Origin of the sequence: Chitinophaga sp. CCNWYY40 (genome assembly GCF_037483205.1) — a bacterium.
GTDB lineage: Bacteria > Bacteroidota > Bacteroidia > Chitinophagales > Chitinophagaceae > Chitinophaga > Chitinophaga ginsengisegetis.
The window spans coordinates 749,730-1,211,102 of the sequence record NZ_JBBHLF010000002.1 but is presented as its reverse complement, the minus strand read 5'-3'; the positions used below and the strand labels follow the sequence as shown (position 1 = coordinate 1,211,102).

The 461,373-nt window shown below is 47.2% G+C and carries 386 protein-coding genes (2 of these 386 running past the window's edge); 212 read left to right on the top strand and 174 right to left on the bottom strand.

Features of this window, described 5'->3' with window-relative positions; genetic code table 11:
- From V7S65_RS10635 to V7S65_RS10605, 7 genes are all read left to right on the top strand, one after another.
- The coding region annotated (locus V7S65_RS10635) for a condensation domain-containing protein (protein ID WP_336388274.1) crosses the window boundary (this coding region is incomplete at its 5' end): on the top strand, positions 1-1,803 show 1,803 of its 1,875 nt. Its footprint begins 72 nt before the window's first position.
- 11 nt (positions 1,804-1,814) lie between these two features.
- Positions 1,815-2,501, top strand: coding sequence for a thioesterase II family protein (locus tag V7S65_RS10630; RefSeq protein ID WP_336388275.1), 687 nt, complete (start codon positions 1,815-1,817; stop codon positions 2,499-2,501).
- 19 nt (positions 2,502-2,520) lie between these two features.
- Complete coding sequence (locus V7S65_RS10625; RefSeq protein ID WP_336388276.1) at positions 2,521-4,176, top strand: cyclic peptide export ABC transporter; 1,656 nt, start codon at positions 2,521-2,523, stop codon at positions 4,174-4,176.
- A 202-nt stretch (positions 4,177-4,378) separates the two neighbouring features.
- The gene (locus V7S65_RS10620) at positions 4,379-6,739 is read left to right on the top strand and encodes an ABC transporter permease (RefSeq protein ID WP_336388277.1); all 2,361 of its coding nucleotides are present in this window, start codon (positions 4,379-4,381) and stop codon (positions 6,737-6,739) included.
- A 161-nt stretch (positions 6,740-6,900) separates the two neighbouring features.
- Complete coding sequence (locus V7S65_RS10615) at positions 6,901-8,163, top strand: LicD family protein (protein WP_336388278.1); 1,263 nt, start codon at positions 6,901-6,903, stop codon at positions 8,161-8,163.
- A gap of 24 nt (positions 8,164-8,187) precedes the next feature.
- Entirely contained in the window at positions 8,188-9,138 is a 951-nt protein-coding gene (locus V7S65_RS10610) for a polysaccharide biosynthesis protein (protein WP_111578472.1), read from the top strand.
- Entirely contained in the window at positions 9,135-9,815 is a 681-nt protein-coding gene (locus tag V7S65_RS10605) for an NTP transferase domain-containing protein (RefSeq protein ID WP_227024565.1), read from the top strand. The genes V7S65_RS10610 and V7S65_RS10605 overlap by 4 nt, the downstream gene beginning before the upstream one ends.
- Positions 9,816-10,187: 372 nt before the next feature.
- Here the strand turns inward: V7S65_RS10605 and V7S65_RS10600 are convergent, their stop codons facing one another.
- Complete coding sequence (locus V7S65_RS10600) at positions 10,188-10,784, bottom strand: HEPN domain-containing protein (RefSeq protein ID WP_336388279.1); 597 nt, start codon at positions 10,782-10,784, stop codon at positions 10,188-10,190.
- Positions 10,774-11,817, bottom strand: a complete 1,044-nt coding sequence (locus V7S65_RS10595; protein WP_336388280.1) for a DUF262 domain-containing protein — start codon at positions 11,815-11,817, stop codon at positions 10,774-10,776. The genes V7S65_RS10600 and V7S65_RS10595 overlap by 11 nt, the downstream gene beginning before the upstream one ends.
- Before the next feature lie 565 nt (positions 11,818-12,382).
- On the opposite strand from V7S65_RS10595, the gene V7S65_RS10590 reads away from it, so the two are divergent.
- From V7S65_RS10590 to V7S65_RS10575, 4 genes are all read left to right on the top strand, one after another.
- Positions 12,383-13,534: a helix-turn-helix domain-containing protein gene (locus V7S65_RS10590; RefSeq protein ID WP_336388281.1), complete on the top strand. Its 1,152-nt coding sequence runs from the start codon at positions 12,383-12,385 to the stop codon at positions 13,532-13,534.
- A gap of 71 nt (positions 13,535-13,605) precedes the next feature.
- Positions 13,606-14,226: a DUF2306 domain-containing protein gene (locus V7S65_RS10585; protein ID WP_336388282.1), complete on the top strand. Its 621-nt coding sequence runs from the start codon at positions 13,606-13,608 to the stop codon at positions 14,224-14,226.
- 132 nt (positions 14,227-14,358) lie between these two features.
- Positions 14,359-15,114, top strand: coding sequence for an SDR family NAD(P)-dependent oxidoreductase (locus V7S65_RS10580; protein WP_111578467.1), 756 nt, complete (start codon positions 14,359-14,361; stop codon positions 15,112-15,114).
- A 35-nt stretch (positions 15,115-15,149) separates the two neighbouring features.
- Positions 15,150-15,920 carry an SDR family oxidoreductase gene (locus V7S65_RS10575; protein WP_336388283.1) on the top strand — a complete coding sequence of 257 codons (771 nt, stop codon included), beginning with the start codon at positions 15,150-15,152 and terminating at the stop codon, positions 15,918-15,920.
- A gap of 92 nt (positions 15,921-16,012) precedes the next feature.
- On the opposite strand, the gene V7S65_RS10570 is transcribed toward V7S65_RS10575, so the two are convergent.
- Genes V7S65_RS10570 through V7S65_RS10555 form a run of 4 tightly spaced genes read right to left on the bottom strand, consistent with a single transcriptional unit; the run spans position 16,013 to position 23,406 of the window.
- Positions 16,013-17,110 carry a DUF4998 domain-containing protein gene (locus V7S65_RS10570; protein ID WP_336388284.1) on the bottom strand — a complete coding sequence of 366 codons (1,098 nt, stop codon included), beginning with the start codon at positions 17,108-17,110 and terminating at the stop codon, positions 16,013-16,015.
- 28 nt (positions 17,111-17,138) lie between these two features.
- Positions 17,139-18,323 carry a DUF5000 domain-containing lipoprotein gene (locus V7S65_RS10565; protein WP_336388285.1) on the bottom strand — a complete coding sequence of 395 codons (1,185 nt, stop codon included), beginning with the start codon at positions 18,321-18,323 and terminating at the stop codon, positions 17,139-17,141.
- A 24-nt stretch (positions 18,324-18,347) separates the two neighbouring features.
- Positions 18,348-20,234 (bottom strand): RagB/SusD family nutrient uptake outer membrane protein, encoded by a 1,887-nt coding sequence (locus V7S65_RS10560; RefSeq protein WP_336388286.1) that lies wholly within the window; start codon positions 20,232-20,234, stop codon positions 18,348-18,350.
- A gap of 19 nt (positions 20,235-20,253) precedes the next feature.
- Positions 20,254-23,406 (bottom strand): SusC/RagA family TonB-linked outer membrane protein, encoded by a 3,153-nt coding sequence (locus tag V7S65_RS10555; RefSeq protein ID WP_336388287.1) that lies wholly within the window; start codon positions 23,404-23,406, stop codon positions 20,254-20,256.
- Positions 23,407-24,009: 603 nt separating this feature from the next.
- Here V7S65_RS10555 and V7S65_RS10550 point away from each other — a divergent pair.
- Positions 24,010-24,549: a prolyl-tRNA synthetase associated domain-containing protein gene (locus V7S65_RS10550; RefSeq protein ID WP_336388288.1), complete on the top strand. Its 540-nt coding sequence runs from the start codon at positions 24,010-24,012 to the stop codon at positions 24,547-24,549.
- Between the two features lie 19 nt (positions 24,550-24,568).
- Here V7S65_RS10550 and V7S65_RS10545 read toward each other — a convergent pair whose 3' ends face one another.
- Positions 24,569-25,135, bottom strand: a complete 567-nt coding sequence (locus V7S65_RS10545) for a DUF4256 domain-containing protein (protein WP_336388289.1) — start codon at positions 25,133-25,135, stop codon at positions 24,569-24,571.
- 196 nt (positions 25,136-25,331) lie between these two features.
- Between V7S65_RS10545 and V7S65_RS10540 the strand changes: the two genes are divergently transcribed.
- On the top strand, positions 25,332-25,799 hold the full coding sequence (locus V7S65_RS10540; RefSeq protein WP_111578459.1) for a hypothetical protein: 468 nt from the start codon (positions 25,332-25,334) through the stop codon (positions 25,797-25,799).
- A gap of 36 nt (positions 25,800-25,835) precedes the next feature.
- Here the strand turns inward: V7S65_RS10540 and V7S65_RS10535 are convergent, their stop codons facing one another.
- From V7S65_RS10535 to V7S65_RS10525, 3 genes are all read right to left on the bottom strand, one after another.
- The gene (locus tag V7S65_RS10535) at positions 25,836-26,309 is read right to left on the bottom strand and encodes a hypothetical protein (protein ID WP_133256196.1); all 474 of its coding nucleotides are present in this window, start codon (positions 26,307-26,309) and stop codon (positions 25,836-25,838) included.
- A gap of 11 nt (positions 26,310-26,320) precedes the next feature.
- Positions 26,321-27,700: an eCIS core domain-containing protein gene (locus tag V7S65_RS10530; RefSeq protein ID WP_111578457.1), complete on the bottom strand. Its 1,380-nt coding sequence runs from the start codon at positions 27,698-27,700 to the stop codon at positions 26,321-26,323.
- A 70-nt stretch (positions 27,701-27,770) separates the two neighbouring features.
- A complete protein-coding gene (locus V7S65_RS10525; protein ID WP_111578456.1) occupies positions 27,771-28,193 on the bottom strand; it encodes a DUF6194 family protein in 423 nt (140 codons plus the stop codon).
- 107 nt (positions 28,194-28,300) lie between these two features.
- Here V7S65_RS10525 and V7S65_RS10520 point away from each other — a divergent pair, with 107 nt between their 5' ends.
- Both V7S65_RS10520 and V7S65_RS10515 read left to right on the top strand, forming a co-directional pair.
- Positions 28,301-28,633 (top strand): winged helix-turn-helix transcriptional regulator, encoded by a 333-nt coding sequence (locus V7S65_RS10520; protein ID WP_079472275.1) that lies wholly within the window; start codon positions 28,301-28,303, stop codon positions 28,631-28,633.
- 106 nt (positions 28,634-28,739) lie between these two features.
- Positions 28,740-29,672: a hypothetical protein gene (locus tag V7S65_RS10515; protein WP_336388290.1), complete on the top strand. Its 933-nt coding sequence runs from the start codon at positions 28,740-28,742 to the stop codon at positions 29,670-29,672.
- Between the two features lie 14 nt (positions 29,673-29,686).
- On the opposite strand, the gene V7S65_RS10510 is transcribed toward V7S65_RS10515, so the two are convergent.
- Entirely contained in the window at positions 29,687-32,575 is a 2,889-nt protein-coding gene (locus V7S65_RS10510) for a polysaccharide lyase family 8 super-sandwich domain-containing protein (protein ID WP_336388291.1), read from the bottom strand.
- Positions 32,576-32,652: 77 nt separating this feature from the next.
- Positions 32,653-36,624 carry a hybrid sensor histidine kinase/response regulator transcription factor gene (locus V7S65_RS10505; protein WP_336388292.1) on the bottom strand — a complete coding sequence of 1,324 codons (3,972 nt, stop codon included), beginning with the start codon at positions 36,622-36,624 and terminating at the stop codon, positions 32,653-32,655.
- A gap of 194 nt (positions 36,625-36,818) precedes the next feature.
- Here V7S65_RS10505 and V7S65_RS10500 point away from each other — a divergent pair, with 194 nt between their 5' ends.
- From V7S65_RS10500 to V7S65_RS10455, 10 genes are all read left to right on the top strand, one after another.
- Complete coding sequence (locus V7S65_RS10500) at positions 36,819-40,025, top strand: SusC/RagA family TonB-linked outer membrane protein (RefSeq protein WP_336388293.1); 3,207 nt, start codon at positions 36,819-36,821, stop codon at positions 40,023-40,025.
- A gap of 10 nt (positions 40,026-40,035) precedes the next feature.
- Positions 40,036-42,069 (top strand): RagB/SusD family nutrient uptake outer membrane protein, encoded by a 2,034-nt coding sequence (locus tag V7S65_RS10495; protein WP_336388294.1) that lies wholly within the window; start codon positions 40,036-40,038, stop codon positions 42,067-42,069.
- Positions 42,070-42,086: 17 nt separating this feature from the next.
- Entirely contained in the window at positions 42,087-42,998 is a 912-nt protein-coding gene (locus V7S65_RS10490; protein WP_336388295.1) for a DUF5017 domain-containing protein, read from the top strand.
- 4 nt (positions 42,999-43,002) lie between these two features.
- Entirely contained in the window at positions 43,003-44,238 is a 1,236-nt protein-coding gene (locus tag V7S65_RS10485; RefSeq protein ID WP_079472268.1) for a glycoside hydrolase family 88 protein, read from the top strand.
- A 153-nt stretch (positions 44,239-44,391) separates the two neighbouring features.
- On the top strand, positions 44,392-44,964 hold the full coding sequence (locus V7S65_RS10480) for an RNA polymerase sigma-70 factor (RefSeq protein WP_159454422.1): 573 nt from the start codon (positions 44,392-44,394) through the stop codon (positions 44,962-44,964).
- 80 nt (positions 44,965-45,044) lie between these two features.
- Positions 45,045-46,244, top strand: a complete 1,200-nt coding sequence (locus tag V7S65_RS10475; protein ID WP_336388296.1) for a FecR family protein — start codon at positions 45,045-45,047, stop codon at positions 46,242-46,244.
- A 64-nt stretch (positions 46,245-46,308) separates the two neighbouring features.
- A complete protein-coding gene (locus V7S65_RS10470) occupies positions 46,309-49,623 on the top strand; it encodes a TonB-dependent receptor (protein WP_336388297.1) in 3,315 nt (1,104 codons plus the stop codon).
- Between the two features lie 17 nt (positions 49,624-49,640).
- Positions 49,641-51,068 carry a RagB/SusD family nutrient uptake outer membrane protein gene (locus tag V7S65_RS10465; protein WP_336388298.1) on the top strand — a complete coding sequence of 476 codons (1,428 nt, stop codon included), beginning with the start codon at positions 49,641-49,643 and terminating at the stop codon, positions 51,066-51,068.
- Entirely contained in the window at positions 51,068-51,808 is a 741-nt protein-coding gene (locus V7S65_RS10460; protein ID WP_336388299.1) for an SGNH/GDSL hydrolase family protein, read from the top strand. The genes V7S65_RS10465 and V7S65_RS10460 overlap by 1 nt, the downstream gene beginning before the upstream one ends.
- A gap of 10 nt (positions 51,809-51,818) precedes the next feature.
- Positions 51,819-53,459, top strand: coding sequence for an FAD-dependent oxidoreductase (locus V7S65_RS10455; RefSeq protein WP_336388300.1), 1,641 nt, complete (start codon positions 51,819-51,821; stop codon positions 53,457-53,459).
- 76 nt (positions 53,460-53,535) lie between these two features.
- On the opposite strand, the gene V7S65_RS10450 is transcribed toward V7S65_RS10455, so the two are convergent.
- The 5 genes from V7S65_RS10450 to V7S65_RS10430 all read right to left on the bottom strand — a co-directional run bounded on the left by V7S65_RS10450 (position 53,536) and on the right by V7S65_RS10430 (position 61,576).
- Entirely contained in the window at positions 53,536-54,663 is a 1,128-nt protein-coding gene (locus V7S65_RS10450; protein ID WP_336388301.1) for a TlpA disulfide reductase family protein, read from the bottom strand.
- A gap of 60 nt (positions 54,664-54,723) precedes the next feature.
- Entirely contained in the window at positions 54,724-56,184 is a 1,461-nt protein-coding gene (locus V7S65_RS10445; protein WP_336388302.1) for a RagB/SusD family nutrient uptake outer membrane protein, read from the bottom strand.
- Positions 56,185-56,194: 10 nt separating this feature from the next.
- Positions 56,195-59,581 (bottom strand): SusC/RagA family TonB-linked outer membrane protein, encoded by a 3,387-nt coding sequence (locus V7S65_RS10440; RefSeq protein ID WP_336388303.1) that lies wholly within the window; start codon positions 59,579-59,581, stop codon positions 56,195-56,197.
- Between the two features lie 232 nt (positions 59,582-59,813).
- Complete coding sequence (locus V7S65_RS10435; protein WP_336388304.1) at positions 59,814-60,980, bottom strand: FecR family protein; 1,167 nt, start codon at positions 60,978-60,980, stop codon at positions 59,814-59,816.
- Between the two features lie 41 nt (positions 60,981-61,021).
- A complete protein-coding gene (locus V7S65_RS10430) occupies positions 61,022-61,576 on the bottom strand; it encodes an RNA polymerase sigma factor (RefSeq protein WP_336388305.1) in 555 nt (184 codons plus the stop codon).
- A gap of 205 nt (positions 61,577-61,781) precedes the next feature.
- On the opposite strand from V7S65_RS10430, the gene V7S65_RS10425 reads away from it, so the two are divergent.
- Together V7S65_RS10425 and V7S65_RS10420 are read left to right on the top strand one after the other, a co-directional pair.
- Complete coding sequence (locus V7S65_RS10425) at positions 61,782-62,579, top strand: SDR family oxidoreductase (RefSeq protein ID WP_336388306.1); 798 nt, start codon at positions 61,782-61,784, stop codon at positions 62,577-62,579.
- 16 nt (positions 62,580-62,595) lie between these two features.
- Positions 62,596-63,516, top strand: coding sequence for a helix-turn-helix domain-containing protein (locus V7S65_RS10420; protein WP_336388307.1), 921 nt, complete (start codon positions 62,596-62,598; stop codon positions 63,514-63,516).
- 11 nt (positions 63,517-63,527) lie between these two features.
- Here V7S65_RS10420 and V7S65_RS10415 read toward each other — a convergent pair whose 3' ends face one another.
- From V7S65_RS10415 to V7S65_RS10400, 4 genes are all read right to left on the bottom strand, one after another.
- On the bottom strand, positions 63,528-64,379 hold the full coding sequence (locus tag V7S65_RS10415) for a hypothetical protein (protein WP_336388308.1): 852 nt from the start codon (positions 64,377-64,379) through the stop codon (positions 63,528-63,530).
- Positions 64,380-64,396: 17 nt separating this feature from the next.
- Positions 64,397-65,311, bottom strand: a complete 915-nt coding sequence (locus V7S65_RS10410) for a helix-turn-helix domain-containing protein (protein WP_336388309.1) — start codon at positions 65,309-65,311, stop codon at positions 64,397-64,399.
- Between the two features lie 65 nt (positions 65,312-65,376).
- Positions 65,377-66,282, bottom strand: a complete 906-nt coding sequence (locus tag V7S65_RS10405) for an NmrA family NAD(P)-binding protein (RefSeq protein ID WP_336388310.1) — start codon at positions 66,280-66,282, stop codon at positions 65,377-65,379.
- A gap of 203 nt (positions 66,283-66,485) precedes the next feature.
- Positions 66,486-66,695 carry a hypothetical protein gene (locus V7S65_RS10400; RefSeq protein ID WP_336388311.1) on the bottom strand — a complete coding sequence of 70 codons (210 nt, stop codon included), beginning with the start codon at positions 66,693-66,695 and terminating at the stop codon, positions 66,486-66,488.
- 302 nt (positions 66,696-66,997) lie between these two features.
- Here V7S65_RS10400 and V7S65_RS10395 point away from each other — a divergent pair, with 302 nt between their 5' ends.
- The gene (locus V7S65_RS10395) at positions 66,998-67,459 is read left to right on the top strand and encodes a barstar family protein (RefSeq protein ID WP_336388312.1); all 462 of its coding nucleotides are present in this window, start codon (positions 66,998-67,000) and stop codon (positions 67,457-67,459) included.
- A 164-nt stretch (positions 67,460-67,623) separates the two neighbouring features.
- Here the strand turns inward: V7S65_RS10395 and V7S65_RS10390 are convergent, their stop codons facing one another.
- The 7 genes from V7S65_RS10390 to V7S65_RS10360 all read right to left on the bottom strand — a co-directional run bounded on the left by V7S65_RS10390 (position 67,624) and on the right by V7S65_RS10360 (position 76,352).
- Positions 67,624-68,478: a hypothetical protein gene (locus V7S65_RS10390; protein ID WP_336388313.1), complete on the bottom strand. Its 855-nt coding sequence runs from the start codon at positions 68,476-68,478 to the stop codon at positions 67,624-67,626.
- 753 nt (positions 68,479-69,231) lie between these two features.
- The gene (locus V7S65_RS10385) at positions 69,232-70,665 is read right to left on the bottom strand and encodes a TolC family protein (protein ID WP_336388314.1); all 1,434 of its coding nucleotides are present in this window, start codon (positions 70,663-70,665) and stop codon (positions 69,232-69,234) included.
- Entirely contained in the window at positions 70,658-73,825 is a 3,168-nt protein-coding gene (locus tag V7S65_RS10380; RefSeq protein ID WP_336388315.1) for an efflux RND transporter permease subunit, read from the bottom strand. The genes V7S65_RS10385 and V7S65_RS10380 overlap by 8 nt, the downstream gene beginning before the upstream one ends.
- 21 nt (positions 73,826-73,846) lie before the next feature.
- Positions 73,847-74,929: an efflux RND transporter periplasmic adaptor subunit gene (locus V7S65_RS10375; protein ID WP_079472240.1), complete on the bottom strand. Its 1,083-nt coding sequence runs from the start codon at positions 74,927-74,929 to the stop codon at positions 73,847-73,849.
- Between the two features lie 159 nt (positions 74,930-75,088).
- Positions 75,089-75,478 (bottom strand): hypothetical protein, encoded by a 390-nt coding sequence (locus tag V7S65_RS10370; RefSeq protein WP_079472239.1) that lies wholly within the window; start codon positions 75,476-75,478, stop codon positions 75,089-75,091.
- Between the two features lie 161 nt (positions 75,479-75,639).
- Positions 75,640-75,984 carry a hypothetical protein gene (locus V7S65_RS10365; RefSeq protein ID WP_079472238.1) on the bottom strand — a complete coding sequence of 115 codons (345 nt, stop codon included), beginning with the start codon at positions 75,982-75,984 and terminating at the stop codon, positions 75,640-75,642.
- Entirely contained in the window at positions 75,984-76,352 is a 369-nt protein-coding gene (locus V7S65_RS10360) for a winged helix-turn-helix transcriptional regulator (protein WP_336388316.1), read from the bottom strand. The genes V7S65_RS10365 and V7S65_RS10360 overlap by 1 nt, the downstream gene beginning before the upstream one ends.
- Positions 76,353-76,491: 139 nt before the next feature.
- Between V7S65_RS10360 and V7S65_RS10355 the strand changes: the two genes are divergently transcribed.
- The 6 genes from V7S65_RS10355 to V7S65_RS10330 all read left to right on the top strand — a co-directional run bounded on the left by V7S65_RS10355 (position 76,492) and on the right by V7S65_RS10330 (position 79,633).
- Positions 76,492-77,244 carry an SDR family NAD(P)-dependent oxidoreductase gene (locus tag V7S65_RS10355; RefSeq protein WP_336388317.1) on the top strand — a complete coding sequence of 251 codons (753 nt, stop codon included), beginning with the start codon at positions 76,492-76,494 and terminating at the stop codon, positions 77,242-77,244.
- Between the two features lie 111 nt (positions 77,245-77,355).
- On the top strand, positions 77,356-77,727 hold the full coding sequence (locus V7S65_RS10350; RefSeq protein ID WP_336388318.1) for a hypothetical protein: 372 nt from the start codon (positions 77,356-77,358) through the stop codon (positions 77,725-77,727).
- 72 nt (positions 77,728-77,799) lie between these two features.
- Positions 77,800-78,231, top strand: coding sequence for an SRPBCC family protein (locus tag V7S65_RS10345; protein WP_336388319.1), 432 nt, complete (start codon positions 77,800-77,802; stop codon positions 78,229-78,231).
- A gap of 130 nt (positions 78,232-78,361) precedes the next feature.
- Positions 78,362-78,682 (top strand): ArsR/SmtB family transcription factor, encoded by a 321-nt coding sequence (locus V7S65_RS10340; RefSeq protein WP_079472232.1) that lies wholly within the window; start codon positions 78,362-78,364, stop codon positions 78,680-78,682.
- Complete coding sequence (locus V7S65_RS10335; RefSeq protein ID WP_079472231.1) at positions 78,679-79,182, top strand: SRPBCC family protein; 504 nt, start codon at positions 78,679-78,681, stop codon at positions 79,180-79,182. The genes V7S65_RS10340 and V7S65_RS10335 overlap by 4 nt, the downstream gene beginning before the upstream one ends.
- Before the next feature lie 73 nt (positions 79,183-79,255).
- Positions 79,256-79,633, top strand: coding sequence for a DoxX family membrane protein (locus tag V7S65_RS10330; RefSeq protein ID WP_079472230.1), 378 nt, complete (start codon positions 79,256-79,258; stop codon positions 79,631-79,633).
- Between the two features lie 135 nt (positions 79,634-79,768).
- Here the strand turns inward: V7S65_RS10330 and V7S65_RS10325 are convergent, their stop codons facing one another.
- The 15 genes from V7S65_RS10325 to V7S65_RS10255 all read right to left on the bottom strand — a co-directional run bounded on the left by V7S65_RS10325 (position 79,769) and on the right by V7S65_RS10255 (position 107,329).
- A complete protein-coding gene (locus tag V7S65_RS10325; protein WP_336388320.1) occupies positions 79,769-80,458 on the bottom strand; it encodes a hypothetical protein in 690 nt (229 codons plus the stop codon).
- Positions 80,459-80,520: 62 nt separating this feature from the next.
- Positions 80,521-81,288 (bottom strand): hypothetical protein, encoded by a 768-nt coding sequence (locus V7S65_RS10320; RefSeq protein ID WP_336388321.1) that lies wholly within the window; start codon positions 81,286-81,288, stop codon positions 80,521-80,523.
- Between the two features lie 40 nt (positions 81,289-81,328).
- A complete protein-coding gene (locus V7S65_RS10315) occupies positions 81,329-85,399 on the bottom strand; it encodes a glycoside hydrolase family 2 TIM barrel-domain containing protein (RefSeq protein WP_336388322.1) in 4,071 nt (1,356 codons plus the stop codon).
- Positions 85,400-85,481: 82 nt separating this feature from the next.
- A complete protein-coding gene (locus tag V7S65_RS10310; protein ID WP_336388323.1) occupies positions 85,482-86,612 on the bottom strand; it encodes a FecR family protein in 1,131 nt (376 codons plus the stop codon).
- 41 nt (positions 86,613-86,653) lie between these two features.
- Positions 86,654-87,193 (bottom strand): sigma-70 family RNA polymerase sigma factor, encoded by a 540-nt coding sequence (locus V7S65_RS10305; RefSeq protein ID WP_079472223.1) that lies wholly within the window; start codon positions 87,191-87,193, stop codon positions 86,654-86,656.
- Between the two features lie 79 nt (positions 87,194-87,272).
- Positions 87,273-89,282: an FAD-dependent oxidoreductase gene (locus V7S65_RS10300; protein WP_336388324.1), complete on the bottom strand. Its 2,010-nt coding sequence runs from the start codon at positions 89,280-89,282 to the stop codon at positions 87,273-87,275.
- Positions 89,282-90,544 carry an SGNH/GDSL hydrolase family protein gene (locus tag V7S65_RS10295; protein ID WP_336388325.1) on the bottom strand — a complete coding sequence of 421 codons (1,263 nt, stop codon included), beginning with the start codon at positions 90,542-90,544 and terminating at the stop codon, positions 89,282-89,284. The genes V7S65_RS10300 and V7S65_RS10295 overlap by 1 nt, the downstream gene beginning before the upstream one ends.
- 10 nt (positions 90,545-90,554) lie before the next feature.
- On the bottom strand, positions 90,555-91,952 hold the full coding sequence (locus tag V7S65_RS10290; RefSeq protein ID WP_336388326.1) for an alpha-L-fucosidase: 1,398 nt from the start codon (positions 91,950-91,952) through the stop codon (positions 90,555-90,557).
- Positions 91,953-92,071: 119 nt separating this feature from the next.
- Positions 92,072-94,306 (bottom strand): glycosyl hydrolase family 28-related protein, encoded by a 2,235-nt coding sequence (locus V7S65_RS10285; protein ID WP_336388327.1) that lies wholly within the window; start codon positions 94,304-94,306, stop codon positions 92,072-92,074.
- Between the two features lie 20 nt (positions 94,307-94,326).
- Complete coding sequence (locus V7S65_RS10280) at positions 94,327-96,252, bottom strand: beta-L-arabinofuranosidase domain-containing protein (RefSeq protein ID WP_336388328.1); 1,926 nt, start codon at positions 96,250-96,252, stop codon at positions 94,327-94,329.
- On the bottom strand, positions 96,249-98,123 hold the full coding sequence (locus V7S65_RS10275; protein WP_336388329.1) for a hypothetical protein: 1,875 nt from the start codon (positions 98,121-98,123) through the stop codon (positions 96,249-96,251). The genes V7S65_RS10280 and V7S65_RS10275 overlap by 4 nt, the downstream gene beginning before the upstream one ends.
- A gap of 3 nt (positions 98,124-98,126) precedes the next feature.
- Entirely contained in the window at positions 98,127-100,763 is a 2,637-nt protein-coding gene (locus V7S65_RS10270; RefSeq protein ID WP_336388330.1) for a glycoside hydrolase family 2 protein, read from the bottom strand.
- 8 nt (positions 100,764-100,771) lie between these two features.
- A complete protein-coding gene (locus V7S65_RS10265) occupies positions 100,772-101,779 on the bottom strand; it encodes a DUF5017 domain-containing protein (RefSeq protein WP_336388331.1) in 1,008 nt (335 codons plus the stop codon).
- A gap of 24 nt (positions 101,780-101,803) precedes the next feature.
- Complete coding sequence (locus V7S65_RS10260) at positions 101,804-103,702, bottom strand: RagB/SusD family nutrient uptake outer membrane protein (RefSeq protein ID WP_336388332.1); 1,899 nt, start codon at positions 103,700-103,702, stop codon at positions 101,804-101,806.
- Between the two features lie 21 nt (positions 103,703-103,723).
- The gene (locus tag V7S65_RS10255) at positions 103,724-107,329 is read right to left on the bottom strand and encodes a SusC/RagA family TonB-linked outer membrane protein (RefSeq protein ID WP_336388333.1); all 3,606 of its coding nucleotides are present in this window, start codon (positions 107,327-107,329) and stop codon (positions 103,724-103,726) included.
- Between the two features lie 157 nt (positions 107,330-107,486).
- Here V7S65_RS10255 and V7S65_RS10250 point away from each other — a divergent pair, with 157 nt between their 5' ends.
- Both V7S65_RS10250 and V7S65_RS10245 read left to right on the top strand, forming a co-directional pair.
- Positions 107,487-108,047, top strand: coding sequence for a GNAT family N-acetyltransferase (locus tag V7S65_RS10250; protein ID WP_336388334.1), 561 nt, complete (start codon positions 107,487-107,489; stop codon positions 108,045-108,047).
- Between the two features lie 247 nt (positions 108,048-108,294).
- Complete coding sequence (locus V7S65_RS10245) at positions 108,295-108,807, top strand: hypothetical protein (protein WP_336388335.1); 513 nt, start codon at positions 108,295-108,297, stop codon at positions 108,805-108,807.
- Here V7S65_RS10245 and V7S65_RS10240 read toward each other — a convergent pair.
- Positions 108,804-110,039, bottom strand: a complete 1,236-nt coding sequence (locus V7S65_RS10240) for a hypothetical protein (protein ID WP_336388336.1) — start codon at positions 110,037-110,039, stop codon at positions 108,804-108,806. The two genes, V7S65_RS10245 and V7S65_RS10240, sit on opposite strands and share 4 nt — an antisense overlap.
- An 81-nt stretch (positions 110,040-110,120) precedes the next feature.
- Positions 110,121-110,507, bottom strand: coding sequence for a VOC family protein (locus V7S65_RS10235; RefSeq protein WP_079472210.1), 387 nt, complete (start codon positions 110,505-110,507; stop codon positions 110,121-110,123).
- 291 nt (positions 110,508-110,798) lie between these two features.
- Here V7S65_RS10235 and V7S65_RS10230 point away from each other — a divergent pair, with 291 nt between their 5' ends.
- The 3 genes from V7S65_RS10230 (at position 110,799) to V7S65_RS10220 (ending at position 113,177) form a co-directional block, all read left to right on the top strand.
- Positions 110,799-111,656 (top strand): serine hydrolase, encoded by an 858-nt coding sequence (locus tag V7S65_RS10230; RefSeq protein WP_336388337.1) that lies wholly within the window; start codon positions 110,799-110,801, stop codon positions 111,654-111,656.
- A gap of 73 nt (positions 111,657-111,729) precedes the next feature.
- Positions 111,730-112,311, top strand: a complete 582-nt coding sequence (locus tag V7S65_RS10225) for a TetR/AcrR family transcriptional regulator (protein WP_336388338.1) — start codon at positions 111,730-111,732, stop codon at positions 112,309-112,311.
- Positions 112,312-112,382: 71 nt separating this feature from the next.
- The gene (locus V7S65_RS10220; protein ID WP_336388339.1) at positions 112,383-113,177 is read left to right on the top strand and encodes an SDR family NAD(P)-dependent oxidoreductase; all 795 of its coding nucleotides are present in this window, start codon (positions 112,383-112,385) and stop codon (positions 113,175-113,177) included.
- A 20-nt stretch (positions 113,178-113,197) separates the two neighbouring features.
- Here V7S65_RS10220 and V7S65_RS10215 read toward each other — a convergent pair whose 3' ends face one another.
- Positions 113,198-113,662: an NUDIX domain-containing protein gene (locus tag V7S65_RS10215; protein WP_111578402.1), complete on the bottom strand. Its 465-nt coding sequence runs from the start codon at positions 113,660-113,662 to the stop codon at positions 113,198-113,200.
- Between the two features lie 161 nt (positions 113,663-113,823).
- Between V7S65_RS10215 and V7S65_RS10210 the strand changes: the two genes are divergently transcribed.
- Positions 113,824-114,936, top strand: coding sequence for a glycoside hydrolase family 88/105 protein (locus V7S65_RS10210; RefSeq protein ID WP_336388340.1), 1,113 nt, complete (start codon positions 113,824-113,826; stop codon positions 114,934-114,936).
- Here the strand turns inward: V7S65_RS10210 and V7S65_RS10205 are convergent, their stop codons facing one another.
- Together V7S65_RS10205 and V7S65_RS10200 are read right to left on the bottom strand one after the other, a co-directional pair.
- A complete protein-coding gene (locus V7S65_RS10205; RefSeq protein ID WP_336388341.1) occupies positions 114,937-115,626 on the bottom strand; it encodes a DUF6320 domain-containing protein in 690 nt (229 codons plus the stop codon).
- Between the two features lie 4 nt (positions 115,627-115,630).
- Positions 115,631-116,908 (bottom strand): hypothetical protein, encoded by a 1,278-nt coding sequence (locus V7S65_RS10200; RefSeq protein WP_111578399.1) that lies wholly within the window; start codon positions 116,906-116,908, stop codon positions 115,631-115,633.
- A 60-nt stretch (positions 116,909-116,968) separates the two neighbouring features.
- Between V7S65_RS10200 and V7S65_RS10195 the strand changes: the two genes are divergently transcribed.
- Both V7S65_RS10195 and V7S65_RS10190 read left to right on the top strand, forming a co-directional pair.
- Complete coding sequence (locus V7S65_RS10195; protein ID WP_336388342.1) at positions 116,969-117,859, top strand: alpha/beta hydrolase; 891 nt, start codon at positions 116,969-116,971, stop codon at positions 117,857-117,859.
- A gap of 105 nt (positions 117,860-117,964) precedes the next feature.
- Positions 117,965-119,233: a cation:dicarboxylate symporter family transporter gene (locus tag V7S65_RS10190; RefSeq protein ID WP_336388343.1), complete on the top strand. Its 1,269-nt coding sequence runs from the start codon at positions 117,965-117,967 to the stop codon at positions 119,231-119,233.
- 22 nt (positions 119,234-119,255) lie between these two features.
- On the opposite strand, the gene V7S65_RS10185 is transcribed toward V7S65_RS10190, so the two are convergent.
- The 3 genes from V7S65_RS10185 to V7S65_RS10175 form a co-directional block, all read right to left on the bottom strand.
- Entirely contained in the window at positions 119,256-119,750 is a 495-nt protein-coding gene (locus V7S65_RS10185; RefSeq protein ID WP_339545634.1) for a MarR family winged helix-turn-helix transcriptional regulator, read from the bottom strand.
- Positions 119,710-120,081 carry a VOC family protein gene (locus V7S65_RS10180; protein ID WP_111578395.1) on the bottom strand — a complete coding sequence of 124 codons (372 nt, stop codon included), beginning with the start codon at positions 120,079-120,081 and terminating at the stop codon, positions 119,710-119,712. The genes V7S65_RS10185 and V7S65_RS10180 overlap by 41 nt, the downstream gene beginning before the upstream one ends.
- A 191-nt stretch (positions 120,082-120,272) precedes the next feature.
- The gene (locus V7S65_RS10175; protein WP_111578394.1) at positions 120,273-120,605 is read right to left on the bottom strand and encodes a hypothetical protein; all 333 of its coding nucleotides are present in this window, start codon (positions 120,603-120,605) and stop codon (positions 120,273-120,275) included.
- Positions 120,606-120,977: 372 nt separating this feature from the next.
- On the opposite strand from V7S65_RS10175, the gene V7S65_RS10170 reads away from it, so the two are divergent.
- The 3 genes from V7S65_RS10170 (at position 120,978) to V7S65_RS10160 (ending at position 125,283) form a co-directional block, all read left to right on the top strand.
- Entirely contained in the window at positions 120,978-121,484 is a 507-nt protein-coding gene (locus V7S65_RS10170) for a DinB family protein (protein ID WP_336388345.1), read from the top strand.
- Positions 121,485-121,570: 86 nt separating this feature from the next.
- Positions 121,571-122,725: a TlpA disulfide reductase family protein gene (locus V7S65_RS10165; RefSeq protein WP_336388346.1), complete on the top strand. Its 1,155-nt coding sequence runs from the start codon at positions 121,571-121,573 to the stop codon at positions 122,723-122,725.
- Positions 122,726-122,859: 134 nt separating this feature from the next.
- Positions 122,860-125,283 carry an ABC transporter permease gene (locus V7S65_RS10160; RefSeq protein WP_336388347.1) on the top strand — a complete coding sequence of 808 codons (2,424 nt, stop codon included), beginning with the start codon at positions 122,860-122,862 and terminating at the stop codon, positions 125,281-125,283.
- Positions 125,284-125,300: 17 nt separating this feature from the next.
- Here the strand turns inward: V7S65_RS10160 and V7S65_RS10155 are convergent, their stop codons facing one another.
- The 3 genes from V7S65_RS10155 to V7S65_RS10145 form a co-directional block, all read right to left on the bottom strand.
- Positions 125,301-128,435 (bottom strand): AsmA family protein, encoded by a 3,135-nt coding sequence (locus tag V7S65_RS10155; RefSeq protein ID WP_336388348.1) that lies wholly within the window; start codon positions 128,433-128,435, stop codon positions 125,301-125,303.
- A 127-nt stretch (positions 128,436-128,562) separates the two neighbouring features.
- Entirely contained in the window at positions 128,563-129,903 is a 1,341-nt protein-coding gene (locus V7S65_RS10150) for an ankyrin repeat domain-containing protein (protein ID WP_336388349.1), read from the bottom strand.
- 4 nt (positions 129,904-129,907) lie between these two features.
- The gene (locus V7S65_RS10145; protein ID WP_079472192.1) at positions 129,908-131,098 is read right to left on the bottom strand and encodes an ankyrin repeat domain-containing protein; all 1,191 of its coding nucleotides are present in this window, start codon (positions 131,096-131,098) and stop codon (positions 129,908-129,910) included.
- A 199-nt stretch (positions 131,099-131,297) separates the two neighbouring features.
- Between V7S65_RS10145 and V7S65_RS10140 the strand changes: the two genes are divergently transcribed.
- Positions 131,298-132,038, top strand: coding sequence for a hypothetical protein (locus V7S65_RS10140; RefSeq protein WP_336388350.1), 741 nt, complete (start codon positions 131,298-131,300; stop codon positions 132,036-132,038).
- Positions 132,039-132,080: 42 nt separating this feature from the next.
- On the opposite strand, the gene V7S65_RS10135 is transcribed toward V7S65_RS10140, so the two are convergent.
- Both V7S65_RS10135 and V7S65_RS10130 read right to left on the bottom strand, forming a co-directional pair.
- The gene (locus V7S65_RS10135) at positions 132,081-134,366 is read right to left on the bottom strand and encodes a glycosyl hydrolase family 95 catalytic domain-containing protein (protein WP_336388351.1); all 2,286 of its coding nucleotides are present in this window, start codon (positions 134,364-134,366) and stop codon (positions 132,081-132,083) included.
- 108 nt (positions 134,367-134,474) lie between these two features.
- Positions 134,475-134,900 carry an acyl-CoA thioesterase gene (locus V7S65_RS10130; RefSeq protein WP_336388352.1) on the bottom strand — a complete coding sequence of 142 codons (426 nt, stop codon included), beginning with the start codon at positions 134,898-134,900 and terminating at the stop codon, positions 134,475-134,477.
- A gap of 87 nt (positions 134,901-134,987) precedes the next feature.
- Between V7S65_RS10130 and V7S65_RS10125 the strand changes: the two genes are divergently transcribed.
- The gene (locus tag V7S65_RS10125) at positions 134,988-136,262 is read left to right on the top strand and encodes a hypothetical protein (RefSeq protein WP_336388353.1); all 1,275 of its coding nucleotides are present in this window, start codon (positions 134,988-134,990) and stop codon (positions 136,260-136,262) included.
- A gap of 97 nt (positions 136,263-136,359) precedes the next feature.
- On the opposite strand, the gene V7S65_RS10120 is transcribed toward V7S65_RS10125, so the two are convergent.
- From V7S65_RS10120 to V7S65_RS10105, 4 genes are all read right to left on the bottom strand, one after another.
- On the bottom strand, positions 136,360-136,881 hold the full coding sequence (locus V7S65_RS10120) for an SRPBCC family protein (RefSeq protein WP_079472187.1): 522 nt from the start codon (positions 136,879-136,881) through the stop codon (positions 136,360-136,362).
- 30 nt (positions 136,882-136,911) lie between these two features.
- On the bottom strand, positions 136,912-137,379 hold the full coding sequence (locus tag V7S65_RS10115; RefSeq protein WP_111578386.1) for an SRPBCC family protein: 468 nt from the start codon (positions 137,377-137,379) through the stop codon (positions 136,912-136,914).
- 28 nt (positions 137,380-137,407) lie between these two features.
- Positions 137,408-137,725: an ArsR/SmtB family transcription factor gene (locus V7S65_RS10110; protein ID WP_079472186.1), complete on the bottom strand. Its 318-nt coding sequence runs from the start codon at positions 137,723-137,725 to the stop codon at positions 137,408-137,410.
- 150 nt (positions 137,726-137,875) lie between these two features.
- Positions 137,876-138,556: a hypothetical protein gene (locus tag V7S65_RS10105; protein ID WP_336388354.1), complete on the bottom strand. Its 681-nt coding sequence runs from the start codon at positions 138,554-138,556 to the stop codon at positions 137,876-137,878.
- A gap of 364 nt (positions 138,557-138,920) precedes the next feature.
- Here V7S65_RS10105 and V7S65_RS10100 point away from each other — a divergent pair, with 364 nt between their 5' ends.
- From V7S65_RS10100 to V7S65_RS10085, 4 genes are all read left to right on the top strand, one after another.
- On the top strand, positions 138,921-139,520 hold the full coding sequence (locus tag V7S65_RS10100; protein ID WP_111578383.1) for an NAD(P)H-dependent oxidoreductase: 600 nt from the start codon (positions 138,921-138,923) through the stop codon (positions 139,518-139,520).
- Positions 139,521-139,645: 125 nt separating this feature from the next.
- The gene (locus V7S65_RS10095; RefSeq protein ID WP_168771370.1) at positions 139,646-139,816 is read left to right on the top strand and encodes a hypothetical protein; all 171 of its coding nucleotides are present in this window, start codon (positions 139,646-139,648) and stop codon (positions 139,814-139,816) included.
- Positions 139,817-139,898: 82 nt separating this feature from the next.
- Entirely contained in the window at positions 139,899-140,558 is a 660-nt protein-coding gene (locus V7S65_RS10090) for a carboxymuconolactone decarboxylase family protein (protein WP_336388355.1), read from the top strand.
- Between the two features lie 17 nt (positions 140,559-140,575).
- Positions 140,576-140,998, top strand: a complete 423-nt coding sequence (locus tag V7S65_RS10085; RefSeq protein WP_336388357.1) for a putative quinol monooxygenase — start codon at positions 140,576-140,578, stop codon at positions 140,996-140,998.
- Positions 140,999-141,070: 72 nt separating this feature from the next.
- On the opposite strand, the gene V7S65_RS10080 is transcribed toward V7S65_RS10085, so the two are convergent.
- Positions 141,071-141,793, bottom strand: a complete 723-nt coding sequence (locus V7S65_RS10080) for an SDR family oxidoreductase (RefSeq protein WP_336388358.1) — start codon at positions 141,791-141,793, stop codon at positions 141,071-141,073.
- A 263-nt stretch (positions 141,794-142,056) separates the two neighbouring features.
- Between V7S65_RS10080 and V7S65_RS10075 the strand changes: the two genes are divergently transcribed.
- Positions 142,057-142,956 (top strand): helix-turn-helix domain-containing protein, encoded by a 900-nt coding sequence (locus V7S65_RS10075; RefSeq protein WP_336388359.1) that lies wholly within the window; start codon positions 142,057-142,059, stop codon positions 142,954-142,956.
- An 82-nt stretch (positions 142,957-143,038) separates the two neighbouring features.
- On the opposite strand, the gene V7S65_RS10070 is transcribed toward V7S65_RS10075, so the two are convergent.
- Entirely contained in the window at positions 143,039-143,983 is a 945-nt protein-coding gene (locus V7S65_RS10070; protein ID WP_336388360.1) for an NAD(P)-dependent alcohol dehydrogenase, read from the bottom strand.
- 169 nt (positions 143,984-144,152) lie between these two features.
- Positions 144,153-144,731: a Crp/Fnr family transcriptional regulator gene (locus V7S65_RS10065; RefSeq protein WP_336388361.1), complete on the bottom strand. Its 579-nt coding sequence runs from the start codon at positions 144,729-144,731 to the stop codon at positions 144,153-144,155.
- A 226-nt stretch (positions 144,732-144,957) separates the two neighbouring features.
- On the opposite strand from V7S65_RS10065, the gene V7S65_RS10060 reads away from it, so the two are divergent.
- The 24 genes from V7S65_RS10060 (at position 144,958) to V7S65_RS09945 (ending at position 179,398) form a co-directional block, all read left to right on the top strand.
- On the top strand, positions 144,958-145,542 hold the full coding sequence (locus V7S65_RS10060; protein WP_336388362.1) for a hypothetical protein: 585 nt from the start codon (positions 144,958-144,960) through the stop codon (positions 145,540-145,542).
- Between the two features lie 476 nt (positions 145,543-146,018).
- Entirely contained in the window at positions 146,019-146,570 is a 552-nt protein-coding gene (locus V7S65_RS10055) for a DUF4255 domain-containing protein (RefSeq protein ID WP_200817336.1), read from the top strand.
- A gap of 7 nt (positions 146,571-146,577) precedes the next feature.
- Complete coding sequence (locus V7S65_RS10050) at positions 146,578-147,909, top strand: hypothetical protein (RefSeq protein ID WP_336388363.1); 1,332 nt, start codon at positions 146,578-146,580, stop codon at positions 147,907-147,909.
- Positions 147,910-147,964: 55 nt separating this feature from the next.
- A complete protein-coding gene (locus tag V7S65_RS10045; protein WP_079472174.1) occupies positions 147,965-149,386 on the top strand; it encodes a phage tail sheath family protein in 1,422 nt (473 codons plus the stop codon).
- Positions 149,387-149,422: 36 nt separating this feature from the next.
- Entirely contained in the window at positions 149,423-150,364 is a 942-nt protein-coding gene (locus V7S65_RS10040; RefSeq protein ID WP_079472173.1) for a hypothetical protein, read from the top strand.
- Positions 150,365-150,414: 50 nt separating this feature from the next.
- A complete protein-coding gene (locus V7S65_RS10035) occupies positions 150,415-151,326 on the top strand; it encodes a hypothetical protein (RefSeq protein ID WP_079472172.1) in 912 nt (303 codons plus the stop codon).
- A gap of 57 nt (positions 151,327-151,383) precedes the next feature.
- On the top strand, positions 151,384-151,851 hold the full coding sequence (locus V7S65_RS10030; protein WP_079472171.1) for a phage tail protein: 468 nt from the start codon (positions 151,384-151,386) through the stop codon (positions 151,849-151,851).
- A gap of 1 nt (position 151,852) precedes the next feature.
- Entirely contained in the window at positions 151,853-152,353 is a 501-nt protein-coding gene (locus tag V7S65_RS10025) for a phage tail protein (protein ID WP_079472170.1), read from the top strand.
- A 3-nt stretch (positions 152,354-152,356) separates the two neighbouring features.
- Positions 152,357-152,536: a DUF5908 family protein gene (locus V7S65_RS10020; protein WP_336388364.1), complete on the top strand. Its 180-nt coding sequence runs from the start codon at positions 152,357-152,359 to the stop codon at positions 152,534-152,536.
- Positions 152,533-153,228 (top strand): CIS tube protein, encoded by a 696-nt coding sequence (locus tag V7S65_RS10015; RefSeq protein ID WP_079472168.1) that lies wholly within the window; start codon positions 152,533-152,535, stop codon positions 153,226-153,228. Before V7S65_RS10020 ends, V7S65_RS10015 begins: the two co-directional genes overlap by 4 nt.
- Entirely contained in the window at positions 153,225-155,000 is a 1,776-nt protein-coding gene (gene vgrG, locus V7S65_RS10010; RefSeq protein WP_079472167.1) for a type VI secretion system tip protein VgrG, read from the top strand. The genes V7S65_RS10015 and vgrG overlap by 4 nt, the downstream gene beginning before the upstream one ends.
- Positions 155,001-155,053: 53 nt before the next feature.
- Positions 155,054-155,344 (top strand): PAAR domain-containing protein, encoded by a 291-nt coding sequence (locus tag V7S65_RS10005; protein ID WP_079472166.1) that lies wholly within the window; start codon positions 155,054-155,056, stop codon positions 155,342-155,344.
- A 12-nt stretch (positions 155,345-155,356) separates the two neighbouring features.
- Entirely contained in the window at positions 155,357-155,785 is a 429-nt protein-coding gene (locus tag V7S65_RS10000; RefSeq protein ID WP_079472165.1) for a GPW/gp25 family protein, read from the top strand.
- Positions 155,786-155,827: 42 nt separating this feature from the next.
- Positions 155,828-160,300: a hypothetical protein gene (locus V7S65_RS09995; protein WP_336388365.1), complete on the top strand. Its 4,473-nt coding sequence runs from the start codon at positions 155,828-155,830 to the stop codon at positions 160,298-160,300.
- Between the two features lie 10 nt (positions 160,301-160,310).
- Complete coding sequence (locus V7S65_RS09990; RefSeq protein WP_336388366.1) at positions 160,311-166,706, top strand: hypothetical protein; 6,396 nt, start codon at positions 160,311-160,313, stop codon at positions 166,704-166,706.
- Positions 166,707-166,712: 6 nt separating this feature from the next.
- On the top strand, positions 166,713-168,149 hold the full coding sequence (locus tag V7S65_RS09985) for a contractile injection system tape measure protein (RefSeq protein WP_336388367.1): 1,437 nt from the start codon (positions 166,713-166,715) through the stop codon (positions 168,147-168,149).
- Positions 168,150-168,187: 38 nt separating this feature from the next.
- Entirely contained in the window at positions 168,188-169,873 is a 1,686-nt protein-coding gene (locus V7S65_RS09980) for an eCIS core domain-containing protein (RefSeq protein ID WP_336388368.1), read from the top strand.
- Positions 169,874-169,897: 24 nt separating this feature from the next.
- Positions 169,898-171,262 (top strand): OmpA family protein, encoded by a 1,365-nt coding sequence (locus V7S65_RS09975; RefSeq protein WP_336388369.1) that lies wholly within the window; start codon positions 169,898-169,900, stop codon positions 171,260-171,262.
- Between the two features lie 13 nt (positions 171,263-171,275).
- Positions 171,276-174,122 (top strand): eCIS core domain-containing protein, encoded by a 2,847-nt coding sequence (locus V7S65_RS09970; protein WP_336388370.1) that lies wholly within the window; start codon positions 171,276-171,278, stop codon positions 174,120-174,122.
- 96 nt (positions 174,123-174,218) lie between these two features.
- The gene (locus V7S65_RS09965) at positions 174,219-175,094 is read left to right on the top strand and encodes a hypothetical protein (RefSeq protein WP_336388371.1); all 876 of its coding nucleotides are present in this window, start codon (positions 174,219-174,221) and stop codon (positions 175,092-175,094) included.
- A 13-nt stretch (positions 175,095-175,107) separates the two neighbouring features.
- Positions 175,108-176,481 carry a vanadium-dependent haloperoxidase gene (locus tag V7S65_RS09960; RefSeq protein WP_336388372.1) on the top strand — a complete coding sequence of 458 codons (1,374 nt, stop codon included), beginning with the start codon at positions 175,108-175,110 and terminating at the stop codon, positions 176,479-176,481.
- A gap of 14 nt (positions 176,482-176,495) precedes the next feature.
- The gene (locus tag V7S65_RS09955) at positions 176,496-177,266 is read left to right on the top strand and encodes a ParA family protein (RefSeq protein WP_079472156.1); all 771 of its coding nucleotides are present in this window, start codon (positions 176,496-176,498) and stop codon (positions 177,264-177,266) included.
- Between the two features lie 6 nt (positions 177,267-177,272).
- Complete coding sequence (locus tag V7S65_RS09950; protein WP_336388373.1) at positions 177,273-177,998, top strand: eCIS core domain-containing protein; 726 nt, start codon at positions 177,273-177,275, stop codon at positions 177,996-177,998.
- Positions 177,995-179,398 (top strand): ATP-binding protein, encoded by a 1,404-nt coding sequence (locus V7S65_RS09945; protein ID WP_336388374.1) that lies wholly within the window; start codon positions 177,995-177,997, stop codon positions 179,396-179,398. Before V7S65_RS09950 ends, V7S65_RS09945 begins: the two co-directional genes overlap by 4 nt.
- Here the strand turns inward: V7S65_RS09945 and V7S65_RS09940 are convergent.
- On the bottom strand, positions 179,391-179,840 hold the full coding sequence (locus V7S65_RS09940) for a GNAT family N-acetyltransferase (protein ID WP_111578369.1): 450 nt from the start codon (positions 179,838-179,840) through the stop codon (positions 179,391-179,393). The genes V7S65_RS09945 and V7S65_RS09940 overlap by 8 nt on opposite strands.
- Positions 179,841-180,199: 359 nt before the next feature.
- On the opposite strand from V7S65_RS09940, the gene V7S65_RS09935 reads away from it, so the two are divergent.
- Positions 180,200-181,069: a glycerophosphodiester phosphodiesterase family protein gene (locus V7S65_RS09935; RefSeq protein WP_336388375.1), complete on the top strand. Its 870-nt coding sequence runs from the start codon at positions 180,200-180,202 to the stop codon at positions 181,067-181,069.
- Between the two features lie 9 nt (positions 181,070-181,078).
- On the opposite strand, the gene V7S65_RS09930 is transcribed toward V7S65_RS09935, so the two are convergent.
- Together V7S65_RS09930 and V7S65_RS09925 are read right to left on the bottom strand one after the other, a co-directional pair.
- Positions 181,079-181,714: a response regulator transcription factor gene (locus tag V7S65_RS09930; RefSeq protein WP_079472152.1), complete on the bottom strand. Its 636-nt coding sequence runs from the start codon at positions 181,712-181,714 to the stop codon at positions 181,079-181,081.
- A complete protein-coding gene (locus tag V7S65_RS09925; RefSeq protein ID WP_111578367.1) occupies positions 181,704-183,695 on the bottom strand; it encodes a sensor histidine kinase in 1,992 nt (663 codons plus the stop codon). Before V7S65_RS09925 ends, V7S65_RS09930 begins: the two co-directional genes overlap by 11 nt.
- 226 nt (positions 183,696-183,921) lie before the next feature.
- Here V7S65_RS09925 and V7S65_RS09920 point away from each other — a divergent pair, with 226 nt between their 5' ends.
- Positions 183,922-184,305: a hypothetical protein gene (locus tag V7S65_RS09920; RefSeq protein ID WP_079472150.1), complete on the top strand. Its 384-nt coding sequence runs from the start codon at positions 183,922-183,924 to the stop codon at positions 184,303-184,305.
- Between the two features lie 228 nt (positions 184,306-184,533).
- Here the strand turns inward: V7S65_RS09920 and V7S65_RS09915 are convergent, their stop codons facing one another.
- From V7S65_RS09915 to V7S65_RS09905, 3 genes are read right to left on the bottom strand one after another with little or no spacing between them, the layout of a single operon-like run.
- Entirely contained in the window at positions 184,534-185,715 is a 1,182-nt protein-coding gene (locus V7S65_RS09915) for a hypothetical protein (protein ID WP_336388376.1), read from the bottom strand.
- 50 nt (positions 185,716-185,765) lie between these two features.
- Positions 185,766-186,515 carry a LytR/AlgR family response regulator transcription factor gene (locus V7S65_RS09910; RefSeq protein WP_336388377.1) on the bottom strand — a complete coding sequence of 250 codons (750 nt, stop codon included), beginning with the start codon at positions 186,513-186,515 and terminating at the stop codon, positions 185,766-185,768.
- 11 nt (positions 186,516-186,526) lie between these two features.
- Positions 186,527-187,642 (bottom strand): sensor histidine kinase, encoded by a 1,116-nt coding sequence (locus V7S65_RS09905; RefSeq protein ID WP_336388378.1) that lies wholly within the window; start codon positions 187,640-187,642, stop codon positions 186,527-186,529.
- A gap of 246 nt (positions 187,643-187,888) precedes the next feature.
- Here V7S65_RS09905 and V7S65_RS09900 point away from each other — a divergent pair, with 246 nt between their 5' ends.
- From V7S65_RS09900 to V7S65_RS09855, 10 genes are all read left to right on the top strand, one after another.
- The gene (locus tag V7S65_RS09900; RefSeq protein ID WP_339545615.1) at positions 187,889-190,096 is read left to right on the top strand and encodes a TonB-dependent receptor domain-containing protein; all 2,208 of its coding nucleotides are present in this window, start codon (positions 187,889-187,891) and stop codon (positions 190,094-190,096) included.
- Between the two features lie 174 nt (positions 190,097-190,270).
- Complete coding sequence (locus V7S65_RS09895) at positions 190,271-192,124, top strand: sigma-70 family RNA polymerase sigma factor (protein WP_336388380.1); 1,854 nt, start codon at positions 190,271-190,273, stop codon at positions 192,122-192,124.
- Between the two features lie 129 nt (positions 192,125-192,253).
- Positions 192,254-193,222, top strand: coding sequence for a FecR family protein (locus V7S65_RS09890; protein ID WP_079472143.1), 969 nt, complete (start codon positions 192,254-192,256; stop codon positions 193,220-193,222).
- A 175-nt stretch (positions 193,223-193,397) separates the two neighbouring features.
- Complete coding sequence (locus V7S65_RS09885) at positions 193,398-196,556, top strand: TonB-dependent receptor domain-containing protein (RefSeq protein WP_336388381.1); 3,159 nt, start codon at positions 193,398-193,400, stop codon at positions 196,554-196,556.
- A gap of 96 nt (positions 196,557-196,652) precedes the next feature.
- Positions 196,653-198,110: a hypothetical protein gene (locus V7S65_RS09880; RefSeq protein ID WP_336388382.1), complete on the top strand. Its 1,458-nt coding sequence runs from the start codon at positions 196,653-196,655 to the stop codon at positions 198,108-198,110.
- Between the two features lie 109 nt (positions 198,111-198,219).
- Positions 198,220-198,978 (top strand): hypothetical protein, encoded by a 759-nt coding sequence (locus tag V7S65_RS09875; protein WP_133256192.1) that lies wholly within the window; start codon positions 198,220-198,222, stop codon positions 198,976-198,978.
- A 74-nt stretch (positions 198,979-199,052) separates the two neighbouring features.
- On the top strand, positions 199,053-200,519 hold the full coding sequence (locus V7S65_RS09870; RefSeq protein ID WP_336388383.1) for a hypothetical protein: 1,467 nt from the start codon (positions 199,053-199,055) through the stop codon (positions 200,517-200,519).
- A gap of 172 nt (positions 200,520-200,691) precedes the next feature.
- On the top strand, positions 200,692-202,401 hold the full coding sequence (locus tag V7S65_RS09865; protein WP_336388384.1) for an arylsulfatase: 1,710 nt from the start codon (positions 200,692-200,694) through the stop codon (positions 202,399-202,401).
- 23 nt (positions 202,402-202,424) lie between these two features.
- Positions 202,425-203,228 (top strand): 3-keto-disaccharide hydrolase, encoded by an 804-nt coding sequence (locus tag V7S65_RS09860; RefSeq protein ID WP_227024552.1) that lies wholly within the window; start codon positions 202,425-202,427, stop codon positions 203,226-203,228.
- Between the two features lie 147 nt (positions 203,229-203,375).
- A complete protein-coding gene (locus tag V7S65_RS09855; RefSeq protein WP_336388385.1) occupies positions 203,376-204,059 on the top strand; it encodes a GNAT family N-acetyltransferase in 684 nt (227 codons plus the stop codon).
- 10 nt (positions 204,060-204,069) lie between these two features.
- Here V7S65_RS09855 and V7S65_RS09850 read toward each other — a convergent pair whose 3' ends face one another.
- The gene (locus V7S65_RS09850; RefSeq protein ID WP_336388386.1) at positions 204,070-205,029 is read right to left on the bottom strand and encodes a hypothetical protein; all 960 of its coding nucleotides are present in this window, start codon (positions 205,027-205,029) and stop codon (positions 204,070-204,072) included.
- A gap of 145 nt (positions 205,030-205,174) precedes the next feature.
- Between V7S65_RS09850 and V7S65_RS09845 the strand changes: the two genes are divergently transcribed.
- The gene (locus V7S65_RS09845; protein WP_336388387.1) at positions 205,175-207,973 is read left to right on the top strand and encodes a family 78 glycoside hydrolase catalytic domain; all 2,799 of its coding nucleotides are present in this window, start codon (positions 205,175-205,177) and stop codon (positions 207,971-207,973) included.
- A gap of 180 nt (positions 207,974-208,153) precedes the next feature.
- Here the strand turns inward: V7S65_RS09845 and V7S65_RS09840 are convergent, their stop codons facing one another.
- Together V7S65_RS09840 and V7S65_RS09835 are read right to left on the bottom strand one after the other, a co-directional pair.
- Positions 208,154-209,425 carry a Na+/H+ antiporter gene (locus V7S65_RS09840; protein ID WP_079472137.1) on the bottom strand — a complete coding sequence of 424 codons (1,272 nt, stop codon included), beginning with the start codon at positions 209,423-209,425 and terminating at the stop codon, positions 208,154-208,156.
- A 66-nt stretch (positions 209,426-209,491) separates the two neighbouring features.
- A complete protein-coding gene (locus tag V7S65_RS09835) occupies positions 209,492-209,821 on the bottom strand; it encodes a hypothetical protein (RefSeq protein ID WP_111578352.1) in 330 nt (109 codons plus the stop codon).
- A gap of 143 nt (positions 209,822-209,964) precedes the next feature.
- Here V7S65_RS09835 and V7S65_RS09830 point away from each other — a divergent pair, with 143 nt between their 5' ends.
- The gene (locus V7S65_RS09830; RefSeq protein ID WP_336388388.1) at positions 209,965-210,624 is read left to right on the top strand and encodes a sigma-70 family RNA polymerase sigma factor; all 660 of its coding nucleotides are present in this window, start codon (positions 209,965-209,967) and stop codon (positions 210,622-210,624) included.
- A gap of 5 nt (positions 210,625-210,629) precedes the next feature.
- Here V7S65_RS09830 and V7S65_RS09825 read toward each other — a convergent pair whose 3' ends face one another.
- The 14 genes from V7S65_RS09825 to V7S65_RS09760 form a co-directional block, all read right to left on the bottom strand.
- Positions 210,630-211,121, bottom strand: coding sequence for a MarR family transcriptional regulator (locus tag V7S65_RS09825; protein ID WP_168771369.1), 492 nt, complete (start codon positions 211,119-211,121; stop codon positions 210,630-210,632).
- Positions 211,122-211,140: 19 nt separating this feature from the next.
- Complete coding sequence (locus tag V7S65_RS09820) at positions 211,141-213,588, bottom strand: outer membrane beta-barrel family protein (RefSeq protein WP_336388389.1); 2,448 nt, start codon at positions 213,586-213,588, stop codon at positions 211,141-211,143.
- A gap of 173 nt (positions 213,589-213,761) precedes the next feature.
- Positions 213,762-214,334 carry a dihydrofolate reductase family protein gene (locus V7S65_RS09815; protein WP_336388390.1) on the bottom strand — a complete coding sequence of 191 codons (573 nt, stop codon included), beginning with the start codon at positions 214,332-214,334 and terminating at the stop codon, positions 213,762-213,764.
- A gap of 167 nt (positions 214,335-214,501) precedes the next feature.
- On the bottom strand, positions 214,502-215,575 hold the full coding sequence (leuB, locus tag V7S65_RS09810; RefSeq protein WP_079472131.1) for a 3-isopropylmalate dehydrogenase: 1,074 nt from the start codon (positions 215,573-215,575) through the stop codon (positions 214,502-214,504).
- Between the two features lie 18 nt (positions 215,576-215,593).
- A complete protein-coding gene (locus tag V7S65_RS09805; RefSeq protein WP_200817334.1) occupies positions 215,594-217,117 on the bottom strand; it encodes an alpha-isopropylmalate synthase regulatory domain-containing protein in 1,524 nt (507 codons plus the stop codon).
- A gap of 17 nt (positions 217,118-217,134) precedes the next feature.
- On the bottom strand, positions 217,135-217,731 hold the full coding sequence (gene leuD / locus V7S65_RS09800; RefSeq protein ID WP_079472130.1) for a 3-isopropylmalate dehydratase small subunit: 597 nt from the start codon (positions 217,729-217,731) through the stop codon (positions 217,135-217,137).
- Positions 217,732-217,771: 40 nt separating this feature from the next.
- A complete protein-coding gene (gene leuC, locus V7S65_RS09795; RefSeq protein WP_079472129.1) occupies positions 217,772-219,175 on the bottom strand; it encodes a 3-isopropylmalate dehydratase large subunit in 1,404 nt (467 codons plus the stop codon).
- Between the two features lie 311 nt (positions 219,176-219,486).
- Positions 219,487-220,602 (bottom strand): ABC transporter permease, encoded by a 1,116-nt coding sequence (locus V7S65_RS09790; RefSeq protein WP_336388391.1) that lies wholly within the window; start codon positions 220,600-220,602, stop codon positions 219,487-219,489.
- Entirely contained in the window at positions 220,599-221,705 is a 1,107-nt protein-coding gene (locus V7S65_RS09785; RefSeq protein ID WP_336388392.1) for an ABC transporter permease, read from the bottom strand. Before V7S65_RS09785 ends, V7S65_RS09790 begins: the two co-directional genes overlap by 4 nt.
- A gap of 9 nt (positions 221,706-221,714) precedes the next feature.
- Complete coding sequence (locus V7S65_RS09780) at positions 221,715-222,458, bottom strand: ABC transporter ATP-binding protein (protein WP_336388393.1); 744 nt, start codon at positions 222,456-222,458, stop codon at positions 221,715-221,717.
- Positions 222,459-222,469: 11 nt separating this feature from the next.
- Positions 222,470-223,387 carry an ABC transporter ATP-binding protein gene (locus V7S65_RS09775; protein ID WP_336388394.1) on the bottom strand — a complete coding sequence of 306 codons (918 nt, stop codon included), beginning with the start codon at positions 223,385-223,387 and terminating at the stop codon, positions 222,470-222,472.
- Positions 223,384-224,334 (bottom strand): HlyD family secretion protein, encoded by a 951-nt coding sequence (locus V7S65_RS09770; protein WP_079472124.1) that lies wholly within the window; start codon positions 224,332-224,334, stop codon positions 223,384-223,386. The genes V7S65_RS09775 and V7S65_RS09770 overlap by 4 nt, the downstream gene beginning before the upstream one ends.
- A gap of 13 nt (positions 224,335-224,347) precedes the next feature.
- The gene (locus V7S65_RS09765) at positions 224,348-225,625 is read right to left on the bottom strand and encodes a TolC family protein (protein ID WP_336388395.1); all 1,278 of its coding nucleotides are present in this window, start codon (positions 225,623-225,625) and stop codon (positions 224,348-224,350) included.
- Between the two features lie 65 nt (positions 225,626-225,690).
- Positions 225,691-226,311, bottom strand: coding sequence for a TetR/AcrR family transcriptional regulator (locus V7S65_RS09760; protein WP_336388396.1), 621 nt, complete (start codon positions 226,309-226,311; stop codon positions 225,691-225,693).
- A gap of 233 nt (positions 226,312-226,544) precedes the next feature.
- Here V7S65_RS09760 and V7S65_RS09755 point away from each other — a divergent pair, with 233 nt between their 5' ends.
- Positions 226,545-229,079: a phosphocholine-specific phospholipase C gene (locus V7S65_RS09755; protein WP_336388397.1), complete on the top strand. Its 2,535-nt coding sequence runs from the start codon at positions 226,545-226,547 to the stop codon at positions 229,077-229,079.
- A gap of 51 nt (positions 229,080-229,130) precedes the next feature.
- Here V7S65_RS09755 and pafA read toward each other — a convergent pair whose 3' ends face one another.
- Positions 229,131-230,771, bottom strand: coding sequence for an alkaline phosphatase PafA (gene pafA / locus V7S65_RS09750; RefSeq protein ID WP_235016007.1), 1,641 nt, complete (start codon positions 230,769-230,771; stop codon positions 229,131-229,133).
- 280 nt (positions 230,772-231,051) lie between these two features.
- Here pafA and V7S65_RS09745 point away from each other — a divergent pair, with 280 nt between their 5' ends.
- Positions 231,052-233,367, top strand: a complete 2,316-nt coding sequence (locus V7S65_RS09745) for a WG repeat-containing protein (protein WP_336388398.1) — start codon at positions 231,052-231,054, stop codon at positions 233,365-233,367.
- Positions 233,357-235,324 carry a WG repeat-containing protein gene (locus V7S65_RS09740; RefSeq protein WP_336388399.1) on the top strand — a complete coding sequence of 656 codons (1,968 nt, stop codon included), beginning with the start codon at positions 233,357-233,359 and terminating at the stop codon, positions 235,322-235,324. The genes V7S65_RS09745 and V7S65_RS09740 overlap by 11 nt, the downstream gene beginning before the upstream one ends.
- Positions 235,325-235,406: 82 nt before the next feature.
- Here the strand turns inward: V7S65_RS09740 and V7S65_RS09735 are convergent, their stop codons facing one another.
- A complete protein-coding gene (locus V7S65_RS09735; protein WP_111578336.1) occupies positions 235,407-237,071 on the bottom strand; it encodes an ABC-F family ATP-binding cassette domain-containing protein in 1,665 nt (554 codons plus the stop codon).
- A 311-nt stretch (positions 237,072-237,382) separates the two neighbouring features.
- On the opposite strand from V7S65_RS09735, the gene V7S65_RS09730 reads away from it, so the two are divergent.
- Genes V7S65_RS09730 through V7S65_RS09720 form a run of 3 tightly spaced genes read left to right on the top strand, consistent with a single transcriptional unit; the run spans position 237,383 to position 238,782 of the window.
- Complete coding sequence (locus V7S65_RS09730) at positions 237,383-237,904, top strand: RNA polymerase sigma factor (RefSeq protein ID WP_336388400.1); 522 nt, start codon at positions 237,383-237,385, stop codon at positions 237,902-237,904.
- Positions 237,885-238,142 (top strand): hypothetical protein, encoded by a 258-nt coding sequence (locus V7S65_RS09725; protein WP_079472114.1) that lies wholly within the window; start codon positions 237,885-237,887, stop codon positions 238,140-238,142. Before V7S65_RS09730 ends, V7S65_RS09725 begins: the two co-directional genes overlap by 20 nt.
- Before the next feature lies 1 nt (position 238,143).
- The gene (locus tag V7S65_RS09720) at positions 238,144-238,782 is read left to right on the top strand and encodes an ATP-dependent Clp protease proteolytic subunit (protein ID WP_111578334.1); all 639 of its coding nucleotides are present in this window, start codon (positions 238,144-238,146) and stop codon (positions 238,780-238,782) included.
- Here the strand turns inward: V7S65_RS09720 and V7S65_RS09715 are convergent.
- Genes V7S65_RS09715 through V7S65_RS09705 form a run of 3 tightly spaced genes read right to left on the bottom strand, consistent with a single transcriptional unit; the run spans position 238,750 to position 244,482 of the window.
- Positions 238,750-240,135, bottom strand: a complete 1,386-nt coding sequence (locus tag V7S65_RS09715) for a TolC family protein (protein ID WP_336388401.1) — start codon at positions 240,133-240,135, stop codon at positions 238,750-238,752. The two genes, V7S65_RS09720 and V7S65_RS09715, sit on opposite strands and share 33 nt — an antisense overlap.
- A 36-nt stretch (positions 240,136-240,171) precedes the next feature.
- On the bottom strand, positions 240,172-243,327 hold the full coding sequence (locus V7S65_RS09710; protein ID WP_336388402.1) for an efflux RND transporter permease subunit: 3,156 nt from the start codon (positions 243,325-243,327) through the stop codon (positions 240,172-240,174).
- An 18-nt stretch (positions 243,328-243,345) separates the two neighbouring features.
- Complete coding sequence (locus V7S65_RS09705; RefSeq protein ID WP_079472110.1) at positions 243,346-244,482, bottom strand: efflux RND transporter periplasmic adaptor subunit; 1,137 nt, start codon at positions 244,480-244,482, stop codon at positions 243,346-243,348.
- 276 nt (positions 244,483-244,758) lie between these two features.
- Here V7S65_RS09705 and V7S65_RS09700 point away from each other — a divergent pair, with 276 nt between their 5' ends.
- A complete protein-coding gene (locus tag V7S65_RS09700; protein WP_111578330.1) occupies positions 244,759-245,901 on the top strand; it encodes a TlpA disulfide reductase family protein in 1,143 nt (380 codons plus the stop codon).
- Positions 245,902-245,990: 89 nt separating this feature from the next.
- Here V7S65_RS09700 and V7S65_RS09695 read toward each other — a convergent pair whose 3' ends face one another.
- The 4 genes from V7S65_RS09695 to V7S65_RS09680 all read right to left on the bottom strand — a co-directional run bounded on the left by V7S65_RS09695 (position 245,991) and on the right by V7S65_RS09680 (position 249,391).
- Positions 245,991-246,410 (bottom strand): VOC family protein, encoded by a 420-nt coding sequence (locus tag V7S65_RS09695; RefSeq protein ID WP_079472108.1) that lies wholly within the window; start codon positions 246,408-246,410, stop codon positions 245,991-245,993.
- Between the two features lie 107 nt (positions 246,411-246,517).
- Positions 246,518-247,624, bottom strand: coding sequence for an ABC transporter permease (locus tag V7S65_RS09690; RefSeq protein ID WP_336388403.1), 1,107 nt, complete (start codon positions 247,622-247,624; stop codon positions 246,518-246,520).
- Positions 247,625-247,634: 10 nt separating this feature from the next.
- Positions 247,635-248,414 (bottom strand): DUF1295 domain-containing protein, encoded by a 780-nt coding sequence (locus tag V7S65_RS09685; RefSeq protein WP_336388404.1) that lies wholly within the window; start codon positions 248,412-248,414, stop codon positions 247,635-247,637.
- Entirely contained in the window at positions 248,411-249,391 is a 981-nt protein-coding gene (locus V7S65_RS09680; protein ID WP_336388405.1) for an NAD-dependent epimerase/dehydratase family protein, read from the bottom strand. The genes V7S65_RS09685 and V7S65_RS09680 overlap by 4 nt, the downstream gene beginning before the upstream one ends.
- Before the next feature lie 128 nt (positions 249,392-249,519).
- On the opposite strand from V7S65_RS09680, the gene V7S65_RS09675 reads away from it, so the two are divergent.
- From V7S65_RS09675 to V7S65_RS09660, 4 genes are all read left to right on the top strand, one after another.
- Entirely contained in the window at positions 249,520-250,353 is an 834-nt protein-coding gene (locus V7S65_RS09675) for a helix-turn-helix domain-containing protein (RefSeq protein ID WP_336388406.1), read from the top strand.
- Between the two features lie 306 nt (positions 250,354-250,659).
- Complete coding sequence (locus V7S65_RS09670; RefSeq protein ID WP_336388407.1) at positions 250,660-251,565, top strand: SMP-30/gluconolactonase/LRE family protein; 906 nt, start codon at positions 250,660-250,662, stop codon at positions 251,563-251,565.
- Positions 251,566-251,607: 42 nt separating this feature from the next.
- The gene (locus tag V7S65_RS09665) at positions 251,608-251,970 is read left to right on the top strand and encodes a hypothetical protein (protein WP_336388408.1); all 363 of its coding nucleotides are present in this window, start codon (positions 251,608-251,610) and stop codon (positions 251,968-251,970) included.
- 63 nt (positions 251,971-252,033) lie between these two features.
- Positions 252,034-252,669: a murein L,D-transpeptidase catalytic domain-containing protein gene (locus tag V7S65_RS09660; protein ID WP_336388409.1), complete on the top strand. Its 636-nt coding sequence runs from the start codon at positions 252,034-252,036 to the stop codon at positions 252,667-252,669.
- Here V7S65_RS09660 and V7S65_RS09655 read toward each other — a convergent pair.
- The gene (locus V7S65_RS09655) at positions 252,652-253,656 is read right to left on the bottom strand and encodes a phosphotransferase enzyme family protein (RefSeq protein ID WP_336388410.1); all 1,005 of its coding nucleotides are present in this window, start codon (positions 253,654-253,656) and stop codon (positions 252,652-252,654) included. The genes V7S65_RS09660 and V7S65_RS09655 overlap by 18 nt on opposite strands.
- A gap of 48 nt (positions 253,657-253,704) precedes the next feature.
- The gene (locus V7S65_RS09650; protein WP_336388411.1) at positions 253,705-254,241 is read right to left on the bottom strand and encodes a GNAT family N-acetyltransferase; all 537 of its coding nucleotides are present in this window, start codon (positions 254,239-254,241) and stop codon (positions 253,705-253,707) included.
- 51 nt (positions 254,242-254,292) lie between these two features.
- Here V7S65_RS09650 and V7S65_RS09645 point away from each other — a divergent pair, with 51 nt between their 5' ends.
- From V7S65_RS09645 to V7S65_RS09630, 4 genes are all read left to right on the top strand, one after another.
- On the top strand, positions 254,293-254,958 hold the full coding sequence (locus V7S65_RS09645; protein WP_336388412.1) for a YiiX family permuted papain-like enzyme: 666 nt from the start codon (positions 254,293-254,295) through the stop codon (positions 254,956-254,958).
- Between the two features lie 74 nt (positions 254,959-255,032).
- Positions 255,033-255,806 carry a GDSL-type esterase/lipase family protein gene (locus V7S65_RS09640; protein WP_336388413.1) on the top strand — a complete coding sequence of 258 codons (774 nt, stop codon included), beginning with the start codon at positions 255,033-255,035 and terminating at the stop codon, positions 255,804-255,806.
- 4 nt (positions 255,807-255,810) lie between these two features.
- A complete protein-coding gene (locus tag V7S65_RS09635) occupies positions 255,811-256,710 on the top strand; it encodes a DUF6929 family protein (protein ID WP_336388414.1) in 900 nt (299 codons plus the stop codon).
- A 14-nt stretch (positions 256,711-256,724) separates the two neighbouring features.
- Positions 256,725-257,027, top strand: a complete 303-nt coding sequence (locus V7S65_RS09630) for a hypothetical protein (RefSeq protein ID WP_079472096.1) — start codon at positions 256,725-256,727, stop codon at positions 257,025-257,027.
- A gap of 45 nt (positions 257,028-257,072) precedes the next feature.
- Here V7S65_RS09630 and V7S65_RS09625 read toward each other — a convergent pair whose 3' ends face one another.
- Positions 257,073-259,481, bottom strand: coding sequence for an FtsX-like permease family protein (locus V7S65_RS09625; RefSeq protein ID WP_336388415.1), 2,409 nt, complete (start codon positions 259,479-259,481; stop codon positions 257,073-257,075).
- A 424-nt stretch (positions 259,482-259,905) separates the two neighbouring features.
- Here V7S65_RS09625 and V7S65_RS09620 point away from each other — a divergent pair, with 424 nt between their 5' ends.
- From V7S65_RS09620 to V7S65_RS09610, 3 genes are read left to right on the top strand one after another with little or no spacing between them, the layout of a single operon-like run.
- Positions 259,906-263,166, top strand: coding sequence for a SusC/RagA family TonB-linked outer membrane protein (locus V7S65_RS09620; protein WP_336388416.1), 3,261 nt, complete (start codon positions 259,906-259,908; stop codon positions 263,164-263,166).
- 13 nt (positions 263,167-263,179) lie between these two features.
- Positions 263,180-264,652, top strand: coding sequence for a RagB/SusD family nutrient uptake outer membrane protein (locus tag V7S65_RS09615; RefSeq protein ID WP_336388417.1), 1,473 nt, complete (start codon positions 263,180-263,182; stop codon positions 264,650-264,652).
- Between the two features lie 32 nt (positions 264,653-264,684).
- Positions 264,685-266,574 carry a CocE/NonD family hydrolase gene (locus tag V7S65_RS09610; RefSeq protein ID WP_336388418.1) on the top strand — a complete coding sequence of 630 codons (1,890 nt, stop codon included), beginning with the start codon at positions 264,685-264,687 and terminating at the stop codon, positions 266,572-266,574.
- Here the strand turns inward: V7S65_RS09610 and V7S65_RS09605 are convergent, their stop codons facing one another.
- Entirely contained in the window at positions 266,575-266,991 is a 417-nt protein-coding gene (locus tag V7S65_RS09605) for a hypothetical protein (RefSeq protein WP_336388419.1), read from the bottom strand. It abuts the gene before it with no gap.
- A gap of 36 nt (positions 266,992-267,027) precedes the next feature.
- On the opposite strand from V7S65_RS09605, the gene V7S65_RS09600 reads away from it, so the two are divergent.
- Positions 267,028-267,156 carry a hypothetical protein gene (locus V7S65_RS09600; RefSeq protein ID WP_336388420.1) on the top strand — a complete coding sequence of 43 codons (129 nt, stop codon included), beginning with the start codon at positions 267,028-267,030 and terminating at the stop codon, positions 267,154-267,156.
- 128 nt (positions 267,157-267,284) lie between these two features.
- Positions 267,285-267,896, top strand: a complete 612-nt coding sequence (locus tag V7S65_RS09595) for a hypothetical protein (RefSeq protein ID WP_079472090.1) — start codon at positions 267,285-267,287, stop codon at positions 267,894-267,896.
- A 3-nt stretch (positions 267,897-267,899) separates the two neighbouring features.
- Here V7S65_RS09595 and V7S65_RS09590 read toward each other — a convergent pair whose 3' ends face one another.
- From V7S65_RS09590 to V7S65_RS09580, 3 genes are all read right to left on the bottom strand, one after another.
- Complete coding sequence (locus tag V7S65_RS09590) at positions 267,900-268,370, bottom strand: MarR family winged helix-turn-helix transcriptional regulator (RefSeq protein WP_336388421.1); 471 nt, start codon at positions 268,368-268,370, stop codon at positions 267,900-267,902.
- 5 nt (positions 268,371-268,375) lie between these two features.
- Positions 268,376-268,873, bottom strand: a complete 498-nt coding sequence (locus V7S65_RS09585) for a GNAT family N-acetyltransferase (protein WP_111578314.1) — start codon at positions 268,871-268,873, stop codon at positions 268,376-268,378.
- Positions 268,874-269,014: 141 nt separating this feature from the next.
- Positions 269,015-270,403 (bottom strand): serine hydrolase, encoded by a 1,389-nt coding sequence (locus V7S65_RS09580; protein WP_336388422.1) that lies wholly within the window; start codon positions 270,401-270,403, stop codon positions 269,015-269,017.
- Between the two features lie 292 nt (positions 270,404-270,695).
- Between V7S65_RS09580 and V7S65_RS09575 the strand changes: the two genes are divergently transcribed.
- The gene (locus V7S65_RS09575; RefSeq protein ID WP_111578312.1) at positions 270,696-271,205 is read left to right on the top strand and encodes an AAA family ATPase; all 510 of its coding nucleotides are present in this window, start codon (positions 270,696-270,698) and stop codon (positions 271,203-271,205) included.
- Between the two features lie 28 nt (positions 271,206-271,233).
- Here the strand turns inward: V7S65_RS09575 and V7S65_RS09570 are convergent, their stop codons facing one another.
- A complete protein-coding gene (locus V7S65_RS09570) occupies positions 271,234-272,022 on the bottom strand; it encodes an AraC family transcriptional regulator (protein WP_336388423.1) in 789 nt (262 codons plus the stop codon).
- 92 nt (positions 272,023-272,114) lie between these two features.
- Here V7S65_RS09570 and V7S65_RS09565 point away from each other — a divergent pair, with 92 nt between their 5' ends.
- Genes V7S65_RS09565 through V7S65_RS09555 form a run of 3 tightly spaced genes read left to right on the top strand, consistent with a single transcriptional unit; the run spans position 272,115 to position 276,269 of the window.
- Positions 272,115-273,620 (top strand): TolC family protein, encoded by a 1,506-nt coding sequence (locus tag V7S65_RS09565; RefSeq protein ID WP_336388424.1) that lies wholly within the window; start codon positions 272,115-272,117, stop codon positions 273,618-273,620.
- A 10-nt stretch (positions 273,621-273,630) separates the two neighbouring features.
- Positions 273,631-274,677 (top strand): HlyD family secretion protein, encoded by a 1,047-nt coding sequence (locus tag V7S65_RS09560; protein WP_336388425.1) that lies wholly within the window; start codon positions 273,631-273,633, stop codon positions 274,675-274,677.
- A 2-nt stretch (positions 274,678-274,679) separates the two neighbouring features.
- The gene (locus V7S65_RS09555) at positions 274,680-276,269 is read left to right on the top strand and encodes an MFS transporter (protein ID WP_336388426.1); all 1,590 of its coding nucleotides are present in this window, start codon (positions 274,680-274,682) and stop codon (positions 276,267-276,269) included.
- A 175-nt stretch (positions 276,270-276,444) separates the two neighbouring features.
- Here the strand turns inward: V7S65_RS09555 and V7S65_RS09550 are convergent, their stop codons facing one another.
- From V7S65_RS09550 to V7S65_RS09515, 8 genes are all read right to left on the bottom strand, one after another.
- Positions 276,445-277,182 carry an SDR family oxidoreductase gene (locus V7S65_RS09550; protein ID WP_336388427.1) on the bottom strand — a complete coding sequence of 246 codons (738 nt, stop codon included), beginning with the start codon at positions 277,180-277,182 and terminating at the stop codon, positions 276,445-276,447.
- Positions 277,183-277,247: 65 nt separating this feature from the next.
- Complete coding sequence (locus tag V7S65_RS09545; RefSeq protein WP_079472081.1) at positions 277,248-278,120, bottom strand: helix-turn-helix domain-containing protein; 873 nt, start codon at positions 278,118-278,120, stop codon at positions 277,248-277,250.
- Between the two features lie 88 nt (positions 278,121-278,208).
- Positions 278,209-278,694 (bottom strand): hypothetical protein, encoded by a 486-nt coding sequence (locus tag V7S65_RS09540; RefSeq protein ID WP_336388428.1) that lies wholly within the window; start codon positions 278,692-278,694, stop codon positions 278,209-278,211.
- An 86-nt stretch (positions 278,695-278,780) separates the two neighbouring features.
- Complete coding sequence (locus V7S65_RS09535; protein WP_336388429.1) at positions 278,781-279,545, bottom strand: glycoside hydrolase family 11 protein; 765 nt, start codon at positions 279,543-279,545, stop codon at positions 278,781-278,783.
- Positions 279,546-279,785: 240 nt separating this feature from the next.
- Entirely contained in the window at positions 279,786-279,959 is a 174-nt protein-coding gene (locus V7S65_RS09530) for a tetratricopeptide repeat protein (protein ID WP_336388430.1), read from the bottom strand.
- Between the two features lie 65 nt (positions 279,960-280,024).
- A complete protein-coding gene (locus V7S65_RS09525) occupies positions 280,025-281,218 on the bottom strand; it encodes a macrolide family glycosyltransferase (protein WP_336388431.1) in 1,194 nt (397 codons plus the stop codon).
- 103 nt (positions 281,219-281,321) lie between these two features.
- A complete protein-coding gene (locus V7S65_RS09520; RefSeq protein ID WP_336388432.1) occupies positions 281,322-282,071 on the bottom strand; it encodes a DUF4249 domain-containing protein in 750 nt (249 codons plus the stop codon).
- Between the two features lie 88 nt (positions 282,072-282,159).
- Positions 282,160-284,532 carry a TonB-dependent receptor gene (locus tag V7S65_RS09515; protein ID WP_336388433.1) on the bottom strand — a complete coding sequence of 791 codons (2,373 nt, stop codon included), beginning with the start codon at positions 284,530-284,532 and terminating at the stop codon, positions 282,160-282,162.
- 439 nt (positions 284,533-284,971) lie between these two features.
- On the opposite strand from V7S65_RS09515, the gene V7S65_RS09510 reads away from it, so the two are divergent.
- The 7 genes from V7S65_RS09510 (at position 284,972) to V7S65_RS09480 (ending at position 294,230) form a co-directional block, all read left to right on the top strand.
- Positions 284,972-285,787, top strand: coding sequence for a sensor histidine kinase (locus V7S65_RS09510; protein WP_227024548.1), 816 nt, complete (start codon positions 284,972-284,974; stop codon positions 285,785-285,787).
- 75 nt (positions 285,788-285,862) lie between these two features.
- Positions 285,863-286,585, top strand: a complete 723-nt coding sequence (locus V7S65_RS09505; RefSeq protein WP_336388434.1) for a LytR/AlgR family response regulator transcription factor — start codon at positions 285,863-285,865, stop codon at positions 286,583-286,585.
- A gap of 153 nt (positions 286,586-286,738) precedes the next feature.
- Complete coding sequence (locus V7S65_RS09500; protein ID WP_336388435.1) at positions 286,739-288,067, top strand: TolC family protein; 1,329 nt, start codon at positions 286,739-286,741, stop codon at positions 288,065-288,067.
- 5 nt (positions 288,068-288,072) lie between these two features.
- Positions 288,073-289,131 carry an efflux RND transporter periplasmic adaptor subunit gene (locus tag V7S65_RS09495; RefSeq protein WP_336388436.1) on the top strand — a complete coding sequence of 353 codons (1,059 nt, stop codon included), beginning with the start codon at positions 288,073-288,075 and terminating at the stop codon, positions 289,129-289,131.
- A 12-nt stretch (positions 289,132-289,143) separates the two neighbouring features.
- Positions 289,144-292,263 (top strand): efflux RND transporter permease subunit, encoded by a 3,120-nt coding sequence (locus V7S65_RS09490; RefSeq protein WP_336388437.1) that lies wholly within the window; start codon positions 289,144-289,146, stop codon positions 292,261-292,263.
- Between the two features lie 219 nt (positions 292,264-292,482).
- Positions 292,483-293,364 (top strand): helix-turn-helix domain-containing protein, encoded by an 882-nt coding sequence (locus V7S65_RS09485; RefSeq protein WP_336388438.1) that lies wholly within the window; start codon positions 292,483-292,485, stop codon positions 293,362-293,364.
- 128 nt (positions 293,365-293,492) lie between these two features.
- Positions 293,493-294,230 carry an SDR family oxidoreductase gene (locus V7S65_RS09480; protein WP_336388439.1) on the top strand — a complete coding sequence of 246 codons (738 nt, stop codon included), beginning with the start codon at positions 293,493-293,495 and terminating at the stop codon, positions 294,228-294,230.
- Between the two features lie 430 nt (positions 294,231-294,660).
- Here the strand turns inward: V7S65_RS09480 and V7S65_RS09475 are convergent, their stop codons facing one another.
- Positions 294,661-296,526 (bottom strand): transcriptional regulator, encoded by a 1,866-nt coding sequence (locus tag V7S65_RS09475; protein ID WP_336388440.1) that lies wholly within the window; start codon positions 296,524-296,526, stop codon positions 294,661-294,663.
- Positions 296,527-296,756: 230 nt separating this feature from the next.
- Between V7S65_RS09475 and V7S65_RS09470 the strand changes: the two genes are divergently transcribed.
- The 7 genes from V7S65_RS09470 to V7S65_RS09440 all read left to right on the top strand — a co-directional run bounded on the left by V7S65_RS09470 (position 296,757) and on the right by V7S65_RS09440 (position 300,765).
- Complete coding sequence (locus tag V7S65_RS09470) at positions 296,757-297,080, top strand: import component protein (protein ID WP_079472067.1); 324 nt, start codon at positions 296,757-296,759, stop codon at positions 297,078-297,080.
- A gap of 195 nt (positions 297,081-297,275) precedes the next feature.
- Positions 297,276-297,608: a hypothetical protein gene (locus tag V7S65_RS09465; protein ID WP_336388441.1), complete on the top strand. Its 333-nt coding sequence runs from the start codon at positions 297,276-297,278 to the stop codon at positions 297,606-297,608.
- A gap of 10 nt (positions 297,609-297,618) precedes the next feature.
- Complete coding sequence (locus tag V7S65_RS09460; protein WP_079472065.1) at positions 297,619-298,122, top strand: hypothetical protein; 504 nt, start codon at positions 297,619-297,621, stop codon at positions 298,120-298,122.
- A gap of 10 nt (positions 298,123-298,132) precedes the next feature.
- Positions 298,133-299,086: an SPFH domain-containing protein gene (locus V7S65_RS09455; protein ID WP_336388442.1), complete on the top strand. Its 954-nt coding sequence runs from the start codon at positions 298,133-298,135 to the stop codon at positions 299,084-299,086.
- A gap of 18 nt (positions 299,087-299,104) precedes the next feature.
- Positions 299,105-299,350: a hypothetical protein gene (locus V7S65_RS09450; protein ID WP_079472063.1), complete on the top strand. Its 246-nt coding sequence runs from the start codon at positions 299,105-299,107 to the stop codon at positions 299,348-299,350.
- A 3-nt stretch (positions 299,351-299,353) separates the two neighbouring features.
- A complete protein-coding gene (locus V7S65_RS09445) occupies positions 299,354-300,184 on the top strand; it encodes a hypothetical protein (RefSeq protein ID WP_336388443.1) in 831 nt (276 codons plus the stop codon).
- 11 nt (positions 300,185-300,195) lie between these two features.
- Complete coding sequence (locus V7S65_RS09440) at positions 300,196-300,765, top strand: DUF6620 family protein (protein ID WP_079472061.1); 570 nt, start codon at positions 300,196-300,198, stop codon at positions 300,763-300,765.
- A 97-nt stretch (positions 300,766-300,862) separates the two neighbouring features.
- On the opposite strand, the gene V7S65_RS09435 is transcribed toward V7S65_RS09440, so the two are convergent.
- Positions 300,863-302,104, bottom strand: coding sequence for a vanadium-dependent haloperoxidase (locus tag V7S65_RS09435; RefSeq protein WP_336388444.1), 1,242 nt, complete (start codon positions 302,102-302,104; stop codon positions 300,863-300,865).
- Positions 302,105-302,485: 381 nt separating this feature from the next.
- Here V7S65_RS09435 and V7S65_RS09430 point away from each other — a divergent pair, with 381 nt between their 5' ends.
- Complete coding sequence (locus V7S65_RS09430; protein WP_079472059.1) at positions 302,486-303,082, top strand: DedA family protein; 597 nt, start codon at positions 302,486-302,488, stop codon at positions 303,080-303,082.
- Here the strand turns inward: V7S65_RS09430 and V7S65_RS09425 are convergent.
- Positions 303,079-304,875 carry an AMP-dependent synthetase/ligase gene (locus V7S65_RS09425; RefSeq protein WP_336388445.1) on the bottom strand — a complete coding sequence of 599 codons (1,797 nt, stop codon included), beginning with the start codon at positions 304,873-304,875 and terminating at the stop codon, positions 303,079-303,081. The two genes, V7S65_RS09430 and V7S65_RS09425, sit on opposite strands and share 4 nt — an antisense overlap.
- Before the next feature lie 345 nt (positions 304,876-305,220).
- On the opposite strand from V7S65_RS09425, the gene V7S65_RS09420 reads away from it, so the two are divergent.
- The 9 genes from V7S65_RS09420 to V7S65_RS09380 all read left to right on the top strand — a co-directional run bounded on the left by V7S65_RS09420 (position 305,221) and on the right by V7S65_RS09380 (position 323,152).
- Positions 305,221-305,832, top strand: coding sequence for an RNA polymerase sigma factor (locus V7S65_RS09420; protein ID WP_133256191.1), 612 nt, complete (start codon positions 305,221-305,223; stop codon positions 305,830-305,832).
- Positions 305,833-305,961: 129 nt separating this feature from the next.
- Entirely contained in the window at positions 305,962-307,041 is a 1,080-nt protein-coding gene (locus V7S65_RS09415) for a FecR family protein (RefSeq protein ID WP_336388446.1), read from the top strand.
- A 185-nt stretch (positions 307,042-307,226) separates the two neighbouring features.
- A complete protein-coding gene (locus tag V7S65_RS09410; protein ID WP_336388447.1) occupies positions 307,227-310,952 on the top strand; it encodes a SusC/RagA family TonB-linked outer membrane protein in 3,726 nt (1,241 codons plus the stop codon).
- 37 nt (positions 310,953-310,989) lie between these two features.
- Positions 310,990-312,591, top strand: a complete 1,602-nt coding sequence (locus V7S65_RS09405; RefSeq protein ID WP_336388448.1) for a SusD/RagB family nutrient-binding outer membrane lipoprotein — start codon at positions 310,990-310,992, stop codon at positions 312,589-312,591.
- A gap of 128 nt (positions 312,592-312,719) precedes the next feature.
- The gene (locus V7S65_RS09400) at positions 312,720-313,316 is read left to right on the top strand and encodes an RNA polymerase sigma factor (RefSeq protein WP_336388449.1); all 597 of its coding nucleotides are present in this window, start codon (positions 312,720-312,722) and stop codon (positions 313,314-313,316) included.
- Between the two features lie 114 nt (positions 313,317-313,430).
- Positions 313,431-314,651, top strand: coding sequence for a FecR family protein (locus tag V7S65_RS09395; RefSeq protein ID WP_336388450.1), 1,221 nt, complete (start codon positions 313,431-313,433; stop codon positions 314,649-314,651).
- 268 nt (positions 314,652-314,919) lie between these two features.
- Entirely contained in the window at positions 314,920-318,192 is a 3,273-nt protein-coding gene (locus V7S65_RS09390) for a TonB-dependent receptor (RefSeq protein ID WP_336388451.1), read from the top strand.
- A 29-nt stretch (positions 318,193-318,221) separates the two neighbouring features.
- Complete coding sequence (locus V7S65_RS09385) at positions 318,222-319,670, top strand: RagB/SusD family nutrient uptake outer membrane protein (protein WP_336388452.1); 1,449 nt, start codon at positions 318,222-318,224, stop codon at positions 319,668-319,670.
- A 32-nt stretch (positions 319,671-319,702) separates the two neighbouring features.
- Positions 319,703-323,152 carry a carbohydrate-binding protein gene (locus tag V7S65_RS09380; protein WP_336388453.1) on the top strand — a complete coding sequence of 1,150 codons (3,450 nt, stop codon included), beginning with the start codon at positions 319,703-319,705 and terminating at the stop codon, positions 323,150-323,152.
- Positions 323,153-323,164: 12 nt separating this feature from the next.
- Here the strand turns inward: V7S65_RS09380 and V7S65_RS09375 are convergent, their stop codons facing one another.
- Both V7S65_RS09375 and V7S65_RS09370 read right to left on the bottom strand, forming a co-directional pair.
- Positions 323,165-323,518 carry a DUF1772 domain-containing protein gene (locus tag V7S65_RS09375; protein ID WP_336388454.1) on the bottom strand — a complete coding sequence of 118 codons (354 nt, stop codon included), beginning with the start codon at positions 323,516-323,518 and terminating at the stop codon, positions 323,165-323,167.
- A gap of 118 nt (positions 323,519-323,636) precedes the next feature.
- Positions 323,637-324,101, bottom strand: coding sequence for a hypothetical protein (locus tag V7S65_RS09370; RefSeq protein WP_339545580.1), 465 nt, complete (start codon positions 324,099-324,101; stop codon positions 323,637-323,639).
- A 468-nt stretch (positions 324,102-324,569) separates the two neighbouring features.
- Here V7S65_RS09370 and V7S65_RS09365 point away from each other — a divergent pair, with 468 nt between their 5' ends.
- Positions 324,570-324,977, top strand: a complete 408-nt coding sequence (locus tag V7S65_RS09365) for an L-rhamnose mutarotase (RefSeq protein WP_336388456.1) — start codon at positions 324,570-324,572, stop codon at positions 324,975-324,977.
- Between the two features lie 42 nt (positions 324,978-325,019).
- On the opposite strand, the gene V7S65_RS09360 is transcribed toward V7S65_RS09365, so the two are convergent.
- From V7S65_RS09360 to V7S65_RS09345, 4 genes are all read right to left on the bottom strand, one after another.
- Positions 325,020-325,799, bottom strand: coding sequence for an alpha/beta hydrolase (locus tag V7S65_RS09360; RefSeq protein WP_336388457.1), 780 nt, complete (start codon positions 325,797-325,799; stop codon positions 325,020-325,022).
- 50 nt (positions 325,800-325,849) lie between these two features.
- Entirely contained in the window at positions 325,850-326,755 is a 906-nt protein-coding gene (locus tag V7S65_RS09355) for a helix-turn-helix domain-containing protein (RefSeq protein WP_336388458.1), read from the bottom strand.
- A gap of 223 nt (positions 326,756-326,978) precedes the next feature.
- Positions 326,979-327,731, bottom strand: a complete 753-nt coding sequence (locus V7S65_RS09350; protein WP_336388459.1) for an SDR family oxidoreductase — start codon at positions 327,729-327,731, stop codon at positions 326,979-326,981.
- Between the two features lie 61 nt (positions 327,732-327,792).
- Positions 327,793-328,554: an SDR family NAD(P)-dependent oxidoreductase gene (locus V7S65_RS09345; protein ID WP_336388460.1), complete on the bottom strand. Its 762-nt coding sequence runs from the start codon at positions 328,552-328,554 to the stop codon at positions 327,793-327,795.
- A 403-nt stretch (positions 328,555-328,957) separates the two neighbouring features.
- Between V7S65_RS09345 and V7S65_RS09340 the strand changes: the two genes are divergently transcribed.
- The 3 genes from V7S65_RS09340 (at position 328,958) to V7S65_RS09330 (ending at position 330,767) form a co-directional block, all read left to right on the top strand.
- Positions 328,958-329,143 (top strand): hypothetical protein, encoded by a 186-nt coding sequence (locus V7S65_RS09340; protein ID WP_111578275.1) that lies wholly within the window; start codon positions 328,958-328,960, stop codon positions 329,141-329,143.
- Positions 329,144-329,270: 127 nt separating this feature from the next.
- Positions 329,271-329,651: a PH domain-containing protein gene (locus tag V7S65_RS09335; RefSeq protein WP_079472041.1), complete on the top strand. Its 381-nt coding sequence runs from the start codon at positions 329,271-329,273 to the stop codon at positions 329,649-329,651.
- Between the two features lie 87 nt (positions 329,652-329,738).
- Positions 329,739-330,767, top strand: a complete 1,029-nt coding sequence (locus V7S65_RS09330) for an LLM class flavin-dependent oxidoreductase (RefSeq protein ID WP_336388461.1) — start codon at positions 329,739-329,741, stop codon at positions 330,765-330,767.
- A 4-nt stretch (positions 330,768-330,771) separates the two neighbouring features.
- On the opposite strand, the gene V7S65_RS09325 is transcribed toward V7S65_RS09330, so the two are convergent.
- Positions 330,772-331,320: a pyridoxamine 5'-phosphate oxidase family protein gene (locus V7S65_RS09325; RefSeq protein ID WP_079472485.1), complete on the bottom strand. Its 549-nt coding sequence runs from the start codon at positions 331,318-331,320 to the stop codon at positions 330,772-330,774.
- 129 nt (positions 331,321-331,449) lie between these two features.
- Between V7S65_RS09325 and V7S65_RS09320 the strand changes: the two genes are divergently transcribed.
- Genes V7S65_RS09320 through V7S65_RS09310 form a run of 3 tightly spaced genes read left to right on the top strand, consistent with a single transcriptional unit; the run spans position 331,450 to position 334,467 of the window.
- Complete coding sequence (locus V7S65_RS09320; protein WP_336388462.1) at positions 331,450-332,529, top strand: efflux RND transporter periplasmic adaptor subunit; 1,080 nt, start codon at positions 331,450-331,452, stop codon at positions 332,527-332,529.
- The gene (locus tag V7S65_RS09315) at positions 332,526-333,785 is read left to right on the top strand and encodes an ABC transporter permease (RefSeq protein ID WP_336388463.1); all 1,260 of its coding nucleotides are present in this window, start codon (positions 332,526-332,528) and stop codon (positions 333,783-333,785) included. Before V7S65_RS09320 ends, V7S65_RS09315 begins: the two co-directional genes overlap by 4 nt.
- Position 333,786: 1 nt before the next feature.
- Complete coding sequence (locus V7S65_RS09310; protein ID WP_336388464.1) at positions 333,787-334,467, top strand: ABC transporter ATP-binding protein; 681 nt, start codon at positions 333,787-333,789, stop codon at positions 334,465-334,467.
- On the opposite strand, the gene V7S65_RS09305 is transcribed toward V7S65_RS09310, so the two are convergent.
- From V7S65_RS09305 to V7S65_RS09265, 9 genes are all read right to left on the bottom strand, one after another.
- Positions 334,468-334,995 carry a 5' nucleotidase, NT5C type gene (locus tag V7S65_RS09305; protein ID WP_336388465.1) on the bottom strand — a complete coding sequence of 176 codons (528 nt, stop codon included), beginning with the start codon at positions 334,993-334,995 and terminating at the stop codon, positions 334,468-334,470.
- A 139-nt stretch (positions 334,996-335,134) separates the two neighbouring features.
- Positions 335,135-335,926 (bottom strand): 3-keto-disaccharide hydrolase, encoded by a 792-nt coding sequence (locus V7S65_RS09300; protein ID WP_200817330.1) that lies wholly within the window; start codon positions 335,924-335,926, stop codon positions 335,135-335,137.
- Between the two features lie 83 nt (positions 335,927-336,009).
- Positions 336,010-337,161: a Gfo/Idh/MocA family protein gene (locus V7S65_RS09295; protein WP_079472036.1), complete on the bottom strand. Its 1,152-nt coding sequence runs from the start codon at positions 337,159-337,161 to the stop codon at positions 336,010-336,012.
- Between the two features lie 27 nt (positions 337,162-337,188).
- Positions 337,189-338,229, bottom strand: a complete 1,041-nt coding sequence (locus tag V7S65_RS09290; RefSeq protein WP_336388466.1) for a sugar phosphate isomerase/epimerase family protein — start codon at positions 338,227-338,229, stop codon at positions 337,189-337,191.
- Between the two features lie 18 nt (positions 338,230-338,247).
- Positions 338,248-339,447, bottom strand: coding sequence for a class I mannose-6-phosphate isomerase (locus tag V7S65_RS09285; protein ID WP_336388467.1), 1,200 nt, complete (start codon positions 339,445-339,447; stop codon positions 338,248-338,250).
- Between the two features lie 17 nt (positions 339,448-339,464).
- Complete coding sequence (locus tag V7S65_RS09280; protein WP_336388468.1) at positions 339,465-340,529, bottom strand: aldose 1-epimerase family protein; 1,065 nt, start codon at positions 340,527-340,529, stop codon at positions 339,465-339,467.
- A gap of 30 nt (positions 340,530-340,559) precedes the next feature.
- A complete protein-coding gene (locus V7S65_RS09275) occupies positions 340,560-343,256 on the bottom strand; it encodes a c-type cytochrome (protein ID WP_336388469.1) in 2,697 nt (898 codons plus the stop codon).
- Between the two features lie 105 nt (positions 343,257-343,361).
- Complete coding sequence (locus V7S65_RS09270) at positions 343,362-344,843, bottom strand: RagB/SusD family nutrient uptake outer membrane protein (protein ID WP_336388470.1); 1,482 nt, start codon at positions 344,841-344,843, stop codon at positions 343,362-343,364.
- Positions 344,844-344,867: 24 nt separating this feature from the next.
- On the bottom strand, positions 344,868-347,996 hold the full coding sequence (locus tag V7S65_RS09265) for a SusC/RagA family TonB-linked outer membrane protein (RefSeq protein ID WP_336388471.1): 3,129 nt from the start codon (positions 347,994-347,996) through the stop codon (positions 344,868-344,870).
- Between the two features lie 215 nt (positions 347,997-348,211).
- Here V7S65_RS09265 and V7S65_RS09260 point away from each other — a divergent pair, with 215 nt between their 5' ends.
- From V7S65_RS09260 to V7S65_RS09250, 3 genes are all read left to right on the top strand, one after another.
- Positions 348,212-348,967 carry an SGNH/GDSL hydrolase family protein gene (locus V7S65_RS09260; protein WP_336388472.1) on the top strand — a complete coding sequence of 252 codons (756 nt, stop codon included), beginning with the start codon at positions 348,212-348,214 and terminating at the stop codon, positions 348,965-348,967.
- Position 348,968: 1 nt separating this feature from the next.
- Positions 348,969-349,991, top strand: coding sequence for a serine hydrolase domain-containing protein (locus V7S65_RS09255; RefSeq protein ID WP_336388473.1), 1,023 nt, complete (start codon positions 348,969-348,971; stop codon positions 349,989-349,991).
- 310 nt (positions 349,992-350,301) lie between these two features.
- Complete coding sequence (locus V7S65_RS09250) at positions 350,302-350,820, top strand: 3'-5' exoribonuclease domain-containing protein (RefSeq protein ID WP_336388474.1); 519 nt, start codon at positions 350,302-350,304, stop codon at positions 350,818-350,820.
- Here V7S65_RS09250 and V7S65_RS09245 read toward each other — a convergent pair whose 3' ends face one another.
- The 3 genes from V7S65_RS09245 to V7S65_RS09235 form a co-directional block, all read right to left on the bottom strand.
- On the bottom strand, positions 350,821-353,178 hold the full coding sequence (locus tag V7S65_RS09245) for an ABC transporter permease (RefSeq protein WP_336388475.1): 2,358 nt from the start codon (positions 353,176-353,178) through the stop codon (positions 350,821-350,823).
- Between the two features lie 138 nt (positions 353,179-353,316).
- Positions 353,317-353,553: a VF530 family protein gene (locus V7S65_RS09240; protein ID WP_079472027.1), complete on the bottom strand. Its 237-nt coding sequence runs from the start codon at positions 353,551-353,553 to the stop codon at positions 353,317-353,319.
- 34 nt (positions 353,554-353,587) lie between these two features.
- Positions 353,588-354,619, bottom strand: a complete 1,032-nt coding sequence (locus V7S65_RS09235; protein WP_079472026.1) for a GntR family transcriptional regulator — start codon at positions 354,617-354,619, stop codon at positions 353,588-353,590.
- Between the two features lie 190 nt (positions 354,620-354,809).
- Between V7S65_RS09235 and rhaT the strand changes: the two genes are divergently transcribed.
- The 7 genes from rhaT to V7S65_RS09200 all read left to right on the top strand — a co-directional run bounded on the left by rhaT (position 354,810) and on the right by V7S65_RS09200 (position 366,852).
- Positions 354,810-355,865 carry an L-rhamnose/proton symporter RhaT gene (rhaT, locus tag V7S65_RS09230; protein WP_336388477.1) on the top strand — a complete coding sequence of 352 codons (1,056 nt, stop codon included), beginning with the start codon at positions 354,810-354,812 and terminating at the stop codon, positions 355,863-355,865.
- Positions 355,866-355,907: 42 nt separating this feature from the next.
- The gene (locus V7S65_RS09225; protein WP_111578263.1) at positions 355,908-358,034 is read left to right on the top strand and encodes a bifunctional aldolase/short-chain dehydrogenase; all 2,127 of its coding nucleotides are present in this window, start codon (positions 355,908-355,910) and stop codon (positions 358,032-358,034) included.
- Between the two features lie 34 nt (positions 358,035-358,068).
- Positions 358,069-359,343 (top strand): sugar isomerase, encoded by a 1,275-nt coding sequence (locus V7S65_RS09220; protein ID WP_336388478.1) that lies wholly within the window; start codon positions 358,069-358,071, stop codon positions 359,341-359,343.
- Between the two features lie 13 nt (positions 359,344-359,356).
- Complete coding sequence (locus tag V7S65_RS09215) at positions 359,357-360,754, top strand: FGGY-family carbohydrate kinase (protein WP_336388479.1); 1,398 nt, start codon at positions 359,357-359,359, stop codon at positions 360,752-360,754.
- Positions 360,755-360,789: 35 nt separating this feature from the next.
- Positions 360,790-361,725: an alpha/beta hydrolase gene (locus V7S65_RS09210; RefSeq protein ID WP_336388480.1), complete on the top strand. Its 936-nt coding sequence runs from the start codon at positions 360,790-360,792 to the stop codon at positions 361,723-361,725.
- 123 nt (positions 361,726-361,848) lie between these two features.
- Positions 361,849-365,055, top strand: a complete 3,207-nt coding sequence (locus V7S65_RS09205; protein WP_336388481.1) for a glycosyl hydrolase — start codon at positions 361,849-361,851, stop codon at positions 365,053-365,055.
- Positions 365,056-365,118: 63 nt separating this feature from the next.
- Positions 365,119-366,852 carry an alpha-L-rhamnosidase-related protein gene (locus V7S65_RS09200; RefSeq protein ID WP_336388482.1) on the top strand — a complete coding sequence of 578 codons (1,734 nt, stop codon included), beginning with the start codon at positions 365,119-365,121 and terminating at the stop codon, positions 366,850-366,852.
- A gap of 75 nt (positions 366,853-366,927) precedes the next feature.
- On the opposite strand, the gene V7S65_RS09195 is transcribed toward V7S65_RS09200, so the two are convergent.
- From V7S65_RS09195 to V7S65_RS09180, 4 genes are all read right to left on the bottom strand, one after another.
- Positions 366,928-368,286 (bottom strand): Gfo/Idh/MocA family oxidoreductase, encoded by a 1,359-nt coding sequence (locus V7S65_RS09195; protein ID WP_336388483.1) that lies wholly within the window; start codon positions 368,284-368,286, stop codon positions 366,928-366,930.
- An 86-nt stretch (positions 368,287-368,372) separates the two neighbouring features.
- Entirely contained in the window at positions 368,373-368,801 is a 429-nt protein-coding gene (locus tag V7S65_RS09190) for a MarR family winged helix-turn-helix transcriptional regulator (RefSeq protein WP_111578257.1), read from the bottom strand.
- 24 nt (positions 368,802-368,825) lie between these two features.
- Complete coding sequence (locus tag V7S65_RS09185) at positions 368,826-369,503, bottom strand: type 1 glutamine amidotransferase domain-containing protein (RefSeq protein ID WP_336388484.1); 678 nt, start codon at positions 369,501-369,503, stop codon at positions 368,826-368,828.
- Positions 369,504-369,513: 10 nt separating this feature from the next.
- The gene (locus V7S65_RS09180) at positions 369,514-369,939 is read right to left on the bottom strand and encodes an organic hydroperoxide resistance protein (RefSeq protein ID WP_227024542.1); all 426 of its coding nucleotides are present in this window, start codon (positions 369,937-369,939) and stop codon (positions 369,514-369,516) included.
- Between the two features lie 283 nt (positions 369,940-370,222).
- Between V7S65_RS09180 and V7S65_RS09175 the strand changes: the two genes are divergently transcribed.
- The 4 genes from V7S65_RS09175 to map all read left to right on the top strand — a co-directional run bounded on the left by V7S65_RS09175 (position 370,223) and on the right by map (position 372,718).
- Complete coding sequence (locus V7S65_RS09175) at positions 370,223-370,834, top strand: NADAR family protein (RefSeq protein WP_336388485.1); 612 nt, start codon at positions 370,223-370,225, stop codon at positions 370,832-370,834.
- A 1-nt stretch (position 370,835) separates the two neighbouring features.
- Positions 370,836-371,366, top strand: a complete 531-nt coding sequence (locus V7S65_RS09170; protein ID WP_336388486.1) for an RNA 2'-phosphotransferase — start codon at positions 370,836-370,838, stop codon at positions 371,364-371,366.
- Between the two features lie 78 nt (positions 371,367-371,444).
- Entirely contained in the window at positions 371,445-371,876 is a 432-nt protein-coding gene (locus tag V7S65_RS09165; RefSeq protein ID WP_079472014.1) for a preQ(1) synthase, read from the top strand.
- Between the two features lie 77 nt (positions 371,877-371,953).
- The gene (gene map / locus V7S65_RS09160; RefSeq protein WP_111578254.1) at positions 371,954-372,718 is read left to right on the top strand and encodes a type I methionyl aminopeptidase; all 765 of its coding nucleotides are present in this window, start codon (positions 371,954-371,956) and stop codon (positions 372,716-372,718) included.
- Between the two features lie 2 nt (positions 372,719-372,720).
- On the opposite strand, the gene V7S65_RS09155 is transcribed toward map, so the two are convergent.
- A complete protein-coding gene (locus tag V7S65_RS09155; RefSeq protein WP_336388487.1) occupies positions 372,721-373,752 on the bottom strand; it encodes a sialidase family protein in 1,032 nt (343 codons plus the stop codon).
- 78 nt (positions 373,753-373,830) lie between these two features.
- On the opposite strand from V7S65_RS09155, the gene V7S65_RS09150 reads away from it, so the two are divergent.
- Complete coding sequence (locus V7S65_RS09150; protein ID WP_336388488.1) at positions 373,831-375,003, top strand: THUMP domain-containing class I SAM-dependent RNA methyltransferase; 1,173 nt, start codon at positions 373,831-373,833, stop codon at positions 375,001-375,003.
- 90 nt (positions 375,004-375,093) lie between these two features.
- Here V7S65_RS09150 and V7S65_RS09145 read toward each other — a convergent pair whose 3' ends face one another.
- On the bottom strand, positions 375,094-375,567 hold the full coding sequence (locus V7S65_RS09145; protein WP_079472010.1) for an Lrp/AsnC ligand binding domain-containing protein: 474 nt from the start codon (positions 375,565-375,567) through the stop codon (positions 375,094-375,096).
- 166 nt (positions 375,568-375,733) lie between these two features.
- Here V7S65_RS09145 and V7S65_RS09140 point away from each other — a divergent pair, with 166 nt between their 5' ends.
- Positions 375,734-376,606 carry a class I SAM-dependent methyltransferase gene (locus tag V7S65_RS09140; protein WP_336388489.1) on the top strand — a complete coding sequence of 291 codons (873 nt, stop codon included), beginning with the start codon at positions 375,734-375,736 and terminating at the stop codon, positions 376,604-376,606.
- Between the two features lie 4 nt (positions 376,607-376,610).
- On the opposite strand, the gene V7S65_RS09135 is transcribed toward V7S65_RS09140, so the two are convergent.
- The gene (locus tag V7S65_RS09135) at positions 376,611-377,030 is read right to left on the bottom strand and encodes a response regulator (RefSeq protein ID WP_336388490.1); all 420 of its coding nucleotides are present in this window, start codon (positions 377,028-377,030) and stop codon (positions 376,611-376,613) included.
- Positions 377,031-377,173: 143 nt separating this feature from the next.
- Here V7S65_RS09135 and V7S65_RS09130 point away from each other — a divergent pair, with 143 nt between their 5' ends.
- Positions 377,174-377,818 carry a DUF4136 domain-containing protein gene (locus tag V7S65_RS09130; protein WP_111578250.1) on the top strand — a complete coding sequence of 215 codons (645 nt, stop codon included), beginning with the start codon at positions 377,174-377,176 and terminating at the stop codon, positions 377,816-377,818.
- Here the strand turns inward: V7S65_RS09130 and V7S65_RS09125 are convergent, their stop codons facing one another.
- The gene (locus V7S65_RS09125) at positions 377,819-378,256 is read right to left on the bottom strand and encodes a nuclear transport factor 2 family protein (RefSeq protein ID WP_336388491.1); all 438 of its coding nucleotides are present in this window, start codon (positions 378,254-378,256) and stop codon (positions 377,819-377,821) included.
- A gap of 96 nt (positions 378,257-378,352) precedes the next feature.
- Here V7S65_RS09125 and V7S65_RS09120 point away from each other — a divergent pair, with 96 nt between their 5' ends.
- Positions 378,353-378,580 carry a DUF3820 family protein gene (locus V7S65_RS09120; RefSeq protein WP_079472005.1) on the top strand — a complete coding sequence of 76 codons (228 nt, stop codon included), beginning with the start codon at positions 378,353-378,355 and terminating at the stop codon, positions 378,578-378,580.
- Positions 378,581-378,652: 72 nt separating this feature from the next.
- Here the strand turns inward: V7S65_RS09120 and V7S65_RS09115 are convergent, their stop codons facing one another.
- Both V7S65_RS09115 and V7S65_RS09110 read right to left on the bottom strand, forming a co-directional pair.
- Positions 378,653-379,126 carry a bactofilin family protein gene (locus V7S65_RS09115; RefSeq protein WP_227024540.1) on the bottom strand — a complete coding sequence of 158 codons (474 nt, stop codon included), beginning with the start codon at positions 379,124-379,126 and terminating at the stop codon, positions 378,653-378,655.
- Between the two features lie 9 nt (positions 379,127-379,135).
- Positions 379,136-380,206: a ParM/StbA family protein gene (locus V7S65_RS09110; protein WP_336388492.1), complete on the bottom strand. Its 1,071-nt coding sequence runs from the start codon at positions 380,204-380,206 to the stop codon at positions 379,136-379,138.
- 273 nt (positions 380,207-380,479) lie between these two features.
- Here V7S65_RS09110 and V7S65_RS09105 point away from each other — a divergent pair, with 273 nt between their 5' ends.
- Entirely contained in the window at positions 380,480-380,842 is a 363-nt protein-coding gene (locus V7S65_RS09105) for a hypothetical protein (RefSeq protein ID WP_336388493.1), read from the top strand.
- Between the two features lie 67 nt (positions 380,843-380,909).
- Positions 380,910-382,769 carry a M1 family metallopeptidase gene (locus V7S65_RS09100; RefSeq protein ID WP_336388495.1) on the top strand — a complete coding sequence of 620 codons (1,860 nt, stop codon included), beginning with the start codon at positions 380,910-380,912 and terminating at the stop codon, positions 382,767-382,769.
- A gap of 4 nt (positions 382,770-382,773) precedes the next feature.
- Here the strand turns inward: V7S65_RS09100 and V7S65_RS09095 are convergent, their stop codons facing one another.
- Genes V7S65_RS09095 through V7S65_RS09080 form a run of 4 tightly spaced genes read right to left on the bottom strand, consistent with a single transcriptional unit; the run spans position 382,774 to position 388,028 of the window.
- Positions 382,774-383,799: a DUF4249 family protein gene (locus V7S65_RS09095; protein WP_079472000.1), complete on the bottom strand. Its 1,026-nt coding sequence runs from the start codon at positions 383,797-383,799 to the stop codon at positions 382,774-382,776.
- 2 nt (positions 383,800-383,801) lie between these two features.
- Positions 383,802-386,408: a TonB-dependent receptor gene (locus tag V7S65_RS09090; protein WP_168771362.1), complete on the bottom strand. Its 2,607-nt coding sequence runs from the start codon at positions 386,406-386,408 to the stop codon at positions 383,802-383,804.
- A 31-nt stretch (positions 386,409-386,439) separates the two neighbouring features.
- A complete protein-coding gene (locus tag V7S65_RS09085) occupies positions 386,440-387,417 on the bottom strand; it encodes a FecR domain-containing protein (protein ID WP_111578244.1) in 978 nt (325 codons plus the stop codon).
- 47 nt (positions 387,418-387,464) lie between these two features.
- Positions 387,465-388,028 (bottom strand): RNA polymerase sigma-70 factor, encoded by a 564-nt coding sequence (locus V7S65_RS09080; protein WP_079471997.1) that lies wholly within the window; start codon positions 388,026-388,028, stop codon positions 387,465-387,467.
- Positions 388,029-388,733: 705 nt separating this feature from the next.
- Between V7S65_RS09080 and V7S65_RS09075 the strand changes: the two genes are divergently transcribed.
- The 7 genes from V7S65_RS09075 to V7S65_RS09045 all read left to right on the top strand — a co-directional run bounded on the left by V7S65_RS09075 (position 388,734) and on the right by V7S65_RS09045 (position 395,801).
- Positions 388,734-390,092 (top strand): acyl-CoA dehydrogenase family protein, encoded by a 1,359-nt coding sequence (locus V7S65_RS09075; protein ID WP_336388496.1) that lies wholly within the window; start codon positions 388,734-388,736, stop codon positions 390,090-390,092.
- Between the two features lie 74 nt (positions 390,093-390,166).
- The gene (locus tag V7S65_RS09070; protein WP_336388497.1) at positions 390,167-390,922 is read left to right on the top strand and encodes an SGNH/GDSL hydrolase family protein; all 756 of its coding nucleotides are present in this window, start codon (positions 390,167-390,169) and stop codon (positions 390,920-390,922) included.
- A 174-nt stretch (positions 390,923-391,096) separates the two neighbouring features.
- A complete protein-coding gene (locus V7S65_RS09065) occupies positions 391,097-391,597 on the top strand; it encodes a hypothetical protein (RefSeq protein ID WP_336388498.1) in 501 nt (166 codons plus the stop codon).
- Positions 391,598-391,779: 182 nt separating this feature from the next.
- Positions 391,780-392,625: an alpha/beta hydrolase gene (locus V7S65_RS09060; RefSeq protein WP_336388499.1), complete on the top strand. Its 846-nt coding sequence runs from the start codon at positions 391,780-391,782 to the stop codon at positions 392,623-392,625.
- Positions 392,626-392,706: 81 nt separating this feature from the next.
- The gene (locus tag V7S65_RS09055; protein ID WP_336388500.1) at positions 392,707-393,816 is read left to right on the top strand and encodes an SPFH domain-containing protein; all 1,110 of its coding nucleotides are present in this window, start codon (positions 392,707-392,709) and stop codon (positions 393,814-393,816) included.
- Positions 393,817-393,873: 57 nt separating this feature from the next.
- The gene (locus V7S65_RS09050; RefSeq protein ID WP_168771361.1) at positions 393,874-394,998 is read left to right on the top strand and encodes a zinc finger domain-containing protein; all 1,125 of its coding nucleotides are present in this window, start codon (positions 393,874-393,876) and stop codon (positions 394,996-394,998) included.
- A gap of 230 nt (positions 394,999-395,228) precedes the next feature.
- Positions 395,229-395,801: a DUF4142 domain-containing protein gene (locus tag V7S65_RS09045; RefSeq protein WP_336388501.1), complete on the top strand. Its 573-nt coding sequence runs from the start codon at positions 395,229-395,231 to the stop codon at positions 395,799-395,801.
- Positions 395,802-395,863: 62 nt separating this feature from the next.
- Here the strand turns inward: V7S65_RS09045 and V7S65_RS09040 are convergent, their stop codons facing one another.
- From V7S65_RS09040 to V7S65_RS09005, 8 genes are all read right to left on the bottom strand, one after another.
- Entirely contained in the window at positions 395,864-396,274 is a 411-nt protein-coding gene (locus V7S65_RS09040) for a DUF6691 family protein (RefSeq protein WP_336388502.1), read from the bottom strand.
- A gap of 1 nt (position 396,275) precedes the next feature.
- Positions 396,276-396,851 (bottom strand): YeeE/YedE family protein, encoded by a 576-nt coding sequence (locus V7S65_RS09035; RefSeq protein WP_079471988.1) that lies wholly within the window; start codon positions 396,849-396,851, stop codon positions 396,276-396,278.
- Between the two features lie 27 nt (positions 396,852-396,878).
- Positions 396,879-397,151 carry a GNAT family N-acetyltransferase gene (locus V7S65_RS09030; RefSeq protein ID WP_079471987.1) on the bottom strand — a complete coding sequence of 91 codons (273 nt, stop codon included), beginning with the start codon at positions 397,149-397,151 and terminating at the stop codon, positions 396,879-396,881.
- 53 nt (positions 397,152-397,204) lie between these two features.
- Positions 397,205-397,453 (bottom strand): (4Fe-4S)-binding protein, encoded by a 249-nt coding sequence (locus V7S65_RS09025; RefSeq protein ID WP_111578237.1) that lies wholly within the window; start codon positions 397,451-397,453, stop codon positions 397,205-397,207.
- A 2-nt stretch (positions 397,454-397,455) separates the two neighbouring features.
- Entirely contained in the window at positions 397,456-397,857 is a 402-nt protein-coding gene (locus tag V7S65_RS09020) for an OsmC family protein (protein ID WP_079471985.1), read from the bottom strand.
- A 9-nt stretch (positions 397,858-397,866) separates the two neighbouring features.
- Entirely contained in the window at positions 397,867-398,496 is a 630-nt protein-coding gene (locus tag V7S65_RS09015; protein ID WP_111578236.1) for an alpha/beta hydrolase, read from the bottom strand.
- Between the two features lies 1 nt (position 398,497).
- Entirely contained in the window at positions 398,498-399,430 is a 933-nt protein-coding gene (locus V7S65_RS09010) for a ring-cleaving dioxygenase (protein ID WP_235016001.1), read from the bottom strand.
- Between the two features lie 64 nt (positions 399,431-399,494).
- Complete coding sequence (locus V7S65_RS09005) at positions 399,495-400,031, bottom strand: YceI family protein (protein ID WP_336388503.1); 537 nt, start codon at positions 400,029-400,031, stop codon at positions 399,495-399,497.
- Between the two features lie 319 nt (positions 400,032-400,350).
- On the opposite strand from V7S65_RS09005, the gene V7S65_RS09000 reads away from it, so the two are divergent.
- The 9 genes from V7S65_RS09000 (at position 400,351) to V7S65_RS08960 (ending at position 410,689) form a co-directional block, all read left to right on the top strand.
- Entirely contained in the window at positions 400,351-401,805 is a 1,455-nt protein-coding gene (locus V7S65_RS09000) for a TolC family protein (protein ID WP_336388504.1), read from the top strand.
- A gap of 12 nt (positions 401,806-401,817) precedes the next feature.
- The gene (locus tag V7S65_RS08995) at positions 401,818-402,807 is read left to right on the top strand and encodes an HlyD family secretion protein (protein ID WP_079471981.1); all 990 of its coding nucleotides are present in this window, start codon (positions 401,818-401,820) and stop codon (positions 402,805-402,807) included.
- Positions 402,807-403,973, top strand: a complete 1,167-nt coding sequence (locus V7S65_RS08990; protein WP_336388505.1) for an ABC transporter permease — start codon at positions 402,807-402,809, stop codon at positions 403,971-403,973. Before V7S65_RS08995 ends, V7S65_RS08990 begins: the two co-directional genes overlap by 1 nt.
- Positions 403,966-405,141 (top strand): ABC transporter permease, encoded by a 1,176-nt coding sequence (locus tag V7S65_RS08985; RefSeq protein WP_336388506.1) that lies wholly within the window; start codon positions 403,966-403,968, stop codon positions 405,139-405,141. The genes V7S65_RS08990 and V7S65_RS08985 overlap by 8 nt, the downstream gene beginning before the upstream one ends.
- Positions 405,142-405,144: 3 nt before the next feature.
- Positions 405,145-406,512 carry an exonuclease domain-containing protein gene (locus V7S65_RS08980; protein ID WP_336388507.1) on the top strand — a complete coding sequence of 456 codons (1,368 nt, stop codon included), beginning with the start codon at positions 405,145-405,147 and terminating at the stop codon, positions 406,510-406,512.
- A 109-nt stretch (positions 406,513-406,621) separates the two neighbouring features.
- Entirely contained in the window at positions 406,622-407,551 is a 930-nt protein-coding gene (locus tag V7S65_RS08975) for a phosphoribosylaminoimidazolesuccinocarboxamide synthase (RefSeq protein ID WP_336388508.1), read from the top strand.
- 53 nt (positions 407,552-407,604) lie between these two features.
- Positions 407,605-408,183: an LpqN/LpqT family lipoprotein gene (locus V7S65_RS08970; RefSeq protein WP_336388509.1), complete on the top strand. Its 579-nt coding sequence runs from the start codon at positions 407,605-407,607 to the stop codon at positions 408,181-408,183.
- A gap of 111 nt (positions 408,184-408,294) precedes the next feature.
- On the top strand, positions 408,295-410,091 hold the full coding sequence (locus V7S65_RS08965) for an ABC transporter ATP-binding protein (protein WP_336388510.1): 1,797 nt from the start codon (positions 408,295-408,297) through the stop codon (positions 410,089-410,091).
- 157 nt (positions 410,092-410,248) lie between these two features.
- Positions 410,249-410,689: a DUF3276 family protein gene (locus V7S65_RS08960; protein WP_079471974.1), complete on the top strand. Its 441-nt coding sequence runs from the start codon at positions 410,249-410,251 to the stop codon at positions 410,687-410,689.
- Between the two features lie 290 nt (positions 410,690-410,979).
- Here the strand turns inward: V7S65_RS08960 and pgi are convergent, their stop codons facing one another.
- Both pgi and V7S65_RS08950 read right to left on the bottom strand, forming a co-directional pair.
- Positions 410,980-412,635: a glucose-6-phosphate isomerase gene (pgi, locus tag V7S65_RS08955; protein WP_079471973.1), complete on the bottom strand. Its 1,656-nt coding sequence runs from the start codon at positions 412,633-412,635 to the stop codon at positions 410,980-410,982.
- A 44-nt stretch (positions 412,636-412,679) separates the two neighbouring features.
- Positions 412,680-413,483 (bottom strand): hypothetical protein, encoded by an 804-nt coding sequence (locus tag V7S65_RS08950; protein ID WP_336388511.1) that lies wholly within the window; start codon positions 413,481-413,483, stop codon positions 412,680-412,682.
- Between the two features lie 137 nt (positions 413,484-413,620).
- Here V7S65_RS08950 and prfB point away from each other — a divergent pair.
- The 3 genes from prfB (at position 413,621) to V7S65_RS08935 (ending at position 416,961) form a co-directional block, all read left to right on the top strand.
- Positions 413,621-414,716, top strand: a protein-coding gene (prfB, locus tag V7S65_RS08945; RefSeq protein ID WP_143313671.1) for a peptide chain release factor 2 whose coding sequence is annotated in 2 segments (ribosomal slippage) — positions 413,621-413,680 and positions 413,682-414,716 — 1,095 coding nt in all. Because the reading frame shifts where the segments join, the coding sequence is not laid out codon by codon here.
- Between the two features lie 151 nt (positions 414,717-414,867).
- On the top strand, positions 414,868-416,499 hold the full coding sequence (gene pruA, locus V7S65_RS08940) for an L-glutamate gamma-semialdehyde dehydrogenase (protein ID WP_111578228.1): 1,632 nt from the start codon (positions 414,868-414,870) through the stop codon (positions 416,497-416,499).
- A gap of 3 nt (positions 416,500-416,502) precedes the next feature.
- The gene (locus tag V7S65_RS08935) at positions 416,503-416,961 is read left to right on the top strand and encodes a hypothetical protein (protein ID WP_079471970.1); all 459 of its coding nucleotides are present in this window, start codon (positions 416,503-416,505) and stop codon (positions 416,959-416,961) included.
- 1 nt (position 416,962) lies between these two features.
- Here the strand turns inward: V7S65_RS08935 and V7S65_RS08930 are convergent, their stop codons facing one another.
- Positions 416,963-417,481 (bottom strand): peroxiredoxin, encoded by a 519-nt coding sequence (locus tag V7S65_RS08930; protein WP_336388512.1) that lies wholly within the window; start codon positions 417,479-417,481, stop codon positions 416,963-416,965.
- A 191-nt stretch (positions 417,482-417,672) separates the two neighbouring features.
- Between V7S65_RS08930 and pyrR the strand changes: the two genes are divergently transcribed.
- The 3 genes from pyrR to V7S65_RS08915 are packed head-to-tail and all read left to right on the top strand — an operon-like array spanning position 417,673 to position 419,795.
- On the top strand, positions 417,673-418,203 hold the full coding sequence (pyrR, locus tag V7S65_RS08925; RefSeq protein WP_079471968.1) for a bifunctional pyr operon transcriptional regulator/uracil phosphoribosyltransferase PyrR: 531 nt from the start codon (positions 417,673-417,675) through the stop codon (positions 418,201-418,203).
- A 51-nt stretch (positions 418,204-418,254) separates the two neighbouring features.
- Positions 418,255-419,184: an aspartate carbamoyltransferase catalytic subunit gene (locus V7S65_RS08920; RefSeq protein ID WP_079471967.1), complete on the top strand. Its 930-nt coding sequence runs from the start codon at positions 418,255-418,257 to the stop codon at positions 419,182-419,184.
- 32 nt (positions 419,185-419,216) lie between these two features.
- Complete coding sequence (locus V7S65_RS08915) at positions 419,217-419,795, top strand: hypothetical protein (RefSeq protein ID WP_336388513.1); 579 nt, start codon at positions 419,217-419,219, stop codon at positions 419,793-419,795.
- Between the two features lie 13 nt (positions 419,796-419,808).
- On the opposite strand, the gene V7S65_RS08910 is transcribed toward V7S65_RS08915, so the two are convergent.
- From V7S65_RS08910 to V7S65_RS08900, 3 genes are all read right to left on the bottom strand, one after another.
- Entirely contained in the window at positions 419,809-423,195 is a 3,387-nt protein-coding gene (locus V7S65_RS08910; RefSeq protein WP_336388514.1) for a SusC/RagA family TonB-linked outer membrane protein, read from the bottom strand.
- Between the two features lie 21 nt (positions 423,196-423,216).
- The gene (locus V7S65_RS08905; RefSeq protein ID WP_336388515.1) at positions 423,217-424,200 is read right to left on the bottom strand and encodes a FecR family protein; all 984 of its coding nucleotides are present in this window, start codon (positions 424,198-424,200) and stop codon (positions 423,217-423,219) included.
- A 72-nt stretch (positions 424,201-424,272) separates the two neighbouring features.
- Positions 424,273-424,815 carry an RNA polymerase sigma-70 factor gene (locus V7S65_RS08900; RefSeq protein ID WP_336388516.1) on the bottom strand — a complete coding sequence of 181 codons (543 nt, stop codon included), beginning with the start codon at positions 424,813-424,815 and terminating at the stop codon, positions 424,273-424,275.
- A 250-nt stretch (positions 424,816-425,065) separates the two neighbouring features.
- Here V7S65_RS08900 and V7S65_RS08895 point away from each other — a divergent pair, with 250 nt between their 5' ends.
- Entirely contained in the window at positions 425,066-425,737 is a 672-nt protein-coding gene (locus V7S65_RS08895; RefSeq protein ID WP_133256188.1) for a hypothetical protein, read from the top strand.
- 214 nt (positions 425,738-425,951) lie between these two features.
- Here V7S65_RS08895 and V7S65_RS08890 read toward each other — a convergent pair whose 3' ends face one another.
- Positions 425,952-426,224 carry a hypothetical protein gene (locus V7S65_RS08890; RefSeq protein WP_111578219.1) on the bottom strand — a complete coding sequence of 91 codons (273 nt, stop codon included), beginning with the start codon at positions 426,222-426,224 and terminating at the stop codon, positions 425,952-425,954.
- Between the two features lie 143 nt (positions 426,225-426,367).
- On the opposite strand from V7S65_RS08890, the gene V7S65_RS08885 reads away from it, so the two are divergent.
- The 6 genes from V7S65_RS08885 to V7S65_RS08860 all read left to right on the top strand — a co-directional run bounded on the left by V7S65_RS08885 (position 426,368) and on the right by V7S65_RS08860 (position 433,964).
- Positions 426,368-426,583, top strand: a complete 216-nt coding sequence (locus tag V7S65_RS08885; RefSeq protein ID WP_336388517.1) for a helix-turn-helix transcriptional regulator — start codon at positions 426,368-426,370, stop codon at positions 426,581-426,583.
- A 293-nt stretch (positions 426,584-426,876) separates the two neighbouring features.
- Complete coding sequence (locus V7S65_RS08880; RefSeq protein WP_079471959.1) at positions 426,877-427,206, top strand: DMT family protein; 330 nt, start codon at positions 426,877-426,879, stop codon at positions 427,204-427,206.
- 135 nt (positions 427,207-427,341) lie between these two features.
- On the top strand, positions 427,342-427,908 hold the full coding sequence (locus tag V7S65_RS08875) for an RNA polymerase sigma factor (RefSeq protein ID WP_227024536.1): 567 nt from the start codon (positions 427,342-427,344) through the stop codon (positions 427,906-427,908).
- A 108-nt stretch (positions 427,909-428,016) separates the two neighbouring features.
- The gene (locus tag V7S65_RS08870) at positions 428,017-429,048 is read left to right on the top strand and encodes a FecR family protein (RefSeq protein ID WP_336388518.1); all 1,032 of its coding nucleotides are present in this window, start codon (positions 428,017-428,019) and stop codon (positions 429,046-429,048) included.
- A gap of 220 nt (positions 429,049-429,268) precedes the next feature.
- A complete protein-coding gene (locus V7S65_RS08865; RefSeq protein ID WP_336388519.1) occupies positions 429,269-432,511 on the top strand; it encodes a SusC/RagA family TonB-linked outer membrane protein in 3,243 nt (1,080 codons plus the stop codon).
- Positions 432,512-432,518: 7 nt separating this feature from the next.
- Positions 432,519-433,964: a RagB/SusD family nutrient uptake outer membrane protein gene (locus tag V7S65_RS08860; protein ID WP_336388520.1), complete on the top strand. Its 1,446-nt coding sequence runs from the start codon at positions 432,519-432,521 to the stop codon at positions 433,962-433,964.
- Positions 433,965-434,087: 123 nt separating this feature from the next.
- Here V7S65_RS08860 and V7S65_RS08855 read toward each other — a convergent pair whose 3' ends face one another.
- Positions 434,088-436,457: an ABC transporter permease gene (locus tag V7S65_RS08855; protein WP_336388521.1), complete on the bottom strand. Its 2,370-nt coding sequence runs from the start codon at positions 436,455-436,457 to the stop codon at positions 434,088-434,090.
- Between the two features lie 236 nt (positions 436,458-436,693).
- On the opposite strand from V7S65_RS08855, the gene V7S65_RS08850 reads away from it, so the two are divergent.
- From V7S65_RS08850 to V7S65_RS08835, 4 genes are read left to right on the top strand one after another with little or no spacing between them, the layout of a single operon-like run.
- Positions 436,694-439,171: a PIG-L family deacetylase gene (locus V7S65_RS08850; RefSeq protein WP_336388522.1), complete on the top strand. Its 2,478-nt coding sequence runs from the start codon at positions 436,694-436,696 to the stop codon at positions 439,169-439,171.
- Positions 439,172-439,184: 13 nt separating this feature from the next.
- Positions 439,185-439,361, top strand: coding sequence for a hypothetical protein (locus tag V7S65_RS08845; protein WP_159454401.1), 177 nt, complete (start codon positions 439,185-439,187; stop codon positions 439,359-439,361).
- 3 nt (positions 439,362-439,364) lie between these two features.
- Positions 439,365-439,496 (top strand): hypothetical protein, encoded by a 132-nt coding sequence (locus tag V7S65_RS08840; RefSeq protein WP_262488121.1) that lies wholly within the window; start codon positions 439,365-439,367, stop codon positions 439,494-439,496.
- Positions 439,493-441,193 (top strand): sodium:solute symporter, encoded by a 1,701-nt coding sequence (locus tag V7S65_RS08835; RefSeq protein WP_336388523.1) that lies wholly within the window; start codon positions 439,493-439,495, stop codon positions 441,191-441,193. Before V7S65_RS08840 ends, V7S65_RS08835 begins: the two co-directional genes overlap by 4 nt.
- A gap of 47 nt (positions 441,194-441,240) precedes the next feature.
- Here V7S65_RS08835 and V7S65_RS08830 read toward each other — a convergent pair whose 3' ends face one another.
- From V7S65_RS08830 to V7S65_RS08810, 5 genes are all read right to left on the bottom strand, one after another.
- Positions 441,241-442,092, bottom strand: coding sequence for a DUF2911 domain-containing protein (locus tag V7S65_RS08830; RefSeq protein WP_111578212.1), 852 nt, complete (start codon positions 442,090-442,092; stop codon positions 441,241-441,243).
- 19 nt (positions 442,093-442,111) lie between these two features.
- A complete protein-coding gene (locus V7S65_RS08825) occupies positions 442,112-442,768 on the bottom strand; it encodes a response regulator transcription factor (RefSeq protein ID WP_079471950.1) in 657 nt (218 codons plus the stop codon).
- A gap of 118 nt (positions 442,769-442,886) precedes the next feature.
- Entirely contained in the window at positions 442,887-443,696 is an 810-nt protein-coding gene (locus V7S65_RS08820) for a sensor histidine kinase (protein ID WP_079471949.1), read from the bottom strand.
- Positions 443,683-444,189 (bottom strand): hypothetical protein, encoded by a 507-nt coding sequence (locus V7S65_RS08815; protein WP_133256187.1) that lies wholly within the window; start codon positions 444,187-444,189, stop codon positions 443,683-443,685. The genes V7S65_RS08820 and V7S65_RS08815 overlap by 14 nt, the downstream gene beginning before the upstream one ends.
- A gap of 218 nt (positions 444,190-444,407) precedes the next feature.
- Positions 444,408-444,821 carry a hypothetical protein gene (locus tag V7S65_RS08810; RefSeq protein WP_079471947.1) on the bottom strand — a complete coding sequence of 138 codons (414 nt, stop codon included), beginning with the start codon at positions 444,819-444,821 and terminating at the stop codon, positions 444,408-444,410.
- A gap of 484 nt (positions 444,822-445,305) precedes the next feature.
- Here V7S65_RS08810 and V7S65_RS08805 point away from each other — a divergent pair, with 484 nt between their 5' ends.
- Complete coding sequence (locus V7S65_RS08805; RefSeq protein WP_336388524.1) at positions 445,306-446,196, top strand: hypothetical protein; 891 nt, start codon at positions 445,306-445,308, stop codon at positions 446,194-446,196.
- Between the two features lie 117 nt (positions 446,197-446,313).
- On the opposite strand, the gene xerD is transcribed toward V7S65_RS08805, so the two are convergent.
- Both xerD and V7S65_RS08795 read right to left on the bottom strand, forming a co-directional pair.
- Positions 446,314-447,213 carry a site-specific tyrosine recombinase XerD gene (xerD, locus tag V7S65_RS08800; protein WP_079471944.1) on the bottom strand — a complete coding sequence of 300 codons (900 nt, stop codon included), beginning with the start codon at positions 447,211-447,213 and terminating at the stop codon, positions 446,314-446,316.
- Positions 447,214-447,626: 413 nt separating this feature from the next.
- The gene (locus tag V7S65_RS08795; protein ID WP_079471943.1) at positions 447,627-448,043 is read right to left on the bottom strand and encodes a nucleoside-diphosphate kinase; all 417 of its coding nucleotides are present in this window, start codon (positions 448,041-448,043) and stop codon (positions 447,627-447,629) included.
- Between the two features lie 165 nt (positions 448,044-448,208).
- On the opposite strand from V7S65_RS08795, the gene V7S65_RS08790 reads away from it, so the two are divergent.
- Together V7S65_RS08790 and V7S65_RS08785 are read left to right on the top strand one after the other, a co-directional pair.
- Entirely contained in the window at positions 448,209-449,213 is a 1,005-nt protein-coding gene (locus tag V7S65_RS08790; protein WP_336388525.1) for a DHH family phosphoesterase, read from the top strand.
- 38 nt (positions 449,214-449,251) lie between these two features.
- Positions 449,252-450,133: an FKBP-type peptidyl-prolyl cis-trans isomerase gene (locus tag V7S65_RS08785; RefSeq protein ID WP_079471941.1), complete on the top strand. Its 882-nt coding sequence runs from the start codon at positions 449,252-449,254 to the stop codon at positions 450,131-450,133.
- Between the two features lie 140 nt (positions 450,134-450,273).
- Here V7S65_RS08785 and V7S65_RS08780 read toward each other — a convergent pair whose 3' ends face one another.
- Together V7S65_RS08780 and folP are read right to left on the bottom strand one after the other, a co-directional pair.
- On the bottom strand, positions 450,274-451,086 hold the full coding sequence (locus tag V7S65_RS08780; RefSeq protein ID WP_079471940.1) for a diadenylate cyclase: 813 nt from the start codon (positions 451,084-451,086) through the stop codon (positions 450,274-450,276).
- A 24-nt stretch (positions 451,087-451,110) separates the two neighbouring features.
- Positions 451,111-451,974: a dihydropteroate synthase gene (gene folP / locus V7S65_RS08775; protein ID WP_079471939.1), complete on the bottom strand. Its 864-nt coding sequence runs from the start codon at positions 451,972-451,974 to the stop codon at positions 451,111-451,113.
- A 247-nt stretch (positions 451,975-452,221) separates the two neighbouring features.
- On the opposite strand from folP, the gene V7S65_RS08770 reads away from it, so the two are divergent.
- The 6 genes from V7S65_RS08770 (at position 452,222) to V7S65_RS08745 (ending at position 456,515) form a co-directional block, all read left to right on the top strand.
- Positions 452,222-453,304, top strand: coding sequence for a BT_3928 family protein (locus tag V7S65_RS08770; RefSeq protein ID WP_079471938.1), 1,083 nt, complete (start codon positions 452,222-452,224; stop codon positions 453,302-453,304).
- Between the two features lie 6 nt (positions 453,305-453,310).
- Entirely contained in the window at positions 453,311-454,366 is a 1,056-nt protein-coding gene (locus V7S65_RS08765; protein ID WP_336388526.1) for an ABC transporter permease, read from the top strand.
- An 87-nt stretch (positions 454,367-454,453) separates the two neighbouring features.
- Positions 454,454-454,969, top strand: coding sequence for an RNA polymerase sigma factor (locus V7S65_RS08760; RefSeq protein ID WP_111578209.1), 516 nt, complete (start codon positions 454,454-454,456; stop codon positions 454,967-454,969).
- Entirely contained in the window at positions 454,959-455,432 is a 474-nt protein-coding gene (locus V7S65_RS08755) for a hypothetical protein (RefSeq protein ID WP_111578208.1), read from the top strand. The genes V7S65_RS08760 and V7S65_RS08755 overlap by 11 nt, the downstream gene beginning before the upstream one ends.
- Before the next feature lie 34 nt (positions 455,433-455,466).
- A complete protein-coding gene (locus V7S65_RS08750) occupies positions 455,467-455,988 on the top strand; it encodes a DUF4252 domain-containing protein (protein WP_079471934.1) in 522 nt (173 codons plus the stop codon).
- A 17-nt stretch (positions 455,989-456,005) separates the two neighbouring features.
- Complete coding sequence (locus V7S65_RS08745; protein WP_079471933.1) at positions 456,006-456,515, top strand: DUF4252 domain-containing protein; 510 nt, start codon at positions 456,006-456,008, stop codon at positions 456,513-456,515.
- Positions 456,516-456,518: 3 nt separating this feature from the next.
- Here V7S65_RS08745 and V7S65_RS08740 read toward each other — a convergent pair whose 3' ends face one another.
- Complete coding sequence (locus V7S65_RS08740; protein WP_079471932.1) at positions 456,519-456,806, bottom strand: DUF721 domain-containing protein; 288 nt, start codon at positions 456,804-456,806, stop codon at positions 456,519-456,521.
- A gap of 81 nt (positions 456,807-456,887) precedes the next feature.
- Positions 456,888-457,967: a DNA replication/repair protein RecF gene (gene recF, locus V7S65_RS08735; RefSeq protein WP_336388527.1), complete on the bottom strand. Its 1,080-nt coding sequence runs from the start codon at positions 457,965-457,967 to the stop codon at positions 456,888-456,890.
- A 228-nt stretch (positions 457,968-458,195) separates the two neighbouring features.
- Here recF and pdhA point away from each other — a divergent pair, with 228 nt between their 5' ends.
- The 5 genes from pdhA to V7S65_RS08710 form a co-directional block, all read left to right on the top strand.
- A complete protein-coding gene (gene pdhA / locus V7S65_RS08730; protein WP_079472478.1) occupies positions 458,196-459,188 on the top strand; it encodes a pyruvate dehydrogenase (acetyl-transferring) E1 component subunit alpha in 993 nt (330 codons plus the stop codon).
- Between the two features lie 120 nt (positions 459,189-459,308).
- Positions 459,309-460,007 (top strand): tetratricopeptide repeat protein, encoded by a 699-nt coding sequence (locus V7S65_RS08725; protein ID WP_079471930.1) that lies wholly within the window; start codon positions 459,309-459,311, stop codon positions 460,005-460,007.
- 65 nt (positions 460,008-460,072) lie between these two features.
- Positions 460,073-460,573 (top strand): 6,7-dimethyl-8-ribityllumazine synthase, encoded by a 501-nt coding sequence (gene ribH, locus V7S65_RS08720; protein ID WP_336388528.1) that lies wholly within the window; start codon positions 460,073-460,075, stop codon positions 460,571-460,573.
- 25 nt (positions 460,574-460,598) lie between these two features.
- Entirely contained in the window at positions 460,599-461,318 is a 720-nt protein-coding gene (locus V7S65_RS08715; RefSeq protein WP_079471928.1) for a (Fe-S)-binding protein, read from the top strand.
- A 34-nt stretch (positions 461,319-461,352) separates the two neighbouring features.
- A protein-coding gene (locus V7S65_RS08710) for an EVE domain-containing protein (RefSeq protein WP_079472477.1) crosses the window boundary here: on the top strand, positions 461,353-461,373 show its beginning. It continues 393 nt past the right edge of the window; 21 of the gene's 414 nt are visible here — the first part of the coding sequence; its start codon is at positions 461,353-461,355; its stop codon lies beyond the right edge, outside the window.

Below are 461,373 nucleotides of genomic sequence, written 5' to 3'. Positions count from 1 at the left end.
GCAGTGGTAACTGCCCCCAAACAAGCCGGCGGACAACGGACATTAGCCGCTTATTTTACCAGTGAAAACCCGCTGCAGGTGTCGCAGATACGGCAACAACTGTTGTTGAAATTGCCGGAGTACATGGTGCCGGCTTATTTTATCCGGCTGGAATATTTTCCATTAACATCCAGTGGCAAAGTAGACCGTAAAGCCTTGCCTGCACCGGACGGCGCAATAACAGAGAAAGTGCCTTATGTAGCCCCCCGTAATGAGGTAGAAGCTTGTCTCGCTGCAGCCTACGCCTATGTACTGAATAAAACCACGGTTTCTGTAAAAGAACATTTCTTTGACGCAGGCGGGGATTCTATCAAAGTGATTACACTGATCAACTATCTGCATCAGCAGCAATATGACCTGAAAGTATCCGATGTATTGAAGTTCCCGGTATTGGAAGATGTAGCTGCCCGGATAAATATTACAGGTGAAATGCCACATGTAGTAAAAACAAACCTGCTTCCGGAATATGAGGCACCTGCTATCATTTCATTATCACCTAACCAGCGGTTTTATTGCCATGGCAGCGGATACACCAACGCACATGCGGAATTGAATGTGTATCTGCCGGATTTTGATAAGGACCGGTTCCTGCGCGCATATCACCAGTTAACAGCTGCTTACGACATACTGCGGCTGAGGTTTATTTTCAATGACAACACTTTCTTACAAGAAGTATTGCCGTTGGAAGAAACGAAAAATACCCTCACGTTTATAGCAGCCGGTGTACAAAGGGCGGATGTAAAACCAGTACATCCTGATCAGCCTCCCTTTCACCTGGAAACAGGGGAAATCATGAGATGGCGGGTTGTACACGGAGGGGAAGGAGGGGCCTGGGTAAATGTAGCTATTCACCATATTGTAACGGATAATGCTTCCAACACCAGGCTGATAGAAGCTTTCATGGAAATGTATAAAGGGGGTACTGCAGCTCCCGTTAAGGCGGCGCATTACTTTAACTTTATTGGCATCCAGCAGCAATACCTGGAGTCTGCAGCAGGAAAAGCACAACGGGAGTACTGGCAGCAACGGCTGGAACCAACCACTGAAAAAAGAAATGATCTTCCGCTGCAACTGATACATCATACGCAATGGATCCACGGAAACAGGTTCACAACGATGCAGGCATTCTGCAGGCAACACCATCTGCTGCCTTCTGCCCTGGTGCTAAGCGCACTTTACCGGTTCCTCCGGCAAAGCAATGAAGAGAAGAACCGTTATACAATTGGTGTAGTGGTTAACGGGGCAGACCTGTACATGCCAGGATTTGAGATGTCAAATGCGATCGGGCAGTTTATGAATATGCTGCCCCTGCAGGTTGCACTGGAAAATGAGCACGATCCCTCACTTCCTTTTCTTGTACAGGAACGATACCTGGAAGGCCGCCTGAATCAGCAGGTACCCTTCCGGCTCATAGAAGAGGACTTCAGGGAAAGATGTGGCAGTGAGCTACTGTTGGATGGCTACCTGAGCTATATCGACAGAACAAAGGAAACCTACACGAAGGATTTTGAAGAGCTGGCGATAGAAATGCCTGCTGGAAACGAGGGCATTGATACAGATCTATGGTGTTTATGTGAAGAGTACCATAATAGTATCGTACTTAAATGGTACTGGAAATGCTATGATGCCGGCAGCCGCGAAGATAACAGCAGGCTGGAATCAATAAGAAAAATGAACAGACTGCTGGATTTGTTATATACTCATACGCATAACGGAATAATCATGCCGGAACCATTAATAGATTCCCCCACGAACGCCGAATAACGAATATGACTATGGAAAGACGCCAGGTATTTTTATTGCATTACGCCGGAGGTAATATTTACTCTTTCAGGTTTATGGAACCTTTTCTGAAGAATGTATCCTATATCCCGCTGGAACTGCCAGGCCGGGGAAAAAGGATCAGGGAACCACTGTTGAATAATTTTAATGAAGCCACTCTTGATATCTGCCAACAGATCATTAAGCAACTGTCTGCGGAAAAATTTTTCATCTATGGACATAGTATGGGAACGCTGATAGGATTAAAGGTGGTTGCCATGCTGGAACAAATCTCTCTGTTTCCGGAATGCCTCATCGTAACCGGTTGTCCCGGACCAGGAACGGGAATCACAAAAAGGAGATACCTCATGGGAAAAGAAGAGTTTATGGCGGAACTGGACAAACTCGGAGGTATGCCAGCGGAGCTATATACTAATATGGAGTTGTTCGATTTTTATGAACCCATACTGAGGGCCGATTTTGAATTGGCGGAAACCGGCAGTCTCAGTGCCTTTTCCCCGGTGAAAACGCCTATCCATGCCATCATGGGTAATGATGAAGAACACGTGACGCAGATTAATAACTGGAAGAATTTCACCCTGTCCAGCTTTAACAGTGAGATATGGGAAGGAGATCACTTTTTCATTCATAAGAACGCCGCTAGGATAGCTGGAAAAATTAAGGACTTTTATTATTTGTAAAATTTATCAATACCAGATTATGAACATCATTAAGGATAATTTCCGCAAATATATACTCTATATTCTGCTGAGTATAGTAACAGCGGCCGGCAATATGGGTATTGTTTATCTGATTAATAATATTATCAATAGCTTTATTTCGGAGAAACCAGTGGAAACATATACCTACATTGGTTATTTCTCGGTATCCCTGCTGGTATTTTTTATAACAAGATGGATCGTTGCCTATAATATTATCGGCTTTACACAGAAGATCCTGCGGAAAGTAAGGATGGATATCCTGCAAATGGTTCTCAGGTCGCCTTATCCTTCTATGATGAAAAATAAAGAGCGCGTATACACCGCTATGACCCGGGATTCCACGAACATCGTACAGGCGTCTATCAATGTGGTGGACATCGTTACCAATACGATCATTGTGGTGATCTGTTTTGTGTATATGAGCTTCCTCTCCTGGAGATTGTTGCTGGCTATGATCGGGCTACTTCTTTTTACCGTTTTTTTATATACTTATAGTGAGAAAAAACGGCATGCCTTGTTTAATAAGGCAATGGTACATGATGAAAGGTTTATCAAATACCTGGGAGAGATACTGGCAGGATTTAAGGAAATTGTAATAGACCGGAAAAAAGGGGCGGATATCAGCGACAAGCGGATCATTCATTCAATAGATGCCGCCGTATCGCTTAACCAGAAAGCGCTGGTATCCCATTTGAATAACCGCGTGATCGGGCAGATGGCGTTTTATGTTTTTATTGGCAGCATCCTGTTGTTCCTGGGAACAGCATTGTCGATTGAAAAGAAGGTGCTGGTAAATTTTATTTTCCTGGTATTGTATGTTTTTGGCCCTATTGAAACAATTGTGTTGCTGATCCCTGGCCTTTCCCAGGCGAGAACGTCACTGAAAAGACTTTCCATGCTGAAGGAGGATTTGCTGGCAGGTCATATGGAAGACGTGGAAATAACGGGCAGTGCAGATTTCCGGGAATTATCTGCCAGGCATCTTTACTATAAATATGAAACAACAGAAAGCGAAAACTCCTTTAGTGTTGGCCCGCTTAATTTTGAACTGAAGAAAGGAGATGTGATTTTCATTTTTGGCGGTAACGGTAGTGGAAAAACTACTTTCATTAATCTACTGATAGGTTTGTTCCCGTTCCATGAGGGAGATATGTACTTAAATGATGAAAAGGTGGAAAGTACACAGTCGTACGTTTATCGCTCATTGTTTGCCCCGGTATTCAGCGATTTTCACCTGTTCGATGAATGTTATGGCAGGGAGAACATGGATCAGCAGAAAGCAAAGCAGTACCTGGAACTTTTTGAACTGGAAGATAAAGTGTCTATACTGGAAAATGGCTTTACTACCATTGACCTCTCTACCGGGCAGCGGAAAAGACTGGCTTTAATCTGTGCTATGCTGGAGAAAAAACCGATACTTGTACTGGATGAGTTTGCGGCAGATCAGGACCCTTATTTCCGCCGGAAGTTTTACCTGGAAATACTGCCGTTCCTGAGAGCAGAAGGATTCACCGTTATTGCCATTACGCATGATGATCACTACTATGCTTATTGTGACGCCATCTACAAAATGGATATCGGTAAGCTGTCTTTTTTAAGGGTGAATGACCTTAGTCAGAATGTACTGCATGTTAGCCCGGCATCAACCATCTGATCCGCCTGTGTATCAAAACCGTACATCTGGTGTATCAAAACCGGACACTTTACCCGGATGGCGCGGTACATAACGGACGTGGCCGGATAGGTAAAAAAAGCTGAAATTCTTACCAGATATAGACAGAATGTAATTATATTAAATATTAATAATTAATGGTATAATTTTTGGCCGGCTTGGCGGAGCCCACAAACATCCATATATGTTCAAGAATTACTTCAAAATAGCCCTCAGGAATTTCTGGAATAACAAGACTTTTAGTTTTCTCAATATAGCCGGACTGGCCATCGGTATTGCCTGCGCTTCACTGATATTTTTATGGATAGAAGATGAACTGACATTCAATCATATTTTTGAGAAGCGGAATAATCTGTATGAGGTAATGGAAAACCAAACCTATGACGGGGAGGTACATACCTTCGACAATACGCCGAGTTCACTTGCGAAAGCCATACAGGAAGAAGTACCTGGTATTAAACATACTTCCCGTTTCAGCTGGAATACGGATATGCTGTTTAGTTATGGTGAGAAGAACATATATATGCAGGGCAAATATGCCGATTCCACGGTGTTTGGTATGCTGGGACTGAAGTTCATAGAAGGTAATGCTGCGGACGCTTTTTCTGAAGTAAATGCCGTGGTGCTCAGCAGAACAGCAGCAGAGAAAATTTTCCCGCCCGGACATGCGTTGGGCAATATATTGAAGGTCAATAATGAACAAAATTTTAAGGTAACCGGGGTATATGAAGATCTGCCGGAAAACGCTACCTACCAGTTCAAATGGCTGGCCCCGTATAAATTATTTGAATCCAAAAATGCCTGGTTGCGGAACTGGGGCAATAATTCTATCCAAACACTGGTAGAACTGGAGCCTTCTGTTGATGTGGCTACGGTTAATAATAAACTGCACAATTTTATCGCTACTAAAAAAACAGGAAGCGAAACAGTTTGTTTCCTGTTTTCGATGAACGACTGGAACCTGCATAATAAGTTCACCAATGGTCAGCAGGATGGTGGACGCATCGCCTATGTAAGGCTGTTTTCCCTTATTGCATGGGTAGTGCTGATCATTGCCTGTATCAACTTCATGAACCTGGCCACTGCGCGTTCTGAAAGACGGGCCCGGGAAATTGGTGTCCGGAAAGCCCTGGGCGCCACTAAAGGTAGTTTGATCGTGCAGTTTTTATACGATTCATTACTGATGTCCTTTATTGCTGTACTACTGGCTACATTGTTGATTTACCTGACAATTCCCCTGTTCAATGGCCTGGTCGGGAAAAAACTGGCCGTCAGCCTTTTTAAACCATTGCATCTCGTCTGGTTGTTGTCTATAGCACTGGTCACCGGCCTGGTAGCAGGCAGTTATCCCGCATTCTATTTATCTGGCTTTAACCCGATATCGGTGTTGAAAGGGACCAGGGTAAAAGATGGCAGTGCAGCTATCTTTGTACGCAAAGGACTGGTTATTGCTCAATTCACCACATCCATCGTACTTATCATCAGTACGTTGATCATTTATCAGCAGATACGTCACGTAAAGCAAAGGGAACTGGGATATAAGAAAGATAACCTGATCTATCTTAATCTCAAAGGACAGCTAAAAGATCATTTCACTACAGTAAAAGATAAATTGAAGGAAACCGGGATGGTTGAAAATGCAGCACTGAGCCTCAATAATGTGCTGTACCTGAGTACCAACTCCGGCGGTTTCGCCTGGCAGGGTAAAGATCCCCAGAAAGAAATCCTTATCACGCAGGAATCAGTAAGCCCGGAGTACCTGTCTACCATGCACATGAAACTAAGCAGCGGAAGGGACTTTGCTTCGGATGCCAATGTCGACAGCAGCAATGTAATCATCAATGAAAGCATGGCGAAAGAAATGGGTGAAAATGGAAAAGTGGGCAATTTTATCAGTGATGCTGATGATAAACGTTACGAAATAGTAGGCGTGGTGAAAGACTTCCTCTACAATAATATGTATGAATCCGGTCAACCGCTTATCCTGTTCTGTAACCCGCAATCTACCCATATCATCACGATTCGCATTGCGCAGAATGTGAGCCTTAACCGGGCATTGTCAAAAATTGAAGAAGTGGTACTGAATAATAATCCAGGCTATCCTTTTGAATATAAATTTATTGACGACCAGTTTGATCTGCTTTTTAAAACGGAAACCCTCATTGGTAAACTGGCGGGGATATTCGCTATACTGGCTATTTTAATCTCCTGCCTCGGGTTATTTGGTCTCGTGGCATATACTGCAGAACGGAGAACCAAAGAATTAAGTATCCGTAAAGTGCTTGGAGCTACTACCTCCGGCCTGGTAGGACTGCTTGTGAAAGACTTCGTACAACTGGTGGCATTTTCCTGTATCATCGCCTTCCCCGTTGCCTGGTTTGTAATGTACAGGTGGCTGGAAGATTACCAATACCGGACAAAGATTCACTGGTGGATATTCGTAGGCACTGGTACAATGGTGCTTGGCCTGGCTCTGATTACTGCCAGCTTTCAGGCTATTAAGGCCGCCATGTCCGATCCTATCAAAACATTAAAAGCCGAATAAACTTATTACAATATCAATTTTGTTCCCGGCGCCGTGTATTGTACACGGCGCCATTTACCAATACGTTTGTACCCTCTTCCCCCGGCAAGTACCTTCCCGGTATTAGAAATTACAGGAGTGATCTTATTAAGTCAACGCTATACATAATTAAAAGATTTCGTATGAAAATTTACCTGATTGCCTTTAATAAAGGAGGCCAATATGGTTTATCACCCGTTGATACCATTCTTAAAAACAAACAGGATATTAACAATAACGATATAGAGATTGTCCCCTTTAAAGCGATTGACGGGCATGATCCTGGTATATCAGTTGATCTTCCTCTGCTAAAACAACAACATTGTATTGAGTTATCAAAGGAGCGTATTGATCTGTTTTTTAATCATCGGGAAGTATGGAAGGCATTCCTGGGCAGCCCGTATGAATATTGCCTTATCGTTGAGGATAAAGGCCAGATAGTAGCACCATTGACAGAGATGGCATCCTTCATTGGGAAATTGCCGGATGGCTGGGACATTTTTTTTCCATTTGAAAAAACAGATAATGCCAATCCTCCCGCCCCCTATGAGGTAAGGGAATATGGTTATTTGGGGACTACCATTCTTATGGAATTATATTGGGGAGGGAGCTTCTATTTTATTAGTAAGCCGGGTGCAGACAAATTACTGAAAATTTCAAAAATACCGGAAGAAATACCAGCCAATCCCGCTGAAATTCCGAAAGAAAAAATACTTTCCGCACTATTCTGTGCAACCTCCTGGTTTAAGTTAACGCCCACTGCTTTAGCAGAAAGAGATGAAATGTTAAGAACTACCATATTGAATTTCAACAGGTGGGACCCGGATAACCTGGAGTTGGTAAGAGTATTGTTAAAATTAACGAGTGCAGCAGCTAAGAAGAATAATATTGATTTGATTCTGCACGGAGGAAGCCTGCTGGGGTATATCAGGCATGGTGGAATAATTCCCTGGGATGATGATATAGACATCGGCATCGAGAATAGCCGGTTAGACCAGTTTTTGGAAACGCTTAGCTCAGTTCCCCGGTTGGAATTTGAAGGGCTTATCGAAGAAAGGACAGGAATTCCATATTATAAATTATGGCTCAGGGATGGTCAGCCCATTGATAACTATAAGTACACATTTCCATTTATTGATGTGTGGTTGTATGATGCGTATAGTGACGACATTTTTTTTCACAATGGATTTACTTTCCTTAATGGATTAAAGGAGCCATTGCAGGAAGTGATTTTTGAGGGGGCCGCGTATAAAATTCCTCATAATCCGATAGAGTGTCTTGATTCGATGTACAAAGACTGGAAAGAGTCAATCAGGATTTATACCTGGTCGCACCGCCTGGAGGCAACTGCCAATTTCCCTCTTCAGATGGAGATACAGGTGGATGCATCTGGCAGGATGATTTAATTTTTCTAAATAAAATATATTTATATGAAAACTATTTTTATAACCGGTGGAACCGGTTTTCTTGGCAGGAATCTGGCAGTGAAATTAAAAGAGTATTATAATGTTATTCTCGGCGGAAGAAACAACTATTGGGGAAATCAGGCGCGATTACTCACTGGTTGTGAAGTTCACCCGATGGATATTACCAGCATAGATTCAGTTAGAGATGCTATTGCCTTATATAAACCTGAGATTATTGTTCACGCAGCAGGAACCAAGTATGTTGAACTTGGCGAGATGTTTCCCAATGAATGTGTGGATGTTAATATCAGAGGCTCTCAAAACATAGCCCGGGTGGCAATGGATAAAGGTGTTCAGCTGGTTATTGGTATTTCCACGGACAAAGCAGCACCTCCCTGCAAAAGTTTCTATGGCACTTCTAAATCTGTCATGGAAAAATTGTTTTTGCTCTTAAATGATAAATCGGACACCCGTTTTTTTTGCCTGCGGTTCGGAAATATTGCATGGTCTACTGGGTCTGTATTCCCGATTTGGAAATCTATGCTGGAATCGGATGGAAAGATTATAACAACCGGCAGCAATATGCGCAGGTTTTTCTTCAACGTTCATGATGCTTGTCAGATGATAATGGATAGCATCCATCATCACGAGTTGCTGCATGCTAAAATTTTGGCTAAAAGGATGAAATCCGTGTTAATGGAAGATGTTTTGTCAAGATTTATCCGGATGTATGGTGGCTCTTTTGAAAAAACAACACCCAGGGTTGGAGAAAGTATCGATGAAACGATGATCGCGGAGACGGAAATTGTTCATGCGAGATATTTGGATTTGGGCAGCAGTGGCTATTACCTGATTGATTTTTCCAGTAGGGGGTTCAATGAGATCACAGGTGCGGTTGATACCATGAATTCCGGAAAATTTGATGAGAAAGAAATAGATGAATTGATTCAATATTCTAAAGGAAGCTTTATATGATAAACTATGCATTGATAATGGCTGCCGGCAGAGGATTAAGGATGATGCCATTAACAAAAGACATGACTAAGTCAATGATTAAAGTACATGGAGAAACATTGATATCAAAGTCAATAAGCCAGATCCGGTCAGCAATACCCAGTATTGCCATTACGGTTGGTCACATGGGGGCTGATCTGGCAAAACACGTGATTGAACAAGGGGTATCAATGGTCTTTAATACTAATACTAAAGGTAATGCCTGGTGGATCTTTAATACATTGGCGAAGTTCATAAATGAGCCGGTCCTGGTTCTGACCTGCGACAATGTAGTAAAACTGGATATCCATTTTCTATATTCAAATTATGCTGCTCTGGGTTATCCTTTATGTATGGTTGTACCTGTAAAGCCGGTTCCGGGCATAGAAGGTGATTTTATTTCCGGGCATAATAATATTGTTACTTCCCTTAACAGGAAAGTAAAGACCGATATTTATTGCTCAGGAATACAACTACTGAACCCTTTTTTGATTAATGAAAAGATGAATGCTGTGGATGATTTTTATGAGCTATGGCAGGATTTGATTGAAAATGAAGACCTTTATTATTCAGCAACTTACCCTCATGAATGGTATTCTGTTAATTCAATTGAACAATTAAATGAGCTTGAAAAAGCCTCCGGTGGAAGTAATTTTTGAACCTGTTATCCTCACTTTTAGTACTGGTATGGCCACCCGGCACCAATACCTGTTTGCCCGCCGTCACTTTCTCCGGATACCCGTTACCGTTACATAAGCATGACTGAGATCATATGAGGCGTAGCTTAGCTGCCTGCCGTCATTTATAGAACGCCAGCCGGGCTTCGGTTGGAAGGTGCCGCGGATGAAACGGTTTATCTCCGGAGTGGCGCTGAATGACCGGCTTCGTTAAGTGTAATATCTGATAACAAAATATAAGTTATTGACGGTTGAGGAGTCTTCCTCAACCGTTTTTTTTGCTAAAGATGGAAATTTTATCAGAATTTATTTTTTTTTGTTTTACGTTTGAGTATCAGCTTACCATTAGTATAGTTAACATTGAAGATGATTACAAACAATTTTATCTATATTAATTATATATTTCTTCATAAATTCGATATTCTCAATTAAGTCCTCATTTGAAACATCTGAAGCCTCATCATTATGATGAATTACACTATTTCGCTTTAAAATGATGGAACTTATTTTTTCTTTCTGGGCATTAAATGTTTCATTTTTATCCAACTGAATACCAAATTTTTTAAATAGGTTATTTGTTCGAAATGGGTTTCCAGAGATGAAATCGTCTAATTTCTTTTTTGTAATTGATATTTTTAAATTTTCGAATTTTAACTCAGTGTCTTTAAATTCTTTTTCCTGGTTAAGTGCCCATTTAATCAGATTGTGTGGTAGTTTGGTTGAATCCAATCTTATATTTATCTCATTTATTGCTACCATCAAGACATCTTTTATATATGACTCGAGGTAGGCACACATAATCACAAGGAATGATTTTGTAAGGAAGTTTGCATTTTCATAAATGAATTTATCTGGCGATTCGCAAATTATTTTTTCATTAGCTGTATAGATGATTGACTTTAGTTTTTCCAGTTGCAAGCAATAGCCGGAAATTTGACCACTATTTTCCATGAAGGGGTTTTAGTTTTTTTGCCCAAATATCTCTTCTCTTTAAAATTGAACCTTTCATCTGGAGTCCGCCAGAAAGTGTTTTTATAAAGGACTCATTGTTGCATAGCTCAAGGAACTTCTTGACAATCGCGTTTTTGTGCTTCTTTAGAAAAGGTAAGCTGTATCCTTTAAAGCTCCACATTAATAAGTCATAGTGTACCAGGCTTTGCCGGTGTTTTGCTTTTGTAGTGTCTACAAATGGGTTGTCATTGAATACCATCAGACATTTTTGTAAGGTGCTATTGAATTGTTGTCTCAGTGCGGCAATACCATCTTCTGAAAGGTGTTGGTTATTTAGCATGAACTTGTCCAGATATTTGGATAAATTGTCTTCGTAATCGGTGAGATCGGTATGTAGTGCAAAGAACCGTAGGATCATTTCGTCTTGTTCTCTACTGTTTTTAAGTTTAACACCTCTTTCTCCTTTCCCAAATGCATCAATAAACTTATTTTCTCCAAGCTCAATTAGCAAATTGTTAAGTGAACCAGGATAAATTGCGTGTCTGATTTCTTGTGCAGATAATTCCACGGCTCCCTGGTTTAATCTCGCGAATATTTCCTGCACTAAATCTTTCGGATTCTCTTTTCGTAATATTATACACCGGATCGTCGTACTTTCTAACTCACTTTTGAAGCTGCCAATTTCTTCAAACGTCTTTCCCTCCAGTTCTTTAAATACAGTTAGTCCTTCAAGACGAAACTCATTATTTAGAAATTTTTTAATTGTTGTTATTCGTTGTACTCCATCAATTACAAAATGATTTCCATCCTCATTCTCTGCAAAGTAGCATGCTGGCAGAGGAATTCTCATCAAACAGGATTCAATGAATCTCGATGACCTCTCGAAACCATCCTTATCCCATTTATATTTCCGCTGAAACTCCGGATTAAGAATCAATTTTGATGGAGAGGAATTCGCTCGTTGAATTAATGTTTCGAATGGATAGTCAATGGGGTAAAGGTTTAGTACTTTGTTGTCGTTCATTTTCTTCATTTTCTTCATTTTATGATTTATGGAATTATGACTTGAACATAAGGATTGGGGATTTATTTTCAATTTTATTTGTTGAGATAAATGCTATACCAACAGTTTGACAGGAAATCGTCTTGGTTGCGAGCATATTGTTTGTATGCACTAGTAACTGGGTATATGATAGTTGGCTATATTCTGTATAAATATGGCGTTCTTGTCTTCAACTTATGCTTATTGAGTTGCGGTTTATAAATACGCAAGTAGCCGGGAGTATATTTCTACATTGTGCAATTATTGTTATTGAGAATGTATTTAAATGTAGAAATTGATTTTGTTAAAGTCATTTGTTATTTTAAATTCTCAGCAAAGAAAAATTAAATAAGATATTACTTTGGTCACCTATTCTTAACGAATATAGAATAACAAATAAATAACAAATAGCATTGGTACACTTAATACATAATTGATATGTTTGATCTTAAATTCCTATAAGATGGGATTAACAAATGCCGCGTCGCGCCAATGAGCTTTAACCAAAAAGTTCTATTTTTAATCAAAAGACGGGTCTATATAAATTAAAGAAAAGATGTTTCACTTAACGGGAATAATCATCTCCCTGTTTCTCGGATTGCTGCTTTTTACAAAAAAGGGTAAGTCAACCGCTGACTTTATTTTAGCGCTATGGTTAACCCTGATTGCCCTTCATTTATTCTGCTACTACACACTGGTTTCCGGAACTTATGTTGAATTCCCGTATTTGCTGGGCGTTGAAATCCCATTACCACTTATTCATGGTCCTTTTTTGTATTTGTACATTGCTGCTTTGGTCAATCAAAGCAATAAAAGGCTGCACTGGTTTATCCATTTTATTCCTGCAACGATAGCGTACCTCTTATTGTCAGGCTTCTTTATCCAGACTTTTAATCATAAAATGAATGTTTATCAGCATCATGGTATTGGGTATGAAAAACTCGTTTCCATAATACGTCTTCCCATTATACCGTCTGGTATAATTTACGTGGTTTGGTCGCTGATATTATTAAAGAAGCACAGCATAAATATCCAGAAACAGTTTTCTTATACAGAGAAAATCAATCTGAACTGGCTGGTTTACCTCACCATTGGAATGGGCGCCATCTGGCTATCCGTTATACTCGGAAATGATATTTCTACCTTTATGCTGGTCGATTTGTTCATCTTGTTTATTGGATATTTCGGAATAAAACAAGTGGGCATATTCACCAACCGGGTGGTGAATACGCAATTGATGGATACTGATGATATAAAACTGGAAGAAGGGAATGATCCTGGTGTGAGCAGCCTGGCCAATGGCACTGAGAAAACCAAATACCTGAAAACGGCTGTGGAACCTGGGCTGATGTCAAAAGTGCACAAAGAATTAACGCTGTTAATGCAAACGGAAAAGCTCTTTAAAGACCCCGGACTAAACCTGGATGCATTGGCTGGGCGGTTGGGCGTTCACAGCAATACTTTGTCACAGGTAATTAATTCAATGGAGCAAAGGAATTTCTACGACTATATCAACGACTTCCGCATAAAAGAGTTTCAGCGGATAGCGGTACTGCCCGAAAACAGCAATTTTACACTCCTTTCCCTTGCTTTCGAAGTGGGGTTCAATTCAAAAACCTCCTTCAACCGCAATTTCAAAAAGGCAACGGGCCTCTCTCCCAAAGAATACTGCCAGCAAGAGAAGATACAATTGGGCAATGCAACCTAAGTAAAAGCGACCACCTTACCTTTTGGAGCGTCCGGGAAATGAATACCATCTTTCTTTGCCACTAAAAAAAGATGGTAAAAAAGTTATTATGGATGTTATTGGTTGCGTTGTCGGTTGTAGTGGGACTTTATCCTGGTTTGTTCTTTTGGGGTGAAAAGAAGGTGGGGATATTAAAAATCAAACCCGGTGAACTTTTTCTTAATCCCTTCTGGTACGGGAGCTTTTATGTGCACATCATCTTTGGCGGGCTTGCGCTGCTGATTGGGTGGATACAATTTAGCCCCGGAATCAGGCGCAAAAATATAACGCTCCACAGGAGAATAGGCCGGTTATACGTAATCGCTGTTTTACTAAGCGCTCTTGCAGGATTTAATATCGCTTTTTACGCAACCGGAGGACTTCCGGTAGCCTTGGGCTTTATCAGCTTGAGCCTTATTTGGTTTTATACTACGCTCATGGCATACTTCCGCATCAGGAGCGGGCAAGTGGTACCACATAAAAATATGATGATTTATAGTTATGCCTGCTGCTTTGCGGCAGTTACCCTAAGAGCCTGGATGCCGTTGCTGATTGTCCTGTTTGGCAGCTTCGAAACTGCCTATACCGTTGTAGCGTGGTGGTGCTGGATCCCTAATTTAACCATCGCTTACTTTCTGACACAAAAATCAGCCCTGGCAGCTCCTGAACAGTGATAAACAATCACCGGCTGTTTCCTTCATAAGTTACCTTGTTACCTCCAGGTTACTGTTACTTTATGATACCATGTTACTAAAGTATACATTCCTTGCCTAACTTTGCTGCTCAGGAATTAAATCAATGAAACAATGGATAAATTAAGAAACAAAGTAGCCATAGTTACTGGCGCATCAAAAGGAATAGGCGCATCTATCGCTAAGTATTTTGCAGCAGAAGGCGCAAAGGTAGTTGTAAATTATGCGTCAGGTAAGGAAGGCGCGGAGCACGTAGTGAAAGCCATAACTGATAAGGGCGGCACAGCCATCCTGGTACAGGCCGATGTATCAAAAGAAGCCGATATAACCAGGCTTTTTGAAGAAACAAAGAATGCTTTCGGCACGCTTGACATTTTGGTAAACAATGCGGGCATTTACCACTATGCGCCAATTGAAGAGGTGTCAGCAGCATCTTTTCATCAGCAGTTCAGCGTCAATGTGCTGGGGTCTTTACTGGCCATCCAGGCATCTTTAAAGCTGTTTGGCGATAAGGGTGGCAATATCATCAACATCAGTTCTGAAGCAGGTAAAATGCCGCTGCCCACAGGATCGGTATATTCTGCCACCAAAGCAGCATTGGATGCTATTACCATTGCTTTGTCGAAAGAATTCAGCGGAAGAAATATCCGTATCAATTCTATCTTACCAGGCGTTGTGGAAACCGAAGGTTCGCGTAGCGCCGGCTTCATCGGCAGCGATGCTGAAACAAAAATGGTAGCCAATACGCCGCTTGGCCGTACCGGGCAGCCGGAAGATATTGCCAAAGTAGCCGTATTCCTCGCTTCCGATGACGCCGCCTGGATTACAGGCGAGAAAATTTCCGTATCCGGAGGCATTTACGGTTTTTGATTTTAAGGTATTCATGAATTTAGCAACTAACAGAAATGGGTAAATTGAAAAATAAAGTAACCGTTGTTACAGGTGGTAACAGCGGTATTGGATTCGGCATTGCAGAAGCATTCAGAAACGAAGGAGCAGTGGGCACTATCACCGGCAGAAACCAGGCCACCTTAAATAGTTCTGTAAGCGCATTGGGTAATGATTTTATAGGTATTAAGGGAGATGTAACAAACATCAGTGACCTGGAAGATATCTTCAAAACAACCTTTGATAAATTCGGGAAAATTGACGCACTGGTAGTGAATGCCGGCGGTATCGTAGATGGTGTGCCCATGGCCGCCATTGACCAGGTTACAGAAGATAATTATGACCGCTACATGGACCTGAACCTGAAAAGCGCTTATTTCACCGTGCAAAAATCACTGCCGTATTTAAATGACGGCGCCTCCGTTATACTTATCGGATCAAGTGCTGCCCACCGGGCCGCGCCGGGAATGACTATTTATAGCGCCGCCAAAGCAGCTATCATATCGCTGGCCAAAGGGTTGTCGCTGGATTTATTGTCAAGAAGAATAAGAGTGAATACCCTTTCGCCAGGTTCTATTGATACGCCTGTTTTTGGAAAAATTGTTCCCCCGGAACAATTGGAACAGTTAAAACAGATCTGGAAAGATATTACACCTGTAGGCAGACAAGGACTTCCGTCCGAGATTGGGAGCGCGGCGGTGTTTTTAGCATCAGACGATTCAGCTTTTATAGTGGGTACCGAAATTCTTTCAGATGGCGGTCTTACCAATATCAGCCTGATGAAATAAATTCAGATCCTCCTTCATTGCGGGAATTAATAAAATCGGGTGCTGAAATGCCGGCATTTCAGCACCCGATCCTGATGGCTTTATTTTACACGCTAAAACCCAAACGCACTGATATCTCCTAAAACAATATAACTCTGAGAACCGCTCAACCCGATGAATTTAAAATACCTCGCTGCAGGATGAGCAGGTATCTCATACGACTGCCCATCGTTAATGGTACGGTTGAAGTTAAACGTACCCAGATCATTCCAGTTAACATTATCCGTACTCACCAGCAGTTTAAACGTATCGCAAGCCCTGTCGTCATCCGTTTTACGGTATAATGTAAACGAGGTAATGGTCCGGACAATTCCCATATCTACTGTAAAGAAATGCGGATAATTGGAATTGCCAACCCACGCATGCCAGCGTGTATTCGGTGATCCATCGATTACATTGGTCACGAGGTTTTCATCACCGGGATGCTGACTGGAGAAATCAATGATCTGCCAGTTTTTAGGACTGAATAAAAACGGTTTACTTGTTACATAGTCCGTGTAAAACGTATCTATGCTGAGTGAATCTGGCAGGTATACAGTCCGGTACTGATAAGTAATACCGGCTTTCATATCCGTAATAGTGGAAGCTCCATCGCTGACAGGGAAACGTTTCACCTCCGTGGCACCTGAAACATTGGTGTATTTTACTTCCGTGGCATAAGCGCCGTTGGAGATATCCGCACCGCCCCATTTCACCACAATAGAATCCGGATACAGGATACCTGCATCTACCGGGCGGCCTAACAGGCTCGACTGATACACGTCTCCATAGCTGGCGCCAAATAGTTCCACGGGTACAGAAACACCGCCTTTGGCGTCGTAGGTTTTAATAACGAATAAATAGCTCTTTTCAGGAAGATTGTTAATCGTATAACTGATCGTGTCGCCGGTGGGTGGAATGCTTATTTCTACGGAATCCGCAAAATTATTCCAGAAGATCTTTGCGGCAGTCAGCGTGGGATCTGCGCCTCTCAGCCAGGAAATCTTCACCCGGTTACGACCGGCATTCGCTACCGGGCTATTCGCCTTTCCGGGATATACAATGCCATCCGGCACAACAAACTGCTTATAGGTGCTATCCATTTTTTTGCAGGCCGTAAGTATAACCAACATGGAGAATAGGATGGAGATATAATGAAAGATGTTTTTCATCTTATTGCTTTTAAAGAGTTGAAAAATATTAAGGTACCTGCTGGCCCCATAAATCTATTTCTGCTATCACCACCTGGCCGGACATACTGTAAGTTTCCAGCGTTTTAAAGCGGAGAAACCGTACCGCCGGCAGCAACCTGTCGAAAGAAAAATCTTCTCCCTTAAACCAGGCGTAGTTCCTGTCTTCTTCCGTTGTTTGGCCTAACGGCAACCCGGAAGGCTTAAAGGAGTTAAAGCTGCCCAGTAACTGCCAGTTGTCCCAGCTTCCATCCGGACTGGGATCATTAGACCCCCATAGCTCAAATTTCTTTACTGCCGAACCGGCGTAGAAGTGATCGGCTTGCTGCTGGTGCTCTACAATACGGCTTAGCACTACTTTCTTGCCCAGGTCGATAGTGGACCACTGCGGAAGTACCGACAGGTTGGTAGAAGCAAAGATGCTGTTGATGTTATTATCAAACAACCAGCTGAATTGATAACCACCATCTGCCTGTGCCCAGGTATCGGTAGGCAGGCGTAATTCTTTCCAGGTACTTTTAGAGATTAATTCTTCATACACCGGCTTCAGGGATTTAACCAATGTATCAGACCTGTTACTCCACCGGTCTCTTACGAAGATGGCAAACTTCTTTACCGTGGTATCAAATCCTCTTACGGAATAGGTGCCCAGTGGGGCGCCGGTGTAAAAGGTGTTTACGGTAGTCCAGGTATTTTGCCCCGTAGAATCCATCATCAGTGTAAGGGCCAGGTTATCTTTGGCGTCGTTGCGGAAAGAGATCTGTACGCCGCCGAAGGTGGCGCCCATTGTGATGGAAGAAAAGGCGGAGATGACAGCGGGGCGCAAGGGCTGCACGGTTAGCTCCACCGGCGCAGATACTTTTTCATTTTTACCAACGCTGAATACCTGCACCTTATGCACGAGGGTATCGCCAAAACCAATCAGGTGCAACGTATCGGTATAGTAAGAGGCTTTGGCTTCCCTGAAAACACCCGGCTGCATTTCATATACAGCTTTTATATAAGAGAGTTGCGGATCTGTGGGGAGCTTGTAGGTAAGGATGGCAGCTCCCGGGCTTACGGTCACCTTTATATTGGTGACAGGGGCAGGCGCGGGTGCATTTTCATCTGTATAATTTATCCTGCTCTCTTTTTTGCAGGACCAGCCGGCAACAATGATTAAGATAGAGATGATAATATAACGTAGTTGTTTCATGTCGTTAGTTTTTTTCGGGAGATGTTACCACCCCAGGTTTTGTACTAAACTTCTATCGGTAGAAAGGGTGCCTTCACTAATCGGCCAGAAATAATTTTTTAATCCGAAAGTTTGATTGAAGATGGTTTTAGGCCGGTAGTAACCAGCGGCTGTTTCCTGGATCAGATCCCATCCTTTCACCGGCCTGTTGTATACTGTTTGCGCTTCTTTCCACCTGCGGAGATCCCAGAACCGTTGTCCTTCAAATGCCAGTTCAATCAGGGCTTCCTGGTGGATAATATCCCGCATACCCCTTTGCGTGGTGTATTTAATGGGATTGGTGGAATAGGTAGTCCACGATGATTCAACAGACTGTAATCCTGCCTGTTCGCGTACCTGGTTTACGTAATTATACACTTCTGCTCCCGGTCCTGCTGATTCATTTAATGCCTCCGCATATAAGAGATACAAACCGGATAGCCGCATGATAGGCCAGTAATAAGAATTAACGGAGTAATCGTTTCCTCTTCCGATCACGTTCTGATATTGAACGGCCTTCTTCAGGTAATAGCCGGTAATAGATCCATAACCTGGTTTACCAAAACCATTTCTTTGCCTGTATTTACCTTCCAGGTAAAACAGGTCGGAATATTTCTTGTCGTCATAACGTCCTTGTCCGTACCACAAACCGCCGTCAAAGCCTAAGTCGGCGTAGAACCGTGGTTCCCTGTTAAAGTTTAAATAGGCGGTGGTATAGCCTTTCCACAAATAGAGTTTATCGGTTTCACCGGCTACCTTCAGGTTATACCGGTTGGCATAATCCCAGGTTTTATCTTCTGTAATGGGCACGCCATGACTGGAGTAAAACAATTCCGCCATATGCAGGGGAGGCGATAACTGGCCTTTAACAACCGTGATATCCCTGTTGGCCGGATCAATGTAGGTAGTGATGAGCTGTTGAAAGCCCGTGGAATTGGTTTGGGTATTTGCCCAGATAATCCCGGTGTTCCATCTTTCACAAAAAGCATTTCTGATACTTAACTGGGTCATAATGGTATCAGAAAGATCATACTGTTGAAAATCCGGGTGGTATTTATAAAGCTTCATTCCTGCCTGGTGACATGCGTCTATGGCTGCTTTACAGGCCGTAGCAGCAGCATCCCATTTTGCTTTGGAGAAGGTGGGATTAAACAGCTGTGTACCATCGCGGTTTTTAAGCCCGGCTTCATCGCTGTTGCCATTAAACAACGGACTGGCAGCATACACCAGTACTTTTGCTTTTAATGATAACGCGATGGGCATGGTAATGCGGCCCAGCTCATTGGCGGGGTCTATGATAGTGGCAGGCAGGTTGGTGGTTGCTTCGTTGATCAGTTCCAGGATGTAATCGAAGCAGGAATCTACCGGTGCGCGCGACAGGTTGATATCGTTGCCGTCGGCGTTGATGGGCAGATTGGTTTTCATCAACGGAATGGGGCCGTACATCGTTACCAGGTAAAAGTTGTAATAGCCTTTCAGAAACGTTACCTCTGCTATCCAGCGTCTTCTTTCTTCTTCAGCCAGGTCGGGTACTTTGGCGATATTTTCGAGGAAGATGTTACAGTCGCGGAGTGCCCTGAAATAATACCCCCACCGGTCGCCCAGCGGGCCTACTACATTCTGGAATCCCTGGGCCATGCTGAAGAAGCCACCTTCCGAGGAAAACCGCCATAGTTCATCGCCGCCAACTATCGCAGGATCGTCGCCGAGGTCGCCGTTCTTTGGCATATAAGAATAACAGGTGAATAAATATTTTTTGGCTTCTATGCGGGTAGTAAAGGCGTTGTCGAGCGTGGCCACATTATCGGGTACCACATCGAGGAATTTCGCGCAGGAGTTACATGCGAGTATAATCAATACCAGGAGCGCCCTTATCGTTATATTATATTTCATGGTGCTTTTTGTTTTCTTATTAATTGAAGTTCAGGTTAAGACCCAGGTTGAATACCCGCTGAACCGGGTATCCCAGGCCATTTCCACCCATTTCCACATCCCATAATTTAAACTTGCTGAAGTTTAACAGGTTGGTGGCATTCACATAAATGCGGAAGGTAGAAGTGCGTAGTTTCTTCTGCCACCTGGCGGGAAGTGTATAGCCTAGTTCCACCTGCTTTAACCGTAGGAATGCGCCGTCGCGCATAAACCAGGTACTGGTTTGTGCATTGTTCCTGTTTACATCAGGACTTAACCTGGGCCAGAGTGCATATACATTCTGGCGCTCTTCCGACCAGTGATCATCGGCATAGGCTTTCAGCAACTGATTTTCCGAGGCGAAAGGAGAGGTGGCTTCCGGATCTATCCAGAATGATTCATTATCTAATCCCTGGAAGAAAGCAGAGAGGTCTAAATTTTTATATCCCATCGAAAAGCCAAAGCCATACACTATTTCCGGCACGGTAGGATTACCGATGGCCACTTTATCCGCTTCAGTGATCTGGCCATCCCTGTTTACATCGAGGTATTTAATATCTCCACCGCCATACCTGCCAAAATTTTGTTTGGGAGAATTAGCTGCTTCGGCATCATCTACAAATAATTTTTCCGCGATATAACCAAACACCTGGTTAAGAGAATACCCGGTATGGTAACGATAGGATTCATCATACTTTGGTTCTTCATAGTTTTTATATTTACTGGTGGCATAGGTAAAGTTTCCCATCAGCGACACCCAGAAATTGTCTTTAAAAAACTGTTTGTAATCCATGGATATATCTACGCCTGCTGCTGTGGCAATACCCACATTCGCTTTGATAGGCACAGCGAAACCGGCCGCCTCCGGAATGCTGCGGGTCATAAGGATCCGGTCGCGGTATTGGGAAAAGTATTCTGCTACTATATTTAATTTATTAAACAAGCCCAGCTCCAATGCGATATTCTTTTGTTTGGAAGTTTCCCAGGTAATATTGGGGTTAGCATAACGGGAGAGGGAAATACCGTTCAGCCGGTATACGTTCCCGGGATCACGCCCAAAGCCTGCGCTTCTGCTGCCGTCGTTCATATTTACGTTTGATAAGTAAAAGAAGCGGTCCTGCGGAGAGCCAATCGCATCATTCCCTATAATACCGTAAGTTCCCCTCAGCCGCACATTGGAGAATATTGTTTTGATAGGTTCGAAGAATTTTTCGTTAGATACTGTCCACGCAAGTCCAAAAGATGGGAAGAAACCAAACCGGTTGTTCTTATCAAAACGTTCTGACCCATTATAACCGAAATTTATTTCTGTGTAATAACGTTTATCATAGTCGTACGTGGCCCTGCCGGATAATCCTATATTCCTGAACGGGAGCGATTGCTGGAGATCGCCCGCATTGGCATTTAACCGGTTTTGTAACATAAACACCATCATGCCGCTGACGGTACTTTTATTAAATGAGCGGTCGTAATTCAATCTGGATTCCAGGTAAAGGGAGGTGCTGATGGTTTTCTCTCCCTCGTTATAACCTAAGTACTCGGTACCTTCATTGGGATTGGTATTGGTGATAAAATATTTGTCGGATAATTTATCATACGCATCCATCTGGTACCAGAACGGGTTATAGAAACGGCTCACATCAAAATAAGACGTTCTGTTGGTATTAATCATTCCACTGGCTGCCAGGCCAGGTGTAATGGATTTGAGGTTTTGTTTCAGCTCAATTTGCGCCAGCATGAGGGACCGGGAATAATCCTTGTATCCCTTCACCATTTCTGCGTATGGATTGATGTATTGTCCTTCATCATAATTGCCAAACATGATGTGCTTTGTAAACTTGTGCTCTTCATCGGCGGGGTAGTAAGCCGGGAATAGTACGGGGTTGGATTTCATCACTTTTTGGTACATGCTGGCGCCGCCATCCACCGGACCGGTGTAGTCGTCGAAGCTGCCGCTTAAACGGACTACCATTTCTGTGGTATTTGTTAAATTGACATTTACGTTAGACCGCAGGCTATAACTACTCAGCCGGATGTTGTTATTGAAATTATTCCGTTTATCTACTTTCATTAACCCGTTATCCCGGTTGTAGGCGCCCGATACAAAATACCTGGCTACGCCACCACCGCCGCTCACACTCAGGTTCAACCGCTGGTTGGTGGTATAGTCTTTAAACAGCTGTTTCCTCCAGTCGTTGGCCGGGTAAGCAGTAGGGTTGAGGCCTGTTGCGGTGTTATCTATTTTCTCCTGGCTGTAGGGAAGTGCGCCCAGGGGATCGCGGGTAAGCACGGCTTCGTTGGCCAGTTTCATATAGGTAACCGGGTCTGCCAGCTCAATATTTTTAGTAGGGGCAGATACTGAATTCTCTACGCGGAAAGCTAACTTGGCTTTGCCAACAGCGCCCTGCTTGGTGGTTACCATGATCACGCCGTTGGCGGCTCTGGAGCCATACAGCGCGGTGGCACTGGCATCTTTCAGAATAGAAAAGCTGGAGATATCATCTACCTGCAACCGGGCGAGGTCGGTGGTAGTTAATTCAACGCCGTCAATCAGAATTAAAGGATCTTTTTTATACCCGAAGGTGGTAACCCCGCGGATAAAAAACTGTGCATTGTCCAGGCCGGGTTCACCACTCCGCTGAAAGGCGATTACGCCGGCTGCACGCCCGGCCAGTGCTGTGGTGAGGTTGCTGGATGGTACTTTGAGATCCGATGGTTTAATGGTAGTAACCGATCCTACCATGTCGCTTTTTTTCTTTGTGCCAAAAGCCACTACCACCACATCTTTCAGCTGACTGGATATCGACTGCATAGCGATGTTAATGGCAGGGTGCGTGCCTACTTTTACGCGCTTTTCCACGTAGCCGATGTAGCGGAAAATCAGGGAGTCGCCCGGACTGGCCTCAAGAAAATACTTACCATTGTCGTTGGTAGTGGTGCCTTTACTGGTGCCCATTATCTGTACGGTTACGCCAGGGATATGGGAGTTATCGTCTGCCGAAACGACGACACCGGTAACGATCATACGCTGTTGCGCTAAAGACAGGGAGCAGGATAATAGCAGCGCAGGTACAAGGAAGTACCGTTTGTTAAATAGTGCGTGCCTGAATAGGGAAAGAAAAAATGGCTTTTTTCTAAACGTAGAATTCTTCATAGCGTTAAGCTATTTACTGGTTTGAGATGAGTGAATGGGCAAGGTGTTGTTTCATATCCGGGAATGCAGTTGGGTCTATAATTCCATGCTGTTGAATTTAGGTGATGCTATGTGCAGGGGCATTCTTTCTCCAGGCCGGTTCAACGTTACAGCAGCCCGTTACCTGTATTTCAGGCAATACAAAAGCTACCGGCAGTTGAGCCGACAATGAGATTAAAGGTTACACTTCTAATTAGTGATGAAGTTGCACACGGTGAGTCAGCCGACTCACCGTATACTGATTAGTTACCTGTTGATACTACATAAGATTATTGGCTTTGTTATAAATTTGATACTCGGAAAATCGATTTAGCACAGATACAAGCAGTTGTCACTAAAACTGAAAGAAATTCAGTCAGTTATCTTGCGCAGTACATAATATTTGGTTGCTATAGAGTTAAGTTTAATTTACTATTACTTTTTGCGAAGAAACTGATAGTAAAATAGAGAACTAATTCTTTTTAATCATCCTGTACCATCCTGCTCCAAACACCGGTAGGTATTTTTTAACGTCTACCGGTTATCTTTGACCATTTAAAAAAGGGATAGTAAATCAGTATTGATATGTATTTTGTTAGTGACGTAAAACAAACCGAACCACCGGTGTTCAACACACCATTACAACAAATGGTTTATGAAATGTTCAGGGAAAGAGGAGTAAGATATGAGCGTGTAGATACCGATCCTGCTATTACGATGGAAGATTGTATCAGGATAGACCAGCGACTGAACATGAAAACGGTAAAAACACTTTTTCTCTGTAACCGGCAGCAAACAAACTTCTACCTGGTAATTACTACTGCCGGAAAACCTTTTAAAACAAAAGATCTGAGCGCAGCGCTGGGAATTTCCCGCTTGTCCTTTGCCTCCGTTGAGTTACTTCGTTCAATACTGGGAACAGATATTGGTGCCGCAACGGTGTTTGGCCTGATGCTGGACAGGACAATGAAGGTGCAGCTGGTAATCGATAATGATATCCTCTCAGAAGAGTGGTACGGCTGCAGCGACGGCACCACCACCAGTTATCTCAAGCTTAGTACAGCATGGGTGATAAACGAGTTTATCCCCTCTACCGGGCATACGCCCAAATTCGTACAGCTGTAGGCTATTCTTAATGCAGCGCTTATACCCTTAATGATCCACGAAATCCCCTGGCGGCATAATAAGATTCTGCCCCATTATGATACACGAAAACATGATCATAACGACGATCACAGAAGAGTGCGCCACCTAGTTTCCTTATTGCAGGAGGCGTTACTATCCAGCTGGAAGTTTTCGTATCGAAGTTGCCAAGTTGCTGCAACTCGCGGTATTGTACTTCTGTTAAAAGCTCAATACCCATATCGGCAGCCATTTCAACGGCGCTGTTTTCCGGTTTGTGTTCTTTCCTCGACTCCAGGGCCTCATGATCGTAACAGATACTTCTGCGGCCTTTAGGGGTTTCTGCTGCACAATCATAGAAAATGTATTCATCCTTACTTTTATCATAACCTACTACATCGGGTTCACCACCGGTTAATTCCATTTCATCGAGCGACCACAGTTTTCCCGGATTCGCTTCCAGCTTTGTCTGTACCTTAGTCCAGTCGAGCCCTTTGTGACGGTTCTTGTTTTTTTCAAAGCGGGTTTTCAATACGCTGAGGAGTTCCCGGGATTGTTCGGAAGACAACTTTCGTTTAGTGTTTTTCATATGGTTGATAGTTTAGCGCTTTCTGTTTCTCTGCAAAAATAGGTAATAAAACTATTCCACTGAAGGGCTTCGAAGTGGCGCCATGTATCCCATGATATATTTTGTATGAGGCCAGATTGCAGTAATTTTTGCGGGAGAACATCCTTCCGTTAACCGGTGTAAAATGCGTACTTTTATTTTCATGTAATCAACCTTTATGACAAGCCAGGAGAAGATCGCCTTTAAAACCAGGTTAAAACAAGCAGGACTGCAGTTAATATCTGAACGTATTGCAATGGCTAAATCGGCCGGTGATAGCGCACAAGAGGCGGCTAACAGCGAAGATAAAAGTTCGGCGGGGGATAAGTATGAAACAGGAAGGGCAATGGGGCACCTGGAGAAAGATATGTATGCACGGCAGCAAGCGGAAAATGTAAAGGAACTTGCGAGGTTGCAGCAAGTAAATACAGACAGCATTTATACTACCCCGCAAACCGGTGCCCTGGTACAATGCGCAGAACAGTCTTTTTTTATTGCAGCAGGACTGGGCAGGCAATTGATAGATGAACAGACTATATTTTTCCTGTCTCCCTATACGCCGCTGGCAAAATTATTACTGTCAAAAAAGACAGGAGATCGTTTTCTGTTCAATAAAAAAGAAATAGAAATCCTTGCAATTTATTAACAACTGCCACGAAGAGGACCTTTTCTTAAAATTAGGTCACTCCATAACATCCTTTTTCTCTTTCCCCAAAATCAAATGTCCTAATAAGAAATCAAACAGATAATCACTGTCTGCATCTTCCCGGGATTGTATAGACAATCCCGTTGTTCCTTTGCTCAGGTCCGTTCTATAAGAAAGTACCAGGTTATCTTTTTCCATGATAGACCATTGCCAAAGTGGCGCATCCTTAAATACAAGTTTAAATTGCCGGTTCTGATATTCAAAATTGAAGTTCAATGAAAAGGGGATACTCTTTAACTTCAGGACGGGCTCTCCTGATTCGTTTAATATTTTGATGCTACCACGACTGAAAAGGCCGGAAGAGTATTCAATATTATATTCATTTTGAAGAATATTGAAAGTAGTGGGTTCTTTCTTCCAATCATCTCCTCTTTGATAGGTTCCAATTTCTTCACCATTCATTAAAAACACAAATTTACCTTCGCCTGTTTGATTCCATTGTCTTTCCATAAATAGATCGTTCATTTTTTCTCCTTAGATACACTGGTGGTACTTTGGATATACGCATTGATATCGTTATTGAAATCTGCCCGGTGTACCAGGTTATACTGCCTGCCGGCGGGAAACATTTGTGAGATACCGATAACGTGGTTTTCTCCCACTTTCCAGATACCTTTACGCCCCTGGAAGGCGGCTGTGGTAGCGCTGTTATGCATGTGGTCATTGCGATCGTTCGTCACCACTGCTTTGCTGGGTTCATAAATATCCGGCTTGGTTTCCCAATACTTTTTCAGATTTATCATATCCGTTACCAACTCTTTCCGGTATTGCAGGCTGTCGGCATTTTGAGGAGTAGCCAGTCCATCCATTTTGGCCTGGAAGCCGGTCCATACCTGGTTGGTCATCATTTGATGCAGGGCAAGACCTTCCTCGTGGCTCAGCGTTTCCACTTCTTCCTGGTACAGGCTTTTTACGGTATTCAGTGTTTTCCAGATGCCGCGTACCGCCATCAGGAAAGGCATATCTCCGTCGTGGGTGGTTTGTATTACCTTCACCATGCCGCCTGCAAATGTATGATAGAAGAATTTCAATCGCAGGCCGGCTTCATCGCCGCGTGTTTGGTGAATTTCAATGGGCTTGAACGCCGCTTCCTGCCAGTACAGGCCGTTCTGGCCAAACAGGTGGTTGCTGTAGGCGACTTCTGTTTGCCGCCGTTTCTGTGACTCTCCGTGTTCTTCACCCACTACATTCAGTTTGCCGACGTCGATGCTGATACGTTGTACCACATCCTGTTTCAGCTGGGTGGCAACAGTCAGCGGCAACGCGGGGGAAGCGCTGTATAGTTGCAGTGCTTTCTGGCCCATTACGTCGGCCTCCTGTTCAAGTCCTTTGTCGTCGTTAACAGGGATGCCCTGTTTTAATTGTGTGGTGGCCTGTACCCGTCCCTGTTTTTGCTGCACTACATGCCATGCTTCATGCGCCAGGTGTTGTTCCTGGCCCGGGCCGAGATGTATGTCTGTTCCCTTTGCATAGGCGAGGGCCTGCAGTTGTGCGGGTTCGGCGGAGTTGTAATGCACGCGTACATCATCCATACTGTGACCGGATATATTCTCTATACCATTTTTAAGATGGTCCGGCATACCGGTTTTGTTTTCTTTTCTCTGTACGGGGGAGTGTTGATGACCGGCTTTCTCCTGCATGGGCTGCGGGCGATTGTCTGCCAGTGCCTGAAGGGCTTTCTGCTGCGTTATTTTGTCGTTGTTGTTTGTCAGTTGCTGATAGGGGCGTAGTTGCACCGCCCGGGGGCCATTGTCCGCAACATGTACGGCGGCCGGCGTTACATGACCTGCAGTTGCAGCCTGGCGTTTTCCGCTGTGAGGGTCTTCAGCATGTGTGATCATGAGGTTAATTTTTCCTGGTAATATGAAGATAACAAAAACCAGGCATTAAATGTAATTTCCCGTAACCTGCTTAATCAGCCTTCCTGGCAGACTGCTTTTTGTCGAAACGGTTTTTTGCGATCAGATAGGCTTCTTCAATAAATTTAATTGTTCCCGGTAACAGGTCTGCTTCCGGATTGAGGATACAGATATAGTGCTGTGCGGCATAATCCGGATGCGGCATGAAACGGTTTAATGCCGTGTAATCCCAGTCGTTTTGTGTGGCCGTAAACAGCTGGTTGTAAGAAGCCTTTGATATACCAATATTCACGCGGAATACGCCTTCACGGCTCAGGTTCGATTTGTTGTCGTGTTCGTTATCTGATAAGGCTATGGTTACAAACGGAAGCACCTGGTCCGGTCCATAGAAAAAGAACCGGTATCCAAAACTATCAAGATTAGTGACATTGGGTAATTGTTCCGTCAGGTATTGTTCGATGGCTTGTAACGACATAATAAACGTATTTTCCTGTGCATTGCAAATTTCACCATGTTACACTACATTTACAAGTAGTTACCATTTTGACACGTAGTAACATAAAGTAAAGTAACAGGTATAGTATGGCTTTGAAAGATGAAAAAAAGATAAAGAAATCTCAGACGTGTCCCTTCCAGGAAGCAATGGACCTGATCTCCGGAAAGTGGACGATGAGTATCATCAATACCCTGATGGCAGGAAAAATGCGGTTTAAGGAGTTAGAAAGAAGTGTAGTGGGTATTAATACAAGAATGCTGGTAAAAGAACTTAAACAACTTGAAAACAGGAAGATCATCAGCCGGAAAGCCTTTGCAACCATGCCGCCAACGGTAGAATATTCGCTAACTGAAAAAGGTACATCACTGAAACCGGTATTGGTGGAAATACAAGCATGGGCGATGCAGAATGTAGTTTAGCTTCCGGTTACTTTTTGTCTCTTTATGGGTGTGTTGTTCAATTAAAATTTGTTGATGGAGCAGCAATAATTATCTTGCATCTTCGTAATTAATTTCCGACTACACTATGAAGCACAAGTTTAGGAACGGCCGCATCCGGATGCCTGTTTTTTGTATACCCCTGATAATGCTGGCCGCCTGTAACGGCGATGGCAAAAAATCCCAAAGCAAGCAACCCGTTGATAGCGCGGTTAGTATAGATACCACGACGCCGGCGCCCAGGCAGGTTGATACACCGACCTTATCTACATCTACAGAAACATATATTTCCGCTATTATCAGCAGGAAGGAAGCCATCAAAAAACAATTGCCGGCGATAAAGGCTGAAGCCGCCGCTTTGCTTTATGATTCCCTGGCGCTTTATATGGACACCGCCCTGGTAGCTATTACCGCCAATGAACAGGCATGGCTGAATGAATACGTAAACTACTACTCTGAAGCAAAGGGCATCATTATACCGCCTGCGCGTGTACAACAACGCATTAATTTACTGGCCACTGCGGGTATCGAACCCTGGGAAATAGGTGAGGGCTATACGGATCTTCGTACGGTTCCCACATTCTATACAAATTTGTTCAAAGCTTCCCTGCCCGCTGATTACAGGGCATACCTGCAACTGCGGGCAGATGAAGATACGGTGTTATACAGCGCTGATGCAGGATTAGTAATCCCATTCAGCCTGGTAGGAAAGCGGGCGCTCAACTGGGAAAAATTCCTGGAAACTTATCCCGACAGCAGGTTTTTGGAAGCGGCCAGGGATCTGTATAACGGTTATTGCGAGGATTACCTGTTTGGGGAAGACAATACGCCCTCCTTTGAAAACAACCAAAACCTTCGTTCACTGATCCCGGAGAACAAGGCCGAATATCTTTCCTTTGTGGAACAACACGGCAATACCAGAACCGGGGGCATTGTACAAAAGTTCCTGGATAAGGTAAACACCGCAAAAACCTATGATGAACTGCGCCAGTACATACAAAGTGCAATTGCGCAGTTGTAAAATAAAATTCCGGCTTACATCTTCACGATCTTTTTTACCAGCTGTTTGCCCGTTCCTTTTAATACCAGTAAATACATCCCCGGCTGCACATCATTCATCGGGAAATCAAACTGCTGGCGGCCATCCAGCTTTTCCATTTTCACCACTTTACCGGCTGTGTCGCGTAATTCTGCTCTCAGCCAACGTTCAGTAGTGTTTACATAAATGAATGCACCTGCCGGGTTGGGATAAATGCTGACACCGTCTGCTTTTTCCTCCGTTGCGGGCATCATCTTACGGAGCATACTGCCCGTACTGCAAACCAGTACCGGCCGCCGGGTGCTGTCGCTGCTCTCGCGGGAGGTGAAAATGGCATCGGTAGTGGCGCCTGCCAGTCCGGATACGAGTTTTAAAGTAAGCATGCCATCGGCCGACTGCTGCGCGAGTGCAATGTCCGTTACATCCCATTCAGCGTAATTGCCTGCGGTACGCCCCATGATGGTATCCACCGCGCTGGTGGCCGCCGGCATGTTGTTATAGGTGATGCCGGTTTCTGTCCAGCTGTCGTTGCTCACATATTGCGCAATCCAGGGCACGGTAGCAATGCTGGTGTTTGCATAATTCACATACATCCGCAGCTTTACCTGGCTGGTGCCCGCGGGCAATGCGCCCACATTGAACCGCAGGAATATTTCCCGTGTATAGCTCACCGTTGCATCCTGTTTCAGCACAAGGGACTCTGTGCCATAATTCACCCCGCCATAAGTAGAACCCCCTCTTACATACGCATCCGCAACAGCTGTAATAACAGAGGCGGCATAAACAGGCGTTTGGCTGTTTACATGATACGTGGCAGAGGATCCTGCATACGGACCGGAAGGCAGCGTGGCAACCAGTTGCCGTGTTTGCGGAATGCCCGGCAGGTTCAGCTGAATATTAACGGGAGAAGAAGATTGCGCCGGGTCCGCAACGGATACCGTTACATCGGAAGTACCAGCGTTGCGCAGCATCAGCGCACATGGCCGGTCGACGGTTACGGTCAGCGAATCTTTATGAAAGGTGCCCGCCTGGTAAAATACCATCTGCCAGATATTTAATCCCCGGTGATATACTACCTGCATGTTCGCGTTATTCTGCTCAATGCGTACTGCCGTGGTATCATAGGTGCTCATATTTTGCCCCGGCAATACATAATACGCATAAGTGCCATTGGTGGGCGCAGTGCCGTGGTTGAACCACAGCTGGAACACATTCATGTTTTGTACAGTGGTACTGCCGCCGTTGTTAATACTTCTCCAGGTACCGGACTGCGATTGCATGCTCAGCTGCACCTGGCCTCCGGCCGGAAAGTAATAGCTGATACCGTTGTGCGTGATCCATTTCAGCGTGTTGTTGTAGCTGTAAGTACCATTGGCAATGGTGTTCACCGTGCCGCTTACATTGGCGGATACAGCGCCGTTCAGCAGGCACTGGTTCACAGTGGTGTTAATGGGCTGCGTGGCGGTGGAGCTGATACCGGCGCCCAAACACACCACTTCGTTATCAAAAAAGAACCAGGCTTTGCGGGCCTGCGTATTGTAATCGGAAAACTGCAACGCAGAAACGCCGTACAGGGAATCTGATACGCCACCGGCAAAAGCGGTAGTGCCAAAGTTTACGCCCCAGGCGGTACGCAGCGGAATGGTAGTGATGTAGGGCACGGTAGTGCCGGGGATCCTGCTCCAGTCCCACACGGCAGGAATGTTATAATATTCATTGCCGCTGGCGGCGATATGCGTGGAGCCATCCGACAGGTAATATCCTTTCAGGTTTTCCCCGTTGCCGTTTTCCTGTTTGGCCGTGCGGGTGGAAGTCATATGCACCCCAAAGAGATAGCCGGCACGGTGATGTACGGTATAGTCCGAACGCCAGAAATGGCTATGCAGGGAGGGCAGGAGGTATCCCGGCGCCTGTGTACCATTCAGTCGTGCTATGTTTTCGTTGTATTCGGTAACATGCGCGGTGTCCAGCACTTTGAGTTTCTCCAGGTGACTGGTAACGCCAACGCCTAATTGATTTTCCCGGCTGATGCTGCGGCCGTTTGTGCCATAATCGATATAGCGCGCCCGCAGGGCTTTGAGGAAACCGTTCCGCACAAAGTCGCTGAACACCGCTAAACGGGAACCCGACAGGGCATAGGGCGTGCCACGGAGATAGTAGGCCACTTTGGTTTCGCCTTCCACGAATACGGAGCCATAGCCAAAGAAATACAATTGCGGACCATGCTGGTGGTACGACAGGTCATGCTGGATGCCTTCATTGGCGGTAAGCACGAGGGGATAAAATACCTGGTCCACGCTGTACTGCATGAGAGAGTCGTTGGCCGTGAGGCAGGAGCGGTACATGAAGTGGGTGGCCACATCCAGTTTGTTGGCGCCGGTTTGACCGGAAGGGTTGCCGCGGTTCATCTGCGTGAGCAGTGCATTGCGGAGAGTGCCCAGGCTTTGCTGCGCCGTATCCAACAGGATCAGGATTTCCCCGATGCGCTGCGGATTGGAGATCTGGTTATGGTACCAGTTCCAGCTTTGCGGATCGGCGGTGTTCCAGTAAGTAAGGCTGTTTACAATGGCGGTGAAAAGGGTGGTGCTTTTGTAATACGTGCTGGCGGATTTCGTATAGGCCTGCGCGAAGGTTTTTACCCGGTTGATGTGTACATCCGCCGTATAGGTGGTGGCGCTGTAGGCATAGTTCACATCCGGCCACGAGCCGTTGCTTTGCAACGTTGCCAGCGTACTGGTTACGTTGTTGTCCAGCGTGGTGGTGTTGCTGGCCTGCGAAAGCAGTTCCGCCCGGATACGGTCCATAATAGTGGTGTATGCCGTTTGGCCCCATGCATGGGACATATTGCACAGGAAGCCCAGGATAAGCAGCATGCTGATTTTCATAACAGTGGATTTGCAACAAATCTAGTGATCCCCGCCTGTTAGATGGGGTGATTTTTCCGAGTAAATGGGAGGAATTTTCACAAATCAGGGGCTTCGGCAAACTCGGAAGGCGTTTTACCAAACTGTTTCTTGAACTCCCGGCTGAAATATTTCCGGTCGTTGTACCCCACCATGTACGCCACCTGGTAAATGGTATGCTCACGGGTACGTATAAGGGAGGCTGCTTTTTTCAGTCGCAGCGATTTTACAAAGTCGTTCACCGACATATTGGTGACGGCCTTCAGCTTTTTATAAAGCACCGGCTGGCTCATGGCTACCTTACGGGCCAGCATGTCCACGCCAAAGTCGGGGTTGTCCATATGTTCTTCCACCAGCGCCATCACTTTTTCGAGGAAAGCATTATCCAGGCTGCTGGGCAAAGCATCCGGTATGATCGTTTCCGTTTGCAGCTGGCGGCTGTAACGTTCGCGCATTTTTTCGCGGGAGGCGATCAGGTTGCGGACGTTGAGTGCCAGTACCCGGGTACTGAAAGGCTTGGTAAGATAGAGGTCTGCCCCGGTTTCAAGGCCACTTACATGATCGGCCTGCGAGCTTTTGGCGGTAAGCAGTACTACGGGAATATGACTGGTACGTTCATCTGTTTTAAGTGCCTGGCAAAGCTGCAGGCCATCCATTTCTGGCATCATCACATCACTGATCACGATGTCGGGGATTTGCGCGGTGGCTGTTGCCAATCCATCTGCCCCGTTCACGCTTTCCAGTACAAGGTATTGCTCCCGGAAAGTCTGGCAGATGAGGGTGCGCAGCTCCGGGTTATCTTCCACGATATGAATGGTGAAAGGTTGTGGCGTAGCGGGAATAATACTATCCGTGGTTTCCGGTGCGGACGTTGCTTTAACCGGTGCAGCGGGCATTGCAGGCATGCCGCCAACAGTGTGCTGGGTGCCTTCAAAATGTTTGGAGCCGGTAGGCAGGGAAACCGTAAAACAGGTACGTCCTTCTTTTTCCGGGGTAGAAGGTTCGCTTTCCACGGTGAGGGTTCCTTTGTGCTGCTCCACAATGTTTTTGGACAACGCCAGCCCGATACCATACCCGGTGTTTTGTAAACCGTGATCCTGTACCTGGAAGAAATTGGTGAACAGTTTGTCGAGATATTCAGGTGCAATACCGCGCCCGTTGTCCGTAACAGTGATCACCGTGTTTTGCCGGGAATGGGCAATGTGCAACTGGATGCGCCCCCCGTCCGGTGTGAACTTGAAGGCATTGCTGAGTAAATTGAAGAACACTTTCTCCAGCTGCTCCCGGTCGAAATAAACCCAGGCATGTTCCATATCATGCCCGAACACCATGCTGATGTTGCGGTCGAGCGAAAGCTCGCGGAAGCTGGTGTAAATATGATCGAGGAATGGAATCAGGTCCAGTTCCTGTACATGTAATTTAAGGTGATTGGTTTCTGCCTTGCGGAAGTCCATCAACTCGTTCACGAGCTTCAGCAGCCGGTCGGCATTGTTCCGTAATTGCAGCAGGGTGGATTGCAGCGGATCATCTTTCTTCAGCATATCCATCATCTTTTCTACCGGTACCAGCAGGAAAGTAAGGTGGGTACGGATTTCATGGGATACATGTGTGAAGAAGTTAAGTTTCACCTGGTGCAGTTCTTCTTCTTTGCGCAGCAAGGCCCACAGGAAAAAGAACCGGGTCACGAAGAAGAATAATAATATAACTCCCAATGCGTAAACACCATACGCCCACCAGGTTCGCCAGAATGGCGGCAGGATGGTGATCTCCATCTTTGCCGGCTCGCTCCAGATGCCGTCGTTGTTGGCGCCTTTCACCCAAAAGGTATAGTGGCCGGAAGAGAGGTTGGTGTACGTCACTGCCGGGTTATCGGTTTCTATCCAGTCGCGGTCCGCACCTTCAAGCCGGTAAGCATAGCGGTTTTTGCTGCTTTTTACATAGTTGAGCAGCGCAAATTCCAGCGTGAATACTTCCTGGTCGTGATGAAACCGTAGTGCTTTGGTATAGCTGATGTCCTGTTCCAGCAGCCCGTTGTCCTGCGCGATACCTACTGGTTTGTTGAACAGCCGCAGGCCCGTAAACCGGATAACGGAAGGGTGCGAATTGGTAATGATCTGGTTGGGGAAGAAGCTGGTGATGCCGTTATATCCGCCGAAGAGAAATTCGCCCCGGCTGTTGCGCAGAAAGGAGTTGTAGTTAAATACGTTTCCTGCAAGACCATCGCTTACGGTATAGGTCTGGAAAGAGTTGCGGGCAGGATCAAAACGCGCCAGGCCGTTATAGGTGCTGATCCATAAATGATGCTGATCATCTTCCAGTAAGCCAATTACATTATCATTTGGCAAACCATCTTTTTGGGTATAACGGGTTTGCTTTTTCAGTTCAGGATCATATTTAATCAGCCCTCCAAAATACATGCTCACCCAGATGTTGTGCTGTGAGTCTTCCTGGATGGAGTTCACATAACCTGGTTGGATAAGCCGCATGGTGTCTGCTTCAAATACATACAGGTTACTGATGGAACCGATGAGGATGCGGTGGCGTGAATCTTCAATAATATAGCGGATCGACTGGTGCGTAGCAATACCCGTTAAAATGGAATCGGCCCGTTTCTCCAGCTCATGGCCATTCCGGTGGAGGAGGTGCAGCAGGGTGTTGGTGCCCACCCAGAACCGGTTCCGGCTATCTTCCAATAGGGCGGTTACTTCTCTCGAAAAAGTACCGGGATCTTTGGTATCGTAGAAGAAGCGTTTAAACCCTCCGTGCTGCAACAGGTTCAATCCGCCGCCATGTGTGGCCGCCCAGATGTTGTGGTCTTTATCTTCATATACTACTTTAACCAGGTTGGACCCGAGGCTGGCAGGATTATTTGCATCATGTTTATAGCTGGTAAAATGTTGGGTAGCGCGGTTATAATAATTCAGGCCACCGCCTTCTGTACCGATCCAGTAATTGTGTTGTGTATCTTCCAGCATGCTGCTGATCACATTGTTGCTGATCCCATTCAGCGGGGGATGTTGCTGCCAGGCAGTAAACGAGGTACCATAAGGATGCACCATGTTTACGCCGCCAAAGTAGGTGCCCATCCAGATAATACCGTTGCTATCCTGGTACATACTATGGATGGAATTCTGGCTGAGGCTATTGCTGTTGCCGGGGTCCTGCTGGTAGTGCCGGCCGGTCATCTTAACCGGGTCAATGATGCTGAGCCCTTCCTGGGTACCTACCCACATGTTGCCGGCCTTATCGCGGAGTATCCTTCTTACTATATTATTAATAATGGCAGGTTGGGCCAGCAACGAAAAACGGCCGGTAGCCGGATCATAGATACTGATACCGCCGGTTTGTGTGGCCACCCATAATCTGCCCAGTCCATCTTCGGTGATGGCGGTGATAAAGTTCATAGCAAGACTGGAAGGGTTTCCATCTTCATGGCGGAACGTCTGGAAATCATGACCGCTCATTTTTGTAAGGCCGTTGCTGGTGCCGATCCAGATATTACCTTGCTTGTCTTCATACACACAACGCACTACATACCCCGCAATTTTACCGGGAATGAGAAATTCTTTCCGGTTGCCATCCTGCAGATAAAGCCCGTTGTTGGCGCCTACCCAACGGCGTCCTTTACTATCTTCATAAATACAATTGATATTTGTTTGCCGCCCCGGATCAAGGTCGATGCGCTGAAAGCGATCGTGTTCCGGATCATACTTAGCCAGGCCTGCAGACGTACCTACCCAGAGTACATTTTTCCGGTCGCGGTAAAGACTCATGATCTGATTGCCGGGAAGGGAGGTGCTGTCATCCGCCTGCTGGCGGTAAATTTTGAAACGGTATCCATCGTAGCGGTTAAGGCCATAATGTGTACCATACCAGATGAACCCCTGGGCATCCTGTACAACAGACAGCACAGCGTTGTGCGATAATCCATCTTCTACCGTAAGGTGATTGAATGTCACATCCTGCCCGCTGCTTTTTGTAAAAACAGCGAGGATCAGCAGGCATAAGAACGGGAAGCACCTCGAAATCATGCTCTAATATAAGAATTGTATTTCCGCAAATGGGTGTTTTTTATAAAAATCATTCTTTTACTATTCTGATAATCAGTAGGTTGAAGGAGGATTTATAAAATTCACCCCAATCATTTACGATTGTCCCCCTGTGATCCGGACGGGTTACCACATATTTGTGCATCAACCGTTATTTCTGCTCAATTCCACAATTTATGAAAAAGACAAGCCAATCAGCCAGCAAGGGAGGAGGGTGCAACTTCACCTTCCATTATTTTTTTATGGGAGTCATGTGGATCTTACTTTTTCCGCTTTTCCTTTTTGCACAACAGAAAAAAACAGTATCCGGTACAGTAAAGGCCAAAGATGGTACGCCATTGATTGGGGTGACTGTAATGGTAAAGAATGAAAAAACGGGCGCCCATACAGACGGGAACGGCCGTTTTACTATTGCCGCCACGCCAGGCGCTACACTGGTGTTCTCTTTTATCGGTTTCGGTAAAGTGGAACAACCGGTGGATAGCAGGACGGAATATAATGTACAGATGAGTGAGCAGGCCGGTACGCTCAACGATGTGGTGGTAGTGGGATATGCTACCCAGCAACGTAAAGACCTCACCGGCGCAGTGGGCAGTGTGAACATGAAAGATTTTGCGAAGGCGCCGGTAAAGTCGTTCGATGAAGCGCTCGCAGGAAGGGTAGCAGGGGTAGCGGTAGCGAGCAACGACGGTCAGCCCGGCTCCATTTCCAATATCGTGATCCGCGGTGCGGGTTCCATCACACAAGATAACTCCCCGCTTTACGTGATCGACGGTTTCCCTACGGAAAGTTCCAACGCAAATGCGATCAGTCCGGGTGATATTGAGTCGATCGATGTTTTGAAAGATGCATCTGCCACCGCCATTTACGGCGCCCGCGGATCAAACGGGGTTATTCTCATTACCACAAAAAAAGGGAAGACCGGCGCGCCGCAGGTAACCTATAACGGCTATTATGGCTGGCAGCAGGCGCCGAACAAAATCCCGTTAATGAACGCTTACGAGTTTGTACAGTATGTGGGAGATGTAAACCCTTCCATCTATGATTCCGTGTACCTGGCCGGTGGCGCTAAACTGGAAGATTACCGTAACAAGGAAGCCATAGATATGCAGGACTTCGTGTACCGCGTTGGTCAGAACCAGAATCACGACATCGCCGTACGGGGAGGAAATGATAAAACGAGGTACTCTGTCTCCGGAAATTTTAATAACCAAAAGGGAATCATCATCAATGGTGGCTTTAAACGCTACCAGGGCAGGTTTTCACTGGATCAAACGGTAAGCAGCAAGTTGAAAGTAGGCATCAATGCCAATTATGCCTACAATGAAACGTACGGTATCCCGGTTTCCGCAACCAATTTTTATGCGTCTGCCACCACGTTATATTCCGTATGGGGCTTCCGGCCTACGACCAGTATTTATGGCCGCGACAGCGCCGTGAATCTCGTGGATGAATTTTATGATCCGGGTAATGAGCTGGCCAATAACCAGGACTACCGCGTGAACCCGTTGCAGAATATCCAGAACCAGTACACCATGAACAAGGTGAACAACCTGTTCGCTAACGCATATGCGGAATATGCTATCACCAATGGACTGACATTACGTATAGCCGGTGGCATCAACACCGTAAATACGGAGATCGATATTTTCAACAATTCCAAAACGCAATCCGGCAGTAAGTGGAATTCCAATGGCGTGAATGGCAGTATAGAAACCAAACCCACTTCGCTCTGGCGTTCGGAAAACTCGCTGACCTACCGCAAAAGCTGGAACAAATTACACAACCTCACCGTGCTCGGCGTATTGGAAGCGCAGGGATATAAAAATTCACAGCGCAGGTTTTCAGCGAATCAAATCCCGAATGAAGACCTTGGACTGGACGGAATTGATCTCGCAGCACCGGCCAATACTTCCCTGCTGTCGCTCAGCTCCGGCTGGACAATGGCCTCCGGCGCGGTGCGCGTGAACTACGACTACAATTCGAAATATCTTTTCTCTGCTTCCCTGCGTGCTGATGGCTCTTCCAAATTTGCCGCAGGTAATAAATGGGGATACTTTCCTTCCGCCTCTGCGGCCTGGCGTTTCAGCAGCGAAGAGTTTATGAAAAATGTGAGATTCATTTCAGACGCGAAGATCAGGCTGGGCTATGGCGCATCCGGTAATAACCGGGTAGGCGACTTTGCTTACCTGCCCCAGTTGCAGCTTACCAGCAACCAATACTGGTATTCCGTTGGAAATGCGCCGCTGGGTATCGGGTCGGTGATGGTATCTTCCGGTAACACGGACCTGCGCTGGGAAACCAACGAACAAACCAATATCGGTTTGGATATGGCCTTCCTGAAAAACAGGCTCACACTCACTGTAGACGCCTATCTGCGTACCACGAAGGATCTTCTGCTGAATGCCGCACTGCCTTATGTACATGGTGTAGAAAGCGCGCAGGGTTTCAAGAATGTAGGCCAGCTGCAAAATAAAGGACTGGAGTTCACAGTTGCAGCAGTAATTGCAGATACCAAACAGTTCAGCTGGAACAGCAGTTTTAACATCAGCTTTAATAGTAATAAAATACAATCACTGGCAGAAGGACAACAATCTATTCTCTCGGGTTCCGGTACTTTTTTCAATACTACCTATTCGGGTCTGTTCCCTTACATCTCCGTGATCGGAAGACCACTGGGTGAGATGTATGGCCTCGTGTTCGACGGCGTGTACCAGTATTCCGATTTCGATGTGATGCCCAATAACACCTACCTGCTGAAGCCGGATGTGCCTACCAATGGCGCGGCGCGCAACGCTATCCGTCCGGGGGATATTAAGTATAAAGATCTCAACGGCGACCTGCAGGTGAACAACCAGGATTACACGATTATCGGCAGCGGGTTACCAAAACATACCGGCGGTTTCAGCAACGATTTCCGCTACCGCAATTTTGATCTGAACGTACTGTTGCAATGGTCTTATGGCAATGATATTATCAATGCAAACAGGTATGTGTTTGAAGGCGGTATTGTAAATAATCCGAACCTGAACCAGTTTGCCAGCTATGCCAAACGCTGGACGCCCACCAACCCAAGCAACACCATGTTCCGCGCTGGCGGTATGGGTAATGCCGCGTATTCTTCCCGCGTAATTGAAGACGGCTCTTACCTGAAACTGAGAACGGTTTCGCTGGGATATAATATACCCGGCGAACTGCTGAAACGTGCGAAGATAAAGAATGTACGCATCTATGGCGCAGCACAGAACATTTATACATGGACGAAGTACTCCGGTATGGATCCAGAAGTGAGCGGCCGGCCGGGTAACCTTACCCCTGGCTTCGACTATGCCGTTTACCCGCACTCATTGTCTTATGTGACCGGTTTAAATGTAACCTTCTAAAATGATGAACATGAAACGTATTTGCATCCTGGCATGTATCGTAATAGCAGGGCTTACATCCTGCAAAAAATTCCTTGATACGCAACCAACAGATTTTTATACCACTACCAATTATTACAGCACGGAAACACAGCTTCAGCAGGCGCTGAACGGCGTGTACGGCGATCTGATGCGGCCCGAGTTGTATGCGCAGGTGATGGGCTTCAACTTTGTGTCCACCACAGATGAGGTAATGTCTAACCGTACAGCAGATGGCGATGCCCGTGGTCTCCGTTACAATTACGATGCCTCCCTTGTACATATCGCCAGTATCTGGCGCTATGCATATGTTGGCATCAACAATCTTAATACATTACTGGATAACATCGATAAGCCAACGATGGATGCGTCCCGCAGGAATATTATCAAAGGACAGGCATTATTCCTTCGTGGGTTCCTGTACTTTATTCTTACCAGTAATTATGGAGATGTGCCTGTAGTCCTTCACACACCCGCTATCAATGATGTAAACATTCCGCAGGTGAAGCAGGCAGACGTGTACGCACAAATTGAAAAGGATATGAAAGAAGCAGAAGTGCTGCTGAAAGATTATACCGTTACACAGGCGAAATTTAATGATGTGGTTACGCTCACCGCTGTGCAGGCCATGCTGGCGCGGGTGTATCTCTACTGGGCCGGCTATCCGCAAAACAATACCGCCAAATACCGGGATGTGATCACTTACACTGATAAAGTGATTCTCTCTGGTCTTCATGCACTGAACCCCGATTACCGCCAGGTATTCATCAACCTGGCCACAGACCAGTATGATGTAAGAGAAAACATCTGGGAACTGGGCTCCCTGGGCGCAGCCGCCGGCGTGGTAAACAAGTCAGGAAACGACATCGGCAACTTTGTGGGGATCCAGTCAGCGCTTACTGCGCTGGACTCTACATCCTACAACTCCGCCGGATGGGTGTGGGTTACCAAGAAATTATTCGACGCATATGAAACAGATCCCAACAGCGCCGTCATGCCTAACAAACCTTCGCTGGATATCCGCCGCGACTGGAACTGTGCCAACTATATTTACAGCGGAACAAATCCCCGCACAAAAAGCGCGCGTCCAAATCCCTGGCAGATGTGCGCCGGTAAGTTCAGAAGGGAATATGTACCGCAGGCTATCCGTAATACCAATGGCGTAGGCGGTACCTATAATATCAACTGGCCCATGATCCGGTATTCAGATGTATTGCTGATGCGCGCAGAAGCAGAGAACTACGTGAACGGCCCTACGAATGCCTATAATTATGTGAACCAGGTACGGAAAAGAGGATATGGACTGATGAATGGAAACGTAGTAAAATCCATTACAATGGTAAACTCCGGCGATGGCTATACGAAAGCGCCGGCAGTAACTATCACCGGCGGCGGTGGCAACGGCGCTACCGGAACGGCGATTATTACCAGCGGCAAGGTAACCGGTATTTACCTGAACAGCCCGGGTGCATTAACGTTAGGCTCCTATTATACTACGCCACCTGTAGTAGTGATAGGCACCTTCTGGACGCCGGGCGCCAGTTATACAACCGGTACACAAATCACTAACGGCGGCATCCTGTACACCGTAACAACGGCAGGTACTGCCACCAATACACCGCCTGTCAATACTTCCGGCGCTTCCGATGCCTCAGTAACCGGCGCTGTATTCACCTATGCCGGCACCGCTGCAACGGCTACGGCCACCATCACCATAGGTAATGAATCCGATCTTACGCCGGGGCTTAGTAAAGATGCGTTCCAGCTGGCCATCCGTGATGAAAGAATGCGCGAGCTGTGTTTTGAAGCGGTGAGAAAAGCAGACCTGATCCGGTGGGGCAGTTTTGTATCAGACATGCAAAACTTCGCATCATGGGCTACTGCCAACGGTGCCGGCGTTACGTCTACCGGTAATCCCAACGGATTGCAGGGTGTGCGCAATGTAAGCGCCAGGCATGTGATGTTGCCCAAACCAACTTATGAACTCAATCTTAACCGGTTACTGACACAAAACGAAGGCTGGTAATGCTAAAATACATCCACATGAAAAAATCATTCATTATACTGTTGTCTTTCTTTGCGGTTGCCTGTTCTAAAAAGCTGGAAATAGATACGCCGGACTTCAACGTGGCGCTCGATCCTGCAAAGCTGGTATCAGATACGTTCACATACCGCCTGGGAGATACCACCCGCTTTAAGTTCAGCGGCAGCGCGGGCAATATCGCATTCTATTCCGGGGAACCCGGCAAGCGTTACGATGGCCGTGCATCCGCAAACAAACTGGGAAAGATCACGCTGGGCTTTTCCTCAAAATCAGAATTTGGTACGCAAACAAATACGCTGCAGGTACTGGCCACCAACAAACTGGCCGGCCTGGATTCTGCTGCTGTGGTAAATGCGGCGTGGACAAATATCACCAGCCGCGGCACAGTAGCTACCAGCGCAACGGTAGTGCCTTTCGGTACTGCTGACCTGACAGACCTGGTAACCAGCGAAAGCGATTCACTCTTTATTGCTTTCAAATACAGCGGTGTAACGGGAACGACACAACGTACCTGGACGATCACCGAATTTACTGTGAACAATGTTCTGCCGGAGAAAACTGTTTCGCTAAGTTCTTTGTCGGCCGATGTAGCCTACTGGACCCGTTACGGCAACGTATGGAGCCCCGCTAATGGCCGTTGGACAGCCTCCGCCACAGATCTTAAAATCACCGGCGGCGGTGGCAGTGCGGCCAGCAATACCAGCTGGATCATCACCAAACCCTTATACATCGGCCGTGTGCCGGGAGATGTGAGTACCGGCATCAAGAGTATCAACGAACCGGATAAAGAAGAATATGCTTTCGTTTACCCGTCACCGGGAGTATACAAAGCCACCTTCGTGGCATTTAACCATACACTGGACGAACAAAAAAGTGTTGTAAGGGAATTGATCATTAAAGTGACACCATAAGAATATGAAACCATTGCTTTATTTTATTTTAGCCGCCGGTCTTACTGCCTACACTGCAGGCGGGGAGAAGGATTTTATCAGCAGTAATGCAGGCTTTGCCCGGCAACAGCTCAAGCATATGCTGAAGGATACGGAATCCCGCGATAGCCTGGCTTTTCCCCGGACTATCAATAAGGAAGGGAAAATGATTACCACTTCTATGTACGACTGGACACCCGGTTTTTTCCCGGGCTCGCTCTGGTATGCGTATGAACAAACCAAAGATCCTGTATTGCAGCAGGAAGCTGTTAAGTGGACGGAGAAGCTGGAGCCGCTGAAAGATTTTACGCAGCATCATGATCTCGGTTTCATGATGTATTGCAGCTATGGCAATGCTTACCGCCTTACGGGTAATAAAGCGTACCGCGATATCCTGATCCAGGGCGCCCGCTCGCTCAGCACACGTTTTAACCCGGTAACAAAAAGCATCAAATCCTGGAACGCTTTTAAAACATGGCATGGGCAGCAGCTATATTATTACCCGGTGATCATTGACAACCTGATGAACCTGGAGCTGTTGTTTTTTGCAGCTAAAGAAACCGGTGATACCAGCTTCCGCCACATTGCCGTGAGCCACGCGGAAACCGCCATGTATAACCAGGTACGCCCGGACTACAGTTCATATCATGTAGTGTGTTATGATACCACCAATGGTAAAGTGCTGGCCCGCGAAACCGCGCAGGGGTATGCTGATAATTCCACCTGGTCGCGCGGCCAGGCATGGGGTATCTATGGGTTTACGATGATCTATAGAGAAACACATGATCCGCGTTTCCTCAAAACTGCGACCGGTATGGCCGACTGGTTCCTGGATAATAAAAATCTTCCGGAAGATAAAGTACCGTATTGGGATTTCAATGTACAGGAGAAAGGATATACCCCCGGTGTACGCTCCAATGCCAATAAGGTAAAAACGAAATACCGCGATGTTTCCGCCGCTGCTATTGTGGCGTCGGCATTGTTTGAGCTGAGTGGTTATGCCGGCAAAGAGAAAGGAACACAATATCGCCAGGCAGCCATCACAATACTGCATTCGCTTGCAGGCAGCGCGTACAGGGCGCCGGAAGAAAAGAATGGTAACTTTATATTGATGCACAGTGTTGGAAGTATCCCGCACAATGCGGAGATTGATGTGCCGCTGGTGTATGCAGACTATTATTTTTTAGAAGCCTTGCAACGGTATAAGGCTTCGCTGGATTAAGCGGGGGAAGCAACGTATAAAAAAGACAGGCACCTGGTTATCCGGATGCCTGTCTTTTTTTGTGCTTTCCACTATGATCTATTATTTTACTACATTTATGGCAAGAGGGACGGGCTTACTTACATGCCAGAGCGACAATATACTGATAAGGAATTGCTAAAACTAATCTCGGAAGGCAACGAAGCAGCCTTCCGCAGTTTTTTCCATGCCTGGCAGGGCCGGCTGTTTCATTATATCCGTACTATCATCAAATCTCCGCAGGTGGCAGAAGAAGTGGTCATGGACGTTCTCACCAAATGCTGGGTAGGCAGGGAACTACTGCCCCGCATTGAGCACGTGGAGGCCTTCATGTTCCGTATCGCCTATCACCGCGCAATTGACTTCCTGCGTGCTGCCAGCCGGAACCCGCAACTGGTGGATCTTCTGTGGGAAGAGATCCAGATGGTGGATGCCACGGAGGCCGACAACCAGGTAATAGTGAAGGAATATGAGACAAAGCTACGCGAGGCAATTGGGTTGCTCAGTCCCCAGCGCCGGAAAGTGTACCAGCTAAGCCGGGAGGAGGGGCTTTCCCATAAAGAGATCGCCGGGCGCTTGTCTCTTTCCAAACACACTGTCAACAATCATATCACCGAAGCCCAACGATTCATCCAGCAATACCTGGCCGACCATCTTAACCTGGTAACGGTATTTGCCCTTCTGTATGTTGTTTCAGAAAAAGTTTAATTTTTTTTTCAGATTGATTAGTTATTCCTCTTTTTTCCAGCGTCTAGCTTCTAAAGGCAGTTATTCCCTGCCATCCACGTATGAGTGAAACTGATAACAGACTACACCGTTTGTTCGAACGTTATGTTGCCAATACCTGCACCCGTGAAGAGCTGGAAGAGCTGCTGGCAGCCGTGAAACAATGGCCGGCTAATGATGCCCTGCGCCTGGCCATGGAACAGCATTGGCACAACAGTCGTGATACAGCAGGCATCCCGGATGCCGAAGCCAAACTGGAACATCTTCTCACCAGTACCCGCCCTCCGGCAGATCAGCAGGAGCAGGAAAACGACACACCTGTTATCTCGGTACGCAGGGCATACCGCTGGCGTTATGCCGCTGCCGCCGTAGTAGCGATGGGACTGGGCGCTATGGGATACTTTTACCTGCAACGGTCACCTACTCCTTCTGCCATTGTTCAGCACAACATCTTAAAACAGGACGTGCCACCCGGCGGCAACAAAGCCATGCTCACCCTGGCGGATGGCTCCACCGTTGCGCTGGACAGCGCCTCCGGCCACGTGATGCAGCAGGGTAACACCTCTATCCATCTGCAGAACGGCCGGCTGCAATATGATGTAAACGGCGCAAGCGATGCTGCAAGCCTTAATACCCTGACCACGCCCCGCGGCGGACAATACCAGCTGGTGCTGCCGGATGGCTCCAAAGTATGGCTGAATGCGGCATCCAGGCTGAAATATCCCACAGCGTTTATAGGGAAGGAGAGAGTGGTGGAGCTGGAAGGACAAGGATATTTCGAGATCGCAAAGAAAGCGGGACAGCCGTTTAAAGTTCGCGTGCACAATCTTGAAGTGCTGGCGTTGGGCACCAGCTTTGACATCATGGCCTATGATGATGAACGGACCATGAACGCCACCCTGCTGGACGGCGCCGTAAAAGTAAGCGTGAACAAGGAAACAACGCTTTTGAAACCCGGGCAACAGGCCGCTGTGATACGCGGTGCTGATGCCATCGCCGTCAACAAGGTGAACACAGAGCAGGTGATTGCCTGGAAAAACGGCTACTTCTCTTTTGTAGACGCGGATATTCACACGATCATGCGACAGCTTTCCCGTTGGTACGACGTGGAAGTAAGCTATGCAGACGGCATGCCGCAGGGACTCTTCTCCGGGGAGATCGGGAAAGGTCTCACCCTGGCGCAGGCGCTGGAAACACTTGAACAGGCAAGGGTGCATTTTAAAATAGAGCACGACAGGCATATTGTCATATTGCCGGAATAAATAAGTAAGCAAACCTATCAACCAATCAGTCAATCAATCAATCTTCCATGTTATGTACAAATTAATGCTATCTCTATTTTTGTTTTTTTTCCTGAAAACCACTGCCGTCTGTAACTCGCAGCAGATCACCTTCAGCGGGAAGAATGTTCCGCTGGAAAAGGTATTTGCCGTGATCAAACAGCAGACAGGTTATGTATTCTTTCATCGCAACGAGGATATGGCCGCGGCCAAACCTGTTACTGTTGCCTTTAACAACATCGCGTTGGAAACGGCACTGAAGATCCTGCTGAAAGACCAGCCACTGCGCTACTCGCTGCAGGGCAATACGGTGGTCATCAGCCGTAAAACAACATCGCCCGAGCTGCAGGGTACAGAGCAACCCGCTATTGACCGCCTGCAGGGTAAAGTGGTGAATGAAAAGGGTGAGCCAATACCCGGCGCCACAGTGCAGATCAAAGGCACCGGCCGGGGCACCACCACCAATGTAACCGGTGGATTCACCCTCTCCAATGTGCCGGAGAACGCCGTACTGGTCGTTTCCGCACTGGGACTCAAAACAAAGGAAATAACTTTGTCTCCCGGCCAGAACAGTATTTCCGTTACCCTGGAAGGCGATACGGAAGCCCTGGGAGAAGTAGTGGTAGTAGGTTACGGCCAGGTAAGAAAGAGTGATCTCACCGGCTCCGTTACCTCCGTGCCCGTAGGAGAAATCAAAAAAGTGGCCGTTACTTCGCTGGACCAGGCCCTGCAGGGAAGAGCCGCCGGCGTGCAGGTGACGCAGAACTCCGGCGCTCCCGGCGCCTCCACCACTATCCGTATCCGCGGCGGTAACTCCATCCAGGGCGACAACGAGCCGCTGTATGTGATAGATGGTATTCCCTTCAAGAATGCCGGCGCAGGCACCGGCTCCGCCTTTAACGTACTGAGTACCCTCAACCCGGCAGACATTGAATCCATCAACATTCTGAAGGATGCTTCTTCCACAGCCATCTATGGCTCCAGGGGCGCCAATGGTGTAGTGATCATTACTACCAAAAGAGGAAAAGCGGGCAAGTCTGTTATTAGTTTCGACAGCTACTACGGCACGCAGAACGTGCGCCGGAAATATCCGGTGCTGAACGGAAGTGAGTATGCGCAGCTTGTTAATGAAGCCAATACCAATGATGGACTGCCAGCTGTATATACACAAGACCAGGTAAATGCTTTTGGTAAAGGCACCGACTGGCAGGACGAAATACTGCGCACTGCTCCCATTGCCAATTACCAGTTGTCTGTAAGCGGCGGTGATGAAAAAACGCAATATGCCTTGTCTGCCGGCTATTTCACACAACAGGGGATCGTGAAAGGATCTGACTTTAGCAGGTATTCCTTTCGCGTAAATATCGACAGGAAGCTGACCAGCAAGATCAAGATAGGCAACAGCCTGACGGTGAGCCGCACGGTGAGTAACCAGGCCAAGTCTGATGGTAATCTGGGTTCCGCCGGCCTGGCAACAATGGCTGCCCTGCAGTTTCCTCCGCTTCTTTCCGTATACGATAAGGATGGTAAATACCTGATTAATGATCCTAAGCTCGTTTTCCCGGCTGATAACCCGGTAGCGCTGGTGCAGGACTCTAAGAACCGCAATACTGCCTATCGTGTTTTTGGTAATATATTCGGCGAATACGAAATACTCGAAGGGCTTAGCCTGCGGGTGATGTTTGGTGCAGACGCCATTCTGCAAAAGCAGGATAACTACCTCCCGCGAAGTGTGGCCAGTGGCCTTTCCCAGGGTGGTGTAGCCTACATCTACAATGATCAGAACATCACCTGGCTGAATGAAAACACGCTCACCTATACGAAAAGATTCAACCGTGTACACAACATTACTGCCCTGATAGGTTATACCCAGCAGGTAAACCAGACGGAATACAGTTCTTCATCTTCCCGCAGTTTTGTAAATGACAACCTCGGCTCCGGCAACCTGGGCGCAGGCGCAATTCCCGTTATTCCTTCTTCAGGCGTTGGCGGATGGGGACTGGAGTCTTACCTGAGCAGGATAAATTACAGCTATCGTGATAAATATTTACTCACTGCCTCTTTCCGTGCAGATGGATCTTCCCGGTTTGGCGCCAACAAGCGTTTCGGCTATTTCCCTTCTGCTGCACTGGCATGGCGGGCAAGCGAAGAGCCTTTCCTGAAAAGCGTGAAACAGATCAGCGAATTGAAAGTCAGGGCTACCTACGGTACTACCGGTAACCAGGACGGTATCGGCAACTATCCCGCTTACTCCCTGTTAGGCACGCAGAACTATGTGCTGGGTAATGCAGTGGCCACTGGTATTGGCCCCAGCCAGATCTCCAATCCGGATCTCTCCTGGGAAACCACCTCGCAGGCCGACCTGGGCGTTGACATTTCCCTGTTCAACAGCAGGATCAGCCTCACGGCAGACGCCTATCTGAAAAGGACCAGGAACCTGTTGCTGAATGTAACCATCCCCGGTACCTCCGGCTACTCCAGCGCTTATAAAAACCTGGGCCAGGTAGAGAACAAGGGGATAGAGTTAAGTCTGTCTACCGTGAACCTGGACGGCGCTTTCAAATGGACCACGGATATCAACTATGTAATCAATCGTAACAAAGTGCTGGACATTGGTGGCGCTCCGCAGATATTTGCCGGCGAAGTGGCCAACATTGCACAGAACGTCAACTCCGGTATTATCCGTGTAGGTCAGCCACTAGGCTCTTTCTACGGCTATGTAACGGATGGTATTTACCAGTCGGCAGAAGAACTGTCCGCACTGGCAGACCCTAATGCAAAGAAACCAGGCGACCGCCGGTACAAGGATCTGAACAACGATAAGAAAATAGACGATGCAGACCGTACCATCATTGGTAATGCGCAGCCCAAATTTTTAGGTGGCATCAGTAATACCTTCTCCTATGGCGGATTTGACCTCAGTATTTTCTTCCAGGGCGTATATGGTAACAAAATACTGAACGCCAATCGCTTTGAACTGGAATATCTCAACGGCACTCTGAACCAGGACCGGGACATGCTCGATCGCTGGACGCCTACACATACCAATACAGATATCCCACGTGCCACCAATGCGCGTCCTACTAACCGTATCTCTACACGACAGATTGAGGATGGCTCCTACCTGCGGCTCAAGAACCTGCAGTTGGGGTACAACCTGCCCGCTTCCGTACTGAAAGCCATCAAGATACATTCTATACGTGTGTATGGAAGCGTACAGAATCTTGCTACCTGGACAAAGTACAGCGGGTATGACCCCGAGGTGAACCGCTTTGGGCAGGACAGCCGCAGCCAGGGTTTCGACTACGGCAGCTATCCTACCGCCAGGACCGTGCTTTTTGGGTTAAATGTCAGCTTCTAACAAAAATATTTCTGCATATGCAAAAGTTTATTCTTTTTTTACTCTTGATAATAGGCGTATCCTGCGGAAAGCTGAACGAAGCGCCGCAGTCCAGCTTCACGCCTGCCAATTTCTACAAGAATGCGGACGACGCAAAGGCCGCCGTTAATGCTGTATATGATCTGCTGAACACCGCCAACCTGTACAACCAGTCTATGTGGGTGCTGATGGATCAGGCTACGGACGATGCCGAATGGGGTGGTGGCCGTTCCACGGTTAACCAGTCAAAGAACGATCTTGACAAATATACTTTTACGCCGGCTACCGCTACTTTCCAGGTGGTATGGAGTGCCTGCTATCAGGGCATTAACCGCGCCAACACTGTGCTGGGGCGGGTACCGGCTATCTCTATGGATGATGCGCTCAAAACGCGTCTGCTGGCTGAAACAAAATTCATGAGAGGGTTCTATTATTTTACCCTGGTACGATTATTTGGCGATGTACCGCTGGTATTGCAGGAAACCACCTCACTCAACGACCTGGCCATACCCCGGAAAACAATGGACGAAGTATACCAGCAGATCGTAGCAGATTTTACAGATGCGGAGAAAGTGCTGCCGGCATCCTACACGGGCGCAGACAAAGGCAGGGCCACTAAAGGTGCGGCAACAGCTTTCCTGGCAAAGGTTTACCTGACCCGGCAGGACTGGGCCAAAGCCTCTGCCAAATGCAAGGAAGTGATAGACCTGGGTGTGTATGACCTCTGGACCAATTTTGCAGACGCCTTTGCTATTGCCAACAAGAATGGCAAAGAAGCGGTATTTGAAGTGCAGGCGCTGGGCGGCGGCGTAGGAGAGGGTAGCTACATGCAGGGCTATATGCGACCTGGTTTTGACAAAGTGAATGGCGTTTCCGGCTTTGGCGACAATCCTCCTACAAAGAACCTGTATGATACCTATAGCCTGACGGACAAGCGCAGGGATATAACCATCAGGCTTTATTCTGCCACTACCACACCTCCCGCACCGGCCAATATCCTTTTCCCGGGATATGTATGTAAATACCTGGACCCTTCCGCCACGGCTACAGGGGAAGGCAGCAACAACTTCCCCATTATCCGGTATGCTGATGTGCTGCTGATGTATGCCGAAGCACTGAATGAGCAGGCCGCCGGTAACGTGGAAGCCTATACGGCAATTAACCGGGTCAGGGAAAGGGCCGGTCTTGTGGGGCTGCTGCCCGGGTTGAGCCAGGGTGCATTCCGCGACAGCGTGCTGTTGGAAAGACGCCTGGAGCTGGCCTTTGAAGGGCACCGCTGGTACGACCTGGTAAGGACTAAACGGCTGGCCAGCGCGATGAAAGCACAGAACCCGGGTATCATTGTCCTGGATAAACATTACCTGTATCCAATCCCTCAAACAGAACGGGATGTAAATAAGAACCTGACACAAAACCCTGATTATTGATGATGCATCGCAGAACATTTTTACAAACGGGTTTGCTCACTACCTCGGTGGCCTTCCAGGAAAAATACTTTTCCTGGAAGCCTGCCGTGAAAGCCACGCCGATAGCGAATCCGCAGGTGATCAATGCAGGTGTTGGCGGCAACAATACTATTGACCTGCTAAAGCGGATCGACCAGGATTGTTTGTCATACCGGCCGGACCTTACCGTGCTGATGGCGGGCACCAACGACATGAACAGCGTGAAGTATGTACCGTTGCCGCAATATGAGAAGAATATCCGCAGTATTGTAAAACAGATCATGAATATCAACAGCCAGGTGCTGCTGATGACCATCCTGCCAGCTTACGAACCATACCTGTTTACCCGCCACAGGAAAGAGTTCTATGAGCCCGAAGGGTACCAGGAACGGAACCGGCAGGTGAATGATGTGATCCGTAAAATTGCGGCAGATAATAAACTGCCGGTGCTGGACATGCACCATGTTTTTGAAAAAACAGGTAACATAGGCACTGATGCGGATAGTCTTCTCCGTAATGAAGCCAACAGCGGGAAAACGGATGGCTTGCATCCCACCCCGGAAGGATACCGCCTGATGGGCGTTGTGGTGTATGAGGCCATCATGCAGTTGCAGCTGCCGCATAACAAGGTGGTGTGTTTTGGCGATAGTATTACATTAGGCGATGGCGGCGTATCCGGGAAGAGTTATCCCGCCGCCCTCAAAAGATTGCTTGGTTCCTGAAAAATAAATTATGAAAAAATTCCTCGTTAGTATTGCAGTATCCATCTGTTCCTTATCCGTGTTTGCGGCACCCGTTCCCGGAAACGTGACGGCCGACGTGATTATTTATGGCGGCACCTCCGCTGCCGTTGTTGCTGCCGTACAGGTGAAAAAAATGGGCAGGTCTGTTATCATTGTATCTCCCGACACACACCTGGGCGGCCTTTCCTCCGGGGGACTGGGCTTTACCGACACCGGCAACAAATCCGTTATAGGCGGGTTATCGCGTGAGTTCTACCACCGTGTATATCAGCATTACCAGCAGCCTGACGCCTGGCAATGGCAGCAACAGCAAGAATACGGCAACAAAGGCCAGGGAACAGTAGCGATGGACGGCGCGGAACGTACCATGTGGATCTTTGAGCCGCACGTAGCAGAACAGGTGTTCGAAGATTTTATAAAAGAAAACAAGATCATTGTATACCGGGACGAATGGCTGGACCGCGAAAAAGGGCTGATCAAAAAGGATGGCAACATCACGTCATTCACCACTCTCAGCGGCAAAACCTTTGCCGGGAAAATGTTCATTGACGCCACCTATGAAGGCGATCTCATGGCCGCTGCCGGCGTCAGCTACCACGTGGGCCGTGAAGCCAACAGCGTGTACGGCGAGCAATGGAACGGCATCCAGGTGGGCGTGCTGCACCACGGTCATCACTTTAAAACAAACATCAGCCCCTATAAAACAGCGGGTGATTCCTCCAGCGGACTACTGCCCCGCGTTTCCGGCGACGATCCCGGCAAAAAAGGGGACGGCGATAAACGGATACAGGCCTACTGCTTCCGTTTGTGCCTCACCAACGACCCGCGCAACAAAGTGCCGTTTGAACGGCCTCACGGTTACGATTCTACGCAGTATGAACTGCTGGTACGCGTCTTCAATTCTGGTTGGCGGGAAACCTTCAATAAATTTGATCCCATTCCCAATCACAAAACAGACGTGAATAACCACGGCCCTTTCAGCATGGATAACATCGGGATGAACTACGATTACCCGGATGCTTCCTATGAAAGAAGGAAGGCCATTATCAAAGAGCATGAACAATACCAGAAAGGTCTGCTGTATTTCATCGCCCACGATCCCCGCATACCGTCAGACGTACAGGATGCCATGAACAAATGGGGGCTGTCGGCCGACGAGTTTAAAGACAACGGTAACTGGCCGCACCAGCTGTATATCCGCGAAGCACGGCGCATGACGGGCATGAGCGTAATGACGGAACACGAAGTGCTGGGCAAATGTGCTGTGAGCCAGTCTGTGGGCATGGGCTCCTATACGCTGGATGCGCACAATGCGCAGCGTTATGTAAAACCCGATGGCTTTGTGCAAAATGAAGGCGATATAGGCGTGGAAGCTGAGCAGCCTTACCGGATCTCCTATGGCGCTATTGTGCCGAAGAAAGGAGAATGCGGCAACCTGCTGGTGCCGGTATGTATGTCCAGCTCACATATTGCTTTTGGTTCCATCCGCATGGAGCCGGTGTTCATGATCCTGGGCCAGAGTGCCGCCACCGCCGCCGTACAGGCCATCACCGATAAAAAGAATGTACAGGATATCAGTTATAAAAAACTGAAAGCGCAGTTGCTGAAAGACAAGCAGCGGCTGGAGTAGTAATGGTATAAAATAAAATAAGGGCCGGCAAAAAAGTAGTTCTGTACTTTTTAACCGGCCCTTGTAATTTCTCCGGCTATTTATGCAGTATCTCCGTAAGCTTTTCATGCAGCGCTTCCCCCCGCAGATTTTTTGCGATGATGCGCCCCTTTGGATCCAGGAGAAAGTTTTGTGGGATGGCTTTTACCTGGTACAATTTCCCCGCTTCATTTTTCCATCCTTTCAGATCAGATAACTGTTGCCAGGGCAATGCATCTTTCGCCACCGCACCAAGCCACGCGTCTTTATTGGTATCCAGGGATACACCAACAATCGTGAAGCCTTTTTGGTTAAATGCCTGGTATGCTTTCAGTACATTGGGATTTTCCGCCCGGCATGGTCCGCACCAGGAAGCCCAGAAATCAAGCAGCACATATTTCCCTCTGAAGTCAGACAATTTCACCGGTTTACCATTTACGTCGTTTTGAATAAAATCAGGGGCAATCGCTCCAATAGAAAGCGGCCCCAGATCATACAATGTTTTTGCGAATTGTTTGCCGGTTTTGGTGTTGCGTACTGCCGGTGACAATCTTTTGAAAACAGGTTTAATACGTGGTACGTCCACATCATTGCCAGCCACTTCTATCAGGGTAACCAGGCTGATATACGATGCAGGATGCTGACGGATGAAAACATATTTCATGGAGTCGGTTTGTTTTGCAACCACCTGGTATTGTTTCATCACCGAATCCATGAACCCGGGATCTTTTTTTTGCTGATCAGATGCCGCATCCACGTCTTTGCTCATCTGTTCCATGCGATGCAGTACGGTATGTTTGTACTGCTGGTAATCGCTGTTTACAGGGCCACCCGTAATCTTTGCGTTTTTTACGGAGTCGGTACCGGTAATTTCGATAACTCCTTTTTCCAGGTAGCAATCATTGACATCGGCCGTCTTCTTCCATTGTGTGAAATCTTTTCCGGTATGGTCAATGAGTGCATGCACGTTAACAGGTTCCTCCAGTTGACCGCTAAACCGGAAAGCACCTTTGTTGAACGTTGCCGAGTCAAGCACCTGCTGATTGTTCCAGCCATAGTTTTTTACCAGGTACGCCTTTGCAGGTGTGGCGGATGTATGAAGTTTGATGGTCAGTGTGTATTTGCCGGATTGGGCGAACATCCATCCGGGCGCCAGTATGGCTGCCAGTATCAACATCTTTTTCATGAGAAATATATGTATTGAGGCCAGGCAGGATGGATGTTTATCACCATCCTGCCTGGTATATTATTGAAGATATCCCGGGTTGGGTGTTAAATTAGGATTTTGCAGCAGATCAGCGGGCGGAATGGGCCAGTAAGACATATAGCTCATCCAGGTAGTGGGTTTGGTAGGCGCTACGGTAGCCATTACAGCGTCGATGACGCCGGTGCGTTTCAGATCGAAAAACCGCAGACCGCATTCTGTGAACAGTTCGGTTTGTCTTTCTTTAGCGATGGCGGTGAGAACACTGGCTTGTGTGCCTGCTGTCAGTCCTTCCAGGCCCGCGCGTAGCCGCACAACATTCAAATCTTCCACAGCATTGCTTTTATTTTGCATCGCCCTTGCTTCCGCACGGATCAGGTATTGTTCTGAAAGCCGCAGCATAACCTGGTATTCTGCATTGGTAGCTGGTGATTTATATTTACCGGGGAAATAATACACCGTAGCCGGAGTGGTAGAAGACGCGGCAACAGTGGAGGTACGCAACCAGTTGGTGAAGCGCCCGTCGCCAGGCTCAAACTTATTGATCAGGATATTGCTCAATGCAACAAATACATTGGAGGAAGCAGGGCTTTGCGGCGGTACAATTGTTTCCGGCATACCATTGTTATAGAAACCGTATTCATTGGCAGCTTTGGGACTGTTGGTAGCCAGCGCCCAGATGGTTTCCCGGCTGTTGGCAAGAAACACCTGGTTGAGCGGCGGCATCTCATAATTGGTATTGCCAATCAGTTCACCGGCCTGTGCTTCGGCATTGGCCCAGTCTTTTGCATAAAGATAAACCCTTGCCAGCAAAGCCGTAGCCACGGCCTTATTAGGACGGAAGCGATTAGTGGTGGTAACACCATAGCCATTTTTATACTCGTTGCTTAAAAGGGATTGCGCCATTTTAAGATCGGCAATGATTTGTTTGTACACATCGGCTTCCGGTGCGCGGGCCAGCCGGTTATTTACCGCGTAGTTGTTAGTCAGCGCCAGTGGTACAGGACCGTAAATATTAACGAGATAATAATAAAAATAAGCCCGCAGGAAGTAGCACTCGCCCAGCCACTGGTCTTTGTAAACGAGGTTGCCCTTGCTGGTGCTGATGCCTTCAATAGCCGTGTTAACGGTAAAGAGTTTTTTATACAGGTCGGACCAGTTGCCGCTTTGCCCGCTTTGAATCGCATTCTTGTAAAATACATCTGCAAAATTACCGTTCAGTAAACTTCTGAGTTCATCAGTATACAAGCCCATTGTATAACCAATATTACCACTCGAGGAACCTTGAAAAGGCCCGGAATTGTTCATGTTCAGATAGATACCTGTAACAACTGTGGATATCATATTGTCGGTGGAGTAAACATCCACCGCCGCAATGGTATTGGCCGGTAGCTGTGTATTGTCCAGGTATTTTTCGCAGCTGCTCAGGGTGATGCCCAGTGCTGCGGTGATGGTAAGCAGGCGTTTTGAAAAGCTATTATTGGCAGGAAATATCATCTTCATTTTCGGTACATTAAAGTGTAACATTAATTCCGGTTGTAAATATGCGCAGTGGCGGGATCACGCCTGCATTCAGGTTTTCAGGGTCAAGACCATCGAATTTGGAAATGGTCAGCAGGTTTTGTCCCTGTACGTACACCGACAGATTTTTGAGATGCAGCATCTTGTTCACTTCCGGGCTGAAACTATACCGGATGCTCACATTCTGTAATCGTGCATAGGTGGCGTCGCTATAAGCCCCGGTGCTGTTTTGCAGCAAGGTTTGTCTGAATATACTGGTGAACTGGCTGCTTAACTTAGGGATGTCTGTGATATCACCCGGTTGTTGCCAGCGGCGCAGCCAGATGGTAGAACCATTTAAGCCATACAGCCCGAAAGGAAACGCGGTCTGACCAAGAAAATTCAGGCCTGTGCGGCTGGTAAAATTAAAGGTGAAGTCGAGCGTAAGCCGTTTGTAGGTAAAGGAATTTTGCAGTCCGCCAAAGTATTTTGGCGCCAGGTCTACAAATTCGGTTTTATCTGCCTGGGTTAATCCGCCGGTGTAATCGGATACATTGCCTTTTGCATCGGTGAAACTGTAATTGCCGGTTTCCGGGTTTACGCCGTTGTATTTATAAAGCAATTTACCGGTAACGGGTTTGTTCAACACGTAGTTGGCATTCTGCGTACTGGAGGGTAATCGCAGCAGTTTGCTTTTAGGGATTGAAATGTTGAATCTTGTTGACCAGGTGAAATCCCTGCTTTTGATATTAATAGAGCTTAGGCTGATTTCCATGCCGCTGGTACGGATCAGCGCATCGGAGTTTAACGTGTAGCTGGTATAGCCGGTAACGCTTGACAGTGGCTGGCCCAGCAGCTGATTGCCTGCGCGGTTGGTGTAGTAGCTAAAATCGGTTGTAAGCCTGTCGTGAAAAAATCCCAGCTCCAAACCGGCTTCCGAGTTAAAGTTACGTTCCCAGTTCAGCAGGGGATTGGGAAGCGAGTTGGGAGTTAATCCTACTTTGCCATCATAGGATCCGCCAATTACACTATATGTTCCCAGCCAGCGGAAATCGCCAATGGCATCGCCGCCTACCACGCCGCTGCTGATCCTTAGCTTACCAAAGCTGAGCCACGGCAGGTTGTCGCTGATCAGTTTTTCGCTGCTGAAAATCCAGGCCAGCGCAGCGGAGCCAAAGTTCCCGATGCGGCGGCCGGGGCCGAACTTAGTGGAACCATCCCGGCGTGTGTTGATATCAATAATGTATTTCTCGTCCCACACAAATTTTATAATTCCATACATCCCGATGGACCGGTACTCGGTGAGGTTATAGTTGGTAGTTACCGTAGATCCGGCGGAGGGGTTGTTCAGCAACGCATCGGAAGGAAATCCCGTTCCGGTGATCTCGTCAAAATACGTGACCTGGTTGTTGAGTTCACCACCCAATTTCACACTTAAATCACCTTTCTTACCAATCAACGTATTGAATTCGCCATAGGGTGAAATGGTGAAGGAGCGGGTGTTATACTGGTGCAGAATACCCACCGTTTGCGTAGGAGCCTGGGTATTGCTAGGATTGAACACGGTTGTTGGATAGCCGATCAGTTCCTTTCCGTTGATGGTATTGTAGCCAAAAATACTGCGGAGTGTTACTTTTTTGATAGGCCGGTAAGTGAGCGTGGCATTGGCCAGGAGGTTGTTGGTAGTATTTTCATATAGCCTGTTGGCGTTACTGGCTGTACCGCTGCTGTTAAGATCGCTCCCGATGGATGCCCAGTTGATACTGCCGTCTTTGTTATAGGCTGGTGGCGCGTTTGGCGGCGTTAATGCGCTAACGGAAAAATCGTAAGGCACCATGTCATTTTTCGAAGACAGGTAAGTACCGGTGATGCCCATTGTAAACTTATCGTTGGCCGAGCTGGTGTTTAATGCAAACCGGAGCGAACCATCCCTGTTTGATCCTTTGTGCCGTTGTATGTTGCCGATATCACGGAGACTTCCACTAATCAGGTAGGTGGTGTGTTGGGCGCCGCCGCTGTAAGAGAAGTTAGCGTTGGAGGTGGCGGCCGATTTTCCCATGAATTCTTTCCGCCAGTTGGTGTAGCGGTCGGCGGGCCAGGTGCCGTTCAGATCATTGTCGCTGGCAGATACTTCGAGTTTATCATTGGCTAATGCTTCGCGGCGAAGCATCAGGTATTGATCGGTATTGAGCAACGGAGATGTTTGTCCGTTTACCGATATACCGGTGTAGATATTAGCGTTAAAAGATTGCTGGGCAGCCCTGGATTTCTTAGTGGTGATCAGGATTACGCCATAGGCGCCGGAAGAACCATAAATAGCAGTGGCATCCACATCTTTGAGCACATCGATACTTTCAATATCGTTTGGATTGATATAATTAAGGCCGCTGCCACCCTGCAGGAAATTTTGTGTGCCATAGGAAGTGTTGGTGGAAAGGGGTAACGTACCACCGGGATAACGTACGCCATCCACAATGATCAGCGGTTGTGTAGCGCCGGTGGTCAGATTGGCGGAGCCGCGCATCCTTACGGTAAAGGCGCCTCCCGGCTGACCGGTTACCTGCTGGATAAACAACCCGGGTACTTTCCCCTGCAGCGCTTCCAGCACGTTGTTTACCGGGTTTTTTGCTATTTCTTTAGATGTAACCGTAGTAATGTTACCGGCATTAAATCTTTTAGTCGTGGTACCATAGGCCGTTATTTGTACTTCATCTATGGGTGAAGTACTTAACGCAAGCTGGATAATGAGCGCAGACGGATTTCCGGAAATGAGTTTTGAAACGCCTTCTGAAGAAGCGCTTTCTCCACCGGAAGACTTCCGTCTGGCAGGCAGTTCAGACGATACTACCTGGAAGTTGTTGCCGGTAAAACGGAGGGTAAGCGGAGCGAACCCGATGGCAGATACTTTAATAACATCTCCCGTATTCACATCAAAAGAAAAAGAGCCATTGGCAACAGAGATAGCGCCTTTATTGGTTCCTGTAATTACCAGGTTCACTCCCGCCAAAGGTTGTCCGTTGGGAGAACGGATAAAACCTTTAACAGGAATGAATGTGGCAACAGGAGGGGCGGAAGGAGAAGCCTGCTGGCCGGAAGGCGCAGGCAGGAGTTTTCGGGAAACAAGAATCGTCTTGCCCTCGATCACATATTCTAACGGTTGATTTTTAAAGACGTCGTTTAAGAGGTCCCGCAGGGGCAGGTTATCGGCAGCAAGTGTCACTGGTTTGGCATCGGCCAGTACCCCTTTCTGATTCAGCAACACGCAGCCCGTTTGTTTTTTAATAGCGGTGAATACCTGCTTCAGCGTCAGGTTCCTGCCGGAGATGGTAACATTTTGAGCCATACTGGCGGCATGGGCATGAATAAAGGCGGCAGTTAATAAGAAGGTCGTTAATTTCATAGCCCTCATGATTTTGGTTCTTATTCTAAAGGACTTGCTGAATCCGTCGTTGGCGGATCTGGCAATGCCCCGGTGCTGCCCCGCACGAACAGGGGGGCAATAGCATTTTTTTTGCATAGATTTGCAGCAGATTTGGTTGTTAATAAAAGTGGTTGGTAGACCGTTTTTTTGACTAATTAAATTCATCCACCGTCACAGTTAGCGCTGTGACGGTTTTTTTATGATAACTGTATTATTGCACAATCAGCTTCCTGCCTTCCAGGCGAAATTGGATATCGGTTCTTCTGAGCATCACCAACAATCCGTTTAGCGAAACATCTTTGGTCATCTCTCCTTCAAATTCAATATCCGGAATTCCCTTTTCATACACCACTTCGATATCGTACCATCGCTCCATCTGGCGCATGATTTCAGCCAGGCTGACTCCATCAAAATAGAACAGGCCATTCTTCCAGGCAATCACTTTATCGATGTTGGCATTTTCAATAATCCTGATCGTTGTTTCAATTTGCGCCTGCTGGCCGGGCCGGAGTATTACGTCTCCCGGTTTATGCCCGCCTGTGAGGGCCGCCACACGTACCGATCCTTCCAGCAGGGTAGTGGTAACAGATTGTTCGTTGTCATAGGCATTCACATTAAAATGCGTACCCAGCACGGCTATTTCTGCTTTATTGTTCACGCGCACGCGGAAAGGCATGGCCGGATTTTTCGCCACTTCAAAATATGCTTCACCGGTAACCTCCACTATCCTTTCCTTACCTGAAAACAGGGTAGGGTACCGTATAGAGCTGGCCGCATTGAGCCATACCTGTGTACCATCCGGTAAAGCGATCCGGAACTGCCGCCCCTTCGGGGTAGACATCGTATTATATACAGCTTCCCCGGTGGGGGCTCCCGCCGGATCATAAGCCAGCCGGCCGTTTGCGAGCACCAGCTGAGCGCCGTTCTGTTTTGCGATTACGCCGTTGCTGAGGCTATCCAGCGCTACCTTCGAGCCATCGGCCAGGGTAAGGATGGCGCCCTCCCGGCCGGGGGCAATGTCCACAGGTTTAGCAGCCATAACAGGCGGCGGTGTATTTTTTTTATGAGTGGCCAGGAAATAAGTGCCGGCTGCCAGTACCAGGAGGATGATGGACGCCGCTGCCCAGCTTCTGCGGGGCAGGAAATGAATACGGCGTGCGGGCTTGTCGCTGTTCAACGCCCGTTGCAGCAACGGCAACAGCGCTTCATCCTGCGGGGCCGTTGTATCCAGCTCGCCTGCCAGCTCCTCAAAAGCGGCCTGTAGTGTCTCCTGGTGGTCCGGCGACTGCAATAACTGCTGAAATTCCGCCTGCTCTGTGCTGCTCAGGCTTTTCTTCAGGTATTGCCCTGCCAGGTAATATATGCGTGTATTTTCCATGCGCTATATAATAAGATGCGGGAGAGAGAGCGTTGTCACTATCACTTTCTGAAAAAAAGTAAAAAAATAATAATGGCGGGCAGGCGGACGGATTCCGGCAGGAAGCTCCGGATAGCCTGGAGTGCGGCGCTAAGGGCATTGCGTACATATCCGTCGGAAAGGCCGAGATGAGCGGCTATTTCTTTGGTGGTCATGCCTTTTTCCCTGCTCAGCTCATAAATGGTTCTGCGCTGGGGCGACATCACCCGGAGCGCGTGTTTCACGGCAAGTTGAATTTCTTTCACTGAAATGGTGCTCAGCGCCTGGTTAAAACTGGCGCCTTCCAGGTTAAGGTTGCCCAGCTTGGCATTATATAAGGACGTTTTGCGGAGATATTGCAAACATTCGTGAACGGTGATTTTCCTGAGCCAGGGGCCTGGGAGCTGTACGTCTTTCAGCCGGTCCCTGTTCAGCCATATCTTAATAAAAACTTCCTGTAGCACCTCCTCTTTGGCCGTTTCGCTGTGGAGCATCCGTAAGGCGAGTGACGCCAATGGTGTGGAATAAAGGTTAAACAACGCTGCAAATGCGGCTTCGTCCCCCTCAGCAATGCGCAAAAGCAGTTCCTTCTCAGTATATGTTTGATCAGATGACAATTATCTTTTAAGGCCGGATTATTTTGCAAACTAGGGCAAAAAATAATAAGAAAGTAGTGATTCGTGTAATTGATTGGTCATTTCGGCTACATCAAAACTCAATTTGGCAACATCCGGCTTCCTGTACTATCAGACCTTTGAGATGTAAAATTAAATACATCAACAAATGAAAACGATATTCATTACAGGAGCATCAACAGGCCTGGGCAAAGCAACTGCCAAATTATTTCAAAGCAAAGGATGGCAGGTAATTGCCACCATGCGTAAGCCGGAAAACGAAACAGAACTTTCACAATTGAAGAATGTTGTGCTGTTGCCGCTCGACGTAACCAATGCTGAACAAATTAATGATTGCGTAAAAAGTGTTACCGGGAAATATGATGTGGATGTGGTACTCAACAACGCAGGATATGGATTAATGGGAGCTCTGGAAGCACTGAGTGATGAGCAGATTGAGAAACAACTGGATACCAATTTACTCGGCGTTATAAGGGTTACAAGAGCATTTATCCCATTTTTCAGGGAGAAGAAAAAAGGCTTATTTATCACTATTACTTCTATTGGAGGGTTAGTTGGTTTTCCGCTGGGTTCTACTTATCATGCCACCAAATGGGCGCTGGAAGGCTGGAGCGAATCTTTATCCTATGAACTGGCCCAGGACAATATCGGTATCAAAACCGTTGCACCGGGTGGCATTGTTACAGATTTTGGAGGCAGGTCCCTGGATATAGGCAATCACCCGGCTTACGATGAAATGATGCAAAAGGTTTTTGCATTATTCACGCCTGAAAGTTTCTCTTCAGCAGAAGAAATAGCTGAACTCGTATACGAAGCCGCTACCGACGGACAAAATAAAATCACCTATGTTGGTGGTGAGTATGCGAATGCTTTATACAACAGACGTTTGGAAATTGGTAAAGAAGCCGCCCGGATTGAGTTGGGTAAAAGTATATTAGGCAATTAAGTCTTAATTTTGATAAATGAAGAAATCAAATAATATCCCTGCAAAAATAGATTCCATCTCTGAATTGAACAGGTTAATGGATTTGCCAAAACCGGTGCATCCTTTGATTGGTTTTTTCGACAACACCAGTATCAAGGTTGACATCAGTCAGCTACCTGAATCTTTGCTGTTGAATTTTTACAAGATATCATACAAACTTAATCAGCAGGGAAGAATGGGATATGGGCAGGGATATTATGATTTCGACGAAGGCGGAATGGTGTTTACTGCCCCCAATCAACTGATCACCATTCCGAATGAAGCAGTACATGAAGGGTTTTCCCTGCTCTTTCATCCTGATTTTATCAGGAATTATCCCCTCGGACAGAAGATCAAACAATACGGATTCTTTTCTTATGATACCAATGAAGCCCTGCATTTATCGGAAAAAGAAAGACAGCAGATTTTTACTGTCGTAGAAAGTATAAAAGACGAACTCAATAACGCCATTGATGCATTCAGCCAGGATCTTATTGTGTCGTATATTGAAGTATTGCTCAACTACAGCAACCGTTTTTATAAGCGCCAGTTCATTACCCGCAAATCTGTGAATCATGATCTGCTGACCGGCATGGAAGATCTGCTTAATAGTTATTTTGATAAGGAAGATGGCCTGCAGAAAGGGCTCCCAACAGTTGAGTTCCTGGCAGATAACCTGCATGTTTCACCGCGATACCTGAGTGATATGCTTCGGTCGCTCACCGGGCAAAATGCGCAACAGCATATTCATGAAAAGTTGATTGAAAAGGCAAAGGAATACTTGATGTCCACTCATTTGTCGGTGGCCGAAATTGCTTACCAGTTGGGTTTTGAGCATCCCCAGTCCTTTAATAAGTTATTCAAACGTAAAACCAGTTTAACCCCGGTAGAATTTAAGCAGTCATTTCACCAATCGTAGTTTTATCCGGCTTATTTTCTATCCATGATTTGTTTTAACGCCGGTTTCAGCGCTATGGCATGGCCGTGTCCGAAGGTGACCATTACGCGATCGTATTTATTGAATGCCTGGTCTATTTTATCGAGCAGTATACTGTCCCTCACCATTTTGGAGGTACGGCCAATGGCGCAGAACCGGCAATCGCCCCCGTTTATGTAATCAAATTTTTCGATCTCCGGTGTTAGTTTTGCTTCAAAGGGTACCCCGGTGTAGTGTTGGTATAATTGTTTAAATCCATCAAATGTTTTTTGGCTGGCAGATACCGGGAAGCCTTCTTTTATAAACCAGTTTTCGATGGCTTTGTTATATACCTTTTCAAAAGGCTCGCTGCCGTAGGCGCCGTATAGGTAGGGGATTACCAGGCGTTCCATTAAGTAATAAAGCAACAGCTGATCTTGCGGATATTTTTTCAGGGTGATGGAAAACTCGAGGCTGTCTTCCGTATCGCCATTCATCATGCGGATGCCGGCTTTGTCGCTCAGGTATTTCAGGCATCCGGGTTCACCTCTTGTAGAAGCTGCCTGGTTAAGAGAGGTGAAATGTGTGCTGTCGGGCATTTGGCCGCCTTCATTAAAGGTGATTTCCGGCCGGAGGTCATTAAAGTACTTTTCTATGGCTTTAAACTGCGGATGGGTAGAGTCCCTGTTGTGGTCGCATCCGATAAACACAAGTCGTTTGTTTTTATTGGCGAGGTCAATCACATAAGGCGGGCTGATGGTATCCATCATTTTACCGACGGTAACATAATCGATGGTATGGAGTTTTTCTTTTGCCGGGGTGTTGCAGGCAATGATTCCCAACGCCAGTATTAAGCATTTATTCATAGTGCGGATTGTTCCTGTTATTTAAACGACTGCCTGAACTCCAAAGGTGAAAAGTTGGTTTTACTTTTGAACAATTTACTGAATGATTGAGAATGTTCAAAGCCCAGTTCATAAGCAATTTCACTGACCGATAAATCTGTGGTAGATAATTTCTCTTTGGCTTTTTCAATCAGCTTTTCGTGGATGTGTTGTTGGGCAGTTTGGCCTGTCAACACTTTTAATAAACTGCTTAAATATTTAGGCGACACGTTTAACGCGCTGGCAATGTATTGAACGGTAGGTAGTCCTTTTAAATCATCGTTGCTGAAATAATCTGCCAACAGCTCTTCCAAACGGCTTAGCGTTTTGTGATGGCTGATTTTTCTTGTGATAAACTGGCGATGATAGAACCGCTCCGCATAATTAAGCAGCGTTTCTATTTGTGAGATGATGATTTGCTGACTGAACTTATCAATATTGGAATGATATTCCTGTTGAATATTTTGAATGATGTTGTTGACAGTTGTTTCTTCTTTTTCGGAAAGAAATAATGCTTCGTTTATTGAATAATCAAAATATTCATATTGCTTAATGGTTTTCGCCAGCGGGGTGTTCCACAAAAAATCAGGATGGATGAGGAGCATCCAGCCGGAGCGTTTTATTGTCAGGTTGGGATCAACTTCAATTCTGAAAACCTGGTTGGGCGAAATAAAAAACATAACGCCCTCATCAAAATCATATTCCTGTTGTCCGTACACTATTTTACCGCATAATCCCCGTTTCAGGGAGATAAAGTAGAAATCATACACCCAATTTATACCGGCTTTTTGAAAGTTATGTGGCATAGCCGCATAATCTATCACACTGATCAGTGGATGTTCAGGCCTGGGTAAATCCCGGAGCTGATGATATTCGCTGATCGTTTTAACTCTGTGTGTTTTTGTACCTCTCATAATGTATTAAACTATTAAGGAACCTCCTTAATGGTTTTAATTTTTTGATGATTAAAGATAGCCATTTATGATTGATTATAAACCGTAGCAAACTCCTTTGCAAAATCTGTGAGCTTAATCTTTCCCGGTATTGGTTTATTCCGGTAGTAATCTTCATACAATATACCGTCGCGCATGCTTGCCTGCATTTCTATAAAGCCTTTGGCAATTTGCGGGTTCATTCCCGCAGCCAGCCAGCCATCCAGGAGTTGTTCATCCGGAACTACCTCCCATTTCAGATCAGGCTTTCCGATTGCTTCGCCCAGGAAACAGGCTATTTCGTTGGGAGAAAACTCATCACTTGCAATGTAACGGATGGTTCTGCCCTCAAAAGGTTGCTCCATTTCTTCGGTAATAACAGCAGCGATATCCAACGGCGAAACCCAGGGCTCTTTGTTATCACCTCCATAATTCTGCACAATGGCGCCTTGTGTTTTTATGGTTCGTATAGATGAAAACAGGTTGGTATAGAAACCAACGGGACGCATGAATTTAATAGACACATCGTCCGGCAGTTGCTTTAAAATGTTTTCTACGTTGTGATGAAAAATCAGGATGCCATTTCCTGTGCCCATGTGAGCGCCAACGCTGCTGAGATGCACCACCTGCTTTACACCCGACTGCTGAATGGCCTGCTTGTAATTATGGCCTATCCGGCTGATGATGGCAATGAAGTCAACGTTTGGGTCAAAGAAACCACCGGCAGCATCGAGTGTTTCCATCAGGTATACTACATCTGCGCCTTTGAATGTAGCCGATAAAAAATCAACGTCTTCCATTGTGCCGATGGCTGCTTTTGCACCGAGTGCTTCAATGTCTTTTTGTCTTTCAGTTTTGCTGCTGATGACGGTAACTGAATGTCCTTTTTGCACCAGTTCCTGTGCGAGCGGTTTCCCGATATGCCCTAATGAGCCTGTAAGTACGATGTTCATAATTTGTTTTGTTGTTATTGCAAAGGTCTGCAACCATCACAAAACGGATGTAGTCAAAGTACCTATTGTTGTAGTCAAAAGGATGGGAAGCTTTCCATTTTGTACATCAATAATCAATAGTGCTTTTTTCATTTTCTGATCTTTTAGGCCATAAAAGTAGCAGGCTTCTATCTCCCAAAATTTGAACTAGTTCAAAAAATGCACTATTTGCCGGAGAGCTTCTTCCTGATTTTACTCAGAAATTCGTGGGATATACCCAAGTATGCAGCCAGCTGTTGCTGGTTGAGACGTTGTTCCAGGCCGGGATATTTCTCCATAAACTCCAGGTAGCGCTTGTCGGCAGTTTTGCTTAATGAAGAAATTACCCTGCGTTGAAAGGTAACCAACGATTTCTGGTTCATGATACGAAACATCTTTTCTACTTTGGGCAGCGTTTCATACAGGAGATCTTTATGAGGTTTGTTGATAAGGAGCACCTCGCTGTCTTCCAGCGCTTCAATATTCAGGATAGACGGCCGCTGGTTAATAAAGCTTCATATTTACAGGTGTCGCCTTCACGCAGAAGAAAATCTTTTTTCTTTATCTTCCTGTGATGAAAATTGACAATAAACTGTTCAAATTCTGCATCCGTAATTTGAATGTATTGTTCGATATGCTTTCTGAGTAATTCAAGATCAGTCATACTAAATCCTGCGTCCGGATAAAAATTAAAGTTATGACTTTTATAAGATGCATGCCAAAATGGGAGTGGAGCCACTATCTTTATAAAAGAAAATCAGCAATGGAGCAACAAATAATCATTAATGGAGATGTTATCAGCGATATCCCTTCTTTTTACAGGGAAATAAACCGTGTATTCATGGCCGGTGAAGACTGGCAGCTGGGCGATAGCCTGGACGCCTTTAATGACCTGCTTTACGGAGGATTTGGGGTCATCAAAAACGCCGGACCGGTTGTGCTGTTATGGAGAAATATGGAAAGAAGCAGAACGGCTTTGGGCTATGATGTTACCAAACGGTACTATGAAGAGAAGCTGCTGCCTGACTCGCCATTCAATAAGGAACATTTCCGCGAAAAGCTGGACGCATTGAACAACGGCACAGGTCAAACTTATTTCGACATACTATTGGAGATCATTGCAGCTCATCCCAATATTACGCTGCAGTCAATTTCCTGATGGCTGCCTTACCGTGGTCTGGCGCAGGGAGGTATTGCAGTGGTAGGGCAGATACAATTGTTACAGCCATTTTTTGGATTGGCCCTCGCGGCTACTTTACTTCATGAACGGGTGAGCATTGGTATGCCTGGTGTGACCGGATCAAGGAAGTTTGCGAGATAGTTTCAGTTTTGTACTGCGTCAAATATCTCTTTGCAGCGTTCTTTGTCAACACCGTTTTCTCCTTTCCATCCGCCTAATGGCAAAATGATGTCGGAGCGGAAGGAGGTGGTTAATTTTTTACCTGCTTCCCATAAATCTTTTTGCGTGGGGAATGCTTCGTACCTGGGCTTTATGAAGGCATTTGGTAAGATACCGCATTCAGCCAGTGTTTGTAAAATTCCGTAGCGCTTATATTTGTCGGTTTGGTCTAAAATTTTGTGTGAGGCAATTCTTTGTTCCAACTTTCCAGGCGTTTCTTTTTTGTCTGCCTGCGCAATGAAGTCCAATAGTTCGGTTAGTTTGTTTCTATCCGCCTGGGTTATTTCCGGTTTATCAAACGTCAGTGCTTCTTCGAGTTCAATTAAATAGTGCAGCGGCAGTTCATTCCACGAATGTCCCAGGTAATAGGTGTAGAGCTGATGTGTTTTGTCTTCCGTTTCCACTTTTGGCAGTCCGCAAATTTCGCAGGTATCTTTGCCTGCAAAATCATGTTTGTATAAATGCCGGAGATACAAATAACTCATCAGGGTTTGTCTTGCCCGGGGCATTTCTCCCGTCAATCCTTTTAAAAACATCGAAGTAGCAAAGCCGGACGTGAGCTTTTTATCTTCTTTAATTTTCAGTAATCTTTCCAGGGCATTGTCGTGATCAAATGTTTCAAAATTATTGGGCTGGAGTCCTTTACTGTTTAATATTTCCAGGTCGGCCTGTGTTACGGTTGCGGGGATTTTATGTTCGTGTCTATTAAGCGGGAGGTTATAAAATCCATTTTCATTGGCGTAAACTTTTTTTAATATTGTCAGTGTTTTTTTATCCATTTGGGTTGTACTGTTTTTTAGGGTGTAATGCAGCTAATATATATAAATAGTTATCTTTTTTTGTATTTTGTATCAAAATATCAACATGACTTTCCTTTTCAAATGTTCCCAGGAGCAGATCTATCAGTTTGTTAATCTTGAAAATGTTACTCATATTACGGTAGATGCCAGCAGTCATAGTATACAATTCTTTCTTTCTCCGGCGGGGCCGTCGCAACCATATATTTTTTGGAGTTATACAGCGCCGGAGCCGTTTAATTACGATGTGAACCGGTTGGAATCGTTGGATGTTATGTTGCCCAGGTAAGTTGTATTGTTTGACGGGTAATCCGGCATCATGTGTCCATTTGCCAACATATAAATATTAATTGATAATCCTCCCGGATACTTCTACGGCGCCTCAGACTGCGAATTACCATAAGTTATTTAAGTGCTATTTAATCATGGCATTCCCGTGCCTATACCAGGCCCATCCATACTCCATTATAGGATAAGCCGTAGATAAGCCGTATATAACCCGTATATAAGCCGTAGATAACTTGTACCTGTAAAGAGACGGCTAATCTATGGTTTATCACTATCTCTGCAATGAGTGGAGTATGAATGATGGTAATAATGACGTTGTGAAGGACTATCCCCAGAGCCGGGGTTACATAATAGATTTTATATATAATAGTAACTGTAATCCAATTTCTTTAGAACATAAAAAAGCCGGCTTATCACAGCCGGCTTTTTTTAATGAAGATGCTTATTTTATTTCCAGCCGCCTCCCAGATCTCTGTAAACATTAATCACGGCATTCAGCTGTTGTTTTTTGGTTTCTATCAGGTCGAGTTTAGATTCCAGTGCATCCCGTTGCGTCATCAGTACTTCCAGGTAATCGGCCCTGGCCGATTTGAACAGGTCGTTGGAAATGTTGATCGAACGGGTGAGGGCATCTACTTGCTGCGACTTCAGATCATAGCTCTTTTCCAGGTTGCTGATGCTGGAAAGTTGATTGGACACCTCGAAGTAGGCGTTTAGAATAGTACGCTCATAATTGTATATGGCCTGGAGTTGCCGTGCATTGGCGTTATTGAACTCGGCTTTAATAGCATTCCGGTTAATAAGCGGTCCTGCAAGGTCGCCGGCGAGGGAGTACAATAATGATTCAGGCAGCTTAAACAGGTAAGATGGCTTAAAAGCCCGGAATCCTGCTCCCGCGGAAATGCCCAGGGAAGGATAGAATTCTGCACGGGCAACTTTTACATCCAGCTTTGCCGCGGTCAGTTCCAGTTCTGCCTTCTTAATATCCGGGCGATTGGCCAGTAACTGTGAAGGAATACCGGCGCTTACCAACGGAGGTACTGCACTTAAGAAATTACCTTTATCCCGGATAATCTCCTGCGGATAGCGGCCCAGCAGGAAGTTGATCTTGTTTTCTGTTTCTTTTATATTTTGAAGAATGTCGAACTCGAGGCTTTGGGACTTCAATACTTCGGCCTGAAATTTCTGCACTGCCAGTTCGGTGACCCTGGTGGCTTCTTTCTGCACCTTTACAATTTCAAGGGCATTTTTTTGCAGCTCAATGTTTTGTTTTACTATGGAGAGCTGGTTGTCGAGGGCCAGCAGTTCGTAATAAGAATTGGCTATTTCGGCCACGAGGTTGGTCAGCACAAAGTTTTTGCCTTCCACGGTTGATAGGTACCTGGTTACTGCAGCCTTTTTAGCATTATGCAGTTTTTTCCAGATATCCACTTCCCAGTTGGCATAGGCGCCTATGGACAAATCCGTGAGCGGATCCGGCATTTCCTTGCCGGGAGTGATTTCCGTAGAGGCGTCGCCGGCGCCCTGACTGGTATATCTTCCTACTTTTTCCACGCCTGCACCGGCTCTTGCAGTAACGGTAGGAAGTAATGCCCCCTGCCTGAAGCGGATATCATTCCTGGCGATTTCAATTTCCTGGAGCGTGATCATCAGCTCCTGGTTGTTTTTCAGCGCCGTATCTACCAGGTCTACCAGGTGCTTATCTGTAAAAAAGTTTCTCCACTCAATGGCCGACATATTCGTCGTATCCCCGTTGCCGTTATACGACCCGGGAACCGGCCTGTTTTCAGCCAACGGCATGCTGGCCGGCACCCTGCAGCTGGCAATAGCCAGGCAAATGCCAAGCAGGCCGATGCCGCTATGTATCCTCAATTTATACATTGTGATCAATTTCTTCTGTTAAAGGATTCTCTTCTTCGTCTTTCACAAGCGCATGTCCTTCTGCAAGTTTGCCGAATATGTAGTACAGTCCGGGTATGATCAGCACGCCGAAAATAGTTCCGAAAAGCATACCCCCGGCGGCGGCGGTACCAATGGTACGGTTACCAACCCTGCCCGGCCCGGAGGCCATCACCAATGGGATCAGCCCTGCAATAAACGCGAAGGAAGTCATGAGGATAGGACGGAACCTTACCTTAGAACCTTCCATTGCCGCTTTCAGCACGGTTTCTCCTGCGCGGTGTTTCTGTACAGCAAATTCCACGATCAGCACCGCGTTCTTACCGAGCAAACCAATGAGCATTACCATGGCTACCTGTGCATAAATGTTATTCTCCAGCCCTAAGCATTTCAATAAGAAAAATGCACCGAAAATTCCGGGAGGTAAGGAGAGAATGACTGCCAGCGGCAGGATAAAGCTTTCGTATTGCGCTGCCAGGATCAGGTATACGAAACCAAGACAGATCAGGAAGATATAGATAGCCTGGTTACCTTGGGCTACCTCGTCTTTGGAGATACCGGCCCAGTCGATCCCAAACCCTCTGGGGAGGCTCTTTTGCGCCACTTCATTGATCACCTTAATGGCCTCGCCGCTGCTATATCCGGGTGCGGCGGCGCCGCTTATTTCCGAGGCGTTGTACATATTATGCCGCGTGATCTCTGATAAGCCATACACCTTTTCCATTTTCATGAAATCAGAGAAGGGAACCATCTGATCATGGTCGTTCTTTACATACAGCTTCAGGATATCGTCAGGCAAGGCCCTGTACTGCGGCGACGCCTGTACGATCACTTTGTACTGCCGATCGAATTTGATAAAGCTGATTTCATAGTTACTGCCCACAAGTGTGGAAAGCGTGTTCATGGCGTTATCGATGCTCACGCCTTTTTGCTGCGCGATATCATTATCCACCCGCAGCATATACTGGGGGAAGCTGGCGCTGTAAAAAGTGAATACGGAGGATAGTTCCGGACGTTTGCTCAGTTCCTTTACAAAGTCCCTGCTCACCGTTTCCATCTTTTTATAATCACCTGATCCGGCTTTATCAAGCAAACGTAATTCAAAGCCACCGGCGGCTCCGTAGCCCGGTACGGCAGGCGGCTGGAAAAATTCGATAGTGGCGCCTGTGATGTCTTTGGATTTTTCTTCGAGTTCACTAATGATTTCCTGGACAGAATGTTTCCGGTCTTCCCAGCTTTTCAGGTTAATAAGACAGGTACCGGAATTGGAACCGGTTCCTTCTGTAAGGATTTCATAACCTGCCAGGGAAGAAACGGATTGTACGCCTTCCACGCCTTCTGCAATTTTCTGCAGCTTTTCGGCTATCTGGTTGGTTCTTTCCAGGGATGATCCCGGAGGCGTTTGGATGATGGCATAAAACATTCCCTGGTCTTCGTTGGGAATAAAGCCCGAAGGAACGGTTTTATTCATGACCCATATCCCGGCGCAGAAAGCCACCAGTATACCAAAGGTGAGGGCCCTCCTGTTAACGATGGCGCCCAGTATTTTCTGATACTTTCCGGAAGTGCGGTTGAATGAGTTATTAAAGCCATCCAGGAATTTGTCGAGTACGTTTTTCCTTTTGGGTTTTCCATGCGTATTCTTCAGGATCATGGCACACAGCGCTGGTGTAAGCGTAAGCGCCACCACACCCGACAAAATAATGGCGGTTGCCATTGTGATGGAAAACTGGCGGTAGAAGATACCCACCGGGCCCGACATAAACGCTACCGGAACAAATACCGCGGCCATTAAAAAGGTGATGGCCACAATAGCGCCGGCGATTTCATGCATGGCTTTTTTGGTGGCCTTCAGCGGCGAAAGATGTTCTTCTTCCATTTTGGCATGCACCGCTTCAATTACCACGATGGCATCATCTACCACCACGCCGATAGCCAGCACCAGCGCAAACAGCGTGATGAGGTTAAGCGTGATACCCAAAAACTGCATGAATACAAATGTTCCAATGAGAGACACCGGTACGGCCATAGCAGGGATGAGGGTAGAGCGCCAGTCGCCGAGAAACAGGAATACCACTAAACCCACCAGTATAAAGGCTTCCAGCAGGGTATGAATTACCTTTTCAATGGAGGCGTCGAGGAATTTGGATACATCATAACTGATTTCATAATCCATTCCTTTTGGAAATGAATTGGCTTTGATCTCCTTCATCTTCGCCTTTACGTCCTTGATTACCTGGCTGGCATTACTTCCATACGATTGCTTCAGTACAATGGCCGCTGAAGGTTTACCATTCAGGTTGGAGTAGATATCATACATCGAGCTGCCGAACTCCACGTCGGCTACATCTTTCAGGCGTAATATTTCGCCGTTCGGACTGGATCTCAGGATAACATTTTCGTATCCTTCTTTATTCGTAAACCTTCCGGGATATTTCAATACATATTCAAACGTCTGGGATCTTTTACCGGAGCTTTCGCCGGTTTTACCGGGTGATGCTTCCAGGCTTTGTTCGCCCAACGCCTTCATCACTTCATCCGCAGAGATCTTGTAAGCCAGCATCCGGTCCGGTTTCAGCCAGATCCTCATGGCATATTCCCGGTTACCGAGAATATCTGCGAAGCCAACGCCATCTACTCTTTTTAATTCCGGCAAGATGTTGATATCCGCGAAATTAAAAAGGAATTTCTGGTCCGTTTGGGGATCATCACTGTAAAGGTTGATGTACATGAGCATGTTAGATTCCTCACGGGTAATCTTTACACCTTCACGTACTACCAGTGGCGGCAGTTTGTTCACCACGGATGCCACACGGTTTTGAACATTTAACGATGCCTGGTTGGGATCGGTGCCCAGGTTAAATACTACCTGGATAGACGCCTCTCCGTCGTTACCCGCATCCGAAGCAATGTATTTCATTCCCGGAACGCCGTTGATGGCTCTTTCCAGCGGAATGATCACTGATTTGATCATTAATTCACCGTTCGCACCGGGATATTCCGCTGTTACATTCACCTTTGGCGGCGATATGGAAGGGAATTGTGTTACGGGCAGCTGAGATATGGCCAAAACTCCGAGGAAGACGATAATGAGCGATATTACTATGGACAGAACCGGTCGCTGTATAAACTTATTTAGCATTGATCTACACTATTAGATGAACTATTCCGCTTTTAATCGCAGATGGGAAATAACTTCCTCGGGTTTCCGGTATTCATAGCTGATCTTATCATCATCTTTTACCTTCTGAACACCTTCGAGCAGTATCTTATCAGTTTCTGAAATGCCATTTTCAACTACATACATGTCGGGCATCTGGCCACGGATGGCAATGTTCCGGGATCTTACCACATTCCTGTTGTCTACTACAAAAACATATACCTTATCCTGTATTTCGTAAGTTGCTTTTTGCGGAATGACTAATGCGTTTTTAAGCGGAATGGTCATCAGGACTTTGCCCGTTTCCCCATTCTTTAAAAGCTTATCCGGGTTTGGGAATCTTGCCCTGAAGGCAATGTTGCCGGTTTCATTGTTGAATTCACTTTCGATGGTTTCCACATCTCCTTTATACTGGAGGGGCTGATTATTGGCCAGCAGCAGGCTTACCTTGTTGCTTCCGCGGCCTTTTGCGTTGGTGGCATAATCGAGGTATTCCGGCTCAGATACATTGAAATAGGCGAACATCTGGCTGTTGTCTGAAAGGCTGGTCAGCAGGCCGCCTTCATCGATAACGCTTCCCAGTTTAAACGGAATACGGTCGATGGTGCCATCGAACGGCGCCCTGATTTCTGTGAACGAGAGGTGGAGCTTTGCCAGGGCCATTTCGGCTTTTGCCTGATCCAGTTTGGCTTGCGCCATAGCCTGCTCATTTTTTGATACCACATTTTTATCGACCAGGGTTTTTGTATTCTGCAGTTCTATCTCTGCTGCTTTGGCCTCTGCTTCTGCCTTCTGGAGTTCTGCCTCATAAATTTTCGGCATGATCCTGAACAGCAACTGACCTGCTTTTACAAACTGGCCCTCATCCACATAGATGTTCTGGAGGTAACCCCGTTCCTGGACCCTGATCTCAATGTTCCTGACAGATTTTATCTGCGAAACATATTCGTTGGTAAATGAAGTATCAATTCTTACCGGGCTGGTAACCGTATACTTGCCCGCTTCTTCCTTTACTTCTTTTTTTGATGTACAGCTTGTATGGCACAACATGACAAACAAGCCCGTAAACATGACAATTCTACTCATGATATTAAATGGATATTAAGCGATGGGATGCTTGTAAGGCAGGGATGCCTATGGACGCAAAAGGATCAGTCGCCGGGCAGGAGCCCGGAGGAAGTAATATTAATATACATCCGCCAGGCATAAATGATCATACCTTCGGTAACTGATGTACACTATTGATCAGATCCTTAAAACACTTTGTGTAATGTATCTGTTGGAAAGATGCCCCAGGTAAGGTGTGGGGGCTTTAAAGCATTTATGGAGATAACTTAAAACGTCGGGGCCGGCAAGCGCAAGATAGTACCTGGTGAGTAGTTTATATTTTCTGGCAAGACAATTATCCGCATCATCCTCTTCAATGTCATCACTTATCAGGCATTCTTCTTCATTATCTAAATTGCTGACAACAGAATTATCCTGGTTGGTATCTGTAAATTTAATCCGGTGTTTATGTTCAATGTTCCTGGCGAAAGAGTTGGAAACATCGTTATGATGAGTAGCCGTAAAAGCATAGCCCTCCCCCCTGAGCAGGAGGAAACACAAATATGCGAAAAATATAGCTACTCTCATTCGGGGGCCAAAAGTAATAAAAGTTTGAGAGCAAATGAAAAAAACATCCCGTTTGGCTTGTGAAGAAAGTGTTATTTTTAGTTCAGCGCCCTTTTTATAAATATGTTTAAATATGTAAATGTGTTTGCCGGGATGTCTGGAAACCGTTGGTGGGCTGGATCTCAATCGATCCCCAAATCACTTGTAAAAGATTTATAAGGGGTTATGTCGTAGTAGTCAACACCTGTTTGGGCAACGGTAATACCCATTATGATAACATATACTTCATATTTGCTTTTGATATTATTTTTATCGATCAGGGTTTGAAAATTGGCGGCGTATTGGACTGTTTTAAACTGATCTGTAATTTCCCCGTCGCTCATACTATCATCTGAAAGATGCAAATGTTTTGCTACTACATCCACCATATTTTGAACCGTAAAGATTTCCTGCGCTTCCGTATCCGGAATCTGAATGCCGAAATAGTTTTCGATTGCTACCAACAGGTCAACGCTGTCCAGTCCCATTATGCGACGTCTTTTTTTGCTGAGTTCCGGTGTTTGCCTCCCCAGGCGCTTAGCTGTTTAAAGATGGGGCTGAACTCCAGCGCCATTTCCGTGAGTTCATATTCCACCCGTGGGGGAACTTCTGCATACACGGTTCGTTTAACCAGTCCGTCCTGTTCCAGTGCCCGGAGCTGGAGGGTTAACATGCGTTCCGTAATGTAGTCAAACTCCTTCTTCAGTTCACTGAACCTCATTTTTTTCTCTTCCAGTTTACTCAGGATCAGGATTTTCCATCTTCCCCCGATTTTATTAACCGCATAGGTAAGGTCACATTCAATAATGATGTTTTCGTTGCGGCTATAAGTGGAGTTTTTCTTTCTGGTTGCCATTACTTACACGTTTGTTAGTACCGTACAATTGGTTGTATAGCCTGTAAAATTAGATGCTGCCCGCTACTTTTACAAAGAAATTTTCAGCCTTGTTTTTTGAGGAATGAAAAACAGTTTTACAAAGCATTAATTTAAAAGTATGGATCTGTATTTAAACGGGAAAACTGCCGTAGTAACGGGCGCCAGCCAGGGCATTGGCCGGGCAATTGCAAAAGAACTGGCTGCAGAAGGTGTGAAAGTCCTTGCCATAGGGAGAAACGAAGCATTGCTGGATAGCCTTAAAGCTGAAGTAGCCGGTGCAGGCGGCATGGAGCCGGTCACTTTTATCCAGGACCTGGTTGCGCCGGACGGGTCGCAAAAGATTGCAGCAGCGGCGTTGTCCATCCTGGGACAGGTGGATATACTTATCAACAATGCGGGCCGCAGCCGCCCGGTGGATGTGGTGGGGCCGGAAGATCCCTGGGTAGAGTCGATGACGCTGGACTTCGACCGGCAGCGGCAACTAACCCAACAGCTGTTGCCCCATTTTATAGCACGCAGGCAGGGCGCTATTCTGAACCTTATCAGCACGTATGAGTTGCGCACCATCAATGCGTCGGCGGTAGCCAAAGCAGCAGTAGTAGCCTGGTCCAAGCAGCTTGCGGGACAATTGGGGCAGTACGGTATCCGGGTCAACTGCCTGCAGCCAGGATTGATAGACACGGAAAATATACGGCCTTATTTCCCCGGCGACGAACGCAGGAAATTTGCAGAACGCGAGATTCCGCTGGGTGATTTTGGCCAGCCGCAGGATATGGCTAATATGGCTGTTTTCCTGGTATCGCCCCGTGCGGGATATATCACGGGCTCCGTTGCCACCGTGGATGGGGGAATGCGTTATCACGCGTTCTGATTACTATCCTTCCGGGTGCTTGATTCTTCGTAATCTTCATCTTCCATCATAAGGCGTAATTATTATTTAAAGCTATTCAATTTGCGTTTAAAGTTTAGCTAAATTCATAGGATGAAAGATTTGCCCTTGCTGAAAAAAATACTCTGGGCCGATAGCCTGCTGGGTGGCAGCACTGCGGTAGTGGGCTTATTGTGGTTCCGGACCTTAGCTGTTTTCCTCGGTTTGCCCGTGAATATTGTTGCGATGATCGCGGTTGTTACGCTGGCATATGCGTTACTGGCGGTGAGCCTGGCGCTGCAACGCCAGCCTTCTGTATTGCAGCTCAGGGCACTTGTTTACGCAAATTGGCTGTGGACTATCACCAGCGTGGTGCTGCTGATCTTTTATATTTCCGGGACAACATTATTTGGTACAGCGTTTTTAATTTTACAGGTAGTGGTGGCAGGAATGCTGGCCTATCTCGAAGGGCGGCATATAACGTAAACGATTATACGGTGCTGTCACCGGATCTGGAAAAAACAGATTAGCTTTTAAAAAAATTATCAAGCGCAGAGAATGGAAAAGATAATAGAGAGAAAAATAATGATCAATGCGCCTGTGGCGGAAGTATGGAACGCAATTACAGACATTAAGTTAATGACGCAATGGATGGGAGAAGCAGCGCTGGATCTCCGCGTTGTTACTACCTGGGAGGTGGGCGCTCCTTTAGTCATCAGCGGTTTCCACCATGCAAGGTTTGAGAACAAAGGAACGGTGCTGGAGTATTCACCGGATCATGCAGTGAGCTATGATTTTCTAAGTTCGTTATCCCGGTTGCCTGATAGCAAAGAGAACTACACGGTTATCAGGTTTGCACTGACGCTACAGGAGGAGCATACCTTGTTAACATTAACGCTCACTAATTTCCCCACGGATACCATATACCAGCATCTCAATTTTTATTGGAACGGTACGCTGGGGATCATGAAAAAGATGATAGAAGGTTGATCTTCCTCTTATCAGATTACCGGAGATAATATTTGTTTCCCCCTTAAAAAAAATATACAAAATATTTTGCGCAACCAATTAGTTGCTTATATTTGCAACTGAACGGTTGCGCGACTAAATTAACGGAGAAATGAGAAGAGATGTTTTTCAGGCTATTGCCGACCCGACCAGACGGGCCATTATATTACTTATTGCCGTGCAGGCAATGACACCCAACGCCATTGCGGAACATTTTGATATGAGCCGGCAGGCCGTTTCAAAACATCTGCGCATCCTCACGGAATGCGAACTGGTTAAACAGGAGCAGTCGGGCAGGGAAATTTTTTATCAGCTTAATGGAAATAAAATGCAGGAGATTGACAAATGGCTGGAACAATTCAGGAAGTTGTGGGAGGGGAGATTTAACGAACTTGACAAAGTATTGTTAACTATAAAAAGCAAAAAGAAATGAGTATGAACTTAGCTTTTGATTTTTCTGTAAACAAGGAAAACAAAACCATCACAATTAAACGGGAATTTGCAGCAGAACTTCCGCTGGTTTGGGACGCCTATACGAAAAGTGAAATCCTGGATCTGTGGTGGGCGCCAAAGCCCTGGAAGGCAAAAACAAAAACAATGGACTTCAGGGAAGGCGGACGTTGGCACTATGCAATGGTAGGCCCGGAAGGTGAGGAACACTGGGCACTGGCCAACTACAAAAACATCCAGGCGCAGCAAAAATTCACCGTTCTTGACGCTTTTGCAGATGCCGACGGAAATGTGAATAAAGAGTTGCCACAGGCAGAATGGAACGTCACCTTTGTTGACAAAGGAGCGGTTACTTTGGTGGAATTACACATTTCCTATGCGGATCTGGCTCAACTGGAAGCCACTATCCAGATGGGCTTCAAAGAAGGACTGGCAATGGCTATGGAAGGATTGGACGAACTGCTGCCATCATTGAAAAAATAGAATTTCTTCACAACTGATACTGCAGATATACTGCAAATAAAAATGAAATGTATCTTTACGGAAATTAAACACTATGAAAAACAAAATCCTATTCGTAGTAAGTCTGCTTTTCGGACTTATGTTCATTAACGCGGGACTGAACAAATTCTTTAACTACATGCCGGTACCCAAAGACATGCCTGAAAGCCTGATGAAATTAATGGGCGCCTTTATGCAGATCAGCTGGTTAATGCCACTTGTAGGAGTAATAGAAGTAGTTGGCGGCGCACTTTTTATTCCAAATAAAACAAGGGCGCTCGGCGCAATAGTTATTCTCCCGGTAATGGTAGGAGTTGTTTTAACTAACATTTTCAACGCTCCATCAGGGTTGCCTATTGCACTTGTGATGCTGGTAATTAATATCTGGGTAATTATTGAAAACCGGAAGAAGTATTTGCCGATGGTAAGCTAGTGTGGCGTATTGAGATAATTTAAAAGCCTCCAGGTTGTACTACAAACCTGGAGGCTTTTAAATTAAAGATTTTATCGCCGTTATATTTTTACGATCTCCACTCTCCGGTTTTTCGCTTTACCGTCTTCACTGCTGTTATGTCCTTTTTGTGTCAAGTTCCTTTTTTATTTCATCTGCTTTGATGAGGGAGGCAGTGGCTTTAAAAGGTTTGGTTTCGAGGATCATCCATCCGGCAGAAGCGCCATCATCTGTTGGTGTAAGCTGTATCCAGATGTTCCTGTCGGCACGACGGATCAGATAAGTAGTAGTAACTGCATTTCCCACGAAGCCATAACCCTGCATATATTTCAGCTTATTGTTTTCCGGAATCACAGCAGAGGAATCCCCTGGCACTTTAGCCTCGGAAACTTTCACTCCGCCAACGCCTGTAATAACTTCTTCCAGGTTTCTGGCCAATTCAAGGTCGCTGTACGATTTTCCCTCTTTGGCAGTGACCCGGTTATAGAATATTTTTCCTTCGGGTCTTTCAAAGTGATCTTTCACCCAGAAGAAAGCAACATCAAAGTCTGATACCTTATTATTTGAAAAGTTCTGGTAACCATCCGGCAGACTGAAATATGGGAATGCGCCAAGTGGTTTATCTGATACCGGGATGGCTGTAATGTCAAATGTTTTTGCATCAGCCGGTGGGGCTGTAGTTTCCTGTGTTGTGCCGGTTACCTGGGGAGAAGCAGTACTATCTTCTGTATTAGATTGTTTTTTGGAAGAATTGCAGGCAAAAAGTACACTGGCACTTGCTGCTATCGTTAAAGTTCTGAGGTACATATATAGGCTTGGTTTTAATGTTTCAAACATAATGACTAACCGAGATTCCGTCAAAAGAATCATTATTCTTCAAGCGGATTGATGATGCTAAAGCCATTGCTTTTCAGGGTCATAAATTTCCCCTCTTCAAGTCCTTTCAATCTGCCGTCAAAGGTACCAAACTTTGTGACCTCTTTTCCTGCGATATTCCACAGGAAGAAGTTCGTTTTGTTTTTATAAGTGCCATGTAAAATTACCTGTCCGCGGTTGTACACCATTGAATGGGCGCCCCGAAAATCGGCCGGTGTTTCGTATTGTTTCCAGGCGAAAGTTTTAAGGTTCAGCGCTATCATCTGGAAATCGGTGTACGGATAAAATAACACGGTGTTTTGATCCAGCTTACAGGCACAGTAGCAGTCGGCGATTAACCAGTTGGCATTGGAGTTAAAGCCATACAATATTTCCCCCCGGAAATTGAAAACGGCTAAGCCTTCCAGGTTAGGACCGTCGTCGCCGAAAACGCCTTCGTCAAAATAAGTGAATACAATCTTGTCTTTAAAAACCAGCACCTCTTCAATGCCGGTACCTGCAAAAAATGATAACTGCAGTTTGCCTTCGCAGTCATAAATCAGGGCATTGTGTTCCCCTTTGGCGGGTATTGAAAGCACTAAAAACAAGTTGTCCGTTAGCAGCCGGACGCTGAAAAGCAAATGGTTTTCCGGTAGTTGGGTACGGAAGAAGGGAGCTATTATTTCATTTTTTTCAGTAATCGCTATATAGTTGCCGTAGCTGTCTGTGTCTACGTCCCGGAGTTTTGTATCGGTATCAATGATAAATAGCTGTTCTGTCATGGTTGCCGTATTTGGATTTCCAAATATACAGAACTCGGGCCTACCAGTACGTAAACTGGTAGGGATCAAAAAATTTATACGCTACCGGGTAAAAACTATTCTTGTCCGATGCATTGCTTTGGGCCTCGCCGGCTTCGGGGTATGCTATATTAGCCCAGAAACCGAATCCTCCTTTACCCGAGACTACTTTGATGGTGAGCATATTTTCACCTGCAGAAAGTGCAACGGGCAGGATAAATTCGTTTTCCCGCTTCTGGTGGTTGGCATCTACGCGAAGGATGGATTTGCCATTCAGCCATACTTCCATCCAGTAGTCGATGCCCATACGAAGAATGGCTTTCTGTGCCGACGGGCTGTTCACGCTTTTGGTTACATACGCTACGGCGTTATCATCTTTGCCACCGAAGACTTTACTGAGGTCCACAAAGCCATTATGACCAGCATCTGCTGTTTGCCGCCAGTCGAGCACTTTGCCTTCATCCGTTTTATAGGTGAGGTTTGGATTTTCAGCGCCGGCAATGGCATCCTCTTGCCCGGGAAAAGTAGTGGCCAGCGCTTTGGCTCCGCCTGATGCAGTATAAGGCCCCAGCACTTTCCAGGAGCTGAGTGTGCGGAAAGAAAGCGGGCGGTTCACCTTACAGAGCTTGCGGGCCATTGCAGGGGAGGGCGCAGCGCCCATGTTGGTAAGCAGCTGGGCTATCAGTTGGTGTATGCGGATCACGCTTAACTGGATGGCTTCCTGTTTTTCCGGGGCTGCTGTATAACGTTGTGCCAGTTGACCGGGAGTAAGTTGCAGATAGATGCTTTTCCCTTTGCCGGTGTTTACTTCAGAAAGAAGTCCGTCGAGTAACGGGGAAGAAGTAAATGCCGTTACTTGTAGCGTATCCCGCCACCGCAGCAGGTTAGGTCCGATAGCCCGGAGTAAGGAAGTTCCTTTCCCGGGGTGCGCCTGGATCATGGTTTTAGCTGCTGTATTTAATCCTTGCCCGGCGAGCAATGATTGTTTTTGCGGAAGATAAAATGCAATGCCTCCCGCGGCAACAAACGTATTGATCTGTGGCGGTATCGCGGTTTGATCCGGACCCACTACCCATATAGCATTACCGGTAGCCGGTCCATCGTGGAAGCTGATGCCTGCGTTGAGGAGTAGTTGCCTGCCGGTGCTGTCGCCGGTATAATATACATCACGTAATCCGGGAAGGGATGGCGGTTGTGAAGTAAACAGGTTTTTTGCCAGCAGGGTGGCGGCGGGATCAGCGCCCACGCGGCCGGTGAGGTCCAGTGAACAGAAAGTAACTTTGCCTTTACCATAGCGCCATTCCAGCAAAGGCGTATATGCCATGTCAAATTCAGTTTGCAGGATGGGCGTGAAACCGGCCACCTCAGGGGTTTTCAGCGCTACGGAGGCAACGGCGTGGCGATTGGTCCATTTAGGCGCATGTTGTGTATCGTAGCTTTTTGCCTGTTTGCCTTCCGGCAGCAGATCGGGACTGCCCCGCCAGTTGATCATATCTGCTGGCTGCAACCCTGCAAGGAGGGGGCTCTCCCGGTCACGGATAAACGTATAGCGCGGCATCGATTCTATCGTTTCAAAACCCATACCTTCCCATACGGTGGGTTGTTGTTCCAGGATCACCACACGTAATCCTGCGGCCACGTCCTTCTCCGTATAAGGCAGCGTATCGCCCGGCTGCAGGGCTTCACGGCCTATCACTAATACAGCGTCCGGGGAAATGTGGCTGCCTTTTTCCCATGCGGAATATTGTATGCCCAGCTGCTTCAGTGAAGCAGCCGATTTTCCCGCAGGATCATACAATAACACCGGCGCTTTCACAGCAGCAGCTGCAGGCCGCGGAAAAACCGTGACCAGAAATGTATCGTTGCCTGCCCCGGCAACGGTAAGCACCAGTTGCATATCTGTTCGGGTAGTTACCTGCGGCGCTTTCAGGGACAGCGGGAACAGCTTTATTTCGCCGCCGTTTACTGCCAGCGACATTGATCCCTGCTGAAATACTTTATCGCCTTGTTTGAGCATCCATTTTGCCTGTGGCGCTATCTTATGCGGACCGTCCCATACCACGGCTACCTGTTTTTCAAAAGTTTCGCCGGCGAAGAAGGTATGTGTTTTATCGGTATGCACTGGCGATCCGGCGAGGTAAACAAGCAATGGCTGATTAGCTTCTTTGAAAATATCGTAACGTGGATTGGCCCATGCGGGCTTGCCGGTTAGCGGGGCGGTGAGTGATTTGTAACGTTGCGTGAAGCTTTTCAACTTTTCCCCGTTGGGATTGCCATAGCCTTCCAGCAGCCAGTACAGCCAGCCTCCGTTTACGCCCCAGGTACGCCATGCGCGATTGGTGTTGCGGGTAAACAATTCCTGGAAGCGCCAGAAACCGGGATACTGCTGAAAGTCCATTTGCTCCCACGTAGCGCTGCCGGCAGCATTGCTTTTTGCGATCGTTTGCCGTAATCCGTTCTCTCCTTCAGTAGCATAGGCGGCATCGCCGAGGTACATGGATAAATATTCCGTAAGCAGGAACTGCTTTCCTTTCCAGAAGTTATTCCAGTAAGGAGGCCCGAATTCAACGGCAGAATAAGGCATATTGCCTTCTTTCGCCCAGGCCATCGGCCATTCCTCTCTTTCCTGCAGGGGTACAAAATTCAGGTATACGTTGGCGGAAGAGATATCGCCCACGCTGCCATCGGCATGGGCAAACACCAGCCGGGTGGGATCTTCCTTTTTCACGATGGTACACGCGAGGTCTATCACTTTGCCCTGCGTGGAGTAAACGGAATCGCGTTTCCCCATCCTGGCGGGATCGATATTTGACTTTGGGTTGGCGCTGTTCATGGCAATCACCCAGGCGAGGATACTGGGATGGTTACGGTAATGCCGTGTAAAGTAGGCGGCTTCCTGCTGGTAGTCGGCCTGCAGTTTTGGATCATGCAGCAGTTTATCCCGTATCACGGAAACCGAGGGCCCTGGCACGGTACAGCCCATTCCCGTGCGGTCCATTTCATTGAGCATGTCTTCATTAAGAAGCGGCGTTTCTGCATCGTTTAGCCACCACAGTTTGTGATGAGGCTGGAACTGTCCTACGTTGTAGCCGATCAGCCGGTAAAGCGACAAGCCATATTGATTGACGCCATACACATCGGTAAGCCGCCAGCGGGAGAGGTGACCGTTCATAAAAAGCTGGTTGCCGGCGGTCCATATTTCCCTGAACCCAAAGGTTACATCCGGGTAGCGGCAAAGCGTTTTGCCATCCTGCATTAATACCACCTTTGCCTGGTAGAGGTAAGGACTGTCCAGTTCCCAACAGATGGGGTTTTGCCAGTTTGCGGTTACACGATACACCTGTTTCCCGTTCACCAGCTGCAATGCTTTACTGGAAAGAGTAAGCACACGGGTATGGTGTTGATCAATGATCTCTGCCTGCAAATCATAAGTGCCGGTGATATTTTTTGCGTTCACTTCCACTTCGAGGGTGAGCGATTTATTCCTGAAAGAAGGAATACAGAACACATCTGTGATGGCTTGCGGCGCCCGGGCAATAATGGTAACAGGCGCTGTAATGCCCATCGGCCAATCTGATAGAGGGATGATGTTCCCGCTGCCGTGCCTCGACTGATAACGAAGCGGATCTTCCGTAAAACCCCGGGAGATACCGTTATAATCCCGGGTAATAAAAACGCGAAGCGTGTTTGTTTGCCCGTAACGCAGGAAGGGGCTGAGGTTTATTTCACCACCGGGTCTGAGCAGTTCTCCCACCCGCTGATGATTAAGAAAGATGACCGCATCGCCTTCTATCCGCCTGAAGTCAGCGATCACATTTTGGGACTGCCAGTCAGCCGGAACGTTTACCTGTTGTTCATACCAGAGGCTGTTCACTTTATCCTGCGGCGTATCTGCCCAGGCTTTGTTTTTCCCGGTGGTGATCCTTCTCCAGTCTGTAGCGGTGATGGAACCCCACCGGCTGCTATCGGGCGCTGTCGCTTGCGATTGTGCGGGCTGTACCTTCCAGGGTCCGTTCAGGCGGAGGGTATCCTGTGCATGTGCTGCAAGGGTGATCAGGAGGCTGGTAAAAGAGGCAATGATACGGTTCTTCAAAATAGTAAAACTTAAGTGCTGAATATACAACGCATCTTTAGGACTTAAATTCTACGGATATGGGTGAACGGTAAAAAATGAATTATTTCAGGTGCAGCACATTGCCCTTGTAATAATATTGAACGCCGGAAGAAATAGCAATGTTGGTAAGGAATACATCCAGTGGTTTACGCTTATCTATGGCGCCGGACAGCGTTTCGTTGGCCAGGGCCGGGTTGTCGAATATAACCGGCACTTCAAACCAGCGGGAAATGATCACGGCAATGCTGCTTAGTTTTTCATCACGGAAATGGGTGGTGCCGTCCATCCACGACAGGGTATTGTATGTATCAAAAGAAGTGGTAGTAAATTTCCCATCTTCATATACCGACTGGTAACCGGGGGATAATTTTACTTTGACATCCTTTCTGCTGCTTACTACAGCGCCCTCCACGAGCGATGTGGTGACGCTGCCGGGCTCATATGCCTGGATGTTGAAAGAGGTGCCTAAAACTTCCACCGTTGTTTCCCCGGCATGCACAATAAAAGGTTGGTGCTCATTTTTTGCTACTTTAAAATAGGCTTCGCCAGACAGGTATACCTCCCGGTTACTACCCCTGAAAGCATAGGGGAAGCGGAGGCTGGACAGTGAGTTTAACCATACTTCTGTGCCGTCTTTCAGTACTATTTTATAATCCAGTTTTCCCGGCACCATCAGCGTGGCCCATTCATCTGTGGTGTTTTCGGGCGCGGTATAGGTAAGACTGTTGCCATTGGTAACCAGTTTCATGGAACCGGCCGTAATAGTATTACTGGCAGACGAGGACAGCGGAATATCCTTCCCATCCGATAACCTTAGCTGCAGTGTGTTTTTGGCAAGCGGTAAAGCTGGTGGCCCGGGAGAAATATTTCTGCCGGAAAAATACCAGGCCCCGCCGGCAGCTATTATCAGCAATGCAACGGCTGCGGCCATACGCCATTTCCGCAGGGGGAATATTTTTGAACGGGGTTGCAGTTGAGGTTTTACGTTGTTCCAGCCGCGTGTTTCATCAATACCGGCTATGAAGCGCCGGCCTTTATCATTGTCCAGTTCCTGCCGGATGTTATGCCACATAGCAGCTACGGCCGCATCACTTTCAATGGCAGCGGTCACCAGCCGGTCATCTTCTTCACTGATAGATCCGGTTATTTTCTCAAAGAGTAGTGCTCTTATATGTTCTCTGTTTACTTCCATCTGTAACTTAAAGACGATTTTTGCGCAAAAACGGGTGATCGTTATTTGTAGCCCGCAAACTTTTTTTGTAAGATTTTTAGTGCCAGCTTCAGGTGCGTTTTAACAGAGTTAATGGTGATGCCCATTTCTTCCGCCGCTTCTTTATACTTTTTGTCTTCCAGGTACACCAGGCTGAAAGCCCTTAAGCGCTGGTTGGGAAGCTCATTCAGGAGAAGGTCTATCTGTTGTGCAGTCTCTTTATTCTCGACAATATTTTCATTGATTTTATCTTCCAGTGTGTTGGCATACGCGTGAAATCTTTTATGCTCATTTTTTCCCTTCTCAATAAAGCTGAGGCATTTATTACGGATAGCAGTGTGGAGGTAAGATTTAACGGAATAGGTAATGTTAAGATACAGTTGTTTATCCCATATTTCGATGAAAAGGGATTGTACCTGATCTTCCGCTTCTGTTTCATCTTTTAACAGGTAGTAAGCGTCAACATTCAGCGATTTGTAGTATTTCTTAAATAACTGTTCATACGCTTTTATATCACCCTCCTTGAGTTGGTGCAATAAAAGCCCGTCGTCATTATTATTCATGAAGAGATACTTATTAACGTGGTAAAAATCTCTATAACGTGTACTTAAAGTTAATATCTCTTTGTTAAGTTTCCCTCATTTATTTTTTATTTCCGGATACGGGTACAAAAACCACGGCATCCGCTACTATGGCGCCGTTAGCTCCCTTGTTACTGAATTCCACGTATCCGACGGTTCCTTCCCGGAATTGATAGGTTCCCAGCGGGAGCCATTCCCCGCCGGTTTGTCCCTGTACGGCAATACCGGCTGTTTCCAGTTGCACTTCGCTGGCTGTGCCGTTAAACACAGTGATGGATGTTTTGGCTGAAATCCCTTTTTCCCTGGCAGAAACATAGGTATACACCTGGTAGTCGCCGGGTTCCTTTACCTGCGGGATAAAACGGACCGTTGCTGCAGCCCCGTCGCTGCCAGCCCGGTTGATATACGCATCAGGGCCATAATGCTCCCCCTTTTGAAGTTGCCATGCGCCTGTTTTTACCACGTGCGTACTATCAGCATTGTCTACCAGTATTTCCGGGGTACTGCCATCAGCCAGCGGGTTGTCTTTCAGCATTTGCTGCACCTTGTCAACAGGAATGTCCTGCACGGCCTTATTCCCGTTTATCGCCACCACCGCGGCGGTAGCGGCAGATTGTGCCAGCACCATAAATACCGGTTCCATCCGGATAGACCCGTAGGCAATATGACTGGCCGATAAACAAACCGGCACCAGCAGGTTTTTACAGTCACGGGCTTTGGGCGTAATCGCGCGGTAGGAAATGGGATAGGGGCCGGCCACGCCTCTTTGCACATCTCCTTCATTTTTAGCCATGCCATTGATCACCAGCCGCTGTGTGTTGTGGGAATCCATGCCATAAGCCGCCATCGCAATACCATCGTTTACGGTTGTTTTCCCCTGGCAGTTGGCTTGTGTCATGATATATTCGCCGGTCATCCTGCGGGCTTCCCTGATATATAGCTGCGGGCTCCAGTGGCCGTTGTCGGGGTATTCATCCGCAGGATACCCCCATTCCGCCATGAACTGGTGCATAGATGCCGGTACCCGCGGGTCCTGACTCAGGAAGTATAACAATCCCTTGTCGTAATCTTCATGCGCCTGTATAATTTGCCGGCGGGTATTTGCATCTCCGTCGGGGTAGTCGTAATTCATGCCGATCATATCGGTAGAGAAACCACCGTTATTATTGATATCTGTTTTATGGTTAGGCATCCTGTCAAATTTCATAAAGTCGCGCACGGATGCATTGGGAAGCTTACTGATATAGCGAAGCAACAGTTCATACTTCGTGGAATCGTACCGGGCGGGCCTGGTGATGGGAATACGGTTAGCCGGATCGTTGGTAAGACAAATCCTGAAGTTATACGCCTGCACTTTGTTATCGCCGCTGCCGGTGGGCGGCAGGCTGGCGTTACTGATACCCCAGAGCAGGCCGCTGGTGGAATCTCCCGGTATCTTATAGGGATCGATGCCATCGGGGATCTGGTTACCCCGCTGTGGCGTTTGCGATTCTTTTACCTGCACTCCGTTGAATGTTTCCCTGTAAACGCTGTTGGCTTCCCGGCCTACTACATAGGACACGCCAGCTTTTGCCATCAGGTCGCCTTCGTAGGAGCAATCTATAAACAGCTTTGCCCGGATCAAAGTATTCGTATGTGGGTTGCCGTTATATTCAACGGTAATTTCTTTTATAAATCCTTTTTCTTTCTTTACGGCAGTCAGCCTGTTTTCATACAGCACCGGCACATTCGCGGAGCGCAGGTATTGCAGGAAAATATTTTCCGCTACATGCGGTTCAAAGATCCACGATTCAAATTTGCCATAGTAGCTGCCGGTGCGGCGGTAGAAGTTGAGGCCAAGACCGGTAACCGCGTACTTATTACCAATATCAGTATATCCTAGTCCGCCGGCCGATAGTCCGCCTACATGTTTCCCCGGCTCAATCAGCAATACAGACTTCCCCAGCATCTTTGCGGTGTAGGCAGCTATTACCCCGGCGGAAGTGCCGCCATATACGCAGATATCGTATGCCGGTGGTGCGGCATGTACTGTATTAAAGAACGGAAATAGCAGCACTAAAATCTTTTTCATCATTTGTTTTGGTTTGTCAGGCTGCCCAATAGCAGCAGCCAGCCTGCATAGCAGGCATCTTCTTTATATTTATCCAGGTTGCCGGGCTGGTTATCGCCTGTTTTCAGGATGGCCATTTTATCTAATTTTTTTGCGGATACTTCCAGGTTAATGGTGTGTGGTCCGGCATCGAGCAGGGGCAGGAAAAAGTAGTGTGAGCGGTAGTACACGGCGTGACGGTCGAAGCGGGGATATGGTTTAGCCGCTTGTCCATCTATCGTTACGTCGTATTGCCCACAACCGGGGCCTACCAGGTCGTATAGACCTGCCAGGCGCCCATTGAATCTTATCTGCAGCGATGATCCGGGTTGTGTGGCTTTAACAAGCAATGGAAAGCGTTGGCGGAATTGAACCGCTACGGAGTCGTTACTGTTGGAAAGATCAATCCACTGCCCGGTCCGGGGCAGGTCTTTCACAGCAACCAGCTGTGCATCTTCCCAGTTATCTTTGGTATAGGGATCAATAAGGGGGTGTTTAAAAGGTTGATCATTGTTCCTTAGCTGCTGCATGGCACGCACCAGCGCTTCGGTGTACAGGCGGTGGCCGGTGGTGGTGTTGGGGTGAATGTTGTCGCCGGAGAAAACGAGTTTGTCCGGGTACTGATCCGGTTTACCCTGGAATACCAGTTTGCCTTCCTTCAGCAGCGCCAATACCTGCATGCCCAGTTGTACCGAAGGAATGCCGTAGTGCTGTGCAATATGTTCCATTGCCAGCATGGTGGGCCATAGTTGTCCCTGTTGCAGCACCGGCAGCATATTACCGGCCACGGTGTATACAAAGCAAATGTCTGTGGATGGATTGGCTTTCCAGATTTGCCGCACAATTCCTTCCATTGTTTGATGTACATAGGGGCCGCCATCGTTTACGGCGAATTCCACAAATACAAGATCGGGTTGCTGCGACAACACATCGCGGCGCAGCCGGAAAACGCCGAGGTCGGAACCGGTGCCGCCTACGCCGGCATTGATCTGTTTTATTTGTGCCTGCGGGTACTGCTGTTGAAACCATTTTACGGATTGGTCGCGCCAGCCACCGGAAGCGGCGGTGATACTGCCGCCAAAGTAAGCGATGGTGAGCGGTCCGCCGGATTTCAACTTCGCAAAAAAGTTGGGTAAGCCCTGGCGGATGCGGTATTCCTGCATGGAATTAAGCGAATCTGTTTGTGCATGCAATGATAGTGATACAAGAAAGAGCAACACTACACCTGTCAATCTTAGCGGCATATCTATATTGTTAATTCATTTTAAAAACCCATACTGCCTCCCCGGCCAGCTGTTCACGCGCGGCCTCCGGAATGCTGATGGTGATGGAATCGCCTGTTTGTTTCCATGTCAGTTGTTTTTTAACGCCCAGCAAAGTGACGACTGCTTTCTGGTTCACTTCTTTCAAAGGCACGCTGATAGCGGCTGGTAAAGTATTTTCTTTTTCTGCCGGGAGATAGGAAAGATAAAGGGCTTTTTCACTTTTTGTAAAAGCCCATTTATCCTGACGGTAAGGAGCAACAGGTTTGGTGCCGTAAATAGATTCGCTGTTTGTTTTCATCCATTTACCGATATCGGCTAACCGCTGATAGGCTTCTGCGTGCCAGTCGCCATCAGGACCGGGGCCGATGTTGAGCAACAGGTTACCGTTTTTGGCTACAATGTCTACCAGCATTTGTATCAGCTGCCGCGATGGTTTGTAATTTTCTTTTATGATGTACGACCAGGAGCGGCCCAGCGTCATACAGGTTTCCCACGGAACGGGGATATAATGGTCCGGGATCTTTTGTTCCGGGGTGAGATAGTTTACATATGCTGCTGCGCCGTGGCGGTCTACCACAATCAGGCCGGGCTGGTGTTTGCGCGCCATTGTTACAATGGGCTTCATATCCATGCCCGCCCAGCTGCCGTCCAGCCAGAGGAGATCCAGTTTGCCGTAGTTGGTCATCAGTTCTTCGATCTGGTTATAGGTGAAATCGCAGAACCGTTGCCAGCGTTCGGGATATGCCTTCTTATCATAGCTCTGGTGGCGGTCTTTCGGCGGGAAGTAAGACCACCAGTAATCTTCCGAGTGCCAGTCGGGTTTTGAAAAGTAAGCGCCGGCCATAAAATCTTTTTTACGGAAGGCGTTGAAAATTTCCAGGGAAATATTGCTGCGGGGATTGGATGAAAAAGGTGTTTTGGCGCTGGTAATTTTATAGTCGGTGTACTTCGTATCAAACATGCAGAAGCCATCATGATGTTTGGTGGTAAACACTACATAGCGCATCCCGGCTGCTTTTGCGGCGTCGGCCCATTTATCGGGATTAAAGCGGATGGGATTGAAAGTGGTTTGCAGGTTTTCGTATGCCTGTTTATATTGAAACCAGTTTGCTGCGTAGGGGCCTGTACGTTTGGTAAAGGGATAGTCTTCCGGGGAAAGCGACCATGATTCCACGATACCCCACTGGCTGTAGGTACCCCAATGCATAAACAGGCCAAACTTCAGATCCTGCCAATGTGATAAATTGGCTTTCACGGCTTCTTCGGTTGGAGCGGCATAGGTTTTTTCAGGGTCATATGCCTGTGTACCCTGACTGCTGGCGGATAAATAACTGCTGCACCCAAACATGACTAACAGCGTATTCCGGATAATTGATAGCTTCCCCATTATTGTTTTCTTTTTTCCTGCACGCTGGTATATAAATCTTATAGACAGATTCTTTCTTAAAACGGGTGAACGCCCGGAAAATTATCCACCACAGGCAGGGTTCGCCTGTGGTGAATGGTTTAATAGGTAATGGTATAGGGTATCGTAACACTATTGCCGGTACCCGGTTTCAGAAACAGGTTGATGGTAAAACCGCTGGTAGTTCTGTTACTGATATAAGGAGTATTGATGAGCAGCAGCGGCATACCGGCTGTTACCACGGGCAGTCCCAGGGAGATGATAGCGGTGCCGGGCAGTAAAAAGTTAGGGTAGCTGACCAGCGTTACATCGCTGCTCTGAAAACTGGATGCGGTAACATCTGCAAAGGTGTCCATATCACTGATGGTAACGGTGCCGGAAAAGGTGGTGGCTTTTTCCACGCGCACGGATCTTACGGCAATGTTGTCCCATAGCGGCTGATTGGCATTGTCGCGGAACCAGGCGGAGAAGTCTGCCACCGGCATAGTGGAAGGAATAGCAAAGCCGGTTACCACGTACTGTTTCTCTTCGTTGAGCGGGATGTTATTGAAGTCCCATCTCCCTAACAAATTAGTACCACCGCTGGAAGAACACTGCATGCTGAACCTGCCTGCAGAAGCGCCTGCTGCCAGCCGGCGTAATACTACCGTGGCTTTCATGGGGGTGTTATAAGGCGGGGCGTTGTCGTACCGTAGTTTTATGCACGACTGGTTATCGCTGATGCTGCCGGGATCAACGGTTGCTTTGAAAAATCCCCAGGCGGCGCCGAATCTTTCCGTAGAGCCGTTGGCGTTAATAAACTGGTTATCTTTCACACCCCTGGCATCTCCAACAATATATACGTCGTTGTTGGTTTCGCGGTAACGTTTTAACGGAAATGGGCCGGTGTTCTCTTTTACAAAATTCCAGATCACGGTACCGTCGGTGATGCCGGTGCCTGTTCCGGTGGGGCCGCCTGCAACATCAGAAGTACCGGCAGTTGTCACGATGTATACATTCAACCCGTTTTGCACGGTTTGCCCCACGGCATAAGCAGTAGCAGGCTTCCACCCGGTATACTCCGAATAATACGCCGTAGCGAAATCGTTGCCTTGTACATCCAGTCGCTGGAAGTCGGTACCGGAGGTAGCAAGCCCGGTGTTGCCGGCGTTCGTGATCACCACGGGGTTATCCTTAAATGAAACGCCCCTGGCCACGATCCGCGTAAACATGCCCGCTTCCACGAGGATGCCGTATTGCGCCCTGCCGTTGTTGGCGCCGGTAGCGGCGGCGGTGTTCAGTACAGCGCCTCTTTCCAGCAGGAGGTCCGACCGGAAGGGCGACTGTGTACCATCTTTATGCATCCATATCAATGCTTTGGCTGCGGTGCCGGTGCTGCTGCCATTGTTTACTTCCAGCGCGGTGTCGCGGATGATCAGGCCGCCGTCGGTATCAATCATCACGCTGTTGGCATCGGGCGAAATGATGAGTGGTTCGGATGTTTCTATTAAGTTCCTGCCACCTATATAGGAGCCTGTTCTGCCGGCCCTGGTTTGCCTGGTATAGATGGCTGCCACCGGCGGATTGCCGTTGTTATAAATACCCTGCTGCGTGGTTACATTGATGATGCGGTTCATAAAACAGCCGATCAGCTTTATGCCTATCCTGCCGCCGCGGAGCAGGCATCTGTCGATGGTACCGAGATACACCGGTTCCCACCATATGCAGGTTTGTGCGGGATCGGCAATTTCTTTCAGCCGTATGTCTACATTTTGCAGGGTAGGGCGGTAGCAGTTGGAATAGTTGGTACTGTAATAGCGGATGCCGGTAAGGGCTTCGCCACAATTGAGGGTGAGGTTGCGGATAGTGGGACCGGTAGCGCCGATGGTGGCGTCGAAGTTGAGACAATGAATGTTGCCGGTGGCGGTGGTAAAGTCCAGGATGGTAGGAGTGGGGGAATCTACAATGCCGTAGTCGCCTTGTTCGCCGGTGTAGGTTTGTCCTGTTTTAAGATTGATCTGCGCGGTTATTTTGTAATTACCTTTTGGGAAATAAATGGTCCTGCCGGTGGCGGCGGTGTCAATGCATTTCTGAATGGCTACGGTATCATCCGTGGAGGCATTGCCTTTTGCGCCAAACCATTTTACGTTGAAGAGATTGGTATCTACCCGGAGCCATCTGCCGGCGCCGGCCACTACGATGATGGTGCCGCGGTTGTCGCCGGTGGTATTGGTGGGTTGCCAGTAAAAGTCTCCGCCGCCGCCGTCGCCCGGCGTGTAATATCCCAGCAGATTGCAAAGTTCATTGGCGGTAGTACCCGCAGTAGTTTCTAAAAGGGAGATGTTTGTGATAGTCATAGTTACAAGGGTTTAATGTATTAAGGGATCACCGGGAATACCGTCATGCGTAGCCTGGTAGTGCCATACGGCACCAGGGTGATGGTATCGGTCGTTGTTTCATAGTGGAAGGAACCTGGTGTTGGTAAAGGGGGCGTGTAACGGTTCTCTGATAAATGCCAGTCGTTAATTTTCCTGGCCGGTACCTTAATGGTAACAGCGGCTGTTTCAAAGGGATAAGTATTGCTGTTGTTTTCTGTTACCTGCCATTGCGCGGGATGTGCCAGCAGCGCATAGTTCCAGTCGCCCGCAGGGCGGATATCCAATGCGGGAAAACCAGGATCTGCTGATTTTTTGCCACCGAGGTTTGCATAGGTGGCGGTATCTGTTGTTACTTTTTCCGGAACGGGATAAGCGTATAGTAAGGGGCCACGTTCCACGGCAACGCCCCACTGGCCCCATTGTACCAGCTGCGGCTGCATCGGGAATTGTATATTGATCTGGTCGTTGTTGCGGAATTTCCGGTGCAGGGTTACAAAGGAGCCGGGCGTTAATGCACCCTTGTACCTTTTTCCATTGATGCTCACGATAGCAGCTGTACACCAGCCGGGGATGCGGAAGGTGAAAGGCATGGTGACGTCCTGCTGCATCTGAAAGGAAAACTGCAACTGATCCGCAAAAGGGTATCGGGTGTTTTCGGTAATGGTGAGTTGCTTCCCTTTATAATCAAGCGTTTCAACGGATGGCCCGTAAAGCGCTGCCACCGGGCCTCCCGTGGTATCGCGCAGCCACATGCGCGCGGCATAGTTGGGCATAAAGCGATGTACATTACCGGCGCAGCACTCCGTTTCATGACAGGGCCAGTAAGCCATCCAGGTAGAGCCATGCGCAAATTTGTTGTGGTTGGACTGCCCCGTGGCGATGACCTGGTTAACGCTGGAGAAATACTGGAGATTTTTAAAATCTTTGGATACCGCGCCCGGACCGGCATTGAAGATGGCCTTTTCCAGTTTATCGGCCCAGCGGCCATCGCCGGTAGCCATCAGCAGGTAACCCACCGCCCAGGTATAGTCGGTGATATCGCAGGTTTCATGACTCTGCAACGGATCTTTGCCGGCCAGGAATTCGTTGGAGCTGGGGATGCCATCCGGCAGCATATGATCACGATCCAGTTTGTACAGGGCATTCAACGCTGCATCGAGATATACTTTTTTACCGGTGTAAGTGTACAGGATGGCAGGTAGCTTCGCCATTTCCATATAGGTAACGCCGTGCAGCACCAGGGTATCCGGCGAAGAAGCCGTTTGCATATTCAGTTCAAAACCGCCTTTGGCATAAGCTGCTTCCGCAAGCGCCAGCAGGCGGGGATCGTTGGTTTTACCATAGGTCCACAGCATACCTTCAATGTTTACAATGGCGCGTTTGGCATTGCCTATTTCTTCGGGCGTATAGCTGAGGTAGTGTTTGTGCAGGGCAGCAATGATCCGCTGATCACCGGTAGCGGCATATTCCGCCTGCAACACCCGGAAGTAAACAGCGATAGGCCACTGACTGGCGAATAGTTCCGGGCCCAGGCGGCCATTGGCTTGTACATGCGCCAGCGTATAACGAATACCGGCGCGCGCTTTGTTTACGAGTGCCGTATCATTTAATAAATAACCCAACCGCAGGATGCCATCACTGTAGTAAGCGGTTTGTTCATACCGCCACCAGTTGGCGCCGTGTTGTTCGCCTACCCGGTCAATAACGCCTGCCCATAAAGAGGAATTAAACGGATACGATAATACTTCCGGATGCCCGGTAAGACCGCTACGCTGCCGGAGCAGGAATTCTTTCAGCCAGCCCTGCGGACGAACATCCGTGATGGCCTGTTCCCTGAATTTATCGAACCTGGCAGGGCCTTGCTGTGCCATTACGGGCATAACAACATACAAGGCAGCGCTGATGAGTAAGCATACTTTTTTCATGTGCGTGGTCTTACGGAAATTTTTATGTCGATATTATTCGTTTCAAATAGTAGTGGAATGGCTTCGAGCCCGGGTACAAAATTGAAAGCACGCTCCGTTAATGCGCGGGTTATTTTTATGGGAGCACTGCTGCTTATCTCCACAATACAACCCGCTTTATGTATTTCCAGTTTGTTTTCAGAGAGAAGTGTAACGGGTTCGTTGTGCGTACTGATAACGGGTAAACTATAAACGGCCTTTTCGTTTTTCGCAGTAGCGTGAATATGAAACACCTCTTTCTCAAAAATATAACTGATCGTACATTCCGGCGAAGCAGCGGGCAACTGATTTTCATCTACCAGTAATGAATGCGTGTTAAACATTATCTGCCCGTTGTTTTCCTTATAATCAATGGTGGCTTTCAGATCATTGGTGTGCTGGTACGCCTGCGTACCTGACACTATGTTAAAGCCGGGTGTAAAGCAAACAGACTGCGGATCGTTGTCCCGCTGCATGTTGAAGCTCTCTACCATCTGATACCGGTTCATGCTTGCAACAAGCAGGGGACCAATTTCTTCATGCCAGAGCATAGTTAAAGCCCCGCCGGTAGCATGACCGCCTTTCATGGAATATTCCTGGTCGTACCCGGTAATAGTGCCCCGCCATTTATAAGTGGAGATCAGCCAGGTATTGATTTCAGGAATCGACTTTACACCGTATATACGTTCCCGTGGGAGCGATCCGGTACGCTCTTTTATAGCCGGAGCCTGAAGCAAAACCGTAGCCAATGCTTTGCTATGCGCCAGCGAATGACTTACACAAGGCAATACCCCGTGTTGCACATAATGAGGACCGCCATGTAGTAACTTGTTATGCGTGCATTGTGCCAGCAGCCGGGTATTTTGCAGGGCTGCTTTGTAAAAGGCAGGGTCAGTGTCAGCCATCAGGGCGTAGGCAGGCTGACAACCATCACTGGTTCTGCTGCCCCAGTATGTCCATTTAAAATTCCTGGTTCCCCAGCTGTTATCCCAGCCGCCGTCGGGCAGCATAAATTCCAGGTGCGCTTTTAAGGAGTGCGTCAGCTTGTCCAGCAGGGGAGTGTCATTCATCAGTTTTGCATACAGCACCAGCGAAGGAAGGGATTCTTCTACGTTGTAGCCGAGGTCCACGGAATAACAGCCTTTTGCACTTTTCTCCGGCACCGGTTTTCCTTCGCCATATATCAGGCCATTGGCAGTAAACCAGGCGAGGCATTCCTTTGCGAGGATTTTACCTTTGGTAATAAAATGGGGTTGTTGGAGATAGGTACCTATCAGGCACAAAGCATAACTGCCGGCGATGGGGTAATTGATATTGCCGGTGTTGATCGTAAAATTTTTATAGAGATAATCACCTGCTTTTTGTAAACGGTTTTTCCATTGCTGTTGTGTAGGCTTATCCAGCAGATGCTCAAAGTGGATCAGCGCTTCCGCCAGGCTGGTAGCGCCAAACACCGTGATGCCTTTCCAGTCGCTTACGCTTACTTCGTTTACCCAGGCGCCGTCGGGTGTGCTCACCATGTTTTCCATCCAGTTGTACAAGCGGATGGCCGCATCTGCATACCGTTGTTCTTTTCTTTTGTTGGCAAGATATAATAACGGGAAGATAGCATCGCCGCAGCGGCCATGTATGGTGGCGCAGGCGGGGCACAGTATGCCGCCATGCAATCCTTTTACCTGCGGCTGGTTTACCTGTAGCACCAGTAAACTTTCGCCCCATTGTTCCAGCAATTGCTCACTCAATGTTGTCAGTTCATCTTTATAAACGCCCGCCCATGCGGTGACAGGCGGTAACAGCAAGCCTGCACTGCCGAGGGTGGTTATTTTCAGGAAGTCGCGCCTCGATGTAAACATGGGTTAATTTTTTTGTGTGGTGCTGTCGGGTCTGGGCAAATGAGTGATGGGCCAATGGCTTACCTGTGCGTTTTCATTCAGCGCAATGGCTGCATCCGGATCGTTGTGTGCTTTTATATTTACATTGAAGCCATCTACCAAAACCAGTGGCTTGCTGCCTTGCAGGGCTGCTTCGCTGGCTTCTATCGTAATTGTTTTTGTTTCATTGGGAGTCAGCGAAACATAATTATCTGAATAAAAAACGGGCAGTACCCGGTCGCCACCTTGCCGGTGCAGCTGCAGGTGCGCCATTACCGCGATGTGCGTAGATGGGTTATGCAGACTTACCTCCAGCATACAGTTGTTTTGTACCTGCCGGCGTTTAACCGTTGCCGTGAGGGTTACCACGGGTATCTTTTCGAGTCCTGTTAACTGGTCTGATCCTAACGGAAGCGTGTTCCAGTAGAAGTTATCAGAAAGCAGCGTGCCGGTGGCATCGTGCAGCGTTAGCTTCACAAAATGCACCGGTGATAAATCCGCGGGCCATTTCACCAGCCCAAGATCCGTTGCCACGGCCGGTAAGGCCGTAACGTTGTAGTCCTGTTGCAGCACGGGTGTGCCATCTGTATTGAATATAGTAAGATGTGCGCGTGCGTTTTTTAAAGTGGCTGGCCCGTTATTAATCACCTGTATATTTCCTTCTTTTTCGTTCAGCTGGATATGTATTGGCTCGCAGGCTTTTTGAACAGCAAACAGCGCAGCATTAGGCTCCAGGTCGTGGTGATAAAGCTGCCATACAAAGCTGGGCTGTGCGGGATTGCTCATCCAGGTAATAACCCCGGTAGATGGGTTAAACATTTTTGCGTTACGGCCTTCGTACATAGCGCGGTACGACTCATAATTAGCCAGTTGTGATTTTCTTACAAAGTCGGCCAGGTTGGCTACTTCGCCAAAGCGTTTGGCGATCATGTTACGGTAATATTTTGTAGCTAGGTCGTGTTCGGCCCAGTCGTCGTTGATCACTTCCCAGTCCTGCTGTGGCATCATGCCCTGTACCGATTCCAGTGTTGGAATAGAAAAGCTGCCGATCTCTGTTTTAAACGACTCGGTGAAAATATAATACTCTGCCGGTTTGCGGGTATAATACGGACCGCCGGAGTGTACGCCGCGCCCGGAGGTAGAACTGGGCTGGTACAGCCGCAGCGGCTCCAGTTCGGCCATGATATTGCGCAATGAATCATCTATTACTTTAGGCGGATTACCTTCGTTGCGGGCGCACCAGAGTATAACAGACGGATGATTGCGGAAGCGCAGCATTTTTTCCCTTACGTTGGCGAGGTATAAATTGATATCCGCCGGGTTGGGGCCATCAGAGGGATTGGGCTGGAAGAACTCATCCCATATCATGAGGCCGTATTTATCGCAGAGTGCATACAGGTCTTCGCTGGTGCTCTGGCCCACCCAGTTGCGGATGATATTGTAATGCGCCTGCTGATGCATGCGGATCTGTGTTTCCAGTCTTTCTTTTGGAATACGTTTCATGGCTTCATCCATGCCCCAGTTGCCGCCTTTACAGAAAACCTTTACGCCATTTACTGAAATAGTAAGATCTTCTGAAGAGGGCGTGGTGTAGCTGATTTCACGGATGCCAAAATCAAGTTGTTGTTCATCTGATATTTTGTTCTGGATATTAAACTGTAATTGCAGGGTGTATAAATTTTGCGGGCCATAGCCATTGGGCCACCAGAGTTTGGGTTGCTTTACTTTTAACTGTGGCAGTGTGGCGGGGTCGAAGGTAATCCGCTTGCTGCTGTGAGGAGGCAGCTGCACGGGTTCACTGAAAGCAACGTTGCCAAAGGCGCCTTTTAATATGCCTTGCTGCGGCTGGTCGGTTATATTTTGTACGGTGGCAGCAATTTTTACATCTGCCGTATTCAGTGCTGGTAGTGGAAGATCGGTAGTTACCAGCGGATCTTTTACAAGCACCGGACCGGTAGCGTTAAGATATACGGATTGCCAGATGCCGGTGTTCCGGTCGCGGATGGCGGGAATCCAGTCCCAGCCCATAGAACACAGGAACGTAGGGCCATCCATTGCGGTGATACCGCCATTTTTACCCATGCCTTGCGCAATGGTGTGCTCGTGTGGCTCGCCGGGATTGGGTTGCGGCGATACTAATACCGCTATGGCGGCCGTTTCTCCGGGCTTTACGGCGCTTGTAATATCAAAGATGCCCCGTGCAAAGGCGCCACGTATCTCCCCGATATCTTTTCCGTTTACCCATACCCGTGCGGTATAGTTAATACCATTGAAGTACAGACAGCTGTTTTTGTTTTTGTAAGATGCCGGTATTTTTATTTCCGTGCGGTACCACCAGTTAGTGCGACAAAGGCTTTCCGGAATCCTGCCGGGGCGGTTGTTTTCGCCATATAACGGCTCCGGGTATACGTTGTTATGTACCAGCGTGGTGAGTACTGTTCCGGGTACCACAGCGGGATACCAGCCATTGGCGGAGAAACCGGGTTGTGCTATTGCTGCACCCGGTTGCGGCACTTTTGAAGCGTCCTGCAGCTGCCAGTCGCCAACCGGCGTTACCTGTGCAAAGAGCGTTTGCGAAAAGAGCAGCAGCGCCACGATGGCCGGGAGAAAAGATCGGTTCATATTTTCTGTCAGGGTAGAATTTTTAATGTCAGCTGTTTCACCTGGCTCTTACTGTCTTCCAGGCTGTTATTAGTAGCAACAAAGGTCACCTGGTACGTACCTGCTTTTTTGAAAGCATATTTGTAGGTGGCCGATTTCAGTGCTACTTCATTCTGCACTACCACACCTACATCAGGTTTGGTAGTTTTTAAGTCGATAGACGAAGTAATGAGCCAGTCGTCGTTATCATCATTATCAATATTAGTACCGGGATTGAACGTAACCGGGTAGCCGTTCCTGATAGGAATGCCATTACTGTTCCGTACGCTGTCGGCCGCAGAAACGCCCCAGGTGCCTACATTCCAGGCGTTGAAGCCTACGTAGTTGTTTTCAGCGGTTCCCGGTTCGTTGTTGTTAAGCAGGCTGGCCTGTACCCAGCCGGTGTTGGCAAAATTTGTAAACAATGGCGTGCTGGTGCTGTCGGGTAAGAAATTATAGAGGGAAAAGCTTTGTATCACCCATTTTCTTTGCGGCATTACGCCGGTTTTTTTATTCAGCACACGGAAGGCGATGTTTACTTTATCTGCCTTATTGAAATCTGATATATCGATAGAGTCGGAGGTGGTAAAGCTGGTGGCCAGCGACTTGGGCCATTTGCTGTTGCGGCTGGTGATATTTGTCCAGTTGGCTTTGCTGATATGTTCCGCATCATAGCCTTCCAGGTTGGTGGAAATCAGCAGCTGCAGGGAATCCGGGCAGGGCTTTGGCGGCACCGGGCCTTGCTGCATGGATGTTTGGAATACGAGGCGTTCCACACCGGGCATCGACTTCCGGTTACGGTTTTCATATGCTTTACCGGCTTCGCCGGAGAAGAAAACAATAGCGCCGGCGTTACCGGACAGATAAAATGTAATGGTGTCGCCTGCCTTGTAGGCCAGCTGATCGGTGTTCACGTTGAACTCCGGCATGGTTGCTTCGTTTCTGCGGCAGCCGGTAAACATAACAGCAGCGAGGATGTAATATATAATGGATCTCATACTATTTTGTTTAATCAGTTTTTTTTATTGCCATCCGGGGTTTTGTGTTAATACCTGGTCCAGTACTATTTCACCGCCGGGGATCGGCAGTAGTGAATACTTTTGAGGATCCACCAGGAAATTGGTAGCAGCCACGCCTGCGGGCGTATCGTAGTTGGTGGGCGCGTAGTTGTCGTTGTTGGTAAGCACCTGTTGCATGGCCTGCGTCATCCTGCCCCAGCGTATCAGGTCCTGCCGGCGTATGCCTTCAAAACAAAGTTCACGGGAGCGTTCATCCATGATATCCTGCATGGTGAGCGTGGTGGCATCAAAGCCCGGCACAGGTGTGTTGGGCGGGTAGCCGTAAGCGCGTCGTCTCACCTGGTTATAATATTCCAGCGCCGTAGCGCCTGCGCTGCCATTGGCTTTCAGCTCCGCTTCAGCTGCCATCAATAGTACATCTGCATAACGCACGATGGGGAAGTTGCAGGAAGTATTATTCTGCAGGCGGCTTGGCGGCAGGTTAATTTCATATTCCCTTCTCCATTTACCTACACAGCGGTCGTATGTTGTCGGATAACCCACTCCGCCGGATATTACATTGATAGCGGTGAGTTTGCCGCCGCTCACGGTGGCGGTAGCTACGGCTTCATTGGGCGCAGTAACAGATGGGTTGGTAGAAGAGTTAGTGCCGTAAGAAGTAAAGCTGATAGTTGGCGCCGAAGTGTAGCCACTGCCGGGATTGTCTATCACCACAGATGTGATGGCGCCCTGTGCATTCGTATAGGCGGTGGCGGTAGCGCCGGTACCATCGCCGCTGATGTTTACGGTGAGTGTGTAATACCGGGTAGTGGCGGCGCTTTTATACACATAAGGCGCAACGGCCCAATCCCTTCGCTGATCGCCGGGGCCATACAGGTTGTATAAGCCCGGATGCACCCGGTAGGTGCCGGGCGAATAACCATTCACGCCTGTAATGCCTGCATCGGGGCAATACACGCCCATTACAGCGCCCAGTTGTTGCGTAACCAGGTAGCCGGTGCCTGCATAGTTGCCGGTAACATTTGATTTGGATAAGAATGCGGCATCCCAGATACTTTCCGAGGTGCCGTTATCATTCATATTATTCTGCATCTTGTTAATGAAAAGGCGGGCATATGCCGGGGTAGTGGGATAAAGCGGATGCGGTGAACTAATTAAACTGTGCGTATTTGAGTTGATCAGCTTTTGCGCCCAGAACAGGGCGTCTTTATAACGCGCTACATCATTCAGGGGGTTGCCGGCCATTTTGAGGTACACCCTTGCAAGAATGGCTTCCACGGCAGATTGTGTAACAATGCTAGGCGTGTTTACCTGTGCCATTTTGGGCACGAGGCTATCGGCTGCTATCATTTCTTTCACAATAAAATCATAAATATCTTTTGATGGCGTACGGGGGAGATTATAATTGGTACCCAGGTCTGTGGCCAGCATTGTTTTAAGCGGCACATCCCCGAAGTGCGTCACCAGCAGGTAGAAATAATAAGCCCTCAGGAAGCGGGCCTGTCCTTTAATCTGCGAACGTTTTGTTTCATCCATCTGTGGTTTGTCGGCCACATCGAGGATTACGTTGGCATCTTCAATACCCTTGTATAGATTCCGCCATAGCAGCAGTACATTCTGTTCGGTATTACTGATATGATAAAACTCCGTGAGCGTAACGGTGTAACTGGCGTTGCTGCGGAAGCTCTCATCGGCGCCGGCGTTAATATAACCCCATAGGCCAAAGCCATATACGGGATCCTGCTGGAGGATATTATACATCCCTGCTACCTGTTCATCCAGCTGCGCTTCGGTGGTAAACGTGATAGGGCGGAAGGTGGGCGGATCGAGACTTACATCCATTTTACAGGAAGCTGCGAGTATGCATATGAGTGGAAGTAGTAATTGCTGCAAGTTTTTCATAACAACATTTTAAACATGGAATCAGAAAGTAGCGGTAATACCAAAACTGAGTGTAAATGCGCGTGGATAAGCCGTATAATCGAGTCCACCGGATAAGGCGGAGTAACTGCTGCTTGGTTGCAGGAACGTATAGCCGGTACCGCTGGTGGCGGTAACGCCGGGAGTGTTTCCCGGTGCATTGGCAGGGTTTTGCACCCTGAAAGACGATACCTCCGGATCAATGCCGGAGTATTTGGTGATGGTGAAAATATTCTGCGCTGCCACATATGCCCTCAATCCTTTGAAGCCTGCGCGCCGGATCAGTTCCTGTGGCAGGTCGTATCCCAGCGAAATAGTTTTGAGCCGCAGGAAGGAGCCATCTTCTATGTAGCGGGAGGTTACCTTCGGCGTAGAGCTGCCGGCATCGCCCCTGTTGTTGGCCATGGCCCTGGGCACGTCGTTGGTAGGATTGGTTGGTGTCCACCGGTTGGCGTATTCTGCAAACTGGTTGCCATTCGGGAAATAGCTGCCGGTGGAAGCAAAGGCCATCCTGTTTGCATTCAGTATTTCATTGCCATAACTCCATTGCAGGAAAATATTCAGGTAGAAATTTTTGTAGTTAAAATTATTGGAGAACCCACCGGTATGAATAGGGAGCGGACTACCCAGTGTTGTTTGATCGTTGGCGTCCACTACGCCGTCGCCGTTGATATCTTTGTATTTGGGATCGCCGGGCTGAATATTAGGGGAATAGCCGGGTACGCCGTTTTTCAGGATATAGGCGCCATTGCCTTGTTTCACAAAATCATCGTACTGGTACACACCGGCCCATTTGTAGCCGTAGAACTGGGAGATGGGCGCATCTACTTTGGCAATCCAGCCGGTGGTGCTGTTGCCACCAGGAAGATCGTAACGTGTTTGCATTACTTCAAAGCCATCATAAAATTTAACGATCTTTCCTTTATTAAAACTGATATTGAAACTACTGCTCCAGTTGAAGTCTTTTCCTTTGATATTTATGGTGTTGATGGTGAGTTCAAAACCTTTATTGCTGATTTCCCCGGTGTTCTGGTATTGGGTATTGAAAGAAGTGATACTATAACCAGCGAAGTAAGGAATTTGCACCAGCAGCAGGAAGTTTTTTGTTTTCCGGTTGTAATAATCAGCATCTATAGAGATGCGGTCGTTGAAGAAGCTGAGGTTGAGCCCAAGATCCAGTTCTGTAGTGGTTTCCCAGGTGAGGTTGGCGTTACCGTTTCCAAAAGGTACGGTACCTCTCGTATAGGAGTTGTTGAACGGATAGCCAAACTGTGTGCCGCCGGCCAGGGTGGCCAGGTAGCTGAAGTCGCCCACTTTGTTGTTGCCCACGCTGCCGTAACTGGCCCGGAACTTACCATCATTCAGGATCGACCGTAAGCCCGCTGCAAAAGATTCTTCCGTAAATCTCCAGGCAAAAGCGCCGGAGGGAAAGTACCCCCATTGCTTGCCGGCCGCAAATTTTGAAGAGCCATCGGACCGTGCAGTGGCGGTGAACAGGTATTTATCTTCATAGGCATAATTCAGGCGGCCTAAGAAAGAGAACAGTTGCCAGCGCGAACCGCCTGCATTGGGTGAGGCGGCGGTGCCGCCGCCAATGCTTTTTATGCCCAGGTATTCGGTCGACTGTGGCACATTGATGGATCTGAAACCGGTATAGTTGTTTGTGGCGTATTGATAAGTGAAACCTGCCAGCGCATCAATCACATGTTTTTTCCCGATAGTGGTTTTATAGTTCAGGATATTTTCACTGAGATAATTACTGTTCAGCTGATTGTTGATAGTACCGTTAATCCCGTTCACATTAGGTATTGCACCTGCTTTGTTCTTAAATAAATTACCCTGTTGGGTTTGCGAATTATAGAAGGTTTCAGACTTCAGGTTGGTGGCGTTATAGCCGCCGGAGATTTTCAACCTGAACTTCTTCAGGAAAGTATATTCGATAAAGGCATTAATAGTACCGGTGTTGTTGATGTTTTTCCGGTATTCGTTCTGCGCCTGCAGCAATGGGTTTACCAGGTTGTTTCCCAGGGTGGCAGTGGAAGTGCCGTTGTTGAAGTCTTCCAGCGCGAGGCTGTCGATCACCTCATTGAGCAGATCCTGGTTACCCACACCGGAAACGGGCCGGTATTGCCACATACCCTGTACTACGCCGCCACTGGCAGCTGCGGCGGGTATGGTGCCATAGGAAGAAGAATTGGAATACCCGGCGGTGATGCCCATCCGGAGGTTTTTATTCAGCCGTTGATCGAGCGTGAATTTGCCGTCATATCTTTTCAGGCCGGTGTTGATGATAATTCCTTTCTGATCGTAGTAGGAGCCGCTGATGGAGTACCGCGTATCTGCCGTACCGGCGCTGATATTCAGGGAGTGGCTTTGTGTAAGCCCGGTTCGCACCAGCAGGTCCTGCCAGTCGTACCCTGGGTTGTTCTTGTAGGAGTCCAGCGTAATGCCATGCGCCGGATCGAGGTAGATGCGTGCATTGGTATTAACGGGTGTGCCGGGGGTACTTGCTATGCTGTCCAGTTCGAGCTGCAGTTTTACAAATTCGTAGGGACTGAGCATTTCCATTTTCTTTGTGATTTGCTGCATGCCCAGTGCATAGCTGTAGGTAACTCTTGGCGGGCCGGGTTTTCCTCTTTTTGTATTGATGATGATAACGCCGTTGGCGCCTCTTGCACCGTAAATGGCGATAGAAGACGCATCTTTCAATACTTCCAGGGAGGCGATATCATTGGGGTTGATGGAGTTGATATCCATGTTTTCAATGGGGAAGCCATCTATTACAAACAGGGGAGAACCATCCTGGCTCACGGAGCTTCCTCTTACCACAATTTTGGAGGCCGCGCCGGGCTGTCCGTCGTTGGAGCTTACTTCCACGCCGGCAATGCGCCCGGCCAGAGCCTGGTCGAAAGAGGCTACGGGGGCTTTCTGCATGTCTTCCACATTGGCCTTGCCTACGGATCCGGTGAGGTCCCTGCGGGTGGTGGTGCCATAGCCGATCACAATTACTTCATTGAGGCCGCTATTGGAGGGCTTTAGTTTTATATCCTGGAAGCGCAGGTCGTTAACCGGTACTTCCAGCGGTTCATACCCGATAAAGCCGATCTGTAAAATGCCGGAGGGTTCCGGCAGGGCGATGGAGAAATTGCCGTTGGCATCTGTAAGCGCCGCTGCGGTAGTGTTTTTAATCCGCACCGACGCCCTGGCTAAGGGCTGGCCGGTATCGTCTGTAACCCGGCCCTGCAGCTTTTCCTGTTTAGGAGAAGGCGAAGCGGCATTATCTTTCTTCTTCAGAATAATATAAGTATCGTTAAATGTCCACTCGATATTTTTATCTTTCAATATCGTATTAAGTACGGCTGGTAAATCGCTTCTGTTGAAGTCCACTCTCATTTTTTCCTTATCGTTCAGGATAAGGTTGTTGTAAAAAACGGTGTAACCCGTTTGCTGCCGGATGGCTTTGAAGATGTCTGCCAGGCTGATGGCGGCATTCCCGCTTTTCAGGGTTACCTGTTTCTGCCCCTGCGCAAAAACAACCGGCTGGTTAAGCCAAAAGAAGAGCAGCAGTCCTTGCAGGAAAGGACTCCATTTGGGTGGAATTAGCTTCATAACGTAGCATTTGATATCTATTAGAGACGTGATTTTATTTAAAACGGGTGAAGGGGGTACCAGGAATCCTTCGGGCCTTCATTTTTCTATCAGAAAATACGAAAAAATGTAAACGCATATCTGCTATATTTGCACACTGTAACAGGTAAGCACCACTATGAAAACATTTCCTGAACTGTATACCAACAGGTTAAAACTGCGAAAAGTAGCCACAGATGACCTGAACGCCTTAGTCAGGTATGCCAATAACAAGAAGATCTCCGAAAATATATTGAATATCACGTATCCCTATAAAGAGGGAGATGCGGCGTTTTGGATAGATCTTGCGATAAAAGCCTATGCGAGCGGAGAACGGGTGGTTTTTGCTATTAATTTAAAAGAACTCAGCGAGTTTATTGGTGCAATAGGATTGCGTATCGATACCCGGCATAACCATGCCGAATTAGGCTACTGGATCGGGGAGCCGTTCTGGGGCAAAGGACTGATGACGGAAGCGGTGAAAGAAGTGCTGAAATTTGGATTCGGAACCCTGCATCTCCATAAAATTTTTGCTACTGTTTTTACAGATAACCGTGCATCGGAAAGGACTTTAATCAATAACGGCCTGGTAAAAGAAGGGGAGCTGGTAGACCAGTATAAAGTAGATGATGTTTATAAAACCGTTTATCAATACCGGTTAACGAAACAGGAATATGAGAAAGCGACCTCACCCATATGAAGGGGGGATAGTGCATGGATAGTGCATGGATAGTGCATTAATAGTGCATGAGGAGTGCATGGGAACAGTATAGATAGTGCATGGATAGTCCATGGGGTATCCAGGTCCGACGTATCGCCGAGGCATCCGGGAAGTATCGGGTATATCTTATGTGCGCAATTATTGAAAATGCTCACTTTAGAAACTTTATGTATCTTTATTTCAGGACAGATAAGCGACCATACAGGCAAACCTGAATTAACAATACATGACTAATATCCCCATTGACTATTTACAAATAGTATTACAAGAGAACATTCCTTTAAGTGATGAAGAGATAGCACACATTGATAAGCAACGGAGAGAATTTTTTAAGAATACAACAGGTATTTTGATGGGCGGTACACTTTTGATAATGGCGATTGCTTATTATTTTATACAAAACGAATTAATCAATTTCCGATACTATGTGTTGTTTGTTTTTGCAGGATTTGCCATGTTCAGCTTCTTCTATTTAATTGTCTGGTTAACATTCAGAAATTTCAAAAAGAATTGGGAGAAAGATATCAGACATGGGAAAAACAAACTGTCAAGCGTAATTATCAGCCGTCACAAAACAGAAAATGACGAATATATGCTCACTTTTGCAGGACGGCATAAAGGTGAGAAATTCAGAATTCCGGTTAAGAAAGCTGATTATTATCGTTACGAAACAGGAGCTAAAGTGCGTGTTACCTATTTAAAGTATAGTAAGGAAGCACTTGAACTTAGTAATCTTTAACCTCCCAACCATTGGTATACTTCTTTTAATAATTGCCGCTCTACCCATTGCCGCATTTCGCCATCACTGGATACCTGGTCGGAGGGAATACTTTTGGAATGCCAGCCTATCTTTGAGCCTTCCCTAACAGCCATGCCGGGATAGCACTGTAAGGGAATATACATGACCGCATTCCCGTCTGACCGGAGCTTTAATTTTTGCTGGATTTCGGATTGCAGCAGCATGCCTTGTGCCGGGAAGTTGGTTCTGCCCGTAGGGAATCCATGCCCGACAGTAACGAGGATCGTTTTAGCGGATTTGTCAATAAATGGCTGAACATTGGAAAAATCCCCTGCATATGGTATCCAGTTATTTTGAATATAGGGATTTTCCCGTCGGATCAAAAGGTTATCAGCGGGACGGAATACCTGTACATGCGCTCCCAGGGCGCCTAATATTTTAACGATGTCGTTTATTTGTTTAGCATGTATGCTTTCTTGTTCCACGGCCTGTTGTACCCCGCTTTCTTTGACGTTTCCCTTGTGAAAGTTGTTAATCAGGTCATCCTGATCAAATTTTACTTTACTAAACACGGTCTTTGACCATCCCTCTGCACCTCCCTGATCAACACCGGGGTCGGAATGGCCTGTTGCGGCGTTTTTGATGGCTGTTATCTGAAAGTCTGTTAGCTGAGTACCTGCCCAAAGTACCACCGCTTTAAAATCAGTGGTGATGGGTTTTTCAATGACAAATTTTTCCCCTTCATCCTTCAATTCCGCTTTACTGCTTTCTTTCTCTTTTTCTACGGGTTCCTGGTAATCATCAAAGTCCTGCTCTTCTTCTTGCCAGTCCTCGTTTTCTTCACCTTCTTCGCCCCAGTCTTCCTCTTCCTCCTCGTCAGAGCTGTTATGCTTTTCTTTCTCTTCTTCTATCGTAGCCTCTCCCAATAGTACGTTAGTGATTTCCATTTGATCATAATCCCTTCCTGATTCGATCATCTTCTTAAATTTCTTGTATTCTTCAGAACGTTCATTATTTAATCCTTCAAACATTTCAGCCAGGTCTTTGAGCAGGTCCTTCACTTTTTTATCCTCCATACTCCGGGAGCCGTCATACACACGTTGAACTACCTGTTGTGCTGGAAATTGGGTGGGTACTGCCGGCAGGGATATGCCGCCTGATCCGGCGAGGTTTCCGGCAACAGAACGCCCTTGAGATTGATTGGAGGATGATTTGCTATTTGCTTGTTTCATAGCAGATGGTTTACTTTTGAGGGATACTTCATTAAGGTAAGAAAAAGTTTTCAAATCCGGCGGCGTTTGCCAATATTGATATTACATGTGAAATACATTGAACTTATGGCCATCAGGATCAGCAAACACGAAACCATAATAACCCTTTCCAAACTCTTCCGGCCTGGAAACAATTGTTCCGCCGGCCTGCTGTACTTCTTTCTCCCAATTATTAACCTCTTCCTTAGTATCAGCAGAAAGAGTAAATATAATTTCATTCCCTGCTTTGGTATCAATGATTGGTCCCATCATGGCGGGTTCAAGTACATCCTTCAAAAAGAAATGGATGATAAAGTTTTCTTCACCAAAGAAGAAGCTGGTCAGTTGCTCCGACGCTCCGTTTGATTTAAATCCAAGTTGTTTATAGAATGTAGTGGTTCGTTCCAAATCCTGAACACCGAAATTGGCCCAGATCTTTTTTGTTTTCATAACTAACAGTTTTATGTTTAATAGCTTTTCTTTTTGATGGTGCCGTATTTGTAAAAAGGTAGCATCCTTTTGGAATGCTCATCAGCGTCTCAAAAATAGTCCATAAACTTATTAAACAGGGTGGCAATTTGTGAAATCTTACGGGGGTGTTTCTGCCATTTTTATAGTACAAAGGCATAAAGCTTAAAGAATAAGGCATCAGGACGTGTTTCCTGGATGGTTGTTACAATTGTTACGGGTGATTAGTTGTTTTCAAAAGGGTTTTATAACTTAAAGCAAACATTTCCTTATATGCACAAATGGTTGCTGTTACTGATATTGACTCCTGTACTTGCTTTTTCGCAGGAAGACCATAAACTTGAAAAGGGGTTGAAAGATCTTATCACCGGGTTTCATGGCGATGTGGGGATCTATGTGAAGAACCTGAGAACCGGCAGGTATGCAGCTATCAATGCCGACACTATTTTCCCTACGGCCAGCATTGTGAAAATTCCTATTCTCGTGGGCGTGTTTGATAAAATTGAGAAAGGCGAGCTGAAGTATCATCAGCCGTTGATTTACCGGGATTCTATTAAATATGGCGGATCGGGGCTGATGCAGTTCTTTAAGGACAGCACCGCTACAGAATTGAGTGTATTGCTGGCGCTGATGATGTCTTACAGCGATAATACTGCGTCCATCTGGAACCAGTCGCTGGCAGGAGGGGGGCAGCGTATTAATGAGCTGATGGAGCAGTATGGGCTTGCGGTTACGCGGGTGAATTCCCGCACTCCCGGGCGCGCGGAAATCTGGAAGGTATACGGCTGGGGCATGACTACCCCCCGCGAAATGGCTACCCTGCTGGTGAAGATCCGTAATGGGGAGGTGATCAGCAAGGCCGCTTCCGAAAGAATGTACCGGTTAATGACCCACGGTTATTACGATGAAACGGGCCTGTCGGCTATTCCGCCGTATGTACAGGCCGCCCATAAAACCGGTTCTCTGGATGCGTCCAGGTCTGAAGTGATACTGGTAAACGAACCACGCGGGGAATATGTTTTTTACGTGGGTACCAAAAATAATAAAGATCAACGGTGGACAGATGATAACGAAGCGCAGGTGCTGATTAAAAACGTTGCTGCTTACCTGTGGAAATATTTCAAACACTAAAATTTTAGAGAGAAGGATGGTAGTTTCGATAAAATACCTATTTTTGTAGTGATTAATACAAAATTGCTATTGTATGAGAGGACGACCGGCCATATATGATGACAAGGACGTGCTGACGAAGGCGCAGAAAGTGTTTTGGACAAAAGGATATACCGCTACTTCCTTAGAAGATATACTCACCGCGATGGGTATGGGCAGCGGAAGTTTTTATAATGCTTTTAAGGGTGGAAAGAAGGAACTGTTCCGGAAAGCCATTCAGCAGCGCCGGGAGGCATTCAGGGAGTTTGAAACCGCGCTTAACCAAAGTGATGCCCCCATGGAGCTGATCAGGGATTTCTTTCGCAGTATGGCCCGGGCCGACCGGGAAACGCACCTGCAGGGCTGTATAATCGTTAATACCGTGGTGGAAATGGCCTCTCTTGATAAAGAGCTTGAAGAAGAAGCCGTAACTATCCTCAAAGAAGTAGAGCAGCTTTACACCAAAGCCATCCGCCGTGCGCAGAAAAACGGCACCATGCAAAATCAAACCGACCCGGTGATCCTGGGCCGTTACCTGGTTACACTCTGGAACGGGTTAAACGTTACCAGGCGTATGTATCCTGATAATAAAATACTCCTTAAACAAATTGAAATGCAGCTGGAAATCCTCCGCTGATTTTTTTTACTGATTTTTGTAATGATCAACACAAAATATAATTTCTTCGCCATTAAAATAACAACACACGCATGGATTTACAGTTAACATCAAAAACAGCTTTTGTCAGCGGATCAACACAGGGCATTGGCTTTGCCATTGCCAGATTATTATTGCAGGAAGGAGCGGCAGTGGTTATCAACGGAAGAACACCGGAGAAGGTGGCTATAGCAGTGGAAAAGCTGAAGAAAGAAATACCGGCAGCAAAAGTTTCCGGTATAGCAGCTGACTTTGGCAGCGAAGCGGAAGTGAACAGGTTATTGGACGCGCTTCCGGATATCGATATTTTAATAAACAATGTTGGCATATTTGAACTGAAAGAATTTGCGGATATCCGGGATGAAGACTGGCTGAGAATTTTTGAGATCAATGTATTGAGTGGTATCCGCTTGTCGAGGCGATTGTTACCCAAAATGCTGGAGAAGAACCAGGGCAGAATTGTTTTCATCAGCAGTGAATCCGGTATCCATGTTCCGGGAAATATGATCCATTACGGCACCACTAAAACAGCCATGCTGGCTATGAGCCGTGGTCTTGCTGAGCTGACTAAAAATACCGGGGTTACGGTAAATACTATCCTCGGAGGTCCCACTTACTCCGAAGGCGTGGCTGGTACAGTAGAACAAATTGCGGGCGCGCAAAACTGCAGCGTGGAGCAGGTGAAGGCCGGTCTTGTTAAAACACTGATTCCAAACTCACTATTGCAACGGTTTATTGATCCGTCCGAAATCGCCAGCCTGGTGGCTTATCTTGCCAGTCCTTTGTCGGTAGCTACAAACGGGGCGGCGCTTCGCGCAGATGGAGGGGTGCTCAATACTATCGTATAAACAACGAAGCCCGGCGGGTTTTATAAGGCCGTAAATCCCAACTGCAATACTTCTTCCAAAAACGGCACCTGTTTTTCATTAATCAGCTTTACGGCTTCCTGCGAGGTAAACCAACCGGCCTTATCTATTTCGGGATAGGTTTTGTGTTTCCCACTTTTAGGCGGCCACTCTATTTCAAATGTATTGCTTACTATTTTCGCAGGATCGGGGTTGCCGAAGGCGGCCCAGCAATGTACCTGCTTGCCACCCTTTTGTGTAATGGAGGTAAGCCGGGTGAAAGGAGGAGCCGGCTTATAACCGGTTTCTTCTTCAAACTCCCTGACCGCAGTATTTAGCGGATCTTCTCCAGGCATAATTTCTCCTTTGGGAACCGTCCACCAGCCGGCGTCTTTCTTCGCAAAAAAAGGTCCGCCCGGATGTACCAGGAAAAACTCAGGCCCGTTGTCCGCAGAACGAAGAAGCAAAATACCGGCGCTTTGTTTCATATGGGGAAGAATTTATACAGTGAACTTATGGATCAAACTTACAACAATCCCCATACCAGACCGTAAAAAAAATGACCGGAAAAACGCGCTGGTGTTGTTTTTAATTGTTAAATTGACAGTTATACTAACCCGTCAGAAGACTCTTAAATAGATTACCACGTATGAAAAACCTGTTTATTGCGATATGCTTTATCAGCCAGATTGCCTTTGCACAAACGATTCCGGCAAAGAAAGACGTACTGTCGGCCATGCGCCTCACCAATCAGTATTTTATGCAGAAATGGCCCGATCCGGGCAAGCCTACTTTTACCAATAAAGAGCGCCCGTCGAATCTCTGGACCCGGGCCGTTTATTACGAAGGGCTGATGGCGCTGTACAACATCGACAAACAAGCCGCTTATTACGATTATGCCGTTGCCTGGGGCGAGAGCCATCAGTGGGGGCTTTGGGGCGGCACAGAGGTACGCAACGCGGACAATCAATGCTGCGGCCAAACCTATATCGATCTCTATCTCATCGACAAAAAAGAAGAGCGGATACGCGATATCAAAGCCGCTATGGATAATATGAAAGCCTCTCAGCAGGTGGACGACTGGTGGTGGATTGATGCGCTGCAAATGGCAATGCCCGTGTATACCCGGCTGGGAGTGATTTATAAAGATACCAGCTATTTTAACCGCATGTATAGCATGTACGCCTACACGAAATATAATCATGGTGGTAAAGGTCTTTATAACCCGGCGGATCACCTGTGGTGGAGAGACAAAGACTTTGTTCCTCCCTATACAGCGCCAAACGGCGAAGATTGCTACTGGAGCAGGGGCAATGGCTGGGTAGTAGCAGCGCTGGTGCGCACGCTGGACCTGCTTCCCGCCACCGATCCGCATTACGCGGAATACCTGCAGGACTACCGTGATATGTTAAAAGCGCTGGTCCCTGTTCAGCGCCCGGATGGCTTTTGGAATGTAAGTTTGCATGATGCGGATAACTATGGCGGAATGGAATTAACCGGCACCTCGCTGTTCGTATACGGAATGGCCTGGGGCATTAATCACAGGCTGATCGATAAGAAAACCTATCTGCCCATTGTCCGGAAAGCATGGAATGTCCTCCTGGAAAATTGTATCGATAAAGATGGACGATTGGGTTATGTGCAGGGCACCGGTAAGGAACCTAAGGATGGTCAGCCTGTTACCTTTGATAAAGTCCCGGACTTTGAAGATTATGGATTGGGCTGTTTCCTGCTGGCAGGCAGCGAGGTTTACAAACTGTAATTACCGGTGAAAAGTTTTTTCCAGGCTCCTGCCTTTCTTTAACCGGAAGTGCAGGAATAATAAAGCAATAGCCACCAACAGCACGCATAAACAAACAATGAGGCTCCATTCCAGGCGGATCGTCCTGGTGTGGTAAAACGACAGTATGCCTTCAATAGCTACGCATAATACCGCGCTGCCAATAAACGCATAGGCAATAAGATTTACCCCTTTGGAAATTGTATGCCGGGTGATGCTTAGGAAAATGGCGGTGATAAGACTGGCTACCAGTAATACAGGAATCGCTATGGTGACGGCCCAGCTGAGGCCACCGGTAAACGTATCCAGCAGTAACAAAAGCACTGCTGAAGTGATAAATCCTCCCAGCATACGGGTTGCGCTGCTGCCAGACCAGAAGGCAAAGAAAGAAACATAGCAGAAAATAGTAAGACAAACAGCTACCGGGTATTCTGACCACGAAATTGTTTTATTTACAATAAGATTGATGAGCAACGCTGCTATAATGGAGGAAATCAGCACCAGGGATACAATTTCCCACACCAGTTTCTTTTGTTGCCTGGTGAGCGTTGCAGCCGGTTGCGTTACTACCGGCTCCGGGCTGGCGCTGTTTGTACCGGCCTCATAACCACACAACGGACATATCTGCATATCATCTTCCAGTATTACGCCACAGTTATTACAATATTTCATACAATCATGAATTTATTATTTTAACAGCTATGCCCTGATGCGTCAAAAATGTCAGAAAATATCTTTCCAGTTCTTTGGAAGTAGTGATATTACCAAAGCTTAATACGAGGTTGTCGCCAAACCCGGCAACGCCGCAATTTACTCTCAACACCTTGTTGGGTGGCGGCGCTATAAATATAAACTGCTCTATCAGGTGATTGGCAGCTGTGCCCAGGTCTATCTTCCCCAGGTTGGTGACCACACCACTGTATTGTTTTGTGCTAATAATATACAACCTGGAAAGGAACAATGATTTCAGGAAAAGCGGGATGTTTCTGACTAGCGTATTGCGTTCACCGCCTACATTGCGTGAAATCATTTTATTGATCAGCTTCTGGTCGGTTTCCAGTTGCATCTGGTGATATACTGTTTTAACGATCTCCTCAAACGTGTAATGTCCTAACCGGAGATCAATCTGTGGAAGTATATATAGGGAGAAGTTTCTCATAGTCTGTGTGGGATATAATTTACGCAGGTTCAGCGGCACTTCAATACGTAGTATCTTCCTGTTAATATTCTTTTTTAGCCGGGGTTGCTGCTCATGAATTTGTTGGAGTGCATGAAGATAAACAGCGGTGAGATATACGGTAAGGCTCACTCCCAGCGCTTTTGCCTTTTGGGAAAGCTGGGCTATGGGCATGATGGCTGTAAGCACACTGAACCTCGGTTTTCCTTTTAAAGAGAAGGGAACATGAAAGGCGCCGGGCGTTTTTATATGCGGTGCATCAATCTTTTTAAAATACCTGCTATAGGCATCTTCATACTCTTCCGGCGCCGGCTTTTCCCCGGGGTCATAAAACGCCGGTTTATCTGCAAGTGGAATACAGCATTTTTCAAAATACACCAGTAACAGTGTCTTCAGAAATTCAAATGCGCCGGTGCCATCCGTCAGGATATGAGAAAATTCAACGCTGATTTTGTTTTCCTTTACCAGTATGCGGAACATCAGTTCCCGTTTTTTGAAGGCGCGGCAGGGTGTTTGCAAATCTGCCTCTACAGGGATGGGGCCTTGCTGCTGTTCGAGGTAATACCAGAAGAAGCCTGCTTTAAGTGTTACTTTGTAGTAGGGGAAACGGTTCTCAATTTCATTAACGGCTTCCAGCATGGCCTTTGCCTTAACCCGGTCTTTTAATACAACAGCTACGCGGAAAACAGAGGTCAACTCTTTATCCTTAATAGCCGGATAAATTTTTGCTGCATTATCCAGGCGGAGCCAGAAGTCGTTTGTCTGAATATTAGGCATACCTTACCGATTGTAAAACATTATGCCGGCAACACCGCTGTCATATTTAAACTGATCAATTTGGCCAGTATACACAGTAAATTATTCGCTTTTTTTCTCCGGTTAATCGGGAAGAAGCATTTTTTAAAAACGCTGCTGGCCACAGGCAGGCAAAATTTCTATAGTAGCCCGGAACCAACCACTAAGGTATACAAATTTTGTATAGTGGATAAACGCCTGGTAAACGGCCATCCTGTTTTTACCCTGCAATCCCGCGCGGGGAGAGGGCGGAAGCATATTCTGTATTTGCATGGAGGCGCTTATGTACAGCGCTTTACCTCTCATCACTGGTCATTTATGACCGAATTAGTAGCAGCCACACATTGTACCATTTCAGCGCCGGACTACCCGTTGGCGCCGGACTTTACTTTTGAGGATACGTTTAATATGATCCTGGCGCTTTACAGGGAATTACTTGAAAAAGTAGCAAAGGAGGATCTGATTATTATGGGTGATTCTTCAGGCGGTGGCCTGGCATTGGCTTTATGCCAGTTATTGGTAAAAGAACGGCTGCCGCAGCCGGGACAGCTGATCCTGCTTTCGCCGTGGCTGGATATCAGTCTCAGTAACCCTGAAATACACGAAATTGTTACGGAGGACCCCTTTATGGGGCTGGAAGGGCTTTTACAGGCCGGCAGGATTTATGCCGGCAATGCGCCGCTGGACCACTACCTGCTTAGCCCCATCTATGGTTCATTTAAGGGATTGGAGCACATCTCTGTTTTTGTAGGGACCCGGGAAATCCTGGTGGCAGACGCGCGTAAACTGAAGAAAATGATCGATCCGGAAGATGTACAGTTTATTTATGTGGAGTATCCGGGTATGGTTCACGACTGGATGCTCATTAACTTACCTGAATCCAAACAGGCACGGCAACAGATCATTTCCATTATTGAAACCGGTGGGTTATAAATATGGAGCAACCAAATCCAATAAAATAAATATATGACCCATGCTAAAATAAGCGGCTAAAATTTCGTTACTTGACGGGAATTTCAACGAAAATCGATCGAACCCATGCACGAAGATATAGCCTCGTACAAGCCGGAAGCAGCTGTGAAACGGAGTTTACACATCAGGATCTTTACCAATCTTACCTTCTGGGTGCTCATCGCCATTATCGCCGGCGTATTACTGGGCAGCCTGGCGCCGGCCACCGGCGTGAAGATGGAAATTATAGGAAAAACCTTTATCGATATTATCAAGCTGTTTATTGCGCCGATTATTTTCCTGACCATTGTTTTGGGCATCAGCGGAATGGACGATCTGAAAAAAGTGGGTCGTATTGGCGTTAAATCGCTTCTTTATTTTGAGGTAGTTTCCACCATTTCACTGGCCGCCGGTGTGTTGATGGCCTTATTGATCAAGCCGGGAAAAATTGATAAGTCGAGCCTGCAAATTGAAAATGCTTCCAAATATACTTCCGGCGCAGCAAAGAGTTTCGACTGGCTTTCCTTCTTCCTGAATAATATAACGCTGCAGGTATTGGTAGCCGCTATCATCATCGGGGTATTGCTCAATTACTCGAAATACCGGCTGGCAGTAATCAGGGGCCTGGGTAAACTCTCCAAATTGGTTTTCAAGGCACTGAAATATGTGATGTACCTGGCTCCGCTGGGCGCTTTCGGAGGAATGGCCTATACCGTTGGAAAGTTCGGTTTGCACACATTGGTACCATTGGCCAAGTTAATGGGCACTGTATACCTGACGATGGCCGTTTTTATTTTCCTGGTACTCGGCGGTATTTTGAAGTATTATAAAATGAGCATCCTGCGTTTTCTTAAATATATCAGGGAAGAGCTTTTACTGGTGCTGGGCACTTCCTCTTCAGAATCGGCTTTGCCTTCTATTATGCTGAAGCTGGAGAAAATGGGTTGCAGTAAATCGGTAGTAGGACTGGTGGTGCCAACCGGCTATTCCTTTAACCTGGATGGGACTTCTATTTACCTGTCGATGTCCGTCATTTTTATTGCACAGCTGTATGACGTACATCTCACTATCGGGGAAATCCTCACTATTATAGGCATACTGATGGTTACCTCGAAAGGCGCCGCTGGCGTAACCGGCAGCGGGTTTATTGTATTGGCTTCCACACTTACGGCTATTCATAAAATTCCGGTAGAAGGACTTGCTTTCCTGTTGGGGGTAGATAAATTTATGAGCGAAGCGCGCGCCATCACTAATATCATCGGTAATGGCGTGGCTACGATCGTTATTGCAAAAAGCGAAAAGGAGTTTCATCCTCCGGCAGATGATGCCGTGGCATATACAGGGGAAACCTACTAGCAGTTATCTCATTCAACGTTATCTACTTTATTAATCTCATAAGTAAATGATCGAATGTCGCTTTATCTTTTATCACATTTTTGAAAAATACGGCATCTACCTGTTCAACGATATGATAAGCCTCTTTTAGTATTTGTGTGCCTTTGCTGGTAATTCTTAATTGTTTCGCACGACTGTCGACAGGATCTTTTACCCTTTTTATGATCTGTTTTTTTTCTAAAGCCATTAAAACTTTAGAAGTCATCATTTTATCGGTATTAGCGTAATCCGCCAATTGCTGCTGGGTAACTGTTTTTTCTTTTCTACTTAACCAGTAAAGGCCTGCCATTAAAGAAAATTGAGTTAGCGTGAGCCCCATCTTTCCAAGTGCCCTGTTCATGCTTAACTGCCATTGCATGGTCACCTGCCATAGCAGGTACCCGCTGTTTTCTTCTGGTTCTACATAGGAGAATATCTGATTTTGTTTATCCATACTATCAACCTTCTTTTGTTTCCTGTAATGTAATTGAATAGCCATCAGGATCGGATATAACGAGGATTCTTCCAAACGGCGTTGGATGGATATCCTTGACAATAGAAATTTTCTCCCTGTTTGTCTCCAAAAACACGTCCAGGTCGCCTATTGCAAACCACAGGGCTACTCCCCAGCCAAGCAGGTTTGCTTTGGAAAGTTCAATCATAGGCTTTCTGATAGCGAATGCCGCACCATTTTTTTGTTCAAATACTATTGCGTCGGGCGGCGATTTTAAAACCGGCTTAAAATTCAAAATTCCGGTATAGAATTTTCCGGATACGTCGAGATCACTCACCTGGAGTGAAACAAAGGAGAGTTGTGTTGGATTTGACATTATATCAAGTTTAGTAGTTGCGACTACTAAATTACGAACTTTATTTGAATTGCCAACTTTTGTTCAGCAAAAGCATTGAGCAACTCAACGGATCAGCAGGTATTTTATAAATGGAAGCGTGATTTGAGGAGGAGCACAAATTTCTAAAGAAACAGCCGGCCCTGATATGGAGAGCCGGCTGTTTTCATTCATCAGTTTATTTTTACCCGGGCTACTTTGCCATTAATGCCTTTGCTCGGTATAAGCGTTACCACCACAAATCCATCTTCATAGCTTCGTTCAAAAAGATTCACCAAATACTCAGGCGACTCCTTTTTTACATTAATAATGCAGAAGTCATCGTTCACAGAGCCGTCTGGTAAATCAGATGCCCTGATGGTACAACCAGGCCTTACATTATATAGCCTTAAGGAACGGATTCCATTATTAGGTACCGGCTTGAAATCCTGGCCGGAAAAGTCTTCTACTGTTTGTACAATGTTCTCGGTGGCATTGTTGCCTTCATAAAAAACGATAAGACCCATTTGATTAAATTTTGAGGATGAATAATAAATAAATAATTACCTGATAATCCTGCAGGATATAAGTTTAGGAGCCGACGACGGTGCATCAGCGGGCTTTAATGATTTGCATGGAAATGAATTAGCATAACAGCGTACAGGCAGGGAATGCCACGCGGTTAACAACTATAACAATAAATGATCAATGAAAAAGGATCCGGGTTTTCTGGTTTTCATATATGGTTATTTTCACGGTGATGAAATTAATAAGAATATTCATCATTAAAAAATATTATCAGCATTCCTAACGGGATATATAGCAATGTTTGATAGCTGTTTATTTTTTTATAGAAATCACTTATTATCATTATTTTTAAGTTAAGTAAACAGATAGTAATGAAAAGAACAGAGTGGTTCAACAGGATATTCCCCGTTATTGAAGATAACGGCATACTGCCAGGTATTATTGAACGGCTTAGCGGAACGCCCGCCCGCATAGAGGAGATCATCCGCACAACATCTCCTGAATTACTAATTATAAAAACAGGGGAGAAGTGGAGTATCAATGAAGAAACAGGACATCTTGCAGATATGGAACCGCTATGGCTTGGCCGTTTGGAAGATCTTATCAACGGCGCCACAGAACTGAGAGTAGCAGATTTAACCAACCAGAAAACACATACTGCCAATCATAATGCAACACCCGCCCCTGTATTGCTGCAACAGTTCCGGGAACAACGGCAACAGCTGGTCAGCCGTCTCTGGAGCCTGAACGATGAGCAGCTGACAAAATCAGCGTTGCACCCGCGCCTGAAAACGCCCATGCGGATCATCGACCTGGCTTATTTTGTGGCAGAACATGATGATCACCACCTGGCCGGCATCCGGCAACTGCTCAGATAGAACAGGCTGGTAGCCGCGACTTACGACTTACATTTCCGGTTTCATAACAAACTACCGGTTACCCATAAACGTTAAAATGCAATCCTATGCGTAAATTATTATTGTTGCTTATCGGTGTATATCCTCTTTCCCTCCAGGCCCAGGATCACTTTGAGCTGAACGGAAAGGTAGATGGTTTGCATAATGGCGACAAAATTTATCTTGTTTACCAGGTGGAAGATCAACGGATCACAGATTCCACCATGGTGACAGATGGCCGCTTTGTTTTCAGGGGAAAACTGGAATACCCGGTTTACACCAGTTTATTCCTTAATCAAAATCCCTATGTGCAGCGACTGGCAGCCGGCCAGCAAATGGACTACGTGAGGCTATACCTGGAACCCGCCACCTTTACCGTGGAATCCCGGGATTCACTGAAGAACATTGTGATCAAAGGCTCGCCTGTAAACGATCAGCAGGCGGTGCTTCGGTCCATGCTGAAAAAAAATGATGAACAGTTTGCCGCGCTGACAAAAGAATTTGAAGCGCTGCCGGAAGCCCAACAGAAAGACAAAAAAGTATATGATGCTTTCGTAGCGCGCGAAAACCAGCTGCTTACAGAGTCGTACCAGATTCACCTGGAGTTTGCCCAAAAGCACCCGGCATCTTATCTCAGCGTGGTGAGTCTTACCCAGGCAGCCGCCCATCCGGGAATGGCCGCAGCAGCAGGGAAGGCATATGAAGGCCTGGTCCCTCATCTGAAAAATTCTCCCCTGGGAAAAAGAATCCCGGTGTTACTCGCCTCCAGGGCAAATACAGAAATGGGCAAACTGGCGCCCGACTTTACACAGTACGCTCCCGATGGCAAAGCCGTGAAGCTCTCCTCGTTCAGGGGCAACTATGTATTGCTTGATTTCTGGGCCAGCTGGTGTGGCCCCTGCCGGAAAGAAAACCCCAACGTACTGAAAGCCTACAATAAATACAAAGAGAAAGGGTTTACTGTATTGGGCGTATCGCTGGACATGCCCGGCCAGAAAGACGCCTGGCTGAAGGCCATAGAAAGTGACCAGCTGACGTGGCCACAGGTGTCGGATCTCAAAGGCTGGGATAATGTGGTGGCGCAACAATACGGCATCCGCTCCATTCCCGCTAATTTCCTGATCGATCCCTCCGGTAAAATCATTGCGCAAAATCTCCGGGAAGATCACCTCCAGGAAGAACTTGCACGGATCTTTAAAGAGAACAAACAAGGCAGTTTATAATTGAACAATTACTGTCCGGAAGCGGACAATAAATGTGATTTAAATAGTTGTAGGTAACTGGTTATGAATAGATTAACGAATTGGCGCTTTCTTTGGTCATCCGTTTCCACTTCTTAACCGGTAAATTTTCGTTTATGTTTAAAAGTTATTTCAGGGTTGCATTTCGTAATCTTTGGAAGAACAAAGAATTTTCTGCGATCAATATCCTGGGCCTGGCCATCGGCCTGGCTACCTGTTTGCTCATCATGATCTACGTACTCGATGAGCTGAGTTACGACCGGTTTAATAAACAGGCAGACCGTATTTACCGCGTGGATGCGGATATTAAATTTGGAGGCACCCGTTATGATGTGGCCACCGCCACCGCACCAATGGCGGAAGCGCTTAAACAAGACCTGCCTGAAGTAGAGCAGGCCGTCCGCTTCCGTGACTACGGCGGCTTCCTGGTTCGCCTGGATGCCAGGAATATAAAAGAAGAAAAGGTGATCTATGCAGACCCCACCTTGTTCAATGTGTTTAGTCTACCCCTCATAGCCGGCGACCCGGCCACGGCATTAAAGCAACCCAATACCGTAGTGGTAACGGAAAAGGTGGCCCGCAAATATTTCAACAGCACCGATGTGGTAGGTCGTAACCTGCTCATCAATGACAGCGTTAATTTCCAGATCACGGGCGTATTGAAAGCACTGCCCGGACAATCGCATCTGCAGTTCGATTTCTTTGCTTCGCTGGCAGGATCGGAAGAAAGCCGGAGTTCCAATTGGCTCAGCAATAATTTCAATACCTATATACTTTTAAAAGAAGGAGCAGACCCCGGGAAAATGCCCGCCAGGCTGGACCAGATGGTCGATAAATATATCGCGCCACAGATAGGATCTGCTATGAATACATCTATGGAAGATTTCCTGAAAACAGGAAACTATATCCGGTATAGTCTTACGCCGCTCACCAGCATTCATTTATACAGTAACAAAGGATATGAGCTGAGTCCCAACAGTTCCATCCAGTACGTTTATATCTTTTCCGCCATCGCCATGTTCATCCTGCTGATTGCATGCGTTAACTTCATGAACCTCTCTACGGCGCGTTCCGCCAACCGTGCAAAAGAAGTAGGAATCCGTAAAGTACTGGGTTCTGTGCGCACGCAACTGATTGTGCAGTTTATCACAGAATCCATGCTGATCAGCTTTATCGCTTTAATCATCGCATTGGGTATTGCATGGCTGTTAATGCCTTATTTCAATGAGCTGGCGGGTAAAGAAATGAGCATCGGGTTGCTGACTACGCCCTGGCTGATGGCTGCGCTGGCGGGTATAGCTGTCCTGGTAGGATTGCTCGCCGGCAGTTACCCTGCCTTTTTCCTTTCTGCGTTCCGGCCGGTGCTGGTGCTGAAAGGTACTATTGCGGCAGGTTTCCGGACGGGCATGTTACGTAATTCATTGGTGGTATTCCAGTTCAGTATCTCCATATTCCTCATTGTAGGCACAATGGTTATTTACAATCAGCTAAGCTATATCCGTAATAAACAACTCGGCTTTAACCGGGAGCAGGTGATGATTATCCAAAACACGCATACACTGGGTGGCCATGCCAGGTCCTTCAAACAGGATGTACTGGGAATGAACGGTGTGGATGGAGCTACTATGACTTCCTATCTGCCCACCTCATCTCTTCGCAATGATAATCCTTTGTTCCTGAAACCAATCCCTGACCAGGAAAGCGCGATCTCTATGCAAACATGGTCGGTAGACGATCAGTATATTCCTGTACTGGGCATGAAAGTCATAAAGGGCCGGAATTTTTCGAAAGATTTTCCTACAGACTCGCAGGCGGTAGTGATCAATGAATCGGCTGCAAGGCTGATGGGACTTAAAGATCCGCTCAACCAAAAGATATATGCATTCCGTGATGACGCACAGAGCAAGGAAATGGATGCCTATACGATTGTAGGCGTGGTGAAAGATTTTAACTTCAATTCCCTGCGGGAACAGGTAACGCCGCTGGCGCTTTTTCTCCGCGATAACCGGGGCAGTATGGCGCTCCGCATTAAGGGCAATAATATTCCGCAGCTGATTGCGCAGATGGAAGAAAAATGGAAGCTAACAGTTCCTAACCAGCCATTCAGCTATTCTTTCATGGACGATGATTTTAATGCACTCTATAAGTCGGAGAACAGGATGGGCAGAATTTCCCTGTCCTTTTCGGTGCTGGCCATCTTCATCGCCTGCCTGGGGTTATTCGGACTGGCGGCTTATGCCGCAGAACAGCGTACCCGTGAAATAGGCATCCGGAAAGTATTAGGCGCTACCGCCACCAATATCGTAAACCTGTTGTCGAAGGATTTCTTAAAACTCGTGATGATCTCCATCCTGTTTGCTTTTCCTGCGGGCTGGTGGGTGATGCATCGCTGGCTGCAGGATTTCGCCTACCGTATTACTATTAGCTGGCAGATCTTCGGACTGGCCGCGTTACTGGCGGTTATGATCGCCCTGTTTACAGTAAGTTTCCAGGCTATCCGCGCTGCACTGGCCAACCCGGTTAAAAGCTTACGGTCTTAAAAATAACTTGCGCATCCTCAATTTTGCGTCTCATCAGGATCGGCCGTTTCGTCGAGGTTATCTTTTCCGGAACCCCGGCGTAGCTGCACTTTGGGATTGCTCTGCGTGCCGGTAACGTTGAAGGGTATACCGAAGATGCCAAACGGCGGCAGTCCGAGGCGGCCTTTCAGGTTCAGTTTTCCGTCAAGACTAACCTGTCCCTCAAAGCGGGGGCGGAAGCCGGCAACCCGCATCTTTGTTCTGGCAATGGTGATGATATTATTATTGATGGTCGACTTAATATCTATTTTAGAGAGGTCGGGATCTTTCACATCATCTTTGCCGGTGGAGCTGCTCACAGCATTGAACAGTTTAAAGCCTTTCATCTTTATTTTCTTTACTGACAGCACGCCTTCTCCTTTCAGAGAAGGGTACACCGGGTGCATGTTTTCATCCAGCTTGCCGCTAAGCTGGTAATCGAGCCCCACTATGCCGCTGGCGCTGGCAGCGGAAGAGGCGATATCATGAAAGAGCTTTATTTCGTTATATGCCCGTTTTATATCAAATTCTTTTGCGTTGATGTGATAGTCGAACGTGGCTTTCTTAGGCTGAATACTTACATACGTGGCTTCCATTTCTACCGGTGCGCCAATAATAGAGAAGCCCGTTTTGCTCAGGCGTACTTTATTGCTGTCTACATTGAGTTGCCCGCGGAAGCTGTCGATGGCGATGCCCTGGAAGTTTATTTTATTCACGGCTGCATTCAGTACCAGCGCCAGGTTGGCGGGGACCATTACAACGCCGCTGGGCGTAGTGGCGGGTTTGCCGGTGGTTTTCGTGTCACCGTTAACCATCAGTTCATCCACCAGGATGTAGTTGCTTTTCAGATCGAATGTACCATGCAGGGTTTGATTTTTCAGCGTAGCATAACCGATTACATTGCTGAGAAAGCCATTCAGTGTAATAACCGATTTGCCATAGCTGGCATTAAACTGATCGAACCACATTTTGTCCTGGTCGAAACGGAAAACACCGTTTTTAATATTGAATGGCAGGGGGAATAGTTCGGCGGTTAGAATAATGTTCTTTACCACCAGCGAGCCTTTATTGTTTAATTTACTGTACCTGCCGGCGGTGGCGTCGCTTTGCGTGCCGCGCAGCGAGAGGTCGGTTTTTATAAAGCCCTGTACATCGTAGCCCCGCAATGCAAACACCTTATATATTTTGCCGAGGTCGATGATACCGTTGGAAGTAATATTATACCGGAGATCATCAAAGTTATTGAGATCGGCTTTTAGCATGAAGGGTTGTCCTTCAAACTCAAAGGCTACCGGTTTGAGATCTACCTGTAAAGAACGCATGGTGCCGGTGGTATTGGTAATGGTGGCATCCACATTTATTTTCTGAACAGGATGGGGGTAGTATTTCGTTTGTACGGTACCGTTATTCATAGCCAGTTTGGCGGTGGTAACGGGAAACAGTCTTTTTGCCGGTACATAACTGCCTTTGGTGACGATGTTGATATTCAGATCGCCGGTCACATCCAGGCTGTCCATTTTATAAAACTGTTTGATATCGCCGAGGTGCAGTACAGACGCGAGCTGTGCATCAACCACCGGTTCCTGGGCATTGTGAAGCCGGAAGAAACCTTTGATATAGTTACTCAGCATATCCGCATTGATATCGGCAATGTTGAGGTACGTATGTGCGTAGTCGTTATCCGGGCAGCCGGCGTCCACATTGAAGCTGATATTATTGAGCGCCTGCGGCATGGATGTAAATTTGAAGTAGCCATTCCGCAGGGTGGATTTCAGGCTGAATGCGGGAACGCTGGTGATCACGGTATCCGCCTGCTTGCGGAAGCCGCGGTATACAACGCCTTTGGCATACCTGCCATCGGCCTGCAGGTGCGCCTGCAGCCTGCCTTTCATGTCGAAAGATTGTCCGCCTATTGCCTTGTTCCATTTTTCCAGGTCGATGTCGGTATTCAGTTTTACGTGAATGTCTGGTGTGGTAAGTCCCTGTACACGGATCACGGAGCTGAAATAATCTTTATCAATATTAAAGAAGATGGAATCCACATTGATATAAAGACTATCCATATTGAGTTGTGGCAGTCTCGACTGGAAATTGAGAAAGAGGTGCTTTATGGGTGCAGGGGCTTTATCGTTGGTGATGACACCTTCCCTTACTTTCATATTGAAGGTTACATCGGGCATGGTGTTGGTTTCCGCGATGTATTGCCCGATCAGGCTGGCATTCACATCGGCAGTTCCCTGGATGTCTGTTTTATCCATCCAGGTCACGTATTCGGCGGGGAGTGCGCTGAAAATGGCATGTAGACTGGATTCCATCGAACTAAGACGGAAATCCATCCGGTAGCCGTTTTTCAGGAATCCGAAGGAGCCGTTTAGTCGTACCGGCAGCTCATTCAGCTTCAGGTCATTCTTCTCAAAAATCAGGTCAAGGGAGTTGGTGTTGATCTTGGTGATCAGTTCTCCATTTAATTTCTTCGACAGGATATAGGAGGTACCTGCATAGGTAAGGTCAAAGGCGCCGATGCGTACCCGTGAGTGCAGGTCGAACTGCGCTTTGCTCAGATCGCCTTTACCGGTATAGTTCACATCTTTGGCCTGGATGTACATGGGCAGGGACTGGTCGTCATAAATGATGTTGCAGTTTTCCAGCTGTATGCGTTCTATTTTCAGGGAGGCGCTGCCGCTGTCGGCCTTGCTGGCGGCGGTGGCTGGCGCGGATTTGTACACATTATAATTGGGATGTCCTTCCGCATCTACCAGTACATGGATATCTCCGCGGGTCAGGTAAATTTCATCGATGTTAATGGCGCTGGAAAAGATGCTGGCCAGGTTCACGCCAAGTGCCACCTCATTGGCCGCTATCAGGGTATCCTGTTTAAAAGGAGCGGCGCCCTTTAAGCTAAAATCGTAAAGGGTAAGCGTCAGCGAGGGGAAGTGGTTGAAAAACGACAGCCGCGCGCGGGAGAAGTTCAGATCCCCGGTAATGCTGTTATTGGTCCATGTTTTTATTTTATTGGAGATGGCCGTTGGAAAAAGAACGGGGAGCAAGAACAATAAAAGAAAGATTGCAGCAATTGATATTGAAATAATTTTCAATGTCTTTATAGCTGTTTTTTTTACGAAAGCATTGCGCATGGCGTTCCGGAGATATATAGCGGTTATGGTTACGCGCTAAAGGTAGTTATTTTTTATGAGCCCGCTTAAATTGGGCGATGCTCCGGAAACAACAGGCGCTCCTGGTGGAAGGAGCGCCGGAATGGAATTACCCTTTTAATATCTTCGCCTTCTCTTCGTCAAATTCAGCGGCAGAAAGAATGCCTGCATCCAGCAGCTCTTTCAGATCCAGTAAGGCTTGTTTCTTATCTGCCATGCTTTTCCCGGCAGGCGCACTGGCCGGAGCTGCCTCGTTTTTCGGGACTTTTGCTTCGGGAGAATTATAACTGAGCAACAGGGCGGCAATTTCATTATAGCCTTTTATAGAGGCGTAATCAATGGCCTTTTGTTCTTTAGTATTAACAACAGATACATCTGCATGTTGTTCCAGCAGGTATTTTACGATATCCTTTTTACCATTGGAAGCGGCGTAATGCAGGGCGGTATTCCCTGATTCATCCTGGATATTTACATTGGCGCCGCGTTCCAGCAACAGCTTTACCATGCTGAGATGGCCGTTTTTAGCGGCTACGTGTAACAGGCTTTCGCCACCGTAGCTATAAGTGTGATTGAGGGTGAAGGCGCTGTCCATAGAAAGACTGGAAGCGCTTTCCACCCAATCCAGGTAGCTGTTCATACTGGCGGTATCTGCGGAGAGCGGCTGACTGAAATTAACATCAATGCCCTTATCCAGGAAAAGGGTGACGATCTCTTTTTGATTATTGGCGCAGGCGTACCAGATCGGGGAAAGACCATTTTTAGAAGTGATCAGCACATCGGCGCCGTGTTGTACGAGCAGGTTGGTGAGTGCCCGGTTGGTATCATAGCAGGCGATCAGCAGTGCCGATTCCCCCGCGTGATTGGTATGGTTTACGTTGGCATTATTCTGAATCAGCGCATCGGCCATTGCCAGGTTTTTGGACCGCACCGCTACTATGAGGGGGCTGTCGCCGGCTTTATTGGTGGTATTCACATCCGCGCCATGATCAATGAGCGTTTGCACCACTTCTTTATTGCGCCAGGCGGAGGCAATGAGCAAAGGTGTTTCGGCCTGGTTATTTTCCAGGTCAACAGTAACGCCTTTTTCCAGGAGTTTTTCTATCAGTTCCTTCTGACCGGTTTTAGCGGTGAGGTGTAACAGGCTGTTTCCCTGGAGATCGTTGATATCAATGCGGGCGCCTTTTTCCAGCAGGAACAGCGCGGTTTGTTTTTGTTTTTGCAGACAGGAAAAGTAGAAGGGTGTTTCCCCGTTATGATCTTCGTAGTCGAGATCCGCACCGGCGTCCAGCAACAGCTTTGCTATATCCAGGTAACCGTGATGCGCAGCGTAATGCAGGGCAGTCCTTCCTTTCTCATCGGTATAGGCTACATCTACCTCGTTGTTGGCAAGTAAAATTTCTGCTATTTTACGTTTGCCGCTTTCACAGGCAATAATAAAAGACATGGACATGGTACTACGCTTTATTTTTTAAAAGTAACTCTACTGTTTTTGATTTCAGGTTATCCTGACCGGCAAGGTCTATTGGCCGCTGATCGAGATCGTTGGTGGCATTTACATCTGCCCCGTGTTCTATCAGCAGTTTTGCCTTGCGGTAAAGTTGCCTGGCCGCTTCCTGTTCATAGTTTACATTGTAGGCGCATACTTTATGAAGAAGGGTATTGCCTTCGTTATCCCGGCGGTCAATTTCTATCGCACCTGTTTCCAGCACTGCCTGTAAAACATCTGCAGCGTGTTCCGCGATCCAGTCCAGCGCTGCTTTGTCTTTTGCATAGTAGGGAGAGGTCTGGTAAATATCGGCGCCGTCGCGGATCAATGCTTTCAGCAGCTGTACTTCCGATGGAGAGCCTTGTCTGCGCATACGCATAGCGCCACAAAAAACGGTTTCCCCGTTTTTGTTGGCAATATCGAAATCCACGGGAGCATAGGCCGCCAGCTTTTCATACCGTTCTGCATTACATACCTGGTGTACAATGGCCGCATAGAAAGCTGTTTCGCCGTCCTTTCCCGGCTGATTCAGGTCTGCTCCGTTTTGCAGCAGCAGGTCTATATATTTTTCCTGCCATTTACTGATGGCCAGATGCAGTGGCGTTTCCTGTACAATATTTCCTGCATTGGGGTCTAATCCTTCGCCGATAAGATATTCCAGGTAAGCCACGCCTTTATCTTCCTTGATGGCATACTCACGGACGATCTTATACAGGTAGTTTTGATCGTAATTATCTTTGTAATGAACATTACAGCCAGCGGCTACCAGTATTTTAATATGTTCAATGGGAGCGGAGTTGTCAAAGGCAACACTTAACAGTGTTTTATCCTGGAGGGCATCGTTAATATTATCCAGTTTTCCAACGAAGGAAGTAAGAAAGTCCAGGTCTGCCGGCTCAGTGCCCAGGTATCTGAACAGGCTGGGGAAGATCGTCTCATCAAATTTTTCATACTCATAAATATCCGTTTCTATGATCCGGTCTTTTACCAGGGTATCGATGAGTTCAAAGGCTTTAGCCCTGATGAGTGTATCATAGATTTGTTTTTTGTCGTAAGATGAAAGGTCTTTGGGTAATTTTTCACCTTGATCGATCCGTTCTTTTGCTGCCGACAGGTTGCCTCTTTTCAGCGCATCTGTCAGTGGGTTTACTTCGTACATAAGCCTGGTTTACTTTTTTTTGGGTGCTTTGGGTCAATTTTCCTGCCAAATATACGATAGGATTGCTAATAGCAAAACATGGCAACCTGCATCATTAAAACATAGAAAATTGTTAATAATTGAGGCCACGCTTGCTTATGTTTCTATCCTGTCTTAGATTGAGATGGAAATGAGCAAATTTTTACAAAGGATATTTATATTGATAGTATTCGTCTCGCTTCACCTGGTGTCCACCGGGCAGGTGCGGGTTCGCGGTACTGTATACGACCGTACGGCCCGTTTCGGGATGGCGGGCGTAAGTGTGAAGAGCAACTCCGGCGCAGGTACTGTTACTGATTCCGCGGGTCATTACACCATTATATTGCCTGTCAGTGATTCTATCAGTTTTTCCTACCAGGGGAAAGCCACTATGAAATTTGCCGTAAAAGAGATCCCGGTTAACCGCACGTTCGACATGAGCCTGCATGTAGATATTCATTCTTTACGTGAAGTAGAAGTATCCGCCGCGCGGCCGCGCAGCTACGGGCAGGATTCTGCAGAGTTCCGCAACGAATACCGCAAAGTGTTTGACTATTCGCCGGAGTACCTTACCAGTGGCGGCAGTGGAATGGGCGCCGGCATTAACCTGGATGCGCTATTCAGCATGAAAAAAATTAAACGGATGGAAAACTTCAGGCGTTTCCTGGAACGGGAAGAACGCGAGAAGTACATCGATCACCGTTTTAATAAAGCACTGGTAAAGAAGATCACCGGGCTGCAATCGCCGGCGCTGGAGGTTTTCATGGTAGAATACAGGCCCAGCTATGAACTGCTGCTGAGTTTTGAAACAGAATACCTGTATTATAAATATCTCAAAGAGTGTGGTAAATATTTTTCCGAGAAATGGGAAATAGAACATCCGGTTAACAAAAGCCGCAGGAATAATATCCTTTTTCAATGATGGGCTACCGCTAACATTGTTAGCCGTAGCCCTGCAACTATCTTACTCATATCCATTCTTCAGCACCAGCACCGCTCCGGGAACAGCCGTGAGAGAAAGGAATCCATCTTCCGTACTATTTATTACAAATCCTTTATTGCTGGCAGCAAAGAAAGTTTTGAACGGCAGCTTTAAGCGGGTTTGTCCGCCTTTTTCCGCAACAATTTTTACTTCATCCACCTGTCCGCCATCTTTCCTTGCACTTACCAGGAAAGCGCCTTCTGTGCGCAATTGCTCGAATGATACATTATTCCATGCGGCTGGTATGGCGGGCATGATTTCTATAAAGCCGGCATAGCTTTGCAGCAGCATTTCCTGTAGTCCTGCGGCAAAGGCAAAATTACCTTCCAGTGTAAATGGCCGGTACTGGAATTTCGACAATCCTGATTTGGTTTGGTCGCCGTTCAGGTGAAAACTATTCACAGAGCAGAAGGCGCGGGCAAAGGTTTGAAGGTCTTTCGCCGCACCGGCGCCGTCTTTCGCACGTGCTTTGATATTGCCCATCCACGCGTAGGAGTAGCCGCACCAGTAATCCGGCCCGATACTGTCCGCCAGGTGTATGGTGTTTTTGATAATCGTTTGTGCTTTGGCGCCATCTTCCCATTTGATCAGTCCCAGCGGATGAATGGCCATCATGTGGGAGAAGTGGCGGTGCGACTGATTATACGCCATACTGGGCGCAAACATCAGTTCATTGCCGGGAGAGAGGGAGAAGTCGCCAAACTCCGAAAGTATGTTATTCCAGTGCGCGGCCTCGCTGCTCAATCCCAGTACGGTGGCCAGTTCTGCGGCTTTGCTGAAAGTGAATTTCATCAGCGCCAGGTCGTAGTTGGTATTTTGCAGGAACCAGGCATCCAGGCTATTATCGTTTATTTCGGGGCTTGAACTTATCTTCAGTTTGCGGTGTCCGTTGTTGTCTTTAACGGTAATATTTTCCAGGAATGAGGCGGCGCCTTTTATCCAGGGGTAGGCTTTTGTTTTCAGGAACTGCTTATCCATGCTGTAGCGCCATTGCAGGTAGTAGTGCTGGGCCAGCCACGACGAAACGGTAGGAGAGAGCGAGTACTGGATCCAGCCGCCCATTTCAGTGCCATCCAGCGTGGTAACGCCTGGTACAGCAAGACCGTCTGCTCCAAAATACATTTTGGTATAACGTTGATAATTTGCTTTGTTGGCTTCGAGGTGATTAATATATCCCATTGCTTCTTCGAGGTGATTGGCGCTATAGGAGGGCCAGTAACTGAGCTGGGTGTTGAGATCGTGGTGGTAGTCGCCTTTCCAGGGCGCAATGCGGCCGTTGTCGGCGGTCCATACGGCCTGGAGGGAAATGGGCGGCGCATTTTTTCTGGCGGCGGAGCCAAACTTATATTGTTCGAGGTACCATTGTTTTTCGAGTAAGGTATCCGGCACACGAATAGCGGATTGATGCCAGAAGTGTTGCCACCAGCTGCTATGCGTTGCCAGTTCTTTGTTGAAATCATTGGCAGCGGCTTTGGCGGTTACCTTTGCGGCGAGTTCATTAACCGGTTTACCGGGATATTGTGAGGAAATACTCCACACGCCTTCTATAGTAGTAGCGTTTATTTTTTTCCAGCGTACATTGATTTCATATTTAAATCCGCCCCAGCCTTCCTGCTGATAGGTAATGCTGTTGCCGGTTTGCCGGATGCTGCCTTGTTTGTAGCCGAGCCTGGACAGGTCGTCGCCGCCCACCGGATCCGCTACATTTTTCACCGCGCCCTGGTATTGAGGAGCCAGCAGTTGCGGTGCAAAATCAGCGTTTACATTTTCAAAACGAAACCATCCCAGCGGCTTTACGGCGTCTACAAAAGTTTTCATGCGTGCGCCGCCGGCCCATGTTACTTCACATACTGCGTTGGAAAGGGTAAGATGAACAGATTGTACGGCGCCCCAGTTCCTGGTGTCAAATTCCAGCGCACCTCCCGGTATTTTTGAAGGCGCGGCTTCCTGGTCGTAAGGTGCATCGAGGTATTGCTGAACGGGTTTGTAGTCTTTTTTATTAACCTGGTCTATTACCCATTGGTAGCTGAATTCTTTGCGATGCAGTCCTTTCATGGGACGCATGTCCCAGAGGTCGGCCCTGTCCAGCGAAAGTCTCAGGTGATCATCTTTTTGCCAGATGAGCGCACCCAGCAAACCATTGCCAAGTGGTATGGCTTCATCCCAGCGGGTGGCCAGTTGACTAAATTGCAGATCATGTTGGGAAGATTGGCCGGCGCTGGTTAATGCCAGCAGCGAAAGCGACAGTGCCGCAAGGAGTTTGTTCATCTGTTCTGTTTAATAATAGGATACTATAGCACAAACAATTTAATACTTTAAACTAAAAAAGCAAAGCGCCTTCGTTATGAGGGCGCTTTGCTTTTTATATCTCCAGGTTTACACTTCCGAGCTATCAATCACCGGTGCGCCCGCTATTTTCTCTACAACAGCTGCCGGTAAATAAGGGCGGCCTCCGGATGCCGGGATACAGGTGCCTGTAAAAACCGCTTTGGTCATCACCTTTCCATTGAGAAGGATCGATTGCTTGAAATGCAGTCGCGGCCCGCCGGACGGATCCGCAAACAACGTACAGGTAACCGTGAACTGATCTCCCTTCTTCAGTGATCTTAAAAACTGAATCTTATAACCTGATAAAACCATATAAACACCATTCCTGGCCTGCTCCTCAAAATCAAAACCGAGTATTTCGCGGATATAGTCGTGCCGGCAATACTCCATGTAGAAAGGATAATACAGTCCATCCATAATATCCTGTACATCGATATGCTCTTCTTTTGCAACGTATTCCTTTGTGTATTCCATTATCTGTTTAAATTTGGTTATTTTACAACGGCGCATTCAACGCACTGTTACACGCCCAAAATAGTATTAAATTGTGAATCATAAATAATGATGACCATATTGAAACTGAAATTCTTTTTACTCATTGTGTTGTTAACCACCATCCTCAACACTGCCGGCGCGCAAACTGATAAATGGACCGGCATCTGGAAAGCAGCCCTTCACCCATGGGGAAACCGGACACCTATCACCATGCAACTGCATATTGGCGAGGCGCAGCAAGGTGTATTGTACCCTGCGGTGATCACCTTGCAATACGGAGAGTTTACTGGTATTTATGAATTACTGCTCGCAAAGAAAAACGACGGGCAGTTAGGAATAGGCCGCAACAAATATCCGTTGAAGGAAACGCCGTATAAGCTCGGCATCTGGATGTGGTACCTCAATGGTACCATGAATTACAAGGATAACAGTATTTCACTGAGCCGCATGTGGATCAACAAAGCCAGCTTCTGGATGCGCGGATTAGAGGACGACGATGAAATTTACGAACAGTCCAAAGTAGCTTTGCGCGACTTCCTGTACCGAGGGGATTTTAAACTGACAAAAGCCGGGAATAAGCCACTGCCCGATTCCAGCGTGCAACGGATCATGCACCCGGAAACCTACCAGATTTATTTTGGTATTTACGACAGCATTGTAGCGAAAGACAGTGAGATTCCCCTGGAGATAGAAGACCAGGAGAAATATGATGAAGATACCATTACGCTGCTCCACAACGGCAACACGATCTTTGCCAGGGAGCAGATCAATGATCATAACCGTCATCTGAAAGCACGGCTGGACACCGGCCGGAACTACTTTGTTTTGTTTGCAGATAACTACGGCGGGCTTCCGCCCAATACCGGCCGTATTCGTACTACCATTAACGGTAGACCGTACGGATTTGATTTCAGCGACCGCTCCAATGCCTGGGCCACCTTCCTGGTAGCAAATATTTATCGCGCTGCTGCTGATAACAATACAGACACCATTACCAGTAACGTGATCAAAAGAACAGCGGTGCCTGTAGCCACTATACCGGTTCGCACCGCCGATATTATCCTGGAATTGAAAGATACGCGCATACAGGACGGCGACAGCATTTCCCTGCGTTTGAACGGCCAGTGGGTAGTTACAGGCTTTCCCGTAAAAAAAGCCGTACAGCAAATTGCTATCCGGCTGCAGCCCGGTGAGAACATACTATTGTTTACTGCCGATAACCTGGGCTCCATTCCGCCAAATACGGCGGAGTTGCGTATACGGTTTGGGAAAGAATCAAAAACGCTGAACCTTAGCACCGATATGAAAAGGAATAATGAGATCCGGCTGGTACTGGAGTAAAAGGTGAACGGCACAGAAACGCAGCCGTTCACCGGGAGTGGTGGCTACGCCACGCTGCTTCAGATCTGCGATATGAAGCGCGGGCGAAGATGGAAGTCTACACCATATCAGCATATATTGCGGCCAGCCTGGTGTGTGTACTCCAGAACGGGGGAGGTGTGACGCCTTCGAGGTTGGCGATTAAAATATCCAGGTGTGTATGCCATCCACCGCCCACGCTGCTGCGGGTTTTTACGTCGTCGGCCAGTTTGCGGTGCGTAAGCGTTAATAACACGCGGTCATCTTTCTCAGATAACTCCATTGTAACTTCCGATCCGCCTTCCCAGGTGAATGCCAGCAGGCGTGGCGGTTCCACCTTTAATATCTTGCCTGTAAAATGATGACCATCTTTCATGTCGCGGTATTTTTCAGGAATAGTATCAGGAAGCGGACTTAGCTCCTGGTGAAGAAAATGCAGATGAACACTGCCGCCTTCAAATAAGTCCATTTGCCCGCTGGCAAGCCACTTGCCGCGCTTTTCGGATTCAGTAAGATAGGCCCATACTCTTTCAATAGGGCCGGGCAAACTGCGTTCAAAACGAATGGTGCCGGGAGAGAGGATCTGTCCTGTTTTTTCCATGTCCTTTAATTTAGAAGGGTGATAATTATTTTAGTGTGTAGCTACACCTTTTGGAAATTTATCTGCGATGAGGTTCAGGTTAATATTGTGTTCCAGGTAGGCTTTCAGGCCATCGAGTACCGTGGTGAATCCGCCGGTGTTGTCGTTGATTGCACGCAACAGTTCATCACCGGTTTTAGTGAAGCCATAATTTTTAATAACCACATAAGTGGAATGATCATCTACTGTCTGGAAGTGGAAGTCGATAGTAGTAGGAGGTTCGTTCCAGGTTACGGTTATCTTTTTGTTGGGTATGATTTCCTTTACTTCTACTTTGGCAGATACCTGGTACATCTCCCATTCCCAGGTAATTGTTTTTCCCACCGCCAGTTTATCGCTGCCTTTTGTGAACCAGAAATGCCTGGTAACATCGGGGTCAATAAAGGCATTGAATACTATTGATACCGGTTTGCGTATCAGCATCTGGGCTTCTACCCAGGGTGTTTCATGGCTTGCCATTGTGTAATATTTTAGGATGAATAAACAGCTATGATTCGGGTTCGTCCAATAGTTGCTCCAGTTTATCAAGCCGGCTGGTCCAGAACCGGCGGTATTGTGCAGCCCACTGTTCCACTTCTTCCAATGCTTTAAAACTGGCGGTGCAATGCCTTTCTCTTCCTTGTTTTACAATGATCACCAGTCCGCATTCCGTGAGGATGCGCATATGTTTTGATATGGCCGGCTGGCTCATGTTGAAGTTATCCGCTACCGTGTTGAGGGTAAGCGTTTGCTGGGCCAGCAAACCAATAATAGCGCGTCTTGTCGGGTCTGCGATCGCCTGGAACACATCTCTTCTTGCTTTCATTCCGGTATAAATTAAAATACTAAACCATTTGGTTTAGTAAAAGTATATATAACCATTCGGTTTAGCAAATATTTTTTTTCAGGCGCAGGGGTAGGGGCACAAAAAAAAGGTGGCTATAAAGCCACCTTTCATTTTTCAGTTGTGTTTATTTTATTGTTGCAGGAAATGACCTAATGTATTCGTAAATGCGCTGCGTCCGCCGCTTTCAGGGGCCGACTTTTCAGCTACCTTTGGTGAGGTACCGTCTTCATCAAAGCCGATACGGCCAGTACCTTCCTGGATAAAGATGCCACTGCCGCCACGACTGTTATCAATATTGATAATGGCTACCCGTACGTTTTTCAGGTCGTTTCCTTCTTTGGTACCGGTAAAAACCAGGGCGAATACAGCAGAGTAAGTACCATTTACGGCTTTCACTTTGCCATATACCGTAAAGTTGTTACCGGAGCCGGAAATAGCGGTGGCAATGCTGGTATCGGCGTAGCTCAGGAAATTTTTACCGGTGAGCTTAATGCTGTAATCTGTTGTACTCTGCTCGGAGAAAGTTACCAATGCATCACTGAAATACGAGCCTGGCCGGTCGCCCGGAACATTACTGCTATCCAGTTTATGCGGTGCGATCTTGTAGGTGCCTTCTACATTCGGTGGATTCACGCCCTCATGAACATTCAGTCCCAATAGTTTTAAAGTGTCAAGATATTTCTGCGGAATGATGTCCGCAATTTTCTTTGTCAGGATTTCTTCATTGCTTGGGCCTTTTGCTTTTTCATCCTTACTGCAGGAAAACAAAACAACGGAAATCAGGAAGCTAAAAGTAAGTATACGTTTCATAATTAAGATGATGGTTCCACCTGCAAAATTACCGGGTGCCTGTTTATATTAAAATACCCGGAAGCAGGTATTTTTTAATTCCGTGGTAAAGAGGCAGGCGGCTTTGCTATAATGTAAAACGCAACGGAAACGCTGAACTGCCCGAACAGTGTATCACTCGCATGAAGGCCGTTTTTTCCAGCGTGGTTTTTATTGCTTCGCATAATTTCCTGTCTGTGCCGGGCGTCTGGTAAAATCTTCCCCGGAAATTCTTGCTGTTGGCGGCTGCGCTAACCCAAAGGTTACTGGTAACCTTTAGCATACTCCGGGTAAAGCGAATGCAAAGATGGATAGTTTTGCAATATCATCATCAGTAAAAAAAAATATGAAAAAGATACTGGAAATAGTTTCGAGCGCAAGGGGTGCTGCATCCAACAGCACACAACTGAGCAGCGCCATCATCGAAAAATTAAAGACACAATATCCCGGCAGCACGGTAACCCAACGGGATCTCGTAAAGAAAAAATATCCGCACCTGGAAGAGTCACATCTCACGGCTTTTTTCGCTCCTCCGCAAAACGAAAGTGAAGCCTATAAAACGGCCATACAACACTCTGATGAAGCCATCGCTGAACTGGAAGCTGCAGACATTATTGTGATCGGTGTGCCTATTTATAATTTTAACATCCCCTCTGCGCTGAAAGCCTGGATTGATCATATTGTGCGCGCCGGCAGAACATTCAGTTACGGCGCCGGTCATCCCGAAGGGTTATTGAAAAACAAAAAGGTATACCTGGCCATTGCATCCGGTGGTGTTTTTTCTGAAGGGCCGATGAAGGCAATGGATTATGCAGAACCTTATCTGAAATGGATCCTTGGATTTATTGGAGTACACGACGTTACCACTTTCCGGGTGGAAGGAGTGAGTTTGCCGGAGTTGCGCGAAACTGCATTGCAAAAAGGATTGGAGAGTGTAGTTGTCTGATTAAAAAAAATAATGAAAAATACGGCCGGCAGTTATTCCATCTGCCGGTCTTTTTTTTGTGAAGGTGATAACAACTATGTACCTGCTTTGGTTTGATTGAAGTAAATTTATTTAAAATTAACTGCATGCTGTTTAAGCAGGAACACCTGGAAGGAATCAGTTCGGGAAAAGTATCGCTCGCTTTCCGTAAATGGGAGAAACGGACGGTGAACAAAGGCAGCCTGATCAATACCGGTATAACATCACAACCAGGAATAATGGTAAGTATTACAGGAGTCTGTATAACCACAGGCTAATATTTCCTCCCGAGCTTTGTATTACTCAGCTAAAGCTGGATGAAACTTTGGAATACTTCTGATAACAATTACAGGTCTTACTATGAATGCACAGCAAAACCACGAATTTAATCCACACCACAAGCATATCGTATTAATTGCCGCCTTTACTGCAACCGGTAATATGGCACGATTGAAGAATGCCCTGAATGCAGGCCTTGATACAGGATTGACCATCAATCAGATCAGGGAAGAATTGGTACAGTTATATGCTTACTGTGGTTTTCCGCGTAGCCTTAATGGCATTACCATGTTTATGTCAGTACTGGAGAAACGGAAATCAGAGGGTATTAAGGACCCGGAAGGACAGTTACCGGTTACAGTCACCGGTACAAATGAAACCAAATACGAGATGGGCAGGAAAATGCTGGAAACCTTAACAGGCAGGCCGGTGAGTGGTCAGCTCACCGGGGCCAATGCTTTTGCGCCCGGTATTGATGCTTTTTTGAAAGAGCACCTGTTTGCCGACATCTTCGGACGGGGCGTACTAACTTATCAGGAGCGGGAATTGGCAACGATCGCGGTACTCGCGAGCCTGCCCGGACTGGAAGCGCAGTTACAGGCACATTTAGGCATGGGTATGAATGTAGGGCTTACGGAAGGACAACTGGAACAAGTTTTGGGCTTACTGGAAAACAACATCGGGAAACAGCAGGCAGATGCCGGCCGTACAGTACTGACTAAGCTCAAAGCCACTAAATAAAGATTAACACTGCATCTATGAAAATCAGCAATCATGTTTACAGAAAAACAGTTCAGGCATCGTTAAGGATACTTGGCTGTTACGGGATGTTATTTCTTTCTGTTCAATATGCCCAGGCACAAACAGATAAGCGGATGATCCGTCTTGCCAAAATTGAAGTGGATCCGGCACAACTCAATGATTATAACGCAGCGCTGAAAAAGCAGATGCAAACCGCTGTCCGCCTGGAACCTGGCGTATTGACCTATTACGCAGTCGCCGACAAAAAAGCCCCCTGGAGAATAACTATACTGGAAATCTACGCTGACAGCGCAGCCTATCAAAAACATATTGCAACACCCCACTTTACAGAGTACAAGACTACCGTGCAAAACATGGTGAGAAAACTGGAACTGACAGATGTTAACCTCATCGGAAGTGCAAAGCAGCCAGAATTATAATACCGGTACCGGTAAGTCCGCTGGGTAAAGGTTTTCTGACTGGCAAGATTAGGCATGCCGGTTGAATTAACCTTATGGGTTCATTCTTTTGAACATTCCCTGTATTTCAGTTGGTGTTGCTTTCGATAGGATCTCGCTATATCCAAAAGTTAATTCATTTTTGCCTTCTTCCAGTTGTTGAAATATTGCCTTAATAAAATCATCTACGGAAGGGTGCTCGCTGTGCAGTCCTTTGCCGCCCAGATCAGTGTTGAGGGCAGGTGGGATCAATTCAATGATCTCTATATTTCTTGATTTCAGCAAATGTCTCAGTGAAATGGTAAACGAGTGGAAAAAAGATTTTGTGGCGCAATAAACGGGAACTTTTGTAAGCGGCACAAATGCCAATCCCGAAGTTACATTTATGACAGTGTCCAATGATTTGAGCTCGACGAAGAGTGAAGTCAAATGTAACGGAGCCAAAACATTTATCTGAATTTCACTTTTTGCTTTATCATAAAAACTTTTATCTGAAATATCCATCCAGTTTTGAATACCTGCATTGTTTACCAATACGTTCAAGTCACTGTGATGTTCAGCAATCCAGTGATAAAGTTCAGTACGCCCGGATTCCTCAGATAAGTCACAAACCTTTGTGATTACTGCCGGGAATTTGTCAGACACTTCTTTCAGCGCTTCTTTCCTTCTTCCACAAATAATAACCTGGTTATTTTCCTGAATAAATCTTTCAGTCAATCCCAGACCGATGCCGGTAGCTCCGCCGGTGATTAAAATTTTGTTGTTTGATAATTTCATTGGGTTGTTTATATTTAATATTTCTTAAAGAATTCTATTCATTATTCCGAAGTATTTTTTAGAAAGCCCCTTATCAATTCTTATCACTTCACCCAATACTATACTTTTAACCGGCGCCATACAAAGTAGAACGAAGTTCTTCATATTTTTACATCAGGTTGTTATACAGAATCCTGTTTCTCTTACCATTATGTCTGTTCAGGCATAGTTCTGAAGGAATTTTTGAAATACTTAATCTAATTTTACTTCAAATAACCGAAGTCATGGGTAAACCTCTCAGAATTGAAAGTGTGGCTCAGGTCAATAACGACCGGGGGCAAAAGACCCTGCATCCCCTGGTAAGCGTTCTTGATCAGTCGCTGTCGACGCCTGTAAAAGAAGCACGTTATATTACCGATGTATACATGATCTTTTTAAAGGACGAGAAATGCGGGGAGTTAAAATATGGCCGTAATCATTATGATTACGAAGAGGGAACGCTTCTTTTTATTGCACCCGGACAGGTATTTGGATTTGAAGAAAGTGAAAACATGATACAGCCATCAGGATGGGCATTAGTCTTTCATCCCGATTTGATCCGTGGTACCCACCTTGGCAAATGCATTAACGAATACAGTTTTTTCTCTTACAGTGCAAATGAAGCACTTCATGTGTCGGATGCAGAGAGGGGAATCGTGTTGGAGTGTTTTAACAAGATACGATATGAATTAGCTCACACTATTGATAAGCACAGCAGGACTTTGATCGTTAGTAACATCGAAATGTTCCTGAATTATTGCGTTCGGTTCTATGACCGGCAGTTTCTCACAAGAGAACATATTCATAAAGATGTATTGACCGGATTTGAGGGATTACTGAACGATTACTTCCAATCGGAAAAGCTGCAAACCCTGGGATTGCCTTCCGTTTCGTATTGTGCAGCACAGCTCAATCTATCTCCAAAATATTTCGGAGATCTGGTAAAAAAAGAAACTGGGAAATCAGCGCTGGAGTACATACAGCTAAAACTGATTGATGCCGCAAAAGAACAGATACTTGATATAAGCAAATCGGTAAGCGAAGTTGCTTATAAGCTTGGCTTTAAGTATCCCTCACATTTTACCCGTTTCTTTAAACAGCATGTCGGGCATTCACCCAATGAATACCGGAGTTCATTGAGTTGACTGGTAGATGCAAGAGGTCCTCAGACTTTGCTTCCCGAGGCCCGGGCATGTCAAAAGAAATTTAACAAGTAGACAAACATTTTTAAGATAAGATATTAAAAACGACTTTACCTAAAGCTCCCTCTTTGATGATAGTTTTATAAGCTTCCTTATAATCTGACATTGGGTAGGTCTTGCTAATGTGGATGTCGATACCTTTTAATGCATCATTTGCCAATCGATTCAAACTTTCTGTATCTGATTTCATTAATAGAATTTTATATTTCTTTCCTGATACAATATTATTTGAAAATGAGTGCACAAAATTCCATAGCGAAGGAATGACGGTAATATAAGTTGATTCCGGCTTCATCAACTTTTTAACTTTCCTGAAAGGTAATTTTGCAGACAGTTCAATGATAACATCAAACTGCTTTTTTAGATTCGTCACCTCTTCTTTGTTGTAATCAATCACATAATCACTGCCCCATTTTTTTAACAGATGATGTCCTTTTGCGCTTGACACAGCCGTAACAATCGCCCCCTGGCTTTTAGCGATCTGTATAGCAAACATACCTACTCCGGCAGATGCGCCATTTATCAAAATTTCCTTCCCTTCGATGCTGTTAACGTTTTTAGTGAGCATTTGTAAAGCTGATTGACCGGCCGTTGGTATTGCAGCAGCGTGCTCAAATGACAGATTCGCTGGCTTCCTGGCAATTTCTTTTTCATTCACCAGGATGTATTCTCCAAGAACACCCTCTTTAAAAGGATTTATTACGCCAAATACGTCGTCTCCTGCTTTAAATTTTTGGATGTCCTGGCCTATACTTTCTATTGTGCCGGAGAAGTCGCAGCCAACAGATTTTGGGAATTTCTTACCTGACACCAGTTTTACTTCACCCATTAAAATCTTCCAGTCAAGAGGATTAATAGAAACTGCCTTTACTTTAATCAAAATTTGCTCCTTATCGGGAATTGGCTTATTTACTTCCACAGCATGTAAATCGTCGACACTACCGTATTTGTCATAGACTATTCTCTTCATAGATTCAGTATTTTTCTTAGTAATTTATTATTCAAAAAGATGATCAGATCACCATGGATTATAACGACCTGCTTACAAAGCGCAGGAACATTGATAACATTGAGATGATCGTTTCCCGCTGTAAAATTACCGGAACTGTAATTGAATGCTGTTGACTTGAATCAACAAATCATAGGTGGGCAACTCTTTTTCTAACTCTGCTAAGCGTTTCTTTCCGCATACCAAGGAAGTTTGCAATATAGTGCTGTGGAACACGTAGCAATAAGGAGGATCTTTCATTAAGAATTTCCAGGTATAACACTTCAGGTGATGCCGATTTAATGCGGTTGAAATTTTTCATTACCGCGGCATTTTGAGAAAAACTGTTCTGAATAGTGTAGTGCTGAATCCAGGGCGTCTTTGCAGCATTACACATATCATCGCCTGTTATACACAATAACTCGCAATCTTCAAGTGCCTGCAGGTTCATGTCCGTCGGCTTTTGCGTAATCATACTTTCGACCTGGCCAACCCATGTATTTTCCTCATAAAGTTGGAAAATTTGCTCATTGCCCTGGGTATCGACGAAATATTCACGCAAGCAACCTTTTAAAATAAACGACCAATACCTGGGAACTTTACCCGCTATATAATGGAGCTCACCTTTTTTTAAATGAACCGGTTTAAGGAGATTAAAAAAGCGCTCAAACTCATCTCTGGATATTTGGACATAAGAGCAGATATGAGTATAAAGTATATCACTGTTCATTTTAATCAAGGTTTGTAAAGCACTTCGTGTATCAAATTTGAAATGGGATAATTCGCTTCAAATTTTACTCGAATCTACAACAAGTATTTTCGCGGGGACTTATTACTCGCCTTAGTCAGGAATAATGGTAAATGAAACAGGAATAAGTATAAGTATTGCCCAGGAAATCACCTCCACCTTTAAATGTTTTGGTTTGATTGAAGTAAATTTATTTAAAATTAACCGCATGCTGTTTAAGCAGGAGCACCTGGAAGGAATCAGTTCGGGAAAAGTATCGCTGGCTTTCCGCAAATGGAAGAAGCCGGCAGTGAATAAAGGCAGCCTGATCAATACCAGTATTGGTGTGGTAGCCATTACTGATATCACGGAGTGTGGTATCAATCAGCTTTCGGAAGCAGATGCGATTGCTGCCGGTTATAAGAACCTGGCAGCGCTACATGCAACGCTCAATAAAATGCCGGAAGGCATTCTGTATAAAATCCGTGTGCGCTATCACTCAGAAGATCCCCGGATCAAACTGCGTGAACAAACATCCCTGACAACAGATGCCATCACCACACTTACTGCGAAACTGGCGCGCCTGGACCAGTACAGTACACAAGGCAATTGGACTGCCGCCGTACTGGAAGCAATCCGTAAACATCCCTATTTGAAAGCCGCAGCGCTGGCGGAATTACTTGGAAAGGAAAAAGACTGGCTGAAGCTGAACATCCGGAAACTAAAGAACCTGGGACTTACTATCAGTCAAACGCAAGGCTATACCTTATCACCCCTGGGAGAGGAATATCTGCAGGCGGCTAAAAAACGATAACCGGTTTTCAATCGTCCGCATATAAATACCGGAAATTTTTAAGGCAATAATTTATGTTATGTAAAAATTACGTACTTATACGTAGGATATGGTAGATAGGAATCATAACTTAACTGAAATAAAAGTGCAGGGATTGTTTGCCTGTAATGCTTAATGGTGGCTTATTTATAAGGAATAGTAAATGTAGTTTACCAGCAATCCGGGTGCGTGTTTTCCGCAAGATGATTTTTTAAAAAAGATAATTTCAGAAGATGTGCTGAAGATGCTTACTGGTATTGTGTTCTGTGATGTGTTGCCGAAAAATACAGTTGCGTGAAAATTATATCTTAAAAAAATATTTATTTCCGAATTAAAAAATGTTCTTTAACTTAGTTAACAAGAACGTTTTGAAAGACATAGAAGAGACAGGTAATTGAAACCCCAAATTTACTGAACCCCAAACCCCTTCGTCATTCGTGATAAGTAATGCGCTTACATTGATACGTGATCATTTGCAGGCATTCTTCGCACTCAGAGGATTCCCTGCCAATAGTGTGATCGTTGAAAACATTGGTTTGCTGGAAACAACGCATGCCAATAACTTCAATGGTAACGTTATTATCTCCCTTGTAAATGTGGAAGAGGAGAGTACGCTTAAAAACAGCAAGGCGTATACCACCTGGCCGGATAACCGCGCCCGGTACCAGCATCCGCCGGTATACCTCAACCTGTACGTACTATTCACTGCCGTGCTTTTTGGAGATGCCACACACGATTACTATGAAGAAGCCCTGCACCGGCTGTCGGCTGTGATCAGTTTTTTCCAGGCACAGAAAACCTTTAAGAATGCCGACGGCTCGCTGGACCTCACCCTGGAATTGTACACACTTACATTTGAACAGATTAACCACCTGTGGGCATCACTCGGCGGACGCCAGGTCCCTTTTGTGATGTATAAGGTACGACTCGTTGCTATCACGGAAAACGCTGTACTCAGAGTAGTACCGCTGATAGAGGAAATCGAAGACACACAACACCCTACTTCTTAAAGTTTTTATGTCTGTTATTTACAAGATATTGTTTGAAGTGCAGTTGCTGCACGAATACTATCTGCAAAACAGTAAAGGGATTTCCTTTTTTGAGCAGACCACCGATCAGCAACGTGCAGATTTCCTGATGGAAAAGCTGCGGCAGGACCAGTACCGGCTACTCCGCGACTGGGACATTCAGCCGCTGCCGGCCACCGCTGTGCTGATGAAAAACTATCACCTCCGGTTACTGCCCACTGCTACAGGCTTCAAAGGAGCCATAGAAGTAAAGAAGGTAATGCAGGGTACCACACTCGCATACACACCCTTTGTGCAGATCCCCCCGGATACGGCCTTCCGGTTTGCAATTGTACCGCGGAATGCAGGCGCACTGGCCTTTACCAGCATGCGGATGCGCCGCGCACTACCGGCGCAGTATTATTTCTCCAACGACAACACCGATAACACAAAAACATTTCCATCGCTTTCCGTTCCGGTGCCCGTAAATGATAACACCCGGCAATACGAACAGGGAGAACTGGCTAAAGTGGGCGCCGATGTATCGGAGTACCTCAACAAACCCGGTACACCCGCCAATGATCCTTCGCAGTGGCGCAAGATCAAAGGCAACGGATTTGTACATGAAGGCGACCGGTTGTTACTGCCTTTCTCTTTCCAGTATTTTTTTCCGCCCACCGCATCGGTGACCGCCGGAATTGCTGTGCTGGAAAGCATTTCAGGCAATGCGTCTTTACAACAATCTTTTACGTCCACCAGTATTTTATCACAGGTAAAACTGGATTTCTCCGGGCCGCTGCCGGATAAAACCCTGCCCGACGATGGCTGGTATAACCTCAAAGTAACCGGCGACAATAACTTCACGGCGCAACACCTGGTGTATGTAAGCCGTAGCGAAATGTACAGGGCAGGCAACATCGGAGTAGTGGACCTCCGCGTAAATACAGCCGGTGGCGACTTTGCCATGCTGGATGCCGATGGTACCCTTAAAACAAAACTGCAACAGAACGGTACGAAAATTCCGCATACGATTTATGAATTGCGCTTCAGAAGCAGGAATTCCTACTGGCGCTATTCACCCCAACACGGGCAAACGCTGGTGTTCAGTAACCACGCCAACACACTGCTCTCCGTAGCAGACGGCAACGGGGCTCGCACCACCAAAGAGCCCTGGCCGTTTTCTTTTAATAACCGGTTGTTCCCCGTTACAGAAAATAATATCACTAACTACGAACAACTGTTACCAAATCCACGTGGACTTTCCATTACCAGTGATGCCGATCAGCGGCTGTACGCGGATGTGGTAGTGCTGCTCTCAAAAATATTTCCGCAAGGGCCTTAAGTTCAGCGTATGATCTATTCAAACAACAATTAAAAACAGTTAAAACCCCAAACATATGGCAGAATATAAAACTCCCGGCGTCTACATCGAGGAGATCGTAAAATTTCCCCCCTCCATAGCCTCTGTTGAAACAGCTATTCCGGCTTTCATCGGCTATACGGAATCTGCTCAGAACAAAGTGCCAGGCGATCTGGTGATGATTCCCACCCGTATCACTTCTATGCTCGACTACAACCGCATCTTCGGCGGCCCGCAGCAGGAAGAAGAGAGCATTACGGTGAACATCGACAGCTCCCAGCCACAGGCAGTGATCAAAGCAGTGATAGATCCGTTAAAAGCATCCAAATACCTGATGGCATACCAGCTGCAGATGTTTTTCAACAACGGCGGTGGTCCGTGCTACATCGTTTCTACAGGTGATTACAGCACCGGTGGCGTGATTTCGCTTACTACGCTCACCGATGGACTGAATGCCGTGGAAAAGATTGATGAGGTAACGCTCCTGCTTTTCCCGGATGCCATCAACCTCACGGATGCAGCTTCTTATTACACGCTGCACAAATCAGCATTGGATCAGTGCAGCCTGCTGAAAGACCGCTTTACCGTTTTTGATATATGGATGGACCCCGCTATTGGTCCCGCTGAAAGCATCATCGATCATAACGTTACCCTGTTCAGGGATGCCGGTTTTGGTGAGATAGAAACCAAAAAATACGGCGCCGTTTATTTTCCGCGGGTAAACACCCAGCTGGCTTATGCCTACGACGAAGCTACCGTACAGGTGGTACAAACCGGCGGCGATGGCTCTCTTAACGGTACGCTTGCGGCATTGAAAGGTATCAACAACGCGTTTTATTACCAGGCATTAAATGCTATTACACAGATAAGAATGCTGCTGCCTTCTTCCGCTGCAGTAGTGGGCAAATATGCTGAAACAGATAATAGCCGCGGTGTATGGAAAGCACCCGCCAACATCGGCATTGATTACGCCGTAAGCCCTGAAGTGATTGTTACCAAACGCGAACAGGATGACCTCAACGTAGATGTACGCGATGGTAAATCCGTTAACGTGATCCGGTTCTTCCCCGGCCGTGGTCCGGCTATCATCTGGGGCGCCCGCACACTGGCAGGTAACGACAACGAGTGGCGTTACATCTCCGTTCGCCGCTTCTTCAACATGGTAGAAGAATCCGTGAAGAATGCCACCCAGCAGTTTGTGTTTGAACCAAACGACCTGAATACCTGGGTACGCGTGAAATCTATGATAGAAAACTACCTCACACAGCAATGGAAAGCCGGCGCATTAATGGGCACTACCACCAGGGAAGCCTATTTTGTAAAGGTAGGACTTGGCGAAACCATGACGGAGCTGGATGTATGGGAAGGACGTATGATTGTAGAGATAGGAATGGCAGTGGTACGCCCTGCAGAATTCATCATCCTGCGCTTCAGCCACAAAATGCTGCAGGAATCTTAATCCTTTTACATTCAGACCAAATAAACTGAATACTGTATGAACGCAATGAACCCCACCCAATCATCGGCCAGCAATGGCTGCGGTGACTCCACCAATAAAACGCAGCAATACATCGATAACAACAAACGCGGAATCTGCAGCGCCTTCTCAGATTCGCTGAATGTATTGCGTATGCGCGAAGGCGAGTACAAAGGCTATAAACCGGTGTACAAATACAAACAGTGTTTCTTTATCAAAGCAGAAGAAACCTGGCGCTTTTACCGCTCCATCGACCTGTGCGCTACACTACCGGCCCAGAAAGATGCGGACCTGATAAAAGATAAACTGAGCAAAGCAAACGACGTGAACAAAGCCGTGGCAGCCGCTCTCGCCATTGTTGCCAAAAACATCCAGGACGCCAAACAGAAGTTTGCCCTGCTGAGTGAAGCAGCCCATAAGCTGAACAACAAAGCAGAAGACAACTGCAACAAAGCACAACGCGCCGCACTGGGTAAATTGAAAGCCGGCAGCAAAGATTTCAAAACCTGCTTCGATAACATCGTAGATGGCTCACAGGAAATGTATGCCTCTGAAGGCGGTTGCGGCGACGGTGAAACCGTTAGCATCAACAAGCTGCACTGCGCCATCGGCGACGTTTCCGGCATACAGTCGTTTACCAGCCTGGAAAATGTGATCGCCCTGCATAAAGATCTCGCAGACGCTATTAAAATTTTCCGGGATGATGTATTGCAGAATATCAAAACCGGAGAGGACGATCAGAAGAAAACCTACGGCGAACTGGGCGATGCCAAGATCCAGAAGGTAACGATCCGCGAAACACTCTGGTCTGCCAGAACCCAGACACAGGGAATCGACGATATCCGCGAATTCCTTTGCACACTGCCCTGCGGCGATTTACCCACTATCAAATCCATCTGCGAACAGGCACAGGGTAATTACTGCAACAGCAACGGCAACGGCGGACACTGTGATGACTGATTCCCATCCGGCAGAAAATAAATATTCCTGATCACAAAAAAATATTCACCATGAATTGCGATAAAGTGTATGAACCCTTTATAGAAAGTGAAGACTCCTGCTGCGCCACTATTCCAGGCAGCAATGAGACGGAGTGCGGCTGTGTGGACGACTGGAAAAAAGAACTGAAAGCAAAAGGCAGCCTGTATCAGCAGAAGGCAGCTGAAGCAGCCAAGAAAAAAGAAGAGCTGGCCCGCGCACTCGACTGGCGCAATAAAGTAAAGCTCTACTTCGATAACGTACAGAAAAGCGCCGAGAAAGCAGATGCTATCACCAGCAAAGTAAAAGTAGTGCTGGACATCCTGGAAAAACTCTGTAAAAGCACCGGCTTCTCTGTAACAGCTATTGAAATCCTCTTCTGCATGACCAAAGAGTTATATACAAAAGTGGATGAAGTAGCGGCCTGCTACAATAATATTTCCAAAGCCATTGACTGCTCAAACGACCAGGTGCTGAAGAAAGGCGGTATCACAGATGCCTGGGTGGACTATGGCAAAAAACTCCAGGACGTGATCACTATCGGCAATGATATCTTCAATAATATCGTAATTGCCCTGAAAGCTGCTACTATCCTGGATGAAACCATCTGCGAGAAGGACTACGGCATTAAGTCGGCGATTGCCGGTATCGGCTGCATCTTTAATCCAACCGGCAACGGCAATAATGGTAATGGCGGTATCAAATCCGGGGAAGATGACATGGAAATATGCTGCACCGATAAACTGGTATGCCCTGTATTTCCGCTCAAAAATGATCATTACTATACGCTTACCGAAAAGCACCTCACCAATGCAGATACCCGGCTGGCGGCCATTAAACCGGAATACGATAAAGTAAGCCAGGAAGCAAACCGCCTGCAGGCATGTACGGATAGTCTTACCAAAGCTATCAAACAGGCCCAGGACGCCAAAGCTTGTAAATAACGGCGCCTGACTATTAAGCATTGTTCAAATTTTTATCATCTTTTTAAATTTAAAGATATGCCCGCAAAAGGAACATACCCGTTACCCAAATTTCATTTCCTGGTAGAATGGGGGAAAGACGTACGCCTGGGATTCACAGAAGTTTCCGGCCTCGACTTTGAAACAGAAGTGATCGAATACCGGGAAGGTAACAGCAAAAAATACAATAAAAGCAAACAGCCGGGGCTGACCAAATACGCCAACATCACGTTGAAACGTGGCATATTTGAAGGCGACTACGACTTCTACAAAGCCTGGCGCGAAACATACTACTTCCAGGAAGGCAACAAAGCCGGTAGCAAATACCGCCGCGATGTAACCATCAAGCTGCTCAACGAAAGTCATGAGCCGGTGATCACCTGGAAAGTACTGAACGCATGGCCTTCCAAAATAACCTCCACTGATCTGAAAGCCGACGCCAATGAAGTAGCCATTGAAACAATGGAACTGGTGCACGAAGGGCTGGAGATCATGAACGTAGATTAACATGGCACAAGCAGTGATAAAGCCCGATAACTTCTGGCAAACGGTAGGCTTCCATTTCTCTGTCACCTTTTTTGGATTACCCAAAAACAGCGGTGGCAAAGATTCCGGCTCAGATCTCGATATCCGCTTTCAGAGCGTTACCGGTCTGGAAGCCAGCATCGGTGTTGAACAGGTGAAGGAAGGCGGGGAGAACAGGTTTGAGCATAACATTCCCGTGCGGCGTACTTACTCGCCGCTGGTACTGAAAAGGGGACTGCTCCGGCCGGCTGATTCTTCATTGTCATCCTGGTGCCGAAGGGCGCTGGAAGACCAGCAGATCAAGCCTTTGCAGCTGGTAAAGGTGGCGCTGCTGGATGAGGACCATAACATCCTCATGTACTGGAACCTCGCCTGGGTATGGCCCCGCAGCTGGAAGCTGGCGGAGTTACACGCAGAACGAAGCGAAGTGCTGATAGAAACACTGGAACTGAACTATAACCGGTTTGAATTTAAAAACAGCTGAGTCATGCCCATAGAAATCCGTGAACTGATCATCAAAGCTGAAGTAGCGCCGGATAACGCCTCCGGCGGATCGGCAGGCAGCAACACAACAGCCGCCGCCGATGGCAGCCATGCAACAGAAGCCATGATCGCGTTGTGCGTGGAAAAAGTATTACAGGCACTGAAAGAAAAAAATGAACGATGACAGACGCAAAAGTGGAGAAGATCTACATCCTCACGTATTCTGACAGGTTGCAGCAGCAACTGGATAAGAACCACAAATTTACCATCCCGGTAAATGCGGAAACTTATACCCGGTCGCTGAAAGTAGACTATGACATCCGCCGTGAGCCAGGCAGCCAGAAAACAGAAGCGCGTTTTATTTCTACCATCCCGGAAGAGCTGAAGCTCGACTTTGTACTGGACGGTACCAACACCATAGAAGGATACGGTTATCCCGGTATGGATGTACAGGCGCAGGTAAAGCTGCTGCTGGATACCGTGTACTACATGGATGGGGAAACACACCGGCCACGTTTTCTGAAAGTGTTCTGGGGCAAACAGATCGCATTCCCCTGCGTAATGTCCAACCTGGATCTGAACTATGTGTTGTTTAATGCAGACGGAAGCCCGCTCCGGGTAAAGGTCAGCGCTACCTTTCTCAACTACCGCGCAAGGGAAGCCAATGAAAGGGAGCAAAGCAAAGCATCGCCTGACCTTACACACCACCGCGTTTTTAAACAGGGCGACCGGCTGGATCTTTTCAGTTTCAAGATCTACCAGGAACCTAAATACATGTTACAGGTAGCCCGGCAAAATAACCTTACCTCTTTCAAAAGAGTACCGGTTGGTAAAGAGATCTATTTCCCTCCATTCGATAAAAGCGAAGTATCATGAACGAAACAGGAATACCCAATACTTCTGCACATGATGTAGCGAGTTACAACATCCTGTTGAACGGTACCGAGCCGTTGAATCCTGTGTACGAGGTGCTGTCGCTCACGCTTACACAGGTGGTGAATAAAATCCCGGTGGCAAAGATCGTGTTACGCGACGGCGCTGCCGCCGACCAGAATTTCGCTATCAGCAATACCAGCGATCTCCTGCCCGGTACCAAACTCACCATCAAAATCGGCCGCGATGGCTCCAACAAAGTATTATTCAAAGGCGTAATCGTTCACCAGGGCATCAAATTCCGCCAGGATGGCAACCCGGTGCTCACGGTGGAATGCCGCGATGAAACTGTGAAAATGGCCATCGGCAGGCATAGCAGGTACTATGAAAAAGTAAAGGACAGCGAAGTGATTGAACAGCTCATCAGGGGCTACAGTGGTTTAAGTGCAGATGTGGAAGCAACAACCGTGCAGCACAAAGAACTGGTACAACACCATAGCACCGATTGGGACTTCCTCCTGCTTCGTGCAGAAGCCAACGGCAAACTGGTGATTGCCGACCAGGGAAAGGTAAAGGTAAAGAAACCGGATACCACGGCATCGGCGGTATTACAGCTTACCTACGGCGCTTCCCTGATGGAACTGGAAGCAGAAATGGATGCCCGCTATCAATGGAGCTCCGTACACGCCAGCGCATGGGATTACACCGGTCAGCAGCTATACGAGGCAGAAACCTCTTCCGCTGATTATACGGAGCAGGGCAATGTTTCCGGCAGCACATTAGCCGGTGTAATCGGTTTGCAACACTATGAACTGGCGCACAGCGGCCGCCGTGCAGCAGAAGAGTTGCAGCAGCTCACCAATGCCGCCATGCTCAAAAGCAGGCTGGCAAAGATCCGCGGCAGGGCAAAGTTCCTCGGCTTCTCCGGCGTAGCACCCGGTGATATGGTTACCCTCCAGGGCATCGGCAACCGGTATAACGGCAACGCTTTTGTAACCGGTGTGCGGCATGAAGTAGCACATGGCAGCTGGGATACACATATCCAGTTCGGACTGGAACCCGACTGGCTCGCTGAAGCCTATAAGGATATTTCAGATATTCCCGCAGCAGGAATGCTGCCCGCTATCCACGGTTTACAGATCGGTAAGGTGGTGCAACTGCAGAATGACCCCGACGGCGAACACCGCATCCTGGTAAAGATCCCGGTGATAGATAATGCGGCGCGTGGCATCTGGGTGAGAGTAGCCAGCCTGGATGCAGGGAATAACCGCGGCGCTTTTTTCCGCCCGGAAATTGACGATGAAGTGATTGTGGGTTTTATCAACGATGATCCCCGGGATGCCGTTGTGCTGGGAATGCTCAACAGCAGCGCAAAGCCGGCCCCCATCAATGCGCAGGACGCCAATGATGAAAAAGGATTTGTAACAAGAAGCGGCATGCGAATTCACTTCAACGACAATACGAAAACAATCACCATAGATACCCCCGCAGGAAACAGTATTACGATCGATGAAGCTTCTACCAGCATTAAACTGAAAGACCAGAACAGCAACACGGTAACGATGGATACTTCCGGTATCAAGCTGGAAAGCCCTATGAACGTGGAGTTGAAAGCAGGCGTAAACCTGGTGCTGTCGGCCGGTGCGGCCTTGTCGATAGGCGGCGCCAGTATCTCCGCAGCAGCAGATGGCGCAGTAGAGCTGAAAGGAGCGATCGCAAAATTATCGTCACAGGGTATCACTGAAATAACAGGTTCTTTAGTAAAAATAAACTAACCGGCAAACCCCAAAAAGAACAACGATTGCCGGTCACTTAAATTGTTAATCTCATGCCTCCTGCAGCACGCATCAGCGACTTTCACACCTGCCCCCTGTTTTCAGGACCGGTACCTCATGTAGGCGGTCCGGTGGTAGGCCCAGGCGTACCCACGGTGATGATTGCCGGTATCCCGGCAGCAGTAACCGGTGATATCTGCACCTGCGTAGGTCCGCCGGATGCTATCGTGAAAGGATCTGCGACCGTGATGATAGGAGGGCGGCCCGCCGCAAGAATGGGCGACCTCACGGCACACGGCGGCGTAATTGTGATGGGAGCCCCTACAGTAATTATTGGCGGTTAAAAAATATCAGACATGTTACAAAATGATCCCCGTTCATTCCTCGGTACCGGCTGGAAATTCCCGCCAACATTTGATCTGCAAAGCGGAGCAGTGGAACTGGTGAGTAATGAAGCCGATATCAAAGAAAGCCTGGACATCCTGCTGTCGACCAGTTTGGGAGAAAGAGTGATGCAACCCCGTTACGGATGCGATCTGCAGGACTATATTTTTGAACCGCTCAACGCCGCCATGATCGGCTTCCTGCGCGACCTGGTGGAAAATGCCATCCTCTTCTATGAACCGCGTATCAAAGTGGAAGAAGTAGGCGTAGTAGCGATGGATAGCCCCGACCTGATAGAAGGAAGGTTTACTATCTCTATCGACTATACGATTGCCAGTACTAATTCAAGGTACAATTATGTGTATGATTTCTATTTGCTGGAAGCAGCGCAAAAACCCTGACCGGCGCCTCCGCCACAGGGTCATCAATTAATCAGTTAAATCATGATCGTACATCCTTTTCAATATGAACCAGGCATCAGTCAGCGTAACCGGCTACTACCGGCCCTGGATGCTGCCTCCGCACCGATAGACGGGAGAAAGCTCGCGGACCTGCTCCATTACTTCGTACAAATGGCGCCGCAGATCAATTATTACCAATACAAAGATGCCTACCTGATCAACGACTGGCAGCCTTTCTTCCGGAACAGCCTCCCTTTTCTGCTGGCGCAACTGGCTAAAACAAATACCAGCCAGCTGAAAGATAATTTTGAAGGATATGTAAACCAGGTATATGAACGCCCCACAAAAGATACGCTTCAACTCCTGATCAATTTTTTATATGATGATGTAATTGTTCCTATTGCACAGTGGCAGCTGGCTTTTCATGGCACAGGACTGCCAATGGAACGTAGTATAGAAGCCATTATACAGCAAAAGCTCCGTACACCGCTGTCCCGGTTCATCCAGTTCACCAACGGCGCTGTGAAATGGTTCTGCGTTCGCCCCATCGATCTTTCACAGATTAAAAATGAAGAGATGTGGGGCATCGATCCGCTGTTTGCTTATCTCGAATGGAACGAAAGTTTTCATTACGCCGCCACCTCCCGCGAAAAAGCATTACTGCTGTTACAGGCTTACCAGTCCATCTTTCAGCCATTCCTGGATGCCATTGCCGCTATCGCCGCACTGGCGCCGGACAGTATCGGAGAAAGTTTGCAACCACTGAACGAAGCCTATAAAAAGAATCATACGCCACACCTGGGTCTGCTCTTTGCATTCCTGTACCTCTTCACACATGTACAGCAACAACTGAACGGGTTCACACAAAAACATCTCGATTTCTTCTTTCAACAGGTATTAAAACTGGTACCCAAACCCCTCACGCCGGATAAGGCGCACGTGGTGTTTGAAGTACAGCAACCTTTTCAGCAATACCTGCTCCCGAAAGGAACTGCCCTCCGCGATGGAAAGGATAAACTGAAAACAGATGTGCTCTTCCGGCTTGATGATGAAATAGTAGTAGACAATGCCGCCATCTCCAGTTTACTTACCCTGTATGTAAACCCGGTAACAGCATTCAAAAGAACATTGACGGATGGAGGCCAGCTTTGTTATAAAAGGAATTTTATCGAAGGACTGTATATCGCCACCAAAGCCAATATGGCGGATGGGGTAGACAAACCCTTCCAGGAAAATATGCCGAAGAACTGGTTTACCGCCGGTTCCCGCTACAGTAAATTTATTGCACCCGGTAAAGTACAACCGGTGCAGCATCCTTATGCCCGCCTTGGATTTATGCTGGCTTCGCCGGTATTACTCCTGCAGGAAGGCACCCGTAAAATCACGGTGGATATTGAGTGCATCCTTTCTGAAAACTGCGACGATAATGTGTTGCTGCAGGACAGCGATTACTTCGATGCATTGAAAATTATCCTCAAAAATAAATACACCTACCTGTCGGACGACCTGATTGCAAAGGCGGAAGAAATGGGTGTGGACGCCGCCACCATCACCATACTGCGGGATGCGCTTACTGATGTAAGATATGCTTCAGATGGCACACATGCGGTGTTAACGGACAATGGCGTAACGCCTGATCCACCTTTAACGAACATCAACGCATTGCCGGTAGCAGTAAAAGAATTGTTTAAGCCCCGCAGCGTATTGCAGCTGTTTTTCAGCGGTGCGGAAGAGTGGATTGCTCCGCCAAAGCTGGCAGACATCTCCATTGTTACACAACCCGGGGGGTATAAATTAACGCTGAAAGTGGAGCTGCCACCGGAAGTGCCCGCGGTTACTTTTTATGATAAGAAAGCGCTCAGTGGCAACTATAACACCACCTTGCCCGTGCTCCGCGTGGAAGTGGACCAGCAGGTGAAATTAAGTCTTGATGATATCCTGGTTGAAAAAGTGGGCGGGGATTGCGGCCAGTGCAAACTGGAACGCCAGCCAAAGAATACCGTAACTGCTATTGCGCTGTATCACTTCCTGCGCGACTTCCGCATAAAAAATGTATCTATCAAAGTAGATGTTTGCGGGGTGAAAAATGTGATCGTGCAAAATGATGAAACGGTGCAGGATGTTAACTCGCCTGTTTATCCCTTTGGTACCCGGCCAGCGCTGATTGATTTTGAAATACTGAAAGGTAAAAAGGAATTTTCTACCACTGCTAAAGGCCCCAGCTTTTACATTGGCTCTACAGAAATTTTCGGGAAGAAATGGGACAAGGTATATGTGAACATGAACTGGAAAGATAAACCAGCCAGTTTTGAAGCGTATTATGCAGGCTATGTCCAGGGCGGGTTAGCAGAAGCCGACTTCAAGATTAATAAATATGTTTTGCAGGATGGGAAATGGTTTAAAGAAAATACATCGGCAGAAGAATTGTTCACCAAAAATGAGGATGTGCCCTGTGATCCGCAGAAGATATACGATTACTCCATCGCTTTTGATCAGCCAACGGCAATAGATTTCAAGGATCAGTTCAGTCTTACCAGCGACAAGGTAACCCGGTACAATGCGGATACCCGTAATTACTTCGCTAAGATAACCCTCACCCGGCAGGACTTTATGCATAAAGATTATGCATTTGTACTGGCCCGCCAGATGACCGCCTTTAACCGCCTGCTGGATGATCCGAAAGATCCGAAGAACAGGATCGATACCGCTGCTTACTACAATTCAGTGGGCTCCCCGGTAGTATTCAATCTGAAAGAACTGAAGCAGCTGGTACAGGATACTTATGCAGATGCTTTAAATCTCAATAAATATATTCAGGGGCCCAGTGGTCTTGATGGCAGGATTCCATCTGATAGCATGTCGCCCCCCTGGGCCTGGACACCCACACCTGCGGAAGCATTAACCATCCGCTACATTTCCAGGGGGCCCAATCCACCGGACTTCCCCTTACGTGGCGGTTTTTTTCAGGGATTTGAAGGGCTCACCGAACTGGCAAAAGATATCAAAGAGAAGCTGGAAGACATCCAGGTATCCGTGGTAGACACCAACACACTGTCTGCCATCATCCCCAATGAACCCTGGACACCGGTGATCAGCCAGATTTCCATCGACTACAGCGCTACCGCTATCCGGGAAGATGTGCAGTTGCTGCACCTGTATCCTTTTGAAAATACTTTTAAGGAAGAGGTGCTGGATCTTGAACCCTCGCTGTTACCGGTATTTTGCGACGAAGGTACTTTGTTTGTAGGGCTTGATCGTTTGCAGCCATACGGCAACCTGAATCTCTTATTTCAGCTGGCAGAAGCTACGGCTGATTCTGAATCGGAAAAAGCGGAAGTGGAATGGTTTTACCTGTGCAGCAATGTCTGGAAGCCGCTTCGCAAAGGATTCGAGGTGCTTAATGATGATACCGACGGGTTAACCCGCTCCGGCATTATCAAAATAGCCGTACCCGGTGATATTAATATAGTCAACACCGTTATGCCTGCCGGTACGTACTGGCTGAAAGCCGCTATCCCCGAAAACGTAGCGGCCGTGTGTGAAACCATCGGCGTGCATACACAGGCCGCACTGGCTACTTTCACGGTGCTGCCTGAAAATGACCCGATGCGCCTGGGCGAAGTATTAAAAGCCGGCAGCATCTCCAAACTGGCAGAAGCAGATGCGCATATCAAAACCGTTACACAACTGTATGATGGCTTCAACGGACGGTTGCCGGAAGCAGCAGGACATTTTTATGTGCGCGTCAGTGAACAGCTACGCCATAAAGGCCGTGCTATCCAGTCGTTTGATTATGAAAGACTGGTACTCGAAGAATTTCCGCAGCTGTATAAAGTGAAATGCGTGAACCATACGCTGGGTCTCGGTGCCAAAGTGTACCAGCAAGACCTGGTAGCTGCCGGCGGATATGTAGTAGTAGCCGTAATCCCCGATCTGCGCCAGCTTGCTGCGGGCAACCTGATGGAACCCAAAGCGCCGTTAAGCCTGCTGGAAAAAATACACACCTTCCTCAAACAACGTTCATCTCCTTTTGTGCGGTTGAAGGTCACCAATCCAAGATATGAAAGAGTGATGGTCGACATCTCCATTCAATTATATAAAGGGAAAGATGAAAAATATTATACCGAAAAACTGAAAACAGACCTGCAGGAATTTTTCGCCCCCTGGGCGATAGGAAAACTGGATAAACTGTCGTTCGGACAAATCGTGCACCAGGCGGACGTTGTGAGGTTTGTGGAGCAACTGGATTATGTGGACTACGTAGAGTGCCTCACCATGCAGCATGAGCTGGAAACAGCGCCATCGCAGCATATGGAGCCGCATACGCCGCGTTCTATCCTCGTAAGCGGCAACATCACCGTAAGCACGCAGAAGAACGCCGTGGTTTGCCCGGATGTGGTAACGCGCATCCCTGAGCGGGAAACAGACTGTAATATTCCGGAACCCCTGATACCGCCATGTAACAATACACGGCCGGAATCGCCTGAGGAGCCGCAGGGCCCTATCATCAATTAACTACATCGTTATGGCTGAGGACACAAATACCAAGAATGTGATCATTAAAAATGATCCTGCTTTTCCACCGGAACTGGATTTTGAAAAGTTGCGGAGTGAAGGCATCGACTACCTCGGAAAACTTTCCGGCAAAATATGGACTGATCACAACGCACATGATCCGGGCATCACCATCCTGGAAGTGTTGTGCTATTCCTTGCTGGATATGGGCTACCGCACCAGTTTGCCGCTGGAAGACCTGCTCACCATGAATCCCGCAGGAAACGGGAAGGAAGATAATTTCTTCACGCCGGCAAAGATCCTCACCGTTAACCCGCTCACCATTACCGACTACCGCAAACTGCTCACCGATATCGATGGCGTAAGAAACGCCTGGCTGGAAATTGCCACCAATATCCCGCCGGAAGTGCATTGGTTTGGAGATGAAGGATTAGAATGCCGCAGCCGCAATCCGCAGCTGGCGGCCACCGGGGAAGATATTTCTCTGCTGGAACTGAATGGGCTCTATAATATTTTTATTGAACCCGAAACGCTGCCGGACGACAGCCAGGAAAGAGCAAAAGCGCTGGCTGACTTGAAAGAGCGTATCCGCAAAGCATTGATGGCACACCGTAATTTGTGTGAGGATTTTTATAAGATCACCATCCTGTGCCATGAAGAGATTGGCGTATGCACTGAAATCCAGCTGGAAGAAGATGCCGATGTAACTACCGTTCTCAATGAACTGGTGCTTCAGCTGTATCATCTCTTTTCTCCCCGTGTTACTTTTTATACCCTGCAACAGATGCTGGAAGAAAAAAAGGTGACGATGGAAGAAATTTTTGCCGGCAGGGCCTATGCCGCCGGAAGTCATGGTTTCATTGACACTGCCGAGCTGGAAGCGATCAAGCCGCTCCGGGAAATCCGCGTATCGGATGTATATCATGTAATGTTTGATGTGCCGGGCGTATCCACTGTTTCCGGTCTTAGTATAGCCGGCTACGTTACAGGCGACAACACGCCCGTAGCCAGCACGAACGGCACCGCCTGGATCCTGCCTTTGCTGGATGGCCACCTGCCGCTGCTGTCGCTGGTATACAGCCGGTTTGTGTTTAAACGCGGCAGCGCCACGTTTACTTTTGATGGTACCAACCTGCAGCAGTATTTAAATGCTTCGCTGTTGAATGGCACGAAAGTATGGTACAACCAGTCGTCCGCATACCTTGATCATGGAGTACCTTCCGGTTTTTACAGGGAGGACCTCGGCAATTACTATTCCCTTCAACGCGATTTTCCACGGGTATATGGTATCGGCAACGGGGAACTGGGCAACGATGCCTCCCCGCAGCGTAAAGTGCAGGCGTGGCAGCTGAAAGGCTTCCTGTTGTTCTTTGACCAGCTCCTGTCAAACTACCTGGCGCAATTGCAGCACCTGCGCGACCTGTTCTCCATGTCCCCGGATGCGCCCGCGCAAACCTATTTCAGCGGCGCCGTTACCGACGTGCCGGATCTCGATAAACTATTGCGTTTCCAGCAGGGCGGATTCTATGCCGATCTGGGCTGGAAACAGAATGATACCCTCATGCTGCCGGTTGGAAAAGAGCTGCTCAACGAACTGCATACAGGCGTTACCGTTAAGAAAGATGTAATCCAGCGCTGGCGTAATAAATACTACAGCTTCGATTATCTTTCTGCACGGAATACTGCAGTGGAACAGCTTTTACTGGATATGAGTCACCAGGGCAATACTACTAACATTACTACGTATCTCTATGGCGATGGCTGCTGGTGCTTTGTGATAGCCACTCCCGGCAGGGAATATGTATTGCTCGGATGCCGCTATTATCCTTCTCAGCAAAAAGCAAAAGAGGCAGCACAATCGGCCATATTCCTCGCCGCATACCCGGAGAACCTCCGTTCGTTCGGATTTAAAAATACCGCCAACAAGGAGCAGTATGCATTTGATGTGGTTTTCAGCCTGGCCGACTACCAGGGCTACCTGCAAAAGATCGTGGAAGATAAAACCCTGTATCAGCAGCGCCGCGAAACCATGCTCAATCACCTGCTCAGCCGCTTTGCAGAAACGTTCACCGATTATGCGTTGGTGTTATATGGTATCAGCGACCGGCAACAGGCTGCGGAAAAGGGTTTGCGCGCCAAAGCGAAGTTTCTTTCTTCCTATGATAAATTAAGCAGGAACCGTGGTAAAGCCTACGACTACCGCGTAAACAAATGGAATACGGCCAATACTTCCGGCTACGAACAACGGGTGAATGCGTTGGCGGGTATAGAAAGAAGTGACCGTCATTATTTGTGCCCGTTTATTGTTGGGCCTTATGAAACTTTTTTTTATGCAGAAATAAAAGATGCCGATAACCAGGTGCTGTTCAGAACAAGTAACTACGTTACAAAGGAAGATGCTTCTGCCGCACTGATCCATCTTGCGCAACAATTAAAACACCCGGAACAGCTTATCCGCACAGATGATCCTGTGCAGGGGAAGTTCGGTTTACAGGTGCCGTTGTCGGCAGGCAAGGCATTCCTGGCATCTCCCGCAGCTTCACCCGAAGAACGTGAGAGCCGGTTGCTGCAGTTACAGGAACATTTTACACAGCAGCCGCTGAATGGTACCGCGGAAATCAGCCGCTATGATCATTTTATTGAAGTGACTGATCCTGCCGGGAAACCGCTGCTGCATTCCAATGAGGCGTTCCCCGATCAGCAGGCGGCCATTGCAGCTACAGATGATTTGCTCGCCGATGTGAAGGAAGACGACTGGAACATCCCGCCAACACTGGATTTGCCGGTATTGCAGCTGTTGCCCGTAAACGCCACACATACTACCTATATCAATCTTGCTGCTTTCCAGGCAGATAATATTCAGCAGAAAGGCGGAAAATTACAGGTGCAGATCAGCATCGAAGAAGATGCGTTCATTATGTTTACTTCTGCATCGGCCGTAAAAAATGAGCAGCAGGCTACGGAAGAATTTCACCTGCTCCTGCAACTGGCGGCTACTCCTGCGGGTTATCTGGTGCGCCAAACCACCGATGGCAGGTATGAAGTGGTACTGGTAGAACGCAGCAACGTAAAAGCGATGCATCCTGCCTTATTCGATGAAGAGCTGCAGGCCGATAACACCGTACTGCATATACAACAGATTGTACAGGCGCAGTTATACCAGGTGTCTTACTCCCGGCAGCCCGCAGCGTGGAAATACAAAGTACAGCTGCAGGGTATGGAAGGAAAGCCTTACCTGTTTAACAGCGAAGAAGAATATCCCACAGAAGAGCTGGCAAAAATAGAAATGGACACCTTTATGGCGTCGCTGGATCACCTGGAACTCAAAGCAGAAAAGGGCGCCAAACCTGTTTTGCTGCATGCCGGCTTAAATAAAAAGATCATCATGCCCGCAGCAGCTGCAGCCGGTAAACTGCAGAGTGCTTTATCACTCGCGCAGTTGAGAAGCGGCGCCGCGCCGGCGGACATTGATTCCTATATTCATAGCACTGCTGTTAACGCAGAAGGCGCCTTTGTATACCGCGTGATCAATAAAACCGGTTGCTTTGCCCGGTTCCCCAAAACCTTTACAGACAAAGCGCCGGCCACCGATCGCCTGGCAGCCTTGCGCAGCCGCAACCAGCAGGGGATCGATTACCTGGAAATATGTATGGGGGGAGATGAGGTGGTTACCTGCGTGAAAGATCCGCAAACACAGGCCGTTAGCTACTATTATGTGATCCGCGGCATTGAAAAAATCTATCATTCACCCATCTATCCAAAAACAGAAACCGAATATTTCCGCAGTTATAAATCTTATAAATCTTCAGCAGAAGCACTGGCTGCATTTCGTCAGCAATACCTGCAACTGGTACATCTGGCCGGTAACCCCGCTGCCTATGGCAGCAGCATTATCCTGGAAGGGGATCCGGTAACGGATACCATCCCGCTGGCTATTGTACCCGCCGATACTATTACCCAATTCGGCGGGAAAGCCCAGCTGCTGGACATTGTGCCGCATGTCATGCGGAGCTTCCCTTATCATTGGCTGAATAATGTACAGCGACTACGGGTAAGCCTGTACGATATAACCAAAAGGGAAAAGATCTGGAAACTCTGCAACGGCTTTGTGGATATGGCCGCCGCCAGTGAAGCGCTGAAACTATTCCTGGCATTGGCCCGGTACGCCGGTAACAGCGGCGTACGGCTTAATGAAACGAGTTGCCGCTACCAGGTAGTAATGAATGAAGTGCTCTTGGAAAGTACCCAGCATTATAATTCTCTGGAAGATGCATGGGGCGCCGCAACGAAAAACGCTAACGGCGATTACGTGTACACCGGGCTGGAACTGTTGCTCGACGCCACCCGCCGGGGCAACAGCGCCTATTACGGATATGTAAAAGACGATGGCTGTTACAGTTTCAAAGCAGTGAAGAAAGGCTACCGGCTGGCAGTACACCCCTATGAATACAACACGGAAGAGATCAGGGGCAAATACCTGCAGCAACTACAAATGATCGGGTTGAAACTTGGTAAAAGCTGCCAGGTATCCCTGCAGGTAAAACCTTATTATGCGGGTAACTATTTCCAGCTGCAGTTAATCGCCAATGGTGAAGTGATATTGGTATCAGGACAGCAATATACGTCAGGTACCAATGCCGAAAGGGCGCAGGATGACTGGCTGTTTGAAGTACTATCGTTGTTGTGGAAAGACAGCAACTACTCCCTGAACATCACCACCAACCGGCTTGAACTGCTGAATGGCAACGTGGTGAGCGGCTATTTCAAACCGTCCGGTGACGCTGTGTTATCAGTGGATGACATGAAAGAATGGAAAACAAAATTGCAGCAAAGCGCGCTTTATTACCCGGTGCGCCGTGTAAAAACAGCCTTTGGTTATACTTACTCTTTCCGTTTATACCACGATGATTTCATTCCGGAAGAACCCTTGCCGGATGAAAACAGCGGATGCGCCTGTGATGCGCCGCCACCGGTACGTAAACCAGGCGCCATCATATGGGAAAGTGCAGAACAATATGAATGCCTGAATGCCGCCATCAAGGGCTTTTACCGGTTCTGCGCAGCATTGGCCATCCCCGATAATTACAAGCCCACTCTTGGCGCAGGTTGCGGCCCGTTTGGCATTGAACTGGTAGACGGCACTTATGTGCTCGCCGCCAATCCGCAGTGTTATCCCACCTTGCCTGCAATGGAAGATGCCATTGAGCGCACCTCCGCCGCCATTAATGATGAAGGCATGCATGTAGTGGAACACATCCTGCTCCGGCCACGTGTAGCGGACGATTGCCAGTGTTTACTGCCGGTGAAACCTGAACCGCTTTGCAGGCTGCCGTGGGAAGAAGAAGTGGTTGGCTATGATGTAGATCCGGAAGATGCGGTGTTTAAAACAACGGTGGTACCGTTTACGGATCCTTATTCCTTTGTGGCCACCATTGTGTTGCCCGGCTGGCCCGTGCGTTTCCGCAATACCAGCACCCGCGCCATGATGGAAAACCTGCTCCGCAAAGAAGCGCCTGCGCATGTGCTACTGAATATACTCTGGCTCCGGCCACGCAGCTTCTGCGAATTTGAAACCCTCTACCGCCGCTGGTTGCAGCATCTCGCTTGTAAACCTGTTTGCGGCGATGATGCACATATTCAATGCTGCCTGATCTGTTACCTCTTCGGGCAAACCGATATTATGGATGCAGTACCTGATACGGCTAACGATCCGGATTGCGAACAGATTACGCCATCGTGCTTCGACGATAACCGGAAGAACAAACTACCGGAAGCAGATTTCGGGGATTGGATCAATCGGCTGTTCCGCAAAACTTGCGACATGCAGGAGATCGATTGTCTCTCGAATGAAAGCACGCCGCCACCTGGAAGGATCCTGGCGGATAAACGGAACATCGCGCCTGCAGCAGCACCGCCACAACCGGTGGAAGCTGTTACCACGCACAGAAGCAATTCCCCGGAAGATGTATTGCTGCGCGACCGGAAGGGCCGTCAGCGTATTTCAAAGTACAAACAACAAATCCTGCCAGTAGATGCCGATAATATTGTAGACACAGAAGCATACGACCGCACCGGTAAATTTATGGAAGCGGGCCCGCTGGATATGCATAAATACAGCACGCTGGCCGACTTCTTACTAAAAAAGATGCCGGCCGGGAAAAAAGCAGCCGCGAGTGAACAGGCGCTCCTGCTGCGCAATGCCACCTGGCTTTGCCTGGATCAGCTCCTGCTGCGGGTGCCGGTAAGCATTGCCGCACACGAAAAGAAACAGCTGCAGCAAACATTGCGCAAAATGAAAGACAAAGGAATCAACCTCGCGGCATTGGCAAAAGACTGGAAACCGGAAGACCTGATCTCTGACGAAAATGAAGACCTCGTAGCACAATGCCTGCGATGGATGAAATAAATAATTATGTTGCATAAGATCCGTAAACAAACACTCCTGCTGACAGTGCATAACAAAGACACTGTTTTTACCTGGCAACACCAGGTAACAGCGCTGTATTGGAATAAGATCATCCCTGCACTGGAAAGGCTGTTCGACAGTCATAGCAGCGACGACACCGTTATTTATATAGACCGCCTCGAGATTGACCTCGGAAAAATCAAGGCCGCCGATCTTAACAATGATCATTACGTAGCGTTGCTGCTGGAAAAAATGACCGCTGCATTAGCCACGCTTCACGTAAAAGAAACGCCGCGTAAATCCCTGCCGGAGCACACCTTTGATCAGTGGTGCTACTACATGGAACATGGCACACTTCCCTGGAATGCCGCACGGCCCGGTGATGTGTGGTACCAGCAGGTATTACAGATATTGGCTACCAGTCACGAGGCGATTACCACACTCCGCAAACAACTGTTGAATAACCCGGATTATCTCCGCCGCATCCTGATGCAGCATTCGCCGGAATTTATTACGCAGCTGCTTGCCATCATCACCGCCAAAAAACAAGACAGCTGGACGCCGGTAATTCATCAGCTCTATGACGCCTACCGCCTGTTGCAACTCACGCACAAAGGCGGCATGAACCGCCGAACTTTTGAACAGGCATGCTGGTATGCGTTGTTAGTACAGGCAGCAAAGGACCCCACTGTAAGCGAATCTGCGCAAATGAATGAACTGTTGATCGGACAGCCGGTATTTGTTACGCAGATCCCGGATCTGATAACGGTATGCCGCAACAACAGCTGGGATAAATTATTAGCTGCCGCTACTTTTTTCAACACACAACATACTGCAGCGCTGCCAAACAAACAGGCGGATACGCCATTAACCAATGAGGCTTCCGCTGATGCGGAAACAGGTACATCTGAAGAAGAAATATCAGAACCCACTACCGGCGCCCATACTTATTACGTGGTAAATGCCGGGATCATTTTGCTGCATCATTGGTTGCTGCCCATGTTCCGCCAGCTGGAATGGACCGATGGTAAGCGGTTCCTCAATGCAGCGTGTAAGCAGCAAGCCATTATGTTGCTGCACTACATGGCAACAGGCCAGACGGAGGCGGACGAATTTGAAGTGGTGTTGCCGAAATTGTTATGTGGCTGGCCGCTGAAAAGGCCGCTGGATACGAAGCTGGCGCCAACAGAAGAAGCGATGGAAGAAGCTGACGGACTGATAGAAAATGCTATCAGTCACTGGAAGGCATTAAAAAATATTTCTGCAGATGGATTACGGGAAGGGTTCCTGCAAAGGCCGGGAAGATTGATCACCGGCACCGATAAGCATCAGCTGCAAATGGAGTCGGATACCATCGACATCCTGCTGGACCGTTTGCCCTGGAACATCAGCATCATCAAGTTAAAGTGGATGAAAATACCACTGCATGTGCAATGGCGGTAAGGAGCATTTTTATTTGCAAATGAATTAAAAATATCCAGGTGAGCATAAAAACATTACAGCCCGCAAATATTCAAAGAGAGGCCGCATCGCACGCCTCCGGCCTTAAACAGCCGGCAGCAACCCCTTTCTGGGGGAAGCCCGCGGCGCAATCTTTTTTCCAGCCCGCCATCCAACGTAAATGTGCTCATTGCGAAGAGGAGGAAAAGAAAAGCAACGTGCAGCGGAAGGAAGCCTCTCCGGCCGCCATCTCCCCAACAGCAGTAGAAAGTAATATCAACAGTACCAAAGGACAGGGAGAAGGATTGAAAGGAGATACCCTGCAGGAAATGAACGGCGCGTTCGGCGCAGATTTCAGTAAGGTGAAGATCCATACCGGCACCAATGCAGCAGGACTTAACCGCCAGCTGAATGCACAGGCATTTACCACCGGCAACGATATTTATTTTAACGAAGGAAAATATGCTCCCGGCAGCAGCTCCGGTAAACACCTGCTGGCGCATGAGCTGACACATACTTTACAACAGGGACAGGGAACAACGGGTATAGCGCGGCAGGTAGCTCCGGTGAAAGAACACGGGGACCTGTCGCAGGTGCCTGCAACACTGGCTTGCCCCGTGGATACCAGTACTCCGAGGGTGGAAGACAGCTACCCCTTCACCGTATCTTCTTCCGGCTTATCGCCTGCGAACCAGCGGCTGATCAGCGGTTTTGCTGCTAACTGGCATCGCCTCGGCGCCAGTGCTACGGTAAGGATAGATGGCTTCGCCAGTGTGGATGGCTCCGATCCGTTCAACTGGGAGCTGTCGTGCCACCGCGCGCAGGCAGTAAGAGATGAGATGATCACGCCATCTGATGGCAGCCCGGGCATCGGCGCCGGGTTTATTTCCATTTTTGCACATGGCGAAACCAATCACTTCTCCCGTACCGATCCGGTGGCCAACAGGGTAGCCGTTATCAGTTCGGTAGTGCCTGTACCACCGCCGCCACCACCGGGTCCAACGCCTCCCGTTACTCCTGAAAGAAAATGCGGCCCTAATGTTACTTCAGAAATAGCAAGGGTATGGGCGCAGGTACAAAGTAATTTCAACAGCTGGGGATTCACAGATAAATTGAATGCCTGCCGTTATCTCATACAGCCTGTGATTGTAGGCAGCGGCGGACCAGAACTCAATAAAGACGCATTTGATACATTCGGCTTATTCCTGAATACCGCCGGATGGACACAGCAAGGCCCTTATCATCCGCCATGCGGCGTACCCGGATCAACCGGTGATCCATGCTGGTCGCGGGATCCATTGCATGAAGCAGACGATGTATGCTCCAATACGGTGCAAACAGGAAGTGGCTGCTGGAAATCAGGCACCGTGAATTATGGTACTTATGGCATCATGATGCGCCTGTGCAATGGCTTTATTTCCCCGATCGGATTTTTGCCGCCGCCATTCGGCATGTTGAGCGGCGCCTTCTCCTATGCTTCCATGGTGGCGCTGATCACCGCCTATAAGCTGTACGACCACGAAAATCCGATGGATCCTATTGCCTGGGCAAGCGCCACTTATAATGGCGGACCATCGGGCGTTCCTTCCGGTGGCAACAAACCAAATTGCCCGGCTACCTGTAACGTACCATTTACAACCCCTTCATTTGATTATGTATGGGAACCTGTAAGACAACGGTCATCACTAAACGCCGCACCTTACGGATACCCCTGTACAACACCGTAATGAAGACGACTTAAATAGTATTGCATGAAAAAATCTCCGAAAACGACTAAAAACAAATCTGCAGAAAATGATAAACCTTTTTTCAGTAAAGCTGAAAACGGGGAATCTTTTTTCAGCAAACCCGGAGACAATACGCTGCAACTACAACCGGCTGATACAAAAGCCAAAGATGCCGCACCCACCGCTGCTGTGGCAGATGCATGTAAAGCCAGCAGCACACCCGAATCCAGGTGGGCCAACGATAACCCCGGAAAGGTATTTGGTGTGGAAGACAGATCCTCAGGTAAATCAGAAAGTAATGAACTTATTTTCTGGAACTATTGTGTGGGAGAAGCAGCCATGCGCGCCGCCCATCGTGAACGGCTAAACGAAGTGGCTGACCGTTGGGTAGAATTATTAAAGAAAGATAGTAATCTGAAAGTAAAACTGCAGGGAGCTGCCAGTACCTCCGGCAATGCGGACAGTAACAAAGCCCTGGCTGCACAACGAGCGGGCATCATCAGAGACTTCCTCGTTGCAAAGAAAATTCCTGACAGCAGGATTGTAATAGATACAACATCGAGCCCCCGGAGTATGGCGCCGGAAACATCGCCGGAAAACCAGGCCCGCAACAGGAGAGTGGAACTGTTCCTGTTCCGGTCTACCCCCGTGGTAAATAAACTGCCACCCTGGGTGGATGTGCAGGTACAAAACCTGATCATTGGTCAGCAGGGAGTGCCCACGCCCAAGCCCACCTTTAACGAAACAGATAATTTTTTTGCGCGGAATCATTTCTCCATGAAGGCATCGGCAGACATCACCCTTACCTCGCTGGGCGGTACCGGCGTTGGCTTTTCGCAGGTACTTACAAGAGATACGCTGATGGCGCAATACAGCGATAATACAGGTCGTACGCTGGTGCTGGATTATGGCAACTGTAACCTGCTGCCCTGCAAAGACCTGGAGAATGCTACCAGTCATTTTGCGCTCGATGGCCTCAGCATGTTTAACTCCGGGCCTGGTACCACTCAAGGCAAAGTAGCCATCAGGGACCGCCCCGGAGCCGTGTTCCCATTGCATTACCCGGATTCCAAAACAGGGCCGTTTCATCTCACCCATTATTTCTGGATGATGGATTTTACCGTGATACTTGGGGTTAGGGAGATGGGGGCTTTCATTCCATTGAACCACGCCTTCTGGAGCGTGGCCGCATCGGAAGATGTGAATATTAAAAAGAAATCAGTAAGCGGTATGGCGCCTATTTCCGTGGTAAGCGACTGGCAGCCCGGTATGGCGCCGGGAATGAACCTGGAAGCCATTTACGCCGGTCCCACCTGCAGATATGTGAGACGATCAGAACAGGTTACCGGCAAGGAAAACGTATGCAGACCTACCGAAACGTTTGAATAAAAGCTTTTAAAAAGTGGCAGCAGTAAATACACAGATACAACCACCCGGACTAAAATCTTCTGCACCGCAGCAGCGGGAGGGGCCATTCTTCGGTCCTGCCCCTGCGAAAGATCCTTTCTTTCAGCGAAAGCAGCAGCATGGAGAAGAAGACGGTACCCTGCAACGGGAAGCCACAGGCAGCAGCACGCCGGATGTAACACCGGCAGTTGAACAACAGCTGTCGCAAAGCAAAGGTGGCGGAGCGCCGCTGCCATCGCGGCGTAATGAAGAAATGAGCCGCGCTTTTGGCACAGATCTCAGCGGCGTCCGTATCCATGAAGATGCCGGTGCTGCGGATATGAGCAGGCAACTGCAGGCAAAAGCATTTACACACGGAAAGGATATTTATTTCGGGGCAAATCAGCGCAATGACAGTGCAGAAGGCAAGCACCTGCTGGCGCATGAGCTGACGCACGTGGTGCAGCAAAAGCCGGCGCAGATGATTTCGCGGGCGCCTTTGCTCTATGATTATACTACTGTACGGAGGAAAAATAAAAAGCAGTTGTTGGGAGATGGTACAGCGGCCAACACCGGTATAACGCTCAGTGAATTTACCAGCTACATCCGGATACAGGCGGATTGGTTTGCACATCCTACGCTGGGGAAAGCCGACAGGGATGCACTATGGGCGCTCATCGCTAAAAATGAGAGTGGAGATCATATTCAGTCGGGCGCCGGAGATCTGAAAATGAAAGACCTGATACCGCTTCCACCGGCAGATTGGGCAGCGCTGGCTACCTTTGGGCATGGTTGTCACCGGGACGAAACGGTTATCATACTGAATAGCGGGATTCCATTGGCCCGCCGCATCGCATTAGGCAATATGATGCAAAAGATGGAAGCGCTGATTGGTGGTAAAGTGATTAAAAGAACAGTATCTGAAAATCAGCTGATTGATGTGGAGGCCAACCCTGTTTTATGGGCCAGGATTACTACCTACTGGAACTTCTTTCATCCGCACCTGCAAAGGGTGTATGAAGTGAAGCCAGGAGAAAGGGGGTCGGAGTTTCAGAAAATAATAAATATGTTCACCGCGCAATCGCCGGTTGATTTCTTTGCATTACTGGGCCGTATACGCAACCTGCATCGCTTTAGCATAGCTGCGCTCAATAAGCTGAAGAGTAACTTTACGGATTTCTCACATACGCTTCCGTTGCACCTGATCATTCAAACAGCAAATGATGCCGGCGCTTTCCAGGATGCTGCTCCTAAATTTGAAGACGTTATTAATACTTCCCCCAACCTGGTGCTGATGCTGGAAGGCCGGGATTCGCTGTTGCAGATCCAGACGGAAATACCCATTATTGCCCAGCGGTTTGGTAAGAAAGATGCCAAAGGTAATTTTAGTATAGCACAGGTGATCATTGCAGGGCATGGATCTCCGGAGAGCGTGCAGCTGGCAGGAACCAGCGCTCCGGGCATCGTAAAGGGACGTGTGGAGTATACAACAGAAAGTCTTGATATCAGTAATGCGGCAGCAAAAGCCAAAACACAGGCGCTGTTGGATGTACTGATCCAGAACCTTGATCCGGCCACCGCGAAAATTGTATATGCAGGTTGTCTGGTGGGCGCCCACCCGGTGCCTGTTGGCACTGCCGCCGCCAATGTACAACCTCATATCGCTGCTCATCCGAACCTGGGTGAGTTCACACAACAACGTGGTGTGGCGAAAGGCAAACCGGTACAGGTAGAAGCTGCCCGTGCATCGGTCGCGCTTTCTGAAACGAGTTTAATGGACCCGGTTACCAAAGACCTGCATATCACTTATCCATTTGACCCGCAGGCGTTTGGTACTGCAGCGGCATATCTGGCAGCAGGTCATGAACCGGAAGGTACCATGCGGGCCGCCGTGGAAGTAGCCGCCACCAACCCGATAGTCGCCTCTAATTTGCTCCATTCCCGTTTAGGCTTTGGCGTTATATCAGATCCCTGGTGGGATCAGTGCGTGATTGCGATGGTAAAAGTGGCATTGGATGGCGTACCGCTGGGCAGCCCGGTAAGTCTTGCCCGCTTACTGGAGCTGGCTGAAGTAGCCCACTTGCCTTTCCTTAGTGGCTTTGGAACAGACTTTGGCGTTTCGGCAGCCAGTTTCGTAAAAGACGTAAACCCATTGGGCTCCGCACCCGTTATTTATCGTGAGTCGCTCAATGTACCCATGATGCTGGCGCCGGCAACAAATGATCTGCGGCTTGGCAGGTTTGCTATGGAGCAGGCATGGTTTAGCCTGGTTGCCGGAAGGGAAGCGTCTTTCATCACATTTTTGAATGGCACGCCTCCTGATTTTGTGCGGCAAATGGAAGTGCATCTCGACAGGGCCGTTATTGGTAAATATGATGCTACCCTGTTTGCGCCCGCTGCACCTCATACCGCCGGCCGGATCAAGCTGGCACTTGCCTGGCTCGACCAGGATTCAACGAATGCGTTGGTGACAGCATTCTTTAATACTGAAATTACAGACACGCCCACCGGTCCGGTGCTGTCCGCTGCTGTTATTGCACAACTGGCAGGAAGAGGCTCCGATGAAATACTGGAGGCTCTGGGCCGGTTAGCGCCTGCGCCCATGGGCCGCAAGCAGGCAAATGCACAGATACCGGGAAGAAAAAGAAATACCTTACTGATAGAGCCAAAGGCATACGTCGCCACGGTGACCTCGGTAATAAAACTCCCTGTATTCAGAGGCCCCGGTCCAAAACATACCGGCATTGGCTGGGTAAACCCGGGAGATTCCTTACAGGTAGCCGGCTTCACCGATGCATGGGCCGCATTTGATTTTAAAGGCAAACTGGGATATGTAGATAAAACACAGATTACCCCTCCGTAACAAATCACTTTATACAAACACCCCGTGAATAAATGTTGTTATAGGAAGTAGTGCAGCAGTTGCACATCTCCCAAAAACAAAATGATAAAAAGAAAGATGAAGAACTGGAAAACATTAGCAGGTAACGGCGGCAACAAACTGGTGCTCAAAAACAACTATATCATAGCTGCCTCATTGCACCAGGTAACCGTATGGAAAGAAGATAAGCCTTTGCTGCAACATCATACGGATACGCAGCAGCCGGGCTTTCCAACGCTCATCGGCGATCAGCTGTATTGGGGCACAGGCGTTCTCGACCTGGCTGCCAATGTGCGGCACGAAATACCTGGTATGCAGGAAGCTATCAGAACGGCAGGTGGACAATACCGGGCGTCTCACGGTAACGAATACACGCCCAGTGTTTTTGCATGGGCGCCGGACGGCAGCGTTGTGGCGGTATCAGTGCAATGGATCGGTAACCCCGGTCCGCCCCCCGCAAAGGTGCTGCTGCTGGATAAAGAAGGCCACCTGCTGCAAACCCTTTGGGAAGAAAGCAACCTGCCGGTGGCAGCGTTGTATATCAGCGATAAATGGATCCTGGCAGGCACATCGCAGTTCCGCGTGTTCGACAAAGAAACATTTACAGCTACCATCATCCCGGAGCAATTGCCCGCGGTGAGAATTGAAATGACGGCAGATGAAAAACAACTGCTCCTGTTACAGCATGATCACATCGGTTTGTGGGATACTAGCACCGGAAAGGAAATGAACCGCTGGAAAGGAAACTGGAATGACGCCACCATCACACCGGATGGAAAGTATATAATAGCCGTTGACTTTGAAGGTAAACCGTTTCTTATCAGCACCGCTGCACCACTTGAACAGCAGCAGATAGACGCCCCCGGCGCTATCTTCTCCGTGGCGGCAGACAACGAACGGCTCCTGGCCTTTTTTATGCATGGTGCCGTTGTGAGAATTACTACATTATTATAAATGAAAAGATGATATGTCAACCCCGACAACACTCGTAGTGCAATGGAACCAACTGGCAGTGGAAGCGATCCGCTGCTCGGCAGTTCCGCCGCCACTGGCCGCACGCGCACTGGCTATGGTGCATACCGCCATGTACGATGCGTGGACAGCCTACAACCCCTGTGCCATCAGTACCAATACCGGCGCCTATATCAAACGCCCCAAAGAAGAACACAAAGCAGCCTATAAACGCAAAGCCTATAGCTACGCTGCCTTCCGCGTACTCACGGAACTGTTCCGGTTAATATTGCCACCGGAAAATAAAAACATGTTCCATGATATGATGCTGCATCTCGACTATGATCCGGGCATCACTACCCTGGATATTTCCAAAGCAGCAGGTATCGGCAACCTCGCCGCCCGTTGTGTACTGGAAGCTTTTGCCGGCGACGGCGCCAACGCATACGGCACCCTGCAAATGCCTGCCTGGTCGGATTATACAGGCTATAAACCGGTGAATACGCCGGAGCAGCTGAAAGAGCCAGGCCGCTGGCAACCGCTGTTCATCCCGGATGGCAATGGGCATTTTAAATCACAACAATTCCTCACGCCGCACTGGTCGCTGGTACAACCTTTTGCCTTACAACGCCCGGAACAGTTTCGTCCGCCGGTGCCTTATATGCCCGGCAGTACAGAGTTTCAGCAACAGGTGGACCAGGTGATCGGACTCAGCGCAGGCCTGACAGACCTGCAAAAAGTAATCGCAGAATACTGGTGGGATGGCCCCGGAACAGTAACGCCACCCGGCCACTGGTGCCAGATCGCACAGTATGTATCCAATCGTGATCAGCATTGCAATCACCAGGATCTGAAATTGTTTTTTGCACTCAGCAACGCATTGCTGGATGCCAGTATCGCCTGCTGGGAAAGCAAACGGCACTATGATGCCGTGCGTCCTGTTTCAGCCGTGCGCTATGTATACAAAGGGCGCACTATAAAAGCCTGGGGCGGCCCGGGGCAGGGCACTAAAGAAATAAAAGGAGAGGAGTGGATACCATTCCAGCCGGCAGCAGCTATCACGCCTCCCTTTGCAGAATATGTTTCCGGTCACAGTACCTTCAGCAGCGCCGCAGCATATATCCTGGCGCAGTTTACCGGCGGCGATAAACTGGGCGCCACCGTGCTATGCAGCAAAGGCAGTTCGCTGATAGAACCGAGGCATACCCCTTCAAGGGATATATCATTAAGCTGGAATACCTTTTCAGAAGCGGCCGCACAGGCGGGCGTATCGCGGTTATACGGCGGAATCCATTTTGCGCGCGGCAACCAGGAAGGGCAATACCTCGGTCAGAAAGTAGGAAAGATTGTATGGGAAAAAGCAAAGTATTTTTTCAACGGAACATTATGATTAACTGATTTCTTATGACGGTAATATCGTTGGCTATTCAGAAAGGAGGTTCCGGCAAAACCACCACCGCTATTAACCTGGCTGCCGCGTTGCAGCTGGCGGGCAAGAAGGTGCTGCTCGTAGATGCCGATCCCCAGGCGAACCTCACGCAGGCGCTGGGATATGCCGAAGATCCGGCGCAACACCTGTACACTGCACTGAAAAAGGAGATCGCGGGAGAAGAGGCGTTGTTGTCGCAGGTAATCCTTACCTCACCATGCGGACTAATGCTCATTCCGTCGTCGCTGGACCTCGCAGGCGCAGAACTGGAGCTGGTAGGCATGTACGGTCGTGAACAGGTGTTCAGCTGGATGCTGAAACCTTTATTGCCGCAGTTTGATTTTATATTGATCGACTGTCCGCCTGCCATCGGGATGCTCACCGTAAACGCACTGGTGGCCAGCGATTACGTATTGCTGCCACTACAGGCAGAATTTCTCCCGCTGAAAGGTGTTCGCAGTTTTATGTATCATTTTGAGAATATAAAAAAGAAGCTGAACACCAACCTTGAAGTGCTCGGCATTGTTTTAACCAAGTACGACGACCGTAAATCGATGAACCGGCAGGTGTTAAAGCAACTGGAAACAGAATACAATGGAAAAGTGATGGATACGTATATCCGCTCCAATATTCAACTGGCCAAAGCTCAGGAAGCCGGCATGGATATTTTCAGCTTTGACCCCGTTTCGCATGGCGCAAAAGATTACCGCAGACTGGGAGAAGATTTTCTAAGCAGAATAAAATAGTTGGTTATGTTTGATAGTAAACAATCTTTACCCGCCGCCGCTTCCGCGAAAGAACCCTTCTTCAGCGGCGTGCAACAAAAGAAAGATAATACTTTCTTCCAGACAAAATTATCCGTGAACACACCCGGAGATGCCTTTGAACGCGAAGCCGACTCCGTAGCCGATAAGGTGGTAAGCGGTGGTGGTGGCGCAGGCCCGGTAGTACAGAAAAAAGACATCAGTTTCGTTCAGCGGCTGGCTACTTCCGAAGCAGAAGAAAAACTGAGTACCAACGACGCCCGCATGCGCCGTGATAAAGATATTCAAACCAAGCCCGAACTGCAACGGAAATGCGCTGCCTGCGAACACGAGGAAGAAGGTAATGTACAAAAGTCCGAAGCAGCGGCTGGCGGCGGCAGTACTTCCGCTACGCCACAGCTCTCCGCACAAATTGAAAGCTCCACCGGTAAAGGCAATCCCATGAGCCGGCAAACGACGCATGAAATGCAGCATAAATTCGGTGTGGACTTCAGCCATGTTAACATCCATACAGGCGCTTCGGCTGTACAAATGAGTAAGGAACTGGGCGCGCAGGCATTTACCCATAAGAATGACGTTTTTTTCAATGCAGGAAAATATAATCCTGATACCAGTAACGGAAAGCACCTGCTGGCGCATGAACTGACGCATGTGGTACAACAGGGCGCTGCCAAAGAAAAATCAGCTACACAACCAGGAGGGACAAACATATGAGTAAGATCAACAACACGGTATCTCCAAAGAAAACAACCGCGAAACAGAAGATAACTGCAGCGCCTATTGCGGAAACCACTGCGATGGCGCCGGAACTTGCCTATTTGCAGGCATTGATCAATTATCAGCTGGGCACCTACTTTAAAAAAGAAGGCACGCCTTCCAAACCACCTGCCGTACCCGCCAGGGCCACGTGGCAAATTGTAAGGCCGGAAGCCATGCAGCAAAACAAATGGACTGATGAAGAACTCACCTTATTACTGATTGCACTGGTACCGCATATCCTGCCGGAGTTTTACGACACCGCTATCCAGCAGTTCCTGCCACAGGCCGGCGAATTCCCGCAGTTGGGAGGTGTGCGCGGAAAACAATTCCGCGGCTTCCTGCCCACCGGGGAAACAGCCCTCTTCCTGCTGGCCGGTACGAACTGGAAAAAACGCCTGGAAGTACAGGAACTGTTTGAGCCGGATCATGAATTTGCGCTCAAAAGAATATTATGGCTGGAAGATGTGCAGGCAGGAGAACCCCTGATGAGCGCCCGTATCATGATGGACATCGACTATGTAAATCTCTTCATAAAAGGAAAACCCGGCAGGCCGCATTTCAGTATGAGCTTCCCCGCCCGGCTCATCGCCACTGAACTCACCTGGAACGACCTGGTGCTGGATGAATCCATTATGGTGCAGATCCGGGAACTGGAAACATGGCTGCATCACAACGATCAGCTGATGAATGAATGGGGCATGAAGCATAAGCTGAAGAAAGGCTACCGTGCATTGTTTTATGGCCCTCCCGGTACCGGCAAAACTTTCACGGCCAGTTTACTGGGCAAATACACCGGCAGGGATGTATATAAGATTGACCTGTCGATGGTGGTATCCAAATACATCGGGGAAACAGAAAAGAACCTCGAAACACTTTTTGCAAAAGCGGCCGACAAAGGCTGGATCATTTTCTTTGATGAAGCAGACGCGTTGTTTGGTAAACGCACCAGCGTAAGGGATGCACACGATAAATACGCCAACCAGGAAGTATCTTACCTGCTGCAGCGGATAGAAGATTTTAATGGCCTGGTAATACTGGCTACCAATATGAAAAATAATATTGACGACGCCTTTATCCGTCGCTTCAATGCCATCATACAATTCCAGGTGCCCGGAGAACGCGAGCGGGCAGCTATCTGGCAGAAAACCTTCCCGCCAAATGTAAAGTTCCTGGATGAAGAAGATATTCCCGGTAAAGTGAAGAAGTATGAAATCACCGGCGGAAATATTATCAACGTAGTACAATATGCCTGCCTGAAAGCGCTGGAACGCAAATCAGCGCTGGTTTCCCTGGATGATGTGGTAAACGGTATCCGGAAAGAAATGAACAAAGAAGGAAGATCATTTATTATCTGATATCCGTATAAGTGAACTGCACTACATTTTCCGGCGTGCCCCCGGTAGCACGGTAAAATTCCACGGCATGTACATCGGTGGTGACTGCCTGTACAAAAAAAGTGGCGTAGTTATTCTTCCGGCAGTAGTCCGCGAAGGCGGACAGTAAATGCTTGCCAACCCCCTTTCTCTGAAAGTTGGTATGCACCGCAAAGTCATACACGTATATCTCCGCTGACCGCGAGTAGCAGGAGGGGAGTACATAGGCGGTAAGTCCGCCTATAACGGCATTTTCATACATGGCAACAAACATAATCAGGTCCTCTCCGCTCAACAGGTTTTTGAGATAGCTCTTATCGGGCATTTGAAAATTTTCCATGTCAAATACCGCTTCATATACCTGGAGCAATTCAACAAATTCGGCGAGGTGATGCGTAGTTAACCGCTGCGTGGTAATATTCATGGCTATTGTTTGATGAGTGCTAATATGCTATAATGTAACTATTTTTTCCGGCAACCGTCCATACCAATTATTTACACCCGTTCCCTTTTTTTTACTATTTTCCTTATTATCTATATAGGCTGCGTATGATTAACTTAAACCTTAAAGCTAAGGCGCAAAACACAAATGTAACGCCCTTTAACAGGGATTCCTACCCTGGAATGGCCATTCACGAAATGGGGACGGCGGATTACGCCGTGAAGGAACTAAAGCGGCAACAATTGTAGATTAACTTTTTATTAAGCCGGTAGAGATCTTCTGTGAATTGATTTACTTTCACAGGATTATCCTGTCTATCTCTGAAAAAAAATAAATACCTGATGAACCGTTTATTATTAGCCGCCTTATGTGCAATCAGCCTGCCGGTAGCTGCGCAGCAAAAAACACCTGTCGACGCTATCCTCAATGAGTTTCAGCATCACCCGGAACACATCATGGTGGCGGCACACCGCGCTTCCCATAATAAATACCCGGAAAATTCCCTTGCTGCTGTAAAGGAAACTATTGGACAGGGAATAGACATAGTAGAAATAGATCTGCATGAAACAAAGGATCATATCCTCGTAGTGATGCATGATGAAACTATTACCCGTACCACGGGCAAACCGGGAAAAGTAAGGGATTATACCTACCAGGAACTGCAACAGTTTCCTTTGCTGTTTAAAGGTCAACCTACCACCGAAACCATCCCTTCGTTTGAACAGGTGCTGAAACTCACCAAAGGAAGGATCATTGTAGATGTGGATTTTAAAGAAGAGAGTGAATCCGCTGCGAAGCAAGCCTATTCACAGATTGCGGCGCATGGCATGGAAAAACAGGTGTTGTTCTTTATTTATGATCATCATACAGCGCCCACCCTGCACAGCTGGAATCCGAAGATCCCTATAATGCCCCGCGCGCACAGTGTCGAGGAAATAGCAGCAATACAACAGATGGCCGCAACGCAGGGAAAGTTCCCGGTGATTCACGGAGATCCCTCTTTTTATTCTGATTCCCTGATGAAAAGTATCACCACCGCGGGCACACGGGTATGGATGAACGCTTTGGGAAAGTATGATAAACTGGAATCAGAAAAGGACGATACCGGTTTTGATCAGCTGCGTAAAGAGGCCGCTTTCGCCAATGTGCTCCAAACGGATTACCCGGAGAAATTACTGGCTTACCTGCGCAAAAAAGGTTTGCATAAGTAGCAACAACGTTTATAACAACCCCTGCTGGGAAGCAATTTTAATCAGCGCCGCCACATTTCTTACCTGGAATTTCTGGATCAGGTTTTTCCGGTGCGTTTCTACGGTTAAAGGGCTCAGGTTAAGCTGCTGCGCAATGTCAGGGGTGGTTTTACCATCTGCTATGAGATGCAGTATTTCCTTTTCCCGTTTCGTGAGTTGAGGAATACCTTTTAGTTCACTGATAGACGGGCGTGCCATGATTTCCTTGGCGCCTTTGCTGAAAGTGATCATGCCGCTGAGGGCTTCCTGGATGCAGGCCACCAGTTCTTCGGAAGAAATATTTTTTAAGAGATAACCGGTAGCGCCGTTCTGGATCATCTGGAGGATCATACTGCGTTCCGAATGATTACTCAGCGCCAGTACATGTGTATCGGGCGACAGCGCCTTAACCTCGCGGCATAGCTCTATCCCGTTTGCATCCGGCAGTGTAATATCCAGCAGCAGTACATCTACTTTATTTTCTTTCAGGAAAGACATAAAAGCCAGTCCGGAAGTAAAGCACCCGGTAATTTGTATGCTCTTCACATTGGTGAGCAACTTTTGCAGTCCTTCAAGCACAATCGGATGATCGTCTACAATAGCCAGTGTGGCGGGATTAATCAACATGTAATTCAATATTTATGGTGGTGCCTTCGTTCACGGCGGAGTCGATATCAATTTTTCCTTTCAGGAATCCCACCCTGTTGCGGATGTTGCTTAACCCGATTCCCTTCTCAGTACCTGCGGCCTGCATGTCAAAACCCTTGCCATTATCTTCCTGGGTAATAAAAAAGATATGATCATTCTGGCTGCACTGCAATATGATATTAGTAGCCTGTGCATGGCGGATCGCATTGGACAGCAGTTCCTGTACAATGCGGTAAATGTGGATCTGAACTTCTTCCCGGAGGGTATCTTCAAAGCCCAGGTCCTGGAAGTCGATATGGGTAGCCTCACTCATGAGTGATTCGCAGAGGTCTTTGAGCGCCGTTTTCAGACCAAACTTCAGCAGGTTAACAGGCATCATGTTATGTGCAATGCGCCGCAGTTCCGTAACGGAATGATCCAGCTGGAGGGTAATCTTTTCCAGCTCCGCCCGTTGGCCCTGTGAGTAGGTATCTTCAATCTGTGCAGAGAGGTTTATTTTGGCGCCGGCAAGCATGCCTCCCAGGCCATCGTGGAGATCCCGGGCAAGGCGGCGGCGTTCCTGTTCTTCGCCCTGTAACACGGCCTGGCTGAACTGCAGTTGCTGCTGTTGTTCAATTTCGTGCAGGTGTTGCCGGTAGGTCAGCTCTTTTTGTGCTGCCAGTTTTTGTTTGCTGCGGTAAACGAAGATGGCAAACAGCAGTATCACCAGTAAAATTACGCTGGCCGCGCCCAGCAGCGAGTTTACCAGCCGGGAATTTTTGGTGTGCAGCGCATCCTGGATGCTTTTGGCTTTCAGCGCGTCAATTTCTTTCTGCTTCTCTGCATTCCGGTATTTTATTTCCAGGGCGTGTACATCGTTTGTGAGCTGGGCTTTGGAGAGACTATCACTTAGCTCACTGTAGCGCTTCATCCATGTGTAGGCGGGCGCCATCTCGTGAAGGTTTTCGCAGGTAAGCGCCATACCGTAAAACAACTGGAGCCGGTTAGCGGCAAGTTTCATCATTTCCTCCTGCTGCATGAGCAGGGCAGCCATTTCCTTTGCTTTTACAAAATTATTATCATTGAAGTAGGCATAGAACTGTTGCATTTGCAACCGCTGTTCTTCATACCGTAAGCCTTTTTTCCTGGCCAGTTGTATTCCTTTATCAAGACTGGCAAGTGCATCTTTGAATTTCCCTTCAAGGGTATAGTACATGCCTTCCGCGGCGTAATGATCCAGCAGGTATTCGGATTCAGGGAAAGGTGCCAGTAATTTCCAGGCGCTGTCCAGTGCGGGTTTGGCTTTAGCATTCTGGGCCGACAGGGAATAGTTTTCCGCGATGGTATGATAGGCGGTCACCAGTTCATGGGTAGGAGAGTGCGCGTTCCTGAATGTTTCGATGGCCTTCAGGCAGTATATTTCTGCTTTATCAAACTGCCCTGCATTTTTAAATACGATGCCCACTGCCAGGTAGTTTTTCCCTACCACTGTCTGATCGCCGGCCTGCTGCGCCAATGGAATGGCCTTATTCAGTAATATGTCTGCAAATGCTTTGTAGTCGTCTTTCCGCTGGGCAAGAGCGCCATAGTCGTACCAGGCCTTAGCCCGGAAAGAATAAGCTTCCGCTGTTTTAAATCCGCTGAGCAAGGTATCAGCTTTCAGAAAATTGGCCTGGCTTTTATCAAGGTTCGTCTTCTTCTGGATATTCGCCTCGTAGTAATAATAAAGTGCCTGCAGGAAGGGATTCTTTCCACTGTACTGTTTCCCCTTTTCCAGGTATTGTGATGACTTCACAGAGTCTTTTGCAGCCCAGTATTCCGACAGGGAGTAGTTTGCCCGGGCGCGGATACTGTCTGATGTAGTCCGTTGCAATACATTTTCCAGGCTGTCTGTATGTGCCTTTTCATTCAACGGAAACGTTTGTCCGCTACACCAGGAAGTTGCTGTAAGCAGGAATACCAGGAAAGATAGTCTTCTCATAAAGCCAAAATATAAAACAATTGCTTATACATGATCGTTGCCGGCAAAAATACCTGAAAACAGGTATAAATAAATCATTGTATGCCGGTATTGTGCAAATAGCCCATCCAGGGTACATTTGCGGTGATGCCGATAAAGGTTTTAACCATCTGTATTCTGGAAATTTTATAACAGGGCTGCCGAAAACTGTGCATTAAAAAGAGTAGGCGTTTTACAATTGTCATTTATGAAAATACTCAAGAAGATTTTGTTCCCGGCTTTAATGGTAGCCACATTGTTTACCTCCTGTAGCAAAGACGACGACAAACCAGCTGGTACTTCCCACAAAGTAGTGTTTAAAGCCATTGGGTCCACTGGTGTGGAATTGAATATTGCTGTGTTTGGATATGATGACCAGGCAACTACACTTTCCAACCTGAGTGGTAATACCTGGACCAGCAATGAAATTACTGCACCGGCTTCTGCAAGGAACGTGAAAGCAGTGATCAATGGTCTAGGCCCCAATGCCTCTGCTACACTGAAAGTACAGGTATTGGTAGATGGGCAAGTGAAAGCAGAAGGAACTTCTTCCGGCACGGTTCTTTCCGGGCTTGCTTCTTACAATTTTTAATTGCTGATATATGGAAAAAGGAATGCCAGCAGTTTTGTTTCTTGAAAGCCGCCATTCTTTTTTTCAGGGCTACCCCGTTTTTGCGAGGCACCTGTTAAAGGAACTTAACTGAAAAAAGGATACGAAATGATGCCGTTGGTATCTACCACCTGGCAGGACTACATTTACATAATCAGATTTACTTTGAGTTGATAGCCTTTGGATCGCAAGGATTCAAAGGCTTTTCTGTTATTGTGCATCCGCAACAATGAACCACGGAATATCCAGCCAGCCTTTTTTCAGATAGATGCCCACCCTGCCATTCACTGGCGTTCTCTGGTAAAAACTACTGTGTACCTTCAATTCTTCAATCCTGTGTACCGGCCCCCATGGCTCCAGTTGCAGGTAGTGGCTGGATGACCTTCCGCTGGTAGTTCTTTTGTTGGTAACATGCGTTTCATAATAAAGCGCCTGGCTGTTATCAAAGCTGGTGTTTAGCGTGATAACAACACCATAGCTGTAGGTTGGAACTAAAAATAAATACAGGAGAGTACCCGCCCAGGCTGATGCCCGGTTAGCCATAAGCATTCCGTGTTTGACAGTAGCGATTATAAACGATCCCATCAGTAAAGTAATAGCAATCACCGGTAGCCAGACATGCGTTGTATCCGCCAGATGAATACCTCTGCTTCCGTCTATCAGCAGAATAAATCCGGGAACAACTATCGCCAGGAAAATGGAGGGCAGTGGATTTTCTTTGTACGTATAAATCGTAATGAGCCCTTTGTAATAGTAAGTAAGTGCAATGGCAACCCAGGGTATTATCATAGCCAATATGGCTGCATAGAATGCAACCGGTGTAATGAAAATACAGCCGGATATAATAAAACTGATAATCGTCACCATCCTTGCATCCCAACGTGCTTTTTTAAGATGGTTTTTGCGCTCATTCCGCTGAGCGCCATACCGCTCATCTGACATTACTTCTTTTAACGTTTCCTCCGCTTCCGATTTAGATACAATAAGGTTCCGGTAACGTTTCCGCACCCATCCCTGAAGCTCATGGGTACCGTTATAAGAAAGGGCGATCTTTAATTTTTTTAGTCCGTCAGCATTAGGAATAAGACGAAGATAGTGTTCATCTACCGTGTAACCCTTGATCTGGTTAAACAGCAGCTCTTTTTTGATAAACAAGGTTTCTGTGCGGATAAAGTCTTCCCCATGTATCACTTTGCCCACATACGTTTCCAGGATGATCCATACGCCAGCAACTACAGCCAGTCCGGAAAAGATACTCACCAGCGTGATAGCTGTTGAATCATTCCCCTCTGAAAATACATAGACAAAACCGGCAGCGCCACCGCCCATTATGAGGATGCCGAAGAGATAAATAAAAATTTTCCAGCCCGGGGCTAACGAGTATGCTTTCATGGTATACTACTTAAAATGGATATAGGGCGCCCAAAATACAAATTTTAACCCTATGGCAACGGCGGCCGCGAAACTTTATCCCACAATCTATTCATGACCACCTGCTGGATCACCGCCTCGCGGTAATTCCGGCTGATAGGGATCTGGTGCGATTGTATACAGATTTCACTTCCCTGGATACTGTCTATTTTATTCACCGCTACAATGTATGACTTATGCACCCGGATAAATGCCTGTGCGGGTAATTGCTGTTCGAGGTTTTTGAGGTATAGCAGGGTCATATATTTACCCTTACGGGTGTAGATGCTTACGTAGTTCTGCATGCCTTCCACAAAAAGAATATCTTCCACCTGGATTTTTTCATACCGGCTGCCACATTTGATAAAGAAGTGATCTGCGCCGGCTTCTGCGGGCGCAGCATCGTTTTTAATGCCGGGGTTTACCAGCTGGTAATAGTCCCTCGCTTTAGTGGCTGATTTAAAGAACCGGTCGAACGTAATGGGTTTTAATAAGTAGTCCAGTACGTTTAGCTGGAAGCCTTCCAGCGCGTATTCAGGGAACGCTGTGGTGATAATTACCATAGGCGGATTTTGTACCATCTTCAGGAAATCCAGTCCGCTGAGTTTTGGCATTTGTATATCCAGGAAGATCAGGTCTGCCGGTTGCCGCTTTAACAGGTTTACCAACTCCACCGGGTTTTCGCAGATGCCGGTCAGCGTGAGGAAATCCACTTCCTTTACGTAATTGGCGATGCCTTCCCTGGCCAGTGGTTCGTCGTCTGTAATCACGCAGTTAATCATAATAAAGGCATTTAAGTAGCTAACAATTGTGGCACCCTTAATTCGGCCAGTTGCAGTTGCAGCTTTATTTCAAAGCTGCCGGCTTCCCGGAGGATCTCCAGTTCATATTGACCGGGATATACCAGGTCCAGCCGCCGCTGTACATTTTTTAAACCGATACCGCCGTAATCAATAATAGGGGCGCTGTATTCGTCTGCTGCGCTGCTGTTGGAAACGTTGAATGCCAGCAGCGGTCCTTCGAGATGCAGTTGTATCCTGATCCAGTTGGGGCCGTCGGCATGTTTGGATACATGCTTGAACGCATTTTCCACAAAGGTCATCAGGATAAAAGGCGCAATGCTCAGGTGTGATACCGGCTGCCGGTAATACTCAAAAATAACTTCCACATTGTTATTAAGCCGCAGCTTTTCCAGTTCAATAGAATTTTCCAGGTAGCCGATCTCTTTGCTGAGGGAAATTTGTTTATCGTTGCATTCGTACAACTGGTATCTCAGCAATTCCGAAAACTTCGCCAGTGAAGCGGAAGCAACATCAGGATTTTTATGGATCAGGAAGAAGATGGAGTTAATAGTATTAAAAAGAAAATGCGGATTAAACTGGTTCTTCAGGAAGTTAAGTTCTGTTTCCAGTTTTTCTTTTTCCAGCAGCTGCTGTCGTCTTTTGGTTTGCAGCCAGTTCCGGGTAAGCTTTATACTCATGGCCAGTGTCATGCTGGCAAGGGTGGAGGGGAGGGCGTTGCCAAAGAAATGCAGGAAGCAATAATCTCCCGGCCCGAAAAGCACCTCAAATGTTTTGCCCGATACCGCTGAGCAAAGATAATACCCGCCAACAATAGCGCAGGCGGTTGCTGCGATGGTCATTACCAGCAGCGTAATGTAGGCTGTATACCGGCCCTTCTCCAGGTATTTTGGAATCAGGTAATACAGGTTGAAATATACCGCGGCTGCCTGGAAGATCACATAAAACGCAAACTTGATATAGAAAGGGAATAAGATAATAGAGTTCGCGGCTTTCACAGGATTCCCTATTGCCACTACCCACCAGAGATAATGGTAAAGACACCAGAAGGGAATGTGGTAAAGTTTATATTTCAGCAGCCAGTTCCGGCTTGTAGTGGTATTCAGCATATAAAAAATTACCTGTTACTAAAGATAACTACATTTTGCTGATTCTTCTCCCGTACTATATCAACGGCAGCAAATAAATGACCACCCGCGCAACACAACTGCTGAACGGCTGCATTCCCCGCTTTTAAAGGGTTTTACCGGGAAACCGCCCCTTTTGTGCAGGTGGTCAATTTCCTGCTGCCCGTGGTCATCCGGGTTTTTCCATCGCCGGAGATACGCATTTATTTGCAGCAGAAGTTATCCTTTATGAACTACTTACTCCTTACCTTATTCCTCCTGCCATTTGCACCGGCTGCCGGCCAGTCTGCCGCACCGGATAGCCTGCCCGCCTTAAAACAGCTGAAAGAAGTGAGGGTGCAGGCAAGTAAACCACTGCTGCAGCAACAGGCGTATGGAACGGTTGTGAATGTACAAAGCAGCGTGCTTACAAAAGGCAGCTCCGTGCTCGAAGTACTGGAACGCGCTCCGGGTGTAAACATCGACCGGAGAACCAACGGGATCGCCCTCAACGGCAAAAGCGGGGTGATGGTGATGCTGAACGGTAAACTGCTGCGCATGTCTGCCGACCAGCTCATGGTCTACCTGCAGGGCATGACGGCGGCCGACGTGGAAAAAATAGAACTGCTCAATACCCCGCCCGCAAAGTACGACGCCTCCGGCAACGCCGGCATGATCAATATTGTAATAAAGAAAAACCGGAACCAGGGAAATTTCTCTCTTACCGGTGGTTATGGCTATGGAGAGAAAGCCGCTGCCAGTCTCAATTTTGGTCGCACCATCCGGAACACCGGCTTGTATGGAAGCTATTCTTTTTCGCACGACCGGGCCTATTACGACTGGTTTGCCCGCGCTACCGATGATATGAAATTGCTGGGAGGCCCCAGCTCCTCCGATTTTCTCAGCGTGATAAAGCCGGTAGGGAACACGCATAATATTATATTGGGAGCAGATGTGAACCTCACACCACGGCTTATCATCGGCGGCAGCATCAACGGCAACATCAGCCGGATGGCAGATCATACGGTGAATCACGGAGAATACCTCGTAAACAAAACTACTGCCTATAACATGGATGCAGATATCAGGGTGAATAATAACTGGGATAACCTGGGCGCATCGGTGTATGCAGAAAAGAAAATACGCGAAGGGGAACAGCTGAATATCGACCTGGATTATCTCTACTATAAAAACAACCGGCCTTCTTCCGCTGTCAGCTCTTTTGTAGATAGCGCCGGCCATACGCCCGGTACCAACGACACGCTTTTTGCCCCGGTGCAACGAACCTTCTCTGTGTCGTCTATGCGCATCGGCGTATTTAAAATGGATTACAGCCGGCAACTATCTCCCAAAATAAAAATTGAAGCAGGTATAAAAGGAACCTATACAAAAAACAACAGCAATTCCAGGATAGAAAGTTTCCTCGATGGCGCCTGGGTAAGCAGCACCGCGGCTACCAATAACATCATCATGAAAGAAGCGATAGGAGCTGCTTATGGTTCGCTGGAAACGCAGCTGCATCCGGCACTCCGGCTGGTAGCAGGTTTGAGATATGAATATTCGCAAACACAAATGGATGATCCGCAAAATAAACAACAGATCACCAAACGAACACTCGGTAAATTCTTCCCGGGCATTTTCCTGACCTGGAAAAAACAGGAAGCAGAATGGCAGCTGTCTTACACAAAAAGGATCAGCCGGCCTGCGTATAACGACCTGGCTTCCTTTGTTGTTTACTCCGGACCTACCTCGGTAGAAACCGGCAATCCCATGCTGAAGCCAACCATCACCAATAATGTAAAGCTGGGATATAACTATCACGGCTACTCGTTTTCCCTGCTCTACAGCAAGGATGATGCGCCGGTGGCCCGCTACCAGCTTACACCCAATCCCGCCGGCGAAGTGATATGGGTGTCTCCGCAAAACCTGCTGTTCCAGCATAACCTGTCGCTCCAGGCGCTGGTGCCGTGGAAGGTGAACGACTGGTGGAACATGAGCTTCGGGTTTACCGGCGGCTGGCGGCAATTTAAACTGGATTTTACCGCCACACCGGTACAGAAAGATTATTTCGGCTTTAACACCAACTTCTCTACCGCCTTTACATTGCCTGCCCGTTTCAATCTTGAAATCTCCGGCTGGTATAACAGCACAACGTACGATGGTTCCAAAAAAGCAGATCCATTCGGTGCGCTGAATGCCGGGCTTAAAAAAGAGTTAAACAATAACGGGGGAAGTTTGCAGCTAACGGTAACGGATATACTGCGCACAGTGCGTATCAGCAGTTATTTTGGTACGCTGGCAGAAGAAGCGTTTAACCTGAAAAGTAAAGTGACCTTCCAGGCAGAATCAGGTAAAGCGCAAATTATAAAGCTGACATGGGCGAAAACATTCGGAAACCAGCAGCAGCGCAGGCAACGGAGCGGGGCTGATGAAGAAAGTAACCGGGTAAGGAAATAATTATTTCTCTGGAAGATATTAACGGCCGGTTTGTAGACAAGTTATCAATATTATATAAATGATTAAATTTATATAAGTATAACCCCTTTACAGGCGATATCTTCAAAAATAAATCCCGGTTTTAACATTGGGTTAATAGTGGGGGCTTATTTTGGTTTCCATATTCTAAGATGCATGTCTGCAGAGATATTTTTTATCAGGTTGTATAATGTTAACTACCAGAAAGTCTATGACTTTTCTTATAAGCTTTGCGGTGACCGCCACCGTGCTAAAGACATTACCCAGCAATGTTTCCTCCGCTTATGGGAAAAAATAGATACGATCAGCAGTGATACTGAAGACATATTTCCCCTGCTGTTTGTGATCGCCAAACGGGTAGTGATCGATGAAAGCAGGAAGGCCACCACATCGGCGTTAGCCCATAAAGATATCTACCATACCAGCCCGGGAACCGTAGATGAAACAGAGAGCAGGATGCATTATAAACAGCTCAGGCACCGGCTTAGCAATGTGCTCCAGTCGTTGCCGGATAAACCCCGCAAGGTGTACCAATACCGCGACTCCGGGTACTCCCACAAAGAAATTGCTGATATGCTGAACATCTCTATCACCACGGTACGTACCCATTTAAGGACCGCCACACACCTCATCCGTAAAAATATAGGGAATACCACTGTTATCATTGCCGCCGCCTGCTCGCTGTGGGCATGCGGTAAGGATAAAGATCCGGCTACTCCCACAGGCCCCGTTACTACTGCGGAAATAAACCGCTGGATCCTGGACAGCATGACCTATTTCTATTACTGGAAAGATGGCCTGCCGGCAACTCCCGATCCGTCGATGGAGGCAGCCGCCTGGTTTGGTCAGCTGAAAAATGCGGCGGACCGCTTCTCCATTATGTACGATCCTTTAGTCCCCGCAACCTATCCCGCTGGCTTACGCAGCATATACGGCATGGAAGCTACGGTGATCGGCTATGCCAAAGCGCCGGGCGGCGCACTGGGCGTTGTACAGCTGGTGCAACCCGGATCGCCTGCTGCCTCAAAAGAACTGAAACGCGGACAACTCTTTACACGCATCAACGGCACACTGCTCAATACCGGCAATGCCGCCTCCCTGCTTGCCAAACTGGTTACCGATAAAAAAGGCGACCTCACAATGGCCACGCAAAGTGCAGACGGCGCCATCACCGAAACCACGATCCTGAAAGTAACTGCCGGTGGCATCACGCAGGAACCTGCCGTGCAGCAGTCGGTAATCCTGGATAACACCACGCCCAAAACTGCCTACCTCTGCTTCAATTACTTCGACGATACACAAAGCGCCGCCTTATTGCAAACATTCAGCAGCTATAAACAGCAGGGCGTAAAACAGCTGGTGCTGGATCTGCGCTACAGCCCGGGTGGAAGCACGGCTATGGCCGCCATACTCACCGCGCTGATCGGGAACAATATTAATGCAGAAAGTATCTTTGCCAAATACGCCGGCAACAGCCGGTTGGGAAACCGCACCATGACCTTTGCCCAAACAATGGCGCTCCCGGAAAGCGGTACGCCGGTTGCCTTTGACCAGGTAAAGCCTTTCCAGCTGCAATTAAGTAAGATATATATACTAACAGGAACACACACTGCTTCCGCTGCAGAAATGATCGTCAATAACCTCAAACCCTATACGAATATCATACAGATAGGCAGCACTACCCTGGGTAAAGATGAAGGCATGATCACCATTGCAGATGGCCGTAATCCTAAACGTATCCCCTGGGTGCTGATGCCCATTACCTATAAGTTACAGAACGCAGCAGGAGCGGGTGGTTACAGCACCGGTATTGTACCGGCCTACCAGGTAGATGAACTGGCCTCGTTACCCCTGCAGCCACTGGGCAGCACCGCCGATCCCCTCACCGCCAAGGCGCTGGAACTGATAGGCGTTGCCGGCGGCCGTATTTCCAATAGCGGGTTAAAAGCTCCCAAAAATGCCGCTACATCGCCTGCTATGGCCTATCCCGTATTGATCAGCCGCCCCTGAACGGCTTCGTGAACCCCTTCCAATGTTACCAAAATGTGAAGTCCGCTTTTTTACCTACTCACTTTTTAATGCCCATACGTACTGTATGTATAGTCCTGGTATTTAGTTACATCATTCAAAATAAAAAAGGTGATCACGAAGCAATTACTGGATCGTTATTTTAAACAACAATGTTCTGCAGAAGAACGGATAACTGTTGAAGCGTACCTGCAGGGAGCAGATCACACCCTGCTGGATGAGTTTTTACATGGTAAATGGGCAGAAGCAGCAGCAGGACCTACTATACAGGTAGTGCCACCCGCTATTGAATTGCCATCGCATACCAAAGTACGCCACATGGGCCTGAAATGGGCCGCCGTATTCACTGGTATGCTGGTCCTCTCCGCCGCCGCATACTTCCTGTTTTTAACAACCGGAAAGAAAGTACCGGTGAACCCTATCGCCCGCCAGCAGTGGAAGGAGTTGAATAATCACGGCAACGATATCAGATCCGTGGTAATGGGAGACGGTACCCGCATATGGCTTAATAAAAATGCCGTGCTCCGTTATCCCGATAATTATAATGAAGTATCAAGAGATGTGGAACTGATTGGAGAAGCTTATTTTGAAGTAGCGCAAAACAGCAGTCTGCCTTTCCGCGTGCACACGGCGCATGTAACTACTACCGCGCTGGGAACCGCTTTTAACATCAGCGCGTTTACCCGTCAGGACACGGCTATCTGTATCAGCTTACTGGAAGGAAAAGTAGCAGTGGCATCGGCCGACAGCAACGATACACAGGTACTCACACCGGGAATGGCTGTGAATTTTGAAGGAAATAATATGCAGGAAGCCATCACCGACAGCGCCGTTTTTAATGCTACCGGCTGGATGAAAGACAAAATCTATTTTAACAATGCTACGTTGAAAGAGGTATGCAGAAGATTATCCTGGCAGTATGGTGAAAAGGTGATTGCAACAGGAGATGCAGGTCAGCAGCGCATTTCAGGGATGTTTAATACGTCAGACGATTTCAAAACAATTATATCAGCCATCACCTTCGTTCACAAACTACAGGTGAAATATACACCGGAAGGATGCACAATCACTAAAAACTAATTACATACCCGTTCATATTTTTTAATCTGTCAGCAGCCGGAACTGCTGTGCGGCTATACCATTGCCCACATGGGGCGTTTTTAAAAACAATATAAAAGCTATACGATCAATGATGCCATTTGTACGCAGATTATGCTTAATGATGTGTTTTGTTTCACTACTCAACAGTTCACTTTTGCACGCCCAGCAATACCAGGGATTATCGGAAACGGTAAAACTGCCTGCCGGAAAACAACCGGTGAAGGAAATCCTGAAATCATTGCAGCAGCAGGGAAACTACAGGTACCTGTATGATCCCGCCCAGGTGGAATCTTTAAGCATCAATATTCCCAAAGGCACGCTTTCCTTATCCGGATTATTACAACTACTGGATCAGCAACTTCCGCTCGACGTAGAGGTGAAAGACAATATCATCGCTATCCGCAATGAAGACCGTAAAGCTGCGGTAGCCAGTAAGGCGCTGACAGGCACTTTGCAGGGAAAGATCTTTAATGACCAGAATGAATCCATACCCGGCGTAACTATTTTTGCGGGAGATAACAATCACGTTACTACTTCCCGTGTAGATGGCACTTATAGTATCCAGCTGCCGGAAGGTACGTATAACGTACGTTTCAGCCACCTGGCCTTCTCCCAGTCCAGCTTTAATAATGTGGTGGTAAAAGCGGGTAAGGTAACATTGAAAGATGTAATGCTGGCTACCTCATCATCCAACCTCAAAGGAGTAACAGTAAGCGCCGCGGCAAAGCGGGAAACAATTTCCGCCCTCTATAATAAACAGAAAAATGCCGCCGGCTTATCCGATGGCATCAGTGCAGAACAGATTGCCCGCACACCTGATAAAAATGTGGGAGAGGTGCTGAAACGCATCAGCGGTGTAACCACAGTAGACAACAAATATGTAGTGGTGCGTGGTATGAGCGAACGTTACAACGCTGCTATGCTCAATGGCCAGATCATGCCCAGCACAGAACTGAACAGGAAGAACTTCAGTTACGATATTATCCCTTCCAATATCATCGATAACATCACCGTATATAAAACCATTACACCGGATATGAGCGCGGAGTTTGGCGGCGGACTGGTGAACGTGGAAACAAAAGCCATTCCTACTGAAAACTTTTTCACCATTTCCATTGGCGGCAGTATCAATGATAATACTACCGGCAAAGCATTCAACAGCCTGGAAATAGGCGGCAGCGAGTATCTTGGCAAACCTTCTTCTCACCGTGATCTCTTTGGAAAACTGAACTGGAAAAACCTGGATGATATCCTGGCTAATACCAATCCGGGCAGTACAGGTACGGGGCATGTATTAAAAGATCCGGCTTCTATTTCCAATAACTGGAAAGTATACCAGAAGAATGCACACCCTTCGCAAAACTACCAGTTGTCATGGGGGCATGTGCTCAATCTTGGTAAAGGCCGGCAGCTGGGTTTGATAGCCAGTGCCAGCTATCGCAATACCTTACAAACACAGGATATAAGGATGGGAGAGAAGGACGGTTACATATATGCTCCCAGCCTGGTAACTAAGAAAGATTCTGTTCTTTTTAAAGGCAAGCAATATGGGTTTTCTACAAACACCGGCTTTCTGGCAGGAATAGGCTATAGCGCCGGTAAACATAAAATAAGCCTGCAAAGCCTTTATTTAAATACGCTGGACCAGCAACTCCTTATGGGAAAAGGGGTAGATGGTAGTGGTATTGGAGTACCTGCGCCAACGATTGGCTTTTATGATAATGTGCAATGGACAAAATTGTGGCAAACACAATTGAAAGGAGAACATGCAGTTGGTGGTAAAGGGATTAAAGTGCAATGGTCCGGTACTTATGTGCATCTCGACAGGCAACGGCCGGATAACCATTACCTGCGTTCACCAGCTCCGGACGACAGCCTTACAACTTCTCCAATTATGATGGTAGGTCCTCCGCAATCCCGCGGTATTGATGGCGCCATGCGTTGGTGGACACGTGCTTATGAATCGGATCTGAACTGGGATGTGAATACCGTAGTGCCCTTCCGCTTTAATATCGGGAATGCGGCAGTTACTAATACTTTTAAAGCAGGATATGCCGGCTGGTATAAAGACCGCTCCTTTTACGTAGCCCGCGCCGGCACTGGGGGATATGATTCCAAGATTCCACAGCCGATGGATTATTTCTTTAATCCTGCTCACGAAGGTTACACGTTTGCCTTTGACGACTTCTCCGATAATTTCCAACGCAATGCCACCCTGCATGCTGCTTATGGTATGTTTGATCATAAACTGGCAGGTAAGCTCCGGCTGGTATGGGGTGTGCGGGCAGAATATTACGACATCAACCGCATTAATGAGGTGCTGGAAAAAAGTATCGGTGAAATTACAGACCATGAGGCGTATGATCTCAGCTCCCTTTATAACAGGGAAAAGAACTGGAACCTGTTTCCTTCTGCCAGTCTGACGTATAGCCTTACGCCTAAAATGAACTTCCGCGCAACATACGCCCAGAGCATTATCCGGCCGGATCTGCGCGAACTATCCTTCTTCAGCGAATATGATTTTGAACTGGGAGGAGAATATAACAGTACAAGACCTATCGTATCCAGCAAATTAAAACACCTGGATTTCCGGTATGAATATTATCCCGGTCCCGGTGAGATTTTATCCCTGTCACTTTTCTACAAGAAAATAGACAACCCGATGGAGATTTACCAGGCTAATGCTGTTAATGAATTCACCCTGCTTAATAATCACCAGGCGGAGAACCGGGGAGTGGAGATGGAAATCAGGAAATCGTTGTCCTTTATTGATGTACCGGTGATCCGTAATCTCACCTTGTACGGCAATGGAACGAGGCTGTTTTCACGGGTACGGAAAGCCATTAATCCTACCTATGTGGAAGAACCGGCGGGATCGAAAAAGATGGTGCTGAAACAGGATATCGGGGATTGGGAAGACAGGCCACAACAAGGCGCCAGCAACTACATGATCAATGGTGGCGTGTATTACGATGTGAAATTCGTATCTGTTAGCCTCCTGTATAATTATGTGAGTAACCGCCTGTTTATGCCTAATGAGAATTCCTATATGTCGCTGTATGAACGCCCGGTAGAAGCGCTTGATGGACAAATTGCCTTTCACCTGCTGAAAGATAAAATGTTATTCCGCGCCAATGTCGGTAATCTGCTCAACAGCTATTCTATCATATATAAAAATGCAGGAGACGGTGATATAGGAGACGGGAAAAAACACCCCGTGAAGGATATGTTGTATCAGGAAGACAAAGACATCTTGTTTTATCAGGCAAAACCAGGCAGGACTTACAGTTTCACGTTAGGATATAGTTTTTAACAACAGGCAGGAATTATAATTCAACCAGCATGTATTCATACCGGTATATACAGTTTCAATCATTGTTATTATTTTCTAATTTAAATCCTTTTTTTGATGACCAGGTTTAACCTCTACGCCGCAGCTGCAACTATCCTGGCTGCCAGCGTGTTCACAGCATCTTGCAAAAAAGACGCACAACAGGCTAACCGTCCTGTGAGCGCTACCCAGATTGTGCCCGCAAATGGTGCCACGCTCAGTGGTATCTTAGGTACCGGAAAAACTATCCGTGATACCATTCACCTCACAGGTGGTACTTACCTGCTGAGCGGACTGGTATACATCGATACCCTCGATGTAATCCAGATCGATGCCGGTTCTGTTATTAAAGGAATTCCAGGTACTCCTGGTGTTAACCCAGGCGGTGGTCTGGTAGTTTCCCGCGGTGGAAAAATTGAAGCCGTTGGTACTGCTACTTCTCCGATTGTGTTTACTACCAACAGCGCATCTCCTGCTGCCGGTCAAACTTCCGGTATTATCATCCTCGGAAGAGCTACTACCAACAACGGCGATACTTCCAAAGTGGAAGGTATTGGTGGTATTCCTCCATTGACTCCTTACTACGGTGGTGCTGTTGATACAGACAATTCAGGTAAACTGAAATATGTTCGTATCGAGTACGCAGGTTTTGAACTGGCAACAGACAACGAAATCAACGGTCTTACCCTGGCCGGCGTTGGTAGCGGAACTGAAATCGACTTCGTAGAAGTGTACAAAGCTGCTGATGATGGTATCGAATTCTTTGGCGGTACTGTAGATGCAAAACACCTGGTAGTTGTTAACCCGCTGGACGATGGTCTGGATTTTGACAACGGTTACCGTGGCCGCATTCAGTACGCACTGGTAGTAGAAGATTCTACCCGCGCAGATAAGAGTGCCTCTAATGGTATTGAATCAGACAACAACAAATTTGGTCAGCCACTTTTGCCGGTTACTAAACCACTGATCGCCAACCTGACTATCATTGGCCTGCCTAACCAGGCCCTGGCTACTAAAACCACTTTCGCGCCTTCTGGTACCGGTAAATACGGTGTAGCAGCACAGTGGAGAAGAAGCAGCCGCTTTGAAGTGTACAACTCTGTATTCCTCGGCTTTAACAATGGTATTCTGCTGGACAACACCGTTCCAGCCGGTGGTACTGCAGCAGACCAGACTACCCAGCAGAGATATAGCGATGGTACTTCAATCATCAAAAACAACATGGTACATGCTTTCAACCTGGCATTTACCAGCAGCCCTGCATATGCCGGTACTAAACCGTACCCTGATGGCGTTGACAACAACACTTCATATGTAGCTGCTGATCCGAACGCTTCCCTCAAACTGGTGAATCCGTTCAACAGAGGTATTGCTGGCTTCTACATGCCTAGAACAGGTGCTCCTACCGTTGCATCTCCTGCTTTAACCGGTGGTTTAACTACTGGTTTACCTGCAGGTTTAACCGGTACTACCTACAGAGGCGCATTTGATGGCACCAACAACTGGGCCAGCGGATGGACTGTCTTTGCTTACTAATTATTCTTTATGGCGTGGCTGGTCTGTTTTACAGATCAGCCACTTTTAATCAACGTTTTATAAAATGAGGTATTCTACTGTAATGTTTTTGTTGTGCATATTATTGGGTATGCAACTGTTATCCTGTAAAAAAGGAACTGTGCTTGAAGGCGAGAAATTTGTGGAAGTTTATATTCCCTTTGTGATCCAAACCGGTGACACGCTTGACTTATATATAGATGGGAAACTGGCACAAACACAAACAACAAACAGAAGATTTTTTAACGTAGTACTGAAACAAAAGGAGCAGTTAAATATCAGTATCCATAAAGCAGGTGCTGCTGAGGCATTGGTTGATACTACTGTAACGGTTAAAACAGATAGAGTGTCACTTAGTTATGCTTATGATCCTACGCTGGGATTTAACCGCTTTGTAAACCCGGGTGATTTTGACCGCCCATCCAGCGATAGTATCGCTTTCATCCTTGTTAATAATTATACCGGATTTGGCTCCGGGAAAATAAATGTTACTATCTATCGCAATAACAGTAAAGACTACACGGCTAATCCAGCTGATTCCGTTACTACCATAAAAAATATTGCCCTGGGCGCCATGTCGGAGAAATTTGTGTTGCCCGCTTATAGCGCTGATGGAACCAGGAATTTGTATGTTGGTGTTGTCCGCGACGCTGTTAGTGGTATGGATGGTTATGGAGAATATAACGCAGATTACGGCCCCGCTAATGGTGCCTATCTTTTCATAAATGATGATGCTACCAGTAGTGCAGCAAACGGGTTAATTAATGGTATTGCTATTAAGTCCCTTATTTATGATAGTGGCTCAAAAATTTATAATCTACCTGATGCATCAATTGCATTCCAGTTGTAATACCCCATCGCCTGGCCCTCCGCCAGGCTTTTTTATGAAATATTCCCAATCATCCGGTTTAAATCCATTATTTGATGCACAGGTTTAATCACTATATTGTTATTGTAATCCTGGCTGTTGGTGCGTTCACCACATCCTGCAAGAAAAACGCACAGCAAGAGAACCGTCCGGTAAGCGCCACACAGATTGTACCCATAAATGGAGCCACCTTGAGCGGTATCTTAGGCACCGGAAAAACGATCCGTGATACCATTCACCTCACAGGAGGTACCTACCTCCTAAGCGGACTGGTATATGTCGATGAGCTTGATGTAATCCAGATCGATGCAGGTACTGTTATAAAAGGGATTCCAGGTACTCCAGGTGTTACTCCGGGTGGAGGTCTGGTAGTCGCACGTGGCGGCAAAATTGAAGCCATTGGTACAGTCACATCTCCCATTTTATTTACTACTAGTAGCGCATCTCCGGCTCCTGGTCAAACATCCGGTATCATCATACTTGGAAGAGCAACTACCAACAATGGCGATACTACCAGGGTTGAGGGCATTGGTGGAATTCCTTTATTGAATCCTTTATATGGCGGTTACGATGATTCCGACAATTCCGGCATATTGAAGTACGTGCGTATCGAATATGCTGGCTTTGAACTAGCACCGGACAATGAAATCAATGGTCTTACTCTGGCTGGTGTCGGGAGTGGAACTACCATCGATTACGTAGAAGTATACAAAGCGTTGGATGATGGTATCCAATTTTTTGGTGGTACTGTTGATGCAAAACACCTGGTAATTGTTAACCCATTGGATGATGGCCTGGCCTTTGATAATGGCTACCGGGGCCGCATTCAATATGCACTAGTGGTGGCAGATACAGGCCGCGCAGACCGGAGTGCCTCTAATGGTATCGAATCAGACAACAATAGCACTGGTCAGCCACGTTTGCCAATTACTAAGCCTCTGATTGCCAACCTCACTGTCATTGGATTACCTAACAATGCAGCGGCCATCAAAACTATTTTCCCTCCTTCTGGAATCGGTCAATATGGCGTTGCTGCGCAGTGGAGAAGAAGCAGCAGGTTTGAAATGTACAACTCCATATTCCTCGGTTTTAAAGGTGGTATTTTGTTGGACAACAGCGTTCCATCAGGTGGCACCGCGGTGGATCAAACTACCCAACAGGGATATAGAGATGGTATTTCAAAAATGAAGAATAACATGATCCATGCTTTCAATATCCCATTTGCCAGTAGCCCTGTGTATCCTTTTGGCGTAACGAAACCGTATCCTGATGCAGTTGATAACAACAAAGGGTATGTCTCTGCTAATCCAAATGATTCCATTAAACTGGTGAATCCGTTCAACAGAAGTATTACCGGCTTCTATCTGCCCCGAACAGGAACTCCACCTATTGCCTCTCCCGCTTTAACAGGCGGCTTAACTACAGGTTTGCCGGCAGGCTTAACCGGTACCACTTATAGAGGCGCATTTGATGGTATTGCTGCTAACAACTGGGCCAGCGGATGGACTGTTTTCGCATATTAGTTCCAATTGTAAACCCCATCGCCTGGCGCCCTCCGCCGGGCTTTTTTTTTTCCTCCCTGCAAATAAATCCCTCCCAATCATACAGTTTATTTACTTTTCTGTCCGTTTTATTTTATTTTAACGGCAATCCGGTATAGCCGCAGAGGTGGAAGTAATAAAACGGTGCGAACCCATGAATGTAAAACCAAAATCAGTTTATATTGTTCCATTCCTGTTAAGCAGCCTGCTGCTCACAGGGTTTAAGAAAAGCAAACCGCCGCTTAAAGACACGCGGCCCAATATAGTTGTGATCCTTGCGGACGACATGGGCTTCTCCGATGCAGGCTGCTATGGCGGCGAAATACATACACCCAACCTCGATTTTCTGTCGGCTAACGGTATCAGGTATACGCAGTTTTATAATACTTCCCGTTGCTGTCCCACCCGCGCTTCCCTGCTCACCGGGTTATACAACCAGCAGGCAGGTATCGGGAAAATGACCGACGCAGAAGATGAACCGGGGTACCTGGGTCATATCTCGGATAACGCCGTAACCCTCGCGGAAGTATTAAAAACAGCAGGTTATCAAACAGCCATGTCCGGCAAATGGCATGTATCCAATACAAACGGGCAAAAGACCGCCGCGGAACAAATGGCCTGGCTCAACCATCATCAAGCATTCGGCGACTTTTCCCCTATAGCGCAATATCCCACCAGCAGGGGCTTTGATAAGTTTTTCGGCACCATCTGGGGGGTAGTGGATTTCTTTGATCCCTTCAGCCTGGTCAGGGGAACCACACCCATCACAAATGTGCCGGATCACTATTATCACACGGATGCTATCAACGATACAGCCGTAGCCTATATCAAAGGCTACGCGGAAACAAAAAAGCCTTTCTTCCTGTATGTGGCCCACAACGCACCACACTGGCCGCTGATGGCATTACCGGAAGACATTGCGAAGTATAAGGACACCTACAAAGCCGGTTGGGAAGCCATCCGCAACGCCCGGTATAATAAACTGGTGAAAATGGGATTGATTGATCCGGCCACTACGCCGCTGCCTCAACGCTGGAAACAAAACCAAACCTGGGCGCAAAACCCGGACACCGCCTGGGATGCGATGGCAATGGCGGTGCATGCCGCCATGATCGACCGGATGGATCAGGGCATTGGTCGCATGATCGATGCATTGAAAGTAACCGGGCAGCTGGATAATACCCTCATCCTGTTCCTGTCTGATAATGGCGCCAGCCCGGAAAATTGCGCTAACTATGGCCCCGGCTTCGACCGGCCCGATGAAACCCGCGATGGCCGTAAGATCATCTATGCCACCAAAAAACAGGCAATGCCCGGCCCGCAAACCACGTACGCATCTATCGGGCAAACATGGGCCAACGTAGCCAATACACCTTATCAATACTGGAAAGCAGAATCATATGAAGGCGGTATCCATACCCCATTGATTGCTTACTGGCCCAAAGGAATCACCACCAACAAAGGTGGCTTCAGCGATCATGCCGGGCATGTTATGGACTTTATGGCCACGTTTACAGAACTGGCGCACGCGCAATACCCGCAAATATACCACGGTCATAAGATCCCGGCCACCACAGGTATCAGCCTGTTGCCATCTTTCAAAAGTAAAAAAACAACCGGGCACGATCAGCTGTTCAATGAACACTTCGGCGCCCGTTATGCACGCTCCGGCAACTGGAAAGTGGTATCGCCCAGTAATGATACCACCTGGCAATTATTTAATCTTGCTGCCGATAAAACAGAAACGAATAACCTGGCTGCACAATACCCCGAAAAGGTACAACAGCTGCAAACCCTTTGGTACCAATGGGCGCAAACACACCAGGTATTTCCAAAATCAGGCAGCCGGAAAAAAGAGAAATGAAAATAAAACCTCTGATTATTTATATGAACAAAACCCTTACGTTACGTAAACTGCTGATGATGGCACTGCTGGTGGGCAGTATTTCCTGCAATGAAGCAAAAAAACAGGATAAGAAACCCGAATGGGTGTCCCTGTTTAATGGAAAAGATATCAACGACTGGATCGTGAAAATCCATCACCACGAAACAGGAGAGAACTTCGGGAATACTTTCCGGGTGGAAGACAGTATCATCAAAATACGCTACGACCAGTACGGCGATTTTAATGACCAGTTCGGGCATCTCTATTACAAACAACCCTTCTCGCATTATCATCTCAAATTTGAATACCGGTTTGTGGGAAAATGGTATCCCTCCGCACCGGAATATACCCTGCTGAACAGCGGCGTGATGTTTCACTCCCAGGACCCGCGTACCATGCCGAAAGAACAGGATTGGCCCATCTCCGTGGAAATGCAGCTGCTGGCTGGTTTGGGAGATGGAAAGCCACGACCCACGGGTAACATGTGTTCCCCTGGCACCAATGTGGTATACAAAGGAAAACTGGACGAAACACATTGTATCGAATCTACCTCCAAAACATATGATGGCGAACAGTGGGTGAGGGGAGAACTGATTGTGCTGGGAGATTCCCTGATCACACATATCATTAACGGCGACACCGTATTACAGTATTCCAAACCGCAGATTGGCGGCGGCGTGGTAAAGAACTACGACTCTACCATTAAAGTAGATGGTAAGCTGCTTTCAAAAGGCTTTATTGCCCTGCAAAGCGAAGGTCAACCCGTTGATTTCAGAAGAATAGAAATATTAAACCTGGAACACTAACAGGTATAAAAAGAAAGGCGGTTTCCTCCAAAGGGAACCGCCTTTTTATAGGGGATACTTCCTGAAAAATATATCCGTTCACGTTAGCACCCATCAAAAAATATCCCCCTCCGGTAATTTCTTCTGATAAATACATAATTTAGCCCCATGAAGGAAACCGTTTTAGACAACCCCGCCTGGGGTGCGTTAACCAGTGAGCATGCACACTTTGCACAAGGAACAGACCAGGCTAAAAGATACCGCCGGGAAATTGCGCCCTTTATTGCCGCCAGGCAAACGAACAACGACAGCACCGCTGCACTGGATACGCTGATCGATGCCGGGGAAACATTCTATATCATCGGCGAATTGCCTGTATTACCAGGTAGCTGGACCGTAGAAAATGAACTGCCCTGCGCCCAGATGGTGCGGAGAACTATGCCCCCACCTTTATCAGAAGAAGACGCGGCAATGGTTTCCCTGCTGGGACCGGAAGACGCCGGCGATATGTATGAACTGATCAATAGCATCCAGCCCGGCTTTTTCAATCACGGTACCCGCCTGATGGGCAATTATTATGGCATCCGGCACAACGGTCAACTCATCGCTATGGCCGGCGAGCGGATGCAGCTAACCGGGTTTACAGAATTAAGCGCTATTTGCACGCACCCGGAGCATACGGGTCGCGGATACGCGCAAAAGCTGATTACACAGTTATGTTATCAGCACGCCGGTGCGGGCATTACCTCCTTTTTACATGTAACCCGGACCAATGAACGGGCTGTGCGTTTGTATGAGCACATGGGCTTTGAGCAGAGAAAGAATATCAGTTTTTACCGGGTGAAGAAGTAGGGAGATGGAGCTACTTCCCGTACACCGCCTGCGTAATAAAGTAAATATTCAGCAGCACATACACCAGCAGCACCACTATCGATAACCCGATATCCAGCCGGCGGCTCTGCCTGAATTTATCCGCTTTAATGAGCTGCAACGACCATGCAGACGAAGTGATCACCACAAAAATAAAGAACAGGGTGATGCCATGCAGTGTATCCACCAGTGTAAAAGTGGTGGAGTCGGGGAGGGAAGAATCAATAATGTATTTGTTACCAATGGCTGCAAACAGTGACCCAACGCCCAGTCCAAACCGGGAATCAATATTGTCGGGGTGTATATAAAAACAGATATACGCAATCAGGAAAGAAACGTACATACCGAGAAACATCTTCCAGAACAACTGGGTGGCATCTCTGCTGATCCCTATTCTCACGGTAAAATTACTGTATTCTGTATGCGGACTGGGAATGCTATTGTCGCCAAAGGCAGTTTCATAGGCTTTTATACCGGTGTTTATCCGGAAGCTGTCGATAGTCCATCCTCTCAGTGTAAAGCGGGGATCGAAATGTTTACCCAGCGAATCCACCGAAAATACCAGTGATTTGGAATCGAACTGGGAGTTCTCAATAGAAAACCGCAACCGCTGCCGGTCGAAGGGAAAGTTGTTGATCCTCCAGGAGTCTTTCATCACGCATTGCAGTTTCATCAGCAAATAAATCCGGCCATTGGAGGAGTCGATGGTGGAGTAGGACTTCGTAAAAGTTTTGGCCTGCGGGATTTCCAGGTTCTGTACAAAATCGAATTGTTTATTTTTATAGGTGAGCCACAACCAGAGGTTCACGGTAAACTCACTTTGTTTGAAGTCGATATCATGGATGCTGGTAATGTATATGCCGGTTTTAACCGTATCTGGCGGCTCCTGGCGGGCAATAGCGGGAAGGATCCATAAAATAAGGCAGTAGAACAGCAGCAGTGATTTTTTCATTCACGCATCCTTTAGGAGTAAGTAGAAAGAAGTCTTGTATAAAGATACAATTCTCCCGGCAGTTATCAGCTGCAGGATAGTACAGGTTGCCCGGACAAATTTTTAACTTTAAGTTCACCCGCGTAAAAAGCGTCGTTTATCCGTTATGAAAAACAGGTTTCCCCTTTTGCTGTTGCTGATATTATGCACCACCGCAATCTGCGCCAGGGGGCAGTCGTCCGTACTGCCCGTGAATCTCCGTTGTGAGTACCTGGTCAATCCTCTTGGCATCGATGAGCTGCAACCTCGCCTGGGCTGGACATTGCAGGCCACCGATTCCAATGCCTATGGACAAAGACAAACGGCATACCGTATCCTGGTGGCATCCACGGCAAAGGAGCTGGAAAGCAATAAAGGCACGGTATGGTCCACGGGGTGGGTAACTACAGACGATATGCAGCATATCGAATACAAAGGCAGGCCCCTGCGGGAGGATCAGCGGTACTACTGGAAAGTTAGCGTAAAGGACGAGAAGGGGCGTGTGTCAGACTGGAGTTCCACCGCTATTTGGACTACCGGTTTGCTGCAACCCGGCAGCTGGAAAGCTACGTGGATAGGTTCAGATGAGATTTTTGATCCCCGGCAGCGTGATTGCAATATTGCTGATCCCTGGCTGCGGAAAACATTTGACCTCAAGGAACAACCACAGAAAGCCAATATCTTTATTGCCTCTGTAGGATTTCATGAATTGTATGTGAATGGAAAAAAGATAGGCGACGGCGTGATGGCCCCGGCAGTTACCAATCATGTGAAAAGGGCGCGCTATGTGACCTACGATATTGCCGCCGCACTGCATCCCGGTAAAAATGTGATCACCCTCTGGCTCGGTACCTCCTGGTCTATCTTCGGGCCCTATATTGCACCAGGCAAGCCACAAACGCCTATCGTGATAGCACAGGCAGCCATTTATAATAAAGATGCGGCAACACCTGCTGTGCTCCTTAAAACAGACCGCACCTGGCTCACACATCCCAGTCCCAATAAACTCCTCGGCGTATGGGACTCCAACCGCATGGGCGGCGAGTTGTGGGATGCCAGTAAAGAGATAGACAACTGGAACACCATCCAGGCAGATGAAAGCACCTGGCGCGCAGCCACGGAATACCATCCCCGTTTGCTGCTGTCGGCACAAATGACGGAGCCCAATAAAGTGATGAACGAAATAACACCCGTGGCGGTTGTAGCCCGCCCGGATGGGAGTTTTCGTGTAGACATGGGCGTGAACTTCGCCGGCTGGACCGCCATCCGCGTAAAAGGACAACCCGGCGACCGGATCGATTTTCAGTTCTCCGAAAGAGAACAGATGGATATGACCTTTGGACTGCACAGCGCCTTTATCATCGGCAAAGAAGGACATGGCGAATTCCGCAATCATTTTAATTACAGCTCCGGCCGGTGGATTACGATCCGCGGACTGAAATACAAACCCTCCCCGGACGATATCCGCGGCTGGCTGGTACGCACGGCCTATGAACCCGCTACTACCTTCGCCTGCTCCGATTCGTTACAGAACTGGATCTACGACCGGGTACGCTGGACTTACGAAAACCTGTCACTCGGTGGGTATGTAGTGGATTGCCCGCAGCGCGAACGCCTCGGCTATGGCGGTGATGCGCACGCTACCTGCGAAACGGGCATGTTCAACTACCACCTCGGCGCCTTTTATACCAAATGGATGGAAGACTGGCGCGATGTACAGGGAACCGAATCCATTGTAGGCAACATGTATGATACCGCCTGGGCACACAAAGGATTGATGAGTGGCCGGTATTTGCATAAAGGCATCCTGCCACATACGGCGCCCACCTTTATGGGCGGCGGTGGCCCTTCCTGGGGTGGCATCTGCGTATCGCTGCCCTGGTTCCTGTACCAGCAGGAGGGCGATAGAAGGGTGCTGGAAAAGAATTTTGAGATGATAAAAAACTGGCTGGCTTTTTTGGATACACAAACGAAAGATCACCTGCTCATGAGGTTTGGCGGCCCCTGGGACTTCCTGGGCGACTGGCTCTGGCCGGGCGCTACCGCCGAAGGCATGAATAACGATAAACCACAAACGGTTTGCCTCAATAACTGTTACCGCGTATTTAACCTCCGCACCGCCGCAAAAATTGCGCGGGTATTGGGTAAAAATACTGCCGCCGTGCAATGGGAACAACAGGCTGCGGAGGCCAGTAACGCTATCAACAAAAAGTTTTACAATGCCGCTGATCACAGTTATTCCGACAGCTCTATGGCCAACCTGGCCGCAGCCTTGCTGGCAGAAGTGCCACCACCGGCACAGCGGGCTGCTGTAATGAAAAGACTTGAAACAGAGATCCTCATCAACCGCAAAGGCCATATTCATGTAGGCATTACCGGTGGCGCGCTCCTGTTCAAACTCCTGCGTGATGAAGGCCGCGATGATCTTATTTACAGCATGACCTCGCAAACCACCTATCCCGGCTGGGGTTACATGAAAGCCAACGGGGCCACCACTATCTGGGAAATGTGGGAGAAAGATTTGCCCGGTCATTCACTCCTGCACAGTTCCTATCTTTACCCGGGCGCATGGTATATTAACGGGGTAGCCGGCATACGCCGCGATCCACAGTCAGGGAAAGGTTTCCGCCATTTTGTGATCCGCCCGCCGCTGTTAACGGCTTCCCAACTGAGCTGGGCGCATGCCTCCTTTGCCTCTTCCGCAGGCGAAATCAAAACGGCGTGGCAACGCACTGCCGGCGGCATTACCCTGCAGGTAACCGTTCCGCCCAATTGTACGGCAACCGTGGAACTCCCGGAGGCGGAAGGCGCACAGGTAAAAGAAAGCAGCGGGCATATGAAAAAGAAAGGAACCAGGAATGGCTATACGCTGTTTGAACTGCCTGCAGGCAATTATACCCTGCGCAGTATGTCATCTCCCGGATAAAAAAAATGGAAGTATTAGCGGGCGCAGCAGTATTGGTAGTGCATGGATAGTGCATGGATAGTGCATCAATAGTGCATGAGGAGTGCATGAGGAGTGCATGAGGAGTGCATGCGAACAGTATGGATAGTCCATGAGGTACCCATGTCCGAAGCATGCCCGACGCATCCGCGAAGTAATCAATCAGTGCTGCGGCTTCTTATTATCTGCCGGGGAGAGTTTTACAGCTTTTACAATCCAGGGTAAAGAAATGCCCTGCCCGATAAGGGTAAACAGCACCACCACCACGGAAATAAATATAATTGCATTCCGCTCCGGGAACGGCGCATCGTCTTTCAGCGTCAATGGCAGGCCGATGGCAATAGCCAGCGACACAATGCCCCGCATACCGGACCAGCTGATGATCAGGCTGTTCTTGAAATCCAGCAGGGCGTTTTCAGTGATCCGGCCCTTACCCTTTTTGAAAGCCTGGTCTAAATTGATCTGTTGGAGAAATACCCTGCCCATACGTAACAACAGCGCGGCTACTGTAATAATAAACCCATAGCCGATATAAGGCAGGATCTGGTGACTGGGGATACTTTTTATGATATAGGGAAATTGCAGCCCGATGATAATAAAGATAAGCCCGTTCAGCAGGAAGATGATAATATCCCAGATAGACCTGGACTGCTGCTTTAACTTCTCCGGGAAAACCTTCCCGCTGATCCTTGCAATCACCAGCCCCAGCACCACTACGGCAATCACGCCGGATACATGCAGCTCTTCTGCCAGCAGGTAGGTAACAAAAGGCATGAGCAGCATAAAGCTGATGGTAACCAGGTCGTTTTTATGCACCCTTTTCAGGATCACGGCCAGTATCCTGCCCACTACTATGCCCGCCAGTACGCCGCCCGCCATCAGTATAAAAAATTCCAGCGTAGCCTTCCAGAATACAAAGGCGGTACCTGTGGCGGCCGCAATGGCAAAGCGATAGGTTACCAGTGCGGAAGCATCATTGATCAGGCTTTCCCCTTCAAGGATGGTGATGGTTTTATGTGAAAGTCCCAGTCCTTTGGTAATGCTCATGGCCGCCACGGCATCTGTGGCCGACAGGATAGCGCCCAGCACAAAAGCCAGCGGCCAGCTCATACCGGGAATAAGATAATGCGCAATCACCGCTACAGCCCCCGCTGTTAAAAATACCAGGCCAATAGCCAGCGTGCCAATGGTGTTGAAGTGGGTTTTAAATTCCTGTGGGGAGATGTTAAACGCAGCGTCATACAGCAATGGCGGGAGAAATATCAGGAACACAATATCAGGGTTCAGCGTAATATTTGGCAGGGCAGGAATAAATCCAATGCCTATTCCCGCAGAAATCAGCAGCACCGGGTAGGGTAACTTTATCTTGTCTGCCACCGCAGACAGCACAATCATAATGGCCAGTATAAAAATGACGATGCTGTAATTCTCCATAACATTTGTTTGGTTGCAAATGTATAGTTTTAATGAGATTAGCAACATACGTCACAGATGCCGGTATCAGGATGCTTTACTGATTTGTTGTTCCCGCCATTTGATAAACATAATGTGATAGGCAAATTCGAGGTAAAGATGATCGTCCAGCATTTCCAGGAGCAGCATTTTCCGTTTGGCGTTCTCTCCATTGGTTTGTTTGATATGATCGTATTGCGCCAGTTGCTCCTGTAGCGCAGCTTCCATTGATTTTAACAATGCCGGAAACGCCGTAATAGAGGTACCGGTGATCAGTTTTCCTTTCGCCGTTTTCTTCAGCTCCTGGATTTTCTGATGGGTTAGCTCCGGCATTTTTATGCCGGGAAGATGAAAAATGTTATCTGGTTTCATAGCCATGCGCTACACGATTGGGTTATATTGAAAATAGGGGCCGTTAACAGGCCCTATAGTAATTAGAGTATAAAAAATTCAAATGGTTACAAAATCCCATAAAAGTTTTTTGTAACTTCTCCACCGATTAATCATCTAATAAAAGAAGAATGACCACACTGCCGCAAACCGACATTGAAATTGACAACGAGTTAATCACTAAAGTACTGGCCGGGGAAGAGCGGCTGTATGAACAGCTGATGCGCCGTCATAACGCCCGCCTGTTCCGCATAGGAATGACGATGCTGGACAACGATATGGATGTGGAGGATATGATGCAGAACACCTATATCAATGCCTATCATAACCTCGATAAGTTTAGAAAGGAATCGGCTTTCGGCACCTGGCTTACACGGATCATGATTAATGAATGCAGTCAGTTGCTCAAAAAGAAAAGCCGGTCAGGCAGTGAGGATATATCTGTATTAGATGATCATCACCCGGCAAATGCTGCTGGTATAAAAGAGTCGCCCGTGGCAAAAGTTATCGATAAGGAGTTGGGAAGGGTAATGGAACTGGCCCTGCTGCAGATTCCCGAAAAGTACCGCCTGGTATTTGTAATGCGGGAAGTGGAAGGTTTAAACGTGGCAGCTACCGCTGCTGCCTTGAATATTTCCACGGTAAATGTAAAGGTCCGGTATGTCAGGGCGCGGCTCATGCTGCGCGGCAAGATCTCCGATTACTATAAAAACGACCTCGTATTTCCATTCCATCTTATCCGCTGCGACAGAGTGGTTAACCATGTATTGGATAAACTGGGTATCAGATAACCGGCTCACCTGGCAGATTGCTCTACCAGGCTCACCTTAATACGCTTATACATACTTCTTTCATCGAGCGATTTCTCCAGCTCCGATAAAAGCTGCAAAAGGTCTGCGCTGGCTTCGGCCAGCCATTTCCGGTTTTCTTCTTTGATCACCTGCAAAACAGGACCGATCTTTTTATGCATTTGCTTACCGGCAAGCGTCAGGGAAATAAGCCGTCTCCGCGCATCTTTGGCATCGGGCGCTGTTTTAATAAGACCATGCGCCTGCATCTGCTCCGCAAACTGTACTACTGCAGCATGACTCAGCTGCAACGAAGAAGAGATCTCCGTAATAGCCATCACTTTTTCACGGCTCAGCAATTCCAGGATCAGGTACCATTTTGCTTCAAAGTCCAGATCCGATTCTTTGTATATCTGGCTCACGTCCTGCGACAAGCGTTCTGCCAGCCGTTTTAAACGGGTGGCCAGGGCCAGTTCTTCCAGTTCGGTAACTAAGTTCATGCAATAAATGTATAAATTTTTATCCTGCCCTGCGCTTTTCCTCTTCGGCGCCGCCGGTCTTCCTTTTGATGTTACCGGCGCCATTCCCGCCAAATTTATAATTGAAGGTGAGCGTGGCTACACGCGTATCCCTTTTCTGCTTAAATGTTTCGCCATAGCCGGTAAGCCGGGTCACTGCATTGGTTTGATTGGTAAAGAAAATATCGGCTATGTTCAGTTTTACAGATGCCTTCCGGTTCCATAGCTGCCGTTGTGCACCGGCATTCACAAACCAGAAACTGCCTATGTCCAGGAAGCCGTAGTACGACCGGCTTTCATAACTGCCCGCTACTTCAATGGTGGTCACCGGATTTAAAGTGATGGTGTTCACCGAATTGAAATTGAAAGACACCCTGCTCACGTTAAGATCCGTATTCACCAGGTTGCCGCTGTAGCGGCCGTAATACACCAACGCGGTATTAGTGCTGCTCAGCCATTTGCGGATATTTACAGGGAAGCCAAAGCTGAGATTATAATAATCGTACTTCGCCAGGTTCCTGCCGGTTTGGATCACTGCACCCGGTGCTTCATCCGGTGATAATACGGTAAGGATGTTATCACGGGTACGGCTATACCCTAATTTAGTGGTGTACTGCTGCCGGAAGGTATGCGTTACTTCAAACGAGTTGGTGAGTTCCGGCAACAGGAAAGGATTTCCGGTGGAAGAAGTCAGCGGGTCCAGGAATACTTTAAAAGGATTCAGCTCGCGGTAGGAGGGCCGGTCAATTCTGCGGCTCACCGAAAGCCCGAGGTCGTGTGTGGCGTTGAATTCATAGCCTGCATAGCCGCTGGGAAACAGCTGGGTGTAGTTCCGGTTAAACGTTTCCGCATTGGTTACCTGGAATCCGTCGGCCCGTGTATTTTCCACCCGGAGGCCCAGCTGCACGCTTAAATGCTTCCATTTTTTTGAGGCATTTACATAGGCCGCATTGATGTTTTCTTTATAAATAAAACGGTTGCTTTTGCCTTTGTCTAAAACATTGCCGCCATTGCTTCTGTCAAAAAACTGCACGTCATTATCCGATTTCACCCAGCTGCTTTTAACGCCTGCATCCAGTTTGGCGCCAATCACTTTCAGGGGCTGCGTGTAATCCATTTTCACAGAGCGGATACTCAGTTCGCCGTTTAAGTCACCAAAAAGCGCATACGGTGTTTTGCTTTCCACCTGCCGGATATCGTAGTAGCGGGTAATATAATTTTGTTTTTCGGAAGATGAAAAACGGGCGTAGTCCAGGTCGGCGGTGAGTTCCCGCCCGCTGGTATCCAGCGTGTGTTTGTAATTCAGGTTGATACTCCGGTTGTTCCTGCCGGGATAGTTATCACCCAGTGTAATAAAGGAACCCGTATTTGCCTGGTGCGCATCAACAGATTGGGCTACACTATGAGTAGTAATGTTACTGGCATTGAACATGCCATTGGCAGCAAAACCCACTACCACATTTTTACCGATGTTGTAATCAGCTCCCAAACGCACATTGTGATTGTTGTTCCGGAACTTGAAAAAGTTCTGGTAGTTGTTGCCGCCGGTATAGGCATTGTTTTCATCATAAAACTGCCGGTAAATGGTAAGATCATTCAGTTCTTCCCGGTAGGTATAATTATAAGAACCAAAAATATTGAGGTGTTGGTGTTTGCTGTTGAAGTTGAAAGATGGATTTACTTTGGGATACCTGCCCTGGCTCAGGCTGAGAGACGCATTCCCGTTGGTGCCGGATTTCTTTCCTTTCTTCAGCCGGATGTCGATAATACCGGCGTTGCCGGCGGCATCGTATTTGGCAGAAGGGTTGGTGATCAGGTCGATCGTTTCAATCTGGCTGGCCGACATATTCCGCAGCATATTGGCCAGGTCCTGCCCCGACATGGGCACCTGTTTGCCATCTATCATAATCAGCACGCCCTGTCTGCCACGCATGGCAATATTATCGTTCTGGTCAATGGTAATGCCAGGCGCCTTTTCCAGTACTTCCAGCGCCGTGCTGCCGGCGGCGGAAATGGAACCTTCCACATTCAGTACGGTTTTGTCGTATTGCTGCTGGATAAAGGGCTTCACCGCTGTTACTGATGTTTCTTTTAAAGCGGTGGACTTCACCTGCAACGCGATAGTACCGGCCGTGGTGTTTTTTTCATGCCGGAACGGGGCGGATTCATATCTCCCGAAAATCATACTCTGTGTAGCAATCACATAACTGCCCGCGGGTATTTGCTCAAAGGTAAACCTGCCGGTGCTGTCGGCGTATTCAATCTTTACCATCTTCTTATCCGTGGCGTTCAGCAATTGTATCACCACGTCTTTCAGCAACGCAGGGTCATCGGCACGAAGCTGGCCGCTGATGTTAAAACCCTGGGCTTTCACCTGCGAAAAGCAGGCATTTATGTAAGTGGTGACGGAAATTATCAGGGCAATAAAAAAGACCGTTTTCTTTTTCATCTGTAGGGGTTTATTTCCTGCTAATGTAGATGATTAGCGCAATTTATATGCTATAACGGGAGTGTTATTACAGGAAATATAGGTATGTACTTACCGGATGTTTTAGAAGATGATGAACGGTAAAGATACAAACGGCTGATAGATCCTATCAGCCGTTCATATTCTAAAGAGATTTATTTTTTCTCATAGTGCAAACACACTACGCCCGAATCAGGGAAGGCCGTACTTGCCACTAATTTCAGGGCTACGCGTTCCTTAATATCTTTAAACAGCGGAATGCCTTCGCCTAATAATACGGGGTTTACAAACAGCCAGAATTCATCTACCAGGTGGTGTTGCATGAGCGACTGCGTAGCGCCCGGGCTGCCAAACATGATAATTTCTTTGCCGGGCAGTTGTTTCAGGGCATTGATTTTTCCGGAGAGGAGGTCATTGCTGATCACCGTGGTTTTGTCTTTCGGTACTCCCTTCATCGTGTTGGACAGTACTATTTTATCTACCTGGTTGTACCAGGTGGAATGCTCAATATCATGCTTGCTGGCATTGGGCTGGTCGGCGGCGGTAGGCCAGTAGCTGTCCATCATTTCGTAGGTCACCCTGCCATATAAGGCGGTATCTGCTTCGTTGGTACGTTGTGCGGCGAAATCAAATATCTCATCGCCAACACTGATCCAGTCCATTTCTCCGGCAGGTCCGGCTACAAAACCATCCAGGGAAACATGCATGAAGGAAACTATTCTTCTCATAATGATATGTTTTTAAGTACATCACAAACATACCCCGGAAATTGAATACCCATGTGGTGCAATTCTGACATTTATGGGCGGGATTCCGTCAGGGTTATTGTTGTTCGGCTATAAAACAACAAAGCCTCCCGGAGGGAGGCATTTGTTTTATAGATTGTCAGTATTGCCTACAGTAGTTTCAGCACTTCTTCTCCCATCGCGTTGGTACCCAGTATTTTATCGGCCGGCGTTTGCTTGTCGGCGATATCCCCGGTACGGAAGCCTGCTTTCAATACACCGTCCACAGCGCTGATCACGGCTTCTGATTCTGCCTTCATACCAAAGGAGATATCCAGTAACAGGGCAGCAGATAGGATAGAGGCCAGCGGGTTGGCTACGCCTTTACCGGTAATATCGTGCGCGGAGCCATGAATGGGTTCATACACGCCTGTGCCATCGCCAATAGAGGCGGAGGCCAGCATACCCATTGATCCGGCAATCTGCGACGCTTCATCGGTCAGGATGTCGCCAAACAGGTTGGCAGTAACCACCACATCAAAACGGCGCGGGTCCTTGATCAATAGCATGGCGGTGGCGTCTACAAACTGGTGTTCCACTTCCACGTCAGGATATTCCAATGCTACCTTCTGCACTACTTCCCGCCAGAGACGCGAAGTTTCAATCACGTTGGCTTTATCTACGGAACAGAGTTTTTTCCTCCTGGTTCTTGCCGCGTCAAAAGCTTTGCGGGCAATGCGTTCTACTTCATAGCGACTGTATTCCGCTATGTCGTATGCCGTGTCGCCGTTATTCTTTCTGCCTTTCTCACCAAAGTAAATGTCGCCGGTCAGCTCCCGGAAGAACAGGATATCGGCGCCCTTTAATATTTCGGGTTTGATGCTGGATGCGCCCAGTAATTCATCAAATAATTTAATCGGGCGGAGGTTGGCATACAACCCCAGTTCTTTGCGCATTTTCAGCAGGCCCTGTTCAGGTCTTACTTTGGCAGAAGGATCGTTATCATATTTAGGATGACCTACCGCGCCAAACAGCACGGCATCTGATTTTCGCATCTTTTCCAGCGATTCGTCCGGTAACGGGTTGCCGGTGGCTTCAATGGCTACGTGGCCTATCAGCGCTTCATCATAAGTAAAGGTGTGCCCGAATTTTGCGGCAATCTTATCCAATACTTTTTTTCCTACTGCAGTTACTTCCTGTCCGATTCCATCACCCGGAACTATTAAAATATGTTTGGTAGCCATTCAGTTGTTATTGATAGTTTAGATTAGGTTCAGCATTTTTTGTGTGGCCTTAATGGCAGATACGGTCTGGTCGCTGTCCAGTCCCCGGGTTTTGAACTCTTTGTTGTTCAGGCTCCAGGTAATAATGGTTTCGCACAACGCATCGCTTTTACCACCGGGAGGAATGCGCACTGCGTAATCCGCCAGTGTGGGCAGGTCGCGCTTCAGCTTTTTGTATACTTTCTTTAATGCGTTCATGAATGCATCGTACTGGCCATCGCCCTGTGAATGTTCCTCGAATACTTCCCCGTTAATGGAGATCTTCACGGTAACAGAAGGGTTCAGGTTTTTGGAGTGGGTGAGCACATAGTTTTCTACGGTCACTTTTTCCTCGATCCGGTTGCTGTCCAGCACATCAGAAATGATATAGGGCAGATCCGCCTGCGTAAGCACTTCTTTCCGGTCGCCCAGCTCAATGATCCGCTGGGTTACCTTTTTCAGATCGGGGTCGGACAGCTTAATGCCCAGCTGTTGCAGGTTGTTTTCAATATTGGCTTTGCCGCTGGTTTTACCCAGTGCATATTTGCGGGTACGGCCAAAACGTTCCGGCATCAGGTCACTGAAGTACAGTTTATTTTTTTTGTCGCCATCCGCATGAATACCGGCTGTTTGGGTAAACACGTTTTCTCCCACAATCGGTTTATTCACCGGGATGCGGAATCCTGAAAAGGTTTCCACCAGCTTGCTCACGGTATATAATGAGGTTTCGGCTACGGAGGTTTTTACTTCCGGCAAAAAGTCATTTAATACAGCGATGGCGCTGGCCAGCGAAGCGTTACCGGCTCTTTCACCCATGCCGTTAATGGTGAGGTGAATGCCATGTGCGCCTGCTTTTACGCCTTCCAGTACGTTGGCGGTGCCGAGGTCGTAATCGTTGTGCGCATGAAAATCGAAATGACTTTTCGGATAGCGTTGCACGATCTCCGTAACAAATTCCTTTACTTCATCGGGTGTGAGTACGCCTAATGTATCCGGCAGCATGATCCTTTTTACGGGTACCTTCTGGAGGAAGTCGAGGTACTGGAATACATATTCCCTGGAGTGTCGCATACCATTGCTCCAGTCTTCCAGGTACACATTGCATTCCAGTCCTTTTTTATTGGCCAGTGCAATCACGGCAGCTACTTCTGCGAAATGTTCCGCGGGCTTTTTCTTTAACTGGTGGGTTAAATGATTAAGCGAGCCTTTGGTGAGCAGGTTCATTACTTTGGCGCCGGCTTTCAGCATCCATTCTACGGAAACGTCGCCATCCACAAAGGTGAGTACTTCCACTTTGTTCAAAAAGCCGTTGGCTTTGGCCCATTTGGTAATTGCCTTTACCGCAGTAAATTCACCCTCTGAAACCCGGGCGGAGGCAATTTCAATCCTGTCAACCTTTACCTCTGTCAGTAAAAGCTGTGCAATGGTTAGTTTCTCTGATGGCGAAAAAGATACTCCGCTGGTTTGTTCACCGTCACGGAGTGTGGTGTCCATTATTTCAACGTGGCGCTGGGTCACTGGCATAATACTTATGGAATGTTTTAGTACAGGCTCTTGCCGGCGAATGTTGTTATTTCGTCCTTCATGGCCTGCAGGTAATCAATATCATCATAGCCATTCATCATGTTGTGCTTTTTATAGCTGTTGATGGCAAAGGACTCGCTTTCCCCGGTAGCCGGGATGGTGATGGTTTGCGCTTCCAGGTTGATTTCCACTTCCGCTTTGGGATCGGATTCTATCGCTGTGAATATTTTATCGAGGAATTCGGGGCTTACCTGTACGGGTAAGATACCGATATTTAAAGAGTTGTTTTTGAAGATGTCGGCAAAGAAGCTGGACACTACGCAACGGAACCCATAGTCGTAGATAGCCCACGCAGCGTGCTCACGGCTGCTGCCGCTGCCAAAGTTTTTACCCGCTACCAGTATTTTACCGGAATAGATCGGGTTATTTAAAACGAAATCTTTTTTTGGTGTGCCGTCTGTTTCATAGCGCCAGTCGCGGAACAGGTTGTCGCCAAAGCCGGTGCGCTCAGTAGCTTTCAGGAATCGTGCAGGAATGATCTGGTCAGTGTCCACATTTTCAATGGGCATGGGTACTGCTGTACTCCTTAATATCGTGAATTTATCGTAAGCCATTTTTTGTTGATCGTTTATAAAATTTGTAAGAAGGGGATGATTAAGCAATCAGTTCTCTCGGGTCAGTTACCACGCCGGTTACTGCAGCAGCAGCGGCTACCAGCGGACTGGCCAGCATGGTCCTGGAACCAGGTCCCTGTCTGCCTTCAAAGTTCCTGTTACTGGTGCTCACGGCGTATTTGCCGGCGGGCACTTTATCATCGTTCATTGCCAGGCAGGCAGAACATCCGGGCTGACGCAGCTGGAAACCGGCTTCTGTCAGGATATCCAGGATACCTTCTTCCTTAATCTGTTGCTCTACGATGTGTGATCCGGGAACGATCCAGGCAGTTACATGATCTGCTTTCTTTCTTCCTTTTACAATAGAAGCAAATGCACGGAAGTCTTCAATACGACCGTTGGTGCAGCTGCCTATAAATACATAATCTACTTTTTTGCCCAGCATGGCTTCTTCTTCGTGGAAGCCCATGTACTGCAATGATTTTTCGTAGCTGGATTTGCTGTCGCCGGCCAGCGCAGAAGGGATATGTTTGGTGATGCCCATACCCATACCCGGATTGGTACCGTAAGTGATCATCGGCTCAATATCGGCCGCATCAAAAGTGTACTCTTTGTCGAACGTGGCGCCTTCATCTGTACGCAGCGTTTTCCAGTAAGCCAGCGCGGTATCCCATGCAGCTCCTTTGGGCGCTTTCTCACGTCCTTTGATATAGTTGTAGGTGGTTTCGTCCGGCGCAATAATGCCACCGCGTGCACCCATCTCAATACTCATATTACAAACGGTCATACGACCTTCCATGCTCATGTTTTCAAAAACATCACCGGCATATTCCACAAAGTAGCCGGTAGCGCCGGCAGCAGTGAGCCTGGAAATAATATAAAGGGTTACGTCTTTTGGCGTAATACCTTTACCCAGTTTACCCGTTACGTTGATCCGCATTTTCTTTGGCTTCGGCTGCATAATACACTGGGAGGTGAGTACCATCTCTACTTCAGAGGTACCGATACCAAATGCAATAGCGCCAAAAGCGCCGTGGGTGGAGGTGTGGGAATCACCGCATACAATGGTCATACCCGGCAGGGTGATGCCATTTTCCGGACCTACCACGTGCACAATACCATTCTTGGGATTACCTAATCCCCAATGAGAAATACCATACTTGTTGGAATTGGTTTCCAGGGCTTTCAGCTGGTTGGCGGAAAGCGGGTCCTGTACCGGTAAATGCTGGTTAATAGTTGGCGTATTGTGATCAGCTGTGGCAAACGTCTTTTCAGGAAACATTACCTTTAAACCCCTGTTTTCCATTCCAAGAAAAGCCACAGGGCTGGTTACTTCATGAATAAAGTGGCGGTCGATAAAAAATACATCCGGACCATCTTCAATTTTCCTCACAACATGTGAATCCCATACTTTGTCAAATAAGGTAGCGGGTTTATTGCTCATTTTTTAAAATTTTAAAAGTAGCTACTTGATTGTTCAAATTTATTCATAAAATCTATTTTATTTCAATATTTTTTCTAACAATACGCGTTAAAAGGCCCTGAAATAGCAGAAGGAACGGGCCTTCGGGCCTGGTTTACAGTGTATTTTACTGATAGTCAGTGATTTGTAATTTTTTGAAGGAAGACTTGGAAACCACCTTTTTTTGGGTAGTCACACGCGGTTGGTGATATGTTAAGGAGATATATACTGTGTAAAAACGTAATATGTTTAGAACGGATGCACGGAAGATCATTAAGAAAAGCGGTGACGGCTTAACTTGTTTTCCTGTAATTAAAGATGGCCCATCCGTTTAACAGCACTGCAAACAATACCAGGTACAATAGCTCCATCTGTACATCCGCAAAGCCGCTGCCTTTCAGCACAATGGTCCGGATTACTTTAATAAAATGTGTGACGGGCGTTAAATTGGCGATCATCTTTGCCCAGGGCGGCATACTATCCACGGCGGTAAACAGCCCGCTCATCAGCATAAAGATCATCATAAAAAAGAATGCTACAAACATGGCCTGTAACTGGTTATTGGTATAGGTAGATACCAGTAACCCAAAGCCCAGCAATGCTACCAGGTATATGGCGGCAAATACATAAAGTGTTACAAAACTCCCCACCGGCCAGATGCCATATATTCCCCAGGCCACCAATAAACCAAGTGTAAATACAATCATGCCCACCACCCAGAAAGGAATTAGTTTGCCAAGAATAAATTCCCACTTCTGAATGGGGGTTACATTGATCTGTTCTATAGTGCCTACTTCTTTTTCCCGCACAATATTGAGCGCCGACATAAAGCCGCCAATCAGTGTAAGCAGCAATACCAGTATTGCCGGCACTATATAAAACCGGTATTCCGCCAACGGATTAAACCAGTTGGAATAGGTAATATCAATCACACCCGCCGCCGGCGTTATATTCCTGCCGGTATTGATGGGGATGTCCTTATTGAAGTCCGCAATCACCCTCATGAGGTAGTTGCCGCCAATGGCAGCTTTGGTGCCGTTAATGGCATCAACGGATACCCCTACACGCTGTTTTCCTTCCCTTACCAGGTTGCTTTCAAAATTGGGTGGGATCTCCAGCACCACATCAGCTTTTTCCCTTTCTATATAGGTAATGGCGCGCTGAAAAGAAGGTTCGGCCGCCACTATTTTGAAATAACCGGAGGCGCCTACTTTCGCAATCAGCTGCCGGGAATAAGAACTGTGGTCATTGTCCACTACGGCAAGATTAACGCTCTTCACATCAAAGTTCATGGCAAGGGGGAGAATGACCAGCTGTATGACAGGCATGGCAAACATCATGGCCAGGATCGTTTTATCCCGGAAAATCTGCCTGAACTCCTTTTTTAATAGATAACCCAGCACTTTCATGATAACCGCGTTTTAAAGTTTTTGAGGGCAATAGTGAGCAGTATAATGGTCATGCCCAACAGCACCAGCGTTTCTTTCCAGACATATTCAAATCCAAGTCCTTTGAGCATCACCGATTTAATGATCAGGAAATACCACCGGGAAGGGATAATATTGGAGATGAACTGGAATATCTTCGGCATATTTTCTATCGGGAACATAAAGCCGGTAAAGATCATGGTGGGGAGCATCAGTCCCATCATCGACAGCAGCAGCGCCGTTTGCTGCGAGTTGGTGGTGTTGGAAATCATCAGTCCGAATGATAAACAGGTAATGATAAACAGCATACTTTCCATAAACAACAGCAGGATACTGCCTTTGATGCCCACATCCAGCACAAACACCGCCAGCACCAGGATCAGCACAAAATTCGCCAGCGATAGTATCAGGTAGGGAATGGCTTTGGCAATCAGCACCATCAGCGGTTTAAAAGGAGATACCAGTAATATTTCCATGGTACCCAGTTCTTTTTCGCGCACTACAGATACCGAGGTGAGTGCAGTGCATACAATCATCAGCACCAGGGCCATCACACCGGGAATGAAATTCAGCGAGCCGTTGCCTTCTTCATTGTACAGCATCCTTGATTCGGGAACAATGCTATAAGGCAACTGCGGTGAAGGACTGATTTCCTGCTGGTAAGCTGTTGTGATAGCAGTGATATAGTTTACCACGGTTTTGGCAGTATTGGGATCGGAACCATCGGTAATGATCTGTAGCTGCGCCTTTCCGCCATGCTGCAGGTCGTTGCCAAAACCGGCAGGGAAAATCAGCGCGCATTTTGTAGTGCCCTTTTTAAAGGAGTTTGCTATATCGTTGTAATCAATGGAGGATTCATTTACGATAAAGTAGGAAGATGATTTTATTTTACGGATCAGCTGCTGCGAATTTGCATCCCGCGAATTATCAATCACTGTAAGTGTAATATCCTTTACCTCGCTGGTCAGTGCAAAGCCAAACAGCACGATCTGCGCTACCGGCAAACCAAACATGATCAGTAAGGTCCGTTTGTCGCGGAATACATGGAAAAATTCTTTCCGGATAAAAACAAGAAGCTGTTTCATAGAAATGTTTTAGTCGCCCGACCTTTTGGCCCTGCGGGCCAACCGGTAAAATACTTCGTCCATATTATCGGCCTCAAACTGCGTTTTCAGGTTGGCAGGGGAATCCAGTGCTTCTATTTTGCCATCTACCATGATGGTAACGCGGTTACAATACTCCGCTTCATCCATATAGTGGGTGGTTACAAAGATGGTAATGCCGCTTGCCGCCGCTTCATAGATCATATCCCAGAACTGCCGCCTGGTAACGGGGTCCACACCGCCGGTAGGTTCATCCAGGAACACAATCCGCGGCTGATGAAAGATAGCTACTGAAAAAGCCAGCTTTTGTTTCCAGCCTAACGGCAGCGCACCTACGAGCTTTTTTGCTTCTGCTGTAAGCCCTAATTTCTGAATCAGGCTATCGCTTCTCTTACGGATCTCGGAAGAAGAAACGCCGTACACACCGCCAAAGAATTCAATATTTTCTACTACCGTCAGGTTTTCATACAGGGAAAACTTCTGACTCATATAGCCAATATTCTTCTTGATGGATTCGGGTTGTTTATACACATCAAAACCCGCTACCATAGCCTCTCCGGAAGTGGGGTGGGAGAGCCCGCAGAGAATCCTCATGGCAGTGGTTTTACCTGCTCCGTTGGCGCCCAGAAACCCAAAGATCTCTCCTTTATTTACCTCAAAGGAAATTTTATTGACGGCATAAAAGTCGCCAAACCGTTTCGTGAGATCCTTACATACAATCACTTTTTCTTCCATGATATCCTGTTTTATGCCTGGTTCATTAACCGGATAAAGCTATCCTCAATGCCGGGATGAATTAATTTTATATCTACGTGTGTATGTCCCCGTTGTGTAATGTTACGCTGCAGCGTATCTATATCCACGCCGGCATCTTTCAGCGTAATATGGATGTACTCCCCGAAAGCAAAGCTGCTGTCTATTTCCGGCATACTCCGCAGGTCCGTCAGCAGATGATAGATATTGTCAGCCTTGATGGCATAGAGTTTCACCGGGAATTGCGCCATGATATTATCCGGCGTGTCCACCGACATAATTTTCCCATTCTGTATCAGCGCAATCCTTTCGCAAAGCACGGCTTCATCCATATAAGGAGTAGATACCACGATGGTAATGCCCTGTTGTTTCAGGTGCTTCAGCATATCCCAGAATTCTTTACGGGATACCACATCCACACCGGTAGTGGGTTCGTCGAGGAATAGCACTTCCGGTTTGTGGATCAGCGCGCAACACAGTGCCAGCTTCTGTTTCATGCCCCCGCTGAGTTTCCCGGCGCGGCGGTCGCTGAAAGGCTTTATCTGGTCGTAGATATCCTTAATAAGTTCATAGTTTTCTTCAATCGTGCTTCCAAAGAGGGTGGCAAAGAAATCGAGATTTTCTTTTACTGTCAGATCCTGGTACAGGGAAAATTTTCCCGGCATATAACCGATCCTGTCACGGATCTCTTTATAATCTTTTACACAATCATAACCACGTACGCTGGCCGTGCCTTTATCCGGCAGCAACAAGGTGGTGAGAATGCGGAAGAGCGACGTTTTACCTGCGCCATCCGGGCCTATCAGGCCAAACAGCTCGCCTTCCTCTACCTGCAGCGAAACATCGTTTACTGCCAGCACCTTACCCTTGTCGTAAGTTTTGGTGATATGATCCAGTGTTACCGCGCTCATTTGGATGCTTTATTAATCAGCATTTCACCATACATGCCTATCTTCAGATAGCCATCATTTTTTACCCTTACCTTGATGGCGTACACCAGGTTGGCCCGTTCATTTTTTGTTTGAATGGTTTTAGGTGTAAACTCAGATTTATCGGAGATCCAGGTAATTTCACCGGGGTATGATTTGTAATTCTTTTCGCCCTGGTCGATACGCGCCTGCACCTGTTGCCCCAGCTTGATTTGCGGGAGGGTAACGCCGGTTACATAGGCTTTCAGGTAAAGCGTATCAATATTGGCAATCTTGTATAAAGGTTTGCCGATGGTGGCCATTTCTCCCTGCAGTGCATATTTCAGCAGTACTACACCACTCACCGGGTTAATGATTTGTCCTTTGCGGATCTGCTCTGCATACTGTGCCAGCGATTTTTCCAGCGGCGCTTTTTCACTGAGTATAGTACGGTTTTGGGTAGAAGTATTGGAATTGTTGAGCTGCAGCTGTTGCCGGGTTACGCTGAGTTGCCGTTCCAGCTGTACAATGAGGGCATTGATATCATCGAGTTGTTTCTGTGTGGCAGCGTCGCTTTTTACCAGGTTTTCGGTCCGTGTTCTTTCGCGGTATTGTTGCTGCAGTTGTGCTTCCTGCACCAGCAGTTGCCTGCGTACCAGTTCTGTTTGTGGTACGGGATCATGGGTTTTTTCTTTTAACGCATTGATCGATGCCTGTACCTGTTCTCTTTGCAGGGTAGGGATGGTAACATCAATCTGGCCAACGGACTGCCCGGCAGTGAGTTTGTCGCCTTCCTTTACAGGGAAGGACTGTATTTCACCGGTTTGTTCGGCAGATACGATTACTTCATCTGCTTCAAAATTGCCGGATGCGTCATAGTCATTTTTGCCGTTTCCGCAGGCGTTGATCATCATCACAAGGGCTATACCAGGTATTATGTTGTATTTCATATGCAATAATTAATCAGTTCCCGGAGGTGTTTTTATAATTGTATTGAGCCTGTAATAATTGTATGCTGTGGAGGATCCGCGATTGTTTCGCCAGGTTCTCCGCATTCAGCTGGGAGATGTATTCATGCACGGTGATAACGCCGTTGTCCAGCTGCGCCTGTGCCGACTTCTTCACTGACGAGCGGAGCGTGATGGCGCTGTCGTCCTGTTCTATCAGGGTGGCAAACTTATCAATATCCTGGTTTTGTTGTTGCAGGCTCATGCCGGTGTTGAACAGGAACGTTTCCTTATTCACATCAAGGTTTTGCCGGTTGATATCCAGCAGCTGCCGGTTGTTTTTCAGGGAATAGAGACTGCCTAACGACCAGTTAAGCCGTACGCCGCCCATCCACCAGGTACCAAATTTGTTATCAACGATATTCAGTGTGGGCCGGCCATAGGCGCCCTGGAAAAACGCGCTCAGTTTAGGAAGGTAACCTGATTGCAGTTGTTTTTCCTGTACGTCGAAGGCTTTTTTCTGGATATCATAATAAGTAATTTCCGGTCGATGTATACCTTGTTGTGGCGCCACGGGTGCGGGCCATGCCAGACGGGTGCTATCGTTCAGCGGCTGGTGTATGAAAGCCTCCAGCATTTTCATATAGGCTTTCCTGTTAGCGCTGAATTCAGTGGCGACCATGTCCGTGTTCATGATCTCTGCTTTAAGTTCATCTACGTTGCTGCGATAGGCTACCCCATTATTAAGGGCCGCCTGCGCTTTATCGGTGGCGCTTTGCAGGTCTGCTTTTCTTAACCTGTTTTGTTCCAGCTGGGCGTCCATCAGCAATATGCCGAAGTAGAGTTGCGTAATGCGGTCGCGGATAGTGTAGAGGTTTACTTCCAGCTGTTGTTGCTGTATGGCTTCATTGGCGCGGCTGCTTTCTTTTTGTAGCTTGCTTACGCCGCCGTCATAGATCTGCTGGGAGATCTCCGCCTGTATTTTGTATTGGTCTTTGCTCAGCGAAGGAAAGGTTACGCCGGGCATTGGAGGGATCACCTCGCCAAAGTTGATGGTTTCCGACTGGTACGTTGCCTGCCCGCTTACGGTGAGTTGCGGCAGATACAGCTTACCTGCGTTCTCCACCGAATACCTGCTGCTGCGGCTGATCAGGTCATATTGTTTGATCAGCGGATAATTCTGCCGGGCCAGGGTATAGCATTCTTCAATAGTGAGGGCAGGCGCCTGGCCCCATGCCCTGTCCACCGGAGGCGCCAGTAATATGAAACAGCACAAAGCTTTAAATAAGTTCATAATGCAACACTCAGTTTGAATTATTGTTTTGAAAAGTTGTTCAATTTCCGGGCAAAAAAAAGCAGCTATTTCAGCATGCCTTTGATCCAGATGGGTATCAGCTTTCGCCGTTCTTCCATCAGGGCGGTGAATTCTCCTGATTTTACTACCTTATTCCTTTCCAGTAAGGGCCGGGCCAGGAAAGGCATTACCACAAATCCTATCAGGTTCATCATTAGCTGGATCGGGTGAATACTCAGCTTTCCTTCTTTCTGCAGGGCGGCCAGCTGTTTAAAGAAATGCGACTGGAAGATGGCATCTTTACGGTTATCCTTCAACAACTCATCGGTGCCGGCAAAGATCTCATTTACCATAAACAAGGGGAAGTCCGGGTTCTTCAGCAATAAGTTGATATAGTGATTGGCTACCTGCTCAACCTTCTGCTGCACGGTTAGCTGTTCATTATTCAGGATCAGCGTTACCGCGGTAATTAATTTCTCCACTACCTCTGCCATCACAAACTGGAACAGCTTTTCCTTGCTGCGGAAATAATAATTGACCAGCGACAGGTTAATATCTGCCTCTGCCGCAATATCCCTTACTTTGGTAGCCTGGTATCCTTTCTTTGTAAACACAGTTCTGGCTGCGGCTTTGATCCGCTCTTCCGTGGAAGCATCTATATTTCCTTTCTTTTCGTTTACCGCCATAATCAGATGATGAGTTTAATATTTCTACAAAGATAGAAAATTGAACAACTTTTCAAAACATTTGTTCAATGTTTTTTTAGGCGAACACGAATGGCACACACTTACCGGTTGTCCTCAACCATAGCCGTATATACCGCATAACAAATACATAATGTGAGGCGCCGTTGCATTCTTTGGGAATGTTTTTTATTTTGTTAGATGAACAATGTAAAACCCACTCAATCGGAATATAAATGGACTCACGCAGAGAATTTCTAAAAAAATCTTTATTGTTATCTGGTGCAGCTGGCTTATCTACCATGATGCCCGCATCCATTCAGCGGGCACTGGCAATAGATCCCGCTCCCGGCAGCACCTTCCTCGACGCAGAACATATTGTGATCCTCATGCAGGAGAATCGTTCCTTTGATCACTGCTTTGGCTCTTTACAAGGCGTCCGCGGATTCAACGATCCACGCGCCGTATGGCTGCCGGACGCAAAGCCGGTGTGGTTTCAAACCAACGCAGCAGGCGATACCTATGCACCTTTCCGCCTCAATATTAAAGATACCAAAGCCACCTGGATGGGCGCATTGCCGCACTCCAGGCCCAGCCAGGTAGATGCCTACAACAAAGGCCGTTACGATAAATGGCTCATCGCAAAAACACCCGGCAACAAGGAATACGCCGCCATGCCTTTAACGATGGGATATTATACCCGCGAGGATCTTCCCTTTAACTACGCAATGGCAGACGCTTTCACGGTATGTGATCAGAACTTCTGCTCAGCCATGACCAGCACTACGCCCAACCGCTCCTTTTTCTGGACAGGTAAAATTGTACATGAGGAAGATGGATTGCCAAAAGCACATATCCGCAACGACGACTTCAGTTACGGTAAACTGCCCTGGAAAACATTCCCGGAATTACTGGAAGAAAATAATATTGCGTGGAAGTTTTACCAGAATGAAATCAGCTGTGGTGGTGGATGGAAAGGGGAAGAAAGAGCATGGCTCGCAAATTTTGGTTGTAACCTCCTGGAATTTTTCGCTGCCTACAACGTGAAGTTCTCCGAACGCTATGTAAACGGACTACTGAAACAGGTAGACACCCTGCCGGACGAAATCAATAAACTCCAGGAAGCCAGCCCTTCTTCGGATGACGCCGCTGCAAAGATCCGCACCGACATCTCTAAAAAACAGGCAGTGCTGGACAATGCTACCCAGGAATTGCTGAAATGGAACAAAGAAAGCTATGAGAAATTAACGGACCAGCAGAAATCGCTGTACCAACGGGCTTTTGTAGTCAATAAAAATGATCCCGCATTCCGGAGCGTAACAACAGTAAGCTATAAAGACGGATCAAAGGAACGCACCATCACGGTACCCGCTGGCGACGTGCTTTACCAGTTCCGTAAAGATGTGAATGAAGGCGCATTGCCACAAGTATCATGGCTGGCAGGCCCGCAGAACTTCTCCGATCACCCGAGCGCTCCGTGGTATGGCGCCTGGTACGTATCCGAAATACTGGATATCCTCACGCAGAAACCGGAGGTGTGGAAGAAAACTATTTTCATTGTTACCTATGATGAAAATGATGGTTACTTCGACCACGTGGTACCTTTCTCCATCTGCGATAATAACAAACCCGGCACAGGAAAATGCTCCGCAGGAATAGACACAGAAATAGAACAGGTGCGGCTGGCACATGAACTGAAACAGGGCGTAAGTGAAAAGCAAGCCCGGGAAGCCCCGGTAGGACTGGGGTTCAGGGTGCCTATGCTGATTGCATCGCCCTGGAGCAGGGGAGGGAAGGTATGTTCGCAGGTATTTGAACATACTTCTACTTTACAATTCCTGGAAACATTTTTTAGTAAGAAGTTAAACAAACAGGTGCACCTGGATAATATCAGTCAGTGGAGACGCACCATCAGCGGCGATCTCACTGCTGCCTTCAGTCCGTTTAATACCACCACACCGGCCCGGCAGATTTTCCTGGATCAGCGCCATGTAGTAGAAAATATTAATAACGCCCGCTTCAAGTCAGTACCCGCAGGGTTTAAAAAAATCACCAGTGAAGATGTGAAAGCCTTTGCTAACGGCAACGGCACTACGATTTTACAACAGGAAAAAGGTACCCGCCCTTCCTGTGCATTGCCTTATGAGCTACTGGCGGATGGCCAGTGGAAAGCCGGTGAGCAATTGCTGACACTGAAAATGAAAGCAGATAAGCAATTGTTCGGTGACCGCGCACATGGCGCACCGTTTACCGTATACACCCATCTTCCTTATAAAGATGAACAAACCGGTGAAACAGAAACCGGAAGAACCTGGTCGTTTGCGGTAGCTGCAGGTGACACTATCTCCTATGAGTGGCCGGCCAAAGCCTTTGCAGATAACCGTTACCAGTTGCATCTGCATGGCCCTAATGGATTCTACCGCGCGTTTGAAGGTTCCGCCAAACATCCGCAGCTGGACCTGGAGCTGGGCTATGAAACAAATGGTAAGTTGAAAAAGAAAGCAACAGGTAACCTGGTTTTACGTGTAGCCAACACCGGTAGCAGTGCGCGTGATTTCAGTATTACAGATAATGCATACGGTGGAAAAGCAATCCAGCGGAGCATTGCCGCCGGCGCCACGTTGGAGTTGGTATTGCCGCTGCAGAAAAGCCACGGCTGGTACGATTTCAGCGTACAGGCTGCAGGCTTTGATACGTTTAGTCAGCGGTATGCAGGGAGAGTGGAAACAGGAGCAGAAGGGATAACAGATCCTTTTATGGGCAGGGTATAAATCTAAAAACCCGGGAGGATGTTCATTCAATGAAAATCCTCCCGGAATATCTTATTGCAGTATTTCTTTCACCGGTTTGCCTACACAGCCGCTCGGCATTTGTATATGCAGCATGGCAGCCAGGGTAGCGGCAATATCTGTCATATGCACGGTTTCATTGGAAGCGCCATGTTTTACATGCCATCCCATAAATACCAGCGGGATATGGATATCAAAAGGATTCCAGTTACCGTGGGTAGTGCCTTTCAGTGAACCTTCAAACCATCCTGGTTCAGGAATCACAATTACGGAGCCGGTGCGTTTACGGTTGTAGCCATTGATCGCCATTGTATTCAGTGGCTCCGGCAAAGGATTCACGCCGATATTGTCCAGGTCGGCGGCAAACTGGATACCCGGTTGCGCCTCGAAGTACTTCACGGTTTCTTTCTTCACAGCATCGTAATCCAGTTTAGACGCAGCAATTTTTGCTTTGTCGAAGCTCACATGGTAGTTCATAAATGAAGATACGAGTTTGCTTACGCCAAAACGTACATTCAGCGTACTATCCAGGCCCGCCACCAGTTTCCTGCTTTCTGTTATGCCGGCTGGCAGCTTATGTTCTTCCATAAATTTAATGGCATGAGCGGCGCCGTGGTCGGCAGTGAGGAACACGAGGTAGTTACCTTTTCCCACGCGCTGGTCCAGGTAGGTGAAGAAGGCCGACAGGTCTTTATCCAGGCGCAGGTAAGTATCTTCTACTTCTATGGAATTAGGACCATATTTATGGCCTACATAATCGGTGGAAGCGCAGTTGATGGTGAGGAAGTCGGTCACGGTATTATTACCGAGGTCGTATCCTTCAATGGCAGCTTTCGCAAAATCCAGTGTGAGGGTGTTTCCACCGGGAGTAGACCTCAGGTTACCCGGATCTTTTTTATAAGCGTCTTTCAACGCATGGGGGAAAACAGGCGCTTTTTCACCGGGGAAAGTACCTTCCCAGTCTACGTTATCTTCACTGCTTTGTACATAAGTATTGATGGGATATAAAGTTTCCCAGGGTTTAGACATCAGCTGCTGCGGCTCTTTGCGGTCGTTGAAACGCTTTACCCACTCAGGCAGTTCTTTCATATACCAGGTGCTGGTAATAAAGCTGCCGTTGCTGTCGTCCAGCCAGAAGGCGCCATTGGGTGTATGTCCGGCTGGAAGGATGGAGGCGCGGTCTTTCAGTGATACGCCTACTACTTTAGAGCGGAAGTTGGTAGCCAGTTTTAATTCATCTGTAATGGTAGATGCCAGCAGGTTGCGCGGCGACATTTTGCCTGCGGAGCTGCTGCTGCCAACGGGTTGTACGGTGGTATCTTCTGTGCAATACCATTTTCTGCCGGTAAGCTGATCGGGCCAGTCGTTGCCGGTAATGCCATGAATAGCGGGAACACTGCCTGTATAAATGGTGCTGTGACCCACAGCGGTAAAGGACGGAAGGTGGCTGATGAAAGTGTTTTCACAGGAAAAACCATCGCCCAGCATACGTTTAAAGCCACCCGCTTCGTAGCGGTCGTAGTAACGGTATAAATAATCCCAGCGCATCTGGTCTACCACAATGCCTACTATCAATTTAGGCTTTTCATTCGATTGGGCTACTGCGGTGAGCCCCTGTAGCGCTGTGAACGCGCCCAGGAATGCAGTGGCAACAGATTTAGTCATTCCGTTCATAATGCAGATTTTTTTCATTTCTTAGGTTCACGCCCCAAAATGGGAATCGGCAAACGTAATAAAAAAATAATAAAAACCCGGCACCTTTTCGTTGAACGGAAACGAGGAATTACTTGGAAACCAGTAACGGCAATACAGAAGCATAACTTACCTGGTTACAGGGATTGCTTCACAGGAAAAGTATTTGTCAGCTTTTTAATTATTCCCGTTTTCTGAAAGATCCGCATATTTGCATATCTTTTCATAAACGGAATACCATTTCATGAATGTAGCAAAACAGATGCGAAAAAGATATTTACTGGCAGGACTCCTTTTAAACAGCATATCCCTGCATGCACAAGAGCCCGTGGTTGCGGGCTACCTCGGAAGGTTCGATGGACAGTTTGCCCCGGTATTGATTAACCAGCAAAAACAATGGCTGCATATTTCCGGTGCAGTATTGGTAGATAAAACGGAAAACATCGGTTACTATAATACTATTGTAGCCGTGAAACATAATGCCTATGGCGCTGTTAGCAACGCTGGTAAGATCATTGCCCCTTTCAAATATGATGAGGTTATCCTGGCCGATGAACAGGATGACCACGACTCCTCAAAAAATTATTGCTTTGTTATTACCCGGCTCAATGGGAAATACGGCGCCGCAGATACACTCGGTAATGTTATCTGTCCTCCGCTATACAGCGAAGTAAGCGCGCTCACGCCCCATGTACTGAAAATGAAGAAAGATGGCCGCTGGGGATGGATAGATATAAAAACCGGTAAGGTATTACAGGAACCCATATACGAAGAAGCCGATAAAAGCTATGTAAGGGACAACACCATACAAATAAAAAAGGCGGGTAAAGTTGGACTGGCAGCGGAAGACGGCGCCATCATTGTTCCGGCGGAGTATGAGTCATTTGATTATCTCAGTGGCAGTAATATTTATATGGGCTTTACAACTAATGGTAAAGCCGGCGTGATGGATAAAAGCGGCAGGATCATTATTCCTGCTATCTATGATAAATGTGCTGTAGGACCAACCGAAGAGCTGTTTGCCGTTACCAAAAATAATAAAATTGGTTTCGTAGATAAGCACGGTAAAACACTGCTCCCGTTTCAATACAGCGCAGCCACCCGGACAGGCAATGTTATGAAAGTGAGCATGGGCAATAAATACGGCGTGGTAAATGCCGAAGGCAAAGAGATCATCCCGCCACGATACAGTGATATTATCGCCATCAATGCAAAAGGACAGGAAACCTACGACGGCGGCATAATAATGGCGCCGGGGCAAACAATAACGGACGAGAGATCACCCATACCAGCCGTTTTCCTGGTAAGCGATGACACCGGTACCAGCTTGACGGATGCCAATGGAAAGCCTCTCACCGCTCAGGTATACAGCCGCATAACGCCGTTCTCCTGGCAAAACACTCCCTGGCTGGCAGTAGAACAAAATGGTAAAACCGGGCTGTTGGGAATGGACGGAAAAACGATCCTGCCAGTGGCCTATGATGGTTTTGTAAATGGCTACGGCAGCGGATTCTCCTATCTGGATGATAATGCCGGGGAAAGCAAAAAAAATTACCTGCCCGTTTCAAAAGGAGAGCGGATAGGATTGGTGGATATCACCACCGGTAAAGAAATCATCCCCGCCCGGTACGAATGGATACAGTGGCAAAACAGCCGGATACTGCTCCTGCGCAATGGCGATACCTCCTCACTGGCAGATGTCACAGGAAAGATTATCCGCGGCGGAAAAAAGTACGGATTTTTTACCGCGGTAGATACTAACCGGATTGTGGAAACACAATACAACGACGATGGCACCACCACCACCCAGCTCACTGACCTCGCCGGTAATACGCTGTACAGCAGCCAACGCTGGGAGTTTAAAGAAGACCAGGCGTCACGGCTGTTAGTGCCGGAAAGCGAAAAGAGAAGCAGTGCAAAATTCAATGACGGGCTGTTAAAAGTATGGGGCAGTGCCCGCAACAACGTATTTTTAGATCCCAACGGGAAAGAAGTGGTTTTTGATGAATACAGCTTTGTAGGAGATTTCTGGAATGGCCTCGCGCTGGCGGGAATAGACAGCACCCCGCAACATACGCTGTACGGTATTATTAACCGCAAAAAAGAAATTGTTTATCCCATTACAGCCAATGATATTTTGGAAATGGGAAACCTGCTCGTGGTAAAAAAAGGAGAGCAGAAGGGACTGATTACAAAAGAAGGTAAGGTATTGCTCCCTACTGAATATGAGGATATCGATGATATCTATGATACACCCTTTTTAAAGGTATCACGCAATAATAAATATGGTGTAACCGACGCACTGGGCAAGATAATTTTACCGGTAGAATTTGATGATATCAGCTACCGGAAAGATGAAAAGCTATTCCAGGTAACCCGCACTGGCAAGTACGGCATCGCAGATGCCTCCGGTAAAATGATCATTCCCGCCATCTACGATAACATGGACACTAACCAGGGATACGGAAAAAATATCTTTCCATTACTGGTACAGGAAGGTAAATGGTATTTTTACATTGATGCACAGGGGAAAGCATTCCCATACAAATCACTGAAGAAAAAAGGATATGAGGATTAAAGGTATAACAGGCAGGTATATACGCTTTTTACTGGCAGGTAGTTTTTTACTGGCAGCCCACACCTTATCAGCGCAGCAGGGATCTGTGTTTCATGGCGGTTTCGCCCGCATGGAGGAAGCTGAAAAAAGCTGGTACATTGATCCCACCGGTAAGAAAGTATTTGATCAGATCATCGCCCTGTATCACCCGGTTACCACCACACCGGCGGATGAAGGAGGACACTCCCTGATTGTGACCAACGAACAGGAAACCATGTTCCTGGTAAGCAGCAACGGCAAAACAGGCATTGTTACCGCCAACGGAAAATGGTTGCTGCCACCTGAATATGATACCATAGAATTGAAATGGAAAACTTACCTGGTATTACATCTGCAGGGTAAAATGACTTATGCAGATACCTACGGCAAGCTGCTGCTGCCGCTGCAGTTTGAAGACGCAGGTATATTGGATGATGAACACTTTGATGTGAAAACAGGCGGCAAATGGGGCATCTACAGTACACCGGAAAAACGGCTGCTGATACCGGCCATCTACGAATCGTTCGACTATTGCGGGGGATGCGGCCGGAAAGGAGATTACCTGTTTGCACAGAAAAATGGTAAATGGGGCATCATCGACTTTGATAACAACATCCTCATGCCCTTTGAATATGAACATGAACACGCCTTTATGCGCAGCGACAACTGGGTACAGTGTTTTAAAAAGCAGGGACGCGAGGTAACCATCAACCTGAAAACAAAAAAAGAATATGCAGCGCCGGAGTATACCGGCATGACAGTGATAGGTAACGGTTTACTGAAAGTGCAAAAGAACGGGAAGTATGGATTGATCAGCGAAGACGGCGTTACAGTAGCTGATTTTATTTATGATGATATCACCGACGTATACGACGAAACAGCAAGCGGACCCTATCTCCGGATTACCCAAAATGGTAAAACAGGTATCCTGCGGGAAGATGGAAAAGTAATTATCGCCCCGTCATACGAAGGCGATATTGTAGTATCCGGTGAGTATTTTATTATCCCTGTTGACGGCAACTACAATCTCACGGATACTACCGGTAAAAAGTTACTGGCAAAAGATTACAACGAAATAACCACGCTGGATAAATATTTCCCTGTTCCTCTCTTCAAACTGAAACAGAAAGCGCTGTATGGTTTTTATAACCCGGCTAACAGGAAAGTAGTGGAACCCGCCTTCTTTGATATCGACCGCACCACGGCTACGGCTCCCGGTATGGATTTACTGGAAGTAAGTTACCAGGAGATGTATGGCTTGTATAATGCAGCAGGGGAGCAGGTATTGCCCGTGGTTTACAAACAAGTGGATGGTCTGGTACCCGGGCTGGTAGCGGTAAAGAAAGAAACCGGCGCTGGTGTGTATGATATCAGGAAGAAGAAAATGCTGATCCCCGCCACCTATCACAGCATCAGCGTATCGGCGGAGGACACCAGTTTGTTATTTGCATCTCAAAACACGCCTGAAGGCGGCTACAAAGATCTCTTCTTTAATCACAATGGCTTGAAGGTGCCTGCGCCCAAAGCGCCGCCAGTGATCCCGGAAAAAAAATCCCAGCTGCTGAAAAAAGAAACGGCCAATGGAGAGTATCCGCTTTACGGTTATACCAGCAGTACCGGTAAAGTAGTGGTACCTCCTGTATACGACCGCTTACTCGTGGAAAAGAACGGGCAGGGCTTCCTGGCGCAAAAAGCCGGTAAATTTACCGTGCTGGATAAAGCCGGTCAACCGGTAAACAAGCAGGTTTTTGACGATGTAATGCTGGAAGAAATCCCCGGCTATGGCGCCACGGAAGTGCAATACGGATTCCCGCTGCTTTGCAGAACCGGCGATACCTATCAGTACCTCACTGCCACCGGAAGTTTTCTACCTGTTAAAGTCACCGGCATCGTAGCTTTTAGTCCGTATGGGATATACGGCATTCCCGGACTACAGTAATTTTTTGATCCCGGAAGGCTTCAACGGCCGGCTCCTGAAGCCTTTCCGGGAAAAGGATATTTACAAGGTGATCATGGCGCACCTACGTGTTTAACGCCAGCACATCATCCACGCCCACTTCTGCTATAAAATCGGGATCATGCGAAATGACGAGCAACGTGCCTTTATACTCCCCGAAGATCTGCGTCAGTATTTTAATGTTCTGCAGATCGAGGTTGTTGGTGGGCTCATCGAGCAGGATCATATCGGGCGCTTTATCCTGTAAGGTCATGCTGCAGAGGGCCAGTCGCAGCATTTCGCCGCCACTCAGCACTGCGCACGACTTATCCCAGGTATCCGGACCAAAAAGGAAATTCACCAGCACCGTTTTTACCATCGATACTTCCAGCAGGTTATTGTTGTAAGACAATGCCTGTTGTAATACCGTTTTGCTCCGGTCGATCAGCGTGTAATCCTGGTCCAGCAGTAAACTGCGCGTATCGGCGGTATACAGCTCACCGGTTGATGGCGCCAGCTTACCCAGTATCAGTTGCAGCAAGGTGGACTTGCCGCTGCCGTTGGGCCCTGTAATGGCCAGCCGCTGGCCGCTGCGGATGGTAAAGGTGAGTGGTGTTTTCCAGAGCATGTTTTCCGGAGATGCCAGCCTTGTCGGTTCGTTTGATGGCTGGTGATCCGGCGCCGGGAGTTCCGGCTGTGCAGCAGGCCATCCGAAATTCACCCCGTTTGCCTGCACCAGCACTTTCCCGGTATGAAGGGTGGATTGTTCAAAGTAACCCTTCATCATGCGCTGGATCTGCGTCATAGCAGAGAGTTCCTGCCAGCCTGCACGCAGTTCCTCCACTTTTTCCGTGTGTACCTGTTTTAATTTTGCGGTAGATACTTCTGCATTATTTTTCCTGCCATTTAACAGTATTTTAGGTATGCCTCCTGTTTTAGCTTGCTTCCGCGCCTGTGCATCGGCATGTTGCTTGCGCTCTATAGCCTCCTGCCGTTGCTTTTTGGCTTCTTTGAGTGTTTTTTCCTGGTGGGCAACGCGTTGTTGCAACGCATCTGCTTCAACGGCTTTTTGCGCTGCGTAGAAATCATAGTTGCCGCCGTAAGTTTTTATGCCATTGGGTTGCAGCTCCCAGATGGGTTCGCAGAGGCGTAGCAGCTGCCGGTCGTGGCTCACAATCAGCAACGTGCATGATGTGGCTGCCATCCATTCGTATAGCTGTTCCCGTGCGTGGTAATCGAGGTGGTTGGTGGGCTCGTCCAGCAACACCACCGATGGCTCAAAGATGTCGATGCCGGCCAGGAACAGCCGTGTTTTTTCGCCCCCGCTGAGGGTGGACAAGGGCTGATCCGGTTGCAAGGCACGAAGGCCCCATTTTTCAAAGGCCGCTTCACTGCGCGCGGCAATGTCCCAGTCGTCGCCAAGCACGTCGTACAGGTGCGGACTGGTTTCGCCCTGCAGGATTAATTCAAGGGCGTTCAGTTTTTGCGCGGTACCTGCGGCCTCCGCCACGGTGAGTGAATTAAAATGGCCAAAATGCTGCGGTACATAGTAACATGGCCCGGTAGCCCGGATAGTGCCGGAAGACGCGGTTTCCTGGCCGGCAATGATCTTCAGTAAAGTGGATTTACCCGCGCCGTTAGGACCTGCAATAGCGGCCCGGTAGCCTTTATGAAGCGTGAAACTGACGTCCTGGAATAAATACTGCCCCGATGGAAGTTGGTAACTGAGTTGTTGTGCGCTGATAAGCATGCAAAATCGTTTTGAAATGAACAATGGCGACGACAGGAAGCGTCGGGTTAGCGGGTCGGGAAATGACAGTACGCATTTTCATGGCAGTAAAATTTAGTTGAATAAATCAGCGTATGCAGCAGCATCGCTGTATGACGGTAAAAAATATATAAACGGGAGATAAAACACGCCGGAGCGGCATGTATACAGGTATCAGCCTGCTATTGTATGTAGAGTATTGATCACATGGTTGGGCAAAGGTAAAAAAAAATTCTTAAATTTTGGGTGATATATCACCGGTTACTGACACTAGTATATAAAACCAGGCTTATATGCGTACTCATGAAGATCAATGGTTGGAAGATATATACCGCAATACCCTGCCACGGGTAGCAGGCGTCATACACCGGATGGGCGGCCACCTGGAGATGGCCAAAGATATCTTCCAGGATGCTGTAATTATCTATCTCGAAAAACAACAGCAAAACAAACTGCCTGCCGGGGTACCTGCAGAAGCATATATTACAGGCATCGCCAGGATTCTTGCTATCCGGAAACTAAAACAATCCGGTCCGCATATTCCACTGGATAATATGGACGGCGATATCGGCGTGCCGGCAGATTATTATGCGCCTCCACCCGTGTCAAAGCCTGTACTGGAGTATGTAAAAGCCGCCGGGAAACGATGTTTGCAGCTCCTGCACGCATTTTATTATGATCATCTTTCCATACAGGAAATAGCAGCAGATTTTAATTTCAAAACACAACATTCTGCCAGCGTACAGAAATACAAATGCCTGGAAAAAGTAAGGGAACAAATTAAACAATCAGATTATGCGGAAACAGTTAGCTGAAGCACAGGAAATAGAACAATACCTGCTGCGGGAAATGCCTGTTTCCTCCCGGCTGGTGTTCCAGGCCAGGATGCTGGTGGCGCCTGCATTGCGGGAAAAAGTGAAGTACCAGCGGAAAACCTTGCAGCTGGTGCGCTGGCTCGCCCGCGAAGAAAAACGCCAACAACTGGATCAGCTTTTCCAGCGCCTCATGCAGGATACTTCTTTCAACAATTCTATCACCTCCATTTTTAAATAATATGGCATTCCTGGTTCCTACCGTAATCGACGGCGACAGCCGCGGTGCGTTTGATATATACAGCCTGTTGCTGAAAGAAAGGATTATTTTTCTCGGTACCGCCATCGACGACCAGGTGGCTAACCTGATAGTGGCGCAGTTGCTGTACCTCGACAGTGAAAACCACCGGCCCATTAATATGTACATCAACAGCCCGGGCGGCGTTGTGTATGCCGGCATGGCTATTTATGATACCATGAAAATGCTGAAATCGCCGGTATCCACTATGGCAATGGGTTTCACCGGCAGCATGGGTACCATCATTCTTACCGCCGGCGCTACGGGGCAACGGTATGCACTTCCCAATGCCACCATTCACATGCATCCTGCAAGCGGCGGCGCCAAAGGATATACGGAAGATGTGCGGATTGCTTTTAATGAACAGGGCCGGTTGCAGCAAAAACTTTTCCAGATCATTGCCCGGCAATCGGGCCGCTCGGTGGAAGAAGTGGAGCATGCTTTCCGGAATGATCATTTCATGGCCGCAGAAGAAGCCCGGGATTTCGGGATCGTAGATGAAGTGCTGAACAGCGCTGCTGCAGTGCCTGCGCTGGCATTCCGGCAAGAACTATTGCCAGCCGCCGCCCAGCGCACGGTATAAAAATACCACCGCCTGTAACTGCTGCAAATGATCGTTGATCCTGCCCAGTTGCGCCGATAAAAGGCTCTGTTGTGCATTCAATACTTCCGTGTAATTGGCAAATCCATATCGCACCAGTTCCTGCGTATAGTCGACCGACAATTGCAGGTTCTGTAATTGCAGCCGCCGTGAGTTTCCTTTTTCCAGGGCTGTCTGGTAAGAATATAATGCGTTTGATACTTCCTGCCCGGCGGTTAGTACAGCTGTATGGAAGTTCAGCGCCGCCTGTTCCTGCTGCTCTTTCGCTACTTTGAGCCTGGTTTTATTAATGCCCTGGTTAAAGATGGGTTGTGTTAAACCCGCCGTGAGGTTGCTGATCCAGGAGCCGGGCCCTGTGAGCGACAAGTAACTGGTATAACCGCCCGAAGCAGAAATAGTGAGCGCAGGATAAAAATAGGTGCGCGCTACATTAGTCAGTTCATAATAGTAACGCAGGTTATATTCCGCCGCCTGCACATCCGGCCGGTTGGCCAGCAGTTGCGCCGGCACGCCGGTTTTCAGCAGCATCACCGGTCGCTGGTCGTCCATGCTGCTGCGGCTGATAGGGCCGGGAGGCCGGCCGAGTAAGAGGTTCAGCTGGTTCTCCGTTTCGCGGATCGATTGCTTCAGGTCAGGAATCGTTACTTCTGCGGCATACCTGCTGGCTTCACTTTGCACTACTGCCGCGCCGGTTACCACATCACCCTTTTTCAGCTCCTTCATCACTTCTACAGTAGCTTGCCAGTTTACTACGGTTTGCTGCGTTATTTTCAGTTGCTGATCCAGTGCGGTGAGGTTGTAGTAGCTGGTGGCAATACTGGCAATCAGCCCGGTTTGTACGGCCCTTGCATTGGCGGATGCCTGCAGGAATGCTGCCAAACCCGCGCGCCTGTTGCTGCGCAGCTTACCCCAGATGTCTGCTTCCCAGGTAGCAGTGAGCCCGGCGTTGTATTGCTGTGGTATAACGCTCCTGCCTGTACGCTGTTGATTGGAAGCGCCGGCATAGGCCGCGCTCACGTCGCCATTTACAGCGGGGTACAACGCCTGCCTGCTTTGCGAGTAATTGGCTTCTGCCTGCCGCATGCGCGACCACGCTACCTGGAGGTCGAGGTTGTGCTGAATACCGGTGTCAATAAGTTGCTGCAGGAGGGAGTCTGTGAAAATTTCTTTCCAGTGAACGGTAGCCAGGCTATTGGTGTCCGTTGTATTTACATCCCGGTACAGGTTATTGTCTGTAATGCCGGGCGATTGGTACGGCTTTGTGATGCCACAGGCAGTAATGAATCCTGCCAGGACTACCGTGAGTAAAACATATATGCTGTTACGACCATTCATATTACCTGTTTTGAGAGCTGCCTGCGGCAGAATTTTTTAAGATGCCGGTGCTGTTACCGGCGGCTGCGCGTCTTCTTCATCTTCTTCTTCCGGTGCGCGTTTTATTTTTTCCTGTAAAGTTTGGAAGATGATAAACAAAGTAGGTGTAATAAATATCCCGAATACAGTGCCCACCAGCATTCCGCCAACAGCGCCGGTTCCGATAGAACGGTTACCATTGGCGCCGGCGCCGGTAGCCAGCATCAACGGGATGAGGCCGAGGATAAAGGCGAAGGAGGTCATCAGGATGGGGCGTAACCTGGCCTGCGCCCCGCTCACCGCGGCTTCTGCAATACTCATTCCGCCGCGTCGCCGTTCCGCTGCGTACTCTACAATCAGGATCGCATTTTTTGCGAGTAATCCTATCAGCATGATCAGCGTGATCTGCACATAAATATTGTTGCTTACACCAAACAGCTGCGCAAATAGGAAGGCACCGAAAATGCCCACCGGTATTGCCAGCAGGATGGCAAAGGGTAAGAGGTAACTTTCATATTGCGCACTGAGCAGCAGGTACACAAAGATGAGACACAGCAGGAAGATAAAAATAGTTTGACTGCTCCCTGCTAATTCTTCCCTGCTAAGTCCTGAAAACTCAAACCCAAAGCCCGTTGGCAATGTTTCCGCTGCCGATTCCTGGATGGCCGCAATAGATTCGCCGGAGCTGAACCCTGCGTTAGGCGTACCATTTACGCTGATGGAATTAAACAGGTTAAACCGCGTAATGGCTTGCGGGCCGTAGGTTTGCGAGAGAGTCACAAACTCCGTGATCGGTACCATCACTCCCTCGCCGGTGCGCACAAATACGGCGTTTAAACTTTCCTGCGTCATCCTGAACTCTGGCGAAGCCTGTACCATTACCCGGTACTGCTGACCAAACTGGTTAAAGTTGGAGGCGTAAATACCGCCAAAATATCCCTGCATGGCGTTGGTGATATCTGTTACATTCAACCCGGCATCCTTTATTTTCGGCACGTTTACATTCATCAGGTATTGCGGGAAATTAGGATTGAAAGAAGTGGTGGCAAACTGGATTTCCGGCCGTTGGGTTAATACCGTGAGGAAGTCTTTGCTTACTTTATAGAAGTGCGCAATATCGCCACCGGTTTTATCCTGGAGCTGAAAGGCAAACCCGTTGGAGGCGCCAAAACCCTGGATGGTGCCGGGCGCAAAGAATTTGATCTCTGCTTCGGTCATGTCTGCCGTTTTCTTATTCAGTTCCTTAATGATCTGCTGAATATTCCGGGTACGCTGATTCCAGGGGATGAGCCGCATCACCACCATCGCGTAGTTGCTGCCGGTACCGGATAATTGCCCGCGTCCTGTAACAGCCAGCACGTTGTTGATTTCAGGGATGGTGGCCGCTATCTTTTCAATTTTGCGCGCCACCACATCAGTGCGTTCCAGCGAAGCATCCGGCGGTAGGCTGATGTTACAGTTTATCGTACCAAGATCTTCTTCCGGTACAAAAGCGGTAGGCGTCATCCTGGCAAGGACTACCAGTCCTACGCAGAAAGTAGCCAGTATAATAACCGGGATCCACTTTCGTTTGCTGAAGAAACGCAAAGTACTGGTATACCGGTTTGTCAATCTTTCAAAAGCTACATTGAACGCATGATAGAAACGTTGCAGGAAGTTCATTTTCGTATGTTCTTTCCCGTGAGGCTTCAGGAAAATGGCGCAGAGCGCAGGACTCAGCGTAAGCGCATTGATGGCTGAAAGCACAATAGCAATGGCTAGTGTAAGCCCGAATTGTTTATAGAAAATGCCGGAAGATCCACCGATAAAACTAACGGGGATAAATACGGCAGACATCACCAGCGTGATGGAAACGATAGCGCCGGATATTTCATCCAGTGCATCGATACTCGCTTTGCGGGCGGATTTATAGCCGGTGTCCAGGCGTGCATGCACTGCCTCCACAATTACAATCGCATCATCCACCACAATACCGATGGCAAGGATAAGCGCAAACAGGGTAAGCAGGTTAATAGTAAACCCAAACAGTTTGAGGAAGAAGAAGGTGCCTATAATGGCTACGGGAACGGATATAGCCGGTATCAGCGTAGAGCGGAAGTCCTGCAGGAAAATAAACACCACTACAAACACCAGTATAAATGCTTCCACCAGTGTATGCAATACTTTATCGATAGAGGCGGTGAGGAAGTCGTCCACGTTTTGCAGCACAACATACTTCACGCCTTTGGGAAATGTTTTGGACGCTTCTTCCATTACCTTCAGCGTTTCGCGGATCACATCGCGGGCGTTGGAGCCGGCCACCTGTGCTACGCTTACGGACACTGCGGGGTAGCCATTGGTGCGGGTACTGTTGAAATAGCTGAGGGCGCCCAGTTCAATGCGCGCCACATCTTTCATCCGCAGCAAACGGCTGCGCAGGTTAGAGCGTAACACGATGTTGCCAAACTGGGTGGTGTCGATGAGCGTACCGGGATACCTGATCACGTATTGGAACGATTGTCCGCCGCTTTCTCCAAACTGGCCGGGAGCGGCCTGGATATTCTGTTCGGCCAGTGCGGCAGTGATATCGGCGGGTACCAGTCCGTACGAGGCCATTGCCTGGGTATTGAGCCAGATCCGCATGGAGTAGTCCATGTTGCCGGAGGCAGAAGCATCGCCCACACCGGGGATACGTTTGATCACCGGGGTGATATTGATATCGGTATAGTTTTGCAGGAAGGTTTGATCGAAAGATGGATTGGTGCTGTACACGGAGAAGATGAGCAGGTTACTGGTCTGCTTCTTTTGAACGGTAACGCCGGAACGGGTTACTTCCTGCGGCAGCAGGGGCGTAGCGCGGGCCACGGCATTCTGCACATTCACTGCTGCCATGTTGGGATCGCTGCCAATTTTGAAGCTAACGGTAATATTCGCGGAGCCATCGTTACCGGCGGTAGAGGTAATATAATCCATGTTCTCCACGCCGTTGATCTGCTGTTCCAATGGTACTACCACGCTTTTCAGCACTACATCGGCATTGGCGCCGCTGTAGGAGGCCTGCACCTGTATGGTGGGCGGGGCAATGTCGGGATACTGGGAGATGGGTAGTGATACCAGCCCCAGTATGCCCAGCGTCACAATAATGATGGACACCACTGTTGATAATACCGGACGCTCTATAAATCTTTTTAACATGATATTGTTTTAAATGGATCAGAGACTGTTGTAAACACTGTCTGCGTTTACCAGGCGGGGACTGATCACCAGGTCTTCCCGGAGGTTGCTGATCCCGTCTACCACTATTTTATCGCCCGCTTTCACGCCATGCTGCACTACAAACGATTGTCCGGCAGCGCTGGCATTAGAGCCGATGTCTACTGATCTTACTTTATTATCTGCATCCAATACGTACACGAACAGTTTGCCCTGGATCTGGAAGGTGGCCTTTTGCGGTACCAGCAGCGCGGTATCTATCGGCTGTGGGATCCTTACAATGGCGCTGCTGCCGCTGCGTACCAACCCATCGGGATTGGAAAAGGTGGCTCTCATATTGAGCGCGCCGGTGGAGGGATTAATTAAACCGCTGGCAGTTTCCACGCGACCTTTGCGGGGCAGTACAATGCCATTGGCCAGCACCAGTGTTACCGGTGGCAGGGTGGCCAGCTTTTCCTGCATGGTGGCGCCTTTGGAGGCCAGGAAGAAATCCAGTCCCTGTCTTTCATTGATAGAAAAATACGCGTAGATCTGGGTAATATTGGAAACGGTCGTCAGCGGGTTGGGGGTGGTGCTGTTTACCAGGCTGCCTATTTTGTAGGGCAGGATACCTACCACGCCGTCGGCCGGACTGTAAATAGTAGTGTAGCTTAAATTGGTTTTGGCATTGTTAAGCGCTGCCTGGGCCTGTGCCAGTGCGGCCTGTTTGGATTGCAGGTTATAGGCGGCGGCTTCCAGCTCATAGGCACTGATGATGTCTTTTTCTACCAGGGGCTTTACTTTGTTGAGCTGCATCTGTGCGGCATTTACATCTGCCACTGCTATTTTAATATTGGCCTGGGCGGTATTTACATTCTGCTCGTATTGCGGCGCGCTGATCCGGAATAATAGCTGTCCTTTTTTTACGGTAGCGCCTTCGTCGATGTAGATGGCATCCACATACCCATCTATCTTGGGCCGGATCTCAATATTCTGGATACCCTGAATGGTAGCGGGATAGTCGGCGTTGATGGTGGCATTTTTAGGTTGCAGTACAATAACGGGGTAGGGCTTTACAGCGGTTTGTGTACTCCCTTGTTTTTTGTTTTTGCAGGCACATAACAGCAACAGCAGAAGAGCAATTGTAGATCTACTCATAGCGTTTTACGGTTCATTTAAATAATACAGACAGCAATCAGGTACTATGAGTAACTATCGGTTTGATTGTATTGTTCAAAAACAGTCGATAATTATCCGGTAGCTGGCTACGGGGTATTAGACGGGCATAAGGCTAATTAGTTTATTATGATAATGTTAACTACTGTTAAAGCCGCGCAGACGCCACAGTGTGGAATAAAAAAAACCGGAATAACGCTAAGATTTCCGTGATTTCCTGCTTTATATCTTCATAAACCAACTATCTAAAGTTAATTTATGAAAATAGGGATGTTAATAGGAGCACTGGCGCTGCCGGCCATGACCTTTGCACAGCAGGCATACACACTGAAAGGTAAAGTGGGGCAGGTGGAACCCGGCGCCAAAGCCTATCTCGACCGCCGCGTGAACGGGGAAACCTTCCTCGACTCGGCCGTTATCAAAAATGGCAGCTTCGAATTTAAAGGCACGCTGAAGTCGCCCTACCTGGTAATGCTGACGGTGGATCATAAAGGTACAGGTCTTGGTAGTCACGGGATGGATGCGGACCGCCGGCTGCTTTACCTGGACAACACTACCTTTACTATTGCCGGTACGGGCAACATCAGCGATGCAGTGATTACCGGTTCGCCTGTAAACAAGGAACACGACCGGTATAAATTATTTATTTCGGCCTACGACTCTGCAATGGCAGGCATCAATAAGGATTTTGGCGGCGCCACAGATGCGCAAAGGAATGATACTGCCTTCACCAATGGCTTGAATACCCGCTTCCATGCGGCCATCGATGAAAAGAAAGCACTGCAGCGCCGGTTTATCAGTGAAAACCCTAACTCTTTTTTCAGCATTGTAGCGTTGAAAGAGCTGGCGGTGATGAATAATATGAACCTGAAGGAGCTAACGCCTTTGTACAACGGGCTTACGGCTGCGCTGAAGAAAAGCCCCGCCGGCCAGGAGTTTTACCAGTCGATGGAAACCGAAAAGGCACTGGGCATCGGTGCGCCTGCGCCGGACTTCACCCAAAATGATATCAACGACAAGCCTGTGAAGTTATCCGACTTCAAAGGAAAATACGTGTTACTGGATTTCTGGGCTTCCTGGTGTGGCCCCTGCCGTGCAGAAAATCCTAATGTAGTGGCCGCCTACAAGAAATTCCATGATAAAAACTTCGTGGTGCTGAGCGTATCGCTGGATCAGCCGGGGAAGAAGGCTGCCTGGCTGGGTGCTATTGAAAAAGACGGGTTGCAGGACTTTGTGCATGTATCCGATCTTAAATACTGGGATAATGCCGTGGCGCGCCAGTATGGCGTACGGGGCGTGCCCACCAACTACCTGATTGCGCCGGACGGAAAAATTATTGCAAAGAACCTCCGTGGCGAGCAATTGGATAAGCAACTGACGGGCTTAATCGTCAACAAGTAACAAAGAACCATATCCTACATCAGTCATGCAAATACAACAGCCGGTTCAGTGGAGTGAACCGGCTGCCTCATTTTCTTTTAAACGGGGAATCAGCCTTTTTGGGCATAGTCGTAATTGATCAGCCAGGATACGCCATACTGATCGGTTAACATGCCAAAGTAAGCATTCCAGGGCGCCTTGTTCATTGGCATAATGGGCTGTCCGCCTTTGGAAAGACCATTAAACAATTTGTCTGCTTCCGCTTCACTTTCTGCTGCAATGGCCACATGAAAAAGGTTGCCTAACGTGCCTTCGCCATATGCGCCGGGCCGGTCGCTGCCAAACAGGAAAGAATCCTTACCGAGTGGTATAGCCACATGCATCACTTTATTTTGCTCCCCTTCAGCACAATGTTCCATATCACCGAAACGGGTAAACGTCTGGAATTCTTTGCCAAAAACAGCTTTGTAAAAATTGAAGGCCTCTTCGCAATTGCCGTTGAAATTCAGGTAAGGATTAACTACTGCCATGTTTTTATTTTTTATTTGTGTTTAATAAGATGGGATAAAGTTAAGCATCTCTTACGGGGAAGAAGGTGGCCGGATATGACAAAAAAAGGGTCAGTTGCGCCAACTTATTATTCCCATTTGAACGACCGGATTGATAATACCGCAATCAGTATACCCCATACGATCAGGCCCGCCAGTTGCAGCGGTATCTGCCAGATATGCAAACCTTCAAAAGCAATTTTCCGTAACCCGTCTACAAAAAAAGTAAGTGGTAACAGTTCACAAAAAGTGCGTAACCACACCGGGTAATTATCTATCGGGAAAAATAAACCGCACAGTAATATCTGTGGTACGGTGAGCGTGTTGGCTACCGGCGCAATAGAGCTTTCATTGCGGATCATGCCGCTGATAATAAAACCAATGCCCATAAAAATCACCAATCCAAAAACAGATAACAACAGCATTTCCATAAACGTGAGAAACCCGTTTACCAGTGTAAACTGAAACGCAAAATATCCCAGTGCGGTGATAATAATAAAGCAGATGATCTGGAATAATAACCGGCTGAGCATTTCTCCCAATAGTATGGCGGCACGGCTCACCGGCGTTACGTATATGCGTTTCAGTACGAGCGTGTGCCGGAGGTTAAACAACAGGAATGCAGAGCTGAATACGCCCGCCATGAGCAGGGAAAAACCCAGTTGTCCCGGTAAAATAAAATCTATCTGGCGGTATACGCGGCCGGGAATATTCACTACATGGATAGAAGCGGGGGCAGGTTGATCCGGCAGGATGCGTTGGTTTACCCGGCTGGCGGCTTCCTGCAGTGCTGCCTGGATGAGCGGCATTTTATCTGCCACTGCACTGCTCCCCAGCAGGTCTGTCTGGAATTGCGGCTGGCCGTTTATCACGGTGGGCGCATGAAGATAGAGGACGCCGGCAATCCTTCCTTTTTTCAGATCCGACAGCATCGCCGCCGAATCGCTGCCATAGGAAAGGTCGAAGATACTGATGGCTTTAATGGCTGCATACATCGGCCCGGAGCTGTCGCTGTGCGGCGATAGCCGGATCTTTACTTTCACGGCGGTACTGTCTACCATGGCGCCAAAAACCGTAACAAAAATAACCGGGAACAGGAGTGCAAATACAACCGAAGTAGGGCTTCGCAGGGTGGCGATGAGGCTTGCTTTTGCCATTACCAATGCTGCTTTAAACTGACTATACTTCTTTGCCATATGCGTGTAGTTACCAGATAAAAGGAAGTAATGCTTTTCTGTTGGCCGGGTATTCCGGGAATTGTTGCTGATACCAGCGATGGTTAGTCATTGCACGGGGCAGGAGGTTGGCGCAGGTCCAGATAAAGAAGGCCAGCCCCGGCAGGCTCCAGGTAAGCAATGCGTAGCCTCCCCATTCCATGATTTCCCCTGCCAGGTTGGGAGAGGAGATATATTTGAAAAGCCCAGCCTGCGGTATCTTATAACCGGTTTCATGTTTTTTTCTCAGGCCTATCAGCTGGTAGTCCGACCACCAGTTGATACCCATACCTGCCAGGAATAAAAATGTACCAATTATAAACGGCGGCGTGTAATACCAGGAAATAAACGCGTTGTTGGGGTAATGTTCAATGGCGGCAAACCAGATGCCCAGCAGGGAACCATTCACTGTATTAAACAACATGCCCGACAGCATAATCACCACCGGCATTTTTTTGCCTTTGGTACGTATCATGAACGGATATACGAAACTCCGGTGTACGTAATGCAGCAGGAAAAGAAAGATCATAACGCCGGCGGGGGAACGCCATTGAAAAGTACGCAGTGGGATCCATATTAGGAAGGAAACCAGTACGGTGGCTTCCATCAGCAGCCAGGCCAGTTTATTGGAGATCATGGGACCCCATTTGTCGCTGCTGTAGCGGCCATAGGGCGCTTCCCTGCGTAACAGGTAGATGCCTGCGCCAATGCCGGTAAACATCCAGCAATAAGTAAAAACAACATAACTGTGTAGTGGTAAATAGTCAATCATTTGATAGCGCCTGTTTGTCTGAACCAATCAATTGTGTCCCGCAGGGTTTCCGTAAAAGGCCGCGGCCGGAAATTGAGTTCCGCAGTGGCCTTTGCATGATCAATTTTTTTATTGCTGTAAATCAGGTTGTACACCGACTGACGCGTATAAAAAGGCGGTCCGCCGCTGATGGCCGCCAGCATTCTCACTAATGGCAGCATACTGAATACTAGCCATAAAGGTACTACCGGCAGCGTTAACGGCCGTTCTTTTATCCGGCCGATTTCCCTGTTCAGGCTAACGAGCGACACCCATTCGCCGCTCAGGAGGTATACTGCGCCGGCGGTTCCGCGGCTTAAAGCGCTCACAATGGCTCCCGCCACATCCCTCACATCAATGAAGTCAACGCCGCCGGGAATGAGGGCGGGTATTTTTCCCTTGTACATATTGACAACTGCTTTGCCTATCAATGATGGTTGCTGGTCGAACGGCCCCATTACAGCCGTTGGCGCCAGCACTATTACTTCCATGCCGTTGCCGTTATATTCCAGCGCAATGGCCTGCGATACGGCTTTGGAATAGTCGTAACCGTAGCGCGTGGTTTTTACCACATCGCGGCTTTCATCCATCGGTTGGTCGTAAGGCGCCTGGTTGTACGCGGTAACGGAACTGAGGTGAATGAACCTCTTAACGCCGGCCTGTTGTGCGGTTGCAGCCAGTAACCGGGTGCCGCCGGTATTGATATCGAAAAGGGTTTTATCCTGCCGGTCGTCTACCGAAATCACCGCTGCCAGGTGTATCACGGCATCGGCGCCTGCAACGAGGCGGCGGATAGCCGGTTCTTCTAACAGGTGCCCCTGTACGAAACAAATACCTTCCGGAGCCATTTCCGGCAACGGTTTACGGGTAAGCAGCCGCAGGCTATGGCCATCAGATAACAACAGGGGAACCAGTACGCTGCCTATATAGCCGGAAGCTCCGGTTATCGCAATTTTCATCTTTAAATATAAAATAAAATTAACCCGTAGAAGATAACGCTTATAGGTCGCTTTGGTTGACTTTTTTAATATTTGTATATATTTGTTTCAGAAGTATGCAGTACTGAGCACCTATAGCCCACACGTCCATGAAATCAAAGAATTATAAACCACATCCGGCCCTGAGGGATCTCGTGAGTTATTTGGGTATCTACGAAGTAGATTTTACCCAAAACAAGGCGCTGTCAAACATTTACAGGTTTGTGCCCGCCTATCAGCGGTATATTATATTTTACCTGGAAGACCCGATCAAAGTAATGAAGGCGGGTAAGAATGATTTTGTGACTAAATCGGTTTGTGTAACCATCGGGCCACAGGAGCAGACCGTAACCCTGGACATGGGAAGCCGGCACCTGGCGCTGTGTATCTGTTTTCAACCCAGTGGCCTGCACCGCCTGCTGAAGATCCCCATGTCTGAAATATATGACCAGGATTTTGATACCCGCTTACTAATGGGGAATGGTAATGAAATTGATGAAATCACTGAACGGTTGAAGGAAGCAGACGATTGGGATCACATGATAAGTATCGTTGAATTTTATCTCCTTAAAAAAATATCCCAGGTAAAGCCGATACTACCGGTAGATAAAGCCATGGCAGTATTGGTGAACACCGGTGGAAGCGGCAGCATAGAAAGCCTGGCATCGCTTGCCTGCCTGAGCCTGCGGCAGTTTGAACGGAAATGTACCGAACGGCTGGGGATGCCGCCCAAACAATATGCCCGGCTCATCCGGTTCTGCAAAGCCTACCAGCTGAAAGAACTGTTCCCGGAAAAGACCTGGACCGAAATCGCCTATAAAAGCGGTTACTATGACCAGATGCACTTTATCCGCGACTTCAAAAAATTTGCGGGCATTACCCCTTCCTTTATCCATGAAGAAGAACTCACCAATACCATCCGGCTGCATAAAATAATGGTGTAAAAGCAAAAGATGTCGCTTTTGTACTATGTCCCTGCCATTAATCACGATAATTTCGCCGTAATCAACGTACGACCTTTCTCCATAGGAGTAGCATCCCAATACCTGTATAGAACGCCATTCTAAAATCGGGTAACAAGTCATCCAGCGTTGGTTACCCCAAAATCAATATCATGTTTACCTGTAGGCGGGCTATTTACATAGCCGGCTCTATAAATAAATATGATAGCCATCTTCTCCTCACTATCGTCATTTTTAGAAAAAATTCTCCGCAGGATTGATTACAATTGTAAAAATTGACGGAGCAATATGCGGTTAAAATTTTATTCCACGTTACTGTTAGGCGCCTGCTATCTCAGTGCAGGGGCGGTTACACAGGATACCATTCCGCCAACGGTGGCTGAAAATGCCCGGCTGGAACTGGTTTCAAAGCAATTCGAATTTACGGAAGGCCCCGCTGCCGATAAAAAAGGGAACATCTATTTTACAGATCAGCCCAATAATAAGATCTGGAAATATGATACCAAAGGGAAGCTGTCTGTTTTTTTAGAGAAAGCGGGTCGTGCCAACGGATTGTATTTCGATGGCAAAGGTAACCTGGTAGCGTGTGCAGATGAGAAATACGAGTTATGGTCCATCTCTCCCAAAGGAAAAATAAAAGTGCTGTTAAATAATTTCGGCGGTCATCAGTTCAATGGCCCCAATGATGTTTGGGTAGCCCCCGGCGGCGGGATGTATTTCACGGATCCTTATTATCAGCGCGACTACTGGGAGCGTAAGCAGCCAGATCTGAAAGAAGAAAAGGTTTACTACCTGGCCCCCGGTGCCAAAGAAGCGGTAGTGGCTGCGGAGGATATCAAGAAGCCCAATGGCATTATCGGTACCCGCGACGGGAAACTGGTGTATGTAGCAGATATCGGCGCAGGCAAAATATACCGCTATAACGTAAACGCAGACGGCAGTTTAACCGGCCAATACCTCATGGCGGAAAAAGCATCAACAGACGGGATTGCGCTCGATGAACAAGGCAACCTTTACCTGTGCGGAAATGGCGTTACCGTAGTCAATAAAGACGGGCAGAAGATCGGCCACATCCCTGTTCCGGAAGGGTGGACAGCCAACGCCTGTTTTGGCGGAAAAGATAATAATATCCTGTTCATCACCGCCGGCAAAGGCATCTATACCCTGCGCATGAACGTAAAAGGTGGTGAATAACACCCGGAAGTTGTAATATTGCGGTCAGAAAAAATTACAATTATGTCAGTTGCGATGGATATCATGCGTGCACTGGATCCTGCGGGATTGGAAAGGTTTAAGATTAACCTGGATACACCCGTAGAACCGGAAAAGATAGGAGAGGTGTGGACGCTGAAAGTAGTGCCTTTTGAACAAACCGAATCTGCCCGGAAAGCCTTTAACCAGCTGTTTGATAATAACAGAACCGCCAAATCATGGGTGGTGGAAAATAAGGAAGAAGCTATTGCAGTAGTACAGGAGTTATACCTGCAATACGCGGATAAACTGCCGCAACCCTTTGATGAAACGCAACTGCATATCGGTCATTATCCACCCACGGGCCGTTACTCAATCCTCATTCACGTTAAAGATATCTGGGAATAAAAAATGCATCCGCAATTTTTTGCGGATGCATATGGAAAATGCTTTGCCCTGCATCTGACAAACATGATACGGTTCAAAACATGGAGCATTTTGCTGTTACCGGCACTTTTTTTTGCTGCCTGTAAAGAAAACAATACCACCACATCTCCAACAATACCGGCGCTGCCTGTTCTACCAGGGCCTGTGATGGCGCCTGATGAAGCACGGCTGCACGAAAAGGCAAAAGCATTGCAGCAATACGCGGCGAAGCATGGTTATAATACCCGCTACGCTTTCCTGATCGATTTCAGCGTGTTTTCCGGTGGCAAAAGATTTATCTGTTACGACCTGCTGCATCATAAAATAAAGAGTGCCGGTTTGGTGGCGCATGGCCAGGGACCGGATTTCCGCGCTGAAAAGGTGGTGTTTTCCAATGTTTCCGGCAGCCGTTGTTCTTCCCGTGGTAAATATCGTATAGGCGGTAAGTATAGTGGGCGGTTTGGTACGGCGTATAAGTTATATGGCCTGGATAGCAGCAACAGTCGCGCGTTCGACCGGTTTGTGGTATTGCACAGCCACGCCTGTGTGCCCGCAGCTGCACAGGAGCAGGGCATTTGCCGCAGCGATGGATGTCCTACACTGAACCCCGCTTATTTTGCTACGCTGCAACCTTACATAGATACCTCTTCCCGCCCTTTGTTGTTATGGATTTACGAGTGATGCGTTCTGCAGATAGAGTTCGTAGTACCGTTTTACCAGCATATTGATAAATCTTTTAAGATAGGTTTCGTTCAGGAAAGAATTGGACCAGTTGTGGTACCGGTCGCACTGAACGCCCAGGTAAAAGAAATACATGCATACGCCCAGTGCCGGGATCAGTCTTTGCTCTTCCGCACTGAGCGGGGTGATAGCCGTATAGCCTTCAAGGAAACGGTCTGCTTTAGCCTGGCATTCGGGCATATCGCGGATCAGGCTATGGAGTTGCAGGATATAATAGGCCACATCCAGGCATTGCCAGCCATTGCCGCAGAAGTCGAAATCAAAGAGCGTAATTTCCTGGTCGGGGCGAATATTCATATTGTCGAACCAGATATCCATGTGTACCACGCCCTGCCGGATGGCAGCAGGATCGGCTTTCTGTAATACCTGTAAAAGATGCGCCTGCGCGGTAGCCATGAAGGCCATTTCCGGCGTGTCTGCCGGAAGGAATTTTTTAAGCGACTCAAATGGTTCCACCAGCAGGTTTTGCGCCGTATAAGTAACCCTGTTCAGGGGTACGGACTGTGTAAGCTGGTGCATGCGGGCCATGACCATACCGGCTTTTACATGTACTTCATCATCGTAGTGCAGCAGCTTTTCTCCTTCGGCAAATGAAAACAATACGCCATACCGTTCGCCTTCCGGCGCGTTCAGGGTTTGTATAAAATGGCCCTGTTTGTCGGCCAGCGGCCACGATACCGGGATGCCGCCTTCTTTCAGCAGCAGTAACAGCCGCAGCTCTTCGGAAATGTCTGTGACGGTTCTCCAGTTCAGGCTGTATACACGGAAGATATATTTACCGGCAGAAGTGGTCACCTGGTAGGTATCGTTCACGCCTGATTTAATCAGGTGGCAGGTGACGCTGTTGGCTACATTGTATTGTGACTGCACGAACAGCGCCAGGTGCGGCGCAGAGAGATTGGAACTGGAAACCGGGAAATGACTCATGAACTGCGCTTTGAAATGAAAAAGGGCATCAAATATAGGGAAATAAATTTACTGCAGCTTATGCAGCGGCAGGTTTAACCGCATGATAAGGTCCGTTTGTATTTCAGTTCCCAGCTGAAACGGATGCGTAGTAAACTCCGAGAAGCCGTTTTTGCGGTAGAAGTCAATAGCTTTGGTATTGTGTTCCCATACGCCCAGCCACAGGAAAGGGGCGCGGGCTTCCATAGCAAGGTTTACTGCCTGGTTGAAGAGCTGCTGACCTACTTTTTTCCCCTGGTGCGACTTTAAAACGTATATGCGTTCCAGTTCTACCGCCCGGCTGTTGTACAGCTCAGATTGTGTCGATCTGAAATTCACTTTCATATAGCCGATCGGCTGATTTTTCAGCATGGCAAAATAGAATTCAGAATCCGGCTCGGTCAGCTCCGCAGTTAATTTGGCAATACTGAAATTATCCTGCAGGTATTGTTTCATATTTTCCGGTGTATTGTCTGCTGCAAAGCTCTCCTGGAAGGTTTCACGGGCTATTTGCTGCAACAGTTCCACTTCAGCTGTAATTGCCGGCACGATAAGTATTTCATTCATTTTCTATGGCTTATATTATAATAGGATCTATTTTTACTAAAATTCGGGTTTATGTCAGGTCTCAAAAAAATTATACTAACAGTACTGGCGCTCACCATTGTAACAGGTACCCTGATGGCGGGGCGTTATATTTTTACGGGCAAACATCTCTCCAAAAAATCAATAGCAGCTGCTCCTGCTGTACAGGAAGGGGATATCATTTTCCAGGTATCCCAGTCAGACCTCAGCACAGCCATTCAACAGGCTACACATTCCAAATATAGTCATTGCGGAATAATTTTTAAGAGAGATGATCAGTGGTTTGTGTACGAAGCTTTACAACCGGTAAGATATACCCCGCTGATGCAATGGATTAACAGGGGAAAGGGACGGCATTTTGTGATAAAAAGACTGAAAGATGCCGGCGCTGTGCTCACGCCGGAGGTGGTAGCTAAAATGAAGGCCGCAGGGGAGCAGTACAACGGAAAGGACTACGACTTTTATTTTGGCTGGTCTGATGAGCGGATCTATTGCTCTGAACTGGTATGGAAAATTTATAAAGAAGGAACCGGTCTTGAAGTGGGTAAGCTCCAGCAGCTGAAAGATTTCGACCTGGGCAGCGCGGCCGTAAAGCAGCAAATGAAAGAGATCTATGGCAACAATATCCCTTTGTCGGAGAAAATTATTTCGCCGGTAAGCATGTTTGAATCCCCCTTGCTGGTAACGGTGGCAGAGTAAATGAACGGTTTTCAGGAAAAATGTCTGATTCTCAGATGAACTTGTTATTTTACAAGTTTGAAAGTTTTTCTATCATGATGAGAATACTACCTGTCGCCCTTTGCTTCCTGGTGCTCACCGCCATCTGCGCGGTAGCACAAACGAAAAAGCTGGATATTGTTTTTATCGGCAACAGCATTACGCAGGGCGGCGGCCTGCCGCACCCGTTGCAGGAAGCACCTCCTGTAAAGGCATGGGAATGGCTGAAGCGCGCTATGCCGGGCCGCGAGGTTCAATACAGCAACCAGGGCGTAAGCGGTTCTACTACGGTAGATTTTCTGCCTGCTACCCGTCGTTTGTTCAATAACGTTACAGCGGCAGCGGATGCGTTTAAAAATGATCAGAACGCCATCCTGGTATTTTCGATGGTGCTGGGCACCAACGACAGCGCCATCGAAGGGCCCAACGGATCGCCGGTATCACCTGAGCAATACCGGTTAAATGTAAAAGCGATTATCGACCAGCTGTTTACTAACTACCCCGGCTGTATCATTATTTTGCATCATCCCATCTGGTATAGTGCCAATACACAAAACAGTTCCCGGTACCTCGCCGAAGGGCAGGCCCGGTTGCAGTCTTATTTCCCGGTTCTGGATGCCATCGTTACCAGCTATCGCACCACCCATCCCGGACAGGTGTTCACCGGTTACCGCGACGGGTTTAACTATTTTAAAAAGCACCCTGAACTGTTTATCCAGGAGCAGGGAAAGGCAGGCGTTTTCCAGCTGCACCCCAATGCAAAAGGAGCAGAAGTACTGGGCACTTTCTGGGCGCAGGCCATTAAAAAAGTTGTAAGCAGTATAAAGTAACATCATGAAAGGGGTTATCACACTTATCTGCACCTTGCTGCTGCCGGATTTTCCCTCTGCCTCCGCAGTGGAATTTCATGACGGCAGGTTGTATCTCATAGGAGATGACGCCACCTGTATCCAGGTGCTGGATAAGGATTACTGCGTTATTAAAAGTATTCCCATCTCCGGCATAACAGATAAGCGCATTGCAAAAGCGGAGAAAGCCGACTATGAAGCTTCTGCACTGATTACCCTGCATGGTAAAACATACCTCCTGGCATCAGGCTCGCTGGCAACGGAAAAGCGCCGCCAGCTGATGTTGCTGCCGCTTCCGGATGGCGACTCCGCCAGTATCCAGTTTATTCCTTATCCGCCGGCCTTTGCCACGCAGCTGCTGAACAGCGGGATCAATGAACTGAATATAGAAGGCGCCGCAGTAGTGAACAATACCCTGCTGCTGAGTAACCGAGGCAACAACACCTGGCCGCAGAATCAGCTGATACTTACTAAGCCGGGCTTCTGGGAACAGGCGGTTCCGCCGGTTAGCGTAGTGCCGTTTACGTTACTAACGCCAACGCCTGTATTTGCCGGTGTATCAGAGCTTTGTTACGTACCGGAAAAAGACCTGTTACTATGCACTTTATCTTCCGAAGCCACCGCCAATGCTTACGACGATGGCGATATTGGCGACAGTTATATTGGCTGGATCAGTAACATCTCCCGGAAATTATCACAAACCACCCTTACGCCCGATGGTATGCTCAATTTAACCACAGCAGATCCTGCTTTTAAAGGCGAAAAGATAGAAGGCATTTGCCTGGAAAGTATACGGGAAAACGTTCTTACGCTTCACCTGGTATCCGATAATGACGCCGGCGCCAGTCGTTTGTTTAAAGTAGATTTTACTATTACTACCAACTAAATAATCTTAAAATTATGGATATACAATTTGATGAACGAACACTGTATGTGAAGTATGATGAAGATATTGACAACACGATCTTCTGGGAGGATGTAACGTATATCGCGGGATACAAAGTATATGCGTACCCGGGAGAAGCGGCTTTCCTGGTGTTTAAAACAATGGAAGGCGAAACGCTGGAAGTGTCGGACGAAATGAGCGGCTGGCTGGAACTGCTGGGCGGGTTACATACCATCTTTAAACTGCCGGTGGGCTGGGAAGAACAGCTGGCAGACAGCGAGCCGGATGGAGATGATATTGTTTTTTATACGAAATAGACAGCAAAGGCGCAGTGCATAAACAGTACCGGGCCTTTGCCATAATTATTCTGCCTGCAGGCTGTTCACCGGGTTGGCCAGCGCTGCCTTCACTGCCTGGAAACTCACGGTGATCAAGGCTATCAGCAAGGCGCCTCCACCTGCTACGATAAATACCCACGCATTCAGCGGCACACGATAAGCGAAGTGCTGCAACCAGCTGCTCATGGCCCACCACGCCAATGGAAACGCAATCACGGCCGCTACTACTACCAGTGCCAGGAAATCTCTCGACAACAGTTTTACAATGCCCGCTACGCTGGCGCCCAATACTTTGCGGATACCAATTTCTTTTGTTCGCTGTGCAGCCGTGAAAGAGGCCAGGCCAAATAATCCTAAACACGCGATAGCAATGGCAAACAGGGCGAATACGAGGAACAGTGACCCCAGGCGTTGCTCCGCCAGGTATTGCCGGTTAAATGCCTCATCCTGGAAAAAGTAATTGAAGGAAAGAGACGGCACTACCGACTGCCACGCTTTTTCCAGTTTACCGATAGTGGTGGCTGCATCGCGGGTATTCATCTTCACGCTGATGTAATTCAGCCAGTAAGGATTATAAAAAATAGCCAGCGGCGTTACGCCACGTTGCAGGGACGTAAAATGAAAATCTTTATATACGCCGCATACAGTACCCCAGCCATAATCAAATTCGTGTCCCAGCGCATCTTCCGGTTTTTTCCACCCAAAGAAGGGGAGGGCTGCTTCATTGATCATGATATCACCGCTTTTCTGGCTGGTGTCCGGGTTCATATTCACTAAGCGGCCTGCGAGTAATTGGATATTATAAGTACGGAAAAATTCGTTATCGGCCGACAACAACCTGGTGTCGGTTTGTTTTGTTTGATCGCTTTTCAGCCGGAAAAGGTTATTGCCAAATTCCTGTCCGGGCACATTACCGGAGGCGCTTACGGAAATCACCTCCGCCTGTCCGCGGAATTTTTCCAGCAACGTTTTAATATTTGAAGTGGCGTCTTTACCGGTAACGGGGATCACCAGTACCTGCGACTGGTCAATGCCCAGGTCGAAGCTCTTCATGAATTGCAGTTGCCGGTGTACCACGATGGTGGCCACAATCAGCAGGATGGAAATAGCAAACTGCGTTACCACCAGCGCATTGCGCAGCGAATGCGTTTTCTTTTGTGCGCCATACCGCTGTATGATGCGCATAGGATTGAATCCTGAAAGGATAATAGCTGGATAGATACCAGCCAGTATGCCTATGCCCACACTGATACCAAGCCCCGCGGCAATGAGGGAGGGGCGGAACAATTGGGATACTGTAAAACTTTTATCCGCAATCTGGTTGAAAGAAGGCAGCAATACCATTACCAGGACCGCTGTAAGCAGAAACGCCATCACGCTCATCATCAGCGCCTCTATCATGAACTGCAGCACCAGCTGGGAGCGGTTGGCGCCAATCACTTTTCTTACACCTACTTCTTTGGCCCGGCTGCTGGCAGTGGCAGTAGCAAGGTTGATAAAATTGATCCCCGCAATCAGCAGGATGAATAATGCGACGAAAGACAATACCCGCACATATAAGATATCGCTGTTTTTACTGAGTTCGTACCGGAGATTTGAATGCAGGTGAATAGATGTAAGTGGCTGGATAAAATGCGTGTATACCTGCCCGTTAGCCTTGATTTCATCGCCCACATATTGATAGGCAATGTACCTGATTTGTTTTTCAAAGGCTTCCCATTGCACGCCTGGCTTTAGTTTGAAGAAGGTTTGCGTCATGGTGCCATGCCAGTTTTCCATGTTATGACGGAACCATTGCTCGTTGCGGACACTTACCGTGGAGATGATAAAGTCGGGCCGGAAATAGGTATTGGCAGGCACGTTTTTTAATACCCCGGTTACGCGGTAGTTCTTTTCGTTGATGGTTAATATTTTATTAAGATAGCTGCTGACATTGTTTTCTTTTCCGAAATACTTTTCCGCTTTTTCTTCGGTGAGCATAATACCATCTGCATCGTTCATCGCGGTGCGGGCATTACCTGCCAGCAAAGGGTAGGGAAGTACTTCCAGCAGGGTGCTGTCGGCAAAGTAGATGCCCTTTTCATTAAACTTTTTCTGATCACCGCTGTTGCAGCTTACCGCCGTATTACTACCGTATTCAAAGATCCGTGTTGCCGTTGTTACCTGCGGATATACCAGCAACGCCTGTCGCAGGAAACCAGAGGTGTTGGCAAAGGCAATCACATCATTGGTTTGGGTTTTTACTTCCATGCCGGCGCGGTACACCTGTTCGTGCCCCGGTATCCAGCGGTCGTAGCTGTATTCATCGGTTACATACAGCGTAATAAAGAAACAACCGGTAAGCCCGAGCGTGAGACCGGTAAGGTTTAACAGGCCATGTGTAAGGTGCTTGCGGAAATTCCGCCACGCGATTTTAAACTGGTTGCCGAACATAGAAGGATGTTAAGGCCATTGCGGCGCTAAGAAAATGCCAATCTTCCGCTTATTGGTTATCAACGCGTAATGTAATAAAAACAGCCATCACGTTGTCCGTTTTTATGGAGAAGTGTTCATTTCCGGACAAGCAAGGTTTTATCTTTTCCCGGGATTAAATTAGTTAAATTAAGAGAGTCAATCCCCAACAGGATAAATTTATCTACCGCAAAATATTGGCGGTGATATTAGTCTATTGATTTGGTAGACTAAAAACTTGTTGTTACTTTTAACGCTGTAAACTGAAAATCTAATATCGCATCATCAGCCCACTAGTAGTAAGCTGTTTTATAAAACCGGCCCTGGTATATTAACCGGCATCTGAAAAGACGCCCGTACTGCTGCAGGCATGGCAACAACCTGCACGGGGCCTCAAAATTCACCTATGGACTCTTTTTACATTCGTTCTTTAAAAGAAAAATGGAGGAGCGCACTATTGCTGCTCGCGCTATTAACTCCTTTATACCTGCTTGCGCAGGAAAAGCGTACAGGCGTTGCCGGTACCGTGCAAAATGAAAAGCACGAAGGGCTGCCGGGGGTATCCGTAACCGCTAAAAATGAATCTTCGGGAGCAACGGTATCTACACAAACCAATGCCGGCGGTACTTTCCGTTTCCCTGACCTGGTAGTTGGAGCCCCTTACAGTTTCCGGTTTACCTCTATCGGTTACGAACCTACGCAGTTGGGTAGTATTACGTTGCGGGAGAATCAGCCGGTGGCGGTTATCCTGAAAGAATCCAGTTCCTCGCTTAACCAGGTGGTGGTAGTAGGATATGGGGTACAGCGCCGCCGCGAAATAACGGGCGCCGTGGCCTCTGTGCGGGCGGCCGATCTGAAGGATCAGCCGGTAACCAGCTTTGAACAGGCCATTGCCGGTAAAGTAGCCGGGGTACAGGTATTGCAGAATACCGGCGCGCCGGGAGGCAGTATCAGCGTACGTATCCGCGGACTGAACTCTATCTCCGCAGGCATTGATCCGCTGTATGTGATCGATGGGATTCCCTTGTCGAACGACCTGAAGAACTTACAGGGAGCTACGGATATGGTAAACATCACCGGGCAGGCATCTTTCCAGAAATCCCCCGACCCGCTCAGCACCTTAAACAGTGATGACATTGCTTCTATAGACATCCTCAAAGATGCTTCCTCCGCTGCTATTTACGGCTCCCGCGCTTCCAACGGCGTAGTACTCATCACCACCAAAAAAGGGAAAACCACCGGTCCACCTTCCTTTGGATACAACATGTACGCCGGCTTTCAGCAGGTGAGTAAAAAAATAAAGCTGATGGATGCTTATCAGTGGGCAAAGTTCAGCTTCGATGCCAAGAACAATGCCTACCTGGATTTCAAACCTTCCGGCAGCATCACCGATGATAACGCTACAAGAGGCAGTTCCAATTACCAGATTGCACCGGAAATATTGCCTTACCTGGCGGGAGATGCGGGCCTCACCAACACCGACTGGCAAGATGCCCTGTTCAGAACAGCGCCTATCCAGAACCATACGCTGTCGGCCTCCGGTGGCAGCGACAAATTCCAGTACTACATTTCCGGCAACTACCTCGATCAGCAGGGGATCATACTCGGCTCCGGCTATAAAAGATACGGCCTGCGGGCCAATCTCAATGCGGAACTTACTTCCCGTTTAAAGATAGGCGTTACCGTTAATCCAACCTTTGATCATTATGATCTCATCAACAGCGAAGGCCCCTGGACCTTTGACGGGATCCTCAGCAACGCATTGAAGGCATCGCCGGTATTCCCCGTGTATAACCCCGACGGATCGCTGGCTACCAACCGGCAGAATGTGTGGGCCTATGGCTATTCCGGTGGTGAAAATCCCGTAGCACTGGCCACGAAGATCAAAGATAAACTGGATCACGTGCGCAACCTCGGCAGCGCCTGGGCGGAATATGAAATCATTAAGGGACTGAAGTTTAAAACCTTCTTTGGTACAGATATCAATCACTTCAGCCGGAACTATTTCCGGCCTTCCACACTGGGAAGTTACCGGCCCATTCAACAGGCGGCGCCTACTATCCCGAAAGGATCGGCACAAACAGCATTGTCTGTAAACTGGCTCTGGGAAAACACTTTGAACTACCAGTTCAATATCAATAACAAGCACCGGTTTGATGTGCTGGCGGGATATACGTCACAAAAGAATACTACCAAAGCCAACGAAACCTATGGCACCGGCTTTCCTAACGATGCCGTACAAACGTTAAATGCTGCCACCATTACCAGCGGTACTTCCACGGAATCGCAGTGGTCGTTGCTTTCCTATCTTGGAAGGATCAACTATAACTACGATGATAAATACTTTGTGTCGGCCAGCATCCGCAGCGACGGATCTTCCCGTTTCGGCGCCAACAACAAGTGGGGCTACTTCCCCGCGGTATCAGGCGGCTGGCTGATCAGCAACGAATCTTTCTTTAATATAAAAGCCATCTCTGAACTGAAAGCCAGGGTGAGCTATGGTACTTCCGGTAACTTCCAGATTGCCAACTATGCAGCGTACGACCTGCTGGCCTCCAACGGTTATGTATTGGGTAACGGAAGCGGTACTGCCGTAAATGGCGTAGGACTGGCACAACCGGCCAACCCCGATCTTACCTGGGAAAAAACAGTACAGCTCAACGCCGGTCTGGATATTGGCTTGTTTGCCAACAGGATTTACCTGAGCGCCGATTACTACCGCGCCACTACTTCCAACCTGTTGCTGGAAGTGCCGGTACCGCTGAGTTCCGGCTTTGGCAAGGCGTTGAAGAACATTGGCAAAGTACGCAACTCCGGCGTGGAGTTCGGACTAACTACCCGCAACTTCACCGGTCCGTTTACCTGGAATACCAGCTTTAATATTGCCGCCAATAAAAATGAAGTGCTGCAACTCGGCGCCAATAATGCTCCTATTATTTCCGATGGTGGTAATGGTACCATCTCACAGTTGTACATCACCAAAGTGGGCGCGCCCATTGGCAGCTACTACGGTTATGTAAATGGTGGCGTTTTCAAAAACCAGGCGGAAATAGACGCCTATCCGCATTATGCGAGCACCAAACCCGGCGATCGCAGGTTCATTGATGTAACAAACGACAAGAAAATTGATGCATCGGACAGAACAGATATCGGCAGCTACTTCCCCAAATTTATATGGGGCCTCACCAACGAATTCCGCTACAAAGGCTTTGATCTCACGGTATCACTGCAGGCATCAAACGGTAATAAGGTGATGAACCTGCAACGCCGCTTCCTGTACAACAGCGAAGGAAATGCCAACCAGATGATCGAAGAAACCGGTTACTGGAAATCGCCCACAGATCCCGGTGATGGCAACTCCATGCGCCCTAACAGGGTTACTACCGGCAACAGTACGCAGCCCAGTTCCTTCTTTGTAGAAGACGGTTCGTATGTGCGTTTACGTAATTTAACGATTGGCTATACTTTCAATCAGCGACTGTTTAATAATAAGATCCAGGGCCTGCGCGTGTACCTGTCGGGGCAAAACATTTATACCTGGACCGACTACACCGGTTATAACCCGGAAGTGAATGCCCGGCCAGATGCGCCGTTGTCGCAAGGGGAGGACTACGGTACCTATCCGTTGCCCAGAACATTCACCGCAGGTATTAATCTTTCATTTTAAAAAACAGGAACTTATGCAATTAAATATTACAAAAGCAATAGCAGGCTTGTCGCTGGTAACGGTTATAACTTCCTGCAGCAAAAATTTTATCAATCTCCCGCCGGTATCCAATCAAACAACGGCAACCTTCTTTAAAACCACCAGCGATTTCCAACAGGGTGTAAACGCTATCTATGATGGATTGCAGAATACCCGCAGCTATGGAAAATCGGCTTACTACCTGATGGAAGTAAGAAGCGATAATACGGATATCCTCGACCGTGGTGCATTAGGTGGCGTGGCTTCACAGATCGACCTGTTCACCGAAACCACTACCAATCCTTTTCTCACCGATGTATATGCAGGCGCCTATCTTACTATATCCCGCGCCAACGCAGTACTGGACCAGATTGATGCCGCCGCTATCCCGGATTCTTCCAAAAAACAATTCAGGGGCGAAGCCCTGTTCCTGCGGGCCTTTGTGTATTTCGACCTGGTGCGTTTGTATGGTAAAGTGCCGCTGGTAACAAGAGTGGAAACCACTACGGAATCACTGAATGACAAAAGAAATGAGGTGACAGAAGTATATGCGCAGATAGAGAAGGACCTGCAATCTGCCGCCACCCTGCTTCCTGCGGTGTATACTAACGTGAACGACTATGGGAGAGTAACCGCCGGTAGTGCCAACGGCCTGCTGGGAAAAGTATATGTAACAGAGAAGAAGTGGAACGATGCTGCCACTGTACTGAAAAACGTGAACGGATATACGCTGCTGGCAGATTATGGCGCGCTGTATAACCCCGCTGCCGGTCTTAATGCAGAAGTATTGTTTACCATCCGTTTTAAAAAAGGATTAAATCCTTCCGAAGGAAATTATTACTTCACCGACATGGTGCCGTTTTCTTTTTATTATAACGGTGTCGCCTATGGAGGTTCTAACAATAACCGGCCTACGCATGATATCGTGTCGGCTTATGAAGCCGGCGACAAGCGGCTGATCGCCTCACTGGATACCGTTTCGTACAAGAATGCCACCACCACGCAGCCCGGCAATTACGTAAAGAAATATTTAGATCCTCCCGGCGCAACCGGCGATGGCGGCAGCAGTTTCCCGGTATTAAGATATGCGGATATATTGCTGCTCCAGGCGGAGGCATTAAATGAACAGGCATACAGCGCTGCCACCGGTGCTAACACGGCCTTTGGCTTCCTCAACCAGGTACGGCGCCGCGCCGGACTGACCGATAAAACACCCGCTGAACTGCCCAACCAGGCCAGTTTCCGCGATGCCGTTTTTGCAGAGAGAAGAGTGGAGCTGGCTTTTGAAAATAACCGCTGGTTTGACCTGGTGCGTTATTCAAAAGGACTGGCCATTATGCAGGCACACCTGAAGAACGAGTATAATCTTACTACGCCGGCGCTTACACCGGCAAGACTATTATTTCCTATACCACAAAGCGAGATAGATATTCATAACGATCCAGCCAATTTCCCTCAGAATCCTTGACGGTAGATGGTTTGAACTAAAAAGAGAGCAGGATGAAGCGATTTGTTTTTATGTTGCTGGGAGCATTAGCCATGCTCCCGGCCGGGGCTCAGCATGCCGGAGACTCCGTATGGGTAAAAAAGCATTATTATAAAGAAGAGCGGCAGATCCGTATGCGTGATGGCGTACATCTTTTTACAGCCATCTATATACCAAAAGACAGCAGTGAGCAACATCCTGTTTTGATAACGCGCACGCCTTATTCTGCTGCGCCTTATGGGCCGCAGCAGTTTAGCCCTAATCTCTGGAATACTTACTGGAACAGCTATGTACGGGAGCATTATATCATTGTGATACAGGATGTACGTGGCCGCTGGATGAGTGAAGGACAGTTTAAAGATATCCGTCCTTTTATCCCGGGGAAGAAGGGAGCGGAGGTTGATGAAGCCAGCGACACGTATGATACCATCGACTGGCTGCTGGAAAATGTACCGGGAAACAATGGCAAGGTGGGCGCCTTTGGCATTTCGTACCCGGGCTTTTATACCACCATGGCCGCTTTGAGCGGGCATCCTGCATTGAAGGCGGTGAGTCCGCAGGCACCGGTGACCGACTGGTTCCACGGCGACGACTTCCATCACAACGGCGCTTTTTTCCTGATGGATTGCTTTGGCTTTTATACAAAAGGATTTGGTTATCCGCACCCCGCGCCCGTGTGTGTAGCGCCGGTGCAGGCGTTGAAGCTGCCCTGTGCCGATAATTACAGCACTTTTCTGAAGATAGGTACTATCAAAAATTTTACCCGGCTAACCGGCGATAGTCTTGCTTTCTGGAAAGAACTGATTGCACACCCGCAATACGACAGTTGGTGGAAGGAGCGTGATCCGCGGAATTATGTGGCGCAGATAAAACCCGCGGTGCTGGTAGTAGGTGGCTTGTTTGATGCAGAAGATTGTTATGGCGCGTGGAATTTATACAAGGCCATTGAGCAACAGAACCCGGCCGCCCATTTCAATAAACTGGTGATGGGGCCGTGGTATCATGGGCAGTGGGCCGGCAACGATGGTACGCACCTGGGCCATGTGCAGTTTGGGAGTAACACCGCAACGTGGTACCAGGAGCATATAGAAGTACCCTTCTTTAATTATTATCTCAAAGGAAAAGGAAATTTGCAGGACCTAGCAGAAGCGAATATCTTTTTCAGCGGGGAAAACAAGTGGCATCAATTTGACAAGTGGCCACCGGTGGCAACGGAGCAGGAGTTTTTTTTACAGGGTAATGGGCGGCTATCGTGGAAAAAGAGCAGTACCGGCTTCAGTGAGTATGTGAGTGATCCGGCGCATCCCGTGCCATATACGGAGGATGTACATTACATCCGCACCAGGGATTATATGACCGATGATCAGCGTTTTGCTTCGCGCCGTGCGGATGTGCTGACTTTTGAAACGGATACGCTCACGGAAAATTTGACTATTGGTGGCCCTGTAACCGTAGATCTTCGTGTAAGCATCACCGGTAGTGATGCGGATTTTGTGGTAAAAGTGATAGATGTGTTCCCGGATGATTTCCGCTATGAGGATACGCCACCGCCAAATAAAACCCGTGATGCTGGTGGGCCTTATCCGCTGGGCGGCTACCAGATGCTGATCCGGGGAGATATATTCCGCGGGCGGTTCCGGGAGAGTTTTGAGAAGCCGGCGCCATTTACACCGGGCAAGGTAACGCAGGTAAAGTTCCAGTTGCCTGATGTAGCGCATACTTTTCAGAAAGGCCACCGGCTGATGATCCAGGTGCAAAGCAGCTGGTTTCCTTTAGCTGACCGCAATCCACAGCAGTTTATCAATATTTACGAAGCAACAGAAAAAGACTTTGTAAAGGAAACCATCCGTATTTATCATGATGAAGCGCATCCTTCCGGCATTATTTTGCCGTTGCTGAAATGATCAGATGCGGCGAAAGTAGATTTCGAGTTTCATCTGCCGTTTTTTATTTTTAAAGATTTCCTCATCTTCCCGGAAGATGACCAGTTCTTCCGGGTTCATAGTCCGGATTTTAAAGGTGATGCCGTAGCCGCCGCCTTCCTGGAGGGTGAGTTGTTTCGTTTGGAGATCGATGGTATAGGCTTCATATCGCTGGCCGCCGTCTTCCAGGACGCCATTGTCTTTAAACACCATTACGTCATTGGGACTAAAACTGGAATCTGTTTTATCAAAGGTTTTTTTGCCGTCTTCAACGCAACTCATCACGGACTTTACCGGCAGCCACCGGCCGGTGATTTTGCCGTTGGTTTGGTTAGGCTTTGCGTTGGTACAGGCCAGGTAGAGAAAAGTGCTCACTAAAAGGGAGTATATACTATTCATATTCCGTATCTTTAAATATCAACAAATTGTTTCCCCATGCGTATAGATTACTCTACGGCGATGGCGGTGTTTACAATTACCAGCGTGTTGACAGTTGTGGGATTCGTGCTTTTAATGAAGCGTAAATATGATCAGAAGTGGTGCCGCTCCGCCGCATCGTTTTGAACGATAGAATTATCAGGCTTGCAATGCATTGTCCGTACTTTTACACCCCAAAGGTAGTGTAATATAAAATTGGCACAAGTTTTTTACCGAAATACTTACATTATTATTTTACGGCAAATATTAAAGTTATGGCAGATAACATTGCGGCGCCATTTATTCCGGCGCAGTATACGGGTGAGGCTACTACAACTTCAGAGGTAAAAACACTGGTTCATGAAGCGGCGGCGCGGGATTTTTTTAAAACGGCGGTTGCGCGCCTGCTGGATGTAAATAACTGGGCTACGCTCAGTGGAAGTATGTCGTCGGGGTTTCAGTTAACCGATCTGGCCGGGAAGCCGGCTGCCGGCGATGCCGAAACGGGCATGTATATACGGATTGATATTCCCGGGCCGGGTACCAACGCAGGGAAGGGGTTCGACTGGGTAAAGATTGAGCAGAAGGAGCATGTGGTACTGAATGAGCACCAGGAAGTGTTTTTTATCAGGGCCCGGCCGTCGGAGCATCCTATCCAGAAGAGTGCGGGTATTGCGCATTTTCTGCGCAAGGAAGCCAGTAGTTCCTTTGTATTGGTGCGTAACAACGCGGAAATAACTGCCACTGTTTACGGACGTAATGAGGTGCCAAATACACAAACCAATGATCTGGGCGACAGGATCCGGAATGCGGTGGTAGGCGCTACCGGCGCCGTTGGTATATCAAAACTGCAATGGAAGGCACTGGTGAACGGCCTGCTGGCATAATATTTACAGCTGTTGCGCCCTGTCAAAAAAACTAAACGATTTCATTTGTTGCTCTACCTCCTCAATGGCTTTCATCAGGTTATTTTTCGTATCTGTCAGCGCGGTAAGAGCCACCACCATTTTATTCCACACGGGTTGCATGTCGGTGATAAGTGCTTTCCCTTTTTCCGTGAGCAGGATAAGCCGTTTCCTTTCGTCTGTTTTATCTTTCTTTGAGCGGATCAGCTTTTGTTTTTCCAGTTCTTTCAGCAGGCTGATAGTAGAAGGGTGGGAGTACCCGATTTCCATGGCTATTTCCACTACGCTGAGTACCGGTTTCAGGTGCAGGGTATAGATAACCGGGAACCATTTTGGTTCAAAGTCGATCCCATTGGCCTTGTAAATCTGCAGCCCATCTTTCCGCAGCTGATCACTGAGTCGCTGCAACCTGGTAGAAATAGCCAGTATCCCTGATTCATCAATTACATTTGTCATGCTTCTCAATCATTAATGTGTAAATGATAAAATACATTATCTGCATTCATCAGGGGAAAATACGACGGTAAATCCGTTTTTTTTATTTCTTTAAAGTGGTTGCGCTCATAGAAGCGGCGGGCGGCAGCGAGTTTGTCGACCGTGCCCAGGTACAGATCTGTTATCTGTATTGATTTGCAATAGGCGATTAGTTCTTCGAGCAGTTGTTGTGCAATGCCATATTCCTTCCCGCGGAATTCCTTTTTCACAAACATTTTCCGGATGGCGCCCGCCTGGTGCCCGATGCTTATCAGTGCGATAGTACCGGCCAGTTCCCCGTTTACAAATCCTCCCCAGAAACCGCCGCCGGTCTGGTGGTAGTTTGTTTCAATATCGTGCAGGTCGGGCTGGTCCTCGAGTGTAACCGGCACATTGAATTCCTTTTGCTGGATGGGCAGGATGATGTCAATTATCTCCTGGCAATATTGATTGTAAATTGGTTGTATAACAGGTGTTGTACTCATTTGTATTCATTTATGGTACAAAACTACGTAGTTGACTACATAAATAAAAATATTTTTTGTAGAGTGCGCAGGTGGGCTGCGCAGACGAGGGTTAAGTGATGTCAGGATAAGGACTTTGACGCGAATCAAAAAGTACTTGTTTTACTGTTCTGTTTTTTTCGTTACGTGCTTTTTGTCCTGTATCCAATAAAGGCCCCTGACCTTTTCACCTTCTACTATAAATTCTATAGTTGTTGGAATTCTTTTGACTACAGGTAAATAGAATATGGTTTGCGACTGGGCAAGCAAGGGCATGTTTGTGCCGGTTTTATTCGAAAGATCCGCATATAACCTGCTCCCTTCCCTGTGAATATTGATATAATTGGTTGTATCTTCCATGAACGTATAGCTACCAATGTAGCTATCCAGAATGGCATCGGGTATTTTTAAATCTTTATAGGAGGTTTTTAAGTACTTTCCCATGACCTGAACGATAACATTTTCAAACAGTCTGAAAAAAGCATCATCATCAGAATTAGATAATCCGGCTATAAAAATGTCCTTTTCCGGAAAATAAATTTCACTGGCTCTGAAGCCATCTATTGCTCCGCCATGACCAATGGACCTGTTTCCCTGAAAATTCCTTATAAACCAGCCATATCCATATTCGGAAGAATCACCGGTTGAAAGTCTAAATGGTGTAAATGCTTTTTCAAGTGTTTCTTTTTTTAGCAGTTTATATGAATACAAAGCCTGATGCCACTTAAACAGGTCAGAAGCATTTGAAAGTAATGCACCGGCGCTAAAAACCTGATTCATGCTTATATACCCAACATTTCGGTTGCCGGTACTATCTTTAGTATAGCCGCATGCCCTATTCATAATAATCTGCCCCGGCTGGTTATAATAAGTGTTGGTCAGGCCGGCCGGCATGAAAATATTCTCCTGTAAATATTGGCTATATTTCTTTCCTGTTATTCTTTCAATAATATATCCTAATAATAAATAATTGGAGTTACTGTAATTATATTTTGTTCCTGGTATAAACCCCAAAGGCAACTTGGTAATACTGTCAATGAGTTGCTTCGGTGAAAGGTCGATGCGTATTGCATTTGGGATGTGAAAATCCAAAACCTCATAGTCAACCAGGCCTGAAGTGTGTGTCAGCAGGTTTTCGATTGTAATAGTATGTCCTTTATAGGGAAAGTCTTCAACAAACTTCGATATACTATCCTGCAAGGAGATTTTCCCCTGTTCAACTAATTGTAGTACAGCTACGGCCGTATATTGTTTGGTTATGGAACCTATTTGGAAGATCATTTCCGGGCGCATGGGAACATTCAGCTCTTTACTGGCGGTACCAACACCTTTTTCATAGATTACTTTTCCTTTTTCAGCCACTAAAAAGACAACCCCCGGGGCAATTGAATTGTAATTGCCGGCAATTAGCTGATCGAGCTTTTCTGAATGGTTTTTCCCTCCAAATATTTGTGCTGAAACAGGCATTGCAAACAATAAGAATAGCAACTGTAGTAAGTTCACTCTTTTCATATTAAACTTTTGTTGCAAACTTCGGTTTAAAAAATTGAGTGAGGCAAAATATAGTATCTCAAATCTGGATTTGAGATATTGTTAAACCCTTTTGCCGCTTGCCTTTTGTTCCCGGTGGTCACAAAAGAAGGAAACGCAGGGCCATACAGTTTACCGTTGAAATCCGGAAGTTATCAGTTTGATGTTTAATCAGCTTCATGTTGTAAGTATGCATTGATAATTATTAAAATCAGTGAATTAGTGCATAAATTTGACCAATGAGTAAAAGTGCTTTAAATAAATCGAATTATCTATGAGAATTGCAATAGTTGGTGCTCACCGGGTAGGCAAATCAACCCTGGCGGAAGAACTTCTGGTGAAACTCCCCGGGTATACACTCGAAATAGAACCATATTATCAACTGGAAGCATCAGGATATGAATTCTCAGAAATTCCTACTGTTGAGGATTTTATTGAGCAGTTTAATTATTCGGCCAGGCTGATTTCCAAAGGCGAACACAATGTAATATTTGACAGATGCGTGATTGATATTTTAGCCTATCTGCATGTTATCGACCCGGGTTTGAATATTCAGATGCTATTTGAAACAGCTCAAACTGTCATTGCCGGGATCGACCTTCTCGTATTTGTTCCAATAGAAAAACCGGATCTGATACCAGGCCATCAGGCAGACCTGCCAAAACTAAGGGGGCTGGTTAATGATTTATTACATGATTGGATGGAGGATTTTGGTATTGAGGCAATTGAAGTGAGGGGGAATTTATTGAGCCGCAGAGACCAGGTACTCGCTAAAATTTCCTGATGGGCCCGAGGCTGTCTTACCATTTATTCTACACTCCCGACATTGTCTTAAATTCAGTGGGTCTCATATTCGTCAATTGGTGAAAATTATTGCTGAATGCAGATATATTGGAATATCCAATCTCATAGGCAATTTCGGTCATAGTCAGATCACTGTCTTTAATCAATTCCATAGCCCGGATAATCCGCAACATTTTTACATACTGAATATAGGTGATGTGAAGTTTTGTCTGAAATAATCTTGTCAAACTTCTTACGCTCATTCCCCATTGTTTGGCCGTGTCTTCTAAAGCAAGGTTTTCATTCAGCCGACTACGTAGCTGACCAACAAGAGCCTGGAGCCGCTGATCATCGGTAGTGGGAAGTTGAATCGAAAACTTTTTAAGGTTTTCTTTGGACAGCACGTTCCTCAGTGTTGTTAAAAACTCAAACTCCCACGATCCTTTGAAATAATCACCATGCCATTTTCCGCTAAAAGACAGCATTTCAGATAAGAGCTTACTCACGGGATAAATGCCCAATTCATTATAGAATTCGCCGGAACTTTTTCCGGGAAAATAAATGTTTATGATATACAGATCCTGCGTGTTGAACATCAGGTTGTGCGGATAATTTTTAGGTATCCAGATATAATGATTGGACGGAATATAGAAATCCTTTTCGCCTGTTTGCAGATAGGCAATCCCTCCAAAAACCAATAGTAACTGAGCTTTATCGTGTTGATGTGAAGGCAAACGTTGTTCGGTTTGCTGCCGCACCACCAGGATAGAGTCAGGATGCTGGTCAACGCTATTTATAAGTTGCTTAAGAATACTCACGTGGCCAAATATAACAAATATTAGGCTAATTATATAAAATGATGGTTTGTTGGCTGGAGTAATTTTGCTACGGAAATAATAGTAGAATCATAATGAAACAGAAAATCATAAACCCTGATAAAGGCGTTGAGCTTGTGGCACAAGACAAACCTTGTAATAATGCAGCATCCCATTCAGCAGAAGAAATTGACGCACTTAATATCTACTGGCTTGCTAATGCTAATCCTTTCACGCCCATAATGGATTTAACATTTGTCTTTGATGCATTAAAAAAGATGGTAAATCCAGTTTTGGGAGCCATACTGCTACTATCCGCACACTCTCTCCATGCCCAGGATGCAGAAGCTACCCCGGCATTGAGTTTGGAAGAAGTATGGAAGGCCGCCGAAACAAATAACCGCCAACTAAAACTATCGGATTTAAATCTTCAGCAAAGCAATTTAGAAGTACTTGAAGCCAAAGACCGTCTGCTACCAGACCTTTCAGTAGGTGGAGATGTAAAACTCAATTCAAAATTTCTCATTTACGATAATGGATTATTCTCATCTCCGCAAGATGTACCTGTAAAAGGCTATGGTTACGGAGTCGGATATAACTTCAATTTTAACCTCTTCAATGGTGGTAAAGACAGAAGAAATATCAAGATGAAGCAGGAAGAAGAGACACGGAAGCACTACGAAGCCGATCTGCAAAAATACAGCGTAAAATACAATGTTGCCGTTGCTTATTTCGATCTGTATAAATATCTGAACTTCCGTGATTTTATTGCTGCAGAAATTGCTGCTGAGAAAAAGCAGCTATCACTCATCGAGAGCTTACACAAAAACGGTATTGTGCTGAATAGTGATGTGCTGAGAACCTCGGTGCAACTGTCACAGTTAGAATTAAGTCTTTCAGATATTGAAAAGAGAATCAGTGTTACCACCCAACGTCTCAATATCCTGATGGGGCGTGATAACGAAGCGCGGATAGCTATCACCTATCGGGGCGGTGCTGAAACGGAGGCCCTTAAGGATGCTGATTACGCCGATTACCTGGCTATTGCATTCCACCAATCGCCGGAGTATAAGATGGTCAATAGCGATATTAAATTAAGTGAGATAAATATCAGGCAAATTAAAGCTGGGTTGTTACCTAAAGCTTCCCTGTACTCCAATTACAATTATACGTATCCGCAGATCTCATTTTATCCTTACTCGAATGATTTATGGGCATTTGGGCAAACAGGAATCAAGGTGCAGTTTTCTATTGATAATTTATACAAAAGCAAACATTCTATTGCACGTGCCCAGGTCGTAAATAATCAGGCAAAAGAAAAAGCCAACATTAAGAAGGAGGAAATTTCAATTCAGGTAAAAGAAGCTTATTTACAACAGCAACAGGCTTTGGAAAGCGTAACAACCGCAGAAAAAAATATCACTAAAACTGCCGAAACCGTTCGGGTTATCAGAAATAGTTATCTCAATCAGGAATCACTTTTGACCGATCTTTTGGAAGCGGAAAATGCTTTGCTGGAAGCAAAATTTAATCTGACAACTGCACAAGCAAATTTAAAAGTAAGTCGTATCCGGTTACTCGCAATCGTAGGAATTCTTTAATACAAAAATTATGAACAAAAACAGAACAGATAAAATAATCGTAACCCTCACCAAATGGTTTGGCATCGCCTTATTTACAGCAATTATCATTTGGAGCGCATTGTACTTTTTAAAAGGGTACCGCTATGAACAAACCAATGATGCCCAGGTAGATGCGTATTTATCACCTGTGAATGCAAAAGTAGGTGGCTATATCAGCAAAATTTATTATAAAGACAATCAGCAGGTTCAGAAAGGAGATACACTTGTGGTTATTGAACTTGATGAATACGGACTGAAAAGAAATGCCGCATCAGCAGAGTTAATGAGTTCGCATGCCAAATTACCTGTTTTGGCTGCTAACGAAGAAACGCAAATCAAAAGCATCGAAGTAATAAAAGCACAGCTCTCAGGGGCAAAAGCGAAACTGAACCAGCAGCAAAGAGAATTTGACCGTTATAAAAATCTATTGGCTGATGAATCTACCACGCAACAAAAATACGAGAATGTCAGTATGTCTTTGGCTATCACGCAATCTGATTATGATCAGGTAAAAGCTTCCCTGCAGGTCGCCGAATCCAGGCTAAATGATCTTAGAGCACAGCGTAATGCGATAGCGGCAGAAATAAAAATCAAGGAAGCGCTTCTCGAACGGCAGGAACTAGACATTAAATATACCGTAATCACTGCGCCTTTTAACGGACAGATTGGTAAAAAGACCATCCAGGAAGGGCAGTTAATACAGCCAGGGCAAACCCTGGCGTTTTTGGTGAACAAAACCGAAAACAAATGGGTGATGGCGAATTTCAAGGAAACGCAGATTGGTAATTTCAAGATAGGGCAACCGGTATCCATAGAAATAGATGCATTTTCAAACGAAAAATTCAGTGGAGTCATCGAATCCCTTTCTCCAACCACAGGTTCCCGCTATTCGTTGCTTCCGCCAGATAACGCCACAGGTAATTTTGTTAAAATTATCCAACGTATTCCCGTCCGGATCAAGCTGACCGATACGCCTGAAAAATTAGCCAGGCTCTCGGCAGGAATGAATGCCAATGTTTATGTTTTAAAAGATTAATCATGCAAGCACATAAAATTCCGGTTTTCAAAGGATGGGTATCCGAATGGATGGCAAGATCTGTGATATTTGCCATCCTGATGACTTGCCTCTTTAGTTTCGGCTTTTACAGCAGTCCCGTTGCGATAATGGGCTATTATGGCGTACAGCCTACCGATGTTCAATATGGCATGATAGTTATCTATGGCTCAACCGTAGCTTTTTTGGCATTGGACTTTCGCATTGTAAAGTATTTTGCGCCAAGGAAATATCTGATAATGGCACTCGCCATGAATGCGATATGTTCTGTCATCTGTTTTCATTCCAGAAATTGGACACTATTTGTCATTTGCCAGTTTGTACAGGGTATTACCTGTGCATTGATGTCGGGCATCGTCCTGCAACTCACTTTTCCACGGTTACAGTCTACACGTGCCCGCGTGATTGCCTATAGTCTCCTTTATGGAAGTATACAAATCTCCGTTCCGTTTTACTCCATCTATTCCAGTGTAGTACTTCATTTTTATGACTTCAATTGCCTGTTTTATGGTTTCAATATAATACTCATTGCCCTGACATTTGTTGTGTTGCTGACGATGAACAGCAAAGCAAGATTTACAAAGAAAATACCACTTTATCAGGTGGATTGGGTGGGGTACCTGTTTTATGTATCTTTTATTTTGATATTAGGATACATCCTGATATACGGACGGCAATTGGGCTGGTTAGATAGTCCGTTAATCGTTCTTCTGAGCTTTGGCAATGTAATCATCCTTATGCTATTTGTTATTAGGGAATCGAAGCTTAAACGGCCATTGATCAACTTACAGATTTTCAAGGTTAAAAATTTTGTCATCGGGCTGCTACTGCTTTTTTCGTTTTACATCTTTAAAGGAAGCACCGGGCTTGCTTATGGTTATCTTGAAGTTATTTTAGGCATGGATCCCCTCAGTACTATCCCGATATGGATCGCAGTAATTGTTGGGACAATACTGAGTATGTTTGTTACCTCCCGGTTTGTTTTGATGGGTTTTAACCTGATAAGGATTATCATAGCAGGTTTTGGTTTTATGGCTTTGTATTATGCCTATATGATACTTTTTGTTTCTGTACAGGGAGAAACAATTAGCTTCATACTGCCTATGTTTATCTATGGCGTTGCAACGGGAGTTTTATTTGTTCCAATTGTTTCATTTACCAGCTCCGCAGCACCGCCAAAGATTGCCTTAAATGCGTCACTTGTAGGAATATTTGCCAGGTTCACTGGTTTTACGGCCAGTCTGGCTCTTAATAACGAAATTCAATTGTTCTCCAAATCTGCAGTTAGGGAGAAGGTGCGGGAAACATTAACCGAAACTAACCCACAATTGTCTGTTACCTTACTGGATATTCAAAACACATATATAAATGCAGGCAGCGATATTTATACCGCAAAAGGAGTTTCAGGAGCCTATTTTAATAAACTGGCCGGACAACAAATATTAGCCCGTGCTACACGGGATTATTACGATTTTATGCTTGTGGGTTTGGTCGTCATCATCGCTATTCTTCTTTTTTCACCACAGATTCAGAAGGTTGTTTTAAGGTTAAGAAAAGGAATTATTCCTTATTAGATAAAGCATAATTTATTAACGGGTATTAGCTGATATTATAAAGCCAAGGTGAAGAAAGGGAGCACCGGAAGATTGCAAGGCCCGCGATAGTCGCGGGCTTTGTTGTTTGGGTTTATTTTTTTTGCCTGTCAAAATGGGGATTCGCATTGAAGCCCATAAAAATGCTTAATCTTCGTTACCAGGGTATTTCTCCTGTTTCAGGATTATTTTCCTCACTGAAAAATTTTCCTGTTGGTCCATCATTGTCAATCAGGGCATATTTTACTATCCGTTTTCCGGCATCTTTAACAGTTCCGGGGCCACGATGACCATTGAAATCTGTTTTTGTAAATCCCGGGCAAACGGCATTTACTTTGAAGTTGGTATTTTTTAATTCGTATGCCAAAACAACAGTGTACATATTCAAGGCTGATTTGGAAGAAAGGTATACAGCGCCTTTGTAGTCGTAATATTTATATGTTGGGTCACTGTGCAGGGTAATTGAACCCTGACTTGAGCTTACATTTACAATACGGGGTTCTGACGACTCTTTTAATAAATCAATAAATGCCTGTGTAACTCGTACCACGCCGTAAACATTCGTATCATAAGTTGCTTTAAACTGGTCAATAGTTGAGTCAAGTGCCGTTTGTGGGTAACCACCATAAATACCTGCATTATTTACAAGTATGTCCAACACTTTTGTTTTTTTACCTATTTCTTTACGGGCTTTAATTACTGACCCGTCATCTGTAATGTCAAGCTGAATAACTTCTACATTGTTTAATCCCTTCGCTTTTAATGTAGCTACGGCTTCAACACCATTTTCCAAATTACGGCTGCCAAGGTAAACATAAATTCCTTTTTGAGCAAGTTGCTGCGCGACTTCGAGGCCAATGCTTTTGTTAGCTCCTGTTACTAATGCAAATTTCATTTCTTGTATGAATTTTATGAAGCAAAAGTAGAGAGCTGAAAAATAGCGGAAATGGACAATTCCATTTATTTCCCCGACAAATCTTGCCTGGGCAAAAAATCACTGGCACTTTTTCCTGTACTTTTTTTGAAGAGCCTTGAAAAATAATCAGGGTCATTAAAGCCCAGTTCATAGGCCAATTCTTTGATAGAAATATTTGAATAACGCAGTTTTCTCTGAGCTTCCGCCATCAAACGGTTAATAAAGTAGTCTTTTGGCGATGTTCCGGAATGTTCTTTTACAATCCGGTATAAACTGTTTGTAGATAAAGCTAATTTTTCTGCAATTGTGTTGATAGAAGGTTGCTCTGTAAGGTACGTTTCGACGACTAATTTGAACTCGATAAACTTTGAAAGGTTAGTGTTTAAGATATTGAGGGGTGCTTTGTTTTTGAAATAAGCGCTGTTTAATTCTGATAGCAATGAGTTCAGATAAGCTAATATTATTTCAGTGTCGGTCTCATATTTATCTATGTGAAGTATCTGATTTAGAATGCCAAAAACCTTTATTACTCTTTCTTTTGCGGCACCGTCGAGAACTATGGTTGGTGCGTTTAAAGGATTGACCAAAAAGGGGAATTGTTGTGGCAGCAATGCCAATGTGCTTTCATCAAACAGCAGCTTGAAATATTTAAGATCGTCTGTTTTAGCGGGTGGCGTAAAAATTTGATTGGGCATTGCAAAAAGCAAGTGTCCGTCAGTAAGCGTAAAGTCTTGTAAGTCTAAATTGTATGTAATTGAACCGCTTTCAATTAATACAATAAAATAAGAAGATAACCTGCGAGGTTGCAGCAATTTTTTTTGACTATCAACTGAAAGATACGGATTGTCGTTTGAGCGAATCTTTACTCCCAGTTCATCATTCTGTAAGCCCTCATCTTTCCCTTTTTGTTTTTTCATGTTTCCTGGTTAAATGTGAAGGTATAAAAAAGTTGTATGATACCAGAGTTCATTTGTATAATCTGAATAAATTTCTTATGTCAAAGTATTATAAATCAGGCTTTTCCGTACCATCAGAAATTTTTATCCCGGCTTTCTCAAATTCCCGGATTAATCTTTTATCGAAACCTGCGATATATGATGCAAATAACAAAGAATCTTTTGCTTCAGGGATTGTTTTAAAAGGAACATGCGGTTCTTTGAACCTATATAAGGTAGCTTTAGTACTATCGTTGCCTTCAAGAAGTACTGAGTCACCGTAGTCTGTAATCTTGGCTGCGTAATTATTTGTAAGGTATTTCAAGGAATCATTTTCTATTTTGTAAGGAAGCCCGAACCGGCCAACTTTCTGATTATAAAAAACTATGTATTGCGAATCAATATCAAATTCGCTATATCCATTTGCTATTGAAAATCTATGCCATTTTCCGATTAGTAATTTTTTATTTCCTTCAATGCTTTTAAGATCCGGTGAATCGCAGGCAGAAAGAGCAAAAATGAAAAATGCAAGAAAATAAGATATTGATCTCATCATAAATAATTTGTTTAATAATCCGCACTAAATACTGCCTTGCAGAAAGCAAGGCAGTATTTAGTGCGGGGGGTAATTTAAATCAGTGTTTATTGCGCCCAAATAGTACAGTTAATATTGCCATTAGTATTAGTGCCCCAGGTCTCTGCCACCATAATAGCCGGAATATTTAACTGACCAAGAGTATAGCCTAAACTACTCCACTTGTTATAGTGGTTGGCAAAAGTAATGACGCGATTTTGTCCGGTAGTAACTTTTGTAACTCTGGAGCTGTAAATCTGTCTGAAGCCATCACCGCCATCGATATTTTTACCTGTCACCCAACGGGTCCATACGTTATAGCCTGCACCATCGCTTTCAAATGTTCCTAAATAGGTGCCGGTATGAGGCGATACTGCACCCCATGTTTCGTTCACATAATACTCATAATAAGGATTTCTGGTCCATCCGTACCAGCCGAAAGTACCACCACCGGAATTTGAATAAGTACCGAGATTATATCCTATTTTGTAGGATGTAGAACCTACAGAATAACCTTTGCCGCACGTAAAATTGCCATTAAATCCGTTCCAGTTAACGCTGTAATTTCCGCCAGGGCCATTTGCGTAATTAACTGTACCGGTAGCGCCATCACTTTTCCAAAGTGACCAAAAGAAGCCGTTATGTGTACCCGATTGGTAGAATTGGGCCGCGACTTCAGCTTTGGAAAGACGCTCAATACCAACTACCCCAGGTTGGGTTTTTGCCTCTTTTTTACAGCTTGTTAAAATTGTAGCGCCTGCAAGTACAACGAATGCAGCAGCGCCAAAAGCAACCTTCCTGGTTACTCTTGTTAGTGGGTTTTGCTTTTTCATATCGTGGTTTAATTTGGTTAAAGAAGCAAAAAAAGCATGTTTAAAAATGGAACAATGCTAATAATCACCAAATTTGTTACACAAATGTTCATACCCTTTTTATTGTTAACCTCTCAAAAATGTCACAACTGCTCTGTAGCAGCAGTCGGTATAAACCGTTCTTTACGGTTGCCAGAGATCGGTTTCTTCGGTTGGATCAGTTTCTGCGATAATACCACAGTGGTACCGCTCTGCATTATTTTACTGGCTTTCTGAAGCCCTTGCCAGTTTATCTTTTACATCTTGCAGGCCGGGATTTAATGCAAGCGCCTTTTTATAGCAAATAATTGCCTTTGAACGATCACCTTTTTTCAGGTATGCATCGCCCAACTGGCTAAAGGCAGTTGCTGATGCGGGGTAGTTTTGGGTATTCATTTCCAGTAAACTTATTGCATTATCCAGTGCTCCATACTGGGTTATTATCCTATGGCAGATAATAATCAGGCTGAAGGATGTACTCTTTGCTGAAATGCAACAATTGCATCAGTAGCATGCAAATAGCCTCCTGCGCTATGGATGGTGTTCTTTATATCGCGCGCAGCATACCTGATCGATTCGCTTTGGAATACTGTTGTCACAGCCTCACGAAGTGCTTCGGCTGTAAAATCTGTACGGTCAAGAATAAGGCCCAGATGCAGATCCCGTACACGTTCTGCTGTTGTTACCTGTTCTTTTATAGATGGCAGAACAACCATAGGTACACCATAATACAGGCTTTCCATTGTGCTGTTCAAGCCGCCATGAGTAACAAAAACATCCACATGAGGGAGTAGGGCGGTTTGGGGAACAGAGCGCTTTACAACAAAATTATCGGGAATGGGTTCCAGTGTATGTAAGTCGATCTGATCTCCAACCGACATTACTACGGTCCAATCAGGTGCTGAAAAAGCAGAGAAACATTTACGGTAAAAATCCGGTTCATTATTTCGTAATGTGCCCAGTGAAATATAGATCCTGATTGCTGGTGACTTGCTGCTTTGGGCTACCGGCCATGGGATTGATGGTGGCGCTGTAAAGGAGGGCCCTACAAACAGAAAACGCTCATCGAATTGCGCTGCATCAACCTGGAATGTTTTTGGTAGAAATACCAACGTTAGCCCGGGTACTTCTGAAAATATCTCCTGAAGGGTAAGAGCAGGGAGCTGATACGATGTTGTAACCGCTGCAAGCGCTTCACTGGCAGCATGTGCAAGTAATTTGAAATCCGGGTCAGTAAAATTTTCAATAATCTTTTGTTGTAGCCTGGGACTATGAAAGGGGCGGAAGCCGATCGCGGGTAATCGCAATATCCGTGCTGCGAGCCTGGCCGAAAGCAGCATAGTATTAAATATAATACAGTCAGGGTTTATATTTTTCAACCTGGCTATAATTTCCGGCACTATACGGGGCGATTCACGCGCCATTAAAAACGGTAAAAGTGCAATCTCTTTGTCCCCGGGAGGCGTTGTATTCTGACTTCGTGAAGTTCCAGGTAATATGACCGGGATGCCACCAGCTTTTTGTATGGCGCCGGCGAAGGATTCGCCGATAAAATAATAAACCTTATGGCCACGTTTGCTTAGCTCGGCAACGATGGGGAGCGTTGGGTTCACATGACCATATGCTGAAACATTGAAAAAAACGTAAGTGGGCATATTTCTTATATTCCTATGTGGGCATGATATCTTTCACAAAGATAAAAATCTTTTAAGATCAAACTCCAAAAGGTTTAGTACCATAGGGATCACGCCTTACTAATTACTTGATCGTATAATCCTTTACGTCCACTTCCGATAACCTGAAATATCCATAGGCAAAGTTTTCGAAATGGGTCTGGTTAACGATATTTCCTCTCACCGAACCCGGTGTTGTTTGAAACGGGCCGCTACCAGATCCGGATGCTGCTAACAACTTTCTGAAATAATCATAGTATCTCCTGGATATTCCATACAGCCGGATGTTTACCGGATCTCCTGCTTTCAGATCTTCGTCAGAAAAATATTCCTGCATTAGTTTGCCTTGACTGTTCTCATCATCTTGTGTTTTATAATCCGGAAACTTTGATACAGGTGATAGAATACGGTGCAGATAGTAGTTTTCCTCACTGCCATTATCCTGGTAGTAGTAGGTGATTTCCACTTCATCACCTCCAAATCCGCCATCATCATTCTGTTCAATATTATTTTCAATATCCGGTACGCCTATACAAGTTTCGGTTGCGGTATAAGTTTCCCCATTTAAAACTACTTTTAATGTATAAGTTTCCCCGATAACAGGATGGAAATTGGAGCAGATATATTCTCCCGTACCGGGATTTTCTGTAAAACTAAAAGCAGTATTTGCTGAATTTGTTACAACAATATCCGCTCCTGAAACTGTTGGGAATGTAGGGCTGTAATATCCCGTTGTGGTGGAGAGTATGATTTTCTGCTCATTGCCTGTCGTACCCTTTATCCAGTCAATCGATGCGTCAATTACCAATTTGGGTTCTGCTGTTTCTAAATCCACTTCCACTACTTTTGTGCAGGACAGGAGAAAAAGACAGCATGAAACAACCAGGTATTTAAGTATATTCTTCATTTTTATATTATTAGAATTAAAATTTGAAATTGTAAGTCACGCCCGGAATGATACCGAAAATGGATATCCTCTTTGCTTCGCTCAAGCCTGTTTCCCTGTTTTGCTCGAACATGATAGATGCGGCGTTGCCTCTGTTGTAAACATTGTAAATACTGAACACCCATTCACCTTTCCATCTTTTTTTGCTGTCAGGTTTTGGTGTGTAGGTTGCCGATAAATCCAGATGATGATAAGCCGGGAGCGAATTAGCGTTTCGCACTCCGTAATTCCCAATCGTAATTCCCTGGTACTGGTATTTGCCGATGGGAAAGGTTGCAGCTTTTCCTGTTTGGTAGGTAAAAATGCCGCCAAAACTCCATTTTTTTGTCCGTTGATAAGCGGCTGTAAGTGAAAAATTATGCGTTTTATCGTAATTGGCGCGATACCATTCGCCGTTGTTAATGCCAGGTTCTTCTGCATTTCTTCCCGGTGTGCGCTGCTCGGCTCTGGAAAGTGTGTAAGAAAGCCAGCCTGTCAGTTTCCCGGTATTTTTCTTCAGCATCACTTCAAGACCGTAAGCCCTTCCCTCGCCATTTAGCAATACCTGTTCTATGGCTTTCTGGGCAATCAATTCGGCACCGTCAATGTAATCTGCTTTGTTTTTAATTTTCTTGTAAAAAGCTTCTGTTTCCAGGGAATATTTTCCATTGCTGAAATTTCTGAAATAGCCCAATGCAACCTGGTCAAGAATTTCGGGTTTCAGATATTGGTCGCTCGGCGCCCATATATCGAGTGGGGAGACGGAAGCTGTGTTGGAAATTAAATGGATGTACTGGCTCATCCTGTTATAACTCGCCTTAATGGATTGGTCGTCATTTATGCTATAAGAAACTGCCAGACGGGGTTCTAAATTTCCAAAACCAGTAATCTTTTTGTTTTTACCGTAGTATGTTACACCCGTGGGCGTTCCTTCCTCATAAATTTGTAACGTGGGATTGAAAACTACTGCCTGATTATTGGCATAATTATTTACATTCTGTTCCCCCAATCGCAGGAAATTGCTATATCGCAGGCCATAATTCACGGATATTTTATCCGTGAGTTTTTGCTCGGCACTGATATACAATGCATTTTCCCAGGCGTATTTTTTTTCAAGCTGGTCGGCATTGATAGGCGATTTTTCATCCATAGGTTTTATGGTGCCGGGATTGAACTGGTAGTAGATGGAATTGAGACCATAATTCAAAACCAGCTTATCAGATACACGATGGTTAAAATTGTACTTCAGATTATAGTTACGGATGTCCGATACCCAATCAATGCCAACATATTTTATCTTCAGGCCATAATCGTACTTACTGTAAATGATTGATGCATTGGAAAAAAGTTTCTCGGAAAAGATATGATTCCAACGAAGATTAAAGAATGAGTTTCCATAAGTGTTACTGAAAAAATTGCTGAAATCCATTTTATCCTTGCCGAAATATCCTGAAAGAAAAATCCTGTTATTGTCATTGATGTTATAATTCAGTTTGGCATTCAAATCGTAAAAAGAAACAGAATTGGGGTTGTCAGCCAGTTTCATAAACAACTGGGCATAAGAAGTACGACCAGCAACTACGAACGAGCTTTTACCTTTTGCAATAGGGCCTTCTGCCAGTAATCTGCTCGAAATAGCCCCAATTCCCCCCGTTACGTGATATTCCTGGTTGTTCCCTTCTTTTTGATAAATATCCAGAACAGAGGAGGTGCGCCCACCGAAATTAGCAGGTATTCCACCCTTATACAATTTCAAATCTTTAATCACATCAGCATTAAAAACGGAGAAAAAGCCGAACAGGTGGGAAGTATTGTAAACAACGGCTTCATCCAACAATATCAGGTTACCATCAACCGAACCTCCCCTGACGTTAAAGCCTGTTGCTCCTTCCTGTGAAGTGGAAACTCCCGGAAGTTGCAGAATCGCTTTTAAAACATCAACCTCACCCATAACTGCCGGCATCTTTTTGATGGTGGCGATAGAAAGCTTATTCACACTCATTTCCGGGTTCCGGATGTTGGTTGCCGGACTATTGTATTTTATCACGACTTCATCTAAGGTTCTGCTTTTTTCAAGCATCGAAAAATTCTTCTTGGTGTTTCCTGTCAGCGTGATATGTTCCTCGATATTCTCAAATCCTATACAGCTGATAACGATTGTATATTCCCCTTTGGGCAGGGTGACAGAATAAAAGCCATACGAATTGGTAATTGCCGAAACTTTTGCTTCAGGAATGAAAATGCTTGCGCCGATTACTGTTTCGGTGTTTGTTTTCATGGTGACTGTTCCACTTAATGTCACTTTCTGTTGTGAATAGGCCCCGAATGAAACGGTTATAAGCAGCAGTATATAAATAATCTGGTATCTCATCTTTTAAAAATCGATTTAACAGTTGTAAATTCGACACAAAACTATTCCTTTGGATAACTGCCTTTTTTTAATTATACCAAATGCGGTATCTTTTATAGCAAAGTATGCCGGGGTACTACAAAATGTATTTCTTGTCTTATGCGTTTTTATAATGTGTCTTGTTTTCGTATAAAAAGCAAACACTTTCGTATAAAAAGCAGATCAGACCAGTGCTTTAATTGTTAAATTTGTTCTATACAATTTTATAATGAATGATTTTAGCCATCAGCAGCTTATTAGCGAAAACGTGCTTTTCCGTTTCCTGATTTCACCCGACCGCAGAATATTCCGGCATTTGCTGCTCATTGTTTTTATAGGTGCTGTGTTGTACAACAGCACTCCCGTAATTGACAACCCGATAGTGATATTTGTATATTTTATTGCATTATTCTATGTAAATATGTACGTGCTGGTGCCAAAGCTTTTGTTCAGGAATAAGAATATTGAATACTGCCTGTCTGTGATCGGTATCCTTGTTGTAGTGGCTGTTTGTGGTTATTTTTTTAATCCTTTTAATAAAGAAAATGGGCTGAATATCCCGCTTTTTTCCTTCCTTACCGTGCTGCTGTTAGCGGCTTCATCTTCCATAAAACTGTTTCAGAAGGGAATGATGGACAAGCAATTGATCTACGAGCTGAAACAGTCGAAAACTTATGCAGAACTGGAACAGTTGAAAAATCAAATCAACCCGCATTTTTTGTTTAATATGTTAAACAATGCCAATGTTCTAACGAAGAAAGATCCCGAAAAAGCCTCGGAAGTTTTAGTGAAGTTGAGCGATTTACTTCGCTATCAACTTTATGACAGTGCAAGAGATAAGGTGTTGTTGACTTCGGATATTCATTTCCTGGAAGATTTTTTAAATTTGGAGAAAGTAAGGCGGGATAGTTTTGATTTCCTGATTTCAAAAGAGGGAGATTTGAGCGGTGTGCAAATTCCTCCCTTGCTGTTCATTTCGTTTGTGGAAAATGCTGTGAAGCACAATAATGATGCAACAAAATCGTCTTATGTGAACCTGTATTTCGATGTTAGAAACGATGAACTTTTCTTTAAATGTATCAATTCCAAACCTATGGTTAAATCTGTTAGTAATACAGGCGGATTGGGGCTGGCAAATGTTAAACGAAGACTGGAGCTTTTGTTCCCGGCAACACATAGTTTAAGTATCGAAGAAGACTCAGAAAGGTATTACGTAACTTTAACCATAAAGCTATGACCTGCATAGTAATAAAAGAAAAGAATTAAAATATAGCAGACGATTATTTTGTTATATAGTAAAGCGTAAAAAGTTATGAACTGTATTATTATTGATGATGAACCATTGGCGAGAGAAGCCATAGAGATGTTGATTAACAAAACAGACGATTTAGATTTAATCGGTTCATTCAACAGCCCCGAAACCGCCACCAATTTTATAGAAAACAATACAGTTGAGTTAATCTTTCTTGACATACAAATGCCGGGAATTAACGGAATTGAATTTGCCCGGACCATTCCAAAAGAAACATTTGTGATTTTTACAACCGCCTATTCTGAATTTGCTACCGACAGCTACGAGGTAGATGCGATTGACTACCTGATAAAACCCGTGAAATTAGAACGTTTTCAAAAGGCTGTTGAAAAAGCCCGTACCTACTCCAAATTATTAAAGGCGGACTACACCAATAACAATATTGAACAGGTAGCAGATGATTTTTTCTTTGTGAAAGCAGACCGGAGAATTTTTAAAGTCTATTTCAATAACATACTTTTTATTCAGGGCTTAAAAGATTATGTGGTAATGCACAGCGAAAATCAGAAAGTAATGACGGCGATGAATATCAAAACCATCTACGATCAATTACCCAAAGATATGTTTGTGAGAGTAAGCAAATCCTATGTCATCAATGTTAAGCATATTGATTCTGTGGATAATAACACCGTGTACATAGGTACAAACGAGATCCCCATCGGAAGTATTTACAGGGATTTCTTTTTCAATGAGTTTGTAACCAAAAAGATTGCGAACAGGTAGGTTCACAACGTCCCATTGTTAGCGCCCATTATCTTCTTTTGTATAAAAACCAGCCGGTTTCGTATAAAATGAATTTTAGCCGTTCCCCTATAGGCTATTTTAGCAGCATTTTATCAGAAGTCCTTTTACAGACGAAGGAATAAGTTAAAATGTATGACTAAAAGTTTTCTAATGCTGATCATCTGTTGCATATACATCAAAGCGGAGGCCCAGGAGGAATGGACATTGAAGCATTGTATAGCGTATGGTCTGCAAAATAACCGGAATGCCAGAATTTACGCTAATCAGAAAATAGCTGCCGATGCTAAAGCCAGGGAGGTTCTTGCCGATTATCTTCCCAAAGTGAGTCTTACTTCAATGTTGGATAACAATCTCAAATTGCAGCAAAATGTTATTCCAGCCGGAGTGCTGGGGCCAAATGAAATAAAGGTATCTCTTACACAAAAATTTAATTCCAATGCCCTTGCACAACTCGACCAGGTATTATACGATCAGTCATTGCTGACGGGCCTCAAAGCAAATAAACTCAATAGGGAACTGGCGGATCTCAACATTCAACAGAGTCAGGAATCAATTATCTACAATATTAGCGCTGCCTATTTTCAATTGCTGGTGTACCGGCAACAAATTCTGCTGTTACAGTTTAACAGTAAAACCTATGAACAACAGATAGATATATACCGTTTGCAGGTGGCCAAAGGTGTTGTATTACAGAAGGACCTGGATAAGGTGTCCGTGGATTTCAATAACACAATGTCGCAGATCAGGGTAGCTGAGAGTAATTTTCAATTAGCGGAAAATCAATTAAAATTCGAGATGGGATATCCTATTGATGATAAACTTCCTGTTAACCTGGTTGCTGCTATAGCGCCGCTGGCTGGCCCGGAGGATTCGCTGGCCAGTTTTTCTCCTGCCGCCCGGATTGACTATAAGGTATCATCCGCTAATATCAGATTATTAGAGATAGAACAGGCCCGCATTAAAGCCGAGGGCCTGCCCAAATTGACGGGATATGCGCGTTACGGCGCCGTTGGATTCGGCAACAAACCGGGAGGCGCCTATGATGAATTACTGCCATACTCGGCGGTCGGCTTAAAACTCACGATTCCGATATTGGACTTCTATAAACGTAATGCCAGGCATAAGCAGGCCGTGATAAGCCGGATCAATGCAGAGGAGAGTTTGAAGCTTTCTGAAAGTAGGTTCACCGTTGAATTTGAAAATGCCCGGACGAAAGTTACCCAGGCCCGGACCAATATGGAAAATGATAAACGAAATGTGGACCTGGCCGAATCAGTATTTAAGGTAACGAATCTTCAATTTCAGAAGGGTACCACTGATTTGAATGACTGGTTAATCACCCGGAATTCCCTCCAGTCAGCGCAAAATAATTATCTGAACGCTATGTATAGTTACTACCAGGCCCGGGTTGATCTTGAAAAAGCCGCGGGTACATTGAAAACATTTTTAAATTCTCTTTAACTGCGATGAAAAAAAGAATCGTATTGATACTGGTGATCATTGTAATGTTAATTGTTATGGTGTTCATGTTGGCATATAATAAAAACAAAATTGCAGCGAAAAATTTACCAGCTAAAACCGGAGATATCCGTATACCTGTTACTATTTACACTGTGAAGTCAGAGATCATGCTGGCGCGCCTGGTGAAAACCGGTACACTGGCGCCTTTAAGAGAGTCCAGGGTGTTCTCTGCTTCCGGTGGCCAATTACAGAGAGTGATGTTCAGTTTGGGTGATCATGTTAGGAAGGGCCAGTTACTCGCTGTTGTTGATAGCAGATTGCTTGCGCTTGACTTGCAAAAGGCCGAGACGAATGCGGCGAAGTTGGAACGGGATAATAATAATTACAGGGAACTGCTGGAAGGAAACGCTGCTACCCCTGAAAAGGTGGCGGGCATACAACAAAACTATAATGACGCAATGAACCTTGTTCAGCAGATACGAAAACAGATCGCCGATGCAAGCATTAAAGCGCCGGATGATGGTGTTATTGCTTCCAGGCCGGTTGAACAGGGTACATTCATAGGGCCCGGAACAGAAGTGGCTTCAATAGTGAATATGTCTTCACTGAAAGTACAGGTAAACCTGACGGAGGACGAAGTTTACAAAGTAGCTAAAGGCCAGAAAATTGCTATCACCACAGATGTTTATCCGGGAAGGATTATTCCCGGGGTAGTAACTTTCATTAGTCCACAGGCTAATCAGGCATTCAACTACCAGGTTGAAATTACGGCGCCTAATGATAACTCCATGCCGCTGCGTGCAGGTACATTTATTAATGCTGATTTCTCAAAGAAAACGGAACGGAAAGTATTACTTGTTTCGCGGGAAGCCCTGATTGAAAGCACTACCGATGCAGCCGTTTATGTGGTGATAAATGGCAAGGCTATCCTGCGGAAAATCAGTGTAGGTATAAATTATGGAGATGAACTGGAGGTATTGGATGGTTTGGAAGAAGGGGATAAGGTAGTTATTTCTGGTCAGGTTAACCTGAAGGACAGTGCTTTAATTAATGTTATTAAGTAAAGAATAATAGGTATGTCAATTACTGAAATCGCCATAAAACGGCCACTGTTGCTTATTGTAATCTTTACAGTACTGATCCTGTTTGGTATTCAGTCGTACCTGAGTTTAAATTACAATCTCCTGCCCAAAATTGAGGTGCCTACAGTTTCTATCAGCACAATCTATCCGGGGGCTGCAGCGGCTGAAGTTCAAATCAATGTTACAAAAAAACTGGAGGATGCGGTTTCCTCGGTGGAGGGGTTGGATCAGATTAGTTCAACTTCTCAGGAAAATCTTTCAGTAATTACCATTTCTTTCAAGTCGGGAACCGATGTGGATAAGGCAGAACGTGATGTTCAGCGAAAAGCTGATCAAATTATCAGTGAGTTACCACTTGATGCTAAAAAGCCAAGGATAAGTAAAGTCAACCTGGATGAAACGCCGGTTATTAAAGCCGGCGTTACGGGGAATTTGCCTCCCCGGAAAATTTTTGACCTGGTCGATAACCAGTTGCGCCCGGTATTACAGAACGTTCCCGGAGTAGGACAGGTTAACATTATTGGAGGAGAAAAACGGGAGATTCAGGTAAATATAAGGCAAGACAGGCTTTTGGCTTATGGGCTTTCCATTGGGCAGGTGACAAGCGCTATCAGTAATGCAAATCTTTCATTTCCTGCCGGGAGCATTGAAACAACAAACAGGGAGCTTTCCATCCGCTACGATGCAAATGTGGATTCGGTCGGGGAGCTTCGTAACCTGATCATTTTGCAACACCCCACTCAGGGCGCCATAAAATTAGGCGATATTGCTGATGTATCAGATGGGGCGGCAAAGCCTGCAGCCATCAACCACATAGATGGGATTCCATCAATTGGTATTCAAATCATTAAGCAGAGTGACGCCAATGCGGTAGCAGTAAGCGACGGGGTAAAGAAGTGTTTTACTGAGTTAGAGAAACAATACCTGGGGCAGAAACTGCGGTTTAATGTTTCCTCGGATCAGAGTATATATACATTGCATGCAGCTGATGCAGTTATGTTCGACCTGTTTCTGGCTGTAATAATTGTAGGTATTGTAATGCTGGCTTTTCTCCATAGTGTGAGAAGTGCATCATTTGTACTGATCGCTCTTCCATCTTCTATCATTCCTACATTTATTGCCATGTACCTGCTGGGATTTTCCCTGAATCTAATGACGTTAATGGCAATGTCGTTGGTAGTGGGAATTCTTGTAGACGATTCAATTGTGGTGCTGGAGAATATTTATCGCCATATGGAGATGGGGGCTGATCGCCGGAAGGCAGCATTGGAAGGGCGAAATGAGATTGGTTTTACAGCCTTATCTATCACATTGGTGGATGTGGTGGTGTTTCTGCCGCTGGCATTAGCCGGCGGGATGATTGGAGCAATTTTACGGGAATTTTCTCTCGCCGTTGTTTTCTCAACACTGATGAGTCTCTTCGTATCATTTACCATCACACCTTTGCTGGCAAGCAGGTTTGGGAAACTGGAGGAGCTGTCTGCAAAAAGTATTTGGGGAAGGATTAATTTGAAGTTCGAGTACTTTATCGAAATGATAAAAGAAGAATATGGTAGATTATTAAGGGTAGTGTTAAGAAGAAAGAGATGGTTACTGATGCTTGTAATGTGCCTGATATTTGGATCCATTGCATTGATCCCGATGGGGTTTATTGGAGCTGCGTTTATACCGAAGGCGGACCAAAGTGATTTGATCCTGAATATGGAATTGGAGCCAACAGCAAGTATTTATAAAACTAATATGAAGGTGCAGCAGGCGGAGAAGATTATCCGGGAACAACCAGAGGTAAAAAAGATCTTCTCCAGTATAGGGTTTGTGAGCGGAAGCGTGGCTGGAGCATCATCAAATGCCAACCTGGCTGAACTGACGATTGGCCTGGTCGATAAGAGCCAGAGAAGTAAAAGTTCCGAGGAACTCGGAATGTATCTGCAACAAGAATTAAGTAGCATCATAGAAGGTGTGAAGTTTACAGTAGCCTCCACTTCAATAACCGGAAATGTAAGTAACGCGCCGATACAGATAGCCATTAAAGGTGTTGATCTGAGAGACATCCGGCAGGTTGCTGATGAGTATATGAAGGTTGTGGCAGATGTTCCCGGGACGCAGTTTGTAAAGCTGTCTGTAAAGAACAGGAAACCTGAGGTAGATATCCGGCTCAATAGGGAGAGAATGAGTCTCCTCGGACTTAATGCGGGTGCTGTTGGTGCGGCGCTACAGAATGCATTTAGTGGGGACGATAAAAATCAGTTCAAACAAAATGGGAATGAGTATGATATCAGGATAGGGCTGGATCAGTTTAGTAAATCGGATGCCAGCAATATAAGGAACCTGCCGGTAGTAAACGCTGATGGTCAAACAATACTGCTGCGGCAATTCGCGGATGTTGAAGAAACGCTGGGAGAAACCACGCTTCAGCGTATGGATCGACTCGGATCAATTACAGTGCAGGCAAACGTTTCCGGGCGGCCAACGGGTACTGTAAGCGCTGAAATCAAAGCTAAGGCAAAATCTATAAAGGTGCCGGAAGGGGTTAGTGTTCAGTATCTGGGAGATTCCAGGAATCAGGCAGATGCCTTTGGAAGCCTTGCCCTGGCACTTATCACCGCAATCGTACTGGTGTATCTTATTATGGTGGCGCTTTATGAAAACGCGGTGTATCCGTTTGTGGTGTTGTTTTCGATACCGGTGGCACTGGTTGGCGCATTACTGGCGCTGGCGCTTACGATGGAAACATTAAACATCTTCACGATTATCGGAATGATTATGCTGTTGGGGTTGGTCGCTAAAAATGCTATTCTCCTTGTCGACTTTGCAAATAAACTCAGAGAGGAAGGATTTGAAACGGTGGAAGCATTGATAGAAGCAGGCAGGGAGAGGCTTCGCCCGATTCTAATGACAACGCTTGCGATGATTTTTGGCATGTTACCCATCGCAATGGCAAAAGGCGCCGCGGCTGAGATTAAAAACGGAATGGCCTGGGTAATCATTGGAGGGTTAACAAGTTCTATGATACTCACGCTTTTTGTGGTACCGGCTATGTACCTGATTGTGGATAGTATACTTGTCCGTTTTTCCCGTCACCGTAAGAAACCCGCTATCGGGTACTTTTCATAAGCAGCAACAAGGCTGCTCATTCCGGGCAGCCTTAATTTTTGCGGCGGGTGGAAGAGGAGAGGATAGAACCAGTTGATATCTTTCTGAACACTTATGGGGTGCAACAACACATAAGGTGTAAACAGATGTAGGTTTGCTAAAAGGGCCCCGATATTTATCGGGGCCTAATTCTACCTGGTGTGTTACCTGTTTTTGGTTTGATTTTCTTAATTTTGTAAGATGATCAACAAAACTGAAACCACGGTTGCCCGGTCTTATACATCGGATTTGAAACTGAAAGGATTTAAGGTCCACGAAATTTCAGGTATCTCAAATCCCTCACAACCCCACGGCAGGCGTGACTTTTATAAAATAGTGCTGGTCACCGGTGATATGATCATTTACCACGGTGACGAAACGATCGAAATGAATGATACGTTTTTATTTTTCGCCAATCCCAATATACCTCATACGGTAGTGGATCGTTCCACGGAAAAGAAAGGGTATGCCTGTTTGTTTACGGAAGCATTTTTCTCCGGAAGGGAACGAACGGAGATCTTACAGAACTCTCCATTATTTCGTTTTGGCGTGTCACCGGTAGTTCGTCTTAACAGGGAACAGGCGGCGTTTTTAACCGGCTTGTATCAAAAGATGCTGTCGGTGCACAGGAGTGATTATCATTACAAAGACGAATTGCTCCGGGGCTGTATAGAGCTGATCCTTCACGAAGCGTTAAGCATTCAACCATTACAAAATGAGCTGAGGCAAAAAAATGCTGCTACGCGGATTACCTATCTCTTTATGGAATTATTGGAGAGGCAATTCCCGGTCGATAACACCGGAGATCCGCTGAAATTAAGAACGGCCCAGGACTTCGCCGCAACCCTGTCTGTACACGTAAATTATCTCAACCGTTCGGTAAGCGCTGTTACCGGTAAACCAACCTCGGTACACATAGCGGAACGTATTGCCTCAGAAGCAAAAGCGCTGTTGCGACATACCGATTGGAGTGTGGCCGACATCGCCTACAGCCTGGGTTTTGAATATCCCACCTACTTTAACAACTACTTTAAACGTGTTACCGGAACTACTCCCCGGTCATTCAGGACGAGTAAGGTTTGAAAGTCATACTTTTTGGTTTGATTCTCTTTAACAGGAAGGCCCATGTAAGCCGGAACTTTGTATTAATAAAACAGGATGAGGAAGTCATAAAAACTACACTCACTTTTAACTATTAATTACAAAGGATTATGAAAAAAGTATTGATTACCGGGGCCAATAAAAGCATTGGGTTTGAAACCACGCGGCAGCTGCTGCAAAAGGGATATTACGTTTATTTAGGTAGCCGTAACTTAGCCAATGGCCTTGAAGCCGTAGAAAAACTCAAAGCTGAAGGGTTGAATGAAGTGGAGGCCATACAAATAGATGTAAACAACCAGGCATCAGTAGATGCTGCGCGTGCTGAAATAGGCAAAAAAACCAGTGTACTGGATGTGCTTATTAATAACGCGGGCATTAGCGGCGGTCTTCCGCAAACGGCGACCGGAACAGATATTGCCGTTTTCCAAAAGGTGTTTGAAACCAATTTGTATGGCGTGGTAAGAGTTACCCGGGCTTTTATTGATTTGCTGCAAAGCGCTCCGCAGCCCCGCATCGTAAACGTAAGTTCAAGTATGGCATCGCTTACATTGAATAGCGATCCTACCTGGCCGTTTTATCATCATAAAGGCGCCGCTTACCTTCCGTCGAAAACGGCACTTAACATGTATACGGTGACCCTGGCTTATGAACTCCGTGACACGCCATTTAAAGTAAATGCTATTGACCCTGGCTTTATTGCTACCGATTTCAATAACCACCGCGGAACCGGCAGCGTGGAAGAAGCCGGGGCACGTTTGGTTAAATACGCTACTATCGGCGATGATGGCCCCACAGGGAGGTTTTTTAGTGAGGAGAATAACCCTGTTACCGGAGAGATACCCTGGTAGTGGCAGGCGCCTGGTGGCGCTGAGGGGACCCCTATGAATGACAAAACCTGCGATCATCGCGGGTTTTGTTGTTGTTAGTCACTACTTCCTGTATACTTCTCCCATACCTCTCGGATACTTCTCGGATACTTAGGACTCGTCTATGTGTCGTATTCCCCATACAGTCCCTATACACTCCCTATACTGTTCCTATACTGTTCCCATACACTCACCATACACTCACCATACACTTCCAATACACTCCCCATACACTATGAAAACTTTACACCGGCAAAATGCGGCAAAAGCGGCGGGTTTATTTTTCTGCATCTTCAGCAGTGATTAATTTCGTATTGTATTTCGAAATACAATGGATCTGGCCAGGAGGAAAGCTTAACTGGCATAGCAAAGGAGGGATGGTGCGGAGGGGGGAAGTGGCAGGCCGGGTAAGTTAACTACCCAAACCCTGCAAAAAAGCATTGAGATCATCTTCTTTGTCCAGTCCCAGCTTCTGTTTGATCCTGTAACGGCTCATTCTTACGCTTTTGGCTTCAATATTCATCAGCTGGGCAATTTGGCGGGTGTCCATTTTAAGATACAGGTAGGCGCAAAGCTTCAGGTCGAGCAGGGTGAGCTTTTTCTGTGCTTTGTCGTTGATCAGGTGAAAGAAATCGGGGTGTATCTGTTGGATCTGGACTTTTGCATGCTCAAAGTCGTTATCGATCACCATTTCTTCCTTCAGGATTTTCTGCATGTTTACGGAGTCGCCTTCCGTTAATTTGTCTTTGATATGCAGCAGCGTCTGGTGCTTATGTTCGAGGTGCAGCACATTGGCCATTACCTCTTTTTTGAGTTGCTGTTGCTGGGTTTCCAGGAGTTGCTGCTCGGCTCTGAGCCGAGCGTGTTCTTCTTTTTCCAGCTTTACCTGCATTTCAGACTCGTGTTTTTCCAGTTGCAGCTGCTTTTCCCGCTGCAGGGAATAACGTAACCTGAAGTGATAGGAGCGGAACATGAATATCAGTCCAAGCAGGGAGGCAAGCGCTATGCAGGCATATAAATAATTCTGCATGGTGCGGCTTTTCTCCCGTTCTTTCAGGATCTGCATTTCGTTGTTTTTCTTTTCCGTTTCGTATTGTATTTCCAGCTTTTGGGTATTGAGCGCCTGTTGCTGATTAAAATTTTTGTTGTTATATAGAGTGGCCTCTTTTTGAAACTCCAGCGCTTTCCGGTAATCCCCTTTTTGTTCATAAAGATTAGACAGTGCCTGCACCACATTGATTATAGTATAGTAAGAATGACCGTTAGCCGTTTTCATCACCTGGTAGGCTTCCAGCAGATAATTTTCTGCCTGTGCCTCGTTGCCTTCCCGCCGGGCATATTCGCTGAGGATGCCTAAGCTGCTGGCAACCACCTCTTCACTGTTGGGGGCATCTTTTAACACCGACCGGGCAATACCGGCATAGTGAACAGCTTGCGCTTTGGCCGCTGCATCCTCAGCAGGGAAGTATTTCAGATAGCAGTTGGCAATATTTATACAGGCAATGGCATAGGTGTTAGCGGCAACCCTGCCGGGGTACTGCCGGTAAAGCGCCTCCGGTTTACCCAGGTAGTACAGCACACTATCCAGCTCCTGCCGGTTTTGGGTAGCATTGAATTTATATTCATGGGCTACCGACAGGGCCGTATAACAATTGCTCAACAGGTTGTAATCATTTGTTTTGAGCGCATTGTTTGTGGCTTCCCGGGCATAGATCCCTACCTTTTCTTCATTGTTCCAGCCCGAATTAACAACGTAAAGCTGGTAATATATTTTGGCGGCAATATAGGGGTCAGGGATTTTCTCCAGTTGCCGGAGGCCCAGCTGGCAATACTTTACCACATCGTCCGACTTATCCAGCGTTTTATATAACAGCGCACGGGTATAATAAGCATATGCCATTGCCACGGGGTCGTTGGCCTGTTGCGCGCTGGTGAATACGGAATCAACAGTTTGTTTCAGATCGGCATATTGCTGCGTATTGAATTTGATGTTTGCCAGCATCGCATAAGCTTTAGTGGCCTCCCGGTAATTTTGATGCCGGAGGGAGAGAGCCACACTTTGCCTGGCCGTGGTCATGGCAAGGGAATAGTTTTTACTGGCCCGGTATATTTCAGCCAGCTGATTAAGTAAAGGCGGTTTCTCCTTTTCATTGAAAGCGGGGTTAGCGGTTACTGATTGTAAACTATCCGACAGCGGCATTTGTGCAAATGCAAAACATGACCACCCGCATATACAGATCAACAGACAAACAAAGGGTAGATATGGTAATGATTTCATGCGGTTAAATTACTATAAATCACTAATAGTCAGTATGAAAAGATCTTTAAAGTTATAAATATTTATATTTGTAAGATAATAATAGTAAGATGTTTGAAAATGTTGTAGTCATATTGTAGACGCTCTTTTCCCCCTGGGTAGTCGTTTTGTAGGCTACCTGAATGCCTGGTTAAGAAACATTCACCGCACATTTGCACAGGCAATAACGCCAACGAAAAAACCTTGAACCCATGAACAGCAAAACATTATCTATTTTGTCATATGTAACCCTGATCGGTTGGCTGATTGCTTACTTCTCCGGGAAAGAGAAATCAGACAGCCTGCTCAGATATCACCTGAGGCAGTCGTTAGGACTTGCCATTGTGAGTATCCTGCTCAATATTACCCTGACTATAATAGCGCACGTGGTGCCCTCTTTATCTTTCCTCGGCCTGATCGGGTATGTGATCCTTATATTCTGGATACTGGGAATTATCAATGCAGCGAACCAGGCAGAAAAACCTGTTCCGGTGTTTGGTAAAGTATTCGAGAACAAATTTTCATTTATCAATTAGCCAGGATCCGCAGATCTGTTATTATAATTATATAGCCATATCAGAAATTACCGCATGCAGCCGCTTCAATATTTTACCCGGGAAGGGAATGTATATACAAAGAAATCCCAGACAGCATTCTTTTGTTTGTTGGCCCTTTTATTATCTGGTCTGATCGTATTTATCCTATACAATAATCCAACCCGTGGGGGAATAGTGAGTAGCCTGTTAATAGGTGTATTTGCAGTTATCATCGCGCTGAGAGTTACCGGCAACTTAAAGATCGATGTAAATGCCCGCACCATTTCAGTACAACCTGTTTTCTTTATATCTCCAACGGAGTACCGGTTTGAGGACTTTCAGAATTTCCTCATTTCAAAACAGTCGTTTATCGTTACTGTAAACGCAACTGCCGCTATGATCATGGATAAAAATGGCAAACGGAAATCGGTGATGCTGCACCAGACTATGTTTCTTACAAAGCCGTTGCAGCAGGTTACAACAGAAATAGCCGGCATCATGGGCCTGGAGGAGGAAGACATCGCTTAAACCTGTAATGATGGCATCGTATAACCTGAAAGCTGTTGACGGGAAACTGAGTTTCCAACCTAACGGCGTATACAAAGGCAAAATTATTTCTTGTGTAATACTGGCGGCAGCAGCCTTCATTATTCCGCTGATATGGCCGCTTAATTACGAGGTATCCAGGTTTATAATGTGTATAGGCGTTATCTGTGGCTTTTACGCTGTGTACGACTTCCTGTTTAAAGTAAACCTCACGTATGTTTTTGATGAGCGTACCCGGGAGGTTTATCTGAAAGCACCGGGTTTGTATTCGAGGAAACTCATGTCATTTGAAGAAGTATATATTTTGCAGGAAACAACTAATAACGACCTGCAGTATGTTATTTCTAATAAAAAAGACAGGTTTGGCAGGAATTATGCTGTCAGCGACTATTTTCCGGATACAAAGAAAGGAAGAAAGCGACAGGAAGTATTTGAAACAGAAATACTGGATGCTATAAACGACATGCTATTTACGGTCAAAGCACCGAATATTTAAATCTTGCAGGATGGGATTACCTTTTATTGAAATCATTGAATCTGTAACACCGGATCCTAATGCGTTGATGTGGAAGTTTGCAGATGCAGATAAGGAAATTAAGGATGGTGCCGTACTCACCGTAAGGGAAAGTCAACATGCCCTTTTCCTCAACGAAGGGCAGCTGGCAGATGTATTTCCTGCCGGGAAGCACACCCTGAAAACCGAAAATATTCCCATACTCACAAGGCTCCGGGGTTGGAAATATGGTTTTGAAAGTCCCATTAAAGCAGACATCTATTTTTTCAACACCCATCAGTTTGTAAACCTCAAATGGGGTACCCCGGCGCCGGTGTTAATGAAGGATGCCACCTTTGGGCAGGTACGGGTAAGGGCTTTTGGTACGTATAATATCCGTATTACAGACGTATCAAAGTTCTTCAAAGAGTATGCAGGTACCTGGCCACGACTCAGCATCACAGAGCTGGAGTTACAGTTACGCGATTTTATAGCACCGAAGTTTGCCGAAGTACTTGCACTGGCGCAAATTTCCGTGGTAGATGCAGCAGGTAATATTTCCGGGTTAAACGAAAAAATACAACCTCTCCTTCAGCCATACTTCACTGACTTTGGCCTGGAAATTACCCGCTTCACCATTACCAGCATCACCCTGCCGGAAGAAGTCCTTAAACAATACGACAAAGTTACCGGTATGAACATGGTAACAGACATGAATAAGTTTTCGCAGTACAGCATCGCCAATGCGATGGACAAAGAACATTCCGATTTAGGAGATGGCGCCCGGCAGGCAGTAACAATGGGCCTCATCACCAATATGGTTACCCAGGGAGCCATGCAATCCAAACCCGCTCCCGCAGCAGATATCACGGAAAGACTCAAACAACTGAAGGCACTCTTCGATGCGCAGCTGATTACAGAACAGGAGTACGCTGCCAAGAAAGAAGAACTGCTGAAATTACTTTAACCCTCAACCCGCAGGATTATGGCAGAGGAAAAGAAACGGATACAAGCCTACCTGGAACAGCTCAAAAATAAGGTGGAGACCCAGGAAAATTATGGCGGCGAAATAACAAACGAAGAAGCCAGAATGGATATTCGTGATTGTCCCGAATGCGGCGCAGGACGGGCCTATCATAAAGGACTCACGGCCTGCGCCTACTGCGGTTTTGTATTCATGGATACAAAGCTGACGGATGGTGTGAATATCAGGAAGGAAAATAATTCATAAATCATGTTCAATTTATTCAATAAGAAAAATGAGAACCTTGCCCTGATCGAAGAGATGAGAACCAGGCAGGAGAGATGGTTTGTTTTCCTGGAGAAGCTGGAAGCCCGCATGGAGGAAATGAACACTGCTGCCGTACCTGAACTGCAGAAAGTTTTCCGCCAGGACACAGATCCTTATAAACGCGCGCACATCCATATGCTTTCGGGGCTGCTGGGACAAATTAACCAGATGCGGAATAAGGCGAACGAGGTAAAGGAAGAGAATATTGTTTGTTTTATGCAGGAAGCCGAAGCATCGCTCCCCTCCATTATTTCCGGTGCCGCGAGTGAGTATCGCAGGAAGCTGTATGCTTTCAGAATGGCCTGCCTGGACCGGCATAATGTTTTTGAAGACAAAATAAATCATGCCATTTCCCTGCTGCAGGGCGCTGCCGGGGAACAGGACCTGGAATCGGCATACCAGGAGGAACTGGCAGCATTTGAACGGATACGTGATAAGTTCAGTTGCAAACAGTGTGGCGGCAATATCACTATTCCCAGGATGTTTTTTATTGATACTTATATCACCTGCCCGTTCTGCCAGTCGCAGAATACTTTTAGTCCTTCTACAGGAGCGCGTATGGTATTGCACCAGGCCCGCAGCCTGGCAGAGCAGCGAACGGCTCATTTGCTCCGGAGCTATGAAGCCAGTAACCCGAAGAATCCGGACTTGTACCGTCACTACCTGCGTTGCATGTTTGATGAATGGAATAAGATAGTACCTGATATGGTAGTGGAGAATGAGAAATTTTACGAGCGCTTAATAAATGAATATAATATTAATCATCATCCTTAAATAGAAATTATATGTCTGGTAATCCATTATTAGAACCTATTCACGGCATTACATTAGAAGATTACGGCGCCGCCTGCGCGAGACTCGGCAGCGGTTTAAGTGAAGATGACGTAGCAAAGGCTTTGGGGGTTGAATTACCCGTTTGGCAGGAAGCCAACCTGCTGTGGCCTGAGCGGATGAAGCAGGACGCCACCTTTCACATTGTTACCCTCTTTGGCCAGTACTTTGGTCAGGCTGATCAGCACCCGAAGTTCAGCGGCTTAAAGGCCAGTGCTTCACCGGAGGGCGCGGGCAATATCGAAAAAATTAAACAGGATAAAGACTTCTACCAGGAGTTGGAAGTGGCCCGGCAGGTAGCCTACGATTATGGCCTGGACGGCGCGCAGTGGATCGTCGATAATTACGGTATTCCCATCGGGGATTTCCAGATTGCTGCGTCTTTATGGAATGACCAGATCCACCGGGATATCCAGGCTGACTATGCCGGGTATAATCAACGGCAGGCAGCCTACCAGGCAAAGTATCAGCAGTTGTTTGCTGAAAAGCAGGGTGGAAACGTAGCAGATGATATCGAGTTTTAAAGATATTTTTTTGTAACACTCCAAATAAAAAGAAAGGCTGTATCCAATGTGATACAGCCTTTTCTCATTTGGGCACCTGATCGGAACATACATTTCTTTAGTAGTTCAACGACAGCACCCGCTGGGCCAAGCCCTTTCCGGTGAGGCTGCCGGTTTCACTGTCGAAGTCGTAATGAATACCGCCATATACTCTTGAAATGGAGGCTTCATTGATCATATCAGTGAAGCTGTTGAAGGAACGTGGGGAGAATCCTTCCGGCACTTTTTGTTTATCCGTAAACACGAATCCGTTGCCAAAGCGTGCTGCCAGGATGTTGCCTGCTGCGCTGGTAAAAGTAGCATGACCGGACGTGTACGACGGGAAAGGAGGCGTGCCTATCAGCGGCGACCAACTGCTGTCGATATGCGAGCGGATATACGTAACAGGGCGAAGCAGGTTATACTGGTATTTATATTTCCAGCAAAGGATGCCTGCATCGTTCAATCCTATTCCTACCTGTGCAAACAGTGTAGCCGCCTGGCCGAGGCTCAGGTGTTGTTCCGTAACCAGTTGCGTGGTGAGTGCAATCAGGTGGCCGGGAGGTGTGAAGGTACCGCCGCCATCTGCCCAGTAACGGGCAATGAGGGTTTCTTCCGGTGTAAGTGTTTTCCCTTTCTGGTAAACAAAGTAGGCCGCTTTGTAGAAGGTGCTGAAAGTATCTGTTGAAAAAGCAGGATGCGGGATCACTGCTGAATCAGCTGCCGTAGGCTTAACCATCGGGCGGTTCTTTCCCCAGTAAGGTAACATGGCGCGCTGGAAAAGTGGCGGTGTGGGTACCCAGTAAGCTGGTCCTACCGGCGGCGTATAGTCGGTAGGGAAGTTGTTCAGATAGCCGTCTTTTCCTCCGTCTGAAGCAGACCATTGGTAAATAGCAGTGGCGATTAATTTGCCAAAACTGATGGAACGGGTCGCCACTTCGGGGGAACAGCTGTCCGTATACGCCTGGAGATTGTCGCTTTCCAGCTGGTTGATCAGGCTGAGGTTCTCAACACTGGCATTGGCGAAAAGGCTTTTAATAATCTGCGCCATCGCACTGTTGGCAGCTATGGCCCAGTTATAGCGCTTCCATCTTTCCGGTGCGGGAAGACGGCCAAGCCCGTTGAGCTGTCCGCCCAGTGAAGGCGCTCCGTTCATGCCACCCAATACTGCCTCGCGGAGTGCAACGCCGGTATAGGCTATAGCCCTGGCTGCCACGGGTGGACTAAACCCCGGCGTTTCTTTTATCAGCTTCAGCTCCAGCGCATACCAGGAAACAGGGACGGCCACCTCTCCACCGGATACCAGCGTGCCGGCTAACATATTTTTTGATGCATCAGGAACAGACTGAAGAAGCGTGTCATTCTTTTTACATGCCACTATACTGACAAGGAGAAAAAGTCCCGCACAACGGGATAACAAACAATAAGATTTCATTTTTTCTTTCTTTTTAAGGTTAACATAAAGTGGTTAGATACAAACAATTCCGGCGTTTCCCATCGGGCAGGGAAATCAGCGTATTCGGATTTACCCGGCTAAAGTAGCAGATCACAACGCAGCCAATTAGCGTAGTGCGTGCTTTTTTTAATTGAATAAAAGTTTAAATTGTAAATGATCCGTGAACACCCCGGATCCGCGCATGGAAATCTATCTTAATAAAAGAAATTTTTATCAGCGCATAACATCCCTAAAACAAATTATAACATGAATGCTGAATCACTAATCAGCTATGGAGGGCTACTCATCGTATTCCTTTCGGTATTCGGACAAACAGGATTGTTTTTCTGCTTCTTCCTGCCCAGCGGTGGCCTGATGTTTACCGCTGGCGTACTAACGGCCAACGGGAATTTCAATTATAATATACTGGTGGTTTGCGCGCTGTGCGCCGTTGCAGCCATTGCCGGTAATGTAACCGGGTATTGGATTGGCCGGAAAACCGGTCATCTGCTGAAGAATAAGAAAGACTCCGGGATCTTCCGCCGGCAGTACCTCGTATCAGCAGAAGCATTCTATAAAAAATATGGCGCCACCGCGCTAACGGCAGGTATATTTCTTCCACTCATCCGCACCTTTGCACCTATTGTGGCAGGAATGATCGGACTTGATTTCCGCCGCTTCCTGTTGTTTGTTACCATTGGTTCCATCGCATACGGATTCAGCTTTGTGCTGGCTGGTTATCTCATTGGCAGCATGCCTTTCCTGAAACCTTATCTTAAATATTTTATCATTGTTATCATCGTTACAGTCACCATCCCTGTAGTGATACGTATCGTGAAGGAATTCCGGAAATCATCTTCCTAACTGTATATTTTTGCTATTGTATTTTTATATTTCTCCGTGACTACCTTCCTTTTCAGGCTGAGCTTTGGCGTCATTTCCCCGCCGGCAATACTCCATTCCGTGGTAAGCAGTTCAAACTTCTTAATTTGTTCCACATGATTAAAGTGCTGGTTGTAATTGTTCACTACCTCCTGGTACATGTCCAGTACCTTCGGTATTTTAACGGCATCTTCATTGGTGGTGTAAGGAATATTCTGCTGGTTCATCCAGTACTTCAGGTAGGTAAAAGCAGGAACAATTAATGCGCCTGTAAATTTCTCCCCTTCACCTACTACCATGATCTGTTCAATAAAAGGACTTTCCTTGAATTTATTTTCAATGGGCTGAGGGGCCACATATTTTCCTCCGCTGGTTTTAAACAGCTCTTTCTTACGGTCTGTTATTTTCAAAAATTTATCATCTACCCATGATCCGACGTCCCCGGTGTGCAACCAGCCATCAATAACGGTTTCGGCGGTGAGGTCCGGTCTTTTATAATACCCCATCATTACCGATGGACCCTTTACACAGATCTCGCCATCTTCTGCCAGCTTTACTTCAATACCGTTAATGGGCGGACCTACGGTACCAAACTTCATATCGCCGGGTGTTTTCCGGTTCACACAAATAACCGGACTGTTTTCGGTAGGCCCGTATCCTTCGTACACAGGGATCTGCGCGGCGTTAAAAATACGCAGTAGTTTTTCCTGGCAGGCAGCGCCACCGGTTACTATAAACCGGATCTTATTACCGAGCGCCTGCCGCCATTTACTGAATATTAATTTATTGGCAATGGCCAGCTGCAGGTTGTACCACGCGCCTCCGCTGATATTGTTATCATACTTTCCAGCCAGGGATACTGCCCAGAAAAACAGTTTACGTTTGACACCTGTTAGTTCGCTGCCGGTAGCCATTATTTTTTCAAATACTTTTTCCAGCAGACGGGGAACGGTGGTAAAGCCATCCGGACTAATCTCTTTCAGGTTGGCGCTGAGTGTATCCATGCTTTCGGCATAGTAAATACTGATACCGCTATACAGGTAGATATAAGTTACGCACTTCTCAAAAATGTGATTCAGTGGTAAAAAACTCAATACCTTACTGGGTTGCGGAGAATCTTCAAACGGAAAACTTTCTTTGGACAATAAAACATTCGACACAATATTATGGTGCGACAGCATTACGCCTTTGGGCGTGCCGGTAGTACCGGAAGTATAAATAATGGTGGCCAGGTGATGAGGATCGATGCCCGCTTTGATGCTTTCCACCTGCTCCAGCAAGGCCGGAGTGGCCTGCGCCGGAATCGTGGACCAGTGCGTTGTGTCGGGTATTTCATCAAAGGTATAGATATGTTGTAAAGAAGGAACCCCTTCCCGGATACTGTTTACTTTATCGAGCAATTCCTTACTGCTCACAAACATATATTTTACCGCGGCATCTTTCAGGATAAACTGCAGCTCGGCGGGGTTGGTAGTAGGGTAGATGGGCACCAGCACAGCGCCTGTTTGCTGCACGGCCAGATCCGTGAATACCCATTCCGGGCGGTTGTTGCTGATAATAGCAATTTTATCGGCGCCTTCGGGCGTAAAGTCGTTCCCGCCAACACCCAGTTGCAGCAGTCCTGCACTGAAACGATTTACAATTTCAACAACACTGGCGGTGTCATAGGTTTTCCATTGTCCGTTGATCTTAGCCGCAAGCATATCAGGTTTAGGGAATTGGGCCAACTGCCAGGCGACAGCATCAAAAAGTCTTCTCTTGGAAATATTGTTCATACGTGAAAATTAAGGAGTATACTTTACCGTTAAGATAAATATACTAAAAAATCAGTATGATTTCAGGACCGGCTGAAGAAGTTAGGGCACCATTACGCCCTTATACTTTATAAAAGCAATCAATAATAAATGAAGGAGATGGCATTTTATGTCGCCTCCTTTATTATCAGGTGTAAAACGGACAATTAAAAAAACAGCTTTCTTACTGATATTTTTATGTTATTCCTTTATGGTATTTGAATGATATTTGATTGATTGATAAAAAATATTTACATTTCGGGTACATCCAAAATTTTAGCCAACCCAATTGATACCAAGATCAGTTTTGCCGTAAAAGATCCACGCATGCCTGCAAGAAAAGACGTTTGTTTTGAGGAAGCTGCTTTATGGAAGCGATTTAAAGGTGGCGATAAAGCTGCTTTTACGCTGATTTACCGCGAATATACCAGGTACCTGTTTGAATACGGTTTCAGGTTTTGTACGGACCGGGAGAAGTTGAAAGACATGATCCATGATCTTTTTATAGAGATGTGGAACAGCAGGGATACCATCAGCGACGAAGTGGCCATACGGTTTTATTTATGCCGCAGCCTGAAGTATAAACTCATCAGGGCCAATTATCAATACAGAACTGCTTCCGGCAGGCAGGATAAATTCCTTCACCAATATAACCAGGTAGAATCTACCGTAGAAGAAAGGATCATTGATGCAGAAATCAGTGATTCACGCAGTATCCTGCTCGATAATGCGATCCGGAAGTTATCGCGGCGGCAGCAGGAAATTATCACCCTCCGCTTTTATATGGGCTTTACCAATGCCCAGATTGCAGAACTGATGCACATGAAGTACCAGTCTGTGAGCAATCTCCTTTATAACGCCCTGGGGCGCATCAAAGAAACGCTGGAAACCACTCCGTTTGCCCGGCGCCTGCTGGAAACCTTTTATCTCTTTCTCTGACATCCTGTTTCCGCTATGGTAGGGCATTTCCGCCTAAGTTAAAAAAACTTTAAATTTTTTGAGTATAAAATGAGCGTCTTTGTCATTTATGGTAAAGGGGCAGTTAATTGTCTCAAAAAAAACAGCTGCATGAAGCATTTTGGAGAGGATACCTGGGAATTTATCCGGGACGATAGCTTTGTTCAATGGGTGTTACGCCCCGATGCGGTTAATACCGCCCGGTGGGAGCAGTGGATGGCAGCGCATCCCGAACGGGTCGCTGATCTCGAAAAGGCCCGCAGTATGGTGCTGGCATTGGGCAACGTACCACAACCCGCAGTAGACGAATCGCTGCTGCAGGAAGTATACGCCGCCCTCGACGAACATATCGCGGAAGAACGCCCCGCTACGGAATGGGCGCCGGCACGCATAAGAAGGATTTCGCGTTACAGGTGGTGGGGGGCAGCGGCCGCAGTGCTGGCAGGTATTACCCTGTTATCCATCTACCTGAAAAAAGACAACAAAACACCGGTAGCCGCGAAGCTGGACAGCCACATGGAAAATGAGCAGCTTACCCGCATCAACACTACTAATGCCAATCAAATCGCCTGGCTCACAGATGGTTCCACCGTAGTGCTGAACGCAGGTGCCTCTATCCGCCACGATGCCTTTTTATTACAACCAAAAAGAGAAGTATTCCTGAAAGGTGATGCGTTTTTTGATATCGCCAAAGACGCTGCCAGGCCATTCTTTGTATATACGCCTGAAGTGGGGATCAAAGTGCTGGGAACGAGTTTCCGGGTAACAACAGAAAACGGGAGTTTAACGGTGACCGTAAAAACCGGTAAAATAGCCGTGTACAACCTCGCCGATAAAGACCAGCGCAGCTATGTGGTTACACCAAATCATAAGATCCGTTTTAATACCCGTACCTCGGCATTTGTGGCCGATTCGCTGAATACCAGCGATGTGGCAGCATTGCTGCCTGCCGTGGAGCCACCGCCTTTTGTATTTGACAATACCGCCGTAACAGACATCTTCCAGGCAATGGAAGCGGCCTACAGTATAAAAATTAATGCAAGCGAGGAAGTGTTTGGGAAGTGCATGATCACCACTACCATCACCAATGAATCATTTGAGAATAAACTGAAAATCATTTGTGCAGCTATCAATGCCAGCTATAAAATCAGCGGGGGCCAGGTATATATTACCGGGAAGCCCTGTAGTTAAAAGTATTGTTCACTTGTAATTCCGCTAAAATGATCCCTGAGTTCACTTGACTATCAACCAAAAAAAAGTGGCGATGCACTAACACCGCCACCTTGTAATTTTTTCCTGTAACGTCTGGACAACTGCCACAGGAAAGGATTTGTCGTACTAACGTTTTCATTAATCACAACAAAACACTTGAAGTTATGCACAAAATTGCAAACTCCAACCGGACTGTCATATTTTTTATGAGGGTTACTCTTCTGCAAATAGGTTTTCTGCTCAGCCTGATCACCTGCACATTCGCCCGGGATGTGCACGCACAGGAAGTATTGAGCAAAAAGGTGTCATTGAACATGCCGCCCACCGACCTGCGTAATATCCTCAGGGCAATTACGGAGAAAACTGCCGTAAACTTCACCTACAATAACAGCACATTACCCGTTAAACAACGGGTTGCGGTAAAGGCCAGCGATGAGCAGCTGGGCGAAGTGTTACACCGTCTGCTCAGTCCATTGCACATCACTTTTGAAGTGATCAATGAACAGATTGTGCTGAAGAAAGAAGCCCCTATGAACATTGAGGGGTTTAACGTGCTGTTTCAAAAGATCAGTGGTATCGTAAAATCCAACGACGGCAGCCCGTTGCCAGGTGTGAATGTAATGGTGGCCGGTACCAACAGGGGTACCGTTACCAACGTGGAAGGGCATTTTGAGCTGGACGCAAAGGAAGGGGATGTCCTTGTATTTTCTTCAATTGGTTTTGCCCAGCAACGTGTAACTGTAGGCGCCAACCCGGTACTGAATATCGTGATGACTACCTCCGCCACCTCGCTGGATGCGGTAGCCGTAACCGCATTGGGTATCAAAAGAAGTGTAAGAACATTGGGTTATTCACAGGAAGAAGTAAAAGGAGGAGAAGTAGCTAAATCCAATGCGCCCAATATTGTGAATGCATTGGCAGGAAAAATGGCAGGCGTGAATGTAACCAGTCCGAATGGTGTGGACGGTGGTACCACCCGCATCGTTATTGGCGGTAACAACACTATCCAGGGCGATAACCAGCCCCTGATCATTGTGGATGGTATGCCTATGGCCAACGACCTTGCGCAGCCTTACGATGTGCGTAATGCACCTACCGGTAGCGCCATGTACGCCGGCAACAGCGCAAACGCTGCCAGTACCAGTTCTCCGAAAGATTTCGGTAGCCCTATCAACATGATCAATCCCGAAGATATTGAAACCATCAGCGTGCTGAAAGGCCCCACCGCCGCTGCTTTGTATGGTGGTAAAGGCGCCAACGGCGTAATCCTGATCACCACTAAGAAAGGCGCAAAACGCAACGGTTTGGGTGTGGACTATACCTATGGCTATAAAAATATTGACCCATACCGTTTCCTCCAGTTGCAGAATGAATATGGCGCGGGTGGCATGGTATCGTTAGATCCGCCGCAATATTTAACAGATGCCAACGGCAATCCTAAGTTAACGGAAAACTGGAACGGCATGTTTGTGGATCCAAAAACAGGTTCCGGTCCTTTTGGCGTAAATACCTGGAACCAGGTGGGATGGGCCGGTTCAGGTCTTTCCTGGGGTCCGAAAATGGATGGCAAAATGGTCACCTGGTGGGATGGTTCCCAACAGGCAGATGTACCGCAACCCGATAATACAAAACTGCTGTTCCGTAATGGCACACAGTCAACACATAACGTATCCCTTTCCGGCGGTAACGAATGGGGATCTATCCGGGCATCCTATTCCCGCCTGGATAATGAAGCCGTATTGCCAAACAGTGATTACTACCGCAATACCTTCAACCTCGGCGCCAACATGAAGCTCACAAAAAGAGTAAATGTGCAGGTTACTACTTCCTACATCGTTAATCAATATCATAACCCTCCGCAACTGGGTAACGACGATGCCAATTCCTGGATGAAGCGCCTGGTATACAATGCCGGCAGGAACTACCGCGGCGAAGATATCGGCATCTATAAAAATGAAGATGGTTCACAGAACACCCTTTCCGGTTTTCCGTGGGTGGGAAATGGCGGCTATACCGTGTGGAATATCTTTGAAAATAATACGGTTCAGAACAGGCGTAAATTACTGGCCGGCGTACAGCTGAATTATGAAGCCACCGATTTCCTGGATTTTGTTTTCCGCGGAGGACTGGATAATAACACCAATGAGCTGACCATTAAAAACAAACCTACCGATGTTATTGGCATCACCAAAGGATATTATGGTCATGGTACAGAGCAGGACAACGCTTCCAACATGGATTTCATCGGAACGCTGCATAAAGAAAACCTGCTGAACGGTGTGCTCAACGCAAAGTTCTCACTGGGTGGAACCATTTACCAGCGCGACATGTACGGCATGTTTAATTACAACGATAACTGGGCGATCCCGAATGTATATTCGCTGAACACAGGTACTTATCTCGGTAACCCGCACCCGGTAACAGAAAGCCAGCTGCGTAAACGCATGAATTCTGTATACAGTTTCATTAACCTGTCGTACAAGAATTATCTTTACCTGGATGTAACTGGTCGTAACGACTGGTCATCCGCCTTGCCTAAAGGTCAGTGGTCTTACTTCTTCCCGTCTTTTGCAGGTAGCTTTGTATTTTCTGATCTGCTGAAGACAGATCCGGCTATCCTCAGCTTTGGTAAAATAAGGGTAGCGTGGGCGCAGGCAGCAGTAGATCCTGCTCCTTACCAGGTTAACTATAATTATTCCAGCTTAACATTCGCAGGCCAGGCGGCTAACCTGCTGCCAAGCTCGCTGCCGGCGAAAGACTTTAAACCAGCCATTAACACCACCGCTGATTTCGGCGTTGTGTTAGGCTTTCTCCATAACCGTTTGAATGCTGATTTCAGGTATTATAAAGGAAAGTCCAGGAACCAGATCCTCAGCTCTCCACTGCCTATAAGCTCCGGGGTAAGCACCATTGTGGTGAATACCGGTGTGCTTGAAAATTCAGGTATGGAACTGATCCTGCGTGCTAAAGTAATTGACCGGAAAGAATTTGGATGGGATGTATCCCTTAACCTGGCGCACAGCAACAATAAATTGTTGTCGTTGTCTGATGGAACTGACCGTGTAGATATGGCGAGCGCCTGGAACGATGGCGGCGGACACGGCCCGGTTATTTCAGCAAGAGTGGGCGACCAGTTTGGCACCATTTACGGCCATGATTATATCTACGATCCAAAAACCGGCCTGCCACTGATGGTACAGAATCCTTTCGGCAATACAGCCATGAATGGTACCCTGTACCAGGCTACCGATGGATTGGTGCCTTTGGGCAACGCCACGCCTAAATTAACCGGTGGTATCACCAATACCTTTACATTCAAAGGCGGCATTTCTGTAAGCACGCTCATTGATGCAAAAATCGGCGGCGACATCTGGTCCGGTACCTATGCAACCATCATGCAACAGGGCCAGGCGCCGGAAACACTGAAAGAAAGGAATGGCGGCGGGCTGCCATACACTACGCCTAATGGCACACAAACCAACTGGGGCGTGATATTACCCGGTGTGTTCCCCGATGGAAAAGTGAATGATAACGTAGTGCATTACTATTATAAATACATGCCTTACGGCGTATGGAGCAGTACCGATCTGGGCTCCGGCGTGAAAGGAAGCGACTGGATCAACAGGGGCGCTGTGCTGGAAAATACCTGGGTGAAGATGAGAGAGATTGCTGTTAACTACCAGGTGCCACAGAGCTTTGTGAGAAAAACAAAAGTATTCCAGGCCGCATCGCTGTCGCTCGTAGGAAGGGATCTCTTTTACCTCTACACTTCATTGCCCGATCATATCAACCCGGAAGGTGTAAACGGTGCAGGCAATGCCCAGGGGCTGGAGTTTATGTCTATGCCGAGCTTCCGCTCTTTAGGTTTCCAGGTAAGGGTTTCTTTTTAAAGGAACAGATCTACTCACCGATTAAAATGTGTAAAACATGAAGAACACAAAGAAAATATTCCTTTATATAGCCGGTGCATCCATCATGCTTGGAGCCTGTACCAAAGATTTCCAGGATATCAACACTACGCCGGGATTACCTACCGTTTCTACCATACCGCCCATGATAAACGGGGTAATCAGCACCCTGTTCCTGAAAGGGCAGGAGCAGGCGGCCATTCATAACGAATACTACTACCCGGTTACGCAGCTGGCTACTATCAGTGGTAGCTCCGGTTACCTGGTGCAGAATGGTGCGCTGGACATCTGGAATGATTACTATGGTACGCTGCAGAATCTGAACCAGATCCAGGATAAGATTAATGCTTATGCAGGAGATAAAGCGGAAATGGATAATATCCAGTCCATCACCTACATTTTACGTGCGTATAAAACCTTGCGTATCACCGATCAGTTCGGGGATATTCCTTATTCAGAGGCAGGGCTTGCGTATACTTATAACACCGCTAATTACCGTCCAAAGTACGATTCACAGGAAAGTATCTATAAAAGCCTGCTGGAACAACTGAAATGGGCGTCACAGCATCTTACCACTGCTGCCACTACACCGGGTGGAAAAGCTTACCAGTCGCTGGGTACTTCTGAAACATTATTTGCCAATAACATCAGCATGTGGCAGAAGTTTGGCAATTCCCTGCTGCTGCGTTATGCCATGCAGATAGTAGAAAAGGATGCGGCTACCGCCACGCCTTACCTGCAATACGCCCTGAGTGGTATTCCGCTGATCGGCGAAGGAGAAGACGCCGGCATGTGGCCTGGCAAACTTGGTGGCTATGTACTCAACGACAGCCGCTTCTGGTCTTTTACCTCGCATAAATTTGTACGCTTAAGCACTACCTGCTGGAACCTGATGGCGGATGGTACAAGCACGGCACAGATCTTTGATCCGCGGGCAGTGTTGTTCTTTGAAACCAACCAGGCAGGTGCCTGGGCGCCGCTTCAGCCGGGCAGCACCGCCAGCGATAATACCAATCCTTACCAGGATAAAAGGGATGGTGATTTCACCAACAAAGACAACTGCAAATTTTCTCCCTTTAATTATTATATAGTAAGAGATATTTATTATCAGCCTGAATTGTTTCTGACAGCTGCCGAAGTACATTTCCTGAAAGCAGAAGCATATGCACGCGGCCTCGGCGTAGCGAAGAACATGGTTACCGCAGGTACGGAGTACACCGCAGGTATTACTTCTGCCGTAAACTTCTGGTACTTTATTGCGCACAATACCAATGTTACCAATGATGCCTGGTCAAGTGTAGCACCTGCAAGTCCTACGCCGGTACAGATGGCGGCATTCCTGGCTAATCCGAAAGTAGCCTTTACCGGCACCGACGCACAGAAGCTGGATAAGATCTATGCACAGGAATGGTTATCATTTTTCCGTCAGCCCTGGCTCGCTTATAACTTATGGAGAAGAACCGGCCGCACGCCGCGTGATGGCAACCCGGCTACTTATGTGAACTTTAACAGGCTGCAATACCCGGAACAGGAATCGATCAACAATACTGTAAATTATCAGACACAATCCGGCCAGATGGGCGGTAACTCCAATACCGTAAAAGTTTGGTGGATGAAATAAGACTGTGAATTTAGATGAATGATAACAGCCCCGGGGAATTCTTTTCCCCGGGGCTTCTTCATATTATCCCTTCCAGGAAAATATTAATTCGCAATTAAATTTTCCTACATTAGCGGGGGGCAGTACATATGCATGCGCAGCTATATAACGATAAAGAACTATTCCAGCTGATTTCGGAAGGCGATGAAACCGCTTTCCGCATGCTCTTTCGCCGGTATGTTCCGGAGCTGCGGCCGCTAATATTACATCTGACCAAAACCGGTTCCGTAACAGATGATATTGTCCAGGAAACATTTTTGCGGTTATGGATCAGCCGCGACAAGCTCCCGGAAATAGAAAATCCCCGTTCCTGGCTGCTGCGGATCGTTTTTCACCTGTCGTTTTCCTATCTCCGTAAACAGGTGGTTCATCACAAGGCCATAGATGCCATTACATCAGACTATACTGCGGATGCGCCGGCCAGTTCCACGGAAGAAACAATGGTATACAACGCCATGATGAAACAGGTAAGCGCAGCGGTAGCGCAACTGCCTCCACAGGCAAAGCGGATCTATCTCTTAAGCCGCGAAAAGGGGCTTAAAATACCGGAGATCGCCGGGGAGCTGTCCATTTCCCCCAACACCGTTAAGAACTCCCTGGTAAGGTCGCTGCAGTTTATCCGGAAGCAGCTGGAGCTGTCGGGCCACCTTTTTCCCGCCGTGGTGGTGTGGTTGCTGACCCGTTAAAAAATTTTTTCTTTTCCATAGGTCCTAAATATTTACCTGCGCGTCTGTATGTATAGTACCACGTTTTAAGGAAGCGACCACGTTCACTGATTAACAATCAAAAACGATCATAAATTGTCGATACAAGACCGTTTAGCATACCTCCTGCAGCAGGCTGTAAGCCATACTGCTACTGCCGATGAGCTCCAGGAATTGTCGGACCTGATCCAGGCTGATGATACCGGACATACCGCCCAACTGGCGGAGATGCTGCTGCGAAAGGAACTTCCCGGCGAAGCAGCGGATTACGACGAAGCTTACTGGAACCAGGTGGCCGCCAATATACTGGCCGCCGACCGCACCGTGGAAAGGGTAGTACCTGTGCGTCCATCATACCGGCGCGCATGGCTGGCAGCGGCCGTTGTATCCGGCGTGTTGCTGTTGGCAGGCGGCGTGTACCGGTTGATGCAAAAGCCGGCTCCCGCACCATTGGCAACGGTTACACCCAAACCGGCCAACGATGTGGCGCCCGGTAGCAACAAAGCGGTGCTTATACTGGCAGATGGCACCCAGGTACCGCTGGATAGCGCCATCAACGGCACACTGGCGCAACAGGGCAATACAAAAATTTCCCGGCAGGGCGCAGGGCAGCTCACCTACACCTATAACGGGGCATCACATGATGCTTTGACCATGCAATATAATACGCTGCGCACCCCGCGTGGCGGCCAGTTCCAGGTAACGCTGCCGGACGGCACCCACGTATGGCTGAATGCCGAGAGCACTTTAAAATATCCCGTTTCCTTTAACGGGCGCAACAGGCAGGTGGAGCTGAACGGGGAAGCCTATTTTGAAGTAGCCGCCAATGCACACCAACCTTTCCGGGTAATGGTGCCCACCCGTACTGATAATGGAAAGGACAGCCTCGAAATCGCCGTGCTGGGCACTCATTTCAACGTGATGGCATACGACAATGAACAGCAGATTAAAACCACGCTACTGGAAGGCGCCGTACGCGTAAGCAGCAATGGCAACAGTAAACGCCTGCAGCCGGGCGAAGGTATTGCGCTGAATAAAAGCAACAGCATCTTATCTGCCCCCGCAAATGTGAATACAGAAGAAGCAGTGGCCTGGAAAAATGGATTTATCCAGCTGGAAGGCAACGACATCGCTTCGGCCATGCGTTTGATAGCACGCTGGTATGATGTGGAGGTAATATACAAAGCGCCCGTGTCTGCCCACTTCAGGGGTATCATCCCCCGGAATGTGCCGGTATCGCAGGTGTTGAAAATGATGGAACTAACCGGTGAAGTACATTTTGAAATAAAGGGAAAACAACTGATTGTATCGCCCTGAATCCTTTTTCCACGTTACAAAAAACATTGACGTTATGAGTCCTTAATGTTTATTCCATTACCAGTTTTTGAAGTGCCCAAAAAAACCGGGAGCGTTCGCTGCGCCCCCGGTAAGATCCGGGCCTGTAATTAAAATCGCTTTCGACAATTATCATTATCAACCCAAACTACACAAATGTATGCAATTGACGCTTTTTTCCCAAAGCGGGCAACCAAGCCCTGCGTGGGTCAAAAAATTTCCACGATTATCAGTAAAAACGTTCCTGATTATGAAATTAACGGTGCTTTTGATGACCATTACCCTACTGGAGGTACATGCAGCCGGGTATTCACAAACAGTTACCTTATCGCAACGTAACATATCCCTGGACAAGGCCTTTAAAGAGATCAGAAAGCAAACCGGCTATACTTTTTTGTATACCGATGAACAACTGCTTCACATCAGCAAAATTAGCCTGCAACTGAAAGACGCTTCCCTGCAGGAAGCGCTGGACGCCTGTTTCCTGGATCAGCCACTCACTTATACGATCACAGATAAGGTGATTGTTATTAAACGGAAAGGCGCGCCGGTGACACCCGCAAATGCACCGCCAGACAAGGAAGTGAAAGGGCGTATCACCAACGCAAAAGGAGAACCCCTGCCCGGCGTAACGGTGCAGGTAAAAGGTACCAGCAGAGGCGTGGTAACAAATGAAAACGGCGAGTACACCATCACCGTACCAACCGAAAATGCAATACTGATTGTTTCATCCATTGGTTATAATAAAGAGGAAGTACCGGTAGGCGCCAAAAGCGAGCTGCCGGTTATACTCCAGTCCAGCGCTTCCAGTATGAATGAACTGGTAGTAGTAGGTTATGGAGAACAAAAAAGAGGAACACTCACCAATGCTATCACCACGGTAACCGCGGCATCGTTTAAAGACCAGCCCGTAAATCGCCTGGACCAGGTGTTACAGGGCAGGGCAGCAGGTGTACAGGTAACCAATGCGGCCGGTTCTCCCGGCGGTGCTGTGAGAATCCGTATCCGCGGCGCCAACTCCATTACCAGCAACAATGGCCCCATATACGTAGTGGACGGTTTTGTAGGAGCTGAATTTTTTGCGATCAACCCGGATGATATTGAATCTATCCAGGTGTTGAAAGATGCATCTGCCACCGCTATTTATGGTAGCCGTGGTTCCAACGGTGTTATTATTGTTACCACGAAGAAAGGCAGCAAAGGCGCTTTAAAAGTGAATCTTACCAGCCGTTTTTCTTCTTCCACCGTTATTAAAAAACTGGACCTGCTGAATGCCGGTGATTTTGCGGAAACTGCCAACGCACACGCTACGGCGGTAGGCACCACGAAACCATTTACAGACGAACAGGTAGCAGGCTACCGCGCTAATGGCGGTACCAACTGGCAGGATGAAATTTTCAGAGCTGCACCCAGCCAGGAATATTTATTGAGCCTCGCCGGCGGCAACGACAAATCCGGTTATTTTATTTCCGGCAACTACCTGAACCAGGATGGTGTGATCAATAACTCTTCTTACAAACGTTATACGGTAAGATCTAACATCAACTCGCGTCTTTCAGACCGGGTGTCTGCCACGCTTAACATCACCGGTTCCTACAGCACCGCGCAGAATGTAGATATCCCTGCCGATGGCCCAAGCAGCCCGCTGGCGCAGGCCATCACCTGGTCGCCCACCGCGCCGGTAAGAAGAGCCGACGGTACCTACACACCCAAGGATTCGGTGGGTTCGCTCTTTCCTAACCCGGTGGCATTAACTGTTGACCGCCTCGCGGTAACTGATAGAATGCTGGCTAACATGATAGGAGGTTTCCGCTTTGAAATCCTGCCAGGGTTGAGCTACCACCTGCAGTATGGTGTGAACTACCTGGGATACGAGAACAAAAGTTTCGGCGGAAAGATGACCAACTCTGGCAATGCAACCAGCAGTATCCGGTCCAACAAGGAGATCACACTGCAGAATACAAATACCTTAAACTACCGCAGGTTATTTAATGAGGTACATAGTCTTGATATAACCGCGGTAATGGAATATCAGCAGTCTACTTATAATTATGTATCTGCCGGCGCCTCCAATCTTACTTACGAAAATTTCCAGTGGTATAACCTCTCACAGGGTACTGCGGGAGGCCCGTCTTCCGGCTATTCCAAATGGGCCTTGTTTTCTCTCGTAGGTCGTGTTAACTATGGTTATAAAGATAAATACCTTGTTTCCGCCGCGCTGCGTCGTGATGGTTCTTCCAAGTTCCGTGGAGATAACAGGTTCGCCTATTTCCCTTCCGTGTCTGCGGGTTGGGTGATTTCAAATGAACCATTTATGCAGGAAGTACCGGCGCTCAGCACCGTGAAACTGCGTGGCAGCTGGGGACTTACGGGTAACCAGGGCGTAAATCCTTACGTTACTTATTCGGCCTATTCCAACAGGGTGGCATCTTTTACCAACTCCACTTTCCTGACCGGTATCGTCATGGGTAATATTGGTAATCCCGATCTGAAGTGGGAAACTACTGAGCAAAAAAATGTGGGTCTGGACGTTGGATTTTTAAACAACAGGATTAACCTGACGGCAGACTACTTTATAAAAGATACACGCGACCTGCTGCTGAACGAAACGTTGCCGCTTTACCTGGGTAATAACACCATTACCCGCAATGTTGGTACCGTGCAGAATAAAGGTTGGGAATTATCCGTGGAAGCTGCTGTAATTGATAAAAGCGCCGTAAACTGGAATAGCTCCGTGAATGTTTCTTTTATCAAAAATAAGGTATTATATATCGGCGCTGGTAAGACCATGATCTTTGATCCCAATACCCGCAAAATTGGCGGTGGTATGTCGCAGCAACCCGAATTTGTTGTAATGCCGGGACAGCCGCTGGGCGCTATCTGGGGCCTCACTTACCTGGGCACCTGGAAACCGGGCGATGCAAAGGCCGCGGATTTTGGCGCTAAACCAGGCGATTCAAAGTATCTCGATATCAACAGCGACGGAAAAATAGATGCCAACGACTATGGCGTGATTGGTACAGGTATTCCGAAAACTTCCATCGGCTGGAATAACACCGTTACTTACAAAGCATTTACATTGAACCTGTTTTTCCAGGGCCTCTTCGGGTTTGAAAAACTGAACTATAATAACGCTGCAGCCATGTACTATGGCGGAGATGCGCGGGAAGCCACACTGGCTGAAATTAAAGACAGGTATATTCCCGGCGTGAACGAAACATCAGATATCCCTGCATTCAGTTCCACGAACAGGAACTTCACACAAAGTACCCGCTTCCTGGAAAAAGCAGATTTCCTGCGTCTTAAAAATGTAAGCCTGTCTTACGATATACCAAAATCAAAACTGAAAAATGCCCTTGGTATCAAAGTGTTTGTGAACGCTACTAACCTGTTCACCATCACCAATTACAGCGGTATAGATCCTGAAGCCAATTCTGCTGACGGTGATATCCGCCAGGGAATAGATTTCGGTTCTTATCCAAATGCAAAAACAATTACCGGAGGCGTTACGCTCAGTTTTTAAAAATAACGTACATGACTAAACGATTCCACATGAAAAAGATATTTCTCGCAGCCACGTTGTTATTTGCCGCGGGTTGCAGCAAGGAGCTTACAGAAAGCCCGAGAGGTTTGGTAGGAGGAGCGGAGGCATTAAGCAGCCAGGCAGGACTTGAATCAGCGCTTACCGGCGCCTATGGCAGCTTAATGGTGCCGTGGACCAGCGGTTTCACCAGCGTATCACAGATCGCTATGACGATGGGCGCCGACGATCTCACCACACATCCCGGTTCCAATAAAGAAGAGTTCCGCGAATTTGACCGCTTCAATGTTACCTCGCTGAACGGCAGGATGACACCCATCTGGCTGGGCTGTTATAAAACGATCCAGTCTACCACCAATATCATCAACAACTACACACGGGTAACGGATGGCGATGCCACTAAAACACAAGCAATTGTGGGAGAGGCCAGCTTCCTGCGGGCTTTGTGTTATTACTGGCTTACCCGCTTTTGGGGAGAAGTACCCATCATTCCCACTGAAATTTATTCTCCCGAACTTCTTACCCTCAAGAAAAGTAAACCTGCGGATGTTTATAAATTGATAGAAGAAGACCTGGCCAGGGCAGAACAATGGGTGCCCAACAAAAAACGTGATCCGGGAAGACCTAACAAAGGCTCCGTGAAAGCATTGCTGGCAGATGTATACCTTACAGAAGCAGGATGGCCGCTGAAAGATCAGTCGAAATACGCACTGGCAGCCGCTAAAGCAAAAGAGGTAATAGACAATAAAGCAGCCTATACTTTCGACCTTTACCAGGGAGGTTTTTTAAAGATCTTCGCAGGTGGTACAACGGAAGATGTGTTCACGCTTTTCACCCGCGGGCAATGGTCTACCTACAATTCATTTTACGGTCTTTCTACCATGCCGGAAAATGAAGGCGGCTGGAGCGATTTCTTTCCGGAGCTGAAGTTCTTCAACAACTTCCCGGCAGGCAAACGAAAAGATGATACCTTTTCTACACAGTTTGTAGTGAACGGCACCACCATTCCCTGGCAGCAAACTACTACCAAACATCCTTACTATAAAAAATTCACGATCCAGCAGGACGGGGATAAGGCTGTATACATGTCAAACAATCCTGTAATCATGATCCGTTATGCACATGTATTGCTGATCTACGCCGAGGCGCAGGCCCGCTCTGCCGGTACGCCCAACAGCGAGGCATATGCAGCCATCAATGCTGTGCGTGACAGGGCCGGATTGGCGCCATTGGCTGCAAACCTGTCGGGCGCTGATTTTGCTGCTGCGGTGGTGAATGAAAGAGCCTGGGAATTTGCAGGTGAATGGAGCCGCTGGTTTGATCTTGTGCGACTGGACCAGGTAGCTGCAGCCAACGCCGGTAAAGATCCCGGTGATCTGCAGCCTGCCGGAGCCATCACCCAGGCAAATTACTGGTTGCCTATACCCGGTGTAGATGCATTAGTAAACCCGAATTTATAATAACCACGGTTACTCATCCTAAATGAAGCGTTATGAAAAACATCTCAACACTTTTGGTGTTGCTGTTCGGCGTGTTCCTATGCGGTCCGCTCCAGGCACAATACCTGCTTTTAGATAACATGGAAGGTAGCGGTCCCTGCTCCGGCAGGTGGACCTACTACGCCGGTAATACCACTACGGGGAAGGTGCAGTTCGGTGTGCCTAACCCCAGTGTATCCGGGCTGAATACCAGTCCGCTGGTAGCCAAGTTCATAAAGGATACTACCTGCTTTGAGTACATGAGTGCAGGCAGCAGCCTTACGGATTCATTCGACCTGTCTACCAACAGCACCTTTAAAATGCTGGTGTATGCCAGCACGAAAGATGAGATCATGTTTAAGCTGCAACCCGGCGATAACTACTCCAAAGCGGTGTACTTTACCTACAAAGTAACCCAGATCAATCAATGGGAAGAAGCGACATTTAATTTTCAGAGCGTAAAACAACGGACAGATTTTAACCGCATCGAAGTACATTATATCGATGGCCGCAAAGCCAATGGTATCCTGTACTTCGACCTGGTACAGGGTCCCAACCCAACTGGTATAACTGTAAAAGATACCAGCATTTTAATGGGGCACGAGAATGGCGCAGTACTCACCGCTACGGTGCGCGGAGGCGTATTTGATTCCGTACTCACCGCGGCTAACTGGACCGCCACCAACCTGCCTCCCGGCGTTACTGTCGGCAACGTGCAACGCGTAAATGATACCATTGCGCATGTTACGCTCAGTGGCAACTCACCCGCTAATTATTCCCGGGCTATTTTAAAGCTAACTGTTGCCGGAACGGAACTGGTAAACGCCAACACTGCTGCATACAATGTAAAAGGCAATGTGGTGTTTGAAGGTAATCCCAACTGGACGGTCATCTTCAACGATGAATTTAATACCGATGGCGTACCGGATGTTACCAAATGGAAAGTAGATCCGCAGCCCAAAGGCTGGATCAACGGCGAACAGCAGGTGTATACAGATACCACGCACGATAATGCACGTGTGAAAGATGGTAAGCTGATCATCAAAGGCAAGAAAGATTTCCCCAATGGAAATACCACCGAGCCCTGGTCATCTGCCCGTCTTATTACACAAGGCAAAATGGACTTCCTGTATGGCAGGGTAGATGTACGCGCCCGGTTGCCCCGTGCCCGCGGCTCCTGGCCCGCCATCTGGCTGATGCCCACCAGCAGCGTTTATGGCGGCTGGCCCAAAAGCGGTGAGCTGGATGTAATGGAACATGTAGGTAATAATTTTGGTACGGTACTATCTACCGTGCACACGCAAAACCATAACTGGACCAATGGCGGCCAGGTATCAGGCACTAAAATTTTGCCAGATGCAGATACCACGTATCATGTGTACAGCATGGAATGGAGTGCGGACTCCATCCGGTTTTTGTACGACAGCATCAAAGTGCTGACCTATCCTAATCCGCATACCGATTGGAAAGACTGGCCCTTTGACCAGAAGTTTTTCCTCATACTGAACGTTGCCGTCGGTGGTGGTATGGGAGGTAGCATTGTAGAAGCAGATTGGCCGGATAGCATGATGGTGGATTATGTACGCATTTCCCAGAAAGGATTAGGCACACCCGTGCTGGACTCCGTGGCGGTAACACCCGCCACGCTGACATTCCTTCCCGGTAAAACGCAGCAATACACCGTCAAAGCACTGGACCAGAACGGGCATGTAATGGCGGTTACGCCGGTATGGAGTATTACCGGCAGTGGTAACAGCATTACGGCAGGCGGACTCGCCACATTGAACGACACTGCTAAAATTACCGCCACCATAACAGTAGACAGCGTCACGAAAACGGCCGTGGCTGTTGCCACCCGGCGGTCTGCCAACTATAAGCCGATACCTGCAAAAATAGAGGCCGAGAGTTTTGACAACAGCAATGTATGCTGCACAGAGTCCACATCAGATACTGGTGGTGGGCTGAATGTAAGCTACATTGGATCGAGCAGCTGGCTTGAATATGATATCAGTGTACCGGACAGCAGCGAATACCGGATTCAGTTCCGTGTGGCTGTTAATTCAGTATCCAGCCTGAAGGTAATGCTGGATACCGCTACATTGCAAACTGTAACGCTCCCGGCAAGCGGTGGCTGGCAAAACTGGATCACAGTAACGTCGGCGCCTATACGCTTATTGCCCGGACAAAAAACGATCAGGATCCAGGCCGGCAAAGATGGCTGGAACTTCAACTGGCTGCGCTTCATCCGTGCCGATTCTATTTCACTGGCAAGGCTTACCGTTAAACCGGATACAGCAACGTTGATCACCGGCGCCACAAAACAATACACCGTTTCCGGCTATGGACAGGACAGCAGCGTGTTCACCGTGAACCCGGTTTGGTCTGTTTCCGGCACAGGTAACAGCATCAGTACAGCTGGTTTATTCCAGGCTAACGTGGTGGGCGATTACACCATCACGGCAACTGCAGGAACAGTGAGCGACACCGCCAGCGTGCATGTAATGGCCGCACCCCGGTTAACGCGTATTACACTTACACCGGATACGGCCAATGTACCTTTTGGCGCATCGCAGCAGTTTACTGCTAAAGGGTATGATCAGCGCGACAGTCTCTTTGCCTTTACGCCTGTATGGACAACTACCGGCGCCGGTAATGCGATCAGCGCAACGGGTGTATTCACCGCCGGCAATACGCCGGGTAACTTCACCGTTACCGCATCCCGCGACTCCATCAGCGCTACAGCCGTCGCTACTGTTGGCAATTTCTGTTCGGTTAATAATAAGTATGAGGCAGAAAGTACTTCCAACCGCTCTACCAGGCCAATCCTGCAAGCCTGCACGGATGTTGGCGGCGGGCAGAACTTCACCAATATGTATGGGGGCGACTGGTTTGCTTACAACACCCTGAATGTGCCTGCAGCCGGAAAGTATACCATCAGTTTCCGGATTTCCTCCACAGCGCCGGCGGTGATATGGATAGGGCACAGCGGCTTTAATTTTGGCAGCATTACCCTGCCATCTACCGGAGGTGTATGGCAAACCATCAGCGACACGATTACGTTGCCGGCACTTAGCTATACAGGTATTCATATAACATCGGGTACCTTTAAGTTCAACTGGTTCAGCATCGACAACTGTCCGGTATCGCCCATTGACTCTTCTTCCGCCCGTATCGCTTCCGCTTACAGCGATGTGAAATTAAAGTACGCACCCGGATCAACAGACACCAAAAAGGTGATCTTCTATCCAAATCCAACAACAGGACAACTTACCCTGGAATTAAAAGAACCGGTGTATACGTTGCTTTCTGTGCTGGACATGCATGGTGCGGTAGTTAAATACTGGCGCATCAGTAAAGGACAAACACGCATCAATCAGAACATCAGTTCATTGCCGGCAGGTACTTATCTGCTTAAACTGGAAAATGAATTTAAGGCCATCACATTTAAGGTAATTAAACTCTGACAGATGTATTTGCTATGAAGAAGAGACGCTGCTGGTCAGCGTCTCTTCTTTTTTAAACCGGGTAGCAGCAATAAAAGAGATAAAACATCCCAGTGCAGTAATCGTACGTATCGCGTTATAGATGTCCCACGTATGTAATATCGCTCTCCAGTCCACAGGAGGATGAAGCGGCGGCCATAATTTGATGATGCCGTTAATCGGAACATTCCCAAACCTTGTTATCAGCAAAGTAGCGAATGCTAATCCGGCAGACAGGATAGCCAGATTCCTCACCGGGATTAATCGCCTGCATAGCCCTGCATACCATAACGGCGTTATAATAGAAAGGGCCATCAACAGCTGCATGGTAATACCATTGTGTGTCATTAACAACAGGGATGTAATAGTGGGATTGGAGACGAATGTTAGCTAATCTTTATATGTTGATGGGTAAGTGCTTGATAATCTGTTGATCCTGCTCTGATAAAATAAGGAGGCTTTTGAGCTATCTTTTAGCAATCTTAGCCTTTGATGAATCAATTTGAAAATTTTCCTTAATTAGTTGGGGCCTGGAAGGTCTTACCTGGCTATTATCTACACCAGGTAGTTTTGTTGTGGTAGAGTTGCTCTGGCGTGTTTTCTTGGAATCTTTTGCCATATGCGAAGTTTCGTTAAAGGTACTGAATTTATTCACAATTTTTACTTTCTGAACTTTATCATCTTTAATAGCAATTTGGAAACCAATGCATAGCAAATAAGGAACACTTGCTAAAATTGCAAAAGTAAAAGCTCTGTAATAGAGTAATCCCTTTCGTTTAAATATTTCGTTATTTACTCTGACAGCTTCCTCAAGTTCATTTATATAGGAAGCTTTTATTAACGCATCTACTTCATTTCTTTCTCTGTTTTCTTCCTCGTAACCTATCCTGTATTCCTCATAATAAAGTTTGGGTTCCTGTAAATAAGCCACTTCAACAGGTATTAGTAAGCGGACTGTGTTTGTCAGTGAAATGGAGAATAGGGAGATGAAAATGTAAAAGGAAACGTGATGTAACCATAAACACTTTGTTTCTGTAAAGAAAAGAGACTGTATGATAGGAATAAGAAAAATTGCGAACGCAGAGTATATTACCAGAATATTAGTAAACTTGTCTATGTTTTTTTGGTAAGCATTGGAATACTGTTCCAGTCTTTTTTCATTTATTTCAATTATATAATCCAAATCATAGAAAGAGCCCATAAAAAATGACTACTGGTTTTTAAAAAAGATCTGATGATATCGCAAGTAAATATTTAGAAAAGACTCATAGACCTTCGCTTATCCGCGGAAAACCAGCTTAACCAATCAATAACAATAGTCAATATCGTGCTGAAATAAGTCAAAGAAACCACCACATCATTCCTCCGCCTCCACTACCTTCGCAACCAAACCACGATTATGAAAATTCACCACCTGCTATTGGCGGCATCGCTGTCTTTATTCTCCTGTAAAGATACCGCCCGTCAAAACAGCCGTTACGGAATGGTTACAGGCCTCCGGCCGGAGAGGATAGAAGCCTATAAATCGCTGCATGCAAAAGTATGGCCGGATGTGCTGAAAACGATTGAAGCATGTCATATCCACAATTATTCCATCTACCTGAAAAATATAAATGACCACTGGTTTTTGTTCAGCTATTTTGAATATACCGGTACAGATTTCAAAGGGGATATGGAGAAGATGAAGCAGGACAGCATCACCCAACAATGGTGGAAAGTAACGGCGCCCTGTCAGCTTCCTTTACCGGATGCAGCCGCAAAAGGAGAAACGTGGTCGGGGATGGAAGAAGTATTCCATGTGGAATAACGTAGCCTAAAATTAATACATCCCGTACTGGTTTTTCATTAATTAGGGAAGGACAGTTGCGGAAATTATCAAGTCTGCGACTTCTTTTGGATGGGTTATATAAACACTATGGCTTGCCCCTTCTACTTCCACTATTTTTTTACTATTAGCTCTTTTGGCATACATGCGCTCTAATTCCGGATTGATAATCCTATCGGATTTTGCTACCATATACCAAACAGGTTTTGTTTTCCAGGCTGGATTTTGAATGATGGCATGGAATACCAGATCAGCGGTGGGTGTTTGCGAATTTGCCATAAAATCTGCTTTTGATTTTGGCAGATCACCTGAAAAATCAGCCGCAAACATCTTTGGATTAATGTAGTCCCAGCCGTCATTTCCCTTGATCAGTGATTTATAAGCAGCCGGGAAAATTTTGCCGTTGTCAGCCTCAGATTCGCCTTGATCCGGCGCGTGTGCGGCAATATATACCAGTCCGCTAACCAGGGAATCATTGCCCGCTGTTGTTATTACCGCACCACCATAGCTGTGCCCTACCAAAATACAAGGCCCATCCTGCTGGTTAATTATTCGTTTTACCGCAGCCACATCGCCTTCAAAGGTAGTCAGCGTAGGCTGGGCAATGCTGACCTTGTAACCTTTTTTGGTGAGGATTTCATAGACCGGCTGCCAGCCGGAGCCATCTACAAATGCACCATGAACAAGCACAATGTTTCGGATTCCTGGGGAAACCTGAGCTTGTAATGTTGAGACGAAAATCGTCATGATAAAAAACGTCAGTATTTTAAATGTGCGAATGCCGCTATTGGGATTTAGGTTCATGGTATGTTTTTTTAATACTTGTTTACAAAATAACAGAATGCCGTCAGTTTTCAATTCTGGTGCCGGAAATCCGACGGCGACTTACCGGTTTTGCTTTTAAATATCTTTGTAAAATGAGAGGGGTGTTCAAAGCCCAGTTCAAAAGCAATTTCACTGATGTTTTTCTCTGTGCTCCACAGCAGGGATTTCGCTTTGTCTACCAGTTGCAGGTGAATATGTTCCAGGGTAGTTTTACCCGTATACCTGTTCAGCAGATCGGAAAGATAATCAGCAGAGAGGTTGAGCCGCGATGCGAAGTATTTTACATCAGGAAGCCCGTCATCGATCAGCGAATCCTTTGAAAAATAGTCCAGCAGCAGGCTTTCAAACTGCTGGACCAGATCCTGACTGGGTTTGGAACGTGTGAAGAACTGCCGGTCGTAAAAACGGCTGCAGTAATTTAGCAGCAATTCAAGGTTATTTACGATCAATTCCTGTGAATGTTTGTCTATGTTTTGCGAATACTCCTGCGTCACGTTATCCGCGCAGTTTCGCAAGGCCTTCTTCTCATCCTCGGATACATGCAGGGCTTCATTGGCATCGTACTGAAAAAATGAGTATCCATGTATCTTTTTACCCAGCCCGGTACGGTACAGCAAATCAGGGTGGAAGAATAATCCCCATCCATCGTCATAGGAAATGTAACGCTGTGTAGAAACAGCCTGCCCAGGAGCAGTAAATACCAATGTGCCCTGATCAAAATCGTAATGGGAGCGCCCGTAGCCCATTGATCCTTTTAACTGTTTAAGATACACGGCATAAAACCCCAGCCTGAACGCCGTTTCTTTTTCCGGAAAGTTATTCCTGCTGATCTGCTGCAACTGAAGGAAAGAAACCAGCGGATGCTTCGGTGGGGGGCAGTCGTAGAGCTTATGCAGCTCATGTATGGTATTGATATCGACGAATGATTGTTGCATGTAACAGTGGATTGGAAGCTAAGTAAATTTACTAAAAAGAGTTTATACAGAAAGAAGGCTGTTCCCCAGCGGAGCCTGTTCATACGCGCCGATTACTTTCGGGACTTCTGCCGGTATAAAGCCAGGGAAATCCGGTTCCTGTAACGACGATCGTAGTTTCATAATAATGATTTGTTCTTTTTGTATCAGGTGCTAAGCAATAAAGCGGAGGTAGGTCTTTCCTTCAGGCAATAGCACCTCCGCTGACTAAAAGCAGCTGCCCGCTTACAAAACCTGACAGTTTACCGGCGAAAAATTCAGCAACATTTGCTACGTCTTCCGGTGTACCCATCCGTCCCATTGGATAAAATGTTGGTATTACAGCCCTGATAGGTGCTTCTGCATCAACAACAGTATGGATTCCTGCACCTTCGGTTGCCGTAGGCAGTATGGCGTTTACGGTTATTCCCTTATTCCCTAATTCTTTGGCCAACACCTGCACCAGGTACAAAGCGGCCGTTTTGCTTCCGCCATGCAGCGCATATCCGGGATTAGGCAGTCCGGTAGTACTTGAACCGATATAGATGATCCGGCCATTGTCAGCCACATGTTTCGCGGCCGCCTGCATGGTGAAGAATGCGCCTTTTGTATTAGTATTAAACAAGCTATCAAATTGCAGTTCGCTAAACGCGGTAACCGGCACGCCGACCAATTCCAATCCTGCATTTACCACCACAATATCAATTTTTCCAAATTCCCGGATGGCAACTTCAAATAGCCGATCTATTTCAGCGGGCCTGGAAACATCCGCTTTCACTGAAATGGCTTTTACCTGGTAACTTTCAATCTCTTTGACTACCGTATCGGCTGCCGCGCTATTGCTTGCGTAATTAACTACAATATGTGCGCCCAATTGGGCATATCTCAGCGCAATTGCTTTACCGATGCCTCTTGAGGCGCCAGTAACCAGTGCGACTTTATTTTTTAATGAATCCATAAAATAAGTTATTTAGTTTGAAAAATTGAGTGACAGGCGCTGGGCGTGTCACTCTCAGGAATTAGATAAACATCCCGCCCGATATCTCGATACGTTGGGCATTTACAAAGCGGCTGTCTTCGGATAGCATTGATGCGACAAACATGCCTATATCGTCCGCATTCCCAAGACGTCCGAGCGCGGTCATGCCGGCAATTTGCCCGCGATGGCTATCGTCACCTTTCCCACCGCCAAACTCAGTGTCGATAGCTCCTGGTGCAACACTATTTACACGGATCTTCCTTTCGGCATATTCTTTGGCAAAATACCGTGTCAAACCTTCTACCGCGGACTTAAGAGCACCATATACGGCAACACCAGGAAAGGCAAAGCGGGCAAGCCCGGAAGAAATATTAATGACCTGACCACCATCAACAATTAAAGGAATTAGTTTTTGCGTAAGGAAAAACACACCTTTAAAATTTACATCGACAAGTTCATCGAACTGTTGTTCTGTTGTGTCTTTAATGAGCGTTCGCTGGGATATCCCTGCGTTGTTGACCAAATAATCGAAGTTCTCCCGGTTCCATTCCTGCTTAAGCACCTGCGCGATCTGATCGGAAAAGCCGTTAAAGGAGTTGGTTTTGGACGTATCCAGTTGTAAGGCGACTGCTTTGCCTCCGCTGCTGTTGATGGCATCAGCAACGGCTTTCCCCTGATCGGAGTTGCTGTTATACGTGAGGATAACGTCAATGCCACGTTGAGCGGCATTTAAAGCAATACTTTTTCCTATTCCCCGGCTCCCGCCAGTTACAAGAACGATTTTTGATGCTGTTGTTTTCATTTTTTTGAAGTTTTAAATTTATATAGCAAAGTTCAACAGCGCGGCGCAAGGCTACTTATACATTTCCGGACAGGGTTTATACATTTCAGAGATGTTTGGTAATAGCGAAAGGTAACTGCTGGTCATATTTCTATAAAATAGATTTACAGCGTCTGAAGAGATTGTTATCCGGCTGCTGCAGTCATTGTTCACCGTAACCAGGTGAAAGTTCAATGCGATTCAGTGCCGGCGCCGGTTGCAGTGAGGTACGCATTTAAGAATTGGGTAAGGGGGGATCTTTATAACCGGGAAGGTTTACCGGCTTCTTCTTTCCGGATGGATGATCAGCAATAACCCCAACGGCAGACACAGCTTTCCCCCGCGGCATAGATATTGTTTGATTAATAGTCAAATAACACAAGCCATGAATGTAAAAAGACTCTTCGGAACCATCCTGACTATCCTGGGGATAGTGGGTATCATTTATGCCGGTTATGGTTTTATCCAGCAAAGTATGCAATGGCGGCAGCTACTGGTGGCTGCTGTGATTGGGGTTATCTTCTTCATATCGGGTATTGGCCTTGTGAGGAATACCAAAGATGAAGCGTAGTTGAAGCGTACTTAAAGCATGGATGAAGCGTAGATAAAGCGTGGCTGAATTTATCCGCCATAATCCTCTGTTATTTACAATATTTGTAATATCTTGTACCCATCACCACAACAAACGTAATTTTTATATGGGATTTTTTTCAGGTCTTATTGGCAATGCAGCCACCGTTAGCCAGGAGCAGTTAACCAAAGATTATGGCAAACTCCTGCTCGATTCAGAACGGGTAGAACTGGGTTTCAAGCTGATCAGGGATACTTTTATATTTACCAATAAACGTCTTATCCTGATCGATAAGCAGGGGCTTACCGGTAGTAAAACAGAATACCGCAGTATCTCCTACAAAAGCATTTCCAGGTTCAGCGTGGAAACAGCCGGTACTTTTGAACTGGATGCAGAACTGAAAATCTGGATCTCCGGTGAAGAACTGCCAAGCATCAAAAAGCAATTCAGCAAATCGGTGGATGTATACGAGGTACAGAAGGTATTGGCGCATTACGTGCTGAACTAAGTTTCTTATTAAAGTGTTTATCATACCAAAGCCGCCATCGGTGGCTTTTTTTATTGCTTATATTTAACATCCCTAAAAGGATTGATCATGGAAGTAGGAATAGATAGCTTTGCCGCCACCAATGGTTTAAACAATAAGCCGGTCGCAGAAAGTAATATGGATGAAATGGCGGATCTGCTGGAAAGAATTGTGATGGCCGATCATGCCGGGTTGGATGTATTTGGCATCGGTGAACATCACCGGAAGGAATTCCTGGACTCTGCACCCACCATCATCCTGGCGGCTGCAGCAGCCCGTACAAAACATATCCGTCTTTCCAGCGCGGTAACGGTGCTTAGTGCCGCCGACCCGGTAAGGGTATTTCAGAATTTCGCCACACTGGATATTATTTCCCGTGGCCGCGCCGAAATGGTGGTGGGCCGTGGTTCCTTTATAGAAGCATACCCGCTTTTTGGCTATAGTCTCCAGGATTATGATGCGCTCTTCATCGAAAAACTGGACCTGCTCCTGAATATCCGCGATCATGAAACGGTTACCTGGAAAGGCCGTTTCCGGCCGGCGCTTAATAATATTGCCATTTATCCGCGCCCGGTGCAGGATCCCATACCCATTTGGCTGGGTGTTGGTGGCACCCCACAATCGTTTGCCCGTGCAGGTACGTTGGGGCTGCCACTCATGGTGGCCATCATAGGAGGGGAAACCCACCGTTTCCGCCCGTTGGTAGACCTCTACCGGGAAGCCGGCAGAAAAGCCGGGCATTCGCCCGATAAATTAACCGTAGGCGTACATTCATTGGGGTATGTTGCGGAAAACAGGCAACAGGCTGTGAGCGACTATTTCCCCGGCTACGCCGAAACATTCACCAGGATTGGAAAGGAGCGGGGATGGCCTCCTGTTACACGCGCGCAGTTTGATGCACAGACAGGTCCCACCGGCGCCCTGCTGGTAGGCGGCCCTGAAGAAATAGCAGAAAAGATCCTCCGCCACAGCGAAGCGCTGGGAGGCATCTCCAGGATCACTTTTCAAATGGATAACGCGGGCTTATCCCATGAAAAATTGCTGAAGTCCATTGAATTGATTGGTAAGTACATCGTTCCGCTGGTGAATACCGATTAAATGATTACGCACCCAGTTCGGTAGGCAATCCGTCCATACTTACCAGGTTCTTCTCGGCTTTGTAAGCTTCCAGTCCTTCGGGCCCTTTCTTTTCCGCCCATTTGGCGGCATGATCCCGCTCGCCGGTGTATTCATACAACGGAACGCCAAAGCCGCAGGAGGTTTGTACTTTATGGATATCCGCCACAATGATCTGGCGGGTGGCAGGCAACAACGTAAACAGCGCCGACAGCTCCGGCCATTCCGGATCGCCCGGCAGCACCGTATAGCCTTTACCGTATAAACGCAAAATATTGGGCGGCCCGTCGAAGGCACAAAACATAAAGGTAATACGGCCATTCTCCCGGAGATGCGCGGAGGTTTCATTTCCGCTGCCCACAATATCGAGGTAGGCTACTTTGCTGGAGGAGAGTACCCTGAAACTGTCGAGCCCTTTGGGCGAAAGGTTTACATGGCCCTGATCACTCAGCGGGGCGGAGGCTACAAAAAACAATTTCTGCGCAGCAATAAAGTCCTGGTGTACGGGCTTGATATCGTCAAAAAATTTTCCCATATAAAGCGGCATTTAAGCGTGGTCTATACAGAAAGGTACGAACTTTTTACGGACAGATGCCGTACATTTGTTGATTGTAAACTACCAGTGAAGCACTGCCGGTAACATCGGGCAGGAAAAATATACTACATGAAGGCAGTTAAAATTCTCTTGCTCCTCCTCATATTGTCTTCCTGCAAAAGTAAATGGGAAAAGACACATCCCGTGGTTGAAAATATCACTGAATCCGTATACGCTTCCGGCATCATTAAAAGCCGCCACCAGTACCAGGTATTTTCCAAAGTAAACGGGTTGATTGTTAGTATTCCGGTTACAGAAGGAGATACGGTAAAGAAGGGAGATGCCATTATCCATGTGCTGAATGAAACAGCGAAACTAAACACGGAAAACGCCGCCCTTTCTGCAGCCTACGCCGCTGTAAGCGCCAATACAGAAAAGTTAAACGAGTTAAAGGTCAACATCGATCTTGCCAAAATAAAACTCAATAATGATTCGCTCTTACTGGTCCGCCAACGCCGGCTCTGGGGACAACAGATCGGTAGCCTGCACCAGGTGGAACAGGCAGAACTGGCTTATAAAAGTTCGCTGACTTCCTACAACATCGCTTTATATAAGTACAACGATCTGCAGAAACAACTGAACTTCGCGGCAAAGCAGTCCGGTAAGAACCTCGAAATCAGTACCACGCAAAACAGTGATTATACCGTGAGAAGTGATATCGACGGCAAGGTATACAGTATCCTGAAAAAGAACGGAGAGATGGTAAATACCCAAAGCCCCGTGGCTGTTATTGGCGAGGCCGGTAACTTTTACCTGGAACTGCAGGCCGACGAATACGATATTGCCCGCATCCGGCTGGGACAGAAAGTATTCATTACGCTCGACAGCTACAAAGGACAAGCCTTTGAAGCAAGCGTGGAGAAAATATATCCCATCATGAATGAACGCTCACGGTCCTTCACCATCGATGCTGCTTTCGTAAAACAGCCACCGGTCATTTATCCCAACATGACCCTGGAGGCAAACATCGTTATTCAATCAAAAGAAAAAGCATTGATCATCCCCCGGAGTTTTTTATTGGAAGATGATTATGTAATGCTGGAAAATAAGGAGAAGAAGAAAGTGGTAACAGGCCTGAAAGACTATCAGAAAGTGGAGATCCTGGGCGGCCTCACAACTGCCGATGTTATCATGAAACCTGCGCCATGAACTACAAGCTGATTTTCAGTATATCATTTTCCCTGATGAAGGCGCGCTGGAGACAAACGCTGGTGGCGGCAGTGGGCGTTACCTTCAGTATCACCATGTTCATAGCTTTACTGAGCTTCATGACAGGGCTCAATGGTTTGCTCGACGGGCTGATACTCAACAGAACGCCGCATGTACGCATCTACAATGATATTAAGCCCAGCAAATACCAGCCTGTTAATCTTTCCGGCGAATACAAACAGTCGCATAACTTTATTAAATCTGTGAAGTCTGCCAGCGGGCGCCAGGAAATATATAACAGCGCCGCTATTCTGGATATGCTGAAAAAAGATAGCAGAGTAACAGGCGTTGCCCCGAAAATTATTGCGCCCGTTTTCTTTAACGCCGGTACTATAGATATTACCGGTGTTATTAACGGGATTGATGTGCAGTCGGAAAGTACCCTGTTTCATTTTAATGATTACATTATTACAGGCAAACCCATCGATCTGAAAAATGTACCCAACAGCATTATTCTCGGAAAAGGCGTAGCGGAGAAATTATTGGCAGACCCCGGAGATGTAGTACAGGTCACTACTTCACAGGGCGATATCATGCCGCTGAAAGTAGTAGGCTATTTCCAGTCGGGGTTACAGGATTTCGATAAAGTACAATGCTACACGTCTATCAATACCGCGCAAAAACTATTGGGAAAGCCTAATAATTATCTCACAGATATCCAGGTAAAACTCACGGATCTGAATATGGCGCCCGCCGTGGCGAAAGAGTATGGCGCGTTGTTCCAGGCCGATACAGAAGATATACAAACCGCTAACTCACAGTTTGAAACCGGTAGCTTTATCAGAACACTGATTTCTTATTCAGTAGGCATCACCCTGTTAATTGTGGCCGGTTTCGGGATCTATAATATCCTGAATATGATGATCTATGAAAAAATGGATGCCATTGCTATTATGAAAGCCACCGGCTTCTGTGGCAGTGATGTGAACCGCATTTTTATTGTGATCGCCCTGAGCATTGGTTTGTTCGGCGGTGTGGCAGGGCTGTTCCTCGGATTCGGACTATCTGTTATCATTGATCAGATCCCTTTTCGCACAGCGGCATTGCCTACTATTACTACCTTCCCCGTGAATTATAATCCGGCCTATTATTTTATAGGCGCCATATTTTCATTGGTCACCACTTACTTTGCAGGCTACTTCCCCGCAAGGAAAGCCAGCAAGGTAGATCCTGTTGTTATCATAAGAGGAAAATAAGATGAGCGAGGTTATTCTGCAGGCCAGTCATATCAACAAGTCGTTTCATGACCCGGTAACCATACCGGTACTGAACGACGTGAGCATGTCTGTCAATAAAGGAGAATTTGTTTCGGTAGTGGGCAGGTCCGGGTGCGGAAAGTCCACCTTGCTCTACGTTCTTTCCACTATGGATACCGATTACGAAGGACAGCTATGGATCGATCAGCAGCAGGTCACCAACCAGAAAGAAAAGCAGCTGGCCCGCATCCGGAATGAAAAGATCGGTTTCGTATTTCAGTTCCATTACCTGCTGAACGAATTCAGTGTGCTCAGGAACGTGATGCTGCCCGGTTTGAAGCTGAACCGGTATTCGGAGCAGGAAACAGAGCACCGCGCCATGGAGCGGCTTAAAATGCTGCATATCGACGAGCTGGCATTAAAGAACGCTAACCAGTTGTCGGGCGGACAAAAGCAACGGGTGGCCATTGCACGCGCGCTGATCAATGATCCCGCAATTATAATGGGGGATGAACCTACCGGCAACCTGGATAAGAAAAACGGTCAGCTTGTGTTCGATATCTTCCGGGAACTATCGTTACAATACCAGCAAACATTGCTCATTGTAACGCATGATCCGGAGTTTGCGGGAAATACCAACCGCATTATTGAAATGGAAGACGGACGGATTATCAGGCAGTAACTACAGCAATTTCTTCGCTGCATCTTCCCAGTTCATGATCCGCTCGTAGCCTTCTACATGTACGTTATGATGCCCGTGATACAATAATGGCCGGCCTTTGAAATTGCTGAAATTGCGGATCAGGTCATCTATCATGATGTCTGTTTGTACAATAGATTTATCGCCACACAGGCAATACTGCCGCCAGTCAAGAAAAGGAAAATGCTCCTGCAGCCAGTCGTATTTGTCTTTCAGCGAAGTGGGAAACTCCATCGCTGCGGATACGATATACAATTTATACTTCCTGTTCAGTTCTTTTATTACTTCCACTGCATTCGGGAATATTTCCAGGTCGCGGAAAAAGCCGGGTGTATTCAGGTATTCCTTAATCTTCGCTTTGTGCTCTTCCGGCAGGATATCCGATAATGTTTTGCCGTGAAGTTCTTCCGTGGTAAATGTTTTACCATAGTCCCTGTAATACCATGCCCTGGCTTTTTTGATTGGGTCTGCAATGGTTTCGTCCATGTCGATGGCAATAGATAACTGCATTGTTTCCTGTTTTTGTGCAGCTAATATAATAAAAAGTGCGGAGGGGATTTGGTAGTAATATAAAAGTAAAACGGCTGTGGCGCTATGGAATAACATACCACAGCGCCACAGCCATTCAATCCTGAAAAATAAAATCAGTTTAAAGACTTTTCAGCTTAATATCACGGTATTCTACTTTCATCGGCGGACCTACATGCACCTGTACGCCCAGCAATCCTTTGGTTTTTCCGTTCACCGTGTCGTTGTCGGTTACATCACTCATCAGCACACCATTGATGTAGTGCTGAAGGTGATTGCCTTTTACAACAAGCCGGCATTTATTCCAGTCTTCGCTTTTAATAAGCGCTTGCAGTGAATCAGAGCTGCCGAGTGAGCCGGTAACAACGGCGGCGCTCCAGGCGTTGTTCTTTACGCCGTTTTTCAGAGAATCAGTTGCTTCGGGAATGGTGGTTTTCTGTCCGCGGTAGGCCAGGGTGGTACGGCCTCTTTCCTCATAATTCTGACCCGTATAGCGGTTGGCGCCGTCAATATCTGCCTGGTAGCCTTTCAGCGCGTGTGGTACATTTTCTACCATTACGCTGCGGTAGTTGATGCCGCTGTTGCCGCCGCTGGTGATTTTGAATTCGCAGGTGAGTTCAAAATCCGCCGGCTGATCGCCCTGCCAGATGAGGAAGGTGTTGGTTTTCAGTAACGTTTCAGGCGTTACTTCGCCAACAATATGACCGTTTTCCGCCCGCCAGTGAATAGAGTCGCCTATCCATCCGTTCAGTGTTTTACCATCAAAGATCTGTACGAAGCCTTTATCGGTACCTGTGCTATCGCCGGTGTGGCTGTTGCCTGTCTTACTGTTGCCGTTCTGGCAACTGGCCGTGGTAAACAGCAGGCTGGCTGCGGCTAACGGGATAAGCATTGCACTGGTTCTTTTCAGCATAATTAATATTTTAATAGTGTTTGGTATTTTTTCGTATATCCGGGGGAGATAGTAAACATGATGCGTATAACCGTTACCGGTAGTTAGGCAGCATTGGTATCTTTCCAGGAACCGGAAGCAGCTGAATCCAGTACGGCTTCACACACTTTTTGCGTTTCCAGCGCTTCTTTAAAAGTAGGAGAACAGGGCGCACCGGTTTCCAGGCTTTTCAGAAAATCAGCTACCTGGTGTACAAAAGAATGTTCGTAGCCGATGCCCAGCCCGGGTACCCACCATTTATCCATATATGGCTGATCGCCGTCTGTAACATGGATTGAACGCCATCCGCGCACCGTAGAGGCGTCGGCGTTATCAAAGTATTCCAGCCGGTTCAGGTCGTGCAGGTCCCAGCGGATGGAAGCATTTTCGCCGTTGATTTCAAAAGTATATAACGCTTTATGTCCGCGTGCATAACGGGTTGATTCAAAGAGGCCGAGAGAACCGTTGCTGAAGCGGCACAGGAAGGAGCAGGCATCATCGATGTTTACTTTTTCCACTTTGCCGGTGAGCTGATGCATGCGTTCTTTTACAAACGTTTCGGTCATGGCGGTTACGGTGGTGATGCTACCGTTCAGCCACAACGCGGTGTCAATGCAATGGGAGAGCAGGTCGCCTACTACGCCGGAACCGGCTACATCTGCATCCATGCGCCACAACCCTTCGCCGCCCTGTGGCAGGTTGGCGTTAATGGTCCAGTCCTGCAGGAAGTTGGCACGGTAGTGAAAAATGCGACCCAGCTTGCCGGAGTCGATGATCTGCTTGGCGAGGGTAACAGCCGGTAACCGGCGGTAGTTGTACCACACGGTATTAGGCACGCCTGCTTTTTCAATGGCGTCTACCATCCCGGCCGACTCTTCCAGCGTACGTGCCAGCGGTTTTTCGCAGAGGATCATTTTGCCTGCAGCAGCTGCTGCAATAGCTATTTCAGCGTGTTTGTCGTTGGGCGTGCAAATGTCTACTGCGTCTATATCATCGCGTGCAATGAGGGCTTTCCAGTCCGTTTCTACGGATTCATATCCCCATTGCGCGGCAAATGCTTTGGCTTTACTTTCTGTGCGGGAACATACCGCTTTCAGTACCGGCTGATAAGCCAGTTCCGGGAAGAAGTTTTTCACGCGCAGGTAGCCGTTGGAGTGGGTTCTGCCCATAAAACCACAGCCTATTAATCCTATCCTCAGTTCTTTCTTTGTTGTCATAGTTGTCACGGATTATTAATTAAAAAACTATTCCTGCCAGCCGTGTTGTTGCCTTACAGCGATCATGGCGGCGAGGATATCGTTCCAGGTTTTCGCCTGGGTCATCACGGCGTTGGGGAACATACAACCATCCCAGCAGATATGTTTCACCGCTTTTGTGAGTTCGCCTTTGTCGTCGCGCAGCCAGAAACCGGCGTCTTCCGCAATATTCAGTTTCCCGTTGGGATCAGTAGCCAGGCAGTGACGACCGGTTTTATCGTGAGAGCCGGTGCCGTGCACCGTACCATCATTCTGTGCCACATGGAAATCGATCATCCACGGACGAAGGGCATGTGTAAGTTTCCGGAGCCCCGCTTTGATTGCTTCGCGGTCGCTCCACTCAAAGTTTGCCGGCAGTATCCTGTCTTCCGGGCTGTTATACCCCAGCAGGTACAGGAACGTATGCGACATATCGGCCTGGAACCCAATATTGGGGCGGTCTACCGCCTCCAGGGTATCCAGCATGGCTTTCCAGCTATGCATGCCACCCCAGCAGATTTCGCCTTCTGCGGCAAGTTTTTCGCCATAGTCAGCGGCTACGTCACAGGCTTCGCGGAACGTTTGTGCAATCAGCCTGGTGTTACCGGCGGGATCTTTGGACCAGTCTTCCGGACTGCAGGCGGAGTCGATGCGTACTACGCCGTTTGGCCGGATACCGAGGTCACGGAGCCGTTTGCCTACGTGGCACGACTTCCGCACCTGCTCTACAAATTTTGCCCTGTCTTCTTTGCTGCCCATTGCGGAACCACCGCTGGGAGGCCAGATCGGCGCCACGAGGCTGCCTATCTCCAGGTTATAGGAAGATACTTTTTCTACCAGTCTTTTCAGGTCATCGTCTGAGCTGTCTGCGGATACATGCGGGTCAAACAACCCGATGTCGATACCGTCAAACTTAACGCCGTTCACATCTGCGTTAGCGGTCATTTCCAGCAGTGTATCAAATGAAATGATGGGTTCTGCACCATCTCCTTTTCCTACAATGCCCGGCCAGGTGGCATTGTGCAGTTTTGGATAATTATTATCTTTCATAACGTAGTTTTTAACAGATTACAACACGAGGTCGGGGTTACCCGGACCAAAATGTTTCAGCATTACAATCGGATCGGTAGAAGAGTGGTTTACAATTTTCACTCCTGCAGTAGCCGCTGCTTCGCTGATAAAAAACTCATCGTTGGTTAATTGTCCATAGCGGATCAGCGCCGGCGTATCAATATCCCACACACCCATTTTGCCATGCCCCTGCATCAGGATAATGCCATAGGCGGCGGCGTCTTTAATAACTACTGTTGCGCCGGGCGCTACAGTCAGTTCTTTGGCGCTGAATGCATCTGATTTATAACATACCCAGTTTTCCGTATAACCTTCCCCGTTAGCTGCCGTTTTGGGTGGCATAAAGCGGTTCTGGAACTGGTTGGGATCTACGTTCAGTTCCCAGTCGATCACGTCCATCAGGGCGTCGTAATCGCCGATGCTTTCTTTTGGCGTACCATTCCAGAGCAGTACTTCCGGAACGATGGCTTCGTTTACGAGCGACTGGTACATGGCGAATACGTCGGAGGCTTTCTGTGGTTCGTAGGTACACAAACTACCCGGCGCATGCAGCAGTCCCGGCGGAACATCCCAGCCGGTGCCAGGTTCCAGCTTGTAAGCCTGTGAGTAGTTCGTGATTTTATTATCGCCTTTGGTAAAGTTCAGCAGGCATTCCTTAATCTGTTCGCGGGTGGTGCCGGGGGCAATACCCATGAAAGTATAAGGGAAATCACCGCCATGATTATTCAGCTGCGGCGGAAAGTAATAGGCTTCGGGCTTGCCGGCCTGTCCGATCAGCGCTGCTTTTTCATCGTTATGATGAATATGATGGGGGAGTGGTCCCATGTTATCAAAGAACTTGGAATACATCGGCCAGGCGCCATAGGTATCCCATAAACGTTTCCCGATCAGTTTATCTTTTAATTCGCTGATGGCATCTTTCAGTAAAAATTGCTGTGTGCCGCTGCCATCATTTACCACCACCATGCTTAAACCTTCATTTTCGCCTGTTAAAGGGCCGTTCTTCGCCGGAGTGGTGGACGACAGCCAACGTTCGTCGATGCCGCCACGTTCGCCTCCCAGTACGTAATAATCGTCCGGGTGTAATTTGATCCGCCGTCCTGGCACACAAAATGATCTGGGTACCCAGTTTGGTGCCAGCCGGAGAATCCCTTGTCCCTGTTCGAGTGCTTTTTCTGCTAAGCTTGTTTTTTCCATGAGCTTTAAAATGATGATTATAAAAGATCAGTGAGAAATGATTTGATGTCTTCGTTGGTATATAACAGGTTTATCTGCAATTCATATCCGCGGCGTTCGCCCGGTTCCATAAATAGCAGCGTACCTTCCCTGCGGGCTTTTGCCTGGCCCGTAGGCGGATGGGTGCCGGGTTCCAGCCCCATCACATATTCGCCTTTGCCCCAGTGCTGCCAGTTGGTGAGCACCGGCAACTGCGCTTTTTTAAACCGCAGCGAAAATGCCAGTTGCAGCGCAGCGTTGTGGACACCACAGGTACACCATCCGCCGGTATCTGCAACCGGATCAATGATCGCGGCTTCTTCGCCGCCACCAGCGTGACTGTCCAGCGGGGCGAGGCATTTTTTGTAATTGTGATCCGCATTAAAAATGTGATCCGGATTGCCTTCCCTGGAAACCCAGTTGCCCTTCCAGCAGATATCCGCACCTTCATCTACCAGCGGCCACCCGAAATTGAAATGATATAACAACATATGCGGCGCCGTGATATTGCCCCGGTTCATCACTTCATCATGCACCCGGATCTCTGCTTTGCCCAGTGTACCGGAAATAGTACGTTTCAGCATCAGCTTGAGACCGAGCGCGCTGGTTTGCAGCATGATCCCGGTAATGCTCATTTCCATCTGCCCGGCCACGGGGTCGGGTTGTATGATGGAAACAATTTCAGCAGGCGTATTACTGATAGGGCCATGCAGCCCGCGCTCTCCATATTCATCGGTTTCAGGGCCGCCCACATGCATCAGTCCGCAGGTGGTTATCAATCCACCGCCAAAGGTTTGGAGCCAGTCCAAACCTTTGTTCGCCCCGCGCGTGGGTGCAGTAATACCGCCATGACTTAACCAGGCCAGGCTATGCTGATGATAAAACGCATCCGCAATATCCATGGCCCGGTCGATGACCACCTTATAACGTAACCCCGTTCCGGTATTGATCCAGGCGATGCGGGTGCCCCTTCCGGGGCCATTGTCCAGCACCGCCGTTTCTATACCTCCCAGCTGAAAATGATTCGAGAGTTTATGTTGCCACGACTGATTATTAAATGCCATCCGCGCGTTATTTATCTTCCGGAAAAAATATTATTTACGACCCAGCTGCTTGGAAGCAAGGAAAATGGAATCCTGTTTGTTGCCGCCGGATTTCAGATAAGCCATCAAGTCACGCAGCTCATCTTCATTAAGACGGTTAATTAATCCCGGCAGCATCACAGAAACTTTGGATGCTTTTGTTCCGGTTACATCTTTTTTCAGCAATTCCCGCTGGTCCTGTGTAGCAAACGGATTCTGGGAAATCACATACTTATCTTTGTCCTGGCTTACCAGTCGTCCTACTACGGTGCTGCCGTTCTTCAAAGAAAACACAGTGGCTTCGTACTGGTCGGAGATGGTTTTGCTGGGTTCAATAATGGCTTCGAGGATATCCTTATTGGAAAAACGTGTACCCAGCTGCGTTAGATCCGGTCCGGCTACGCCGCCTTCACCGCGCATACCATGACAGGAGCTGCACAACGCCGTGGCAAACATCGCCCGGCCCTGTTCAAAATCACGTTTGGTAGTAGTAGCGCTGTCCACTACTTTAAGCGCTTCTTCCAGCTTCCAGTTTCTGCCCGGCCCCTTCGGTTGTGCGAAACCTGCTGCGAGGTTACCGCCACTGTTTAACAGGGAGTCGCCGGAGATCTTGTTGAAATGAGCAAACTCTTTTTTCGGCACATTGGCCAGTGCATTTTTCCTGGCGTCATTGATAAAGCCAATAAAACTATGTCCGCCTTTATAGGAGAAAGCATCGTAAAACCAGTGGAAATATTGTTCCTGTAATTCAGGTGTCCAGCCGCTTTTAGCCTGGCTTAACACGGTTGCGTACCAGGTTTGCTGCAATGGCGGCATCTTGGATAACATACCGGCAATGTCCAGTCCATACCGCGGATTGCGCATGATCAGATCGGCTGATTTCATGGCCGTTTTAGCGGCAGCGGTATCATCTTTGGCGCTGGCCAGCAATGCCATTGTTTTTTCTACGGCATTGGGTGCATTGATGTATACCAGCACTTTACTCAGTGATCTGTTCAGATCGTTGGTGCTGGCGGGATACTGCGGATCAAGGTAGGCGGCTATTTGTGCCGATTGTTCTGCATCGGGTTTACCCATGCGTACAAACACCAGTTCAAAAGCGCGCAACAGGTCAATCTGCTGGGAAGGTGATAACTGTGCATAGTTGATCGTCATCAGTTGCGGCAGCAGCAATTTTTTTACATCTTCCTTGCCCTGGCGTGCCAGCGCAATCGTTCCCTGGATCAGTGTTTCAGGATCTTTCTCCTGTAACACTTTGTTCTGCCACTGGCTCACCGGTTGATTTTCTATGGCTATCCTTGCTGCAAAGCGGATAAAGCGATCACTGTTTTTCAGGTAAGGCCATGCAAAATCAACGGCACCTTCTTTTGCACCGCCGTGATAGGCTTCCAGTTGTTTGCGGATATTAGCGCCTTCTGTTGGAGGAGTTACGGCCAAAGGTTCGTTATCTTCTTTATTGTCTTTATAATATACACGATACAGATCAGACTCCAGTCTGCGGCCACCGGTCAGGAAATACAAAGCGCCGTCAGGACCAATCACACCGTCTGTTAACGGCAGTGGTGAACCCGACAGGAATTCTTCTGCACCTGCTCTGTAAGAAGCGCCATCCGGCTGCAAACTGATGGCGTAGATGATACCAAAGCTCCAGTCGAATGCAAATAATGATTTGCGGTATTTCTCCGGGAACTTTGCATTACCGCCATAGATCAGGTTGGTAGGGGAGCCCTGGCCAATGTTCAGTAAGGGTGGTAAGTTATCGGGATAGGCAGGCGACCATTTCTCTGTACCCGGGCGCCATCCGTATTCACTGCCGCTGGTTACCTGGCAGATGCGGGTAGGGCGGTACCAGGGAGTACCAAAATCCCATTCCATATCTGAATCGTAGGTGAACATATCACCGGCATCATTAAAGGTAAGATCGAAAGGGTTGCGGTAGCCGGAGCTGATGAGTTCCCAGTTGGTACCGGTAGAATCGATATGCGCAATCCATCCGCCATGTGTATTCACCGTATTGTCGTGACCGTTAGGGTCCTTGATAAATGGTAACACGTTATCGATGTTCCACGATGGAGGCACCTTGTAGTTATTCATCTCCGGAATTTTGGTAAAATTACCGGCGATCACATAGATGGATTTTTTATCCGGAGATAATACAATGCTGTGTGGGCCGTGTTCTCCTTCGCCATCCAGCGCTTTCAGCAGCGTGATCTTATCAAACTGATCATCGCCATTGGTATCCTGTAAACGATACAATCCGCTGCCTTTGTCGAAACGGTCATCACTGTTGTGATTCACCATTACATACAGGCTGTTGAAGGCATACAGCAATCCCTGTGCATAGCCCATAGATACTTTTTGTGTAGAAGTATCATTGCCGATTTTGAGTTGTTCAATTTTCAGTTTGGCTGAATCTTCCCCTACGGCAGGGAGCTGCAACCGGTAAAGAAAACCATATTGATCGGACACGATCATGCGGCCTTTGGTGTCAAAGGTCATAGATACCCAGGAGCCCTGATTGTTGTCGCCCGGACTGTACAACCGCTCTGCCTTAAAATTATCAGGTAATTTCAGGGCATCGATTTTCGGATTGCCGGTTAGCTTTGGCTCTGACGTTGAGTCGTTTCCGTTATTGCAGGCCACACCGGTCATCAGAACGGTGGAAACCAGCAACAGCAGCGGGAAAGCTCTTTTACGTGACGTGGTCATAATATAATCTTGAATAGGTTCCTGAGTTGATACTATTGATATGGGAAAACGTTTACTATAGCTGTTAGTAATATAGTAAACGTTTTCCCGTTTTTCTAACTTTTTTTACCAGCCGGTATTTTGTTCAAATCCATTCAACCTGATTTCTCTTTCAGGAATTGGAAATAATAACTGGAACGGCTGTATGTTATATGATGCCGGGCTGAGCCTGGTGAGCCTTTTCTTTTCTTCTATACCGTGGGCAGTCATTACGGAAACGGCTTTGCCGGTGCGTAATAACTGGTACCAGCGATTGTCTTCAAAGGCAAGTTCTACACGCACCTCCTGGAAAACAGCATCACGGAAAGCGCTCTGGCTCAAAGCAGGCAAAGGATCCAGCCCTGCGCGTTGACGCACAGGATTGATATACTGCAGCGGATTACCGGTGCCGGTTTCGTTGATTGCTTCTGCCAGCATCAGCAATACCTGCGAGTAGCGGTATACGGGCCAGTTTTCATTGGCGCGGCCATCAAGCGCATATGGCGGATGATAGAATTTCCGGATGAGCGGTAACTTGCCACCAAAGGCAATTGACTCTGCAAAAGCGGCGTTGGTAGGACTGGAGTACATAAAAATAGATGCATCCTTTCTTTTATCCTTTGCTTCATACGCGTTTACAATACTGGGAGTAGGCATGTTCACGCCGCCCAGGTTACCATTGAAGCCGGTCAGATCTTTTTTACCGTTGCGTGGACCGAAATTGAAAATGTAGTTGCTACTTTCTGTTTCAATACCGGAGTTGTACTGCACCGAAAAAATAGATTCTGAATTGTTCTTCTTCGCCGGATCAAAATTATCTGCATAGTTATCTACCAGCGAATAGTTCAGTGTAGTTACCTGTTGCAGGGTGGTTACTGCCTTTGGATAATCTTTCATTGTCAGGTATACTTCTCCAAGCAGCGTCAGCGCAGCGCCTTTGGTAGCACGGCCGATGTCTCCGCCGGAGTAGCTGGCAGGCAGATTGGCAGCGGCTTCCGTAGCATCCGCAATGATCTGTGCATATACTTCTTCCACGGTGGCTTTCTTCGGAGTGGAAGCTTCATCCGGGCTTGCCACTTCTTTCACCAGCAGTGGCACACCGCCGAAAAGACGCACCAGGTGAAAGTAGTACAGGGCCCGGAGGAATTTAGCTTCACCGAGATACTGTTTTTTAGTTGCTTCGTTGGAAAATTTAACGCCGTCAATGCGGGTAATGATCACGTTGGATTGCTGTATGTTCTTGTATATCTGTGTCCATACATTGTTCACGTAGTTATTGGTGGGAGTGATCAGGAATTCATCGATCTCTTCCCTTTGCTGTGCGCCACGGTCGCTTTCATCATACTGGTAGTTGGTATTATCTGCCCGCATTTCAGCCATCGCCCAGTAGTCGCCGGTATAAAATTCCTGTAATACGCCGTAGCAGCCGTTCACAGCACGGAGTACCTGCGCTTCAGTAGTATAATAGTTAGATCCGCTGGAGAAAGAATTTGGCTTTACATCCAGCATGTTGTTACATCCATTCAGTGCGATCGCAAGCAGCGCGATAAAAGGTATCTTAGTTTTCATGTTGCTATTCTTTTTTTGACTGAATTAAAAGGAGAGGTTGGCGCCCAGTGAATAAATTCTTGGAACCGGGTAACTGGAATAGTCGATACCAGGTACCAGCGCGCCGCTTCCGCCTTTGCCCATGTAGTTGGTTACTTCAGGGTTGCCGCTGTAGTTGGTAAACAGGATGGCATTCTGCACACTTACATATACCCTGGCGCTTTCCACAAATCCCATCTTAGGAAGACTGTAGCCCAGCGTAATATTTTTCACCCATGCGTAGTTGTTTTTTTCTACCGTCAGTGAACTTACGTCACGATACATTACCCTGCCACGGCCGGAACCATTGGTGGTTGGCACTTTGCCATTGCCTGGATTAGATTCTGATCTCCACCTGTTAGCTACATCTTTCCGTACGTTAAATACGCCATCAATATTACCGTTGTAATCGTTGGTGGCATGTAAGCGGTCGGCGCCCATAGAGCCCACTACCAGTACACGCAGGTCAAATTTTTTGTAATTCAGGATATTGGTTAAGCCCCAGTTGAAGTCGGGGTAAGGATTACCGATGATCGCAAAATCTTCCCGCGGATTGATTACGCCATTGCCATTGATATCCTTGAAGCGGATATTACCTGGAATTGCACCGGGGAAAGCTGGGCCTTTATCTACTTCTGCCTGGTTCTGGTAAATGCCGTCAAATACATATCCATACAACATTGCCAGCGGCTGGCCTACAATGCTCACATTGGTAGGATTACCTTCACTGCTGTTGCCGGAATAGATAGGGGCATTGTCTTTTCCCAATGCCAGCACTTTGTTGCGGTTGAAGGCAATGTTAAAGTTGGTGGTCCAGGTGAAAGATTTGGTTTCCATGTTACGGGAAGAGATACCAATTTCCAATCCCTTGTTTTCCATATCGCCACTGTTTTCAGTTACGGTGGTAAAGCCGCTGGACTGCGGTACTTCCACGTTTAACAGCAGGTCCTGTGTATTTCTTTTATAAGCATCGATAGTCAGGTAGATGCGGTCTTTCAGCAAACCAACGTCAACGCCTATATTTAATTCACGCATTCTTTCCCATCCGAGATTTGGATTGCCAAGCGTGTTCATTACACGGCCGCCATTCAGCGCACCACCCAGCACATAATCACTGGTACCGATGCTGCTCATGTAGGTGTAGTTACCGATATTGAAGTTCCCGGAGAAACCATAGGAAGCCCTTACTTTCAGGTCGCTGAATATACGGGACGACTTCATGAAATCTTCCTGTGAAACACGCCATCCCAGTGCTACAGACGGGAAGGTACCCCAGCGGTTGTTGGGACCAAAGCGGGAAGAACCATCACTTCTCACAGTAGCTGTTACCAGGTATTTATCTTTATAAGCATAGTTTACCCTGGCCAGGTAAGATAATAATGCCCATTCTGTTTTATCAGTTACATTAGGATTATTGGTGAGAGTAGCTGCGCCGTTGATGGTTTTGATATCATCATCCGGGAAGTTGGCCGCATTGATACCCACATTTTGTTCCTTCTGTGATTGTACACTGTATCCCAGCAAACCGGTAATAGCATGCCCGCTGTTGCTGTTGTACTGGTAAGTGAGTGTGTTTTCATTCAGCCAGTTCAGGTAATTCCCGGTGATGTAACCTCCGGAAGGAATACTTGGCGGCGCCGCATTGGTATTACCAATGGTGGAGGGCCGGAAGTATTCGGCGCTACCTTCCTGGTAATCTACGTTGAAGGTGGATTTAAATTTCAGGTTCTTTATAATTTCATATTCTCCGTAAGTATTAAAAAGAATACGGGTGCTCTTGGATTTGTTGGTTACCTCATTGAGCATCATTACCGGGTTAGGCAAACCAAAAGTACCGGGACTCTGGATATATTCATTATAGCTGCCATCTGCTTTATAGATAGGCTCTATCGGGCTGGCAATACCGAAAACGCCTTCGCGGCCTTCTCCGTTGGTGTTGCCTTTGCGGGTGGTGTAAGAGGGCGCTACGTTGAAGCCTACTTTAAATCTGTCGGAGAGATTAGCGTCTACATTGGCTCTTACGGTAAAACGCCTGTAGCCGGAGTTGATGATCACCCCGTCCTGGTTGTAATAACCTGCGGAGACATAAGTCCTGATTTTATCGGTACCGCCACTTACGCTCAGGTTAATATCCTGCATGGGTGCTGTGCGTGTAATGGCATCAAACCAGTCGGTGCCTTTACCGATCAGTTCAGGACGACGGTAAACTTCCGGTATGTCTGCATCCGTAGGTTCGCGGTGTTCGGTGAAACGGATATTATCCTCAATCGCTTCTTTTCTGAACTGGGCAAACTCCTGTCCGTTCATGAGGTTTGGACGTCCTTTGTCGGGAATAGTCTGGACGCCGTAATTGGCAGAAAGCTGCACGCGTGGAATACCGGAGCTGCCTCGTTTAGTAGTGATCAATACTACGCCGTTAGCGCCTCTCGAACCATAAATAGCGGTAGCAGAGGCATCTTTCAACACCGCCATGGATTCAATATCCTGCGGGTTAATAGCGTTCATTGGATCAGATACCTGGTCGGAAGAAGACGCCAGCGGATAACCATCTACCACATACAGTGGCTGGCTGCCAGCACCCACAGCGCCGATGCCGCGCACCTGTACCTGCGGGCCACCACCGGGAATGCCGTTGGAGGTACTCACCTGGATACCGGCAATCTGGCCGGCCAATGCCTGGTCAGGACCGGCAACGGGCATGTCTTTAATGTTCCTCATGGTAACAATTCCAACAGATCCTGTTACATCTTTTTTCTGTTGTGTACCATAACCTACAACCACTACCTGGTTAAGGACTTTATTGCTTGGTTCCAGCTGTGCGCTGATGCGGGTACGGGTACCCACGTGATAAGTTTTGCTTGCATAACCGATTATGCTAAAAACAAGAGAATCTGACGGAGCGGCGGAAATGGTATATCTGCCATTCGCATCAGTGAATGCACCCTGGCTGGTACCTTTAACGCCAACGGTTACACTGGGAAGCGGTGAGCCCGTTCCGGCATCTGTAACCTGGCCGCCAACGTTATTCTTTTGTGCATAGGTGAAAGTGCTGATGAATAACAAGGCAGAACAGGTGAAGCCAAAACGTGCGAGGCAGGAAGATCCTTTTTGATAAAGGATAGAAGCTCTGATCATAACGAGTGGAATTTGGTTTGATGAAACGGCATTACTTTACGGAAATAAATTTAGCGGAAGAATAATACATTCCTGTCCTGTTGCGTCCTGTACTGTCCTGTACTGTCCTGTATCGGAGCCTGTTAACTGTTATGAAAGAGGCGTTTGTAAAAGCCGGAAAATATTGCTACTTTCCACTGCATTTGCTAAAATGCAGACAGTTAAAAATCTGATGTATGATCATGAACAGAAAAAGCCTGAAACTGGTAGCCCTGTTTGCCATATTGGGCACTACGGCTTTTGCACAGAATACCACGGACGCTGATGCCGCCGCAAAAGAAAAGAAGCAACGCGAGGAACTGATGAAACAGGACTGGGCCTGTTTAAAATGTTTCCAGGAAGCCAACGCCCAGGTGGGCGCGCCTAAACCGGGCGAACAGCGGGTGGTATTTATGGGAAATTCCATTACCATCGGGTGGGGAAACCTGAACCCGGAGTTTTTTGAAGGCAAACCCTATATCAACCGGGGCATCAGCGGGCAAACCACGCCACAGATGCTGATCCGCTTCCGCCCGGATGTCATTAACCTGAAACCAAAAGTAGTAGTGATCCTCGCAGGCACCAACGATATTGCGGGAAATACCGGCTATACCCCGGTGGAAACAATTTTTGGTAACATCGTATCGATGGCGGAACTGGCCAAAGCAAATGGTATCAGGGTGGTGTTGTCGTCCGTAATACCGGCGTTTGATTATCCGTGGCGTAAAGGACTGGAGCCGGTTGGGAAGATTGCCGACCTGAATCAGCGCCTTAAAAACTACGCCGCCAAAAATAACTGCGTATACCTGGACTATTACACCGCAATGGCCGATGAAAGAAAAGGGCTGAAAGCCGAACTGACATCTGACGGCGTACACCCCAATAAAGCCGGTTACCTCGTGATGGGACCACTGGCGGAAAAAGCAATAGCTACCGCATTAAAAAAGAAATAAGTTGAAAACCCGCTCATTCATTCTTACCGGCATCCTGGCACTGGCAACGGGATTGGTTACCGCACAACAGTCACTTTCCGCCAGGCTGGATTCCCTGTTAACGATCAAAAGTCCCCGCCCGTTCAACGGGGTAGTGCTGATTACACAAAACGGGAAAACGCTGTATGCCAAAGCCTATGGCTATGCTAACCGCGAAACAAAGCGGGCGCTGAACATCAACGACCCGTTTATCATTATGTCCGTTACCAAGCAAATGACGGCCGTAATGGTGTTGCAGCAAGTGGAAAAAGGACGTATCCAGCTACAGCAAACATTGCATTCCTATCTCCCGGAAATAAAAGATAGCTGGGCAGACAGCATCACCATTCACCAACTGCTCAATCACACTTCCGGCGTGGTGTGGTTTGATGCGCCGCTGGCCTTCCTGCCCGGAACAAAATACGCTTATTCCAACTTCGGTTATTCCCTGCTGAAATCCGTACTGGAACGTACTACCGGTAAGCCCTATACGGAGTTGGCAGCTGCCTTGTTTAAAAAATCCGGTATGACGCACTCCGGCATTACCGGCCATATACCAGCAGTAAAAGGCTACCGGGAAATGCCATCTGGTGGCCTGGAAGCAAGTACCGACACTATACCGGACTGGCACTATGCAGGTGCAGGCGTGGTATCCACTGCCCGCGACCTGGTACGCTGGAATGAACTGTTGTATGGCGGAAAGTTGCTGAAAGACAGCTGCTACCAGTTGATGACGCATGTTTGGGAACACCGGCAGCACACCGTATACGGGTCAATGGGAACCGGCTATGGTATTGTGGTAAGCGACGATAAGCAGGAGATGGGACACACCGGGTATATGCCGGAGATGGGATTTACGCTCATCAATTTCTACTATCCGGCAACCCGTACCAGTCTTGTTGTAATGGAGAACGCCGGCTACAGCGAAAAAGATATACCCAGGGCTTATTTCTTTGAAAGAAACATCCGGGAAATATTATTACCAACTGTTATAAAGAAGCAATAACAGCTATTTACATAATTCCACTGCGGTGATATGTTATTTTTTTCTCGTAACGTTTTCTTATTCAGATATTTTGTTGTAGTTTCATTACTCACCAAAGAAAAGGAGGTATTCATGCTATCTACAGAATATTCATGGACACCTAAGGTTAATTTAGTTTAACCCGGGCGGCTCCATTAGAGAATCTGTTAACGCTTTGGCGTTAAAGGCATCCTGGCATAGCCGGGATGCCTTTTTCTTTGTTATATAATATTTTTATATTTTTGTGAGATGTATAACGCATTGGTTACCCCAAAGCAACAAATTATAACACATGGCTTTTATTATGGTGGACGTTGAAACAGACGGTCCCATTCCCGGCGATTACTCTATGATTTCTTTTGGCGCCGTCCTTGTAAATGAACAACTGAATCAATCTTTTTACGGTCAGCTAAAACCCATTTCCACTAAATTTATTCCCGAAGCACTGGCAGTATCCAATCACACGCGTGAAGAAACCCTCGGCTTTAATGATCCCGCACAGGTGATGCAGGATTTTAAGCAATGGATCACTTCCGTTAGTAAGGACCGGCCCATTTTCATCAGCGATAACAACGGTTTCGACTGGATGTTTATCTGCTGGTATTTTCATCATTTTATTGGTGAAAACCCGTTTGGGTTTAGTTCCCAAAACCTCGGCAGTTTGTACAAAGGCATCACAAAGGATACTTTCCAGACGTTCAAGCACCTGCGCCAAACAACCCATACGCATCACCCGGTAGATGATGCAAAAGGCAATGCAGAAGCGCTGCTTACCATGAAACGCGAAATGGGACTGAAAATTAAGTTGTAGCTACGCCCTCAAACTTTTAACCGGGTTCACCAGCCCGGCTTTCACCGACTGGTAAGCGATTGTGACTCCCGCTATCAGTACAGACACCGAGATCGCAATAAGAAAAGTACCGCCACCGATATGGGTCTGATAAGCAAAATTGTCCAGCCAGCGCGTCATCACAAACCAGGCGACAGGCGCCGCCACGCAAAAGGAAACAAAGATCAGCAGGATAAATTCTTTTGCAAATAGCCCGACAATATTCAGAAGGGAAGCCCCTAATACTTTACGGATACCTACTTCTTTGGTGCGTTGCACCGCTGCAAAGGCCACCAGGCCATACAATCCGAGGCAGCCAATGATGATGGCCAGGGAGGAAAACAGCTTAAATGCGGTGTATATTTTTTGCTCCTGTATATACATGCTGGCGATGCGGTCGTCCAGGAACTGATACTCAAACTGGTTTTCTGTAAATAATGCAGACCATAATTTATCTATGCCTGCAATAGTATTCCGCATATCAGTGGGCTTGATCCGGATATTGGCCGTTCCGAAACCGCGGGCATTGTATTCCAGTATACAAGGTCTTCTCTTTTTATACCGGGATTCACTCTGGAAATCTTTCACCACACCCGTGATCAGTGCAGGGCCATCGTTGATGTAAAAGTGTATTCCCAGTGCTTTCTCCGGGTTCTGAATCCCCATTTTATGGATCATTGTTTCGTTTACAAGCACCCTGCGAAGTGTGTCGGCATCTGTGCCTGGGCGGATCTTTTCGCCAGCCAGTAACTGTATCGAAAACATGTCCATATATTGTTCGTCGATCGCTTTTACTTCGGTTACATCGTTTTCAGTAAGTCCCACCGCGGGGCAGCGGAACCCGCTGAAGTTGCTTCCGTTCACCGGTGAGCCCGAGGCAAAGCTCAGCTGTGCTACACCGGGATTGGCAAGCAATTGCTCCTTTAAAATATCCCGCTTGTTCCTGTCGGGTACCGGGAAAGAAACAACTGCTTCTTTGTTAAAGCCCAGGTCCTGGTTCTGGAGAAAGTCCATCTGGTAGCCAACTATCAGCGTACCCGCAATCAGTATCTGGGAAATGCCAAACTGGGTGGATACCAATATCTTTCTTAATCCTAATCCCCGGAAGGTAATACCCGTATTGCTTTTAAGGGATGTTGCCGGTTCAAAGGCCGACTGCACAAAAGCAGGATACAAGCCAGCTAAAAGTATAACCGTTACCGTTATTGCTGCCAGTACCGCAACAATTAGCGGTTGCATTAACTGAGATACCCCGATCTTCAGGTTCATCCAGGTGGCTACAAATGGTAACAAAACTCCTGCTGCTATGGTTCCCAGCACAACTGCCATCAATACCAGCAGAGTGGTTTCACCCAGGAATTGACGGATCAGCTGACCACGGTAAGCCCCCAGCACTTTACGTACACCTACTTCCTTTGCGCGGCGTATAGCCTGCGCCGTAGCCATATTGATGAAATTGATACAGGCGGTGATGATAATAAACAGCGCCACCATCGCAAGGCCCCAATAGGTTTCCCGGCTGGTGGTAGGACTGGCAGGGTTACCCAGGTAACGCTGGTCAAAATGGATTTCTTTCAGTGGCTGCAGTAAAAGGGTTGCTCCGGAAGCGACATCAGCGCCCCAGTTTTTGGTAATAAAGGCAGGCATCCTGGCCTGCAACTTCGCTACGTTGTAGTGCTCAGGCAGCACCACAAAAGCATTGCCACCATTGATATTGTAAAACTCAGCCGGTGCCAGCACTTCCTTCCTGATGGTTTCGTAGGAAGCCAGGAATACAAACGGCTGACTGGTATTGCCCGGCAAATCTTCAATAACACCGGTTACTTTAAGGTTAAACTGGTTGTTCAGGTTAATTACCTGGCCCATCGGGTCTTTTGTACCAAAGTATTTTCCGGCAATGCTTCGTGTGAGCACCACCTGGTTGGGTTCCGATAAGGCAGTGCGCGGATCCCCGGCCAGCCAGTGATAATCAAATATCTGAAGGAAAGAAGCATCTGCGAAGGCAAATCCTTTTTCATTGTACCGCGTATCACCCGCTTTTACCAGCCCGGTGATCTGGTACCAGTATTGCGACACCTGCTCCAGTTCGGGGAAGTCGTTGCGCAGGGCGGGTACTACTGCCAGCGAGGTACTGGGATTATAATCGAGTGCATGCAAATTAACACGATAAGTACGATCCGCTTTTTTGTGGAAGCTGTCATAACTCAACTCATTTTTTACAATGAGAAAGATGATCAGGCAGGCGGCAATACTAAGCGTTAAGCCAAATACATTGAGAAATGTATAGCTGAAATTCCGCGTGATCGTCCTGAAAGCTGTTTTAATATAACTGCTGAACATGGAATTCAATTTATAGGATGGACCGTACTTGCAGCTAAGTAAATGCCATCATATTAAAATGCTGGTTTTCAGTAGATAAGGAGGTGTTGAAGGATTAAAAATGTCCGGTTTTGAAGGGGGAGTGTCCGGTTCCGGACATCATTTCAATAACTTCTTCCGTAAAGAATACACATAAAAATCCTCTACTTTTTTACGTGCCCACGGCGTTTTGCGGAGAAATTTTAAACTGCTTTGCACAGATGGATTGCTGATAAAGCAATTGATCCTTACCTGGTATCCCAGTTCTTCCCAGCCATAGCTCTCATAAAGATGTGTCACTATTTTTTCCAGTGTAAGTCCGTGCAGCGGGTCTTTGGATGCGCCTGGTGTGTCCATGTTGTTCCGTTTTTATGGCCCAAAGGTAAGTTAATTACAAAGATGCCCGCATGGTTACATAAAACGGTACTTCTATCTGTGCGCGGGAATTATCCAGGATCAGCTGTGCGGCCATTTCTCCCATACATTTAAAGTCGGTGGAAATGGTGGTGATGCCGTTGAGGATGAATTTCTTCAAAGGCGTTTCATTATAGGAAATGATCCCTACATCCTTGCCTATCTTCAGGTTTAAGGAAATGATCCTTTCTATCAGCAATACCAGGTCGTTTTCCCGCAGGTTAATATATACATCTCCCGGCTGAATATCTTCTTCTCCTATTTCTTCTACCTTTTTACTGTTAAAAGCATAGTTCTGGCAGAACTGCATAAACCCTTCGTAAATTTCTTCCGGGTAATAGGTATTGTCGGGGTAAATGATTTTAATGGTGTGGTATTGCTGCAGCTTGTCCCTGGCCTGTTCCAGGGCGCCGTAAATATCTTCCTGGAAATTTTCATATACTGCGCCGTATTCGCCGGTTACGCCTTTCAGCTTTTTATCCAGCAGGATCAGTTTCTCTTTCGGGATAGTATTGATCACTTCATCTACATGTTCCCATCTTTCCCGGAAGTGCGGAAGTATCACAATATGTGTATATTCATTGATATTTTGTGACAACAGTTTTTTAAAGAGACTGAAATCGCTGTTATAAATATAGAAGTCGATATTGGCCTGTTCCCCCAGCTTGTCTGCAAACGAATCATAGATGATTTTTTTGTGCTCGCTCAGTTTGTTGAACAGGAGCAGTATCTTATATTGCTGGTCAAGATTGGTTTGCGACACATAGTAGCCTTTTCCGGGAACGGACCCCAGGATACCCAGTCCCTTCAGGTATTTGTACGCTTTTTCTGCGGTATCCCTCGAAATTTCAAAGGCGTAACTGACTTCATTGATGGACGGCAGTATATCATCCTGCTGCACTTTTTTGTCTACAATAGCTTTGATGATAGAGTTGGCCAGCTGGTAATATTTAGGCGTAGCAGAAAAATCATCAATAAAAAGGTATTTAAAAATCGGATGTTGTTTCATGGCTCATCAGGTATTAATCCGTGGAATTAGCTATCAGGTTATAACATGGCTGTTTTCCCGGCAATGATAGTGATTTAATTTTATAAATGCTATCTCCGGCCGGAACCATGACAGTCCATGACAGTTTAAAAAAGTACATGCTTTATTTTTATGAAACTTTAATCTCCACGTTACAAATTACTATATCATTATGCAGGCTTTACTGGGAGTTTTATTTCACTTTATAGGTGGGTTCGCATCGGGAAGTTTCTATATCCCTTACAAAAAGGTAAAGGGATGGAGCTGGGAAAGTTACTGGATTGTAGGCGGGATCTTCTCCTGGCTGGTGGTACCGCTGGTAGCCGCCTGGTTAACCGTTCCCGGTTTTATGGATATTATCCGTAATACGGAAGGCACCATTCTTTTCTGGACTTATTTCCTGGGCGTACTGTGGGGGATCGGCGGTTTAACCTTCGGGTTATCCATGCGTTACCTCGGCATGTCGCTGGGAATGGCGGTAGCATTAGGCTTTTGTTCCGCCTTTGGTGCACTGATACCACCCATTTACCGTGGTTTGTTTACAGACGACCCCAATACGCTGGGCGCTATGCTGCACAGCAGCAGGGGCTTGTATGTACTATCCGGTGTGGCGGTATGCCTGGTGGGTATTGCTATTTGCGGAAGAGCGGGTATGCTCAAGGAAAAGGAGCTTACCGGTGAACAGAAAACTGAAAGCATCCTCGAATTTGACCTTCGCAAGGGGCTGGCGGTAGCCATTGTTTCCGGTATACTGAGCGCCTGCATGAGTTTTGCCATTACTGCCGGCAGCAGTATGGGTAAGGCAGCGGTAGCCAACAATGCCAATCCTTTGTTCCGGAACAATGTTATTTTTGTAGTGATTATGCTGGGAGGGCTCACCACCAATTTTATCTGGTGCATGCTGCTCAATAAACGTAACCGCTCATTTAATGACTATACGAACAAAAGTACCCCGCTGGTAAGGAACTATTTATTTGCAGCAATCGCGGGTACTACCTGGTTCCTGCAATTCTTTTTTTATGGAATGGGAGAAAGTAAACTGGGCAATGATGCCAGCTCCTGGATCCTGCACATGGCTTTTATTATCCTGATTTCCGGTATGTGGGGCTTTGTGCTGAAGGAATGGAAAAATGCCAGTAAAAAAACATTCGTTACTATCTCCCTGGGTATATTCACCATTATTCTTTCTGTAATCCTGGTTGGATATGGTAATTCTTTAGAAAATTAACCCTCAGCATTATCGCAATTAAAAACGTAAAAATTATAGAGTATGTCTTTAGATGGAACTACTACGCAATTCAGGCATGTCAGCTATTTATGGGATGAAGCAACAGCCGCTGCTATGGCTGGTGATGAAGTAGCCTTGCTGATCTATCGTTCCAATTTACTCGGCGCAGATCTCCGGTTGACCAACTACGGTGGTGGTAACACCTCCTGCAAAGCCACCGCAAAAGATCCTTTAACGGGAGAACCGGTAGAGGTGATGTGGGTAAAAGGCTCCGGCGGGGACCTGGGCACACTCAGGAAAAGTGGCCTCGCTGCCCTGTATGTAGATCGTCTCCGCAGCCTGCAGAATATTTACAGGGGAATAGCGCATGAAGATGAAATGGTGGAATTGTTCAATCACTGCATTTACGATCTTAGCTCAAAAGCGCCCTCCATTGATACCCCTCTGCATGGTTTTCTTCCCTTTAAACATATCGATCACCTCCATCCGGATGCTGCCATTGCTATTGCAGCGGCAAAAGACGGCCGGAAAATCACGCAGGAGCTGTTTAATGGCACCATTGGCTGGGTACCCTGGCAAAAGCCCGGATTTGACCTCGGATTGCAGTTAAAGCAATGCCTCGACGAAAATCCCGGTATCCGTGGTATCATGCTGGGCTCTCACGGCCTGTTCACCTGGGGCGACACTGCCTATGAAAGTTATATCAATACCCTGGAAGTAATTGAACGCTGCGCGGAATACCTGCAGGAAAATACCGGTCGTAATAAACCCGTGTTTGGCGGCGCTAAAATACAATCATTGTCGCCCGACCTTCGTAAAGCCCAGGCCGCTGAACTGGCGCCGGTTTTACGCGGATACTGCTCTTCTCAGCAGAAAATGGTAGGCCATTTTACCGACGATGCGAGAGTGCTTGAATTTATTAATTCCAATGATCTCGACAGGCTGGCACCGCTGGGTACCAGCTGCCCCGATCACTTCCTGCGCACAAAGATCAGCCCGCTGGTGCTGAACCTTCTGCCGGACGCCGACCTGAAAGACGTAGCCACCGTTAAAACATCCCTGGCGCCATTATTTACCGCCTACCGGGAAATGTATAAAGAATACTACGATACCTGTAAACATCCCAACAGCCCGGCCATGCGCGATCCTAACCCCGTGGTGATCCTGTATCCCGGCGTAGGCATGTTCACCTTCGCAAAAGATAAACAAACCGCCAGGGTGGCCGCTGAATTTTATATCAACGCCATCAATGTAATGAAAGGCGCGGAAGCCATCTCTGAATACACCTCCCTGCCACGGCAGGAAGCATTTAATATTGAATACTGGTTGCTGGAAGAAGCCAAGCTGCAACGCATGCCAAAGCCGAAAGCGCTTACCGGCAGAATTGCCCTGGTAACCGGCAGCGCCGGCGGTATCGGTAAAGCCATCGCTAAAAAGTTTGCAGAAGAAGGCGCCGTAGTGGTGATCAATGATAATGATGCACAACGACTGGCATCTGCCACCGAAGAGTTTAATAAACTGTACGGAAAAGATGTATTTGCTGCCGACCTGCTCGATGTGACCGATTCCGCATCTATTCATAAAACCTTTAACACCGCGGTACTGGCCTTTGGTGGGGTGGATATCATAGTAAACTGCGCCGGACTGTCGATTTCCAAACCATTGGAAGATCATACGGAAAAGGACTGGGACCTGCTGTACGATGTACTGGTAAAAGGACAGTTCCTCGTTACACAAACCGGCGTAGAAATCATGCGCAAGCAGGATACCGGCGGGGATGTGCTGAACATCGTTAGTAAAAACGCATTAGTTTCCGGTCCTAACAATGCGGGATATGGGTCAGCCAAGGCAGCCCAACTGCACCTGAGCCGTCTTAATGCCGCTGAACTGGGTAAAGATCGTATACGCGTGAACGTAGTAAATCCTGATGCAGTGATTTCCGATAGTAAAATATGGGCCGGCGCATGGGCAGAAGGCCGTGCTAAAGCATATGGCGTAAAGGTGGAAGAACTGCCTGCATTCTATGCAAAACGCACCCTGCTGAATGAAATCATTGTACCGGAAGATATCGCCAACGCCTGCTATGCTTTTGTAGGCGGATTACTCAACAAGGCTACCGGCAACGTGCTGAATGTGGATGGTGGAGTAGCAATGGCTTTTGTGAGATAAAAATATCGTTTTATCTGCGTAAAAAAAGATCATCATGAGAATCGAAAAATACAGGATAGAAGAACATAATCAGGCCGGAATGGCTGCGCAGCAGCGTGCATTTGAATATCTCTCCGGGGAAATTAAAAATGTGCCTGAAATATTGCAGCAGCTGATCGCTTTCCAGGTGGGCATTCCCAGCTGGGCGCTCGGAACCGGTGGTACCCGCTTTGGCCGTTTCCCCGGTGGAGGTGAACCCCGGAACCTGGAAGAAAAGATCGAAGACATAGGGTTGATTCATCAGCTGAACCAATCCAGCGGCGCCATTTCGCTGCATATCCCCTGGGATATTCCCTCCAATCCTGCACATATCAAAGCAATGGCTGCACAACACGGCCTCCGCTTTGATGCGATGAACTCCAACACTTTCCAGGATCAGCCGGGGCAGAAGTGGAGCTATAAATTCGGCTCGCTGCAGCATGTAAATAAAGACATCCGCAAGCAAGCCATCGAGCATAACATAGAAGTGATCCGTCATGGTATAGAACTGGGCTCTGATGCACTCACCGTGTGGCTGTCCGACGGTTCGTGCTTCCCTGGTCAGCTGAATTTCCGCCATGCTTTCCAGAACACGCTGGAAGGGCTGCAGGAAATTTATGCGGCACTGCCGGATCACTGGAAAATGTTCGTGGAATACAAAGCCGCAGAACCTAATTTTTATTCCACTACAGTGGGCGACTGGGGACAGTCGCTCCTCTACGCCAATAAACTGGGCCCCAAAGCCTATACACTGGTAGATCTCGGACATCACCTGCCCAATGCCAACATTGAGCAGATTGTAGCCCTGTTGCTGATGGAAGGTAAACTCGGCGGCTTCCATTTCAATGATTCCAAGTATGGCGACGATGACCTCACCGTAGGCAGCATCAAACCCTACCAGCTGTTCCTTATTTTCAACGAACTGGTGGAAGGAATGGATGCCCGCGGCATGAATCATACGACAGACCTGGGCTGGATGATAGATGCCTCACATAACGTGAAGGATCCGCTGGAAGATCTGCTGCAATCAGTAGAAGCGATCATGATCACCTACGCGCAGGCGTTGCTGGTAGACCGGAAGAAACTGCTGGCCGCACAACAGAACAACGATGTAGTTACTGCCCAGGAAATATTGCAGCAGGCGTTCCGTACAGATGTGCGCTCCCTGGTGGCTGCCGCCAGGATACAGGCCGGCGGCGCATTAAATCCGTTAGCTTTGTATCGTGCTGAAAAAGTGAGAGAACACCTGATCCGTGAAAGAGGCGCTAAAACAATGGCGACTGGTTTGTAATTTAAACGTGTTTATGACCGAAATTCCCGTTATTGCTATTTTTGATGTTGGAAAAACCAACAAGAAACTGTTTCTCTTTGATGAACAGTACCGGATCATCTTTGAGCGGACAGCCCGTTTTACGGAAACCGTGGATGAAGATGGCGCGCCCTGTGAAAACCTGGAAAGTCTCCGGCTCTCCGTATTTGATTCCCTGAGAGAAGTATTCAGCAGAAAAGATGTAACGATTAAAGCGATCAACTTTTCAACCTATGGCGCAAGCCTGGTATACATTGATGAAGAAGGGCGCCCATTAACTCCGTTGTACAATTATCTGAAAGAATATCCGGAGGAATTGAGTCAGCAGTTTTACAGTAACTATGGCGGCAAAACCGCTTTCTCTGTGCAAACGGCGTCACCGGTATTGGGAAGCCTCAATTCAGGCATGCAGTTATACCGGCTGAAGTACGAACAACCTGACGTATTCAGTCGCATGAAGTATGCGCTGCACCTGCCGCAATACATGAGTTTCCTGCTGTCGGGTATAGCCTGCTCAGATATCACCAGCATTGGTTGTCATACCAACCTGTGGGATTTTAAACAAAACAATTATCATTCGTGGTTAATAAAGGAAGGGGTGCTGGAAAAGCTGGCGCCTCTTTTTTCTTCCGGAGAAGTAATGCCCGCCGCCTTTCCGGGCAACAGCTACGCAGTAGGCACCGGGCTGCACGACAGCTCTGCTGCACTGATTCCTTACCTGGTAAATTTTCATGAGCCCTTTATACTCATATCTACCGGCACCTGGTGCATCAGCTTAAATCCATTTAACGATACACCACTTACACCGGAAGAACTGGAAGCAGACTGTTTATGTTATATGTCCTTCCAGGGTAAGCCGGTAAAGGCTTCCCGGCTGTTTGCCGGTTATGAGCATGAACAGCAGGTGAAACGTATTGCCGCCCATTTTGATCAGCATACCGGCAGGTATCGCGGGATTGAGTATGACGGCAGCATCATCCGCCAGCTGAAAGAAAGGAATAAACAGGATACGCCGCAGCCGGAGGCCGACAAGCAGCGGATGCAGGCATCTGTATTCGGGCAGCGCGATCTTGGTACTTTTTCTTCAGATATTGAAGCCTATCATCAGCTGATGCTGGATATTGCCAATCAGCAATACATCGCTACCAGCAGGGTATTGAAGGGCGCCCGTGTAAAACGTATATTCGTTGACGGTGGGTTCAGTAAAAACGCCATCTATATGAACCTGCTGGCCGCACTGTTTCCCGATATTGAAATCTTTGCTGCCTCTATGGCGCAGGCTACTGCGATGGGAGCAGCACTGGCCATCCATTCGTCCTGGAACAGCAAGCCCATGCCCAATGATCTGATAGAACTGAAATATTATTCGGTGACACATGATGCTACTTTATGAAGTTTTGATTATCATTACTGCCAATAAATAATATTATGCGCGCCCTCCTTATCCTGCTCTTCAGCTTCGCTGCCATTGTTGCCAATGCACAAACCGTAATGTCTTTATACAACGGGCTTCCTCCCGGCGGAATTGCCGGTCCTGACGAGGAAGTAACCGACAAAGACAATAACCGTACAAATACCAGTGTGCCTACTTTAACGGCTTACCTGCCGCCAAAAGACAAGGCTACCGGTACAGCGGTATTAATTTGTCCGGGTGGTGGTTATCACACAGTCGTATTCCAGCGGGAAGGACTCAGTATCGCGGAGTATTTTGTAAGGCAAGGCATCGCTGCCTTTGTACTCAAATACCGCTTACCGGATGATAAGATCATGCAGGATAAAAGCAGCGGTCCTTTGCAGGATGCACAGGAAGCCATGAAAATAATCCGCTCGCATGCCGCTGAATGGAACATCGATAATAGCCGCGTAGGCATTATGGGTTTCTCTGCCGGCGGGCACCTGGCTTCCACCACAGGAACCCATTTCAACAAACCGGTGCTGGCCGCCAATGCGGGCATCAACCTGCGTCCTGATTTTATGATCCTGGTGTACCCGGTGATCAGCATGGAAAAGAACCTCACCCATGCTGGTTCCCGTTTGCGGTTACTTGGTAATCAGCCGGGAGAAGAAGCTATAAAAAATTATTCCAACGACCGGCAGGTAACACCGCAAACACCACCCACCATCCTGTTTCATACCGGCGACGATACGGTGGTGGACGTAGATAACAGTCTCTTTTTTTACCAGGCCCTGCGCCACCAGCACGTACCGGCGGAAATGCATATTTATCCCGAAGGCAACCACGGCTTTGTATTGAAGCTGCCAACAGACGTATGGATGCAGATCACCATGAAATGGCTGGGCCGCATGGGTATGCTCAACCCGGGCAACCCGTTGCTGCAGGGAGGTACAGGACAGTTATACTGATAACGTTTTTTACTTTGGGAGATATCCTGAAATAGCCTGTTGCTGACGAAAGTCCGGCAACCGGGTATCTGTTACCATAACTTTTACGGTTAAACGAAGATTCAAAGTATGTATACTCCTGTTATGAAAAAGTACGGCGCCGCTGCACTGTTGTTGTCGGCTGCATTAACTGCCAGCGGACAACAAACGCCTTTGCAACGCGGATTTGTAACGCCACCGGATAGCGTTAAGCCAAGTGTATACTGGTATTGGATGAGTGATAATATTTCGCAGGAAGGTGTAAAGCAGGATGTGGAAGCAATGGTAAAAGTGGGCATTGGCCGGGCTTTTATCGGTAATATAGGTTATCCGAAAGAAGAGGTTCCTTACGGAAAGGTGAAGCTGTTTTCTGATGAATGGTGGCAGGTAACCCGTACGGCTATACGCACGGCTTCAGAAAAAGGGATGGATATTGGCCTGTTCAACAGCCCGGGATGGAGCCAGAGTGGCGGTCCGTGGATTAGGCCTTCCCAATCGATGCGCTACCTCGCCGGTGAAGAAGTGACGATTCATGGCCCTCAGCAATATACCCAACAGCTGCCAACAGGCCCCGCCGATTTTCAGACAGTAGCCGTAATGGCCTTTCCAGTGCCAGACAGCGATGGCGATGATATTGGTAAACAGACACCACGCATCACTTCCAACATCGTGTTTCAGCATATTGAAAAGCTGACAGATGGAAATACTACGGAAGAAGTAACCGTTACCACACCGGTTGGTCGCCCAACACCAGCTCACATCGACCTCGAAGTAACCGGCAATTTCACCGCGCGGAGCCTCATCATTTACCCGGCCGCAAAGCCTTTCAAAGCACAGTTTGAACTACAGGTAAAAGAGGGGGATAACTGGCGCAGCATAAAGAGCTTTGAATTTGACCGCAGCAACCCGCAAAATAATGTAGGCTTTAAACCCTATGCACCGGTAGCCGTTTCCTTTAAAGCTACTACCGGAAAACAGTTCCGGCTGGTGATCAGCGAAGGCAATCCTGCATTGGCAGAAATAAAACTCCTCACGGCCCCACGCATTGAGCGCTTTGAAGAAAAGCAGCTGGCCAAAATGTTCCAGACGCCACTGCCGTTATGGAACGAATATCAATGGCCGCAGGAGGCGGAAGTATCCGGCGCCGGTTTGATTATTGATCCCACCAAAGTTATTAATCTCACTAAAAATTTATCAGCCAACGGTACCCTCAACTGGAAGGTACCTGCGGGCAACTGGATAGTGGTGCGTTATGGTATGTTGCCCACGGGCGTTACCAATGGACCGGCTTCCCCGGAAGGTACAGGGCTGGAAATAGACAAGATCAGCGATGAATGGTCGCAGTACCACTATGATGCCTTTGTAGGCAAGATCCGCAAGAGCATTCCCGCAGCGGAACGCGCCTCACTCAAATGGGTGGTGGCAGACAGCTACGAAACCGGTTCGCAAAACTGGACCGATGACATGGCGGATGATTTTAAAAAACAATATGGCTACGATCCGTTGCCGTGGCTGCCTGTGTTATCCGGAAGGGTAGTGGGCACCCCTGATCAATCGGATCGTTTTCTATGGGACCTGCGCCGCCTGATTGCCGATCGGGTAGCTTATAAATACGTAGCCGGGTTGCGTAAAGCCAGTCATAAAGACGGGATGAAGCTATGGCTGGAAAACTACGGCCACTGGGGTTTTCCTTCAGAGTTCCTGAAATACGGCGGCCAGTCGGATGAAATTGCGGGTGAATTCTGGAATGAAGGAACGCTCGGCAATATCGAGTGCCGCGCAGCCTCTTCCGCTGCGCATATTTATGGCAAAACAAGAGTAGCCGCAGAATCTTTTACTGCCGGCGGTAATGCATACGGCCGCTATCCCGCGCTGCTGAAGCGTCGTGGCGATTGGTCCTTTACCGAAGGGATCAATCACAGCCTCCTGCATGTGTTCATTGAGCAGCCATATGATGACCGCGAACCCGGTGTGAACGCAGGTTTTGGCACCGAGTTTAACAGGAAGAACACCTGGTTTTACCAGGGTAAAGCATTTATAGATTATATCAGGAGATGTAACTACCTCCTGCAACAAGGTAAGGCAGTAAATGATATCGCCTACTTCATCGGGGAAGATGCACCTAAAATGACAGGCGTAAGAGATCCTGAATTACCGAAAGGATACTCCTATGATTACATCAATGCAGAAGTGATCCTGGAACGCCTGCGTGTAAAGGATGGCAGGCTGGTACTGCCGGATGGTATGAGCTATCGTTTGCTGGTACTGCCGCAGCTGGAAACCATGCGGCCGGAGCTGCTGGAGAAAATTGCGCAGCTGGTAAAAGAAGGCGCCACTATCCTGGGACCTGCACCCAAACGATCTCCCAGCTTACAGCAGTATCCATCCGCGGATGCGAAAGTGCAAAAACTGGTCACGGAACTGTGGGGCAACAACCAGGAGCATCAAAGGGAATATGGCAAAGGGCAGGTACTGAGTGGAATAGATATGCCGCAGGCACTGAGCATCCTGCAATTGCCCGCAGATGTGGCGCAGCTGCCGGAGCAGGCATTGTATACGCATCGTACCACCACAGATGGAGAAATATATTTTATCACCAATCAGTCGGATCAGCAGATCACCTTATCACCCGCCTTCCGCGTGTTGGGTAAACAACCAGAGTGGTGGGATGCGGTAACCGGTGAAACCCGTGACCTGAAAGAGTTTACGCAACAATCATCACATACCGTAGTACCGTTAACGTTAGCCCCTTACCAGAGTGGATTCGTAGTATTCCGTAAGCATGCAGCAACAGCAGGCAATGGGATTAATTTCCCGGAAGCAACCACGCTGACGCAGTTACAGGGGCCATGGAAAGTGAGCTTTGATGCGGCAAAGCGCGGACCTGCGCAACCGGTGGTGTTTGATCAGTTGACCGATTGGAGCACGCACTCCAATGAGCAAATCCGTAATTACTCCGGTACCGCTGTTTATGAAATTACTTTTAAGGCAGATGAACTACCGGCGGAATCCACACCATACCTGGATCTTGGCGCCGTGAGTGTAATGGCGGATGTAACCCTGAACGGTGTAGCGCTGGGCAACGTATGGACGGCACCTTACCGGGTAAATGTAAAACAAGCATTGAAAAAAGGAGAGAACAAGCTAATAATAACGGTGGTAAACACGTGGGTAAACCGCCTCATTGGCGACAGCAAACTACCTGTTGCCGAAAGAAAAACATGGAGTAACGTGAACCCATACACGCCGACAGCTACTTATCAGTCTGCCGGCCTGATGGGGCCCGTAAAACTCATTGCAGTAAAATATTAAGTACATTCAAAGGAACCAGATCACATGAAAATATATAACCAGATCTTACAATTAGCAGTCATAATGTTAGTTGCTGTTTCGTCCCGGGCCCAGCTGCCACTGGTGTTCGATAGCAGCCGTATGGCCACGGTCCAGGCAACAGCAACGGTACGCAGGTATTTATCTCCCGAAAAAATTATATGGCAAACACCCAATGCCGGTGAGCATATTATCAACGCACAACGTTTCCTGTTAGCCGGCAACGGACAAGCCGACCTGGCCAATCAGAACATGTGCGTGCTGAAAAGCACGGCTGCCGTACATCCTGCCTTGTTGTTTGACTTTGGCAAAGAACTGCATGGCGGTTTGCAACTGGTTACGGGGATGTATAAAAGCGGTAAGCCGGTAAAACTGCGGGTACGCTTTGGCGAATCCGTAAGTGAAGCGATGAGTGATATTGAACCCGGGAAGAATGCCACCAACGACCACGCCGTACGCGATATGATTGTAGAAGTACCCTGGCTGGGTAAACTGGAAGTAGGCAACACCGGTTTTCGTTTTGTAAGGATCGATCTGCTGGATGACAACACGGAACTGCAACTCAAAGAAGTGAGGGCCATCTTCGTATACCGCGATCTGCCTTACCTGGGCTCTTTTAAATGCAGCGATACGTTGCTGAACCAGATCTGGCTGACGGGTGCATACACCGTGCATCTGAACATGCAGGACTATTTATGGGATGGCATCAAACGCGACCGCCTCGTGTGGATTGGTGATATGCATCCGGAAACATCTACTATCAGCGCGGTATTCGGCTATAATGAAGTGGTGCCAGAGAGCCTGGACCTTTCCCGTGATATTACGCCGCTGCCACAGTATATGAATGGCATGGTGTCGTATTCCATGTGGTGGGTGCTTATTCAGCGCGATTGGTACCAGCATACCGGCAACCTTGCATATCTGAAACAACAGGCCGGTTACCTGAAAGGATTACTGGATCACCTCTCAAAGAAAATAGACGCCAATAACAGTGAAGACCTGCACGACGGCACCCGCTTCCTCGACTGGCCCTCCAGTGAAAATAAACCCGGCATTCATGCAGGGCTACAGGCCATGATGATCATGACGCTGGACGCCGGCGCTGCATTGAGCAAAGTACTCAACGATGAGGCCACCGTGAAGAAATGCGAAGCCGCTATTGCCCGGCTGAAGCAAAACGTACCCGATGCAAACGGCTCCAAACAGGCCGCGGCATTGATGGCGTTATCCGGTTTGGTGCCCGCAAAAAAGATCAACGATGAAATTATTGGCGTAGGTGGTGTAAAGGATTACTCCACCTTCTATGGTTACTATATGCTGCAGGCAAAAGCCAAAGCGGGCGACTACCAGGGAGGGCTAAACGATATCCGCACTTACTGGGGCGCTATGCTGAAGCTGGGCGCCACTACGTTCTGGGAAGACTTTAATATGGACTGGCTTCCCAACGCTTCCCGCATTGATGAAATAGTACCGGCCGGGCAAAAAGATATTCATGGCGACTATGGCGCTTATTGTTATAAAGGTTTCCGTCATAGTTTATGTCATGGCTGGGCCTCCGGGCCTACGCCGTGGCTCACGGAGCATGTACTCGGTATTTCGGTAGCAGCGCCCGGATGTAAAGTGATTAAGGTAACGCCTCACCTGGGAGATCTGCAATTTGCAGAGGGTACTTTTCCTACGCCTTATGGCATTGTAACGGTGAAGCATACACGCCTGGCTGATGGAAAGATTAAGTCGGAGATCAAAGCGCCTGCGCAGGTGAAGGTGATCAGGGAGTAGTTTTATTTTTTAGGAAGATAAAAAAGAACGGTGCTCATAGGAGGCCGTTCTTTTTATTTATGCTGCTGAAAATAGTTATACCACCGGATGTATCCACGGACTTCTATACGGCCGTTGCAATAACGCTGTGGCAGCAGGATCGCCGGTAATGATCCGTTTCTGCGGATCATATATTACGGGCCGTCCTGTTTGCATGGAGATATTGGCGAGGATACAGCTCGCAGTGGAAATATGCCCTTCTTCTATATCCGCTACCGGTTTGCTGCCATTTTTAATAGCGCCCAGGAAGTCCAGCATATGCAGGCGTGTGGCCGGTGCAGCGTTCAGCTCAATAGCTGGTTCTGTCAGGTCTTCCGGGTACTTTTCCTTTTCAAACACTACATCTTTATGAATAGGAGTGCCGTTGCCTTCAGGGATAAAGTCGTACGACATGGTGCTGGCGGCAAGGGTGCCTTTCTCTCCATACAATTTAAATGACCATGGGTATTTGGGATCGGCGGCTGTTCCCCAGGTGCGGTGCTGCCATACACAATTTAGTCCGTCGTACTCAAAAATGGCCGACTGCGTATCTGCAATATTCGATTTGCCTTCTTTCTGTACATAGATCCCACCGGTGGAGCTGATGCGTTTGGGCCAGCCCAGTTGCAGCATCCAGCGTACAGTGTCGAACATATGCACGCACATATCGCCCATAATGCCGTTGCCGTATTCCATGAAAGTGCGCCACCAGCGTACATGTGGCAAGCCATCGTAAGGCCGCAGGGGAGCGGGGCCGGTCCACATGTCGTAGTCGAAATAATCGGGTACTGCCTGTACGGGTGGATTGCCGTTGTTGCGCATGTGATAGTAGCAACACATTTCCACATGCGATATTTTGCCGAGCAGGCCGGCATCTACAATATTCTTTTTGGCATCAATGAGGTGTGGGGTGCTTTTCCGTTGGGTGCCCACCTGCACCACCCGGTTGTATTTGCGGGCGGCGGCCACCATCGCTTCGCCTTCTATTATATCTACGCTGATAGGTTTCTGCACATATACATTGGCGCCGGCTTTGAGGGCTTCAATGGTTTGCAGGGCATGCCAGTGGTCGGGAGTGCCTATCAATACAATGTCCAGTTCATTCTCGGATAGCAGTTTACGGTAGTCGGCGTACAGGCGGGGTGTTTCACCGGAGGACTGCCGTTTGCGCACCATTTCTGCAGCGGCCTGCAGCATATTCTTATCCACATCACAAAGGGCTACTACTTTTACCGGCGCTACCTGGATTAGCCGGAATAAATCGCTTTTGCCATACCATCCTGTTCCGATAAGCGCTACCCGTAAAGGTTTCGCGGGGTTAATGAAATCAAGCGCACTGGCGCCGATAGCAGAGAGCGCGAGCGTAGCCGTGGCTCCCTTGAGGAAGCGGCGGCGATTGATGTTGAAATTCTCCATAGCGTGGAATAATTAAATAAGGTTTACAGAACTATAGGAGAGAAAGATAATAATTCAGTCGAAGAAATCATAGTGAAATAAACCGGCTATTCGTCTGCGTGTCTTTTCAGAATATTGTTGATCATCGGTTTAAGGGTATCATATTCCTTCTCCGTAAAACCCATGCTGCAACTGATCTTTTCGGGGATGTCTGCCGCCTCTTGCTGCAATTGCCGTCCGGCGGCGGTTAAATGAATATTTACGCTGCGTTCATCTTCTTTGCTGCGTACACGTTTGATAAGCTTTTTTGTTTCCAGTCTTTTCAACAGGGGCGTTAAAGTACCGGAATCCAGCATCAGTTGCTGCCCCAGCGCTTTTACAGATACGATATCATGTTCCCATAGTACCAGCATCACGAGGTACTGCGGGTAGGTAAGATCCAATGGGCCAAGTAAAGGCTGGTAATGTGAAGTTACCAGCCTCGACAGGGCATAAAATGAGAAGCAAAGTTGGTTTGATAATTTCAGTTGTTTCAAGGTCGCTTATTTAACAACACAAAATTAAGCTAATGTTTCCATTAATATCCGGGCTACAGCTTCAGAGGAAGCAGGGTTCTGACCGGTGATCAGCAATCCGTCCTTCAGTGCGTATGAATGCCAGTCGCGGTCCTTGCTGTAAATCCCTCCCAGTTTCTTTAACTCGTCTTCTAACAGGAACGGCACTACGTTAGTGAGCTGTACTGCTTCTTCTTCCGTGTTACTGAACCCGGTTACTTCTTTTCCTTTCACCAGTGACGTGCCATCGGGGCCTTTTACTTTGAGCAATGCAGCAGGAGCGTGGCACACAAATGCGACAGGCTTATGCTGGCGGTAGAATGTTTCAATCAGGGAAATGGAACTTGGATCATTGTGGAGGTCCCACAATGGGCCATGACCGCCGGGATAGAACACCGCATCATAGTCGGAGGCATCTACCTCGTTGAGCTTCAGGGTAGTAGCCAGTTTTTGCTGCAACGCTTCATCGCGCTTAAAGCGGGTGGTAGCTTCTGTCTGGAATTCAGGCAGCTCGCTTTTCGGATCAATGGGAGGCTGGCCGCCTTTGGGAGAAGCCAGTGTAACTTCGGCCCCTGCATCCGCCAGCACATAATACGGGGCAGCAAATTCTTCCACCCAGAAACCGGTTTTATGACCGGTGCTGCCTAATTCATCGTGCGAGGTTAGTACGATTAATACTTTCATGACATGGAGTTTAGATCAATGCTAATTCTACTTCAATATTACCACGGGTAGCATTTGAATAAGGACATACCTGGTGTGCTTTTTCCAGCAGTTCCTGTGCCAGTTTTGGTTCCACATCCGGAATTGCTACCAGTAGCTTTACTGATAACCCATAACCGCCGTTATTGTTCTTGCCCAGGCTAACTTCTGCATTTACCTGCGTAATGCCTGCGGTTACTTTCTGCGTTCTGATTACCAGGTTGAGGGCGCCATCGAAGCAGGCAGCATAGCCGGCAGCAAACAATTGTTCAGGATTGGTGTAGGCGCCGCCGCTGCCACCGAGTTCCTTTGGCATTCTTACTTCCAGGTCCAGTACGCCGTCTGATGAGCTAACATGTCCGTTTCTTCCGCCGGTGGCGGTGGCGTGTGCCGTGTATAGTTTTTCGATCTTTTCCATGAGTATTTTATATTTATTTTGTAAAATTAGATTGTGTGCAATTGAATTCCAAATTTATTTTTGGGAAGAGGGAAGAACAAGCTTTCTTAACACCCTCCACGCAGGTTTATTTATCAGATTCCCTTACTCCATTTCCTATCTCCCGAAAAAAAATATACTCATTAGCAAAATATTTCTTTACTTTGCGTCATAATGACGTAAACGAATTTTAAACCCTGCACCTGTGCAACGGAACTGTTAACCCCGCCAACATTCCAGTGCCCCGGTAAAAAACTAAAACAACATGAACAAGAACAAAAGAATGGCCATCGACCACGAAACACTGGATATCAACATAAATTCGCTTACAATGAAGTACGATAACAACTGGCTGATTGCAAAGTATCAGTCTAAAGAAAAAATAAAATTCATCTTCTTCTGGGGACACAAGCCATCTGCGGATGGCAGCGTTACCCAAAGCTGTTTCAGCCAGTGGTGGCATGCTCCTTTCACCGTGGACGGCATCACCTATAAAACGGCGGAACACTGGATGATGGCGGGCAAAGCCAGGTTGTTCAATGACGATGTTACCCTGCAGAAGATCCTGTTGGTGAACACGCCCGATGAAGCCAAAAAGCTCGGCAGACAAGTAAAGAACTTCGATGCCGCCGCCTGGGACACGCATAAATTTGACCTGGTAGTGAATGGAAATCTTCATAAGTTTTCACAGCACCCGGATTTAAAAACTTTTTTACTCAATACACATGACCGTATTTTAGTAGAAGCCAGTCCGATGGACCGTATATGGGGCATTGGTATGGCGGCTTCCAACGAACATGTGGAAAATCCCCTGCAGTGGCGCGGTCATAACCTGCTCGGTTATGCGCTCATGGTAGTGCGGGATCAACTTAAATAATATGAACAACAAATCAATCAGTAAACTACTGAGCTTTATTCTCCGGCATAGCCCGGATACCATACAACTCACGCTCGATGCCCACGGCTGGGCAAATGTGAACACGCTGTTGCAGCAATGCAGGGCACACGGACATCATTTCACGATGGAAGAACTGGAAACCGTTGTAGCAGAAAATGATAAGCAACGTTTTTCTTTCAATGAAAACAAAACAATGATCCGCGCCAACCAGGGACACTCCCTGGAAGTATCGCTGAACCTGCCGCCGGCCACACCGCCGGAATTCCTCTACCACGGCACCGTGGAGAGGTTTATGGAACAGATCCGCAAAACCGGTTTACAGAAAATGAACCGGCAACATGTACATCTTACAGACGACAGGGCTACAGCAGAAAAAGTAGGCAGCAGGAGGGGAGTACCACATATCCTTACTATCCGCAGCGGCGACATGCACCGGAGTGGCATCCTGTTTTACCTGTCCGATAACGGCGTATGGCTTACCGATGAAGTGCCTGTAAAGTATATTCAATAAATCTTATCTTGTGAAGATGTACAAGTGAATTGATCCGGAGAAATATTACTTTGCGCCACGTTAATAACATAAGCCTATATGTCTAAAAAGCTCTATCAGCACATTGATAAAACAATCCTGAAAGGATTACCAAATCCCTCAAAGGAAAAATATGAGATGAAGATAAAGGTGCCGGAGTTTACTTTCCTGGGCGTGCAGGAGCAGCCCGATTTTGCCAAACTCTATATCACTTTCTATCCAAAAAATAAGATCATTGAATTGAAGTCGCTTAAGCATTATGTATATCATTTGCGTGATATCATTGTATCGTATGAGCGGCTCATTAATATCATTTATGATCATATGATGGAAGTGTATGAGGCCGATCGTCTGCGTATCACACTCATCTGTAATCCCAGGGGTGGTATCAGTTCCAAGCTGGTAATTGATTCCGACTGGAAAGACAGAGGCGGTACGGAACGTTTCAGGGATTATCCGGAGCGGGATGATGAGTGGGGCATCCTCATGTAATTGTTAAAACAATCTGACGACGCCCGCATAACTTGCGGGCTTTGTTTTTTTATCAGTATTTTTAAAGAAAAATAACTATGTCTATAACTACAGAAGCGGAACTCGATGGCATGAAAAGAGTGAGTGAGGCAGTAGCCGTTACGCTGAAGGAAATGAGGAATTATGCCAAACCGGGTATGACAGCAAAAGAAATAGATGAATATGGTGGAGAGATATTAAACGCATTAGGCGCTAAGTCGGCCCCAAAGCTCACCTATGGCTTCCCGGGCTGGACCTGTATCAGCGTGAACAATGAAATTGCGCATGGCATTCCATCCGGCAAAAAAATACTGCAGGAAGGTGATCTCGTGAACATCGACGTATCAGCAGAGCTGAATGGCTACTGGTCAGATAATGGCGGCTCCTTTGTGCTGGGTGAAGACATCCATCAGCACCAGGCGCTGGTGAGCGCTTCGAAAGCAATTCTTTATAAGGCTATCCAGTATATCAAAGGAGGCACACGCGTGGCAGACGTTGGCAAGCTGATTGAAACTGAGGCGCGCAAATCAGGTTACACCGTAATCCGCAATCTCGCCGGACATGGCGTTGGCCGTAGCCTCCACGAATCGCCGGATGATATCCTCAACTGTTATGTCCGTTTTAACCGCACCCGTTTTAAAAAGAATTCTGTAGTGGCAATAGAAACCTTTATTTCCACCATCTCCTCTTTTGCCAATCAAAGCAATGATGGCTGGACACTGGTGGGCAACAAGGGCGGCTTTGTTGCGCAACACGAACACACCATCGTGGTGACCGACCACGAACCGGTGATCCTCACGGCTGCCAATGAAATCTGGAACTAAGTTTATTTCAATTGTAAGGTTACTGCACGGATATTTTTCCGGTCGTCGGTATATGTGATATGCACCAAACCATCTGCGGTGGCGATTATGGCGGGATAGCTGTATTCGCCGCCTGCACGCTTCTCCAGCTGATACACATCTTTCCAGCTGATGCCATCTTTTGAAACGGCCACCCGCAACTCATTGCGGCCATCTGACCAGTCGCTTCCGCCTTTTGTTGGATTATATACCAATGCCATTGTGCCATTGGGAAGGGTTACTGCATCAATGCCTGAATTGGGATTGGGCAGCTTCAGCGCGGTAACAGGTGTCCAGCTGGCGCCCTGATCTTTCGACCAACTCGTGGCTATCACATGCTGGCGGCTGCGGAACAGCAGCTGGAGCCGGCCGTCGCGGTGCGTGAGTATCGTAGGTTGTATAACGCCAAATGTGTCGCAGTCGATAGCTACCTTTTGCCATTGATGCCCGGTGCTGTCGCTGATCTCCATATGAGATACCCACTGATTGCCTTTCACGCTCTCTGTACTGGAAGGGTGCAGCAGGCGTCCGTCGGGAAGCTGTATACATTTATTTTTGATAGGGCCCAACATGCCATCCGGTAGTTTTTCGGGAGATGACCAACTGCTGCCGTCATCACTGCTGTAGCGGGCCATGCCCCACCACTCCCGTGGATTGGGACCTACTTTATAAAACAGGCAAAGCAACCCGGCCCTGGTACGGAACAGTACCGGGTTCCAGCAGGGATAGCGAAGCGTGTCGTTAATGATACCATCCGCCAGTTTCACAGGCGCCTGCCATTTGCCGGCAGTAAAACGCGACGACCAGATCTCTACATTTTTACTTCCTTCCTCATCGCCGCCAAACCAGGCGCTGAGCAAATCTCCGGAAGACAACGCCGTAATAGTAGACGCATGACTGGAAGGCGTAACCGGCACCGGCATAATGAGTTCATTACGCACAGGCACTGCTTTTGTTTGCGCCTTCGCCGGGAAATACAGAACCGCCGGCAATAACAAAGAGAGATAAAAACGCATAGGTGCTGAAGTATGTTTGAACCGTTAAAATAAGGAATGCACGGGGATTATCATAAAGATTGGTAAATTTGCGGCCTTATGTCATTATATACAACAAAGGGAACCGTTACCATCACCTGTAACAAACGCCTGACGCCTTACCTGGAGCAGGAAGTAAAAGATCTGGGTTTTACTGTAGACGAAACATTCGTTACCGGTGTGCGGTTGAATGCCTCTCTCAATGAGTGTATCCGCCTTAACCTGAACCTGCGTTGCGGCAGCCAGGTGCTGTACAGCCTGAAACAATTTGAAGCAACCGACGGCGATGAAATATACAATCAGCTGAAATCCTACCCCTGGGAAACCATTCTCCCGGAAGATGGTTACTTCTCCATTACCAGCAATGTGCAGAATGAAACGATCAACAACAGCATGTTTGCCAACCTGAGAGTGAAGGATGCAGTGGTAGACCGTATGCGCGAAAAAACAGGCAAGCGTCCTTCTACCGGTGCGGAGCTGACCGGGGCAGTAATCCACCTGTTCTGGAAAAATGAAAATGCAGAAATATTTGTAGATACCACCGGCGATTCCCTCGCACGGCACGGATACCGTAAAATACCCGGCCGCGCTCCCATGCTGGAAGCATTGGCGGCATCTACCATCCTGGCTTCCCGCTGGGATCGTAAAGCGCCTTTCATCAACCCCATGTGCGGGTCCGGCACCGTTGCCATTGAAGCGGCATTAATAGCCACCAACAGCCGCCCCGGTCTTTTCCGCGATAACTACGCCTTTATGCACCTGCGGGGCTTTGATGAAAATGTATATCTCAATGAAAGGGGATTGCTGGAAAAGCAGATCGTGGAAGTGCCGGAGCTGCGCATTATCGCTACCGATCTGAGTGAGATGGCAATTGTAAACGCCCGTAAAAATGCAAAGGCCGCCGGCGTGGAAGATATGATTGAGTTCCGCGTATGCGATTTCGCCAGCACAGAAGTGCCGGAAGGCGCTGCCGGTGTGGTATACATGAACCCGGAATATGGATTGCGTCTTGGGGAAATTGAAGCGCTGGAAGAAACGTATGGCCGTATCGGTGATTTCATGAAACAACAATGCGGTGGTTATTTTGGATACGTGTTCACCGGTAACCTTGAACTGGCAAAGAAGATTGGCCTCAAAGCCAAACGCAGGATAGAGTTTTATAACAGCACCATCGATTGCCGCCTGCTGGAATACGAGCTGTATGCCGGTACCCGCGATGCGCGTAAATTATAAATCATTGTTCCGGTATTTCGTTTAGCCGTTAACGAAAGACATAAAAAAAACGCTACTCATAGAGCAGCGTTTTTTTTATGTCTTTTATACTCACACTACTTCACTGACATTAATAGGTCTTGAAAAACTTTCTTCCAGCGAAATAATTGTTTCTGTTCTTTCTATTCCCTTAATATGCTGCAGATCGTCCTGCAATATTTTGCGCAGCTCCCCGCTGTCCTTGCAAATGATTTCCGCAAACATGCTGTAAGAACCGGTGGTATAGTTCAGTCTTACGATCTGCGGAATCTTTAATAACTGCTTGGCTACGTTTTCATACAGGGAACTTTTCTCCAGGTAAATACCAATAAAGGCCAATACATCATACCCGATAGCCCGCAGGTTTACCTGTAAACGGGTGCCTTTAATCACACCCATTTCATGCAGTTTTTTGATGCGTACATGAATAGTACCACCGGATACAAAGAGCTTCTTACCTAACTCTGCGTAAGAGATACCGGCGTCGGTTGACATTTCCGAAATGATCTGTAAGTCTAATTTGTCAATATTTAATGGCTGACTCATTTTGGTGATACGATTTAGATTTTTTTCTAAAAATAGGTATTATTTTGAAATAATCGCAAAAATTATCGATCCGGTCATGCCGCCTGACTGCCAGGTATGTGGTGGCGCCAAAACGATATTCGTATTTTTTGATTAAATTAAAGGGGGAGTTCATAAAACACCATCCATGAAGGAAGACGTCACGAGTAGAACCGCGCAATATATGGCCTTATTCCGGGCGCTGGAAACCACCCGTTCCCGGGACCGGCGCCTGTTCACCGACAAATTTGCCTCCTGGTTTCTTGACAGCAGGCTGAAAATAGGCGTATGGCTTTGCCGGATACCAGGCTGGAGGTCTTTCGCAGAGTGGATTATCCGGAAGAAGATCCCGGGCGCCTTATCTTCCGGTATTGCCCGTACAAAGTATATAGATGACCTGTTGTTGCAGGCGGTAGATAAAGGGGCGCAGCAGGTGTATATCCTCGGCGCCGGTTTTGATACACGCGGACTGCGTTTACCTTTTCTTCGTCAACTTAAAGTGGTGGAAATCGATCATCCCAATACGGCCGCCTATAAACTATCGAAATTACGCGCGCATAAGCTGCCGGCCAAAGTATATTATTACCAGATAGACTTTAACCGGCAAAGCCTTGATCAGCTGAGCGCACTGAATAACTTTGATTTTACCGTGCCTACCGCCATTATCTGGGAGGGCGTAACCAATTATCTCAACAAAGAAGCCATCGACAGCACCTTTGCATTTTTGCAACGCTTTGAACCCGGTTCCAGAGTCATTTTTACTTATGTACACCAGGCCGTGCTGGACAACCCTGCCGCATTTTATGGTGGCGAAAAACTGCTTAAAGACGTAGCGGAACTGGAAGAACGGTGGACGTTTGGCTTTGAACCGGCTGCATTACCCGCTTACCTGCACCAGTATAACTTTCACCTGCTGGAGGATCTGGGCGCCAGCGAATACCGGAAACACTATTTACCCGGCCGGTCGGAAAAAGGATATGAGTTTTACAGGGTAGCCTGTGCAGAACGCGTAGGAGATTAGCTGTTTACACCTTTGCATATAAATCCAGCTTTTCCTGCAACAACCGGCATAATTCATTGAACCGGGCTGGTTTGGTGATAAAATCCACTGCACCCAGTGATTTTGCCCTGGCTATTTCATGCTTCTCATCACTGGTAGAAAACATGATCACCGGAATATGCTCCAGGTGAGGTGTAGCTTTTATTTTTTCGAGGAAAGCAAAACCGTTCATTAACGGCATATTCATATCTACGAATATGATGTCCGGCATAACAGTCCGGGTGTGGAGCAGATCAAACGCTTCCTGGCCGTTACCGGCTGCGGTAAAGGTAATTTCTTCCCTGATGGTGCCAAGCGCCAGTTTGAAAAATTCCTGGTCATCCTCATCATCATCCACCATTAACAGGGTCGTTAATTCCCGGTTATTATCTGAGTTCATATTCATGTTATGCTGGCATATAAATGTACACCTTATTACACTCATACTGCCGGGATTGTTAAAACCGGATTGTCATTTTTTTGGCGTAAACTTTTTACAGGGTGTCTTGTTGTTTTATTGCAGCCTATGGGCGCATAAAAACAAATTTTATGAAAGCGATCATCACATCCATGCTGGTTGGCATGGTGCTATTATTGGGCGCATGTGGTACCACCGTACACATGACAGGAGCCTGGAAAGCGCCGGAAGCTCCTGCGGAAGGGTATCATAATATGCTGGTGGCCTCTCTGACCTCAAATGTGGGGGCCCAGCAGGTGGTGGAAACCCAGATGGCGGCGGCCCTTCAGAAACGGGGCATCGTAGCCGGAAAGGGGCTGGACCTGTTCCCTCCTAAATTCAACCCCTTAACAGACCAGGATAAAAGCGCTGCCACGCAGAAAATGCTGGATGCGGGGTATACTGCCGTGTTAACCACCTCGCTGGTAAATAAGGAATCCCAAACCAGGTATGTGCCAGGTTCCGTTTCCTATGCGCCTTACCCGGCATACGGCTGGTATGGCCGGTTTTGGGGGTATTATGGCTATATGTACGGATCGGTGTATTCTCCGGGTTATTATACCACCGATAAAAGATACTTCCTGGAAAGTAACCTGTACGACCTGAAACAGGACGGCAAACTGGTATGGTCCGGTCAATCTGAAACCTACAATCCCAACAGCCTGGAATCATTTGCGAAAGCCTTTGCCACCCAGGTGTCTGATGCGCTGGAGAATGGAGGATTATTGAAAAGATGATCAGTGACGGTTATCGTAATAGGTGTTGTCTTTCTCTATTTTTCCATCATCTATGGTGAACACCGTACAGATGGGCAGACGCCACTTTTTGCCATCAGGGCCGGTGGCGGAGGAAATGAATTCTACGGTAATGTGGTTTTTATCGGCATATACATTCACCACTTCATCATGAATGTCGGGGAATAGCTGTTGCAGCTCCCTGTATTTTTGAGCGGTTTGTTCCCGGGTACGTAGTACAGGTTCCGGGCCAAAGGAAGGGTCCAGGAAGGCAGCGGTATCCTTGTAACAGGCCGCCAGCTTTTGCCAGTCGTGTGCATTGAAAGCCTCAAAGAGATCCTTTACTACCAGGGTGTTGGAATTAGCCAGGCTGATTTTAGCCCCGGGCTGTACACATCCTGCAAAAGAAAGCGCCAGTAACAGTATCAGGGAAATTTTCATGCATGATTATGTTTGAGACTATTACAAATTACGAAGAAGCGTGGGAAAATGGATTTATAATTTTAATTTGCCGGCTTAATTATAAATCAGTTTTTTATGGAGATGTCACAGCCCGATCCGGAAATGTTGCAGCAACTGGTAGTGATGAAAATGCCGTTTGGAAAGTATAAAGATGTGGTGCTCTGCGACCTGCCGGTGAGTTACCTGGAGTGGTTCCAGCGGAAAGGCTTCCCGAAAGGCAAACTGGGGATGCTCCTCGAAACCATGCTGGTGATAAAAATGAACGGTCTTACCCAATTACTTACTCCCCTGAAAAAGAAGTAGCAACAAAAAGCGGTTGTTGCCATCAAAGGAAACAACCGCCCGAACGAGGTATAAAACTGGCAATAGTATTTGTCAGAACCAGCTGGTGTTCTTTTCTTCTTCTTCATGACCGCCGGTTTCAGCATCTACCGCGGCAGACACCTTGATTTCCTCCGCAACCGGGGTATGACTAAGATCGGCTTTCAGAACAGGCTGCACGTTTTTACGGATTGCACCTTCCACTACAGCACCTTCTTCTATTTCCAGCACCATTGCGTTTACATCGCCTTTTACCAGCGCTTTATTGCTGATATGGGCTTTGTTGGTAATGTACACATCGCCATACACTTTCCCGTGTACCACCAGGTCGGCAGCATATATATGGCCACGGATGCTCGCTGTTTCACTAACCACCAGCTTGCCGCTGGTTTTTACATCGCCTCTTACGTTCCCGTCAATACGACCGGAAACAGAAGCATCTATACTACCGTTCACGGAAACTGTTTTTGGGATACGAAAGGCTCCGGGAACAATTATATTTCGGAAAATATGTCTGACATTGATCACAAGGATAAATTAGAGGGTGATGGGATTAGATGTAGCGGGAGAATGCTGTGCTACATCTTCAAAAGTAGACACAATAGAACTGGAATTACCCAGGTCAAGCCCCACGCTTCTTTGAGGTTTATTATCTGATATTCTCAATGAATTATAAAGATAACCGATACTCATGAGTTTTTCTGGTTCAGGAGCAACTTCTACCGGGATAAAATCACGGAACTCTTCTACAAAAGCATCTGTCAGTTCACGATAGTGAGCGCCACCGCCCATCAGGTAAATCTTTTCACAGGTTTCAAAATCCAGGTCCGTAAAATAACTGCGCATCAGGGGAGAAACCACTTCGCGGTAATACTGCGTAAGCACACCTTTACGCATGTCGCGCAGATCGATCCGTTTGCGGTTGGTGAAAATAGAACCTTTCATGAAAGCATCATCCACCTGGTGCTCGTTCTTCATTTCCAGGTAGTGTTTCTGGTTCAGCTCACGGGTAAGGTTGTTAATGGCATAACGGATACCGTGGGAACTGAAGCAGGTACGGTGAACCAGCCCATCGCCGGTGGCCATGCCGCCTTCAATGGTACCAAACCCAAAACTGATGGCAATGAAGTTGTCCAGCTGCGGTTCATTGATACTTTTCTTTAACCCGATGATACCACCTACGATTTCAGGGATCACTTCATACTTCTCAATATCAAACATCGCTTTCTTGAAAGAACCTTTGGTATTGTAAGTCTGCGTATCGTAATCGATCAGGAAATGACGTTTACTCAAAAACTGCTCCGCAGCGTTTTTGTAAATATTGTAAGTGGAGAAGGGGAACCCGACGGTAAGGGCAATGGGTTGTTGTACTTTATCAATGGTGTTCAGCAAAGCAGCTTTAAACAGTATTTCATAATCCTCTTCTGTGGGCGACGCATTGGTAACTCTGCCGGGATTGATCCCACCTCTTTTGGCCAGGTTGCCTACCAGGTACCAGGCTTCATCCTTTTTAATTTTTAGTCCGTTGAGAAGATCCTTACTTGAATTTTCTGTGTTTCCGAATGCGGTTTCAAAAACGCTTGGGAAGCTGGTTGTTGATACTTTCATAGTGCTTTGTTATAATAACGAATGTAGCCGTGACTCTCCGTTGAGGGAGGGTTTTCATCGGGATTGAAATAGCGGTTAAAGATATAAAATATTAGAATAAGGGGATGACAACCAGTGAATTTATGCTAAATTTAATACAGCGATGTTACATTTCAAAATGTATCATCACCGGTAAATGCAGCACATAGCGTTCCCTGCTGATAATAAACACCCCGGCTTTACCGTTTTAAAAGATGTCCCCCTCTGCCTGTATTCATTCTTATTTTCATTTGTATGAAGTACCTCGTATTGGCTGCCGGTATCTGTTTATGGGCCTGTCATTCCTCCCGGAAGGTGTACCAGGCGCCCGCAGTGGGAGCGGAGGCCCAGTTTGAACGGGGACTCCGGCCGGAGAAACACCCTAAATATCTCTTTGATAAAAAAACAATGAATGATATGCAGAAGCAGGGTTCTGTAAGCGCTTACTCCCCAAAACGCCGCAATACGGCACCCACTATTCCGTTGCCAGGGAAAGGAGCCAACGGGAAAGACAGTACGAATTCAGCCGCCGACAGTTTGCATACCAACCCATCAGATAGTTTGCGTATCCCGGCAGATTCTGTTAAAGCGCCGGTGGATACCACCCATATCCCATAGCACTTCCTTCTGCCACACCATTTCCGGGTAATTCCCTACTTTTGAAGCAACCGCTTTTATATAGCTTATGAGGAAATATTGCATCTTATGGTTGCTGCTGGCAGCGTTTCAGCAGGCTACCGCCCAAACCCCTTTGTATATGCCGCTGACCATCAAAAAGGCATACGACAATCAAACCCGCAGCTACAGCGGCGCCCCGGGCGCCAGGTACTGGCAGAACAAAGCAGGATACGATATTAAAGTGGCCTTCAACCCGGCAACAAACGGCGTATCCGGCTCGGAACAGATCCGCTATACCAACAACAGCCCCGATACATTAAGAGCCATTAACTTTAAACTGTTTCCCAACCTCTTCCAGAAAGGAGCCGTGAGAAATATGGCGGTTTCCCCGGAAGACCTTACCAACGGCGTAGTTATAAAGAACATGAAGGTAAACGGCGAAGCCAAACCATTGCCGGTTACCATCCGCGGCACCAATATGCCAGTATCCATCCCTGATCTTTACCCGGGGCAGTCGGTACAGTTTAACCTCGACTTTTCCTACACCCTGAACGAAAACACGCACATCAGAACCGGTGTAGTGGACTCCGGCGCTTATTTCATCGCCTACTTCTTTCCACGCATTGCAGTATACGACGATATCAACGGATGGGACCAGATCCCTTACATGGGTACGCAGGAGTTTTACAACGACTTCAGCGATTTTCGTGTAGCCATCACAGTGCCCGGCAACTACCAGGTATGGGCTACCGGCGATCTGAAAAATACCCCTGCTGTATACAACGATAAATATGTACAACGCATCGCTGCCGCAGAAAAGAGCAACGATATCATCGCGGTGATAGATAGCACCGATGTGCGGGAAGGCAACATTACCCGCCGGCGTGGCGCCAATACCTGGCAGTATGAGGCGGCCAACGTCACCGACTTTGCATTTGCCATCAGCAACCACTACTGCTGGAACGCCACCAGCGTGGAAGTAGATGCCGCCACCAAAAGGCGCACCCGCGTGGATGTAGCCTTTAACCCCGCACATGCCGATTTCTTTGATGTAGTGCATTACGCCCGCGCCACCGTAGATAAGATGAGCCACCACTTTCCTAAATGGCCGTTCCCGTATTCGCATGAAACGGTATTCGACGGACTGGACCAGATGGAATACCCAATGATGGTAAACGATAACCCATTGGCCGATAAAGCCCAAACCATCGAGCTAACCGACCACGAAATTTTTCATACACTCTTTCCCTTTTACATGGGCACCAATGAAACGCAATACGCCTGGATGGATGAAGGATGGGCTACCATCGGCGAATGGATCATTTCTCCGCTGATCGATAGCTCCATTGTGGACGACTATGGCATGTTGCCTTACAACTACATCGCCGGCAAACAGGCGGACCTGCCCATTATGACGCCCTCCAACCAAACCACGGATGCCTATGTAACCAATTCCTATCCCAAACCAGCCCTGGGATACCTCTACGTAAAAGATATGCTGGGCGATACCCTTTTCCTGAAAGCGCTGCATTACTATATGTCGCAATGGAACGGTAAACACCCGCAGCCATACGACTTCTTCTACTGTATGAACACCGGCGCCGGCAGGAACATGGACTGGTTCTGGAAAAGCTGGTTCTTCGACAACGGCTTCCCCGACCTCGGCATCACACGGGTAACACAAAAAGGAAAGCAAGGAACCATCGAGATCACTTCCACCGGAAATAAGCCTGTTCCGGTAGATGTAACCATCTACTTTGATGACAACAGCACCACGAAATTACACCGGAGTATCGCGGTATGGGAGAAGGGCAACAAAACAATTTCACTCCTGTTTTCATTTCCCAAAAAAATAAAAAAAGTAACGTTGGGAAGCACCTGGGCAGCAGACATCAACCAACGGGATAACACCTACGAAGTAAAATAACCGCTTATAGTTTATCGTAATAGAGATAATACAATTTCTGGTAACTACCTCCCACAATACCAAGTCCGCCCTGCGTATTGCTCCTGAGCTGAATGGCCTGTATAAGGCTGTTCAGCCCCGGATTCCGCTTTACCTTTTCATAGGTGAGCAGGAAATCATAATATTCTTTTGAGACAGATTTTACATATACCAGCACCCTTCCTACCGGCGCAATGGCTTCAGCAGGATTAGAGCTGAGGGCGGTGGCATTGATATAAAAATAAGTGGTAAGCGGCTTACCCGATTGTGTAAACAGGATGCTGTTATAGTTTTCATTCAAACCACCAATCTGGTTGTTGTCGGCATTCTCATCCTGTGTATAGCAGGGTATACGGAGATAATCATTGAGGAAGCTGCTGTCTTTTTTAGGATTGCAGCCTGGCAGGTTTTTTACCTTCTGGTAGAGGGAATCGTTTTCGCTCTTCTTATACCGGCGACCCCTATACGAAAAAGTAGTATCCGTGGTAACGCTTTGCTTCACTGCTTCCATCACCAGGTATTGTTTCACACCAGGAATAGGATTCACGGTAAAATGAAAGCGTAACACGGGCCGTCCGTTAAGCAATGTACGCAGGGTATCCTGCAGTTCCACTTTAAAAGGAGGAGGGATAGAAGCCATGGCGGTAACGGTTTTCAGGCCGGGCACCATTACCTGTATTTTATAATTTTTGCCTGCATCCAGCATGGTTTTACCGCGGTATACACTCATGGCATTGCTGGAATCCTTCATGTACGTAAGTGTTTCCAGCTGTTGCCCGTTTTTATCCAGCAGCTGTACATCTGCATTTTCCACCAGGTCGAAACCGGTGTTGATACCCGGCCCCACCGGCTTGCTTTTACCTACCCGAACTTCCGGTGTGCTGTTAGCCACCAGCTCACTGTACACCACTTCCCTGGGAACGGCATTGTTGGGAGGAAGCGGCAACTCCTGCTCACAGGCCGTTAGCAGCAGCACCATCAAAACCGGGAATAATATAAACAGGTACTTCATGATTAAAATTTGAACGTATAAGTCAGATACGGCAATGTTCTGAATAAACTATATTGATATAACTGTAACGGGTATACGTCACTGTAGTCAAAATAAGAGAACTGGTCAAAGCTCACGATAAAAGGATTCGTACGGTTATAGATATTATATACACCCGCCGTGATCACATGATGAAAGCGTTTTTCATTGCCCAGGTTTAAGGTGGCGCCAAGATCCAGGTGATGCACCGGGTGCAGGCGGTAATTATTTAACCTGGAAATGTAGGGCAAATAATTCAGCTGGTAGGTGGAGAACGGCGAATAGCGTTCATCCAAGTATCCTTTGATATTACGGCCCCAATCGAAGTCCGGGAATATTTGCACCGGCAGGGTGAAAGGCGCGCCGGAGGCGAACTTCCAGGAAGCAGACAAGCTCCATTTCGGATTAAACCGGTACTTGAGCGCCAGGGAAATATTATGGCGGCGGTCTTCTTTATAAGGGAACATCTTCCCGGCATTCAGCCGGTCGAACTGCCGCCAGGCCCACGACAGGGTATAGGAGAAGATCCCGGTCAGCTTGCCCTGTGTTTTCTCCAGCAGCAATTCGCTGCCGTAGTTATAGCCGTTGCCGGCGATCACTTTTTTCTCCCATAGATCAGAGTTATCAAAGATATTCAGCACCGTGTTGGTGGTAACAATATTTTTCAGTTGTTTATAATAGAGGTTCACGTTAAAGCGCCACTGGTTGCTCCATTGCCGCTGATAAGCAACGCTGTAGGAATAGGCATGCTCCGGTTTAATATTTTCAGTGCTGGGCACCCACAGGTCTGTAGGGAGATTGAGCACCGGCGTAGTGAGCTGGTGCACAAACTGCGTCATTTCAGCAAACGACGCCTGTACATATTGTGAATGGGGCAGCTTCCACCGCAGCATGAGGCGGGGCTGCAAGCTGGCATAAAAGGAGGAACGCTGCGCCAGTGCCCCGAAATGCAGTCCGGGCCGCACAATCAGCCGGTCGTTCAGCAAGCTGAGTTCATCTTCCGCATAGGCGGAAAACTCCGACATATAATAAATGGGCGCTTTCCGCTGTGTGGCTTCTCCCGCCGAGATGTTGTTATGATAGGCTGTGGGCGCAAAGTTGTGATAGGTGTACCCGCCGCCGAAGGAAATATGGTGACTGTTGCTCACCGCATATTCCGTTTCATTCCTGATGGCTACGTCCCTGACCCTGGAAACGCCTTTTCCTCTTACAAACAGCGAGTCGTAAAAGGAGAGGGGGATGATGGAATTTTGCGTAAAGAGGTTATAGAAACGGCTGTAAGTAGCAGTGGTGCTGGAAAATATTCGTGGATTCACCACACGGGTCCATTTAACCGCAGCGGTAATGTTGCTCCAGTCAAAGTTGTAATCATCAAACAACTGTATAACGGGGTTCTCGCTCCTGATAAACATCTTATCCTGTCCTTTATAGAAGCTCGCATAGATCCTGTTTTTGTTGTCGATAACCTGGTTGAGTTTGAAGTTTACATCGTAGAGATAATACTTGCCATAGTCTTTCAGATAAGCTCTCCCGTAGAGGGCATCTACCAATGATCGTCTTACAGACAAAGAAACGGAGCTGCGGTCCTTTACGATAGGGCCTTCCAGCAGGACGCTGCCGGAAACGGGGCTCAGGCTGGCGCTGCCATGCCATTCTTTCATATTCCCGTCTTTTGTACGGATATCCACTACTGAAGAAAGGCGGCCGCCATAGCGGGCAGGGAAAGCATCTTTATAAAGCGATACATCTTTCACAGCGTCTCCGTTAAAGATGGAGAAAAGCCCGAACAGGTGGCCGGTATGATAAAGGGGAACGCCATCCAGGAGATACAGGTTCTGGTCTGCACCGCCGCCTCTTACCAGCAGGTTGCTGCTGCTTTCCAGGGAGCTGCCGGTGCCGGGATACAGCTGCAATGATTTCAGTACATCTTTTTCTCCCATCAGCGCCGGGAAATTGGATACATATCCAACGGGCATGTTAATGTACCCGGGCTGTGAATTAACGGTTTCCTTTTCGCCGTTTACCACCACCGTTTGCAGCATGCTGCGGGCTTCCATGTGTATGTCCAGCTGCCCGTCGTCCGGTGGCGGAAGGTGCTGGAACACGGGTTTGTAGCCGATATGTGAAAACACCACGCCCAGGCAGGTATCCGGTACCTGCAGGCTGTAAAAGCCATAGGCATTGGTTTCGGTTCCTTTCCGGGTAACGGGGTCATATACGGACGCGCCGATGATCAGTTCATTGCTGTTTACTTCTTTTACAAATCCGCTGATGGTATAGTATTGTACCTGGGAAGTTTCGCGGAGCAGGAATATTTTCCCGTTCAGAGCAGCCGCCTGGATGCCGGTACCCTGGAGGATGGCATTCAGTACGTCGCCGGTGGTATGTTCTGTTCCGCTGAGCTGCACTTTTTTATTGAGGTGTAAAAAGCTGGAGCTATAGGAAACGTTGATACCGGTTACTTTCTGGAGATCCTGTATATAAAATAAAATAGTCCCCTGCCGGGAAGCAGGGGTATAGCTTTGATGGAGAATATCCTTTCCGTTGTGCTGTGCCTGCAGGAATTGAAACGGGAACAGCAACAACAGCATGCCATAAATAAGGAAAAGAGGGTTTGTTGTTCTACTGGCCGATGACGATGGAATCGCCGTCCTGTTGATAGTGGAACCCAAGCAATAGTTGTAATTCATGCAAAACATCATCGCAGGACTGATTGCGGAATGTAATCGTAGCTTTTTGCTGCGATGCAGTTTCCCTGTATTTTTCATCAACCCTGATATCTTTTGCGTAAAAGTCGGCTAATTGTGGCAATATTTCAAGCAGTGTCTGGTCATTAAATTGCAAAATACCTGTTTTCCAGGCAATGAAATTCAGGTTGTGGTTATTGTTGGCATATAGCTGCCCGTTGCCCCACACACCGCGTTGTCCACTATTCAGGATTACAGCGGCGGTATCGCCTTCCACACCGAGTTTTACACTGCCGGAAGCAACGGTAACGGCGGTACTGTCTTTCCCTGTTTGTACGGTAAAGGAAGTACCCAGTACTTCAATCACCGATTGATTGGGCGTTTTTACTAAAAACGGATGTTCCGGATCACTGGCTATTTCAAAGAAGGCTTCTCCTTCCAGTTCCACGATACGCTGGTTATGGTGATAACCGTTGATATACCGGATCATAGCGCCTTGCCGGAGTGTTACCATTGATTTATCAGGTAATTCCAGGCTTTTTATTTTACCATCGTTGGCTGCCAGTTCATGTTTCTTCAGCGACGAGCGTGTTTCCAGCCACCATGCGCCGGCAGTCAGCAATATCAGGATAGCTGCTGCAGCAGCATATTTGGTGTAAAGTGCCTTTACACGGGACGGCGCCGGTTGTATCGCCTGGTCTGTTTTATCCCAGGCAGCGGCAGTATTGTACTCCCGCCTGGGCACAACTGCAGCGGGACTGTCCTGCCATAGTTTTGCAAGTACCTCATACTCTGCCCGGTTTTCGGGAGAAGCTTCCAGCCATCGTTGCAGGGCAGCAGATTCAGCTTCCGTACATTGACCAGACAGATTTTTGGCAATTATCTCATGCAGGTAGGTATCAAAATGCTCCATAATACAGTGTGCTCTACTTAAATAACGCTCATTAATATAACAACCCTCTATAGGGGCATGAATATTTTTAGTAAAAACAGGATACTGACGGGTAGTCCATACTGCTGCAAATATTTCCGCAGCAGCTTCAATGCCCGCCCCATGTAGTTTTCAACTGTTTTGGCGGAAAGACCGAGTTTGGTGGCCGCCTGTTGATGTGTCATTCCCTGCAACCTGCAGCAGGTGAATACTTCCCGGCATTGCGGGGGAAGGTTGGCAATAGCTTCATATACCAGTTGCTCATAGTAAGGCTTTGCATTTTCAACTTCCTTTGCGTCGGGATCTTCCGCCGTTTCTGCCAGCCATTCAAAGCCCTTGTTACCTGCTTCCTCTGTACTTTGTTTGCGTAGCACGGAAATAGAATTATTCCGGACTGCACGGAACAGGTATGCCTTTATATTAGGTATGTCTATCAGCTGCCGGTGTTTCTCCCAAAGCTTAATAAAAGTTTCCTGTACTACATCTTCTGCTGCTGCATCGTCTTTCAGAAAACTATAGGCATAGTTACATAAGTCATTGTATTGTGAATGAAATAATTCTTTATACGCCTGGTAAGAAGGTGATGTAATCATTTAACCTTCAGGAAGTTTTAGTATATGAAATGATCGCTGCGAATGTAACTATCTTTTTGAAAACAATTACAGTTTACACATTACAGATAATATTTTTATTTAGAAGAAAAGATTAATATTTTTTTTGAGAGAAGTAGAGGGATTCGCAATTTTCTGCGTCAGCAATATAACAGCTATGCCTATATGTTTGTTAGAAGTTAGTTTTTTTTAGTTGTGTTTTAAACCGGGGTTGCATATGGTTCTATGCAACCCTATTTTAAACTCCCGCCATTTTCCTCTATTCTGTACTCATTATTGGTAACCCCAAATTATCCTGATCTGCCATCGGCGCGGATGTTGTCTTTCCCGGGATTACGCTGATTACACTGATTTTTTTGGATTTTCAACAGATCCCGTTTATCTTTATACTTTGCATAAAGTATTGATATACAGTTCCTTTCTCTGACGGAACCCTTCGCAGGAACTTCCTGGAACCCCCTATAGCGCATTGATACACAATGCATTACCGATCAAGTCCACGTCCCCTCCACGTCAGGTCCGGGTCCTCTCCACGTTAAAGGCATGTGTAAAGCATATGCTAAGTATGAACTGGCTATTGTTCATGCCACCTTTAAATACCCTCCTAATCAATATAATCAGCGTAATCCCGGGAAAGACAATATCCGCGTCGCCCATATTCCGTATTTTTAAGCAAAACCATGCAAGATGTCCGGACCTCTCACGAAACTGAAGAATGCATACCACCTGCTGAAGAGCATCGATTTCGCCATGCTGGCTAAACTCTCGGAAAAAGTAGACTTGCCAAAGGTAATGGAATCGGTAGGGAAAATGGATGACACACAACTGAACGGGTTAATGAAAATGCTCACCAGCAGTAATAAGAAGAAAGAACTACCGCCTATCGAGGGCGACTTCTACAACCTCGGGGCAAAACTCAATGCGGAAGACAGGGCCCTGCAACTGAAAGTACGGGCATTCATGGAAAAGGAAATCAAGCCCATCGTTAATGAATACTGGCTGAAAGCGGAATTCCCTTTTGAAATCATTCCCAAATTCAGGGAGCTGAATATCTGCGGCGTTACCTACGATGGATACGGTTGCCCTAACCGGTCGTTCCTGATGGAAGGTATTATTGCAATGGAAATGGCACGTATAGACGCCTCCGTGGCAACATTCTTCGGCGTTCAAAGCGGACTGGCAATGGGATCTGTTTATATGCTGGGTTCCGAAGCGCAGAAACAGGAATGGCTGCCGGGCATGCAGCAGCTGAATATTATCGGCGCCTTTGGGCTTACCGAACCGGAAGTTGGTTCCGGTACCGCAGGCGGACTAACCACTACGGCTAAACGGGAAGGGGATACATGGATATTAAACGGCCAGAAGAAATGGATCGGTAATGCCACCTTTGCGGACGTAATTGTTATATGGGCAAGGGATGTGGACGATAACCAGGTGAAAGGATTCCTGCTGAGAAAAGATACGCCCGGCTTCAGCGTGGAAAAGATCCATGATAAAATGGCGCTCCGTATTGTGCAGAATGGATTGATCACGTTGAAAGATTGCCGCATTGCAGAATCCGACCGTTTACAAAATGCATCTTCCTTTAAAGATACGGCCCGCGTACTTCGCATGACACGTGCAGGTGTGGCCTGGGAAGCGGTAGGTTGCGCACGTGGCGCCTATGAAAATGCATTGGCGTATACGCAAACACGTAAACAGTTCGGAAAACCTATTGCCGCTTTTCAGCTGATCCAGGGGCACCTGGTGGAAATGTTGTCTAATCTTACTGCCATGCAAACAATGGTATTCCGCTTATCGGAAATACAGGATGCAGGCGGACTAAAGGACGAACATGCCTCACTGGCCAAAGTGTTTTGTACGTTGCGTACCCGCGATGTGGTAAGCCGTGCGCGGGAAGTAATGGGTGGCAACGGTATTTTGCTGGAATATAATGTAGCGCGTTTTGTGGCCGATGCAGAAGCTATTTACTCGTACGAGGGCACAAAGGAAATCAATTCCCTGATTGTGGGCAGGGCTATCACCGGTTTCAGCGCGTTTGTATAAAATATCAATTCTTTTTTATAGTTTAAGTGCCTGATTGTGGACTATGCCGCAACTAACATTTAATCCGGATCGTTATGAATTCATCAAACAGACGTAATTTCCTCAGGAATGTTTCCCTGGGAACCCTTGCTGCCATCAGCATTCCAGATATTGTTGCCGCCGCAACGGTAACAGAAAAACCTAAGAAGATAGTACTGAAAAAAGAAAGCGTGGTATTGTTCCAGGGCGATTCCATCACCGACGCAGGCCGTAAACGCGATAACGATCAACCTAATGCAGGTGGCGCACTGGGCGGCGGTTACGCGCTGATGGCCGCATCAGCTATGCTGTTAAAAAATGCAGATAAGAATCTGAAGATATATAATAAAGGCATCAGCGGAAATAAAGTATTTCAACTGGCCGACCGCTGGGATATCGACTGCCTGGTGATTAAACCCGATGTGCTGAGTATCCTGGTAGGTGTAAATGATTACTGGCACACGCTGAGCAACAACTATAAAGGCACGGTGCAAACTTACCACGACGACTACGATAAACTGCTGACGCGCACCAAAGAGCAGCTGCCGGGTGTACAGCTGATCATCGGTGAACCCTTTGCGGTGAAAGGCGTGAAGGCCGTAGATGATAAATGGTATCCCGCTTTCGATGAATACCGCGCTGCTGCACGGGAGCTGGCCGATAAATACCAGGCTACTTTTATTCCTTATCAATCTATTTTTGATAAAGCACAGAAATCAGCGCCGGCCGCCTACTGGACCGGCGATGGTGTACACCCCAGCGTAGCCGGCGCCCAGCTGATGGCGGAAGCCTGGTTGCAATGTGTAAAATAAAAAAGCATGTAAAATAAAACATAGATCACCGGGGCAATCGCTTCACCCGGTGATTTTTTTTCTCCGTCCTTCTCCTCATTTTTTTGATTAAGTATTTATACTGAGATGTGAAACGCAGGTGCACACTAGCTTTGCACCCATTAACCCTTTGTTTCACAATTTTTATATTTAATCATGAGAAAAATTTTAATGTTCCCCCGGCAGCGTGTTGCCCTCTTACTGGTTGCTTTTATGAGCGTATTGTTTTTTACACAATGCAAAAAAGAAAAGAACAAACCGGGTAACGAAGAAGGAATGAACGCCGCTTTCCTGGTGGGCAAAAAATGGCAGATCAAAGCCATGACTATCAGTCCCGGTTTAGAGGAAGAAGAAGTGCAGGATCTTTATAAAGATCTTCCCGCATGCACAAAAGATGATTACGTGATCTATAATGCAAATGGCACCGGTGTGGAAGATGAAGGCCCCACCAAATGCGACGGGAATATGCCGCAAACGCGCACCTTTAACTGGAACCTGAAGGCAGACGGCACATTGGAACAACCGGTAGAAGATGATTTTACCGGAACTTTCAAGGCAGTGAAAACAAGCGCCACGTCATTTACAATTACCGGTACCGGCAAATTCGGTGATGATACCGTAACCCGGACCATCGTAATTACCTGCAACGCTATTTAGTCAACCAGGTCAGGAACCAATAACCTTTGCTACAGTGCTGTTTTCATTAGCATAAACACTGACAGGATCTGCATATCCTGCCGGTTAGATCTGAACACGGCTTCCCTTTTGGGAAGCTGTTCTTTTATCTGCTCCTTTCTTTTATTACATTTGTTTCATTATATGAATGTGAAAATCCGGTTATGAAACAAATAGTTGTCTTATTAATGATGTTAGGAGTAAATACAGCCATTACCGCGCAACAGCGGAAGATCCATCTCTGGCCCGCTGCGGTGCCCGGTGAAACAGCCGCCAAACAAACCGCAAAGGTAACGGCAGATGGCAGCAATAATGTAACCCGGCTCACCGATGTTACAGATCCTATCCTGGAAGTATTTCCGGCGGAAGCTTCTAACAGCAATGGCGCCGGCATCATCATCTGTCCCGGTGGTGGTTATAGTATCCTGGCCATTAACCTGGAGGGATACGAAATAGCCGCCTGGCTCAATAAACTGGGGTATACTGCTTTTGTACTGCAATACCGGGTGCCTAAAAAAGAAGCCGGCGCCCTGCAGGACGCACAACGCGCTATCCGCCTGGTGCGCAGCATGGCATCAGAATGGAAGCTGGAACCCGGCAAGATAGGAATGATGGGCTTTTCGGCAGGTGGAAGTCTTACTGCCAGGGCCTCTACGCAATATAACGTGCATACCTATACGCCAATTGATAAAGCAGATTCCTTATCTGCACGCCCGGCTTTCAGCGCACTTATTTACCCCGCTTATCTTGATAAAGGAGAAAACAGGTCGCTCACCCCTGAACTGACATTAAGCAGTGAAACGCCTTCCATGTTCCTTTTTGCCACTGCAGATGATTTCTATGGCAACAGCGCCCTGGTAATGGCCGGCGCCCTCCGCGACGCCAAAGTGCCGGTGGAACTGCATTTTTATGCCAAAGGTGGTCACGGATACGGCTTGCGTAACGGCAACCCGGCAGGGGAAGCCTGGCCTTCACTCATGGAAAAGTGGCTGAAAACCGTGGTGAAGTAAGTTTACATAAATTATAACTTTTCGTAAGTAACTTTTCGAGGGAATAATTGGCTAAATTTGATCCACTTAAAACCTGTTACCATGGGAATTTTTGATAAACTCAGGAATGAATTTATTGACATTATTGAATGGACCGACCCGTCCGCAGATACCATTGTGTGGAAGTTTCCCCGCTACCAGAATGAAATAAAAATGAACGCCAAGCTTACCGTGCGTGAATCACAGGTGGCCGTTTTTATGAATGAAGGTAAAATTGCCGACGTATTCCAACCCGGCATGTATACGCTTACTACACAGAATATGCCTATCCTGAGCACCTTGCAGGGATGGAAATACGGCTTCAACAGCCCTTTTAAAGCCGACGTGTTCTTTGTGAGCATGCGGCAGTTTACCAACCAGAAATGGGGCACCAAGAACCCGGTAATGCTCCGTGATGCGGAGTTTGGACCGGTGCGCCTGCGCGCATTCGGCAGCTACGCTTTCCGCGTAAAGGATGCTGCACAGTTCCTGAAGGAAGTAGCAGCTACCAACCCCGAATTCACCGTGGAAGGTATCAACGAGCAACTGCGTAATCTCGCAGTATCTCGTGGTATGGAAGCCGTGGCAGAAGCAAAGGTGCCGGTACTGGACCTGGCAGCCAATTATGAAGAAGTATCCACCCAGATCACCGGGAAGATAGGCACTGAATTTAATGAACTCGGACTGGAACTGACCAAGTTCCTGATAGAAAATATCTCCCTGCCACCGGAAGTGGAAGCGGCACTGGACAAACGCAGCAGCATGGGCATTGTGGGCAACCTCGGCGCGTATGCACAATTCCAGGCAGCCAACTCAATGGAAAAGGCAGCGGAAAACCCTTCCGGCGGCGGACTCGCAGCTGCAGGCTTAGGCGCCGGTATGGGCGCAGCTATGATGGGACAGGTAGGTAACATCTTCCAGAACAATAACCAGCAGGCCAACGCAGGCGCTGGCGCACCACCTCCGTTACCCGGCGCTGCACCATTTTTTGTGGCAGTAGATGGCAAACAAACCGGCCCCTTTGATGCAGATCAACTCCGTCAGCTGGCCGCTGCGGGCAACCTGAATGCCCAAACCCTTGTGTGGAAAACCGGTATGGCCGCATGGGCCGCCGCCAATACAGTGCCGGAACTGGCGCCGGTATTAGCCACCGTACCACCACCATTACCTTAACAAAAGCAGGCTTGCCGGCATCATGGGATGCCGGCAGCATTATATCCATACGTTCCTATGTCTTTTGAGGAAAAAACAAGCGAAACAGTTAACTCGTTGAAATGCCAGAACTGTGGCGCTATACTGCATTATGCACCAGGCACCAACAGCCTGAAATGTGAATACTGCGGTACTGTGAATCAGATTGAGGATGACACGCAGCCCGCTGCTATACAGCCCATAGATTATGACGCTTTTATTGCTTCCCAACAAAATCATACAGAAGCTACCCAACAGGCGGTAGTAGTGAAATGCGTTGGTTGCGGCGCTTCCACTACCATGCTGCCCAATGTAACCGCCGATTCATGCCCGTTTTGCGCGTCGCCGCTGGTGGTGGATACCGCGCAAACCACGTCCATCCTGCAACCGCATTATGTATTGCCTTTTGTGGTGAGCGACAAAACCGCTGTGGACCACTTTCAAACCTGGATGAAAAAACTCTGGTTTGCCCCATCCGACCTGGTGAAGAAAGTAAAAGACAGCTCCTCACAGCAACTGAAAGGCGTGTATATCCCGCACTGGAGCTATGATACAGATACGTATACCGAATACTCCGGTTCCCGCGGCGAATATTATTATACTACGGAAAGTTATACAGTAGAAGTAAATGGCCGCACGGAAACCCGTACCCGGCAGGTACGGCATACCGCATGGTATCCTGCTTCCGGTAATGTAAACAATAACTTCCGCGATGTACTGGTATCCGCCAGCCCGTCGTTGCCGCTGAAAATGGCGCAGATCCTGGAGCCCTGGCACCTCGATCAGCTAAAGAAGTACGATGGCCGCTACCTCAGCGGATTCCGGGCGGAACTGTACCAAACCAATGCTGAACAGGCATTGGTGATCGCCAAAAAAAGAATGGACCCGGTGATCCGTGATGAGATCTGTAATGATATTGGCGGTGACGAACAACGCATCGATGACTACGATGTGGAATACAATCAGCTTGGCCTGAAGTACCTGCTGCTGCCGGTTTGGATCAGCGCTTACCGGTACAAAGGCAAACTCTATCATTTTGTGGTAAATGCCTGCACCGGCGAGGTAACCGGCGATCGTCCGTACAGCTGGATGAAAATAGTGGGCCTTATTCTCGCTATCATTGCCGCTATCATTATTATTTATCAGTTCGCTCAATCTCAATAAGAGCGGGCGTTTATAAAAGGAAAAGGTTATTGTAATTATTACAATAACCTTTTTTCTTGCGCGTTACGGGGAAAACAATCTACATTTCCGGGGTGTCAGCTCGCTTTTGAGTTTCCTCTGAAATCCTTTGCTGTATTGTGTTTGAAGGATATTCGTTTTCAGGGTACCGTTTTTGCAAAGTTGAATGATGTAAAACAGGCACACCTATTACAAACCCAAAACAATATACAATGAAGAAGCTACTTATTTTATCGGCAACATTTTTAGCCGTGTGGATGACACAGTCGTGTAACAATACAGCGAAGAATCCACAATCGGAAACACCGGTAGACAGTGCAAAGGATATTAATGAAACTGTTAAGCCGGTAGATGAAAAATCATCTGAATTTGCGGTAGAGGCTGCGAATGGTAGTATGATGGAAGTAGAAATGGGTAAGCTGGCACAGGAGAAAGCTCAGAATACAAGGGTAAAGGCTTTTGCTACCATGATGGTAAACGATCACTCCAAAGCAGTGGATGAATTAAAGGCGCTGGCCGGAACAAAGGGGATCACTTTACCGGCAGAATTATCTACAGAAACAAAGAAACATATTGAGGATCTGGGTAAGAAAACCGGTAAGGAGTTCGACAAAGACTATATGAGTATGATGGTAGACGACCACGATAAAGACGTGAATAAATTTGAGAAAGCAGGAGATAATGTAACAGACGAAGACCTGAAAACCTGGGCCAGAAATACATTGCCTACACTGAAGGCGCACCAGGATTCCGCGAAAGCAATTAAAGATGCTTTGAAAAAATAATTATCCGTGAATGTAGAGAATAGCAACCGTAGCTTCAAGGGCCAGCTCCTTGAAGCTTTTTTTTAGTGCGGCAGTTTCGGCTTTAACGCACCATATATCCAGGTGCCTGCAATAGCACTCAGTAATGTAACACCCACTACGGTGAAGCCAGCGCCGATCTGCGCAAACAACGGACCCGGACAAGCCCCGGTGATGGCCCATCCCACGCCAAAGAGCAACCCTCCGAAAATCTGTCCCTTATTAAAAGTTTTAGGCGCTACCGAAATAGGTTCGCCCTGGATGGTTTTGATCTTAAACCGTTTGATCAGTTGCAGGGAAATGATTCCTGTAACTACTGCGGTGCCAATCACGCCATACATGTGAAAGGAAGTAAGCTGAAACATTTCCTGGATACGGAACCAGCTGATCACCTGCGCCTTTACCAGTACAATACCAAAGAAAGTTCCTGCTACCAGGTACCTGATATTTTTCATGTTAGTTCAGCCATTTAAAAAGGTAAGGAATAAGCAGGTTGGCGCTGAAGAAGCCACCGGCCATAAAACAACACGTAGCCACCAGTGATGGCCATTGTAAATTAGACAGTCCCATAATAGAGTGACCGGACGTACAACCGCCGGCATAACGGGTACCAAAGCCCACCAGCAAACCGCCAATAACAAAGAATACCAGTCCTTTCCAGGTAAACACGTTGGACCAGCTGAATATTTCCGGCGGTAGCAAAGCCGAATAATCATGCACGCCGTAAGTGGCCAGCCGGGCCTGTGTAGCCGCTGCCACCTGGATATCGTTGCCATCCTGCAGGTAATGCCCCGCAATAAATCCACCCAGTAAAATGCCGGCTACAAAGAAGAGGTTCCACGCTTCTTTTTTCCAGTCGTATTTAAAGAAGGAGATATCCGCCGGGAAACATGCCGCACAGATATGCCGCAGCGAGGAAGAAATGCCAAACGCCTTATTGCCCAACAGCAGCAGCACGGGCACTGTAAGGCCAATCAGCAACCCCGATACCGACCAATGCCAGGGTTGCTGAATGAATTTCAAAAATTGCATAGAAAAGGAATTTAGGAGATGATAAAGTTATAAAAGGTCATTGTATTCAGGATGTCTTTTCATATAGGCATTCACGTAGGGACAGTAAGGTTTTACTTTCAGGTGGTTTTCCCGGGCATATTCCAGTACGTATTTGGCCAGTTGTCCGGCGATGCCGCGGCCTTCCAGTTCCGGTGGCACTTCTGTATGCATAAAGGCAATGCCGCCGGGGAACAGGGTATAGGCTACCAGTGCGGTATGGCCTTCCACTTCCGTTTCAAACTGTTTCTTTGCAATGTTGTTCCTGATGGTGAGTTCCATATAAAGGTTAATTAGGATTTGTCTGAGAAATTGATTTTAGTATGTGTGCCATTCTATTCCTCCACGCCGCCCTGTTTCTCCACGTCTGCATTCATAAAAAAGCTCAGCGCGCCGGAAGGGCAATGTTTGATCTGCGATACAATCTGTTCAGTGGTGGCTCCCTGCGCATTAATCCAGGGCTTTTGGTTTGGATTGAATACGGCTGGCAGCCCGTGAAAACACATCTCCGAATGGATGCACACATTTGGCTTCCATACAATGGTTACCTCTCCGTTGGAGTAGTGTTTGGTGATGTCTTTCATCTTTATACGGCTTTTGTGTTCATAATAATGGGATGGCTCAATACTTTATGAATAGGGCAGGAGCGGGCTATCTGCTCCAGCCTGGCTATCTGTTCTTCACTGAGATCACCGGTAAAGTGCATGTCTATATCAATAACGGTGGTAAGCGGGTCCGGCTTCGCCGCGCTGTTAAAGCGCAGCTCAATTTCAATGTTCTCTACGGGCCACTTCTTCCTGTCGGCGTACATTTTAAGCGTGATAGCGGTGCAGGAGCCCAGGCTGCTCAGCAGTAATTCCCCGGGCTGGGGACCGGTATCGTCGCCACCGGCTTCTATTGGCTCGTCTGCCAGCCAGCGGTGGTCTCTTGTATCTATTGACACCTGGTAAGGGCGGCCGGATAAACTGACTCTAACTTCCTGGTCCATATATTTTTTTTACTGAAAATTATCTTTCATCCATTCTGCTGCCAAAGTAATATCGCGTTGTACCAGGTTATGACCGGCAGGAATATCGAATGTACTTACTTTAAAGCCATTGCTGTTAAGCAGGGTGGCATAAGCGGCCGTGGCTGCGGGATCTACGGTGCCGTCCTGTGTGCCGGCGCTCATAAATACGGGCTGTTGCCGCAGTGTTTCGAAGCTGTCTTCTATACCGCCCAATGGTTGCATAGGACGGAACAATACCGCGCCGGCCAGCAGCTCCGGGTATAAGATAAGCACGGCGCCTGCAATATTGGCTCCGTTGGAATAGCCAACAGCAATCAGTTTATTGATGTCGAAGCCTTCTTTAGTGGCTAGCTCTTTCAGGAAATGCACCATTTCATGCGTCCTGAAATGTACATCTTCTTCGTCAAATACGCCCATGCCTAAACGACGGAAGAACCGTGGCATGCCGTGTTCCTGTACATTGCCTCTCAGGCTGAGGATATTGAAACCTTTTCCCAGTGATCCTGCCAGTGGTAATAAATCCCGTTCGTCTCCGCCGGTGCCATGCAACAGCAGTAGCGTATAGGCGGTGGGGTTACCCACCGCTTCGTATACATACTGCATAGGTTTAAAATCCATATCAGTCCAGTTTAATCAGTTTTTTCACAATCTCATCCCGCTGCGACTCGTACTGCGGCGGCAACATCAGGTGTGTGCCCAGTTCGGCTGCCGGCTCATCTACGGTGAAGCCAGGTACATCGGTAGCCAGTTCAAACAACACGCCGCCCGGCTCCCGGAAGTAAACAGACCGGAAATATTTACGGTCCAGCTGCGGCGTAACGTTTAGGCCACGGTCTTCCAGCAACTGACGGTAGTGCATTTGCATATCGTCGTCTTTCATCCGGAAAGCAATGTGGTGCACACTTCCGCCGGCAACATGCCCGCGGGATTCTCCTTTGGCTTCTACCAGGTCAATATAATTGGCGGTATCACCAGCCGGACTCACAAAGCGGTAACGGTTGGTATGATGCTTATCCAGTTTGTAACCAAACACTGATACCAGCAGGTCGGCAGTAGGCTGCACATCTTCCAGCGTAAGGGTAACATGATGGAATCCACGGGTAGCATTTTCTTCGCCCACTTCATTGGTTACCCACGGTGTGCGGTTGTCCGGCTTTTCCGGAACAGTCAGTTCCACTTTCAATCCATCGGGGTCAATAAAGGTGAGGTATATTTCCCCGAATTTGGAAGATGGTTTATTATAGATGATGTTCTCTTTTTCAAATCTTTTTAACCAGAAGTCAATGCTGCCTTCCGGAATGCTATAGCCTACCTCGGTAGCCATGTGGGTACCTCTGCGGCCGGCCATAATATCTTCCCAGGGGAAGAAAGTGAGGATAGTACCGGGCGTGCCGGTTTCATCTCCATAATAAAAATGATAGGTGTGGGGATCATCAAAGTTCACCGTTTTCTTTACAAAACGTAATCCCATCACACGGGTATAAAAATCAAAGTTCTTCTTCGCATTGCCTGAAATGGCCGTGATATGATGCAGGCCGGTTATTTCATTCATAATTCCCCCTTTTTAAAAGTTGGCTGTTAGTTTTTGCGGGTGCAAAAACTAACAGCTGATAATCTTACTGCTTTTTGATCAGTTGCACTTCTCCGTAGATTTTTACATCATCGCCCACCAGTACGCCACCGGCTTCGGTAGCCGCGTTCCAGTTAAGGCCGAAATCTTTACGGTTAATTTTCCCGTTAATGGTAAAACCAGCTTTGGTATTACCCCAGGGATCTTTTACCACACCACCGAATTCTACGGCGAGTTTGATGTTTTTGGTTACCCCGCGGATGGTCAGATCTCCGTAAAGTTCATAAGAGCCGTCGTTGTCAACGTTCTCATATTTGGTAGCTTCGAAAATGATATCCTTATAGGTGTTTACATCAAAGAAATCCGGGGAACGAAGGTGTTGATCCCTGTCGGCGCTGCCTGTTGAAATAGAATCTATATCTACTGCTACTTTCACTTTAGCAGTCATAAAGTCTTCTCCTTCTGTTTCTGCGTCCACGGTGAAGTTGTTGAATTTACCATTGATATTGGTAATCATCAGGTGACGGATTTTGAATCCAAGCTCACTGTGACTGGCGTCGGCTACCCATTGTTGTTTTGCCATAAGTAAATGTAGTTTTATAATGAATCAAAGAATTATAATGCCGCGTAAACCGCTGCAGGACTTTATTTTAACAAGATCAGGAACTTATTGTTCAATCTTTTGTATCACAAATATCGGGTGAAAACTGATGGGTTCAAATGGATCAAATACACATAATGATGTACTTTTTGTGTATGCGCTAAAGGTAATAAATATTACGATAAGCCCTTTATTATCAAATGATGTATAATTTTTTTCAAATACTTCAAACATTATGCATGAAAGATTGTTTTGAGGTGTTAAGGTCAAACCGGAACCTTCCTGATGTAAAGAAAACCGTATGAGATATTACTTGTTTCTAATTCCGTTACTGCCAGTATTGTATGCACACGGTCAGCAAAACGGACAACAGCTCACTTTAAAGGAATGTTACCGGCTTGCCAAACAGGGAAACACATTGGTGCAGCAGGCGCAGCGATCCCTGAAAGCCCGTGAGTATAACCTGCAGGCAGAAAACAGGTCGTATTACCCCAAAGTGGATCTGCTGGCCGGCTACAGCTATCTCGGCAAACCACTGGAAATAAATCTGCAACAGGTAAAAGATGGCGTGGTGAACGGATCATCTGCCCAAAGCGTGAATACGGCCAATACTGTTTACCAGCAAATTACCGGGCAGCCGCTTCCGCAAAATGTGCAGGACGTTATTTATAATACCACCAAAGGGATCATTAATACGGTGTACCCCGATTATAACCCGGAGCTGACCAAACAATCTTATTTCACCGCGGCGCTCGCACTGCGGCAGCCTATTTACCTGGGTGGCAAAATTGCTACCGCGCAACAGCTGGCCAGAACACAGGTAACCGCCGGGCAGTTCAACCAACAGGTAGTGGAAAAAGGATTGTTCTTTGCCATCAGCGCCCAGTATCTCCGCATCCTTTACCTGAACACTATTCTTGCCCATGAAGCTGTGATCGTGGAATCTTTTAGGAAGAACCGCGACTATGCCACCTCTTTAAAAGATAACCAGATCCTGCCGCCATACCTGCTCAACTGGGCACGGGTGTCTTTTGTGCAGGCCACCAACCGGTACAACAACCTGGAGCTGGAAAAGGAAAACGCGCTGCTGGAACTGAACGACTTACTCGGGCAGCCGATTGAAACCCCTATAACAATTAACGACACACTAGAATATGAACTAAAGCCGGTAACGGAAACGGGCCAACTGGAGTTACTCCGCAATAACCCTACTTACCGCCTGGTGGAAAATAAAACGGACCTGGCAAATGTAGCCGTGAAGGCTTCCCGGTCGCTCGCCCTGCCCAATATTTTTGCCATCGGCAGCTTAAACCTGTATCAGAAAGACCTGCCGGTAACTATACCACCCTGGCTCATCGGCGTGGAAATGCAATGGAACCTCTTCGACGGCTTCCAGAAATATAAGCGCACCAAAGCCAGTAAAATGCTGGTGGAAGAAGCACAGATGGCAGCATTGAACACCAAAACCTCGCTGGAGCTGCAACTGAAAGTAGCGATCAATAAAATGAAAGCCCTGCAGAATGATGTGGCGTCGCTCGATAGCGCGCGGCAACAGGCGCACCTCACCACTACGCTGGTAATCGACCGTATGCAAAACCAGTTGTCGTCTGTAAAAGATGTAAATGATGCACTGCTGCAGGAAGAGGAAATGCAGAAGATCTACTATACCGCCGTGATGGGCTACTACCTTGCACTGGCGCAATACTGGAATGTAATAGGTACACCGGAACAATTTGCAGAATACGTTGACAGATAAACAGATTTTTTCATGAGAGCTGTATTAAAAAATTATTGGGCCCTGCTGATCCCCATTGCTATCCTGGTTATTGCGCTGATCTTCTTTGTAAAGAAACCGGCAGCTGCAGATAAATCAATGATAGGCATGGTGGACGCCGATTATGTGGATGTGGCAGCAGAATTCCCCGGCCGCCTGGATAGTCTCCTGGTAAAACAGGGTGATACCATCCGCAAGGGACAGCTGCTGGGCGTGCTCCGGTCTACCGAAATCAATGCCATCCGCAACCAGGCGCAGGCTGCCATCGATGCAGCAAAAGGACAGCTCACATTGTTGCAGAAAGGCGCCCGCCCCGAAGCCATCAAAGCAGCCGATAACCTGTACAATATTACCCAGCAACAGTATGAGCTGATGCAGAAAACCTATCAGCGTATGCAAAACCTCTTTAATGATGAGGTAATTTCCGGGCAGGAAAAAGACCTGGTATATTTCAAACTGCAGGCCGCCAAAAAAGAAATGGAAACAGCCAAGCTGAACATGGATATGCTGCAACAGGGGAGTCGCCCGGAACTGATCACCACCGCTTCCGCTATTGTACGCCAGGCGGAACAGGGCTACGAACTCACCAAAGCATTATCTGATAATACTTATATCCATGCGCCGTCAGATGGTATCATTACTTCTATGGTAATAGAAGAAGGAGAAATAGTGGCGATCGGTTATCCGCTGATGACTATCCAGAAACCGGCTACCTATCATATTACGTATAATGTGCGCCAGGATGATATGCAGCGTTTCCCTTTAGGCGCCCGTGTTACTGTGCGCGTACCGGGATGTGATCCTGAAAATTTTGAAGCGGAGGTACATAAAGTAGCTCCCTCGCTCACTTTCGCCAACTGGGTACCGGTAAAAGAACAGGGCAAATTTGAACTGCGCACTTTTACGGTAGATCTGAAACCCGTTAACCAGGCGGCTATCAAAGGCTTGCGCCCTGGTATGACTGCCTCCATGAACCTGCCATGATGCGTTCCATTATCCATATCATGATCAGGGAATGGAAGCGCATACTTACCCTCCCGGAGCACTACATTGTATTGCTGGTGTTGCCACCATTGGTATGCCTGCTGTATGGCTATATCTATAATAACCAGTTTGCCCGTGATTTGCCGGTGGCCATCTGGGATGAGTCGCATTCGCCTTTGTCGAGGAAGTTTGGGTTTATGCTGGAGCAAACGGAGAGCATCCACATCACGCAGCAGGTAGATAACGAAGTAACGCTGCAGAAGATGATGGAACAGGGCATCATCCAGGGCGCTATCCATTTCCCGGAGAAAATGGACGACCATATCAAAAGCCGTCAACCGGTGTATATCACCGTTTACACCAATACCGCCGCCGTAGTAACGGCAAAGCTCATCTATAAAGATGCCGCCAAAGTATTGATTACGGCGGGTTCGGGCGTTACGCTACAGAAGTTTGTAAAAACGGGCATGCCCGCCGGTAAGGCGATGGCGCTGGTACAACCCATCCGGCTCACGTCTTACATGCTTTATAATCCGCAGTACAATTACCAGCAATACCTGGTGCCGGGGTTAATTGCGGTGGCGCTCCAGATGATGATCATTATGGTAACAGTACTTGCTTTGAACCTCGAAGAAAAAAGAGGCACGTTTGCAGAACTGAATGCAATGGCCAATGGCTCTGCATCCAATGTATTGCTGGGAAAGGGTTTGGCGCACCTCAGCGTAGGGTGGCTGCATTATATCCTGGTAACGTGTATTGTGTTCCCGCTTTTTGCACACGGAACGATAGGCGGCTCCTGGCCGTTGTTCATCCTGTTTACGTTGCTGATTATGGGATGTATCAGTATTGGCCTGATGGTGTCTGCTATTGTGAGCGATGTAATGGTGGCCTGCGACCTGGGCCTGTTCTATACTTCCCCTGCTTTTGTATTCAGCGGCTTTACTTTTCCCCGCTGGGCCATGCCGTGGTACGACCAGTACTACGCCTGGCTGATGCCCTTTACACCTTTCCTGGATGGATTCTTTAAAGTGTATTTTATGGAGTTGCCGATGCACTATGTATATAAGGAAGCCGGGCAGCTGCTGATCTATATAGCAGTAACGTTCCCGGTGGCATTGTTGTTCCTGCAACGGAAACTAAATAAACTCTCTTTACAGCATGCGTGATTTTTTTCAGCATATCACCCGGTTGTTCCTGCGGGAAGTAAGGCTGGTGGCCACCGACCACAGCTTGTTGCTTACCCTGCTGATAGCGCCGCTCCTCTATGCTTTTTTCTATGGCAGTATTTATAGTTATAAGGTAGAAGAGAAAGTATTACTGGCCGTTGCCGACGACGACAAAAGTGAACTATCCCGCGCCTTCCTGCAGCAGCTGAGTAAAATGCAGATTGCAGCCGTAACAGGCGCGAGGGACTTACAGGATGCGCAGGATAAAATGTACTATGGCGAATGCCAGGGCTACCTGTATATTCCCCGCGGCGTAGAGAAAAAAGTGCTGGCCCTGCAACAGGCCGATATTGTGCTGGCTGTGAATGCCGCGCGGTTCCTGCCTTCCAGCGAACTGGCCGGCGGTATTACCACGCTGGCACTTACCGTAGGTGCAGGGGTACGGCTGAAGTATAATGAAATGCAGGGATTGAATTCTCAGATGGCTTTGCGTGAAACCCAACCGGTGAATCTCGACTACCGGCCAATGTATAACGCCCGGTCCAGTTATGGTGCGTTCCTGCTACCGGGGCTGCTGGCGCTCATATTGCAGCAAACGCTGCTGATCGGGCTTTCCGAAAGTATGGCGCTCGACAAAGAAAAAGGGCGCGTACCCGAACTGGTGAAAACCGGCGGTGGCGGCCTGTCGGCCACCCTTTGGGGAAAGGGCCTTTTTTATATGCTGCTTTTTTGCTGTTATGCTTTTTTCTTTATGACGGTTAACTATACCACCCTCAACATCCCCTTCCGCGGACGGGTGCTGGATGTGGCGGTGGTGTTCTTCCTTTTCTTTTTTACGCTGATCCCGCTGGGGATATGGCTGGGAAGCATGTTCCGCAGCCAGCTGATGGCGGCGCAGATGATGGTGTTTTCCACGTACCCGGTATTCCTCATCGCCGGCTATGCATGGCCGTATGAATCGCTGCCGGTACCGCTGCAGTGGTTATCGTCGATGGTGCCTACCACGCCTTTCCTCAGGGTGTACCAGTCCATCGTACAAATGGGCGGTACCCTGGGCGATAATGCGGCTTCTGTATTGCATTTGGTGGCGCTGTCCGGGTTTTATACCCTGCTGGCCTTACTTGGATTAAGGCGCTTGAATAAGCGGCAACAATCCATATATTTGTAGCTGATGTATGCAATTGTAGATATTGAAACGACGGGCGGGCATGCCAGCGCCAATGGTATAACGGAGATCGCCGTTTTCCTGTATAACGGGAACGAAGTCACGCAGCATTACCAAACCCTGGTAAACCCTGGCATCCCCATTCCTTATTACATAGAATCATTGACAGGTATCAGCAACAGTATGGTGGCAGATGCACCTCCCTTTGAGGCCATCGCTCCTTTATTATATGACCTGCTGAAAGACCGGATCTTTGTAGCCCATAATGTAAACTTCGATTACTCCTTTATAAAGCACCAGCTGGCTAATGCAGGGTTCGACCTGCAATCAAAGAAGCTGTGCACGGTACGGCTGGGACGCAAAATATTCCCGGGGCTGAAATCATATAGCCTGGGTAATATCTGCCGCCATTTCAGCATACCGGTAAATGGCCGGCACCGCGCCGGCGGCGATGCGGAAGCCACCACCGTGCTTTTCGGGATGCTGCTGGCCAACGATAAAGAGAAGGTGATCGCTTCCATGCTGAAGGTAGGATCAAAGGAACAGTTCCTGCCGCCTAACCTGCCACCGGAACAGGTGAAGGGATTACCGGCTCACCCCGGTGTTTATTATTTCCACGACCGCAAAGACAAAGTAGTATACGTAGGCAAAGCAAAAGACCTGGCTAAACGGGTGAACAGCCATTTTACCGGCCATAGCACCAGCCGCCAGCGGCAGAATTTCCTGCGTACCATTCACCGCATTTCCTACCAGGAAACGGCTACGGAGCTGATGGCCTGCATCCTCGAGTCGGTGGAAATAAAGCGCCTGTGGCCTGTTTTCAACTACGCCCAGAAACGGGTGGAGTTCAGGTATGGATTTTACCTGTTTGAAGACCAGCAGGGATACCTGCGGCTGGCCATAGAAAAGAAGCGGAAGTATTCGCACCCCGTACACAGCTTTAACCTGCTGATAGATGGTCACCGGCTGTTACGCTCCCTGATAAAGGAATTCCAGCTGTGCCCCAAACTTTGTTTCCTGCAAAAAGGCGATGGCACCTGCGCCGGTATTACCGCCGGTACGTGCAAGGGCGCCTGCCAAAAGGTAGAACGGCCCGAAAGCTATAATGAGCGTATGAAAGCGGCGATTGCATTTTTACAGGAACAACAACCTTCCGTGATCATCGTAGACAAAGGCCGCAACAGCAGCGAGAAAAGCTGCATCCTGATGGAGAAGGGCCGTTTTTATGGAATGGGTTATGTGCCCGCAGAAGTAAATACCGCCGAAGCGGCACACGTGCGGGATTATCTTACCCCTTACGCCGAGAATGAAGTGATCATCAGCCTGCTCCGGCCTTACGCCAGCAACAGCAGGCAGTTGTCGGGCATCCGTTAATCATCTCCCGAAAAAAAATTACACGATCGTAATAAATCAAGTGATTCATGATTACTTTTGCATCTCGTAAAAGTGATTTTCATCTTTAATTATTAATATTTTTTTATTCATGTTAGAGTCAAGTTTCAAATTACCAGGTCAAACTGCCTTTTACAAAGGAAAAGTACGTGATGTTTACACCATTGATGACAGGCTGATGGTAATGGTAGTAAGCGATCGTATCTCTGCATTTGATGTGGTACTGCCACGCCCGATCCCCTACAAAGGACAGGTACTGAACCAGGTTGCGGCCATTATGCTGGAAGCAACTAAAGATATCGTTCCTAACTGGGTAAAATCTTCTCCGCTGCCAAATGTAACTATCGGGCTGAAATGCGAAACTTTCCCGGTGGAAATGGTGGTACGTGGTAACCTCACTGGTCACGCCTGGAGAACTTACAAATCCGGCGAACGTGTACTGTGTGGTGTAACGATGCCGGAAGGACTGAAGGAAAACGATTTCTTCCCGTCGCCCATCATCACTCCAACTACCAAAGCGCATGAAGGACATGATGAGGATATTTCCCGTGATGAGATCATCGCACAGGGATTGGTAAGTAAGGAGGACTACGAACAACTTGAAAAGTATACCCTCGCCTTGTTTGAAAGAGGTAAGGAAATGGCCGCCAAACGCGGACTGATCCTGGTAGATACCAAATACGAATTCGGTAAAATCGGCGATACCATTTATGTTATCGACGAAATTCATACTCCTGATTCTTCCCGTTATTTTTACGCGGAAGGTTATGAAGAGAACCAGAAAAACGGCGCCCAGCAGAAACAGCTCAGCAAGGAATTTGTACGTGAATGGCTGATGGCAAACGGTTTCCAGGGTAAAGATGGTCAGCAGGTACCGGAAATGACAGACGAATTTGTAACAAGCGTAAGCGAACGTTACATTGAACTGTTTGAAAATATTACCGGTCAGAAATTTGTGAAAGAAGAAGTAGCGGCTGCGGATGCAGAATCCAGGATAATAGCTGCACTGAAAAGTTTATAATCACCCAATCGCTCCGGTGCAACGCCGGAGCGGTTTTTTATCCCTTGTGCACGATGAAACTACAATTGATCTCCGCAGTAGCAGTTTGTTTGTTAAGCATTGCAGCCTGCAACAATGCGTCCAAATCCCCTAAAGAATTAAGCAGCGAAGAAGTACTGGAGCTGGCAGGAAAATCGCCGGGCATGAACGCCGGCCGGGGAACCTTTACGGTAAATACCCCCACCGGCTGGACAAAGATAGATACAGTGATGAGCCGGATTGAATACACCTTTATGATGGCGCCAATCACCGGCGACAGCACCTTCCAGGCCAATGTAAATATCGTTACACAGGAACTGAAGAAAGGATTTACGCTGGATAAGGTGATGGAAAGCACCCAGAAAGAAATGGAAAGTTTCTTCGTGGATTATAAAAAGATAGATACCGGCGAACGTACCGTTACCGGCGTAAAAGCCAAATGGATGAAATGCCAGTATGTCCACCGCGAAAGTGGTACCCTGCTTAACGGAGAGGTAACCATTCTGGTGAAAAATAATATCGCTTACGCTATTACCCTCACTACACTCGCCAACGACCTGGTGAAATATGAACCGGCGCTGGAAGAGATCCTGGGGTCTTTTACCACGAAGTAAAGTATATATTTTTTTGAGAGAAGACCCGGGCGGAGAGATTATCTGCCCGGGTCTTCTCCTTTATAGCTATATGCTTCGAATGCCTTATTTTTGTTTGCAAATTGACGACCATTGAAACACCTTGCCGCGCTTAATAAATACTTTCTTACCAATAAATGGCTGCTGATCCTGGGATTGTTGTTTACCGCTATATCCATTGTATTCAGTGTTTTCCAGCCTATCATGGTGCGCCAGATCTTCGACCTGCTGGCGCATAATATCGACGAATACCGGTTGCTGGATAATACTGCGCTGAAAGTGGCATTCCGTGCAGACTTCACGCATGTACTGGCGTTTTACGGCGTAAGCATCCTCATCTTCGCACTACTGAGCGGATTCTTTTTGTTCCTGCAACGGCAAACGCTGATTGTGATGAGCCGTCATATTGAGTATGATCTGAAGAATGAAATTTACCAGCATTATCAGAAACTGGATCTTAACTTTTTTAAGATGCATCGTACCGGCGACCTGATGAGCCGTATTACAGAAGATGTATCACGGGTACGCATGTACGTAGGTCCTGCTATTATGTATGCATCCCGGACTTTATTTCTCATTGTGATCATTGTATACCTGATGTTGCAGGTAAACCCGTTGCTGACGCTGTATACCTTATCGCCATTGCCTTTCCTGGCCTTAACCATTTATTATGTGAACAGGATCATTCACCGTAAAAGTGAGCGGATCCAGGCGCAGTTATCCAACATTACTTCCATTGCGCAGGAATCTTATTCCGGTATCCGCGTAATAAAATCATATATCCAGGAAGATGCAAGTGCGCGTCATTTTGAAGAAGCCAGTGAAGCGTATAAAGATAGTTCTATCAGTCTTGCTAAAACAGATGCCCTGTTCCAGCCCACTATGGCGCTGATGATTGGCCTGAGCGTGATCCTTACTATTTTCATTGGCGGTATCCAGGTGATCCAGGGGAACATTACGGTGGGCAACCTGGCGGAGTTTGTGATTTATGTGAACATGCTGATGTTCCCGTTCTTTTCTATCGGGATGGTGGCGTCTATGATCCAGCGTGCGGCGGCCTCACAGCAACGTATAAACGAATTTTTACAGATAGCGCCTGCTATTAAGGATGAGCCGGATGCGAAATCAGTGAAGCTGAAAGGAGGGGTGCGCCTGGAGAATGTAACCTTTACTTATCCTCATACAGGGATTACCGCCATCAGCAATTTTAACCTGTATATCAAACCGGGGCAGAAGGTAGCGGTGATTGGCAGAACGGGTTCCGGTAAAAGTACGCTGGCGCAGCTGCTCATCCGGATGTACGATCCGCAGGAGGGGAAGGTGATGGTAGACGACCAGGATATCCGTCACCTCCGGCTGGCCGATTTGCGTGGCCAGATCAGTTATGTACCGCAGGATGTGTTCCTGTTTTCCGACAGCATTGCCAATAACATCCGCTTCGGCGATCCGAGCGCCAGCATTGAAACTGTGCAAACCGCCGCCAGGCAGGCTTCTGTGGAGAAAGACATCCTGGGCTTCAACGACGGCTTTGATACCGCCATCGGGGAGCGGGGCGTAACGCTCAGCGGGGGACAGAAACAGCGGATCTCCATTGCGAGGGCGCTGATCAAGGATCCCAATATCCTTATCTTCGACGACTGCCTCTCTGCCGTAGATGCCCGCACCGAAAAAGAGATTATAGGTAACCTGTATGCCTATCTGAAAAACAAAACTGCCATTATTATCACTCACCGGATCTTTGCCTTGTTTGAGTTCGATAGCATAATTGTACTCGATGAAGGAAAGATTGTAGAGCAGGGGACACATAATGATTTATTATCATTGAATGGATACTACGCAGAACTATACGCGCGTCAGCAATCCGGCGACGATGAAAGTGTAAGTGAGTAGCAATCATGTGCTTGTATATACCCTGTCGCAGCCCGTTACACGCGGCTTTTATGATTTTTCAAAATCATTTAAAAATATTTTGATATTTGTAAAACAATAGTATATTTGTCTCTTATTGTAACAGGATTTGATTCGTTAACACTTAAATCTATCAACTGTGGCGTACGAAAACAACAATCAACAGGAAAGAAACAATGATAGCATCTTTTCTAAACGATTGAAAGCGGGCAAAAGAAGAACGTACTTCTTTGATGTAAAGACCACTCGGGGAAACGACTATTTTCTTACTATAACAGAAAGTAAGAAGCGTTTTAATGACAACGGTTATGACAGGCACAAGGTATTCCTGTACAAGGAGGACTTCAACAAGTTCCTGAACGCACTGACCGAAACCATCAACTATGTTAAAACTGAGTTGATGCCCGATTTCGACTTTGATGCCTACAACCATGATTATGTGCAGGAAGAACAGGACGAAACAGAAGCAGATGGATCTGAAGTACGCGCTTCAGTAGTCCCTGTAGAGGTGGAAGTACCTGTTGAGGCGTCAGTAGCCGCCCCGGCTTCACATAGCTCTGATGAGGTAGACAAATGGTAAGATTTTTACTTAGAGATTTTTACAAAAAATAATAGGCAACCTCCGGATTTCTCCGGGGGTTTTTTATTGTTGCGGATTTTGTCTTTCTCAGGATTACGCTGATTATACTGATTTACTTTTTTGATTTTATAAATGATAAAGGGAGATATAGGCGGTATTCGTCTATATCTCCCTTATTTTATTTCTCAATTTTATCTTTTCTTAATCTTTATAAAATCAAAAAAAATAAAATCAGTATAATCAGCGTAATCCTGAGAAAGACAAAATCCGCGTTTGCCGAAGGCGAACAACTACGCCGTACGCATGCCTTTCCACGCATTGATCAGTCCATTCGTACTCGCATCATGGTTCAGTATGATGTCGTTGTTTTCCAGTTCAGGCAATATCTTACTCGCTAACTGCTTACCCAGTTCCACACCCCATTGGTCGAAGCTGTAGATGTTCCAGATTACACCCTGCACAAAGATCTTGTGTTCGTACAGCGCAATCAGTGAGCCGAGTGAGCGTGGTGTTATTTCTTTTACCAGGAAGGAGTTGGTAGGACGGTTGCCAGGGAAAATTTTCGATGGCAGGATCTTCGCAATTTCTTCAGCAGGAGCGCCGGACTTTTCCAGTTCTGCACGTACTTCTGCTTCTGTTTTACCATTCATCAGCGCCTCTGTTTGTGCAAAGAAGTTCGACAACAGTTTCACATGATGATCACCGATAGGGTTGTGGCTGATGGCCGGTGCGATGAAGTCGCACGGAATCAGGCGGGTGCCCTGGTGAATGAGTTGATAGAACGCATGCTGACCGTTGGTGCCTGGTTCGCCCCAAACAATAGGACCGGTTTCATAACTAACGGTATGGCCTGTACGATCTGTGGATTTACCGTTGCTTTCCATATTACCTTGCTGGAAGTAAGCGGCAAAGCGGTGCATGTACTGGTCGTATGGCAGGATGGCTTCTGTGGCGCTGCCGAAGAAGTTGCCATACCACAGGCCGATCAGCGCCATGATAATAGGTATATTCTGTTCTGCAGGAGTGTCGGCGAAGTGCCTGTCTACCGCATGGGCGCCATCCAGCAACTGGGTGAAGTTGTCGAACCCGATGGTGAGTGCAATAGATAAACCGATAGCAGACCACAGGGAGTAGCGGCCGCCAACCCAATCCCAGAATTCAAACATATTTTTAGGATCGATACCAAAGGCGGTCACCGCTTTTTCGTTGGTAGATAAAGCAGCGAAGTGTTTGGCTACAAACTTCTCATCTCCCGCGTGTTCCAGGAACCAGTTGCGCGCAGTGTGTGCGTTGGTCATGGTTTCCTGTGTGGTAAACGTTTTGGAGGCGATGAGGAACAGGGTTTCGTCCGGTGTTACTTTTTTCAGTGTTTCCGCGATGTGTGTACCATCTACGTTAGACACGAAATAGGTTTGGATGTTAGGCTTCCAGTAAGGTTTCAGGGCTTCTGTAACCATTACCGGGCCGAGGTCGGAGCCACCAATACCAATATTTACGATGTAACGTATAGGCTTGCCCGTGTATCCTTTCCATTCGCCGGAGTGGATCTGGCGGCAGATGTGATCCATTTTGTTCAGCACTGCTTTTACATCGGGCATTACGTCGCGGCCATCGAGTAAAACAGGTTTATCGGACGTGTTGCGTAAAGCGGTATGCAGTACGGCACGGTTTTCTGTAACGTTTATTTTTTCTGCACCAAACATCGCTTTGATCGCATCCGCTACGCCGCACTCTGCTGCCAGTCCTAATAACAGGCTGCGGGTATCTTCCGTAATAATATTCTTGGAATAGTCGAAAAGGATGTCTTCAAATTTCAGGGAAAACTCACTGAAGCGTTCTTTGTTTTCCATAAATAAGGCACGCATATGTACCTTCTTCATTTCTTCAGCGTGTTTCTTTAAGGCGTCCCACGATTTGGTGGTTGTTGGATTGGTAGATGGAAACATAGTCGTGTATATATTAAATGCGCATCAAAAATAATCTTTTAGATTTATGATTTCTGTTTCCTGTACAATTGCCAGGAAATTGTTATGGCAATCACGCCAATAGCAATAATGCAGGTATGGATGATGGAGTTCTCGTCCATTACATCAGCAGCCCTTCTTTTCAACAGGATGCCATAGAAGGCCCACACAATAACAAGGGCATAGGTGATATTGTTGCGAAGCAGTACCATGCCTATACTCAGCAGGGTACCCAGGCTGATCATGGCAATGGCCCACAGCACCTGTGCATGGCGGTTGCCCTCCCAACCGGCGTATACCAGCAGCGCGGTAATATTGGCGATGGTGGCAACAGAGATCCATCCGAGGTAGATACTGAAAGGAATATGAATGAATATTTTCTCCCTCAGCGTAGCAGGAGCGATGCCGATGCCAAAGTTGAGATGGATGATGATCAGCGAAATCAGGAGGATTACCATGATAGCCACGCTCACCGGTATAAGATGATAATGCCAGGCAAACAGCCAGCAGGCGTTGGCTACACTGGAAATGAGGAACCAGTCTTTCATACGCTGCATCACATACGCCAGCGTTGCCGGTTGTTTATTGGAAAAAGATAACCATAATTGATATATGATAAAAGCTGTTAAAGAAAGATAGATAACACTCCAGATAGAGAACGTGATTCCCGCCGGTATAAACAGGTTAGGATATTCCTCGGAAATCTGCGCGGTGGTTTTACCATTGATGGGAAGCAGCACTGCCAGTGCATTTGCAGCTATCATAATAATAAAACCAAGTGTGTTGAAGATGGACCGGTTCTTAAAGTGGAGGGTTTCATGACTCACCATAACAGATGGGTGCTTTTTATAATATTAGTGACATGGTTACGGTGTTACAACACAAAAATTATGCTAAAGTAAACAATCAAAACAAAGTTTGAAAGCCGTTAGTATATATCTCCGTTTTTTCCATACATTTGCCAGCTATGACAGCTGAGCAACTTAAAGCTATGAGGGACCGTTTATATGTCCTGGGAGGTTTTCTTTAACGTACCTGACCGATTAGCAAAAATAGAAAACGACAAACAATTAAGCCTGGCGCCCGGTTTCTGGGACGACAACGTCAGAGCGACTTCGATTCTGAAGGAAATAAAGGTAAACAAATATTGGGTAGACCTTTACGATCAGGTAAACGCTGCTATTGACGACAGCGCTGTACTGAACGATTTTTTCAAAGAAGGAGAAGCAACGGAAGAAGAGGTGGAACAGGCCTACAATGCTGCAGTAGCAGCGCTGGACGACCTGGAATTTAAATCTACGCTCAACCAGCCGGAAGATGAAATGCCCGCAGTATTAACCATTAACTCCGGTGCAGGCGGCACGGAAAGCCAGGATTGGGCTGAAATGCTGCTGCGTATGTACCGCATGTATGGCGAAAAGCAGGGATGGAAAGTATCGGAAATTGATACGCAGTATGGAGATGGCGCCGGTATCAAATCCGCTACACTGGAATTTGATGGCGACTTTGCATATGGCCACCTGAAAGCAGAAAGCGGCGTACACCGCCTGGTTCGTATTTCACCTTTCGATTCCAATGCACGCAGACATACTTCTTTCGCCTCCGTATATGTATATCCGTTAGTAGACAATACTATTGAGATTGCTGTAAACCCGGCAGACCTGGAATGGGAGTTTTACCGTTCAGGTGGTAAGGGCGGACAGAACGTAAATAAGGTAGAAACAGCCGTACGTTTGAAACATATCCCATCCGGTATCATCATCGAATGCCAGCAGGCACGTACGCAGGGAGAGAACCGCGAAAAAGCGCTCACCATGCTGAAGTCACGCCTGTATGAAGAAGAGATCCGCAAAAGGGAAGAACTGAAAAATGCAGCCAACGCCAACAAACGCAAAATCGAATGGGGATCACAAATCAGATCATACGTATTCCATCCGTATAAGATGATCAAAGACCACCGCACCGACTTTGAAGTAGGTAACGTAGGACCTGTAATGGACGGCGACCTGAACGGATTTGTGAAAGCATACCTGATGATGCAGAAGGAAGAGGACAATAATTAATAAGTATCGACTAATTATTAATAAGCGCGTAGGCGTTGTATAACTTAATTTTGCTGCGGAAACAATACTCGTAGTCATTTGTTTATTTGATTGTTTGTTTGCCTCCGGGTTTACAAATGATCAAATAAACAAATATAAAAATTAGGATACAATGAATACAGGATACTTTGAGTACGCAGCGCCTGCTAATGAGCCTGTGTTATCTTATGCACCCGGTTCTGCTGAGAGAATTGCATTAAAGAAACAGTTAGCCGCCTTCAAAAGCGAAGTAGCAGATATACCTATGTATATCGGTGGTAAGGAAATCCGCACCGGAAACACCGTTGATCTGCGCCCTCCCCACGAAATCAAACACAAATTAGGTCACTTCCATATGGGTGACGCCTCTCATGTGAAATCCGCCATCGCAGCAGCGCTGGAGGCACGTGAAAAATGGGCTAATATGGACTGGGAACAACGCGCCGGCATCTTCCTGCGCGCTGCCGAACTCCTGGCCACCAAATACCGCTATCATATCAATGCCGCCACCATGCTGGGCCAGAGTAAGAACCCTTACCAGGCTGAAATTGACAGCGCATGTGAACTGATCGACTTCCTCCGCTACAACGTACACTTCCTCAGCGAAATATACCGCCAGCAGCCGGTTTGCGCACCCGGTATCCATAACAGGGTAGAATACCGCCCGCTGGAAGGCTTTGTACTGGCCGTTACTCCTTTCAACTTCACCGCTATTGCCGGTAACCTGCCCGCTTCTGCCGCTATGTGTGGTAACGTGGTAGTGTGGAAACCCGCCAATACACAGGTATTCGCCGCACAGGTGATCATGAAGGTACTGATAGAAGCAGGTCTGCCTGCAGGCGTTATCAACCTCGTATATGCAAATGGCCCGGTTGTAGGAGACGTTTGTTTCGCAGATCCTCATTTCGCAGGCATCCACTTCACCGGCTCTACCGGCGTATTCCAGACCATGTGGAAAACCATCGGCGAAAACATCCACAAATACAAAACATATCCGCGCATCGTTGGTGAAACAGGTGGTAAAGACTTCGTACTGATCCACAAATCAGCCGATGTTGACATCGCCGTTACAGCGCTTGCCCGCGGCGCTTTTGAATACCAGGGACAGAAATGCTCTGCCGCCTCCCGTGCATACATACCAAACAATCTTGCTGACGATATAAAATCCAAATTAGTTGCCGAGCTGAAAACCATGAAAATGGGTTCCACAGAAGATTTCAGCAACTTCATCAACGCTGTGATCGATGAACGCTCTTTTGATAAGATCGCCCAATACATCGACAATGCGAAGAAAGATCCATCTGTAAAGATCATCGCTGGTGGTAATTACAACAAAACGGAAGGTTATTTTATTGAGCCAACCGTAATCGAAACTACCGATCCGAAATACATCACCATGTGTGAGGAAATCTTCGGCCCGGTATTAACGATCCACGTGTATGATGCAGAGAAATTTGAAGAAATAATGCAGGTGGTAGACACTACCTCCGAGTATGCTTTGACCGGTGCAGTTATTGCGCAGGACCGTTACGCTGTAGAACTGGCTACCCGCACACTGGTAAACAGCGCCGGTAACTTCTACATCAACGACAAACCAACCGGCGCGGTAGTAGGACAGCAGCCATTTGGCGGCGCCCGCGCTTCCGGTACCAACGATAAAGCCGGCTCCATGCTGAACCTCTATCGCTGGTTAAGTGCCCGAAGCATCAAAGAAACTTTTGTACCTGCTACCGATTACCGGTACCCGTTCCTGAAAGAAGCTTAGTAAATGTTCATGATTTATATGTGGGCGGTGGATTTATATCCATCGCCTTTTTTGTACCTTGCACCCTCATTCAGTATCCAGGAAATTATGCAGGCAGATATCTTACAAAAATACTTCTCAGAACACCATGAGCACTACCGTGTAGCAGATCTCGAACAATTACTGCTTGCCGACGGAACGCCGCAACCGGATGCCAGTATTGCCGCCGCCGGCGCTTTTGATGAGTATTTTAAAAAACAACTCCGTAAGAAAGGAACCAAAGCCGCCATCTTTTTTGGTGTGGGCCTCATTGCGCTTATCCGCGTTATTACCCTTACCAACCGCGAAGAAGGCAGCTTTATGCAGGTATCTTTATCCCTGGCGCTGGTAGCTTTTGCACTGGTACTTGGAATCATATGGGGTATGCAGCTGTTTGCGCTGAAAGAAGAAATTTCTACGTTTAAGGATATGAGGAAGTTGTAGTTTACTGCAACTTCTGCAACGCCGTCAGCGACTCTGTTACATGTTTCTCTCCATCGCGCAGCGAATTGAATTCATGCACAATCACCCCATTCTTATCTACAATATAAGTTACCCGACCCGGTATCACAAAGGTTTTAGGCACGCCAAATAATTTGCGCACTTCATTTTTCGGATCACTAAGTAAGGTGAAAGGAAGATTGTGGTGTGTAGCAAAACTGCGGTGTGAAGCCACATTATCCGCACTGATGCCAATTACCATTGCGCCGTATTTCTGGAAGTCCTGGTACGAATCACGGAACGAACATGCTTCTTTGGTACATACACTGGTTTCATCTTTCGGATAGAAGTAAATAACCAACGGTTGTTTGCCAAGTACTGTATTGATATCAAAAGTTTTCCCGTTTTGATCCTGTAAGGTGAAGGCTGGAATTTTATCTCCTGTTTTCAGTTGTCCCTGGGAATTATTTCCCCATAATTGCAGAAAGGCGGTCATAGCTAAAATGGTCTTTAAAAGTTTCATACCCTGTTATTGATAACGCTAAAGTACGAAGAGAAGGGGAGCAACCTGCCATATTTCTGTTTTTGCATAACTAAAGAGTGCGGGAAACAGCGCTGTTTTAGAAATATTCCCTTGTTTATCAATCTTTTCTAATATTCAGCTTTTTATCTGTAGCATTTAATCATTATTTTTGGCCCCTAAAACGTTGTGTTTTGAAAACCATACTAAACGGCAAGCAAATGGCTATTACGATAGACAGGCTTTGTCATCAGTTGATAGAAAATAACTTACAGTTTGAGCAAACCGTGCTGATTGGATTACAGCCGAGGGGAATTTATTTGTCCGGCAGAATTCATCAGACCTTGCTGAAGTTAGTACCGGGAGCGCGTATCGACTACGGTAAGCTGGATATTACTTTTTACCGGGACGATTTTAACCAGAGTAAAACCCTGCATGTACCCAATGAAACGAATATTGATTTTTCCATAGAAAATAAAAAGGTAGTGTTGATAGATGATGTGTTGTATACCGGCCGCACGATCCGTTCTGCGCTGGATGCGATGCTGGACTTTGGCCGCCCTGCGGCGGTAGAGCTGCTCACGCTGATCGATCGCCGCTTCAGCAGGCAGCTGCCTATTCAGCCGGACTATACCGGTCGTACCATTGATGCCCTCATTTCCCAGAAAGTAAGGGTGTTGTGGAACGAAAGAGATGGTAAAGACGAAGTAGTTCTGATTGACTAAAATGAATCCGGATTTCAGAATTCAGATTTCACCCTTTATATTTGCACATTAATGTCACTTTCTGTAAAACACTTACTCGGAATTCGCGATCTGCAGCGCCAGGATATAGAGCTTATTTTTCAAACAGCCGACCAGTTTAAGGAGGTTTTACAAAGACCTATTAAAAAGGTTCCTACGCTACGCGATACAACAATTGTAAATTTATTTTTTGAGAACTCTACCCGCACACGCATCTCTTTTGAGTTAGCGGAAAAGCGCCTGGGTGCAGATACGGTTAACTTTTCTGCCTCGGGATCTTCCGTATCCAAAGGAGAAACGCTGATAGATACGGTGAACAACATCCTGTCCATGAAAGTGGATATGGTAGTGATGCGCCACTCCGCCAGCGGCGCGCCGCATTTCCTGGCCAAGCACATCAATGTGCCCATCCTCAATGCTGGCGACGGTATCAATGAACATCCCACCCAGGCATTGCTCGATGCCTTCTCCATCCGGGAAAGACTTGGTAGTGTGGAAGGCAAGAAGGTTGCCATTTGTGGCGATATCATGCACTCCAGGGTTGCCCTCTCCAATATTTACTGCCTCAAAAAACTGGGTGCAGAAGTAACGGTGGTAGGCCCGCCTACACTCATCCCGAAATACATGGCCGCAGCACTCGGCGTAAATGTGAGCTACAATATCCGCGAAGCCCTGCAATGGTGCGATGTGGCGAATGTGCTGCGTATTCAGCTGGAAAGACAAAACACCCCGCTGTTTTCTTCTCTCCGTGAATACTCCCTCGCATACGGCGTAAACCGCGAACTGCTCGACAGTCTGAATAAAGAAATTGTAATCATGCACCCCGGACCCATTAACCGCGGCGTGGAAATAAACTCTGATGTGGCGGACTCTGGTCAGTCCATCATCCTCGACCAGGTAGAAAATGGTGTGGCTATACGTATGGCGGCATTGTACCTGCTCGCAGGAAAGAAAACGGAGTAGCAGGCATATTCAAACAGTAATTACAACTTACTATGTTGCCCAATGAAGAAGAATTTCCTCCGTTGTATTCAACATCCGCAACGCGGCAAACTGTTGTGCTAAAAGTATTCCTGCTGGCCTGTTTGGCATTGGTGCTGGCCACGCTGCTGGCTGGCGTCGTGTTTTCCTTTTGGATAAAAGAAGTAAGCATCCGGATGCTTACTATAGGCATTGCAGCTCCGGTTTTATGTGGTTTGATATGGATGGCAGTTGCCTCTTACCGGTCTGGTAAGCCCAAATATACACGGGCAGAGGTAAACGCTGAAGGGCTGCACCAGTACGGTGAAGGCGTGCCTGTGCTGTCGTTGTGTTATGAGACGTTGAGTACAAACAGCCCCGGCGGTGTGTACGACGTGCTTTGGACCGATTGGGGTTACGACGAAACGAATCCGGATCTGTATGTTTTTGTCAAAAACGAATCTGGGGCTGTACAGGCGCAGGTTGTGCAGTTTAGAATTTTCCTGGTGACCAATGGGAATGCCCTGCTGGCGCATTTTGTAAGAGGTATTATGCGCTTTCGCCCCGATTTGAAAATAGATCCCAAGGTGCTGAGCCGCTACCGGATAACATAGCATACCCGCCAAATCAGAAGCCAACAGTCAACCCCAGTGTATATGATCTGAAAAACGGATATACGTTCCCGTTATAGCCTCCTGCCTGTTCCGGATCATAATATTTAATCTTCATTTTAGTGGTTTCCCATAAGTCCTGTCCGGAGAAATAAATACGCAGGTTAGTAATCCATATTTTCTTTAGCCAGCTGGCCGGTAAGGTATAACCTACCTGCAGGTTTTTCAGCCGGATATAGGCGCCATTCATCGCCCAGTGCGAGGAAGGGGCGGTATTCTGCTGATCGTTGAGATACAGCCGTGGAAATAACGCATCGGGATTTTCCGGCGTCCAGTAGTCCTGGTTGATATCCCAGGGCTGCTGCCAGTTGGCGGTAAAAGGAAGATTATAGCGCGGATCGGGCATCACCTTGCGGTGAGCTACCCCCTGGAAGAAAACAGAGAAGTCAAACCCTTTCCAGGCAAAGCCCGCATCTATGCCGTAGGAGAGCTGCGGATCGGTACTGCCCAGGTATACCAGGTCGGCATTGTCTATTTTGTTGTCGCCGTTGATGTCTTTGTAGCGGAGATCACCCGGACCCGTGTTTTCATGCTGGAAGGCGTGTGCGCTCACTTCAGCGGCCGACTGGAAGTAGCCATCAGACTCGTAGCCAAACAGGGAGGAGTAAGGATACCCGGCAATGCCCTGGTTCCAGCCTGCCTGCGGCGCCACATCATTATTCCTCAGTACTTTATTCCGGCTGTTAAAGAGGTTCCCGCTAATATACCAGGTAAAGGGCCCCTGGTCGTCCCGCCAGCCCACATTGATTTCCCAGCCCCAGGTTTTCATTTCGCCACGGTGAAAGTCCAGCGGCCAGGCGCCGTCTGTGGAGGCGGTCAGTACCGGGATCTGCATGTCCCGGTTATGTTTAATAAAGTAATCTGCGGCAATCGTCAGCCTGCCTCTGAATAAGGTAGCATCCCAGCCGTAGTTATTGGTGGAAATGTTTTCCCATCCCTGTGCCTGGATGATGGGGTTCTTATATGCAAATGGCAGAAAACGCGGCAGGGTATTAAAGCTGAAAGTTTGTAACCGTTCATCGTTGGGGATACTGTTCCAGCTGTTGATATTCCCCAATCTGCCCCATGACCACCTCAGTTTGAACTCATTGAAAAAAGGCAACGCGCGGTTAAACCAGGTTTCGTTGTTCAGGCGCCAGCCGGCGGAAAACGACGGGAACGCCTGCCACTGTTCGCCGCCAACAAAGGAAGTACTGTACTGTGATAACCGCGATGCGATGAGGTTTGCTTCCAGTAAGTAGCGGTTGTCGTAGTTATAGCTCATCTTACCGAATATCGACAGTAAAGAACCGCTGGCAGCCAGTAACTGCGTGTATTCGGGAGCGTTATTAAAGTGATTGGAATTGATTTCAGCCTGACTGATATTATAAGATGCAGCTGTATTTTGCGTGGTATTATAAGTTTCCTGTGTGGCGCCGCCGAGCAGGTGAATATTATGTTTATCTTCTTTTATATCGTAGTCGGCCAGCAGCTGGAGGTTACCGCCTTTTGCTTCCAGCTTGCTTTTCTGCAGCATGTTATGCGGCTGTATGAGCATGGCGGTATCCACACGGTTCCACAAGGCAATGGTATTGCGGCCCAGGTTGTCCTGCAGGGTGTGTTTCTGCGGACTGTAAATAAGCCGGAGGGTGAGTCCTTTTGCGAGGCTGTCGGCCCGCAGCGTAAATACTGCATCTATATAATTATTCTTTTCATCGCGCTCACCGCCATCTTCTAAAACAGCGTATCCCGGTGCGCCGCCATAGGCGTAGTTGCTGGTATTGGGTACATACACCGGCACGTTGCCTGGTCCGCGGAAAATGCCTGCCAGCAAGCCGTTAGGGCCTTCCACCGGCTGTGAAGGGGAGAAGGTATTGGTTTGTGCATAAGACAGCCGTGTTTCCAGGCTGAAGTGTTTACTGAAGCGGTTGTTCATATTCACCCGGGCGTTCACACGATGGGTACGGTCCGGTCCAACAGCAAATAGTCCCTGCCGCCCGAAGTAGCCCAGGGATGCAGAGAACTGGTTGGAACTATCGCCGCCTTTTACCGACAGGTTATAGTTTTCGATGCCGGTTCTGCTTTTGGTAAGCACCGGTAAAGGATTGTAGTTATAATAGTATTTGTAGTAATCAGGGTTTTGATAGTCGATCGCATAATGGTTCCCTTTCTTCATCAAATCTATTTCCATAGGGTCCCAGGGAGCGGTTTGACCGGCATTTTCAGCGGCCGTGTTCTGCATGGCGGCTGATTGCCAGGAGGGCAGCCGGTTGGGCAACCGGATGGGAGTTTCAAACCCGCCGAGGGTATTGAAATCCACTTTCAGTTTGCCGGGTTTACCGGTGCGGGTGGTAACCAGTACTACGCCGCCGGCGCCACGGGCGCCATAAATAGAGGCGGCCGCCGCATCTTTCAGGATGGATACTGATTCTATGTCGTCCGGATTAATTACGGCGAGGGAACCGGGTACGCCATCGATGATCACGGGGGTATTGCTACCGGAGGAAGAACCCACGCCGCGTACCTGTATGTTAAAGCCTTCGCGGCCAGGCTGCCCGTTACTGCGCGTTACCACCAGCCCGGTGGCAGTGCCCTGCAAAGCCGCCATGACGTTGGCTACGGGTCGGCTTCTGAGCCGTACGCCGTCTACCTGCGCAATGGCGCCGGTGATGTTGGCGCGTTTCTGCAGGCCATAACCCAGTACCACCAGCTCGTTGAGCTTGCGCAGGTCGGGTTGCAGCAATACGGATATATTTCTTCTGTCCCTTACGGCAATCTCTTTGGTTTCAAAGCCAATCAGCGATACCTGGAGGATGGCCTGTCCGTTGGCCAGGTCTACTTTGAAGTTGCCGTTCTCCGTAGTGGCGGTACCGTTAGTAGTGCCTTTTTCCCGGATAGATACGCCGCTTAAAGGCTGCATACCGTCTGATACGGAGCCGGTAACGGTCCATTTATCAGGGTTGGGATTAGTATTGGGAGGAGGCGTAAGATCTGCTGCAGTGGCGTTGAGCGGGATAACGATAATTTGTCCGTCTTTTATCTCTACTTTATATTTTGCAGGAGGGAATATCTTGGGCAGTACTTCCAGGAGGGGACTGTTGTGAACGTGTAAGCTAACGCCCTGGCGGGTTTCCAGTTCTCCGGAAGAAATAGCAAAGGTATACTTTGTTTGTTTTTCTATTTCCCGGATCACGGTTTTCAGGCTGGCATTTGTAAACTGAAGGGAAACCTTTTTGGGAGGGGCATTAGTATTCTGGGCCATAGCTACAGCATTGGCCAGTACCAGGATAACAACGAAAATAAAATCAGGCACGCGTCCAAACCTGGAATTGGAGATACGCGCCTGTAGCAATAATTGCTGCATAAATAAAAAGTCAGGCGCGTATTAGTAGATGTCTACCAGGTCGTTTTTATGCGAAATGTTAATTTGAAGGGTTTTTCTCATAATGTCCAGTACTTCGTCCAGCGACATGTTGGGGAAGGTAGCCAGCAGTTTTTTATCAGCCAGTTGCTGATTGCTGATCTTGATCTGTACATTATAAAAATCTTCGAGGGCGTCCGCCACTTCTGTGAGCGGGGTATCATCGAATGTTAAGGTCCGGGTTTTCCAGGCCAGAATATTGTTGTTCTTTTTATGGGTACGGGTATCTATTTCGCTGCCATTATGTTTCAGAGAGGCTTCCACACCGGGGGTAAGGATTACCTTTTTCTCTGTGCCTTTGTAGGCGGCGCTTACTTTTCCTGACTGCACAAATACTTTAACGCCACTGTTGGCGGCTTTTACGTTGAAGGCCGTACCGAGTACCTGTACTTCTACTTCGGGGGCATTTACAATGAAGGGGAGGGCGTCGTTTTTGGTAACATCAAAAAAGGCTTCTCCTTTATCTATTTTAATTTGTCTGTTATCTTTTCCAAATCCTCGGGCATAGCGTACCTGTGTATGAGCGTTGAGGTAGAGCATAGAACCGTCGGGCAGGCGCAAACTATCCTGTTGCTGGGCGGTGGCGTAGGTTTTATACCCGCCGGGTCCGAGCCAGGTCCAGGTGCCTGCAATAAGCAGCACAGCGGCGGCGGCCCACCAGTACCTGCGGTCCATCCTGATTACGCGGGTATTTTTCTTTTGTGCAGGAAGCGCAGCAGCTACAGGGACCTTATCCAGCATGGTATCCAGTGCCTGCCATTGTCCCTGGGTGTCGAAAGCAGAGGCAGCAGGGAGCGGATCGCCGTGCCACATGCCTTTCATATCCAGGAAGATGTCCAGGTTACCAGCATCCTGTTGAATCCATTCGTTGAGCTGCATTTTGTGCTGCTCATTGTCCGGATCTTCCAGGTAACGGATCACTATATCTATGTCTGTTTGATTATTCATGGCTTCTTATTAGTAATACAACCAGGGAACGTTATACCATTAAGCGATAATAAAAAAAATTTCGGGCGCATCCTACGACTTATTAATAAGGTCTACCCGCAATCGTTTTAAAGCTGTGGTCAAATGGGCGTATACTGTATTGATAGAGATATTCAGTTGTTCGGCGATTTCGGCTGGCGACAAGCCTTTCAGGCGGCTCATTTCAAAAACACGGCGGCATTGTTCCGGTAATTTCTCCAGGGCAGAGCGGTATTTGGCTTCCAGTTCCTTATGTTCCAGCAGGGAATGATTATTTTCTGAGGGGCTGGCGGTTTGCATTTGCTCCTTGGCGTATACTTCCTTCCGTTGTTCTTTTTTTATGCGGTTTAAACAGGTGTTAACAGTAGCCCTTGCGAGATAATGATTAATAGGGGCTCTTTCATCCAGGTTTTCCGCACCTTTCCACAAGTTGAGGAAAACATCCTGTACCATATCATTCGCGTCGTCTTCATCTTTTACATACCGGACAGCTATATTATACATAGAAGGGGCGAACTGTTTAAAAACAGTTTCGAATACATCTTTGTTTCTGCTCCGGATGCCTTTTACTATTTCGTCGTTACTCAATTGCAACATGCTTTTGATCTTTTGTCTTGTTTCCGTAGTGCGAAGATAATTTTTAAAATTACTAATTACGAAAGCAGCCAGTATACTGTCTCATAATTCTTTTTTTCACTTTAACATTTCTTTGACTAATGGTAAGTGAATTGTCGGATGTATTGTTATTATACGGCAGCCAACGATGAGGGCATATAACAAAAACCATGCACATTCATCCGGGCCGGGGATATTCATCATAAATATTAACCATACAAAAATTGATGCCATGAAAAAATCAATTGTAGGAACGCTCGCTTTAGCAACAATGGTAATCGGAATGTCTGCTTTTAAAAGTGCTGATGTAACCGCAGTAAAATCTGTAGACAGCACTGCCGCAATGGTAGATTCAATTGCAACAGATTCCCTTGTTAGCCTTGATTCAGTAAAGGTTTTCAGTGTTGATTCATTACAGCGCCTGGATTCTTTAAAAGGATTTGATTCCTTAATGACAGTAGATTCCTTAATGGGAATCGATTCTCTCCAGAAAGTAGATTCCCTGAGCGGAATTGACTCATTGCAGAGAATGGACTCCTTACAGGTAGATTCCCTGAGTGGAATGGATTCCTTGCAGGTAGATTCTTTAACCGGAATCGACTCATTACAGAAGGTAGATTCTTTACAAGGTAAAGATTCCCTGAAAGTACTGGCTGTAGAAGGTGGTTCTATCACTGGTAAAATCACTCCTGCCGACAGTGCTACCGAAGTAGAAGCAGACAATGGTACAGATAAGCTGAAAGGCGCTATCTCCCAGGGTGCATTCACTATCCCGGCTGCAAAAGCAGGTGCTTACACCATTACTATTCTCGGTAAAAGCCCTTACAAAAATGCCGTGATCAAAGATGTAAAAGTTGAAGACGGTAAAGCTACCGATCTGGGCGAAATCAAATTAGAACAATAGTTTTTAATAATGAAATAGCAACCAACAACACAAAATCAGCCCATGATGGAAAACCCATTTTGGTTTGATGCAGGGGGGCCTCTTACGGTCCCTCTTTTTTTTTGTGCGCGGAGGTTGTCTTTCCCGGGATTAGACGGATTAGATTGATTACGCTGATTTTATTTTTTTTCTGATTTGGGGGAGAAATAATGTTGGGTTAGCAGCTAATGTGTTCTTATTTTTTTTGGGAGATGACAAAGGCGGCCTCTATAAGCCGGTATAGCTCCGTAAAGCAGGACATCACTTTCATTCGCTCACTCACAGCGCTATAGGGACTGCCAGGGTTTGTAAGGGCTTCGGTTTGTACAGAGGAGAGGATATCGTTGGTTTCGCCCGGCCCAAATAGCTCAAAGTAGTTTTTCAGGACTGTTTCCGGAGAATGATATTCTTCTTCGGATAGGCGAAACGGATTTTGGTTAAAAACAAAGATGGTTAACGGAGATTGCATGGTTGAATGTTTACTTAAAGGTAATAATTATTAATTAATAATTAATAAAAGTGGTCTATAGGATTATATTTATTTCTTTGTAATTAATATATGCCTTTAAAAGAACTACATTTTGTTATCTTTAGTGTACAAAATGTAGATTGATGCCTGAAAAGACATTTAACCGGATCAAAATAATGATTGTCGAGACGGGGAGGAGTAACAACTGGTTGGCAAAAGAGCTGGGAGTAAGCATAACCACCGTTTCAAAATGGTGTACCAATACAATGCAGCCTACCATTGAATCCTTATTTGAAATCGCTGCTGCATTAGACGTAGATGTACGGGAGCTATTGGTTAGCACAAAGAAGTACTCTTAATTATATTATAATAAATCCAATACATCGTCTATATCTGCTTACATCTCCTCAAATCTTTTAAATCCAAAGTGATCAAATCCCTAAATCAGTATAATCAGGTTAATCCTGAGTAAGACAACATCCGCTTTACCCCATACTTCTCCAGTGCGTAGGACATGCGTCGCACATGCGTATCTCATGGACTATCCATACTGTTCCCATGGACTCCTCATGGACTCCTCATGCACTATTAATGCACTATCCATGCACTATCAATGAAAAAATAATAGTTTTGCGCAAATTTTAAATCACACATGCGCACCATTATCCTGCTCACAGTCTCCAATACTTTCATGACTTTCGCCTGGTATGGCCACCTCAAACACCAGGATGTGGCCCTCTGGAAGGTAATCCTCATCAGCTGGGGCATTGCTTTCTTTGAATACTGCTTTATGGTGCCTGCCAACCGTTATGGCGCCCAGGAGGGTTTTAGCGGCTTCCAGCTCAAAACCATCCAGGAAGTAATCACCCTCACCGTTTTCAGCATCTTCGCGGTCACTTTCCTTAAAGAACCCCTGAGATGGAATTACCTCGTATCGTTTTTCTTCCTCATCGGTGCCGTGTATTTTATGTTTAAAAAGTAGTGCGGTAATAAAGCAGAAAAGCCTATATACTTTAGAATCAATTCATATTATACAAAAAAAGATGTAAGACAAGATCAAATTAAAAAAAAATCTGTATTATCTTTAGGGATCAACTTTCAACCAAAAACCAAATCATTGAGGGAAGAAGCTAATATACAGCTACTGGTGGAACGGGTGGCATCTCTAGGGGATGAACAGGCTTATAAAGCATTGTTCAGGTTGTTTTACAAGCCGCTGAGTCAGTTTGCCTTTTCCATTGTGAAGTCCTGGGAGTCTGCGGAAGAAATTGCGTCAGATGTGTTTATGAACGTCTGGAAGCAACGGGAACGCCTGCTCCAGGTAGATAACCTCCGGGTATACCTCTATGTATCCACTAAAAATATTGCCCTCAACTACTTAAATAAGGCAGCCCGCACCCAGCACTTCAGTCTCGATGAAGTAACGGTAGACATCAGCGTGAGCTACGCCACACCGGAACAGATCTTCATTTCCGGGGAAATGGTGAAAAGGATAGAAGCCGCCGTAAACGCACTCCCGCCCAAAAGGAAGATGATCTTTAAACTGATCCGCGAAGATGGTCTTAAATATAAAGAGGTAGCCCAGATCCTCGATATTTCTGTGAACACCATTGATGTGCACATGGCCCAGGCACTCAAAAAAATCAGCGAGGTAATTAACCTCTCCTTCATCAAAACAAAATAATTTAAATTTTTTTTTAGACGGAGTAGTAGATTCTTTCAATTTACTTGTCCTTCTATATAATCATGCTTTTGTATCATACACATGGAACAGGAAAGAATATGGCTTTTGATGGGAAGGAAAGTATCGGGCGAGGCCACGATGGAGGAGTTGCGTGAACTGGAAGCATCATTGCAGAAAGACCCGGATCTGAGATATAAATTATCCGTATTAAGCAACTGGCCGCAGCCAGCCAGCAATACAGAATGGGAAACCAGAACGGAACGTGCATTGGATAAACACCTGGAAAGAATGCAACAGGAGTTTCCACAGGAAGAATTACCCGTTAAAAGAGTAAGAAGGAATTTCCGCAAATGGGTGGCTGTTCTTTCTATACTGGTAGTGGTACTGGGAGGCTATTGTATTTATCTCTTATCAGTAAAGTATCCGCAAAAAGCCGGAAAAGCAGCGATGGCGGCCATTTATACCCGCGATGGCTCCCGCTCCCGGGCACAATTGCCCGATGGAACGGAAGTATGGCTCAATGGCGGCAGCCGTTTAACCTATGATCCTGATATGAACAACCTGGGCAACCGGGAAGTTACTTTGGAAGGAGAAGCGTTTTTTGATGTAGCGAAGAATGCAGCCAAACCTTTTTCTATCCATACTTCCAAAATGGATATCAAAGTATTGGGCACCTCCTTTAATGTAAAAGCATACACAGGGGATCATACCACGGAAGCTACGCTGATCACCGGCGCAGTGGAAGTAACACTGAATGATGGCGTGGAAAGGAACGTGAAACTGGCGCCTAATCAAAAGATCATCTTACACCACACACCAGCAGATAAACTGACCCAACCCAACCTCATAGCAGGCTATAAGGTAGAAAATATTCGCAGTAACGCGCAGGACAGCATGGTGGCGGAAACCGCCTGGTGCGACAACTACCTCGTGTTCGACAACGACAACTTCGAAGATATTGCGCTGAAAATGGAACGCTGGTATGGTATTAAAATCCATCTCAACGGTAACAAGTTAAAAGACTACCATTTCACCGCCACTTTTAAAAATGAATCGTTTTCAGAAGTGCTGGAAGCGCTGAAGGTTACAACATCATTTCATTGCAGGATAGTAAGCAATGAAGTATTTATTACCCAGTAAAGGGGGAAAGTCAATAGAAAATCGATACCTCTCAGATAAAAAAAAGGGCAAATGCTGCAAACATTTACCCCTTTTGTTGAGATCAAACGGCAGTTAGCTTCACTTGGCAATGTAGTCCTGTCGTAGTTTTATGACCTTTTACAACCTAAATGTATGGAAAAAAATCATACATTATGCAATCCTTTTGCGTCTAAAAACATAGGGAAAAGTTGTACTGATAATGAAACTGGTGTCCTTTATTATTCTTATTACCTGTTTGCAAATAACGGGGAATGTCTTCGGTCAACAGGATCGTCGCATTTCCATCAAAGCAGATTCATTGCCATTGACACGGCTGCTGAAGATGATCGAAAAGAAAAGCGGTTACCGTTTTGTGTATCGCAACGATCTTATTCCGGCAGGAAAAAAAGTGTCGGTGAATGAAACCAATGCTTCGACTGAAGATATTTTAAAGAAGATACTGAAAAACACCGGCCTCACATTTAAGCAGCTTTCTGCCACCCTTGTGGCAATAGCGCCTGAAAACAAAGAGATCAGGAATATCAGTATCAACGGAACGGTAACAGATGTTTTCGGACATCCGCTGCCAGGTGTGAGTTTGCGTATTGCAGGGCTCAATAAGGGAACTACTACAGATGAGAATGGAACATTCCATATGGAAGCGCCTTCCTCAGCAACGTTGATCTGTTCTTTCATCGGTTATGAAGAACAGCGGGTAACGGTAAACAATACCGCTCCTCTCAACATCATGCTGAAAGACGATTCCAAAGGATTGAACGAAGTGGTGGTAGTGGCTTATGGCGTGCAAACAAAAAGTTCTTTGACAGGTTCAGCTACTATGGTAAGTGCTTCATTGTATGATAAAGCGCCCCGTAGCAGCTTCCAGGAAAGCTTACAAGGCAATGTACCCGGCTTACAATCTACCAATGGTTCCGGCCAGCCCGGATCCATACCCAGTATTCACATACGTGGTATAGGTTCTATTACCGCAGGCAGCTCGCCACTTTACGTGGTAGACGGCACACCTGTGGTAACAGACAACCTCACCGATTATAATGTTAATTCCCTCGCAGGAATTAACAGCGCTGATATCGCTTCTATCTCTGTTTTAAAAGATGCAGCTTCTGCGTCGATCTATGGCTCCCGCGCTGCCAACGGCGTAATATTAATTACAACGAAAACCGGTAGCCTGGGCAGAACAAAGATCAGCGCAACCGTACAAAGAGGCAGCAACCAGCTCACCATTCCGCAGGCCAACTATCCGCTCAATACCAAAGAGATGATGGAACTCCTCCGTGAAGGATGGGCGCACAAAGCAGATGGCACCGGCGAAGCAGGTTTTCAACGGGAACTCCGCGCACGTGGTGTGGATACTACCGTTAATACCAACTGGATCGATGTGCTAACACGCCACGGAAGCTATACACAGGCTAATCTATCTGCCGCAGGCGGAAGTAATAAAACAAAATTTTATGTTTCCGGCGGCTTATATGATTCCAAATCAGCCCTGAAAGGAGTGGACTATAAACGTATGACGGGTAAGCTCAACCTGAGCAACCAGGCCACCAACCGCTTATCGTTCGACGTTAACCTGTCGTTATCCTACCAGCGCGCAAACGCAGTAGGAGATGTAGGACTGATGGCCAACCCGGTACGCTCACTCGTTCGTTTGCAACCGTGGCTGAAAATTTATAACGCAGATGGCAGCTACGACTTCAGCTACAACAACACCTTTAACCCGGTGGCCGTACTGAATGGCGATACCCGCACAGGTACCATCTATGGCCTGCTCGGAGGCGCCGGCGCCAAATACGCCTTCACTGATTTTCTTTCCTTTGAAACGAAGATCAGTCTCGACCTGAACTACGCCCGCAGCAATTCATTTTTTGCACCGGGATTCGGGGATGGAAGAAATACCAATGGCTGGGTATCGGTGAACAACAGCCTGTGGAACAACTGGGTATCTACCAATATCCTGCGGTTCAACAGGAGATGGGGTTACCACGGGATCAACACTTTTGTAGGATACGAAGCGCAGAAAACTACCAACAGCGGCAACGCGTCAGCAGCATCTAACCTGCTGCCGGATCTGCAACTGCTGGCAGACGCCTCCAAACCGGAAAGTGTATCCTCTGTATCCAGCGCCAATTCATTAACAGGACTGTTTCTGAATAACAGCTACGATTACAAACAGAAATATTACCTGACAGCCTCCATCCGGAGAGACGCCTCTTCGAGGTTTGGCCGTCAGAAAAGAAGTGCCGCATTCTGGTCCATCGGAACCGCGTGGAATATCTACCGCGAGCCATTCCTCCAGAATGTAAACGTTATTAACGAACTAAAGATAAGAGCGAGCTACGGCAGCAACGGAAACCAGGCTATTGATAACTATGCTTCATTGTCGCTGTATAGTCCGGCAAATGATTATGACGGGAAACCGGGGTATGTGCTTACGCAATACCCCAATCCCTTCCTTACATGGGAGCAGAACAGGCCATTTAATATAGGACTCGATTTTGCCCTGCTTAAAAACAGGTTGTCCGGTACGGTGGAATATTATAACAGAACCACTTCACGGCTACTGCTTAATGTACCGGTATCTTCTGCAAATGGTATTACCACTGTTTTTAGAAATAACGGAGAGATGAAAAACAACGGCTGGGAAATATCTCTTTCCTCCCGCAACATCATCGCAAAAAATGAAAATGAATTCTCATGGCGTACAGATGCCAACATCTCTACGCTGAATAATAAAATTACCCGGCTGGATAATCCGATTACCAGCGTGCCGTACAAAAGGGAAGTAGGTACTGATTTCTACCAGTTTTTCCTGGTAGGATTTGCAGGAGCCGATCCGAAAACCGGTGAAGCACTGTGGTATAAAGATGCGTCTAAAACCACTACCACCAACTCTTACGGCGAAGCGCAACGGTTTAACCAGGGAAGCGCCCTGCCAAAATTTTATGGCGGCGTTACCAACTATTTCAGCTACAAAGGATTTGATCTGAGCTTCCAGTTCTTTTATAACTGGGGAAATAAAGTATACGACAACTGGGGCACATTCACAGAATCAGACGGCAGCGGGGGATTTGGCGGCGGCGCAAAAATGTCGCGCCTCATCTACGAAAACCGCTGGCAGAAACCCGGTGATATCACCAACGTACCCAAAGTAGTATTCGGTGGCACACAATCGGGGTTAAGCAACCAAAGCTCGTCCAGGTTCCTGTACGACGGCAGTTTCATCCGGCTGAGGGATGTGATGCTGGCTTACAACCTGCAACAAAACTGGTTAAGGAAAGCCAACATCAACGAAGTGAAAATATATGTACGCGGCAATAATTTATGGACGTATGTAAAAGACAAGTATCTCACCATGGACCCGGAAGTACCGGTAACAGGGGATTACGACCAGCGTCCGCCGGTATTTAAAACCTTCCTGGTAGGATTGGATGTAAACTTTTAAGGTATTCATGCAAAAGAAATATATATACGGGGTACTGATATTACTGGCTGGCTTACTCGGCGCCTGCAGCAAGGATTTCCTTGATCAGAAGCCGGATCAGTCAACAGAAACAGGCCGCGCTATTACCGACCTGCCCGGACTGCGGGCAGCCATTAACGGCGTGTATTCGCTGATGCAGAATGAAAATTATTATGGACGTACCATGCCGCTGCTGCCGGATCTCCGGTCCGACAATGGTTTTATCAGCGTCATCAACAGCAACCGGTATCGCAACCAGGACCAGTATATTGTTACGGCCAACGATCAGTATACTACCGATTCATGGAACCAGTTATATGCTGTGGTAGCCAATGCCAATATGGTAATTATGAAAGGGCCTTACATTTCCCTGTTACCATCGGCCGCCGACAGCACAGAGGCAAAACAGATTGTGGCAGAAGCATACGCATTGCGGGCGCAGGTGTTCTTTGATATAGCGCGCATGTTTGCGCAACCGTATAATTATACACCCGGCGCCACTCACATGGGAATTCCTATTGTGACCATCACCAACGTGGATTCGGTACAGTCGCCCTCACGCAGCAGTATAAAAGATACGTATGCGCAAATCATCCGCGACCTCACCACGGCGATCAGCAGGTTCGAAGAAAGCAAAAGCACCGCTTTCTCTTCCGGACGTATTAATGTGTATTCTGCCAAAGCGTTGTTGTCGAGGATATTGTTGTATAAAGAAGACTGGCAGGGCGCCGCCACTTACGCGAACGCAGTGATCCAGTCCAATAAATACGCATTATTGCCCAACGAAAAACTGGTGAGCGATTTTAAGATCACCAACAACAATGAAACAGTTTTTGAAATCATCAATACCCCGGTAGATAACCGGAACACGGATGGCTTAAGTTATATGTTCAGCCAGGATGGATACGGTGATGTACTCGCAACGAATAACATCTACAATATTTACCAGGCAACAGATGTAAGAAGGGATTTTCTGCAGAAGGGTAAGCGCTCCGGCAACGGTGGCGAAGATCCGGCTAACATCATTACCAAATACAAAGATGTGAGCACGTTTACAGAAAGTATTAAAGTGATGCGGCTGGCAGAATTGTACCTGATCCGTGCAGAAGCAGCAGCACACCTTGGAAGCACCGCGGAAGCACAGGCTGACCTGCAACTGGTGGCACAACGCGCCGACCATAATGCGCCGCCGGTAACCGTTACCGGACCGGCACTCCTGGACGCAATCCTGTTGGAAAGAAGAAAGGAACTGGCCTTTGAAGGGCACCGGCTGTTTGACTTAATCAGAACAAAACGTTCATTCACCAAATACCTGGCGAGTGACAAAACGATACTGGTAGTGTGGCCTAATACGAAAGTAATATTGCCCATACCACAAAGAGAACTGGATGCTAACCCCAACATACGCAACCAGCAGAACGAAGGTTACAATTAAATCTAAACCGCCTTTGTTAATAATTGGTTTTTGCTTACGAGCTGGTTGGATTTTTGCTTATGAAGAAATAAAGGCCCGGTGGTTCTCACCGGGCCTTTTCTATTTATGTACTAACGTTAACGCCTATTCGGATTTCAAACTCTTCACCGGGTTAGCCAATGCTGCTTTCACTGATTGGAAACTGATGGTGAGGAAGGTGAGCAGGATAATTGAAATACCAGCAATTAGAAACACGCCCGCATCTATATGAATGCTGTAGACAAACCCTTTCAACCATTGCGAAGTAGCCCACCATGCCACGGGGAAGCCAATCAGCATAGCGATTAATACCAGTCGCAGGAAATCTTTTGACAGCATCATCACAATAGTGCTCACCGTAGCGCCCAGTACTTTCCGGATGCCAATTTCTTTGTTTCGCCGCTGCGCGGTAAAGGCCGCCAGTCCGAATAAACCAAGACAGGAGATGAGAATCGCCAGACCTGCAAAATATTTTGACAACCGGGAGATCTGGTTTTCTGCAGCATATAAAGTCTGGTATCTTTCATCCAGGAACTTATATTCAAATGAGAACCCTGGATTCATTTGCAGGTACAATTCCTGCAGCCTGGCTATCACGGCTTTCTCCCGGCCTGTTTGTATTTTAATCATAAAGCGGTTGGCGTCCTGGGGAGCCAGCAGAAAAAACAGCGGCTTTACCTCTTCATGAAGCGATTCAAAATGAAAATCCTTCACAACTCCTCCAATCCGCATGTTATCTCCCCATAATTTAACCTGCTTTCCAATAGGGTCTTTCATCCCCATGAACTTCACTGCTGCTTCGTTGAAGATGAGCATGGAACTATCTGCGCCAAAGTCGCGGGAAAAATCCCGGCCTTCTTTTATTTTTATATCCAGCGTTTTCAGCAGGTTATAATCTACAGGTACCACTTCAAATTCGGTGGCATCCTTCAGATCTTTTCCTGGCCATATCACGTCGGAAGTACCGCTGCTATGACCAGTCAACCCATGCCCCATACCTGAGGCGGTTGTTACGCCCGGTATCTCTTTCACCTCAGCAAGAAAACGTTCACTTACCTCATACTGCGACAGCTTTCCTTCTCTCGGAAACGTAACAATATGGTCCCTGTCGTAGCCAAGATTTTTTGTCTGGATAAAGCTGATCTGCCTGTAAACAACTAATACCGCAACGATCAGTATAATAGAGAGGGAAAATTGGAAGACAACCAATCCTTTCCGGATCAACAGTTCTCCTGCAGAGCCGTTGATCTTTCCTTTCAATACCGCAGCAGGCTTAAAACCTGAAAGATGAAATGCAGGATAACTGCCCGCTACCAAACCAGTAAAGAGTGTAATGCCAAGTCCTGCCAGTATCAATGTTTTATCAAAATGGTACAGCGAAAGCTGCTTCCCTGTAATATTATTGAAAACCGGAAGGAACAATATCACCATTAGAATAGCGAGCAGCAGAGACGCAAAAGCCATTAACATAGATTCTCCGAGATATTGAAGAATAAGTGTGCCACGGCCGGCGCCCATTGCTTTTTTAATGCCTACCTCTTTTGCTCTGCCGGATGCTTTGGCGGTAGACAGGTTCATGAAATTGATACAGGCGATCACTAGTATAAAAATGGCAATGATGGAAAACAGGCGTACATAGTCTATCCGGCCTCCCACCTGGATACCGTTCTCATAGCGGCCATACAGGTAGTTCTCTGAATAGCGCTGAATGAATGGCGTACGGTAAGTAATTTCACTGTTCGTTTTAACCTTAATGTAGTTGGCGATTTTAGCATTGAACTTGTCAACGTTGGTGCCCGGCTTTAATGTTATAAACGTATAATACCCTGTATTGTCCCAATTATTGGCGTTTTGCTTTATCATATCCAGTGCACGGACGGGTAAAACAAAGTCGAATTGTTCAGACGAATGTTGATCAGGCGCCTTAAATACACCGGAAACAACAAATTTTTGCTGATGCTGATGGTCTACTGTTTTACCTACCACATTTTTGGAGCTGCCAAACAATTTGGTAGCCATTACATCAGATAACACAATAGATGTTGGATCTGCCAGCACCTGATCCGGATTTCCCTCAATCAGATCATAAGAGAACATATTGAAAAAATCTTTGTCGGCGTATTTTCCTTTAGTCCTTATGCCATCATCATCTTTTACAGAGAGTGTAGATGCCCTCAGGGGAGATATATAGGCGGCATATTCTACCTCAGGCATGTCTTTTTTCAAGGCTTCGGGCATAGGTACCGGAGATGATTTCGCCGTCCAGATGCCGCTTGCCTGCACCCTGTTTTCCAATACCTGGAAAAGCGTGGCGTCTTTCTTATGGAATTTGTCAATGCTCAATTCATCCTGCACCCACACATAAATCAGGAGCGCACAGGCGAGTCCCGTAGATAAACCAATTAAGTTAAGAAAAGCAAACCGGCGGTCTTTGATCAGATTGCGCCAGGCAACCGTCAGGTAGTTTTTTAGCATAGCAGAGAATATGTGGTTCGTATGGCTCCAAAGAGGATGCCATTGCCCGGGACACATATAAACCAAAATAATGTATATTTAGAATATATTTAAATTGTTCGTTTTTGATACAGTCACTGTTCATATATGTACCTGGAAGACAACTATCCTATGTTCTGCTACGTTCATCATATTTATCTTCCCGTCCCACTAATTAATTATTACTTTTGGCCATCTGTAAATTCACGTACCACCAAATGTTTATAAGACGATCTACCGCACTGGTTATAATTTTATTGGCAGCATTGGGTTTACCCGCATTGGCACAGCCTTCACCTGTATGGAACGCAGCCGACATAAAACTGCAATTAAAAAAGTTAGATACGCTGGGAAGCGTATTATACATTGCCGCCCACCCGGACGATGAAAATACCCGTTTGCTCGGTTACCTGGCAAAGGAAAAACTGTATCGCACCGGCTACCTGTCGCTCACCCGCGGTGATGGCGGGCAAAACCTGGTAGGTAACGAACAGTCAGAATTACTGGGCCTGATCCGTACGCAGGAACTGCTGGCAGCACGCCGCATTGATGGAGCGGAACAGTTCTTTACCCGCGCGCAGGACTTCGGCTTCTCCAAAAATCCACAGGAAACATTTACCATCTGGAACCGGGAACAGATCCTGGGAGATGTAGTATATATGATCCGTAAATTTCAACCGGATGTGATCATCTGCCGCTTCCCGGCCGATAGTCGCGCCGGGCACGGACATCATACAGCTTCGGCCATGCTGGCGGAAGAAGCGTATAGCGCCGCCGCCGATCCAAAACGCTTTCCGGAACAGCTCAAAGTAGTAAAACCCTGGCAGGCCAAACGCATCCTCTGGAATACCTTCAGCTTTGGCAATGTAAACACTACTTCCGACGACCAGTTTAAAATAGACGTAGGCGCTTACAACCCATTGCTTGGAAAAGGCTTCGGGGAAATAGCCGCTGAAAGCCGCTCCCAGCACAAGAGCCAGGGATTTGGCGTACCGGCATCCCGCGGCACCTCGCAGGAATACTTCCTGACCATTAAAGGTAACACACCAAAAAACAGCTTACTCGATGATATCAATACCAGCTGGACAAGGATTTCCGGCGGCGCTAAAGTAGGCGCCCTTGTAGACGCCGCACTGGCCGCTTACAACATGGAAGATCCTGCCGCCTCCGTACCGGCCCTGCTGGAAATACGCAGCGCCATCCAGGCTTTACCCGAAGGATACTGGCGCAACCTCAAACTGAAAGAAACCGAGCAACTGATTTATGCCTGCGCAGGCTTATGGGCAGAGGCATACAGCACATCGCCCACCGTAGTGCCCGGAACCAATATGGAAGCCACCGTGCAGCTGATCAACAGGGGACCGGTAAAAATAACATTGGATAAGATAGATCTGCCCGGCAACACCAACGCAGGTGATCCGCAGCCACTGGCCTTCAATAAATTTACCAGCATCTCCAAAACACTGCAGGTACCCGCCAACACGCCGGAGTCGCAACCTTATTGGCTGGCCGACGCACACCCGGTAGGTACTTACATCATCAATGATCCGTTGCTGGTAGGCAACCCGGAGAATATTCCTGCACTGCAGGCGCAAATCCATCTTACTATCGGCGGACAACCATTTACCATTGCACGCGCCTTACAATATAAATACACCGACCCGGTAAAAGGAGAACTATACCAGCCGCTGGTAATAGCGCCACCGGTAGTAGCCGATCTCAGCAACCAGGTATATATTTTTACAGATACCAAAGCACAGTCGGTGCCGGTGAAACTCCGCGCCATGGCCGATAACACACAGGGAACGGTACGCCTGCAATTACCCGCCGGCTTTACTGATGGCAACAGCCAGCCCTTCAGCTTAAAACAGAAAGGGGATGAGGTGGAACTCCGGTTTGATATCAAGCCGGTTAAAGGAGTTGCAGAGAATCATGCAGATACTTTTACTGTTGTAATGACCTGTAACGGTAAAGAATATACGCAAAGTTTACAGCAGATCCGCTACGATCATATTCCCGTAATCACCCTGTTCCCTCCGGCACAGGCCAGGCTGGTATCCGTTAACCTGAAACATAACGGCAACCGCCTCGGATATATCCCCGGTGCCGGCGATATGGTGGCGGCATCGCTCCGCCAGGTAGGATACGATGTAACCGAGCTGGGCGAAAAAGATATCATGAATGGCAGCCTGCAACAATATGATGCCATTATCACCGGTGTGCGTGCTTATAACGTAAACGCACGTATGAAATACTGGCAGCCAAAGCTGATGGAATATGTAAATAACGGCGGCAAACTGGTGATCCAATACAACGTGAATGGCTCGCTGGTAACCGGTAACCTGGGACCGTATCCGTTCGGACTGTCGCGCGACAGGGTAACAGATGAAAATGCCATGGTAACCTTCAATAACCCGAAAGACCCGGTGCTGCATTATCCAAACGAAATTACCGCCGCCGATTTTAACGGATGGGTACAGGAAAGAGGATTATATTACACGGCTAATGCCGACAAAGCATATGATAAGCCTTTCAGCATGAACGACAAAGGAGAAGGCCCGCTCGATGGATCTACCCTCGTTGCCCGCTATGGCAAAGGATGTTATGTATATACCGGCTTGTCATTTTTCAGGCAGCTGCCAGCCGGCGTACCTGGCGCCTATCGTTTATTTGTAAACCTGATTTCTGTAAAATAGGGGATGAAAGAAAATGAGTAAGAAGCATCAACAAAATCGTCCCAGGCTGAAGATCGCTGCCGGCTTTTGTATTATCCTCGGCTTGCTGATCGGATTTACCATCAAGCGCGTGCAGGTGGGATTGATCATTGGTATTGCACTGGGACTGTTGACCAGCAGTATGTGGACTAAAAGCAATTCAAACGATTAAACTATGGCAGCAGATAACCTGCAGGAAGAAAAACCGCCGTTGTTTCCATCATGGGGGTGGTGGTACGTATTGGTAATAGCCTGGTTGCTGTTACTGGTAGTACTCTTCTACTTATTCACCAAAACATTTTCATGAGTCCTTTAGATTGGATGGTACTGATTGGTACCCTCACTGTAATTATATTTTATGGTGTCTGGAAAAGCCGTGGCCAGCGAAACATGGAAAGTTATTTCCTGGATAACCAGTCTATGCCCTGGTACATCATTCTGCTGTCGATCATTGGTACCCAGGCCAGTGCTATTACCTTTATATCAGCGCCCGGCCAGGCTTATACGGACGGGATGCGCTTTGTACAATATTACTTCGGCTTGCCCCTGGCAATGGTAGTGCTTTGTATTACGTTTGTTCCCATCTTCCATAAACTGAAAGTATATACGGCTTATGAATTCCTGGAGCAACGGTTTGATCTGAAAACACGTACCCTCGCGTCTTCATTATTCCTGATCCAACGCGGTTTATCAACCGGTATCAGCATCTGCGCACCTTCTATTATCTTGTCGTCCTTACTGGGCTGGAACCTGTACTGGACAAATATGATCATGGGCGGATTGCTGATCATTTATACCGTGGCGGGCGGTACCCGCGCAGTGGCCTACACACAAACGTTCCAGCTGGCCATCATCTTTGGTGGTATGTTCCTCGCCGGCTGGATGGTGGTTCACCTGTTACCGGCGGATATTGGTTTTAAACAGGCGTTGCAGGTATCCGGTAAAATGGACAAGCTGAATGTGATTGTGACGAAATTCGACTGGCAGGATAAATACAATATCTGGAGCGGGGTGATAGGAGGGTTCTTCCTGGCGCTGTCGTACTTCGGTACGGATCAGTCGCAGGTGGGCCGGTACCTTACTGCGAAATCGATAAAAGAAAGCCGTATGGGCCTGCTGATGAATGGCCTGGTAAAGGTGCCCATGCAATTCCTGATCCTGCTGATAGGCGCCCTGGTATTTGTTTTTTACCTGTATTTCCGTGCGCCCATTTTCTTTAATGAAGCACAACTGGCAAGGGTGCATAAAACTGAACAGGGGCCGGCGCTGCAGAAGCTGGAAGACCAGTACAATGAACTGGGTTCGTTGAAACAGCAGCAGGTAAAGCAACTGGCCGCTGCGCTGGAAACAGACAACCACGCACAAATTGCCTCCGCAAAAAAAGCATTGCAGCAAACGGATGATCAGTCGCAGGAGGTAAGAACGGAAGCGCTGTCGCTCATCAAAGAATCGGACCCCACTGCAGATACCAACGATACCAACTATATATTCCTTCACTTTGTGGTGAACAGTTTGCCGAAAGGACTGGTGGGATTACTGATTGCCATCATCTTCCTGGCCGCATGGGGCAGTATTGCTGCGGCGCTGAATTCGCTGGCGTCTACCACGGTGATTGATGTGTACAAAAGATTGTACAACGAGCATGCATCGGAAGAGCATTATCTCAAAATATCCAAACTATGGACATTGATATGGGGTGTATTCTGTATCCTGGTAGCGCAGTTTGCGGGTAGCCTGGGTAGTTTGATCGAAGTAGTGAATGTACTGGGTTCCTGGTTTTACGGGGTGATCCTGGGTATTTTCATGGTGGCTTTTTACCTGAAGCGGGTAGGCGGCACTGCTACTTTCTGGGCGGCTATTATTGGGGAAATAGTGGTGTTGGTGATTTACTGGACCGGTACGGTGTCTTTCCTCTGGCTTAATGCGATTGGCTGTATGCTGGTGGTATTGCTGGGTTGGATCTTCCAGTATTTTGTTAAAGAGAAAGTAATAAAAGAGATATAAAATAAAAGCTATTACAGCAGATATGATCCGCTGTAATAGCTTTGTGCTTATTTTAAGGTAGCCAGTAACTTTTTGTTCAACGTTACATAGTCGTCGTTTTTAGCAGTAGTAGCCAGTTCTATTGACTTCTGTGCTGCTTCTTTTGCTACTTTCACATTTTTAGCTTTCGCATTGATGCGGGCTTTCTGATACCATATCCAAAAAGCGTCTGGGCTTTGTGTAGCAGCCTCATTGATCCATTCTACCGCTTTGTTGATGTCTTTACCATTTTCATAGTAATACACCGCTGCCTGGAAGTAAGGTTTCTTTTCGGCGTTCTGCATGGCATCGTTGATCTGTGCGGTAATTTTATCGTCGATGTCCGCTTTGATCACTACGGGTACTTTGGTTTTATCCCAGCTAAGGGCCAGTACCACGGAATTGGAACGTACATTTTCAAATCCGATGGTAAAGCTTTCCTGGCTGAAAGGAGTGGCAACGGGTTTTACGTTTACACGGGCCACATCGTTTTCAGGTTTGTAAGCGGCGGGGCTGGTTACATCGAGGCTGCTGGTCAGGATAACGGTCCATGACTGTGCGCCGGGGATAGAAAGTAAACCATATTTACCAGCTTTCACGGGTACGCCGCCAAAAGTTACATCTTCTCCGAAGGTAACGGTGGTAGCGCTGTTGGCGCCGGTTCTCCAAACTTTACCATAAGGCACCAGGTCGCCCATGATTACACGGCCGTTTTTCAGCGGACGGGAGTAGCTCAGCTCTATATTGGATAAAGCGAAGTCCTGTTTAATGGTTTGCGTAGGACTTGGCGCAGGCATTTTAATGCCCTGGGCCAGGGTAGTGCCGGCATACAACAGCAGCATAGCGCCAGCTGTAGCGGCAAAGGTTCTGATAGTACTCATATTTGGTGGGTATTTAAAACTATTCTATTAATCCGTTACGGAATGCATACAGTACCAGGCCAACGCTGTTTTTAACGTTGATTTTTTCCAGTAGTTTTTGACGGATACCCTCTACAGTACGGGGGCTCAGGAAAATCTGTTCAGAAATTTCCTGGGTAGTCAGTTCATTGCAGATCAGCTTCAGTACTTCCTGCTCCCGGTCATTGAGCTGGATTTCGTTTTTGAGTGTTGGCTTAAATTGCTGTTTGTTTTTGTGTAATACTTTTTTAAGCAGTGCCAGGTTTACGTTATCATTAAAGTAAAATCCTTTTTCAAAGGTAGTACAGATGGCTTCATAGATCTCTTCCGGTTCCGCGTTTTTCAACAGGTAGGCGTTGGCGCCGTTTTCCACCAGGTGTACAATGAAGTTGTCGTCTTCGTACATGGTGAGTATAATGATCTTTACGTCAGGATACTTTTCCTTTACCTTAATGGTAGCTTCGATGCCATCCATATTAGGCATTTTAAGATCCATCAGAATAACATCCGGTTGTTGTGTTTCCATGATCTGCAGCAGATGCAGGCCGTCGTCGGCTTCAAAAACGAAGCTGATATTTTCATAAGGAATCAGTGTGTTTATGACTCCACTGCGGAAGATCTTGTGATCATCAGCAATGGCCACTTTTATGTGTGCCATAGGTGGACAGTTAGAAGATTTGCTATTATTTTATTTAGAATAAATTACTATGAGTCATGTCGTTACAAGCGGGTTCAACACAACCGGATGGCAATTTAGTAATAAAACAACATAAGTATCAACTATTCTGTGCAGGTGACTGATAATTCTCTACACTTATCGTAGCAATGGTACCTTGTGGTGTTCCGGGAGTGAAGTTAATGTTTCCACCGATAATATTGAGGCGGCTTTCAATATTTTTAAGTCCCAGGCTGCCGGTTTTGGTACGGGAAGCGGCCAGCGACGTTAGTAAAGCGCCGTTTCCATTGTCTTCCACGGTGAGGGTAAGCAGGGAAGGAGTGGTTTGATAAGTGATCAGTACTTCTGTTGCCTGTGCATGTTTCAGGATGTTATTGATGAGTTCCTGTACTACGCGGTATACATTCAGTGCCTTCTCGCGGTCGACGGTTTGCCCGTTGCCGGCAGTTTTAAAAGCTATTTTTACCTGCTTGTTTTTGTTCATCAGGTTACAGAAGGAGTCCAGCGCATGTGCCAGGCCCAGGTTTTCCAACGCCTGGGGGTGCAGGCTTTGGGAGATGAACCGCAGTTGTTGTATAATGGTGTCTGTGAAGTCTTTGGTTTCCTTAAGCCGCTCTGTTTCGCCGTTGCCGGTTTTCAGCAGTGGCTGCAGGCCGCCCAGGTTGAGTTTCAGTACGGATAGCTGGGCGCCCACTTCGTCGTGCAGGTCTTCCGCAATACGTTTGCGTTCCTGTTCCTGTCCCTGGAGTACTGCGATGAGGCGTTCCCGTTGGAGCTGGAGGTCCTTGTCACGTATATCAAGTTTATGTTGGATAACCATTTTTTGTTGGAGCATTACCAGCAATATCACGATGACTCCCAGCATTAACATTACTGTAGTACCAATTACAATAACATCAATAATTCGCATGTTTTAGTTTTTTGATCTTAGAGAACCCAATATAAAGAAGAATCATTGATATCATTCCAACAATATAATTGATACTCAATATTGCGATGGTCATCCCCATTCTGGCTATTCCCGTGGTGAAAAGCGCCTGCAGGTGGTTATAGCTGATGCAAAATAGAAATTCGGTACAGGCAAAGATGAAGATCCCTGAATTATACCAGAATATTGGTAAAGAATCAATGTATATCGATTTTTCAATAAGATTCCTGTCTCTGAGCAGTTGTAAAAAGAGATAAAGACCATAGGTAAGTACTACAAGCTGCTTCACCCCCGATGAAATGGAGTTAAAGGCGCGGACCCCCTCTATGAAAAACAGGTCAAATATAAATATCGCCAGTAACAGGAAAGGCATATACTTTACAATGCTTTTCATAGTGGGGTTAGAAATATTCCGGTAGTAAAATACAGAGAGGATCGCAAACTGGATGAAGTGCATAAGGCTGAAAAACCACATGTTATTCCCGATATACCGTTGTACAAGAACAGACCCTCCGGCAAAGACAATACAGCTTACTATGTAAAAAAGCAGGCACCTGGATGAAAAATTCAGGGACTTATAATTTAAAAGGAAGGGGATCAAGACCAGTGCTTCGACCCCCACCATGCTGTAAAAAATAGTATAAAATAAAGTTACATTCACGAGATGGCTGTGTTGATGATATTATTTATCACTTATCCTTTTCCTCCTGGTTTTGAGCAATATTCGGGGCATGGTAGTCCTGAATCAAGAATTTTCGCCATAGCGCCTTTGGACACTACGCCACCAGGGCCGGCATTGGTGGTTTCAGTAGGGAGTATATCATTGCCCTCTTCATCTACCGCTACCAGGATCATCTTCTTCTCCTTTATTCCATCTCCGTCGGTATCTACTTTAATACCATAATAGATCCTTAAAGCAGTTGCGCCGGGCTGGTCAAGCAACTCAATAATTTTATCCTTACCAAAACACATCGCCTTAACATGGGTACCAAAGGATTTCTGATTTACATGATCCTCATCGTGATTTTTTGTAAGGGTGACCATTTCTTCAAGTGAAATGAAAGCGCCGGTATCCGATGGGATCGGCCTTTTTGGAAAATCATTCATAGTGGGTAAGTTTTAGTTTGCTGTAAAATTATTATAAATAATTGCATATACAATCCGGCCATTGACGGGTAATATAAGCCGCAACTGCGTTTTTACGCAGGGGGAATGCGGTGTGCTATTGGCTTTCCGCGATTTTATGGATCTCCATACGCATACCGGATTACGTATCCGCCACTTCAAAATGCGTATTTATACGCATCACTTTTTGCATACCAGGAAACGGCTAAAAGGTGGGTACCGTATTTCCCTTCCTCCTTTTGCGTAGTTCTACGTAAAGCTTTTTTTCAGTTGTTAAACGCTTGACTGCTCCTTTAAAGTTCTCAATCTTTGTATTGTCAACCGGCTTTAAATCTATTGTCCTCAGAAAAGTTCAAAGTAATTGGCCTTTCTACCATGTTTGTTTTTTTCGGTTAGTATTATGCAGAATCAATTCATCAGGTGATGCTCGTTAACCCCTTTTTTTTTCTTTAAAAAAAATAAAATTATGAGTTACCTATTAATCGGAAACATCTCTGCACTTATTTGTAACGATTGCGTAGAGCCCCTGGCCAATGCGCGTATCCGGGTTTACCTGCCTGCTGTATTGCAGGCGGCAGATCAGCCCCACGGAATTTTTAACGACATGAAACCACTGTCGGCCCGGGAAGTACTGATGAAGGCCGACAGGTTACTGGCGGAAGCCACCCTGGATGAAAAAGGCAACTTCAGTCTCCAGTGGAAGGAAGTACACCTGTTCACAGAAGCATTGGAACTGGATCTGTGCCTGGATCAGCTGCCCGGAAAAAACGGTACGAAACAGTCCCGCAATTTCCACCTGAGCAAACTGGTACTGCACTGGAAACGTAACAGCGGCGGCTATGTAGGCGCCTATGCTTATGTTATTCCGGCCGCCACCTGGCATAATATATACGCCAACGCCGGCGCCTGGGTGATCACCGGACTGGTAAAACCACACATGGCGGCGTCAGGACAACCACACCTGAAAGTAGAAGCCTATAATGCCCTCACCGGTAAGCTCATCGGGCAGGCGCATACCAACGAGGTAGGCCGCTATACCCTTCACTTTTCAAGACAGCAGCTTGCAAACGGCATCATGCACTCCCTCATTCCCGGCCGCAGGAACCTGGGACCGGATGTATATTTCAAAGTTTACAGGAACAACGAGTTGCTGTGGGCAGAAGACGAAAAGATGGCCCGTATGCCTAACCGGCAAGACCTGGGCCCCTGCAGCAACGTAAATATAATTTACCGGTCGTCCCGGGTGAAACGCGCCTCCGACCAGCTTGGCAACTGGTTCAGTGATGTGATCACCCTCACCAGTCAGAAGAGAAAGAAGAGTGATAAATACCGCTTGCTAACCCATAGCTTATTGTAACAAGATTGTTTGTGTATACCTTCCTTATCATGGCAAAAACTACCCGATTGTTTGTGACCTTCTAACAGCAGAAATGAAACAGCTACCTTTCCCCGGTAGCTGTTTTCGTTTATACCCTCAAAACCGGGGATGAAAACGCATCAGGGTATCTCTTAAATATTCCCTGTCCAGGTGGGTATAGATCTCTGTGGTAGTAATGCTCTCGTGTCCCAGCATTTCCTGAACGGCCCGGAGGTCGGCGCCGCCTTCCACCAGGTGGGTGGCAAAGGAGTGCCGGAAAGTATGGGGCGATACATTTTTATGAATACCCGCTTTTTGGGTCAGCTCCTTTATAATAAGGAAGATCATCACCCGGCTCAGTGCGCCGCCGCGGCGGTTGAGGAAAAGGGTATCTTCCTCGCCGTGCTTAACGGGCAGCGCTATACGAACATTTCTCCGGTAAATATCTATCTGCCGCATGGCGTCTTTCCCGATAGGTACCATCCTTTCCTTGTTGCCTTTCCCGATTACCCGGATAAATCCCACATCCATATGGAGCTGGGTGATCTGGAGGTTAATCACCTCGCTTACCCGCAGTCCACAGCTGTACATGGTTTCAAGGATGGCTTTATTCCGGTGCCCCTCGGCGGTGTCCAGCGGTATCTGGGCAATGATCTTTTCAATCTCTTCAAAGGTGAGTACGTCGGGCAGCTTGCGTAAAATCTTCGGGGCTTCGAGTAGTTGGGTGGGATCGTCATGGGCCATGTCTTCCAGCAGGAGGAACTTGTAAAAGGCTTTGAGGCCGGAAATAGTCCTGGCCTGGGAGCTGGCAGTCATCCCCAGTTTGGCGATCCATTGCACACAATCCTGCAGGTCTTCAAAAGTCACGTCCTGGGGCCGGAGTTTTTCTTTTCCGTGAGCGAGGAGGTATTGCTCCAGTTTCTCCACATCTCTTACATATGCTTCCACGGAGTGGTCGGACATGGACCGCTCCAATCTTAAATAGCCTTTAAATAGTTTCCGGAATGATTCCCACATGCCGGCAAGTTAAATGCTTTTTTACAAAACTACGGTAACGGCTATCCGGGAAAGTATCTTTAAAGTGGTAAAATAATACCAGTAAAAACGGGTGTTTTTGAGGGTAAGAACAGGGGAGTGGTTTTACTTAAAGTAAGATGATGATGTTTTGTTATAATTGATTGATAATGATATTTTTATTGAGAGATAAAAAATACTGGTTTTCACGTTTGAAACGCTCTTTTTTGCCTGTTTTCAGGCATCATATTTTTATTAAAAACATGTGATTGCGCCTTTTTGGCAGTTTTATCTTCCTGTTTAAAGTAATACTTCGTTGGGGTTGCATAAGTCATTTAAAATGAATTAAATAACAATAAAAAAAAGGTCAGCTTCAACGAAGCTGACCTTTGTGGTAATGATTTTGTCAATCAGTACTAGAATTTCTCCAGACCGCTGAAGAAGAAGTTACCTTCTATAGCAGCGTTCTCATCAGAGTCGGAACCATGAACCGCGTTGCGGCCGATAGACTCTGCGTATTTTTTACGGATGGTACCTTCCTCTGCATTGGCAGGATTGGTAGCACCGATCAGTTTGCGAAAATCTTCTACGGCGTTGTCTTTCTCCAGGATAGCCGCTACGATATGGCCGCTGCTCATGAATTCTACCAGTTCACCGTAAAAAGGTCTTTCCGCATGTACTGCATAAAACTCACCTGCTTTAGCAGTAGATAACTGCGTCATTTTCATGGCTACGATGCGGAAACCTGCAGCGTTGATCATGTTTAAAATGCCGCCAATGTGCCCGTTTGCTACTGCATCAGGCTTGATCATAGTAAATGTTCTGTTGCTCATATAATGTTTAATTCCGAATTACAGATTAGGCCGCAAAAGTAATTACATTTTCTTTAGTGGTAAAAAATTTTGAAATTCTGGCTCAAATAAAGATCTTCGCACTTCGTTTTCTGTTTCAACCACTTGTTGTGATTGGAAATCAACTCTTAACATTACAGTTTTTTAATGAAGCCGATCGAGGAAATTAAGCCTTTGCTGGAGAGCCCTAAGAAAGTGGTGATTACGATGCACCAGAAGCCGGACGCGGATGCGATGGGATCTTCCTTAGCAATGTATCACTACTTAGTACAGAAAGGGCATCAGGTAACTGTAATCTCACCTACAAATTTTCCGGATTTCCTGAAGTGGATGCCAGGCGCGGACGACGTGATTGACTACGAATCCTCTATGGATCGGGCCATTCAGGCACTGGAAGGCATTGATCTCCTGTTTTGCCTGGACTTCAACGCCCTCTACCGCACCAAAAATCTGGTGCCCCACCTGGAAAAACTGGACTGTATCAAAATTCTGATAGATCACCATCTGGAGCCACAGCCCAGCTTTGACTACGGGGTGAGCGATACAAAAGCCAGCTCCACCGCCCAATTAGTTTATGAAACTATATATAAATTGGGAGATGAGCAGTATATTAACCTCGAAATTGCACAGTGCATTTATGCCGGCACTGTAACAGATACAGGATCTTTCCGCTTTGCATCTACCTCTGCTGCCGTACACCGTATGGTGGCCGACCTGATGGAAAGAGGACTGAAACATGAGGTGATCCACCAGGCGATCTATGATAACTTCCTGGAAAACCGCCTGCGCTTCCTCGGACATAGTCTGCTGAACCGCATGGAAGTGTTCTATGAATACAATACCGCCATGCTGGCCATCCCGTATTCCGATCTTAAACGGTTCGACCTCCAAACCGGAGATACCGAAGGGCTCGTGAATTTCCTGTTATCCATACAGGGCATCAAGATGGCCGCTTTGATCATTGACCGCAACTCGGAAGTGAAATTGTCGTTCCGCTCCAAAGGCGACTTCGACGTAAATACCTTCGCCCGCAAATATTTCGACGGGGGAGGGCATTTCAACGCTTCAGGAGGGCGCAGCACCGATCCGCTGGAAAAAACAGTGGACCGCTTTATCAAAGCCGTGGAAGAGAACGAAGACCTGTTACAATAAACTGTAAATAAAGTATTTCAACCTACTAATACAATCAAATGAAAAAAAACAATCAGTTTTTAGTTGCAACTGCGGCTTTAGGCTTTCTTTTAGCCAGTTGCGGTACAGGTGTTAAAAAAACACCGGGCGGTATTGAGTATATCGTTCACAAATCCGGCAGCGGAGCACAACTGAAATTAGGCGATACTGCCCTGGTGAATGTTACCCAGCGTATCAATGACTCCCTGCTGGGCGATTCCCGTAAAATGGTAGGTGCTGCGATTCCGGTGCTGGTGGCAAAACCACAGAACAAGTACGATCTGATGGAAGGTATTGCTCTCCTCCACGAAGGTGATAGCGCTACTTTTATCATTCCATGGGATTCATTACCAGCTCAGGAGCGTCCTCCATTTGGTAAAAAAGGTGATAAACTGAAAATCACTTTCGCGGTAGAAAACAAATACTCTGCTGCTGCCCAGAAAGAAAAAGACGAAAAACTCATTAAAGAGTACCTGGATAAAAACAAGATCAACGCCACTAAAAACGCTGAAGGCGTTTACGTAGCAGTAACCCAGGAAGGTACAGGCAGTACACCTAATCCAGGTGATACCGTTTATGTACACTACACTGGTAAGCTCACCACCGGTAAAGTATTTGATTCCAGCCAGGATTCAACTATGCGCCCAGGTATGCCTTTAGAACCAATTAAATTCCCTATCGGCCGCGGTTTCGTGATCAAAGGCTGGGATGCTGGTTTAAGCGGCCTGAAAAAAGGTTCCAAAGCTACCCTGGTAATTCCTTCTGTACTGGCTTATGGCTTACAGGGAAGTCCTCCGGTAATTCCTGGAAACTCTATCCTTGTATTTGATGTGCAACTGGTAGACATTAAAGCAGGCGCTCCGGCTCCGGCTCAACCAATTACACCAACTCCAGGTAAGTAATTATTACAACATAAAAAGAAAGCCCCCTGCCGTTTGGCAGGGGGCTTTCTTTTTATGCAGTTTCTTCAGGTCCACCTCATCGCCGGGGATGAAGCGTAGATAAAGCGTACATGAAGCGTAGATAAAGCGTGTTTAAAGTATCAGGCGTACCCGTCAATCAGCACCTCGTACAATTTCACTTTCAGGTCTTCCAGTGATACATCCTGGGTAAGCACCCCATCGATCGCATAAGACACCGTACCCCTTTCTTCAGAAACAATGATCGCCAGGTTATCGCTATGCTCTGTAATCCCTACGGCCGACCGGTGGCGCAACCCGATACGGGTAGGCAGGTTCGGATTCTCCGATACCGGCAGGATCACTTTGGCCGCCAGGATCTTATTACCCACAATAATCAGCGCACCATCGTGCAGCGGGCTGTGCTTCTCAAAAATACTTTCAATCAGCTTTGCACTCACGTTCCCATCGATAGGAATACTGGACGCAGAATCAAATTTCAACCGGTAGGTGGTGGCAATCACCATCAAAGCCCCGGTAAAGGTGCTCTGCATCCGGCTTACCGCCACAATAATTTCATTAATAATGTTTTCTTCTTCTTTATAACTCTTAAACTTATCAGGCAGGAACAATTTGGTTAAAAAACTATCCTTGCTCAAGGGTGTTTTCTTGCCCAGCACCAGCAGGAACTTCCTGATCTCCGGCTGGAAGATGATAATGATCGCAATGATACCAACGTTAATAAAGTTCTGCAGGATAATAGTGAGGATAGGCATCTTCAATGCCCTCACCAGGAAATACGCCGCATATACCATTAACAGGCCTACGAAAATATTAAAAGCAAGACTACCCTTTAATAAACGATACAACTGAATAATTAAAAAAACAACAATCAGCAGGTCCAGCAGATCCAGCCATCGAAACTCAACTCCATAAAATTCTATTACTTCCTTCATAGTTGTAAAAATAGCAAGATTAAATTATCCATTCATTTTCTCCATAATCCTTACCGCTTCCACAGCGGCTTTTACATCGTGTACCCTTAATATATGTGTGCCCTGTTGCAAGGCAATGGTGTTTAATACGGTGGTGCCGTTCAAGGCTTCGGCAGGGGTTATGTTCAGCAGTTTATAGATCATCGACTTACGGGAAATGCCCGTCAGCACAGGTACGCCAAGTATATCGTAAAACAGGCGCAGGTTTTTCAGCAAGGCATAGTTATGGTCAATTGTTTTTCCAAAGCCAAATCCCGGGTCAGCAATAAAGTCTTTTATACCTGCAGCACGGCAGGCGGCCAGCTTTTCCTTCAGGTAATCCAGTACATCGGCAACCACATCTTCATACTGCGGATTTTGTTGCATAGTAGCAGGTTTGCCTTGCATGTGCATCGCAATATAAGGCACCTGCAGCGTACCAACAACCGGAATCATAGCCGCATCCATATCCCCGGCGCTTACATCATTAATAATAGCGGCGCCGGCATGTACTGCTTTCTCTGCCACCGCAGCATACCATGTATCTACAGATATAATGGCAGCAGGATATTTATTCAGGATGGCATGGATAGCAGGGATCAGCCGGTGCATCTCTTCTTCCGGTCCCACCATCTCCGCACCCGGCCGGGTACTCTGTGCGCCCAGATCCAGTATGGCGGCGCCTTCCTCCAGGTGTTGCTTCGCTTTCTCCATCACCTGGTGCAGCTCATGCATGCGGTTGCCCTCATAAAAGGAATCGGTGGTAACATTGATAATACCCATTACAGCAGGAGTAGCCAGGGATAACAATTGGCCCCTGCAATTTATTACCGGTGAAGATGTTGTTGTCGGGATATGGTGTGGTTTCATTTGAATGCGTTAAGAAGTTGCTCCTGAATTTTCACATAGTTCCGGCCTTTTACCTGAAATTCTTTATTTTGCCTGCAAATCTAAGAAGGAAAATCAATCATTTCCGAATTTAGGAATTTAGACGTTCAATTTCAGAAATAGATTTGGCGCGCTGTCAACTCACTTTCAGATACGCTCATCAATTTCCCGGAGAGGTAAACCCTGATTGTTCTTATCTTCACGGATCACTTAACCATTAAACTATTTTATGAAGATTATCCTTAACCTGTTACGTATAATCGTTGGGGTGTTATTCATTTTCTCTGGTCTGATTAAAGCCAATGATCCGTTAGGACTCAGCTATAAAATGGAGGAGTTTTTCGAAGTGCTGCATCTCACATTCCTTTCTCCCTATTCGCTGGCATTTTCTATTATCATGAATGCCTTTGAAATTATTGCCGGTGTAGCGGTACTTATCGGCTACCGCATGCGGATCTTTTCCGTACTGCTGTTGCTGCTTATTATATTCTTTACTTTCCTCACAGGATATGCGCTGTTCAGCGGTACTATCCGCGAATGCGGCTGCTTTGGCGACTGTATCAAACTCACTGCCGTGGAAACCTTCTGGAAAGATGTGATCCTGCTGGTGATGATCCTCGTTATCTTCTTTTACCGCAATACCATACAGCCGCTCTTTAAAGGAGCTGGTGCAGTATTCCTGCTCTCCGTTTTGTTCGCCTTTGGCATCCAGCGGTACACTTTAAAACACCTGCCGCTCTTTGATTGCCTGCCTTATAAAGTAGGTAATAATATTCCGGAGAAGATGAAACTGCCTCCGGGCGCTACACCAGACGTGTACGAGATGATGTTTATATATGAAAAGAATGGAGAGAAGAAAGAATTTACTGCCGACAACTACCCGTGGTCAGACAGCACCTGGAAGTTTGTAGACCGTAAAGATAAACTGGTGAAGAAAGGAAACGCGGAACCGGCTATTAAGGATTTCATCCTCACCGACCTCGATGGGGTTAACCAAACGGAAGCCATCCTGTCTGAATCCAAACCGGTATATCTCTTCCTGGTACTGAATACCCAAAAGGCCGGCAGCGGTTGGGACGAGAAAATAAAAGCGCTGCAACAGCAATGGAAAAACCAGCAGGTAGTTATATATGGAGTAACCGCTTCTACCAAAGAGGAGATTGCGGCCTTCAAGCAACAACACGGCCTGGAGTTTCCTTTTGTACAGATGGATGGCGTAGCCATTAAAACCGCGGGCAGAAGCAATCCTGCCCTGATCCTGCTGAACAAAGGCACTATTAAAGGGAAGTGGCACTACAATGATATACCATAATAATATATGCTTCGTTTTCTGCTTCGTAAAACCGGATATGGATTGCTGGTACTGCTCGGTGTAGTGGTGCTGGTGTTCTTCCTGTTCAATGTGCTGCCCGGCGATCCGGCGCGGCTTACATTAGGACAGCGGGCCGACGTGGCTTCCCTGGAAAACGTGCGCCGGGAACTGCATCTCGACCAGCCGGTCGGGACGCAGTTCCTGTATTATCTGAACGACCTCCTGCCGGTTGGGATCCACACCCAACAGGAGGCGGATGAAAATCTCCGCTGTCTAACGGTAGCGCATATATCAAATGATAAGCTCCTGGTATTGAAAGCACCCTATCTCCGCCGCTCTTACCAGGGCAAAAAACAGGTGTGGGATATTTTAATGGAAGCATTGCCGGGTACCTTGCTGCTGGCAGTAGCGGCAATGGTGTTTGCCACCATCACCGGTATCGCCCTGGGCGTGTTATCCGCGGTGAAGCAAAATACCTGGATGGATACCGGCGCCGTGTTCGCCAGCGTGGCGGGCATTTCAGCCCCTTCATTTTTTGCCGGCATCGTGCTGGCTTACCTGTTTGGCTTTGTACTCAGCGATTATACCGGTTTGCATATGTCGGGCAACCTGTTTGATGTGGACCCGTTCAAAGGCAGGGTATTAAACCTGCGCAACCTGGTACTGCCGGCCATTACCCTCGGTATCCGCCCGTTGGCCATCATTGTGCAGCTCACCCGCAGCGCCATGCTGGATGTATTGCACCAGGATTATATCCGCACCGCCTATGCCAAAGGGCTTTCCCGGTCCACGGTGATCTGGCGGCATGCGCTGCCCAATGCGCTCAACCCGGTTATTACTGCTATCACCGGCTGGTTTGCGGAACTGCTGGCAGGCGCCTTCTTCGTGGAATACATCTTTGGCTGGAAAGGCATCGGCAAGGTAACCGTGGAGGCGCTGGACAAATTCGACTTCCCCGTTGTGATGGGGGCCATTCTTTTTACGGCCGGCATCTTCGTGATCGTCAACCTCCTGGCCGATCTGCTGTATACGCTCATTGATCCGCGGATCAAGCTGGACTAGCGTCCGGCCCATCTCTCAAAAAAAATATCCGCATCTTTGTAACATCTTCCTTTTACAGTCGTCTTCTTTCAAAACGTACTATTCTGCATGTCATTAGATCGATTCCTTACCCAGGTAGTTCCAGTCAGGCAAAAGCTTTACCGCTTTGCTTTCCGCCTGCTGGGCAACGAGGAAGACGCGCAGGATATTACCCAGGATGCCCTTATGAAAGTATGGGACATGCAGGAGAAGATGGCGGAGCTGCAAAACATGGAAGCATGGTGCATGCGCATCACCCGCAACCTGGCCCTGGATAAAATCAAATCCAGGAAATACCGGATGTCTGATGAACTGGACAGGGCAGGAGAGCTGCCGGCAACGCACCAGAAAAGTCCGCATGCGGTAACGGAACAGAACGATGTAATGGAGAAAGTACATGTGGCCATCAACGCCCTGCCGGAAAAGTACCGTACCATCCTTCAACTGAGGGATATCGACGGACATTCCTACCAGGAGATCGCCGACATACTCGATATAGACATGAACGACGTTAAAGTGAATTTGCACCGTGCCCGTAAAACGGTACGCGAAAAACTACAAAACCTGCAGGTATATGGATTATAAAGAAATCACTGTATTGGTGGAAAAGTACTGGGAAGGAGAAACTTCCCTTGAAGAGGAAGCGGTGTTGCGGGATTTTTTCAGTACACCACATCCAGCCCTGCCGGAAGCGTTGCAGGAAGCAGCCCCCTTGTTCGGGTATTTTCACCGGGAGGCGGAAAAAGTATGGGACGCGCCGCCGGTAAAAGTGGTGAAGTTGTCGCCGTGGAGGCACTGGATGAAGTATGCAGCCGTCATCATGGTAGCAGTAGGTATCGGCTATGCGCTCAAACAGCACCAGCAGCGTGAGCAGCAGGTACTGGTGGCCTTACAGCAACAGGAAATGAACGATCCGCAGAAAGCGCTGGATGAAACAAAGAAAGCTTTACAACTGCTGGCTAAAAACCTGCACAAAGGCACTTCAAAGATGCAGCAGCTGTCTTATTTCAATGAAGCTACCGCCGTGGTAGAAGGCAAGGAAGACTAACGGCCATTTTAAAACCTGATATAAATTTAGAAAGATGAAACGATTCTTGTTATTACTATTGGCGGTCTTCGCCAGTTTTCACCTCTTCGCGCAGCAGGGAAGCGTCATAGAACGGTTCTTCCAGAAGTATGAGAACGACCGCAGTTTCACCGTTATCACCATCACACCCAAAATGTTCAGCATGTTCGCCAAAGTAGATCCCGGCGACGCGGATGCCAAAAACATGATGAAGGTGATCCAGAAACTGAAAGGACTCCGTATCCTCACAAAGGAAAGCACGAAAGACGGCCCGCGGTTATACAAAGAGGCTGCAGCCTTCCTGGGCAGCGACTTTGAAGAGCTGATGACGGTGCGCGATAAAAACAGCGACCTGAAGTTCCTCGTCAAGGAAGATGCAAAAGGCAATATCAATGAACTGGTAATGCTGGTAGGCAGCTCCGATGAGTTCCTGGCTATGAGCCTCGTAGGTACGCTGGATCTCAATGAAATATCCCAGATCGCCAACGGCGTGAATATCCAGGGAATGGATAAACTAAAAAATGTGAAGAAGAAATAACTTTTAAAACCACCCCCATGAAATCATTACTCATTGCTGCAAGCTGTATCGTTTTATCTGCTACCGCTGTAAAAGCCCAGGATAAATGTTTGCGTGAATTCCGCAACAAGTACAGGGGAAGCGCGGAAGTGCACACCGTGAACATCGGCAAATTTGCGCTCCAGCTGGGAAGTTTATGCCTGTCGTTTGATAGTGAGGATGCCGATGCCAGGGCGATTAAACATGCACTTAAAAATGTGCGCAAAGTAAAGATGTATACCATTTCCAACGTGAAGGGCGCCACGGTGAGCTACGACGATATCGCTGATCTGAAAAGTAACCTGCAGCGGAATGAAAATTTTGAGATGCTGATGGAAGTGAGAGAAAAGGGAAACCTGATCCATATACTCAACAAGGGGAAAGACGACGAACTGGGTAATGTGGTGATGCTGGTGCAGGATGAAAATGACTTCCTGATCGTAAACCTGCAAACCTCCCTGAAAATAAGTGATATCAACGAACTGATTCACCAGTTTGCCTCCAACTGATACCTACCGGATCATCACTTCCTTTACAATGTTCTCTCCGAGCATTTCATTCACCAGCTTGATGATCTTGTCTTTCGAATAAGTTAATTCCTGTTTTAGCGGCGCCACCGTAGTTGTAACGATCAGGTTATGATCAATCAACTGGATACTCTGTGTGTAGCGGGCAATGGTTTTACCCATCAGTTTCTCCCAGTTTTCCTGGATGCGCACTTCCGTGAGACGGGGTTTCATCCTGCTCTTATTCATAAATTCCCGGAGCGCATCTCCGATACTGGTAGTTCCATGACGCATGGTGCGAAGCTAGTGATTTTTTGGTTCTCAATGATTGGCTTTTAGCTTTTGGTGATCAACTTTGCTGAGGAAAGCTGAAAGCTATATCGTTATCAGCTGTATTGCTTCGCCGGTGCCTGCAAACGCTTGTTGCAGGCGCTCTGCGTGTGTATCGGTGATGAACACCTGGCCGTAATTATCGCTGGCTACCAATGCAATCAGGCGGCTCACTCGTTCCTGGTCCAGCTTTTCAAAGATATCATCGAGCAACAGGAGCGGGGGAAACTTTTTATGCTGGCGGATTACTTCAAACTGCGCCAGCTTCAGTGCAAATAGAAAGCTTTTGCGCTGGCCCTGTGAGGCACTGCTTTTCATGAGGTGGCCGTTCAGTAAAAAGAGGAGGTCGTCGCGGTGAATACCGGTGGTGGTGCGCTGTAATTGCATGTCGCGGTACCTGGACTGGTGCAGTTGTACCGCATAATCTTCTTCCTGCAGGGTACACTGGTATTGAATATTCACTACTTCATGGGTGCCGGCAATATAATCGTACAGGCGCTGTACCTGCGGAATAAAGGTCTGGAGAAAGGCTTTGCGGGTTTCGTACACCGGTACGCCGTGCATCACCAGCTGCAGGTCGAATACATCCAGCAGGCTATCCTGGTTCTGCCCGGTAGCGGCCATGTTTTTCAGGAGGCTGTTCCGTTGTAATAATATTTTCTGATAGATGATCAGGTGGTCGAGGTACTCCGGGTACAATTGGGAAAGGAGGCTGTCCAGCCATTTGCGTCTTTCTTCGCTGCCCCCCAGGATGATGTCGGCATCGTCCGGGGCAATCATCACTGCGGGAAACTGCCCGATATGCCGTGAAAAGCGGTCGTACCGGTCCTCATTAAGGCTTACTTCTTTCCGGCCTTCTTTGAGGGTGCATACGATCTTTTCTTCCTGGTTATTTTTTTCAAGATAGCCTTCCAGACGGAAGCCATTGGTTTGGTACTGGGTATTCTGACTTTCGCTGCTGGTAAAATAGCTGCGGGTGAAGCAAAGGTAGTAGATGGCGTCCAGCAGGTTTGTTTTACCCGCGCCGTTGCGGCCGGTGATGCCTACGATCCTGTGTCCGAAGGAAAAGGTCGCCTGGCTGTAATTTTTGAACTGGACGAGTGATATTTTATTTATATAAAGCAAAGAAAAAGATTATTCGTAAATAATAATATGCGAAAATTATCACTTGTATAAGTGATAAAAAACCGCTCTAATGGGAACTTCCCTGTGATTCCCGTGCAAATAAATGCAAAACTGTTTGAAATTGATGAAATTGCATAATTTAATGGGAATTAGAATTGATATTTATATTTTACGATTTTCCTGTTATATTTGCGAACAAATTTAGAAAGAGTGCAAACTAAAACAGACGTGAAGACGAAATTCACCAAAGAGACATATCTGTACTGGTATGAATTGATGCTTTTGCTGCGCCGCTTTGAAGAAAAGACAGGCCAATTGTACGGGATGCAAAAAATCCGTGGCTTTTGTCATTTGTACATAGGACAGGAAGCAATTGCTGCTGGTGCGATGACAGCTACCAAGCCGGAGGATAAATTCATCACTGCCTACCGTGATCATGCGCTGGCAATTGCAAAAGGAATTTCCGCTAAAGCTTGTATGGCTGAACTGTATGGTAAAGCAACCGGTTGTTCGAAAGGAAAGGGAGGCAGTATGCACTTTTTCTCCAAAGAGCATGGCTTCTTCGGAGGCCACGGTATTGTTGGAGCTCAGATAGGTACAGGTGCCGGACTGGCGCTTGCAGAGCAGTACAAAGGAACAGACAACGTGGTGTTGTGTTTCTTTGGTGATGGCGCTGCCCGTCAGGGTATCCTCCATGAAACCTTTAACATGGCCATGACCTGGAAGCTCCCGGTAATTTTCATTTGTGAAAATAACATGTACGCTATGGGTACTTCCGTGGAACGTACCTCCAATGTACTGGATATCTATAAGTTGGCGGATGCTTATGAAATGCCGGCCGATTCTATCGATGGTATGAGCTGCGAAGCTGTACACGATGGTATCGAAAGAGCGGTGAAACGCGGTCGTGAAAACGGCGGTCCAACCCTCCTGGAAATCAAAACATACCGTTACCGTGGTCACTCCATGAGTGATCCCGCTAAATACCGCACAAAAGAAGAACTCGAGGAATACAAGGAAAAAGATCCGATCAACGAAGTACTGAGAGTTATTCAGAAAAATAAATGGGCTACCGAAGCAGAAATCGAAGCGATCAACGAACGCGTAAAAGCGGAAGTGGAAGAGTGTGTAACATTCGCAGAAGAATCTCCGTGGCCAGCCGATGATGAATTGCTGAAAGACGTTTACGTTCAGGAAGATTATCCATTCATCGTTGACTAATGTATTTAGCTATCTGCCTTAAGCCTTTAGTAAATGTAGCAAAGCTGCATCTGCTAAAGGCTTAAAGCCTAAAGCTAAACCCTATATTTAATAACCAAGCAATCACAATTACACCTTACAATGGCAGAAACTAAAGATAAAGCCACCGTGCCTCAACCTACAAAAGATTTTGACCTGGAGAAATCCATGCACAAGGCAGAAGATTTCTTCTATAAAAACAAAAATGTTATTTCTATAGCCGTATTGGCTGTAGTAGTAGTGGTAGGCGGTTTCTTCGCTTATAACCGTTTTGTAAAACAGCCAAATGAAAACAAAGCACAGGAAATGATTTTCCATGCACAAAACTACTTCGCGGTAGATTCATTCAAACTGGCTCTGAACGGCGACGGTAATAACTACGGTTTCATCCAGGTAGCAGATAAATACGGCAGCACCAAAGCCGGTAACCTCGCTAAATACAGCGCAGGCGTTTGCTATATCCGTTTGGGCGAATACCAGAAAGGTATCGACATGCTGAAATCTTTTAGTTCCAATGATCTGCTGCTGCAACCCACTGCCTACGGTTTGATCGGCGACGCTTACATGGAGCTGAATAAAGCAGATGAAGGTATTGAATCTTACAAAAAAGCAGGTCACTATAACGATAATGAACTGACTGCCCCTGTATACCTGTTCCGTGCAGGCCAGGCCCTGGAAAGAGCCGGTAAATCACAGGATGCTATCACTATCTACAAAGAAATTAAAGAGAAGTTTCCTACCACTAACGAAGGTCGTGAAATGGACAAATACCTGGCAAGACTGGGAGATGTAAAGAACTAGCTATTAGCAGTTAGCTGTTAGTTTTTAGCTGACAGCTAACTGCCAACAGCCCAAAGCTATAGAATATGTCCGAGCACAATAAAAGCTTATTAAATGACGCTGGCATTCTCAACCTGGAGGATGCCAGTGTTGTTATGGTGTATACCGAATGGAATGATGCCATCGTGAATGAACTGGTAAACGGCTGCGAAAAAGCCCTCACACAGTATAACATCACCAAATCAGAAAAAATAATTGTACCTGGTGCTTTCGAATTACCTTACGCCTGCAAGCAATACTGGGAAACCACCAAAGGCACCGGCAAACAGCCTGGCGCTATTATTGCTTTCGGTTGCGTGATCCGTGGTGAAACACCTCATTTCGATTATGTGTGTAAAGCCGTAACAGAAGGGATCCTTCAATTGAACCTTCAGTTACCCGTTCCTGTTATATTTGGAATTCTGACGGTAGATAACGAACAGCAGGCGCAGGACAGACTCGGCGGGCCCCACGGCCATAAAGGGGAAGAAGCTGCCATTACTGCACTGAAGATGATTGCATTGCAAAGAAAGTTAGCTAAGAGCTAAGGGCTAATCGCTAAAAGCTATAGAGATGAATGTACAGTTATTTATACCGTGTTTTGTAGATCAGCTGTTTCCTGAAACCGCCTTCAATATGGTGAAGGTACTCGAGAAACTGGGATGTAATGTAATGTATAACGCGGAACAAACCTGTTGTGGTCAGCCGGCCTACAATGCCGGGTACCAGGATGAATGCCGTACCGTAGCTACCAAGTTTGTAAAGGACTTCAAAACCTTCGACTACATTGTTGCGCCCAGCGGTTCCTGTACCGGTTTTGTAAGAAACTACTATGGCAAATTGTTCGATAATTCAGCCGCACACAACGATGTGAAACTGCTGAAGAAAAACCTCTTCGAGTTTACCGAATTCCTCACAGACGTATTGCATGTAACAGACCTGGGCGCTACCCTCAATGGGGTGGCTACCTATCACGACGCATGCGGCGCCCTGCGGGAATGCCATATTAAAGAAGGCCCACGCAAACTGCTGGAAAAAGTAAAAGGACTGGAGCTGAAAGAGATGAACGACTGCGAAGTTTGCTGCGGATTTGGTGGTACTTTCGCTGTTAAGTTTGAACCTATTTCAATGGGAATGGGCGAGCAGAAAGTACACAACGCTGTTAACAGCGGAGCCGATTACCTGATCTCCACCGACCTTTCGTGCCTGATGCACCTGGATGGTTATATCCGTAAACACGGTACCAACATCAAAGTGATGCACATTGCAGATGTATTGGCCAGCGGCTGGTAATTCCAACGATCTGATTACGAAAATTGAATGCTATATGAACTATTGGCTGGTGAAA

Excerpts from the sequence above, each read along its gene's own strand:
- V7S65_RS09125 (WP_336388491.1), bottom strand. The coding sequence starts at position 378,256 with ATGAAAATTTCCCTGATACTGTTACTGGCGCTTTCTTTTGCAGGATGT.
- V7S65_RS09130 (WP_111578250.1), top strand. The coding sequence starts at position 377,174 with ATGAAAGCGATCATCACATCCATGCTGGTTGGCATGGTGCTATTATTG.
- V7S65_RS09660 (WP_336388409.1), top strand. The coding sequence starts at position 252,034 with ATGATACGGTTCAAAACATGGAGCATTTTGCTGTTACCGGCACTTTTT.
- V7S65_RS08725 (WP_079471930.1), top strand. The coding sequence starts at position 459,309 with ATGGCAGAAACTAAAGATAAAGCCACCGTGCCTCAACCTACAAAAGAT.
- V7S65_RS09825 (WP_168771369.1), bottom strand. The coding sequence starts at position 211,121 with ATGAACTTAGTTACCGAACTGGAAGAACTGGCCCTGGCCACCCGTTTA.
- V7S65_RS10495 (WP_336388294.1), top strand. The coding sequence starts at position 40,036 with ATGAAACGTATTTGCATCCTGGCATGTATCGTAATAGCAGGGCTTACA.
- V7S65_RS10075 (WP_336388359.1), top strand. The coding sequence starts at position 142,057 with ATGGGTAAACCTCTCAGAATTGAAAGTGTGGCTCAGGTCAATAACGAC.
- V7S65_RS08805 (WP_336388524.1), top strand. The coding sequence starts at position 445,306 with ATGAGTTACCTATTAATCGGAAACATCTCTGCACTTATTTGTAACGAT.
- V7S65_RS08780 (WP_079471940.1), bottom strand. The coding sequence starts at position 451,086 with ATGAAGGAAGTAATAGAATTTTATGGAGTTGAGTTTCGATGGCTGGAT.
- V7S65_RS09615 (WP_336388417.1), top strand. The coding sequence starts at position 263,180 with ATGCAATTAAATATTACAAAAGCAATAGCAGGCTTGTCGCTGGTAACG.
- V7S65_RS10280 (WP_336388328.1), bottom strand. The coding sequence starts at position 96,252 with ATGAAAAAAGTATGCTTACTCATCAGCGCTGCCTTGTATGTTGTTATG.
- V7S65_RS09500 (WP_336388435.1), top strand. The coding sequence starts at position 286,739 with ATGACTAAAAGTTTTCTAATGCTGATCATCTGTTGCATATACATCAAA.
- V7S65_RS10535 (WP_133256196.1), bottom strand. The coding sequence starts at position 26,309 with ATGGAAAGACAATGGAATCAAACAGGCGAAGGTAAATTTGTGTTTTTA.
- V7S65_RS09010 (WP_235016001.1), bottom strand. The coding sequence starts at position 399,430 with ATGAATGAAATAACCGGCCTGCATCATATCACGGCCATTTCAGGCAAT.
- V7S65_RS10580 (WP_111578467.1), top strand. The coding sequence starts at position 14,359 with ATGGATAAATTAAGAAACAAAGTAGCCATAGTTACTGGCGCATCAAAA.
- V7S65_RS10350 (WP_336388318.1), top strand. The coding sequence starts at position 77,356 with ATGAAAGATTTGCCCTTGCTGAAAAAAATACTCTGGGCCGATAGCCTG.
- V7S65_RS09695 (WP_079472108.1), bottom strand. The coding sequence starts at position 246,410 with ATGGCAGTAGTTAATCCTTACCTGAATTTCAACGGCAATTGCGAAGAG.
- V7S65_RS10155 (WP_336388348.1), bottom strand. The coding sequence starts at position 128,435 with ATGCGCAATGCTTTCGTAAAAAAAACAGCTATAAAGACATTGAAAATT.
- V7S65_RS08975 (WP_336388508.1), top strand. The coding sequence starts at position 406,622 with ATGTTAGAGTCAAGTTTCAAATTACCAGGTCAAACTGCCTTTTACAAA.
- V7S65_RS10500 (WP_336388293.1), top strand. The coding sequence starts at position 36,819 with ATGAAAAAGACAAGCCAATCAGCCAGCAAGGGAGGAGGGTGCAACTTC.
- V7S65_RS09870 (WP_336388383.1), top strand. The coding sequence starts at position 199,053 with ATGCACAGGTTTAATCACTATATTGTTATTGTAATCCTGGCTGTTGGT.
- V7S65_RS10320 (WP_336388321.1), bottom strand. The coding sequence starts at position 81,288 with ATGACAGAACAGCTATTTATCATTGATACCGATACAAAACTCCGGGAC.
- V7S65_RS08740 (WP_079471932.1), bottom strand. The coding sequence starts at position 456,806 with ATGCGTCATGGAACTACCAGTATCGGAGATGCGCTCCGGGAATTTATG.
- V7S65_RS09170 (WP_336388486.1), top strand. The coding sequence starts at position 370,836 with ATGAACAACAAATCAATCAGTAAACTACTGAGCTTTATTCTCCGGCAT.
- V7S65_RS10450 (WP_336388301.1), bottom strand. The coding sequence starts at position 54,663 with ATGAAAAAGATGTTGATACTGGCAGCCATACTGGCGCCCGGATGGATG.
- V7S65_RS09675 (WP_336388406.1), top strand. The coding sequence starts at position 249,520 with ATGAAATCAAAGAATTATAAACCACATCCGGCCCTGAGGGATCTCGTG.
- pruA (WP_111578228.1), top strand. The coding sequence starts at position 414,868 with ATGAATACAGGATACTTTGAGTACGCAGCGCCTGCTAATGAGCCTGTG.
- V7S65_RS08840 (WP_262488121.1), top strand. The coding sequence starts at position 439,365 with ATGGCAGCAGATAACCTGCAGGAAGAAAAACCGCCGTTGTTTCCATCA.
- V7S65_RS10330 (WP_079472230.1), top strand. The coding sequence starts at position 79,256 with ATGAAAAACAAAATCCTATTCGTAGTAAGTCTGCTTTTCGGACTTATG.
- V7S65_RS09845 (WP_336388387.1), top strand. The coding sequence starts at position 205,175 with ATGAAAAACAGGTTTCCCCTTTTGCTGTTGCTGATATTATGCACCACC.
- V7S65_RS09690 (WP_336388403.1), bottom strand. The coding sequence starts at position 247,624 with ATGGCAAAGAAGTATAGTCAGTTTAAAGCAGCATTGGTAATGGCAAAA.
- V7S65_RS09935 (WP_336388375.1), top strand. The coding sequence starts at position 180,200 with ATGAACCGTTTATTATTAGCCGCCTTATGTGCAATCAGCCTGCCGGTA.
- V7S65_RS09165 (WP_079472014.1), top strand. The coding sequence starts at position 371,445 with ATGTCTAAAAAGCTCTATCAGCACATTGATAAAACAATCCTGAAAGGA.
- V7S65_RS10345 (WP_336388319.1), top strand. The coding sequence starts at position 77,800 with ATGGAAAAGATAATAGAGAGAAAAATAATGATCAATGCGCCTGTGGCG.
- V7S65_RS09595 (WP_079472090.1), top strand. The coding sequence starts at position 267,285 with ATGGCAGATAACATTGCGGCGCCATTTATTCCGGCGCAGTATACGGGT.
- V7S65_RS10425 (WP_336388306.1), top strand. The coding sequence starts at position 61,782 with ATGAAAACGATATTCATTACAGGAGCATCAACAGGCCTGGGCAAAGCA.
- V7S65_RS08920 (WP_079471967.1), top strand. The coding sequence starts at position 418,255 with ATGTCACTTTCTGTAAAACACTTACTCGGAATTCGCGATCTGCAGCGC.
- V7S65_RS10615 (WP_336388278.1), top strand. The coding sequence starts at position 6,901 with ATGAAAATTTACCTGATTGCCTTTAATAAAGGAGGCCAATATGGTTTA.
- V7S65_RS09220 (WP_336388478.1), top strand. The coding sequence starts at position 358,069 with ATGAGAATCGAAAAATACAGGATAGAAGAACATAATCAGGCCGGAATG.
- V7S65_RS09765 (WP_336388395.1), bottom strand. The coding sequence starts at position 225,625 with ATGAACTTATTTAAAGCTTTGTGCTGTTTCATATTACTGGCGCCTCCG.
- V7S65_RS09620 (WP_336388416.1), top strand. The coding sequence starts at position 259,906 with ATGGACTCTTTTTACATTCGTTCTTTAAAAGAAAAATGGAGGAGCGCA.
- V7S65_RS09315 (WP_336388463.1), top strand. The coding sequence starts at position 332,526 with ATGAACTACAAGCTGATTTTCAGTATATCATTTTCCCTGATGAAGGCG.
- V7S65_RS09265 (WP_336388471.1), bottom strand. The coding sequence starts at position 347,996 with ATGATCAGAGCTTCTATCCTTTATCAAAAAGGATCTTCCTGCCTCGCA.
- V7S65_RS09225 (WP_111578263.1), top strand. The coding sequence starts at position 355,908 with ATGTCTTTAGATGGAACTACTACGCAATTCAGGCATGTCAGCTATTTA.
- V7S65_RS09000 (WP_336388504.1), top strand. The coding sequence starts at position 400,351 with ATGAGATATTACTTGTTTCTAATTCCGTTACTGCCAGTATTGTATGCA.
- V7S65_RS10175 (WP_111578394.1), bottom strand. The coding sequence starts at position 120,605 with ATGGGTCTTATCGTTTTTTATGAAGGCAACAATGCCACCGAGAACATT.
- V7S65_RS09040 (WP_336388502.1), bottom strand. The coding sequence starts at position 396,274 with ATGAAAAATATCAGGTACCTGGTAGCAGGAACTTTCTTTGGTATTGTA.
- V7S65_RS08995 (WP_079471981.1), top strand. The coding sequence starts at position 401,818 with ATGAGAGCTGTATTAAAAAATTATTGGGCCCTGCTGATCCCCATTGCT.
- V7S65_RS09830 (WP_336388388.1), top strand. The coding sequence starts at position 209,965 with ATGACCACACTGCCGCAAACCGACATTGAAATTGACAACGAGTTAATC.
- V7S65_RS08785 (WP_079471941.1), top strand. The coding sequence starts at position 449,252 with ATGAAAAAAAACAATCAGTTTTTAGTTGCAACTGCGGCTTTAGGCTTT.
- V7S65_RS10240 (WP_336388336.1), bottom strand. The coding sequence starts at position 110,039 with ATGAAACAAGCAAATAGCAAATCATCCTCCAATCAATCTCAAGGGCGT.
- V7S65_RS08950 (WP_336388511.1), bottom strand. The coding sequence starts at position 413,483 with ATGGTGAGTCATGAAACCCTCCACTTTAAGAACCGGTCCATCTTCAAC.
- V7S65_RS09335 (WP_079472041.1), top strand. The coding sequence starts at position 329,271 with ATGGGATTTTTTTCAGGTCTTATTGGCAATGCAGCCACCGTTAGCCAG.
- V7S65_RS10260 (WP_336388332.1), bottom strand. The coding sequence starts at position 103,702 with ATGAAAAACTTGCAGCAATTACTACTTCCACTCATATGCATACTCGCA.
- V7S65_RS09725 (WP_079472114.1), top strand. The coding sequence starts at position 237,885 with ATGCGGAAACAGTTAGCTGAAGCACAGGAAATAGAACAATACCTGCTG.
- V7S65_RS09135 (WP_336388490.1), bottom strand. The coding sequence starts at position 377,030 with ATGAATATGAACTCAGATAATAACCGGGAATTAACGACCCTGTTAATG.
- V7S65_RS10475 (WP_336388296.1), top strand. The coding sequence starts at position 45,045 with ATGAGTGAAACTGATAACAGACTACACCGTTTGTTCGAACGTTATGTT.
- V7S65_RS08890 (WP_111578219.1), bottom strand. The coding sequence starts at position 426,224 with ATGCAATCTCCGTTAACCATCTTTGTTTTTAACCAAAATCCGTTTCGC.
- V7S65_RS09650 (WP_336388411.1), bottom strand. The coding sequence starts at position 254,241 with ATGAATGAAATACTTATCGTGCCGGCAATTACAGCTGAAGTGGAACTG.
- V7S65_RS08870 (WP_336388518.1), top strand. The coding sequence starts at position 428,017 with ATGGGAAGGAAAGTATCGGGCGAGGCCACGATGGAGGAGTTGCGTGAA.
- V7S65_RS10470 (WP_336388297.1), top strand. The coding sequence starts at position 46,309 with ATGCTATCTCTATTTTTGTTTTTTTTCCTGAAAACCACTGCCGTCTGT.
- V7S65_RS09420 (WP_133256191.1), top strand. The coding sequence starts at position 305,221 with ATGCCTGCAAGAAAAGACGTTTGTTTTGAGGAAGCTGCTTTATGGAAG.
- V7S65_RS09100 (WP_336388495.1), top strand. The coding sequence starts at position 380,910 with ATGAGGAAATATTGCATCTTATGGTTGCTGCTGGCAGCGTTTCAGCAG.
- V7S65_RS09515 (WP_336388433.1), bottom strand. The coding sequence starts at position 284,532 with ATGAGATACCAGATTATTTATATACTGCTGCTTATAACCGTTTCATTC.
- V7S65_RS09185 (WP_336388484.1), bottom strand. The coding sequence starts at position 369,503 with ATGAAAGTATTAATCGTACTAACCTCGCACGATGAATTAGGCAGCACC.
- V7S65_RS10530 (WP_111578457.1), bottom strand. The coding sequence starts at position 27,700 with ATGATCACACATGCTGAAGACCCTCACAGCGGAAAACGCCAGGCTGCA.
- V7S65_RS09300 (WP_200817330.1), bottom strand. The coding sequence starts at position 335,926 with ATGCTGAAAAGAACCAGTGCAATGCTTATCCCGTTAGCCGCAGCCAGC.
- V7S65_RS10125 (WP_336388353.1), top strand. The coding sequence starts at position 134,988 with ATGATGACCATATTGAAACTGAAATTCTTTTTACTCATTGTGTTGTTA.
- V7S65_RS09260 (WP_336388472.1), top strand. The coding sequence starts at position 348,212 with ATGATCATGAACAGAAAAAGCCTGAAACTGGTAGCCCTGTTTGCCATA.
- leuC (WP_079472129.1), bottom strand. The coding sequence starts at position 219,175 with ATGAGCAATAAACCCGCTACCTTATTTGACAAAGTATGGGATTCACAT.
- ribH (WP_336388528.1), top strand. The coding sequence starts at position 460,073 with ATGTCCGAGCACAATAAAAGCTTATTAAATGACGCTGGCATTCTCAAC.
- xerD (WP_079471944.1), bottom strand. The coding sequence starts at position 447,213 with ATGTGGGAATCATTCCGGAAACTATTTAAAGGCTATTTAAGATTGGAG.
- map (WP_111578254.1), top strand. The coding sequence starts at position 371,954 with ATGTCTATAACTACAGAAGCGGAACTCGATGGCATGAAAAGAGTGAGT.
- V7S65_RS10365 (WP_079472238.1), bottom strand. The coding sequence starts at position 75,984 with ATGGGACTGGACAGCGTTGACCTGTTGGTAGCAATCGAAAACTATTTC.
- V7S65_RS10590 (WP_336388281.1), top strand. The coding sequence starts at position 12,383 with ATGTTTCACTTAACGGGAATAATCATCTCCCTGTTTCTCGGATTGCTG.
- V7S65_RS09470 (WP_079472067.1), top strand. The coding sequence starts at position 296,757 with ATGAACAGCAAAACATTATCTATTTTGTCATATGTAACCCTGATCGGT.
- V7S65_RS10165 (WP_336388346.1), top strand. The coding sequence starts at position 121,571 with ATGCGTAAATTATTATTGTTGCTTATCGGTGTATATCCTCTTTCCCTC.
- V7S65_RS10295 (WP_336388325.1), bottom strand. The coding sequence starts at position 90,544 with ATGCCGCTAAGATTGACAGGTGTAGTGTTGCTCTTTCTTGTATCACTA.
- V7S65_RS10560 (WP_336388286.1), bottom strand. The coding sequence starts at position 20,234 with ATGAAATATAATATAACGATAAGGGCGCTCCTGGTATTGATTATACTC.
- V7S65_RS08790 (WP_336388525.1), top strand. The coding sequence starts at position 448,209 with ATGAAGCCGATCGAGGAAATTAAGCCTTTGCTGGAGAGCCCTAAGAAA.
- V7S65_RS10455 (WP_336388300.1), top strand. The coding sequence starts at position 51,819 with ATGAAAAAATTCCTCGTTAGTATTGCAGTATCCATCTGTTCCTTATCC.
- V7S65_RS08985 (WP_336388506.1), top strand. The coding sequence starts at position 403,966 with ATGCGTGATTTTTTTCAGCATATCACCCGGTTGTTCCTGCGGGAAGTA.
- V7S65_RS09755 (WP_336388397.1), top strand. The coding sequence starts at position 226,545 with ATGGACTCACGCAGAGAATTTCTAAAAAAATCTTTATTGTTATCTGGT.
- V7S65_RS08830 (WP_111578212.1), bottom strand. The coding sequence starts at position 442,092 with ATGAGTACTATCAGAACCTTTGCCGCTACAGCTGGCGCTATGCTGCTG.
- V7S65_RS09880 (WP_336388382.1), top strand. The coding sequence starts at position 196,653 with ATGACCAGGTTTAACCTCTACGCCGCAGCTGCAACTATCCTGGCTGCC.
- V7S65_RS09985 (WP_336388367.1), top strand. The coding sequence starts at position 166,713 with ATGTTGCATAAGATCCGTAAACAAACACTCCTGCTGACAGTGCATAAC.
- V7S65_RS10505 (WP_336388292.1), bottom strand. The coding sequence starts at position 36,624 with ATGATTTCGAGGTGCTTCCCGTTCTTATGCCTGCTGATCCTCGCTGTT.
- V7S65_RS08970 (WP_336388509.1), top strand. The coding sequence starts at position 407,605 with ATGAAACTACAATTGATCTCCGCAGTAGCAGTTTGTTTGTTAAGCATT.
- V7S65_RS09815 (WP_336388390.1), bottom strand. The coding sequence starts at position 214,334 with ATGAGAAGAATAGTTTCCTTCATGCATGTTTCCCTGGATGGTTTTGTA.
- V7S65_RS10510 (WP_336388291.1), bottom strand. The coding sequence starts at position 32,575 with ATGAAAATCAGCATGCTGCTTATCCTGGGCTTCCTGTGCAATATGTCC.
- V7S65_RS09085 (WP_111578244.1), bottom strand. The coding sequence starts at position 387,417 with ATGGAGCATTTTGATACCTACCTGCATGAGATAATTGCCAAAAATCTG.
- V7S65_RS09855 (WP_336388385.1), top strand. The coding sequence starts at position 203,376 with ATGAAGGAAACCGTTTTAGACAACCCCGCCTGGGGTGCGTTAACCAGT.
- V7S65_RS10150 (WP_336388349.1), bottom strand. The coding sequence starts at position 129,903 with ATGTCCATGTCTTTTATTATTGCCTGTGAAAGCGGCAAACGTAAAATA.
- V7S65_RS09235 (WP_079472026.1), bottom strand. The coding sequence starts at position 354,619 with ATGAAACAACATCCGATTTTTAAATACCTTTTTATTGATGATTTTTCT.
- V7S65_RS10270 (WP_336388330.1), bottom strand. The coding sequence starts at position 100,763 with ATGAACCGATCTTTTCTCCCGGCCATCGTGGCGCTGCTGCTCTTTTCG.
- V7S65_RS09215 (WP_336388479.1), top strand. The coding sequence starts at position 359,357 with ATGACCGAAATTCCCGTTATTGCTATTTTTGATGTTGGAAAAACCAAC.
- V7S65_RS08865 (WP_336388519.1), top strand. The coding sequence starts at position 429,269 with ATGAAACTGGTGTCCTTTATTATTCTTATTACCTGTTTGCAAATAACG.
- V7S65_RS09775 (WP_336388394.1), bottom strand. The coding sequence starts at position 223,387 with ATGAGCGCGGTAACACTGGATCATATCACCAAAACTTACGACAAGGGT.
- V7S65_RS09320 (WP_336388462.1), top strand. The coding sequence starts at position 331,450 with ATGAAGGCAGTTAAAATTCTCTTGCTCCTCCTCATATTGTCTTCCTGC.
- V7S65_RS09405 (WP_336388448.1), top strand. The coding sequence starts at position 310,990 with ATGAAGAACACAAAGAAAATATTCCTTTATATAGCCGGTGCATCCATC.
- V7S65_RS09585 (WP_111578314.1), bottom strand. The coding sequence starts at position 268,873 with ATGAGTACAACACCTGTTATACAACCAATTTACAATCAATATTGCCAG.
- V7S65_RS09925 (WP_111578367.1), bottom strand. The coding sequence starts at position 183,695 with ATGAGAAGACTATCTTTCCTGGTATTCCTGCTTACAGCAACTTCCTGG.
- V7S65_RS10545 (WP_336388289.1), bottom strand. The coding sequence starts at position 25,135 with ATGAAAAACACTAAACGAAAGTTGTCTTCCGAACAATCCCGGGAACTC.
- V7S65_RS10445 (WP_336388302.1), bottom strand. The coding sequence starts at position 56,184 with ATGAAGATGATATTTCCTGCCAATAATAGCTTTTCAAAACGCCTGCTT.
- V7S65_RS10070 (WP_336388360.1), bottom strand. The coding sequence starts at position 143,983 with ATGAAGAGAATAGTCTATGACAAATACGGTAGTGTCGACGATTTACAT.
- V7S65_RS10340 (WP_079472232.1), top strand. The coding sequence starts at position 78,362 with ATGAGAAGAGATGTTTTTCAGGCTATTGCCGACCCGACCAGACGGGCC.
- V7S65_RS10255 (WP_336388333.1), bottom strand. The coding sequence starts at position 107,329 with ATGAAGCTAATTCCACCCAAATGGAGTCCTTTCCTGCAAGGACTGCTG.
- V7S65_RS09785 (WP_336388392.1), bottom strand. The coding sequence starts at position 221,705 with ATGAAACAGCTTCTTGTTTTTATCCGGAAAGAATTTTTCCATGTATTC.
- folP (WP_079471939.1), bottom strand. The coding sequence starts at position 451,974 with ATGAAACCACACCATATCCCGACAACAACATCTTCACCGGTAATAAAT.
- V7S65_RS10245 (WP_336388335.1), top strand. The coding sequence starts at position 108,295 with ATGACTAATATCCCCATTGACTATTTACAAATAGTATTACAAGAGAAC.
- V7S65_RS08860 (WP_336388520.1), top strand. The coding sequence starts at position 432,519 with ATGCAAAAGAAATATATATACGGGGTACTGATATTACTGGCTGGCTTA.
- V7S65_RS09565 (WP_336388424.1), top strand. The coding sequence starts at position 272,115 with ATGAAACAGAAAATCATAAACCCTGATAAAGGCGTTGAGCTTGTGGCA.
- V7S65_RS10025 (WP_079472170.1), top strand. The coding sequence starts at position 151,853 with ATGGCACAAGCAGTGATAAAGCCCGATAACTTCTGGCAAACGGTAGGC.
- V7S65_RS09790 (WP_336388391.1), bottom strand. The coding sequence starts at position 220,602 with ATGAAAGTGCTGGGTTATCTATTAAAAAAGGAGTTCAGGCAGATTTTC.
- V7S65_RS09245 (WP_336388475.1), bottom strand. The coding sequence starts at position 353,178 with ATGTTCAGCAGTTATATTAAAACAGCTTTCAGGACGATCACGCGGAAT.
- V7S65_RS10420 (WP_336388307.1), top strand. The coding sequence starts at position 62,596 with ATGAAGAAATCAAATAATATCCCTGCAAAAATAGATTCCATCTCTGAA.
- V7S65_RS09095 (WP_079472000.1), bottom strand. The coding sequence starts at position 383,799 with ATGAAGTACCTGTTTATATTATTCCCGGTTTTGATGGTGCTGCTGCTA.
- V7S65_RS10105 (WP_336388354.1), bottom strand. The coding sequence starts at position 138,556 with ATGAAACGTATACTTACTTTTAGCTTCCTGATTTCCGTTGTTTTGTTT.
- V7S65_RS10610 (WP_111578472.1), top strand. The coding sequence starts at position 8,188 with ATGAAAACTATTTTTATAACCGGTGGAACCGGTTTTCTTGGCAGGAAT.
- V7S65_RS09450 (WP_079472063.1), top strand. The coding sequence starts at position 299,105 with ATGGCAGAGGAAAAGAAACGGATACAAGCCTACCTGGAACAGCTCAAA.
- V7S65_RS10465 (WP_336388298.1), top strand. The coding sequence starts at position 49,641 with ATGCAAAAGTTTATTCTTTTTTTACTCTTGATAATAGGCGTATCCTGC.
- V7S65_RS09590 (WP_336388421.1), bottom strand. The coding sequence starts at position 268,370 with ATGACAAATGTAATTGATGAATCAGGGATACTGGCTATTTCTACCAGG.
- V7S65_RS09655 (WP_336388410.1), bottom strand. The coding sequence starts at position 253,656 with ATGAGTCATTTCCCGGTTTCCAGTTCCAATCTCTCTGCGCCGCACCTG.
- V7S65_RS09550 (WP_336388427.1), bottom strand. The coding sequence starts at position 277,182 with ATGAAATTTGCATTAGTAACAGGAGCTAACAAAAGCATTGGCCTCGAA.
- V7S65_RS08795 (WP_079471943.1), bottom strand. The coding sequence starts at position 448,043 with ATGAGCAACAGAACATTTACTATGATCAAGCCTGATGCAGTAGCAAAC.
- V7S65_RS09485 (WP_336388438.1), top strand. The coding sequence starts at position 292,483 with ATGATCAACAAAACTGAAACCACGGTTGCCCGGTCTTATACATCGGAT.
- V7S65_RS09525 (WP_336388431.1), bottom strand. The coding sequence starts at position 281,218 with ATGCCCACTTACGTTTTTTTCAATGTTTCAGCATATGGTCATGTGAAC.
- V7S65_RS09475 (WP_336388440.1), bottom strand. The coding sequence starts at position 296,526 with ATGAAATCATTACCATATCTACCCTTTGTTTGTCTGTTGATCTGTATA.
- V7S65_RS09150 (WP_336388488.1), top strand. The coding sequence starts at position 373,831 with ATGTCATTATATACAACAAAGGGAACCGTTACCATCACCTGTAACAAA.
- V7S65_RS09080 (WP_079471997.1), bottom strand. The coding sequence starts at position 388,028 with ATGATTACATCACCTTCTTACCAGGCGTATAAAGAATTATTTCATTCA.
- V7S65_RS09730 (WP_336388400.1), top strand. The coding sequence starts at position 237,383 with ATGCGTACTCATGAAGATCAATGGTTGGAAGATATATACCGCAATACC.
- V7S65_RS09305 (WP_336388465.1), bottom strand. The coding sequence starts at position 334,995 with ATGCAGTTATCTATTGCCATCGACATGGACGAAACCATTGCAGACCCA.
- V7S65_RS09445 (WP_336388443.1), top strand. The coding sequence starts at position 299,354 with ATGTTCAATTTATTCAATAAGAAAAATGAGAACCTTGCCCTGATCGAA.
- pafA (WP_235016007.1), bottom strand. The coding sequence starts at position 230,771 with ATGAACGGAATGACTAAATCTGTTGCCACTGCATTCCTGGGCGCGTTC.
- V7S65_RS09745 (WP_336388398.1), top strand. The coding sequence starts at position 231,052 with ATGCGAAAAAGATATTTACTGGCAGGACTCCTTTTAAACAGCATATCC.
- V7S65_RS09540 (WP_336388428.1), bottom strand. The coding sequence starts at position 278,694 with ATGATGAGATCAATATCTTATTTTCTTGCATTTTTCATTTTTGCTCTT.
- V7S65_RS08990 (WP_336388505.1), top strand. The coding sequence starts at position 402,807 with ATGCGTTCCATTATCCATATCATGATCAGGGAATGGAAGCGCATACTT.
- V7S65_RS09905 (WP_336388378.1), bottom strand. The coding sequence starts at position 187,642 with ATGCTGAATACCACTACAAGCCGGAACTGGCTGCTGAAATATAAACTT.
- V7S65_RS08750 (WP_079471934.1), top strand. The coding sequence starts at position 455,467 with ATGAAACGATTCTTGTTATTACTATTGGCGGTCTTCGCCAGTTTTCAC.
- V7S65_RS09780 (WP_336388393.1), bottom strand. The coding sequence starts at position 222,458 with ATGGAAGAAAAAGTGATTGTATGTAAGGATCTCACGAAACGGTTTGGC.
- V7S65_RS08850 (WP_336388522.1), top strand. The coding sequence starts at position 436,694 with ATGTTTATAAGACGATCTACCGCACTGGTTATAATTTTATTGGCAGCA.
- V7S65_RS09910 (WP_336388377.1), bottom strand. The coding sequence starts at position 186,515 with ATGATTAACTGCGTGATTACAGACGACGAACCACTGGCCAGGGAAGGC.
- V7S65_RS09435 (WP_336388444.1), bottom strand. The coding sequence starts at position 302,104 with ATGTTAGCCGGCACGCTGGTATCCGGTGGAGAGGTGGCCGTCCCTGTT.
- V7S65_RS09495 (WP_336388436.1), top strand. The coding sequence starts at position 288,073 with ATGAAAAAAAGAATCGTATTGATACTGGTGATCATTGTAATGTTAATT.
- V7S65_RS09310 (WP_336388464.1), top strand. The coding sequence starts at position 333,787 with ATGAGCGAGGTTATTCTGCAGGCCAGTCATATCAACAAGTCGTTTCAT.
- V7S65_RS10355 (WP_336388317.1), top strand. The coding sequence starts at position 76,492 with ATGGATCTGTATTTAAACGGGAAAACTGCCGTAGTAACGGGCGCCAGC.
- V7S65_RS09975 (WP_336388369.1), top strand. The coding sequence starts at position 169,898 with ATGAAAAAATCTCCGAAAACGACTAAAAACAAATCTGCAGAAAATGAT.
- V7S65_RS09400 (WP_336388449.1), top strand. The coding sequence starts at position 312,720 with ATGCATGCGCAGCTATATAACGATAAAGAACTATTCCAGCTGATTTCG.
- V7S65_RS09835 (WP_111578352.1), bottom strand. The coding sequence starts at position 209,821 with ATGGCTATGAAACCAGATAACATTTTTCATCTTCCCGGCATAAAAATG.
- V7S65_RS10145 (WP_079472192.1), bottom strand. The coding sequence starts at position 131,098 with ATGTACGAAGTAAACCCACTGACAGATGCGCTGAAAAGAGGCAACCTG.
- V7S65_RS09680 (WP_336388405.1), bottom strand. The coding sequence starts at position 249,391 with ATGAAAATTGCGATAACCGGAGCTTCCGGCTATATAGGCAGCGTACTG.
- V7S65_RS09860 (WP_227024552.1), top strand. The coding sequence starts at position 202,425 with ATGAACAAAACCCTTACGTTACGTAAACTGCTGATGATGGCACTGCTG.
- V7S65_RS09240 (WP_079472027.1), bottom strand. The coding sequence starts at position 353,553 with ATGGACACACCAGGCGCATCCAAAGACCCGCTGCACGGACTTACACTG.
- V7S65_RS09280 (WP_336388468.1), bottom strand. The coding sequence starts at position 340,529 with ATGGCATTTAATAATCAGTCGTGGCAACATAAACTCTCGAATCATTTT.
- V7S65_RS09060 (WP_336388499.1), top strand. The coding sequence starts at position 391,780 with ATGAAACAAATAGTTGTCTTATTAATGATGTTAGGAGTAAATACAGCC.
- V7S65_RS10310 (WP_336388323.1), bottom strand. The coding sequence starts at position 86,612 with ATGGAAGTAAACAGAGAACATATAAGAGCACTACTCTTTGAGAAAATA.
- V7S65_RS08755 (WP_111578208.1), top strand. The coding sequence starts at position 454,959 with ATGGATTATAAAGAAATCACTGTATTGGTGGAAAAGTACTGGGAAGGA.
- V7S65_RS09035 (WP_079471988.1), bottom strand. The coding sequence starts at position 396,851 with ATGCAATTTTTGAAATTCATTCAGCAACCCTGGCATTGGTCGGTATCG.
- V7S65_RS09955 (WP_079472156.1), top strand. The coding sequence starts at position 176,496 with ATGACGGTAATATCGTTGGCTATTCAGAAAGGAGGTTCCGGCAAAACC.
- V7S65_RS10520 (WP_079472275.1), top strand. The coding sequence starts at position 28,301 with ATGGCTTTGAAAGATGAAAAAAAGATAAAGAAATCTCAGACGTGTCCC.
- V7S65_RS10605 (WP_227024565.1), top strand. The coding sequence starts at position 9,135 with ATGATAAACTATGCATTGATAATGGCTGCCGGCAGAGGATTAAGGATG.
- V7S65_RS09090 (WP_168771362.1), bottom strand. The coding sequence starts at position 386,408 with ATGCTGTTGTTGCTGTTCCCGTTTCAATTCCTGCAGGCACAGCACAAC.
- V7S65_RS10385 (WP_336388314.1), bottom strand. The coding sequence starts at position 70,665 with ATGTATAAATTGAGGATACATAGCGGCATCGGCCTGCTTGGCATTTGC.
- V7S65_RS09365 (WP_336388456.1), top strand. The coding sequence starts at position 324,570 with ATGAAAATTCACCACCTGCTATTGGCGGCATCGCTGTCTTTATTCTCC.
- V7S65_RS08760 (WP_111578209.1), top strand. The coding sequence starts at position 454,454 with ATGTCATTAGATCGATTCCTTACCCAGGTAGTTCCAGTCAGGCAAAAG.
- V7S65_RS09270 (WP_336388470.1), bottom strand. The coding sequence starts at position 344,843 with ATGAAAACTAAGATACCTTTTATCGCGCTGCTTGCGATCGCACTGAAT.
- V7S65_RS10220 (WP_336388339.1), top strand. The coding sequence starts at position 112,383 with ATGGATTTACAGTTAACATCAAAAACAGCTTTTGTCAGCGGATCAACA.
- V7S65_RS08915 (WP_336388513.1), top strand. The coding sequence starts at position 419,217 with ATGTTGCCCAATGAAGAAGAATTTCCTCCGTTGTATTCAACATCCGCA.
- V7S65_RS10120 (WP_079472187.1), bottom strand. The coding sequence starts at position 136,881 with ATGGAAAAAACAGGACAGATCCTCTCTCCCGGCACCATTCGTTTTGAA.
- V7S65_RS10440 (WP_336388303.1), bottom strand. The coding sequence starts at position 59,581 with ATGAAATTAACGACCTTCTTATTAACTGCCGCCTTTATTCATGCCCAT.
- V7S65_RS10575 (WP_336388283.1), top strand. The coding sequence starts at position 15,150 with ATGGGTAAATTGAAAAATAAAGTAACCGTTGTTACAGGTGGTAACAGC.
- V7S65_RS09900 (WP_339545615.1), top strand. The coding sequence starts at position 187,889 with ATGAACTACTTACTCCTTACCTTATTCCTCCTGCCATTTGCACCGGCT.
- V7S65_RS09155 (WP_336388487.1), bottom strand. The coding sequence starts at position 373,752 with ATGCGTTTTTATCTCTCTTTGTTATTGCCGGCGGTTCTGTATTTCCCG.
- V7S65_RS10490 (WP_336388295.1), top strand. The coding sequence starts at position 42,087 with ATGAAAAAATCATTCATTATACTGTTGTCTTTCTTTGCGGTTGCCTGT.
- V7S65_RS10135 (WP_336388351.1), bottom strand. The coding sequence starts at position 134,366 with ATGAACAAACTCCTTGCGGCACTGTCGCTTTCGCTGCTGGCATTAACC.
- V7S65_RS09555 (WP_336388426.1), top strand. The coding sequence starts at position 274,680 with ATGCAAGCACATAAAATTCCGGTTTTCAAAGGATGGGTATCCGAATGG.
- V7S65_RS09325 (WP_079472485.1), bottom strand. The coding sequence starts at position 331,320 with ATGGGAAAATTTTTTGACGATATCAAGCCCGTACACCAGGACTTTATT.
- V7S65_RS10000 (WP_079472165.1), top strand. The coding sequence starts at position 155,357 with ATGTTACAAAATGATCCCCGTTCATTCCTCGGTACCGGCTGGAAATTC.
- V7S65_RS09490 (WP_336388437.1), top strand. The coding sequence starts at position 289,144 with ATGTCAATTACTGAAATCGCCATAAAACGGCCACTGTTGCTTATTGTA.
- V7S65_RS09200 (WP_336388482.1), top strand. The coding sequence starts at position 365,119 with ATGTTAGTTGCTGTTTCGTCCCGGGCCCAGCTGCCACTGGTGTTCGAT.
- V7S65_RS09575 (WP_111578312.1), top strand. The coding sequence starts at position 270,696 with ATGAGAATTGCAATAGTTGGTGCTCACCGGGTAGGCAAATCAACCCTG.
- V7S65_RS09720 (WP_111578334.1), top strand. The coding sequence starts at position 238,144 with ATGGCATTCCTGGTTCCTACCGTAATCGACGGCGACAGCCGCGGTGCG.
- V7S65_RS10035 (WP_079472172.1), top strand. The coding sequence starts at position 150,415 with ATGAATTGCGATAAAGTGTATGAACCCTTTATAGAAAGTGAAGACTCC.
- V7S65_RS09960 (WP_336388372.1), top strand. The coding sequence starts at position 175,108 with ATGTCAACCCCGACAACACTCGTAGTGCAATGGAACCAACTGGCAGTG.
- V7S65_RS08855 (WP_336388521.1), bottom strand. The coding sequence starts at position 436,457 with ATGCTAAAAAACTACCTGACGGTTGCCTGGCGCAATCTGATCAAAGAC.
- V7S65_RS09760 (WP_336388396.1), bottom strand. The coding sequence starts at position 226,311 with ATGGCGGTAAACGAAAAGAAAGGAAATATAGATGCTTCCACGGAAGAG.
- V7S65_RS09070 (WP_336388497.1), top strand. The coding sequence starts at position 390,167 with ATGAATTCATCAAACAGACGTAATTTCCTCAGGAATGTTTCCCTGGGA.
- V7S65_RS10380 (WP_336388315.1), bottom strand. The coding sequence starts at position 73,825 with ATGCTAAATAAGTTTATACAGCGACCGGTTCTGTCCATAGTAATATCG.
- vgrG (WP_079472167.1), top strand. The coding sequence starts at position 153,225 with ATGAACGAAACAGGAATACCCAATACTTCTGCACATGATGTAGCGAGT.
- V7S65_RS10570 (WP_336388284.1), bottom strand. The coding sequence starts at position 17,110 with ATGAAAAACATCTTTCATTATATCTCCATCCTATTCTCCATGTTGGTT.
- V7S65_RS09210 (WP_336388480.1), top strand. The coding sequence starts at position 360,790 with ATGCGCGCCCTCCTTATCCTGCTCTTCAGCTTCGCTGCCATTGTTGCC.
- V7S65_RS09735 (WP_111578336.1), bottom strand. The coding sequence starts at position 237,071 with ATGCTTATCAGCGCACAACAACTCAGTTACCAACTTCCATCGGGGCAG.
- V7S65_RS09705 (WP_079472110.1), bottom strand. The coding sequence starts at position 244,482 with ATGAGTAGATCTACAATTGCTCTTCTGCTGTTGCTGTTATGTGCCTGC.
- V7S65_RS09120 (WP_079472005.1), top strand. The coding sequence starts at position 378,353 with ATGGAGATGTCACAGCCCGATCCGGAAATGTTGCAGCAACTGGTAGTG.
- V7S65_RS09175 (WP_336388485.1), top strand. The coding sequence starts at position 370,223 with ATGAACAAGAACAAAAGAATGGCCATCGACCACGAAACACTGGATATC.
- V7S65_RS10180 (WP_111578395.1), bottom strand. The coding sequence starts at position 120,081 with ATGTCAAATCCAACACAACTCTCCTTTGTTTCACTCCAGGTGAGTGAT.
- V7S65_RS09025 (WP_111578237.1), bottom strand. The coding sequence starts at position 397,453 with ATGAAAGACATCACCAAACACTACTCCAACGGAGAGGTAACCATTGTA.
- V7S65_RS08770 (WP_079471938.1), top strand. The coding sequence starts at position 452,222 with ATGAAGATTATCCTTAACCTGTTACGTATAATCGTTGGGGTGTTATTC.
- V7S65_RS09580 (WP_336388422.1), bottom strand. The coding sequence starts at position 270,403 with ATGAAAAGAGTGAACTTACTACAGTTGCTATTCTTATTGTTTGCAATG.
- V7S65_RS10395 (WP_336388312.1), top strand. The coding sequence starts at position 66,998 with ATGACTTTTATAAGATGCATGCCAAAATGGGAGTGGAGCCACTATCTT.
- V7S65_RS09045 (WP_336388501.1), top strand. The coding sequence starts at position 395,229 with ATGAAGAAGCTACTTATTTTATCGGCAACATTTTTAGCCGTGTGGATG.
- V7S65_RS09005 (WP_336388503.1), bottom strand. The coding sequence starts at position 400,031 with ATGGCAAAACAACAATGGGTAGCCGACGCCAGTCACAGTGAGCTTGGA.
- V7S65_RS10565 (WP_336388285.1), bottom strand. The coding sequence starts at position 18,323 with ATGAAACAACTACGTTATATTATCATCTCTATCTTAATCATTGTTGCC.
- V7S65_RS09440 (WP_079472061.1), top strand. The coding sequence starts at position 300,196 with ATGTCTGGTAATCCATTATTAGAACCTATTCACGGCATTACATTAGAA.
- V7S65_RS10030 (WP_079472171.1), top strand. The coding sequence starts at position 151,384 with ATGCCCGCAAAAGGAACATACCCGTTACCCAAATTTCATTTCCTGGTA.
- V7S65_RS09065 (WP_336388498.1), top strand. The coding sequence starts at position 391,097 with ATGAGAAAAATTTTAATGTTCCCCCGGCAGCGTGTTGCCCTCTTACTG.
- V7S65_RS09895 (WP_336388380.1), top strand. The coding sequence starts at position 190,271 with ATGTCTGCAGAGATATTTTTTATCAGGTTGTATAATGTTAACTACCAG.
- V7S65_RS09020 (WP_079471985.1), bottom strand. The coding sequence starts at position 397,857 with ATGGACCAGGAAGTTAGAGTCAGTTTATCCGGCCGCCCTTACCAGGTG.
- V7S65_RS10020 (WP_336388364.1), top strand. The coding sequence starts at position 152,357 with ATGCCCATAGAAATCCGTGAACTGATCATCAAAGCTGAAGTAGCGCCG.
- V7S65_RS08885 (WP_336388517.1), top strand. The coding sequence starts at position 426,368 with ATGCCTGAAAAGACATTTAACCGGATCAAAATAATGATTGTCGAGACG.
- V7S65_RS10290 (WP_336388326.1), bottom strand. The coding sequence starts at position 91,952 with ATGGGGAAGCTATCAATTATCCGGAATACGCTGTTAGTCATGTTTGGG.
- pgi (WP_079471973.1), bottom strand. The coding sequence starts at position 412,635 with ATGTTTCCATCTACCAATCCAACAACCACCAAATCGTGGGACGCCTTA.
- V7S65_RS10325 (WP_336388320.1), bottom strand. The coding sequence starts at position 80,458 with ATGTACCTCAGAACTTTAACGATAGCAGCAAGTGCCAGTGTACTTTTT.
- leuB (WP_079472131.1), bottom strand. The coding sequence starts at position 215,575 with ATGGCTACCAAACATATTTTAATAGTTCCGGGTGATGGAATCGGACAG.
- V7S65_RS10555 (WP_336388287.1), bottom strand. The coding sequence starts at position 23,406 with ATGAAGAATTCTACGTTTAGAAAAAAGCCATTTTTTCTTTCCCTATTC.
- V7S65_RS09290 (WP_336388466.1), bottom strand. The coding sequence starts at position 338,229 with ATGAAAGATAATAATTATCCAAAACTGCACAATGCCACCTGGCCGGGC.
- V7S65_RS09670 (WP_336388407.1), top strand. The coding sequence starts at position 250,660 with ATGCGGTTAAAATTTTATTCCACGTTACTGTTAGGCGCCTGCTATCTC.
- V7S65_RS09145 (WP_079472010.1), bottom strand. The coding sequence starts at position 375,567 with ATGAGTCAGCCATTAAATATTGACAAATTAGACTTACAGATCATTTCG.
- V7S65_RS09410 (WP_336388447.1), top strand. The coding sequence starts at position 307,227 with ATGCACAAAATTGCAAACTCCAACCGGACTGTCATATTTTTTATGAGG.
- V7S65_RS10115 (WP_111578386.1), bottom strand. The coding sequence starts at position 137,379 with ATGGCAAGCCATGAAACACCCTGGGTAGAAGCCCAGATGCTGATACGC.
- V7S65_RS10485 (WP_079472268.1), top strand. The coding sequence starts at position 43,003 with ATGAAACCATTGCTTTATTTTATTTTAGCCGCCGGTCTTACTGCCTAC.
- V7S65_RS09105 (WP_336388493.1), top strand. The coding sequence starts at position 380,480 with ATGAAGTACCTCGTATTGGCTGCCGGTATCTGTTTATGGGCCTGTCAT.
- leuD (WP_079472130.1), bottom strand. The coding sequence starts at position 217,731 with ATGGCTTACGATAAATTCACGATATTAAGGAGTACAGCAGTACCCATG.
- V7S65_RS09295 (WP_079472036.1), bottom strand. The coding sequence starts at position 337,161 with ATGACAACAAAGAAAGAACTGAGGATAGGATTAATAGGCTGTGGTTTT.
- V7S65_RS09995 (WP_336388365.1), top strand. The coding sequence starts at position 155,828 with ATGATCGTACATCCTTTTCAATATGAACCAGGCATCAGTCAGCGTAAC.
- V7S65_RS09545 (WP_079472081.1), bottom strand. The coding sequence starts at position 278,120 with ATGAAAAAACAAAAAGGGAAAGATGAGGGCTTACAGAATGATGAACTG.
- V7S65_RS09700 (WP_111578330.1), top strand. The coding sequence starts at position 244,759 with ATGAAAATAGGGATGTTAATAGGAGCACTGGCGCTGCCGGCCATGACC.
- V7S65_RS09350 (WP_336388459.1), bottom strand. The coding sequence starts at position 327,731 with ATGGATTCATTAAAAAATAAAGTCGCACTGGTTACTGGCGCCTCAAGA.
- V7S65_RS08845 (WP_159454401.1), top strand. The coding sequence starts at position 439,185 with ATGAGTAAGAAGCATCAACAAAATCGTCCCAGGCTGAAGATCGCTGCC.
- V7S65_RS10110 (WP_079472186.1), bottom strand. The coding sequence starts at position 137,725 with ATGAAAGCAAGAAGAGATGTGTTCCAGGCGATCGCAGACCCGACAAGA.
- V7S65_RS10415 (WP_336388308.1), bottom strand. The coding sequence starts at position 64,379 with ATGAATAAATGCTTAATACTGGCGTTGGGAATCATTGCCTGCAACACC.
- V7S65_RS10375 (WP_079472240.1), bottom strand. The coding sequence starts at position 74,929 with ATGAGTAGAATTGTCATGTTTACGGGCTTGTTTGTCATGTTGTGCCAT.
- V7S65_RS09505 (WP_336388434.1), top strand. The coding sequence starts at position 285,863 with ATGAACTGTATTATTATTGATGATGAACCATTGGCGAGAGAAGCCATA.
- V7S65_RS09625 (WP_336388415.1), bottom strand. The coding sequence starts at position 259,481 with ATGTTCGGCAACCAGTTTAAAATCGCGTGGCGGAATTTCCGCAAGCAC.
- V7S65_RS09030 (WP_079471987.1), bottom strand. The coding sequence starts at position 397,151 with ATGGAACTCACCATCAGGAACAACATTGCAAAGAAACAGTTTGAAACG.
- V7S65_RS10080 (WP_336388358.1), bottom strand. The coding sequence starts at position 141,793 with ATGAAATTATCAAACAACAAAATTTTAATCACCGGCGGAGCTACCGGC.
- V7S65_RS09990 (WP_336388366.1), top strand. The coding sequence starts at position 160,311 with ATGGCTGAGGACACAAATACCAAGAATGTGATCATTAAAAATGATCCT.
- V7S65_RS09250 (WP_336388474.1), top strand. The coding sequence starts at position 350,302 with ATGGCTTTTATTATGGTGGACGTTGAAACAGACGGTCCCATTCCCGGC.
- V7S65_RS10190 (WP_336388343.1), top strand. The coding sequence starts at position 117,965 with ATGCACGAAGATATAGCCTCGTACAAGCCGGAAGCAGCTGTGAAACGG.
- V7S65_RS10625 (WP_336388276.1), top strand. The coding sequence starts at position 2,521 with ATGAACATCATTAAGGATAATTTCCGCAAATATATACTCTATATTCTG.
- V7S65_RS09275 (WP_336388469.1), bottom strand. The coding sequence starts at position 343,256 with ATGACCACGTCACGTAAAAGAGCTTTCCCGCTGCTGTTGCTGGTTTCC.
- V7S65_RS10540 (WP_111578459.1), top strand. The coding sequence starts at position 25,332 with ATGACAAGCCAGGAGAAGATCGCCTTTAAAACCAGGTTAAAACAAGCA.
- V7S65_RS10005 (WP_079472166.1), top strand. The coding sequence starts at position 155,054 with ATGCCTCCTGCAGCACGCATCAGCGACTTTCACACCTGCCCCCTGTTT.
- V7S65_RS10405 (WP_336388310.1), bottom strand. The coding sequence starts at position 66,282 with ATGAACATCGTACTTACAGGCTCATTAGGGCATATCGGGAAACCGCTC.
- V7S65_RS10300 (WP_336388324.1), bottom strand. The coding sequence starts at position 89,282 with ATGAAAAAGATTTTAGTGCTGCTATTTCCGTTCTTTAATACAGTACAT.
- V7S65_RS10550 (WP_336388288.1), top strand. The coding sequence starts at position 24,010 with ATGTATTTTGTTAGTGACGTAAAACAAACCGAACCACCGGTGTTCAAC.
- V7S65_RS09055 (WP_336388500.1), top strand. The coding sequence starts at position 392,707 with ATGGGAATTTTTGATAAACTCAGGAATGAATTTATTGACATTATTGAA.
- V7S65_RS08935 (WP_079471970.1), top strand. The coding sequence starts at position 416,503 with ATGTTCATGATTTATATGTGGGCGGTGGATTTATATCCATCGCCTTTT.
- V7S65_RS09415 (WP_336388446.1), top strand. The coding sequence starts at position 305,962 with ATGAAGCATTTTGGAGAGGATACCTGGGAATTTATCCGGGACGATAGC.
- V7S65_RS09820 (WP_336388389.1), bottom strand. The coding sequence starts at position 213,588 with ATGAAAAAGAAAACGGTCTTTTTTATTGCCCTGATAATTTCCGTCACC.
- V7S65_RS10170 (WP_336388345.1), top strand. The coding sequence starts at position 120,978 with ATGAAAAGAACAGAGTGGTTCAACAGGATATTCCCCGTTATTGAAGAT.
- V7S65_RS10050 (WP_336388363.1), top strand. The coding sequence starts at position 146,578 with ATGTCTGTTATTTACAAGATATTGTTTGAAGTGCAGTTGCTGCACGAA.
- V7S65_RS10335 (WP_079472231.1), top strand. The coding sequence starts at position 78,679 with ATGAGTATGAACTTAGCTTTTGATTTTTCTGTAAACAAGGAAAACAAA.
- V7S65_RS10595 (WP_336388280.1), bottom strand. The coding sequence starts at position 11,817 with ATGAAGAAAATGAACGACAACAAAGTACTAAACCTTTACCCCATTGAC.
- V7S65_RS10515 (WP_336388290.1), top strand. The coding sequence starts at position 28,740 with ATGAAGCACAAGTTTAGGAACGGCCGCATCCGGATGCCTGTTTTTTGT.
- V7S65_RS08815 (WP_133256187.1), bottom strand. The coding sequence starts at position 444,189 with ATGTGGTTTTTCAGCCTTATGCACTTCATCCAGTTTGCGATCCTCTCT.
- V7S65_RS09840 (WP_079472137.1), bottom strand. The coding sequence starts at position 209,425 with ATGGAGAATTACAGCATCGTCATTTTTATACTGGCCATTATGATTGTG.
- V7S65_RS09285 (WP_336388467.1), bottom strand. The coding sequence starts at position 339,447 with ATGGAAAAAACAAGCTTAGCAGAAAAAGCACTCGAACAGGGACAAGGG.
- V7S65_RS10185 (WP_339545634.1), bottom strand. The coding sequence starts at position 119,750 with ATGGCTATTCAATTACATTACAGGAAACAAAAGAAGGTTGATAGTATG.
- V7S65_RS08980 (WP_336388507.1), top strand. The coding sequence starts at position 405,145 with ATGTATGCAATTGTAGATATTGAAACGACGGGCGGGCATGCCAGCGCC.
- V7S65_RS10585 (WP_336388282.1), top strand. The coding sequence starts at position 13,606 with ATGGTAAAAAAGTTATTATGGATGTTATTGGTTGCGTTGTCGGTTGTA.
- V7S65_RS10065 (WP_336388361.1), bottom strand. The coding sequence starts at position 144,731 with ATGAACAGTGATATACTTTATACTCATATCTGCTCTTATGTCCAAATA.
- V7S65_RS09875 (WP_133256192.1), top strand. The coding sequence starts at position 198,220 with ATGCAACTGTTATCCTGTAAAAAAGGAACTGTGCTTGAAGGCGAGAAA.
- V7S65_RS09805 (WP_200817334.1), bottom strand. The coding sequence starts at position 217,117 with ATGCCAGTGACCCAGCGCCACGTTGAAATAATGGACACCACACTCCGT.
- V7S65_RS10215 (WP_111578402.1), bottom strand. The coding sequence starts at position 113,662 with ATGAAACAAAGCGCCGGTATTTTGCTTCTTCGTTCTGCGGACAACGGG.
- V7S65_RS10200 (WP_111578399.1), bottom strand. The coding sequence starts at position 116,908 with ATGCCTAATATTCAGACAAACGACTTCTGGCTCCGCCTGGATAATGCA.
- V7S65_RS10390 (WP_336388313.1), bottom strand. The coding sequence starts at position 68,478 with ATGGATAAAAAAACACTGACAATATTAAAAAAAGTTTACGCCAATGAA.
- V7S65_RS09460 (WP_079472065.1), top strand. The coding sequence starts at position 297,619 with ATGGCATCGTATAACCTGAAAGCTGTTGACGGGAAACTGAGTTTCCAA.
- V7S65_RS10400 (WP_336388311.1), bottom strand. The coding sequence starts at position 66,695 with ATGTTTCGTATCATGAACCAGAAATCGTTGGTTACCTTTCAACGCAGG.
- V7S65_RS09915 (WP_336388376.1), bottom strand. The coding sequence starts at position 185,715 with ATGAAAGCATACTCGTTAGCCCCGGGCTGGAAAATTTTTATTTATCTC.
- V7S65_RS09945 (WP_336388374.1), top strand. The coding sequence starts at position 177,995 with ATGAGTAAGATCAACAACACGGTATCTCCAAAGAAAACAACCGCGAAA.
- V7S65_RS09930 (WP_079472152.1), bottom strand. The coding sequence starts at position 181,714 with ATGTTGATTAATCCCGCCACACTGGCTATTGTAGACGATCATCCGATT.
- V7S65_RS09535 (WP_336388429.1), bottom strand. The coding sequence starts at position 279,545 with ATGAAAAAGCAAAACCCACTAACAAGAGTAACCAGGAAGGTTGCTTTT.
- V7S65_RS09480 (WP_336388439.1), top strand. The coding sequence starts at position 293,493 with ATGAAAAAAGTATTGATTACCGGGGCCAATAAAAGCATTGGGTTTGAA.
- V7S65_RS09600 (WP_336388420.1), top strand. The coding sequence starts at position 267,028 with ATGCGTATAGATTACTCTACGGCGATGGCGGTGTTTACAATTACCAGC.
- V7S65_RS09710 (WP_336388402.1), bottom strand. The coding sequence starts at position 243,327 with ATGTTAAAAAGATTTATAGAGCGTCCGGTATTATCAACAGTGGTGTCC.
- V7S65_RS08895 (WP_133256188.1), top strand. The coding sequence starts at position 425,066 with ATGAAAAAATCAATTGTAGGAACGCTCGCTTTAGCAACAATGGTAATC.
- V7S65_RS10600 (WP_336388279.1), bottom strand. The coding sequence starts at position 10,784 with ATGGAAAATAGTGGTCAAATTTCCGGCTATTGCTTGCAACTGGAAAAA.
- V7S65_RS08810 (WP_079471947.1), bottom strand. The coding sequence starts at position 444,821 with ATGAATGATTTTCCAAAAAGGCCGATCCCATCGGATACCGGCGCTTTC.
- V7S65_RS08900 (WP_336388516.1), bottom strand. The coding sequence starts at position 424,815 with ATGTTGCAATTGAGTAACGACGAAATAGTAAAAGGCATCCGGAGCAGA.
- V7S65_RS08820 (WP_079471949.1), bottom strand. The coding sequence starts at position 443,696 with ATGCGAATTATTGATGTTATTGTAATTGGTACTACAGTAATGTTAATG.
- V7S65_RS10015 (WP_079472168.1), top strand. The coding sequence starts at position 152,533 with ATGACAGACGCAAAAGTGGAGAAGATCTACATCCTCACGTATTCTGAC.
- V7S65_RS09645 (WP_336388412.1), top strand. The coding sequence starts at position 254,293 with ATGTCAGGTCTCAAAAAAATTATACTAACAGTACTGGCGCTCACCATT.
- V7S65_RS09965 (WP_336388371.1), top strand. The coding sequence starts at position 174,219 with ATGAAGAACTGGAAAACATTAGCAGGTAACGGCGGCAACAAACTGGTG.
- V7S65_RS09940 (WP_111578369.1), bottom strand. The coding sequence starts at position 179,840 with ATGAATATTACCACGCAGCGGTTAACTACGCATCACCTCGCCGAATTT.
- V7S65_RS09050 (WP_168771361.1), top strand. The coding sequence starts at position 393,874 with ATGTCTTTTGAGGAAAAAACAAGCGAAACAGTTAACTCGTTGAAATGC.
- V7S65_RS10370 (WP_079472239.1), bottom strand. The coding sequence starts at position 75,478 with ATGAGAGTAGCTATATTTTTCGCATATTTGTGTTTCCTCCTGCTCAGG.
- V7S65_RS10305 (WP_079472223.1), bottom strand. The coding sequence starts at position 87,193 with ATGAATAATAATGACGACGGGCTTTTATTGCACCAACTCAAGGAGGGT.
- V7S65_RS09610 (WP_336388418.1), top strand. The coding sequence starts at position 264,685 with ATGAAGCGATTTGTTTTTATGTTGCTGGGAGCATTAGCCATGCTCCCG.
- V7S65_RS09340 (WP_111578275.1), top strand. The coding sequence starts at position 328,958 with ATGAATGTAAAAAGACTCTTCGGAACCATCCTGACTATCCTGGGGATA.
- V7S65_RS10525 (WP_111578456.1), bottom strand. The coding sequence starts at position 28,193 with ATGTCGTTACAAGCCATCGAACAATACCTGACGGAACAATTACCCAAT.
- V7S65_RS09015 (WP_111578236.1), bottom strand. The coding sequence starts at position 398,496 with ATGGATTTTAAACCTATGCAGTATGTATACGAAGCGGTGGGTAACCCC.
- V7S65_RS10205 (WP_336388341.1), bottom strand. The coding sequence starts at position 115,626 with ATGAAATATTGTAATAACTGTGGCGTAATACTGGAAGATGATATGCAG.
- V7S65_RS10130 (WP_336388352.1), bottom strand. The coding sequence starts at position 134,900 with ATGGAATACACAAAGGAATACGTTGCAAAAGAAGAGCATATCGATGTA.
- V7S65_RS08835 (WP_336388523.1), top strand. The coding sequence starts at position 439,493 with ATGAGTCCTTTAGATTGGATGGTACTGATTGGTACCCTCACTGTAATT.
- V7S65_RS09425 (WP_336388445.1), bottom strand. The coding sequence starts at position 304,875 with ATGAACAATATTTCCAAGAGAAGACTTTTTGATGCTGTCGCCTGGCAG.
- V7S65_RS09205 (WP_336388481.1), top strand. The coding sequence starts at position 361,849 with ATGAAAAAGTACGGCGCCGCTGCACTGTTGTTGTCGGCTGCATTAACT.
- V7S65_RS10230 (WP_336388337.1), top strand. The coding sequence starts at position 110,799 with ATGCACAAATGGTTGCTGTTACTGATATTGACTCCTGTACTTGCTTTT.
- V7S65_RS09685 (WP_336388404.1), bottom strand. The coding sequence starts at position 248,414 with ATGATTGACTATTTACCACTACACAGTTATGTTGTTTTTACTTATTGC.
- V7S65_RS10630 (WP_336388275.1), top strand. The coding sequence starts at position 1,815 with ATGGAAAGACGCCAGGTATTTTTATTGCATTACGCCGGAGGTAATATT.
- V7S65_RS09665 (WP_336388408.1), top strand. The coding sequence starts at position 251,608 with ATGTCAGTTGCGATGGATATCATGCGTGCACTGGATCCTGCGGGATTG.
- V7S65_RS09920 (WP_079472150.1), top strand. The coding sequence starts at position 183,922 with ATGAAAATACTCAAGAAGATTTTGTTCCCGGCTTTAATGGTAGCCACA.
- V7S65_RS09385 (WP_336388452.1), top strand. The coding sequence starts at position 318,222 with ATGAAAAAGATATTTCTCGCAGCCACGTTGTTATTTGCCGCGGGTTGC.
- V7S65_RS09850 (WP_336388386.1), bottom strand. The coding sequence starts at position 205,029 with ATGAAAAAATCACTGCTGCTGTTCTACTGCCTTATTTTATGGATCCTT.
- V7S65_RS09950 (WP_336388373.1), top strand. The coding sequence starts at position 177,273 with ATGTTTGATAGTAAACAATCTTTACCCGCCGCCGCTTCCGCGAAAGAA.
- V7S65_RS10620 (WP_336388277.1), top strand. The coding sequence starts at position 4,379 with ATGTTCAAGAATTACTTCAAAATAGCCCTCAGGAATTTCTGGAATAAC.
- V7S65_RS09075 (WP_336388496.1), top strand. The coding sequence starts at position 388,734 with ATGTCCGGACCTCTCACGAAACTGAAGAATGCATACCACCTGCTGAAG.
- V7S65_RS09180 (WP_227024542.1), bottom strand. The coding sequence starts at position 369,939 with ATGGAAAAGATCGAAAAACTATACACGGCACACGCCACCGCCACCGGC.
- V7S65_RS09865 (WP_336388384.1), top strand. The coding sequence starts at position 200,692 with ATGAATGTAAAACCAAAATCAGTTTATATTGTTCCATTCCTGTTAAGC.
- V7S65_RS09355 (WP_336388458.1), bottom strand. The coding sequence starts at position 326,755 with ATGCAACAATCATTCGTCGATATCAATACCATACATGAGCTGCATAAG.
- V7S65_RS09605 (WP_336388419.1), bottom strand. The coding sequence starts at position 266,991 with ATGAATAGTATATACTCCCTTTTAGTGAGCACTTTTCTCTACCTGGCC.
- V7S65_RS08745 (WP_079471933.1), top strand. The coding sequence starts at position 456,006 with ATGAAATCATTACTCATTGCTGCAAGCTGTATCGTTTTATCTGCTACC.
- V7S65_RS08765 (WP_336388526.1), top strand. The coding sequence starts at position 453,311 with ATGCTTCGTTTTCTGCTTCGTAAAACCGGATATGGATTGCTGGTACTG.
- V7S65_RS10285 (WP_336388327.1), bottom strand. The coding sequence starts at position 94,306 with ATGACTATCACAAACATCTCCCTTTTAGAAACTACTGCGGGTACTACC.
- V7S65_RS09630 (WP_079472096.1), top strand. The coding sequence starts at position 256,725 with ATGGATATACAATTTGATGAACGAACACTGTATGTGAAGTATGATGAA.
- V7S65_RS09375 (WP_336388454.1), bottom strand. The coding sequence starts at position 323,518 with ATGACACACAATGGTATTACCATGCAGCTGTTGATGGCCCTTTCTATT.
- V7S65_RS08715 (WP_079471928.1), top strand. The coding sequence starts at position 460,599 with ATGAATGTACAGTTATTTATACCGTGTTTTGTAGATCAGCTGTTTCCT.
- V7S65_RS09195 (WP_336388483.1), bottom strand. The coding sequence starts at position 368,286 with ATGGAGAATTTCAACATCAATCGCCGCCGCTTCCTCAAGGGAGCCACG.
- V7S65_RS09140 (WP_336388489.1), top strand. The coding sequence starts at position 375,734 with ATGAAGGAAGACGTCACGAGTAGAACCGCGCAATATATGGCCTTATTC.
- rhaT (WP_336388477.1), top strand. The coding sequence starts at position 354,810 with ATGCAGGCTTTACTGGGAGTTTTATTTCACTTTATAGGTGGGTTCGCA.
- V7S65_RS09455 (WP_336388442.1), top strand. The coding sequence starts at position 298,133 with ATGGGATTACCTTTTATTGAAATCATTGAATCTGTAACACCGGATCCT.
- V7S65_RS10085 (WP_336388357.1), top strand. The coding sequence starts at position 140,576 with ATGAAAATCAGCAATCATGTTTACAGAAAAACAGTTCAGGCATCGTTA.
- V7S65_RS08905 (WP_336388515.1), bottom strand. The coding sequence starts at position 424,200 with ATGAATAATCAAACAGACATAGATATAGTGATCCGTTACCTGGAAGAT.
- V7S65_RS09510 (WP_227024548.1), top strand. The coding sequence starts at position 284,972 with ATGTACGTGCTGGTGCCAAAGCTTTTGTTCAGGAATAAGAATATTGAA.
- V7S65_RS09360 (WP_336388457.1), bottom strand. The coding sequence starts at position 325,799 with ATGAACCTAAATCCCAATAGCGGCATTCGCACATTTAAAATACTGACG.
- V7S65_RS10100 (WP_111578383.1), top strand. The coding sequence starts at position 138,921 with ATGAAAAAGATACTGGAAATAGTTTCGAGCGCAAGGGGTGCTGCATCC.
- V7S65_RS08930 (WP_336388512.1), bottom strand. The coding sequence starts at position 417,481 with ATGAAACTTTTAAAGACCATTTTAGCTATGACCGCCTTTCTGCAATTA.
- V7S65_RS10040 (WP_079472173.1), top strand. The coding sequence starts at position 149,423 with ATGAACGCAATGAACCCCACCCAATCATCGGCCAGCAATGGCTGCGGT.
- V7S65_RS08910 (WP_336388514.1), bottom strand. The coding sequence starts at position 423,195 with ATGCAGCAATTATTGCTACAGGCGCGTATCTCCAATTCCAGGTTTGGA.
- V7S65_RS09740 (WP_336388399.1), top strand. The coding sequence starts at position 233,357 with ATGAGGATTAAAGGTATAACAGGCAGGTATATACGCTTTTTACTGGCA.
- V7S65_RS10435 (WP_336388304.1), bottom strand. The coding sequence starts at position 60,980 with ATGGAAAATACACGCATATATTACCTGGCAGGGCAATACCTGAAGAAA.
- V7S65_RS10160 (WP_336388347.1), top strand. The coding sequence starts at position 122,860 with ATGTTTAAAAGTTATTTCAGGGTTGCATTTCGTAATCTTTGGAAGAAC.
- V7S65_RS09390 (WP_336388451.1), top strand. The coding sequence starts at position 314,920 with ATGAAATTAACGGTGCTTTTGATGACCATTACCCTACTGGAGGTACAT.
- V7S65_RS10275 (WP_336388329.1), bottom strand. The coding sequence starts at position 98,123 with ATGTTTACATCGAGGCGCGACTTCCTGAAAATAACCACCCTCGGCAGT.
- V7S65_RS10410 (WP_336388309.1), bottom strand. The coding sequence starts at position 65,311 with ATGAGAGGTACAAAAACACACAGAGTTAAAACGATCAGCGAATATCAT.
- V7S65_RS10210 (WP_336388340.1), top strand. The coding sequence starts at position 113,824 with ATGAAAAACCTGTTTATTGCGATATGCTTTATCAGCCAGATTGCCTTT.
- V7S65_RS09560 (WP_336388425.1), top strand. The coding sequence starts at position 273,631 with ATGAACAAAAACAGAACAGATAAAATAATCGTAACCCTCACCAAATGG.
- V7S65_RS10460 (WP_336388299.1), top strand. The coding sequence starts at position 51,068 with ATGATGCATCGCAGAACATTTTTACAAACGGGTTTGCTCACTACCTCG.
- V7S65_RS09640 (WP_336388413.1), top strand. The coding sequence starts at position 255,033 with ATGATGAGAATACTACCTGTCGCCCTTTGCTTCCTGGTGCTCACCGCC.
- V7S65_RS08825 (WP_079471950.1), bottom strand. The coding sequence starts at position 442,768 with ATGGCACACATAAAAGTGGCCATTGCTGATGATCACAAGATCTTCCGC.
- V7S65_RS08880 (WP_079471959.1), top strand. The coding sequence starts at position 426,877 with ATGCGCACCATTATCCTGCTCACAGTCTCCAATACTTTCATGACTTTC.
- V7S65_RS10225 (WP_336388338.1), top strand. The coding sequence starts at position 111,730 with ATGAGAGGACGACCGGCCATATATGATGACAAGGACGTGCTGACGAAG.
- V7S65_RS09110 (WP_336388492.1), bottom strand. The coding sequence starts at position 380,206 with ATGAAAGTATCAACAACCAGCTTCCCAAGCGTTTTTGAAACCGCATTC.
- V7S65_RS10250 (WP_336388334.1), top strand. The coding sequence starts at position 107,487 with ATGAAAACATTTCCTGAACTGTATACCAACAGGTTAAAACTGCGAAAA.
- V7S65_RS10060 (WP_336388362.1), top strand. The coding sequence starts at position 144,958 with ATGCTGTTTAAGCAGGAGCACCTGGAAGGAATCAGTTCGGGAAAAGTA.
- V7S65_RS10360 (WP_336388316.1), bottom strand. The coding sequence starts at position 76,352 with ATGGCAACCAGAAAGAAAAACTCCACTTATAGCCGCAACGAAAACATC.
- V7S65_RS09635 (WP_336388414.1), top strand. The coding sequence starts at position 255,811 with ATGAAAGGGGTTATCACACTTATCTGCACCTTGCTGCTGCCGGATTTT.
- V7S65_RS10045 (WP_079472174.1), top strand. The coding sequence starts at position 147,965 with ATGGCAGAATATAAAACTCCCGGCGTCTACATCGAGGAGATCGTAAAA.
- V7S65_RS09330 (WP_336388461.1), top strand. The coding sequence starts at position 329,739 with ATGGAAGTAGGAATAGATAGCTTTGCCGCCACCAATGGTTTAAACAAT.
- V7S65_RS10090 (WP_336388355.1), top strand. The coding sequence starts at position 139,899 with ATGAATGCACAGCAAAACCACGAATTTAATCCACACCACAAGCATATC.
- V7S65_RS10235 (WP_079472210.1), bottom strand. The coding sequence starts at position 110,507 with ATGAAAACAAAAAAGATCTGGGCCAATTTCGGTGTTCAGGATTTGGAA.
- V7S65_RS10095 (WP_168771370.1), top strand. The coding sequence starts at position 139,646 with ATGCTGTTTAAGCAGGAACACCTGGAAGGAATCAGTTCGGGAAAAGTA.
- V7S65_RS09430 (WP_079472059.1), top strand. The coding sequence starts at position 302,486 with ATGAATGCTGAATCACTAATCAGCTATGGAGGGCTACTCATCGTATTC.
- V7S65_RS09770 (WP_079472124.1), bottom strand. The coding sequence starts at position 224,334 with ATGAAATACAACATAATACCTGGTATAGCCCTTGTGATGATGATCAAC.
- V7S65_RS09715 (WP_336388401.1), bottom strand. The coding sequence starts at position 240,135 with ATGAATGGTCGTAACAGCATATATGTTTTACTCACGGTAGTCCTGGCA.
- V7S65_RS09345 (WP_336388460.1), bottom strand. The coding sequence starts at position 328,554 with ATGAAAACAACAGCATCAAAAATCGTTCTTGTAACTGGCGGGAGCCGG.
- V7S65_RS10265 (WP_336388331.1), bottom strand. The coding sequence starts at position 101,779 with ATGAGATCCATTATATATTACATCCTCGCTGCTGTTATGTTTACCGGC.
- V7S65_RS09380 (WP_336388453.1), top strand. The coding sequence starts at position 319,703 with ATGAAAAACATCTCAACACTTTTGGTGTTGCTGTTCGGCGTGTTCCTA.
- V7S65_RS09530 (WP_336388430.1), bottom strand. The coding sequence starts at position 279,959 with ATGAATACCCAAAACTACCCCGCATCAGCAACTGCCTTTAGCCAGTTG.